This is a genomic window from Methanococcus voltae PS (genome assembly GCF_024807035.1).
Taxonomy (GTDB): domain Archaea; phylum AGJL01; class Methanococci; order Methanococcales; family Methanococcaceae; genus Methanococcus; species Methanococcus voltae.
Genome location: NZ_JANUCQ010000001.1, coordinates 115344 through 576716, shown reverse-complemented (window position 1 = coordinate 576716; position 461373 = coordinate 115344). Strand labels below are relative to the sequence as shown.

Below are 461373 nucleotides of genomic sequence, written 5' to 3'. Positions count from 1 at the left end.
ATTATTGGGGATATTTTCGATAAGCACGTCAAGAACAACATTATTGCCATCATATTCCAACTCATCACGATATTTTGTCTTATCGTGTTCAATAAGCTTTACTCTAATGTTATTTTTTTCATCGTCGTCTAAAGCATACGATATATTACAAATAGCTAAAAAAAATATTAACAATACAAATAATATGGATAAATATCGATATTTACCGATGACGTCTTTAGTTTTAATATTCAATTTCATAATAAACCATCCGAAAGTTAAAAAAATAATTATAAACCAATTACAAAATAATTCTTTTATTAAAGGGTTATTTGAGTTTATTACTCATTATTTTAAAAAATTGTTTAAAAGGTTTAATTTTAATTTAAATTAAGATTTAAAAGATATTAAACCCAGTTATTTAAAAATACTCAATATCATGTCAATTATTGAATCAAAAAATCCTTTATCATTTTTTTCTTCCCCTTTAATTACCATTTGGCTTTTTAAATATTCTTTAGGTGTTGAATCACCTTTACTGTTTGAATATTCATATTTTAAAAGCGAATAGTAATCTCCAGGCGATGTAGCTTTAACTGTTACAGTGTATAAATTTGCTTTATCGTCAATTGTTCCATCGAAAACGACGAAAGAATTAATTATTATATTGTCATTTTTCTTTAATTTATAGAATTGCTCTGTTGCCAACTCTTTTAAATGGTCATTTCCTTTAATTGAAACTATTTCTAAACTATTAGGTAATTCTAAACTTGTTTCTAAGCCTGCTAAATCTTCAATATCTTGAGTATACTTAACGGTTATATCAAAGGTTTGCCCAACACTTATATTGTTTAAATCAGCATTGGGAATTAATTCTACGTTAAAATCATTTACTTCATTTAATTCACTTGATTGAGCATTATCTGAGGTAACTGTAGGATTTGCCTCGGCAAATGAAGTTCCAATGCCTAATAATAAAATTAAACCCAAAATAAAGCTTATTTTTACTTTTATATTGTTCATGTCAATACCTCCTATTTTTTCTATGCCATTTTAATTTAGTATTATGATTTGATAATATGCTGATAAAAATATATTTAAAGTTAAGTTTAATGTTTATAAAGTAATCTATAATAATTTATGATTATTATTGTATATTATAATATAAATAACTTTACCACAAATAAAATAAAGTAGAATAGTAAAACTTAAAATAATATGGAAATATTGTAAAATACTAAAAGAATGGTTTTATAATATTATAAAAATAAAATTATATTCGAAAAAAATAAATTAAAAGTATAGGGATGTGTTTTATCACGTTAGATAAGCCTATACTTCCCAAATTTAGGTGAAAACACTTCTGCATTTTTAGATAATTTTTCCAATAAATCTTCGACTTCAATTTCTTTAATATGGAATTCTTCTGCCCTATCGATAATATCATCTTTGTTAGCAAGTTTATTTTCACTTACTGCGGATAATTCTCTTATTATGTCCATAACAGTGTTCATTTTATCCATCTTAGATTTTGGAATCTTACCCATACCTTTATCTATATCAAAGGTGCCTGTTTCGGGGTCAAAGGCTACTTGTTTTAAACATTCTTCAATTATATCGATTGCAACTTTAGTGTCCTTTTCGTTTACTTTATCGGATAATCTAGCTTTTGCGTGCATTTCGGATATCCTAACGACTGCTTCGAGCTGTCTTGCGGTTATAGGTATTGGATTATTGCCTTCGCCGTGTTTACGCATATCTACATAGAAATCCTTAATCATTTTCATAGAATTTTTGTTCAAACTTGGAGTTTTTAAAAGCTTTGAATCAGTTTCTCGTAAATACAAGTTCTTATTGTCGTCTATATAAGCACAAGTCCTCGCAAATATGATGTAATTCTTTAAAAGCTCATCATCCACAGTTATTCCACCAACATTTAAATCTGCTAATACGTCGTACTGTTTTGTGGCACTCTCATAGTGTGTACTTAAAATGTGGTCTGCAATCTCTGCGTCTCTTTTTCTATCGGGATTATCTTTTAAAGGGAATATTAAATCAAATCTGCTCAATAAAGGCTGGGGCATATTTAACTGTTCCACTACACCCAAATTTCTATCGAATCTACCGTATTTAGGGTTACAAGCTGCCAAAACTGCACATTTCGCAGGCAATTTAACATTTATACCCCCTTTATTAATGTGTATTGTTTGACTCTCCATCGCTTCCAATATAAATTTCATAACGTTTTTATCAACTGTTAATTCATCTATACAAGCCGTACCTTGGTTAGCTTTGACAAAAACACCTGGTTTAACTACCCAACCATCACCGATTTCTGTAGATTCCCTTACAACGTTTGCAGTTAAACCACCACCGGTTGCTGTAGTAACTGAAGCATAACCGTTTTGTGGGAACAGTTCCGCTATTCTTCGTAACATTGTAGATTTACCAATACCTGGGTCAGTAATTAATAAAATGTGGCTATCATTCCTTAATCCTGAACCATCGGGCAAATATTTAATACAACCTTTAACTTGTTGCAATAAAATTGCCTTCTTTACTAAATCATGTCCCTTAATTTGAGGTATTAAGAATTGTGAAAGTATATCAATGATATTTTTGTTTTTACCCAACTCCTTAAGCAACTCTACTTTTTCTCCATCTCTTATTATGTCCCTAACCTCTATTTTCTGAAAGTTCTCATTTAAATGAGCGGAATTACTTCTTACATACATCTCATAAACTGGTGCATTAGGTTTTACTTGCCTCTTCATTATTGTTCCTACTACATCGACCCTACCTGAATAAATTCCGTTTGAATTTTCCAGGAAAGTTTTTATACTCATTGGTGGGTCGTCAGGATTTTTCATTAAATCAATTGGCTGTTGGACTTCTAATTCTTGGATATTCGTATAAGTAGAACTATCATGGTCAAGTTTCATTTCGGTTCCACAATTCTGATTCCTACAGTACATTTTTAAGGGCATAAAGTAGTCCCTAACTGTTTTATACTGAATATTTCCACAACTTGGGCATACAAAACATGCCTTTTTCAAAAGTGCGCCTACCTTACCCGAAGATGTAATGTCACCCTCGAATTTAACCAAGTTATTAATTTCGGAGGACGTTATTTCGTCTATTTTCCTATCACAGCCTACGGGATTTTTGAATGCTATTTGTATTTTTTCGAGTTCCTTTTCTAAGTTTTTTGATTCGTTTGTAGAAAAAAGTTCTAAATAGGCTTCTTTGAAAATTTGGAATATTGTATCTTCAGACAATTTTGGATTTTCGTATAAGTGGTCTGTAATATCACAGGCTTCGATATTTTCGTGCATAAACTTTTTTATATCAAATTCAAAAACGTTGTCTCGAACCGTATTTATTGCTAGTTCGTCTTTTATAAATTTTTTAATCTTAGAACCGTACGTATTTACGAAGTATTCTTCATCAAAGTCTAATTCAATATTGTACATATTATTATCACTGCAATGAGATGTTTTTAAATTAAAATTAAAATATTTAATTGAATTTTAATAAAGTAATACGTTAATATTTTAATATGGTAATACGTTAATAAGTTAATATTTTAATATAGTAATATGTTAATAAGTTAATAAATTTAAGATATTAATTAATAATTATTATTTTATTAGTTCACTTTCAAAATCACAATTCCTAAGTTTTTGAATAAGATTATTTAATTCAGGGCTAATGGTAATCTTTACATCTTTTTTTTGAGGAAAACCGAACGCTAATTTCTCGAAAAAACACGCTGTTTCAGGTATTCTTGTAGGGGCGTGATGTGCACATATTTTCGAGATTCTAGCAGATAGTAAATCATTTAAATGGTCAATGCAAGCTATAGTTGCCATATCTTGACTAGATATTAAGGAAGCTCCCGAACTTTCAGATTTTAAGAAAGCTATACCCACCAGGATTTCTTCGAGATTTATATATAATAAATCAGGATTTCTTCTTTGGTCCTTAAGTATGTCAAATAACGAGATTGCCAAATCTTGGATACTTGACCAGGGTAAGTCAAAATTTATTTTTTTGGTCATTACATCCTCTTTTGTAATTTGCCAGAGTGGGACTTTCTGTTCGTCCTTGTAAACTTCGTATTCCGTACATTTTAAAAATAATAGTGAATAAGCATCCAAAATATCATCCTCAAATCCTATGACTCAATTATATTGTAAATTAAATATTGGTAAGAATAATATATAAAGATTATATACGAAAATTAATTGTGATAATCGTAGGATTTAAATATCTAATTAAGTTATTATAATATGTTATATTCTTAATAAGGAAAATAACAACAAAAAATAAAATTAATAATGGTTAACTTAACTAATTATTTAAATTAAGTAAATTAGTTAATGTAGTTAACTTAGTTAAATAAATAAATTAATCATGAGGAAAATTATGCCGAATTTAGAAAGATTATCAGAAAGGACTCAAAAAATAATTAATGACGAAAGTGAAAATATAATTCATACCTATGGACGATTACCTATTGTAATTACAAAAGGGGAAGGTATGAAAGTTTATGACGTTGATGGGAATGAATACCTTGACTTTTTGGCAGGTATTGCAGTTAATAATATGGGACATTGTCATCCTGAAATTGTTGAAGCCCTAAAATCGCAAATCGACAACTTGATGCATATTTCAAACATTTACTATAATATCCCACAAGTTGAACTAGGTAAAAAACTTGTTGAATTGAGTGGGTTGGGCAAGTCTTTCTTTTGCAACAGTGGTGCAGAAGCAAATGAAGCTGCAATAAAGCTTGCTCGTAAATATGGTAAGCAAATCAGTAGCAAAAAAGGATTTATTAAAAGCGGAGAAGTTATCTCTATGGAACACTCATTCCACGGTAGAACATTAACGACAATTACTGCTACCCCTAAACCAAAATACCAGGAGGGATTTGAACCATTACCAACAGGTTTTAGATATGCTCCTTTTAATGATATAGAAGCACTTAAAGAAATGGTTTCAGAACATACATCCGCTATAATCATCGAACCAGTTCAAGGGGAAGGTGGTATTTACCCAGTTGATAAAGAATACTTAAAAGAAGTTAGAAAAATTTGTGATGAACTCGATATTATATTGATATTTGATGAAGTTCAGTGCGGTATGGGAAGAACTGGAAAAATGTTTGCATACGAAAACTACGAAGTAGTGCCAGACATTGTAACACTCGCCAAAGCTCTTGGAAATGGTTTCCCAATTGGTGCCATTGTTGCTAAAAAAGAAGTTGCAGAAGCTTTCCAACCTGGAAGTCACGGTACCACATTTGGTGGCAACCCTATGGCTTGCGCTACGTCATTAAAAACTTTGGAATTACTCGAAAATCAGCTTGAGCATACTTCTGAAATAGGTGCGTACTTTAAAAGTAAATTAAATGAGTTAAAAGACAAGTACGAGTTCATTACCGAAGTTAGAGGACTTGGACTTATGTTAGGAATTCAATTAACAATTAACGGCTCAGAATTTGTACCTAAAATGCTTGAAAAAGGATACTTAATAAACTGTACCTCAGATACCGTTTTAAGGTTTGTACCACCTTTAATAGTTGAAAAAGAGCATATAGACAGCTTAATAAATTCATTGGATGAAATATTTTCAAAAATAGAGTAATAAAATAAAATATAATAAAATATAGTAAAATAAAATATAGTATGATAATGTAATAAAATAATAAAATGTAATAAAAAATAAATTAATTTTTTATTTTTTATTTTTAACTTTTTTTAAATTTTTAATTCATAGCTTTAGTTTTAATTTTACTATTAGCTTATTTTTTAATTAATCTTGAATACCTTTTTCAGTAATTCTAAAGATTGCCTCTGCATCTGGCAAGTGTGGTGAGTCGTATAATTTAGCAACTCTCTTGTCGCCTTTTCCTTTTCTAACAAAGAATCTGAAGGTAGCTGCGTGACCTACAATGTGACCACCGATTGCTTGTTCTGCCATACCAAAGAATGCGTCCGGTTTTGCTGAAACCTGGTTTGTAACGAGTACAACACAGTTAAAAAGGTCTGCTAACTTGTTTAATGTAGCCATGTGCCTACCTAATTTCTGTTGTCTCTCAGCTAATTTTCCTCTACCAGTGTATTCATTTCTGAAAGTACTGGTTAAAGAGTCAATTACAACTAATTTAATGTTGTTTCCTTCTTGTATAAGGTCTTCTATCTTTTCAGCGAATAACATTTGCATATCTGAGTTATAAGCTCTTGCAACGAATGTATTGTCTAAAACTGTTTGACCATCAATTCCTGCGTGCTCTGCCATTTGCATAATTCTTTCAGGTCTGAATGTACCTTCCGTATCGATGTAAACAGCTTTTGGTTGTGCTACTTCCCCTTTAGATACTGCCTCTTCGTCGTAGAATAAAAATTCTGGGTTTTGTAAATTTACACAACTTTGGTGCATAATCTGGGTTTTACCACTACCAAAAACACCTGCGAATTCAGTTACTGACTGGCTTTCTAATCCGCCACCCAATACGCTGTCTAATTCACTGCTACTTGTTGATAGCTTCCATACTGTACTTCTTTGTTTCAATAAGTCAATACCACTTTTAAAACCCAAATCACATAAATCTCTTGCACCCATAATCATTTTAGCGGCTGCTTTTTCACTTATGCCTTCAATATCGGTTAACTCCCCTACTGTTGCAGTAGCTATTTTCATAAAGTCTATGTAACCAGCTTCTACTAATTTTTCAGCGGTTGAAGGACCTACTCCTGGCAAATCAGTTAAATTATCACTCATAAACTCACCTTTAGTTTAACTTGTAATATATTGATAATTTGTGTATTCATTATATTCAAAGTATTTAATAGGTTTTAAAAATAGAACGATATCCATTAATTATTACTAAAATAAACGTCATTAATAATTATTTTTTTATTCTATTATTTTTTATTCTGTTATTTTATTATCATTAATCGTTTTTAATTTAGTAATTGCTCTTTTCGATACACATTAAATTTATTATTTGTATTATAGTATATTAACTATTAATTTGTAATATCACTATTTCGAATGTGTATAAGTTTTTTTAAATAATATATAATATATCCAACACCAATATTGTAATACTAAATCTCATTGGTTTAAACTCTCGAAGAGAGTTGTTACAGCCGTTCGCCCATTGGCAACGTAGTTGACAAGCTATAAATCCCAGGATTTATTCAAAGGCAGTTGGGCAGATATTGTAATACCAATCTCATATATCGATATTGAATTATATATTATTTTGTAATTAATTCTATTTGCAAATGGATATAAGTTCATAAAACTGTTTAAATTTATTTAATTTATTTAATCTATTCAATTCATTTTATGGTTTACCATATACTTGTAAATCTAAATTTATTTATTTTTTGTAAATTTATTCAGTTTATAGATAGGTTGTATAGTATATATATTTTATTAATTAGAATAATAAGGAGACTAATATATATAATCATGAATTAAAAAATTGGATTAATACTTAAAAAAAGTAGAAAATTAGTAGAATAATTTAATAAAGTAATTCCATAGTTGCCGAATAAATGTCTTGACCGCTGTAAACTAACGCGATTATTGCCAAAATTATTATTATAACACCCAAAATCAAAGATGGCAATTCCACAATTAAACCTTTTTTCCAGCTTGTATTGAAGTACCTCTTATTAATATATACTGAAACTATATAGCTAATAAAAATCCCCAAAGGAACGTAAGAGATTATAATTCCAATAATGTATTTAATAAGAGATACTTTAGTTATATTTGCTAAATTAGTGTCTATTTTAGCAAGTTTTACACCCAAATATGTAAGTACAATCTGCAATATTAAACCAATTAAAAATATAATGATTATAAAAACTGCCGAAAGACCTGCAATAATCTCAAAAGTATTCACAATTTCACCAAACAACAATATAATAATGTATATTATATCATACTGATATATTTATTCTGATATATTGATTATATCGGTATATCAAACTTATATTGAAATATGCGTCAATAAATTAAATTCAATTGCCCAATAAATAATAATTAGTAAATAAGTTTTCTAAAAATATAATATGTACCAATTTTATAATATATTGTATCATAAATTATATACTTTTTCATAATACCACATAAAAAAATTAGTATATCTAGTTTTTCTAAAAATACAAGGTAATAGGGTAAAATTTTTAATATGCAAATGCGATAAACGAAAATATCATCATTAGCATAAAAAATAATCCAATTACCAATCCTAATACTAATAATGGTAATTCGATTAATAACCCATTTTTCCAATCGGTATCAAAGAACGTCTTGTTTATATAAATCGCTACGACAAAAGCGAGTATAAATCCAAAAGGAAGTAAACCCAATATTGTGTTAGTTACTGCCTTGTATGACGAGACTTTTAAAATTTCGATGAATTCAGAATCTATTTTAACAATCTTTAAACCAATAAAAGTATTTATGAGTTCTAAAATTAATCCGACTATAAAAACAAAAATTATAATTGCAAATACTCCAAATCCTAAAAATCCAAGTCCTAACATTGCATTTGAGGGCATTTTGTTCACCGTGTAAATTTTTTTCGTAAATTTATGAATTTATTTTTAGTTATTTTTTAGTTATTTTTTAATTATTTTAATTATTTTTATAATTATACTTTAATTATGGTTATATTAATAATTGATACTATCGAACCATTTGCATTTACATAACTTTAAAAAATATAATTTAAAAATTTATAATTTAATTCCATATTTAAATTAAGTATGTCGATAACTTAAAGAAATTAGGTAAGACTTGCAAATAACCAAAGTATTCCAAGTAAAGTGCCAAATATAAGTATTATTATTTGTAAAATTATCAAGGGTAATTCGATTAATATACCCTTATTCCAATCGGTGTTGAAATAAGTCTTGTTTACAAATATCGATGTGAGTAATGCTATAATACTACCGAATGGTAACAATTTTAAAACTGTAGTCAATATTGCTTTGTACAATGAAACTTTTAAAATTTCTTTAAACTCTGATTCTATTTTAGCAAGTTTTAAACCAATATATGTGCTTATAACTTCCAATATAAAAATTACGACTATGGCTATTAAAGGTACTATAAAACCTAGTGCAAATATTTTAGTAAACACTATTTCACCGTGTAAATTTTTTTGTGTATTTTTGTATTTTTTAATTTTTGTATTTTGCGTAAATTGCATATGAATAATAAAATTGATTATAAATTTATTTATGTAACTATAAATTAGATATAATATAATAAAATAAACTAATATAAAATAATATAAAATAATATAAATAATTGTCTGAAATAAAGGATATTAAAGCAATTTGTATAAAAAATTAAAAAAAAATAAATAAGGCGATAATTTGATTAAAGATGACGAATTTATTAGAAATGATGGCGTACCGATAACAAAAGAAGAAATTAGAGCATTGAGCTTATCAAAACTAAATTTAATACATAGTGATAGTGTGATAGATATCGGATGCGGTAGCGGGGGGATGACCATAGAAATGGCCAAAATCGCTAAAAAAGCTTATGCAATGGATAACAGTGAAGATGCAATTAATACGACAAAAGCAAACTTGGAAAAATTTAATATTGGGAACTGCGAGCTAATCTCTGGAGATGCGAAGGAAGAATTGGAAAAAGTATTGAAAAAATTAAAAGAATCGAATGAATCAAATGAATTAAACGCATTGCCTTCAGAAAATTTAAAGATATTTATCGGCGGTACTCAAAATATTGAGGAGATTTTGAAAATAGCTAATAAATATAGCATAAAAACAATTGTTTCGAATACTATTGTAGTAAATACCGGTTTAAAAATTGCTGAAATTTTAGAAAATTATGGTTATGAGATTGATTTGATAAATATGAATGTTTCATATGGTAGAAAAATAAAATCAGGATACATGATGATTGCAAGAAACCCGATTACCATTATAACTGCTAAAAAGTAAATGTTAAAAATTAAAATTAAAGTTAAAATTAAAGTTAAAATTAGATATAAATAAATTAGTAAAAAAACTATAGGGGATAAATAATTATAATATATTATTTTATTATTAAACAGTGATAATTATTTATTAATCATATTTACCTACAAGAGCTATTTTATAGCCCGTAGACTGAACAACCTTTAATAAGGTATCTATTCTAGGTTTATAGTCTTTATCGGACTTAAGACGGTGGGCAATTGAAAAGGATATGCCATTTTCCTTAGATAAACAATAAGTAGATTTATCTTTTAAAATTTCACCGAATTCCTCTTTAAAACCTTGAAAATCATCTATTACAAATATTTCACATATTTCAGAATAGATTTCTGAATTTATAGAATTATTTGATTTTAAGAGATTATTTTTTGTATTATTTAATTCATCACATTCTTTTTTATTTTTCGTCAGACTATTTTGCTTATTTTTATTTTTTGTGAGATTTTTAATGATATACACCCCCTGAGAGAAATTAATGAGTGTATTTTAAGTATATTTAATATAATTACTATATTTCAATTTATTTATGGGATAAATAGGCATTTGAATTTAGTAAAAGCCTTATGTATATTAAATTCCGAAGACTCTTTATAGTTTTCTATATATAATATCATAAAGAAATATAATTGAATAAATTAGTAATCAATAACTTAACAAAGTGATATTTTTGAGTCATGTGTGTTCAATATGTAAGGGTAGGAAGAATTTGTGTGGTAGAAGTAAGTGTTTAATTCTTCAAAAATTCAGAATTTCCAAAAAATTCAAAGGATTAATCGAAAAAAAAGAATTCTTTGGAGCTTCACCACCTAGTTTATTTGTAGGCGAATATGGATACCCAAAAGTACGTATAGGTCCCATGTTGCCCACTTTTGGAGATGTTGAGCAAGCTAATGAGTTATTAAATGAAACAGTAAATGAAACAGTCGGTAAAAACACGGAATTTGATATTGGTAAACTTGAAAATCCCAAAAACTGGACAAATAGCTCTATTGATGAAATTATGCATTATAGGTCAATGTTAGTTATGGGGGAAACTAAATCAAACGTTAAAGTTGAAAATAACTATAGAGATGCTAATTTACCTACATCTACTAGATATATTGAGAATATACAAGAAATTGCTATGTCCATAAAACCTGTAGATAGTGAGATGAAATTGCTTAAAAATCCTAAGATGGTTTTAGGTATGAATTCTTATACCTCGCCTATGGGTGCAAAAGAAAATCTTTTAAAATTCGATATTGCAGAAAACCCTAAAATTCCGAAAAAGACCGATAGTGTAGTAAATGATGAAATGAAATCATTAGAAGGTGTCATGAGCCTTTATAATTCAGGATTTGACGAATACTATATTATAAAACTTTTATCCACTGGGTTAATGGGCGTAGATAAAAGAATTGTACCCACAAAATGGAGCATAACCGCTGTTCAAGATATGATTGGCAAAGAAATACGGAAAGAAGTAATTGGATACAACGTAGTTAATAATTACGAATTATATCACGCTAATTTATTAGGTAACCGGTATTTTATATTATTAATGCCTGATTTATACGCTTTTGAAGCTATGGAAGTATGGTTAAAAGGTTCATTATATGGTAAAGTAGCAGAATACCACGTTCTTGGAGATTACGAAGGTATTAAAGGCTTAAAGGGATATGTTAAAGAAACTGCGGGCGCTTTCCACGCTTCACGATTGAGTGTTATGGAACATCTTCAAAAAAGAAAAAAACAGGCCAAAATTGTTGTAATACGTGAAATTACGCCTGATTACTACGCACCTGTTGGAGTTTGGCAAATTCGTCAAGGAGTTAAACTTGCAATGGATAGTAAAAAAATTGGCGAATTTGATAACTTAAAATCGGCAATTTCTGGTTTAGAACAGCATTTGGTAGTCCCTGTTGAGAAATACGTTGAAAAAAGTAAAATATTAAAAATAACTAATAGACAAACTTTATTGGAGCAATATTTCTAATTCTAAGTATAATTATAAGTATACTTCTAAATATACATCTAATTTTAATATCTCCAATATTTTATGAAACTTCCCTTATCTTTTACATTTAAAATTAATTTGCAACCTTCAGTCCATTCGTTTGATTCAGTCCTTATAAAAACAATGTCATCAAACATTTTTTCTATTTCAGATTTTTCGATGTCTACGATTTCTCCGGCATCGACCCAAGAACCAGAGATTTTTGCAAGGCTTTTTTTATCGAGTAAGCTTTCGGCGTTTATCCTTGTTAAATCGCTCAATCTATCAATTTTTTGAATTCTTTTTACCTTCATGTTACTCACCATATATTGTATAGTATCAATACAAAATAACATTATTAAATATTTTGAATTTAAAGTATTAAAAGTTACTTATTTTAATCGAGGATAAATATATAAAATAAATAATATGATAAAAAATAAAAAATAAATAATAAAAAAAAGAGTAAAAAAGAGTAAAAAAGTAGAATATAATTTAAAATTCTCTTTCAACGGATAATTTTTCTTCATTTTCAGAGAATAACTTATTTACCATCCAATCGACGTCAAATTCTTGTAAATCGGAATACCTTTGACCTACACCCATATATAAGATAGGTTTCCCTATTGAATGAGCAATTGACAAAGCCGCCCCACCTTTTGCGTCTGCGTCTGTTTTAGTTAATATTGCTCCGTCAATAGTAACTGCGTTGTTAAATTCCTCTGCCTGAGTTATTGCATCGTTACCAGCTAATGAATCACCCACGAATACGACTAAATCTGGTTTTGTTACCCTAACAACTTTTTTGATTTCTGACATTAAATTTATGTTCGTTGTTTGCCTGCCTGCGGTATCTGCAAGTACCACATCAATTTTTTTAGCCTTTGCGTGCTGTATTGCATCAAAAATAACTGCTGCACTATCTGCACCTTTTTGATGTTTGATAACCTTAACTTCAAGGTTGTTTGCGTGCTCTTCGAGTTGGTCTATTGCTCCAGCTCTAAAAGTGTCCCCTGCTGCCATTACTACGCTATGACCGTTTTCTTTTAATTTATAAGCTAATTTTGATATTGAAGTAGTTTTTCCAGTCCCGTTTATTCCTAAAAATATGATTATAGCAGGTTCGCCTTCTTTATTTTTGTTTTGGATTAATTGCTCGATATCAATTTTTTCCTGTGCCAATATGTTTCTAATTGAGCTTTTAAGTGCATTTTCAATAATTTCTTCAGGTTTATCGTCACTTGTAATTTTTAGGCCAATTAAATTTTCTTTTAAAGATTCGATTATACTTTCAACAGTATCGTATGCTACGTCTGCTTCCAATAGTTCTAATTCTAATTCTTCCAATATTTCTTCAATATCATCTTCGGTAAGGACTACTTCTTTACTTAAAACTTTTTTAATGCTTTTTGTAATCTTAAATTTATCTAAAAATCCTACTTTTGTTTTTTCAAATTTTCCTAAAACGTTTTCTTCTAATTCTTCTTTTTCATCTATTTTGGGATTTTCATTTACTTTGGTTAATTCGGTTTTAATTTCTTTGATTTCTTCATTAATTTCCTCATCTACAGCTTCGCCTTTTTTGTAGATTTTATTGGACAATTTGTTCATGGTGTCTGTTAATTTTGACTTAAGGCTTCCAAACATTTATTTCACCAAATTTTACCAATTATCAATTATCAAATATTAATTATTAATTATTAATTATCGATATTTGTTGTTTGTTGTTTGTTGTTACTGTAATATTACACACTAATTATTATATATTACTTTGTTATTCATTACCTTATTATTCCTTACTAGGTTATTCCAAATTGTATTTAATATACTTGCGTACATATTTTTATATACTCGATTTCCATATATTAGAGAGTTATACATATAAAATAAATTATTATCATAATCATTATTGTTATCACTAATAATTAGGGTAATTTATCAATTTTATCAATAATTATTTTAATTTTATTAAAAAGGAATTATTAATTATTAACTATTACTATAATATTAATATTAATCAGGATTATAACGGTGATTATAATGCTTAGCGCAATTTTAGTACCATACGGTATTTTTGTAATTAAAAAAGACGAAAGCGAAACAAATGAAACACAAAGTATTGAGAATCTTTCTAAAAACATTGTTTACTTTAAAAAATTTGATGAAGAAGACATTCCATCAATTATGTACGAATTAAGGCAAGATGCTAACGAAAAAAAGGCAGAATTAAAACAAGCTTTAATCGATGAAATCACAGAATTTAAAAATAAAGAAGCTGAAGAAAAGGAAGAAATAGAACCTATTAATATAGATGTTGAAGAATTAGAAACCATTAGCTTTGAAGCTTCAAAAATTAGACCTGAAAACGACGCTATGAGAAGTGTTATGTATGAATTAGGTTTAGAATACGGCGTATTCGAAGACTTAGAAGACGACTTCTTAAAAAAAATGAACGAATGGACAGTTCAATATACAAAAATGATGATGAAAAGAAGTTCACAGGCAAAGGATAAATTAATCGTACAAACTGTTAATGCTTTAGACAACCTTGATGAGACATTAAACTTGTTTTCAGAAAGATTGAGAGAATGGTACTCATTGTACTTCCCAGAAATGGACAATATTGTTAAAAAACAAGACGCATACGTACAATTAGTTTCAGAATACGGATTCAGAGAAAATTACACTAGAACTAGATTAAAAGAAGAGATGCCTCAAAACTTAGCGAGAACTTTGTCAGTAGCAGCTAAAAAATCCATGGGTGCTGAAATCTCTGAAGTAGATTTACAAATTATAAAAAGCCTTGCTAATGAAATACACAATTTATATAAATACAGAGAAGAATTACAGGCTTACTTAGAGACTTCTATGAAAGAAGTTGCGCCTAACTTAACAAAAATTGCAGGACCTTCAATAGGTGCAAGACTTATAAGCCTTGCAGGTGGTATGGACAGACTTTCAATATTACCTGGTTCAACAATACAAGTTATCGGTGCTGAAAAAGCGTTATTTGCACACTTAAGGGAAAGAGCAGACTCTCCAAAACACGGTATTATATTCCAACACCCTTACATACAAGGTGCTACAGGTTGGACACGTGGTAAAATATCAAGAGCAATTGCTTGTAAAATGTCCATTGCAATTAAAGCAGATATGAGCGGAAATTATATTGCCGATACATTATCAGAGCAAATAGACAAAAAAGTGGCAGATATTAAAATTAAATTCCCAAAACCACCAGTTAAAAAGAAATCCAAAAGACCACAAAGTAAAGGAAGACCTGGAAAACCAAGTAGACCTGGTAGTGGTAAACCTCAGAGAAGAGATGGTAGAAACGACGACAGAAGAAGAGACGATAAAAAAAGAGATAGTAGAAGAGATGGTAGGGATAGTAAAGATAATAGGGGAACAGACACTAAAGGAAGAAGAGATGGTAGAAACGACGGTAGGAAAAACGAAAAAAGTGGTAAACCTACTAGAGATGGAAAAAGTAGAGATAGTAAACCTAACAACGCAAACAAAGGCGCTAAAGCTGGCAAAGGCGAAAAACGTAAGGTTGAAAGAGTTGTTATTGGAAAAACATCTTCAAAAATTAACAAATAATAAAAAATAATAAAAATAACAATAAAATAAACCTTAAAAACTATTAAATTAATAAATACATATAATTTTATTAATTTTTAAATGATTTAATCGGTGGTCATATGGCAAAAATTAAAGAAAAGTTCGATAACGTATTTGAATTAGATTTAGGCGATGGAATTAAAAGAATTGGTACAAAATCATTGGTTCCAAACAAAAGAGTATATGGCGAAAAATTAGTTAACGTTAAAAATACAGAGTACAGAGTATGGAACCCTAACAAAAGTAAGTTGGGAGCATCTATTATTAACGGATTAAAGGAAATGCCAATTAAAAAAGGCAGTAAAGTTCTATATCTTGGAGCTTCTGCAGGTACTACTCCGTCACACGTTGCAGATGTTGCTGAAGATTCCCCAGTTTACGCTGTTGAGTTTGCACCAAGAATTATGAGAGAGTTTATTGAAAGCTGTGAAGGTAGGAAAAACTTATTCCCTATATTAGGCGATGCAAATAAACCAGAAGAATATGCAAACATTGTGGAAAAGGTAGACGTTATATTTGAGGACGTTGCACAACCAAACCAAGCTGAAATATTGATAAAGAATGCTAAGTGGTTTTTGAAAAAAGGCGGATACGGTATGATATCAATCAAAGCTAGAAGTGTTGATGTTACAGAAAACCCTAGAGTAATATTCGAAGCTCAAAAAGAAATTATGGAACAGAACGGTTTCAAAATCGTAGATGCTATAAATATTGAACCATTTGAAAAAGACCACATGTTATTTGTTGGAATTTGGAATGGACAATAACTTAAATTATAATTAAATATAGTTAATTTTATTTTTATTTTTGGATTTAGTTTTAATTTTAATTACAATAATTTCAAAATAGTATTTTCTTTTTTATTTTATATTTATTTTATATTTATTATTTATTTTCAATATAATAAGTAGGATTCAGTATAGGTGTAATCATCATAAATCAGATAACCCTCTTTTCATCACAATCCTAATCAAATCTTATTTAAACTTAGTATTATATAATATTATCCATTAGAATCAAAGAATCGGATAATTTCGATGTAGTCATCATATGATTATTACGTATAATTATTATAAAACTATGTAGGGATAGATATGGAAAATACAAATATTAAAGGCAGTAATTCGAATGAAAATAATAAAAATATTCATAAAACAAATAAAATAAGTCGTATGGATAGGTATAACACATTAGATGAAGATATTAAAGATACGGTAACTTTAAGGGATGCTTACTCGTGGGATGAAGAAAAAGGACTGATAAATAAATCTGATATCGTAGTAGTTGAGCAAATTTGCGAATTTTATAAAAACGACGAATATAGAGGCAAAGTTTTAGCATCACCGAATGGATTAAAGGAATTATTAGTCGGGCATATTATAAGCGAAGGTAATTTTAAAAAAGATGAAAAAATTAAGGAAATTAAAATAATTGAAGAAAATGACGAAGTAGAAGGCTTAAAAGATAGAAAGATAATTAAATTAAAATTATATACCGAAAATAATGATTTAAATAAAATTAAAACAGAAAATAATTTAAATTTAAAATTAAGCACCATTAAGAAGATTATGGTACAAATGCCTACTATGTCTAACATTTGGGAGTTAACTGGGGGCGTACATTGGGCAGGATTATTTGATATGGACGGGAATAAACTTACATATTACGAAGATATTGGAAGACATAACGCAATTGATAAAGTTATTGGATATGCTAAAATAAACGGTTTGGATATAGCAGATTGTATAATCGTTTCTAGCGGTAGGCAACCTACTGCCATGGTGAAAAAAGCGGTAAACGCCGGCTGTAAAGTTATTATTACAAAGTCACCATCTACCAATCATGGTATAGACCTTGCAAATAAAGAAAAAATAGTATTATTGGGTTTTGCTCGAATTAATCGATTTATGATATACAGCGGTTTAGATTATATCAATTTTGAAGAATAAAAATAATAAAATACTAAAATATGGATTTATCTTTTATTTTTTATTACTTTTCTCTTATTTTTATAGTCTATTTCTTAAATTTATCTTAAATTTATCTTAAACTTATTTTATCATTATTTTTTGAATTAGTTTTTAATTTAGACTTTTGAACTAACCTATTTAATGTATAATTTGACAAATCATAAGTATTTGCCAATTCCTGAATTGTATGTTTAAATATTACACTATTGGCGCCATATTGTAGCAAATATTTCTCTAAAAATGAAACCTTGGAATATGTCACTTCAGGATATTTCTTGGTAATCTCATAAATTGCGTTTAAAGCAGCATTACGAATTATTGTACTCCTGGAACAAGATAATTCCAATAATCTATCCATATTTTTAACTACTTCAGCTTTTCCAGAATTTTGAATACTTGAAATCTTGCATATTAAATCCATAGGGTTTATTTCATCGAAATCTCCACTTATCATGTTTAAATCGACTTTTTTAGACATTATCTTTTCTTTATTAACTCTACGATTTAATTTTTCTTTGTTGATTTCTACATTGCTTACTTCTGGATTAATATCGTGAATATATTCAGAAATTTCCTTTAATTTTACAACGAGCGTGGATTGGGACTCTTTATCGATTATCTTTTTAAATTTTTCCCTTAAAACTTCGTGACCATTCTCTACTTTTTGCCCCTTAAATGACCCATATGCTTTAACTATCTCGTTGGTGTACTCTCGAATCTCTAAATCAATAGTACCTTTATGTAGTGCCAATATTGAAGATTCAAACTCAAAATAAGCTTCTGAAAAACTTTTTAAGAATATTTTTACACAAACCAGTGTGGTAAGTACAACATGTCTTTCAGGGTCTGCCAATAATCTTTTCATAGGCTGAACTAAAGCATTATGATTAAAAGATTTTTCTTTAATTGCCACCTTTGTAAGAACGTGCAATGAATTAGCCCTAATCTTAGGATTTTTTGATTTTAACATTGAATATAACTCGCCGTGTAAATCTTCATCCAACTGTGCTTGATTTAGTGCTTCTGCAATAAAGCCATCTTCAACCAGAGCCCTAAATTTCCTATTTTTTGAAAATATATTTTCAAGTATCATTAAACCACCGTATCCCAAGTCTATTGGGAACATATAACCTTTGGGTTAAACTATTGCCCCATAATCTAGTACTTTATATTTCGTTAACTAATAATAAGATTAACTCTTTAATTCTAATAAATAATTTATCAATTGATAAAATATAGGTAATAAATTTTTAGATAGTAATATTGATTGTTATTTTTAATCATGTGGCGTATTACTCAAATTCAGAACTGTTTGTTGGAGTTACGGAGTATTTTAAATCACCATTTCTTCTCATTAAATCCATGAACGATATACTGTGTAAGGGGTTTTTACTTGAAGTTAATATTTTTAAATCGGCAGTACATAAATCTACGGATTCTAATTCAGTTTTTAAAGGAATTGCACCATATTCTAATAAATTTTGCAACAATTCTTCTTGTATATCTACACAATCGGGTAAATTTCCAGAAATTTTAAGTAAATATGCGTTAAATACGAGGTCTATGCAATCTAAGATAATTAAACCGGCATTTTGCAACTGTTGGCACAAAAACGTATAATCCTCTTGAGTAGCTTTTGTTATGAATTTTACATGGTAATACTTATGGTTTAAAATGTTTGTAATTTTTAAGTTATAAAATTCAGTTGAATTACTATTAGATAGTATTCTCTTAAAGTTTGAAAATGCTTCAAATTCACATACTGCTTTTGTAGAATAATATTTTTGTACTCCGGGCATAAAACCACCGTCACCGTTTTAGTAATTTAATAATTAGATACTTAGTAGGATACTTAGTAGATACTTAGTATATTAAATATAATCTTGTTTAAACATTCGATAATATGGATTATATGCTTTTAAAGTATATATTATTTATTCTTTAAATCTATGATAAATAAACTAATTACTTATTTAAAACCTTTAAAACTTTTAAAATTTATAAAATAAATAATATGATTAGTAAATGGTAGAAAATAAATATAAATCCGTAATTCACCAAAATATAACATAAATAACATAGGTTTAAATAATTTAAAGGCATATTTTATATAAACAATTGTAAAATATTGGCTTATGAAATTTGTTAAAATTTAGCTAATAAGCTATTGATATTATAATTTTATAGATAACTAATAGGTGAATAGTATGATACCAAAAGGAACCGTTAAAAGAATTATGAAAGATAATACCGAGATGTACGTGTCTACAGAATCAGTTGTTGCTTTAGTTGACATTCTTCAAGAAATGATAGTAACCACCACCAAAATTGCAGAAGAGAATGCTGCAAAAGATAAAAGAAAAACCATTAAAGCTAGAGACATTGAAGAATGTGACGCTGAAAGGTTAAAGGAAAAGATATTACAAGTTTCAGAGCGAACTGAAAAAGTTAACATGTTAGCTAATGAAATATTACACGTTATTGCTTCCGAATTAGAAAGATACTAAAAAGGGATGAAACATAGATAATAGACTAAGTTGTGGTTAAAAAAGTAAAATATCCAATTAAATAAATAGTATTAATGAATTGATTAATATTTATTCAATAATAATTTAATAAAATAATAAATAATAAATAATAATTTAATTTTAAAGCATAGAATATAAAATTATATATTTTAATAATTTTATATTGTACCCATATATTAAAACAATATTATTCTATTACATCACTTTCAATCATTTTTTGAGTTTATTCTAATCGTATTTTTTATTAATTTAATATTCTATATTTTAATATATTTATTAGATTATCTTCTTGAGTTAATTACTCCATCAAATGTGTCATTGGAATCGTCAGTTAACCCCAATTGTCCACATCCAACGCATTTTTGTTCTAATAAATCAACATCTTGGTAAATACTCAACGCATCTTTTCCCAAGTCTGTTATACTGTAATAAACTTTGGGTAAATTTTTTTCAATATCCTCGGACCTTTTAGAAACTAAACCTTTATAGTATAGTTTATTCAAATCTTCGGATAAATTACCCGTATTTATGCCAGTATTTTTTGATATTTCTCTGAAATACAATTCTTTTTCTTGTTCTAAGATATCGAGTATTTTCCTTACATTCTTTCTTGCCAATAGTTTAATCATACATACCAACTTCTTTAAATGTTCTCTCCCGAATGTAAGAATATATATACAACTAAACAGTACACCAAATTGATTAATGGCAATACACTCATAGGCATATGCAATATGAGATATATACGACATATGCAATAATTAGTTACCACCCTAAACAATTTAATATGTACATAGTACAAATGTATATATATCAAAAATTGATATATTATTCTCGAGTGTAAACTTACACTCATTACGTGAGATTGATATACTCCCCTTAGGGGGATTTTTTCTTTTTATTTTTTTAGGATAAAGTTTTATTAATAATTATCTATATGTGATACCACAGTATAAGATTTATTACAATACATATTAATACTAATCTGTTTAAATTTACTGCGATAATAGGACAAATTATAGACTTTACTACTTTTAACGAACGTATTATTTAAATATATTTGACTAATTACGAACCCGTAGGTACTAAATTAATCAAAAAATTAATTGAAATTAATTGAAATTAATTACCATTATATAATTTAAGTACTTATTTCGTCGTTATTGCAAATATGCACAATATACTCATCTTTCATCTATAATATAATTTACCCTCATTTTGGAATTATAATATAAATTGAAAATTAGATTATGTTATTTAAAATTAAATATATTGACTTATTAGCCAAGTATATTTAGTTTTTAGTTTAATATATTGATAAATATTAAAAGAGAAAATATATAAAAGTCATTCATCAATCCTTTGAGTTCTTTTTACAGTAAACGCAAAGAATGCAGGTAAAACTGCACCTCCTAATATAGCTTCTGTCACGGCTACATCGGGAGCTAATAGGCTACTAAACAAATAGGCTAGACCTAAACCACCTAAACCTGTCAAAACGACACATTTGATTAAATCTTTTTGTATTAATGCACCAACATAGGACAATAATACTAAAAACATTACAAAGACATCCAAAATATTTATAATTTCTATATTTACCATTTTTTCACGAATTACCATTTTATATTACTTATATATTATTAGGGATACATTGATACATTTTAACATAAATTTATTGATTAGCTATTGGTTGTTATTTAGTATACATCATCTTTTATCGACTATTTAGTACAAATATCGATTTATATCAATTATTTAAATTTATTTTGAAATTTCATCGTTATAATTTGCATTTGCAATCGCGTGAGCCGAAAAAGGCGATAATATCAAATAAACTAGTGCTAAAAGTGGTTGGTTAAACATAAACAATATAACTATACAGGAAATATCTACGATTCCTACAATGTGAAGTCTTGCATAAACCATATTTTTACTAATGTCTCTTTGAGTCCAAAGCTTTATGGATGCAACTAAAATTCCTAAAGAAGCCAATGTTAAAACTAAATTCTGTAAAAAATCACGTATTAACAGAAAATCAAACATAATAATCCTTCACCTAATTTATTATTGCTATTTTATGATATTAATTTAATTTTAATAATAATTTAATTATAATTTACTATTTACTATTTACTGCATTATTTATGTTATTACAATATTATATCTAATAGATTTTATATTTATTTAAATATATGATTATTTTAATTTTTCTATTTAATCAATATCGTATGTTATATTATATATTTATGATGTTTTCCATTTAATTTTTTGACTATTTTTTAATTAATAAGCATTTTATTTTGATAAATTTACTCAAAGTTACATAAATATAGTTACATATATGCAAATAATTAAATATAATAAATATAATTAATAATTTACGCATATATAGAATTACTACAATAAGTAGATAAAACAATTTGGTGATTATGATGATTACGGTTATGAAGTTTGGCGGTACGTCTGTAGGCGACGGTAAGAGAATTAAAAATGTGGCAAAAATAGTGTCTGACAGGTTTAATAGAGGTAATGGTGACAACCACCAAGACCATAACCATATTGTCGTTGTGACCTCAGCAATGACCCAAATTACAAATTCGTTAATAGATATTTCCAAAGAGGCCCTGGATGTTAGGGACATTGCTAGGGTCAATTCTTTCATACAGGATGTACGGGATAGGCATCATCTGGCAATCTTAGAAGCAATTGAAAACCCGGAAATTCAAGAAGAAACAAGAATTGTAATTGAAAATACACTTGAACAATTGGAAAAAGTACTATTGGGTGTAACCTACTTAGGAGAGCTTACTCCAAAATCAAAAGATTTCATACTTTCATTTGGAGAGAGACTCTGTGCACCTATTTTAGGTGGGGCTATAAAAGACAACGGAAACAAATCAATATGTCTTACAGGTAGAGAAGCAGGTATTATCACAGATAACAATTTTGGATGTGCAAAAGTAACTGATTTAAGAGTTAAAGGTACAATTACACCCTTATTAGAATTAGGTGTTATCCCCGTTATTACAGGATTTATCGGAGGTACTAAAGAAGAAGAAATTACCACACTTGGAAGAGGAGGTAGTGACTATTCCGCTGCTCTTGTAGGTGCAGGACTTGAAGCTGATATGGTTGAAATTTGGACCGATGTGAGCGGTGTTTTATCAGCAGACCCGAGAACAGTTAAAAATGTTAAAAAAATACCTAAAATGTCATACTTAGAAGCAATGGAACTCGCTTACTTTGGTGCTAAGGTATTACACCCTAGAACAGTCGAACCAGTTATGGAAAAAGGAATTCCGTTAAAAATTAAAAATACATTTGAACCTGAAAACGAAGGTACACTTATCAACGGAGATATTGAACCAAGTGATAGACCTATTAAAGCTATAACAACCATCAGAGATGTTATTTTAATTAACATCTTTGGTGGCGGTATGGTAGGCGTAAGTGGCACAGCTGCGAGGATATTTAACGCACTTGGCAGGTCAAACGCAAACGTGATTTTAATCACACAAGGTTCGTCAGAAACCAACATTTCAATCGTTATTTACGACGGTGAGCTTGAAGCGATTAAATGCGTTAGAGAACTTAAAAAAGAATTCGACGGTTGCCATTTAATAAAAGATGTAAGCTTTGATAAGGAAGTTTGCGTTGTTTCAGCAGTTGGTTCCGATATGAAAGGCTCAAAAGGCATTGCAGGCGATTTATTCACCGCAGTAGCTGAAAGTGGTGCAAATATTAAAATGATTGCACAAGGTTCGTCAGAAACCAACATTTCATTCGTAATTGGTGAAAAAGACCTTGAAAATTGCTTGAAAAAATTACATAAAACATTTATTGAAGATGTAAATTAATTATTAATTTTTTTAAGACTATTTCATTCTCTTTTTTTATCCAATGTTGTATTAACATTATTTTACATATTATTTATGATTAATTTATTTTAATTTATTTTTAATGTATTTTATACCCATAATTTTAATTATGAGGGATGTATTAAAAATATTTGATAATAACATATTTAGAATATGGGAATATAAAAATATAAAAATACATCTATAAAGATAAATATTTAAACGTATGATTTGAAGCGATAACATGATTTTAGGGATTAATGACGGGCATAATTCGAGTATATCATTATTTAACGATAATAAAGGTAATAAATGTAAAATCGAATATGCTATAAGCGAAGAAAGAATTACCAGGGTAAAAAACATTCGAGGATTTCCTAAAAATTCAATAAACAATGTTTTTAAAAATTTAGAATCAAAAATTGATTTAATCACTGTTGGTGGAAAATTTAGAAAAAATAACCGATTAAATAAATTAAAAGAGTTTTCAAATAATCAAAACAAGCCTTTACTATATTTTGACCATCATTTATGTCACGCTTCATTATATAAACTAAATCACGACTTTAAAAAAGGAAAAGAGTATTTAATAGTTACCATTGATGGTGCGGGTGATGGTTTATCCTCTAAGACATCCATTGCAAAAAATAATAAAATAGAGGAGATTGCTCAAAGTGATAATATTAACTCCATGGGTGATATTTACGCTTCATTCACTGAATTGTTAGGATTTAAACCTATGGAAGATGAAGGCAAAGTCATGGGTTTAGCAGGTTATGATTTAGATTCTGAATATAATGAAATCTATGAAAAAGCCCTTTCAAACGTTGAAAATAAAATTATCGAATACAATACAAAAACTAAAACATTTGAAAATTATTTGGGAGTTACAGGCAGTCAATCGACCAGGGAATTAGAAAAATTATTTAAAATGTCTAAATCGTATCCCATTTGTGATTTTAATAGTATTCCTGAAAAAATAGTTCTTTCAAAAATTATTCAGCGAAAATTGGAACAAACAACCAAATTAATGATTGAAAATTTTGTAAAAGAGACTGGAATTGAAGACGTTGTACTTTCGGGAGGCGTTGCTCAAAATGTTAAACTCAATATGGAAATAAACAATATGGATTGCGTAAATTCTGTTTATGTGCCACCTTTTCCATCTGATGAAGGTCTAAGTGTGGGTTCTTGTCTATTGGCATTATCTATTAATTCTAAATCAAAATTAGAAGGATTTAGGAATATGAATACTTATTTAGGGAATAAAATTCCAGATTTGGATATTCACGATATTGAAAAAGTTAATAACTTCAAAATAGATAAATTTAAAGTTACTTATTTAGAAGAAAATGAAATTCCGAATAGCGTTGCTAATTTATTAATAAATAATAAAATAATTTGCATTTGCAGAGGTAGAATGGAGTTTGGACCTCGTGCTTTAGGGAATAGAAGTATTATAGCATTGCCAACCCGTGAAAACGCTCAAAAAATTAATAAATTACTAAATAGATATGAACATATGCCTTATGCACCAACTATCTTATGGGAATATGCTTCAGATTATGTTGAAAACCCATTTTATAGCCCACACATGGCATTTTTATTTAATGCTTCAGACTCAAACGAATTAAAAAACTTAAAAAACTTAAAAAACCCTCTGAGTGGAGTTATACATCAAGATGGCACTACAAGACCACAAATGTTAAAAAAAGAGTATAATACCACGTATTACGAGATTATTAAGTCGCTGGGGGATAATTTTGGGTTAAATTCTCAACCTTGTTATTCAGTACTAAATACTAGCTTTAATTTGCACGGTGAACCTATTGTTTGTAACGTAGATGACGCTATTCGCTCTTTTGTGGGTGATGCTTTGCTACTGGGTAATGTATTAATTGAAAAGGTAAACGTATAAATTTATAAAATAATTTTAATAAATAATTTTAATAAAATATAACATATATTAAGGGATTTAAAAGTAGGGATATTATGAAAAATTCAAAAAAAGTGGTTGTATTCGATACTACATTAAGAGATGGTGAGCAAACACCATCTATATCGATAACGCCGAGTAATAAATTAGAAATAGCAATGGAACTTGACAAATTAGGCGTTAATATTATTGAAGCAGGTAGTCCAATAACTTCAAAAGGAGAGAGAGAAGCAATTAAGCAGATTGTAAATCAAAATTTAAACGCTGAAATATGTTCATTTGTTAGGTCTTTACCATTAGATATCGATAAAGCCCTAGAATGTAACGTTGATAGCGTCCATATTGTAATCCCTACCTCTGAAATTCATATGAAATACAAACTGAAGAAATCTAAAGAAGAAATAGTTGAATCAGCTTTAAAATCCATAGAATACGCCAAAGAACACGGTTTAATTGTGGAACTTTCTGCAGAAGATGCTACGAGAAGCGACCCAGAATTTTTAATTAAATTATTCAAAACCGCGGAAGAATACCATATTGATAGAGCGTGTATTTGCGATACTGTAGGTATCCTAACCCCCGATAAATCAAGTTTGTTGGTTAAAAAAATTGTTGAAAATATCAAAACACCACTATCTATACATTGTCATGATGACTTCGGTATGGCCACGGCCAATACTGTAGCAGGAATAAACGCAGGTGCAAAAGAGTGCCATGTAACGGTTAACGGACTTGGTGAGCGTGCCGGAAACGCACCCATTGATGAAGTTGTTATGACACTCGATAAGTTATATAATATAAAATCGGATATCGTTCATAGTCAATTATCCAAAACGTCTCGCTTAATATCTAAACTGGTAAAAGTACCAATTCCTGCCAATAAATCAATAGTTGGTGAAAATGCGTTCTCCCATGAAGCAGGCATACACGTTGATGGGCTAATTAAAAATACGAGTACCTATGAACCCATATTACCTGAAGAAGTAGGTAATAACCGGAAAATAATTCTTGGTAAACATAGCGGAAAGTCTGCTTTAAAATACAAGCTTAGTTTAATGAATATAGGGCTAAATAATAAAGAATTTAACCAAGTGTATGATAAAGTAAAAGCTTACGGCGATTTGGGGAAATATATATCCGATATAGATTTAAAAACCATAATCAGCGAAATTAAAGGGGTAAATATTGCTAAAAAAGTTTATTTAGACGAATTAACTGTTATATCAGGTAATAAGGTTACGCCACTTGCTTCTATTAACTTAAAATTTGCAGAAGATTATAATCCTGGAGGAGTTGACTCTTTTGAGTTATCAGATTTATCCAATTCATTTGATTTGGAAGATTCAACAAATATTCGTAAAAGAGGCGACGATAGGAAGATATCTAAGGACTTAAAACTTGATAATATTAGAGAAGCTGCTTACGGAGTCGGTCCTGTGGATGCTGCCATTAATGCTGTTCGTAAAGCATTAACGGGCGTAGCGGACATTGAACTTGAAGGCTATACTGTTAAAGCAGTCAGTAGCGGTACGGATGCACTTATCGAGGTAATTGTTAATTTAAGACGTGGAAACGAGGTAGTAGAAGTTAAAAAAGCCCATTCTGATATTATTGAAGCGTCTGTTGAAGCACTTATGGATGGAATTAACTTATTACTTTAATTATTCTTTATTTTATTCTTCTTTATTTTATTCTTCTTTATTTATTATTTTATTATTCTTTATATCTTATTTTTACTTTTATTACATAGTTTTTTCAAAATAAAACAACATATTTAAAAACAATCGTAAACATATTTAGATAATAATGTTAATATCTAATTATATCAAACAAAGTATAAGTCAGTAAAAAAACTCGTGAAAAAATGTCCAAAATAATCTCTGTTGAAGAATATGCACTATACATCTACAATAAAAAAGATTTAGAAACTAATGATATTGTCGATAATATCGATAATTCATGTAATTTACTAAATTATGAATTAGACAAGTTTGACACAAGTGATTTAAAAATAATTAAATTTAGACCTACCAATTATGATATGGATAATGAAATATGGGAATTATTTAATAAATTATATGAATTAATTGATAATGAAGAAACGGTGTATTTAAAATTGTCAAACAAAGATTATTTAATTCCAATCTTAACTATTACAATATTAAGCTATTTAAAAGTTGTTAAAAATATAAAAATTGGGTGTATTAGCTATTTGGATAATAAATCAGATTTAAAACCCGTTTTTGATATAACAAGCCTTGATACGATACTCTCTTGGACAAAAGCTATCGATAAATTCGTTCATAATGGGGATTCAAAAGAAATACGCAAATTAGCTGAAAAAAGAGGTAATTTAATATCTAAAGCATCACAAGGTGAAAATAGATACGGTGCCTATTTACGTAGTTTTGGAAATAACATTGAAAGATTTACGGAATATATTCAGAGTTCACGAGGATATGAGATTGATACGTTTCAATACGATAAATTAAAGTATTATATTGAAGAGGTTAAGAATGGTAGCCCTATGCCTCCGATGAAACCACTTTTAGATATGATATTGAATAAAATAGAAGATTTTGGCAGTGAAAATTTATATAATGGATTAAATGCCGTTAAATGGTGTATTGATAATAATTTAACCCAGCAAGGATATACTTTATTGCGAGAAAATATCATAAACATTGTTATTTATCAATTTATTTATCAATTGAACATTAAAAATTTTACAATTGAAGATTTAAAAAATTCAAATGTTAGAGAAGCTGTTGAAGATGCTTTAATTTATAAGTTTATAATTGAGCATGATTTGGAAAATAACAGAGATACAGAAATTTATGAATTTATTAAAGGCGATTCGACTTATAAATTAGATGTTAAGGAAATTTCGAAGGTAATTGATTCGGAAATCTGCACGATTTATAAGAATGTTTCAGATTTGCGAAATGATATAAATCACGCGGGATATAAAATAAACCATATACAAAATTCAGAGAAATTTAAAGTTAGTTTGGAAAAGCACTATATTCAGTTGCTTAATTATATTTATAGGATTCAACGAAATGAATAGGGGATTTTATGGTTAGATTGTTTAGGGCAGGTATGGAAAATAAAGATTTAAAAGAGGAATATTTTAAAGGCAATAAATACATTAAAGAAACGAAAGAAGATGATAGGAAAATTGAAAAAGAAGATACACAGCATATCGTAGTTAAAGAGGAAGTAAAAGAATTATTCACCCATTTGGTAGAAGAAGACGAGCATGACCGAAAAATGAGGGAACGATTAGGTATTAAAAAACCAAGTGAACAGAGCTATATTGAAAGAAATTTCGAATCTCTACTTTGGAATTCTAGATATATTGTCATATTAGCAGTTGTTTTTGGAACTATTAGTGCAGTGTCCTTATTTTTAGCAGGTTCTTATGAAGTAATCCATATCATGATGGAAGTAATGTCAGATAATATTATAACTATTGAAGAACTACATAACGGATTATTAAGTGGCATAATAGGTTCAATCGACCTTTATTTAATCGGTTTGGTTTTATTAATATTTAGTTTTGGTATTTATGAGCTTTTTGTCTCAAAAATCGATGTAGCATGGGAAGATGGCAAAGCAAAGAATATTTTAGAAGTTTATAGTTTAGAAGAGCTAAAAAGTAAGATATTGAAAGTTATAATAATGGTTTTAATTGTCAGCTTATTCCAAAAAGTGCTCGTAATGGAGATACTTACAACTTTCGACGTATTTTTAATGGCTATTGCCATATTGGTACTGTCAATAAGCGCATATTATATTCATAAATAAAATTGAAAAAGTAATAAAAGTGAAAACTTAAAAAAAAGATAAAAAAATAATATAAAATAAAATTTATAAAATTAATCTCGAATATAAAACAAATGACTCTTGCAATTACAATCAGAACAGCCGAAATCCTCAACATATTCCATATTTTTATTTTTAAACATCTTTTTTGCAAAATTACATTCTTCGGGACTTTCTACGATGTAAATTTCTTTTATATTTCCGAATTCTAGCAAATAATCAATATGCCAATGATTATTCTTATCTTTAGCCTCTGCAAGGTGCCTATTGACCCTATTGTATAAATTTAAAGAATTTCCCATTGCTGAACCAATGTAATAGTAATCTCCTTTTCTAAATTTAATTTCTTTGCCTTTTTTACCAATTTTTATTTTTTTAGGGGATTTTAAATTAATTTTTAATACATAAGTACCTTTTTCTTTTGGTATTTTTGTTTTAGACACTTTTTTAAAGTTTAATTTGTTCAAACTGTCATTTAATGTTGTTAATTTAGAATAATGGGGGCATATTGCCTTAACTTCGTCATAACACATATTACACTTTGGCGTTGGACTACAAATATCCTGACCATAAATAACTAAGCTATTGTTTATTGACTTCCAATGCTCTTTTGGTAGCTTTAATCTAAGCTCTTGCTCTGTTTCCTCTGGGAAATCAGTACTTACGTAGCCCCATCGATTACAAATCCTATGCACGTGCGTGTCCACACAAATTGCGTAATTGTCAAATGCCAGGCTTACCACTAGATTAGCGGTTTTTCTACCCACGCCTGCCAAATTGGTTAGTTCTTCGACACCGTTTGGAACTTTATTATTGTAATTATCTTTTAACTGACTACCCAACTTTTTTAAATTCTTTGCCTTCGTTTTGTAAAACCCTGCAGGGTGTACTATTTCCTCTAATTCATTTATATCAATGTTTATCAAGTCTTCAGATGTTTTAATTCTATCAAATAGCTTTTTTGAAACTTTTGCGGTAGTATCATCCTTAGTTCTCGCACTGATTACAGTTGATAACAATATTTTAAAAGCCCTTTGATTTAAATCTTCCCTATCATGGAGTAATCTATTAACAACTGCTTCTTTTTTGGTATTTTCTTTTAAAAAATTTAAAAAAGTGATAAAATTTTTATCATATTCCTTTTCTTTATTATTTTCTTTATTACATTCTTCAGATGTTTTTTCCATCGTATCCCAAATAAAATTATTTTCTAATTAATTTTTTAATATTTTTAATATTTTTATTTATTTTTATTTATTTTTATTTTTTAAAATTCATCATTTCGTTTTTTGTACGAATTTAAACAAATTAAACCTGCGAAACTACCTGCTCCAAACCCATTATCTAAATTAACAACTGCAATGCCTGGACTACATGAATGTAACATTGTTAAAAGGGGCGTATACTTCATACCATAACCTACAGAAGTAGGCACTGCGATAACTGGTACATCCACTAATGACGATACCACAGAGGGCAAAGCTCCTTCCATACCTGCTATAGCTATTATACAGTCTACTTCTTTTTCAATCATTAATTTTAATGGCTTTAAAAGTCTATGTATGCCTGCAACACCCACGTCATACATTTGAATTACTTCGCAATTCATCAACTCTACGGTTATTTTTGCTTCTTCAGCTACCGGAATATCTGAAGTACCGCCTGCCAATATACCTACTTTTCCCATTTTTGGCATATTTTGCATTTTTTCGGCGTAATCTTTGTTTATCAAATAAATATATCTTGCACGTCTATTTATTATAATTTCACAGTTTTCTAATTCATTTTCATTTTCATTATTATGATTATGAGTATATTGTTTGGATAATTCATTTTCTATCATTTCTTTTATTTTATCCAAATTCTCCGGATTCTTAATATCTTCTTTTTTTAACCTAGTTGCAAAAGCATAGTTATTTTTTAAATACATTTTTACAAGAAAACTGATAGTATCTTCAATATCTTTACCTTCCGCGTAGATTACTTCGGGAACTCCGGTTCGATATCTCCTATTCGTGTCTAAATTAGTTATTCTTAGGCCGTCAGTCCCATCTAAAATATCCTCAATATAGGATAGTTTTAAAAGTTTTTCAACCTCTTTTTCTGTTATTTTACCATCTTTGTATTTCTGTAAAATATTTTTGAATTCCAAATCCATAATATCCCCATATTGAAAATTGAATAGCCATTAGTTAATATTTATATAATTTTGATTTTATTTTATATTATTTTATATTATTTTATCTTATTTTATATTATTTTATCTTATTTTATATTATGGCTCTAATTAGCTCTATTTTTCATTTTGAAATAATTTAACTAATTATAAATAGTTTAAACCACAATATAATTACTATAAAATGCTTGCTATAAATTTTAATTTTAATTTTTATTTTACAAAGTAAAAATTTAATGCCTGTTATAATGTATAACTATATTTCAATAATATAATAATATAATAATATAATAATATAATAATTTACTATGTGGTAATTATGTTAAAAAAGTATTTTAAATTAACTATACCGTTAATAATTTTGTTAGTTATTATTGCTTTTGGAGCCAAAATATTTGGAGAATGGTCCTATAGCGATAAGTACGATGATGTTAAAGATAAAATAAACAATACTACAACCGAAGCCAATAAATACATAGATATAGCCAATAAAACCTATGAACTATCCAAAAAAACTATGGATTCAGCAGGTAATATGTCAAATACTAAAAATATGACTAATGCAATTGCAAATGTTACAGATACAGTTGCTAAATCTGGCGATATTCTTAATACGGTTGATGATGAGTTAAGCAGTATCGATGCTCAAATGGATAAAATGTTAGAGGTTAGTAATGCCGTTAAAGAAGGTAAAGACGTTAAATCTATAGATAATAGCTATTTGGAGTCTAATGTTAATACCAATAATGATAACACAGACCTTACGACTAATAACAATTATGACGCTAATTCAGGCTATAATACCAATACAGTAGATAGTGAAAATGATAATAAAGGCTTAGAAACTAGTACGAGTCCTTATACCAGTGATGGAAATAGTGCGTCAACTAGTGAAGAGGAAGTATCCAAAATAAACGATTCTAAAGGTACATACTATAATTATAATGAAGAAATTGTAGAAACTATCAACTTCTAAAAATAAATAAAATAATAAATAAAATAATAAATAAAATAATATTAAAAAATAAAAAAATAAATTTAGTTATATAATTATTTATACATTATTCTTCGTCTTCTTTTTCAAGCTTTTCAGCTAATTTCTTTTTTTGTCTTTTTTTGTAGAAATAGTAACCTGCAATCAATATTATTAAGCCGATTATTACTCCGAAAATCATAGTATTTGAATCTTCAGACTTTTTAGCAGGTATATCCACAGTAAACTCTTTATTTACGGTATATTCTTTATGGTAACTATCAAAATACGTAATTTCAAGGTTTACAGGTAATTTTCCGCCAGCTCCAGAATTAAAGGACTCTATTTCAAAGATACCACTATCCGAATCATCACCCTCTAAATCCCCAATATATGAGATATATTCTTTGGATAAATTTGGACTTGTCAACTTCATTACACAATAACTTAAATCTGCTGAACCTCGATTTGCTAATGCAAAAGAGAGTTCATATCCTGTTGTAATTGATTTAATTTCCTCTACATAAATATAAGGTTGATTATCATAAATTACGTCTTTTACTTCAAGATTTACAGGCATTTTTGCAGTGTAACTTGCTCCATCCTCACCTATCCACGTTAAAGTTGCGTCTATCGGGTAAACACCAGGTTTTGATTCGGGAACGGAATTTGCACTAATTTTTATATTATTGGAACCTGAAGCTTTCAAAAGTCCGATGTAATGTGTTGTAGGCCCTACAATATTCACGTTTTCAGAGCCTGCGAATGAAATTGAAAGATATTTTGCGTTTCCAGTACCTTTATTATGGATATTTAAAGATATTGCTTTAGTTTCGGACGGTTCTATTTCACTTTCACCGTATAAACCCATTTCAAACTTTGCTAATCCATAAATTGGCAAATAGTAAGTCTTACCCATTTCTTGGGTTGATTCGTAGTCTTCATCATACCTAATTGCTTTTACATTTAAAATTATAGGATATTCCCCCGAAGGTGCGTTTTCATCTACGTGTACTTTGAAATGTACTACGTCGGATTCTCCTTCGTTTAAATGAGATAAGGTAGCTTTTCCAATTACTGAATTTACTTGTTTAGTTTCAAAAGGGTATTTGGGAGTTAACTCGACCTCTATATTTTTTAATTCTTTATCCGTATTGTCGTTTGTTATTTTAATCCATATGTCCACGTCATCCCCCGGATGTATAATTTTAGGATTTGAGGTATTGAATGTATTAGTATCTACGGTGTATTGTGGGTTATCCACTTGTAAAGCACTAGATGGATTTATAGATAGTAATAATATCATTAATGAGATTAATATAAATAATAAATTTAAAGATGAAGAATTATTTGATTTATTCTTGGAATTAGTATTCGATTTATTCTTTGGTTTATTATTCGATTGTTCTTTGATTTTTTGAAATTTTATGTTTGTTTTTAACATACTTTCACTCATTTAAATTTTTGAAACTTTAAATTTATAATTTTACCATACGCTATTTTATTTTTAAACAATTAGTTTATTAACCTAAATTTTCTATACACTATTAATTTATAGAACATCATATATTAATATTACAATTTTATCATTTGTGAAAATTATATAAGCTACATAATTCATAATTGTATATGTCGATTTAAAATACCTAAATTTGATATTGGAATTATTTATACAGTATAGCTTGGTGGCTTTATGAAATTGAAAGATGTTATTTATTTCTCTGGGCGTAACATAATTCAAAAGAAAACCCAGAGCCTTTTAACGATTATTGGTATTGTTATCGGGATAATGGCAATTGTTAGCTTAATATCTCTAGGTTATGGTGTTCAAAGCTACATACAAGATAGTATTACTAGTGTAGGTGCGAACATAGTATCCGTTTATTCTAAAGGTCTAGGGGCAACTGGCACAGTTGTTGAATTTGATAAAAATGATGTAAAAGTTGTAGAGAGAGTTCGGGGCGTAGACTCGGTGATGTATGGCTCGCTGAAAGGGGCGAATGTAGAATTTAAAAAAGGAGAGGAGCAATTTTTAACCATTAATGGTGTTGACCCTTCCAAATATACAACAATATATTCCGAAGCCCTGAATTACAATTTAGAAAGTGGTAGATGGTTAAAAGATGGTGACAAATCCGTCTGTATCATAGGCAATGGGGTAGCTTATGACGTTTACGAAAGAGATGTTAAAGTAGGGGACAAATTGATAATATCCGACAAAAAATACAAAGTAGTCGGGATATTAGAAGAGGTAGGCGACCCAGGAGAAGCTAAAACTATTGTAATACCTAGAGAATCTAGCGAATTGTTTGATTCTGATAAATATCAATACATGATAGCTTATGTAAAAGATGTTGATGAAGTAGAACGAATAGCTGAAGATATGAGAAAAGACTTAGAAGATGAAAGAAATGAAGATGATTTTCAAGTATATACTGCTCAAAATATTGCCGAACAAGTTTCTAACATTTTTGGAGTCTTTACAATGTTTTTAGTCGGTGTAGCGAGCATATCTTTAATTGTGGGTGCAGTGGGTATTTCCAACACCATGCATATGAGTATATTGGAACGTAGAAAAGACATAGGTATATTAAAAGCCATAGGTGCCGAAAACAGTACTATATTGAAAATATTCGTTGTAGAAGCCGGTTTCCTTGGATTAGTTGGTGGAATAGCCGGTACAGTACTAGGAATTATTATTGCGAAGATTGCAGAGTATATTGCGTCAGGTGCTGGTTATGGATATATAAAAGCTTGGATAACTCCCGAATTAATACTTAGCGTTCTTGCATTCTCATTCGTTGTAGGAGTACTAAGTGGATACTTCCCATCAAGAAGTGGTGCTAAATTAGACCCTATTGAAACCTTACGTGGAGATTAAGAATTTAGTTATACATTATTTAAAATATAATAATAAATTCACTATTTTTTTATTTTTATTATTATTTAGTTTAGTATATTTTATTATATTTTATTATACTTTAGTATACTTTAGTATACTTTATTATATTGTACTATTATTTTTATATTACATTATTTTCAATCAAAACATATTAAATGTATTAAATTCAAAATAATATATATGCGATAAATGTATTAAATCTAATTAGGGTATAAAATTTTAAAGTGGGATTATGGAAAGCGATACAATAGAAAAGGAAACTAACAAAGAGCAGGGCTTAAAAAATAACTTCAATAATAGTCAGCACGATGGCGAACTATATACTGAAAGAGAATATTGCAAAAAAATATTGGATGTTTCATATAACCCTTATGAAGGCTTCCATCCTGCTACTGAAAAAGATGACGAAGGGAAAAAAGTTTTTATCGATGCCAAAAAAATCTGTAGAATATTTGGTACGGACGTTAAAACAAAAGTTTTAGATGATGTTAACCTTAAGATATACGAAAAAGAATTTGTAATGATATTGGGACCTAGTGGGTGTGGTAAAACAACTCTAATGAACATACTTGGATTATTAGATACACCTTCTTCGGGCAAATTATATATTAGCAATAACTTAACTGTGAATATGGCAGAAAGTGAAAGAGCCGTATTTAGACGTAAAATAGGCGGTTTTATATTCCAACAGTTCCATTTGATAAACACTTTGACCGCTTTACAGAATGTAGAGTTACCAATGGTATTGGATAATTTGGAAACAGATACTAGAACGCAAAGAGCTATGAAACTATTGAATTTAGTAGGTTTAAAAGGGAAAGAAAATAATAGACCGTCTCAATTATCCGGTGGACAACAACAAAGAGTTGCAATAGCTAGGGCTTTATCTAATAAACCCAAAATATTATTTGCAGATGAGCCTACGGGTAATTTAGATAGTGTAAGTGGTAAACAAGTTATGAAACTTATAAAAGAGTTACACGACCAAGGTATAACCATTATTATGGTTACACACGATAGTACACTTTTAAAATATGCTACAAAAGTTATTAGAATGAAAGATGGACAAATAGAACAATTATTACAGAGAGACGAATAAAAATAAAAAATATTTTATAAAATAAAGATAAAAATAAAGATAAAAATAAAAAATAAATTATTTTAATTTAAATTTTTTAATTTTTTAACACGTAAGGTCATTATGTTCTACGGATAAGTAAAGCTGTCCTTTAGGTTTGTTACTTACAAAGTCACCAATGTATTTATAATAAGTACCTTTTATTGGCGTTCCTTCATCTTTTTTAGTTAATTTAATAACTGGGTCTTCAACAATTCCTTCATATTCGAAAGATGGCAATTTGGATTTTAAAGGACCGTTAATTACGATAGCTCCTTTTAACATTTCTCCACCGGCTCTTCCTTCAACTTCTCCGTTGATTATAATAATTCCACCGTTTTGGTGAACACCAGGCATAATTTTACAATTTCCATTCACTACGATTAAGCCTTTTTTCATGTATTCGCCGATTTCGGTTCCTGCATTTCCGTTGATGGTAATTTTACCGCCACTCATTCCTCTCCAGTCTCCTCTGTAAGCTGAACCTACGTAATCTTTTGCGTCACCGTTGATTATAACTTCTCCACCTTTTAAGTTTTGAGCAACCCAACATTCCGCATTACCGTTAACAGTAATTTTACCGCTCTTCATTTCAGCTCCTACGTACATTCCAGCGTCACCGTTTACAACGATTTCCCCAGCTTCCATTTTTTCGCCGATTCTCTTTAATTTCATTGAAGAATCATTGATTGTAACTTTTGGAGTGGTTATAGCTTCATTTTCATTAACATTTACATTAAACAACTCCTCTACGGAAATTTTTTTATTTCCCTGAGGTAATTCAATCTTTTTGATTTCTTCAACACTCATTTCCTGGAGTTTAACAGGTAATAAACTGTCTAATTCTACAGGTACGTCAATATCTTTTTTAACTGTAAATACAATTTCTTTCATTATTTCACCCGTTATTTGGTGATTATTTAATAATTCGAATATATTATACATTATATATTAAAAAATAAATTAGAAATTTTAATAATTTTATTCTTATTTTTAATTTAATTTAATTTTTTAATGTTAATTATTTTATTTGATTTCTGTAGCATCGATGTTTATAGGCTCCCATTGATTAGCGTAAGCTTCTTGAACTGGGTAGTTTTCGATGTTAACCGAGTAGTATTTCTTAAATCTTGGTTCTAAATCCTTCATTAATTCAGCTTCTAATTCTTCATTTATTTTAGCATCTACGTAGATTGTATTACCAAATACTTCCTTAACCACGTTTCCGTCTTTAACCACTATGTCACCGTTTTTAAATACGTAATTTGCTTCAAGGAATGCTTTTTCAATCTTTTTACCGCTTTTCTCTTCTGGGTCAATGTCATAGATTGCTAAGTCTGCTCTTGCACCTAAACCTAAATGTCCCCTATCGTCACTTAAACCGAGTACTTTTGAGGTGTTAGCTCTTGTAATTTTGGCTATTTCGTACATAGTGTACTCTCTATCTGTATCGGTTATGTGGCTTTTTTGAGCCGCCCATTTGTGAACTCTGTTTTCAATCCAGTCTTTTCTGTATTCTTCACTGATTAACCAGGCGATAACTCTTGGGTACCTAATGAATGGTCCTGCGTTAGGGTGGTCAGTTGTTAAAATAACTTTATCGGAATTAGCGTGTAAGAATAAATCTAAACCGATAGCCCATTGTAATGAATAAACAGGTCCTTTTGGCGAGTAGATGAAAGGAACTACACCGGAACCAGTTTCGAGCTCAACGTCACAGTTTGCCCATTTTAAACCATTGGTCATGTGCAAATCGTATTCCATTGGCCCATCTGCGGTCATTGTGGTTGTTTCGTCGAGTGTAATTTGTCCAATATCGACCATTAAGTGGTCATGCTTGTTTACATATTCCGCTACTTCTACACCTTTACTTACACAGTCTTTCCAGCTTGTACCGCCGTAAGAGTGGAATTGTACGTGCGTATTGTAGTAAACGGTATCTCTTTTACCGTGTTTAGGTTTTGCTTTAATATCTTTTACACAATCCATCGTATCGAGGGTAGTTTCCCAGTTTCCAGGGTGACCTAAGTTATTAGGGTGCACGTGGATTGAGTGTGGAAGACCTAACATTTCGTTTACTTGTGCTAAACCTCTTACAACGTCTCTTGGTGTGATTCCAAAGTAAGGGATTTCGTCATCTAAACCGTGAACGTTTTTACCCCAACCCCAGGCTTCAGTTCCTCCAGGGTTAACGATTTTAATTGCAAATCCTCTTGTAGCTTTTAAAAGCCAAGCTACGTAAGCAGCACACATATTTAAATCGCCGTTTTTTAAGTACTCTAAAACCATCCAGTTGTTACCGAATAGAGGCATAGCTGCTTTATCAATTTGAGGTAAGTCAACAAACTCTTCGTGAGTGTGTCTTGCAATTAATGGAGGCATAGCTGCTTCAATAACTGTTGTATAACCCATACCTGAGTATTGATATCCTGTTTTGTATGTTGAAGGCACTGAGAATCCTGAGCCTTTTCTTAAGCCCTCTTTATGCCATACGTCTTTTTTACTGTCTTCAGGTCTTAATGTCCTACCTGTATTTACCTTAGCTCCTGCAATGTGACTGTGTGAGTCAACACCACCAGGCATTATGATTTTATTATTTGCATCAAGTACAATAGCGTTGTTGGAAACTTTTTCCACAACTCTACCATCTTTGATACAGATATCCATTTTTTCGCCATCTACTTTATTTGTAGGGTCGTATACGGTACCATTTTTAATAATGTATTCCATGAAATCACCCTTGAATATTTTTATAATATTCAAATTTATTGTATTTATTGCATTTCTTAATATTTTGAATATTTTGAATACTTTGATTATAGATGTAATTAATAATTTAAGGTCATTTAGTTGATATCTTTTTGAATTGTTTGATTTTTATAGTCAATTAATGATATGTTACTTTTTAATGAAACTTTTTAATGAAACTACTGTACTTTATTAACTACTTATTAACTAATTATTAATTAATTATCGAATAACTATCAAATAATTATTAACTAATTATCAAAATTTATTCGAGGTATGATTGTCTCATCAATTCAGTCATTATTAAAACTTTTTTATCGGTTTTTTCAACATCTACCGCAATAGGTCCTTTGTATGATGGCATTGCCGTACTTTCTGTATCTGGTAGTACAATTCTATTTGCCCAAGGTCCCATTGGTATAAATATCATTCCTGCAGGGGCTTCTTCTTTGGTTGTTATTACACTTACTACAACGTTACCATATTCTGATGTAACTTCAATAGTGTCACCGTCTCTAACACCTAATTTTAGCATATCACCAGCATTCATGTAGCAAACTGCCGCAGCATTTTTGTAAAGTTCCAAATTTTTGCCTGCTTCTATGGCTTCACCTTGCCATATGGTTCTACCCGTATTTAGCATGAATTTCATATCATCACCTATTCGGCTAATATCCGTTACTCATTAACCAAATTTTTTATGATTAGTATTTTATTAGGATTATTATTATTATTATTATTATTATTATTTTAAGCTTAAATCTTATTTAATAAAGTTTTAGTTGAATTAGTTTTACTTATTTTTGATATTTTAAGGATTATGAAATATGTTAATAATTAATTTATGAATTACACCGCTATAATTCAAAAATTAAATTTTTATTTTATTAACTTATTTTAGTTAGTTATTGATTAATTGTTAATTATTTATTTTTTAATAATTTCAAGTTCTATTGCATCAACAGGGCAAGCTTCAATACAAGCACCGCAACCACCGCATAATTCAGGTTTTAAAACGGTTACTACCCCATTTTCAATTCTCATTATCAATTTTTCATCACTACTTGGACCTTTGCCACCGAATACATCAGCGTCTTGTGCGTTTACAGGGCAAGCTACAACACAGTTTCCACAACCGTGGCATCTTTCAGGGTACACTTTAAGACTGTACATTTAATCACCTTTATGTATTACGTATATTTTAGGGTGTATGACTACCCATACTTGTTTATTCTCTTAAATCTGAATAATCAAATAAATTAGTTTAACATGTTAGTTAAAAGCTTTATTTTATCAAATTATTTTACTAATTTTGAGAATGCTTTTTCCCAAGCTGGTGCTTTTGCATCAGTCATGTTTATTTTTGTTCTCTTAACATCCAATGCACTTACTGGACAAGCGTGTGTACAAGCTCCACATAATACACATACATCTTGGTTAACTTCAACTCTTGGAGGAATTTCTCCTTGCTTGTCTGATTTAGGGAATACTAAAGCGTTACATGGACATACTGATATACATGCACCACAAGCGTTACAAGCTTTTTCGTTAACAATTAATTCTCCTTCGAAAGGCTTTTGAACTTCGATAGCGTCTTTTGGACAGATGTTAGCACACCATCCACAAGTTACACATAAATCTTTATCGATGTTCGTTTGTCCTTTGATTTCTTTATAGATTTCTGGTTTTGGGATTCTGTTTGCTAATGGACACTTGTAACAGATTGCTTCGATAGCATTGTGTGGACAAGCTTTTTCACATACTTTACAGTATACACAAGCGTCAGTATCTACAACGATTTCTTTGTATGGTTTTAAGGTTTTTGAGTTTAAATCGTTTGGTATTAATTTAATAGCGTCTGCAGGACAGTATTCTGCGCAGATACCACATAATACACACTTATCATTAAAGCTAATTTCACCTAAAACGAGTGTTTTTCTTTCAGGAAGTTCTCTTTCAACTTCGATAGCACATTGTGGACATACGATTTCACATTGTTCGCATAATACACACTTGTCTTGGTTTAATTTGATGTCTCTTTTTATTTTTGGGTATTGTTCCATTTCTTTAATTGATTTGCCGTTGATTGACAAGTTCATTGCATCAAATGGACAAGCACAAGCACACATACCACATAATACACATTTTTCAGAGATATCTAATTTATCAGCTTCGATGTCTCCTTTGAAGATAGCACCTAAAGGTCCCATATCTATAGCTTTTGTTGGGCAAATTTCGCTACAAATTCCGCAACCAACACAAACACAATCTTCCCATTTTAAGATTCTGCTTTCAACGCCCTCTCTTTTGATTTGGATGACGCCGTCATTTTGGTCTTTAATAACATTTTTCATTATATGCCTCCATCCATATGTATAACTACAACGAATAAGTATTACGAATTGTTAACTAACGGTATTTTACATAGTTTATACGTATTTAGCTAATTTATCATAATAAAAATATTAAAATTGTATTTTGTGGGTTATATGATTATAAAGATATTTTATTGATATTCGGATATTGGTATTTTATTGGTATTTTATTGGTATTTTATTAATATTTGATGTCATAAAAAATATTAATAATGCAAATTTTAAAAATATATTAATTTACCGTAGTAATATTGGTCAACAGTTATGATATATCCATGAATTTATATACGTATATATAAATTATTTAATTTTAATTCAGATGATAATCTCATAATAATATTTATGAATTATTTAGATATTAATCTTTACGATTAATAGTTAGGTATCTACAATCTTACAACATATTTACCATAATTGATATAATCCATATAAATTATATCTCAAAACAAATCAATCACGAACTATATGACTATTCAAAATCTTGGGAAATTAACTCAAATTTTGGTTCTCCCGTACTTTTGAACCGTATTGCTGAAACAGGGCATTCATCAATACAATCGCCACACAAAACGCATGCTTCGTGGTCTATAGAAATACCGATATTATCGTTAGTGCTTACTGCGTCATAAGGACACTCTAAACACTTTCCGCAACCAATACAAGCATTTGATTTGTAGATAATAGCAATATTGTACAAAGAATTGATTAATTTCTTAGTAAGTTGTTTATTATCACTCAATGAACTTATTATGGGTATGCTTAACTCCATTGGTAATTTAACAATCTTTTCAGAAACTTCAATTACTTTCTTGGAGGGATACCTACCATGCAAATAATGGGAAACGATTGAGCGATCCATATCAAGATAGTCGGCAATTTCACGTTGTAATTTACCTTCTTTTCTTAAATTTAGCGCTACTATCGATTTAATCCCTGACAATATATGTTCTGGCATACTTTCATCTCGTGTGAGTCATATACATATAGTACCGTACACTATATAAATAATTCTTCTAAATTCAAGTCGAAAACTATATATATGAGTATGAGGTAGGCTAACATTATTTTTAAGCGTTCTTAAAAATAAAATTTTTAAAATAAAAAGATTTTAAGAGTATTAATGAAATTTAAGAGTGATTAACGCTTATTATAATGTTAATACATAATGGTTACATCATTCAATAAAATTGCAAGTAATTTATTATAAAATTCTATGAAAATTTTGGTAAACTTAATAAAAAAAATATAATTTTAAACATGTGTGAGTTAACCTAACATAAATAACCTAATATAAAAAAGTTATAATTTAAGATTAATTTTAAAGTTATAGATTTAATTACATATTCTCCAATAAATCAGGTAGTTCCGAAAGACTATTTATTGAATAATTCGCACTAGTTTCTTTTATATCGCTGTATTTACCCTGGTATATTCTAACGGTTTTCATACCCAAAGATTTAGCAGGTATTATGTCTCTATCCTCCCTATCTCCAATATAAACAACTTCTTCAGGTTTTAAATTCATTTTAGATAGTCCGTGTTCGAAAAATTCAGGATAAGGTTTTCCAAGTCCGAATTCTTCTGAAGTTATAACTTCGTCAAAAAATGGACAAATTGACAATCTTATCAATTTTTCCCATTGTTTTAAGGTGACTCCATCAGTTAATATGCCCAATTTTAAACCCTTGCTCTTTAATTTAATTAAAGAACTTATTGTATCCGGAAATGGTCGCAATAATGAAAACTTAACATTGTGATAGGTGATAATTCCTGTAGCAATTATTTTTGGGTCATGGTCTCCTTTTAAAGCCTTTACCAAGTCATTGAAGTGCATACTATAATTAGAACCTTTTTGTAATATTATACGATTAAGAACTTTTTCAGCTTCTTCTTCTGAATTATGTAATCCTGCGTCCATCATTGCTTTTAAAGCTTCTTTCCGTGCCCTTCGAGCGAATTCTGAAGAATTATAAAGCGTGTCGTCAAGGTCAAATAATACACCTTTTATCACATTTTCACCAAGGCATCAGATTTTGATTTGATTCTTTTTTATTTATTTTATTATTATTATTTTATTATTATTTTATTATTTATTTATTCTTTTTTTAATTTATAGTATTTCTTATTTCTAATCTTTTAATTATATTTCCTTTTTATTATTGAGTAGTTTTAACCTTATTTTGTACCATCTTAAAAATACCAACAAAGTCATCTTCGGTACTAATTGGAACTACGATTAATCCTAAATCCTTATGTCTTTCAACCCATTCGTCATCATAAGCCGGTACATCAATCTTAACTGGCTCATCTAATGGGTTTCCGACTATAACATTTTGATAAGGGAAAGCTTCAGCTTCACCTTCTTCGTAAGGTTGTACTGTTTCTCTAATGTAGCCCCCTAAGGACATTGTTAATTTGGGCAATAATACCATTTTAGGCATTTTTCCACCTTCTAATCTATTAATAAGTCTTTTTAATTTTTTAATTTTAAATTAAGTAATTAGGGATATGTAGTTAAGAATATTTAATTACAATATGTACTTATGAATATATAAAATACAGAATATAATAATAAGTATAAACTATGATTATAAAATACTATAGAATACTATAGAATACTATAAAATATTATAGAATATTATAGAATATTATAGAATATTATAGGATAATTATAAACTTGTTATCCATATTATCTAACATTAATATAGTGGTAATTTATATTTTTATATAATATTTATAGATTTAGGTAATTCATTTTAAGAAAAATAAAAATTAGAATTATTAAAATATGGAATATAATATTATTATTATTATTATTATTATTATTATTTGCGTTACTAAAACTATTAAAAAGGTGAATTTATGAATATTTTAATATTATTGGGTTGTCCGGAGCCTCCATTATTAATCCCCTCATTTATGTTCTTATTAAATTTACTAAAAAGCAAGGGTCATCAAGTTTATGTTGCAGGAAACCCCTCTGCATTAAAATTAATTGAATCTGCAGACCCTGAACATTATTATCTTAAAAACGTAGGTTTTCAACCTATTGATAATGGTTTAAAGGATAAATTTGACGTAGATTATATATTTGGACTAACACATAATGATGCAGGTGTTAACTATATCGTAACCTATAAAATGGTTTATAACAAGGAAACATCAGCATTAATATTCGGTACTGGAGATTTAGGTGGATTAACCCAAATTTTAGATGAAAATGGCATTGAAAACAAGTCTATACGTGCTTACCATAATCCAACACCTATAAACGTTATTTTAAAAAGAATATTTAAAGAATTTTAATAATAAAAAATAAAAAATAAAATAATAAATTATTAACTTATTTTTTATTTATTAAATTAGTTTTTTTCCAATTTTATTTCGTAATCATGGATTACAGGATTTGCCAATAATTTATTGCACATTTCAGTTAATCTTTCCATTGCTTTTTCTTCATTTTCTGCTTCAAACTCTAATTCAATACTTTTAAATGATTTAACGTCGCTTACTTCGTTAAAACCTAAAAAGTTTAATGCTTTTAATATTGTTTGTCCTTCAGGGTTTAAAACTCCTTTTTTTAATTTAACAGTAATTTCAGCTTTATACAAAGTATCACCTTTTATTAGTAGTATTTTTTCTTTTTTTCGTTTTTCTTTTCTTTTCTTTTTACGAAATTATATCAAATTATAGGGTATTTATTCTAAATATTAGTATATTATTCTAATAATCCCATTCTTTTAGCAACTACTTCGTATTTTTCGAGAACATTTCCTAAATCTTTTCTAAATACGTCTTTATCCATTACGTCGTTTGTTTCTTTGTCCCATAATCTCATCGTATCAGGGCTTATTTCATCAGCCACAATTAATTTACCATCGTTTGTAAGACCGATTTCAATTTTGTAATCTACTAATTTAATACCAATGTTATCAAAGTATTTAACTAAAACGTCATTTACTTTTAAACCGATTTCTTTAATCTCATCCAATTGCTCGAGTGTAGCAATTTCGAGAGCTAAAGCGATATCGTAGTTTAACATAGGGTCGCCGTATTCGTCATTTTTGTAGTCAAATTGAACTATAGGGGTTTTCAACTCTTTTCCTTCTTCGAATGGGTATCTCCTGCATAAACTACCTGCGGTTATGTTTCTAACGATTACTTCGATAGGTACAATTTTAACGTTTTTAGCGATTGTAGTTGTAGGCTCAATGTATTCGATAAAATGTGTTGGAATTCCTGCTTTTTCGAGTACTCTGAATAATTCTGCTGAAATTAAAGCGTTTAAATATCCTTTTCCGCTTTTTACATCGTGTTTTGCACCATTTCCTGCGGTTATGTCGTCCCTAAATTCAACTAAAACGGTTTCGTTGTCAATTTCATAAATGGATTTAGCTTTTCCTGTGTATAATGGTTGTTTTGATTTTATTTGCTCTAAATCGTAAGATGTCATTTTTTCACCAGCATATTTTAATTATTATTTTAATTATTGTTATTTTTATGATTATAATTGTAATTTGTATTTTTAGTATAATTATTTTAATTGTAGTGTGGTATGTATTATAATTTGATTATTTAATTGTAAGTTATAATATGGTATCCATTTTTAATATTTAAACCTAATTAAGGATAGATATAAATAGCTACTCGAGATTAGAAATGCTTACTAATATTGGCATTTTTAATAATAAATTTGTTACTGCCGACCGCCCATCGACAACGTATGTTGGCGAGCTATAAACCATCAGGTTTATTTAAAGGCAGTTGGGCAAGTTGGGCGTTAAGATATAAATTTATATATTATGAATTATTAGTTAAAATGTACTTAGATTATATAATCATACTATTGATTTTAAATCATTAAACTTAGAATAATTAAAAGGCATTAAGGTGTTATTATGGAAAACGTTGTTATAACCGTTATTGGATTGGATAAACCAGGGATTGTTGCAGGAATTACAAAAATTATTGCAGATAGTAACTCAAACATTGTGGATATAAAACAAACTATTATGCAAGATTTATTTACCATGATTATGATGATTGATATTGAAAACTCAAACAAACAATTGCCAGAACTTAAAGAAGAATTGGAGAAATTAGGTGCTGAAATTAACGTTAAAATTACCATTCAACACGAAAATATCTTCAAATACATGCACAGACTTTAAATAACTTTTTTTCTCATTTTTAAGTATTTTTTATATTATTATTTTATATTTTAGTTTATTTTTAGTTTATTTTTAGTTTATTTTTATTTTTCAATTTTTAATAACCTCTACATATTAATATAAATTATATATAATATGATAAAATATGATAAATAAAAATTAATTTAATCAATAATCAAATAAAACTGGGCGATTTTATGATATGGAACAAAACCATTGAATGTAGAGATAGGGAAGAAATGCGAGAACTACAAAGTAAAAGACTTTGTGAAACTGTTAATCGTGTTTACTACAACGTACCATTTTACAGAAATAAGATGCAAGAGTTGGGCGTATATCCTGAAGATATTGAAGGTATCGACGATATAGTAAAATTACCATTCACTACAAAACAGGATTTAAGAGATAACTACCCATTCGGGATATTTGCGAGTCCTATGCAAGATATAGTGAGAGTTCACGCATCCTCGGGTACCACTGGTAAACCTACAGTAGTTGGATATACCCGTAAGGATATTACTACCTGGTCAGAGATTGTCGCAAGAACATTAAACTTTGCAGGCGTGTCTAAAGATGATTTCATACAAATTGCATACGGATACGGTCTCTTTACGGGCGGTTTAGGTTTACATTATGGTGGTGAAAGGCTTGGAGCTACCGTTGTACCGATATCTGGTGGAAACACAGAAAAACAGATACAATTAATGCAAGACTTTAAAACGAGCGTAATTGCTTGTACTCCGTCTTACGCTCTTTATTTAGCTGAAGCTATGCAAGAACGTGGTGTTGACCCTAAAAGCTTAAATTTAAAAGTAGGTATTTTTGGAGCTGAACCTTGGACTGAAGCTATGCGTGAAAATATTGAAGAAAGCTTTGGTATTAAAGCATACGATATATACGGTTTAAGCGAAATTATGGGCCCTGGTGTGGCTTGTGAATGTGAAGCTAAAGCTGGTTTACACATAAATGAAGACCACTTCATACCAGAAATTATTGACCCAAATACACTTGAACAATTACCCGAAGGTCAAAAGGGTGAATTAGTATTTACCACAGTTACAAAAGAAGGCTTACCACTCTTAAGATACAGAACTAGAGACTTAACGAGTCTTAATTATGAAAAATGTGAATGTGGTAGAACCTTAGTAAGGATGAATAAATGTACTGGTAGAAGTGATGATATGCTCATTATTAGGGGTGTTAATGTATTCCCATCCCAAATTGAGAGTGCTTTACTTAAAATTAACGAAGTTTTACCTCATTACATGCTTGAAGTGGATAGAATCAACAATTTGGACGTTTTAAGCGTACTCGTTGAAGTTGACCCTGTATTCTTCTCAGATAAAATTAAGGAACTTGAAAAATTAAATAAAAGAATTAAAAAAGCAATTGTTGACGTAATTGGAATTAATGCAAATGTAAAATTGGTAGAACCTAAAACATTAGGTAGAACCGAAGGAAAATCAAAAAGAGTAGTCGATAAAAGAATTATTCAATAAATAGCTAAGTATTGATAATTAATTATTATTTCTTATTTTTTATAGGATATAAATCGAATATTGCATATACTAAAAAATATAAAATAAAATTAGGTAAAAATATAATTAAATAGCAAAATATATTAAATTATACGAATAAAATATTAAATAATTACTTAATGGTGAGTTTTATGATTGCTAAACAATTGTCTGTATTTTTAGAAAATAAATCCGGTAGATTATACGAAGTTATGGAAATTTTAGAAAAGGAAAATATTAATATCGTAGCTTTAAGCGTTGCAGATACTACAGAGTACGGAATATTAAGAATGGTAGTTTCAGACCCTGAAAAGGCCTTAAAAGCACTCAAAGACAATTTATTTTCAGTTGGTTTAACAGATATTGTATGTATCTGCATACCTAATGAAGTTGGTTCTTTTTCAAAAGCTTCTAAGTATCTTTCTGAAGAAGAAATTAGCATTGAGTACATGTATGCTTTTGCATTAAACGACAAAGCTTTAGCTGTTTTAAGAACTGAAAACAACGAAAAATGTATTGAAGTACTTACTAACAAAGGAATAGAAGTTGTAAGTGCCGATAAGTTGAAAAAAATCTAATTGAAAATTAGTCTCTTTATTTTTTTATTATCTTATTTTTATTATCTTATTTTTATTTTTTAAGTTTAATATAATCAATAAAATTAACTGTAATAATCATATGTATATAGTTTATATTGATATAGTATTAAATATGATATAAAATAATTATTTCAACTTACAGTTTATTAAATTATATATATTGATTATAATAATTATGCGTGATAATAATGTTACAAGAAATCAAAGCACTAATTGCATTTATGACAAAAATACCTGTAGCAAATGTAACGTGCGGTTTTGAAGACATGGCCAAATATTTCTGGTTTATGCCTCTTATCGGTACATTAATAGGGCTTTTTGGAGCTTTAATAGCTTATGGACTTTATAGTATCGAATTTTCTGCTCCTTTACTCGTAGGTAGTATAGTACTTTGCACACTTTTATATATGCAAGGATTCCACCACGTTGACGGATTAGGCGATTACGGGGACGCTTGGATGGTAATGGGCAATAAAAGGAAAAAATTAGAAGTAATGAAAGATGTAAACATTGGTATTGGCGGGATAATGTTTTTATTATTTATCGAATTTGCATCAGTGTTTGCACTAGCACATTTATATGGTAGCGTTTCAATTTTTGAGTTTATGAAATACATCATACTTGTAGAAACTTGCTCGAGACTTGTATTATTAGCTTGTGCTACTTGTGGTATTCCTGCTACAGAAGGTACTGGACGGTATTTGGTTAAGAAATCTAACGAAATGTTCTTATTAATTGGAATATTGACTCCTTTATTGATTGGTTACTTGTTAGGCGTATTTAAAATAGCCATAATGCTTGCCACAATCTCTGCATTCTTTGGAATGTACTTTGCTTGGAAATCAAACAAAACACTCGGATGTGTTACAGGCGATATATTGGGAGCTTCTGCGGAAATGGGTAGAGCTTTACTTTTAGTTTTAATTATAGCTTTAGCCCCTGCTGTAAAATATGGTATACTTAATATATAATTAGTAATTAATAATTAATAATAAAATAATATAATAAAATATTAATTAAAAAATTATCTTAGTGGTAGTATGTCAAAAATAATCGAAAATGGCGTAGTTGAAAAAAGAAAAATGGAATTAATAGGTTTAGAAATCCCCTTGATTAAAGGTGGCGAAGATTTAGCAGAAATTATCGCAGAATATCCTTTAGAAAATAATGATATAATTGTAATTGCTGAAACGGTTGTTGCAAAGTCTGAAAACAATGTTGTAAACAAAAAAGACGTTGTAGTGTCTGAAATAGCAAAAGAAATTGCCAAAAAACTTGAAAAAGACCCTGAAGTAGTTCAGATAATATTGAATGAAGCGAATGAAGTTGTAAAATTAGGGGATAAGTTTATAATAACAGAAACGAAACACGGATTCGTTTGTGCAAATAGTGGTGTAGATGAGAGTAATTCTAAAGACTTAGTTAAGCCACTCCCTCAAAACCCAGACCTTAGCGCTGAAAAGATAATGGAAAGAATTAAAGAGTTAAAGGATGTAGATGTTGGCGTTATTATTAACGATAGCATGGGTAGACCATTTAGAAACGGTTCTTGCGGTGTTGCAATTGGTGTAAGTGGTGTTTGCGCCTTATGGGATAGGAAAGGTGAAAAAGACTTATTTGGTCGTGAGTTAAAAACTACTGAAGTAGGAATTGCTGACGAACTAGCTGCGGCTGCTTCTGTTGTTATGGGGCAATCCAATGAAGGAATACCTGTAGTTATTATTAAAAATGCACCTATTCCATTACAAAAAGGTACTGGTAAAGATTTAATTAGAAAAAAAGAATTTGACGTATTTAGATAAGTTATTGGTAAATATATACCTAAATAATTATTTCTTTTATTTTATATTTGTAGTTGGTAAATTTAAAATATATAGTTTATATATTATTGAAGATATTAGTATGTTATAAATTAAATTATAATTTTATCGATTATCGTGATTAATATGTCAAAAAACGAAAATAACCCCAAATTAAAAAATAATAACGGAAATGCCAAGAAAAAAGTTGCACTAACTGCAGGTACTTTTGATTTACTGCATCCAGGACACTTTAACACACTTGACTTTGCCAAAAAACACGCTGATGAATTAGTCGTTGTAATTGCTAGAGATGAAACCGTTAAACGTATCAAAGGAAGAAAACCGGTTATTCCTGAAGAACAACGAAAAATGATGATAGAAACACTTAAACCAGTTGACAAAGCTATATTGGGTAGCTTAACAGATAAATTAGAACCTATATTAAATATAAAACCCGATATAATTGTATTAGGTCCTGACCAAACCACATATCAGCTTGAAGAATTGAAAAGCCAACTTTTAGAAAGGGGCTTTGAAACTGAAATAATCAAAGTTGAAGAATATGTAGAATGCCCTTTCCATAGCTCTTATGACATACTAAAGGAAATTGTCAAAAGATGGTGCAACAAGGAAATTGAATTAAAATAATCAATTGAAACTGTAATTAAATATATTGATTATTATTTAACTAAATAAGCTCGACGATAAATCATAATAAAAACTAATTTATATAATAAGGTAAATATAATTAATCGGGCTGATTGACATAATGTAAATTCCATATGAATAATAAATAGATATAAATCATATAAATATACTAATATCCTATATAATTAGGATAATTACTTATCGTCACATAAATCCAAACGATATTTATATTTATTACTATTTCGGGACAATTAAATATCTACTAATAGTTACATTCATCTATTAGTAAGTGTATATCATACAACTCTTTAAATATGATAATGACATTAATAATAATTTAGACAAGTTTTATATTTACAATGAAATTGTGTGCAATGATGAGTGCCGACTTCGCGGAGAGCTAAGCTCGATGAAGACAACGGGGACGACTGAGCACATCTTTTTATTGATTTAATGGACTAAATATGCTATTTTAAAAAGATTAAACAATATATCTCTAAAAAGTTTTAAAAATTTAAAAGTTATATATTTATATATTTAAATCTAAAATTTAAAATAAGAAATAAGAAATAAAATAAAATAAAATAAAATAAAATATTAAAAAAAGAGTTAAATATTATATGTTATTTTTTATTAATTCCTTCTTCACACAACGATTTTAAGTATTCCTTAAATCCAGGAATGTTTTCAAGTCCTAATTCTACATTAGCTTCTAACCAACCTTTTATATCTCCAATATCATATCTTTTGTAATTTAACTCGATTCCTATGATTTTTTCTTCGTTTAATAATGTTTTCATCGCGTCTGTTAGCTGAATTTCGTTTCCGCGCCCTGGTTCTGTATTTTTAATATGCTCAAATATCTTTGGAGACAATAAATAAGCTCCGGTGATAATTAAGTTTGAAGGAGCCTCAGAAACAGGCGGTTTTTCCACCAAATCGTGAATATTGTAAATACCCTCTTCGATTTGTTCGCCTGCTATGACCCCATATTTTGAAACGTCTTCCATTGGTACTCGTTCAAGTGCAATTACTGAGCAACCGTATTTTTCATGTGCGTTCATTAATTCCTTTGCAACATTTTTGGAGTATATTGTATCCCCCACCATTAAAATAGAGTACTCGTCACCTACAAACTCACTACCGCAACCAATTGCGTGCCCTAAACCTAGTTGTTTCCCTTGTCTTGTGTAGTATATTGTTGCTAAATTGTTAATATCACTTATTGCCTTTAAAGCGTCACATTTTGCATCTTTCTTCAAACGTTCTTCAAGTTCGAAATTCTTATCAAAATGGTTTTCGATTGCATATTTTCCTTTTCCGGTAACAATCATAACATCTGAGATACCCGCTTCTGCTAAATCCTCGATTACATATTGAATTATGGGTTTACCCAGTACGGGGAGCATTTCTTTAGGTTGAGCCTTTGTAATTGGTAATAATCTTGTACCAAAACCTGCTGCCGGAATTATTGCTTTTTTAACCATTTTTTCCCTCTTTCTCGTCGCTTTATATGTCTTATCTAGATTTTTATCTAGATTTTTATCTAGATTCTTGTATAAATTTTCCTATATTTCATAGGTATATCCATAGTTATTTGACATATGTGTTATTTACACTAATATAGATTATTTATTATATATTAATATATAATTTAAAATTAATATATAAAGTAGTGCAATATAAATTTATAAAATAACGGAAAATAGAAAAATATGATTTAAATAATTAAAATAATTAAAATAATTAAAATAATTAAAATGATTAAATATTTGGTGTTATTATGGGAGTACAGCTTAACGAAATAATTTCAAAAAAATCAATTTCAAAAAAAGAGCTTAACAATAAAAAAATTGCAATTGATGCCATGAATGTAATTTATCAATTTTTATCAAGTATAAGGTTGCGAGATGGGACACCTTTGAAAAATAGTAGCGGGGAAGTAACTTCTGCTTATAATGGTATATTCTATAAAACCATCAATATGCTTGAAATGGGTTTAACACCGATATGGGTTTTTGACGGTCAGGCTCACGAATTAAAAGAAGTTACCCGAGAAGAAAGACGTAAAACGAGACAAAAAGCACTTAGTGAATACCTTGTTGCAAAAAAAGAGGAAGACACTGAAAAAATGCAAAAATTTGCAAAGAGAATGAATTATTTGGATACAAATATGATTTTAAATTGCAAAAGACTTTTGGATTTAATGGGAGTACCTCATTTAACGTCTGGTTCTGAAGGAGAAGCTCAATGTGCAGAAATAGTGAAAAATGGAGATGCTTTTGCAGTTGTTAGTCAAGATTATGACTCTTTACTATATGGTGCGGACAAAGTAATAAAAAATATGACTAGCTCTGGCTCCAAAGAATTAGAATATATAGAATTAAGTGAAGTTTTAGAAGAATTAGGCGTTAATCGTAGTCAATTGATTGATATGTCTATTTTAATAGGTACGGACTACAATCCAAAAGGAGTTAAGGGATTAGGACCTAAAAAAGCTCTTGAGATTGTTAAAACTAACCAGATGGAAAAATATGTACCTGAAATAGAAAACTATTCGGAAATTAGAAAAATATTTGATAAACCAGAACTTTCAGAATACAAAAAAGGCGATTTAAAATTAAAAAGACCGAATTTAGAAGGAATTTTTAAATTTTTGGTTGAAGAAAATGATTTTTCAGAAGATAGGGTTAAATCATCGTCTGAAAAATTGGACGGATTGATTAAAAATAAATTATCACAGAGTAGTATAGACAGTTGGTTTTAAATTTTAAGCCGTGTATATCATATATAGATAGTTTAATATAGGTAATTCAATATATTTCATATAATCGATTTATAATAAAATAATACTAAAATAAATAAAAAAATGATAAATTAATTTAAAAGAATGACACTAAAAGGTGTTAATATGCCAGTATATATAAATGGAAAATCTTCTTCAGTACCATTATTTTTAAAAATAATCTTTTGGATAGGGTTACTTTTATTAATTCCGTTTATTATAGCAGGAATTTTCGTATTATTCGGATATTTCACAATAAAATGGATTTATAAAAAACTTACCAAGGTAGATAGAAAACTTAAGACTAAGAAAATTAAAATTTACGAAAGCGAAGAAGAATTTAATAATTCAAAAAGCTCCAATTCATTTTTTGGAGAATTTAAAGACTTTATAAATTCACTTAATCTTAAAAGATTTTTAAATCCTTTTGGAAATTCAAAAAGTGCCAAAATCGATGAAAATGAAAATATGGACGAATACGTAAGTTTTGAAGAATTTAACGGTAGTAATAATACCAATAATAAAAATACTGAAAAAGATACAGTTACCCCCATAAAAATTGAAAAATTTGAAACTGACGATAGCATTGAAATTAACATATCAAATGTAGATAACAATGACGACAATAATAGATTAGATGCAGATAAGGACATTGATGTAGAAAATACTGAAAATAAAGAAGCTATCAAATTTGATAATTTAGATTATAAAAAATTCGTAGAATATTTAAAATCAAATGGACTTATTGAGAAAAATGGTGCATTGTACTTGTTTGATAAATCAGTCTATGCAGTATACCAAGATTCATACCCTGTAAATGACTTAGTTTCTATTTACGAAGAAAAGCCAGAAACGGATATTGTAATATTGGGACTTAAAGGAAAACCGTCAGAACCTAAAAAGATATATAATATACCTACTAAAATAACAGAAAATAAAATAAAATTAGAAGATTTAGAAGAATTTGAGATTAAATTATAAAATTATAGTATTTGACTAAATACATTTATTTATCTCCTATTTTATTTTTTTAATATTTTTTAATATTTTTATTCATTTTTAACCATATTTAATTGTTTAACTTTTGGTTTTAAATAAGATATATATAGTTAAACGATTATTATCTAATTACAAGTTACAATAATATGCTAAGAAACGTTGGCATATTTTATATAAACACGGCACTAATCAATAACCAAGATTATAACTTAGTGTAGGAAATGGTGAGAACTATGGCAAGAAAAAGAAGAGTAGAAGCAAACCCGTTCAAAGAAATGCCGTCCATATTATATCCTGATGAATTAATGGACAAAGCATACTTGCGAGCTGAAAAATTAGCTGGGGAATTAAGGACTACAACTAGAGGATTAAGCACCCCCAAATCAAGAATTATAGAAGATAACAAAATTAGGGTTATTTCGTCAGTTTTATCAGATAATTTAATAAAAATTGTTGAAAAAACGCCATCAGTTGACAATTTACAGCCATTTTATAGGGAAATATTGGAAATTATGGTTGGAAGTGACGAATTTAAAAAATCACTTGCTGCAATTCAATGGGCTTCAGATATAATCAGAAGATTGGGCATACAATATTCAAGAAGAGCTAAAAAAGCTAAATCTCCTCAGGATGCTTCATTCTACAGAAAACAGTTTGTAGGTAGAGTTTCTTCAATTATTAAGCAGATTTACCCTAATTTAGCATTTTTAGGTGTTGCGCAAAACAAATTAAAGAATATACCAACAGTTAAGGACTTACCTTCAATAGTTATTGCAGGATACCCTAATGTAGGTAAATCTACATTATTAAGAACCCTTACAGGTGCAGAACCAGAAGTAAACACTTATCCATTTACTACGAAAGGTTTAAACATCGGATATACCGAAGAAGGAATTCAAGTTGTTGATACACCAGGTGTTTTGGATAGACCTATCTATGAAAGAAACGATATTGAGCTTCACGCAGTTATTGCGATAAACTACTTGTCTGACGCTTTAATTTACGTTATAGACCCTACTGAACATTGTGGTTTTACAGTTGACGCACAGATGAGCTTACTTAAGGAAGTAGAAAAGACCTTTAGCGTTCCAGTTATTGTTGCTATGACAAAATCTGATTTAGAAAATGTGGATATGGATGAAGACAAAATCGCAAGAATTGAAGATATGGAAAAAGAATTAGAAGATTTTAACGTTGTTAAGGTTTCATCTATTAGTAAAGAAGGTATAGAATCCTTAAAATTCGAAATTCTTGAAACAATTGATAAAATAGGATTATCTGAATTAATAGAGCAATAAAATTTATTTTATTTTCTTTTTTATTTTTTATACCATATTATATTATTATTTTACTATTATTTTATTATTATTTTATTTTTCAATATTCTCTAATTGTATAACATTAATATATAGCGTAAAAATATAATATATATTATATGAAAATTATATTGTAAGAAAATATTTTACTAGAATATAAAATAATTAAATTAAGAAAATTAACACAAAAATACGGGTAAACTTCGATATTGAGGAGGGGGTCCTTTTGAAGCTATCTCTTGAAGAAGGTACTTTTGCAGTACATGAAACAAGGCAAATTTTGAAGAATTATTTAAACGGTACGGATTACTCTATATCCAACGCTCCAAAAATATTTAGTGAGACTAGAGGGGTTTTCATATCATTATATACTCAGTCCGATAATAACTTGCGAGGATGTATTGGAATACCTGAACCGGTTATGCCTCTTAAGGATGCCTTAAAAGAAGCTGCAATTAGTGCTGCAGTACATGACCCGCGTTTTACGCCCATAACACGTGACGAATTAAAGAAAATAGATATAGAAGTCAGTATATTAACACATCCTCAACTCTTAGACGTCGAAAACCCAATGGAATATATAAAAAAAATGAGCATAGGTAAACACGGTTTGATTATTGAGTTTGGTACATATAGGGGGTTATTATTGCCTCAAATTGCAAAAGAATATAACTGGAGTAAAAAACAGTATCTTTCAAATTTGTGCACTAAAGCAGGTATGCACCCTACTGCGTGGTTAGAATACGATGTTAACATCTATTCGTTTGAAGCACAGATTTTTAGGGAATTAAAACCTGAAGGAATGGTTACGGAACGTTTAGATTTTAGGGGTTGCGGATTAGATAAGAAATTATAAATAATAAAAATATTAATAAAAATAATGGCTATAACGAAATTGAATAGCATAAGGTGATTAATTTGGATTTTGAAAGTGATGAATTAAAAAAATATACAGTAATTGATGAAAATAAGTTAAAAGTTAAAAAAGTAGTTTGTAAATTCTGCAATCATGAATTTGAGGCGGTTGGCTATAAAACCATCTGTGAAAAATGTGAGAAAATCCAAAAAATTTAATAAGTTAGATAACTTATTTTGATTAAATTATTTTAAATAACTTATTTTAACTAAACTTAGATTTTCCCCAAGGCGTTTAAGAATTTTTTAGTCTTCTTTTTCTTAATATTATTGTATTCTTTTAATTTTTCAATACTAAATGGTTCACAGTCTAATTTTTTAGTTATATCTTCTATATTGCAAATAATTTTTAAGGCTGATTCTATTTCAGATTTGGAATAACCATAGTTTTCCACGATATCCCAATCGTAAGCTAAATAGAGCAAAATACCGCCAGTTAATTTTATTGGTAAGTCATACTTTGGGAATTCCTTTTCCAATATTAATTTATAGTTTAAAACTTTTTTATGGTCAGTTTTGAGCCTTAACCATGCTAATTGAGATTTTGATGGAGTTACCAATATCGAAGGGAATAAATTTGAACGTGTCCTTTCGTCTGCCGTGTTATTTAAGTAATATTTCAATAAATCATTTGATAAGTGAGATAAAGGAACATTTAAACAGGCATCTTCAAATATGGCATTCTCAACCTCAAGAGACTTTTCAAGACATTTTAAAGGTTTTCCATCCTTATATAGTCCGCAATCTTCCAATTTAGAAATTAATTGTAATTTCTTAAACTTTAACTCATTTATTTGCCTAACATCTATGATACCACCATCACAGTCAGCACGCTCATAGTTTTGGCAAATTTGTTTGTATTGAGTTATTAAGGATAATTCACTCATATTTAACATTTTTGAAATGTTTTTTAATATTTTATCCCCAATTAGTGACTGGTAAGTGTGCAGATAAGATAAAGCTAGAATTTTTTTAACGTATTGGTCATTTAAAAGCTTACTTTTTGTATAATTCTTTTTTATGGATGTTATTATCGCGTCACCATAAGTATCTCGAATATATTTTTCGTAATCTTCTTCTTCAACTTTAATACGTTTAAATCGTCTTCTTCCATTTTCTTTTATAACAATAGATAATGTTGTAGAGCTTAAAGTGGATTTACCTTCTGAATTCAAGATTGTTAGGAATTTTTTGTAAGTTTTGACCACATAATGTGGCAATTGTAACAAAAATTCTTTGTAGGAGCCATCGTAGGGCAAATTACATATTAAATCTAAATTGCCTGAGTCCTGTAAGTTACCGATTGCTATTTTATGAGATACGATAGCATACTTAACACGTTCGAGTGAACCCTTTTTTTCATCAACTACACGCCTTAAATAAGATGAATAATTCAATATATCATATATATCGTCTTCTTCACCGCCGTTTAGTCTACCAACACCAATATATGGAGTATCAAAACCTTTTAACTCCATTTTTTCCCTATAATCTTCTAAAATTACTAGATTTTTTTCCAAATCATTTAAAAGTTGCTTTTTGTCTGAATAAATATTATATTTATCAAAATTTTCAAATTTATTGGGTATATAGTGAATATTGTTTTTATTATTATTATTATTATTATTATTATGGTTACTATCTTTACTATCTTTATTATTATTCTTAGTAGTAATAGTATTTTCTGAGTCTGTGTCGTTTTCATCTTTTAAATTATCAAATTCTACATTATCAAATTTATTAAGTGGATTATCATCATTTAAAATACATAAATTATCGTATACAGTACAATATACCTTTAAATTTAAATCCGCCAAGCTATCTAAAAATTCATTACATTCTAAGATTAATGTACTGCTATCCATAATTTCACTTTGCGTCCTGTTGTCATATTATGCGATTATAAGTTATAGGTAGTCCTATAATTAAACTATGGTGTTAATTTTGAATAAATTTGCTAAAAATGTATTATATTCATTTAAAAATAACATAATACATAAACCGTAAAAATAGGTTATATTAAAGTAATATTTAGTAATTTAATTAGATATTGTTTTATAGTTTATATAGTTATCACTAGTTTAGTATTTTATATTTGTATATCAACATATTTATATTTATTCATTGTTTTTTATAAAATATTAATTTTAAATTCTTTCGATATACTTATCCTTTAAAATTTCGCCTTCTTCTGGATTTACATACTTAGGATAGGTTATTATTTTTTGTAATTTGCCTTCTACAATATTGTACAATAATTCATCCACAGATTTGTACTTTCTAGGGCAATATGCGTATAATCTATCTTCTTTCACGAAATATTTAGGATTATGAGCTATGAAATTATCTACACCTTTTGGAGAGTATATGGGCGGTCCCATTTTACACATTAAGTCGGGCATTTTAGAAATTAAGAATTCCCAGGATATATAACAGAAACTTTCATTTGCATGGTTTGAAAATCTTACAATGGCGAAGTCATTTTCTTCAAATATATGAGAAATACTTTTTTGTAGTCTATCCATTTGTGGATAAATAATATCGTCTACGATTTCGGGATTCCTTGGTATTTTTAAACATAATTCGTAACCTTTTTCCCTATCGTTTAAGTTATTTAACACTTTTTTATCGTAATCGTAGAAATATTCTATATTTGGGTCTTCTAAAAACTTTCTAGCGTAAAGTACGAATTTATAGAAATTTTCAGTACTTAAAGCGGCTGCTACGTTTCTATCTAAGTCCGATGGGTCATAAATAACTAATGGCTGATTTTTATAATATTTATTATCTAAAAATTTGTATTCTTTTAATTTTATGACATTAGAATTATTTTCTTCCGAATTATTTAGATTTATTAAATTTATATTGGTGTAATGCTCATTGAAATAAATATTTGGATTTTCTAAATACTCCGTATTCCATTCTGGGCTTTTTATATTGTATATCTCCAAAATATCAGTTAAAAGTATTTTTTTACCTGCTTTCCATTTTTTAGCAGAATTCAGTAAATTTATAAATCCCCCATAGTAATAAATCAATAATTCACACAAGTAACCTGAAAAGCCAGCGGTTTTTAAATCAGAACCATAAAGTCCGATACCTTTTAAAAACCTTTTTAGGATTATTACGTCGTCTGTTATTGTACCATTTGGATAGCTTTCATATTTTTTGCTTTTACAGTATTTCTCATGCCTTTTGTAAGCATTTAATAAAAACTCATTATGTAGGGGAGTCCTATCAACTGAAGATATAAGTTTTTCGCCCCATTGAATATCATAGCATGGTACAAGGTCTAACGAGAATTTATCAATTTTTGCAGTAATGTAGGGATGTTCTGCGTATTTTACCCAGTATTTTCCATTTAATTTTGTTACCAGTTCTATTCCAAAATTTAAGCCGATTTCCTTTAATTCCTCTCTATCAGTATTTTTATCAAATTTTAAAAAAATATCGATGTCGTGGTCATTTTTTAGATTAGTGCCCCTAGCAGTCGAACCCACCCGTACAACATTTAAAATAGGGTATTCCTTCATCTCATTTATTGTGTCAATAATTTTTTTTGAAAAAGTAGTTAAATGATTTTTTTCATCTTCACAGGGTTTAACATCTCCTAAAACTTCTCTTAAGATACTTTGGATTTTTGCATTATTATCGGACTTTAAATTTTTATTGGTCATGAAATCACTCTTAAATTATTTTAAAATATTCTAAATTCTAAAATATATTGATTATATTAATTAAATTAATTAAATTAATTTAAATTACATTAAACTATTTGAAAATTAGGGTTATATATTATTTTATACACACATATAGCGATACAGATAAATTGACTAATATATGGATTAAAATTAAAATTAAAATTAAAAGTAAAAGTAATAGTAAAATTAAAATAAACGATAATAAGCTTATTAAATATTTAAAGAATGTATTTTTATATTTAAAATATTGAGGGGTATCTCAGAATTAATCCATATTAAGGTGTTAAAGTAGTAATAAACTAAATAATACTCTAAAACAACTTAGTTACGAACTAAACCTTTGGAATCTCCTGCATTTATTTTATGGAGGCCGTCTTCAGAAGTTTTGTTTAACTTATCTGCTGACTTTGTATTTATATATTTAAAAGCATTGTCTGCAAGTCTTTTAGATAGGTTATCAGGGATTGCTTCGTCTTTTTCAGATAAACCTTCTGCAATACATGCTGCAAGTAAAAATATAGCTGCTCTTTGTTCTGTTTTTAATTTGTGGATGTGATGAGGTTTTACATCTAATTTTTCATAGATTTCGTAGTATTCACAGTTATTTTGCTCAGGCATTATTTCTTTGAATACATGTACAAAAAATTGATGAAGTTCCATTAGTTGTTCTTTATGCATATTTTCTCCCATATACTGGTTATTAAATTAAATATACGATTAAACTACGATTATTCGAATATAACTCAAATATAATTCAAATATTACATAAAAGTTACTTGGGAATAAGGCTAACAATCGAATAAATACGAATAAATAATAATTTCTAAAGTTATAGTTCTATTCTAATTCTAACTTTAATTATAATTCCAATTTAAATTATTTAAATTATTTAAACTTTTATAGAAAACTACACCTATATGATTATATTTATATAAGAATAAATAGTTTTTGGGACTATTTCGTCTATTATTTTTCACATGTCCGCTATTTTTCTTATTTTTGACTTATTATTCTAATATCTATTTATTTTTTAATAAGTATATTATGTCGTTAATTTTATAAATATATTAGCAATATGTCAACAATATAACTATTCCTATAATTATTTCCCTTTATCATATATAAAATAACTGCAAGAATTAAATATATGCACTCGGTTATGTTTTAACAGTAAATTAAACTTTATAATGACCATTTTGAGTATATTAATTAAAAGATTAGTAACTCTTTTAGATTTTTTAGAATTTTACAAAATTTTGTTAAATTACATCAAATAAATATAAATAATAAGTTTATATACATTTGATGTACTTAATATCTCAGGATATTTCAAAATTATTAACTTATTATATATATTAAAATTATTAGCTCTAGATTTATTAAAATTTACTAGGATTTCTAATTATTTAGGTGATGGTATGATATTACTTGCACTACCAAACAAAGGAAGAATTTCAAAACCTGTTAATGAAATATTGGAAAAAGCGGGTTTAAAAATAACCGTTAGGGGAAGAAGCTTATTTGCGAACACTGTTGACGAAGAAATAAAAGTAATGTTTGCAAGAGCAAAAGATATTCCCGAATTTGTAGCAGATGGCGTCGCAGACGTTGGGGTTACGGGCTACGATTTAATGTTAGAGAGAGATACTGAGGATAGAATAGATACACTTCTTGATTTTAAATTTGGAAGCGCAAGATTAGTTATCGCATCTCCGGAAAATTCTGAAATAAACAGTCTTGAAGATATCAAAGACGGAATGAAAATAGCTACTGAATTCCCTTGTTTAACTAAGAAATATTTGGAGAAAAAAGGATTAAACCTTGAAATAATCGAGTTAAGTGGTGCTACAGAAATAGCTCCGTTTATTGGCATTGCAGATTTAATTTGTGATTTAACATCTACAGGTACTACATTAAAATTAAATAGGCTCAAGGAAGTTTGCGAAGTAGTTTCATCGACAACTAGACTTGTAGCGAATAAAAATGCCCTTGAAGATGAGGAAAAAGCTAGAAAAATAAGCGAATTGATAAATGCAATAAGAAGTGTTATGTATGCACAATCTAAAAGGCTTATTATGCTAAACGCGCCAAAAAGTAACGTAGAAGAAATTATAAAGGTAATTCCTGGTATGAATGGACCTACAATCTCCGAAGTGAAATCATATCAAAATACTGATATGCCAATGGTTGCAATACAAGCTGTTGTAGAAGAAAATCAGATATTTACAATCGTTAATCAGTTGGAAAAATTAGATGGAAGAGATATTTTAGTTGTACCAATTGAAAGAATTATAAACTAAATTATTTTTCTATTTTAATATTTTATTATCATATTCTAATTACAATATTATTGGATTATTGGATTGTTGTATTATTCTTTTATTATGTTATTATACTTTAATAAATTAAAATAGATAGATTTATTTAAATTTAAATAGTATAACTTATATAAACGTAAAAACGTATAAAGTGTATAGAATAATGAAAATTTAAAATTTATAAAATTTATAAAATTAATATTGATATATTCGGTGGAAAAATGAGCGATGATTTGTCAATGAAATGTGGACTTGAAATTCACGTACAAGTGGATACAGATTCAAAATTATTTTGCATGTGCCCTACAAACTACAAAGATGTAGAACCAAACACGAACGTATGTCCTGTATGTATGGGTCATCCGGGTGCAAAACCAATGCCACCTAACAAAGAAGCAATCGACGTTGCAATTATGGTTGCTAAAATGTTAGGCTGTGAAATGGTTTATGATAAAGATATCTATTTCCAAAGGAAACACTATAACTACCCCGATTTACCAAGCGGATATCAAAAAACTTCCGTACCTATTGGGGTAAAAGGTAACTTCTTAGGCGTTGAAATTACAGAAGTTCACTTGGAAGAAGACCCTGGGCAATATAAACCTGATTTAGGTACTGTAGACTACAATAGGAGTGGTACTCCATTAGTAGAGATAGTTACCGAACCAGATATGAAAAGCCCTGAAGAAGCAAGGGAATTCTTAAGACAATTAATGAGATTGTTTAGATATATTGGTCACCTTAGGGGAGAAGGTACCATGAGAGCAGATACAAACATATCCATTAATTACAACGGTATTCAAGGTAAAAGGGTTGAAGTTAAAAACGTTAACTCAATAAAAGGTGTTTTCAAGGTATTAAAGTATGAAATCATCAGACAAAAGAACGTGTTAAGAAGGGGCGGAGAAATTAAAATGGAAACAAGGGCTTTTATGGAAGCTCAGATGATTACAAAGTCCATGAGAAGCAAGGAAACCGCTGACGATTATAGACACATTCCCGACCCTGATATACAACCTATCGTATTGGACCATGAATGGGTTGAGGTAGTTAAGGAAAGAATGCCTGAAACTCCTATCGATAAGGAAAAAAGATTTGTTGAAGAATATGGGATTAAAGAAGATGACGCTAAAGTTTTAGTTTCAGACCTTGAGCTTGCAGACGTATTTGAGAAAGTAGTTTCACACTTTGGAGCAGATGAAAAAAGCATTGCTTTATCGGTAACATGGATTAGAAACGAATTAAAAAGAGTTCTTACATATAATAAAGTTGATTTCGTAGATAGTGGATTAACAACCGAACAAATCGTTGAATTAATCGAATCAATCACCAATAAAACAATTAGCCAAAAAATCGGTAAAAGAATTATCGAATTAATGGTTGAAAACAAAGGTGAAAAATCACCGAAACAAATTATTGCAGAAGAAGGTCTTACCGTTGTTGGTGACGATAGCGAATTAGAGCAATTCTGTGAAGAAGCTATTAAAAATAGTGCTGTAGCGGTTGAAGATTATAAATCTGGAAACAATAAAGCTCTTAACTCAATTGTTGGGCAAGTTATGAAATTAACACGTGGTAGAGCAGAGCCTGGAAAGGTTGTAAAAATATTGAAATCTAAATTAGATTAAATTAGATTAAATTAAATTAGATTAATTATCTGCCCTTACCATCAATTTTTCATCTTTTTTAAAATAGTTGTATAAAAATATAAATACTTCAAATACATATTATTGTCATTAATTTTGGTTTTATTTTATACGAGGGAAATTTAAAAACTTATTATAATTCCGATATATTAAAATTAAAAAATACAATATTAGAATATATAGATAAGTAAATTAATAGATTTACAAATTAAGAATTAAATTAAAAATGTAACACATGCGTTAATGGTGAAATTATGGAGATATCTGTTATAGGGGCTTCCGGTAAAATTGGTTCACAACTATCATTTTTATTGGCACGTGAGAAATACATTAGAAATATTAACCTTGTGGCTCGTGAAAAATCATTAAATATGCTTGAAGGTATAAAAATGGACATCTATGATGCTTTGGCAGCTTCTGGGCGGGATGCTGAAATAAAAATTCATAGCGATACGGAAATTGAAAACTTGTGCAATAGTGATATGATAATTGTAACTTCAGGTGCAAAACGTAACGGTAACATGTCCCGTTTGGATTTAGCAAAGACTAACGCCAAAATTATAAAAAATTATTCAAGAGAGATTGCAAAGCATTGTGATACTAAAATATTTATGGTATCTAATCCAGTTGATGTAATGACATACAAAGCACTAATGGAAAGTGGATACGATAAAAGCAAGGTGTTTGGATTAGGTACTCACTTGGATTCAATGCGTTTTAAGGTAGCAATCGCTAAATTTTTTGATGTCCATATAGATGATGTTAGAGCGAGGATTGTCGGTGAGCATGGTGACAGTATGGTACCATTGATAAGCTCTGCAGCTATTGGCGGTATCCCTGTGAGAAGATTACCTAGTTATGAAGATTTCCCATACTACGACATATTAAATAGCATAAAAACACATGGAAAACGTATAAATGGTTTAAAAAACGGCTCTGAATATGGTCCTGCGTCTGCAATAGTCAATATTGTCAAATGTATGGCGAACAACGATAGGAGATTGTTAACGCTATCCACGTTTCTTGAAGATGAAATAGAGGGTATAGAAGGTAATGCTTGCGTAGGAGTACCCGTAAAAGTAGGTAGAAAAGGAATCGAAGAAGTAATACCAATTAAAATGGAAGATTGGGAATATCAATCGTTTAAAAAATCTGTAGATGTACTTAGAGATTACTGCAAATCTGTTGCAGATATCTAATTTATAAAATATTACTCTAAAAAAGCTAGAAATCAAAAATCAAAAATCAAAAAAGTTAGAATTTATTTTATTCTATTTTTATTCTATTTTTATTAAGTTATATTGATATTGGTATTTTCAAATATTAATCTATAAGTAATTTTGTTATTTTCTATATTCTATATTCTATATTCTATTTGTTATTTTAATTATCTTAAAACGTTTGTTAATTCTTCAACAGCTTGGTCTAATAATCCATTTCTGTTTTGAACGATTTTAACAGTAGCTCCTGTTAAAACACCGTATGACATTGCCGCACATCTGTTCATAAATTGGTGCTGTTCGATTGTGGAAGCTGTGTCAAGGTCTCTAACTCTTGTTTCGTCACTCATTCTTCTCATTAAGATTTCGTCGCCGGTTGTTTCTACAACGATTATTAAATCAGGGTTTAATTCGTTCAATACCCATGATGGTAGTCCTGGTAAGTAACCTTTAGGTGTTGATACGGTGCTGTGGGTGTCTACCGCTACAGGTGATTCTTTAGCCATTTCTGCGATTTTTCTACCTGCCATTTTTTGAATTCTTTTCTGGGTTTCAGGGTCCATTTTTCTCATTTGGTCTCTATCAGATACTAAGTTTTCTTCCTTTGCAACTTCGAACATTACAGAGCCAAAACTAACCATTTTATAGTTTACGCCTTCTTTTCTTAAGTTATCCATAGCCAATTGTGACGATGTGGTGCTACCAACGCCAGGTACTCCAGTCACTACTACAACTTTATTTTTCATTTAATCACCGTTTTAAAAATTTTAAATATCCTCAAATTTAGATACGTATGTCATAAGACATTTGATATATCTATTATTTATTCAACCCACTTATATATTTAAATCTCAATATATAAAAGTTACCCTAAATTAAATGAAAATTATATTATATTCTGAAAAATTGTAAAAGTTGTGAAAAAAATGTTAATTTTAAAATATAATTTTTTAATTAGGAGATTATATTTGTAAAAAACATTTGAAAAATAAAAATAAAAATAAAAATTTTAAATATGTGGTATGTATTTTGTGTTTAAATATATTATTTATTATTTTTAGTATACTCGATAAACTTACTAGTTTATTTAATTAATCTTTTTAGCTTCACCGTCAACCCATTCTACGTAAATAGGTTCTTCAGGAACTTCGCTAAGTGATTTAAAGTATTCTACGGCAGCTTGTGTACCAAATCTATCTGAACCTGCAAGTAATACAACGTTGTATTCAGTTACTATACCAGTTCCTTCTGATTTGATAGTTATCATTTGTATAATACCTTTATTTTCCCCAGGGTTTGAATTTGTAATTGACACTGGGAATTGGTTCATATATGCTTTTGTTAATGCGTTTGCCAAAGGACCACCAACGATAATTGTGTCATCGTTTATTTTAAGGTCTTCTGTACATTCACAAATTGAACTTTTTAATGATTTTGCATAGCTCTTATCGAGATTTGCGTAAACTATTTTTGAATCTGAAATCATACTACTTGTAGTAATTGAATCCGAGGTACTGTGATGTCTACTTCCACCGCTACTTCCAGATGAACTAGAACCTGAATCAGTCACTGGAAGAGCAGAAGTAAGTTTCATAGTGATAACGGGGTCTTTTACAAGTGTTAATTCCACAACACCGTTATTTAACATTCTGTACCATCCTACAGTACTATTGAAGTCTTTTTCTTTTAAAGTGATATTTTTAGAGCCTGTATCTACAGTAATTTCATCTAATTTTAAGTTACCGGTTGGCACTCTAAGAATTGTTACACCTTTTGAACCATCGTTCAATGCTTTAAACGTAAGTTTTGAATTTACGGTATTTCCTGCTTGTTCAGCTTTATATTCAAAGTCTGAAACTGTGAAACCATCATTTAATACTTCAGTTATGTTATTTAATGAATTATTTAATATTTGTTCAATATCTTCTTTAGTAGATACTTTTTTATTTTTAATTTCTTCAGCTTGCTTGTTTAATTTTTCAATCTTGGCCAAAGTGTTTGCTGGTACTTTTATATCTTTAACTAAAGGAATGTATAAATTGTCTTCATCTCCGAAGCTTACTTCTGAAACGTTGAATTCTTCATTTTTATATACTGGAGTTGTATTGATAGTTCCTGTTGAAGGACAGTCAATTTTTTTATCTCCGATTGTTTCTTCAACAAAGTTATCAACGATTCCTTCACTTATTACTTTAACGTCTAATGTTTGTACGCTTATAGGATTATCATAATCATCCATAAATTTAAACGTATATTCTACAATTTCGTTTTCTTCATATGGTACGAATTTAATATAATCTGCTTGCTTATCACTTGGTTGACCATCAGCAGTTGTTTTTTCACCTACTGAAACGTAAAAGATTCCTGTACTTTCATCGTAGTAATCTTCTTCGTCACCATTTAATAAAACTGCTTTTTTAGCATTTTCAGGCAATGGTACAACTAAGCCGAGCCATACTGGGCAAGTTTCCTGACTACCATCAAATTCAGGGTATACCTGTCCTGCTGCAGTTTCATTTAAGTTTTCTAATGTAGATGTTGTTAAATCAACTGTTACATATCCTGCTTTTGATACATCAGGAGTTACACCTTTTAATTGTGTATCTGCACCTGTTGTTGTAGCTTGTGCAAGTTCTTCAGGAATTACCAATGATTCTAGTGCTACATTATCATCAATGACGATTTTGAATACTTGAGTTGATACATTATTCCAAACTGCTGTTATAGTAAATTCTCTATTCTCTTCAGTCACGATTGGATAGTAGTATAAGGTATTGTTAATTCCTTTAACTTCATCCCATTTCGATTCAATGTCTCCAACCTTTATTTTTGAATTTGAAGTATCTACACCTTCAAGCCCTACAATTTGTAAACCTATCCTGTTACCTGCTGGCATGTATTCGGTAGCAGTACTCCATAAAATTTCTCCTTCAACATATTCAATTGTATTTCCATTTGCGTTGATAACTAAATTATCTCCGCCAACATTTTCTGAACTTCTGATAATAGCTCCCCCTATGATTGAGGTCGTATTAAATGTTACGTTTCCGTAGCTATTGCTTTGTTCATCTGACAAATCAATGCCCGTAATGTTTACACAGTACGGTTTTGATGTATTTACAATTTCTAATACGAAGTTTGCAAGTTCAAATTCATCATATTTATTTTCGGTGAAGTTGAAACCTCCAAAGTAACCTGTTTCAGCATTGTAATTTGAAAAGTTACCCGATAACGTGTAATTTTTAACTACTAAGTTTTTAAGATTTAATGTTCCTTCAAATCCAGCACATTTTCTGTATTCTGCAACTTCTTTTGCATTAAGTGTGAAAATGAAACTATTTCCTTCAGTATCTTCTTTTGCTGTGTAAACGTTAATTGCGTCGTCAACAACTTTTACAGATTTTGAAATCCTGTTGTTTGATTCACTTTCCTCAAGTACAGCGTTGCTTTCGTCTGCAACTATTGTTATTAAGGTATTCGTTCTTGCGTTATTTGCCCATTCGAACTGCAATGTTTCAGTAGCGCCTACTTCTAAAGATTCGATTGTTTTTTCGATTGGGTTGTTTGCATCAACGTATAATAATACTTTGAATGGTTTTGTAACATCAACGTGACCGTTATTTGCAACTTCCACATCCAAAATTACTTTTTGTCCAATATTATAAGAATCTGGAATAATTGAGTTAATTTCAATATCGGAACCTATAATTTCTACTGTAGTATTATTTACTTCAATATTATTAAATTCAGAAGATTTATCGGAAATTGATACGTTTTTTAATCCTAAAATTAAATTTCCAGGTTTTAAAGCTTTAAATTTAGCTTTTGCAACAGTTGAATCTTCGTTAATTCCATTAGTAATGATTGAATATTGAATTGTACCTTTATCGTTATTAATATCAATAAGTTTTAAATTAATATCTCCTTCAAGAACTTGGAATTTAGAATCTTCACAACTTACTAAATTTTTATCGAAATTAAGTACAAATTCAAATCCTTGTGGATTTCTAAATCCATCTAATTTATTTAAGTCAATAGATATGTTGAAATATTCTCCAGCTTTAACTGTAGATATATTTTCAGTTAAATTTACAGAAATTGGTTTTTCTGTAACTTCAATAGTTTTTAATACTTTATTGTTAGCTGTATTTTCATCATCGAAGCTTAATTGCGCGATTATTTTTGTACTTGGTTTTTCTGCTGTCCAATCAACAACTACATCTTGAGTTTCGCCAACAGCTAATGGGTTCACTTTTACTGTTTTTAATAATGTGGAATCTGCATATACTGAAATAGTATAAGTTTCATTATTGCTTAAAGTTGCTGAACCTTTGTTTGAAAGTGGCACTGTTATTTTTGCAGGTGTTGAATAATATGGATTATCAACTGTAATTTCACCAATTTCTATGTCGGGTGTAGTTACTACTATACTAACATCCTTTTGTGCAACTTTTTTTGCACTTTGAGCAGAAACTTTTCCAGACAATGTACCCACACCTAAAACTAAATCTGGTACTTGTACTTTGAATGATTTTGATGTAGTATCATAATTCATTGTGTAATTTTTATCATTTAATGAAAAGTTTACATCCATACTTTCATTTGCAAAGCCAGGATAAGTTACTTTTGACTCTACATCTAAAGTAACTATTCCTTCGTAAATAGGTTCAGGAAGTATAGTTACTTCGGTTATATTAGGATTACTTTCCAAAATTTCAACATTTCCATTTAATATATGTTCTGGGATAGGTAGTGTTGAAAGACCGTTATTTGTAGTTAAATCTATATTTCTTAAAAGTATTTCATTTGTTGAATTTTTGTAGGTCTCGAATGTAAGAGTAGCTACTGAAAAGTTAGTTTCTGTAATTCCCCCTCCCATCCAAGCTAAACTAATTGAATTACTAGCTACCTGAACATCTTTAAGACCTGCAGTATTTGCAAGGTCAGATAATTGAATGTTTGTCAATTTTAAATTATTGGCATCATATGCAAAAGTGGATTCAAATCCTTCTACAGTTATGTTTGAATTATTTACCCAAACATCCATTTGCACTTGTTGACCTTCGTAAACTTGCTGTGTTTGAGGGGCTAAACTAACGATAATCTTATCATTAGTGGATACTGCAGAACAAGCCCCTAAACTACCAAAAATCACAAAAATTGCCATTAATGACATTATTATAATTTTTAACTTACTTTTAGAGTTTATTTTTGAATTTTTCAAATTACCACCATCTAAATTCAATAGTAGTTTATTTTTTTCTTTTTTTATTTTTTCTGTTATTTGTTAAAAAATAATTAATAAAAATAATTAGTAGGGAATGCTAAAACGATTAAATTAAATTAAATTTAAGTAACTTTATAATTATCAACCCTATTAATTACATTTTTTAATGTTTTTTAGTATATTATGTCGTTTATGCGGTATAAGGCGTTCCAGTATTAGTTTCTGGGTCGTAAGCCAATAAATATCTGGTTGAACGTCCTTTAAAGTCATCTGGGTACATTATAGTTCCCATATCCATTAAAATTTCATCTGTGTTCACAACTCCTGTTTGATAGAAATCTGAGGAATAACAGAATACTCGTCCATTAATTACAGGGTTTAATTGCTCATAACCTACGTGTCTTTCTTTGAATTTCGACAAGTATTTTGTAGCAGATGATACAACCCAAAGGTCTGCGTTTTTAGTGGTCTCGAGGAATTCTTCTTTGGTCAATTTTGCAAATCCTGTTCCAGTGTATTGAGTAAATAAGTAATCTGCCTTACAATTTTGGGTAATACCCCTAGCATAATAGGATTGTGCAGCAGGGATGGATGCGTATCCCTTACTAGTTATATAACCCCAAGAAACTGTAGGAGCATTAGTACCGGATGCTGCCCTTTTAGCATTTAATGATTTTTTCTCCACTTTTGAGAAATAGCTACTTACGAATTTTTCTTTGTTGTAGAATGCAGCCATTGCTTTTGCCCATTCGCATCTACCTAAGAAAGTTTGTTCTGTCCATGATGGGAATGCAATACACGTAATATCTTTATCTCTACAATTACTATCGATAGTACTACCCCTATTTCCATCCAAAGAATTCATAACGAAATCAGGGTTTAATGTCGTTAATTTTTCATAATCTAAGCTATCAGGATGTCCTAAGTGTACTATTTTATTATCACTACCTTCTATACCAGTCAAATGTTGATTGATATAATCAAAATGCCATGGTTTTACACCGGTAGTGGTAGATACACCCTTAAGTGTATTCATTACGTCTCCATTTTCATCATTACATACCAAATAAGCTACGTGTACGGTAGATGTTGATACAACATTGTCTACGGGGGTAGTAATTATTGTATCGTACTTTACGTTTGCCCAAGTAGGTACGTTCTGACTTTGATTTTTCAATAAGTATTTTACACCCGCTCCATCAGTGAATATTTTATATTCAAAACTTTCACCGTTGTAAGGATTTACCTCTAAACCATCAGCGTCATAATATACTAAATCCATGCTCTTAGCGTATGCAATAGGTTCTGACATCTTGTCGTAGTAATTAAATAGATATACAACATCGGAAACGGAAATTTTATTGTCTGCGTTGACGTCACCGTCTTCAATATCCATATTTCTAATATTAAACAAATATACAACATCGGAAACGGAAATCTTTCCGTCACAATTAACGTCACCCAATCTATAGTCATAATTTCCACTCGCAAAGCTTGATGGAATTAAAAAAATTGTTAAAAGGATTAAAAAACCCATTTTAGTCTTAAAACTACTCAAAACTTAGCCTCCATTACTTTTATTTTGATAATTGTTAATTTTTGTTAATTTTTGGTATAATTTACTACTATAGTTATAGTTATGTTTATAAATTTTAAACAAAACTTTAATTGGCTCTCAAAATATATATAATTATTGATTAGTTTAATATAATTAAAGGTACCTTTAATAAAAAAATTACAACATAAATGGAATAAATAAAAAATAACAAGTAAATGTAAATGTAAAAAAATAAAAAATAGAAGAAAAAAATAGAATATATTAATAATTATTTAACGTATTTTAAGATATCAAGGTTATTTTTTTCACATATTTGAGACAATTTATTGTATAATTTTTCATCTAATTCGTAACCATCTTTTTTGAGTTCCCACGTCCTTTTTTCAGGCTCTCCGGCAACTAAAATTTCATCAAAACCGTTTAAAAGCTTTGAACCTTTTAATTCATTAATTAAATCATCAGTTCTATTCTTAAAAGTTTCCGAACCTGCGAAAAATTCCGGATTAATTGCTAAAAACAAATCGCCTTTGGTACATATTGCTTTTGGGTCTGCAGTTCCTTTAACATTGGTTCCTACTGCTGCACCACCTAATGCTGACAATAATTCAATTGCTGTAGCAATTCCATAGCCTTTGATTCCACCGAAAGGTAAAATACAACCGTTTAAAGCTTCTTTTGGATTATTAGTTGGATTACCATCTTTATCTAGTGCTGAATTTTCAGGCAATTGTTTACCCAATCTATCTGCTTCAAAGATTTTACCCCTTGCAATTGACGCTGTTGCCATATCCAATGAGAATTTTGTTTCATTGCCTTCTATTGCAATAGCCACAGGGTTTGTGCCCAATATTTTATCAGTTCCCCCGTATGGCGCCATTGCAGGTTCTGTATTTGTTATTGCTAGCCCTATTAATCCTTCTTTCATTGCTCTTTCGGAATAATGACCAGTTATCCCAAAGTGGTTAGCATTATATGTTGAAACCATACCGATACCAATGTTTTTAGCTTTTTGAATTGCCAAATCCATTGCAAAAGCTCCAATTACATAACCCAAACCCATATTTCCGTTGATTAATGCAGTTGCAGGACTTTCCTTTTCAATTTTTATTTCAGCATTTGGTACGATTACGCCTGCTTCTAAACCAATTACGGTTTGGTGAAATCTACCTATTCCGTGAGAAGTAAAACCTTTTAAATCAGCTTCGGTAAAAATTTCAGCTGTTAGTTTTGCATCTTTTTCATTTACGCCGTATTTCAATAAAATTTGTTTTAATAATTCAACTTGATTTTCAGGAGTTATAAACATATTATTCACCGGTTTTAACTGTTTTTGATTGAGTTATGATATATGATTTTTTGTATATAATTGTAGTGATTGAGGTTTGAAATAAATGATATATAAAATAGTATAAAATAAAAAAGTAAAAAAATAAAAAAAATTAAAAAATTAAAAAATAAACTACTATTGAAGTTATAGAATGTATAATTAATTTTCTAATTCATTTAATGAATAAACTTCTAATTCTGCGTTATTTTTAATAGATTCAATTGCTTTTAAGGAAGCTAAAGCACCCTGTAATGTTGTGAAATATGGTATATTGAGTTCTACTGCAACTCTCCTTATTAAATAACCATCAGTTTTTGCCTTATCTCCTGAAGAGGTGTTTATCATTAAATTAACACCGCCTTTTTGAGCAAGCTCTAAAATACTACCTTTTTTACCTTCGGATATCTTTTTAACTTCCATTACATCGATTCCGAATTGCCTTAATTCTCTAGCCGTACCGGATGTTGCAACAATTTCAAAGCCTAAATCGGTGAACTTTTTGGCAATTTCTACAATGTTATCTTTATCCCTGTTTCTAACGCTTATAAATACTGTTCCAGTGGTTGGTAATTCCATATTTGCAGATAACTGGGATTTATAGAATGCTACACCGAAATCTTTATCAATACCTATTGCTTCACCAGTTGATTTCATTTCAGGACTTAATACTGGGTCTACACCAGGTAATTTTAAGAATGGGAATACTGCTTCCTTAACACTTACGTATTTAGCTTTTGCTACACCTTCGTATCCCATTTCTTTTAATTTTCTACCCATTATCACGTTTGTTGCGATTTTAGCTAAAGGTACGCCAACAGATTTACTCACGTACGGTATAGTTCTTGAAGCCCTTGGGTTTGCCTCGATAATGTAAACTTTGCCATCTTTTACAGCATATTGTATGTTTAAAAGACCTACTACGCCTAAATCTAAAGCTAAATTAGTGGTGTATTCTTGAATAATCTTTAATGTTTCTTCAGAGAGTGTTTGAGGAGGTATTACACAAGCACTATCACCACTGTGGATACCTGCTTCCTCGATGTGCTCCATGATTGCACCTAAGAATACGGATTCACCATCACATATTGCGTCTACATCGATTTCTGTAGCTTCTTCTAAGAATTTATCCACTAAAATTGGGTGGTCTGAAGATATTTTAACCGCTTCACGCATATAGTCCTTTAATTCCTCGGTATTATACACAATTTGCATTGCTCGACCACCTAAAACGTATGAAGGTCTAACTAATACTGGATAACCTATTTTTTCAGCAATTACTATTGCCTGGTCTTCACTGAATGCAGTTGCACCCTCTGCTTGAGGTATCTTCAATTTATCGAGCACTTTTAGGAATTGCTCCCTGTCTTCTGCCAAATCAATTGACTGAGGGCTTGTACCTAATATATTTACGCCCGCATTGTGAAGTTTCATTGCAAGGTTAATGGCTGTTTGACCACCAAATTGTACAATTACACCCAAAAAGTTGTTGTTTTTACTTTCGTTCTCAATTATGTCCATTATTTGTTCGTAAACTAAAGGTTCAAAGTAAAGTTTATCGGAAGTATCGTAATCCGTACTTACTGTTTCGGGATTGTTGTTCACGATTATGGCTTCAATACCCATTTCTTTTAATGCAAAAATGGCATGTACTGTAGAATAATCAAATTCAACACCTTGACCAATCCTAATTGGACCAGAACCTAAAATTATTACCTTTTTTCTGTCTGAAGCTTTACTTTCGTTCTGCTCTTCGTCAATGTATCTTTCATAGCAAGAGTAGTAATAAGGAGTTGCTGCTTCAAATTCTGCTGAACAAGTGTCTACCATCTTATAAACAGGTGTTAAATTAAGTTCTTTTCTAAATTCCCTAATTTCTTCTTCTGATTTGTTTAAAAGATTTGCTAATTGTACATCTGAAAAACCGTACATTTTGGCTTTTAAAAATATTTCTTTTAATTTTTTATTATCTATAATCATAAAAAATCCCCTAATAATGTTATTAAAGATATAAATGTTAATTTGTAAATATTAAAGATTAAATTTTAAAGATTAAATAATTTTACCTAAAACTTCTAATTCTTTTTTAGTTTCAATTATTTTATTAATTTCTTTTATGAAAAATTCGTCAATTCCAGTTAATTCGCAAACTTCCCTGATTGACCAACCTTTATCCAATGCTTCAGCGATTATAAATATCCTTTCGTCTGTTGCATTCTTTAAAATTTCATTTATTTCATCATTAGAGTGTTCTTTTTCTTTTCCATCGCCAATAATTCCATATCTTCCGATATCCAAACTTCTAATTGCTTTTTGCAAAGCTTCTTGAAAAGTCCTACCGATTGCCATAATTTCACCGGTTGACTTCATCGCAGTCCCTAATCTCTTATCAACGGTTCTAAATTTGTCAAATGGCCATCTTGGGATTTTTACAACCACATAATCTAGGGTAGGTTCGAAACTTGCAGGTGTTTCTTTTGTAACGTCATTCAAAATCTCGTCAAGTGTCATACCTAAAGCTATTTTTGCAGCTATTTTTGCTATTGGGTAACCTGTTGCTTTACTTGCAAGTGCAGAACTTCTTGAAACCCTTGGATTTACCTCAATTACCACATATTCAGTTCCTTCAGGATTTACGGAAAATTGAACGTTACATCCACCTTCAATTTTTAAGTGTCTTATTATCTGTAAAGCCGAATCCCTTAGTAATTGGTGTAAATCGTCACTTAATGTCTGTGATGGAGCTGTAACAATACTTTCACCGGTGTGTATTCCCATAGGGTCTATATTCTCCATATTACAAACTACGATACATGTATCGTTCTTATCTCTCATAACTTCGTATTCAAATTCTCTCCAACCTAATAAACTTTGGTCAATTAAAACTTGATGTATCATTGAATATGCGAGTCCTTTTTCCGTGATTTCTACCAATTCTTCCTCATTATTAGCTACACCACCACCAGTTCCGCCCAATGTAAAAGCAGGCCTAACAATTACGGGGTATCCTAATTCCTTAGTGGCTTCAATTGCGTCTTCCACAGAATTAACAGCTGCAGATTTGGCTATTGGCTGGTTTATTTCTTCCATTGCTTTATTGAATAAATCCCTATCTTCAGAAGTTTCGATTACTTCTTCAGTTGAACCTAAAAGCTCTATATTGTATTTTTCCAATATTCCCCTTTTTGATAATTCAATGGCGAGATTTAAGCCCGTTTGTCCCCCCATTGTAGGTAAAATAGCGTCTGGTTTTTCTTTTTGAATTATTTTTTCAAGTACCTTTGGATTTAATGGTTCCAAATAAACTTTGTCTGCAATGTTGGTGTCTGTTTGAATCGTTGCAGGGTTTGAATTAACCAAAATAGTGTAAACACCTTCCTCTTTCAACGATTTACAAGCTTGAGAACCTGAAAAATCGAATTCTGCAGCTTGCCCTATTACAATGGGCCCTGAACCTAATATCATTACCTTTTTAATGTTTTGTCTTTTCAAATTTCCACCTTATGATATTGTACTTGTTAACTTTGGAATGCTCTATTAGTTGAGATTTCATAAAATCAAAATCAATTAAATGACTCAAAAATGACTCAAAATTGATATTCAAATTATCAAAATATACCATATTAACATATTTATAGTATCGCATAATTGGTATAATTAAATATATTAATTATATAATAATATTAAAAAAAATATGAAAATATATGAAAATATATGAAAAATATTTGATTTATCTTAATTTCTTTAAAGCTATAATAAATGTGATAATTGAAATTATTGACGAAGAAATTAATGTTGCCATTGCCCCGCCCATTATTCCATATATTGGTATCAAAGATAGGTTTAATATGGAATTTAAGACTATACCTAGGATTATAATGTATAAAGGTATTTTTGCGTAGCCAATTCCTTGAAGCGAAGACGCCGATAAAGTATACATGCTCATAACTGACGCAGAAAATGACAATATTATCAAACTATTTGAAACGTCAATATTTGAAACTCCAAAAGATAATTTCAAAATATCATTTGCAAATATTACGAAAATTGTCAATAACGGCAGTAATATTATAAAATTCAATAATATGGATTTTTTTAAATAATTTAAAGCTTTTGAACCTTTTAATATCTTCGAATCTTTCGAATTATTTTCATTTAAATTTTCTGAATTAGATTTAGCTATTCTTGGAATTAGTACTGTTGAAATAGATGCTGCAAATAAGAATAGTAGCTTAGAAATTAATGACGCATAACCGTATAAACCATTATCGTAACCGCCTAACATACTCATTATGAATATACTATCCAAATCATTTAATAAACGATATGAAGTAGCTGTTAAAGCTATTGGTAAGGCGTAAATCATTACTTTACGTACTAAGGTATTGGAAATTTCATTATTTAATTTTAAATCAGATGTTGAAATTATTTCTGATTTTTTATTTTTGTAACGAGGTATATATTTAAAAATTATATAGAGCCCTAAAAGACCACCTAATAGGTAACCTACAGAAATCGACAACAAAGCCCCAGTTACACCAAAAAATAACGCCAAAGGTATTAAAAATATAACTTTTGAAGTATGTTCTAACACCCATGTTAGCGATAATTGCCTTATTTTTAAATTACCTTGTAATATACCCCTTGACCATGATATAATAGCTGAAAAGGGTATAGATAAAGCTATCGCATAGTAATAAATATCAGGTAATGTTGAATAATCCCCACCTAATATGTATTTCAAAGAAATTGCAAATAAAGCCCCAACAAAGGAAAATAAAACCATATACTTTAATATATCAAATTCCCAAAGATTATTTTCATTATTTGCGTCATTTAAATTTGTAAAATCGGTTTTATTAAGTTTTTCCTGCTGTATTTTTTCCAATTGTGTCTTTGATTTATTTTCAGATATAAATTTAGCCATTGCAGGAGGGATTCCCGAGCAAAAAAAGATTACAATCGTGTCAGCAATAGGTAATAAACCCCTAATGATACCAAAACCTTCTGTACCAACGATAAAAGGGATTAACCAAAAAAATAAGTATAGAATTAATTTTGAGTAGAGATTTGACAATATCATATAAAAACTATCTTTAAAAAGATTATCTTCTGAATTTTTAATCTGCTTAAGTCTTTTTAATTTATTTTTAGAATATTGGTTCTTCGTAATCTTCATAGACATCATCAATATAGTATTCAAATTTATCTTTATCATCTTCATAATTATTTTTAGGAAGTTTATTCTTGTTATTATTTTTTTGAACTTCTTCATTATTTAAATTTACCACCATTAAATTGTCCTCATTTGAATCATGGTGTTCGTATTCGAGTTCATGTCCTTGTTTTCCAAAAGACTCTTTATTTTTATATATGTTTTCATAAGGGCTACTATATGAGTCTTTATAGGTAGTTACATTTTTATTTCTTCTAGTATTTCCGGGTAATTTTGATAAATCTACACCCATATCTGTGTTAAAAGGTATTAAATCTCTTCTAATTTTATTTTCTTTGGTTTTTTTATTATTATTTATATTATTATTTTCAAGTTCTGTATCATTGGAAGCTTTTTTAAGTTCTTCTTCTTTTTCTTCTTTTTCTTCTTTTTCTTCTTTTTCTTCTTTTTCTTCTTTTTCTTTTAATTTTTCCTTTTCTAATTCTTCTTTTTTGATAAAAGATTCAGAATCTGATTTATTTAAATTATCTGTATTACTACCATTAATACCAATATTATTTTTAATATTTTTAATATTATTATTTTCAATTTCTATACTAATACTATCCTCGGTATAGTTGATATCAATTTCCCCTACGTCTATAGGTTCCACATTTTCAGTAATCTTTTCTTCAAAATCTATTTGTGTTTCTAAGGTATCATAGATTAAATTATTTATTAAATTATTTAATTCCATATATTCTGTGTTAGACTTTATATCCTCACAATCTTTATCATGTTCATTATTACTAATACTGATAATATTACCATTATTTGGGTTAACACTAGTTTCAGTCATATTTTCGACTGATTTGAGTTCCCTATTAAGTTCCAAGGCTTTTGCCTTTCTAGAATCTATAATTTTAGAAATTTTAACAATATTATTTTTTATTGATTGAGAATTAGGGTTTAATGACAAAGCATGTTTTAAACATACTCTAGCTTTTTCATACTGTCTTTGCTTGTAAAACTCGAGTGCTTTTGCGTTCCACTCGTACGGTAATCGTGATTTTAAAAGATTTTGAACAAATTTTAAATTTTTTAATGCAATTTTTGAATTTGGATTGCATACGTAAGCTTTTTCGTAATAGTAATGAGATTTTAAATAGTTTTTATCTTTGTAATATTTAAGCCCCAATTTACTCCAACGTTCGTATTTTTCCATATTTGATGTTTCAATCTTTTTTCCCAGCTTATTTTTATATATTATTGCGGGCTGGTATTGAGAATTGTGATACAAACATTTATTTGCGTAATCGAGTGCAACCTCATAGTCTTCAATTGCAGTATATACCAAACACATGCCGAAAAGTGCTAAAAAATCACTTGAATTTATCCTTAATATCCTTTTAAAGTAACCAATTGCATTTGAATACTTTCTATCATTGTAATACGCGATTCCTTGAACATATAACTTATAAGTTTGTTGATTCGAGGGCATTTAACTCACTCCCACTATGCTCTCATTTATAGGTGCCACTTTATGATGGGCATATATAGACATAATAATTATAGCCATGATAGTATATAAAATATTTTATATAATACGTGAGGTAACTATCTTAATCTATTAAATTAAATAAATTAATATATCGATATACTAATAAATAAAAAGAAAAATAAAATAATATGTAATAATATAAAATAATATAAAATAATATATAATCAAAATAATTTAAAGAAATAAATAAATTTATTATATTTCAAGAACTTCTGAAAGTTCTAGAGCTTTTTTAAAACAGTTTTTGGCTTCTTCAGGGTCATCATCTTGCAATAATTGTGCTTTTTGTATCCATAGTTTGGAATTTTCAGGGGCAAGGTCTAATGCGTTTTTGATACATTGCATTGCGAGTTTGTCCTTTCCTAACTCATGATATATTGAAGACATAAGATTCCATATTTCGTATTCACTTTCAGCCATTTTTCTTGAAGAAATTACTCTTTTAAAGCAGATTAAAGCCTTTTCGTAATCCGGTTTATTTGAGTTACAATTCAAAATTCCTTCTTCAAACCAATTTACTACTGTATCTTCCATATTAACACCTGGGACAATATAAATATACACAAAATCTATAATAAACGTATATTTGGGCTCGATTTTATGACATGACGTTATAATGATATTGTTGTAATATTGTTGATATATATTGTTAAGTCTAATTATGCCTTATGAGACTATATAAAATTTTTGTGTATGTTGTTTGTGAGGTATATTGTATTTTAACATAATTCTATCACATTTATATCATATGTGGGAAATAGGTAATATTGAATAATTGACTAAATTAATAAAATAATGAGGATAAAAATATGAAATTAACTGTTTTAGTAGATAATAATGCCCAACTATTAAGTAGGGATATATGTGGGGAGCACGGATTATCCCAATTTATTGAAGTTGACGATAAACAAATTTTACACGATACTGGATTTTCAGATTTATTTATAGAAAATGCCGAAGAATTAGGTATTAATATAGCCAATATCGATTACTTGGTATTATCTCACGGTCACAATGACCACACCGGTGGTTTAAAATATTTAATCGAATACATGAGCGAATTTAGAACTAAAAAACAAAAACCTGTATTAATTGCTCATGACGCAGTATTTGATAGGAAATTTAAAGGAAGCGAAGAAATTGGTTGCACCGTAGATATAAAAGATATTAAAAAAGCTTTTAACGTACAATTATCTAAAAAAATGCAAAAAATAACTGAAAATTTTTATTTTTTAGGGGAAATTGAAAGGAATAACGATTTTGAAACTGTAGACCCTTATAAAAAACTTGTTAAAGATGAAAATGGCAATAATGTATATGTAGACGATTATTTAGTAGATGATAGCTCCCTTGCATACATTAAAGGTGATGATGATAAAAAAGAATTGGTTATAATCACTGGTTGTGCACACTCTGGCATCTGTAACACCACCGAAATGGCAAAAAAGTTAATCGGAGATTATCCCGTTAGTAGTGCAATTGGTGGCTTTCACTTAATAGAGCCTTCAGAAGATAGAATCACTAAAACCTGCGACTATTTGAAAAGTTTAAATTTGCAATCACTATATGCTTGCCATTGCACGGATTTAAATTCAAAAATTAGACTTGCACAAGAAAATCCATTAAAAGAATTATCTGCAGGTACAGTTTTAGAATTTTAAGATTTTTGATTGATTAATTTTAAAAAAAGCTTTTATTCTTATTTTTATTATATATTTTATTTTACTTTATATTACTAATTGTTTTTAAAAAAAATAAGATAAGATTTTAAAATTTAGACTTTAAATGTTAAAATCTTATTGCGCTTCAGTTTTAGCTTCTGTTTTTTCTTCTTCAGCTTTTTCTTCAGCGACTGGTGCTAATACACCTTTTTCCATAACATCTGATTTGTAAACTTCTACTCTTCTTAATGGGAATAATTTTTTACATTCGCCGTAGATTTTTGAACCCATAGCTCCCATTAACATAGCGTGAACGAATTCAGGGAAAGTCAATTCTTTTGACATGTCTCTGATGATTTGTTCTGTTTTTAATCTGATTTCTGTTTTGTGGTGGTCTCTTGCTCTAACAGCTGTTAAAACTAAAGCTTTAACTCTTAATTTGAAGCCATCTTTTGTTCTTACATCAATGATTGTTGTAATTTTGCTTCTTCTTCTTCTAACTTGTGATTTCAAGTATTCTCTTGTAGTGTCGTGACCTACAAATTGAGTAACAGCGTTTTTACCACTTACTGAATCAACTTTGAACTGCATTCTGATTGAGTGTTTTGAGTGGTCGTTTGTTAAATCTTTTAAGCTGATTTCTGAAACTCTACCGATTAAACCTGCTGGGTCGTTTGCAGGTGTTTGTCCTATTTCTGCCCCTCCAAAGGATTTAGGAGCAACAATATTATACCATACTTTGGTTTTCCAAGTATCTCTGGTCATTCTTTTTCCTTTGGTTGACCTTGCTTTCATTCTTGCCATGGTTACACCTCAAATATGAATTCTGATTTTTGAATTCAATGAATATCTCATGTTTCGTATTTCGTTATAAGTTAAAATGAATTAAATGAAATTTTAAATCATATTATTTATTGATATTAATCGTTAGTAGTAATTATTACTTATAATCATTACTTATAATCCAATATATTTAATTATATTATAATAATTAAATTACATAATCGGTTAAATCAATGAAATCCCTCATAGGACTTACAGGTTCCGAGTAAATTCTCACGATTTTCCTTGCAACTTCTCTGGTGAAATATCCTTTTTCTGTTTTTATTCTCTTTATCCTGAAAAACAGTTCACCTGCCCTATATACCTGGTCTTCCTCAAAAGCCTGATTATGTGAAACTAAAACGCTAAAAGAACGGGTTATTCCACCAGCACTAACAGAAATATTGACTTTTTTAGGAACGTCTAAAGATTTAGCCCATATCATTTTAATGTCTTTTGCAAATGCAGATTCCACTCTTCTTGAACCTTCAAGTTCTACACTAGTTATTTCAACATTCTCGCCTTTTACTTCAATTGTGTCGCCAACGCTCAACTTTTCATCGTCAGGAATATCGATAGTGAATTGTTCAGATTGGTTATATCTACTGACTACAACCTTAATATGTTGTAGTTTACATCTTTTTTCGATGTTGTGCACATTTCCACAATCTTGGCATTTTACCGTATATCTCAAAAGTTTTTTTGATTCAACTTTTTTGATTAAATCGTGAGGAGTAATATCATTGCATGCAGGACATTCAAAATATAACTGCTCTTCAAATGTTTCGCATTCATCGTCGTATTCATTTTCGTAAGTTTTGTTCTGGTTCTCGCTCATTTTACCACTGTTTCTATTTATATAAGTATGATATTTTGTAATACTTTATTACTTGATTGATAATTAGTTAGATTGTTAATTGACAATATTAATAGTTTTTATTAATAGTGTTTATTAATTATCTTCTTCTTCTGTTTTGTCTTCTATGTGGTCTCTTTTTCATTTTAACTTTGGTATTCATTGATTTTTCTAAGAAGTCATCATATTTAAATGGTACTTCGTCACCAATTAATCCTCTGTTTTTCATGTATTCTCTTGCGATTAAGTAGTACATTAAAGATACTGACTTTCTACCTTTGTTGTTTGTAGGGATGATAAAGTCAATGTGTGAGGTTAAGTGTTCTGTGTCACACATACCTACAATAGGTATTCCAACTTCAATAGCTTCTTTTAATGCTTGTTTGTCTACTCTAGGGTCACTTAAGAATAAAACTTCTGGTTCCATGAACTTTCTTGATGCAGGGTTTGTTAATGTACCTGGCACAAATCTACCTGCGAGTGTTTTGATTCCTGTTGTTTTACCGAATTTTTCTAATGGTCCTACTGTATAAACTCTTCTTGAAACAGCTAAAATTTGTTCTGGTTCATAGTTTGATAAGAATTTTGCAGCTAATCTTAATCTTTCATCAGTTTTCCTAACGTCTAATACATATAAACCGTCAGCTCTAACTCTGTAGATAAATCTTCTCATGTCTTCGGTTTTTTGCTGTGTACCGATGTGGATACCTGATGCTAAGTAGGTGTCCAACGATGTTAATAGGTTATCGTCTGCCATGTTTTTTTCCTCCAAAATAGTGGGTTCTTGACTTTCGAAAAATAAAGCCTTTTCACATGTTTTCCAAATACTAAAAACTTGTTTATAACATATGATATATGCCATATCCTTTGTTTATGTAGTAATTGGACTTTTTTGTTTACGAATGGTAATTACGATTTAATCGTTATTTAAATTGTAATTAATCAATTAATAATATCTAATTAATAATATCTAATTAATAATAATATACAATTAAAACCATTCTTTTTTAGTTATTAATATTTAGTTTAATATTTAACGTTTTTCTTGTTTATTTACTTTAAAATCGTTTAAATCGAATTTTTAAAGAAAGTATTCAATTCGGTTTTATAACCTAATAGATGTTTTATCACTTAATATATATAGTTATGCTAGATAGCCACATTACTTTGAATTTCAAATAATGAATACAATATAATTTAAATTTCGAATGGTTTATAAAGGGCATATATCAAATATTATATTGTAGAATTATATTGTAGATTAATTCATAAGTAATACATAAATTAATTATTGGCGCATTTAAAAACTCCAAAAAATATGGATGAATTAACAAATACATAAATAAATAGTCAATAAAATTTAGAAATTTGAGGTATGTGGGAATTAAATAATAAATAATAAATACCCAAATTTACAAATTTATATATATGAGGGTTACATGCCCTACCCAAACGAGGGATTGGTGTAAAAAATGGAATATGAACCTATAAAAACTCAACTTGATAAGATAAATACTAAAATAAAAGAATTATACGAAGAAGCTAAAGAACTAAAGAAAATAAGAGACGACGCAAACGAAAAGGTTAAGGAATTTAAAGAGACTCGAGAAGCCATAAATACGGACGTAAAAAATAGAATTGAACAAATTAGGGACTTAAAACAGAAAAGGGCAGGACTTCTTGAAGAATTTAAGATGATGAAATTAACCAAAAATCAAATTGCTGAAAAAATTGAACAATTGGAAATGCAACTTGAAACTAGTGCTACGGATATGGACAGAGAACAAGCTTTGGCAGCTCAGATTCAATCATATCAGGAATTATACAAAAGAGCTTCTGAATTAGAGGAATTAAATGAAACCATTAAAGAAATGTCAGATAATATTTCAGTATTGGTAAATGAATCTTCAGATGAGCATAAAAAAGTTTTAGAAAATGCGCGAACTAGTGCGGAAAAGCACCAAGAGTTATTATTGGCGTACAACGAGATAAATCAATTAAAATCAAAAGCTTCAGAACTTCATGAACAGCTGAAGAATCTAAAACTTCAGGAAATTTCGCAAGATAGTGTAGAGTAAAAATCTCTATAATTTTATTTAAACGTACTATAGATTATTAGACTTAATAATCCATATTTTATTGTTAATCTTGCTTTCTTTTTATTTATTATTTATTATTCATTTTTAATTTTGATAAGTAGTTATTTAATTTATAGTTTATTCTATCTTATTCTATTCTATTAGGTTATATTTTGATATAATTGTTATAATTGGTATATTGTATTGTATTTACCATATTTATTTTTAAATTTATAATATTATTTTATATCTATTTAACAGTGAATTTTAAGGTATAGAATAACGCCTTAGGTTTATATATTATTAAACCATAGTATATGACGATGAAAATAGCGCATATGGAAATTAAAAACGACTATTAAAACTCTAAATTATAATTCAAATAGCATTTATTTTAAAATTAATGACACTCACCGATAAAATCGTTGATTTAACCCATATTTATGTATGTATCTATTAAAAACGTGAAATTATGAATTTAAAATTAGACTTTGACTTATATTTTAAAACTTTAAAAACTGTATTACTTAAAATATGAAACACTTGCCTTATTTGTTTTTTATATTTTTATTTTATAGATTTTTCATATAATCTGAAAATATAGTAAATAAATATTCTGTAATATAATTTAATTTTTAAAACAATCTAATTTAATATAATTTAATATAACTTAAATTAATTTAAATTAAGTTAAGGTAATTATTTTAGTTTAAATTAATTTATTTTAATTGCATATGTAAAGCAAATATAACAATTTAAGGTGTATAAGTTATGAGCCAAACCTCAACAGAAGCATATTTATTTAAAAAATCCCTCAAAGAATTAAAAGGAAAAAAAGGAAAAGGTACTGAATTAATTAGCGTTTACGTACCTGCGGGCAGAAGAGTGTCCGATATATCCCAATACTTAAGACAGGAATTGTCACAATCCTCAAATATTAAGAGTAAAGCTACGATGAAAAACGTTCAGTCAGCCATTGAAGTAATCTTACAAAGGTTAAAACTCTTAAAAGAACCATTGGAAAATGGTGCAATTATATTTGCAGGAATGATTCCTAGAGGCGGTCCAGGTACTGAAAAAATGGAAGTTTACGTTTTAGAGCCACCTGAAGCGGTTAAAACATTTATATATAGGTGTGATTCTCAATTTTTCACAGACCCACTTGAAGACTTTATCCAAGATAAAGAAGTTTACGGCGTTATTCTTGTAGATAGAAACGAAGCTACAATCGGTACAGTTAAAGGAAAAACTATTACTGTGTTAAAAAAATTAACAAGTGGTGTACCGGGTAAATTTAAAGCGGGAGGTCAATCTGCAAGAAGATTGGAAAGATTAATCGACGATGCAGCCCATCAATTCATGGTAAGAATTGGGGAGTACTCCAACGAATCATTTATGCCAATATTAGAAGAGAAAAAATTGAAAGGATTGTTAATTGGCGGTCCTGGAAACACTAAAAACGAATTCGTTGAAAAAGGATTTTTACACCACGAATTGGGTAAAAAAGTTATCGATACTTTCGACTTATGTTACACCGAGGAATTTGGAATTAGGGAATTATTGGATAAAGCTTCCGAATTACTTAGAGATATGGATTTAATGAAAGAAAAGGTAATTATTCAAAAATTCTTTAAGGAATTAATCAAAGATGAGGGAGGCCTTGCAGCTTACGGTGAAAAACAAGTTATGAAATATCTTGATATGGGCGCAATCGACACTCTTATCGTAACTGAAGACTTAAACACGACTAGAGTAACCATTAAATGTAACAACTGTGAAGCCATTACAAATATAAATGTGAAAAATAACGAACTATACAAGTTTGAAGAAGAACTTAAGTCAAAATCTTGTCCAAACTGTGAAGGTTCATTAACCATCGCGGAAGAAATGGATATAATTGAATATTTAGCAGAATTATGTAATGTAAACGGCTCAAATATTGTTGTTGTTTCAACCGATACCGAAGAAGGAAATCAGATATCAAAAGCTTTCAGGGGAATTGCTGCGATATTAAGATATAAAATTTAATTTAAAATATTATAATTACATATTCTAATTTAATTAACTATTATTTTATTTATTTTTAATTTAAATATGATTTAACAACTTAATAAATAACAATTTATAATATTATGGAAAAATAAATAATATATTATAGAAAATATACTGTGAAACAATTGTAAAACAATTAATGAAAAATAATTATTATAACAATCGATAACAATACATAATAGAATTAAAAGGAACCTATTGTGATAATATGCTTGAAATTCTTGGTTACGTTGAAAAAGATGTTCGAAAAATGGAATTTAATCAAATCCTGGACGAAGACTATAAATTAATTTGGATGGATTGCTATGACCCCTCTGACGAAGAATTGTTGGCCATATCTAAAAAACTGGATATCGAAACTGATGAATTAGCGTTAGGTCTCGACGAACAAGAAGTTCCAAGGGTAGAAGAGGAAGAAAATTACTACTTAATAGTTTTCAAAGCTCCGTTATTCGAGGAAGATATTACAACAACTTCATTTGGTATTTTTGTAAAAAATAACATTGTTTTGACGATACATAAAGATAAAATTAAAGCAATAGGTAAATTACATAGAGCAATAAGTTATAAAAAGCCACGTAACGTATTGGATAAAGGAAACGGGTTTTTTATATATACCCTTTTAAATCAAATTATAAGTAGTTATTCGAAAGTATTGGTTAAAGTAGAAGATGATTTGGATATTTTAGAAGATAGAATTCTTCAAGACCACAACAAAAACCTTACGGATGACATATTACAGCTTAGAAAAATGCTCGTATACTTCCATAAGGCTCTTATATCCAATAAAGATGTTATTTCACTTTTAAAACGTAAATACCTTCCAATTACTACCCAGGAAGATAGATGGGAATTTGAAGACCTTTATTATGATATTATTCAGTTGATAGATATGGAAACGACATATAGGGAATTATTATCTTCAATGATGGATATGACCTTATCAATTGAAAATATAAAAATGAACCAGATTATGAAAATTTTGACAATGGTTACTGCACTTTTTGCCGTTCCAGTCTGGATTACGGGAATTTATGGTATGAACTTTAAATATCTGCCATTTTCTGAAGACCCCAATGGTTTCTGGATTATATTGTTCATTTCATTAATTCTAATTATTGTGGTTATGTATATTTTCATTAAGGAAAAATGGATAAGATGACTAATTGAAAATATGAAAATATAATATTCATATCAAAATAAGATAAAAATTTATAATATAATATAATATAATATGAAAATTAAAGACAAATATAACGATAAAAATAAAGATAAAGATAAATTAAAAATTAAATATACAAATGCTAAAAAACTAAAACTATATACTATAACTTGGTGAAATGATGACCCAGAAGGAATTTGTAATATGGCCTGCTTACTTTGATATTCAAAATAGCCGTTCAAAAGGTAGAAAATTAAATAAAGAGTTTTGCACTAGAAATGTTAAATTAAAAGATTTGGTGTCTGCAGCTAAAAAATTGGGTTATTCATACGAACAGGTAAATTCAAAGGCATACCCTAAAGAACCCTGGGAAAATGTAGGTCATTTAAAAATTAAAATTAAAAAAGAAGAAGATTCCGAAAGTATTGGCAAATATGAAATATTACTTAAAATAGGTAAACAACTTTCGGCATAAAATATCATTTTTAAGGCAATTATTGCACTTAACTTGCATTTTAAATTTTTAAATTTTATTTTAAATATAAAAAAGAAAATACTCAAATTTTATAAAATATATATTTTATAATTATATGAGTAATGAGAGAACTTTTTATTTTAGTTTATTTAGATTATTTAATTTATTTAGTTTAGATTATTTTATAATTTCTTAGTATTTTTAATTGGTATTTTGAGTTTAATGCCATCATAGGCCACACGTAAATCATAAGAATGCTATAATTAAGGTTAATTAATTGGATAACTAATTTCTATTCCAAATTAGATAGCTAACTATCTAAATAAACGGTAATTACTTATCGCTAGCAATATTAATTTCAATATTAATAGGACCGTTAATTGTAGCTGGCTTTCCCTCGATTCTATCATCAATATCGATTAAATCATTTAATCTTTCTTGAACTTTTTCAGAAATCTTTTGAATAATTGCTGAAGGTTCAACTGCTGAATAAATGTATGGTTTTTTACCCAAACCTTCTTTTTTCATTTTTTCTCTGTTCACATACCCTAAATTGTACATTTCGAGAATGGACTCCCTTACAGTTGATGGGTATATACCTGTACCATTAGCAATTTCCTCTACAGTACTTTTTTCAAACTTTCTAAGGAATATATATATCTTAGCTCTAACTTCACTTGCCATCAAGTTTGAAATGTTTTGAACTAAAATTCTATCCACATTTTCAATTATTTTTTGAGTAATATTGTCACCACGTTTATTTAATTCAAATATTCTATAGCTATTTTAATATAGGGGTTTATTTAACTAACTTGGAACCTCAAAAACTATAAAAAAGCACATTCATCACCAAAAATACCATTTATATAGTCAAGTCCCAATTTATTAAACAAAATACTAATATCCCATGATTTTATATATAGTTTTTGGTTATTACACCTACGACCCATTCTTATTATATTAAATATTCTCCTTATTGTGCAAAATTTACCTTTATTTTATCCTAAAATATATATTAATTAATTGCCAATATAAATTTTATATTCTTATACGATATTTAACAAGTATATAAGATAAATTTTAAGCTATTTTATTATTATTCGACAAATATCTAATCACTTTACAATGTCATATATCTAAATAAAATAATTTATTGAATATATATTAAGCTAAAACAGTTTATTAGGTTTAAAAAAATAAAATAATAAGTGGAAAATGGATATACCTTGAATAATAGTATACCATCATTCGCACGTAGTGTTGGGTTTGGATAATAGATTACACTAACATTGTAAGTATATAAAAGTTTAATAAAGAAACTTAATGACATAATGTAAATTCCTTATCAACTTGATAATAGTGATTAAACTAGTATATATTACGTTATATGGGCATATATGTAAAGTGTATTTACCCCAAATACTAAATATAAGATTATTTACGTTCTTCGATTTATTTAAGATATATTCATTCCATAAATCCGAATAGAATGAATTAATATTTCAGCTATAAGACTAAATTTTATCCATAACATAATTTATTCGTCATAACATCTTGACAAATAATAGGGCAATAATGGGAATAATATCCCATTTTTGATTTGGTACATCTAATATATATTACTTTCCATTTTTGGAATATCTTTCAAATTTAAATAAACGTATATATTTAAAAAAATTAATAATTTATATGTAACTTATTTAAATATAAAGACCATATAAATATTACTAAATAGATTATATAATAGTAGCAATCATAATGTATAATACTTATTGCATTTACCAATATGGTTGTCTTAAAGAAAACTTTTTAAAAAGTTTCTTAATAGTATATTATATAACGCATTAAACCAACTCCTGATACTAAAAAATTAATCAATACATAATTAAAAATTAGATAATAGAATTAATGGGATAAATTATGAAAATCATTAAAGCACTAAATAAAAGTAAAGCTATTGAAATATTGCAGTACCTTATGAATGAAGATAAGTCATACTTTAGTGAAATCGTAGTTATAACTCATTCTAACAGTTCTACCACCTACCGAGCTCTTGAATGTTTAAATGAAGCAGGTTTAGTTTCAAGATGTGAAGAAGGTGTTAAAAGAAATGATAAAGTATACTATAATATTACAAATAAGGGCATTAAAGTAATGAATTTAGTTAAAAAAATAGATGATATAGATTAATACATACGATTTTATGTTAAATTATTGAAATACAGAGACTATAAAAATAAAAAAATATTATAAAATAAGTTTAAAAAATTAAATTAAAATTAGAATAAAAAATAAAATATAATTAATTGAATAATATATTTATTTTATAATATCAATTATTCATTTAACATTTCGCTCTTTTCTTCAGATGATAATATATCAACAATTTCAGAAGGTTTTCCCATTTTTACCAATTTACCGCCTCTTACGAGACCTGCTCTGTCACATACGTTTAAAACAAAGTCCATATCGTGTGAAACTATGATGTATGTTTGGTCAAGTTCTTTTCTGGAGTTTTGAATTGATTCTGCAACCATGTTTCTTGTTATAGGGTCCATTGTACCTGTTGGTTCGTCCAATAATACTAAGTGAGGTTCTCTGATTAAAACCTGAGCTAAAGCAACTCTGTGTTTTTCCCCTACGCTCAATTCTTTAGGGTATTTGTCCAACATACCTTCAGCTTCTTCTTCTGTGAAACCTACTGATACTAAAGTATGCTCTGCTTTCATTTTTGCAAATTCAGCTGGCATTTCGAGACCTATTGATTCGGTTAAGTTGTAAAGTACTGTTCTGTGGGGGTACAAACTGTATTCCTGGAATAAAATTCCGATGTATCTTCGTGCTCTTCCTCTATTAGCAGGTCCTGCCTTTGTCATATCTACGAGTTCTTCTCCAAGTCTAAATGAATAGTTACCTTTGGAAGGCGGGAGAATACCTGCAATTATTTTTGATAAGGTTGTTTTACCTGCACCGCTTAAACCTACGAGCCCGAATATCTCTTTCTCATTTACTGAGATATCTATACCATTTACAGCTTTTACGATACCTCTTTCAACTGAAACATATCTTTTTTCAACATCCTTCAAGTTAATAAGTTCGTCTTTTATTTCCACGTCTTCAAATTTTTTCATAGATGTTATGGTTTTCATAAATTCATCTACTACCTTTTTACTCTCGTCAAACATCTTAACTTCGCCGTTTTCGAGCCATATTGTGGACTGTGAGAGTTCTTCGATAACTTCTGGCCAGTGTGACGTGATAACCATTGCAATGTTATGCTTAACAACTGTTTCAGCTAATGCTGTGTGTACCAATTGGGCTGTTTTAGGGTCTAAAGTACCTGTTGGTTCATCTGCTAAAAATATAACTGGGTCTTTTGCAATTTGTCTTGCTAAAACTACCCTTTGCTTTTCTCCACCACTTAAATCTCTAGAAATGTGGGTAATTCTATGCTCTAACTTTACCATTTTAATTAAACCAAGTGCTTTGTCACTTGCTTCTTTTCCTTCTACGCCTGCGTTTCTTAAAGCTTCTAAAATGTTTTCTGCAACGGTTCTTTCACCATAAAGTGCGAAAGTTCTTTGTAACATGATTGCAATTTTCTTCTTTAAATTGTAGGTCATTTCGTCATTTTCCCAGAAATCGACTGCTTTTGCCTTGAATTCTCCAACTTGCTCTTCGTTACATTGGCATGGTTGCCCAACTTTTGATGGAACTTCAACTCTACCACACTTGTCACATACTGCAACGTGATAGATAACATTACCGGATGTAGGTTCGTAACCTTCCATACCCCTTAACATGTGTAATAAAACAGATTTTCCTGAACCACTCCTCCCTAAAACACCTAAAACTTGCCCCTCATCGAGAGTAAAATTAATATCTTTTAAAACGGTATGGTCTCCAAATTTCTTAGTAACGTTTTTTACTTCTATTAAACGCATAAAATCACCTTAAAATTAATATAAACATAAAATTACAAATTATATAAATGTATAATCTAAAGAATTATCATAAATGTGATATTATCCCGCAGGTAAACAAATAACATATATAATTAATATTTAACATAGTATATGAATTTTACCCATAAGTGCACATATTATAAAACTATAGGGTTATTTAAATTTTTTCATTTACATTATTGGTTCTAACTTATTAATTATTACTTATTAATTATTACTTATTAATTATTACTTATTAATTATTACTTATTAATTATCCGATAAATAAAAATATAACTTTCATAAATATCATTATTTAAATTAATTTAATAATAATCTGCATTATATGTCTTTTCTATCCTTCCAATTGCATTGACGTACCCTATAACTACATCTACCGCCACTGCAAGTATTTCCACAATTTCTTAACCTATAATGTCCGCCTCCAATTTGGAGCATCTTACCATTTATTAAAGCATCTGAAATCTTTTGCCTTGCAGATTTTAAAATATTCCAAAAAACACGTCTAGATATTCCCATTGAGGCTGCTGCATCTTCGTGAGCATATCCAATATAATCAACAAGTCTTATACTTTCTAATTCCTCAACAGTTAATTTTAAGGTCTCTAAATCATATCTTGGCGTTCCTAATGGTTTAAAAGTTTCAAATTTTGGTTCTTCACTTATTAACCTAGGTATTTTTGGCCTACCCTTTTTTTCATCAGGCTTTGCATCTATCTTTTTTTCAGTTTCTTTTTCTTTATTATTTTCTTTATTTTCTTTATTTTCTTTTTCATTCTTAAGGCATTTTTGATTATCCAAGTCACTATCGTCAATTTTGCCTTCTTTAGATTCATCTACAATACAAATATTACTTTCATTTTTTTTCATAGTATCAACAGTAATTCATCATCAAATTATCAAACATATGCGTATTTATTAAATTTTAAACTTATTATTGATTATTATATTGATTATTATTGACTATTGTGGGATATACTCATATAATATCAATCTAAAACCATATAGTTGCATATATACTATATATTTGTGTTAGTAGTTTATTAATCTAATTGTTATTAATAATCTATTTTAATTTAATTATGTATATTATGCGACTTATTATTTAAAAAAGAAATAAAACTGCCAGGTTATTTATATTCAATTTAGAGATTAAATAATCCAACAAAGAAAATTAAATTTAAAACTAAATGGCTTATATGGCGTAACTATATATTAACGTATTATGATTTAAAATATAATAAGTTCAGTAATCTACTAATTTATAATTTAATGGCTTAATTTAACAATAACATAAAACGTATAGTATATAATTATAATATATGTTATAAAATAATTCAAACTATAAAATAATAAAATTAAATATGTATTCATTGATTAATCTAGTTCAGGGTTATTTATTGTCATACCCAAAACAGGCATCATAATCATGGTGTACTTTTCATCTTCAAGTCTTTCGTGTATTTTTTCCTTAAGAGATGGTACGACATCCATATTAACAACTGCATTTATAAGTAACGTATTTTGAGATAATTGTTTTACAAAATTAATTGCGAGTTCCGGTTCTTCAGATAACAAGAAACCTTGCCAATCGTAAGGCGACAATCCGGCATATTCTTTAATATAAAATCCCGAGATTCCCCCTTCTGAAAGTGCATTTATCGCTTTACCGATATTTTTTGATTCTATAAATAGTTTTATCAACAATTTCATATTTTCCCCCCGTATGAAATTATTAGGTAAATGTCAATACTAAACTAAATTACTAGTAACAAATTTAAGATAGATTATAACTTTTTAAACCTTTTAAACTTGTTAATCTTGTGCAAACAATAGTATTGATTATATTTTCAACATTCATATATCTAGATACTTTATTATACCTTAATCCATGATATCCATATTTTATTATTGATATAATACAGTATACTATAATATATTCACTTACCTAATTTATAACTTTTTATATATTTTTAATTTGATATTATCATATTTATAAAGAAGGAACATAATGAGAAAAATTATGAAATATATAATACTATAAGAATAAATGTCTATACGATAAGGATAATATTGAGACATAATTAATTTAATTAGTTACGAGATTAAAAATAAGATTAAAAATAAGATTAAAAGTAAACGTAAAGGTAAAACTAAAATTGTATTAATTGAATAATATTAAAGTTAAAGATAAAATCAAAGAAAATAAAATTAGAGATAATATATGTATAATTTTAAATTAAGTTCCAATTCTTAGGGGTTCGGATAAGTCTTTTATTAACAGGATAACCGAATAAGCTGCTAAAGCTGATGTTTTTGGGTTATCTTTACAAGGATTATTTTCTACACAAGTTTTTATTGTGCCAATGGAACCTTTAACATATATTTCGTGTTTATTTGTAGATAGAGTAGGGTCTGCAACTATTTTCACATTTGCAGGTACTTTCGAAGCTAATGATAAAACCACAGAAACGTTAATGTTTTGTGGGAATTTTGAAATTGCATCGAATACAGTTCCGTCAAATACGACAGTAGGTTCCCCTTTTTCTTGAATTTCAGATATTTCTTCCTCGGTCATTCCGTTTTTTAATAGTGCGTTAACTAAACCAAACACTGGCTTGGTAGTAATTAATTCAACTTTTTCGATATGTCCCAAAGAGCCTGCCTTTATTGCATCTATGCCTGCAATTGCTCCGGAGGGAACATAAACTTTTTTATTGTTTTCTTCTGCTAAATCACGTAATTTAATAAATAGTTCTTTATCTACTAAAGCTCCTACGCTCATTATTATGACATCTTTATCTGAATTTAATGATTTTGTAGCTACATCCTGTACAGCATTTACGGAAGCACATTCTACAACCAAATCAATGTTTGAATTCAAGAAACCCTCTAAAGTCTCATAAGATTCTGAATTAGTTTTTCTTGCAAGTTCTGACGATTTTTGATAATTTGTATCGTACAAACTTATAACTTCAGCTTTTTTAACTCGCTCGGTTTCTAACGCCTTGCATATCAATGATGCGATTGCTCCGCACCCGACGATACCTATTTTTAACATTTTACTCACTATATTTTTAATTGCTTATTGATTAATTTATTGTTTGTCATTATTTGTATTTTTAATTATTATTTTATAATATATCTTTATAGTATATAAAATAAAATATAAAAAAATATAAAAAAATATAAAAATAGAATAAATATAAACTAAAAATAGAAGATAAAAAATAAATTTATTTAATACTAAAATTCAACAATATAAAATATAATTAATTATTATAGAATATAATTAAAATTTAGATGTTATAGGTGGTTTAATCAATATGATGTTACCTATAGCGGTTATTAACTGGAATGGTAAAACTACTTTTTTAGATGGGTCTTCTATTGTTTCCTTTAAACATCCGTTGGCCACATCTGCAATAACTATTCCCCCTACGGTTGACTTCTCTGTGTCAATCATTGCATCAAAAACTTTACCAACATAAATAGCTTCAGTTGTGTAGATTTTCTTATTCAATAAATCACTTATTTTAATCGCCATAAGTATGCCTCCCAATTTCACTAACTGATTATATAAATAATATTTTGATATAAATACTTATAGTTATGGACTTAATTTAAACAATACATGTTATAATTTAATTAATGTATTTATAACATACTGTATCACTTTTGAAATATAGTAATTTAAATATCTTGTATTTTATAATAATCGATAAAACATAATTACTTCATAATATATTATATGAATGTAAATTATATAAATTAACGCTATTTAAATTCGACATATTTTCGACATATGTATATAGTTAAAATATTAAATATATATTTATTAGCCAAATATAGTAAAAGATGGGGAAAATATGGCAACAAGACGTTTTGTAAAGTTATATTTTAAAAAAGACGAAGATATATGGATAGAAGTTATGAACGCCGAAGAAAATATAGAAGTTCTTGAAAAAATAAGAAAATCAGTTATGGTTGATGGATATATGCTAATAGGTTGGGAAGAGTGGTATAATGACGATTTGTCATTCAGTAAAGACAGAACCGAATATAGAATAACAGACTAATGATTAATCATTTAAATATTTAAAAATACTTTTTTTACAATATTGTTTATAATATTGCAATTATTAAAATTTAAAACTAAAAATTAAAAATAGAATTTTGAGTATATTAATTATAAATTGCACCGTATTTTCTGCATTACTATATTGTATATGGCATCCTAAAAAATAATACATTAAAGTATAAGACTCTTACAAAAATATAAATATAAAATATTGATATTGATATTAATATTAATATTATCAATACGTGGTGATATTTAGTAATAGGGGAATGGGGGGAATTTATTCTAAATATCTAACTCTTATTTTTAGTTATTCTAGTTATTCTAGTTATTATTGGTGCGAATGCAAAATATAGACAAATATACTACTATAAAATATAAAATATAATCATGATGATTATTTCATTAAATTTTGGCATATATAAATTATTTAAAGATTAAAAATTTAAGAATAATAATGTAAGTTATTTAAGTTATTTGATTTATTTAAGTTACTTGATTATGTTATCTTCTAGTTCTTCAAGTTCTGCAAGAATTTCTTTTTTATTTTGATTTAAATTTTTAGACCTACCTCTTTGTCTGTTCATTTCTATTTGCTTTTTAACAGATTCTAAGGCATCTTTTAAAACTTCTATGAAATCCCATCTTTGTTTTTCTGCAATTAATTCAATATCTTCTCCATCGAACTCATATCTCTTGGTTGATGATAATTTAGGCTTTGACTCACCAACAAACAACTTTCGAGGAGTTTTTACATAAACCTTAACGTTATAAAATGGACTACCCCCTTTATCACGTTCTTTCTTAATGGATATTTTCATCCATTGCAACTGTCTGGAATATTTCACTATCTTGTTAACTTCTGAACTTAAAATTCTTTCTGCAAGCTCTCGTTGTTCCTCTTCTAGTTCGCCCCTAATTTCTACTTCAATCATTGATTCTGCTTTAAGGTCATAGATATACTTAAGTATGTCATATCTTGTAATTATGCCCCTTAAAGTACCATTCTTGTAGACAGGCATTCCTCTAATATCATTTTCTTTTAATATTCTAGCAACTTCAGGTATTGAATCCGTCAATTCTGCGCTAACTACAGGATAACTCATTATTGAAGAAACGGATTGAGACATTCTTGATATTTTTTCGCCTTTTATATCACCGATTGTCATTTTAACTTTTGGTTTGTATATTTTTTTAATTATGTCGTCTTCTGTGACGATACCCTCAGGCTCGCCATCTTCATCTAATACGATTAATCTTCCTATGCCATATTTAGACATTAAATTCCTTGCCTTACCTACATTTTCATTTTTATCTATTGTTATGGGGTTTTTGGTCATTATTTCGTCTACTGAGACGTCTTTCAAAATATCTGAAGTTGAAACGGCTTCTATAATATCATAATCAGTTATGATTCCTGCAATGTTATTCTTGCTATTATAAACTGGAGCTACCCTCTGACCGCTATTTACTATGTCAAAGCATGCGTCTATAACTGTCGCGTCTTCAAGAACTCCATGTGGTTTGTACATTAAATCGCCGATTGGTTGACCTACAGAATTTGAAAGTAACAAATCGTGAATATTTACAAGGTAAATTACACCCTCCTTCTCCACGAGTAAATTGTGGAATCTATTAGTTTCCATCATACTAATTGCTTTGGAAACTGTGGTTTCCGGCGTTACAATAACGACGTCTTTTGTAGAAATATCTTTAACGAGCTTGCTCATCAAATTTCACCCCGCCTAAATCCATGATATATATTTTGTTTTTTCCCTATTATATCCTTTGGGATAGCGCGCGGTGTCATAAAATGTATATATGATGAACAACATAAATAATTAGTTTCATTAAAAGGTCATTTCATATATAAATTTAAAATAATTAAGTTACAACAAAAAGGCTAATTTTAACGTATTTGTAATTAAAAATAATGATAAATTGAGGATATTAACTTAAATATATAAATATTTATATACATTAATGCTATAAAAATAATAAAAGAATATAATATATAAAATAATAAAATAAAAGAAATAACTTAAAATAAAGTAAATAAAATAAAAAAATAAAATATTTTTTATTGAATTATAGCGATTGTGTCAACTGCTCCGTCAATACTTACGGTTTCAACTTCTTCACCGTTTGCATACATTGCTCTTTTAACATCTTTGATGTGTTCTTTTGTAAGCATACCAAATTCAGATTCAAAACCTTCGTTTAATATTTTTTCAATAGTTTCAGCATTTGCATTTTTAATAAAGTTCATTACCTTTCCAGCATTTTGCTTATGCTCAGGACCGATTTTTGATTTATTTGGTGTTACTTCGGATATTTTCTGCTCCAAAGATGGCTTACCCATTGTTATTACCAAATCATTGATTTTTAAGGAACCTGAAATATCCGCTTTTGTAGTATTTAGCGCATTGAACTCTTTTTCTTCAGCATAAATTTCCACTTTGGATAATTCCGCATTTAATGGCATACCTTTGTTTGATTTGTATCTTCTTAAGGAAGCTACGGCATTTTTAACCATTTCTCCCATTTCTTCATTTTCTTCGCTGATGAATGATTCATCCAACGTTGCCCAGGTGAAATGTAAGTCATCGATTTCGTAAATTTCACCAACTAAATCCGAGAAGTGCGGTGTAAATGGAGCTAACATTTTTGTACACTCTGTAATAACATTATAAAGTGTGTACTGTGCCATAAATCTTTCGTTGTTTGCTTCTTCAGTTTCTTCTTTATTGTAAAGCCTATGTTTTACTAATTCGATGTAGTTATCACAGAATTCGTGCCATAAGAATTTTTGAATATCTGCAACAGCGTTGAATTTGTAGTTTTCGAGGTCTTCACTTACTTCTTTTACCAATTTATTTAATTTACTTAAAATCCAAAGGTCTACAGGATTTGTAATTTCTATTTTTTCGCTTTCATTTATTTTTGGGTTCATTTTTGCTTTTATGGTAGCAATTACATCATCGCTGATATTCATTTTTGCAAATTTACTTGCGTTCCATACTTTTCTTAAGAATCTGTTTCCGTATTCGACTTCTTTCCAAGCAAAAGGAACATCTTTACCTAATGTACTGTTTGAAGCCCATAATCTAAGGGAATCTGCACCATATTTATCAGTAATTTCTGAAGGTGCTACAACGTTTCCTCTACTTTTACTCATCTTAAATCCATCTTCACCGAAAACCATGCCATTTACAGCGATTTCGTCCCAAGGCTTTTCACCTGTTAAGGCCAATGACCTTACTATTGTGTAAAATGCCCAAGTTCTGATTATATCGTGACCTTGTGGTCTCAATTGGACAGGGTAGTATTTTTTGAAGAATTCTTCATCTTCCAACCAGCCTGCAATTACCATAGGGGTTATTGACGAATCCATCCAGGTGTCTAAAACATCTGTTTCAGCTCTTAAGTTTTTACTTCCACATTTACAAGTATATGGTGATTCTTTTGTAGGGTCAATTGGTAAATCTTCTTCTTTTGCGAAAATGATTTCTCCACAATCTTTACAGTACCATACTGGAATAGGGGTTGCAAATAATCTTTGTCTGCTGATACACCAGTCCCAGCCCATGTCTTCAATCCATTTTAAAAGCCTTGCTTTCATATGTTCTGGAATCCATTTAATTTCATTTGTTGCTTTTTCTGCTTCTTCGAGCATTTTAGTAACGTTTACGAACCATTGGTCTCCAACGATGATTTCAATAGGTGTTTTACATCTCCAGCAGGAACCTACATTTTGTTCTAAAGGTTCTTGTTTTATCATATAATCGTTTGCCTTTAAATCGCCAATTATTTCTTTTCTTGCTTCTTCAGATTTTAAACCTTGGTATTTTCCAGCAATTTCGGTTAATTGTCCTTTTTCGTCGATTGCTTTTTTAACTTCTAAACTGTGTCTGTTAACCCATGTAACGTCGGTTTTGTCCCCAAAAGTACATACCATTACGACACCGGTACCGAAATCCTTCTCTACATCTTCGTCAGGATAAACGGTTACTTCTTGGTCAAATAATGGAACCCTTACGGTTTTTCCTACTACGTCGCTGTATCTTTCATCTTCCGGGTGAACTACGATTCCTACACAAGCAGCCATTAATTCCGGTCTTGATGTAGCTATTTCTAAGTATTTTCCATCGTTTGCTGCGTAAGGGAATTTTACATAGTTTAATTTAGAGGTTCTTTCTTGATATTCAACTTCTGCGAAAGCAATGGCGGTTTCACACCTTGGGCACCAGTTTACAGGGTGCTTTCCTCTGTATATGAGACCTTTTTGTTGCATTCTTAAAAAAGCAGTTTGTGACTTTTTAACATATTCTGGGGTCATTGTGATGTATTCCCTATCCCAATCTGTTGAAATACCTAATGAACGTACTTGTTCCCTCATTTTATCGATATTTTCTTCAGTGAGGTCAATACACATTTTTCTAAATTCTTGCCTATCTACGCCGGATTTAGTGATATTGTGGATTTCTTCAACCTTTACTTCGGTTGGTAAGCCGTGACAGTCCCAACCTTGTGGGAACATAACATCATAGCCGTTCATTCTCTTAAATCTTGCTATAATATCCATGTATGTCCAGTTTAAACCGTGTCCTAAGTGCATTTTACCTGTTGGGTATGGTGGGGGTGTATCGATTATATAAGGAGGTCTTTTTTCATCTTCCATAAACTTATATAATTTTTCATCTTCCCATTTTTCTTGAATTTTTTTTTCTACTTCCATAGAATATTCTTCTTTAATTTCCATTGATAGCCCTCAAATATAATTAATTATCGAGTATTACTTTAATATATTTAATATTTTTAATATTTTTGATACTATTTGTTTTATAAATATAATTTAATTGTATTTTTAATAATTGCTATTTATATTATATAAAGATTAATAAAATCTACGAAATTTAATGAACAACATCGTAAAAAATATGGTTATTTAAACAAACTTATTAAAAAAATAAAATAAAATAAAATAAAATAAATAAAATAAATAATAAATAAAATAAATAATAAATAAAATAAATAATAAATAAAAAATAAAAAATAATTTATTAAATATTTTTAAAAACATCCAATATATATTCAATATCCACTTCTGTTACTGATGGATGAACTGGTAAACTCAAAATCCGTTCTGATGCGTATTTTGATTTGTCACAGTCTTTAGCATATCCTAATTTTTCATAAATAGGCTGGTAATTCACAGGTATTGGATAATGAATACCCGTACCAATGCCTTTTTCAGCTAGGTATTCCTGTAATTCGTCTCTTTTTAATTTAAATTCGTCTTCTACGCGAATGCAGTATTGATGATAAACGTGTTTTACATGTTTATCTTTAAATGGTGTTATAATACCGTCGACATCTTTAAGACCATCATTTAATAATTTGGCGTTTTTTATTCTTTTTTCTGTCCAATCCCCGAGATTTTTAAGTTGCACTCTTCCAATTGCTGCAGATATGCTTGTCATTCTAAAATTATAACCTAATTCAGTGTGTAAGTATTTTTCAGATTGTCCGTGATTTCTGATAAGTTTGGCCCTATTGCATAACTCATCATCGTTTGTTAATACGATACCGCCTTCTCCAGTAGTCATATTCTTTGTAGGATAAAAACTAAATGTTGAAAAGTCTCCAAATCCTCCAACTCTCTTATTATTATATTCTGCACCATGTGCTTGTGCTGCATCCTCAATTAAATAAATATTGTGGTCTTCAGCAATTTCTTTGAGGGCTTTAACATTTGCAGGCTGTCCAAAAAGGTGAACTGCGATTATTGCTTTCGTATTTGGTGTTATTTTTTCCATTACTTGTTCAGGGTCAATATTATAGGTTTTTTCATCAATGTCTGCGAAAACAGCTTTTGAACCTTGATATAATATAGCATTACTTGAAGCTATAAATGTGAATGGTGTTGTTATAACTTCATCACCATGTGATAGCTTTAAAGCTTTTAAAGCAAGGTCTAAAGCCACAGTTCCACTCGTAACGCCGATACCATATTTAGTTTGCTGATAATTGGCGAATTCTTTTTCAAATTTCTCAACTTCTGCGCCGTGTGCTAACATTCCACTTTTTAATACATCAGTAACCGCTTGTATTTCTTCTTCGCCTACCAATGGCTTAGCAATTGGTATATTTCTTGATATATTTGCTTTTTCAGTTTTTTGTGACAAAATCCCGCCTCATTGAGTCAATATTGTTATTCGCAATATTATTCATAATTTAGTAATTTATAAAAATAAATTTTAAAATATATTTGTGGTTTAAGGATATAAAATTAATTATTTAATTTAACACTAAAAAAAGTAAATAATAAATTACTAATTAAGAATTAATAAGTAATAATTAAGAATTAAGAATTAATATGATTTATTTATTCAGATTGTATGATTTCCATTAATTTTTTAGCTGCATTATCCATTGTAGTTTCAAATGAAATTCCATTTTCATTCAATATTCTCCTACCTTCTTCTTCATTTGTTCCCATTAATCTAACGGCAAACTTAACATTTGGATAGTCCTTATAAACTTCTACGATACCTTTTGAAACTTCGTCACATCTAGTAATACCGCCCAAAATGTTTATAAATACGCCTTTAATTCCTTCTTTTGATAAAGCTCTTCTTAATGCTTTTTGAACGGTTTCACTGTTTGAACCGCCACCCACATCTAAAAAGCAGGATGGTTCGCCACCAGAATTTTTAACGATGTCCATAGATGCTAGTGTTAAACCTGCACCATTTCCAATTACTGCTATGTCTCCATCCAAATCAACGTATGCGAATTCTGATTTTTCTTGCTTGCTGTATTCTTCAAATTTGGCAAAATCGTGTTTGTAGTAGGAATCATCGTCTAAATTAAATACTGCGTCTGCTGCAATTATTGTTTCCTCTTTTGTAACTACTAACGGGTTAATTTCAATTAAAGAGCCGTCCATATCTTCAAATGCTTTATAGAGCTTTGATATAATTGTAGCAATTTTTGAGATTTCTTTTGAAGGAATTCCTGCTCTTATTAACATATTTCTTGCCATATATGGTTGGAATTCTTTATCAAAGTCAACATAGTATTTTATAATTTTCTCAGGGGATTTTTCAGCCACTTGCTCAATATCTACACCGCCTTCAGTTGAGAACATTACTACAGCCTGTTTATTGTTTCTATCTATAACAATACCGACATAATATTCTTTTGCAATGTTTATCATATCTTCTAGAAGTACTTTTTCTACTTTTTCGCCCTTGATATCCTTATTTAACAATTCTTCGATTTTTTCATTTGCTTCTTGGGTGTTATTTGCAAATAAAATTCCGCCTGCCTTTCCCCTACCACCTACAAGTACTTGAGCCTTTACAACAACCGGATTATCGATATTTTCTACTTTTTTGTCTGTAACTTTGCTATTTGGAACGGGGATTCCATATGATTTGAATATTGCCTTTGCTTCATATTCGTGTAATTTCATAAATTCACCAATTGACTTAAATTTTGAATGATTTAAAATGATTTAAATAGATATTTGACTTTTTTGTATATATAGATTACATACTATAGATTATCTATTAAAAATAAGAAGTAAAAATGTTATAAATATTACAAATTAGTGTAACTTATTTTTTCAATTAATTTTTTTCAGTTTGCTTTTTCACCTGTTTTCCAATTAAAACATTGACTTCATTTAAAAAATTTTCCATCTCTGTCTTTTTAATGGCTGCCCCTGAGGCTACGTTATGCCCTCCACCGTCTCCACCGTATTTTTTAGCTAAACCCATAGCTTCAGATAAATTCAATCCATTTTCAACTAATTCTCGGTTTCCCCTAGAAGATACCTTGTAAATATCGTTTTCTTCATTAAAACCTAAAACTGGTTTATCGGTAACCATTAATGACGCAATTATACCAGTTTTTCCTTTATTACCTATGAAATATCTTAAATTTTCCATTTCTTTGAGTTCAGTAGTTTTTAAATCATTTATAACTTCAATTTTATATTCCCTGAACAATTCTTTTCCTTTTTCGACTGCTTTTTTATCTCCAAGTAATATGCTTAAGCCCAATGCTGTTTCTTCTTTTCTACCGCAAGCATTTAAAATCTCAGATAAATAGTAAGCATCATTTATTCCTATATTTTTAAAAGCCCCTAATTCTTTACTTTCTGTGTTTATCAAAATTCGCTCTATAATTAAGTCTTTCAACTTATTTTCATTTATCTTTTGAATTATATCTGAATTTTTACATTCTATAGGTAATCTATTCAGGAAATGTCTATTTAATTCATTTATTAAATTCTCTTTTTCGTTTATTGTAAGTGCTTTACAATTTGGGTTAATTTCAGCGTTATTCAATATTTCGACAATTTCCCCATTGCTTAAATTTAAATAAGGCTGTGTAGAGTAATAAATTGTTTTACTGATTTCTATGTTAAAGCAATTAAATATTAAATCCCTCATTATCTTTATATGTCTATTTTGCCTTGCTTCATTTAGTATGAACTTATTTAAACCCAAAAATGGTTTGTGTTGCATATCTCCAATAGCTCCAATTAATGCAATAGGTGCTAAATCACAAAAACCATAAGCTCTTGCTACTAAATAACAAGTTCCGCTACCTGAAAGCTCTCTTGAGCCATCTACTCCCATTAGTATGGGGTTTAACTGTAAAATTTGGCTATTTTGGCTATTTTGGCTATTTTGGCTATTTTCCCGGTCAATTATATATTTTTTTATTTTAACGGGATGGTGGTCTAAAATAATAGCGTTTAACTTAGCATCTAAGATTTTATCAATCTGTCCGCTTCCCATATCGGAAAATATAAACAGTTGGTCATTTTTACAGGTTGCTTCCTTTTTAAATTCTTCGATTTTTTCATCGTTTAAATTTTCTATCACGGTTATATGAAATTGTTTGTTAATTCTCATTAACATGTTGATTAATATTGCCCCTGATGTAAGTCCATCGGGGTCGTGATGCGTAATTAGCCGTATAGTGCCATTATAATTGTCTATTTTTAATTTTATCAAATTTATAACGTTGTTGAAACTTTCTATATCCTTAATTGGTATTATTTCCATAAATTCACCGATTTAAATAATTTTACATGTATTTAATCTATATTTGAATATGATAACTTCTAAATTCCTAATCCAAATTTCCAATATAATCATTTAGGTATATTTCTCGTTAATAATAAGTATTATTACTTGTTATTAGTTATTATTAGTTATTATTATATGAAATGTTGCATATATTATAATCATAATTATATATATTTAAAGATTAAAATTATTGGACTTATTAAATTATGGACTAATTAAGTGATATTATGATACCAGACTCTTTAAAATTTAAAAAACTCGTTATGGGCTGTGGTAATATGCTATTTGCCGATGATGGATTTGGTTACGAAGTTATAAGTTTACTCGAAAATATGGAATTACCCGAAGATGTAGGGGTAATTGATGCAGGTACGGGGGCACCTTACTATCTTATGTCTATTATGGATAAAGACTGCCCTGTTGAAAAAATAATCGTCGTGGATATTATTGATTTTAAATTAGAACCTGGAACATTGAAAAAATTAGGTATCAAAAACTTGACTAAAATCGATAAATATAATTTTGATGCTCACGACATGCCATTGTCTGATTATTTATTAAAAGCTAAAGAAGCAGGTATTGAAGTCGTAATCATTGGTTGTCAGGCTAAAAGAGTTACCATGCCCGATATAGAAGTTGGATTAACTGATGAAGTTAAAAATTCGCTTGAAAATGCTGTTGAAATGGTGTTAGAAGAGTTAAAGGAGTAAGTTAAAATTAATTTAAAACTAAACTTAAATTAGAATAAACTAATAAAATATAGGTGTGTGATAATTTGGAAGAATTAAAAGGTAGAATTATTTCAAAAGGCTATGTGGAGGGAGAAATTATTATATCCAATAGTCCTATTTCCTTTTTAGGAGGGGTTAGTGAAGAAGGTATTGTAACCGATAAAGAGAACGAATTATACGGAAAAAGCATAGCAAACAAAATATTTGTATTCCCTACTGGAAAAGGTAGCACTGTGGGCTCATATGTTATATACGGACTTGCAAAAAAAGGATTGCTTAAAGGTATTGTTAACCAAGATTGTGAGCCTATTGTGGCTACAGGCGCTATTTTAGGTAAAATACCGCTTGTAGACCATGTTGATATATCCAAATTGAAAAATGGCGATAAAATTATCGTTGATGGAAATAATGGAATTATTAAAGTCGAAAACTAATAAATAACAATTTTATAAAATAGATACGTGAAAAAAATATATGTTTATAATTTAATATTATAATTTAATATCAATAGGTATGTTAGATTCTATTAATTATTCTTTTTTAGAATTTAATATGTCTATATCTTCTTTTTCTTCTTTAATTTCCCCATTGTTTTCAATGTTTTCAATGTTTTCAATATCTTCTATTTTTTTTATTTCGTCATCTTTTGTAGCGTCGTCTTCTTTTTCTTCTGATTTTAGAGCTAGTTCTGAAGTCTCGCCCTCTTCTCGAAACAAATCGTCTTCTTTTTCTTCAATGTGCATTAATTCCAGATTTTTAAGATGTTCAACCATTTTACATCGTTCCGAAAGTTTACTCGATATATAAGCCCAAATTATGAAAATTATGAAAATTGCACCTAGCCAAGAATATATACCTATATCGTTAGTCAACAAATAAGCTATTATTAATATCAATATGCCTATAACCACCCTTAAAACTCTAATTCTGAGTATAGAAGCCTTTTCTTTTTTAATACTATGCCTTATGTCCTCTAATTTTCTTGATGTATAAGTCATTGCTATCCCCCTCATATTCATAATAAATTATATTAATCATAGTATTTATATAATATAATTTATCAATTAAACTAAAAATTTATTATGAAATAAAAATTAAAAATTAAAAATAAAATAATAAGTAATAAAAAAGATAATAAAAAAATTTAAAAAGAATAAATATTAAATTTTGTTAGCTTCTTTTAACAAATCTACGAGTACTATGGAAATCATACTTTCTAAAACAGGTATGACTCTAGGAACTATAATAGGGTCGTGCCTACCTTCTATTTTAAGTTTTGCGTTTGTTTTAGTCTTTAAATTTATAGTATCCTGTACTTTGAATATGGACGGAGTTGGTTTTATTGCCACCCTAACTACAATGGGCGTACCTGTGCTTATTCCTGCAATTACGCCACCACAGTTGTTGGACTTATAATTTATTTGATTATCGTTTTCGTTATTTTCAGTAGATTTGTAATAATATTCGTCGTTATTTTCGCTACCATAAAGCTCAGATACTTCAAAACCTCGTCCAATTTCAACACCTTTAACGGCATTTATAGACATTAAAGCTTCTGAAATTCTAGCATTTAGCTTATTAAATAATGGTTCGCCGATTCCTTGTGGTAAATTTAAAACTATTAACTCTACTACCCCACCTACGCTATCATTATTATCCATTGCGTTTAAAACGTATTTCTCCATGTCTTTATAATTATTTGATAAAGTTCTAAGTGGGTTATTGTCTAAATCATTTATAATTTTGTCAATGTAATTGTTGTTATTAATATTATTACTATCGGTATCTTTAGTATTATCATTATTATTATTCAAATTTTTATATAAATTATCGTAGTAAGTTATATCTCCTTTAATTTTTCCAATTTTGACAGAATGCCCGAATACTATTATTTTTTCTCTAGTTAATAATTTTTTTGCTATTGCTCCACCAATAACGTGCCCGATTGTAGTCCTACCACTTGTACGACCACCACCCCTGTAATCGTAGTTTCCATACTTAAGTATGTAATTTAAATCGGCATGTCCAGGTCTTGGAGTATCTTTTAAAGCCGAATAATCCTTCGATTTTTGATTGGTATTATATACCACTGCAGATATTGGCGTTCCCGTAGTTTTGCCCTCAAAAATTCCAGAAAGAAGTTCTATCTTATCTTCTTCCTTACGGGGCGTTGAAAAAATACTATAGCCAGGCCTACGCCTATTTAATTCTTTTTGAATATCATATTCAGAAAGCTCTAAATTCGAGGGGCATCCGTCTATTACTGCACCCAGCGCTTTTCCGTGGCTTTCTCCCCATACCGTAACCCTAAATAAATTTCCATATGTATTCATAATATCACCGTAATTTTAAGTTTAATCTATTGTTAAATCTATTGTTAAATAAAATAAATTACATATATAAATATATTTAATAGTAAAAATATAAAATATACTAACATATGTTTATTATAATTAATTAGTATTTATCAGGTGTTATTTTGAAAAATTCAAACTCAAAAGAAGAATTACCCAATTTTATTAATACTCATCCTTTTATAAAGAAAAATAAAATCCAAGCTAGGATATATCAGCAGATGATTGTAGCAAATGCCTTGAAAACCAATACGTTATGTGTTTTAGGTACTGGCTTAGGGAAAACTGCGATTGCGACATTAACAATTGCAGGTATTTTGCATAAAAAAGGCGGTAAAGCTCTTATTATTGCACCATCTCGTCCACTTGTAGAACAACACTTTGAAAGTCTTAAAAAATTCTTAAACGTACCTGAAGATGAGATATTAATCTTAAACGGGAAAGTTCAACCATTAAAACGTCAGGAATTATGGGAAAACGGGCGTATATTTATTTCTACACCTCAAGTCGTGGAAAATGACATTATCGCTACACGATTAAACCCAAATGATTTTTCAATACTCGTGGCAGATGAAGCACACCACACTACAGGTAATCACTCATACACGTTTGTAGGTAACGTATTTAGGGAAAAAACCCATATATTAGGATTAACCGCGTCTCCAGGCTCCAATATTGAAAGAATTCTTGAAGTATGCGAGAATTTAGGTATTGAACATGTTGAAATACGTACTGAAGATGATTTAGACGTTAAGCAATACATTGCTAAAGCCAAATTAAAACCTAAACGTGTAGAACTTCCTGAAGAATATAACGAAGCTTTAAAACTACTAAAAAAATCATTGAATCAACGATTAAAAGTACTCAAAGAGCATAACGCCATATATACCATTAATGTAAATAAAACGGATTTATTAGTATTGAATAAAAAAATAATGATGATGGATGATAAAAATAAGTTTCAATTATTGAAAGTAAATTCTGAAGCCATAAAAATAGATTATCTCATTGAAACACTTGAAACGCAGGGAAAAGATGCTTTTTTGAACTACTATGATAAATTAGCATCTCAAAACACGAAATCTGCAAAAGAAATATATCACGACCGCGATATTAAAAAAATAGTGGATATGATAAATGAAACAGATATCGAACACCCAAAATTAGAATCGCTCTTAGAAGTTGTTTCAGAAGCTGTTGCACAGAAAGAAAAAGTTATTGTCTTTGCACAATATAGAGATACGGTTTCAAAGATTGTTGATAGTTTAAAAGAACGTGGTATTCCTGCATTAATGTTTGTAGGTCAAAGTAACAAAGATGGTAAGGGAATGTCTCAAAAAGAGCAATCAAAAGCGATTGCTAAATTTAAAGGAGAAATAGACGTTTTAGTATCTACTAGCGTATCCGAGGAAGGTATGGACATTTCTGCGGTTAACTACGTGGTATTTTATGAGCCGGTGCCTTCAGAAATTAGATTTATTCAACGTCGTGGACGTGTTATGAGAGGAGAAGGGGGAGAAGTAATAATCCTTATTGCAAAAGGAACGCGTGACGAAGGTTATTACAGGGCTGCAATTGCTAAAGAGAAGAGTATGAAGAACATACTTAAAGATATGCAAAAAACACTTAATGAGAAGCTATGTGAGATTAAAAAGCTTAAAAATAATGAATTAGACGAAATTGAACAATGTAAAATTGACCAGATTCAAGATATTAAAAAATATAAAGAAAATAAAGAAATTGAAAAAACAGTTATTATTGATGAAAAAGAGGAATCTAAACCCAAATATCTTGATTTAATGAACGTTGTAAAATCTGAAAATGTCAAAAAAGATGAAAAAAATAAAAAAGAAGATTTGGAAAAATTAGAAAAATTAGAAAAAGTGGAAAATATATCCAATGAAACTTTAAAAGCTAAAAACGCTAAAAATGCCAAAATAGCCACAATTATTGTAGATACTAGGGAAAGAGGCGTAGGTAGGTACTTTTTAGATAAAGCAAACGTAGAATTTAAAACTCTTGAAATAGGGGACTATATATTAAGTGACAGAGTTGCGATTGAAAGAAAAACTGCAGAAGACTTTGAAGGCTCCATTATTGATAAAAGGTTATTTAAACAGCTTGGAGATTTAAAAAAATATGAAAAGCCATTGCTAATCATAGAAGGGGACGAATTTTACAGATTAAACAAAAATGCGATTACTGGTATGATACTTTCAATCATGGTAGATTATGGAATACCAATAATATTTACCAAAAATGTTCAAGAAACGGTTGATACACTTGTCAGGATAGCAGAAAGAGAGCAACTTAAAGAAAAAAGACCAATTGCCATTAGATATGGTAAAAGACCTATGTCAACAAAAGAACGTCAAAAATTCCTCGTTGAAGGGCTTCCCGATGTTGGTCCGATAATGGCTGAAAATCTATTGACGAAATTTGATACTGTAGAAGAAGTATTTACGGCTTCAGAACGTGAATTAATGGCTGTTGAAGGAGTTGGGGAGATTACTGCCAAAAATATTAGAAAAGTGGTCACAAATAAATTTAGTAAACCAGAATACTCGAAAAATAAAGATAAAGACGATGAATAATTAGATAATTAATAGGTGGATTATGAAAATTGAAGTTGAAAAAGATATAGAACTTTATAAGATTTGCGTGCCAGTTATGGAAGAAACCGTTGAAAAATCTTTAAAATTTGTAAAAGATGTTCATAATAAGGTATATTCTAAAAATGTACCACATATGTACGAATTTAGATTAGATTGTTTACATAAAAGCGAATTATCCATTGAAAACGTTGAAAAAATTTTTAAATGTGATTGTGAGAAAATAATTACTGTTCGATGGAATTGGGAAGGGGGAACATGGAATAATGAAAAAGAAAGTGTATTGGGTTGTTTGGATATTTTAAAGCGTGCAATAGACTTTAATGTAAACTATATTGATATAGAGCATAAAAATTTGAAAGGGGTAAAGCAGGGGCTTAGAGATTATCGGGATAATGTGCACTCAAATACTAAAATCATAGTTTCATACCATAATTTTATGAAAACCGATGATTATTCAATTTTAAAAAATATTATTGAAGAAGAATTTAGATATGGAGATATTGCTAAAATAGCAACCTCAGTATGTGAAAATATGGATAATTGCAATATATTTAAAGCTTGTAGCGAGTATAAACATAATATAATTGCAATAGGGATGGGAAAGTTGGGGAAAATTACTCGAGTCCATGGACCTCAATTTGGTTCTATACTTACATTCTGCACAGTTTCTAAAGAAAAAGCCTCTGCACCTGGTCAATTACATATTGATGACTTATTTGAAATTTGGGAAAGATATTATCGTTAATATCATTATAACGATTCTATATATCTAAATTATTTCAAATTCAATCAATAATTCACTTTCTTGTTTTAAACAGTCTATTAAATCCCTATTTAAGTCTTTTGCACTTTTATCCGCGTTTATTGATAAAGTCCTTGGGCATATGTGCGTACTTTTTCTTATGACCATGTCTGTGTTGTGATTAAGAATTAAATCCTTTGAACCTTTTGAAATAATTGTATCCTTGTAAATTTCGTTAGTTTTGCTATCTTTGCATTCTAACGTAATTTTTAAAGATTTACCTTGCTTTAATTGCTCTTTAAATTCCTCGGGCAAATCATTTATTGCAATATTTGAATTTATCGCCACAATGCAATCCCCTGTAGGTGTTAAATAATCTTCTTTTGTTATCTCTAAAGTACTTTTATGTGTTGATTTAACGTTTTTATGACCTTTTGCTTTAAATTCTAGTTTTAAATTTTTATTAATCATAGTGTTACCATTATTATCGTTATTATCGTTATTATCGTTATTATCGTTATTATCGTTATTATCGTTATTTGCATTTTAAATTTAGATAATTTTAAATATTGAAATTAGTTAATAGTACTTTAATTCAATATATAAATATAATATATGCTCAGATAAGTATTAAAAAATAATAATTATTGGACGGTGCAATTATGGAATCTATAGGATTTAATGAATTTATGAAATCAAAAAAATATATTAATTTAGAATTTACGAAAATGCACGCACTTGGAAATGACTACATTGTATTCAACGAATTAGATAGTTTGGTAGTTCCTGAAGAATTAAAAGGCGAATTCTCAAATAAAATATGTAAAAGAGGTTTTTCAGTTGGTGCCGATGGAGTAATATTTGTTCAAAAGCCTTCAAAAATCGAAATCGATTACGATGCAGACGTTAGATTTAGGATATTTAACAGTGATGGAAGCGAAGCGGAGATGTGTGGAAATGGTATAAGATGCTTTTCTAAATATGTGCACGAAAGAACCGACTTTAAAAATAATCCATTAAGAGTTCAGAGTGAAGGTGGTTTAAGGATTTCTGAAATGGAATTTGATGAATCAAACAAAGATTTCGTGAAAAATGTTAGAGTATATATGGGTAATCCAAAATATGCTATGAAAGATATTCCAATGGCTATTGAGAATATTGCAGAAGATTTGGAATTCATGAACTTAGAATTACCTGTAAATTGCGAATGTCTTAAAAAAATCGGTAAAGAAGCTTTAAAACTTAGTGTAGCAAATGTTGGGAACCCTCACGCAGTTATAATCCTTCAAGAAAACAACTTGGATGTAGAATTTATACGTAAAAATTTAAATGAATTAGGTGGTTACATGGAATGCCACCCTGCATTCCCTGAAAAGATAAACGTACACTTTATAAACCTAATTAATGAAAATGAAATACAGATAATCACATGGGAAAGAGGTGCTGGCTATACGACCGCTTGTGGTACTGGTACAACGTCATCTGTTGCAGTTTGTGAAAAATTAAGTAAAACTGGTTGCAAAGTACTTGCACATCTCGATGGTGGAGACTTAGAAATCGAAATCGTAAATAATGGTAACGACGTTTATATGAAAGGCGGTGCAGAAATCTCCTACGATGGAATACTTAAAAATTTATAATATCTATCTCAAATAAGGTAATATTTTTAAAAAATAGAATAAAAATATAAGAAAAATAGAATAAAAATAAAATATTAGTTAGGCATACTTAATGCCATCTTTAACTACTTTTGAATTATTTGATTTTTTCAAATTATTTATTTTGTCCATATTTTTTGAATCTAAAAATTCAGAACTTTCAAATTCTTGGTCTTGATTATCAGAATTTAAATATTGAGTTATGTTTTCTTCCATTTTACCGAATACGTACTCTTTTAAGAAATTTTCAATATTTCTTTTTGAATAACCGTGAGTCCTTGCGACGTGGTAAATGGTTTTTTCACTTCCGCTACCGTACTGTGCCGCTTTTTTTGGACGGTCTGCAATATAATCCGGTACATAATCCCTTGAAACATCCCTAAGAATTCTTTTCCAGTGTTCGTTTTTACTATTTTCAGCATCTTCGTCTTTTGTAATTTTATACTCTACAGGCATTGAAAGAGCCACATTTACAACGTTTTTATCTAAAAATGGAACTCTCAATTCTACGCCATTTGCCATGGTACAGTGGTCGTCTCTTTCCAAATTAACTTTATAAATATTCATAGAATCGTGATAAAGCTCTTTTTCCAGCCCTTCTTTTCCTTTTTCAGCTAATGTTCTCTTATAACGATTATAACCTGCAAAAAGCTCATCCGCACCTTGTCCGGATAATACAACCTTTATTCCGTCCTCATTTGCCATTTCTGAAGCTGCATATATTGGGATACCTACGCCAAGTTTCATAACGTTTAATTCGTCAATTGCGTTAGCAACTTTTAGTAAGTACTTTTCAAAGTCATCTTCAGTTAATGTTTTCTTCCTAAGCTTTAAATTTAAGTCCTTTGCAGCTTTTTCTGCATAATAAACGTCTTCTGAACCTTCGGTACCTACGGTATAAAGTATAACTTCTTTGCAGTTTTCAGAGGCTAGTTTTGCTACGAGAGTACTATCTACACCACCAGAATAGATAATACCCACTTTTTCCAAGCCCCTTACACGTTTACTTACCGCTTGATTAAGTACGTTGTTTAATTCATTTCTACAATAGTTATAATCATAATTTACTGTATTATAATTGTAATTATAATATTCTGTAACGATTTCTTCCAAATTTACATGAATTGCAATTTCATTATTATCCAAATGATAAATTAATTCACTATTTGGGTCTAAACGCTTTATTAACTCTGAATTAAATGCTTCTTCATACGTATAATTTTCCAATTTCATTAATGCGTAATATAAAGCCTTCTTTTCAGATGCAAATACGAAATGATTTTCTAAATCTATATAATAAAGTGGTTTGACACCCATTAAATCCCTACGTAATACTACAATATTTTTTTCCTTATCATATATTGCATATGCGAAATCACCGTCGAGTCTATCTTCGGTATGGTCTTCATACGCGTGTAATATCACTTCAGTATCAGTATCAGTTTTAAAACAGTGTTTTTCACACAAATCGTCGTTTAATTCTATATAATTGTAAACTTCACCGTTACATACAATCCATATGGATTCATCACAATTAGGTAATGGTTGAACAGCTTCTCCCACTATTGCAAGCCTATTATGACCTAAATGAACTCTACTTGAACTAAACTTTGAATTATGTATACTTTCGTCTTCTAATTCATTAAAATTCTTAAAATAGATTACATCGTCATCAAGCATCATACCTGACATATCCTGACCCCGATGCTTCAGTATTTTTGTCATTGTTAAAAGCAGCCTCTCTGTATTACGACTACTCGAGGGGTCATCATCTTTTGAGATTACTCCAGTTATTGAACACATTTCACTCACACAAAAATAAATTTGTTTTTTTGTTATTTTTTTACCAATTTATTAATTACATTAGTAATTATTTATTAGTTATTTATTAGTTATTTATTAGTTATTTATTAGTTATTTATTTGTTAATCTATTTATTTAAGTTATCATATTTATAACTATCAATATTTAATTCAGGCGTTAATATATGAATTCGTCATTAGTTTGTCTAATATCGAAATATCGTGTATTTAATGTAGTTTTCAGTTATAAGTAGCTTATTTTATATATACCTATTTATAAAAAAGAAAATTAAAAATTAAAAATTAAATAAATTATAAGAATAAAGTATGGAACAAATTATAAAATGTATAAAAATATTTAATTATTATTCAATATAGAATTTTCAATTGGATTTGGATTTGGATTTGAATTTTCAGTCCTTTCTTTATATTTTAATTGTCTTTTGAGCTTTTTCTCTTTTAAATATGGAATTCTAACAATATTACCGCATTCTAAGCAAGTTATAGTTACGCAAGACTCTTTTGGATTTGTACGAACGGTAGCATTTAATCCATAAATTAAGAAAGAGTCACAATTTTTACATATGTGTCTTTTCCATCGCTTAGGAAATGACATTCTAATTTTCATTGCTAATTTTCGACTTAAAGTAACATATCTTTTTACCCTGTCCGTGTTTCCCCTTTTGGTTTCTTTTTCAGCAAGATTCATTAAAATGTCAATTCTCTCATTTACAATGTTTCTTAAATTTTGATTCGCTTTTTTACTTTTCCGCATTTTTTCACAATAATTATTACTTTTTATTTGATACATATACAATATTATTATATATTATATAATTTATTATGTACTATGTAATAAATTATACTTTAAAATTATGGGATTATTTGGTAATTCAATAATAAAAATAGGTATTAAATAGATACTAAATTTATATTAAATTTATATTAAATTTATATCGAACTTATATTAAATTATATTAAATTATATTAAACCGATGAATAAATAGATAAGTAAATCCATATACTTTGAAATTTTAAAATTTGGTGGAAACTATGAGCAAAGTAAAAGATATGAGCCTTGCGAAAGAAGGACATATGAAAATGGAATGGGCAAAAAACCACATGCCAGTTTTAGCTTCCATAAGAGAAGAATTTAAGAAAACAAAACCTTTCGAAGGTGTTAAATTAGGTATGGCATTACACCTTGAAGCAAAAACTGCAATTCTTGCAGAAACTTTGATGGAAGGTGGCGCTAAAATTATTATTACCGGTTGCAATCCTCTTTCAACCCAAGATGATGTAGCTGCGGCTTGTGTCGAACGTGGAATGGAAGTTTACGCTTGGAGAGGCGAAACAAACGAAGAATACTACGAAAACTTAAACAAAGTTTTGGATGCAAAACCTGATGTAGTTATTGATGACGGTGCAGATTTAATCTTTTTATTGCACACAAAAAGAACCGAATTATTGGACTCAATAATGGGCGGTTGTGAAGAAACCACTACTGGAGTAATTAGATTAAAAGCAATGGCGCAAGAAGGAGCTTTAAAATTCCCTGTTATCAACGTTAACGATGCAGATACAAAGCACTTATTCGATAACAGATATGGAACTGGTCAAAGTGCACTCGACGGTATTTTAAGAACCACTAATTTATTAATGGCTGGAAAAACTGTTGTAGTAGCAGGTTACGGCTGGTGCGGTAGAGGTGTAGCAATGAGGGCAGATGGACACGGTGCAAATGTTATTGTAACCGAAGTTGACCCTATTAGAGCACTCGAAGCAAGAATGGATGGATACCAAGTAATGCCAATGTGCGAAGCTTGTAAATTAGGTGACGTATTTGTTACAACTACAGGATGTAAAGATATTTTAAGAACCGAACACTTCTTATTAATGAAAGATGGTGCGGTTTTATCAAATGCAGGACACTTCGATAATGAAATCGATAAAAATAACTTAAATGACTTAGCAAGTGAAGTAACCGTTGTTAGAAATAATATTGAAGAATATAATATAAACAACAAAAGAATCTACTTGTTAGGTGAAGGAAGACTTGTAAACTTAGCTTGTGCAGATGGTCACCCTTGTGAAGTTATGGACATGAGTTTTGCAAACCAGGCTTTAGGTGCAAAAAACATCGTTGAAAACCATAAGAATATGGAAAATAGCGTCTATGAAATCCCATACGAGCAAGATGCAAAAATAGCACTCTTAAAATTAAAATCAATGGGTTCAGAAATTGACGAATTAACCCCTGAACAGAAAAAGTACTTAAATGATTGGAAAGAAGGAACATAATTTAAGTATAATCTATAATCTATTTTTTTAAATTTATTTTATTTTATTTTATTTTAATTTTATATTACAGCAAATAATAATTTATATTATCAGGCGATATTAGGATTACAATTGTAATAGTTTTAATAATCTCGATAATTTTAATATTGTTTATTATATTGTTTATCATATTGTTTATTAAAAAATAAGTAATTTAAAATAACCCATATATATCCATAAATAATATTTTACAAAATTAATATTATACATATAATATTTTAATATTTTAATAATTATTTGTGGCATAAGCACTATAATTCGGACGAATAGGTGATAATTTGAAGAACACTGAGACTAGAACACTGGAAAGACCGCAAATGTGCGAAATTAAAGAAATTATAAAGGAAAGTCCCACCGTAAAAACGTTTATATTAAACAAAGAATTTAATTTTAAAGGCGGACAATTTGCAATGGTTTGGGTACCAGAATACGATGAAAAACCTTTCGGATTTTCAAATAAAAACGGCTTTAGTGTTGCAAATGTAGGTAGAACTACGTCAAAAATGCACGAAATGCAAGAAGGAGAACTCCTGGGTATCAGAGGACCTTATGGAAATGGCTTTGAAACTTTTGGAGATAATATAATAGCTGTAGCCGGAGGTATAGGTTCAGCCCCAATAATCCCCACCGTTGAAGAATTTGCAAAACAGAATATAGATGTAACTACGATTTTGGGCGGTAGGACTAAGGAAGAATTATTATTCTTAGATAGATTTGAGAATGCAAGCAATACAATTCCATGTACTGACGACGGAACTTTTGGATACAATGGTTTTACAACAAATAAGCTTATGGAAATTCTTGAACAGAGAAAAGAAGAAAATATTTCGACGGATTGTCTAATTACCTGCGGTCCCGAAATTATGATGAAAAAAGTCGTAGAAATAGCTAAAAATTACAATATACCTGTTCAATTGTCTTTAGAAAGATATATGAAATGTGGAATAGGCATCTGTGGTCAATGTAGCGTTGATGACGAAGGTTACTGCATATGTAAAGATGGACCTGTATTTTGGGACAACAAATTGAATATGATAAAAGAATTTGGAAAATACAGAAGAGATGCTAGTGGTGCAAAAATTTAATAATTTATTTTATTACTCTTTTTTTATTATTTGTATTGTTATTATTATTATTATTATTATTATTTAGCATTTTATTATTTTATTTCATAGTTTATTAAATTTATAGCTAAACATATATCTACCTACACAAGATACTACACAAAAAACATATAGTATATAATGAGCATAAGAAATTTACATATACAATTACAGAGCTGATAAAATGAATATGTCTGATAGTGTTGAGGAACTAAATATAGATGCTGGTTTAGACTTAGAGGAATTAGAAAACGGCATGGCGAGTGAACTAAACACCCAAGCTGAAAGTTTAAAGCATTCTATGGATAGTATATTAAATAAAATAAAATTCGCTGTTCAAAATGATGATGAAGATTTAAAGTCCGTAAAAGAAGATATAAGTAAAATTTCTTCCAATTCTGAAGCTGATGAATCTTTAGAAATGAATTCTGAAATATTACAAATAATAAATAACAAATTAGATGTTTTAATAGATGCAAAAGATGAGCAAAATCTTATGCTTAAAAAAATAAGCGAAGATATCGACGATATGCTTATAAAAATCGATAAAAGCGCTGATTTAATTATGGCAAACTTTGAAAATCAGAACGCAAGATTTGACAATTTATTAGAGCTATTACAAGATATATTAGAAGGTATTCAAGAGATTAAGGGTTTACTTTCTGATATGAATATGAAAAATATGACCAAAGCGTCAAATGTTGTTGACAATTTAAAAACTAAAATTGATAGCTACATGAATTCTGATGATGAAGGTATTGCAGGATATTAAATTATAATTTATAGGTTATAGATTATTAATATAGATTATTAAATTACCACCAAATTCAATTTAAAGAATATTAAAACGGTATTTATAGTAATAATAGTTAAATAGTTGTATTGTATATTTAAACTCATAAATATTGTGTTATGTCATTAATACTAATGAATAATATAAATTCTAATAAACAAATAATATAATTAAAATAACTAAAATATATAGTAATACACGGATATTAAAATATTAAACAAGTAAATAAAAATAATTATAAATAAATCCAAATAAATTAAAAAATAAAAAATAAAAAATAAATTATATAATATTAAATAAAAATTAAGTAGGAAATAGGTGGTAAAATGATAAAAATAGCAGTTACAGGCGCCGTAGGTAGAATGGGAAGCGGCATAATAAAAAATATCTTGGAAAGCGAAGATATGGAATTAGTTGCAGGTATTGAAGCACCTGGAAACCCTAAAAAAGGTTTAGATATTGGTGAAGTTATCGGTGTTGGAAAACTCGGAATTCCTGTTTCTACAGCTGACGAATTAGAAAAAGTACTAAGTGAAGCTAAACCTGACGTACTTGTAGACTTCACAGCACCAGCTCCTTGCGTTGGTACAGTTAAAACAGCTTCAAAATTAGGTATAAACTTAGTAATTGGAACCACAGGGTTTACTGATGAACAGAGAGCTGAAATGGAAACCGCCATTAAAGAAAACGGTGTTTCTGCAGTAATTTCCCAAAACTATGCCATTGGGGTAAACATATTCTTTAAAACATTGGAATTATTGGCTGACAAATTAAGCAATTACGATATTGAAATCGTAGAAATGCACCACAAACATAAAAAAGATGCACCAAGTGGAACAGCTTTAAGAGCTGCTGAAATCATACAAGAAAACCTCAATAGGGATTCGAACGTTATATACGGAAGAGAAGGCATAACTGGTGCTAGGGCTAAGGAAGAAATCTGTATACACGCTTTAAGGGGTGGCGATGTAGTTGGAGACCACACCGTAATATTTACAGAAGAAGGCGAGAGATTAGAATTAAGCCATAAAGCATGTAGTAGACAACCGCTTATATCTGGCGCATTAATTGCTGTTAGATACATAGTTGGTAAAAAAGCAGGAATATACAACACTTTTGATGTATTAGGACTTAATGAATAATTTAAGCATTCTGTTGGTTAAAACATTTTGCGCTAAACGAATAGTAAAATATATTATTTAAAAAATATATAATACTATTTAACATATTTAAAAATTAAATTTTGTTTTGAGTATAATATACTTATTACATTAATATTGTATATATTGTATAATTTGTATTAATATTGTATCATCATTTGTTAATTGATACGAATTTTAAAAATAAATACTGGTGAAATATTGAAAGAATTCATACTTAAAGCCAATAAATCAGCTACATCTGGCGATATAAATATTAAAGACTTGCCTGGGAGTGCAGGTCGATTGGATTTAGTTTGCAGATGCGTAAATAGTTCGTTCTTTCTCTCCCACGATTTAAGAAGAGATACGGTATTCTATAGCGTTCATTACGGTGAGCCTAATGCACCGGTTGCTTTGAAATTTATAGGTGACGAATTAAAACGATTAAGCCCTGATGAAAGAAGTATTGCTCTTTTTATAAAGAAAGCTCTCGAAAAAGATAGTTCCAAACTATGGAAAGAAAGTACATCTGGAATCTATACTGCTAAAAAAGAATTTAGAGATATAATCGTTGAAAAAAAGAACGAAAACTATAGGATATTTTATTTGCATTTGAATGGTAAACCCCTTGAAGAATATAATTTAAAATTAGATAAAGATAATGGTAACGATGAAGACGTATTATTCGTACTTGGTGACCATATTGGTATAGGCGAAGAAGATGAGAAGTTTTTAGATGAATTAGGGGCTGAAAGAATTTCTTTATCACCGGTAGAATTACACGCTGACCATTGTATAATTTTAATGCACAATGCATTAGATAAATTAAAAAAATAATGTTTATTCTGTATATATTTATTAGTTATTTCTTAATTACCTGTTAATTAGTTATTAATTACTTATTAATTAATATTTATTATCTATATTGATTATTTATCAATTATATTACGTATATTAATTAGATATTAGTTAGATATTAATTAGATACTAGTTATATAATATTTATATCAATTTGATAATAATTATTAAATATTAATTATTAATTATGTTTATAATTTTACAATCTCAAATCTATAAGACGATACATTCCCCATGGTGATAATATGGAAGATATTCCAAAAGTTGTAGTATTCAAGCTTTCTACAAACGAATATGGTTTAAGGGTTAATGAAGTAAGGGAAGTTTTAAAACTTCAAGATATTACGGCAATTCCGAACACCCCAAGTTATATTTCTGGTGTAACAAACATTAGGGGCGAAATTATGCCAATAATAGATTTAAGGAAAAAATTAAATCTATTTGATAGCCTTGATACGCCAGAAGGCGATATGCTAGTCATGGTTGTTGAAATAGATGGCATACCTATCGGAATTTTGGTTGATTTCGTAAGTGACGTTATGCAAATTTCCTCCGAAAATATCGAAGAAATCGAAGGAATTAAGAAAAATTCAAGTGGAGAATACATAGAAGGAATTGCTAAAATTGGCAATAGGTTAATCATTATATTAAATATTAAAAACTTAATTGACCCCCAAGAGTTCTAATACTGATAAAATACGGATAATAAAGTCTAAATTTTAAGATGTTAAGATAATAATCAAATTGAGATTTAATCAATTTTGTATTGAACAGTAAATATAACGACAATATAATATGACGTATTAATACTCAATAAATAATTTTAAAATTAAGTTTTGGATAAATAATAAAATAGATATAATTCAAATATATGGGCTAATATAAGACGGTGTTAACTAATTATCTAATAATATAATTTAATTCGCATATGGTAATCTGGAGAGGAAATTATGAAGAAAATAAAGGCTATTGTTGTAGATGATTCCGCATTCATGCGAAAAGTTGTAGAAGATATATTAAACACAGATTCAGAAATTGAAGTTGTAGGTACTGCAAAAGATGGAAAAGAAGCAGTTGAATTGGTAAATAAATTAAAACCTGATATTGTAACAATGGATGTCGAAATGCCTATTATGGATGGTATTGAAGCAACTAAAAATATAATGCAGACTTGTGCTACACCAATTCTTATGCTTTCTGCAGTAACTCGCGATGGTTCAGAAACTACATTGAAAGCTCTTGAAAATGGGGCAGTAGATTTTATACAGAAACCTTCTGGCTCCATATCCCTAGATATTCGTGAAATATCTGAAAAAATTATTAAAAAGGTTAAGGAAGTTTCAAAATCAACAGTTAGACCATTGAAATTTGCAAGAATACAGTCTCCAGTAACTTCAAAAGCAGAAAGTATTACTTCAAAGAAGTTTAATACAAATGCGAACTCTGACACTAACAATAATCTAGGGCTCGAGCGCGAAAATGCAGGATTGAATAATCCAAATTTGGAAAATACCCTTTCTAAAATTGGAATTATGATGGGCTCATCCACAGGTGGCCCCCCAGTAGTTTCGGAAATAATCTCAAGATTACCTATGGGAATGCCCCCAATATTTGTTGTTCAACACATGCCTGCAGGATTTACAAGAGTTTTTGCGGAAAGAATTGATAGGATATCAAAATTAAAAGTTGTTGAAGCTTCAAATGGTACGTTAATAAAACCTAATCACGTGTATATTGCCCCAGGCGATACCCAAATGCTATTGAAAAGACGGGGAAATAACAAATATATAGAAATAGACCCAAACATGCCTAAACTTCACGGTACAAAACCAACTGTGGACATTACCGCTGAATACGTTGCAAATATTTATGGAAATAATTCTTTAGGAATTATTTTAACGGGTATTGGAAAAGACGGTGCAGTAGGAATGAGGAACATTAAAGAAAAAGGTGGGTACACGATAGGTCAAAATAAAGAGAGTTGCATTGTTTACGGAATGCCTAAAACTGCTTACGAATTAAATGCGTTAAATGACGTTTTACCACCAAGCCAAATACCTCAAAAGATAGAAAAATGCGTTGAAAGATACGTTCAAAAATTAGGGAGTAGATAACTATGGATGAGATGGAACAGTATAGGGAATTGTTTATGACCGAAGCTGAAGAACATTTACAGTCCCTTAATCAAAACCTTGTCGATTTAGAGAATTGCCCCGAAAATACGGATATTATAAATTTAATATTCCGTTCTGCCCATACTTTAAAAGGTTCAGCAAGAACCCTTGGTTTTGAACATATATCTCAATTAACACACCACATGGAAGATATATTAGATAATATAAGGGACGGCAAAATTCCGGTTAATCACGAAATCATGGATTTATTGTTTAAATGTTTAGATGCGCTAGAAACAATGGTTGGCGAAATTGCAAATGGTGAAAATGAAACCACTGTCGATTACGAAAGTATCATCGATATCATTAAAAATTTAAAAAATAAGCATTTAGGTGGAAATGTTGAAAATATTGGAAATTCTGCATCTCCTGTGCCTGAATCTACGCCTTCATCTGAAGTATCTGCAAACGTTAATAGTGCAAATGCCGTTGCAAATACGGTTTCCTGTGAAACTAATGGAAATTCGGTATCCGTATCCAATAAACAGTCTTATTCTTTGAAAAATGAAAAAACTGTTGTAATAGTTGAAATAAAAAAAGATATCGATTGTAATTGTGAAGAAAACGAAGTTTCTGAATTGGATATCAATGACGAAATTGACGTTAATTCAAAAATTGATAAAAGTAATAATGATACAGATAAAAATATTAATACGGACAATAGCAAATTAAACGTTCCAGAAAATATTGACGAAATTTTAGCACAAATGCATCAATCTTCTAATACTTTGTGTGCTATTTCTGGAGCTTTAGAACTTCCAGAGCTTCAAACTTCAACAAAAAAGATTAGTAGATTTACTAAGTCTGTTTTGGATAAAAAAATTGATATGGATAAAGATGTATTACAAATGATTAACAAATCATTGTCAATTATGAATTCTATTGCCAAATCAATTGAAAATAAAGAAGAAGTTCAAAAATATGGAAATGATGACGATATAAATAATTTAGATAATTTTGTATCCCAAAAAGTCGAATTAAAAAATTCAAATGTAGATACCAAGGAAATTGAAATTGAAAATGATATTGAAAATGATATTGTTAATGGAGCTTTTGAAGAAATTGAAATTGAATTTGACCATACAATATTTGATTATCTTAAAAATTTAAACAAATTAGCCAAAGAAATAGATAATAATTCAAATATTTGGCATATTAAATCTGAAATCGAAGAAGATTGTATGTTAAAATCAGTTCGATTTACAATGTTATTAAATTCATTGGAAAATGATTCGGACGGTAAAATTATACAATCCATACCCACAATTGACGATTTAAAAAATGTCAGTTACGATAATTTAGATATATTGTACGCGTATTCGGGAAGTGAAGAAAAATTAGAATCTATATTAAATTCTGCTTGTGAAATGAAATATTCCAAGGCTGTTAAAGTAGGTATTGAAATTAATACTGACGAAATAGGGAATATGACCGAATTAACGGATTCATTAGATTGCAATTTGGACAATAAAGAAATTTCTTGCGATTATAAGATAAGATTTTCAATAGACCCAGAATGTGCCTTAAAATCAGTTCGTGCATATATGGTTTTAAAAGATTTATCAGAAATTGGTGCCATCGTGGATTCATGCCCATCTTTTGATAGGATAAAAGCAGGAGATTCCATTATTAACCAAGTTGAAGTATACTTTAATACTCGTGCAGATATTGATACTGTGGAAGATACCATTGTAAAAACGCCTGAAATCAAAAATATAGACGTAACTTCAAATAAAAAAGATAATCAATCAGCCATTCAAAATTCCTCTGAAGATTCAGATTCAGAAGATTCTAAAAGTTCTGGAAAATCAGAGCGAAAAGAAGGTCAATCCAAAAAATCGGAATCCAAAAAATCCCAAACTGTTAGAGTAAATATTGAAAAATTGGACAAATTAATGAATTTAGTAGGCGAAGTTGTTATAAATAGGGCAAACTTCACACAAATTGCTACAAAATACGACCTTAAGGAATTACATAACGCTGTTGGTAGATTAAACATGCTCTCAACAGAATTACAGGAAGAAGTTATGAGTATGCGTATGATTCCTGTAGCATTTGTATTTAATAGGTTCCCTAGGACGGTTAGAGACACTGCTAGAGCCCTTAATAAAGAAATAGACTTTATAATTGAAGGTTCCGAAATCGAACTCGATAGAACCGTTTTAGATGAACTTGCAGAACCACTCACTCACTTGATAAGAAACTCCCTTGACCACGGTATTGAACATTCTGAAGTCAGAAAACAGGCAAAAAAACCTGAAAAAGGTCTTTTAAAGCTTATTGCTACAAGAGAAAGAGATAGGGTAAATATTGTTATTAAAGATGATGGTAAAGGTATAGACCCTGACGGTATAAGGAACAACGTTGTTAAAAAAGGCTTAATGTCAAGAGATGAAGTTGACAAATTAACGGACAATGAAGCTATTAACTTAATATTCTTACCAGGTTTCAGCACTGCGGAAAAAGTTTCCGATGTATCTGGAAGGGGTGTAGGTATGGACGTTGTTAGGACTAAAATAGAGTCTTTGGGTGGCTCTGTTTCAGTACATTCAGAAGTTGGAAAAGGTTCGGAAATCGTATTACACTTACCATTAACAATGGCAATTATACAAACGTTATTAGTAAAATTAAAAGACCAAATCTATGCTTTACCACTAACAAGCGTTTTAGATGTTGTTTCAGTAAATAAGGAAGAAATAAATAATTTGGAAGGTCAAGAAGCAATTATTTATCGAGACCATATCTTGCCAGTTACTTGGTTATGCGATGCTTTGCATCAATATAACGATTGCTCTTCAGAAGAAATATATGTGGTAGTAGTTGAGAAAAACAAAGGTAAAATAGGTTTAATTCTCGATGAAGTAATAGGAAGGGATGAAATTGTTGTAAAACCACTTACAGGTATTTTAAAGAATATCAACGGTCTTGCAGGTGCTACAATACTTGGAGACGGCAAAGTTGCGTTAATATTGGATTTAAATAATCTATAATCCAATTATTACCTATTATTATTATTATTATTGTTATATTTATTACAAAACTTATTAAAATTATTAAGAATACTAAATATTAACTAGCGTAATTATGGAAATATATAATACACAATGTAACCACTAATAGGTACGATATCATGGTTTTAAAAGTTAAAATGGGCGGTTATGAAGTTTCTAAAGGGTTAGAGACCATGGAAACCCTTTTGGGTTCTTGTGTTGCAATAATACTATACGATAGGGGTAAAAAAATAGGGGGTATGGCACATGTAATGTTGCCCAAATCAAACTCAATGGCACATAGGAACCCAGGTAAATATGCAGATACGGCAGTTACTGCACTATTAAATGATATGACAAGACTTGGTGCCAGAAAGGATAAAATAGTTGCTAAATTGGTGGGTGGTGCGGCTATGTTCGATTGCAATTCTCAGACCATGGATATTGGCAAGAGAAATATAAATTCTTGTAAATTAGAACTGAAAAAAGTTGGAGTACGAACATTTGCCGAAGATGTGGGTGGGACCAATGGTAGAACTGTTTATTTTAACTTAAAAGATGGGGAAGTTAAAATAAGAAATAAAAATGATATTCGAATATTGTAATATCAAAATATTATAAATAATTTAAAAAATCAATAATTACCAAAATTACCAAAATTACCAAAATTAGGATAATAACTTAAATTAATCAGTAATTGGAAATTATTATAAATATTGAAAATATTGAAAAAGTTATCTAATAAATATAATTTAAATTTGGCGTATTTTAAATTTAAAAGGTGTGTTTTTATGAATAAAATAATGTTAAATATGTTAATAAATTCTGTTGTGGTAGCAATTTTGTTCTTCATAGTTAGCTATATTACAAATCCTGCAACCTTTGGAAGTAACATATTATATTTAGGCGCGGGATTGGTTTTAGCATTAGCCATCGGGTTTATTATGGGTAATGTAGCTTCAAAAAGCTCAGCTAGTGACAAAGAACTATTGGCAGTGTTATCCGAAAGTTTTGGAAAAGAATTGAGCTTTAAAACGCCTGAAGAAAAAGAAAAATTGACTAAAATATTACAAAAAGCAAGTAAGGACTTAAAGACATACGATGACTTTAGAAAAGGTATTAAAAGTTTATTTGACAATATTGGTCAAGTTACCGAAGCCTTAGGGCGAGGGGATTATTCCGTCAGGGCTGACGAAAGTGGGAAAAATAATAGATTCCAAAAAAATTTGAATATGGCGATTTGCAAAGTTTCAGAATTAATTAGTAAATTAAAAGAGAATATTGAAACTTTGGAAGATAGTGCTCGTTCAATAGCAGAAGATATTGGTAAAGCAAAATTATCATCAGAACAAATTACAGATGCTGCCTCACAAGTTGCAATGGCTGCTGCTGACCAATCAACTAAATTACAAGAAGTTACAGAGTTAGTTGAAAAAGCTAACGATGTAGCAAAAGGTGTGTATCATACTGCAGAAGATGGTCACCAATCAGCTATGGAAGTTGAAGAAAATTCAGAAGTTGGCGTGGATAAAATAGAAAATGCCGTTGAAACAATGCAACAAATCACAAATGTGATTGATGAGCTAGGTAAATCCATCGAAGAACTTGGTGAAGAAAGTAAAAAAATCAACGAAGTTACGGTTTTAATCAAAGATATTGCAGAACAAACCGGTCTTTTAGCATTAAACGCTAGTATTGAAGCAGCTCGCGCAGGGGAAGCGGGTAAAGGTTTCGCAGTTGTGGCAAGTGAAATTAAAGGCTTAGCTGAAGAAATCAAAAAATCTGTCGAAGATATTAATAATACGATTGTTGGTATCAACAAAAAAGTTCAATCAACCATTGAATTAAGTTCGGCAGGTAAAGCACAAGTTGATAATGGAGTTATTGCCATTGACGATGTTAACGGTGCTTTTATGAAAATTAAAGAAAGTATCGATAAAACAGTTACTCAAATCAACGATATAAAAGGTGGTGCTAAAATTGCTGTAGACAATACCGCTGAAGCACTTAAAAACGTTCAAGACATCGCGTCAATCTCCGAAGAATTTGCAGCTACTGCTGAAGAGGTTACTGCCTCTGCAGAACAGTTGGACGCATTTGTTCAAAATTTAGATGAATCAAGCGAAGAAATAACCGAGTTTATCGAAGGAGTTCATGAAGATATAAAAGTTTTCAAAGTTTAAGTTTTAAGTCTAAGTTTAAGTTTAAGGAATAATAAGAATTAAAAATTATTATTTAATTCTTATTTAATTCATTATTTTAATAAATAATATTACTTAATAATCATATTCTTCTTTTAATATTTTCAAAATTTTTTTAATAGTTTTTTCAATAGCGTTTTTTTGACGTTCCGATACATTTTGCTTATCCAATAGGTTTGCTTCAATGTCTGACGTGAATTTATAAATTTTATAGTCTGTAACAATACAGATTGCTCCTTTTCCAATACCTGCGGTCGTACCTATTGCAATATTACATTTTGTAATATTTTTTAAGCTCTTAGCCATTAATTCAGCTACTAATTCGTCATTAGATTGAGTATAAGCTTTAGAATAATTGTACTTATAATCCGATTGTGGAAGAGATATATTTAAAAAAGTTTGGGCACATTCTTTTGAAGGCATAAACATTGCCGTTAAAACTTTTGAATTGTGTAATATTTTGTATTCGGGATTTTCTTGTAAAAAACATTCCATTTCAGGATACTTACTTGCTATCTTATGGATATTTACTCCTATCCTACCTAGTGTAAAACATTCCGATGTTGCTATTGTAATCAATTTTTCAGACGATTCTTCCTTATGAGACACTTAAATCACGCGCTATACTATTTTTAATTTATTTTTAGTTATATTATTTATTTTATCTATTTTAGTTATTTTAATTTTATATTGTCTAATTTAGTCACTACATTTAATTCATAATTGTTACTGCTTTCAAATAAGAATATAAAGAATTATATATAAAGAATTCCAAATATATTATGACTATATATATTCGACTTAACATAATTATATTATATATTTTATATTTGGATTTTTTAAGTTTTTAGATAATATAAATATATAATTAAATTATGTATTAAATTATGTATTAAATTATAGGTGTGTGATTATGAGCAAATCCAAAGTTATAGCAACTTTTGAAGGTAAGGGTATTTTAATAAATACATACACAGTAAGAGACCCTTTCACAAAATGGAAAAAAATAAAAATATACCTTTACGACGATAGTCTTAGATTTGATATTGAAGGAAATATTGTAGAAGTAGAATACGAGCAAATCGAAGATATAGGAATAAAGTTGCCTAGAAAAATTATAGAGATAGCCAAAAATTCATTAGACGATATTGCCGACTACGGTTCAATTACATTTAAATTGCCTGATGAAGAAGCACAGAGTATCGGATTTGCACCAGAAACGTCAATATATGGTAAAACCACAATTAATAAATTTTTAAAAAGCCTCTTCCAAGAATTATTGTATAAGAAGAATATAAAAATACAATATGCCCGTATTGTTGGCGGTTCGGTAAATCCTGAAGTACAGTGGAACGATGGAAATTTAGTTTTTGCTAAAAAACCAATCAGAAAAGGTGTAACAGTTATTGAAGATTTAGTTTTAGCAATAGCTGTGCAAACAATGGGTAAACCAAAAGTTTATGATTTGTTTTCCAATATCGAATCAGTTTCAACTGAGAAGAAGATGGTTAATGAAGAAGAAAAAGACGTTATTGAAATTAAGCAATTGAAAGGAAAAGAAACGGTTAATTCTTACATTTATTTAGAAGATACTAAAATATTGTATATCTTAAGATACATATCATTATTAACAAAGTATCATAAAACAGTTGAAAAATTACTCCCTAAATCATCTGAAGAACTCGTATCACAGTCTTCTGCTGAAAACTGGAGCGGTGAAAAGTTAAAAGGTGAAGTTGAGAAATTATCACCTGAAGAACAGGAGATATTGACTGCCGTCTATACAGGTATTGATTCATTAGAATTACCATCTATGATGGGTTTAGAAGTTGATGAAGTAGAAAAAGTTCTTGAAAGCTTAATTGATAAAGGATTTTTAGACTTAGTAAGAATTAGAAAAGAAACTGACTTGACTGAAACCGGTAGGGCAGTTACAAACTATATTATTACTAATTTCTAATTCATTATTTCTTTTTTATTTATTTCTTTTTTATTTATTTCTTTTTTATTTATTTCTTTTTTATTTATTTCTTTTTTATTAGCCCATTAGTTTATTATTTTATGATATTTCGACTAAATTACTATAAAACCGTTATGACGAAAATTACAATCAATATATTAATATAAAATAAACACATAGTATGGTAATATGTTTATTAATGGTCATATGTACCACTAAAAAATTAAATAATAGAAATATTTGAATAAATGGTATAATAGAAAATAATCTAATAAAATAAAAGATAAATATCGAAAATTACCATTTTACGAAAGTTATAAGTATTAACAACACAATCATAAATTCATAAATTACCTACATAAAAAATTAAAATACTATGAAGTAAACATATCTATTATATAATTATGTTTTGTCGGATTGAGGTGAAAACATGTCAACTATTGTAAAAACATTAGTTGTTGATGATTCAGCATTTATGAGAAATATATTAAAAAGAATATTGTCCACTACAAACAAGTACGTTGTTGTAGGAGAAGCTGAAAACGGCAATGACGCAGTTAAAAAAGCTGAAGAATTATCTCCTGATTTAATAAGCATGGATATTGTTATGCCTGAAAAAGATGGTATCCAAGCTACGAAAGAAATAAAAGAAAAGTTCCCTGGAATAAAAGTGGTAATGTGTACCTCTGTAGACCAAGAACAAAAAATGATTGAAGCGGTTAACGCAGGTGCTGATGGTTACATTGTTAAACCATTTCAAGCTCCAAAAATTCTCGAACAATTTAATAAATTATTCCCCTAATAATTTATTTAATTAAACCCATTTCGGTTAATTATACTTATAACTCAGATATAGCTTTTTAACCTTTATTATACACTAATTTTTAATTATTTAAGTATTTAAGTATTTGATTATGTTTTATGACAATCGCATAGTTATCATTAAAAAATTTATATGTAATAATATTTAGGTTAAATAATCATTATTTAAATTTACTATGGTATATTTCAAATTAATAATTTTGAATATAATAGTTTTTAATAATTTTTAATAAATTTGTATTAAAATATATAAAATAGAGAGTATGGAATAAAGATATTAGATATAACATATATTTTCTATTGAAATACTAAAATATGGATAAATTAGCCACTTGGTTGATTTTACATACTTGGGTGTTTATATTATGTTCTCAAAAGAACAATGGTTAGAAATTCTAAAGACCATAATTGAAGAGGAACTTGGTGGAGAAATAATTATTGATTTAGAAAATCCCAAAAAAGGTGGTCCTATCAAAGATTTTTCATCACTAGAAACTATTGGAAAAGCAGCGGCTACAAGAGCTGCAAGTTTTGTAATGGATATGAGCGGTGAAGATGTAGATGTCAATGTTTTCAAAATAAAATTAACATCATTGAACAAACTGCTATCAGAAGCCTCTGAAGATAAAAAAGTGTTTACAAAAATTGATTTTAACGGTATGTTATCAGGAATGGGTGTTTTAATATTCACTGAGAAAGATGCTATTAAAATGGGTGATTCTATGTTAAAAGGTATGTTCATGGAAGACCCCGAAGTAGACGTATTAAGTGAATTAAAAATATCTGCGATAAATGAAACTTGTAATTTATTAGTTTCTGCTTTTGTAGATACATTTGCAAACTACATGGAAACTTCACTATCTATGACTCCCCCAAACTACTGTGTAAATGACATGGCTAGCTTTTTAAATGAAGCTTTAAAAGATTACGATATTAATAATGATGACTTAATCTTTACATTTGAAAGTGAATTAGTTTCCAAAGGTATTGATTCAAGTTTTGAAGTATTTATGGCTATGAATCCCGAATCTACAGCCAAATTGTCTGAAAAACTAGAATAAATTAAAAAATAGATTAAAATAGATTAAAATAGATTAAAATAAAATAGACCAGGAATACAAATTCTAAATAATTAATAGCCCAAACTAAAAATAAATTATTAATTAAAATAACTTATTAATCATTATTCATATGGATTTATATTATACAAAATTAACGTGGTGGTAATATGGGTATTATTGAGGCCATTAAAAAAATCACGGACATAGGTCAAGAAGCCGCAGAAAATGTAGGTGACTCCTTCACGGGATTAACCGGGCAAAATACAGACGTAAGTTTTTTAGGTACTCGCTTTGTGCCTTTAGAACGATTACCTGAACAATTTAGCGAAGATTACTGCAAAATAACCAAAATAGATTTTGATGGGGTATTATCTGGTAACTCTATGTTAATACTTCCTGAAGTAGATGCTGTAAAGCTCGAAAAGCTATTGTTATTGGATATGATATGGGATAGCCTAACAAATAAAACAGAAATGCCAGAATATAGAGAAATGGAAAGTTCCGTTATAAATGAAGTTGCGAACATAGTTTTAGCTGCATTTTTAAATGTTTTTGCAAATGAATTAAACGGCGAAATAAACATAACTACTCCAAAATTCATTAAAGATGCTGGTTTCAACATTGTAGAATCATTAGTTATTGAACTAATGGAAAAAAATGTGGAATACGCTTTAGTTTTTGATACAAAAATAGAAGTTGTAGGTAGATTCCCGTTAAACTGCAACATTTTAATTATGATAAATCCTGAAACTATAGATAATTTAGATAACTTATATTCCTAGTAAGTTAATCTTCTTAATTTATAAAATATCATTAATACTTTAATACTTTAATACTTCATTTTAATAATTATAATATCATACTGTAATTTAATATTATAGTATATTTATTACAATCTACTTTTTAATTAAAATTATTTTATTTAATTTACTTAATTTACTTAATTATTCTCAATATAAGGTAATATATACTACTACGCACATATATTATTGATACGATATATTGATTTTAAAGATAAGCAATATAAAAATAAAACTAAGCTATAAAATATTAAAATTCTTCTACTTTTAATCTAAATTATAATTTATAAATTATATTAATTACTTTATTCCAAAATAATAAGTTTAGGCAGTTTTATCTGCTGGTGATTTTATGAGTGATATATATTTCGATAAAATTAAAGACCTAATAAAATCCGAATTAAAAATTCATATCGACCAGTATAAAGATTCATACATTGCTCGAAGAGTTTCAGTTCGTATGAGACTTACAAAATGTAAAGGCTACAGGGAGTACCTAGAACTTTTAAAAAAGACACCTGAAGAATATGAAAAACTGGAAAATACATTAACAGTAAATGTTACGGAATTTTGGAGAGATATAACCGTATACCGAGAAATAAAAAAGATATTTGAGGAAAAAGTAAAAGATTCTCGGGTAAAATCCATAAAAATATGGAGTGCAGGTTGTTCTTCTGGAGAGGAACCTTATGGATTAGCCATAATATTAAAAGAACTTTGTGAGCAATACTCTAGAAAATTTTTAAGAATAACAATTAATGCCACAGATTTAGATAAAGAAATTGTCAGAAAGGCACGACAGGGTATATATATTGACAAACAGTTTAAAAATATGGACGAAGACACCATTAACAAATATTTTACTAAAATAGACCGAAATCACTATCAAATATCTAGTGATATTAAAAAAATGGTCACATTTAAAAATCACGATTTAATTAAGGAACCACCAATTTATGAAATGGATTTTATCTTATGTAGAAACGTTATAATCTACTTTGGAAAAGAAATTCAAGAAATTTTATTCAATAAATATTATGAAGGTCTTTCGGATGGAGGTTACCTGATATTGGGCAGAACTGAGATGTTGCATGGAGAACCTCGAGAAATGTTTATACCTCACAATCATAGGGAGCGAATATATCAAAAGATAGTGGGTAAAAACAAAAGAATGGGTCAAAATAGTACAGAAAGTTCCTCAGTATCAGTTAAAAATAACCAGGATATTGTTAAAAATACAAATACTCAATCAAGACTTAAAAGTTCTGAAGTAAAGTCAAGCTTAAAATCTACGGCAAATACTAGAAGTACTAGAAGTACTAGAAGTAGTGTGGATAATAGTAGTAATATTAGAAGTAATAGTAAAAATAATAATGAAAGTACAAATCGGTTAAATTCATCAGCTAAAACTACAAATAGATTGACAAGTAAAACCAAATCTACAATTAAATCTACCGATAAACCAGTGTCTAGATTATCGAGATATTCATCTAAAAATGAAGTAAAATCAGATAAAGAAGAAAGGACTAAGAGAACGTTAACATCTTCCACAACTTCTAGCTCTAGATTAATTAAAAAGGATACCAAAGATAATGATAGAACTAATAAAGATAGATTAAAGTCAAGAACTGAAGTAAAAAGAACCGGTATTTCATCTAAAACATCTGAATCTGAATCTTCTAGAACTTTACGTGAAAAAACACGATTAACTACAAGAGAAAATATAAATAAAGATAAAGAAAAAAGAGAATCTAAAACTGTTAAGAAATCTTCTTCATTACTATCTACTAAGAAAAAAGAACAAGACTCACCAAAAGATTTAAAAGAAATTAGAAAATCGCTACAATCTTTAAGAAATTCTAAAAAATAAAATTATAATGGGTTAAAAAATTAATTACTTTATTTATTATTTTATTTATTATTTTTATTAGTTGTATTTTAGTTTTTAATTATTTATTTTTCATCTTTCCTACTATTTTTTGAATTATAGAATAATACTGCAGATAATATAATTAATATTGCTATATATACTACAATATAAACTATTATCTCGTTAAATGAACCAGAACCTAATAAGTACGTTGAAAATACAATCAACAGTTGTCTGACCATTAATACAGTTATTATTTGGAAGAATAAAGCCTTTAATAGGTTTAATATGTTCTTTTTTGTATGGACTAAATCATCTATGAAGTGTACACATACCAATATTGCAACGGACAACGTTAACGGGCTTGCAATATTCAACAAAAATTTACCAACAAATAAAATCCATTCAGGGTCTTCTGAAACTCTATATGCATAAATACCACCTACTATAATGATTAAAAGGGATATTATACCCCCTGCAGGCGATATCTTACCAACTTGTAGACCTTCTTTACTCTCCATAATTTTGGATTTGATATTTTCAGTTAAACCAGCCCCTTCGGATAGGACATATATACCCAAAAGTCCAGATATTATTCTCCAACCCAAATCTTGGAATACCGCATAAAGTATCAATACAAACCCTATTGAAACAAATATAAGTGGTATATATCTTGACATTGTTTTATTAATAAACTCTTGTATCAAATAATAGGTGGATTCCAATGATTCATTTTGTTTTATAACTATTCTCTTTTTCCAAACAAAAATATCTTTTAATTCCAAATATTTTAATATTGTTTCATCTTCTTTTCCATCGGATACTATATATATAAAATCTGGCTCGTATAGGTAAATTAAAAAGTCCAACTGTTCTTTAATTCTTATTGCGCACTCTTCAGAGTTTACATCCTTTGCACCAGTGATTGTTGCTAATTCAACATCCCTATTTTCCCTTTTTAGTGAGTCGTAGTGTTTTACCCCTCCGAGTATAGAGTTAACATCACTATCTCCAGGGTCTGCTAAACCCAATTTTACAGCTGCAGAGATATTTTCATTTCTACCCAATATAGGACTTGAGATATTAGCTTTACGCCCTACATCATCATCCATATCTACAACGATTATCAAATATTTTTTATCTTCAGTACTGTAGTTTAAATCTATGTTCTTACCATCAATACCATCATTGCCATTATTTGTATTATTATTTGTACTATTTGTATTACTTGTATTATTCATATTTTGATTAACACTATCATTGCTATAATTAACAATAATACTCTCGATATTTACAATATCATTACTAATTTTTTTAGAATTTAAAGGTTCAAAACTCATATTACCCCTTTGAATGTACCATACAATGTGGTAATTTTATATTCAAACATCTAAGTTAATTCTAAATTAGTTATAAATTAATTCTAAGTTAAAATTATACTTGTGCGAATACATATCAAATTTTAAATATTGTTGTAAATTTAGAAACTATTTTTTAAATTTTACTAAAACATTATAAAGATTATCAAATTAAAGATTATCAAATTATAGTTATTGATATAAAATATATTATATGGTTTTTATAGTTAATTTTTATAATCGTATGATAATTTATAAATATAAATTAAATTATGTTCGATTCATTTAAAAAGATTTATTAATCATATTACGATATATTCAATTATTTCTATTTATATTTAGCAATATTACGAAATAATATAGATATTACGAATATATATGTTAATATATGCGATATTATACTATGTAACATTATCATATTTATAATAATAAATCTTCACAAGTACGAGCATTTAAGCAATTATGTATGTAAATCGAGTGGTACCATGAGTAAAATAGATTTAAAGAAAGAAATAAGGGTTATTAAAGATTTTCCAAAAAAAGGAGTTAGCTTCAAGGACGTTACCACGATATTGAAAAGCCCAAAAGCTTTGAAATATACAATAGATGAAATGTCCGATTATATTGAAGATAAAAAAGTTGATATAATTGTAGGGCCTGAGGCCAGAGGATTCTTATTTGGAGTTCCTATTGCCACTAAACTAAATTTAGGATTTGTTCCCGTCAGAAAACCAGGAAAATTGCCTTTTCAAACCCATAACGTAGATTATGATTTAGAATACGGTACTGATAAATTAGAGGTTCATGTTGATGGAATTCAAAAAGGTCAAAGAATCGCCGTAGTTGACGACCTCTTGGCTACAGGAGGCACTGCACTTGCCACTAGTCGATTAATGGAAAAAGTTGGTGGAGAAGTTGCTTGTTTGAACTTCATTATAGAATTAACGGAACTTGAAGGTAGAAAAAAACTAAATAAATACGATATTCAAAGTTTGGTAACTTATGAAATATAATTATTCGCAAATATTGATAAATTAATAAAATATAAGGGATAATTTAAAATTAATACCTAAATAACTAAAAATAAGAAATAAGAAATAAGAAATAATAGATAATAAATAATTTAAGACAAAAATTTAATTGTGATAAAATGTTTAAAATTAGGGAAATTTTAACGATTTCTGATTACGTAACTTTGATAAATATTGTTTTAGGACTTATGGCAATATTGTTAAACGACTTTGCATTCGTATACGTTGCAGTTGTTTTTGATGCGTTAGATGGAATGGTTGCAAGAAAAACAAACACGGTTTCCGACTTTGGGGCGGAATTAGACAGCATTTGTGACGTTGTAAGTTTTGGAGTAGCTCCAGCTTACTTATTATATGCAAATATTAGTACATTATCGCCAGAATTAAATATATGGGGTGTAATTTTAGCATCAATATTCGTATGTTGTGGTGCTTTAAGATTAGCAAGATTTGGAGTTTTAGACGTAAAAGGATTTATTGGATTACCAATACCTGCAGGAGCTTTATTTACTTGTTCAATATTACATGCGGCATTACTATATAACAATGTTTTAAGTGGTACTTTAGGTTATATTGTTTTATTTGTTTATTTAGTGGCCGGGTTGTTGATGATTTGCGACATAAGATATCCAAAGTATCCTCGTAGAGTGTACCTATCAGTATTTTCATTAGCATTATTGATTGGAGTACTTGGACAACCAATTCCGTTGGTATTATGCCTTATATCCTATACGATATATGGCTTTTACGGCACTTTAACACATGAATTATAATATTGCAAATTTTAATATTATTGTGAATTATTTTATATTTTATATTCCATATTTTATATTCCATATTTTTGATTTTTGATTTTTGATTTATTTTTTTAACTTATTCGCTAATTATTTTTTTAGTGTAATTATGTGAAAAATCAAAAAATAATATATAGGTAAAAAAATTAATAGATATCTTTATAACACATTTATTAGTATATAATTAAAAATAAAACAATCGTATTATAAGGTTGATAAAATGGAACTACAAAAAATTAACGAAAATGTATGGGAATTACCTGAAACTTACAAAAAAGGAATGAAAGTAAAGGGAAACGTTTATTTAAATGATGAATTATACGAAGGACTTCAAAAAGACGTATTTGAGCAAATAGCTAATGTTGCTTGCCTTCCGGGTATTCAGAAATATTCTTTAGCAATGCCTGATTGCCACTATGGCTATGGCTTTTGTATTGGCGGTGTTGCTGCATTTGATGAAAGGACTGGTGTTATAAGTCCAGGAGGAGTTGGTTTTGATATTAACTGTGGTGTTAGATTAATAAAAACCAATTTATTCAAAAAAGATGTAGAAGATAAAGCAAAGTTAAAAGAACTTTTAAACGAGATATTCGTCAATGTACCATCCGGATTAGGTAGCAAAGGTAAAATTAGGCTTGATAATAACCAAATTGACACTGTTTTAGAAGAAGGTGTCGAATGGGCAATCAACGAAGGTTACGGCTTAAAAGGAGACCTTGAAAGAATAGAAGAAAACGGTAGGATGAAAGAAGCAGACGCTAGTTTTGTTTCAGAAAGTGCTAAAAAAAGAGGAAAGCCACAACTAGGTTCATTAGGTAGTGGAAACCACTTCTTAGAAATTCAATACGTGGATGAAATATTTAACGATGAAACCGCAAAAGTTTACGGCGTTGAAAAAGACCAACTTATGATTATGGTTCACACTGGTTCAAGAGGTCTTGGTCACCAAATATGTGCGGATTACTTAAGAAAAATGGAGAACGCTACGAGAAAATACAATATAAATATTCCAGATAGACAGTTGGCTTGTGCTCCAATTAATTCAGAAGAAGGAGAAGCTTACTTTAAAGCTATGTCCTGTGGTGCTAACTACGCTTGGGCAAACAGACAATTAATTACCCATTGGGTAAGAGAAGCCTTCGAAAAAGTCTTCAAAACTTCCTATGAAGATATGGACATGGAAATAGTTTACGACGTTGCTCATAACATTGCTAAAAAGGAAAAGCATATTGTAGATGGAAAAGAAAAATCAGTTGTTGTGCACAGAAAAGGAGCTACTAGAGCTTTCGGACCGAACCATACTGAAATACCAGATATATATAAAGCCGTAGGTCAACCAGTGATTATTCCTGGAGATATGGGCACTGCTTCATACTTATTAAGTGGTACAGATTTAGCAATGGAAAAAACATTCGGCTCAACTGCACACGGTGCAGGTAGGACATTGAGTAGAGTTAAAGCTCTCAAAATGTATAATAGTGAAGATATTCAACAGAAATTAGAAAAAGAAGGTATTTTAGTAATGGCTGACTCTAAAGGGGTTATTGCTGAAGAATGCCCTGAAGCATACAAGGATATCGAAGCAGTTGCGGATGTATGTAATAATTCAGGTATTGCACTTAAAGTAAGTAGATTGAAACCTTTAGGGGTTGTAAAAGGATAATTAAAAGAAAGAATATAATAAAAATACTAAAATAATAAAAATACTAAAATAATAAAATAACTAATAATAAAATAATAAAAAACATTTAATTTTCTTTTTTTCGTGATTTTATGAGAGATAATTCAAACAAATTAAAATTTAGAAATTGTATTTTTTATATGGTTATAATAATTATATTAACAGCTATTTTATCATTTTCAGGATGTACATCTTTTTCATCTTTTTCATTTTCTTTAGATAAAAACCCTAATGAGATGAACAATACCGAATTTTTTAATTCGCACGAAAAAATACTTGTAAAAGTTGATAAAATAGTTGATGGGGATACGGTTTACATGGATGTAATTTTAAATGACTCTAATAGTTATTTAATAGACCCCTGGGATTTTGATTCAAAAAGTAAGGAAAAATATAATAAATCCATTATAAAATTAAGACTTTTGGGCGTAGATACGCCGGAAACTTATGGATTAAATAAAGCCAATGAATATCAAAATTATGATAATAGCTTTATTTCGAATTTAACATACTTAAAACTCTGGGGTAAACTTGCAAAGAATTATACAATTGAAAAATTAGATAATAAAACAGTATATTTATTATTTGATAAAAAAAGTGATAAAAAAGGTAAATATGGACGTTATCTATTATATATATTCTTAAAAGATAATGAATCTAATGAAAAATACATTAATTTTAATGAAGAATTATTAAAAAATGGATATGCTCGAGTATATGTTTCAGATTTTGAGTTAAAAGATAAATTTTTAAAAATTGAAGAGAATTCGAAGAAAAATAAAATAGGTATGTGGTATTAATAGTAAGGATAATTATACAGATTTAAGTAATAGTATATGTTTAAAGGCTATAATTTAACCGAAACTATTTTACTAAGCCCATTTTCCATACATACTCCATACATAACGTTTGATTTACTTATCATTTGCTCCCTATGGGATATAACAATAAATTGCGATTCTTTAGACGCGTTACTTATCATATCCCCAATTAAACTTGCATTTTTAGTGTCTAACGCAGCATCTACCTCATCTAAAACGTAGAATGGAGATGGATTTAATCTTTGAATGGCAAATAAGAACGCTAAAGCGGTTAAAGATTTTTCCCCACCGCTCATAACATCCAAATTCTGTAACTGCTTATTCATGGGTGAAGCATCTATTAAAAGACCTCCTGAAAATGGGTCTTCCTCATTTTCGAGGGATAGTTTACCATTACCTCCTATCTCACCATATATTTGCTCATAGTTTTCAGCAACTCTATCGTAAGTTTTCATAAACGTTTCTTTCTTTCTTTTTTGAACTTCTGAAATTAATTGTAAATATTTACCTTCTTCTTGTTCATATTCTTTTCTTTTCCCAAATAACTCTTCGTAACGTTCGTTAATAAAATCATAATCTTCAATAGCTCGCATATTTACAGGTTCGAGTTTTTTTATACTACTTTCCAAAAGTGCTTGATTTCTCTCTAAATCATCAATTTCTAACGAATAAGTTTCTTCTATCATTTCGTCAGATATATCTTCGATATTTTCTAGAGTATCGCATAAATAAAGCTTTCTTTCCTCTTCCTCTAGCCTTGTCTCGTATTTTGCCCGGTCAACATTTATAACATTTACCTGATTATCAATATCAGTGGCTTTTTCTCTCAATTCTTCTTTATTATTTTGGAGATTCTCAATTTCTAGTTCGTAACATTCTTTTTTATCGGTTAAATCCTTTAAACCCTTTGTTAATTCTTCATATTTTCCTCTTTTATCAGATAATATGCTTGAATTTGATTCTATGTTTGATTTATAAATTTCTACACTATTTTTAAACATATTTTTCTTATCTGCAAGAGATTTAATGTTGGAATTTAACTCTGAAATCTTTGGAATTAAAACTTCTTTTACTAAAATGGCTCCTTTTTTAATCTCATTTTCCAAGGTATTCTTGCTACTTTCATTTTCCCTAATTTTATGGTCAATTTCTTTAATTCTTTTTGACAGTTCAGAATTTTCATAAGATTTTATCTCGTTTACAATTCTTTCACGTTGCCCCATTACTTCAGAAAGTTTATTATCTAGATTTTGAACTTTTTGGGATAATATTTCCTTTTCGTCAGTTAATTCTGAAATTTCGTCATCTATTTTAGAATTTAACATATTTAATTCTTTTATCTTTAAATTATTTGATTTTGTAATCTCTTCTTTCTTAAATTCCTGGTCTCGAGCAATTTTTAAGCGATTATCCAACTCTAATTTTCTTGTACTGCATGTATTAATTTTATTGTTTAAACGCTCTATTTCATCTTTAACATTTGATAAAATTTGTTCCAATTCTTTTATATCCTCTGAAAGATTAGTTAATTTTTTCATATCGATATCTACTTTAATAGCTGAGTTTCTGCGTATATTACCCCCAACCATTGCACCAGATGGCTCTATAACTTCACCCTCTAAAGTAACAAATCTTGCCTTGTATTTTAAGGATAATTTTTTGGCATTTTCAAGATTATCAACTATATGAGTATTTCCAAAGATAAATTTAAATACATTTGTGTATTTTATATCAAATTCGACCAAATCAATAGCTTTTCCAATAATACCAGTGTCTGAAATGTCTTTTGCATCCATACCTTTTATTCTATCCATTGGTAAGAATGTAGCCCTACCTAATCTCTTCTGTTTTAAATAGTTGATAGCTCGTGAACCGTCATCCATTTTCTTAACCACTATGTGGTTTAACCTGGCACCGCCTGCTACTTCTATGGCTGTTTTGTATTCACCTTTAGTTTTAGCCAAATTACCGGCTATATCTACCACACCAGGTAACTTTGCATCAAGCACGCCCTTGACTGCCCTATCTAAACTAAAGTTTTCCATATCTTTTAATGTTTTAATTCTCGCATTTTCTTTAACATATTCAGAGTGAAGATTATCTAATTTTGACTGACTATCATTTCGTTCAGTAATTTTTTCTTGCAATTTTTTCTTTGAAAATTCCAATTCAACTGCTATATCTTCTAATTCCTTGTATAGTTTTTTAGTATCTTCTAAATCACTAAATTCGGCTATCTGGTTTGTTAAATTTTCAATTGTTTCATTGTTTTTTTGATAATCGAAAGTTCTATTATTTAATGTATTTTCTAATTGATTTAATTCGTTTTTTAAGCCATATAATTCTTTTTGGGTATCGTTTATACGTTCTGAAAGCTTACTTTCTTGATTTTTTAAAGCTTTAACTTGAGATTCACTTTGCTCTACCTTTTTCTCTAAATTTTGCCTTTCTTCGTTTAATTTTTCAATTTCTTTAATCAAAACTTTTGCTTCAGCTTCTTTTTTTAAGGTGTCAATCCTTATGTTATTTATTTTCTCTTTTGTTTCGTTTAAATCATTATTTTTGGATTCTTCCATTTTTAACGTGTGTTTTAAATCATCTATTGCATTTTCCAGTGCATTTTTATCATTATTAAGATTTACTTCCAATTCTTTGATAGACTTATGAAGTTCCATTACTTCTTCGCTACCTTTCTCATTTAATTCATTGACTAACTCGTTGATTTTTACTTTTAATCCGATTATTTCGCTATCTATATTACTTATATCTTGAATATAACAATTTTTGGTCTCTTTTAAAGCTTCTATTTCATCTTTTGTTTCGTCAAGAACCATTTTTAAGAATTCTACTTTTTTAGATGTTAAAATATACTTTGTAACTTTTAATTTTTTGTTATATACAGTATATTTTTCAGCGTCTTCTTTTTCTTTCTTTAATTTCTCTAGATTAGCGCGAACTTCGTTTATCCTAATATCTATTTTTTCAATATATTCCCTTGCTTGAGATAACTCTTTTTTTGCTTTTTCCGATTTTTCATCGAATTCTGCAACTCCGCTGACTTCATCTAGGATTTTTCTTCTTTCATTTGGCGAAGTATCAATTATCCTAAGCAAATCTCCCTGTAAAATGATGTTTGGACCATCTGCAATCAAAGATATCTTACTTAAAAGGTCTAAAACTTCATTTTTCTTCATCCTACGTCTTTTTTCCACTTTTGAAGCTTTTGAAGTCTTTTTTTGGCTACTTTCGGTATTTATTTTAGTATTTTGCTTTTCAACTTCATACCAAACAACGTAATAATTATTATCGCCGTTTAACTTTACTTTTCTGCAAATACCTACTTTATCAGAATCTATGGGTATTTCACGATTTATATTGTCAAAAAATAAAGTTACCTCTGCATAATCTGCCCTTTTTCCATTATGGTAGGTTATAAGTTGGTTAAATTTTCCTGCTCTCAAGGATTTGGCGGAGGTTTTTCCAAGAACAAAACATATACCGTCGATAGTATTTGACTTTCCCGAGCCATTTGGACCCAGTATTGCAGTAAAACCGTCAGGGATTTTTAACTTCGTATTTTTGAATGATTTGAAATTTTTTAAATGAATTTCGGATATTGAAATCATAAGGACACCGTTACTTAATAATTAGATAAATTTAGATTTTTATTATTCTGAAATATCTTTTTAATATTGTATTATCTCTATTATCTCTATTATCTCTATTATTTGTATAAACATTGTTAAATAAACTATTTTAATCATATTATTTATTTTATAGTATTTTAGTATTAAATCTTTTATCATTTGTTTCCCGAGATTTAATAAATTGTTATTTGAGTATGTTATTTATGAATTATTATGACATAGTGATATAATATCTAAACGTATTTTAAAATATTTGAAACTTGAATAATCTCCAATATTAAAATAACTCAGTTAAAATCTTTTAATTTAAAAAATAATTATAAAAATTCGTTAGATTTAGTATAATAGAGCTCTATTATAAAGATTAGCAATTAATATTTTTAGGATAATTATTATTTTTGTTAAAGAATATGCAAAACTATATATATTAAAAATACAATTAATATATTTTTGAAAAGTTATTATTATGTAATAGAACTCTATTATATGATTGATAACTTTTGATTTGAATACTTTTAAATATATTGGTAGTAGACATAAATAACTAGGTATGAATAACAATATTAATAAATTCCGTGGTTTAATTATCTCCAAGTAATCACCATAGAATAGCATAAAATATAAATAATCATATAAATTTGACAGAAAAATGATTTAGAACAATAAATAACCTCTAAATATTAAATAAATTAACTAAATTAATATAATATTAAATATTTATTTTTTAAACATAATTATAAAAATTTAAAAATAACAAGTATAAAAATTAAAGCTACTGCAATTCGAATTAAAAAATCGAGTTGTATACTCAGGTGAAATTATGAGAAACAATATTGTAAACAAGGGAACTGAAGAACTATCTTACGAAATTAGGGGAATTGTTGCAGTAGCGGAAAGAGCCCAAAAATTAGGCAAAAAAATAATCTGGGAAAATATTGGGGACCCTATCGCAAAAGGGGAACAAATGCCCGAATGGATTAAAGAAATAGTTTCAGAAAGTACTTTAGAAAATAAAACATATGGTTACTGCCCTACTCAGGGTTTATTAGAAACACGTGAATTTTTAGCAGATTTAAACAATAGTAAAAATGGAGCTCAGATTACATCCGACGATATGATATTTTTCAATGGCTTAGGGGATGCTATAACTAATATTTATGGATTAATGAGAAAAGAATGTAGGGTAATTGGCCCTACTCCAGCATACTCCACACATTCATCTGCAGAAGGTTTATACTCAAATAGTTCACCTGTGATGTACAGTTTGGATAAAGATAATTTATGGTATCCCGATTTGGATGATTTGGAAAATAAGGTAAAATATAATCCTTCGGTTAGTGGTATATTATTAATAAATCCCGGCAATCCCACAGGTGCAGTATATTCTAAGAAAGTATTAAGTGATATTGTAGATATAGCTAACGAATACGACGTATTTATATTATGTGACGAAATTTACCAAAATTTAGTTTACAATGGTAAAAAGCATGTTAGCCTTTCAGAAGTAATAGACGATGTTTGCGGAATTTCAATGAAAGGTATTTCTAAAGATTTACCATGGCCTGGCTCCCGTTGTGGCTGGACAGAATTTTATAATAAAGATAAAGACCCAGTATTCAAAAAATACGTTGAAAATATCGGTAAATTCAAAATGATAGAAGTATGTTCAACTACATTACCTCAAACGATTATACCTAAGGTAATGGGCGATAAAAGGTTTGAAAAATCTTTGGGTGAACGTAAAAAATACTACGAAAAAGCTTCAAATTACGCATATAAGACAATTAATAAAGTCGAAGGTGTTTCAGTAAATCTTACAAATGGAGCATTTTATGGAGCTTTAACCTTTGACGATGGTGTTTTAAATGACAAACAGCATTTAAAAATGGATAATGAATTAGACACGTATATAAATGGAGTTTTAGACCAGTGTGGACAACATTCCTTAGTTGAAAAAGACAAGAGATTTGTCTACCAGTTATTGGGTGCTTCAGGTATTTGTATGGTACCATTGACGTCTTTCTGTTCAAAACATGAGGGATTAAGATTTACACTACTTGAAAAAGATGAAAATTTAATGAAATGGACATTTAAAACTTTAAGTGAAAAAATAGACGAGTACCTCAATAGTTCAGCTAACTAATTTATTAATTTATTATTTTATCTTTTTATTATTTTATCTTTTTATTAGTTATTTTTAATTACGTAATTATATTGGCATTAATATTATAAAATTTAAATGTATAATTATATAAATTTTTAATTAGATAATTATTATTGTAAGTAAATACCTGAAATACCCTAAAATTAATTGACTATATTATTAAACAAATGGCGGGTGATTCTATGAAAAAAATACTTGTAATAAATGGAAGTCCTCTAAAGCAAGGCAATACTGCCAAAATACTAGCCAATATGATGAAAGGTATATCTGAAAGCTGTGAAGCATGTTTTCATGAACATAATTTAGAAGAAATTAATTTTGAGGGATGTAACGAGTGTATGGATTGTAGAGACACTTTTGCCTGTAGTTTAGACGACGATATGTCCGAAATACTAGACGAATTAATAGAGGCTGACTACCTAATCTTTGGTACTCCAATATTCATGTGGCAAATAACAGGGCAGGCTAAATGCTTTATAGATAGATTGTATCCAGTGATTTCCAATGATTTTGAAACTAGATTGGCCAATATAGCTACAATAACTGTATATACACAAGCAAATCCTGATAAAAACGCATTTATAAACTATATAAAACATAACAATGATGTATTAGACTTCTTAGGGCTAAATGTGATTGATACATTAATAGTGGGAGGTTTATCAGAACAAAATCCTGCAGAAAACCACATGTACGCTCTTGAAAAAGCATACCATATGGGTAAAAAGTTAATCCAATAATAAATCTAATAATTAAAAATTATTTGATATAATATTTTTTATTTATTTTTTATTTATTTTTTTAAGTATTTGTTATATTTTTTGTCGATAAATCAATAATTGTATATATTAAAAATAATATATTAATATACAATATAATTATGAATATGATATATCTTGTTGGCAAGTGAAACTATGAAAATAATAAGATTTGAAGACGTGACTAAAGGAAATATTGTAAGATATTTAAATTTAGAGTATTTTTCAGAGGTTGAAGTAGATGTTGATATTTGTAGGTTAGCTTTAAGGGAGCCTTCTGGAACTTTTATTTGGCTAAGAACTACAATTACAAATCTAGAAAAAGTAATGGCGTTCATGGAAGATGAAAAAACATTATTAGACCTTGGTAACATTGAAGAATGCGGAAAAGAATACTTTTACTTTACAGTTCGTAAAAGCGAAGAACATTCTAGCTCAATGTAAGTCATTGTAAGCTGGATTAATTATTAGATTATTTTTTTGAATATTTTAAATATATTGAATATTTTTTTAATTTGGAACTTTTTGTGATTATATGAATAAAGATAAATTAGGGTTAATATATAAAACAGTTGGAAAATTTGCTAAAATTGAAAAGGTTTATAAAAATTCCTTATTTATTGGGTATGTTAAACCCGTAGATACGGAAATTGAAGCCAAAGAATTTGTAAATTATGTTAAAGAACTACATAAAGACGCTACGCACAATGTGTCTGCCTATTATGTAAAAGAACATGAAAATAATAATTATTTAGCTATGAAATACGATGATGATGGTGAACCTTCAGGAAGTTCGGGGAAACCTATTTTTAAAGTTTTGGAGCTTAAAAATGTGCAAAATTTGGCAGTAGTTGTTACGAGATACTTTGGAGGTATTAAGTTAGGTTACGGCGGACTTGTCAAAGCTTACAGTGAAACTGCGAACGATGCTATCGAAAGCGCAGGAATTATTGGGATATACGATACTTCAAAGTTCAAATTAGAGTTCGATTACTCTGAGATAAATAATGTTAAAAAAGCTATTGAAGATACAAACGAATTGAATAGATTAAATGTGGTAAAAATTTACTCTGAAGAATATTTGGAAGATATAAATTATAATATCGATATTATCAAAGGTTATGAAGATATATTTATTAAAAACGTCATAAATTATACTAAAAATAATTTAAAGATACATAAATTAAACAAAAGAGCTTGTTTTAACAAATTAATTAATTAAAAATAATAAAATAAGAATAAAATAAAATTTCTTTTTATTTTAAGTCATTCCTTAGAACAATGGTATTGTACTACCAATCGTAGGAGCTATTGAAGGGATTTTAAACATTTTCCATATTGTCATTGCGAGGGAAAGAGCCTGATATCTTTCACCGTGCATAACTATGGCTTTTTTAGGTTCTGGTATCTTTTTAAGATACCTTACAAGTGAATTGTAATCCCCGTGAGCTGAAAATTCTATTTTGGATATTTTACCCTTAATTTGGATAGGCTTTTTGAATGGAGTGATTTCAGTTGCTCCTTCTTCTAAACTACGTCCGATAGTACCTTCACCTTGGTAACCAGTCAATATTAATTTATTTCTTGGATTTTTCAATAATGATAAATATTGCAATACAGGACCGCCTTGAACCATTCCAGACGTTGAAATGATTATACAAGGTTCATTATTGTTAAATATATTATCATCAGCTTTTAAAAGATTACCAAATGGATTAGTACCATTATTCATTAAATTATTTATTTTAGGGTTTAACCATTCTGAATAGCTCATATACATACCTGTTGTATGTGTTAATGAACCACAGATGTATATTGGAACCTTTTTAATCAAACCGCTTCTTATGTAGTTGTTTATAATAACGATTATCTCCTGAGCCCTACCTACTGCAAAAACAGGGATTATAACTTTCCCATTTTCTTCAATGGTTTCTGAAATCTCGTCAATTAATTGTTTTTCCAATACTTTTCTTGATGGTTTAACATCTAATGGCGAACCGTAGGTTGATTCGATAATTATGGTGTCTATTTCATCAATATCTGTATCTGCAGGGTTTAAAGTTCTGGTCTCAATTTCATTAATATCGCCAGTATATAGTAACTTTTTACCGTCTATGTCTAAATATACCGAGGAACTACCCAAAATGTGTCCAGCATCGTATAATTTCATAGATATGTCCGAAGTTATCTTTCTAGGTTCTTTATAATCTACAATGTTGATATTTTTCATAGACCTTTGAATATCTTCTTCCTTGTACGATTTTGACAATGCTACAGTATCTTTCCATACATTGTACATTAAATCAGCCGTAGGTGCATTACAATATATATTTTTAAGGTCAAAATGAGGTACTGCACCGCAATGGTCAAGGTGTGCGTGGGATATCACAACTGCATCCATAACGCTGTCATTTATATCTGGTATACCATTATTTGATGGGTCCATACCACAATCTACTAATATTCTAGACTTTTTTGTCTCTATTTCTACACAGGATTTTCCTATTTGATGACAACCGCCGTGAAATTTACCGACTATCATGTTTTCACCTCATTGCGATTGTCCAAGAGATGAATTAATTCATTTATAATGCAATTGAAAAGTAAATATTGTATATGACTAATTAATTTTAAAAGTTAAATAAATTGTTTTAATTTAACATATTAAATTATAAACTTTTAGATAATAAACTTTCAAATTTATATTTAAATTCTATATCAATATTTTTACTTTCGCATCTTGTTATCAATGTAGCAATCAAATTTTTAGAATTTTCAAAGTTATAATTTATAAAACTAAAATTAGGCTTAAATCCTTCTTTTATTAATCCAGTATTCTTATAATTATAGTCTGAATTTCCCAATATTTTGTTACCGTTTACAGTAGCCATTTTTAAAATTTCTAAAGGTTCTAAATGGTATAATTTATATATGAAGTCCATTTCTCTAAATATTGACGGAGAATTGGCCATAAAATTATCTGTCCCTATTGCCATTAAAATACCTTTTTCGTGTAATTCATTTATTTTTGGCAATCCTACATTGAATGAAGCGTTTGCTCTTGGACAAACCACTAATGGTATGTTATTTTCTTTTATTTGTTGTATTTCCTGGTCTGATACGTGAACCGCGTGAATTATGAAGTTTGGGCTTAATTCCAAATTTATTAACCTTTCTATTTCAGATAAACCGTAATTTTTATGTGAATATTGAACCGAACCCTCATGTTCGCCTGCGTGTACTGAAAATACTTTTTTTGATTTGACCTTGCTATTATCTTTGATATTACCTTTGATATTACCTTTGATATTATCTTCGCCATTGTCATTGTCATTATGACTATTGTATTCATCAATAACACGCCTTATGAATTTGAGTTCACAGTCGTCATATTCATTTAAACCGCTTAGACCTATTCCTTGAGATAAATCCAAGATTTGGAAAATTTCATTTCTTAAATCTTCTTTAATATCGTCTTTAGTAGTATTTTCCAATCTTATTGTGGGTCGACCTAAAACGTAAGGTTCCAATAAATTTTTTGAATTATTTGTACTATCGCTATTTTTAGTAATGCCTTTGGAGACGTTAAACAAATTTAAAGCATTATTTAAAAGTTGAATACCTTTTAAACCATTTTCCCGATAGTCGCAAAATATATGTGTTCCGTTTTCATACAATTCACACATACCCGCTATCATACCATTGACTATATCTTTGTCACTACAATTATTTAAAAACCTATGTTTGAGACCGTGAGGGGGCTTTACTAATTCATCTAATGTCCTATTTATGCCGACATCTTTAATTGCAGAATCCCCAATATGAGTATGTAAATTATTAAAAGAAGGGATTACTAAGCCTTCGTAAGTTATGATTTTATCATCTTCTTTTGTTAAGATATCAGATAAATTTTCTTGATTTTCTAAAAAATCAGTTATAACCCCGTTTTCAATTACAAGAATGCCCTCTTTTAATTCAAATTCCTCGCCATATAAAAACTTAGATTTTAAAAATAACGCCATAATTTCACCAAAAATACAATTATATGCTAGTTGTATTACATTTATATTATATAGTAACCCTGTTATATTTGAATTGTGATTTATATATCATTTAAATGAATAGGTATTGAAAAATAAATTTAATACTATTTAAAACTAAATGATTTATATAGAATTGAATTTAAATATTAAATAATTAAAAAAATTAAGCTTAATTTCTGTTTAACTTCAGTTTAAATTTAAGTTTAAATTTAAGTTTAAAGGTGTTATATTGTTAATTTTAAAAAAGAAATCTGTTAAAAACGCTTTTGAAGAATTGATACCTAAAATATTAAATGAAGGTATTGATATGACTACAGAAGACGGTCAAAAATGTAAGGAAATTATGAATACCGTTATTGAGATTACAGACCCTGCAAATATGGATGTGTCTTCAAAATATCCTCTCGGTGAAAATGCGATTAAATCATATACTAATCAGCTTATAAATGGCTGTAGTACAGAATTTGTTTACGACTACCATGAACGTATTTTTGAATACCCAAATCAAGATAAAACCGAGAAATTTGACCAAATAGACTATATTGTAGGTAAGCTTTCGGAAAATCACAGTTCTAGAAGGGCTATAGCTATTACGTGGAATCCATACATTGATACACAAGTTAAAGACGTTCCTTGCTTGCAGTTTATCGAATTTTTAGTGAGAAACGATGAGCTATATATGACTGTTTTATTTAGAAGTAATGACGCATATTTAGCTTTCCACGCTAATGCACTTGGTTTAATTGCACTTGGTCAAACTGTTGCTGATAAATTGAACATTCCATTAAAAAAGTATACTCATCATAGTGTTTCAATGCACGTCTATGTTAAAAGAGATATTGATAATTTAAGAAAAGATTTTAAAATTTAATTTTATTTTATTATTTTATTATTTTATTTTATTATTTTATTATTTTATTATTTTGGTTACTATTTTATTACTCATCACCGTAACTCATAAAAACAAAAATTTATATAATTATATACGTGGATAAATGGGGAGGGGTGACTATGACAAATATCCAACCATGTATTGACGAAATTAAAGAATTGATTACCCGAAGTTCGGAAGATGATGACCTTAATTCGCTAAAAGAACATTTAAAAATGATTGAAACGTTACTAAAGCATGAAACTGGCGAAGACTTGGAAAAATTAAAAGAATTACATAAATTCACGGAAGAAGAAATTTTAAGATTGATAAATTCGAAGATATAAAATATAATTAAAATAAATTATGATATATTAGTCTAAATCATTCTAATCTTTAATTATTTCTTATTTTTATTATTTTTTCAGTTATTTCTTTTTTAAAACTTAAATTAATTATTATATTCTATTATATACGTTATTTCTGGGACAACAGTTTATATACTAATTAAACAATATTTTTAAATAATTTAATAAAATAGTGAAATATATTATTTAAGTTTAAATTATAAAAATTGAGAATTGGGTTTTAAAATGGGAATTGATATAATACCAGATGACGTATACGGGCTTAAAAAGGGAGAACTAAAACTATTAAATAAGATAAAAGAAATATACTCAGAAATTGACAATTATGAAGGCAATAGGAACTGTGTATTGTATTTACAACAGTCAGTCTGTGGTTTAAAACCTGATTTTATATTGATAGATAGTTTTAAAGGGGTTTGTATATTAGAAGTCAAAGATTGGAAAATAGGATATTTAAAGAATATAAATTCCCACCAAGTGGAAACAATTGATAATAAGACTTTTAAAAATCCAATAGTTATATCAAATATCTATTTTAATAAATTAAAAGATTTGATTTATAACGATGAAATATTTAGGGAAAAAAAGGAGAAAAGTAAAAAAAATAAAATAAATACCAAAAACATTGAAAATTCGAATAAATTTGAAATGCCCCCTAAAATATACTCTTATGCCGTTTTTAGTAAGATTAAATCGGAAGAGATTAAAAAACTTGAAATTAATAAAGTTTTAAATCAGCCCCCTTCTAAATATATAACGTCGGATAAAATTTCAGAATTAACTATTGACGACCTATTTGATAAAAGTAAAGATGTAAAAATGTCAAATATTGAATTTAATAGAATTAGGTCTTTATTATGTCCTGAAATATGTATTTGTAATTCAAAACAGAAAATTAAAGATAAAAATCATAATAAAGATAAATATAACAATAAAAAAGATTCTAAGTTGAAGAAATTAAGTAATTTGATAAATTTATTTAAAATAATAAATAAATTAAGCAGTAAAGATGGTATTGAAGATATTATTGATTATGAAAAGGATTCTAAGGAATTAATAAAAGTTTTAGATTTAGAACAGGAAAAAATAAGCAAAAAAATACCCAATGGCCACTTTATGATTACCGGCGTACCAGGTAGTGGTAAAACTGTAATATTACTATCAAGGGCGGTTTTTTTAGCATTGAACAATCCAACTTGGAAAATTAGAATTTTAACATATAATAGAACACTTTCAGAAGAATGCAAGGCTAATTTAAAAATTATGTGTGAAAAAATTGGAAATAACGATATATTAAATAATATAGAAGTTTCTACATTCCATAAATTTGCAAAAGAACTTTATTATGAATATAATAAATGCTTTGAATCTGAAGAGTTTAATAACTTTAAAATAAAGTTTAAAACTGAATCAAAACAGTTTTGGAATTACGAATTACCAAATAAAGTTTTAAATATTTTAGAAGATAGGATTGATACCAATATGTCATTAAAACAGTACGATGCGGTTTTAATTGACGAATATCAAGATTTTATGAATGAATGGATTAAAATATGCGTAAAATCTTGTAAAAAGTACCCTTATATCGATTATGCTGGAAAAAATACCGAAGGAATTAATTTATTTTTGGCTGGTGACCGAATACAGAGTATATATCGTTTAAATGGTCAAAATTGGAAAAGTTTAGGCATAGATATGAGGGGAAGGAGTAAACTATTAAAATCCACATATCGTACAGGTAAAGAACATTTAAACTTAGGAATAAACTTTTTAATGAAAAATGATGAACTCAAAAATCAGGTTTATAAATTCTACAATGGTACAAACACATTTAGTGTATTGGATGGCAATATTGAATTTTTAAGCGGTAAAAACGAAGTATTGAACGATAAAATCAAAGAATTGTTGACAAAATTCAAACCTGAAGAAATAATGATACTTTGTAATGACAATAAAAGCTGTGAAAAATTATATTACGGTCTTGATTCGGATTTAAAAAAGAAATGTAGCTTTTCAAAAAATTTGGAATTTGGTTATATTCGTATTTTAACTTTGCACTCCTCAAAGGGTTTAGAATCACCAGTATGCGTAATTACAAACTTATCAAAAATTAATAAACCCACTAATAACGTTCAAGATATATTAAATAGAAAATTAATCTATGTTGGGATTACTAGGGCTTTTGAACATTTGATTTTACATTCAGAAGACTTTAATAACTCTTATGCGAAAGAATTGCGTGATATAGTTTTAAAAAAATAAAAATAATAAAATAATAAAAATAATAAAAAAAGCAATGATAAAATTCCAAAAATAGTAAATTTAAAGGTAATATTATTACCCATAAATTGATTTAATACGTATAAACAAAGTTTTAGGATTTACTAGTGGGTATTCCTCATTTTCTGACATATCCAAACAAACTGCATAACCTAAAAATTCAAACTGTGCGTTTACAACCACAGTTTCATTTTCGTCAGCTTTTTCATCAGTTACAATATTATTACATAAGTCTACGCTAACTAATTTAGCAATTAAGCCCTCTGTACCCACCGTTAAATCACTTTTACGGATACTGGTCAAAAATAATACATCCCCAACTTCAGAATTTGTTAAAACTGAATAATTAGCTATATTTTTTAATACAAACGTTCTAACTTGGTTTTTCAGTAATTCTGAAATCGAATTCCTTGAAATACCCGTTACAGCAAGTGTTTTCATAAATAACCCCCATATGCAAATATTATAAAAATATTATAAATTATATCTTAAAATTTAGTAATTTTTTAATTATTTTATTGTTATTGTTATTGTTATTTTTATTATTTTTATTCCATTGGATTTTCATTGATTAATTACATATACATTGGATTTTCAGATTTTGTCATTAATTTTGCATGTTCCTTAGCAAGATTATTCAATTTACTTTGTATTTTCTCAGCTTCTTCTATTAATTCATCGATATTAGCGTTTATATCATATTCTTTATTTAATACACCGATTATTATCGAAGCAGCTTTAGGGTCAGGTCTTAAACCTACGGTTTCCACCAATAAACAGGCTGCAGGTATATTTTGATAGTTGCATTTTAACATCATATGTGCTGAAATACCTCCGACCATTCCCAATTTTAATTTATTCATACCAGTCTCTATTTTGGCGTTTACTTCTTCTTGTAAGCTACCATAATTCATATTTTGATTTGTATCCAAAGTCATTAGCTCCAATTCTTCCAAACTTGTTTCTTCGGGTAAATTATCAAAATCTATATTATTTATATTATTCATACTATCGATATTATTAATACTATTATCTACGTCAGATTTGGTTTCTTCTTTGGTTTCCTTACCCTTTGTAGAATCTTCTTTATTTTTTAAAGCGTGATTTTGGAATTTCATTAACTTATCTACAATTGTTTCGGAAGTAGATACCCAATAAACATTTTCCGGACGCATAGATGCAAATCCTTCCAAAGTTACAACCATTTTTGGTTTTATATCTTTTAATCGTTCTACGGTTACATCTACAAAAGGATATATTAATTCGCTCGGAATTAAAACGTCTGAAAAGAATACTATCAAATCTTTTCGGCCATAAACCCTAACCGGCGGATAAGCTACGCTATCTTCCACAATCATTGCCAATGGAAAAAGCGGGTCTTCAAAATACCCTATGTATTCCAAATCCAAATTTTTTATAATATGATATGATGAAATGCTTCCTACGAGCCCTACACTCGGAAATCCTACAATTACCAGCGGGTCTTCATAATCCACGGTTTTTAAGCTAATATATTGCATATTTCCCCTCTTTCTATTTAATTTTGTATATATTATTTGCATTACTTACTAAATTAAATTATAAATTTTAAACTATAAATAGCAATATATGTGAAATTAAGTAGTAAAAAAGTAAGAATTATATTAAAAATTTAAAAAAATAAAATATTGATAATTTAAAATATAACTAAAAAATAATAATTTGATTATTTATTATTTGATTATTTATTCAAAGATAACATTTTATCAATTGCGACTTTTGCTTTTTCTATGATTTCTTTATCCAAATTTACTTCGTATTTCTCTTCAATTAAACAGGTTTCTATTTTTTCAAGAGTTATATTTTTCATAGATTTACAGATTGCATCAGACCTTAATGGTACTAGATTTTTAGATTTACCCACTTTTTCAAGCTCAATATTTAATCTAGAAATCATATCGCATTCTGTTCCAATTATAAAGGTTTCAACAGGGGAGTTTAATACGTGTTTAACCATTCCGCCTGTACTCATGACATAATCTGCAATATCTTGTAATTCAGGGTTGCTCTCAGGATGAATTAACAATTCCGCGTCAGGATATTCGGCTTTTACTTTTTTAGCATCCTCTAATGTATACATTTTGTGTACATAGCAATGTCCGCCTTTTGGAACTGGAATTATTTTTTTATCGGTTCTTTTTTCTACGAAATAAGCTAAATTATTGTCTGGTCCAAATAATATCTTATCTTCTTCAAATAAATTTACTACTTTGTCGGCATTTGCAGAAGTACAGGTGGCATCCGCCATTGCCTTTGCTGAAGCCAATGTATTAACGTAAATTACAACTTTAGCGTCAGGATGCTCCTTTTTAGCTTGTATAATTACTTCAGGAGGTAATTGGTGAGCCATTGGACATTCGGAGTCAACAATTTCGGGTAAAAGCACTTTTTTAGTAGGATTTAAGATTTTTGCAGTTTCGGCCATAAAATCTACACCGCAAAATACTATTATGTCAGCCTCAGTTTTCTCTGCGATTATACAGAGTTCTAAAGAATCACCGATAAAGTCGGCTATCTCTTGAATTTCTCTAGGTTGATAATTATGAGCCAAAATTATTGCATTTTTTTGGTTTTTCAATTCATTTATATGGTTTATTAACTTTTCCTTTTTATTGATACATTCTTTCATAATAACACCGCGTAAGTTTTAAATTTTAAATTGTATTTTTAAGATTTAAATTTAAGATTTAATTTTTGACTAGTAAATTCGTAAAATTGATATATAACTTAATCATTCAATATTTATAACTACTAATCCAAATAAAAATATTATCATTTTATTTAATTCCATTGTATAAAAAATTAATCTAATGTATGAAATCATATAATACTCGAAATAGTGTGGGAATATGATGAAATTTAAATATTAGAATTCATAATTACATTTAAAAGATTATTGTTCTAAAAAATAAAAGAAATAAAAAAGAAATAAATAATAAAATAAAATAAAAAAACTATCAATTGGTGAACTAAATGAAAATAAACGTAGGAATATTAGGTGCAACTGGAAATGTAGGGCAAAGATTTATTCAAATGTTAGAAAACCACCCTATGTTTGAATTAACCGCTTTGGGTGCATCCCATAGAAGTGCAGGAAAAACTTATGAAGATGCTTGCTACTGGTATCAAACAGAGGCAATACCTGAAGACACTGCTAAAAAAATAGTTGTGCCAACTGAAGCTAACCACCCTGAATTTGAAAATGTTGATATTGTATTCTCTGCATTGCCTGCAAATCTCGCACAAACCATCGAACCGGAATTTGCAAAAGCTGGTAAATTGGTATTTTCAAACGCTTCAGCAATGAGAATGGAAGCAGATGTACCTTTAATCATAACTGAAGTTAACCACGAACACTTTAAAATGTTAGAAACTCAAAGAGATAACAGAGGATATGATGGTGGTATTGTAACAAACCCTAATTGTTCAACCATTTGCTCGTCAATAACTTTAAAACCAATCATGGACAAATTTGGATTGGATTTAGTAAATATTACAACAATGCAGGCTATAAGTGGTGCAGGTTACGATGGAGTACCTTCGATGGCGATATTAGATAATATGATCCCTTACATCGGCGGAGAAGAAGAAAAGATGCAAACCGAAAACTTAAAAATATTGGGCAATGTTGAAAATGGTCAATTTAAAGATGGTAATTTTAAAATAGGCGTATCTTGCAATAGAGTACCAGTTATTGACGGACACACTGAAAGTATTTTCGTTAAAACTACCGAAGAAGCAGAAATTGAAGAAATCAAAAAGGCTATGGATGAATTCGACCCATTAAAAGACTTTAACTTACCAAGTTATGCAAAACCTATCGTACTTAGAAGTGAAAACGACAGACCGCAACCAAGATTGGATAGAAACACAGGTAATGGAATGTCCATAGTGGTGGGAAGAGTTAGAGAAGACCCTATCTTTACAACAAAGTACACTGCTTTGGAACATAATACAATTAGAGGCGCTGCAGGTGCTAGCGTTCTTAATGCGGAATTATATGTTAAAAAATATTTATAAATGAAATATTATTAGTTAATGATTAATAATTTTTTATTTTCTTTTTACTTTTACTTTCATTTTTTATTATTTTTACTAGTTTTATTATTTTTATTAATTATAATTAGGTGATTACTTTATTTTATTTTTTCAGTAGTAACCTTTATATATTAGGTTGTGTATATTAATCATTGTTAAAATATTTAAGTTAACTTAAATATATTAAGCATTATTAATTAAGTAAAATTATTAAATTTAACGATGATGAAATTATACATTAATCATACGTTACTTTAATGTAGTTATAGTAACTTAAATTTAATTTAAAACTTAATTTTGTGCTAGTATGAGTTAACATCCACATAAAACTAAAGAAATAAAGAAATAAAAACAAAGAGGTATTTTAAAGGGGTAAAATATGATATATTTTGGAAGTCCCATAAAAAGTAATGAAACCGACGAACTTGAAAAACTTGCAGATAAAAGCGTAGGAAAATACACAATCTTAAAAGTAGACAATAACGCTGAAACGAATTCATCATGCAGGAAATTAAGTGAGCTGGGAATTATTACTGGGAAAAGGGTAAAAATTGTAATTAACGATAAAAAAGGTCCGTTAACAGTAGTAGTTGGCAATACAAAAGTTGCCATTAGCAGAAAGATAGCAAATAACATTTATGTAAATTAATCCATCCGGGCAACGAATTTAAAAGCAATAAGCTATTATAAAATGGTGTATACAATGTATATTGGAAAAAGATATCGCATAATAAAGTTTTCTAAATAAATAAGTTATATTTCAGTCACAAATTAAAATTAAAATTAAAATTCAATTACAATAGTGTTTTAATAAATTATATCCTATATTCTAAAAATAAGTGAATAAATAAAAATATAATAGACATTTGGAATAAATAATAAATAGATATAATAGGTTAGTTATACTAGTATATCATATGAAATATAGTCGAAAAAATATTCTGAATAATAGTCTAAGTAATTCAAAGGTTAGTTGTTAATTAAAAAAAGGAATAAAATCTAAATAAAATTAAAATTGAAATAGATGTCACAAATATTTAAAATTAGTTAAACATTGATAGTAATATAATAATGTATGTGAATATCGTAAGTATGGTAAAATAGTCACAAACAGGGACATTTAATGCAAATAATAAACCATAGGGATAATGTGCAAAAAAATACGAAAAAGGAAAAAAATATGAATGAAAAACGGAACGATAAGGAATCACTCTTTGAAAAGTTGATGGTAAAACTTTCTAAATCAGTTATAAGCGCAAGCTGTGGGAGTTGCGGAAACTGTAAGTTGAAAGAACATTGCCCTTCAAAAAATTCAAAAGAGTATTCTGAGTAATATTGGTAATATAAATTTTGATATTGGTATTCAACATTCTAAATAACATATACTTTTATTGGTAATATTGGTAAACAGTAATCTACATTCACATTTAAACAAACGGATAAAATAAAAAAATAAAATAAAATAACGATTTAACTTAATCCACTACTTTATTAATTATTATTACGTATTAATTATAATTATTATTACTTATTAAAATAGTCAATAAAAAATTCAATCCACAAACTACCATCATTATTTCATTTTAGGAAATAAAGGTATTAAAAAAACAATTACAATTTACACGTTAAAATATCCAATTATTTATTTTGGATTCAGATATAAAAATTAATTAAAAAAAATTAGAAAGATAAGAAAGTTTTTAGTGTTTTATATATATGGTGATTATATGGCGAAAATAGCATTCATAGGACAACCTAACGTTGGTAAAACGACTCTATTTAATAGTTTAACCGGTATGAGACAAAAAGTAGGTAATTGGACCGGGGTTACCGTTGAAAAAGTTGAAGGTCATTATACTTACAATAACAAAGAATTTTCATTGGTTGACCTTCCAGGTATTTACTCCTTAATGTCTAATTCCATAGACCAAAAAATTGCAAGGGAGTTTATTGTTGAAAACAAAGACGCAACATTTGTGAATATTATCGATACCCCTAATTTAAACAGAAATTTATACCTTACGTTACAATTGATTGAATTAGGCGTTGTACCAATAATTTGTTTAAACCTTATAGATGAAGCGGAAAAATATGGTATTACCATCGATGACAATAAGTTATCCAAAAAATTAGGTGGAGCCCCAATTATTAGAACATCTGGTAGGTTAAATATAGGTCATAATGATTTAAAAAAGGCTATTGCAGATTATAGAACTAAACAGCCTATAGTAATAGAATATTCTGAAATCTTGGAAAATGCAGTTTTAGAAGTAAATAAATTATTAGATAAACATAACATCGCGGAATTAAATCAATATCCTAGACGATGGGTATCATTATCTATATTAGAGGGAGATGCAGAGATAATTTCAAAATTAAACTCTGAATTTATCCACGAATATGAACAAATTAAAAATAAAATTGAATTTGAAATTAAGCACGACGTAGAAAGCTATGTAACAGAACAAAGATACAGTAAATGTGACGAAATATTATCCGATGTATACAAAGATAGTGAAGTTCACGACGACATCGATGTAATTCTTGTGCACCCAGTCTATGGTCTTGTAATTTTTGCAGCAGTTATGTATTTATTATATACATTCGTGTTCACAATGAATGAAATAACTGCAGAATGGGCGGGAATTATAATAGAATACATTAGCGGTTGGATTGCAGCAATAACGCCTGCAGCATACCAAGGAATCGTAGTAGATGGTATCGTAGGAGGGGTAGGTGCAGTTTTAGAATTCTTCCCACTGGTATTTGTAATGATATTCTCATTAGCTACATTAGAAAATACGGGTTACTTATCCAGAGTAGCTGCATTATTACACAATATAATGTCTAAATTTGGATTAAGTGGTAAATCATTCATACCTTTAGTAACAGGGTTTGGTTGTACCTTACCTGCGGTTGTAGGTACTCGTTATATCTCAGGATACAAAGAAAGATTAACAACTTTGTTAGTTGCCCCATTTGTACCATGTTCTGCTAGATTTGTGATTATAGCATTTTTGGCTGCGGCATTCTTCCCAGCTAACCAGGCGCTATTCTCAATGTTCGTCCTTGCAGTTTCATTCCTTGTACTTATAGCATCCTCTTGGATATTAAGTAAATACATAATTAAAGGAGAAAATGAAGACTTTGTATTTGAATTACCGCCTTATAGGATACCGGATTGGAAAAACGTAATTAGTAGTACATGGTCCAAATCAAAAGGATTCTTAAAAAAGGCAGGAACTTTAATTGCTGCAGGTTCCGTGTTATTCTACGCTTTAACCACCTACCCTACAGCAGATGCAAGCTATGCTTACATGTTAGGTAACATGTTGTCTCCATTAACCTCATTAATGGGTTTAGATGGTACAGCAGGTATCTCATTGATATTCGGTATAATTGCAAAAGAATTGGTTGTTTCAACACTTGAAATATTATATACACAAGGCATACAAAATGCTTTAACTCCATTGACTGGTTTAGTACTTACCTTGGTATCTGTGCTCTACATTCCATGTTTTGCCACCGTTGCTACAATATACCTTGAAACTAGGAGCTTAAAATGGACTGCATTTTCTGTATTCTATAACTTAGGTATTGCCTCACTTGTTGGTATAATCGTATACCAAGTCGGTAGATTAATGGGTTTCTAAACTAACCCATTATAATTTCTTATTTTAGTTTTTTATTGTTTTTTATTCATTATTTGCTTTATATTTTTTATATTTTTTATATTATTTTTAACATTATGTTGTATTTTATGTTGTATTTTTTAGTAATGTATATATAAAATTGTTACAAATTATATTACAATTAAAAATATGTTTAAAATAAATTAAAATAAATTAAAATAAATTAAAGTATAGTTTTGATATAATTTTATCATTCACAATATGGCGATAAAAATGGACTCATTAATAATGGCAGGCGGAAAAGGTACAAGACTTAATTTAAATATTGAAAAACCACTTTTGGAAATCAATGGAATTAGAATAATTGACGATATGATAAAAAATTTACTAAATTCAGAAATTGAGAATATTTATATTGCAGTTTCCCCAAATACACCTGAAACAAAAAAACACATTTTAGAAAATTTAGAAAGTTATTCAAAATACTTGGAAGATTCCAAAACTACTTCTGACGCGAAAATTTTTATAATTGAAACTTCTGGAAAGGACTATGTGCATGATTTGGGCGAATGTATCCCTTATTTTAAATCTTCGTTTTTAACATTGTCCGGAGACTTAGTAAATGTTAAATCGAAAACTATTAATACAATCATTAGATATTATTCTAATATATGCAAAAAAAATAACGATATAGAAGCTTTATGCGTAGTAACTCCTATTGAAGATTATCCGGCTACACCTACGATTAATTTTGAAGGTTATGTCCCATTAGGCATTAATATTGTAAGCCCTAATGAAAAATATCAAAAAGAAGAGTTATTTGTTTTAAAAGAACCTATATTAAACGTCAATACTATAGAAGACCTTACAATAGTCATTGAGGATAATTTATAGAATTTCGTCTAATTAGGTGCATAAATGCTTAATATAGCTTGATATATAGTGTAATATCCATAACATTTTTAAAATATTTGGGCATTTTTTGAGGATATTTACTAAAATATAACTAAAGTATATATAGTATTTAAAGAATAAATATTATTATCTTAAATTTGCCACACATAACAATAATATTAATTACAAAAAACATCGTATGTAATAATAATTAAAAAATATAATTTATAGAATAACAGATTATCGTCAAAAATATAGGGCATTAGGTGATTAAATGAAATTATCCTTCAAATCATTATGTGGTAGGTCAATTGTAGGCGACCATGGTAGTATTGTAGGTACTGTTAATGACTTGGTAATAGATGAAAAAACTGGTAGATTAGTTTCATTAAATGTAGAAGTGTCAGAACAAAGTGCTATCTACAATAAAGAACCAAGCGTATTTATACCATACAGAACCGTTTCAGCTGTTAGAGACGTTGTTGTGGTTGATGAATCCAAAATGGCAATAAACAATTAATTTCTAATTATTGTAATTTCATTTAAATTATTTATCTATTTTAACTCTTTTATTTCAATATTATTCGTTTATACTTAATTATATTTGTTTAATATTAAAGATTAACTCGAGTATTTTATATTATACTTTACAATATTTTACTTTATAATATATTATTATATCCATACATTTAAATATTTTAAAAATATATTTAAATTCATTGATATATCTACACATTTAAATATTATGAATTACAGTATTATAGATATCTAAGTAAAAAGTTACATTAGAATGGATTAGACTAGAATAGAGTATGGTAAATTAGCGTGATATTATGATAGTTTGGAATTTGATATGTCCAAAATGTAAAAAAAGGTTAAGATATGAGGTAGATGTTTGCCCCTGTATGGCTTCAGAGGTGGAACTACCAAAATGCGAAGTTTGTGGCGAACAATATACGTTTGAACTCTCAAATACTCGTTTTAAGATTAAAAAATAAGAATTAGGAATTTATGACTAGTATTAGTTTATGATGAGTATGGTAATAGGTATTAAATAATAAAATTAAAAAAGTGAAAGATATGTTAGAATTTATAGACGAATTTGCAAATTATGTGGTTATAAATCTATTAAAAATGGATTTATTATCGCCCATAGGTAGTTCTGTTCAGTTTTTCATAGCGGATGTTATAAAAATACTTTTTCTATTAATTTTAATGGTATTTGTGATATCGTTTGTTAGAAGTTATTTCCCGCCTGAACGAACTAAAAAAATACTTGAGAAATACATGGGCGTTAAAGGAAATGTATTCGCTTCCTTATTGGGTATTGTAACCCCATTTTGCTCTTGTTCCTCAATCCCGATATTCATAGGATTTATTGAAGCAGGAATTCCCCTTGGAGTTACATTCTCATTCTTAATTACGTCACCTATTGTAAATGAGGCAGCTTTTGCGATACTTTTGGCAACCTTTGGCTGGGAAGTTGCTTTGTTGTATACCGTTTCTGGAGTCGTAATTGGGGTACTAGGTGGTTTATTAATCGGTAAATTAAAAATGGAACACCTTGTAGAAGAGTATGTTTATGAAATAAGACGCAGAAGACCCGCAAAAATAAAAGAACTTACATTTAAAGATAGAATAGAGTTTTCTAAACAGAATACTATAGATATAATTAAAAGAGTATGGCTTTACTTAATAATAGGTATTGGAATTGGTGCAATTATTCACGGTTATTTGCCTCCTGAAAGTTATTTAATACAGCTTATAGGTCCAGATAATCCTTTTGCTTTGATAATTGCCACGATTATTGCAGTGCCGATTTATTCTAATGCGCTTGGTACAATACCAATAGCAGAAGCTTTGATTGGTAAGGGTGTGCCTATTGGGACGGCTTTAGCATTTATGATGGCTACTACTGCACTTTCATTGCCTGAAGCCATATTATTAAAAAAGGTTATTAAACCAAAATTAATTGCGGTATTTTTTGGAATAACGAGTGTTGCAATAATTTTAACCGGATATATGTTTAATATATTATTTGCATAAAATTAATAAATTAAAAAATAATAAAATTAAAATAATAACAATAATAATTTAAAGGGTGAGATTTTGTCTTCAAAATTAGTTTTTAAAGTATATGGATTAGGTTGTGCTTCATGCAATAAATTATTTAAAGATTTAAACGACGCGATTGCAGATTTAAAAGAAAAAGAATTAAAAGATTATGAGACAGAAGTTTTAAAAGTTGAAGACCCAAAAGAAATATTTAAAGAGGTATTAAACGTACCTGCTCTTTCAATAAACGACGAAATTATGTTTGAACAGGAAAAACCAAATAAAAATCAATTGATTGAATTACTTAAAGAATATTTAGCTACAGAAAATTAAAATAAATTAAATAAATTAAAAGAATAAGTAAATAAATAAGTAAATAATTAAATTAAAATTTTTTATCTTCTTTTTATGTTTTTTATCTTCTTTAGTTTTATTCGATTAACAAAGCACAGTAACCCACTACGGAAGTATAATCTTTGGATATATCCCCGGAAGTCATGTAATTTAATAAATCAGCGTTTTTAGCACCAAATAATTTTAAAATGTGTAACATAGTAATTACTTGCCCAAAACCGCACATACTTATATTATTATCCATTACAGTATCATAAAGTGCTTTTTCGTCCAATTCTAAGACATTTTTGATTACTTTTGCATCTTTTTTTATGGTTGTTTCCCGGGGTTCATAGTGTGAAAAGTCAGTAGATGCAATCACGACAATATTTTTATTTAGTTTTTTTGCAACATTATGGATGTAATCTCCCATCTCGATATACTCTTCATATTCCATGCCTTGGCAACATATTGGGACTATTTTAAATTGCGAAATGCCCAACAATTCCAAATGTTTTAAGAAAGGTAGTTGAACCTCTATCGAATGCTCTTGTAAGTGTGCGATATCATCAAGTTCAAATAAACCGTGTATTATTAACTCACTTATGAAGTCTAAATCCGGCGTTATATCGCCCAGTGGGGTTTCCCATGTTTCATTGGAAATTGCCACTCTTGCACCCATACCTGTATGGTTAGGAGATAATATAACAATGGTTGTTTCGTCACCTAATCTTTTTGAAAGTTCATAATACGAATAGCCCGCAGTAATTCCTGAATATTCATAACCTGCGTGTGGACATATTAAACCGATTGAACTCTTTAAATTTGGTTCTGAATTAATTTTTAAAGGTAATTCTCCGATTCCTAAGGGATTTGTATAAAAATACTCTATTATACTAATTAATTCATTGACATCTCCAGGATAAAAAATATCTTTTACGATTGGGGTTCTTGACATACTAACACCTTGATTTTAATTCTAAAAATATAATTAAGTATTTTAATTTGTGATTTTAATTTGTGATTTTTAACTAGTAATTAGTATGTCTAAACAAATTAATAAAGATTTATATGAATTTTCCGTTAAAAAAATAAAATTATCTAGAAATTAGGATTCAAAAAATTTTAAATCACATATAAAATATAAAATTTCCCCGTGTGCACCATTTACTTTTGAAACCATTTTCTTTTTATGTAACTGCCGTAATCTATTCGATAAGGAACTTGAACCACTGTAATTTGGGGAAAATTTATTTTTTATAGTTTTATACGTTACTGCTCCATTATTATCCGATATGAAATCCAAAATTTCTTCCTGAGAGGCCATATTATCACATGTGCGGTCATTTATCTTTTTATTATTTCTATTTTATTTTTAGTTTCTTATTATTAGTTTATTATCTATTGGTCTATTATCTATTGGTCTATTATTTTTTGTCCGAATTGTTAATTGTATCTGCTTTGCTAACAATTTCGTCATTTGGACGGATTAATAAAAAATTACCATAATCTTCAGTTGATATATATTCCTTAAAATATGCAGATACAGATTTTACAATTTTCAATGATTTTTTCGCCATTTGATTCATAATTTATCGCCAAATTAATTATTTTATTTACACTTATTTTAGTTTAATTTTCAATTTTTTTATTATTTGATATATCACCTCAATAAATAAAATTAATAAATAATTATAATATAATAAACTATTTCATAATATAAATATTTTTTCAAAATTTTGAAATAAATTAGTAAAATATAATTTAGTATCGCGATAGAGTGATAAATAAAAATCAAATTTAAAATATTAAAAAAATAAAATTAAAAAGATTATAAGATTAGTAAGGCAATGGTAATCCTATTTCTTTTCTATGTGCTCTTTCCTTACCGTTGTTGTCCTTTTTAGAGTTAGCCAATTTTTCAACTAATCCTAATCCTGGTTTCACATCGTCGATATTCTTTATTTCTATAACGCCAGCTTCTTCCATAGCTTTATAGAATGCTTCACCTTTTGCGGTTCTTATGAATATGGTGCTCCAACCGTCTGGGCTACCAACTGAACCTGTTGAGATATCTGCAAGTTCTGCGGTGTAGTCCATACATACGTGGCATGAGTGTTGCTCGTATGGGTGCGTGTCTTTTAACTTGATAGTTTTTACATCGCCCCATTTTGAGTATACCCAGAATTTACCTTTTCCGATATCGGTTTTTGCGACATCTTCCATTTTGATTCCGCAGTGTTCTTCAATTATGGTTTTTAAACCGTTGTATGGGAAGTTCTCCATACAGAAGATACCCATTATTAAAGCAATTTTGTCAGGTACGTGTCTGTAACCTACAGGGTACTTTAACATTTTTCTGATTGATTGCACCTGACAAGGAGTACCTACGAATCCCACCTTATCGCAACCGTATTCTCTTACAGCACTTTTTAATACTGATAAGTTTGGTGAAGTTGTATATTTTGTACCTGCTGCACTTAAAACTTCGTCAACAGTTGTAGCAACCTTAGGTATTGCGCAGAAATCCTCACCTTTATCTGCAACAATTACCCCATCAAGTAATCCACTTTCTAAACCGTGTATGTAAGCTGCTGATACAATACCACCGTCTTGTGATTTTTTACGGATTTGGTTATTAGTAGCTCTTGCGGATATAGCAAACTTGTATGAGCCGAATGGGTCCATCCAATCACCTCTGTTTTATAGTATTTCAACTTATTTTATTTTTTAATTTTGTATTCTATCTACATAATTGAAATAATTATTAATTAGGAAAAATTTAGCAATTATTTTGTTAATTACTCTATTTTTTCAATTAATTCAGGGAATCTTATTCTTGGACACTGTACGCTACAAGCACCGCATTTTATACAAATTTCTTTGTCAATTGCAGGCCTTCCGCACTCCATTGTTACAGCTCTTGTTGGGCAAGCTGCTGCACAAGCTCCACATCCCATACATAATGATTTGTTAATTACTTTAACGATTAAATCGCATCCGCAAGCTTCACTACCATATTTAGCGAGTTCCGCGTATGGTTCTAAGTAATCCATATCTCCTTCGAGTGCAGCGGTTATAACAGCCACTATTGACTCAGGGGATGGTGGACATCCTGGTATTGCGAGGTCACATTTTACAACTTCAGTTAACGGAGCAAATGCGTCATGTACTGGTTTTGACATTTGTCCTCCTCTTGAAAATCTTGTAATGTTTCCACTTGCAGCACATGCGCCTAATGCCACAAGTATTTTAGCTTTTTCTCTACAAGCGAGTGCAGTTTCTAATGCGTGATGGTCGCTTAAGCATACGCTACCTTCTAATAAGATGATATCTACATCGTCAGGTACTTCCCTAACATCTGCTAAAGTTTGTGAATATACTAAGTCAATAGCTCCTAATACATCCAATAACTTCTCGTAGGTGTCGGTAAGAGATACTAAGCATCCACAGCAACTGCTTAATTGTACGTGGGCAACTTTAACCATTGTATTTCCTCCCTCATCATTTTGATAAGTTATTAAGACAGATAACAATTTGGTCTTAATTTTTAATAAACGGTGAATTTAGCAAGTTAATAATACTAAATTTAATTGTAATACAATATTATTAGAATATTATTAGAATAAATATGATAATTAATGTCAATATCATCTTATTCTTAAATTTTAAATCAATTAGTCACATAAATGATTAAAAATCCATAAATATATTATTATTTTCAATCAATAGTAATCAATTATTGATTAATTATAATAATCCAATTCCCATTATTTTACTTATTTTTAATTAAGTATGGATGTATCTAGTTCCCCCTTATATCAGATAATATGATTTTTACAGCATCATCAACAGCATTTTCCACTTCTTCGCACAATTCCAATACAACGTCAGGTTCTGAAACGTATTTTGCTTGACAACCAATAACTTTGTATTTTATGTCGTTTTCTGTGCAAACCCTGTTTAATGTGGTGGATAATGGCCACTCATGACTATCTACTCTAGTGTGTTCGGGATTAGGAAGGTTTTCCTTTGTTAGTATCTCAATAGTGCCAGGTTCAAGCCCATAATCAATAACATCTACAACAGTTATATTCTTAACTTTAGAACTTTCGTCAATTAAAGTAAGTACCTGTTGAGGTGCCCCCGCCCCAGCGTCTACAAGTGCTACGTGCCCCTTTTCCTCGTCAGTTAACAAATCTTGTAATTTTTCGATAACGTGAACACTAAATCCATCGTCAGCAAAAAGGATATTTCCACAAGCTAGTATCAAAGTTTCTTTTAACAAATATGATGGGGTTAAGTCAAATTCTTGTTCATTGCTCATAATATACATCCTATATTAATTAATATTAATAATATTTGTAATATTAGTTATGTTGAATTAATTATGTTAATTTTATTAATTTATTAATAAATTAATTTAAGTAGCCTAATATAAATAAATCACATAGTAAAGTTTATCTAATTAATTTTATTATATTATAAGTCCTTTCGGTTCCTTATAATACTTAAAATCTTCTTAAATCTACTACTTTTTTAGTCTGTTCATCTTTCACAATGATGTGCGTTGCACATGAAGCTCATATGTCGTATGCTCTCATGATTACTTCCGCATATTTGTGGTGGTAGCCTTCAATAGCCTTTTCAACTACTGGCATGTTCCATGTTGAAGCTGCGATGATTCTGTAGTTTTTAATTCTACCATCTGCGCCCATTTCTGCCATGTGTGTATTTGTAGCTCTTGGAGCTTCGTGTACACCTACACCGAATCCGTCTTTGTATTCTGGTGTAATTTTGGTAGCACCTTCAATGTTTAATTCTTCGAGTAACTGTAATGACCTTTCAACAGCGCCTAAGTTTTCTAAGGCTCTTGCAAGGTTAACATCCATTACGCCACCGTCTGTTCTGAATGAACCAAATTTAACCATTCTTGCTCTTGGTCCACCCTCTGCAGGTGTTCCCAAGTATAATGGAATTTGGTTTGTTGCGGTTTGAGCGATTTCTGGATAATTAGAATAATAATTTTGAGCGGTTAGTTCTGCTATATCATCTAATTTTAAGTTATCTCTGTTACCGAATGTTGTATCGGTTGCAATGTATGGTAAATCGTGTCTTCCTAAATCAGGGATTCCGATTTCGTCCAAATATCTTTCAGTTAACATTTTAATAAGGTCGTACATTTGTCTTGCATCTTCTTGGTATTCTTTGCAAGCGTAGTATAACTTTGACTTAGCTCTTTCAGTGATGTTATTTCTCATACCACCGATTACTAAGTTAGGTGGGTGGATACCTTCTCCCCCAACGATATCTACGATTAATTGACCCTCTTTTCTCATTTTCTGAATCAATTTGATACCATCTATTCTTAAAGTATCTGCCTCTTCAGGTTTTAACAAATCATCCACAATTAACAAATGATGTAATGGGTGTGAATGCATTCTGTTGCCTAAACCTAAGAGTTCTCTTAATATTGCACCATCTTGCGGAATTTCCGCACCGATAGCGTTTTCGATAGCTTCACATGATGCTATACCGTGTGTAGCCTGACATATTCCACATATTCTCATAACTGCAATAGGTCCAAATGCTGCAGGCTTTCCTTGAAGCATTGTTTCAAATCCCCTCACGGGAGTGGTATTTGGATAAAATGCTTTGGTTACAATTCCGTCATCGTCCACATTTAAAACGAGTTTGGCGTGCCCCTCATGTCTTGTTGTAGGAGCAATTGTTATAGGTTCTGCCACAATGGTCACCTCCGAGGTAATCTACATATAACGAATTATGTTTCTATTGGGTATTATATAAACTGATATCTCTTTAAAAATATAAATGGGGGTATTTAATTAATTAAATACCTAAAGTTGTTAAAAATAAACTAATAACAGTTTAAATCATTTTATTAGTTAATAGATATTAAAAAAATTAAAAATATGGGAAATTATGTTCAAATAATTAAAATATATGTCGTATTTTTAAAATAAGTAGTTATTTTATACTATATTTTTCACGAAATTTAAAAGTAATGTATCAAAAAAATGATTTGCAATTAATATTAATTAATGTAGTATTAATAATTTTAAATATGTAATACTTAAATAATACTTATTAAAAAAAGGTAATAAAAATTATTAATTATGAAGGTAAATATATTTATAAATATATCGATAATTATTTTAATAATTACCTATAACGTCCAAGATATACCAAGTAATTCGCTATATTTAGCTAAAACTCTTGATATATATTCGTCTAAAGCTTTATCTCCATCTTCTTCAAATTTTTTAGCCCATTTTTCATTCTCAAAGTCTTTTGCACCACAAGCCATTAATTCTTTTACCCTGTGGCTTTCTATGACGTGAGGATAACCTACTTTTAAATCGTAACTGTAGATTTTTTCAAGTAAGTTTAAACTAACTTTATGTAAATTGTTTGATAAATAGTAATTAACCTCATTAACCTCATTTAGTTCGTCAGATTTACTAATATCCATTTTTTCTTCATCTTTAAAGACTTCTGCCAATAATTCATCTAAAACTGGCAATATCCATTTTCTATGAAATCGACAGATGCCTAAGTTTTCAAGAGTTATTTCTTCAGTTGCACCTTTAACACTTAAGGTGGCCAATTCTTCAGGCTCTAAAAATACTCCATTTTGATAATACGTGAGGTATTTTCCCTGGATTAAGTAAGGGATGTAGTTACCTATTGCCCAATACATAGTTGGAGATATTTGCCCATTGTGTCCAAATGCGACATATACTGCAAAATCATTGAAATTTAATGGTTCTTGACTTTCTATACAGTTTGATTTGTATTTTCTGAACTTTTCAACTTTTACATCGCAATCAGAAGTATTTAATTCGTGTAATCTATCTTTATAAATTTCATTTAATTCTTTTCCCGCATATCTCGTGTCTTTTCTCAATAAAGAGATTAATTGCTCAATTTTTTCATAATCTGGATTTTCCAAATTTTTTTGAATTGATTGGATTAATTCTTTTGTGATTTCTTTTGTATTTTCTTTATTTTCAGTTATCCCATAAACAATTAAATTTGCAAGAGTTATTGCCTGCTCTGCATTGTGATTTGAACATTTTAGGATATTTTCGTCAGTATCGTAATCTTCGACATCAAAATAAGGCATTTTGATACCTACTTCTTCAGGTTTTAAAAGTCCTACGTTTAAAAGTTCAAAAACCCATGCACATAAGTTTCCAAATTCAATTGCATCCATTCCTAAACTATCTACGGCGTGAACCACCTTATCAACCGCATATATATCGAAAATACCCAAACAAGGACCATTTGCTTCGTAAGGTTCATAATCTACGTGCATTCCTTTTCGGTATTTTTTACAGGCTACAGGGCAGGGTTCACCGCAATTTGTCCAATTTTTAGGTATTATAGATTCTTCATCAAATTGAGCTACGAAATACTTTAAAATTTTGTCGTGGAAGTACAAACGGTCATCTTTTTCGATAAATGGTGTTCTCCAATTGAATATTGGTGTTAAATCCATTGCTGTTTTATAATTATTCCCAAAAGTCCCGCCTGTTTCAGTCTTTTTACTGTATCGATATTTTTCAGTATTAGAAAGTACTGCCTCGATATAAGGCTTGTTGTGACATGTTTCTACTATTTTTTTAAGTTTTAATTCTTTTTCGATGTCTTTTTGATAGTTATCTCCGAAAAATACGACACCTATGACATTGTGGCACCTATAGAGTGCTGAACCGCAACCACCTCGTGCAGCCCAGTCTTCGGAACCCTCTACAACTGCACCATTTTTTATGGTTTGAGAATATATCCCTGCCATATCTGTAGTTATCGCACTTGGTCCCACCATAAAGGCTCTAAAATTCTCGTCAATCTGTTTATATTGCTCTATTAAATAATCGTTTAATTCATAAACACTTTTAAACTTTCCTTGTTCAAATTCCTCAAGTTCCTTAAATTCTAAGCTAAAATTACCGTTTCCATTTAAAATTATTAGACTTGGTTTTTCACATCTTCCTTTAATCGCGATGTTGTCCAATCCAGTATTTTGAAGGGTATATCCGGCTCCCCCCATTGCTGAAAAATGAAAGCCTTTCCACAATGGTGACCTAAAGGAAAATATTAACCTATGACCTCCAATAATCGGTAATACACCCTTTCCAAAACAAAATATATTTTTATCACTGTATACGTCTTCTTTATAAGTTTCATAATCATTATGGAGTTTCATACCCCAATCTAATGGCAAATATGTGCCCTCTACTGTTTCGTAGGTTTTTGATGACGCATCGATTAGAATATTTCTCATTGTATCCCCGTTTATTTGTTTTCCATTATTTTTCTATGATTTCAGCATATGACATATAATATATAAGATATAATATAGAATACGTAGTATAATTATATATCTTAATAATACATTCAATTTAACCGAACAATTTTAAAAGTATTTTAAATAGTAACAAACAAAATAATTTAAATTACAAGATTATATTAAAATTAAGAATATTGAAAATTGAATATAAGGGATATTATGCAAATTGAAATCGATAAAAAAGTTATAAAAGCCCTTTCTGCCCGTTCGAGAATTAAAATATTGAAAAAATTAAATCAAAAAAGATATACGGTTACAGAATTGTCCAAAACTCTTAATTTATCTAAATCTACTGTTCACGAACATTTATCCATTATGCTTGATGGAGGACTTGTTGAAAAGCACGATGATGGACATAAATGGATATACTATGGAATGACTAGTAAAGGTAAACTCATATTGAATAGCCAGTTTGAAAAAACTATCGTATTGTTCCCATTATCTGTCGTAGCCTTCGTAAGTGGGTTTTACAGCTTATTTATATACGGAAAAGGTAGTATTGTATCACCAATGATGGCAAGGACTACGGCGGGGTCTTACGAGGCAGTTGAAAATTCTGCCAACCTCTTAATGGCTGAAAAAGCCATGCCTGTTACAGAAACTATGATACATCACGACCCTGCAAATTTAATAATTGGATTAATACTTTTGGGGATTGCATTTTTTATGATGAATCATATCTATCAAACTTATAAAAATGCGAAAGTTAATGAAAATCGCTATAGAATAGATTAATCGGCATATATTTAACCTATAGTCGGTAAATCATCTATTTTAATTTTTATTAATTTTTATTTTTTATTTTAGATTATATTATTTTTTTGAATACTAAATTATATAAATAATACTTTATCATATATTTTTTAAATGTAATTATACCTACGTAATTATGAATAAACCTGTAGTTAAAATAAATATTTAATATGTATCAAATTTGGTGAACAAATGGAAAAAATTGATAATATAGAATTAGATGAATTAGATAATAAAATGGATTACATATTGGCAGAATTTGTTGATATTTGCAGAAAACTGTATGAAAGAAAATACGTTGTTGGTTCGGGGGGCAATGTAAGTATTAAAGTAGGAAATTTGGTATTTATAACACCTACTGGTCATATATTAGGCCTTATGGAAAAAGAAAAGATATGTATTGTTGATATGGATGGTGATATATTAAAAGGAAAACCTACCTCTGAATTGAATATGCACCTTGGAATATACAAAAATCGCAAAGATGTGAATGCTATTGTTCACACCCATTGTATGTACTGTACGGCATTCTCAAATATGGATAAAAAAATAGACCTTATAACTCCAGAAGGACAACTTTTTATTAGGAAAATTGATTATGTTGATTATTACCCTTGCGGAAGTATGGAATTAGCCAACGCAGTTTCTAAATGTGGGGAAAGTGCAATTGTTTTAAAAAATCACGGCTTAGTAACATTAGGCGAGAATATTCTTGAAGCTTATTTGAAAACTGAAGTTGTGGAAGAGCTAGCACAAATGAATTACATTATCCACAACATGAAAAAATAATAGTAAAATAATAATAAAATAATAAAAAAACATCTATTTTAAATTTTGATTATTTTAAGGCTTATTTTTGATGTATATTACTATTCATCTTCTTCCTCATCTAATTGGGATACGGAAGATAATTCACAATTTGTTCTTAAGTTTATAAGTGAAATTTCTCCATCTTTTAAACCATATAATGAATCAAATGCACCGACGATTATAGGTCCTAAAGCGAACCCTGCAATTCCTAATGTTAAAGGAGCTATTAAGAAAGCTGCTAAAGTCATTACTGGGTGCACATTACCACCAGATTTTACAACCTTTGGACGTATGTAGAAATCTAAGATAAAGGACAAAAATATTGTACCAAATAAATAAATTGCTAGTGCATATATTATATTACCTTGTATTAAATAATATATCGCTAAAGGCATATAAACGCCCCAACCACCTATTACAGGTAATAAAACACATATCCCGGTTAAAACTCCCAATGCCAAAGCACTTGGAACGCCCATTAATTGATAGCCGAGAATTGCAATCACCATTGCAATTAAAGAGGTCAAAGCTGTGCCGGTAAACATATTTTTATAGAAATCATTTAATTTCTGTGCAAATATTCGAACGTGTGCTTGGTAACACTCTGGGACGTGAACTAATGAAGCGCTAAGCAATTTATGACCGTCTTTTAAGAAGTAATAAGTCATAAATAAGATTATTAGTACTTTTATCATTACCAATGGTATCATTGATAATTGACTCAACAAACCATTTAAAATTCCTTCCAAAAATTTAAATAAATCTGCAGAAATTGGCGCCCAATACTGAGTTAAATTTATATCGTAGATGGATATTTTAGTAATCAAAGTTGATATCGAAGCACTTAATTGTGTTACGTCTAAATTTAATAAATAATAAATTAACTGCTCTAATATGATTAGTATGGTTGCAATAACTGGAATGGTTAGCACTAAGATACTTAATATTGCAGATGTAGATTTTGAAAACCTTTTTTTGAATAAATCATATGCTGGCTTTGTTATATATGCAAAAGCTATTCCAAATGAGATTGCGTCTATAAATGGTAATAAAATATAAACCATGAGTATAAAACTAAATAAACTTCCCAATTTTAATATAAGGTTAAAATCACTGTCTTTCATAATTTCTCACGCAAAATGTGTAATTTATAATTTATAATTTATAATTTTTATTGTGTATTGTAAATTTTAGTTTTAAGTATAAATTGTAGTAATAAAGGTAAAATATTCTTTTTACCATAAAATTTATGATATATCATATCTATCTAAGAAATAGTATAAAAATAATTTGAAAGTACAACGTTAATTTAAAGAATATTTGTATTTTATAATATGGGTTATATACTATTATATAATAAGCATAAATAAGAGTAAACCATATATAAAATAACTACATATATTTATAAATAAATTTTATACGACATATAAACCATATCTAAATTTTAATGGGATTATATTTATAAATAAATTCAAATACATAAATTTATCTAATTTAAACACGGTTGAGGTGACTGTTTATGTTCACAGCTAAAGAAGTAAGCACAGAAGATAAAATTAAAAATATTACATACATGTTAAAAGAAATTATAGAAGATACTACCGTACCAAGAAATATAAGAGCTGCTGCAGATAATGCCAAAGAAGCTTTAAACAATGAAGAAAACGAGTTTATCGTAAGAAGTGCTACAGCAATTCAATACTTAGATGACATTAGCGAAGACCCAAACATGCCAACACATACAAGAACCCAGATATGGGGAATAGTAAGTGAATTAGAAACAATTAAAAATGATTAATTTAAATTATAATTTTAATTTTGCATAAATAACTAAAAAATAAGTGATTTTGTCCTAATTTAGTTTAAATAATGAATGAATATATTTTTTAGTATTTTAAATTTTTAAAAAATAGTAATAGTAATACATATATAATGTATTTTTATCTTCGAGTATATTCTTATTTTATTTTATTATTTTAATTTCTTTTTTTATTTTCTTTTTTTATTTTCTATTATTTTTTAACCAATCTCTTTTTAGCTTTTTCAAATAACTCTTCAGGAGTTACTTTTTCTTCGCCCATGTATGTGTATACAGTTATTGCGTGTTTAAAGTATTCTTCTTCAGGAGGTAAATCGCCTAAAAACATTCCTTTACAATTTTCAAGGAACCACGGGTCATAGGTCAATTTTAATTCAGCTGAATTTTTGTTCTTTTTTCCGCCCTTGTTTTTGCCGATGAGTTGAATAGAATAAGGTCTTAATCTACAGATTATAGGTCTTACCTTATAAATTGTACATTTTCTATCTTCGCCTAAAAATACACATTTTGTCTTTGAGGTTTTTAAGACTCCGTTTTTTCCATTCCAGCTTTTTAAATACTTTGAAACTACTTCTTCAAATGTTATTTTTAAAAAACCTGCAATATTTGCAATATCTTTCTTAGTTACAGAGGGGCTGTCACAACATCCTCCACAGAACCTACAAGACCAAGATATGCCTTCTGTTTTATAGTTTGAGTTAGAATTCGAGTTAGAATCGGGGTTTGAATTAGTCATTTTTACACTTCCATTTATGATAACTATCAAAATAATATGCCATTTTAATATTTATATTTTTAATAACTATTTTTTAAATAATTATTATTTCCAGATTGAGTTTTTAAATTAAAAAATAAAATTGTAGTTTTAAATTAAAATAGAAAATAATTCAAAAAAGAAGAGAATTAATTTTTTATTTTATTGTATGTCAAAAACCAAAGGTATTAATTCATCCAATGTTTTAACAGGGATTACTTCTATACCTTCAATATTAATAACATCTTTGTAATTTGAGTAAGGTACAATTACTCTTCTAAATTGGTATTCTTTTGCAGCGTTTATTTTTTCGTTTACTCCGCCAATAGCTAACATATCACCGTTTAAATCTAAACTTCCGGTTATACAGAAGTCTTGCTTTATAGGGATATTCAATAATGATGAAATAATGCTTAAGCATACTGCAGCTGTTGCAGAGTCACCATCTATTTTTGAGTAAGATTGGCTGAATTGGATATATATCTCTTTTTCAGATAAATCTGTTCCACCATCTTTTCCTTTTAATGGTAATGTACCGTCTGAAACTAATTTTTTGGACAAAGCTGATGCTAATGTTATACTGTGCTTTGCAATGTCTCCTGTTATATTAAGAAGGCTTGTTTTAGGGTTTTTGGCATTTAATACCTTTGTTATAATTCTTGTAACATCCCCTAATCCTTCACCACCGAGAACTGCTAAACCGTGAATTACACCGACTGTAGGTTCACCATTAGGGTGTATATTCTTATATTCTTTGAAGTTTTCGAGGTAATCCATTGCAACTTGCTTTTGCATACTGTATATGCCAGTATCAAGAACTCTTTCAACGTCTGCTAACTCGATAGGTTTTTTATCTTTTAATTTACCTTCTGCTGCATTCAAATCAGATATTCTTGCTTTTAATTCAATTCTTAATTCATCTACACTTTTATTAGATTTTTTAGTTGATTTATATGTTTTACCAGTTATTTTATTAACCACGTTCTTAAGTTTCCCAGCTTCCTTATCGCCCTGACTTAATTGTTCAATTATTAAATCAGATTCTCCTTCATTATCATCTAAATCAAGAGCTCCGTTTTTAGTAAACTCATTTAAACTTTCACTTAATTCTTTACCAGTAGCAATATCATTTGCCATTTTTATGATATTTGATAATCTTCTAAGTCTTAAAGTAAGCTTATTTTTGGAACCAGATAACAATTGTGCTAATTTAACTAATTCACAGCAAGCTTCATAAGTCATAGGGTTTAAATTATTATTTTTAATTTCCTGAACTATAAATTGTAATAATTTATCCCTATTTTCCGTAGTATTATCCATTTTATTCTTTAAAACTACTTTATAGTCAATTCTATCCATTAAAGGAGCTCTTAAATTTGAAACATCGTCCATGTTACCCGACATTATTAAGGTAAAGTCACATGGAATAGGGTTTGTTTCCACAGATGCACCACTTGAATTAGGGTTTCTACCACTTATTGCTAGTTTTTTATCCTGGATTGCTGTTAATATGTAATCCTGAACATCTAAAGGCATTGTTTTAATTTCATCTACATAAAGTATACCTTTGTGTGCTTCGTGAATAGCACCTAAAATTACCCTTTTATGTGGTGGAGTCCCAATTGGAGGTTTACCCCCTAAAGGACAGTGTTTTATATCCCCGAGTAATTTTGTAGTGTTGTAAGCACTTGCTCTAACTAATGGTCTTTTTGGGCATTCGTATAAAACCATTGGTTTTAAATCTGCAGGGCTTATTGAATTAGGCATTGATGCTTTTGTAGCTCCGAATATTGCAAGGAATAATATAATAAATGCAATTAAGGTGCCTACAATGGTCGTAGTTGCTACTATACCTAACATTTGAGTTTCTGGAACCCCTTTTAATAAAAATTGAGTCACTAGGATAAAACCGAGCATGATTAATACGAGAGTTAACATGCTAGGAGGCTGTCTCATAACCTTTGGTTTTTCTTCAGGCATGATTCTTTCGATAACGTTGCCCTCTAAAAGTTCAACCATTGGTTTTTCAGTGTTCTTTAAATTTGGTTTTGAAATTATGGTGTATGGGGTAAAATGTCCGGAATTTTCCAATAACTCACCAAATGCTTTAACCATCATAGATTTACCGACACCAGGGTCTCCTAAAAGTAACGCATGTCTTTTATTTTTAACTGCGTTTAATACGATTTCTACCGCTTCATCCTGTCCGATAACTTGATTTATCAAATTAGGTGATGGTTCAGGTAAATCATCTGTAGTAGTAAATTTGGTTGAAAACATTAATTCACCTTTATATTAAATTATTTTATAATTGTATAATAATTGTATAATACTTGTATAATACTTGTATAATAATTGTATAAGTCTTGTATAGATTATAAATTTAGTACGTATAGTATAAATTATCATTTTATCTTATTTATATCATAATAATCATAATTAGATACATTATAAATATTTTTGTATTATATTCTGTCATGTATTTACGTTTTAAATTACTATTATTCTATTTTCAAATATGTTATGAAATAATCTATGTTACTTTATTATACTATATTAACTTTTATGAATATTTTATTGTTTTAAAATTAAAAATTAAACTTAAAATTTAATTTTAAAATTTTAAGAATTCATCAATTTTTAAAGCAAATTCTTTTGAAAATTCTTGCAATATACACCCTGCTTCTTTCGACAAAGTATTACCAAATTCTAAAGAATAAGGTTCAAATCCAACTATTGAAATATCTGTATCAATATTTGATTTTACATACTTAATGAGCACGGATAAGGGTAATGCGTGGGTAGAAAAACCTACTGTTGCTAGTTGATTTTCGTCGATTAAGTCAATTGTTCCGAACTCTTTGTGCATTAATGCAGCATCCACGATTACTATTTTAGAAGGTTTTTCAGCTTTAATCAAATCTGTGAAGTTTTCAGGAACTACGCCAGAATCTAAAAGTACTAAATTGTCTTTAATTTTAAAAACTTCTATATAATCGGTTTCGTTTTCAGCTTCATTTTCATATTTATCAATATCTTCGTTAATAATTTCGTCTTGTAAGTGCAATTTTCTAACGTAATATCTTCTTAAAAATCTTACTAACTCTACACCAAAACCGTCATCACCTTTTAAATCATTCCCTACACCCATAATCATTAATTTATCGTTTTTAGAGTCTTTAAATACTTCTGATATCATGGCTTGATAATGATTGCGTGTATCATTACTTGGTGTAGCACATACAACATTATTGCCCAAATTTTTGTTTTTGTTTTTGTTTTTGCTGTTATTTTTAGTTTCATTATCTTTGCTTTTATTTTCCAAATTAAAATCCATAATTACACCAAAAAATACCCTACTCGCGGTTAACTATTTAATTAAGTATTTAGTAATATATACTATATATAATATATATTATGAATTGATACAAAAAAATAAAAAACAATATTTAAAAATTAAATTGTCAAATTATATTTAATACGTAATACGCAATAAGTAAATTTAATATTTAATATTTAATATTTTAAAAATTAAAATGGGGTACTATGGTAAAAGATGATATAATTATCAGAAATGCAAGTATTGAAGATATAGACCAAATTATGAATTTAGAAATTAATAGTTTTGATACAGGAATTAGAGAAGTAAAAAAAACCTATGCTGACAGATTAAAAATCTTTGAAGATGGCTGTTTAGTAATTGAAGGAAAAAATAAAAACATAATAGGTTTTGTAACATCTGAGTTATGGGATGTTATTAAAGAAAACAAAGATTATTATAAAAAATTTGATTTGAATCATGATGTAAGTAAAGTTCATACTGACGAAGGAAAAGAGCTTTATATCTCATCGATAGCAATTTCTAAAGATTACCAACATAAGGGTTATGGAAATTTAATATTTAACAAATTAATTGATAAAATGATTTTAAAATACGGTATTGAAGCCGTCAGTTTAATAGTTTCGGAAAATTGGGCTAGTGCAAGAAAACTATATAATCGTAATGGATTTAGTGAAATTTACAGAATTGAAGAGTTTTTTAATTGCAACGATGGGAAATTCAACGGAATAATTATGAAAAAAGAATTATAAAATAAAAATTTTATTTTTTAGTACTCTATTTTTAGTACACTATTTAGTATTTTATTTTTAGTAATTTAATAACTTATTTTTTATTTTCTACGCGGTAATCGCCTATCTTTACTATTCAAGTATTCACTTTCTCCAGGTGGCAATATACTAAATATATCTTCGTCGATTAACTCATAATCCTTGAATTCATTTAATAGTTGTTTTACTAAATTACTCTTCTTAAGTTTACCAGGTTTAATTAATTCATATTTTTCAAATGAATTTTCAATTGTTTTTGATGGTGCCGTTGTTACTCGTTTTTCACCATCATATTCTAAGATACCCACACCTAAATCCAAAGGAGCACTTCTAATAAAGTTTCTTTTACCCCTTATTACAAAAGCACCTTTTTTAAGGAATTCCCCACTTTCTGCAGTCTTAGAAATTTGTTCAGGAGTTACCCAATATACATCTGCACTACCCAATCCTAATTTCCAAGCTTTTGAATGAGAAACTGCGAATTTGGCCACTTCTAATAAAGTTTCTTCACTTGGAGTTTCTTCGGACGTATTTTTAATAACAGTAAATGGAGCTCCTTCCATTAATGTGTGAAATACTATATCGTTCTTTTCTAAGTATTTTTTAACAATTATTTCATTCGTTGTTGCATCCTTACCTGCAATAACTAAATAATTATCAATTATTGTCCATTTTAACTTTTCATACCATTTTAATACTCTTCTTTCCTTTTTCTTAATGTTTTGTTGCTTTTGTTTTAAAAGTTCAGCGTCAAGTTCTGTTTGTTGCTTTACTTTAGCTAATTTCTTCTGAGATATTTCCAAAGCGGTAATTACACCAGCTACTTTATATTTAAACTTCTTAGCCTTTGTATAATAATCGTCTGCATTTTCAAAAGCAGATTTTCTTATATCTATTGCCACATTTCCTTTTAAAGTGCCTAAATCTCCACCATATTCAGCAATTAACTTTAAATTTAATTCAGCGTTCTTTTCGTTGATACTTTCAACTTTACCAAGTATCGGATTGTCTTTATTTTCAGAAATGATTTTCTTAATTTGCTTCCATTCCATTTTTTCGCGAGCTGAACGGATTGTATTTATTATTTCGTCAATTTCTGTGAAATTTGCATATATTAAATCACCTTTTTCGTGGTTTTTAGCAGATTGCTTTTCATACTTGGCTTTTGTTTCAATTTGGCTGTTTACAATTCTTTCTTGCTTCTTTATAAGCTTGTCAAGTTTTGTTTCTTCTTTTTTAATATCCTTTTGAAGTATAAATTGGGAAAAATACTCATCTAATGCAGTTAAATAGCTAGTGTAGTATTTTTTATAGACCTTTATGTTATTCTCCACTTTTAATTTTATTAAATTAGGTAAATTGCTTTCTTCATATCTAATTAACTCAATTGGGCTAACATCGATTATTTTTTTAGCAATGCTTTGTTGTTCTTCTTTTTGGTTATTTTGGTTATTTTGTTCTTCTTTTGTTTTTTCTTCAGCAATTATTGTATAAGGTTTAGTTGTAGTTAACAACTTAAAAAATTCCTTTATTCCACTATAGAGTTGCTCTGATTGCTCTCCGTTTGGATTTTTTAAATTTTTATCCATATTTGCTATTTTACAAATTTCTTCGGCATAGACTCCCGCCAATCCAAAAAGTCTTGAGATAATTCTTACAATTTCCAAATCAATGAATTCTTCTTTCTTCAATTCTTCTTTAAAGATTTTTTTGGTGACTTCATACTCTAAATTAGCAGGTTCTAAATCTCTTTGAGTTGGGAACCTGTATTCTTCCTTAGGTATTAATTTACGGTCGCTAAAACGTTCAGTACGTAACGGCATTATTATTTTATTGTCGCTATCCAATAAAATTACGTTTCCATCTTTAAATAACTCTATAATCAGCATATATTTTAATTCATTCCATTCAAAGGTTATTTTTACAATTCTGTCAAAGTTATGTTGCTCTATTTTGGTAATTTTTATATTTCTTAAATTTTTTCTCAACAGCATAACAAAAGAATGAGGATTCTTTGGTTTTTGACGGTCATATTCGGTTTTAGTGATATATTTATATTTTCCGATACCGATTATTATTTCTTGGGTTCCCATCTCGGTATTATGGACTTTTAAAATTAATTCCCTACCATCTTGGTTATTTACCAAAAAAGCTTTGTCAAATTTGGCATTGATTAAGCTTTGAAGTTCTTTAACAGCTACACTTATATCAATGTTTGTCATTTCTTTTTTTTCGGTCTTTAAATGATTTAATAAATCTGAATTATTTTGCATTGTAACACCTACGATATTCGATAATTTGATTTTTATAGGATGAAAATCTATAATATCGATAATAATTATATATTATAAATATATAAACATATAAACTTGTACTCAAAATTATATTTAATTTACCATACTTGATTTTAATTCATTATAATTCATTATAATTCATTCCAATAAAAATAATTACTTATTGAGGGAAATTATGTCAAACGAGATTGAAAATAAACTTATAGAAATTTTAAACGAAAAAGTAAAAAATTTAACCGGCGAAGAAATAGAAATAAGACTAGATGAGCCTCCTTCCATAAATATGGGCGATTATTCTACAAATATTTGCTTTAGATTAGCCAAGCCACTTAGAAAAGCCCCTAAAATGATTGCAGAAGATATTGTAACTCAATTAATTGATGAAAACGATTTAAAAGCTTTAAAAATAGAAAAAATAGAAGCTTTAAACGGATACATAAATTTCTTTGTAGATTACAATGAGTTTTCAAAAGATATTTTATCTACCATAGGAGCTAAAAAAGAGTCTTTTGGTAAATTAGATAACAAGAATGAAAAAGTTATCCTTGAACACACTTCTGCAAACCCCAACGGTCCTTTCCACATTGGTCACGGTCGAAACATGGTTATAGGAGACAGTTTAAAGAGAATCTTAATAAATGCAGGCTATGACGTTGAAACACAATATTATGTAAATGATATGGGCAGACAAGAAGCTATTGTAGTTTATGGACTTGATAAATTTGAATTAGACGGAGAAAAGAAACACGACCACGGAATAGGCGAAGTTTACGTTGAAACTAACAAGTTATTAAACGAAAATGAAGAACTTAATCAAGAAATCCTTGATTTAATGAGAAACTACGAAAGTGATTGCGAAATCTTTGAAAAAGAAGGTAAAAAATCTGAAATAATGGGTAAATTCGAAAAAGCTGTAAATTATACCCTTGATGGATTTAAAGAAACTTTGGGAAATTTAAACATTTACCATGACAAATTCGTATGGGAAAGTAGTTTTGTTAAAAATGGCGACGTAAAAAACTTGATAGCTCGTTTAAAAGAAACTGGAAAAGTAGTTAAAGATGAAGTTTACAGATTGGATTTATCCGACTACGGAATCGAGAAAAAAATGGTTCTTGCAAGATTAAACGGTACTAGCTTGTATTCTACAAGAGATATAGCTTATCACATTGCTAAAATGGAAAATTGCGATAAAGCGGTTAACTTACTCGGTGCAGACCACAAATTAACCGCTATTATGGTAAATAAAACACTCAACTTATTGGACTACAATGAAGCAGATATTGTATTTTATGAGTTTATTTCATTACCTGAAGGCTCTATGAGTACAAGGCGAGGTACATTCATTAGTATGGATGAATTACTCGAAGAAGCAAAAGTTAGGGCTAAAGATGAAATTATTAAAAGAAATGTGGCTACCGATGAAGCTGAAATCGAAGAAATAGCCAATAAAATAGCAGTAGGTGCAGTCAGATACAACATCGTTAGAATTTCACCTGAAAAACCTATGATATTCAGATGGGACGAAGCTCTTGACTTTGAAAAAGTAGGTTGTCCAGTAATCCAGTATGCTCACGCTAGATGCTGTAGAATACTTGAAAACGTTTCAGAAATGGGTAATTCAGATACATTAAATAATTTAAATAATTTAGATGCTGAATTCAACTACGAAATGAACGATAGTGAAAAAGTTCTCGTAAGAATGTTATCAAAACTTCCTGAAATCATTGAAAAATCTGCAGACGTTAGAAAACCTCAAATATTGGCTAATTACGTTCTTGACGTTGCGCAATCATTTAACAAATTCTATGGAAATTGTCCAATCCTGAAAGAATCAGACGATATTAAAATTCCAAGAATTAAAATTGTTAATGCGACCAAAACAGTTCTTGAAAATTCATTAGACCTCTTAGGTATTGAAGTTCCAGGTAAAATGTAATTTAAAACAGCGTTTGTTGAATTAAATTTGCAATATATGGAAAATGGTAAAAATAATAATAAATAGTAAAAAAATAATAATAAATAAGTTAAATTTTTAACTTTTTTAACTTTTTTAACTTTTTTCTAGTTCTTTAATATCTTTACAGATGCAAAATTCACATATCGATAACTCGTTATTTTGCGCTTCTTTTATAGGGCAGTAATAGACTCCGTTTTTAGATACTATTGATTTTTTACCTGGAAATCTAGTCGTTAATGCGTGAAGGGGTTTTTTAGCAAAGAAAACTAAATAAGGTATCACAATTCTAAATATCTTATAAGATTTATTTTCTTTAACTGATAGAACTTCTAATCTACTTAGTAATCTTTCCAAGTCTTCTTCTTGTATCTCAAAAGTCTCTAAATTATCTAAATTCACAGCTTTAATCTCTTTAATTATTTTTGGGAAGTAGGTAAAAAAATCATCGATATAACATTGCCTATACCCTTCAGGTAAATATTTTAATTCCTTTTCAAGCTCTATCTTCGCATTTATAAAGTCGTAAATACTTATTTCAAAACTTTTTTCTTTCAAATCCTCTAATAGCATTTTAATATCCAAAATTTCACCTTATTACCTTAGAAGAAACCTTCTACTAATTTTGAAATAATAGCGACTATAACACCGCCCGCTACCATTTTTAAACCTGCGATTATAAGATTTTCACGTGAAAGTCTACCTATATAAATTCCCAATACGAATAATATTATCAGTGTTAGGCCAATTGCCAAAAGTATCGCTTCAGCAGGTTTGACTATAAAGAACGGAATTACAGGAATTACAGAGCCTATTATCGTACTTATACCATCGTAAATACCACAATAAGCACTTTTTTCCACTTTAACTTTGTATTCACTCGTCTTTTTTAAGTAACCTTCTTCCATTAATAGATTTTTTTCCTTATAACTTCTTTCTTCTTCTATCATTGCCCTTTCTGCAGTTAAAGCACCCAATATGTTTGAAATACCGTTTGCAATACCCCCTCCAATACCCGCAGCTATTATAATTGAAGCAGAACCTGTGCTTGCACCGATTACTACGCCCAATGTGGATAATGAGCCATCTATAAGCCCTCTTACGACATATCTTTTATCAAATTCCTCGATAAATGTTTTTAAAAATATTTTGATTGATTCAAAATTAAATTTCATATTAAATCCGCTCAATTATACTTGTTAGTTTTAATTTATTTAGTTTTAATTTTTAATTTTTAATCCATATATTAATCATTAAGTGATAATTAATAATTAATAATTAGGGGTTAGACTTATTTTAATATATATTATTCTTTTTTCTGTTTTTTATTTTTTTTCACTAATTTTATTAAGTTTATTAAGTTTATTAGATGTATTAATTTCTTGAATTTTTTCTGCCATTTCAAGGTTTACAAAAAAATCGTCAATTATATTTTTTAAAGAACCTATGGAGTTAGTTTCAACAGAAAACACCAATTTCCCAGTATTTTGTAATCTATCCATATCTTTATTTTCAAATTCCTCAAAATTAGTTTTTATAATCAATCCTGCGTTAACATCGTCAACTTTTAAACTATCCACTATGATTTTTGAAGAATCAAAGCCCATTTTGTACGTTACATTCTGTATCATAAAATCATCCTAGTTATATATTATTTATATATTATTACTTTTTTCCACTTTTTCTATTTTTACGTTTAGCCCCCTATTTTTAAGTTCCTTAAGTACTTCTAACGGCACTTCAGGGCATTCTAATGAGGAAAGTGCCTCTTCTTTAGTCATTAAACCATAACGTATCATTGCAGAAACTCTATCGTATTCAAAACTAATATTGCGCCTTTTATAAAATTCTTGTAGTGCGTACCCCAATACTAAACAATTTGTAGTATATCCCCCCAAATCGGGTTTATTCCATGGTAAGTTGTCTAATATCTCGTATCTCTCTTTTTCAGATAATTTATAACCTACCAAGAGTCTTACTAAAGTTATGTCTTTTTTCATGTTTCTTAAGGCGGTAGTCCCGAAAGGCAGTTCATGACCTGTAACTATCGTAGTAATGTTTGTTTGTCTTGCAAAATGCCATAACTCGTGCATATTCATATCTGAACATATTCTACATGGGGATTCTCCCCGTTCTATCATTTTATTAAAAAATTTTGTATAATCTCTATTTAGCACTAGCCAATCAACTTTAAAGTATTTTGCAATGTTTTTGCAATTTTCCATAGCTTCATCGGCCATATATCCATTATCAACAGTTACACACAAGGGTTTTAATTTTAAATCATTTACTAATAAATATAGTGCCACTACACTATCTTTACCCCCTGAAAACCCTAAAATACAGTCATATTTATTGTTCTTTTGTTTTTGTACTCTCAAATGATTAAATAGCTCTTCACTCATTTTTTCAAAGTTTCGTGGAAACCTCAAGGCATTTATACACTCTATGCAAAATTTTTTTCCATTATATTCATACATAGGTCTTGTTTCGCTAGTGTGGATACATAGCTCGCATTCTGCATATTTGTTATATGGAATTGCCCCAAATTCCTCTAATTCTCTTGTTTTTTTGGCAAATTTTAATTCTGTAGATAATTTATATTTTTTGTCTATTTTATTCAATTTATCCTTTTTAATATTATCCTTGTTATTTTGTGTTGCATCATCCATATAAATCAGTTAATTTATTTTATTATTTATTGTTAATCAGTATTCTTGCCATACATTTCAATATGTTTTCTATTCTTTTAGTATTTTTACTATGCAATTATTATATAAATAATTAAACTAATTAATACAATTAGATGTAAAATACAAAGTATAAGATGTAAAATACTATATGAACTAATATAAAAATAAGTAAAATAAATAAGTAAAATAATAATACGTAGGACTTCATTTAAAAGGGATAATATGCAAAATTTTAACTATAATGCCGGAATAATATACCCCAATAAATTTAAAGGCGGTATAGCTTGCCTGGCTACACATATTTTGAACGAAAATCTAAGTAAATACAAAAATATCCACTCCGGAGTGTATTTCATAGAAAATTATGGCACGATAAAAAATTCCGATGCAATTATAATAACACTTCAATACGAAAATGATTATTTCAATGTCATCAAAATCGTCAACGAATTAAAAAAAACCAATCCAAATGCTAAATTTATAGCAGGAGGTCCTTGTGCAATTGCTAATCCTTTACCATTGATAAATTTCTTTGATTATTTTGTAATTGGAGAAATAGAAGGTAGCGATATAATGTATGACATCATAACTGGACAAGATGATGATTTAAGAGATAAATACTATTCAAAAGAACAAAAATCCGGTATATTAATTTCATCAGATATTTTAGATATTTTTGAAACGTCTGGACTTTCAAACTTAGAACTTTCAAATTACGACGAAGAAACACAGGCAGAAATTTATTATAATGAATTATTAAGCGTAATCGAGAAAATTAAGAAAGAAAATAGCATAAAAAGAATTTATCCCAAAAAATTGGGTTTGGAAGATTACCCGATAGAACAACTCACACATGAAGAAGGAGCGTACGGAAAAGCTTTTCTACTTGAAATAGGGCGGGGTTGCCCACGAAGATGTAAATTTTGCATGGCCAAATGTATTTACTATCCTCCAAGATATAGGAAACTTGAGGATTTAAAATATATTGTAGATGAGGGCTTAAAACACACTGATGCCGATAAAGTAGCACTTATAGCTCCTTCAGTGAGTGACTACAAACACGTTTTAGAATTATGTCAATATATAAAAGAAAAAGATGTTAAAATTTCGCCATCTTCCCTTAGAGCAGATACTCTTACCGAAGAATTACTTGAAATATTGGAATTAAAAAGCCTTACAATAGCCCCTGAAGCTGGAAGCCAACGTATGAGGGATAATATTTACAAAGATGTTTCAAAAGAAAATATATTAAATGCAGTAGATATTTCAAAAGAATTTGGCATAAATACTGTAAAATTATACTATATGGTTGGTTTTAAAGGCGAAAAATCTGAAGATATTAATGAAATAATTTCATTAACAAAAGAAATTAAGGAAAAAGTCCGTAAAGTAGACGTAAGTATTAATCCGATGATACCTAAGCCGCATACCCCATTTGAAAGTCATGCTTTTGATTTAAGTAGTAAAAAGAAAATAAAAACAATTGAAAAAGAACTCAAAAAGTATAAAGTCAGTGTCGACTACGAGAATTTTAATTCCATGATTGCACAAACAATTTTATGCAGGGGTGATTTTGAGATTTCTGAAGTCTTAAAATCTGTAAAAAACCCAAATGAACTCATAAAAGCTGTAGATAAGGACATTTATCTTTGTGAATATGATACTGAAGAAATACCTTGGAATTTTATTCAAATAAAATAGTTAAAAAAGTAAATAAGTTAAATTTTATAACTTATTTTCTATTTTATTATTATTATTATTATTATTATTAGTATTATTATTAGTATTATTAGTATTTTGATTTTTATCCTATTTTCTATTATTGTCCATATATTGCAAATTTAATAATGAATAATAATGCCAATATGTAAACTAAGGGGTGTACTTCCTTGTATCTTCCAGAAAATACTTTTAATATAGGGTATGATATGAAACCTAATGCAAGACCATTTGCAATACTGTATGTAAATGGAATACCTACTATTGTAATAAATGCAGGTAATGCTTCGGTTATATCATCTAAATCGATATTCTTGATTGCCAATATCATTAAAGAACCAACAAATATTAAAGCTGGTGCTGTAGCGTATCCAGGGATTGCAGAAACTACCGGGTAAAAGAATGTTGATAATAAGAACAACAAAGCTACAATTACTGCTGCAAATCCAGTTCTACCACCTACTCCAATACCAGAAGCTGCTTCAACGTATGAAGTAACGGTTGAAGTACCAAATATAGCACCTATTGAAGTACCCACTGAATCTGCCATTAAAGCTTTATCTACTCTTGGTAATTTACCTTCTTTATCCAAATAACCTGCTTGTGCACTCAAAGCATTTAAGGTACCAATTGTATCGAACAAATCTACAAATAAGAATGCAAAGATGATTGAAACAAAACCCATGTTTAATGCCCCTAAAACATCCATTTGTAAAAATGTAGGCATTACGTCTGGAGGCATTGAAACAATTCCTGCAGGGAATGGGGATACACCTAATATCATACCTAAAAATGCAGTTAATAGGATACCTACTAAAATAGCACCTTTTACTCTTTTTGCAGATAATACGCCAATTAATAATAAACCAAATAATGCTAAAATAACAGCCGGGCTTCTAACGTCACCTAAACCTATCAAAGTAGCAGGCATATCTACTATTATACCAGCACTAATCAAACCAATGATTGTAATAAAAAGACCGATACCTACAGCAGTACCATACTTTAAAGATTTTGGTATGGCATTAAAAATCCATGACCTAACTTTTGCTAACGTAAGAAGAATAAAAACAATACCAGAAATAAAAACAGCACCTAATGCAACTTTCCAATCTACACCCATTCCCATACATACAGAATAGGTAAAATAAGCGTTAAGACCCATACCTGGAGCTAAAGCAAACGGATATTTTGCATAAACACCCATAACAAATGTTGAAATTGCTGCTGCGACACATGTAGCAACCAATACCGCACCGTAATCCATACCAGTTAAACTTAACATTCCAGGATTAACTGCTATAATATAACCCATTGTCATAAATGTTGTTATACCGGCCATGGTTTCAGTTTTATAGTTTGTACCGTACTTTTCAAATTCAAAATAATTCGCAATGCTTTTTAACATATGTTATTTCCTCCTTTAGATATTTTTTGTTCAATGTAAATACATATTAAAGTTTATAAGTAATATAATATAAATATTACGAAGATTAATTTAAATATATTATTTTATTAATTTTAATAAATCATATATAAACTAGTGATAAAAAGCTAAAAAAATAAATAATAAATAATAAATAATAAAGATTTAAAAGATTTAAAAAATAAATTTTACAATTATAAATTAATGTATACAGGGTATTAATTTATTCCTTAATACTACCATTTATAGCAATAACTATTTTATTTATTTCAACGTCTAGACCTTCTAAAGCATTTTTAACAAGTGAATACATCGAGCTACAACAAGGTACCTCCATAATAGCCACGGTCACTTTTTTAATATTGTTTTTTTCTACCATTGCCCTTATTTTTCGTTCATAATCACTTATTTCGTCCAATTTAGGACATCCTATAGCCAATATCTTCCCATCTAATAATTTATTGTGGAAATCGGCATATGTAAACGGTACACAATCGGCTGCTACCAAAAGATGTGCATCTTTTAAATATGGTGCATTTTCTGACAATAAGTGTAATTGAACCGGCCAATTTGCTAATTTTGGCTCTATATTACATTCACAAGTGTTTCCTGATTCTTTATTATCTGTACTCGTTATTCTGTGACTTAAAGTTTCTGCTCTTTTTGTTCTGTCTAAGCTCATAGGTGCGGAACTTGGGCAAGAACAGCCTTTTCCATGACTGTGACCTTCTGAAGTTGCATGCTCGCAAGCACTTTTTCCATCATCGCATATTATGGTTAAAGCATCTACCGGACATACGTCTAAACAGTTTCCTAAACCATCGCAATTGACTTTTTTATCCGGATCTACTTTTACTTTCCCCGTTTCCTCGTCTGGTACCAATATGCTTTCTTCACAAATATTTACGCACAATCCACATTCTTTATATCCTAAGCATTTATCCTGATTCACTATTATTTCAATCAAGGTATCACCTCAGAATTAATTTTATTAGATTATTAATTCATATATATTAATATTAAAATAGAGGTTTAATACAATTTTGGTTATTAAAATAATGTATTATAAAAATGGTATATTAGGATATTAAAATAGCTAAAAAATAAAATAAAAAATAAAAAATAAAGATTAATAAAGTAATTTAAAATAAGTTAAAATACTTTAATTTTTAGAATCTAATTTTAAATCTTGCATATAATTATAGAATGAATACTCTGGCGATACTAAATACCAAGCTTTTTCGCTATCTTCGTTATACAATATTGCCATAAATTCTAAGGTTTCGTTATCAATACTATGTCTAAACATTATGAAAGGTTTCTTTTCTTCTTGTATAATAAGTCTAAAATCTTTTAAAAGTCCGTATAATTTACTAAAATATGATGTTTCTTCACAATTTTCACATAATTTAGCATAACTATTATTTGAAAGATATACTGGTAATATGACGCCCCTTCTTTTTGCATATTTTGAGACATCTACAATTCCTTTGGATAACATTTGATTTCTCAAAGCAGTTTCCTCATCTAAATCCCCGACAGTATATTCGGAATTAGATACGTCTAAATCACTTTTGACGCTAATCTTATCTTTTTTGATACTTTTACTCATATTCCCCCCAGAATATTGGTTCAATAAAACTGAACAAAGTATATTTAACATAATTTTACAAAATCAAAACTTTAGTTAACTTTAGTTAAATTTAATTAAGTATTCCGAATTAATAGTATTTACTTGATTAATTGATTAATTGATTAACTAATTAATTGTTTGATTATTTGCAAATATAATTATAATGTATGAATATTTTTGAATTGTAAAACTAGTATATTTCTATATGGGTCTAATTATTTTTATTACTTGTCATTTTTTTAACAAATGGCATTAAAATTTTCAATACCTTAAATTTTCAATTGGTTCAAAGATAGATACATAAATGAAAAAAAATAAAATTATATATTGTAAGGAGGGGAAATAATGAATTTAAAGATTTATCATTTGATAGGATTATTGCTACTACTAGCAAGTTCGGGGATTGTTTTTGCTGAAAATTCAAATTACAACCTTGGAAATAAAGATTTGAATATGGTAAAAAAAGAACTAGGCGAATATTATACTTGGGGACCTGGAATGGGTCAAGGTCAATACTGTAATTGTTTAGAGTATGATTATTCCAATATGAATGAATTTTGCCCTTACGATGGAAATTTGTCACAATATGGCAATATGAAAATGATACGTCAGGAATTAGCAAAAGATGAAGTATACATAATAAGATTATCAGAAAACCCATCTACGGGCTATAAATGGTATTATTCAACAGATACGAATGAAGCAGGCTTTATAACTGATAAAGGCTATCATATGTATCAAAATTCTGAAGAAGGATTGATAGGTAGTGGAGGATATCACGAGTACTACATTAAAAGTCAGGTTCCTTCAGAACCTTATGCAATGTTCTACAAAGCTAGAATGGGTCAAGAAGGACTTGAAGAACCAGTTGAAATGATAGGATATCATTTTACCATTTTAGATGAAGGCATGCCTATTTTAAAAGAAATAGGGGTTTCAGAAATAATAAATCCAAGTTTTATGTCTAAAAGTGGCATGGGTTATAAATGGGTTGCGGAGATAGATGGGGACGCTGCCAATATAGAATACGTTGAATACGACGATAATCAAGGTTATAATTTAGGTCCTGTAAATACATGGTATATAAAAGGTGCTAAACCGGGTTTATCAAAAGTTAGATTCACATACTGGGATGAAAGCAATTCAAAGGCTTTAATGACTAGGGAATACATAGTTTCGGTAAATGAAACTGTAAATCGATACATACCGCAAGGATATACTCAATACGTTATGTTGAACGAAAATCCATCAACTGGATTTTTTTGGAAATATAACTACAATTATCAGAATTGTACTGGATTACAAAATTATTCACAATATCGGAAAGGCTTAATGATAGGCGAAAAAGGATTTATGCCATACAATAGAGACCCCATGATAGTAGGTCCAAGCCCAGGTATGGAAATTTGGGAATTAAGCGGTACTATGCCTTGTTACGTTGATGCACAGTTTAAATTATACGCTCCAAGTGGAGATGTTGTTCAATGTAATGATTATGGATGTGCGATAATTCCAGATTCCGAGTACATTGAGAAAATCGTTAAATTGGGCGATGTGGTAGAAGTATCACTCAATGAAAATCCTACAACCGGTTACGAATGGCAATATATTAAAGATAATAAACTAGAGTTGCTAAGTGAAGAATACATTCCAAATAAAAATATATTAGGAGTTGTAGGGCAGGGGGGAAGTCACGTCTGGAAATTTAAAGCGGTAAGAGAAGGAACTTCTTCACTCAAATTTATGAATGGTAGAACTTTTGAAAATACATCTGTTAGAAATATATTCTATGAAATAAAAATAATTGGGGAAAGTTATGACGTAGCACTTGAATCAGAGGGCTCAGATACGGTTAATATAATATTACCTAAAGATAAAACGTTTGATATAAAATTATACGATGGAGATAGAGATAAAACCTGGAAATTAAGCCCTTATTATACAGGTGTACGGGTAGTAGATGAAGACTATATACCTGATACGACGTCTGCAAATGGAATATTACCAATAGAAGATAAAGGATATAACACTTGGATTTTAAAAGCAACTAGGTCGGAAGATATACCTGTAATCTTTGAATATGTAAATGCCAGTGGTTATGTATTCAAAACTATGACTTATAATTTAACAATTATGCCAAGTTATACCACATCATACAAAGGAATTGAGTTAGGTCAAGATTTCATCTTGGAATTACCTGAAAATCCAACTACTGGTTATACTTGGTACTACTTTATCGATGATGAAAACGTCGTTAGGGTAAATGAAGAAAAATACGTTCCAAATGACATCCAACTCTTAGGTAGTGGCGGAACTAAATTCTGGGTATTTGAAGGAGTAGGAAAAGGCTCTACGACAATTAAATTTGAATATAAGAGAAGTTGGGAAGAAGAACCAATTTTAGAATATTTATTGACTGTTTACGTTAATTAAATTAAAAATAAAAAAATAATTAAAAATAAAGTAATAACCCAATGGTAAAATAAATATTAAATTAATATCTTTCTACTCTTTTTTCATTTTTAATTTAAAGATTATATCTTAATTTTATGTAAATTTTTATGTAAATTTATTATATACGATTTATATAGGGAATAGTAATAAAAAAATAATATATAGTAGGAAAAGATACTAGTTTAAAAACAGTACATTAATAAATTAAAAATAATCTAAAATAATCTAAAATAATCTAAAATAATCTAAAATAATATCATATTGTATATTATTATATATTTTATAATTATGGTGTAAATATGTTATATGTTATAGGAACAGGTCCAGGGAACAATCAATATATCACAAAAGAAGCTGATGAAGTATTAAAAAGTGTAGATTCGATAGTGTGCTATTTAGGCTATAAAGAATTTGTAGAATCTTATGGTAAACCCGTACACAGTACTGGTATGACCAAAGAAATCGATAGAGTTAAATTTGCATTGGAAAAATCCAAAAGTGAAAATGTAGCACTTGTTTCGAGTGGTGATGCTACCATCTATGGTATGGCATCATTAGCCTATGAATTAAACAGAGAATATGACTACGGTGTAGAAATTAAAACAGTTGCGGGGCTATCTTCCGCAAATATGTGTTCTTCAATTTTAGGAGCTCCTTTAAATCATGATTTTGTTACAATTAGCTTAAGCGATTTGTTAACTCCTTTTGAAATTATTATGAAAAGGATTCTTTGTGCTTTAGAGGGAGATTTTGTTATTTCATTATACAATCCACTTAGTACAAAGCGTAAAGACCCTTTTTTACAAACCATGGATTTTATAAAGTCATATTCTCAGGATAGGGACGTTAACTATATTATCGGCATTGTAAAAAATGCAGGTCGAGATACTGAAGAATTTAGAATAACTACCATTAACGAACTATTAGATAATTTAGAAGAGTATATGGAATATATAGATATGAAAACTACGCTTATTATAGGAAATACCAATACAAAAGTAATCGATGGAAAAATGATAACCCCTAGAGGTTACTTTAAGAAATATATTGACAATGAATAAGTAAATGACCCAATAATATAATATATAATATTTTATTATCATATTAACACTATTTTAACTTATTTTGGGAATTATTAGATTTTTTAAGTTAATTTTAGTAAATTAAAGATTATTTTAAAATAATACAAATATATAAATAATAAAAATATAGTAGATAATACTTTTAAAAAAATAGTATTATTAAATTATCAAATATAGTTCTAATAATAAACGATTTGTATGGTGAAAAAATGCACGGGGACATATATTTAATTGAATTGGAATCTATGAAAAATAGCCCGATACATAATATAGACCCGCGTGTAAAATTGATATCCATACTTTTTATAATACTTTGCAGTTCCTTATTCAATAATTTAACCATGATGACCTTTTTTGAGGTTTATTTAATCATGAGTCTTTTATTATCTAATTTATCCCTGAAAATGACGATTTTAAGAATATTAATGATATTACCATTTGGAATTTTTATAGTGTTATTTCAACCGTTTATCCGTGGTGAAACTGTCATATATTCATTATTCGGAATTCCGGTATTTTTAGAAGGGTTAAATTTTGGAATACTATTATTTGCTAAGTTTTTTGTTAGCATTACGTGTATTGTATTACTTTCATCAACCACACCTACATTTAAAGTAGTAGAAGCACTTAAGAAGCTTGGATTACCTGCTTTTATGTCCATGATACTTGGTTTGATGATTAGATATCTTTATTTAATTTTTGAAAATATGCAAAAATTACTCCTATCGCATAAATCTAGGTGTCAAAACCATAAAAAAGTAAGTTATAAACTACAAATAAAAAATATTGGAAATTTAATCGGTACATTATTTGTAAAATCCTATGAACAGGGTGAAAGAACTTATTTCGCGATGCTTTCTAGAGGATATTCTGAAAATTCCAATATTTGCGAGTTAAACTATAAAATAAGTATTTATGATATAATATATACCGTACCAATAATTTTAATACCAATTTTGGTATTATTTTATAATATAAATTTATTTTAAAAATATTGCATTTAAAAAAAGCAAAAATAAGAATTAAAATTTATTAAATTTTCCCTAAAATCTAATTAAAATTCTTTATTTATATCAAATTCTTGAATACCTCTGATATTCAATTCTAAGTCATCATTTCTCATGGTTACGTTACCATAGAATATGTATTCATTACCGATTGCTAAATTCAATGCTTCTATATTCTTTTCTTTTAACTCATCAATTGAAAGTCCAGTTAACTTTGAAATGTTTGCTTCATAAATTCTGCCGTTTATGGTTCCGGTTCCGTCATCTAAAACTACTGTGGCTGTTAAAACCTCATTAGGTGTAACTTCTCCGCAAGCTTCACAAATACCGATTCCTGAGTTACTGTCTACCATAGATAACCTTTTCTTACAGTTTGGACATAAATTTAATATTAAATCTTGTTTTCTGAAGTCCACAACGGTTGCCTGTAATTCGACTTTTGATTCTTCTTTGATATCTACGATGTGTGTCCTAATTGAAACTAAGTTTAAATCTTTTGGATTTATTTCAATATTTGTATATTTATTGGTATTTATGTCATAGTAACCGTTATTTTCCTTTATTTTTGCATGTAATATTTTTAAAGTGTCCCCTTCGGTTATTTCTAGGTTTGTATTATCGTCCCATAAAGTCATCCTAACAGTATTATCTCCGTCACTTAATTCAACGGATTTTACCATTCCTTTTGAACCGTCATACCTATTAAATTCTTTTGTAGGGTAAGATGAGTATACTTTAGCACCAAATGAAATATCATCTGCATCTAATTCGTTTTTATTAAATTTTTCAACTAAATCAGTTACTGAATTTAATTTAATCTCCACTTTGGATTTTTCTATCAATTCAATGGTTGATGCAAAAGTAAATGTTAAATCAACAACTTCTAAGTCAGTCATTCTGTTTATATATTTTTTAGTTTTACAGTTTGAAAGGCTAATTTCATCGCCTTCATCTAAATCATCTAATTTAGTTATATTGTTACCCCAGAATACTACTCTAACGCTACCGGTTCCATCGAAAACTTTGATTTCTTGGACTTTTGCAACTCTGTCCGGGAATTCAACTTCTCTTACGATGCTTTTGTTTAATATTTTACCCTTTACAGAAACTAGTTCTTTATCGTAATGTGGTAAATCTTCAATTGAGACGTAATTATCGACTTTTTTAGCTTGATTAGGGTCTGTTTTTTCAGTTACTTCAATTGTGTTAATTGAGATTTCCAATCCAGAATAGCCTTGCTTAACAAAACCATCAATCTTAACTTTATCTGCAGTGTTAATTTCCATTTTTGCTAATTCGTTCCATAATGTAGCTCTTATTGTCCCAGTTTCGTCTTCCAATATTAAAGATTTTAAACAACCAGTTGAACCGTCTTTTTTGTTAAATTCTTTTAATGGATATGCTAGTTTAATTGTTGCTTCAATGCTTGCAGGTAAATTTTCCACTAATTCTGAAATATTGTAATTTTCCTTTATTTTTGGATATTTTGATTCGTCGTATTCTTCCAATCTTTCAATGGATAATTCGGAACCACTGTTTAACTCCATTTTATTATTCCAATTTCTTGCAAAGGCATTTTCAATTTTTATAACATTTCCTTTTTTCAAATCTGCGACTAAATCTGCTTTATCATTCCACAAAGTTAATCTTATAGCCCCTGAATTATCAGCAATCCTTAAAGATGCTAATTTGCCGGTTGAACCGTCTTTTTTAGTAAATTCTTTGATACTTGAAATTTCGACTATTCTTCCGGTAACTTCTACATCCCTTTGACCTTCTAAAATATCAGAGATTGTATAATCGAAATCTTCGTCATCCTCGTAAGGAATTTCAATATTTAGCTCTTGAGCAACCAACATTAAAGCTCCTTTTTCATCAATTAAACCCGAAGCTTCATCTATTTTTTCAGATATTTTAGAATCCATTTCTTCTTGAGACATTTTTTGTAAAATATTATTTTTTAATTTGTCGATATTCATAAATTACACCAATTATTTTAAATTACTAATTTTAATCGTTAAATTTAGCCTTATTCCTATTGCCTATGTATTTGCTGATTTTATTTTTTATTCTTTTATTATTTTACTAATTTTTTAATTTAAAAATTTTGAATTATAATATACTCTAATACAATTTAATATAATACAGTACTCAAATTAGTAGACTTGTTAAATTTATAATTATTAAATATATTTATTACTTATTATATAGTTCTCAATTTTAAATATTTTTAATAGTGTTTGAAATATGTATCTAAAGTTTATGTATTTTTGTATTTAATTTAAGGTATTAACTTAAGATATGTAGCCACCCAAGTTAAGTATGTAACTTATATATACGATAAAATTGTAAGTAATACCTAATTTATTAAAGAATTTAGAATGCTTCTACAAAATATTATTTTGTTAAATATACTGTTCATTATCGAACATAATACATAGAATTATATAACACAATATAGAATATAATTAATATTGTGCTAATTATTTTCGTCATATAAATTAATTTGAATTTTAACTATCTATTATCTATATTTATTATCTCAATTATTATCTCAAATAATACTTAACCCCATGGTTATTTAGGAGTGTACAAAAATAGAACATATCCCAAAAATGGATAATAAACACTCAACTAAAAGGATTATGAGATTCAAATTTCACCAACGAGTAACTGAGGGATTTTATGAATGAAAATTTAACCAAAGTGCTAAATAATTTAAAAAAAGATAGTTGGTACTCTAAATTAAACTCAATAAACACGCTTGGAGGCTTAATCTTCCAAAATCATTATGATGCTAAAATATCATTATTAAGCTTGATTATGGAATTAACATCTTCAAAAGCTGTTGTTCAAACAAGAGCCCTATGGGCCATTAACAATATATTAAAACAATACCCTGAACTATCGTATTTAGCATTTCCATATATCTTAAAAATGGCAGATAGTAAAGTAGTTGCTACAAAAAACATTGCAAGAGATATGTTAACAAAACCTGGTATGAGATATACAAAAGATAGATACAATACAATATTATCGAAAGAATTGTATTCCTCTGATGTATTAGTTAGGATGAATGCAGTTACAAAAGTTTGGAAAATATTCCCTACGGACCCTAACTTATTATGTACACTTATCCCCTCACTGTTTAATGACAACATTTCATACTCAAGGGATGACAGATTTATGCAAGGTTTAGTATCTTTACTAGTATTGCAAAGTCAAAATAAAGAAGTTATCGACCAATTTTCCGATTATATCGGTATAATAAATTTATACAAAAACTTTATTAGGGAATTTAACAGAAACGAAGTAATTTATTTATTAAATAGTAACGACTCAAAAGATGTTGTAATAGGACTTACACTAATAAATGCAAATCCTGAAAAGGTCAATTCAGAGATAATTGATAAATTACTGGAATTATCAAGAAATAATAGATGCGAAATATTTTTAAAATATAAAGCAATTATGGCGTTATCAGTAATTGCAAATAAATGTAATCCAGTTCGCGAAAAAATAATAAATATACTTAAGAGATCATTGGTCGAAGAACCTAATGATTTATACACTTATTTAACACTCACATGTCTTAAATATCTTGGAGAAAAGATAGAGACTGAAAAATATATTAAAAGTCAAAATGAATTAGTTAGAGCAATTGCAGCTCAAACATCTACCGTGAATAACTTAAATTTATTAAACTTATATGACGAATCGAGTATAATCAACTGTATGTCAATAATGCATAGATTGACTAAAAAGGACGTACCTGAAGAAATACAGAAAAAATATATAAATCAACTTTACGACCCTTGGAGCTATATTAACGTTAAGAGAAAATATAGTTATATGAACCCAAAAGACGTAGAAAAAACACTTAATAAAAACCTTAACACCTGGAAAAGTGAAGATTGGGTTTCAAAAGTAATTACAATGATTGATTTAGGTTGTAAGTTACATAACGACCCCAAACAATATTCCGAAGAATCCATACAATTATTAAAGGATAGTATAAATGATAGCTTTGGTATTGTTAGAACAGAAGCTATTTGGGTACTTAGAGTTGCGTTAGAGTGTTTTGAAGACCCATTTGATATTTTGGAAGAGGTAAATGAATATATACAACCTGAAGTAGTGATTAACGATAATAATTTATTAGTTAGATTAAATTTCATATTATTATTGAAAAAATTCAATGAAATACTTTCGAAATATGAAGGTTGTGAGGATAGAAAAGAAGCTATTACTGCTATATTAATAGATAGAGCATTGAATGATGGTGCTTCAATCGTTTCTAAAACTTCAGAATATATTTTAAAGTACGAATATGGTATTGAAATAGATAAAGAAGGAATAGATATTGAATATATTATAAAATGTATGGAAACGTATCCTTACTCTACTACCCCATTAGTTAGATATTACTTAAAAAATAAAGTAAGTCATCAGGATAAGGAAAATGAAGCTGAAAATGAAGCTGAAACTGAAACTGATGGTAAAAATGATAGTAGTACGAGTGAAAGTAAAAACAGCGAAGAAATTGAATTAAACAATTATACTATCGAATTTTTACAAGAAATCTTTAAAAATAAAAAAGATTGTTTCGAAATAATAAATATATTCCATATTTTGGATTTATTGGATTTAGATGACGAAAAAACTTTAGAATATGCAAGAAATATGGTTGAATTATCTTCAAATAAATTCTTAGAAACTAAATCAAAAATTATTAAAAAATTATTGAATGATATAAATTGGACTACTCGTAAAAAAGGTTTACTCTACATATCTCAATTATTAAAAATAAATGACGATTATGGAAATTTATTCAACGATGAATTAGTTAATATCGCATTATTTGATGATATTGTTGAACTTAGAAGTAAAGCATCCAATTTATTAAATAAAACTGGTCATGGAAGTCCTAAAATTGATAAAAGATATGCAATAGCATACTTATTTAAATCTACGAGTATGATTATAAACGGTTTGAAATTTGAAAATATAAGAGCCGTAGAAGGACTTTATACCCTATACTTAAGATGTGACACCGTCAAAAACATGGAAGACATATTGATGATATTATCAAAATATAGGCACAGTACTAAGTGGTATGAAAGAGTATACGCGTATAAAATCATTGAAAAGCTCGTATCAGAATCTAAAATTGAAGAATACTACTACGAGATAATCTCTTGGTGTACTGAAGATATGGAAGACCCAGTCCCAGTGATTGCAAATACTTGTAAATCAATTTTGAGAATTGTGGACCATTTTGAATATTACGCTCAAGAAGATGAAGAAGATTCGTTTAAAGAAAGAATAAAAAGATTAGAATATTACCTAATGGATAGTGACTGGAACGTTAGGGTAGAAGCCCTTAATTCGTTGCGAGAATTTATATCTGAAGGTCATTATTCGTATATTGAAGACGTAATTGGTAGACTACAAGACCCACACTGGCGTGTTAAAACAACTGCTTTGGGCATACTTTCAGACTTAGATTACGAATTGGTTGTTATTGCACTTCCAGAAATCATTAATTTGTTGAATGACCAAAGTGAGACTGTTGTGTTAAAAACTTTGATAACTCTTAAAAAGTTAGCAAATAAAGAGCCTAGAATACTCCCTAAAATCATGAGCAGTGTAGAAGGTATCGAATCATATTCGACCTGGAGTATCAAAGAAGAAATTACCAAATTAAAAATAATGAATTACAACTATTTAAAAAGAAATTAGGTATTGAATAATTGCGTATTATTTATATATCTATTTCACATATCTATTTTTAAATTTATTATTAAAATTTATTATTAAAATTTATTATAACTTTATAATTAAATTACAGTATTTATGTTATTTTGGTGTTTAAATGGATAATAAAAATATTAAAAATGCTAAAGATATTAAAAAGGGTAAATCAAAAAAATTCATCGTTTTTGAAGGTATTGACGGTAGTGGAAAATCCACACAAGCCAAAATGCTTGCAGACCGAATAAACGCGATATTAGATTATGAACCCACAAACTCCGAAGTTGGAAAATTAATAAGAAAAGGTCTTTCAGAAGGTTGTTTTGAAAAAGAAACCCTTGCATTACTCTTTGCAGGTGATAGGGTCGAACACTGCAAGGAACTTGAAAAAAGACTTGAAAAAAATCACATTATATGCGATAGGTATGTTTATTCGTCTATGGTGTATCAAAATACACAGGGTATCGATATGAAATACATATGCGATATTAATAAGTATGCGAGAGTGCCTGATATCGTAGTATTGTTAGACTTAAACCCTGAATTATCAATGCTAAGGGTAAATGATAGAACGGGAAACAATGAGATATTTGAAAAAATAGAATTTCAAAAAATAATTCGTGAAAAGTATCTGGAGATATTTGAAAAAATAGAATTCGAAAATATGTTTAGACCACCTATTTATATAAAGATAGATGCAAATAAAGGCATTTTAAAACTACATGAAGAAATATTTAATTTAATTAAAGAACATATTTAATTTAAAATTATTTTAATTGATATAATTAATATAGTTAAAATAATTAATTTAATTAGTTTCTTCGTCTTTTTTTTCAATTTTTTCGATGTTTTCAGTTTTTTCAACTTCTTGATTTGCAGACGGTTCCACAATCAAAGAAACACCTTCTATTTTAGTCACAATTACTTTGATTCCTGCTTTTAATTCTGACCTATCCTGAGTTTTTGCCTGCCATTTTTCATTATTTACCATTACATAACCCGGCTTGTTTTCCTCAATATTTTCTACCAAATCGCCTTCTAACCCGATTAAACGTTCTGCACCTATTTTTATATTCATTCCAGATTTATAAACAAATCTGTACATTATATATATGGTCAATAAACCTGCCACGACTGCTAAAGGTAAAGCATAAGCTGGAGCGACTGCTAAAAGTAGCCCATATATAATTAAGGCAATTCCTGCTGCAGGGAAATATAATCCTGGCGTAAAAGCCTCCATTAATATGATTAATAAACCAATGAATATCAAAATATAACCCAAATCGCTTTGCATAAGATTCCTCTCTTAAATCTCTTTAATAATACTAATATGTCATTCCTAGTATTAATAAACTAGCAAAATAACACTAAAATTGTAATAAAATTGTAATAAAAATAGATTAAAATAGATTAAAATAAAAAGTAAATAATATTTATTCGTTATTTATTTTTTTAGAATATATAACGAGTTTACCTTCAAATTTGAATTTAGTAGATTTTGGGTTTAAATCAGTTCTAAGTGCTTTTTTATAGATTTTTGAACCGCCTGATACGTATTTTTGGTGTTGAGTATGTTCGGAATGTTTATTTACCAATCTAGAATTATCTTTGTTATTCCCATAAGATTTAAACTTAGGTCTTGAATATTTATTATCTTCCCTTAAATTAGTTTTATGAGCAGGCCTAGTTTTTCTAGCATTGTGTGTATTTGTTGGACTGTTCAATGTCTTTTTTCTTGAACTTACAATTGAAGGTTTAGAATTTGATTCTGATTTATTCTTTAAATTCTTCCTATTATTTTCTTCTTTATTATAATGGCGTTTTAAGGTGTTAGAACCACTAGATACTCTATTAATTACCCTATTATTTGTAACCTTATTATGGGGTCTATTATTTGTCCTACCTGTTCTACTATCCTCACTAGGAGAATTATTCTTTAAATTATCCCTAGCACCTTCAAATTTAGAGTTTGACCTTTCCCGAATATTTGATTCTTCTTTATTATACTTCTTATAACTATTGGAGTTATTTGAATAGTTTTTAGGTTCTTTATAGGTATTTTGCCTTTTAGCCCCGTTAAGTCTCTCATTGTCGGTTGAATCGATTTTATTATTATTATTATTATTATTATTATTATTATTATTGGTACTATAATTATTACTATTTCTACTATTTCTACTATTTCTATTATTAAATCTATTAGGAGTTATAGTATCGTTAGTCTTACTAGTTCTATTATTCCCATTATATCTTGGCTTATTATACCTATTCTCTGAATTATCGCCATTATCATCGTTATTGCCTTTATTATGGAAAACTCTTCTGTTGACTGTTTTAGGTCTTTCATCGTTATTTAAACTCTTAGAATTATTTTCGCCGTTAGAATTTAACACTTTGGAATATCTTTTAGAATTGTAATTTTTACTTTCTTTATGTTCCGTATGTTCCTTTTTTTCATTGTAATTTTTGCTATTTGGACGACTTTGGTACGATTTATTTACTTTTTTCGTATTATTCTCACTATATTCATTTACAGTTGTTTTTTTATACGTTTTTCTACCATTTGTGGCTTTAACAGGCGTTTTGCTTTCCACGTTTTTATCTTCATTAGGTTCCGCAGTTTTATAACTTTTATAACTTTTATAACCATTTTGATTATTGCTACCATTACTAGTTTTATGAGTGCCATGACTGTTGTGACCTCTAGGACTTCTATTGTCCCTAACCTGGTAGTTATTTTCGGTATTATTTGAATCTTTAGTATTTTTTGTATTTTTATAATTCCTATTATGTTTCATATTACCATTAGTCCCAGTATTATTAGAACTATGTCTATTACTAATTAAATTATTCTTGTTTTCCATTTCTTACACCATTAATTATTAAAAAATTTCATAACCTACAAATCTCTAACAAAGCTACTAGTCTTCATTTTGGCATGATTTAATCTATTCTCAACTTTAATATTGTGCAAAACACTTGAAATCTACAATATTATCGACAATAAAGATATATAAGTGGTTAAAAAGGTTATGTGCAGATTTTTATAATTATACATCAAATTATATAAAAGTTTCTACGATTCTAATTTAAATATTAAATTAGAATTTAAATTAGTATTTAAATTAGTATTTAAATTAACTATTTCAATTTAGTACACACAGATATATATTCCACAATATATTATCATTGTCTGTATGTTATAATAAATATATATAGGTAATTGAAAAGTGTAATTGTACTTAAAAAAGATTATTTTATAAATATATCAAACATAAAGTACCATATTGCATTATAAATTGCTAAATCATATAAATGAGAATATAGAATATTGTATGATGATATAAACTTTATAAGTTTAATTTAAATTAATTGTTTAATCTTATTAAGATTTGAATAATAGAAACTTAGAATTAAAATTAAAATTAAAATTGTGGTGTAATAATGAACAGTACACTTTCGGAAGATGTGAAAAACGTAGTTATAAAGTATTTACTTCAAAATGCTATAAAATACGACGGAAAACCTAATCCTAAATCAATAATGGGTAAAATGTTAGGTGAAAACCCAGATTTAAGAAAACTTGCAAAGGACATTAATCAAAACATTAGTGCAATTGCAAAAGAAGTTGAAGATATGGGTTTAGAAGCTCAGAAACAAAAACTTTCAGAAATTGCTCCAGAAATGATGGGCGAGAAAAAAGAAAGAAAAAAGAAAGAAATTGAGCTTAAAAACGTGGATACAAAAAAAGGCGTTGTAATGAGATTTGCACCAAATCCGTCAGGACCTCTTCATTTGGGTCACGCTCGTGCAAGTGTTTTGAATGATTTCTTTACTAAAAAATACGATGGAAAATTAATATTAAGATTAGAAGATACCGACGCTAAAAGAGTCCTTCCTGAAGCTTATGAAATGATACAGGAAGATTTAAAATGGTTAGGTGTTAAAGTTGATGAAGTTGTTATTCAATCTCAAAGACTTGAAACATACTACAAGTATGGTACTAAATTAATTGAAATGGGTCACGCTTATGTTTGTGATTGTGAAGCGGAAGAATTTAGAGAATTAAAAGCTGAAGGAGTAGCTTGTAAATGTAGAGACAATAGTTCGGAAAAGAACCTTGAACTATGGAACAAAATGCTTTCTGGAGAATTAGATAACGTTGCAGTTAGATTAAAAACAGATATTGCACATAAAAACCCTTCAGTACGTGATTTCCCAATATTCAGGATTGAACACACGTCACACCCTAAAAATGGAACAAAGTATGTTGTTTACCCACTTATGAACTTATCTGTTACCGTTGATGACCATTTAATGGGTCTTACACACGTTTTAAGAGGAAAAGACCACATTGTGAACACTGAAAAACAGAAATACATATTTGATTACATGGGCTGGGAGATTCCAGAGTACTTACACTACGGTATCTTAAAAATAGAAGGTCCTGTTTTAAGTACCTCTAAAATGCACGCTGGTATCTTAGAAGGTGAATACTCTGACTGGGATGACCCAAGATTAGGTACCCTTCGAGCAATGAGAAAAAGAGGTATAAAACCAGAAGCAATTTACAAAACAATGGTCGATATCGGAATTAAACAAGCTGATGTTAGATTTGCATGGGAAAACCTTTATGCAGTTAACAAAGATTTAATTGATGCAATTACAAAAAGATTCTTCTTTGTGGCTAATCCTAAAAAAGTTATTGTTACAGGTGCGGACAATAAAACTGTTGAGCTAAGGATGCATCCTGATAAAGATATGGGTATGAGAACGTTAACATTTGACGGGGAAATCTACCTATCTGGTACCGATAATGTTGAAGTAGGTAAAATGTATAGGCTTATGGAATTGTTTAACATAGTTATTGATGAAGTAAGCGAAAACGTTGTTTATGCGCACTTTGATAGTGAAGATTACAAGGTTGCAAAAGAGAATAGGGCAAACATTATTCATTGGGTACCTGTTAAAGATAGTGTTAAGGTTTCAGTTATCGATGGCGATGGTATTGAAACAGAAGGTTATGCAGAAAAAGACTTTGCAGTTGTAAAAGAAGATGAAAGCGTACAATTTGAAAGATACGGATTTGTTAGAATTGATAAAAACGAATTGGATTCAGATGTTAATAAAGTAACCTGCTATTTAACACATAACTAATACTTGATTAAAAATACATAATAAAATATCATTTATTCTATTTTTTATATTCTATTTTTTATATTCTATTTTTATAAAATTTATAAAATTTCCATAATAAGTTCAAAACTATTTTAAAAAAGCTCATTTAAAGATAATACACCGTATTTACTATGAAATACGGTCACAACATACACTGCAATTACTGTGAATTGCAGTATAATTAATCATTGATTTCATAGTATATAAAGATTAATATCAAAACATATCAAATTTAAATAAGGTACTCGAATATACGAGAGTTATAAAATTAATTATGAAATAATATACTAATAAAATAATAATGGTAATAATAAAAATACTGTAATGATAAGATAATAAAATAAAAACTAAAATAATTTAAAAAGAAAAAGGTTATTGAAATCCCATAAAGGGAAAACAATATTTTTCATGGCTTATGAAATATTAATTATTTTTAAAAAAAGCCTTCAATTCTTGGAATCAAACATCTTTAAGTACTAACTATTCAATTAGTTTCTTAATTCGATTTCAATTTGAACGGTTTCAGGAATTCTTACTTTCATGATGTGTTTCATGGTTCTTTCGTCAGCTTCGATGTCGATAACTCTTTTGTGAATTTTCATTGTCCATCTGTCGAATGATGATGAACCTTCACCGTCGGTTGACTTCCTTGTTGTAACTTTTAATGTTTTTGTTGGTAATGGAATTGGACCTGCTAAATCAACACCTGTTTTTTCAGCGATTGCTTTAATTTGGTCACATACACCGTCTAATTCTGTATGTTTTGTACTTGATAATTTTATTCTTGCTTTTTGCATAATTTAGCCTCATTTAAGGTATGTAATGAATTGTATAATAAATATAATAATTATAAGAATTATAATTAAAAAATTAAAAATTAAATAATTAGAATTAATCTAATTATTTGTTTTTAGCTACAACTTTAATAGCCATACCAGCTGCTACAGTCATACCCATATCTCTAATAGCGAATCTACCGAGTTGTGGAATTTCTTTAACGTTTTCAATAACCATTGGTTTTGTTGGTATTAATTTAACGATTGCAGCGTCACCAGCTTTTAAGAAGTCTGGGTTTTCTTCTAAAACTTCACCAGTTGCAGGGTTTAACTTTTTGCTTAACTCTGCAAAGGTACATGCAATCTGTGATGTGTGTGCGTGGAATACTGGTGTGTATCCTGCTGTGATAACTGAAGGGTGTTGTAAAACAACAATTTGAGCGTCAAATTCAGCTGCAACTGATGGTGCGTTGTCAACTGGACCTAAAACGTCTCCTCTTTTGATGTCTTTTTTACCTACACCTCTTACGTTGAAACCAATGTTGTCTCCTGGTTCTGCTGAAGGTAACTGTTCGTGGTGCATTTCCACTGTTTTAACTTCTCCTACTGAGCCTGAAGGTTCAAATACAACTTTGTCTCCTGGTCTGATGATACCTGTTTCAACTCTACCAACTGGAACTGTACCTACACCAGTGATTGAGTAAACATCTTGGATAGGTAATCTCAATGGTAAGTTTGTTGGTTTTTGAGGAGGTTGGAATGAGTCAATAACTTGAGCAATTGTAGGACCCTTGTACCATTTTGTGTTTTCTGATTTTTTGAATACGTTGTCACCGTGTAATGAAGCTACAGGGATGAAAGGTACGTTGTCAGGGTTGTAACCTAACATTTTTAATAACTCTTCGCTTAACATTTTCTTCATAGCGTTGTAGTCAGCTTCGTTGAAGTTAACTGTATCCATTTTGTTAATTGCAACAGCTAATTGGTTTACACCTAATGTTCTGATTAAGAAGATGTGTTCTCTTGTTTGTGGCTGAATACCGTTGTTGTGGTCATCTACGTTAACAACTAAAACAGCTGCGTCAGCTTGTGAAGCACCGGTAATCATGTTTTTAATGAAGTCTCTGTGGCCTGGGCAGTCTACGATTGTTACTTCGTATTTGTCGGTAGGGAATTTTTTGTGAGCGATGTCAATTGTAACACCTCTCTCTCTTTCTTCTTTTAAACCGTCCATAACGTAAGCAAATTCGAATCCAGCTTTACCTTTTTCTTCAGCTTCTCTTCTTAATCTTGTAATTACCTGAGGGTCGATAGCTCCACCGTCTAATAATAATCTTCCTACTGTGGTTGATTTACCAGCATCAACGTGTCCGATAAATGCAACGTTCAATATTGGTTTTTCTTTTGCCATATTGTCACCTGTATTTATTCTTGTTTTATTTGATTTTTGTAAGTATAATTTATCTTATCAAGAGATTTCTAAATAAGTATAATTTGTAATATGATAGTAAAAATGAGTATATATATTTTATGGTATATTGTTAAAATCTTTTGGATTTTTCAAAATTAATCATGATTAATCGTGTAAGATTTTTGTACCCTAATTATAATTTTACTCAATTTCACTATTTTTAAATAAGTACATATGAATTAATTGATATTATAAATCCATAATAATTATATTGCAAATTATTATAATCAATTATAAGTTCACTATATTAATTCATATGTAATTATCCTATTTTATAATTATTCTGGTTATTCTAATTATTTTAATTATTCTGTTTTTAAACCTTTTCTTGACCTGATTTGTTGAACAATCTTAGGTTGTATTTCTGCAGGTACCTTTTCGAATCCTGAGAATTCAACGGACCATAAACATCTACCTTGGGTAGCCCCTCTGATTGCACCAGCGAATCCGAACATTTCAGCAACAGGAACGCTACCTTTAATAATTGACATGTCACCTTCTTGTTCCATATCAACGATTTGGCCTCTTCTGTTGTTGATTTCTTTCATACCATCACCCATGTAATCTTGTGGTGTGTTGATATATACTTTTTGCATAGGTTCTAATAATACTGGTTTAGCTTGTGTAATAGCGTCTCTAACACCGAATCTTACCGCAGGAATAATTTGTGCTGGACCTCTGTGGATTGCATCTTCGTGGAAAGTTGCATCCATTAATTTAACTTTTACACCTTGAACTTTCTCAGCAGCTAAAGGACCGTTTCTTACAGCTTCTTTGAAACCTTCGATAATTAACTCTCTAGCTTCGTCTAACTGTACGATACCTCTAGTTAAGTTTGTGATTAAGTTACCGCCCATGATTGACATAACTTTTTTAGCTTCGTCTTTTGGTAAACCAGCTTCTACAAACTTACCTTCTGCTTCTGATGAGATTTTTCTCTTGAAGTCTTCATCTTTTAAGTCGCCTTTAACATATGCTTGGTATACACTGTCTTCTAAAGGTTCTACGATGAAGTACAATTTGTTGTGTTTGTTTGGTGATTTTCCTTCAATTTCAGGGCTTGTACCGTTGATTGTTTCTCTGTAAACAACGATTGGTTCACCAACATCAACTTCGATACCTGTATCTCTGCCGATTTTTGTGTTTGTGATAACTTCGATGTGGAGTTCACCCATACCGCTGATTAAGTGTTCACCGGTTTCCTCGTTGATTTCCACTCTAACTGTGTTATCTTCTCTTGCGATTTGTCTTAATACTTCGATTAATTTTGGCAAGTCTTTTGTGTTTTTAGCTTCGATAGCAACTGTAATAACAGGTTCACTTACGTGTGATAAACCTTCGAAAGCTTGTTCCATTTTGTTTGAGAATGCTGAAACAGTTTCCCCTGCTGTTGCTTCTTTTAAACCTGTAATAGCACAGATGTTACCTGCTGAAATACTTGGTACCTGAACTCTTTCTGCACCCATGAAAACTGAAACTTGTTGAGCTCTTGCTTTTTGTTCTGCACCAACTAAAAACAATTCGTCACCTTGTTTCATTCTTCCTGAGAACAATCTGCATGCTGAGATAGCTCCTGCGTGTTTATCAACGATAATTTTTGTGATAACACCTGCTAAAGGACCGTTAGGGTCACAGGTCATCATTGATTTACCAATTTCTGACTCAATGTCACCTTTCCAAATGTTTGGAATTCTGTACTTTTGAGCGTCAACTGGGTTTGGTAAGTGTTTGATAACCATATCTAAACATACTTCGTGTAAAGGTGCTTTGTCAGCTAATTCTTTTTGTCTTTCATCGTTACAGAAATCAATGATATCTTTGAATGAAATACCTGATTTTTGCATGTATGGTACTGAAATAGCCCAGTTGTTGTAAGCTGAACCAAATGCTACTTTACCACCCATAACGTCGCATAACCATTCTTTTTTGAACTCTTCAGGAGCCATCTTTTCGATTAAAACGTTAACTTCTGCGATGATTTTCATAAACCTTCCTTGTAATTCTTCAGGAGTTAATTTTAACTCGTTGATTAATCTGTCAACTTTGTTTATGAATAATACAGGTTTAACTTTTTCTTTTAAAGCTTGTCTTAAAACTGTTTCAGTTTGTGGCATTACACCTTCTACTGCACAGCATACAACGATAGCACCATCGATAGCTCTCATTGCTCTTGTAACGTCACCACCGAAGTCAACGTGACCTGGTGTGTCGATTAAGTTAATTAAGTGTTCTCCGGTTTCTGACTGGTGAACCATTGACACGTTAGCAGCGTAGATTGTAATACCTCTTGCTGCTTCTTCTTCATCAAAGTCTAAAGCAAGTTGGTCCCCTGCTAATTCTTTTGATATCATACCAGCACCTGCTAAGAGGTTGTCTGATAATGTTGTTTTACCGTGGTCGATGTGTGCACAGATACCGATGTTTCTGATTTTATCGTGGGTTTCCATTAAACTGGTAACCTTTTCTACCATTTTTGCTCTTCTTCCCATTATTTCACCGAATCGAATAATTGATTTTGAAGTTTGAAGAATTATATTTTATTATACTTTTATTATAAATTTAATTTTATAATACATTAGTTAATCTAAGTACAATAATTATTAATATAACCAGTTTAGAATTATTTATCAATTTTATTAATCATATATTAATTAAATGTTAATTAACAAATAATTCATACTTTAAGATTATTGATAAATTATTTAAGATTACAATTTCAACATTTACGAATAAATTGAAAAGAATTATTATAATCATAAATGATGTATCATTTAATACGACTATAATATAATTATTGCATAATTACAAAATTCTAAAGATAAAGAAATGGATATAACTCAATATCTCAATTATCTTGCTGATTGAGCAACTCTTTCTTTTTCTTCTTTTTTCTTTACAGCAAAGCTTTTTTGCATGTCTGCTTTTGAAGCTGAGATTATTTCATCAGCTAAACAGTTTGCAAGTGATTTTTTGTTTTTTCTTGCTGAATTTAAGGTACCTAATGAGATGTTTCTTATAGCAGTGTCTAATCTTCTTACAGGTGAAACGTCAACTGATTGTAAGAATGCGATACCACCGTATGAAATTCTTGTTGTTTCTTCTCTAGGTCCTGCGTTTTCTAAAGCATCAACTAAAACTTGAACAGGGTTTTCCTTTGTTCTTTTTGCGATGATTTCTAAGGCTTCTTCCATAACTGCTAAAGCTTCGTATTTTTTACCAGTATTTGTTTGTTCAGCCATTAATTTATTTAAAACTCTTTCTACAATGTTCATTTTTGATTTATCGAACATTTTCTTTGAGTATCTTCCTGCGGTGTGAGGTACTAAAACAGGTTCTAAGCTAATGTATGACCTTAAGCTTGGATCTTTAACTGTAACAGCTTCACAATCCCATTTATTGAACAATTTAATTTCCAAAATTTCACCGTCCATTGTTATTTTTGTGATTTGTGATTTTGTTTTCCGAATGTTTTTCCGAATTTATTGATAATTATAAATTATTAATCTTAAATTAAGTATTAAGTTAAAGAAATTTAAAATTAAAAGTATTACTAAGATTAAATAAGGTTAAATAAAATTAAAACTTATTTAATGAACTTATCTTTTAACTTTTTCTTGTTTACCTTTAACTAATTCTCTGATTGAGTTTTTACCAACCATTACAACTTTATATCTTACTCCAGGAATATCCCCTTTAGCTTGACCTGTTGGACCACCGATTCCTTCGATAACTACTTCGTCGTGCTCGTCGATGAAGTTGATAGCGTGGTTACCTGGTGCAAATGCGGTAATAACTTTTCCGTTTTTAATTAATTGAACTTTTACACATTTTCTGATAGCAGAGTTAGGTTGTTTTGCTTCGAGACCTACTTTCTCAACAACAATACCTCTTCCCATTGGAGCACCTTCTAATGGGTCAGCTTTTAATTTTAAGCCTAATTCTCTGTTAACGAATTTGTACTGGTGCCATTTGCTTTCTTTTCTTTTTAAGAATAATTTTCTACCTGCAAATTCTCCTCTTGGAGCTTTACTTCCTGCCATTTAATCACCTATGACTAGCATATTCATAATTTTCCAATCGATTATATTATTGCATTATAATTTATTAGATTATAATTTATTATATTATTAAATTAATTATTAATAGTATAATTATATAACAACTAAAAATTTTAATAAATAAATTCAATCGATTTTAAATTCTTAAATTATTCTGCATTTTGTGTTTCGGTAGCTTCAGGAGCTTTTACAGCTTCAGCTTCAGGTTTAACTTCAGGTTTAACCTCTTCAGCTTTTACTGGTGCTTCCTCTTTTTTAGCAACCTTTTTATTGTCTTTTCTCAATCCTGCGATAACTTTGATGTTTTTAACACCGGAAAGTCTACTAACCAAGTCAACTGCGGAATCAATTTTCTTTCCTTTGTCTCCGATAATAGCCCTTCTTAATTTAGGGTGGATTCTTAAGTATACTACTAAATCGTCACCGAATTTTTTAGTCCAAACATCTTCTAATTCCACAGGTGCGAATATGTTTCTAATAAATTGTTTTACATCGTCGGAATATTCAATTAAATCGATTTTTCTGCCAAATTTTTCGGTTGCGTTTCTTACGTTTTCTCCACCTTTTCCAATAGCAGCACCGATATCTCCTTCCTTGATAACGAATGTAATTTTTTCCTCATCAGCTACTGAATCAATGACATCTGCGCCAGTCATTTTTTCAAATAAACTGATTCTCATTATATCTTCTGTATTAAGTTTAATTCTCATAAAACATCACCTGAATTATTCTTTGTTTAAGTTTAAAATAGATGAGTTACCAGGTTCCATTACCACTAATGCGGATACAGGGAATGGTTTACCACAAATAGCTCCGAGTTCAAGTGATGTGGCATCGTGTACGAATAATTTAACGCCTGATAATTTAGTATAATATTCTAAATCTGCCATAACGTCTTTCGCACAATTACCTGCAACAATTAATAATTGCCCTTCACCGTGTTTTACGTTCTTAACAGCTTGTTTTGTACCTAATACTACCTTACCAGTATCTACAGCTACTCTGATTGCTCTGTTGATATCCATAATTTACCTCCTTCTCAGTTTTCTCCAGAGGGGTGTTTCTTTCCGATGCTATTCGCAATTTAGAAAAAAAGTCCTCCAATTAATAAATTACAAAGTTTTAATTTATTAATCGATTAATCATTTTGTTGTACAAAAATATATTTGTACGGTTTTGACTAATACGAAATATTTAATAGTAATACGTTATTTTTATACTTTTGCATAGTTCAAAATTTTTAAAATAACAAACTGTGAAATTACAAATAAATAAAACATACGAAATACATATTAAAAATGGATTAAAAAAATAATAAATAATAATATAGAATTATTTAAAATATATAATTATTTAATTAAATATTACCTTCTTCGTATTCTCTTTTAATTCCAACGTTTATACAGCCTGTACCAATAGAGATAGGTTTACCAACTATGATGTTTTCTACAACACCGTCTAACTCATCGGAGTAACCTCTCATTGATGCAGAGTATAAGTGTTTAACAGTTTCTTCGAATGCTGCTCTTGCAAGAACGGAGGCTTTTTCCCCACCGATACCATGTCTACCGATTGGTTTTACAACACCATCTGTGGTCATCAAGTCTGAAACCATCATCAAGTGCCTTGGGTCTACCGTCAAACCTTGGTTCGATAAAGTAGCAACCATTTCGTAAATAATTGCATTTCTTGCAGCTTCGACACCTAAAACATCTTGAATTTCTATGATGTTGTTGGTTGTTGTTTTTGAAGGGTCAACGCCTTCAATTTCGAATACTTCTTTTAAGTTGGAACCTTCACTGTACAAAATGTACTCTTCGGAACCATCTTCTTTTCTAATAATAACCCTGTTAATGTTAGATACACCTTTTAAGTGTATTGCTCTTACTTTAGGAAGTCTCTTTCTTAAAGCTTTTAATGTAGGGGTTTTAATCTTCAAATTTAAGACATAACCGTCATCTTCAATTTTCAATTTCATTTTTGATTTAATTGAATTGATAACATCTTCAACGGTTAACATTCTTTTTTCTAACTTTTCAGCGTTTAAGATTATAGAAATACATTCTTCTACAAGGTTAACGCTTATGTTGTCAGCTACTGACTCAACGGTTGTACTTTCGATATTCTTAGCAACTTGTTGAGCTTTTTCCCTGTCGTATTTGTATTCTTCTAAAAGATTAATTGTCATTGTAGGTGTAGAAGGCTCTTTTCTTGCGTCTACAATCTCAATCATCCTTGGCAAACCCAAAGTAACGTTTAACTCTGCTACCCCAGCGTAGTGGAACGTTCTCATTGTCATCTGCGTACCAGGTTCCCCGATTGATTGAGCTGCTACAACACCAACAGCTTCTCCAGGTTCTACTAATGTTCTTTCATATGCAATTTGTGTCTCTTTAATGATTTCTTCAATCATTTCTTCGCTTTCAATATTTTCTTTGAGTATCTTGTTCAATAAATTTTGTTTCAATAACGGAGGGAGTTTTAAATCCATTATTTTATACTCTAAGTCTGCACTTTCCATTTTTTTCACCCAGAATATGAATTTAAATTATAATCTAAATTATAATACGTATATTGTGATAACGTATATTATGATAATTTTAAAAATCTAATTAAATTTATATGATTATTTAATCAATTATTTAATCAAATTTTGATTTAACTTTGGTGAATATTTTATCTAAATCTACTCCCTTACCGTGGTCTGCCTTAGCAGGGTCTACTAAATCCTCACCATATTCAAATTGAACAACTAATCCTCTTGAATCTCTAACTGTTCCGTCGTATTCTGCTCTAATATCTTGTAAAGCATTTACAAGTCTTCTTTGCATGTAACCAGATTGTGCAGTCCTTACCGCCTGGTCCACTAAACCTTCTCTACCACCCATAGCGTGGAAGAAGTATTCTGAAGGTGATAAACCTTTTTTATAACAGCTTCTTACGAAACCGTGTGATTTTGCGTCGAGACTCTTTTTCCCGAAGTGTGGTAACGTTCTATCTCTGTAACCTCTGAATACTCTACCACCCCTAACGGATTGCTGACCAACACTCGCTGCCATCATTGTAATGTTCAATAATGAACCTCTCGCACCAGTCCTTGCCATTAAAGCCGCGTGGTTATCTTTACTTAAGTATCTTTCAGCTACAGCACCAGTATCGTCCCTTGCTCTACCCAATATTTGCATAATGTAGGCTTCTCTTGATTCTTCGATACCCCTACCAGGTAATGGGTCTAAAGTACCATTTTCGTATTTTTCAACAACTGCGTCAACAGCATTTTCAGCATTGTTTAATATGTTTTGAATTTCTTCAATTGCTTCTACAGGGATATCTTCATCATCAATACCTGTTGTGAAACCTTTTATCATCATTGCTTTGATAGACATTCTTGTTGCAGAATCTAAGAATTTTCTTGCAGCCTCTGAACCGAATTCCTTAACAATGGTGTTCAATACGATACCAGCCTCTGAACCGAAACCGTTTTTATCGATTACACCTTTTAAAAGCTTACCGTTTTTAATTAAAACGTAACCTTCGTGTTCACAGTTTTCCTTTTTACAGTCGTCACATTTTTTACAGGTTTTACTCTTGTATTCTAAGCTTAAACCTTCAGGTAATGCAGTACCAAACAAACTCCTACCGCTGTACAATTCTTCACCATTTTCAAGTACGTCAGGTTCTCCTAATTCAGATTTGAAACCTGCACTTCTCAAAAGCGATAAAGCTTGGTCTTTATTAAAGTTTGAACTTGTAAGAACGTAAGCACCTGAAATAAAGTCGTGAATAGCTCCAATGATTGGACCCCCGAATCTTGGTGAAACGATGTGCTTTTCAACTAACATTAATGTTTCAGCTTCTGCTCTTGCTTCCTCGGATTGTGGAACGTGAACGTTCATCTCGTCACCATCGAAATCCGCGTTGTAAGGTGGACAAACACACAAGTTGTGTCTGAATGTCCTGTAAGGTAAAACTTTAACTTTGTGTGCCATGATAGACATTCTGTGCAATGAAGGCTGTCTGTTGTACAATACAACATCTCCATCCATTAAATGTCTCTCAACAGACATTCCTTCTTCAATATTTTCAGCCCAATGTTCTTTATTTTTATCGCTTACTCTTATTGAAAAGTTTTCCTGCTTTCCTTCTTTATTTTTAATGGTTTTAATAACGTAATTTACACCAGGGTGTATTTCTGAACCATTTTTAAGTAACTCTTTTATGTGGTCGATATTGTGCTCAGTTACTTTTTCAGGAACGGTTAATTCCTTTGCAATTAACTCTGGAATACCAACTTCGTTAATACTTAAACGTGGGTCTGGTGAAATAACAGTCCTTGCAGAGAAGTTAACCCTTTTACCTGCTAAGTTGTGTCTGAATCTACCTTCCTTACCTTTAAGCCTTTGTGCGAGTGTTCTTAAAGGTCTACCGCTTCTGTGTCTTGCAGGAGGAATTCCTGGAGCTTCGTTATCAAAGTACGTGTTTATGTGGTACTGTAATAAGTCCCATAAATCTTCAATAATTAAGTTAGGAGCACCACCGTTGATATTTTCCTCTAATCTTTGGTTAATTCTGATAATATCAACCAATTTGTGTGTCAAGTCGTCTTCACTTCTTTCCCCACTTTCGAGTGTGATTGAAGGCCTAACGGTCACAGGAGGAACCGGTAAAACGGTTAATATCATATATTCAGGTCTTGCAACTATGTGGTTGATACCTAAAAGCTTACAATCGTTATCAGGGATTTTTTCCAAGATTTCCCTAACTTCTGAAGAGGTTAATTGCCTAGATGTCTTACCATCGATTTGGTGGTATGTTGAAGGTTTATCATATTTAATATCGTACTTAACTTCACCACATTCAGGACAAATACTACCTTTTGCAGCTTCTTTTAAGATTTCATCACATAATATCCACATGTCGCCCCCTTCTTCGAGTAATCTTTCCATTTTTTCCATGTACTCTGCTTTTCTGGACTCTGATAATGTTACCTTACCACAGTGTGGACATGTTGCTTTTAAGATTTTGTAGATATCTTTTGCAAAGCCGATGTGTACAACCGGTTTTGACAATTCAATGTGACCAAAGTGACCAGGACAGGTACCTACCCTACCACCGCAACTTTTACACACTAAACCAGGGTCAATGACACCTAATCTCGTATCCATCAATCCACCGTCGATTGGGTAACCATCGTCGTCGTATGTGTCTGCTGTAACTATTTTAGCTACGGACATTATCCTTGTTTGTTCAGGAGACAATAAACCAAAGGTAATGTTTCCAATTTCTTTTGGAACGTCGAACCCATTCATAAATTTTCACCTATGAGGTAAATTTTTTAGTTATTTCAATTTATTTCGTTATCTTGATTATCTTGATTAATTTCAACGATTTAATTTAAATTTTAGTTATTTTAGACTATTTAAATTAAATAACGTGTTTTCCAATAACAATACTAGTAAATTAAATATAGGTAAATAAAATAAATAAAAAATATAATTAAATAATTAAATAATTAAATTAATTACATTTTATTTCTTTTAACTTATGCCCTATCCTTTAATCTTAGTTTAGGGTCTATACCCATACTTTTAAGCTCATCAAGCAATAATTTGAAAGCGTATGCAATTTTAACTGATGGAATTTTCCTATTATCTTGTACGTCTTCAACTTCCCCACAGATTGGGCAGAATTTAATTCCTCTTTTGAAGTCGTAAATAGCGATTTCTCCACATTTTGCACATACATAATCTTCGTGAGGGTCAGACTCGTCCAAAAGTCTTTCTTTTAAGAGTAAAGCAGCACCGTGTGCAACCAAAACATCTCTTTCCATTTCCCCGAACCTAAGACCACCTTCTCTTGCCCTACCTTCGGTAGGTTGTCTTGTAAGAACTTGGATAGGTCCTCTACTTCTTGCGTGGATTTTACCTGCAACCAAGTGATGTAATTTCTGGTAGTATGCAACACCGACGAATACTTCACATTCAAGTTTTTTACCGGATTTACCTTCGTAAACAGTTTCTTTACCGTTGTGTTTGAATCCATGAGCTTCAAGAGCATCTCTTAAAGACCATTCTCCTTCACCACTAAAGATAGTACCGTCGATTCTTCTACAATCTAAAGAACCTACTTTACCACCAATCATTTCTAAAACCTGCCCAATAGTCATCCTTGATGGAACAGCGTGCGGGTTAATGATTAAATCAGGAATTACTCCATCTTCAGTAAATGGTAAATCTTCTTGAGGTACAACTAAACCAATAACCCCTTTCTGACCGTGTCTAGAAGCAAATTTATCCCCTAATTCTGGAATTCTGGAATCTCTTACTCTAACTTTTGATAAACGGTTACCTTCTTTTGTTTCACTTAAAATCACTAAGTCAACAGTACCTTCTTCACCGTGTCTGATAGTTACTGATGTGTCTCTTCTTTGTGATTTTTGTTGTAATGAAATCTCGTTTTCCTCTAAGAATCTTGGAGGTGAGGTTTTACCAATAATAACATCACCAGATGATACTTCAGACTCTAATTCGATTAAACCATCGTCTCCCAAGTTTCTGTAAGCACCTTCTGCCCTGTAACCCCTAACACCTTTTTCAGGCACTTCAAAGCGGTCTAATTGACCTCCAGGGTATCTCTTTTCAAAGCTTTCGTAGCTTCTAAAGAATGTACTTCTACCAAGACCTCTATCGATGGAAGCTTTGTTTATGATGAACGCATCCTCCATATTGTAACCTTCATAACTCATAACTGCTACAACGAAGTTTTGTCCTGCAGGTCTTTTATCAAAACCTAAGATTTCCTGGTGTTTCGTTCTTACCAAAGGTACTTGCGGGTAATGTAACAAGTGACCTCTTGTATCCATTCTCCATTTTATGTTTGCCATTGGGATACCTAATGACTGTTTACTCATCGCTGCCGCCATTGTAATCCTTGGAGCTGAGTTATGCTCAGGATATGGAGCCACACCTGCACCGATACCTAAAATTGAAATAGGATCGATTTCCATGTGTGTCGTGTTTTCGTTGATATCTTTTTCATATATTGCAATATATGCGTTTTCTTCTTCTTCTGCATCCAAATATTCTGCTAAACCTTTTTCAACTAAATCGCTAAATTTAAGTTCTCCTTCTTTTAACAATTCTAAATGGTCTTGAGTAATTTTAAGCTCACCGTTTTCAACTACTAACAAAGGTCTAACAGCTCTACCACCATCTGTAGAAATATGAACGTCGTTGCTTTCTTCGTTAAATGAAATGGATGTATACGGCGAAATTCTTGCATTTCGTCTTGATTCCCTTAAATTTCTAACGAGTTCTTCTGGATTTTCGACGGTGTCGATTAATTTTCCATTAACATATACATTCGTTTTGTTATCCAAGGTTTTCACCTTTAAAGTTCAAATTAACTTTTAATAATACATTAAATACATTATATTAAATTTAAATCATTTTAATAACTAATTGAGCTTATAATTTTAATTTGTAATTTTAATTTGTAAAATATAAACTGTAAATTGTAGTTAAAATAAATAAAGTAAATTTACTACCAAATTACAAGATATTTATCAAATTTTACCATATTCTCAATTAAATTATTTACTCTAATTCTTTTTCAATTTCTTTATCTTCTGAATTTTCTTCAGTAGTTGTATCTTCTGAATTTTCTTCGTATTCCACTTCTTTTTCAGTTTCAACAATTTCTTCAGATGTTACATCTACTTCTGAATTTTCTTCTACGTCTGATTCTTCGATTTCTTTAATTTCTTCAGTTTCCTGTGTTTCAGATACTTCCGCCAATTCTACTCTTAATTCATTTTCAATTTCAGAATCGAGTGAATCAATAAGTTCAACTTCCTCAGCAATAGGAATTATCTCTCTAGAAATACCCATACTACTTAATAAATCAATTATAGAGTCGTCAGTTTCGTCTGTTGTAACTTTACACATTACCGCTAAGTTTTTAACCAAACCACAGTTAGGACCTTCCGGTGTTTCTGAAGGGCAAATTTTACCCCATTGCGTAGCGTGCAAGTCCCTTGCCTCGAAGTGAGGTTGTGAACGGGATAATGGTGACACAACTCTTCTTAATTGAGATGTTGTAGCTAAATAACTAGTTCTATCTAAAAGTTGGCTTACACCAGTTCTTCCACCGACCCAGTTTCCTGTAGCCATTGCGTGTCTCATTCTTTCAGTTAAAACGTCACTTCTTACTGCTGCTTGAATTGAAGGTTCTTTGTTCCTTATTGACTGTCTTTCGAGTTGGTATTTAATATCTTTAACTAACTGGTTGAATGAATTTCTGAATAAATCTTCCATCAAATCTCCAGCTAATTTTAATCTTTTGTTGGAATAGTGGTCCTTATCATCTTCAACCCTTAAACCCAAGTATAACTCGATTGAGTTTTTAGCCATTCTACCCAAGTATTTAGCTTTTGTTCTCATATCTGCAGGTTCTACACCTAAGTGAGGTAATAAGTAACTGCATAAGATTGTTTCAGCTCTTTTTAACTTGTATTCTCTTGGTTGACCTGGTGCAACTCTTTTTCCGATGTGTTCAAGTGCATCTTCTCTTGTATTTATGCTGTGCTCTTCCCTTACTTCTTGTAAGTTTGCAACTAATTGCATAATTACGGATGGCTCGTCAGAAATTAATTCTATGATATCTCTATCGGATTGAGCACCTAAAGCTCTCATTAATATAACTAATGGAATGTTACTTGGCATACCTGGGAAAGAAACATTTAATAAACCATCTGGGTTTCTTTCTACTGCACATAATGCCCTAAATCCGTGTCTTGTAGAAAATACTTTTGCTACATCGACCATTTTATTGTTTTTCTCTACTTTTTCACATAAAATCCTATTAGGGATTAAATCTTCTTGAGCTACTACCGCTTTTTCAGAGCCGTTAACAATAAAATATCCCAATGGGTCTTCAGGGTCTTCACCAAACTCAATTAATTCTTCTGGCGATTTTCCTTTTAAGTGGCATATATCGGAACCCAAAATAACAGGTAATTCGCCCATATAAACGCTTAAAGGAGATAATTTTTTCTCTTCTTCGCCTTCTCCAACATATGGTACAATTTCCAAATACATTGGTGCAGAATATGCTAAATTTCTAATTCTAGCTTCCATAGGGGTTATTGGCTTTACTGAACCGTCAGCTTCTTTATTAACTGGTTTAGATACAGTAACTTGTCCAAACTCAACCCTATATCCGGATTTAATTTCAGTAGTTACTCCACCAACTTCGGAAATAATCTTTTGAACTTTGTTTTCGACAAAGCTGTTAAATGAGTCGATGTGGTGTTTAACTAAATTATTTTCTTCAAAAAATGCATCAACGATAACTCGGGACTTCATATATCTCCCTCATTTTTGTTTAATATAACAATTAATAATGGCTAAGATTTAATATGCTATTTATCTGTAATTTATCTTTAATGAATGGCATAAATTTAATATGTCAATATACCTAAATAAAAATTAAATAGATAATGGGTAGCTAAAATTCAATAATATAGCAAATTAACCTAATATTTTATTTTTTATTATTATTCTTAATACTTTTAGTATTTTTAGTATTTTTATTTCGCATATATTAAATTTTAAATTCGTAATTATCGCTACGAGAACGTTTAAAGCGTAACATAAAGTTTGCAGATTTGCAATATATATAATGATTGACTTGTGCTAAAAAATTTTTACTTATCGTAGTGACCTATCGGTTACTTAGTAAGCTGTAAATTATAATGTATTATAAATTACTTAAAATTTAATTACGTAATTTTAAATTATCATCAATTTTATCATAAATTAGATATTTGTAGGTACTACTAATCTAAAGTATACAGTTTCGCCAGCAGTTTCACTTGGACGAGTAATTTTAACCACGTCACCTTCTTTTGCACCTATTTCAATGACTACAGGGTCAATATCGAGCAACTTAGGCAATTGTTGAATTTTTATATTATACTGCTTAAGTAAAAGTGGTATCTCTTCTTTTTCGATAAGTTCATGCTTTGGAACCATGTTATGAGACAATAGCTTCACAATTTGGCCTCCTTTAGTTTAAAATAAATATAAAATAACAATCAGAAGTTAATGTAATTACGATTAATTGCTTAATTTTATTTGTACAATACCATGTTATATTTTACATAATAATTATTAACACGTTTGATTAGTAAATTTTACAGCCAGTATTCAATTTATTGAAGTAATTTTATTCAATGAATCTGCTAAATAATAAAATTTTTTATAGATTATACAAATTATTATACAAATTTATCGTGAAATAATAGTATCATAAAAAGTAGGGATATCTAGTATATATTACTTTCTATCATTTTGAAAATACATAATTAAAGTATTTAAAATACATTAAAATACATTAAAACTATATTCTGAGAATATATATTAAAGTATATGAAAATCATAACAAAAATAATATAAATATGGACTAGATATATTACAAGATTAAACTTATTTACGATTACAAAACTTTAAAAAACAATAAAAACTACGATTAACTTAATAATTTGTAATACGATAGAACTTCGAGAGGGTTCGTATGAAAACAATAAAACAGATAAACGAAAAAATCAAAAATGGTGACGCAGTAATCGTAACTGCGGAAGAAATGATATCCATTGTGGAAGAAGAAGGTGCAGAAAAAGCATCTGAAATAGTAGATGTAGTAACTACAGGTACTTTTGGAGCAATGTGTTCTAGCGGAGTATTTTTAAACTTTGGACATTCCGACCCTCCAATTAAAATGATGAAGACTTATTTGAACGGTGTAGAAGCATATTCCGGTGTCGCTGCTGTTGACGCTTACTTGGGCGCTACACAAGCTAATTCAGATGATGATATTAGCATCGATTACGGGGGAGCTCACGTTATAGAAGACCTTGTAGCAGGTAAAGAAATAGAATTGGAAGCTGAAGGATATACAACGGATTGTTACCCGAGAAAAAGAGTCTCCACAATTATAACAATTGATGATTTAAACCAAGCAATGTTATTTAACCCTAGAAACTGTTATCAATCATACAACTCTGCTACAAATAGTAGAGATGAAAAATTATACACTTACATGGGTAAATTATTGCCAGAATTTGGAAACTTAAATTATTCGGGTGCCGGACAACTTAACCCTATGCAAAATGATTTCAATACTACAACAAAAACGTACAACACTTTTGGAGTAGGTACTAAAATCTTTGCAGGTGGTGCACAAGGATACATTGCAGGAGAAGGTACTCAACACAGTCCAGCAAGTGGCTTTGGTACATTAGCTATTCAAGGTAACTTAAAAGAAATGGATACTAAATTTATTAGAGGAGCTACGATACCTAAATACGGTTCAACTTTGTTTATGGGTATTGGTATACCTATCCCAGTGTTAAATTCAGAGATTGCTCAAACGTGTGCAATAAGAGACGAAGATATTAAAGTGCCTATTCTTGACTATGGTATACAAAGAAGAGATAAGCCAACATTGGGCGTTACAAACTACAAAGATTTAAGAACTGGTAAATTATCTATGGAATTAGATATAAACGGTGAAAAAGTAGACAAATGTATTAGAACTACATCAGTTTCAAGTTATAAGACATCCCGTGAGATTGCAGGCGAATTAAAAGATTGGATTGTTAATAAGGAATTCTTCTTAACTGAAAGAGTTGCAGAGCTTAACACCTGCGCTCCAAAATCTATGAAAGCAGATGCAAAACTAGTTAGGGATATAATAAAAAGACCGCCAATAGTTGCAAAAGCTACTATTTCAGTTCCTGAAGCTTCAAAAATATTAATTGAGAAAAACATAAATCATTTACCAATAGTTGATGAAAATAATTGTATAATGGGAATTATAACATCGTGGGATATTGCAAAAGCTATGGCTCAAAGTAAAACTACAATTTCAGATATTATGACCAAATATGTAGTATGGGCTTCACCTGATGAACCTATAGAGATGGTTGCTAAGAAAATGAGTGCAAATAACATTTCAGGATTACCTATTGTAGATAACAACAAAAAAGTACTTGGCGTTATATCAGCAGAGGATATTTCAAAGTTAATTGGCCATTATATCTAAAATTAGATTATATTATATGATATTATATGATATTATACGATATTATCAAATATTATATAATTATCCATATGATAAATTGAAGAATTGATTCAAAATTAATTAAATTACTAATGATTAAATTAAAATATATTGTATCAATAATGTGAATTAAATCATCGAAAGGTTTATAGGTGACTAATTTGAAAAAAAGAATATTTTATTGGATATCTGGAAGAAATGTAAAAAAACCTGTAGTTTCAGATATAATAAAAACTTATGATGTGGACGTTACCATATTAAAGGCTAAAATGGAACCAAGTGAAGGTTTTTTGACTTTAGAATTAAATGGAAATGAAGATAGTTTAGTAAATTCAGTGGAATACTTAAAAGAATACGGGGAAGTAGAAGATATTTCTCAACCTATTCAAAAAAAGGAAGAAAAATGTATCGATTGTGGCGCTTGTATTGTACATTGCCCAGTTGGAGCTATCAAGTTTGAAGAAGACTTTTCAGTTACATTCGACATTGACGAGTGTATTGGCTGTAAAACATGCGCTAAAATATGCCCTACCAAGGCAATCATCGTCTACGACTTGTAATTAAGAATAACATACATGAAGTATTATGAAGTATTATGCAATATAATATTTTATACTACCAAAATCTTTAAATTTAATTACATACATTTCTATTTTTTAATATATTAATTGTAAATCTTAATTATGATAACTTAAGTATTAAGTCATTATTTTGGTGATATTATGGTACTAAATTTAAAAGTAAAATTTTTTGCAAGTTGTAAGGAAAAATTTGGTAATGAAGTAGATTTAAAAATTGAAAAATCCAAATTAACAGTTGAAGAATTAATATCTGAATTAGAAGAAAATAAAATCGATATTAAAAATGATTTTGAAAATGGAAACATTATTATCTCCTATGACTTTGAAATAATGAGTAATGAAGATATTATTGAAAAAGATGGAGAATTAGGCATATACCCGCCAGTATCTGGCGGTTAAATTAGTTAAAATAAATACGGTGAAATTATGACTGCAATTTCCAAATCCAAATGTGGAAAATGTGGAAACGCATTTAATGATGATGAATTATACTTTCAAAAGCATTCTGGTACTAAATTTTGTAAAGAATGTTTTATAAAAGACACAAAAAGAAAAGTAAGAAAAAATCTTGGTAAAAATATTCTTAAAAACCATATAACCATTGGTGTAGGTATTAGCGGTGGTAAAGATAGTTTAGTTATGGCACATATACTAAATGAATTCTTTAATCAAATCCCTAACTCAAAAATCGTTGGCATCATGGTTAATGAAGGTATCGAAGGATTTAGAAATGATGGAATTGAAAAAGGAATAAAATTTTGTGAAGAATATGGTATTGAATATCATATCGTCACTTTTTCGGAGTATATTGATTCAGACCTTGATAGTATTGTAGCTATTGCGAAAGAAAAAAATATGACTATGAATCCGTGTTCTTTTTGCGGTGTGATTAGACGTAAAATCTTGAATAGGGTTGCAATTGAAAAAGGTTGCGATTATTTAGCTATAGGACATAATTTAGATGATATTTCCCAAGCGGTGATGATGAATTACATCGAAGGAGATATTAAAAAACTTGCAATATTGGGTAAATCATCCCAAAGCGATAAGTTTGTTAAAAGAATAAAGCCACTTTCAAAGATTCCCGAGGAAGAAGTTAAATTATTTGCAGATATTCTTGAAATGGATTACCATAAGGAACCTTGCCCTTATTCGTGCTTATCGTATCGTTCGGAAGTTTCCGATATCATAGATACATTAGAGGAAAAACACGCAGGAGCAATGTACTCTATAGTAGCCGGTTATGAAAGGCTTTTAGAGTATTTAGAAGTTCCAGAATCCGTTAGTATATGCGAAAAATGTGGTGAGCCATCTGCTTTAAAAATTTGTAAAGTATGTAGCTTTTTAAAAGATTTAGGTTTGGAAGAAAATTCTAAATTTTAAATAAACTATTTTTTATTTTTATTTTTATTTTATTATTGATTTATTATGTTATTTTAAAAAAGTAAAAAAGATATATTTAATTTAGTAATTAATTTGTCATTGATTGGATAGGTGCTGGTATTCTACCGCCTCTTTCGATGAATTCTTCTGAGGAAAATTCACTTACTGGCATAATTGGAGCTGTACCTAACAATCCCCCATATTCTACGTGGTCTCCAACATCTTTATTTGGAACTGGTATTAATCTAACCGCGGTTGTCTTTTTGTTAACCATACCAATTGCCATTTCATCTGCAATGATTCCTGAAATTGTGGAAGCGGGTGTTTTACCAGGTACTGCAATCATATCTAAACCTACTGAACATACACAAGTCATAGCTTCTAATTTTTCAATTTTAAGAGCCCCAACCTCTGCTGCTTCAATCATACCTGCATCTTCACTTACTGGGATGAATGCACCACTTAAACCACCCACGTTTCTTGATGCCATAGCTCCACCTTTCTTAACAGCGTCGTTTAATAAAGCGAGTGCTGCTGTTGTACCGTGTGTACCGCACCTTTCTAAACCCATAGCTTCCAAGATATTCGCGATACTATCTCCTATTGCTGGTGTTGGAGCTAATGATAAATCAACGATACCAAATTCAACATCTAAGTTTTTAGCAACTTCTCCACCAATTAACTCACCCATTCTTGTGATTTTAAATGCGGTCTTTTTGATTTGGTCACTTACAACGTCTATTTTTTCCCCAGGTAATTTTTCGAGTACTGCTCTAACTACACCTGGACCTGAAACTCCCACGTTTATAACTGAGTCTCCTTCTCCAACACCGTGGAAAGCCCCTGCCATGAACGGGTTATCTTCTGGTGCATTACAAAATACAACGATTTTAGCACAACCAATTGCGTCTTTTGTTATTAATGAGGTTTCTTTTATGATTTCCCCCATTTTTTTAACTGCGTACATGTTTATACCAGCTTTTGTGGTAGCAACGTTTACTGATGAACATACTCTATCTGTTTTTGTCATCAATTTAGGTATTGATTGAATTAATCGTTTTTCTTCAGGAGTTGCTTTCTTTTGAACTAATGCTGAGTAACCACCAATAAAATCTACACCTACGTCCTTTGCGATTTTATCGAGTGTAACACCTACTTCTACACATGCGTCAATAGCTTCTTCTTTGTTTAATCCTTTTAAGGTTGGTCCCATTATTAAACCAATAGGGGTTACGGATATCCTTTTGTTTACGATTGGAATTCCGTATTTATTAGCTACAGCGTCTGCTGTTTCTACGAGATTTCCACCCAATCCAGTCACTTTTTGGTAAATGTTATCCTTCAAGAGGTCCAAATCTTTATCTACACAGTCCTTTAAGTTAACTCCCAAGGTGGTTGTTCTTATGTCCAAATTTTCATATTCAATCATTTTTACGGTTTCTATAATCTCATCGGCAATATACATATAAACACCTTTAGCTTTTTATTTTTATTTTTAGTTATCTTTCTATTTTTTAAACTTTTTTTAAACTTGTTTTATTTACATCATAAAATAATCTAGTTTGAAAATGATATTTCATACATATGTGTGTTTTAAATTTAAAGTTAATGTTTTTTAGAAATAATTTGTATATAATTTTATGGGTAATATTAAAACAATTTAACCTATCGATTAATCCCTAAAATCTAGATTAGGAACCTAATAAATTAAAGAATAAAGAATTTATAAAAATATAATAAAAATATAATAAAATAAAAATAAAATAAAATATAATAATATTAAATATTATTCGAAGTCTTTTTTAATTAATGAGTGCATCACTGAATTTTGTCCTGCATATTTTGAACATTCTCTTTCTGAATAACCAACTTTTGAAGGAGTTAAAGTTTTGCTAAATATTAACTGCCCAATTCTTTGATTTTTGTACAAGATTACTGGTTTATCATAAGCTACGATTTCCAAAGTTATTTTACCATGGAAACCTGTATCAATCCAACCTGCGGTTTGGTGGGATTGTAAAAACACTCTTCCAAAACTACTTCTACCTTGATATTGTGCACATATGTCGTTTGGGAGCTTTATGTATTCATTTGTAGTACCTAAAAGACCACCACTAACGATTTTATCGATATTGTATTTTTCTTTAAGATACTCAATTGTAGGTTCATCAAGATGATAATTTAAAGGACATATCATTATTGAATCGTCGATACTAAACTTTATAGGTTTTAATTCTTCCTTAATATCATAAACAGGGCTTGAATACCTTATAAATTCACTTCCCAGTGTAACGTCATAAGAGCATGGACCCACGCATTTTTCATTGAATGGAGTTATTTCCAAATTTCCCGCATTTAGTTCATTTAATATATCAGTATCACTTAACATCATAATTTCACCAAATTCACTCGAATTTCAAAAAAAGAGATAAAATAAGTATTATTTTAAATTGGTTGTATAATTACATATTATCAAAATTTCTAAAATACTATTTACGTAATATAAGTTAGTCAACTATATCATTGTATCGATAAAGAATAAAATTGAATAATAAATCAGATAATAAAATTAATTATCTTCACTGCATTCTTTATCAAAATCGTCACATTCCCCCTCTAAATCACTCATGATAACATTTTTACCATTTTTACAAGGTATTACTCTTATTGTAGCATCTTCATATTCCGAATACAAATTTTTACCCATTGTTAACCTATCCAAAAATATGGCAATTGCTGCAACTTCAGAATGTGGCTGATTACCTACTGAAACGTTGTAATCTGCTAATTCATAAGCTTCACGAGGTACTTTTTCAGCACCGATGATTACCAAAAGATTTTTAGGTTCTTCTTTTTGATTTTCACATTTATTTGATTCAGTACCTTCTGTAGGATAAACCCTTCCTATAATTTCAGGCATTATTTCGTTGATATTTTCGCCGTACATAGTCAAATGTGCTACAACACCATTATTTTTTTTAAATTCTTTTACGTAAGATTTCCAAGAATCAGCTACTTTAAATTGAAAATCTCCGCCCCAGCTTTCTGTTATCCTATCTACGCTTCCATGTACGTGTTTATCGCCACTTGTAAATATTATATTACTTGCACCTAACGCTCTTGAAGTAAGTGCCACGTGTGTGGAAATCCTCTTATCTCGTTCGCCCCTGTGCCCTAATCTCATTACTTCTATCATAAAATCACCAACATATACGATATTTGTGTTTCGTCCTTTCGATTAAATTTTATAAAAATAAAAATATAATAATCTCTTAATGTAATTTAACATTATAATTTATATAAATAACGAATTATATATAAAATTAATTTTAAGAATCAAAAATAAACTTCAAAAAAACTAAAAAAAAGAAAAAGAATTATTTATTTATTAATTTTTATTTTATTGTATTTTAATTATAGTTTATTGTATTTTAATTATAGTTTATTATATTTTATTATATTTTATTACTATTTATTATTTTGAGTAATTACCGTAATCCACGCTAAATACTTTAAATCCAGGCTGTACACCATTTGCAGTTGGGTCTAATGACTCTTTTTCAAGTTTTATGGTGTCTAAACCTTCTCCATCGAAGAAGTGTAATTTTGAATATACGCTATCTTCTAAGTTTGCAGTAGCCATCCAAGAACTTGATGAGTAAACTGGATTATTTGAACCATCAGTACCAATTATTGAATTCTTATCAACTTTTATCAATAGACTTAGTTGACCATCAGGGTCTGCTAAAGAATTGTACATTTTAGATTTGCCATTTTCATTAACCATTAATTTAACTTTGTGCATATTTAATTGTTGAGTTTGCATTTGTCCATCGTTGGTTACTGCCATCATAGCACCGGTTAAAGTTTCATTTCTAACTTCAATCAATGTGTATATGTTGTATTCAGCGGTTTGCTGAATTAATGACCTAACAATTAATGTGTCATTAATATTTGTTGCATATGTTTGTAATCCTTGGAAAGAACCTGCTTCTCTTTCACTTCTTGAAGTACCTGCAGGTAAATTGAAATCCCAATTACCAAAATAACTCCATACTGAAGCTATCGAGGTCATTCTATTGTATGTAATTAAATAATCTGGATTTGTAACTTTTGGGTGAGTTGCATCCAAAATTTCAGACACTTCCGTATCTGTGAATTTATAGGAACTATTTTTCAAAGCTTTTTGAGCATCTGATTTTGTCAATGGTAATATTTCATTTAAAACATCTACTGTATTTTTAATAGAACCTGTCTTTTTAATTAATACGCTATCTGTAGTATATGCTTTATCTCCAGAAGAAGCCAACATTCTAAATATACCATTTGCAAGGCTCTCGTTGGAGGTTGAAAATGCTCTACCTACCCAATAAGCTCTTGGAGTGTTTTGGCTACTTCCATCGAAAGTTACCATTCTATCAGTTTTCCATGTGTAGATGTGACCATTGTCCCACCAACAAGTTACAACTGAGTTATTTGGTGTTTGCGTATTTATCCATTCTAAACTTTCGCCCCAACCATCATTATATGTTGGTACACTGTAGAATGGAACTATTGTAGCTATTGTAGGTGTAATCAATCCAATTGCTAATAATATCATGAATATTTTATTCATTACTAACTTTTTATTGGATTCTGCGATTAATTCTGCCACCTTATAAATTATTAATACTGCTAATGATGCGAGCATTATTCCTTCTGCGATAGGCACGTAATTTGAAGGGAGTAACATCCTAACTAAATCCGCACTATCTGCACGATATATTGTAAATAACGCATACAATACAATTATAGCAATTGTTGGGTATGCAACGTATTCGTATTTTTTATCGAGATTGTTTTTAATAAATTGTTCAATAAATCCGACAAAGATACCCACACCAATTGATAATGGGGGCACCATTAATGCTACGAACCTTACACCTTTTGATGCTGCCAAGAATGTAACGGCAAACCATATTATAAGGAGTAAAGCATATTTTATATCTAATTTTTCAGCTAATCCATTTGAAATTTGCTTTACAGGTGTTAATACTTTCCTAAACAAGGATAAGAAAATACCAATTAAACCTATTGCAAATAAATGTATACTTCCCAATGATGAGCTTATTATTTCGTCGAGTGATGCAGTATCTAACTCAGAAACTGTGGTCAAAACGTTAGGCCAACCAGTTTGTGAAGAAACTTCATCTAACCCTAGGTAATTCAAAGGAGCTTGTAAAGCATTCATTGTGGTACTTACACCATATAAAGCTGTTATCAATACTGCTCCACCGATAATAAATAAACCTGAAATTTTTAAAATATTTAACATTTCTAATTTTTCAGATTCAATTTTATCTTTATGATTATTATTTTTAGATTTAGTATATTTTGCAATACTATTGTAACTAATTCCTTTATAAATTGCATATATTACTAAGAATGCAATTACAATGTAGTATCCATACCACCAAGCTGACCACATAAATGGATATAAAGCAAGCATCAATGTAGCTAATAAACCATATATTAAAGATTTATAGTTTTTCTCTTTTGAATAATGTATTGCTTCAATAATAAACCATACAATAAATAATAATGGTAATATCTCCAATATTGGAGTATCAGAAAACCCTGCCACTGTTTTTACAAATATTGAAGGCGATAGCGAAGCTAGAATTGCTGCAACAGCCCCCCCTATATCACTTGACGTTATCCTTCTTACAGTGAAGAAGATAGGCGTAATCAAGAACATGCTCAATATTGCAGGAACCCAGAATGCTGCATTCATTAAAGTAACTGTAGAATCCATAGCGTGCCATACTTGATACACCCAAACTGTTACAACAGATAGTAAGTTAAAAGTTGCCCTAGCACCTGTAGGTCCATATTTATAGGAATCCCATGGGACTTGTTGCCCATCTATATTTTTTAAAGTATCTCCCGTATGTCCATTTTCGAGGTAATTTTCAGACATTCTTAAATAATAATAAGGGTCCAATGCCGTTAAATACATTCTACCGTTATCGTCTGAAAAAACATCTAAATATTGTTCGTTTGTCGTAAAACCCATGTCTGCAGTTTGTGCCCTCATTTGAAAGCTTAAAAATGCTAAAAATATAATAATTAATATTGTTTTTGCACATTTTACTTTTTTATCTTCGAAATTAAAATTAAATTTCGAATTTTTAGAGCTTTGATTGTTTGCAGAATCGGAATTTTTGACTTTTTCGTTGTTTTCAGTCATTTTATTCCCTCTGTAAAGATAGTTAGGAATATTTTTGATATCTATAAGTGTATATAATTTTAATCTAATAATTTATTGCATATTTTGTAATTTTATAGTCTTATAATTTTTAGTTTTTTGTAATTTTGCAAATATGAAATCAATAATTCTTTAATATTACATATTAAGAAGATAAAATATAACAATCTAAATTAATAATTAAATATACTGTGTTAGATAAATTTAATTATTATTTAGATATTTATCTACATTTAATATATAATTTATTGAAATAATATAAAACTAATATATATGCAGATATCAAATTGTAAATTAGTATTTACTTTTTGGATTTGATTAATTAAGATAATAAGTCATTAGTATTTTATTTATTGAAATATACATATCTATTCATTTAATAGCTATCTATATATAATTTATGAATTAATTCCTATTGTTAGTATATTTCTCAATATAATAAGGATTATAATAGAATAACATTAAAATATGGCTAAAAGCGGTGAATTTATGGTTTACAATAGTATGATTTTAGGAATAAACACGGTTTTCTCAAGGGGGTATAGTTTAATAATAATATTAGGTTTTTTTACGAGTATTATTTTAACTAAATTTATGATTAACAAAATGGTAGATTGTAAATTTGGAAATGATTTGCATAAAAAAGAAAAATTAAAAGTTGCCGAAATGGGTGGTTTGGCATTATTGTTAACGTTATCAATTTTTTTACCATTTATAGAAGCTAATTTACTAGTGCCTGTATTAATAGCAGGTATTTTGGGCGTTATAGATGATATTGCGAAATTATCACCCAAAGAAAAGCTTTTAATTCTTGCACTTTCTGCAATACCTACGGGATTGTTACTTGGATTTAGCCCGATTTATATTGTTTTATTGATGTTTGGGATTTCCATATGCTCTAATTTTACAAATATGCTTGCAGGATTTAACGGTCTCGAAATAGGAACTGGAACACTTGCATCTTTATTTTTAGCATTGATAATGTTACAAAATGGAGATATTATAGGGTTCAATAGTCTAATCCTATTTTTTGTGACATACTTGGGTTTTTTGACATATAATAAATATCCTGCAAAAGTATTTCCCGGGGATACTGGGACATTACCAATTGGTGCGTTTTTAGCAACTTTAGCAGTATGGAAAAGTGCCGTATTACCACTTATTATCATAATGATACCTTACATCATAGATGCAGGTTTAAAATACTATAGTGCAGGAGTTACAAAAAGAGAAGAACACAAACCAACACAATTAGGCGAGGATGGTAAACTATATGTGGCAGGAGGCTACTTGTCATTACCTAGATTAATACTTATGAAAAAACCGATGCGGGAATATAATATAGTCTTTGTTATTTGGGCATTAGAAATTCTATGCGGAATTACTGCGTTATTTGTAAATTCGACGGTTAAAATAATTTAAAAAACTAAATTAATCATATTTTATTACTTTAGTAATCTTATTTTATTATATTATTTTATTATATTATTTTATTATTATTTTTAAAATATTATTATGTATGATTGATTTTATTCGTTTATTAAATAAATATATAAAACCCGTAAATTCATTAAAAGGATTAAAATTGCATATAATAGATTAAAAAAACTTATTTTTAAAAAAAACCTGGAAAAAAATAAAAAAATTTAAAATTGGGAACATTAGGGGTATCAAATTATTATTTGATAATAATTTATTACCTTTATGATATATAAATATTAGGATTTAAGTTTACTTTTTAACTATCTTAGATAACATAGGGTGTAAATCCGATAGTTGTTCTTGAACTAATTGCTCATAGAACCTGTAAACGATTGATACTGTAAGTAATACCCCAGTACCACCACCTAATGCACCAGTAAAGTCTGCAAGTGCCGCAAGGAGACCTACAAATGCTGAACCCATAACCGTTATTGGTTTGATGTATCTTTTTAATCTGTTTTCAATGGATTTGTTACTTTTCCTAAATCCTTTGATTGCCATATTTAAACCGCCAAGTCTCTGCGCCATTGATTTAGCATCGAGTCCGGAAGTTTCAACCCAGAATAAACCAAACAATACACAAAATCCTATTAAGAACAATGTATAAACTATTGCGTGAATAGGGTCAGATATTACACTGGATAAACCATATGGTGTTGAGAAGTAGTATGCAATACCATCTATTGCCCTACCATTTGAATAAGTACCCAATAATGGGAATCCTATTTTATAGAGTACTAAACCCCAGAGTTGGAAGTTTGCAAATAAAGCCGCTGCAAGGATAACAGGCAAGTTTGAAACGTAGATAAACTTAATTGGGTATTTACCTACTGCACCTTTAACCCTACCATGAGCTAATGGTATTTCAACCCTAATACTTTCAGCATATACAACAACAAAGAATACTGCTATTGTAGCCAATATTGGCAATATGTACTCCAAAGCTGGACCCATACTTCCTGAAACTAATGCACTAAAGAATTTCCATAAATAACCTTGTGGACCTAAAGCACCCACGAATATTGTTTGGGAAACCCCTGCTGCAATGAATAATCCGATACCTGAACCTATACCATATCTTGAAACAATTTCATCTAGGTAAATAAGTAATATAGCACCGATTGCTAACTGCAATATTAGAGCTAATGACATCATCGGCGTAAGTGCCCCAAAAGCTCCTGCTAATACGAACATTCCAGCTTCTAAGAAACATAAGAATATACCAAATGCTTTTTGGAGACCTTGGAATAATGCCCTGTTATCAGGTTTTGACATATCTAATTTGACCAGTTCAGAACCAATTAACAACTGCATTATGATACCTGCTGTAACGATAGGACCAATACCTAATGTGATAAGAGTACCCATTTTTGATGCAGTAACAGTTTGCCAAAAGTCGAATAGCGCGGGAATTTCCGAACCGCCAGTATAAACATCTATTGTACCCAATATGAAATATAATAGAAGTACAATTCCTGTCCAATAGAGCTTACCTTTAAATGATATTTCCCTGTCAGGTCTCTTAACTTCCGGTATATATTCTAAAACGGGTCTTATTTTTTGAAGAAATGTTTCCAAAATATCACCCAAATATTACGCATATTGTAACCATTTAATTAAAAATTATATTACAATATAGGTTTTATTTACGATTTTAATAATAAATTATGTACTCATAGATTAATAGTTTATAATCTATGGATTTAGTTGTATAATCTCCTAATTACATCAACATACATTTACATAGTATATTAATATAACGATTTAAATCGAAGTTAATATTAAATTATAGACTGTCAAATCTGACAATTTTCACCTAATTTAGATAACCTAATTACTATAAACATTATAAACAAAAATACTAGATTTAACCATTCTAAAAGAGTATACACCTAATTTAATACCATTGATATATTTATTTTTTATTAAATTAAATGGTTCATATACACAAATTCCATAAAACACTTTTTTAGCAATATTTTTAAAAAAAAGCTTTTTTTCATAGATTTTTGTATAGTATTCACTATCATAAAAAATAAAAGCCAAAAGAAGAATTATTTGAATGCTAATTCTAATTTTATTGTTATTACCATTAAAATTTTTAAAGGTAAGACGTTTTTCAGAATTATAATTCAACAGCTTCTCCCCCTGCTGCTTCTAATTTTGCAACTGCGTTTTCTGAAAACTCTGTTGCTGAAACTGCCATAGCTAATGATATTCTACCTTTACCGAGTATTTTATCAATACCTAAAGCTGCCGCATCTACAACGATTTTGTCACCGTCTTTTTTAAATGCGTCAATGTTGCTTAAAACATATTCTTGGAGTTCTCCAACGTTAATTGTTTTTAAGTCTTTTATGAGGCTTGCGTGTCTTACAAATCCACTTCTTCCGAAGTAGTCAGGGTTGAATTTACAGATGCTTAACCATTTATGTTTCTGAACACCTGCGTTACCTCTACCCCCTCTGTGACCTGCACCTCTGTGCTTTTTAGCTTCTCCATAACCGCAGGTTCTGGAGCCTCTTAATTTAGTGATTTTTTTACTTTTTCTAATCATTAAGACCACCTTAAATTACAAATCTAACTATATAACTTAACAAAAAAGTTAATTACATCATCTTTATAATTAAATCGTTTATTTTTCCAGCTCTGTAACCTAAGGCTCCACCTACTGAAAAAGGCCTTTTGATTCCTTCTTTGTCGTATCCTTTTCTTGGAGGGTGTAATCTGAATACAGGTTTTACTTCTGTATCTTTTAACTTGATTTCGCCTGACATAACTTTTTCAGCTAATTCTGAAACTGATAAATCTGTAGATTCTTTAACAATTTCTTCGCTTACTCTGTTGTTGCCTGCTAATCTTCCTCTTTTTAAGATTAACTTTTCGAAGGTTTCGTTGTCAACTTCACCGTAGGTTACGAAATCCTTAACTTTTTTAACCATTCCAACATAATGTTCATTTTCTGGAACAATTACACAGTGGTTTACTTTGTGGAGTCTTAACATTTTTAAGGTATCAGCGATATCTTTTTTAACGCCAACACTTCCTCTTACTCTAATAACTGCGTAAGCCATGTTTTCACCATTGACCTTTTTATAGGCATTATATGAGTTATCCGTTAAACTTAACCGAATATCACATAATTTATTTAATAATAAATAGAAATTAATAAAATTATACAAAAGTATAATCAATTAATTAATAATTAATCGTTTTTAGATTATCGAGCTAATTAGAATACTTTACCTTCCTTAAGACCTAATTTAGCCTTTTGGTTAGGTAAGCATTTTATAAAGTTTAAGTTGTTTAAAGAATCAAATACCGCTAATGCGAAGTTGTATGTTGTTCTTGTGTCTCCGAATGTTTTTGTCCAAACATCTTTAACACCAGCGAGTCCTAAAACCGCTTTAGCAACGTTACCTGCAACTAAACCTACACCTCTTGGTGCTGGTATGATTTGAACTTTAACACTACCGCAGTTACCTTCTGCTGTGAATGGGATTGAGTGTGGTCCACCGCAACCGCATTCCCATGAACCGCAACCTACTCTTACTCTAATGAGTGATAATTTTGCGTGAGCGATAGCTTTTCTAATAGCTGGGCCAACTTCTTTAGCTTTACCCATGCCTACTCCAACGTAGCCGTTTTTATTTCCAACTACTGCTGTAGCTCTGTATCTTGCTCTTCTTCCTGATTTGTGCATTCTTTGAACTAATTTAACGTCCAAAACTTGCTCTTCAAGTTCAGGTAAAAGTGCGTCAACAATCTCTGGTTCAAGTATAGGAGTACCTTTATCGATGATTTCGTCGATTGAGGTAATTTGCCCTTCCTTTACTAACCTACCAACTTGAGTTTTTGGTTCCCAAGCATCGGTGTTAAATCTTCTTTTTTCAGCCATTTTATCACCTTACAAGCTAAGGATTTTTTCTTTTATTTCTTCAAAGTGTGCTGGCAAATCTTCAGGGTTTAAACCTTTTTCTAAGTACTTTGAGAATTGTTTCTTGTAAGCGTCTTCGTCTTCAGCTTTTAAAACTTTTGCGTATTCAGCAATGTGAGCACCTGCTAGTCTTTCCTCATTACCGATGATTTCATCACCGTGTGGAATTTCTAAGCCTGCATCAAGAGCACCTTTTAAAACTGCAAATATTGCAGCTCCTTTTGTAGCTCTGTGTAAACCTTTATCAAGTACTGCTTCTTCAATGCCTTCTTTCACAGCTTTTTTACCAATCAATAAACCTGTTAAGTACGCTGTTGGTAAGTTACCGCAGTGTCCTTTGTATCCTAATTTAACAAGTTCTTTTGAATGTGCTGAAGCTAATATGATATCTCCTTTCTCATCGTAAGCTACTACTTGAGCTACAATGTTGTTCAAGGATTTTCTCGCAACTAATCTTGGCTTACCAGACAATAATAATCCTAATCTTTGTCTGAAATCTGTTTTTCCTTCTCTTCTTCTTCTAAAAGGAACTCTGTACTTGGCGTTTGTTGCCATAACCATTCCTCCTTATAACTTTAGTTATAAATCGATAATAATTACTGAATATTGACTAATCGTTAATAGAAAATTATTAAATCTATTGAATAAATCTAAAATAAATTTAATAAACAAATTCAATAAATAAATCTATTAAACCTATTAAATTCAATTAAACATTGTAATTATTAATTTTAGTAATTATAAAGGATAATTATTTTATGAAAAGATTATTAAATCAAAATACTGAATCATAAAAACCCAATATCACGATAATTTTAATTAATATTATTAAATTAATAAAATTTAATTAAATATTAATTTTTAAATTATTCGCTTAAGATACCGTGGTCTTTCATGTAAAGCTTCATGTGGTTTCTACTTCTGAAAGCGCCACCTTTAGCCATTCTGTACAATTTTCTGTACTGTGTTCTTTCGATTTTTTCGTCTTCTCTCATTTCTTTTAGCATTCTTCTTAAAGGTCTAATTGTGTTCATCCATTTTTCTTTTTTAGGAGTTCTTGCACCTTTAGCCCCTTTTCTAGAACCTTGGCCTTTTCTTTTGCCTTTTCTTTTCTGCTCTTGTATCTTTTTCTTTCTTGCGCTACTGATACCCTTTTCTTGTTTCTTAACAATGATTCCATCTTTCACTAAAGCTCTGATGTCATCTTTGGTAATTGCAAGTTTAACTTTTTCCAAGTTTTCAGGGTCAACCCATACTCTATCAATACCGCAATCGAGTATGTTAGCTGCAATTCTTCTTTGAGTTGATACATCCATAATATCACCTGTCTTTACATTTTCAGACGTATGGATTCGATTGTTATAATTGCAATAACATTAATTCATGAGAATTACTCTAAATTAGCCTGAATTTGATAATTGAATATTAGAATTGAATTATTATATTATAATGTAAGTATAATTTGAATTTTTACTTAATTATTGTAATAATTCTTCTTGTTTCTGTTTTGAGATGTTTAAAATTCTAATGTTTAATTCATTAGCCTTTTTAATCATTTCAATTCTTTTTCTCTTACCAACTGTTGCTGCAATTCTTGCTGCTTGAGTTTCAGGGTTTAAAGCTGAAATCTCTTTAACGTTGTTAACAAGAATGTCTTCTAAACCTGATGGATGAAGATTTCTTACTAATGCAGGGCATCTATATCCGATTTTAACTACAGCACATCTGTGTTTCAATCCAATTCTCATACCACTGTGTTTACCGAATGGTCTTCTCCAGCTGGTACCGATTCTTGCAGTTCTGTGGCTATCTTGTCTTTTGAATTCAGGTCTTTTCTGTTTCATTTTGAGTTTTAATCTCATTAATCTTTTAAAATCACTCATGAAACCACCTATAATACCTTACCTGCTTTTTCAACGATGTAGATACCGTCTTGGAATACTCTTGTATCTCTTCCGCTTACTTTAGTGGCTTGTTCAATGTTTGCAGCAGTTTGACCAACGAATTCTTTGTTAGTTCCACTTACTACTACTTGTTCACCGCTTACTTTAACAGTAACTCCAGGCATTACTCTTGCATTTCTTGGGTGTTTTTCACCTAAGAAATTGTCAATAACTACAACATCGCTTTTAACACTTACTTTCATAGGAAAGTGAGCGTATTTAATTGCTAATTTGTATTCAAAGCCTTCTGTAACTCCTTTTATCATGTTAAGAGCGTGTGCTTTATATGTACCTACCATAGCGGTCTGTTTTTTATTTGGGAAAGAACATTTGATAACTAAGACATCGTCTTCTATTGAGAATTCGATTCCGTTGTAATTTAATGTTTTTTCTAATTGTTTACCGCCGGATTTTACAGTAATGTTGTTGCCGTTTAGTTCAACATTTACATTTTCTGGGATAGTAACTTCTTCCCTAATGAGTGCAGCAACTGGCATAACTATACCTCCTCGTCTCATTGTATGAAAATACAATAATAATGAATAATATCTTAGGATATTAGCTTATAAATTTGCTTAACGCAATTAGTAGATGTATGAAATTAACCTTCCACCAATTCCAGAATCTTTTGCTTCATCGTGAGTCATTAACCCTTTAGGGGTGCTCACAATTAACAAACCGAAACCTTTTGCTGGTAAGTATCTCTTTTCAAACTTTTCAAATTCTTGATTTTTAACTGCGAATCTTGGTTTTACAGCGCCACATTTGTTAATCTGACCAATTAATGTTACTTTGTAAACTCCCGCTTTACCATCTTCAATGTATTCAAAGTTTCCGATGTATCCTTGGTCTTGCATAACTTTGAGTACTCTTCCAATTAATTTAGATGCAGGTTTTAAGTAAGCTGTGTTTTTACCTACGTTTTCACAGTTGGATATATGGTTCAATGCGTTCGCAAGAGGGTCCATTAAGCTCATACTGTTACCTCCTTGTCCTTTCTAATCCTTTCATCACTTAATCGTACTTTTTAAATCCTAAGTTTTGTGCCATTTCTCTAAAGCATTGTCTACATAAGTTTAAGCCGTATTTTCTAATAATTCCCGGTCCTTTTCTTCCGCATCTTTTACAAACCTTGGAACCTTGTCCAAATTTTTTCTTGAACGGTGCTTTTGTCATACATACTCACCTTATTCTTCAAGTACTTCCATACCGAATGTTGATTTAACTAATTCGATAGCTTCGACTTTTTTAACTAAGTGTTTTTCAGGAATTGTGTTTCTGTTAAGCTTTCTTGATTTAACTCTGTATCCTGACTTTTCAAAAGTTACACATACGTCCATACCGTATATTCCAACTGATGGGTCGTATTTTTGGCCTGGGAAGTCAATGTGTTCTGGAACACCGAATGAAAAATTACCTACTTTATCAAATGACCTGTCGTATAATACTTTACCAGATGCTTTGAAAGCAGTGAAAGCGTTCTTTAAAAACTCTTCAGCTTTAGTACCTCTTAAGGTAACTTTCAATCCAATTGGTAATTTTTTTCTGATTCCGAATGCAGGGTTAGTTTGTTTTGCCAAAGTTCTTACAGGTGATTGTCCCGTAATATCTTCAATAACTTTAGCTCCAATGGTTAACCTATCGCCTGCTTCACCAACACCAAAGTTTACTGTAACTTTTTGAATTCTTGGTTTTTTCATCGGTTCTTTTTCCCATATTTCTTGGAATGACATATTTTGCCCTCCTAATGTTTTTAGGGTTCTTGTTTCTAAAGTTATATCTTTTAGAAATAATATTTAGAAATCTTTGAAATTAACCAATTTCAATTATTGTAAAATAATCAAAATTAATTCAAATTTAGCTAATCTACCATAAGTATTAACAAATTATCAATATCAAATATCTAATACCAAATATCTAATATTAGTAATATATTAATAAATAACAATGGAATAGATAAACAATCTTTAATTAATTGATAAACTCAATAATTATAAATTGATTACTGGTTCATTGTCGCCTACGATAAATACGTAATCTTTAACGGTTTTAAATTGTTCGCCGTCTTTTGTTTCAAGTGTAATTATATCTGCATATAATTTTCTTTCTTCAATTTCTACGATTTTAGCGAATTCTCCAACGTGTTTACCGCCAGTAACGTATGCTAATTTGTTTTCTCCAAATTGAACATGTCCTGCAATTTTTTGTTCAGGTATTGATAATAAAATACTGTCGCCTGTTTTGTAAACGTCTTCTTCTGCTTTTGAAGCGTCAGCAACGGTTACTATTTGGTTTCTACCATCGTGTAAGTTTAACTGGATGTGTCCACCTTTAATAACTGTTTTGTTTACAATTTTACACAATTTTACATCAGCATTTTCAACTTTGTTTAAAGTCAATCTTCCGGCTTCGTCAAATAATACAACGTAATTTTCGTTCATTAAAGGAACTGAAATTAAATCCATTAATCCTACTGGAAGTTTGTATTCTTTTCTTTTTCTACCGTCGATTAAGATTTTTCCTGTTTGGATAATCTTTTTAGCTTCTCTTGAATTGTCAGCGTATTTTAATACATCTCTTATTATCAATAACAATGGTAATGATTTATCCATTGCGTGTGAACCAGGTGCAGGTCTTACTGTGAATGTTCTGACTTTTCTTGGGATTTGCCAGTTTGCTGGAGCGGCTAATCTTTTTAGATGTCTTTTAGGTCCTTTAACTGCCATGCTCACACCTCTTAATTATTAGCGTTTTTAAATCTCTTATCGTCTGAATCATCCAACTTTACAATCATCAAATTTGATGGGTGTATAGGGTATGATTTTTCTGTACCATCTTGTTTTTTGTTAACTACGCCAGCTACAACTACATTGTAGTTTCTGTAACTTACGTTGGTAACTTCTCCTTCAACGCCTTTGAAGTTTCCTCTCATAACTTTTACTAAGTCTCCTTTCTTCAAAGGTATTGAATTCTTATTTAATTTTTCTTTTAACTCTTTTGACAACATCGCTGACATTAAGTTGTTTCTTAAATGTAACGGTGCGTTGTAGAGTGCTTTTCTTTGCTTTCTTGGCTGTTTTGAACTAGTCAACACCATTATTCCACCTTACTTATTTTTGTGACTCGATTAGTGAATAATTTTAGCCAATCTTGAAACACCAGGCCATCTTTCAGCAGCTTCTTTTGAAACTGGACCTTTGATTTCTGAACCTTTTGGTGTTCCTTCTGGTGTTACAATAACTGCTGCGTTATCTTCAAACTTAACTCTTGAGCCGTCTGCTCTTTTATATTCTTTCTTCTGCCTGATGATGATAGCAGGTAAAACTTGCTTTCTCATTTCAGGAGTACCTTTCTTAACTGAAACAAAAACCATCTGACCTACACCAGCAGCTGGTAATCTTCTAACTACACCAGAGTAATTCTTAACTGATATAACTTCCAATTCTTTAGCTCCTGTATTGTCTGCACAGAATATTCTTGCTCCGTTTGGTAATGACCTTACTACGGTTGACCCGATTCCTTTCATGATATTCACCCATTTAAAGGAATTATTCTTGTATTGTCTTTTCGATTACTACAAAAGATTTCGTTTTGCTGATTGGTCTGCATTCCATAATTTTCACGATATCTCCAACTTTCGCTGAGATACATGGTGAGTTATGTGCAATCATGCTAACTGTTCTTTTTTCGTATCTTTCGTACTTTGACAAGTATCTTATAATTTCTCTTTCGATTACAACTGTGTTGTGTCCTTTATCTGAGGTTACTACGCCTTCGAATGTTTGACCTCTAACTGGTAATTTCCCGTGGAAAGGACAGTTTATGTCATCACAAACATTTTCAGGAGTTTTTACATCAATTCCTATGTTTGTCATTATTATACCTCCAGATATAGAGTGTATTTTGTATATGTGATACATATAATTATTAATTGGTATAGTCCCAGAGTAAATACGGGTTACAGGTATATAAACATTTTTCAGATATCAAAATACAATTTAATTATAAAAATAATTAACATATTTTAAATATCATTAAATATTTTTTTCTGTTAAATTTATAATAATACTCATAAATCATACAAAATTAGCAAATTACTTCGCAATAATCAAAAAATCCACATATTCATTTTAATCATCGTATTTAATTAATAAAATGATTCAAATAAATAAAATTTTGATTATGTTTTGTATAACCCATAATACTTTAATATACACACTTATATAAGTTTAAATGCATCTTGGGACCATTAAAATAATTTCTAACGATTATAATAGGGTTATCCTTAAAAGCCAAACAAATACATCGATTTATATAAATTATATAAATATATAAATTATACAAATTTTATATTTACTTAACATTTAATAAGGATAAATTTTTTTGAATTTTCTTTTCAACCTATCTTCAGGTCGTCCTACAAGTAAATTTCCATCGATTTTTACTTTAAAAAGACCCTCGGAAGTAGTTACGTCGAATTGAAATACTGCAATATCTTTTGGAATTTGAAATTCATTGTAAGAATATTGTACGTCATCGTCTAAGTATTCGTTCTTTTGCTCGTTAGTAACAGAAGAATTTACCACTTTAGACTCAACGGTTAACGTATTTCTTGTTTCGTCAACAACTACTCCCTTTTTACCGATAAGTTGCTTGTTATTACATTGAATTACTTCAACGCTTAACCCTATTAACTCATGTCTGAGAATATCTTTCGAAATTTTCATGGGTGTCCCTACCCAAATAAAGGCTTGTGGGTGTACTTACGTATCCACTACCTTTTCAATAATATTTAATGTAGTAAGTTAGTATGGTAATATAGTATATAAACTTAATTACAACTAATTATCTTACATCAATCATATTCTTTGAGAAGCCCATACCTATGAGAATGTCTTCAGCTTTTTTCCTGTGATCTCCTTGCAATTCGATACTATCTTTCTTAACAGTTCCACCGCAAGCACAGATATCTTTTAATTTCTTTGCAAGGTCTTTAACGTCTATAAGGTCTGCGTCGAAGCCTTCAACAACAGTCATCAATTTACCAAACCTACGTTTAGTAACATAAACTTTTATTTTCTGTTCTTCTTTAGCTATTTCCTCACAAACACATAAATCTTTAGGTAAACCACATATTGGACAAATCTCCGGCATTAATGCACCTCTCGTTTTGATACAACGTTTTGTATTTTTTGTATTTTATATTCAATTTTATAATAATTATAAATAATCTGCATATTGTAATATCAATTATGCCATATTTATAGCTATTAATTTATATTATTTAAACTTAATGTCGACTTTTTATAAAAATACATTTTTTTAAATTAATTTAATAGAATGTACTCCAAATATTCGCCATTAAACTTAATTAAGCATTTTGTGCTTCTTTTTCTTTCATGATTGTCAATACTCTAGCAATTGTTCTTTTAAGAGCTTGGATTTTACCAGGATTTGAAGGTGCACCGCCTGTTGCTTTATTAACGCCTTCTTTCATTAACTCTTTTTTCATTTCAACAATTTTTTCTTGCATTTCTTCGAGTGACAATTCTCTGATTTCATTTGCTTTTAAGATTGCCATCTTACCACCTTTTTATGTATTTGGTGTTTATTGTTCTTCTGTTGCTTCAACAACTTCAGCTACTTCAGCTACTTCTGACACTTCTTTGATTTCTCCGGAAGTGATTATGATTTCGTCAGGTAATGATACATCAGGTAACATGATTTTTACAGTAACTCCAACTACACCTAATTTTAATTTTGCAAGTTGGTGTGATTTCATAACCAATTCTTCTGATGGTTCACCACAGTGTTTCATGTATCCATCCATGAACTTTTCAGTTCTTGACCTTTCACCGGATAATTTACCGGAAACGATAATAGATACACCTTTTGCACCAGCATTCATAACTCTTCTTATTGCTGAGTGTGCTGTTTTTCTGAAGTGCATACCTTTTTCGAGTGAAGCTGCAATTTTGTGACCTACTACTGCAGGGTCTAAATCAGCGTTTTCGATTTGTTTAACTTCGATTTGTGGGTTTTCGATTTTGTAAACTGTTCTTAAGGTTTCAGTTAATTCTTTAACCATTTTACCTTTTCTACCAATTACAAATCCAGGTTTTTCAGCAAATACTGTTATTCTTGTACCAATTGGTGTTTTTTTAACATCAATGTGGCTGTAACCAGCTTTTACCAATTTTTTACAAAAATATTCATTAATTAATGCTTCTGAAACATTATTTGTAACAAATGTTCTTTCAATCATTGTTTCACCAATATTCAACGATTTACCATCAGTTCTTATCTTTTAAACTAAACTAATGTAATCATTTTTTATTATATACGCAATTAGTAGAATTCTTCTAATATAACTTGTACATGTACTGTTTCTTGGTATTTAGGTGAAGCCCTACCAAATGCTCTTGGCATGTATCTTTTGATTGTGAATCCTTTGTTTGATGAGATGTGTTTAATTCTCAACTGTTCTGTGTTCATGCCTTTGTATTCTGCGTTTTTCTTAGCATTCTCAAGAACGTGAAGGATTTCTCCCGCAGCTTTTTGTGGGAATCTACCAGCGTGCCATTTTAAGTCCCCTTTTCTGTGAGGAACATCTTTGTCATGTCTTTTGAACGGTACAGCTTGTTCTAACTTAATAACTCTGTTTAAGTAAGCCATTGCTTTGTCTAATCTCATACCGTTTATTTCTCTACAAATCTCAATTGTGTGTTTTCTTGAAATTTTTAAAGTTCTTCCCATAGCTCTTGCTGTTTTGCTTGGGTCAGTTTTAACTTTATAGTTCAATTTAACCATCATATACACCTCAATAGGTTAAAGCTTCATATTGTATATGAGTTTAACAGTGTTGATGCAGTTGACTTTCACATTTCCAACCGTGCTTTTTAATACAAAATTGGGTTTTGCGTGCTTGCCTACTACCATAATAGGTTTTTCATTTTGCCTGATATTTACCGTATATCCCTTTTCGGAAATATACTCTATAGCCGTTTTTAATTGCTTATACTGATTTATATAGTTTTTCATACCGCCCACATTAAACATCTCCCTTCTAAATTTTGAAACCTATTAAACATATTTTAAACATATTTATTATATGTATATCTCATATGTATCGTATTTTAAAATTTAGTTAATCGACATTATATTACGCTGTAATGAATAATTACATAACTACGGGTATTTAGCAATTTTAACTTATCAAATCAAAATTTATACTCTTATAGTAAGTTATCAAGTCTGCAACTTAGTTTAATTAATTTATTTCTGATTAATGCTTGATTAATTTGATTAACATAACTTAATTAATAATTCGATATAACAATAAAAGTACAATACAATGATTCTATTAATTAAACGGTATTTAATGAATAATTAACGTTAATTGCATGTATTTAAATTTACTTAATCCATTTATTAATATTAGTTTTAATTTAAATCATATTATTATCATTTACCATATAATAAATTAATTAAATTAATGAAAGTTCTACAACTTCTGCACTTTCTACATCTTCTAAATCATTCATTGCTTGTTCGATAGGGTCCATTCCACCCTCTCTTTCTTCCATTTCAACCATAACGTAAATTGTGTACAATCCGAATGCCAAAGGTTCGTCTGATACACCCCTACATTTAGCATCATTTTCTCCAACAACTTTTGTTAATTTCTCTTTTAAAGCTTCTTTTTCCACTTCTGGGCTTACAGGCATTACCTTTACTTTAGCAATTACATCAGCCATGATATCACCGATTAAATCGTTTTAATTCTGATATAGATATGATATAGATATATGATATATTCTATGTAAAATATACTATATTAACTATATATTGATTTAATGTGAATTTATTAGATTTAGATAAGTAGTTTAAACCATATTACTTATTACTTGTATTATGTAATTCGATTATGGTCCTTCGTATCCACATACAGGACATTTGTATGCGTTACTTAATTTTCTACATTTTTCGCATCTTACAATCTCTGTTTTACCACAGTTAGGGCATACAAATCTTGTAGCGTTTTCTCTTGGTGCAATTTCTGCATTACATGTAGTACATTTAGCTTTCATTGTTTCACCACTTTTATTTATTTAAGCTATTATTATGGATAAATACAAAAGTAATTTAACATTATTACCATCATATTGCTTCCTAGTTTACTAGGTGCATATCCTATATAATATATAGCCTTATAAAAGTTTTTATGAAATTGAGTAATATAAATTTAAACATATTGTTTAATCGTATTTAAAGTTATATACCACAAAGAATTTTGAGTATAAACTAAATATGATTACTATAAATTATTATATAAACCTATGTAAATCAAATATGATAAAACAGAAAATACATAATAGTTTATTAAATTTATTTAATATTTATTTCAATATTTTTGTATATGTATCGATTTTATTTTCCAAAATACTAATTATCCGTTTTGGAAAATTACCATTTACCACATAGCATTCAATATTGTTAGAACATATGAATTCTGGTAAATATTTATCAATCGAGGTAAAACCTTTAATCGATTTGGCATTTATGGTATTTAATAGTTTTCCTTCAGGGTATTTATTATATATTCCATCAACATCTGTTGCAATTATTAATTTTTTACAATCGATTAAATCTGCAATGTAGCCCGCAAAACTATCCGAAGTCACATCCCAAGAACGAGGTAACTTATCCGTAGATAATATTAGATTAGAAGGTAAAAAAATTAACAAATCCTCATATCGGAACATATCTTTTACATCGTAAATATTATTGGCTGTTTTTACATTTGAAATATCTTTCATATATAGTCCAGTTAAATCCGTGCATAATGTAGCCAATTTATGAGCTCCGTCATCAGAAAGGTTTGTTTTTTCATAAATATCCCTTACATTGTTTGCAAAGTTTCCACCACCGGGAATTATGAGCAATTTTGTTTTTATGAGATTATTAATATCGTTTAATTCTTTAATTTGTATTTTCAATTCTTTTAAAAGATTTTCACAATTTAATGTTAAACTTCCCCCAATTTTCAAAATAACAATTTCATATTCTTTTAATTCTTTTAATTCTTTTAATTCTTTTAATTCTTTTAATTCTTTAGATTTATTATAGTTTAAATTTTTTTCATCGATATTCATAAAATCCCCTAAAATATTAATTGTAAAAAATAAAAATGATTTACTATAAAAATAATTTAAAAATTGATTATTATGTTTATTATCTTTATTAATTATCCTCTTTTACAATCATTGCTAAATATACTTTAGCCATATTTAGTAAATCGGAAATATCGATATTTTCATTAGGTTGATGGGCTGTTTCATTACCCATTCCCCAAACTACAGCTTCATATCCTTTAACTCGTATAGGAGCCGCTACAGTACCGCCCCCCATTCCACATAATTTCGGTTCAATACCCAATATTTTTTCAATTGAATTATTTATTTCTGCTATTGATTTTGAATTTTCAGGCAATTTGCCGGATTTCTCTAGATTTTCAACGTTATAGGTTACATCGATATTATTTAACAAATTCTCACTATAATAAATTAAATTTATAGGTAATTCTCTCTTAAATTTTAATATGGTGTTATCAATTGTTTTTAAAACGTCATCCACATCATAATTCGGTAAAACTCTACAATCGAAATACATTTCAACATTTCCTGGAATTGTATTTGCATTTTCTACGGAATTTTTAAAGATTGTTGGTTCAAAACTTGAGTATGGGAATGTGAATATCTCGTCTTTTGTATCGTATTTTTTATATAGTGTCTTTTGGAGCATATCGCCGAATAAAAATGCCATAGTACCTGCATTAATTCCTTTGAGCGGTGTGCTACCGTGACATTGGAAACCTTTTATTGTAAATTTAATCCACATGATTTGTTTTTCGGCAATTTCCACGAAGTTTCCATGACCTACTCCAAAATCAGGGACTATAATAACATCTCCGTTCTTGAAAAGCTCATCTTCATACTTTAAAAGATGTCTAATTCCATAAGTACTACCATTTTCTTCGTCTGCTACGAAAATTAATCTTAAGTTATACTTTAAATCAGATTCTGGATTTAAGGATTTTTGCTTAAATTCATCTAATATCATTTTTAAGATTAAAAAAGATGATACAATACCTTTTCCGTTGTCTTCACTACCCCTACCATAAATTTTACCGTTTTTTATGACTGGTTCGTACGGATTTGTATCCCATAATGAAATGTCGCCCTCAGGTACGATATCCATATGTGAAATTATTGTTAGACTGTTTTCTTTGTTCAAATCCAAATCTACAACTACGTTAGGTCTTACGATGTTATTTTCATCGGTTGTGTTGTATTCTTTTATTATTAAATCCGCATTATATTTTTTTGCGTATTCTTTCATCTTTTTTATAATATATTGCGCTTCTTCAACTTCCCCTTTTCCCCCAAAACCAGGATTTACAGAGTTTATTCTAATTAAATTTGAAGCAATATTTATTGTTTCATTTTCTAAGTCTTTTTCGTATTGCTCTTTACTTTGTTTTGTCAATAAATTTAATAACTTAGGTGAATCGGATAAATTTTTTAAATTTTTACTATTGGATAGATTTTGCATAATAATAACCTTAATACTCTTTATTTATTACTTCATTATTTAATATTGTTTCATTTTTATTAGTTTATTAGTTTATTTTATTAGTTTATTATTTCATTATTTAGTACTGTTTATTACTATTTTACTATTGTTTACTACTATTGCTTATTATTTTTCATTTTGTCATATATTTTAAGATAAAAACAATTATATATTATTTAAAAGTATATTATTAATTCCTAATAATAAATTAGTTATAGGCACATAAGAATAGATATAATTCGGTGAAATTATGATTAAAAATGGAATTAAAGCTTTATTTTTAGTTGCTTTAGTTGCCCTTGTTGTTTCATTCGCAGGATGTACCGATAACGGCAGTGCAAGTGATAAAGTAGATGATTCAAAAGTGTTAACAGTTGGTTGCTGTGTTGAATTTAGACCTTTTGAATATATGGATGAAAATGGCGTACCAATAGGATTTGATATAGATATTATCAAAGAAGTTGGAAAAAGAATGGGTAAGGACGTTGAAATTATCGACTCACAATTTGATGGTCTTATACCTGCATTAAACGCCAAAAAATATGATTGTGTTATCTCAGCTATGACAATTACAGAAAACAGGTCTAAAGAAGTTAAATTTTCAAAACCTTACTTTGAAGCAGGTCAAATATTATGTGTTATGGATGAAAATAACGAAATAAATTCATTAAAAGACTTGAATGGTAAAAAAGTAGGTGTAAAATTAGGTACTACTGGTGACATCATTGCATCAGCGAGTGCTGGAGAATACAACTACGAAGTTAAACAATACAATAAAATCGGCGACGCTTACATGGATATGAAAAATGGCAAACTCAATGCTATTGTTGTGGATAATGCAGTTGCTATGGAATATTTAAAAGAAAATCCTGGTTTATACAAATTAACCGGTGAATTAATGACTTCTGAATCATATGGTATTGCTACAAGATTGGATGATACAGAATTATCAGAAAAAATCGATAAAGCATTAGACGATATGAAAGCAGACGGTACCTACGATAAAATCCATGCAAAATGGTTTGGTGATGAATAACTAGTCTAAAATCATATAATATAGGATTTAAAGTAATTTATATCTTATTTCTTATTTATTATTTCTTATTTTTTACCTATTATTCCGTATTAATTCATAATATTATATTATTTTAGAGTTATTTTAGAGTTATTTGTAAAGTCGAATACTAGAAACTATTGAATTTTAAAAATATTATCGCAATCTAAATAATTATTTAGTCTATTACATAAGGATAATTTTTTATTCAAAGAAGTGTTTAGTTATTAGTATACTGCATAATATTGTTAAGACTAATAAATCCATATTAATAAATCCATAATTGCTAAATAACGTCATAAAAGTTAATTAAAATATAATAGATGTGATACTATTAAAAATAACAAAAATAATAGAATTAAAGGCAATAATAACGATAAACTAAACATTTACAATAAAAATTTAAAAAATACATTGGTTGTAATATTTAGTTCGTTACTTCTCGTAACTTCTGTTTCCATGTCAGGTTGCTTTGAAGAAGATAATGAAAATATAGATGGAATCAAGTCATTTAATGACTTTAAAAATCAAATACCTCATGAAAAAGTTGGCGTATTAATCCCTGAAATTGCAGAGGCACAGATTGAAAAAGACGCTTCAAAAAGTTCATTCGGCAATAAAAAAATGCAAGGGGCTAGGGGAACTATTTATTATATGAGCAGTATTGAAACTAACAATATTAAAATAATAGCGGATTTTATGGATAAAGAATCTACACACAATTATATGATATACGTTAATAAAATGGGTTCTCGATATATTGTAAATTATTATTCAGTGTTTGGTAAAGGCTCACAATTAACTGAAGAAGATAAAGAAGCTTACGATGAAGTGGCTAGCATGCTTTCAATGGTTTTACCTTCAAAAATAACATTAGTTATGCGTTCTGGAAAATATGAAAGAGACCAGGAAATATACCAATCGATGGTTACTTCAATTTAATATCTGATACATATAAATAATATGAACAGATAAATATGATTAACTAAAAATTCTAAAAATGAATTTATAATGATAGGTGGAATTTTGGCTGGAAAAAACAACGATGAAGGATTGAGCACAAGTGCTGGTTTAGTTAGGTATATGGATACGGACATATCCAAATTTAAAATAGAACCTGAAAAAGTGCTTGGTATAACCTTTGCAATAATTGTTGCAGAAGCTTTGTTAAACTACGGATTTTTAATTTAATAATTTAATTAATTCGATATATTTTAATTATTTTTTATTTTTATTTTTACGCGTATTATATTTTTTTATTATATTTTTATTTGATTTAGTTAAAAAATTAAAAGAGTATTTATTATCTATTTATTATATTTTTATTATATTTTATTTTTAATTATGGGATAAAATTTTTCCAAAGAAGTTTTTAGTTCTGTCATGTTTAGGATTTGTAAATATCTCGGATGGCGCTCCTTCTTCCACGATGACACCTTCATCCATGAATACAATTCTATCACCCACTTCTTTTGCAAAACCCATTTCGTGAGTTACTACAACCATTGTCATACCTTCATATGCTAGTTGTTTCATCACGTCTAAAACTTCATTAACCAATTCCGGGTCTAATGCAGAGGTAGGTTCGTCAAACAACATTGCATCAGGTTTCATCGCTAAAGCTCTTGCAATTGCCACCCTTTGTTGTTGACCACCTGAAAGTTGTATGGGGTAAGCATTTTCTTTATCTTCCAACCCTACTTTTTTTAGCAATTCCCTTGCTTGTGCTTTAGCTTCGGATTTTGATTTTTTTAAAACTTTTATTGGTGCAAATGTAATATTATCCAATACTGTAAGATGAGGGAATAAATTAAACTGTTGGAATACCATACCTATTTTTTGGCGGATTTTGTTGATATTGGCTTTTTTATCACAAATATCTTGGTCTTCGAATATTACTTTTCCATCAGTTATTACTTCGAGACCATTTATGCACCTTAATAATGTGGATTTACCACTACCACTTGGTCCCAATATAACCACAACTTCTCCTTTTTTGACCTTTAAATTTACACCCTTCAATACGTGGTTTTCACCGAATTTTTTATGAATATTATCCATTTCTATCAATTTTCCACCTTTTCTCAATAAATAGTACAATTCTGCTTAATGGTATTGTCATTAATAAATAGAATAAAGCTACACCTAACAATGGTGTCCAAGCGTTATAGGTTGCACCCCTAACCTGGTCACCAACCCTTAAAAGCTCCACAATTGCAATTACGGACAATAATGAGGAGTCTTTCAACAAGATGATAAATTCGTTACCCAAAGCCGGTAAAACGTTCCTAAAAGCTTGAGGTAATATAATATATCTCATAGATTGGAAATAATTCATTCCCAAACTTCTTGCGGCTTCCATTTGACCATGGTGAACAGATAAAATACCTGCTTTTATAATTTCTGCTATGTAGGCGCCACTATTTAAACCCAATGCTAAAACACCGGCTACAAAAGCGTCAAGATTAATACCCAAATCTGGAAGACCAAAGTATATTATCATAATTTGAACTAACATCGGGGTACCCCTTATTAATTCTACATAGATAGCTGAAAAGCCACGATATAAAAAATTTGAAGATATTCTACCAACCCCTACAAATACCCCCAATATTATACCCAATATAATGGATAATACCGTTATTTTAAGGGTCATTAATGAGCCGTCAATTAATCGAGGTACTATTGCAATAAATAAATCAACATCAAAACCTGCCATTATCTCACCATTCTAAAAACTAAAAATATTTCAGTGAATAAATAATTAAATAATTAAATAATTAAATAAATAATTAATTAAACAGTAAATAAACAGTTAAATAAACAAAATCATAAAAAATCATAAATATACATTTATTAATATATTATATATTTTTTTTAACTAGATTAAAAGTTAATGTAAATATATTATTTAAATATTATCTATCTAATATTCTTATATCTTTATTTCCGTATTAACAATTTATTATTACATTTGAATTGCATTCAATATCTCATTATTTTCTATTTTATTCTAAAATTAAGCGACAGATGATTAAAAAATGAAAGTTTGAAAATATCAAAAAATATATATAGTAATTAAACTATCATTAGTTGAATTATTATATAGTAGTCCAAATTATAGTTTTATTTAAAATCAATAAAAAAGCATATAAACTAATAATATCAAAAATAAATTGTAAACTAAAATACTAAAGTCTATACAAAAATTATCGACTATTATTTATGTTAAATAAATTAAAATAAGGTATATTTTAAAAATTTATGATTTAAATTATTTAAGTCAAACTCGTAATTCGTTTTGATTTTAGATTGCGAGTATATATAAAATATAGAGGGAGATTATGGTTAAATTTTGCCCAAAGTGTAATAATATAATGTTACCTAAAGAAGGTAGCTTAAAATGCGTAGTATGCGGATTTGAAACTAGTTTAGAAAATACCCAAGATAAATACGAGTTATCTGAAAAAATAGAAAGCAAATCACAAGATGTTACAGTGATTGAAAATGTAAATACATTACCATCAATTAGAATTGAATGCCCGAGCTGTGGAAATATGGAAGCTTACTGGTGGTTACAGCAAACAAGATGTGCAGATGAGCCTGAGACAAGATTTTACAAGTGTAAAAAATGCTCACATACTTGGAGAGAATACGACTAATTAACTATATTTTTATATAATCTTAATTTAATATTTTTAATAATATAAATTAATGTTTTAAATTTTATTTGTATATTTTAATTTTAAGCCATATGTTAATCTTAATCTTAATTTTTTATATTTTCGTATGCCATAATAATCTTTTTTAAAAATAATATAATTAGTAATAATTTTAGAATAAAATGTATGTACATTTCGCACCATATATGCAAATATATATTGAATTCTTTCTTATTTGTATTACCTATTACATACCAACCCATACGGACGACTACTTGCAAAACTAGCGGGGTGAAAAAATGAATTACAAGGCGATTGGAGAAAGCTTTTATCACAAACCGATTGAAATAAACGACTCTAACATAAGAATTGGTATTATATCAGATACTCATGTTCCACATAGGTGCAACAATGAAAATATTCCAGAATATGTTATAAATGAACTTAAAAAAGTGGACTTGATAATTCATTGTGGCGATTTAACCACTCCAGAGATAATTAAAACATTGAATGATATAAAAAAACCGAAATACAAGCTTATAATCGTAAAAGGTAATATGGATAGGCACGATATTTTATTGTCAAAGGTTAATTTACCTAAAGAATACATATTTGTTGTAAATGGTCTTAAAATAGGGGTAATTCACGGTGATATGATAGAGCCTCGCGGTGACAAGTTAAAAATGAAATATATGGCTCTTGAAAAAGATTTAGATGTGTTAATCTCTGGACATACGCATATACCGATGATTGAAAGCGTAGAAGGTCTTAATAAAACCATAATGCTATTAAATCCAGGTAGTTTCACATGTCCGAGGATACCTTTAAAAACGTTTATGATACTAGATTTTAAAAATAACGAGCTAAATAAAATAGAATTAAAAGAAGTAATGTAAATAATCTAAATAACGTAAATAACTTAAATAACTTAAATAACTTAAATAATCTAAATTAAGAATAATTTATTGAACTATTCTTTAAATTATTAATTATTTGAATTATTTTAATTAGATTAATTATTTATTTAAACTAGTCAATTTTTTTAATTTAACTAACATATCTTCTCTTTTGTCTTCCACTATCTTTGTATATGACGATAAAGCACCTGTTGGACATACATCTACACAGATTTCAGAATCAAATTCCATACAATCATTACATTTTGTAGCAATTCCACTGGAGGTGTCTATCCTTATAGCTCCAATAGGGCATACCTCAGTACATAAAGAACAGCCAATACATTTATCATTGTCGAGGATTATCCTATCCCCTACTTTTTTAAGTGCGTCTTCTGGACATACTTGAACACAAGGGGCACTTTCACAGTGCATACACCTTATTGGAATGCCTTCAACGATAAATATTGCGTTATGGGGGCAGGAACGTTCACATTTCCCACAATCCACACATAACTCAATGTTGGGCATTATTTTCATAATATCACCACGTTATGATATAAATATAATAATTTAATACCTATGGGTTGTTTACTCTTGAAGAAGAAGTTACCAAGGATAATAAATCTTTACTTTTATTTTTATTTGCTTTTGAGCCAGGTTTTGTAACACTTGCTAAATTTGGCAAATTCTTGAGTTTTTTAGATAATACGATATCTTCAACGTCTATTACTTCTAAGCATCTTTTAGAACATGCTTTTATACAAGCACACTCATCATTTTCCTCGATACATAAATCACATTTGTGGGCGGTTTTTTCGTTTATGAAAATTGCACCAAATGGACAAGCTAACGCGCATAATCCGCAACCGATACATAAATCCTCATTTAAGTGAACTGTGCCATTGTTAACGTCTATTGCATTGACAGGACATATTTCACCACAAGGAGCTGAAGCACAATGTTGACATACCACAGGGAAGTATTCGCCTTGATAATCAAGTATACTTATCCTACTAATCCCATGAACCTCTGAACATGCTTTCATGCAATCTCCACAATTATCACAAGATTTACTATCTAACATGACAATTTTTTTCATAATAAATACACCTTTGAATAAAAATTTAATTAATAGTACGAATAGGATTAAAAATTTAAATTACCAATAATTACCAATAACTAAAATATTATAGAATAGTTATTGAGTATTATTCATTTAATTTAAATAATTTAAATAATTTAAATTCCCATTTCTTGACATTTGTGGTTGATTAAGTTTTGCATTTCTTCAATGTCTTCTTCGGTTAAATGCCTGTATCTTTTTTGAGTTTTTAAGTATTCTTCAATTGAAATTCTTTTTGAAGGTTTGTATGTTACTCTGTACTCGCCGTTTTCAATTTCGTAGAGTGGCCAAATTCCTGCTTTAACTGCCAATCTACCCAATTCAACTGTTTTAGCTGCTGGGTATCCCCAACCTGTTGTACAAGGTTGTAAAATTTGAATAAATGCGGGTCCATCAATTTCACATGCTTTTTTAACTTTATTCATAAAGTCTTCTGGGTAGCTGATTGAAGCAGTAGCTACGTAAGGGATGCCGTGAGCTGCCATAATCATTGGCATGTTTTTCTTAGGTCTGTTTTCTCCCCTAATTACACTACCTGCAGGTGAAGTTGTTGTTGAAGCCATGTAAGGCGTTGAACCACTTCTTTGAACACCCGTGTTCATGTATGCCTCGTTATCGTACATGATGTAAACCATGTCGTGACCTCTTTCCATTGCACCACTTAATGCCTGGAATCCGATATCTGCGGTACCACCGTCACCACCAAAAGCGATTACGTTTACTTTTTCGCCTTCGTAAAGTCCTCTTTTTCTTTTCAAGGATTTAACTGCTGCTTCGATACCACTTGCAACTGCTGCTGCGTTTTCGAATGCAACGTGCATCCAAGGCACTCTCCAAGCTGTTTCTGGGTATGGAGTTGTCATAACTTCGAGACATCCGGTAGCGTTTGCTACGATGGTGTTTTTACCTGCTGCTTTTAAAGTCAATCTTGCAACAATTGCTGCCCCACAGCCAGCACAACCTCTGTGTCCGGGAGCAAATAATTCTTCTCTTGGGAATTGTCTTGCCATCTTACCACCGATAAAATTATTGAAATTTTAAGGTTTAATTATTTTTAAATTTTATTTGATATTATTTGATATTATTTGATATTATTTGATATTATTATTTTTAATTAGTTATTTTTTAATTATTTAACTTAAATTATTCTTTTAAGCCAATCCATTTTGTTTCAGTGTCTTTTGCTTCATTTTCAGTATGTTCTATGATTTCTTTGATATTTGCTTTTCTTATATCTCTTCCACCGAGTCCTACGATGTAATTAACGGTTTTTTTGTCCTTTAAGAAGGGAGCAATATCGGTAAACAAAGCACCTTTGTCTAAACCTAAGCTTATATCTTTATCCAAGATTGCTACGTTTTTAGCACCTTTTAAAGCTTCTTTTATTTCTTCAGTTGGTAAAGGTCTGTAACTGATGATTTTTAATAAACCGTATTCTTTACCTTCTGCTTTTAATTCATCGATTACATCTTTAATAGTTCCACACAATGAACCCATTGTTATTAAAACTGTTTCTGCATTTTCAATGTTGTAAGATTCTATTAATCCGTTTCCGTAAGCTCTACCGAATTTTTCAGCGAATTTATCATGAATGTCTTTAATAACATTTAAAGCAACGTCTTGAGCTTTTTGAACATCATATCTTGTTTCCATATACCACTCAGGGTCACCTAATGCACCTTGAGTCATTGGTTTTTCAGGTCTTAAGTATGCGTGTTTAGGTTCATATTGACCAACAAAGTTCAAAACTTTTTCTTTTTCAGGTATTTCGACAGGTTCCACGGTGTGTGTTAAAATAAAACCGTCTAAGTTTACCATTACAGGTAACAAAACGTTTTCATTTTCTGCGATTTTAAATGCCTGGATAATTAAATCTAAGGTTTCTTGGTTGTTTTCAGCGTACAATTGAATCCATCCAGTATCTCTTTGTGAAATACTGTCTTGTTGGTCGTTCCAAATATTAATAGGCGCTGATAAAGCCCTGTTTGCGTTCATCATTACGATAGGCATTCTCATACCTGCTGCAGCGAATAATATTTCGTGCATTAACGCCAAACCTTGTGATGATGTCGCAGTGAATGTTCTTGCACCGGTTGCACTTGCACCGACACATGCACTTATTGCTGAGTGCTCACTTTCTACTTTAATGTATTCCGCATTTAATTCCCCGTTAGCTACGAATTCCGCTAGCTTTTCAACAGATGTTGTTTGAGGGGTGATAGGATAAGCGGCTATAACATCAACGTCTGCCAATTTAGCAGCTTCCGCAGCTGCTGAGGTGCCGGTTATAACTTTAACATTTTGCATGGTTATCCTCCCAATGTATTTTTTGGAAATTAGTACAATATTTTTGATAATTTTATTTTAAAATTCAAATTATTTTTATGTTAGTTTATAATTTTTAATTATTTTTCTTCTCTTATTCCAGTTATTGCCTTTACAGGACATTCTTCTTCACAAATTAAGCAACCTTTACAGTAATCGTAATCAATCTTGAAATCTCCGTTTTCATCTGGTTGAATACATCCCTCAGGACAGAAAATGTAACAATTTTCACATTTTATACATTTATCATTGTCTAAAATTGGTTTAAAGACTCTCCAACTACCGGTTTTGTTGTTAATTGAGTTTCCAGGTTCATAAATAATAGTACCTTTATTAACCATAAGTCCACCTGTTTTCTTAAATTATTTGCCTTATTTATATTATTTTACTTATTTATCTTATTAGTCATCGTCATTTTAATTCTTCATTATAAATAATTTCATATAATAATTTCATATTATAGATATTTATAAATTTTGAACACTGTTGTATGCCTTTTCAGCAGTTGCTGCGTTCTTTTCGCCTAATTTACCAGGGAATGTATCTTTAATAGCTTTTTTCAATGATTCAAGACTAACTTGATTTGTTAAACCTGCGAATGCTCCTACCATTGTGGTGTTAACAATTGGTACTCCTAAAACGTCTAGTGCAATTCCTGTTGCGTCGATTGTTTTAACGTCGTATCCTTCCAAATGGATGTCTTTTAATGTGTTTATTAAAATTAATCCGCCTTTTTGCAAACCGCTTGTAACGTCTGTTGTATCCAATAGTGTAGGGTCTTGAACAATTACAAAGTTTGGCGCATAAATTTGGGTTCTTAATCTTATTTTTTCATCATTTATCCTTGTGAATGCCATAACGGGAGCGCCCCTTCTTTCTACTCCGAAAAATGGGAATGCTTGACAGAATTTACCGTCGTAAAATGAAGCTTTGGCAAGAATTTGAGCAGCAGTCACTGCACCTTGTCCACCTCTTCCGTGAAACCTAACTTCAATCATTTGTCCACCTCAAAACGGTCGCTTAATGTTATTAACTTATTATTAATTTTTTTGATAATTTGATATTTTTGATTACAGTATTGATTAGTATGATTAGTATGATTATCCATGCCATATTTTTATGTCACTTTTATGTCACAAATTCAATCAGTATTGTCAATTATTATTTTTATAAAATATAGTAAATAATATATGAGACATTAGAATTATAATGATTAATCATTATAATTATATAATATATAAAGATTTTTATTGTAAGTCAAATGTCGTATAAAATGTCGATAAAATTAATACAAAAATCAATTAAATTTATCCAAATATTAGAGATAAATTCATAAAATGTACACTATTTACAAATAAAGTAATAAATATTAGAAATTAAAATGTAGGTACAATTAAAATAAATTAGCATATTGTAGAATTAATCGAGTGTTAATATATGATATAATAGTTATACAATATATAGAATAAATATGAAATTAATAAAATATACATGGTGTAAACTTGGAAATAAAAATCAACCCCGAATATGAAAATCAAAAGCAAGATGTAATATCCTATGCAAAAATAGAAAACTATTATGATAGAACAGAGGAAGCCATATCTATCATAAAAAAAGGAATGCCGTCTGAAAAAAGCTTACTTTACGATGTAGCCCTAGATTTCATGACTATGATAGAGTGTTACTTCTCAGATGCAAAGGCATTTATACAAAAAGGAGACTATATAAACGCATTTGCTTCGTTAAATTATGCTTATGGTTGGATAGATGCAGGTGCTAGACTTGGCATTTTCAATGTAGGCGACGACGATGTGAGATTTACATTAGCAAAATAGAGATAAAGTATAGCGAATAGCGAGAACAGTGAGATTGGTGAAAAAATGACAAATTATCACGTAAAATTACAAGCAGCGTATGTTGCAAAGAATGTAGAAGATGCAGAAGATGCAATAGGTATTGCAATTTCCCAAATAGGTAAAGCTTTGAACAAGGGAAAATTAGACTACGTAGACATCGAGTTAGGTTTAACCTTATGTCCTGAATGTAGCGAACCAGTTGATTGCGTGTTAGTGGTTGCGAGAACTGCAATTGTAGGTATCATCCTATCAATGAGAGTATTTAACGCAGAAAGTCCGGAACATGCCCTTAGAATTGCAAAAGCTTCAATAGGAAAAGCTTTAAAAGATATACCTCTCGAAGAAATCGACGTTGTAGAATTCTAAGGTACTAAAAATAAAATATCTAATAAATATATAAAATATTATTTTTCTTATTTTTTAAATTATGTTAATTGTTTAAAAGAGTTAAAATCTAAATTTAAAAGTTGTATTTAAATTATATCTAAATTATATCTAAATTATATCTAGGTTATACCTAAGCTATATATAAAAATTAAAAAAGTAAATTAAAAAAATAAAGTTTTTATTTAGAATCTATTTTCAAATTCAATCATTGTGTTTAATACTTTTTCATCGCCTAAAGGAGCCCCTTGCAATTGTAAACCAACAGGTATGCCGTTAATATCTCCACATCTTACAACACCTGCGCAAATACCACATAAGTTCGTAGGAACTGTTAGAACATCGTAAGCATACATATCCATTGGCGAAATTTCTTCCCCTAACTTGTGAGGTAATTTAGGAACTGTTGGACCTGCAATAATGTCTACTTTGTCAAACAATTTTATCATTTCTGCTTTCATTGTTCTTCTTGCCTGAAGTGCTTTTTTATAGTATTTTCCACTGAATTCCTGTTCACTGATTGTTTTACCGATTAAAATTCTTCTAAGTACTTCTTCGCCACAAGCTTCTTCTATTTGGTATCCGTACCTTCTACCATCATATTTCCTTGTAGCTGAAAAGAATTCAACATAGTTTATCAAATAGTAAGTAGGTAATGCTATGTCAGTGTAATTGTAGTTTAATTCTACGATTTCACAACCGATATCTTCTAAAGCTTGAATACCTTTTTCAATGTTGCTTCTAATTTTATCATCGGTGACGTCCATAAACTCTTTAACTACTCCTACTTTGTAGTTTTTAACTGCTTCAGTGTTTTTATTAAATTTAGGTGTAGCCAATGAAGTAGTTTCTGAAATATCTTTTCCTTTGATTGCATTTGTTAATAATAAAGCATCTTCTGCGTTTTTAGCTAAAGGTCCGATTTGGTCGAGACTCATTGATAAATCGCATAAACCTTGCCTACTTACAACGCCGTAAGATGGTTTAAAACCAACTACGCCACAATGACTTGCAGGGTTCCTAATACTACCGCCTGTATCACTACCTAAAGTCATGTCACACAAATCTCCAGCTACTGCTGAAGCGCTACCACTACTTGAACCGCCAGGTATCCTATCTAAAGCTGCAGGGTTTTTTGTTGCCCCGTAGTAAGATGTTTCACCACTACTACCACTTGCAAACTCGTCCATGTTTGTCATACCAATAATTAAAGCACCTTGTGACCTTAATTTTTTTACAACTGTTGCATCATAAGTTCCAACGTAGTTACTTAATGTTTTAGATGCGCAAGAGATTGTATACCCCTCGACATTGATGTTTGACTTAACACCTATTATTTTACCATATAATGGTTTGTTTTTTAAAGCTTCATTTTTTTCCAATTCTTGAGCTTCATTTAAAACTCTTTCAGGATTTACTTCAATGAAAGCGTTTAAGTCAGATTTTTCTATTTTTTCCAAGTATTTTTGAGCTCTATCTATAATCATTAAATCACCTTAACAATATGCTAACTCCGTATAATAGTGAATAAAATTTAATCTATATCTTTATAATAATTTTATAATAATTTTAATTTATAATATATTATCTCAAATATAATATAATCATTACTATTAAATTACTAATTAAATAAAAACTTTGTGTAATTTTTTTATAAATCATAAAAAATAAACGTAAACAAAATTAAAATAAATTAAAATAAATTAAAATAAAAATGTAATAATATATTTGAATATATTTAGAATAGTGGATTAAACTATTATAAATTTATTTTTGAGTTGATTCAGCTGTTGCTTCTGCTTTTTTAATCTTTTGGAAGTCTTTTGTTTCAGATACTACAACTTTCAAGAGTAATAATATACCAATTAAGTTAGGAATAGCCATTGCTCCGTTTAAAGTATCTGCGATATCCCATACAAGTGTTAAATCAGCTGTTGAACCCCAAATAACTACTAAAACGAAAATTATTCTGTAGAAATTTGCTATTTTTGAACTACATGCTAAATATTCCAAACATTTTTCACCGTAGTATGTCCAACCTAATATTGTTGTGTATGCGAAGAATGGCAATGCCATTGTTATAATCCATCCACTGTTTGGAAGTAAAGAGTTGAATGCAGCAATTGTAAGCTGTGCGCCTTCTAAACCGCTTGTTAAAAGACCAGATTTTAATGTAGCTATTGTTAATGCTAAACCAGTTATTGAACATATAATTATTGTATCAATAAATGTACCAGTCATTGAAATTAAACCCTGTCTTCCAGGGTGGTCAGTTTTAGCAGCTGCTGCAGCAATCGGAGCACTACCCAAACCTGCTTCGTTTGAAAATACACCTCTTGCAACCCCGTATCTCATAACCGTACCAATTGCACCTCCTGCAACTGCGGCTCCTGTGAATGCGTCACTGAGTATGTAAGATATTGCAGGAATTATGTATTGTAAATTCAATAATAAAACAGCTACACCTGCTATAAAGTAGAATACTGCCATAAATGGAACAATATATGATGTTACTCTACCAATAGACTTAATACCACCCATGGTCACAGCTGCAACCAAAATTGCAATTAATACCCCAATTCCTAATCTACCTATAAGGTCTACAGGTATGATTGATGATAATACAGGTGATAAAGCCGTAGTTATTGCAGGTGATAATAATGGTGACAATACATCAACTATTGAGTTAACCTGTGCTACGTTACCAATACCGAATGCTGCAAAAGCTCCGAAGAAAGCAAATAAAACAGCTAACCATTTGATTCCTGCACCCTTTTCAATATAGTACATTGGACCTCCTGCCATTTCTCCAGCATCGTCCACAACCCTATATTTAACAGCTAAAACTGCTTCAGCGTATTTTGTAGCCATACCAAATAATGCAGCAATCCACATCCAAAATATGGCACCAGGACCTCCGAATGTAAATGCAGTAGCAACCCCTACAATGTTACCTGTACCAATTGTAGCAGATAAAGCGGTAGTTAAAGCTTGGAATGGAGAAATATCTCCTTGTACTTTTTTATCGGATTTTTTAAACATTAATTTAAAAGCGTAAGGTAATTCCTTAAATTGATAACCTTTTAAAAGAATTGTAAGAATTACACCAGTACCTACCAATAAAGCAAGCATATACGGCCCCCATACAATTCCATTCAATTCGCCCATAAAGGACATAAAAACGTCTAACATGATATCACATCACTCCAACATAAAAATATTGTAATATTACAAAATATAAATCAAAATAAACGAATTAAACGAATTAAACGAATTAATCAAATATTTACACAAAAATAGGATATACAGTATAAACCATTTGCAGAAATAATTGAATAATCCTGACAAATAATACTACATAATACTAAATAACAAGAACATAGTTGTAATTATGTTCAAAACTCCACAATATTGAACATATATTACCTATATTAATGATTAAGCTCCACAACATAATCATTTCCCATTTTATTAGCGTATTACAAGTAATAACTTATTTTATATACTTTAGTGCACCTATTAAATCAATAGCGTCCTTCTATTTTTAATTTGTTTATTTAAATTTATATTTAGTAAGTAGTTATTATTTACCAATAAATTTGTTAATAAATTATTAATTAATTATTAATTAATTGTTAGTTAACTTATTATTGATTTATTAATACTATATTATTAATTTACTAAGTAGTATTTTAGTCTTTATAATCTAATTTATAATTATTTATAATTATTTATAATTATTTTTAAAATTTATTCCAACTCAATATGTAAATTTAAATCTCGATTAAATGACATAAGCAACTAAGTACAATAATGCTATTTATAGCATTATACGCCTTGATATACCCATTAAAAATATATAATATTTAATCATTATAAATCTACTTTTCAAGTTATATTATAAATCCTTTATATACGTTATGATACGATTAAAAAAATTAGAGCATTTTGAAACTGTACAATATTTCGATAAAAACGTATTACTTTATGAAAAACGATATTTTTGATATTCTAACTATCAAAATATATTAAAATTTAAAAAAAAATATTATTTATATAATATATAATTATTAAATATATATGTATCTATTAATGGTGTATCAATGTATGTATCTATGAGATTTTACAATTTAGAGTTGGATTAAATTTTAAAATCTGATTATTTCATTTTTTGTGGAGTTTGTATATTTAGTATAATAGTACTCTAATTAACTAATTATGAGAATGATTGTTGGAGTGATTAGTTATTATTTCCTACATTTGTGCCATATACATAGGTCGTAATGGTATATATCACTATTGAAATTTTTGGCATTGATTGACGTAAAAATAGGAGATTTTTTAAAAATAGATGATATTTATTTAATTATGTTGCGATATTATACTATTATATATTACAAAAATTATGTTATAATAGAGTCCTATTAATCATAAGATATCTAAAAATAATATTGATAATACATATAATGATGGTATGGATAATAGTAAATATAAAAATAAAGATGATGATAATAAAAAAATTTAAAAAATAAAAATTAGAATAATATAAAAATATAAAAATATAAAAATAGATATAATAAGCCTTAAAATAAAAAATGGCTTCCTTGGGGTGGACAAAAGCACCAAATCTCATTTTGCCTTAATTAGTACTCAGCCCCGCTACCCCTTGAGCGTCGAAGTAAATTCTACCGTTGCTCCCTTCCGGGCCTGGCGGGTTTCGAAATACGAAAAGAGTTTGACTCTTTCTTAAGAAAGAGAGTCTCTTACCATCTTACCCCAAAGGACGAAACGTCGACATACTAATTAAGAATGAAATTTGGGAACTTATGCCGCCCCCAAGTTTTCGGCTCTCGCAAAGGCGATTTCAAGTTACAGGAGACGCCTAACCTCCCAGCCTAGCCAATATTACATAACTTGTTCTAGCTTATATAGTTTACTATTTTATTATCTGTACTATTTTTTAGCATTTTTAGCATTTTTAGCATTTAAAACACTTTTACAACAGTTATTATTATTTTAGTCCATATTATATTATTTCTTATTTCATTTAATTTTTCCATGAAACGTATTAAATAAAAAGTATGGGGAATTTATAAATAATCGACAATTTAATAACCTATTTAAGAATCTAAATAGTTTCAATAAGTAAAATTTATATAACTATTAAAACTTATTATTTATATAGTGTTATAATTACCAAAAAAACTTTACAAGTATTGGATAATAATAATTAATATTAAATAATAATAAAATAACCCCAAATTTAAAAATACACTACATAAGGATTTATTTACAGCATATAAATTTGAATGGTTTATTATTAGAGTATATATAATATTATATGGGCATAATATTAAAAAAATACATTAAAAATATTCCAATATTGAAGATAGGATATAATTAATAGAATATTCAAAAAATAGGTATGCCTATCAAATTACATATAAAAAATAATATATATCATGAAAATTTATAGATATTATCAATAAATTATTATAATCTATCGATTTTATTTAAGATTTGCCTTTGGAGGATTACTATGAGACTTGTTAAAGATGCACTTTCTAAAAATAATGAAGAGTTATACCAAGCTCAAATGGCTAAAGATGATTTTGGAAACGCTAAAATTATCGTAGTAGGATGTGGTGGTGCAGGTAACAACACAATTTCAAGACTTACGGAGATAGGGATTGAAGGTGCTGAAACTATTGCATTAAATACAGATAAACAGCATTTAGAACATATTAAAGCAGATAAAACCATATTAATTGGTTCTACATTAACTAGAGGTTTAGGTGCTGGAGGATACCCAGAAATTGGTAGGAAATCCGCAGAATTAGCTAAAAACGTTCTCGAAGATGTTTTGAAAAATGCAGACTTAGTATTTGTCTCCGCAGGTATGGGTGGCGGTACAGGTACTGGTTCAGCTCCAATCGTCGCAGAAGTAGCAAAAGAAAGCGGTGCTGTTGTAATCGGTGTTGTTACATACCCATTCAAAATTGAAAGAGCCAGACTTAAAAAGGCAGATGAAGGTCTTAAAAGATTAACTGAATGTTGTGACACCGTTATTGTAATTGATAACAATAGATTAGTCGATTTTGTTCCTAACTTGCCTATGAACGAAGCTTTCAGAGTAGCAGACGAAATCATTGCTCAATCAGTTAAAGGTATTACAGAAACCATATCAACCAAGAGTATGATAAATATCGATTATGCGGACGTAAAAGCTGTTATGACTAACGGTGGTGTTGCCATGATTGGTGTGGGTGAGGTAGACAACGATTCCAAAGGCGATAGGGTAGAGAAAGTAGTTAAAGATGCTTTACAATGTCCTTTATTGGATATTGACTACAAAGGAGCTACAGGTGCTATTATACATGTTACTGGAGGTCCTGATTTAACATTGGGCGAAGCTAATAGGATTGGTGAAGGCATAACAAGCAGTATGGATGCAGAAGCTAACGTCATATGGGGTGCAAGGTTAGATAGCACAATGGACGGAGCAATTAGGGTAATGGCAATTATTACAGGTGTTAAATCACCAAACATATTGGGCGGTGGAAAAGCACCTCAAAGAATATTACCTAAAAAACAGCAACAATCTAAAAGTTCACTAGGAATTGACTACATTGTTTAATGTCATTTAATTAATCAATAACTAACTAAAATTAATTTTTACATACTTTTATTTTATACTATTTTAGCATTGTTTAGTTTTTAAATTATAATTGTAATATATTTTGTAAATATTATATATTAAAAAAATTAATATATTTATTAAAAAAATTAATACCATATAGATAATAAACGATAGATTTATAATATTAATACTTAATAATATATCTAATAATATTATAGCTAATAATAATCCACAATATAGTATTAATATTGAAATATTTGATAGAATATTATATATTATAAGACGAGTATATTATAATAAATAATTGGGTGTTTATGTAATAATATTACATGATTAAATAATTAGTAACAGAAATATGTGACGTGAGTGTTATGAAAGCGTATGAAAGGCTTTTATTAAGCTTAGGTTCTGAAAAGTTTACCGACGAGTTCAGAAAAATACTATTAGAATTAAATATTTCATTGAAGGAATTTTCAGACCATTCTCAAATACCTTATAGTACATTGTACAAAGTTATGAATAATAAAGATTTTAGAGTATCTACACTTCAAAAAATCGTGAAAGTAATTAAGGAATTTGAAAAAGATGATGAGTTAGATGATAAAATAGCAATTATTGCTGCAAGGTCTTCACTTAATAAACTTACTCAAAAAACCATTGAATTTAATGGTAAAACATACGCCATTAAGGAATATCCATCAAATACGCTTGAAGAGTGCCTTATATCGGCAGTTAGTGCGGAACGCGACGGAGTAAAAGCTATTGTATGCGCCCCTATAGTTAGTGCATGCGTTGAGAAACTTGTTAGAATACCTGTGGCTGTTGTCATTACCGAATCTTCAGACTATCTAAAAGCAGTTAAAATCGCTGCATCAAAAATATAAAACTTATAAATCTATTTTTTCATTATTTTAAATAAAAATAAGTTATAATTAAAAGAAAATAATAGTAGTTTATTATTTTAGTATATTACTATTTTAGTATTATTTTTTATCAAATATTAAACTAGATATTAAATTTTGAACCTTGGACTGTTTTTCTAGTTTTTAAATTGTTCGATATTTCGTTTAAAATTTTTAAACGTCCTAAATCCCATTCTGGTGATATTTTTATCTCTTTTGGAACTTTATCCTTTGAAACTCTTTGAATTAATATTTGAGGGGATATATGCTCTAAAAAATCCGTCACTAAGCTTATGTATTGTATTTTATCGAGTGACTTATATTCTGCATTCCAATACATCTCCTCAAGTTTTGTATTGTAGATAACTACGAGCGGATAAATTTTCAAAGCATCTATTTTTATTAAGGACAGCAGCTCTGCAGTTTGTAGCATTTCTTTCCTTGTTTCTCCAGGTAATCCCAAGATAATATGACCACAAACTTTTATACCTCGTTCCTTACAGTTTTTAATTGCGTTTAACGTGTCAATTGCGTCGTGTTTTCTATTAAGTAGAGTTAATGTTTTGTCATGTAATGTTTGAACCCCTAAATCAATCCAAATATCGTAACCCTGTTTTACATAGGTTTCTAAGATATCTAGCTTTTCGGGCTCCAAACAATCTGGTCTTGTCCCAATTGATAAACCTATTACATTTTCATAAGATAATGCAAAATCCCATAGTTCTTTTAGGTTTTCTGGCTCATCGTAGGTATTAGTAGCAGGATAAAAGTAAACGTAAAATTTATTTATGCCTTTTCTACCGTGTTCGTTTAATTGGAATTCTATTTGCTCTTTTAAGCTGTATTTACGATTACAATATTCTACGGAGATTGGCCTACCCATTTTCGGACAATAAATACAGCCTTTATCATCTAAAGTGCCGTCTTTATTAGGGCATGAAAACCCTGCATCTACAGGTATTTTAAAAGTTCTAAAGGGAATTTTAGACTTTACATAAACCCCGTATTGAGAAATGGGAAAACCTATTTTTCGCATATCCTGTATGCCATCCAATTCTGCGGTGAAAGTTAAATTTTCTGCCATTTTTAATACATTATTCTTTAAGGCGATATATTCTAAATCTTCCTTAAGACAACATTTATTATTTTCGTTTTTCTCTTTTTTCTCGTTTTTCTCATCTTTGCCCATAATCCACCAAACAATATGATACGAATATTAAAAATATATTAAATAAAATAATATTAAAAATATATTAGTAAAACAATAATATTTTAGATTATATTCTATATTCAATAGGTATATATAATTATATAATTGCAAATAAGAATTTTAATAAGTTTATTAACTCTGGAAATATCCAAATATTGAAATCAATTTTATAAATTATTAAATAGTATGGTAACATGATATTCAAATTAAAGGATAGTATGATTATTTATATTGAATATATTATTATTTACTAAGGTGAAATTATGATTATTGATGTAGAACTTCACAATGACGAAAAAAGAATATTACAAATATTTCAAAAATTTGGAAAAAATACACTTGACTTTGAAGAAATTTCACAAGAAATTGAGAAAGAAAAAATTATGAGGGCAGGTTTATGGCTTACAGGTCACAAACTTGCTGAAGTACTCGAAGAAAGTAAAAAACTTATAAAACTTAGCAAAGAAGGTATTGAAGCTAACGAAAAGCAATTACCTGAAAGAAGACTTTCAAAATATATATTAAATAATAAACTTGAAAGTATTGCTATAAAAGACCTTTCAAAAGTTGAAACTCTTGAAAAAGGAGAAATAAACCCGTTATTAGGTAATTTAAAGAAAAAAAACCTTGTAGCAATTGATAAAGGTAATATTGTTTTCAAAAATTTAGATTATGAAGATGAAGAGGAAATTTTAATTTCAAAAATTGGAAAATTAGAAGATGGAATCGACATATCTGAATTAATCAAGGAAGACAAAAAAACAGTTGATTCTTTGAAAAAAAGAGGATTAATTGAAGTAAAAGAGATTAAAAATAGGGAATTAAAATTAACTCCTGAAGGCATTGAATACATCAAGAATCCTATTGAAATTAAAGAAGAAATCACACAATTGACTAAAGAAGATATCTTAAGTGGAAAATGGAAAGAATGTGATATAAGAGCTTACGATGCTACCATACCTACTGAAAAGGTTTACCCTGCCAAACCTCATCCGATGGCTAAAATCATTGACGATGTTAAGGATATTCTCGTATCAATTGGGTTCAAAGAAGTTAAAACATCCGCTGTACAAACTGAACTTTGGAATTTTGACTCTTTATTTGAACCACAGGACCACCCTGCAAGAGATATGCAAGATACGTTCTTTTTAAAGTATCCAAATGCTGGACTTGTAGATGAAGAATTACTTCAAAAACTTAAATTAATACACGAACAAGGTATTGTTGGAGATGAACAAATCTCTAAAGGCTGGGGATATGTATTTAGTGAAGAAGTATCTAAAAAAGTAGTATTGAGGACACATACTACCGTTTCTTCGATTAAATATTTAGCATCGTTGAGTGAAGAAGAAAAAGAAAAAGCTCAAAAAGTATTTTGTATAGATAGAGTATTTAGAAATGAAGCAATCGATTATAAACACTTACCAGAATTTTATCAATGTGAAGGCATTGTAATGGATGACAATGTGAATTTCGATAACTTAGTTGGATTATTATCCGAATTCTTAAACAAATTAGGATTTGAAAAAGTAAGAATAAGACCTGCTTACTTCCCATTTACAGAACCTTCGCTTGAAGCAGAAGTTTATGTTGAAGGTAAAGGTTGGATGGAATTACTCGGTGCAGGTATATTCAGACCAGAAGTTTTAGAGCCTTTTGGAATCAAAAAACCGGTTTTAGCATGGGGAATTGGTTTAAGTAGACTTATAATGATGATATTAGAATTAAAAGATATCAGAGAACTTCATAAAAATGATTTAGATTGGATAAGGAATAGCAGAGTTAAAACAGTTAAGTAAAACAATTAAATAAAAAATTATAATTCATATATATCTAAATATATATCTAAATTAACTATTTTCATATTTTAAAATTATGTTTGGGATATCGTGGAAAAAATTAACAAGATAGTTAAGAATTCTTATGTTCAATCATTGGAAAATTGCAGAAATGGAGACCGAATTGAAGAAATTGAGGCAATTCAAAATCTCATCAAAAATTCTAAAAAAATTGTAGTTGCAACTTCCAATGGAAAGAAATTTAAAGTAGTAAAAAATATTATTTTGAAAGTTTTAGATACTCATACTAATCATAATACAATTAGCAATTGTAAAAATAATCAAAATAATATTATCATTGAAATGTTAGATATTTGTACAAATTCGGCAGATTTAACAAGAATGCCTGCATTAACTAAAGGAATGATTGCAGTTGACACAACAAATGCAGATTTAATCATAGCTCGTGGTAGATTGGGCGTTGCAGGCTCTGGCTCATTACTATTGATAATGGACGGCAAAGGGCGAATTTTAACCGGTGCAATGTCTCCTTCTTCAATAATCCATAATAAAAGCATAGAACACAAAATAGAGTTCGAACTTTTAAAAGCACTTGAAAAAATAGGGATAATGGTGGAACTATGAAGTACGGTATTACTGAAAATGTTAAAACAATTGAATCAAAAGTCAAAGTTAGAGATATTATAAAAAAGATTGCTGAAAAAAAGGCTAATGCAATAAAATATTACCTAGAGGGTGAGGAATTTAAGCAAGCGATTATATTTGGTGCTTATTTATCGGGTAACTATATTGCTAATATGATTAAACCAGATTGTGAAGAGGTTATATTAATCGACTCACAGCCCCACTTAGAAGATATTGTTACAGGGAACGGCATAAAATTCATGGATTTGAATACATTTATGCTAAAACTTAGAAACAATAACTCTAAGGAAATAAATCCAGATTTAATAATCGATGTTACGGGATTAGGTGGTGTAGACCCTAATATCTTAAAAGATTTTGACCCTAAAGTATTAATTATTGAAGACCCTAAAAGTTCGTTCGATAAAGAATTAATGGAAGCAGATAATACCCATAAAAGATTATGTGTTGGTCAGAGAAAAGGTTCTTTAAAAACTCTACGTTCTTCAAAAATTTCAAAAACGTCTGGTACTATGACACTTACCGTTGATGTAATAATGGATAGCTGCATGGATATTAAAGAATTAGATGGCGTATTGTATGCAGTTCCTAATTTAGAATATTTTGAAGGTATTGTATTCCATGAAAAAGATGTTAGAAAGTTTTTAAGGGAAGTAAATACACCTGCACTTACTGTTAGTTGCTTAGGAAATTTAGATACTGAAATCGATGAAATAATCGACATTAACATGAACAAAATTCATTCATTTGTTAAACCAGTGCAATAAAATAATAAAATAATAAAATAATAATAATTTAATTTTAATAAGTTATTTTATTTAATTATTTTTTAGAATAAAGGTAACGTTTTTCTAATATCTCTTTCTATTTTATCAGTTTCTTTGCAGTATTCTAAAATTATGTTTTCTAAAATTTCATCTAAGTCGCTTTCATTTAATCCCATTTCTAATAAACCAATTGCTGAAACGTGCTCTGGCGTACCTTCGGAAGTTACATTTAAACCGAGATGGATTTTGCCTGAAGTAACGCCCTTACAAGCAATACATACAGATATTTTTTTATTATTGTAGTACAAGTCGTCGCCTGTCTTTAATACCTTAATATTTGCTTTTGTTTCGATTACATCTTTTACAATATTTACAAGCATTCTTTGTCTTAAATAAGTAGTTTTTAAGTCGCAATTATCGAAATGCTCTACTATAAAGTTTATTGCACGTTTTGACGAAATAGGGATTTCGTATTCTGCTTCTTCTTTTACGTCTTTTAAATCCTTCATATTTGCTATTTTTACTTGCATAGCACCTATGAAACCTACGATACTATCTTTTTGAACATCAAATGATTTAAAAGCCCATAAAGGTTCTATTTCTTCCCCAGTGTAATCCAAATTAGTGTTTACTTTTATACCACAAATACTGTTAAAATCTAATTTTTTAGAATTATTGTTTAATTGCATAATTTCACCATTTCCAATCTCTAATCAAATAATTTTAATAAATAACTACTAAAAATAATATAAAAGATAATATAAAAGATAATATAAAAATGTATAGTTGATTTAATCATATACTATTTTAGTAAAAATAAAATTAAAAAAATTAAAAAAAGAATATTAAAGTTTAAAACTTATTTTATAACTTAGTTTAAAACTTTTACAGTGTTATCGTTCACATATTCAACGGTCATTGTAGATTCACCGTTGTATAATCCTTTTTTCATTGCAAGAACGCATGCTTTAGTACCTAATTTATCGGAACCTGCAAGAACTAAGATTTCACTATTTTTATTGAATGGATTTGTCACTTTTTGAATGATACCTTTATTTTCACCAGGGTTCTCATTTGAAACCTTGAAAATCAATCCATTTTGTATTTTTGCTGTTGCTTGGTTAGCTACAGGACCACCTACGAGAATTAAATCAGCACTTGACATCAATAATTCATCCTGGTCGATTATATTAACCGAACCTTGGAAGTCTACAACTTTTTCTTGTAATTTATTATTTTTGTAAAGGAATATCTGGTCATCCCAGTCATCTTCCTTGTCATTTTCAATTTTAACGGCAAATACGTTGTTACCGAAGCTTCTTGAACCTTCTTCCAGGTCTATGGTGTAATCGGCATTTTTAACTATTTTAAAGAATGTTTCACTTGTATTTGAACCAACGTCTGCGAGTTCAATATTGTAATTCAGGAAGTTGAAATTTTTAGGCAATTCGTCTGCGTTTCTATGTTCTAATTCGATAGTTTTACCATCGATATCAACTCTTACATCGTCATAGCCTTCTAAATCATCGCCTTTTACAAATTCATATGACCTATACACGTTGAAAAAGAATACTTTTTTATCATCTGCTTCTAATAGGTCATCATATTTTAAAGCAATTTCTTCCCCTTTTACTTTACGAACGTCATCTTGGAATAATTTAAAGTTATCAACTCTTTTACCGTTTCTTAAAACGTCAACCATGAGTTCGCCTTTGGAGAATGCCAATAATTTAACGGTAATATCGTCTACGGTAAACGAATCTGAACATGACGTATCTTCTATTAAGTTACCTAAAACTATTTTATCTCTATCAGATTCTAAAACTGTGTAGCTACTACCCATGAATGAAACTTCATCTCCGATGTCATCTGACTCAAGGGTTTCTTTGTATTCTACATCTTTATATATTACATTTGAACCTTCTCTCTTGAATGAAACTTCAAGTCTTTCGGTATTGTCTGTTAATTCAAATTCGTCAATAGCAGGTACGAAATAAATTAAAGTTTCTAAAACTTTTAGCTTTTTATCGTCAGTAACTGAAAGTTCTCTTTTTGAATAGTAACTGTCTAAAAGCATATTTGCATAATCTGCATCTACCTTATCCTTGTTAACCACAATTAAAGGGCTATTTAGTGAATAACCCATTGATATTGGAGCCATTACCATTATGGCCAATACTAAAACTGCCATATATTTTGGTAAATTCATTAAATCACCACGTTTAGTAAATTAAATTGTTATTTAAATTTTCGCAATTAGATATTTGTTAATATATTTCAAATTATATTTCAAATTTTAAGAATATATTACGCACACCTTTGAGTAATTACAATATACAATATAGTTACGAATAGTTATATTATCTTTAAAAGTTATTGTAATTTTATAGAATAATAATTTTAAGTGTGATTATTATATAAATATTGATAAAAGTTTTATAATTAATATATTTTGTCATTTGGTTTGGTCTACCATTGATAAATATTAATTAAAATTTTTATAGTGATGTACCTTAAATAATGTACACAGTTTAGTATCTTTCGTTCAAAATATAAATTACTTATTGTTTTTTTAATCCTTAATCAAAATTAAATAAATCAAATATTATTAAATATTAGAATTGTATACTTTTAGAAGAATGTATTGAGCGTATAAAAATAATATAAAAATGTAAAAATGTAAAAATTATAAAGTAGTAAAATAGAGAAAATAATAAAATATAAACACGGTGAAATTATGAATTCCAACGATTTAAAAGCAAATTTAATTAATTTACTTAAAGAAGTTAACTGCGTAAAATTTGGAGAATTTACATTGGCTTCAGGTAAAAAAAGCGACTATTATGTAGATATTAAAAAAGCTACCACTAATCCAAAAGTTTTAAAGGCTGTAGCAAAATTAACTGCTAAATTATGCGAAGAATTTAAAGAAAATGGAGAATATGAAAATTTAAAAGTTGCAGGTGTTGAACTTGGCTCTGTATCAATAGCTACAGCTGTTTCTTTGGAACTTGAAAAAGATTTATTAATTGTTAGAAAAAAAGCTAAGAGTTATGGAACTAAAAATAAAATAGAAGGCGAATTAAACCCTAACGATAACGTAATCGTTATGGAAGACGTAACTACGACTGGTGGAAGCGTATTAAAAGCTGTTGAAGAACTTAAAGAGGCTAATGCTAACGTTAAAGCTGTTTTTGTAATTGTAGATAGATTAGATGGTGCAGACGAATTAATGAAAGAAAATAACGTTAGATTCATTCCTTTAGTTAAAGTTAATGAATTAAAAGATTAATAGTTAAAAAATAAATAAATAATAAAAATAAAATTCTTTTTTAATTTTAAAATATTTTATGGATTAATTTATATGTATTTTTAAATTAGTACAACACCATAACTTCTACAAATTTATGTTGTTCGTCTTCTTCATTATACCACATGCTTATGCCAAGCATTAAATCGTCTTTTTTACCAAGTGCATAATCACATTTGCATCCAATATTTTCAAAAGAAGCTTTTAAAGCATCAAAACCCATTTCGTCAGGGAATAGTCCTTCTTCACCCATTATTTCATTTATTCTGTTTACCATCCCAATTTTATCCCCTTCGTTCATTAATTCGTATCCATTTTGTTTTATTTTAGCTTCTAAATATTCTTTAATGCTTTTATAATCGTTAAACTCCAAATCTCGGCAAATACTTCTAACAGCTATCATTTCTTCTTTATTTACAACAGGTTTTGAACCTTTGAACGCATCTAACGACCTTACTACTTTTCCAATTTTAACATTTAACATCATAATATTCACCATAATATAAAATACTGTAAAATACATAAATCTGAAATAATATAAAAATTTGATTTATTTTAGTTTATTTTACATTTAATTATTTAATTCTTCTTCTCTTTCTTTTTGATTATTTCTTAATTCCTTTAATTTATGGGATTTTGTTTTAATTAAGTGGAATGATATGGCACCAAATATGGACACCAATACATAAGAAACTACCCTATCCAATAAAGTTATTGTTGCCGCACTAGATGGGGCTATTTTAAAGAATACGTACATTGCAATCATTACAGTATCCGAAGTACCCAAACCGCCCGGCAATGCAGGAACAATTCCAACCAATAATGAAACCAAATATGTTGAAGAAACTGCAAATAATGGAGCTATTGAACCAATTGCTATAAAGAATATATATATCTTGAAAATATCGAGAGACCACCACATAAATGAATAAAATGTTGCAATTGCAATCCCTTTCTTTTTTGTTTTAAAAAAAAGTAAGGTTTTTTGGAATTCATCTACGCCCTCGCATAATCTACTATCGGATACTCTTTTCTTAGAAAATTTCCTAAATATTTTTGCACCAAATTTTACAATTTTGTACGCCAATTGTTTGTGCATAGCTACATATAATATCGTTCCAGTTAGTGTCATTACTATTATCCAAGCCATTATGAACATTAATGTATACTGCTCCGATAAGCCATTTACTATGAAATATAATATGATTATAAAGGAAAGGGTCAAAAATACTACACTATCCAATAATCTTTCAATCATAACTGTTGAAAATGAAATATGGTAAGGAATATTCCCTAGTTTTGAGAGATAATACGCCCTAAAAGGTTCTCCTCCGCCTTTCATAGATGGGGTAATATTATTTATAAACTGTCCCATTAACACTAAATTAAGTAAATCCAGGTATTTTGCAGAATATCCTTTTAATTTTAGCAAATATTGCCATCTTAGAATCAACATTACGATTGCAAGAGCATAAACTATAATAGATAACCCAAATATTTGGAAGTTTGTCTTTAACAAAACTTGATATATGTCCTCAAGACCTATCCAATTAAATATGTATGCCATTATTGCGAAACCTAAGCCGTAAAATATAATGTTTTTTACCCATTTTCGGACATTTAAGCTTTTAGACCTGGATTCTGAACCTTTTGAATTCATTTTTTCCCCTTAATTTAAAGTTAAACTATTATAATCCCATCAATCTAATCATAATTAATCATCTAATCAAATTAGACTTAGTTAAAATTGAATAACGTATAATAAATATTTAATTTATTTAAATTATATATGTTATATTTAAAAACTAATTCTTCTCTACTTTTAAAAGATATTTTTTATAATATATATAATTTGTTTTTATAATTGGATAATACGAAGTATTTGAAGAATAGTAATACAAAATAGTACATAGAAATCTGAAAAACTTAATAGACATTTAAAATAATTGTTGTTTTAAAAAATAAAAAAAGAAAGTAAGTAATTAATTAATATTTTCTCAATAATTCTCTTATTATTCTTGCAAATGCAGGTCTTGAGATGAATACCCCGAATAAAACACCTGCTATTGTTGTTATCGCAAATCCTTTTAACATACCAATACTCATTAAGAATAATGGGGACATTGCCGCAATCGTGGTTGCTGCTGCACCAAATATAATAAAGAATGCTCTTTGAATGCTTCTTTTAACTTTTTTAGATTCACCCGCTAAGGTTTCATCAGTTATCACGATTTGGTGGTCAACACTTGTACCCAAAGTGGCAATGATACCCGCAATAGCTGCTAAATCTAATTTCCAACCTATTATTGAAGCGAAACCTAAAATAAGGAGTACTTCAGAAGCTCCAGTTATCAATATAGGAAGAACTATCTTAGGAGTTTTATATCTGATACCAATTACAGTTGCCACAGCTAAGAAAGCAATGATACCTGCTATTATTGAACTTTTTATGAATTCTTCACCCAATGTAGGAGAAATTGAATTAATGTACGCGATATTAACTTTTACAGGTAATGAACCAGATTTTAAAGCTGTATAAATTGCCCAAGCTTGGTCTTCGTCATCCTTTGTAGGATTACTACCTGCTACAGTTATTACCTGGCTAGGGTGTGGTTTTCCGTCTGCTAAATCCGGTGAAAGTACCGGGTCACTTATTAAAATTTCATCGAGGTAAAGGTTTACTTTATAACCACCTTTTCCATAGGAAACGTTTGCAAAATTATCTGCACCCGTTGCTGATAATTTAAAACTTACACCATAGCCTGCTGCAGTTAAAGCCGGTTCTTCAACATATTCAACATCTTTACCAGTGTAAGCAGTTACATTATCTATTGTAGCGTAAAATACCCCTTGTTGAGCTATAACTTTCTTAATACGCTCTAAATCAGCACTTTCGGGTATTTCAATCGCTATTTCTTCACTACCCCTCGAATAAACATTCACATCACTTAAACCATTTGTATTTAACCTACTTGTTAAAATTTCGGTAATGACGCCCATTTCCTGTTCCGTAACTGGTTTTTCCGTTTGTAGTACTATTGTAGACCCACCACTTAAATCTACACCAAAAGATATTCCATTGAATACAATTGCTAATATAGAAGCTACAACACACACCAATAGGAATAAAACCTTTTTATCTTTTAGTAATTTCATAATATCCCTCAATTAAATTAACTAAAGCATAATTAATTTAATTAATTTAATTAATTTTGGTATTGTATTATTCATATACTATTTTATATTATAGCATGTTCATTGATTTTATTTCAACTTTATAACCTAATTAATCTAGTTAACTTAATTATTTAGATTTTTTAAGTTCTGTAACGTAATATCTCAATATTCCTACGTTTGTTACCCAAGTTAACATTAAATCCGCAATTAAACCAATTAATAAAACTATTGAAATATCTTTTAACATTTCAGCTGCAGGAACTATGTATGAAACTACAAGGTATAAAACCGCCATTGCCACAATTGTGGTTATAGACATTGTCATTCCTGTTTTCATTGATTGATTAATTCTATTTTCGAGAGTATCTGATTTTCTCTTTAAAACTCTTGTTGTTAACATAATGTCCGTATCGACACTGTAACCAATTAACATTAATAATGCTGCTATTGTTGATGTTGAAATAGGTATTCCAAATAAACTCATACCGCCAACTGCAATTACAATGTCAGACGCTGCTGCCAAAATAACCGCGAAACTTGGTACTGGAGTTCTAAATATTGCATAAACAACAATTGCCATAAATAAAAATGCAAATCCTACTGCTTGGAAACCTTGGCTCCAAAAGTTACTACTTAAAGTAGAACCGATTTGCTTTTCAGTATATTGTAATTTTGATAAATCATCCGTATTTAATGCTGTTGCCAGTGAATTTCTCAATCCATCTATGTCAACATTTGTTCCTGCTTTTACATCCAAATATTGGGCAGAAGAAGACGTTGATATCTTAAAATCTACATCAGGATATTGTTTTTCTAATGAACTATAGTCAAAGTTATTAGGTACGATTACAGTTATTTCAGTACCCCCGCTAACGTCAATGCTCTGATTTAAACCATTTACTGAAACGAAAACGACTGATAAGAGTGCTAAAATTACCGGAATAACCGTTAATACTTTATAATTCTTGTACATAATGCACCCTCCGAATTTTAAAAATTCTGATAAGTGATAATTGAGATATATATTATTTAAATATATATGAATAAATTTCAATGGGTATTAATGATTTTTAAATATAATTCACTATAGCTTAGTAAATCAACCATAATATAGGTACAAATTTATAATTAATTTATAATTAATTTATAATTAATTTATAATTAATGTATGAGTTATATATGATTGATGTATCATCAATAATATAATCAATATAATTTGTAATAAAATATATAAGTATTTATTATATTCGGGATAACACTATTTTATGACATTATAATTCAAAAATAAAATCATATATATTATGAATAAAGATATTTAAGATATATTTTAAATTGATGGGTGCGATTATGGAAAAGCTCGATAATATAAACTTTTGTAAAAAATTTGATAATTTAGACAATACTATTGATAAAATCATAAATATTGCTGAAAAAGAAGGATATGAAGCTGATATTTACATATCTAAAGATGACGACTTCAGTGCAGAATTAGAAGGCAAACACTTGGACAATGTAGAAACTTCAAATAGTTTCGGTATAGGCGTACGTGTTATAAAAGACGGTAAAGTAGGTCTTGCATATAGTACCGTAGAAAATCCAGAGATTATATACAATGCTATGGCAAATCTTGTAAGTGATAACTATACAGAATTACCAGTCCCTCAAAAATACAAAAGCCCTAAAGGAACATTCTTTAAAGAATTAAAAGAATTTAACCAATCTAAAATCCTCGAAGATGTATTTTATATGGCTGAAGAGTTAGAAAAAAATGACATTACTTCAGTGGGCGGGGGAGTCTCCACAGGCTATGGATACAGTAGACTTGTTAACACTAATGGTGTAGATGTGGAAGAAGAAGGTACTTATTATTCTGCATCTATTTCAGGAATAAAAGAGGGAGAAACTGCTTATGAATATATAACTAAAAATAACGTATTTAATGTAGATGTTATTTCAGATTATGTAATCAATATTCTTAAAAATACCAAATCAATTAAAGAAAGCTTTGAAGGAAACATTGTTCTTAGTCCTCGAGCTTTATACTCTTTATTATCATATACTTTAATCCCCGCATTTAATTCCGAAAGTGTACAGAGAAATAGGTCAATGTTAGCAGGAAAAATCGGAGAGCAAATATTTGGCGAAGATATATTTATTTATGATGATAGTACGCTTGATAATGCACTTTATTCCTCAAAAACCGATGATGAAGGTAGCCCAAGTGAAAGAACCGCATTGGTAGAAAATGGAGTATTAAAAAGCTACTTATACGATATTAAAAGAGCAAATATCGAAAATGAATCTAAAGAAGATGAAAATGAGTATGTTAAAACCACAAGTAACGCTTCAAGAGGATATTCAAGTTTACCAGGTATTTCAAGTTCAAATATTATAATTAATCCAGTTGAAAAGATTGAAGAATTAGAAAAATACCTTTATGTTAACTCACTGATAGGTACACATACTTCAAACCCAATTACGGGAGACTTTTCCGTGGAAATTAGCAATAGCTACATTGTAGATAAAGGGGATAAAATACCAGTTAAAAAAGGTATGCTTTCTGGAAACATTTTCGAAATATTAAAAGAGGCAACTCCATTGGATAATGTGGAACAAAGAGGTAAATTAATATCTCCAGCGTTAAAATTCCAGGGAAAAACAATTATTGAATAATATTGATAATATTATAAAAAAATAATTTAAAAATAAAAAATAAAATATTTTTATTTTATTCTTAATTTAATAGTAATTTAAGTTTAATTTAATCCTATTTTTAATTAGAATACGAATTCAACGTCAGATAATCTTCTTTTTACTTCGTTTAAAATTTCATCTTCTTTTGTTTCGGAAAGTTTGCCGTCTTCGAACGCGTCAAAGCAAGCTGCCATTCTTATGTAACTTCCGACGTCATCCCAAGGTACTGTTGAGATTAATTTTTCTTTAATGAGGTATTGTGAAAACTCTTCTGCGTTTTCAAATTTTGCACCGTCTTTTGTTCCTACTGGAGCTTTTACGTAGAGGTAGAAGGTTCCACCTGGCATTTGTGCGTTAAAACCTAATTCTTTTAACATATTTACCATTTTTTGTAATCTTCTTTCGTATTTTGCTCTTGTAGCTTCGGTAATTTCCGGATGTCTTAAACAGTAAATACCTGCTTTTTGAATAGGTATGAATTGACCGCTGTCGTAATTATCTTTAACAGCTGCAAAACCTCTTACGATTAATTCGTTACCTACTACAAAGGCTAATCTCCATCCGGTCATATTGTAAGCTTTTGAAAAACTGTGTATTTCCACACCCACGTCCTTAGCTCCTTCTACGGATAAAAATGATAGTGGTTTTTCACCGTATGTTAATGCTGCGTATGCTGCATCCTGTACTATCAAAATATTATTTTCCTTTGCAAATTCAATTGCTTCTTTGTAGAATTCAACTGTTGCTTGCGCACCTGTTGGGTTATTTGGGTAGTTTATGTATAAAATCTTAGCTTTTTGCTTTATATCTTCGGGTATGCTTTTTAAGTCAGGTAAAAATCCATTTTCTTCTTTTAATTCTAAGTTGTAAACTTCCCCACCGTACCATTTTGTATGAGTTGCTGTTACGGGGTAACCTGGGGTAGTCATCAATGTAACATCTCCTGGATTAATAAATACTGATGTAATGTAAGCTAAAGCTGGTTTTGAACCAATTGAATGAATTACTTCAGTTTCAGGGTTTATTCCAGTTACGCCGAATACTTTTTCCATGTACGCTGGAATTTCGTCTTTTAAAGCTTGAGTACCGTTGTCGGAGTATCCTCTGTTTTCTGGTTTTTTTGCTTCTTCATAAAGAGTTTCGATTACTTTTGCGTCTGCCATTTCGTCCGGCTCTCCTACGCCCATGTCAATTAATTCAACGTTAGGGTATTTCTTTTTAGCTTCATTTTTGGCTCTTTTGATTTTTTCGAATTTATAAATTACATCTTCTTTTCCAAAGTTATTGCCACCGATTCTGTCTGCAAAAAGATTTTGAATATAACTTTCCATTTTAACACCAACAAGTTGTTTTTCATACATATTTAGTTATCCTATATAAAATATATGTATAAATTTAAAGTAATGAATTTATAAAAAAATAAAAAATTAATTAAGAATATATTAAACTAAAAAAGAAATAATAATAATAATAATAATTATAAAACAAAATAAGTACCTAAGTATACTAATTTAGAAACCCATTTGTCTAATTTATCGAATAATTCATCCATATTTTCATAATATTCAAAGTCCATATAAAATACATACGTACCTAATTTTGTTTTAGAAGGTCTAGATTCAATTCGTGATAAATCAATATTAAGCTTTTTAAATTCTCCCAATACGTCGTATAAACTCCCTGCTCTATTTTCTTTCAATTCCAATATTACAGTGGACTTTACTTTTTTTAAATCGTCTATTCCAAAGTTAATATCTTTTATATATTCCTTATTTTGCTTTTTTGAAATTAATAAGAATCTTGTTTGATTATTCTTATAATCCTGTATATTTTTATCTAGTATGTTTAAATCATATATTTCAGCATTGGCCTCCGAACAGATTGCAGAAAGCTCTTTATCTTGCTTTTCTGCAATTGTTTTTGCTGAAAGTGCCGTACTTTCCATTGTTTCCGTTACCCAGTGATTAGAATTAATATAATTTCTACATTGTGCTAATGCCTGAGGATGGGATAAAACTCTTTTTATGGTATTTTTATTAGTTGATGTAGAAACTAAAGCATGTTCTATATTAATATCTATTTCTGCTAATATATTGACGTTTGTTTCCATCAATAAATCTTGGGTTAATGTTACTGAACCCTCAATGGAATTTTCTGAAGGAACTACCCCATAAACTAGTCTATTGTCTTCGCATTTTGAATTCTCTAACTTTTCTAATTTTTCAAAGATTTCATTTATAGAATTACAATATATAATTTCTTCGGAATTTTTTAAATGTTCTGCAAATAATTTAGCCGCTTTTTCACTATAACTACCCATAGGTCCGAGACAATATATCATGGTTACACCACATTATAATAAATATTTTATTCCTTTTTTAGCTGAATTAATAAAAATTGACCATTTAAATTTAATTTTGAGCTTAATTTAGATTTGGATATTTTATCATTATATTTTAAAGATAATTTAAGTACTTTATTTAATAAAAAATTTGGTAAAATCTTAAAGATTGGGTGAACAAAATAAAAAGTTTCAAAGTGTTCAATTTTTAAAGTTGAAACATTGCAATTTGATTTATTATAATTCGACAGATAATTTTTAAAAGTTCCCAAATTTAAAAGATTGTGTTTTACCTTCCAATCTGTGAAAATATCCTCATTAAAGAAAGAATCTTTGTTTACAACAATTATTAATGCCGTACCATCTTTTTTTAATAGCCTTGTTAGTTCATTTAAAGCTTTAGTTACATTTACGTGTTCTAAGACGTTTATACATAATATGGTATTTGCAGATTCGTTTTTTAATGGTAAATCTTCTATATTAGCACATAAAAGATTATTAGAATTTATATTAGTATTATTTTTAAAAATATCCAACAAATGTTTGGAAAAATCTATATATAAAGTATCTGAATCTTTTGTAAGATTATAAAAAGAACCATACCCACAGCCACAATCAATTATTGGTTCTTTCAACTTTAAAGTACCATTTTGCTTGTTTTTATTAATTATATTAAAAATAAGGTCTTCTTCGTGTTTCATTATACTTTTTACGTAACTTGGGTAGTTTTCCACCTTCCAATTATCGTAAAAATCTTTTACATCTTTAGAATCATTTTGGTCTTTAGTACTCATAATCTCACAAATAATATACTATAATATAAATTAAATGTTAAATATTAAATATTATATAAAAATATAGAAAATTAAATAGTTTAATTTAAATTACTTCACATTTTAAGCCATAAACTATAGTGCCTTCAGGGAATAAATTTTTAATTTTATCAACTATTTCGTCCCTATTTTCATCAGATATTGTTTCATCATCTGCTAATTCTTTGTCTAATGAAAAGCCCGTCCTATGATAATAGGTATTTTCCATTATCATCGCCACTTCGGGGAATTCTAACGAAACTACCCTAGATTCTTCGCCTAAAATGCCAACAATATCTTTTAAGATATTTTCAAAATCAATTATTTCTTTGTTGTAAAAAACACCGTCAATCATCAATTTCATAAAATCACCGAAATTTAGATATTTTAAAGTATACTCGTTGAGTTATAATTATTATAAGAATAATTTAAGACATATTTAATTAAATCACAAGAATTTACAAACTATATTAAAAATAAAATAATAATATGTTATAATATGTTATAATATGTTATAATACGTAAAAAATTAGAGAATATAATTGAAAATTATTTTAGTATGTTTTATATTAGCAACCGCATATATATTCTTTTTCAAAATCATATAATAATTCTTTATCGTTTTTATCATTTGTTATGTAGTATTTTTTATCAGCCTTAACTTCCCCACATACTTCAGCGGTGATGTTTACATCTTCTAAAGTACGTTTTAATCCGTTAACATTGCTTTCATCGGTAGTAAATACGAAAGCACTACCGGGGTACATATTTAACCATTGTGACATTGGAATATCGTCATTTCTTGGTATTTTGTCCACATTTACTGTTGCGCCTTTCTTTGAAACTTCCAAAAGCATTCCTAAAGTACCCAAAGCTCCAGGATTACTTATATCTTTACAAGCGTTTGCAAGCTTATTTTCCCCTACGTCTACTAATGACTTTAATTGAGACCTTACAAGTTGCTTAGATTTACTAGAAGTTGTATCCCAGTTTAAAGAAAAGTCTTTGTGTGCTTTTCCATCTATATCATAAGCGAAAACTATTTTATCGCCTACTTTTGCAGAATCGCTCCTTAATACGGAATCTTTCCTAACCGTACCAGTTATTGAAATGTCTAGGACGTTACATTGTGCATCTGGATGGGTATGTCCCCCTACTACAGGAATGCCAAATTTTTTAACACCATCTTTTAAACCTTTTAAAAGGTCTTTTCCCATTTCCAAGTTTTTTATGCCGATTATGTTTGTCATTCCAATTGATTTACCACCCATAGCTGCAATATCATTTGCATTTACTAGAACAGAACAATATCCTGCCCAATAAGGGTTTTTTTCCAATAATTTTCCCCATATGCCATCAGCTGCCAAAAGAATTGCGTTTTCATCATCATAACCGATAATTGCCGCATCATCCCCAAAATCAGCAATGATTTCGAAATCATAATCACAGTCTGCCGTATTAAATTTAAAATTATTAACAACATTTTTTATTTCCTTTTTACGAGTTACCCCTTCAAAAGTCTTTACTAAATTAACTACGCTTTTTAAATCCATATAAAATCGCCCAATAATATTTGATAATATCCGATAATTAAATATCTAAATAATTAAAATTAATTAGTCATTAGTTATTGATTATTTTATCTAATATTCTTTTTTTCTTATTATTTATTAACCTATTGATTTAAGATAAATCTAAAAACTTTAAAATTTAAAATTTTAAATTTTAAAAATATGAGGTAAAAAAATAACATTAATTATTATTGTATTTTTCGTAAGAAGCCCTTAAAAGTTCTATAACAGGTAACTTTTTGCCAGAAAGGTATTCGATACATGCCCCTCCACCTGTGCTGATGTGGTCGATTTTGCGTGAAAGTCCTATTTTTTCAGTTGCTGCAGATAAATGACCTCCGCCAATGATTGAAAAAGCTTCTGAATTAGCTATGCTTTCAATTAATGATTTGGTACCTGCCATAAAGTTAGGGTCCTCAAATACGCCTGCAGGACCATTTGCTACAATGACTCTTGCATTTTTCAACTCTTTTTCATAAATTTCCATTGTTTTCTTACCCATGTCAAATATCGGGTAATTTATAGAGTCGTCTTCATTTAATTCTCGTTCTACTCTTTCGTTGTTGATGTTTAAAGCAACGTCTACGGGAGTCAATATTTTGTTTCCATATTTGATTAATAATCCTTTTGCAATGTCTATTTGGTCTTTATAGCCCATTTTTTCAATAGTATCAACATTAGCGCCTATATCATAACCTTTAGCAGTTAAAAATATATTTGCTACGATACCACTTGTTAAAACTTTGTCTGCGATATCTTTTTTAAGAACGTTATCGATGACTTCGATACTATCGTCAGCTTTAGCGCCACCTACTGCATATACACATGGTTTTTCAGGGTCATTTAATGCCTTATTCAAACTTTGCAATTCTTTTTCTAAAATCCTACCTGCCAACATTGGCATGTAGTATGCAAAGCCTACTAAAGAAGGTTGAGCCCTGTGTGCTGCTGCAAAAGCGTCGTTTATAAAATAATCAAAAAAAGGTGCCAATTTTGAAATTGCAATGGTATTTGCTTGTTTTTCAGGGGTTATATTTTCCCATTTCTTCCATTCTGACATGACTTCTTCTGCTAAAAACCTGAAGTTTTCAAGCATTAAAATCTCGCCACTTTCTAATTTTTTGATTTCCTCGATTACATTAGTACAAATTATTGAATCGATAAATTTTACAGGATAGTTTAAAACTTCAGATAATTTTTTTGAGTGTTGCTCAAGCGATATATAGTCATTTTTACCAGGTCTACTTTGGTGTGCGATAATAACTATCTTCGAACCTTTTTTAACTAAATCACATATTGTATCTTTACAAGCCTCTATTCTTGTAAGGTCGGTTATTTCCTTTGTTGAAGGGTCGATAGGGCTATTAATATCTACTCTTAAAGCTACAGTCTTATTTTTTAAATCAAAGTCATCTATCGTATAATACATATTATCGTCACCAATTACTCTATTATATTTTTTTGTATCTTTGTATCTTTGTATCTTTATTTGTTGTATATTTTGTGTTTCTAATCGTTTTTAATTTCGTTTTTAATAACATTCGCCATATTAATTTATGTTACTATGATATACCATTATAATAATTAAATCACTTATATATAATTATGTAGAATTTATAAAATTTGTAAAATTTGTAGAAGTATATTAAAATAAGATTAAAGATTTAATATTTTAATTTATACTCCGTATGATTTTTTAATAATTATAAAAATTCAATCAAAAAAGATATATAAAAATAAACATAAATGATATATTGATTTCAAAAAAATTAATAATATAATCACATAATACTAAAAAAATGGGCATATATATAAGTTATTTAAATTCTAACCTTAGGAGGTTGAATATGTTAAGAAAAATAAAAAGAATATTTGTTGGCAATAAAGAATTACCTGCTCAAGTACCTATAAAAGAGGAAGAGTATGTTATTTACGGAGACAAGAATAAAGAATTAGCAACAAAATCTGAAGAAATCCCTAAGCAAGCGATGATAGTAAGTGAGGAAGTAAAAACAGAAATTCCTGAAACAGTGACTGTCCCTGAAGAAAAAATAAAAATTGTAACTGAAAAAATAAATCCTAAAATGATAATAGCAAGGATAAAATCGCCTGAAGACTTTGAATACCTTAAAGATAGACTCAATAGGGAAATATATGACGTATTTATTATAAATCTTGAAGAAGTTCCTATTGAAGCTATTATTAAACAATTCTCAGACTTTAGAAAATACCTTGAAACACTGGGCTATAACTTAGGTGGTTTAAGCGAAAATATCATATTAGCGTATAGAGATGAAGTAGATTTGGATAAATACGTTTCAGATGCTATTGGTAAAAAAATGGTGGAACAATAATGATTGCAATAACTGGTACGCCAGGTGTTGGAAAATCAACTGTTTCAAAAGTATTTTGTGAAGTACAAGACTGTAATTTATATGATATAACCAAAATTGTTAAGGAAAATGGACTATATTATGAAAAAGATGAATTTTTAGATTCTTATGTTGTTAATTTCGATAAATTAAAAGAATTTTTTGAAAAGGAATTTATTTCCAATGAAAAAAATAAATCAAATAAAAGTGTTGTTATTGAAGGGCATGTTAGTCAACATCTTGAACTTGATTATGATTATATAATCGTACTAAGGTGCGAACCTAAAATCATCGAGGAAAGACTTAAAAAAAGAGACTATTCGGAAAGTAAGGTTCATGAAAATGTTGAAGCAGAAATAATGGACATTTGTTTGATTGAAGCATTGGAAAGAGCTCAAAACAATGAAAATATAAAAATTCATGAAATAGATTGTACAAACAAAAAACCGGATGAAGTAGTTAAGGAAATAATTACTGCAATTTCCACCAATAATTTAACATATGGAACTGTTAGTTGGCTTGAAATGTACTTTGATTATTTACAATAATAATTAATTTTTTAAGCCTATTTATCTTTATTTTTTAAAAATTTAGTATATAAAATAAAATTGTCGGATAAATTAAATACGACATTAGTATTGAAGTATTTACTCTTTTATATAAACATAATAACCCCAAAACGGTGGATATAATGAATATTAATAAATTATAAATCATATTCTGACTTAAAAATGTCAATAAAATAATAATTATCAAAATTCCAACCAATAAATATCTATATATTTTTTTAGAGTTCATTTTACCGTTAGTTTTTAATAATATTTTTGAAATAGCTTTTGAAATTTTTAAAAGTATTATAAAACTTAAGGCTGTAGAAATCAACATAGCACCTAAAAATTTAAAAAGCTCCAAATCTATATTTAAATTTTTTATTAGTTGTGCGGAACCACTCCTACCAACGCCGATAATCATTAATGCCCATATCGATAACATTTCATTTGATACGACAATCGCTCCTTGAGATACCAAAAAGTTTTCTAGGCTTTTTGATTGTTGATTCTCTTTAGTCAATAGGTCATCGTTTGATAACGAGGTTGGGGCTAATTTATTATCGCCACTTGCAATTAAATTGTGTATATTATGTACTTTTTGTAAAAATACCGCCAAGAAATAATTTATTTGTGAACCACCGAATGCAGGAATTGCGATTCTAAAAAATCCTCCTATTGTGCCCAGTAGCGAATAGTAAATATAGTTTAAAATGACCCTTTTTTCAAATTTTAAATTACTGCCATTTTGGAGTTTACTATTTTTATTAATTGTATTATGTTTAGACTTACGCCCGTAATTTCCAAACAAAATATTATGAATTAAAATTGGTAATCCAAACATTCCTGTAAAAACCAAGGTTAGTGTAATATCAAATGAAGGATTAAACGATAATGTATAAACACCTAACAAACCAGAACATATTGAAATTATGGTTGTCCACAGCTTATTTTTTTCTGTTGAAATTGCCAAAATTAACATGATTGTTAATATATATCCCATATAATTTTTTAATCCATCGTAAACGTTTGAAATGATTAAATAAATATCTATATTATTATTGCTAATAAATTCGAATAGTGAAACTAACGAAAATAAGCATAATATAATTATACTTGATAATAAAACACTCAATAATCCACCTAAACCTGATAAAAAAATACCTTTATGTGCATTTCCATGTTTGACATACTTTTGTAGTGTATTTACGGAAACTGCTGTTTCCGAATCTGGAATTCCAAAATAAGCGGTTGGGACATAATTTATAAAATAATGTGCGATAACCCAACCAATTAAAAAATAAATTATCAAATTGGTATCAATAGCATATTCGTAAATTAAAAAAGCTATAGTTGGCAAAAAAAGGTTTGGATGAATTCCAATACATAAACCGGTGATTATTCCACAGAATATACCTGCTAAAATACCCAATATTTGAAATAATATAATATACAAGATTTTCACCGGCTTAATTTAGTAAAGAGTTATTGTGTTTAATTTAATTAATTATTAGCTATTATTTATTAGTTATTAGTTATTACATAATATTAGAATGTGATTTACAATAACTACAGAGTTTATAATCTTTATATGCACTATTTACATTTGAAATATTGAAATAAGTTTTATTTATTATTTTTTTACCGTATGGACAATTTTCTAAGGTATGATATACTTTTGAAGAAGATTTTGAACTAAGATATACCAAAATTGATGATTCATTTTTGTTACAGGTCTTATTAGAATTATTAGAATTATTAGAATTACCGATATTTTTATTGGTGTTATTATTCGTATTATTTGCTTTGGAAATTATTTTTAAGTCATTCGTATTTTTTATATAAATTATTTTGTAGCCCATATAATTATTAATTTTGCCAATAACTTCAATATTATCGCCCAATGATATATTACTACTATATACGTACTTATTATATGTGGGTTTTAAGTTATTTTCTGGATAGAGTATTAATGAATTTTTATAGTCCCTATTTTTCAAGTCGTTCATAAAATTTGTATATTCATCATTTTGGCATATTTTTATCTTATACGTGGATTTTTCAGAAATATAATCTAAAAAATATACCGTTCCAGTAGTTTTTACATAATCTCCAGAGTTTAATTCAGATATAATTTTTACATTGGGTTCTATAGTAATATTAATCAATAAAAAACCGGATAAAATCATTATAACACATAAAAATCTTATAAAATTATTATTCATAAGCACCAGCATCTAAAAATTTATTATTTATTGAGTATTACCTCTTATTTATTATCTATTGTTATTATCTATTTTTTAATTCTAAATTATCTCTTTTATTATATATTATATTTTTGTTGACATTAAAATATACATATAAGTATGCCAAAAATTTATAGGATTTAATATGCCCTATAAAATATATTAATATATCTAATATCATTTTATATATTAGATTTACTAAACACTACTTTTATATATTATATCTGCAAAAATATTATTTGGCTATATTTGTTAAAATAACATGTATACAATATAAAAAATAAATAGTTTTGATGAGTCTATTGTCGAAATATTGAATTATATTAGGAAATTTAATATACTTATTGATATTAAGTTAATTAATACTAAAGTATCATTCGATATATAAATTTCAATGAATTATAATGTTAAAAAATTTATAAAGTGAAAAAATGAAAATTACACCGGGAAAAGTTGGATTATTTGCAGGATTTTCAGCAATAATATTGGAAACTATGTTTAAAGTTACGCCACCACCAGCATACGGTTTGTGTATTGCATGCCACACGAGAGACTTAACAAACTGGATTGTTAATAACGCACTTGGTACCTCATTAGGTATGGCACCTGTTTCAAAATTAATCCCCGTATTAACAGTGATTGGCGTAATCATAGGGGCTTTAGTAGCTGCAAAAGCAAATAACGATTTTAAATTAAGAACTACCCACAATATGGCTGTAGGGTTTACATTAGGTCTTTTAGTTATGAACTTTGCATTATTAATGGGAGGATGTCCTGTTAGAATGGCTTTAAGAACTGCCTACGGAGATATGATAGCGTTAGTAGGTTTAGTCTTTATAGCAGTCGGAGTATACCTAGGTACAGAATTTTATTTAAAAAAGGCTTAACTACTTATTAGTAGTCTTATTTTAAGTTTTAAATCATAATTTTCGATATTATAGATTAATATTGGTTAAAAACGTAATTCTTAAAAATATAGAATAAAAAAGTAAATAAAAAAGTAAAATTTCAAAAAAAAATTTCAAAATATGGTGAAATAATGTCAGAAGTTATAAACTGGCTTCCAGCAATTGGAACATTAATATTCGGAGCCATTCTTGGATACCTCGGACAAAGGTCTGCACTCTGTTTCTGTGGTGGTATCCGGGATATGATATTAATCAAAGATAGCTGGCTATTTAAAGGTTTAGTTGGATTTATTGGAGGAGCTCTTGTAACTGCAATAGTATTTAGCTTATTAGGACAATTACCTACATTCCCATGGGTAATTACAAAAGGACTTACTGCAATACCTGGGGATGCTGCAGGTAACTTAGGATTAATGCCTCACTTGATAGTTACTGTTATTGGAGCTCTCGGTGTTGGTATCATATCAATTATTCAAGGTGGATGTCCATTTAGAAACTTAGTTATGGCTGGAGAAGGTAACAAAACAGCTATTGCTTACGTATTTGGTATGGCCGTAGGAGCAGTTATATTCCACCAATGGGTTTTAGCATTGGTTCAATCGATTTTAGCATAAATCTAAAATTTGTTGAAAAAATTAAATTAAAGCATTAAATTAAATAAAAATACCCTATTTTATTCTTTTTAAACCATGAATTTGTAAAATTTCGTAACTTTTTTATGAACAATTATTCCTACGATATGAGATAAAATAGATAATATTAATAGTATTAATATATACTACGGTAATGTACTAAAATATAGTTGATAAATATAATATATTGAATTTAAATATATGGTGTACCATTTGCCATTTGGTGAAACTTATGATACTTAAAAAATTAAAAAATATCGTGTCAAAATCCGAATCGAAAGATAATAAAGATGATAATTCCAAAAATAAAAAAAGTGAAAAATTATCGGGAAAAGGATTATTAATTTTTAAAAATGTTAAGGATACAATAAACTCTGAAAAAATTCTTAAAAAGAAAAATTACGAGATTAAAGTAGTTGCACCCCCTGCAGAAGTTAGAGAAGGCTGTGATTTAGCACTACAGTATGAAATAATAGAAAATATTGAAATAATACGAGAATTAAAAAATAACGGTATTGAAGTAGTTAAATCGATTTCTCTTGAAGAAACTATGTTACAACCAATTGAACTTGTAAAAATTAAAAAAATTGGAGACCATACGATGTATAGGTCAGGTAATATGAAAATAACCTTGGATAAAAACGGCATAATATCTAATATTTCAGGAGGGGGTTGCCCTGATGTGCCCTATTTAACAATAAATTTGATGAATAAACATATCTCAAACATTCCTGAAAATGAGTATCCTAAAGAATTGGGGTATTCTTTATGTGCATACACACTTCATAAGGCATTTGAAAAAGCTAAAAATCATAAAAAAAATTAGAATAATAATCATAAAATTCAACATATTGTGTAAACATATTGATTAAAATAAATTAAATAATATATATTATTCATATATTATGTATAATGTGTAATCAATTATATCGCAAATTTAAAATATATCTAAAAGACATGTGGGGATATCATGGAAGATAATAAATTCTCCGAAATGGTTATTGCAGGAACTATACCTATCAAAGGGTTGGGACTTACAAGAGGGAACGTTGAAATTTCTTTTGATAATATAAGATTCTACAATGAAAACATTCCCGAAAATACTGTTCAAATACCTATTTCAATGGGTACTGCCACACTAGTGGCGTCTTGTTACAAAACACTTCAATATTTTAATAGAAGTAATGAATTAGTTGCAATTTTAGCTGGCGATATTGGAGATGGTGAAGGTAGCACCAAAATATATGAAGAAATCAGCAGATTAAACAACAAATTCCTCATAGTACATTATATAAAACCTAAAATATCTGAAATAACGAAAATTGATTTTGAAAGAAATTTCGTGGTTGGAGATGCAGGTGGAATGTACGCAGGGAAAGCTGCAGGCATAGGCGATGAATTTAAGTTATTTTTACCAGATGTTGGGGAATTAGCATTTTTAGCCGATAAGGATTCATCACATCCTGCATATGTTAGAGGTTTTATATCTGAAGTCGACGACTTAGATGTAATTAAATTAATAAAAATGGCATATGAAACAGGTAAGATGCCTGAAAATATGGTAATAAAAGGCGAAACAGACTATATTGTCCAAAATGGAGAAATTATAGCCACAGTTTCAGAACCAAAACACGCTGCTATGGAATGTATCGGAGGTACGGGCGATAACTTAACAGGCATTATTTCGGGGTTAATTTACTGCGGATATGAAATATCTGAAGCTTGTACGTTGGGTTGTATGGTAAACAGAGAAATTGCAAATATGGTTACCCCTACTCCAGATACTAAAATCAATGAGATAATTGAAGCCATACCTGATGCTTTGAATAAACTTATAGACTAAATTATATTAAAAATTATAAATTAAAATATTAATATAAAATTATAAAATTCATATTTTTTTAGTTGAATTATAAACTATTTGTAAATTAACTTAAAAATTCTTTATTTTGTAAAAAAACATTAAATTTAAATTTATTAATGATAAAAAGCTTTATATAGTATAAGCGCATAGTTGAATTTGCGTTTAAGATGAAAGGTAAAACAAGAAATCTTAAATCATATTTAGAACATTAGGACAGTGGCTCAGCCTGGTTAGAGTGCTCGGCTGATAACCGAGTGGTCCGGGGTTCGAATCCCCGCTGTCCTACTTTTTATTTTAGGCAAATATATTTATAGATTTAAATTTATTAGTTTATAATTTATTAATTATATTTAGACTAATTAGTTTTGAAGGATAATAAATAAACTTATAGGGGAATTAAATAGTTAGATATCTTACAAATAGATAATTATTAATATAATAAAGTTATATGCTACTGTATAAAAAAATAATAATCTAATAAGTAATTAAATAATACTAACATACTCTAACAATAGCGTAAATACTAATATATATTAAGGAACACCCCTATTTTTTGATACAATCCCCCCTTAAATTTTTTTATTTTAAAAATGATTAAAAAGTTAAATATTATATATTCTATTTTAAAAATTGCTTAAAAGATATATAAGTTCTGAAACACTTATAATACCTGTTAAAAGTGCCATTAACGTTAGAGTTATAAGAACGACATTTAAAACTACGAATCTAATTAAATATGTAATAATTGCTTTTTTCCAAGTTGTTTGAGCTTCCTCTTTTATTAGATATACGATTACCAATACACCGCCAAATAAACCAACGAATGGTACGAACATTAACAATATAGAAGCTATTGAGCTATATATAGAAATTTTTAACGATTTTAAAAAGTTTAAATCTATTTTTGTTAATTTTGCACCTGCTAATGTTGAAAGTGTATCTATAAGGGTGTATCCAAGTACTAAAAAGATACCTAAAACTCCCATTATTGAGACTATATACAGTATATCCATCTTACCCCAATTCTACGATTTTAATTTTATTTCTGTAATTTTTTTAATTCATTTCTCAATTTTAAATTTTCAATAAAATTAACAAAATCACCGTTTGTTTTTTCCACCAAACTTCTTGAAACATCTTGTTTTCTTCTCAAATTGTCAATAACGTGATAGTAATCAAATTTCATAATAAAATCGTATAAGATTTCCATTGTTTCGTTATAAAATTCTGCATCATCTTTATTATCTTTAGAAATGCAATCCAAAACTTTTCTACGGAGCTCCCCTATCGTGTCACATAAACCCAAAATATAACTTTCTTTTGACAAAGTTACACATTCTTCTTTTAATTCCGCGTATGTTGGTATTTTTTTATATGTTGTTATTAAATGGTATGCTTTTGCCTCAACGTATTCTTGTTGAGGGGTACCCAAATATTTTTTAAACTCCGGAAACTCTGTTGTATGAGCATGTAAATTGTTTAAATCTGTTGTTAATTCATCAAATGATACTTCTTCGTCTTTTTGAATTTTTCTAATAATTATTCCGCAATTTCTTACGATTTCCCTTGAAAGTTTTAATATTTTTTCTCTTTTTAAATCTTTATTTTCAAAGAAATTTACAAGTTCTTCTTGATTTTCAAAATTATTTGAGTTCTTTAAGTTTTCTAAGTTTTTTAAGTCTTTTTCCAAAATAACACCTTTATATTATTTTTATTCTTATTTTTAAGTTTTTTGCGTATTTTTTAAATATTTTATAACTTATCAGATATTAGGGTTATGATATTATGATTATATTAGTAACTTACGATACTAAAATTTATATAATATATTTACAGATATTTATATCTCAATTGCAATTATGTTTTAAGTTTATTTATATATTTATTTTCAACTACTTTAAACAAATTAGAGAATAAATTAAGAATATTTTATAATTCTATCTAAATAATCTATATTATAGATACAGATATTATCTAAATATTAACATAAAAATTAGAATTAGATATTGTATAATCCTTTTGAGTAAACTATATATATTGTGATACTCTACATTGATAGAGCAACTATATGGAAAACCTGAAAAGGCGTGAGCCATTAATAGGTTGCTTTTATTTTGCAATATTTTAAATATCTATATTATATAATATGTTAAAATATTTGAAAATAAACTTTCAAAAACTTAAAACACTTTAAAAGGCTAATTATAAATTTATTATAGTGATTTAGCCGATTGCTGTATACTTTATAGGTGTAAACACGCGATTTCATCGATATTGAAATATCGTATAAGTATGCAGTAATATCAAAAAGTAAATAATAACAATAACTGACGATAACCTAATAATTACACTATGGGGTTAATTATAAGGAGGTTAGAATATGGGTATGAAAAAAAATAGACCTCGTAGAGGTTCTTTAGCATTTAGCCCAAGAAAAAGAGCTAAAAGAATCGTTCCAAAAATCAGGTCATGGCCTGCTGACGAAAAAGTGAGACTCCAAGCTTACCCTGTATATAAAGCTGGTGTAACACATGCTTTATATGTTGAAAACAACCCAAAAAGTCCAAATGCTGAGCAAGAAGTAGCATCCCCTGTAACTGTTTTAGAAACTCCAAATATCACAATTGCTGGTATCAGAGTTTACAAAAAAGATACAAACGGATTAAAAGTATTGACAGAAGTTTGGGCTCCAGAATTAGACCAGGAATTAGCAAGAAAATTAACTGTTGCTAAAAAAGAATTGAAATCAGTTGACACATTAGACTCATTAGTTAACGAAATCGTTGACGTAAGAGTTATTGTAAACACAGTTCCTAAAGAAACAGCAATTGCTAAGAAAAAACCTGAAGTAGTTGAAATTAGAGTTGGCGGTAGCACTGTTAACGAAAGATTAAACTATGCAAAAGGTATCCTCGGTCAAAAATTGTCAATCAACGACGTATTTGAAACTGGAGAAATCATCGATACAATAGCTGTAACCAAAGGAAAAGGTTTCCAAGGTTCAGTTAAAAGATGGGGCATCAAAGTACAGTTCGGTAAACACCAAAGAAAAGGTGTAGGTAGACACACAGGTTCAATCGGTCCTTGGAGACCAAGAAGAGTTATGTGGTCAGTACCTTTACCTGGTCAGATGGGTTTCCACCAAAGAACTGAATATAACAAGAGAATATTCAAAATTGGTGCAGAAGGAACAGAAGTTACACCTAAAGGTGGATTCTTAAACTACGGTGTACTTAAAAATGGATACGTTTTAGTAAAAGGTACCGTTCAAGGTCCTGCTAAAAGATTAGTTATGTTAAGAGGAGCTATCAGAGCACCAGTTGACAAATTCGGATTACCTGAAATTACATACATCAGTACCGAGTCAAAACAAGGAAACTAATCGGATAACGTTTCGTAGATAAAAATGAATAGAAAATAAAAAAATTGAATTATAATTGATATAATTAACTATAATTGAATTATTTATGGGATATTCATTAATGCTAAGAAGAAAATTCATTAAATCAATCACCTATAAATAAAACACGAGCAGGTGTAAATTTATGAACGCAAAAATATTCAACTTAGATGGTTCTGAAAAAGGAGAAGTAGAAATACCATCCGTATTCAACACCGAATACAGACCTGACTTGATTAAAAGAGCTGTAATTTCATCATTGACCGCAAAATTACAACCAAAAGGTTCAAATTTATTAGCTGGTCACAGAACTTCTGCTAAATCAATCGGTAAAGGTCACGGTAGGGCAAGAGTAAGAAGAACCGCTCAAGGTGGTGCAGCTTTCGTACCTCAAGCAGTTGGCGGTAGAAGAGCACACGGGCCTAAAGTAGAAAAGATTTTATTAGAAAGAATCAACAGAAAAGAAAGATTAAAAGCTTTACAAAGTGCTATTGCTGCAAGTGCAAACGTAGAAATTGTAAAAGCAAGAGGACACATCATACCTGATGTTCCAGCATTACCTTTAATCGTAAGTGAAGAATTCGAGAGTATTACCAAAACAAAAGATGCTTTAGAAGTATTCAAAGCTTTAAAATTAGATTCAGACTTAGCAAGAGCTAAAGACGGTATCTCAATTAAAGCCGGTAGAGGTAAATTAAGAGGAAGAAAATACAAAAAACCAAGAAGTGTTTTGGTTGTTGTATCAAAAGCTTGCGATGCTGTTAAAGCTTCCAAAAACGTTCCAGGTGTTGACGTAATCACAGCTGATGACTTAGGTACTATGCACATAGCACCAGGTACTGCTGCAGGTAGGTTAACCCTTTGGACTGAAGGAGCTATTGAAGCATTAAAGGAAAAATTCGAATAATTATCCTATTTAAATTTAATAATCTATTATTCGATTATATATCAATGGTTAAAAATTGCAAATTGCAACAAGTTGAATAAATCTAATAATTGTTAGGAATATAAAATAAAATAGAATAAATTAATAGAATAAAATCTAATAAGATATTCTATATTTAGATTATAAGACTATAAAATTAAATTAGATTTGATTTGTCTTAAAGTTTGCAATTATTTGGTCAAAGTAGACTTTGAGGTGAATGGCAATGGATGCCTTTGACGTAATTAAAACACCTATTATCAGCGAAAAAACAATGAAACTGATAGAGGAAGAAAACAAGATTGTATTCTATGTGGAAAGGAAAGCCACAAAAGAAGACGTTAAAAAAGCTATGAAAGAGTTATTCGAAGTTGAAGCTAAAAGCATTAACACCGAAATAACACCGAAAGGACTTAAAAAAGCTTACATTACATTAAAAGAAGAATTTGATGCAAGTGAAGTAGCTGCAAACTTAGGTATTTACTAATTTTACTTAGCATTTTGCAAACATACGAACAAGGAAATTCAGATAATTCTATCCACAATAAGCGATGCAACCCGCAATGTTTATTAAAAGATGAAAACTTATTGAATTTCACCCTATGTGGTAAATCCTATCGTAAAAGATGAAAACAAGTAAAATCAGATTACTCAAACACACACTTGTAGATACAATCGATGGTGATATAAATGGGTAAAAGACTAATATCCCAAAATAGAGGTAGAGGGACTCCTAAATACACATCCCCATCTCATAAAAGAAAAGGAGCTGTTAAATACAGGTCATACGACGAATCAGAGAAAACCGGCAGTGTTGTAGGTGCTTTAATCGACGTATTACATGACCCTGGAAGAAGCGCTCCTGTTGGAAAAGTAAGATTTGAAAATGGTGAAGAAAGATTAGTTTTAATCCCTGAAGGTAAAAAAGTTGGGGATGAAATTGCTTGTGGTATCAGTGCAGAAATCAAGCCTGGTAACGTATTACCTTTAGCTGAAATACCTGAAGGTATTCCTGTATACAACATTGAAACTATTCCTGGAGACGGTGGTAAATTAGTTAGAGCTGGTGGTTGCTATGCTCACGTTGTTTCACACGACGTAGGAAAAACTATTATCAAATTACCTTCCGGATATCCAAAAGTTTTAAACCCATCATGTAGAGCTACAATCGGTGTAGTTGCTGGTGGTGGAAGAAAAGAAAAACCTCTTTTGAAAGCAGGTAAGAAATTCCACGCTTTAAGTGCTAAAGCTGTTGCTTGGCCAAGAGTTAGGGGTGTTGCAATGAACGCAGTAGACCACCCTTACGGGGGAGGTAGACACCAACACACAGGTAAACCTACAAGCGTTTCAAGACACACATCACCAGGTAGAAAAGTTGGTCACATAGCTTCAAGAAGAACTGGTGGCAAAAGATAATTGCGCTAATCAGTTAATCATTTATGCTTAAGATTAACAATTATAAAATAATTGATTATTATTACTAAGGTGAATAAACATGGCCAGACAAAAAAAGTTTAGTGGAAAAGGCGGCAAAAGAAAAAAGTCAACTAAACAAAATGTGGCTCCTAGAAGAAGAGTAGAATTCAAATACAAAGGATACACATTAGAACAGTTGCAAGAAATGCCTGTAAAAAAATTCATGGAGATAATTCCTTCAAGACAAAGAAGAACTATGAAAAGAGGAATTACTGCAAACCAAAGAAAATTGGTTATGAAAATTAAAAAGGCAAGAAAACTCGTAAATAGAGGAAAAGAACCAAGAGTTATCAGAACACACTGCAGAGACTTTGTGATTACTCCTGAAATGATTGGTTTATCATTCGGTATTTACAACGGTAAAGCTTTCAAAGAAGTAAAATTAGTTGAAGAAGCTATTGGTAGATTCATTGGTGAATTTGCACCAACAAGAGCTGTAGTTCAACACGGTTCCCCAGGTATGGGTGCTACAAGAGGTTCAATGTTCGTACCTATTAAATAAGGTACTTACATACCCAAATCTTTATTTTTTCAATTTTTAAAAACAAATTAAAACTAGTAATATATTTTAACATAAAAAGAACTATTTTATCAAAAATTAAAAAAGAATATTTTTTATTAGATTGGGTTTTCACTATTATCATCTTTTTTAATAAATTCGGACGATAATATTATTAAAATAATTCCTATAAAATACCATAGAATTATATCAAATCCTATTTGGGGAATGAATATTATTGATAAGGGTATAAATAATATCCCAAAATTCATGTATTTTTCTAAAAAGTTATCTAGTTTTTTATTATCTAAGTTAAACATGTTTATCACAAATCAATTGATATTTTCAAAAATTAAAAAATAAAAAATAAAAGTAAAAATAAATTAAAAAATAAAAAATAAAGAATTATAGATTAACCTTATAAATCTAAACCTGTTATTCTTAATCCTGTTCCTTTAGCCTTGTATTTTATATTTAATTGAACTAAAAGTGGAGTTATCTGTTCGATGTATCTTGAAATTTCCAATTTTCCACAGTCAATTCCTCTAACACCATTTATTGTATTTGCAAGTTCTACAACAATTTTGTTTGCTTCTTTATCGTCACCTGCAATTAATACGTCACAATCGATTGGGTTTTCTAAATCGCATAAACACTTGTGGCATACATTGTGGAAACCACTTACAATAGTTGACCTTGGTAAGTAAGCTTGTACCATTTCAGCCACTGAACCTTGTGGACAAGTTATAACCCTTGTAGGTTTGTCTCCGAATGCACTTGCTAATGGAACCATTAAAGAAACTACAATTTTACCTTCTAAGACTTCTTTTAAATCTTTTAATGTTGAAATTGTGTATTCAAAAGGTAATGATAAAATTACTACGTCTGCTTCTTTTGCAGCATCTAAATTTGTCATTGCGTTTATAGTTATTTTCGAAGTAATTGATTTTAAGGTATCTAAACGTTGCATTGCTTCTTTTGCAGCTTCCATTGCTTTTTCTTCTTTCCTTGAACCAATGATAACTTTATTATTTTCGTTCATTGCAAATCTCATTGCAAGACCCAATCCTTGGTCTCCAGTTCCGCCCAATATTGCTACTTTCATAAATTTCACCGATTAATCTTTTTACTTAAAATTAAATTAAATTAAATTAAATTAAATTAAATTCTATGTACATTATAATTACATATTTGTGTATTCAATATATAATTTACGGGGAATGGTAAAAATTAACAGTTAACAATTTTCAGTTGAGATATTTTAGGTAATAATATTAATTAATATTATTAGTTAATACCCTTAATTGATATCTTTTAAAATTTTTGATAATATATCCCTGCTTTCAATTGCATCTTCCATACTTCTACATTCTAAACTATAAATTCCGTTATAATTAATGTCCCTTAGGTTTGTAAATACAGCTTCTAAGTTAATATTACCTGCTTTTAGTTTAAGGTGTGAATCGTCGGTTCCATCATTATCATGTATGTGCGCATGAACAATACCTTTTCCAATATTGTTTAATTCTGCCACATAATCTTCAGTATTTAAAGTTGATAACTCTTTACAGGTGTTAGCGTGACCAATATCAAATGTTATACCTAAATTGTTTGAATCGATTCCTTTTGTAAGTTCGGCTAATTCTTCAGGAGTAGTTCCTAAAACTCCGAAAAAATTAGGCATATTTTCTAAACCGATTGTTACGTCGTACGTTTCAGCTACTTCAACTAATTTTTTTATTAAATTTCTATTGCTTTCAACCACTCGCTCCTTGTAATCTTTCCATAAGTATGGGATATACCCCGGGTGCACTGTTACTACTTTAGAGTTTGTTTTTGAAGCAAAGTCAATTGATTCGATTATACTATCTAGGGTAACTTTTGAAACTTTACTATTGAGTGAAGCAGGGTTTAAATCTGTAAAAGGTGCGTGAACCACAGTTTCCAAAGTTTTTTGGCATTTCATTTCACTATGCTTTAAATTTAAAATGTTATCCATTTCGCATTCAGCTTCCGCGTGAGTGCCTTCAAAAACGATTTCCCACGAATCAAATTTGTGTTGGCTTATTTTTTCTAAAGATGATACTACATTATCGTGTATGTATACGAGAGATGATATCCCACATTTGGCGTATTTGACCATACTGCAGCTTTTAGATTCATTAGTATTATTTTCCATATTATCACTATCTGAATTTTAAATAATAAGTCTAATGTAATTATAATAAATATATGATTATAGTAATAATTAAACTACATAATATAAAAATATATTAATAATATTAAATATTTTAGTGATTTATTTATTACAAAACTAGTAAATTATTAAGTTATTAATTTATTAAAAAAGGATTATTCGGTGAAATTTATGCAATATTATTTAAAAACTCCAATTTCAAAAGAAGACATTAAAAAATTAAACGTGGGCGATATTGTTTACATATCAGGAAATATTTGTACTGGAAGAGATGAAGCACATATTACCGCAATAGAAGAGGGAAAATCACCAGTTGATTTAAAAAACGGTGTAATATATCATGCAGGCCCTATAATGAGGCAGAAAGACGATGAAAATGGAGAATGGGAGTGCGTTGCAATTGGCCCAACCACATCTGCACGTATGAATAAAACTGAAAAAGATTTTATAGAAATTACGGGCATTTCAGCTATTATTGGTAAAGGAGGTATGACTGACGAATTACTGGACGTTTTTAAAGAACATTATGTTGTCTATTTATCTGCACCTGGAGGTTGTGCTGCCCTACTTGCCGAAAGCGTTAAAAAAGTTAAATCAGTTCATAAAATAGAGTTAGGAATTCCTGAAGCATTTTGGAGCCTAGAAGTTGAAAACTTTGGCCCTTTGGTTGTTTCAATGGATAGCAACGGTCAAAGTCTATATAAAAATGTAAATAAAGATGTTGAAAAAAATTTAAAAGAAATAAAAGAAGTAAAAGGGTTAATTTAAATACCTATTTTTAATTTTTATATTATCTTATTATTTTATTAGTTTATTATTTTATTACTATTTTATTAGTTTAATTATTTTATTCTTTGTACATAATTTGTCTCATGATTTTACCCATTTGACCGCCCATTTTTAGCATCTTACCCCGTTTTAAGTTTGAGAAAGCATTTTTAGTTGTTTGATAGTACTTTAACAATTCCTTAATTTCTTCTTGTTTTGCACCGGCACCTCTTGCAATTCTTTGCATTCTTGAGGTTTTAATCAATTCTGGGTTTTCTTTTTCTTCTTCAGTCATAGAATCCATTAAAATTTTATAACGTTTTAATTTTTGCTCAGTTAAGCTTGCTGCTTCTTTAGGCATTGATGCCCCCATTCCTGGTATCATACTTAAAATTTGCTTCATAGGCCCCATTTTAGAAATTGTTTCCAATTGCGAATACAATTCTACTAATGTAAACTTACCTTTAAGTATTGCTTCGATATCTTCTTCGTTTGCGTCTTCTACGATATCATCGGTTTTTTCGAGTAAACTGTCCAAATCACCCATACCTAAAAGTCTTGATATGAATTTTTTAGGGTCAAATGTTTCTAAATCGTCTACACCTTCACCAGTACCGATGAATTTAATAGGAGCGTTTATTTCGGCTACAGCACTTAACGCACCACCACCTTTTGCGGAACCATCCAATTTAGTAACTAAAATACTGCCTATATCCTCTACAGCATCCTTAAATGCTTTAGCTTGGTTTTTAGCTTGTTGTCCCAAAGTACCATCAATAACCAGTATAATTTCTTTTGGATTCAATTCGTCTTTTAATTCTTTCATTTCAGTTAAAAGTCCAGATTCTTCCTTATGTCTACCTGCAGTATCGATAATAAATACATCTGCTTTTTTTAACTTATTTAAACCATCTTTTGCTATTTCGATAGGGGTTTTGGTTCTTGTTTCGTCACCATATAGTGGAACGTTTATTTTTTCGGAGAGTTGTTGCAATTGCTTGTATGCTGCAGGTCTGTAAACATCCGCTGCAATTAAAGCTGGCTTCAATCCCCTTTTTTGAATTAATCTTGCCAATTTTGCAGAACTTGTCGTCTTACCGCTTCCTTGGATACCGACCAATAAGATAATTGACTTTTTTGAAGGGTCCAAATCTAATTTTTGAGGTTCAGTACCAATCATTTGTACGAGTTCATTATAAACTATTTGAACAATATGCTCCTTTTTTGATAAACCCTTTGGAGGATTCTCTTCGATTGCTTTCTTTTCAATATCTTTACTCATTTTTAAAACGAGTTTAACATTAACATCCGATTGGATTAAAGCTTTTTGGATATCTTTTATAACTTCTTTAATTAATTTTTTATCCACTAATGTTGCACTTTTGATTTTATTTAGTGCAGTTGAAATGTTTTGACCTAATTTGTCAAGCATGATTTCACCGTATAAATTATAACATGATGATAAATTTTGATGATAAATTTGATAGTACATATAATTATTATAATTTGATAAATTTTAGTAGGAATATATTATCCAATATATTATATAATTATAATGATATATTTCTAAAAAAAAGAAAAATCTTTAAAAAATACTAAAAAATACCTAAATTATTCATCGCCCCAACGCTTAACTAAATTATTTTTAATTCTTAAATTATCCAATATCCTACCCACTGTGAAGTATATAATATCATCCACAGTTTTTGGAAAACTGTAAAATGCCGGTACTGGTGGCATTATTACAACACCCAATTTAGCCAATTTAGTCATATTTTCCAAATGAATTGCATTTAAAGGCGTTTCTCTAGTAATCAATACTAATTTCCTATGTTCTTTTAGACATATGTCACATACTCGCGCAATTAAATTATCTGCGTAACCATTAGCTACTGCTGAAACCGATTTCATAGAGCATGGTACTATTACTGCAGAATCAAATTTATGAGAGCCTGAGGCTATCGGTGCGTAAAAATCATCTTCATTGTACACATTATCTGCTAATTTATAAAAATCGTGTATATCCATATTTAACTCATATTTTATTGTAGAAATACCCATTTTTGAAACTACTAACGAGGTAATTACGGATTCATCTTTTTTTAATTCTTCTAATAGTCTTTTTGCGTAAATTGCACCACTTGCACCAGTTACACATACGACAATCTCTTTTACATCTTTTTTTGAGTTCATACTTTCAGCCCAATTTGTTATTATTTCATTTATTATATTGAACCTAATTATAATAATTATAATCTAAATTAAATTTAATAATTCAGATATTATTGTATAAATCTATAAAATTTATTTAATAAATAAATATCAACTATAATCATCAATTACAAACCTACTATAATGGTAAATTTATGATAAAATACAATAAATACAATATAATTACTCAATAATCGATAATTTATAAGTTTAAAAAAGTCTTTTATAAAATATATGCGAGGGAAGGGATTCGAACCCTCGAACTCCTACGAGACTAGACCCTCAATCTAGCGCCTTTGACCAGGCTCGGCGACCCTCGCACTAAAACAGCTTATATGCCGATAGCATACAGCATGAGGTATATAAATTAATTGCATAGTCTAATCATATCTTTAAATATATATAGTTTTCGCTAAATAATTAATAAATAAATGTTTTGGTTAATAAATCCATAAACTTATATATTTGGGTATTTTAAGTAATAGAAAACTATATATAGATGTTTTGAGTATGTTAAAGTAGCCAAGATGAATTAGTAGGATTACGATGAATATGTGGAGATTTGCCGAGGTGGCTTAGGCTGGTTATAGCGCTCGGCTCATACGGAAAATACCCAAGGATATAATTCCTTGGGTCCTGGGAAACCGAGAGGTCGGGGGTTCGAGTCCCCCCCTCGGCATTTTTTTTATAGTAAATATATCTATTAATTTAGATTTACGATTATTAATATATTATAACTAAAATCTTATTTTTATAGTAAATTGATTTATTGAGTGGTTAAAAATTTAAAAGAGTTATTTTTATTTTATTTGATTATTAGTTATTATTTATTTTTGGTTAATTATTTTTTATAGGGCTTCCAAAGAAGTTTATTTTTTCAATTAATTCTGTGAAACATTCTTTTTCAAATTCGATTGCTTGTTCTTTTGTATAAACGCCACTAACTTCACCATCTAACGTTAATTTATCAACACCCCTTAAAACAATTCTATCAACCCCATCCTTCTTCAAAATTTCTTCCATATCTCTATCATGAACTAATGCTCTTGAGGGAATTAAAACTGTTTCTTTTAATTCATTTAAATTTATTTCTTCCAAATCTTTTTTAGTTATAAGGTCTGAAATATCCTTATTAACTTTTATAACATTTATAGGCGTGTCTTTGAAAATTTTTGAAAGGAAAGTGTACGAAACTGAACCCGTTATAATTGTTGCTTCTGACCTTATGCTTTTTCTTAATTCCATTATTGTTTCATCATCTTTTAAGATTGCGAATGGTGTATCAGTTATGGGGTCGTAAACTGGCGTTCCTGAAAGTCTTATTTGATTACCATATAAATTATACATTTCTTCTACAACTGCCCTAAATTCATCCATTGTTTGAACGTCTATACCCTCAATTAAAGGTTCATTTCCGAATATTAATCCATTTTCTATTTTATTTGCAAATCTCATTAAAATTATAGCATTTGCGCCCCAATCTATTAAATCAGCTATTGTTTTCTTTAAAACTTCCCCATCATTTACTCCAGGAACTACAACTATTGCACAATGTGTCTCACAATTTTTACAAAAGTGTTTTAAACATTCTATTGAAATTTCTGGAGTTTTATCATTCATCCATTCTTTTCTAAGTTCTGAGTCTGTTGAAAAAACTGAAAATGTTACTTCATCGACACCACAATCGACCATATTTTTTGCAGACTGTAGGCTTTTTATTCCTTTACCTGAAGTATAGCCTAAATGGATATTTAAACCCATACTTGCTATTTCTCGGCAAAGTTCCTCTAGATAAGGATAATAGCTTGTATCTCCTCCACTTGTAATATTTATTTTATCATATCTTTTAAACATGAGTGAATCTTGTATTTGCTGAATTGCAAACGGTAAAGGTATAAAATCGCCGTTAATTTCCCTTATGGAGTTAGTACAATAATCACAACCGATATGATAAGTGCACTGATTACAGCCCAAAGGTTCTGGATTTTTGAAACTTACCTTTCTAAAGTAACAGAATTTACAGAAACCTCCACAATTTTTACCGGGCTCACCTTTTAAATCAATGAGAAGTTGGGTTTTTAAGTTATCATATTTTTGGTCGTTTTTTCTTTTTTCGTTTGCCATTTGAAAAGGGTCGAAAAAGTCTAAATCGTTAAAATCGTTAAAATCATTAAAATTTTTCATAAAATCACTTGGTTTATTCATTGCTTTATTACTAATATACTAACAACATTGTCTATGATATTTGAAGTTCTGTAAGGTAAACTTGCCATTCAAAATATCAAATTCATTATTGAAATACTATTATTTCTATAAATATAAATTAATTATTATTGGTTATCATAGTATATTATTTAATCTGTCTTAAATTTTAGTAGTAAAATCATATGAATATATCATACTATTTTATAAATTAGTAATACTAAAATATTATAATGTAATACTTTTTCATATATTGATAATACAAAGTATTTAAAATTTTGATATTTATAATACTGTCTAGAGGATGATTAATTTTAAGAGAGTCTTAAAAAATCTTCGGAAAATAGTAGTAGGTAATAAAAAACGCCCTATTCGTAATATACTATTCAAAACTAAATATTCATTGAAATATTTGGGTAATAATTAATATTAATCTAATATTTAGATATTGAGATATAATAATAACATTTTTTTAAAAAATCATCTATTTTCATCTTAATTTTATATATTAAAGCCCATTTTTTGAGTATTCAAATTCAAATTATTGTGTTATTAACATCTTATATATAAACTTTTCTATTTAATGTTAATGAAAAAGTGAATATATATACATAGAGTAATGTTATGATGTATATATCAAAAAAATAGGAGTGATTCCTATGGTAAAGTATGAAGATAAGATATGTCTATTTGATGCGAAAGGAAACCAAGTAGCAGAAGATGTACCATTGGAAGCTATCAGCCCATTAAATAACCCAACTATAATGGGGATGGTTAAAAATATTAAAAGAACCGTTGCTGTTAACTTAGCTGGTATTGAAGAATCATTAGCTAAAGGTAAAATTGGCGGTAAAGGTTGCCAGGTTCCTGGTAGAAATATAGAATTAGATGTTATAGGCGATGCAGAAGCTATCGCTGACAAAGTAAAAAGTATATTGCAAGTTTCAGCTGGCGATGATACCGAAGTTAAATTAATTAACGGCGGTAAACAGATGGCTGTGCAAGTACCTTCAAAAAGATTAGATGTTGCTGCAGAATACTCAGTATCAATGTTGTCAACTGGTATGGCTTTAAAAGAAGCTCTTATCACAAACTTCAACATTGACATGTTTGACGGTTCAACAGTACACTCAGCTATCATGGGTCAATATCCACAAGATATGGACTACGCTGGTGGTAACATTGCATCATTATTAGGTGCTCCATCAAAATTAGAAGGTTTAGGTTACGCTTTAAGAAACATACCTGTAAACCACGCTGTAGCTACAACTAAAAAGAGTTTAATGAACGCTATCGCATTCTCATCAATCTTAGAACAAACAGCTATGTTTGAAATGGGAGATGCAGTTGGTTCATTCGAAAGACAACACTTGTTAGGTTTAGCTTACCAAGGTTTAAACGCTGATAACTTAGTAGTTGAATTAGTTAAAGCTAATGCAACTGGTACAGTTGGTTCAGTTGTTAACAGTATTGTAGAAAAAGCAATCGCAGATGGCGTTATTGTTGTGGACAAAACATTAGGTTCAGGCTTCAACATGTACAAACCTGCAGATGTAAACAAATGGAACGCTTACGCTGCTGCTGGTTTAGTTGCTGCGGTTATGGTAAGCTGTGGTGCTGCTAGAGCTGCACAGAACGTTGCTTCAACTATTTTATACTATAACGATATTCTCGAGTACGAAACTGGTTTACCAGGTGTTGACTACGGTAGATCAATGGGTACTGCAGTAGGATTCTCATTCTTCTCACACTCAATCTACGGTGGTGGAGGACCAGGTATCTTCAACGGTAACCACGTTGTAACAAGACACTCAAAAGGATTTGCTATACCTCCTGTATGTGCAGCTATGTGTATGGACGCTGGTACACAGATGTTCTCACCTGAAAAAACTTCAGCATTAGTTGGTACAGTATACTCAGCATTTGATGAATTCAGAGAACCTTTAAAATATGTAATTGAAGGTGCTTTAGAAGTTCAAAACAAACTCTAATTAGATATTTGAATTTTATTAAATTTTAAATAATAAATTCCGAAAATCTAATTTCTAAATTTATGTTACTGATAAAAATCGATTAAATTATAAAATACAGTATAATGAATATAAAAATTAAATTGTATTTTAAAATAATCGAATAAACCAGGTAAAAAAATGATTGAAATTGAAGTCTTTCCACATAGGTTCTTAAAAGCGACTACTACGGAAAAATTCCTTAATAGTGCTTATTCATTAGAAACCGTACAAAGAGTAATTATGCATGGTGAATCATTACCTCAAAAAGTTAATTATGGACCTGCAAAAGGCACTCCTGTTAACCATAGTGAGAGAAAACTCATTAATGTTCAGGGTGTTGAAGTTCAATTAACCTTACAAGTAGGTAGATTTTGGATATTATTAGATGATGAAACTGAATTGTCTAAAATTGATGAAATTTGTAAAGAACTATTCCCATACGGATACAAAGTATCGGAAGGTAGATTTATAAAAGATTCTCCAACAGTTACAGATTACATGAAATACGGTGAAAGTTTCGTAAATAATATAGATAAGAGAATGCTAGGTGTTACAGACCCTAGAAGTAGATTTGAGAACTCTGTTTCACTTATCCCAAAAAGCGAAAAAGGTGAATAATTTGCCAGTAGGTAGGAGAGAGCAGATTGTTGACTGTAGAGCTGTTATGGGATTAGGCCAAGGTGGCGGATTAGCTCAGAGAGGAACCTTTGCTGAAGGTCTAAAAAATGATGTTGTAGTAGTTGCAATGTCACCCGGCAGGCGACATATCACAAAACCTGTTTGCGAAATTACCTATGGAATAAGGGAATCTGGTATTCAAACAAGTGTACTTGTACTAAATGCAGGTAGTGGACTTCCAGCAGATGCACCAAATAGTTTAGGTTCAACTTTTGGTTTAAAACCTGAGGAAGTAGAACAAGTTAATAGGCATAAATTATGTATTATTCACTTTGGAAACGTTAAAAGCCACGTTGTATATAAGGCGAGGTTGTTTTTAAGATACGTTACCATACCTACAATAGTTGTTTGCCAAACTCCAATTGATATGGAAGACTTCGCTAAAATCGGAATTAAAACTGCTGATGTAATCCCGATAGAACCAAAAACAAAGGGAACTATTGTTGAAATAGTTACTGGAGTTGTAAGGGGAGAATCATCACCACAATCTAAAATTGATGAAATTATTGAAAAAATAAAAAAACACTTGAAATAAGGTGATCTTATGGCATACAAGCCTCAGTTCTACCCTGGTGCAACAAAAGTTGCTGAGAACAGAAGAAATCACATTAACCCAGCGTTTGAATTGGAAAAATTAAGAGAAATTCCAGATGAAGACGTTGTTAAAATAATGGGTCACAGACAACCAGGTGAAGATTACAAAACCGTTCACCCACCTTTAGAAGAAATGGACTTAGCTGAAGACTACGTAAGAGACTTAGTAGAACCTATCAGCGGTGCAAAAGAAGGACACAGAATTAGATACATTCAGTTTGCAGACTCAATGTACTTTGCTCCATCACAACCATACGACAGATCAAGACTCTACATGTCAAGATTTAGAGGAGTAGACTGTGGTACATTATCAGGAAGACAAGTTGTGGAATTAAGAGAAAGCAACTTAGAAGACATCTCCAAAAACTACTTAGTTGATACAGAGTTATTCGACCCTGCTACAACAGGTATGAGAGGAGCTACTGTACACGGTCACTCATTAAGATTAGATGAAAACGGAGTAATGTTCGATGCATTACAAAGATACGAGTTTGACGAAGCAACAGGACATATATTATATGTTAAAGACCAGGTTGGAAGACCATTGGACGAACCTGTTGATGTAGGAGAACCAGTACCTCAAGAAAAATTAAAAGAAATCACAACAATCTACAGAAAAGATGGCGTTGCTATGAGAGACGACATGGAAGTTGTAGAAGTTGTTAAAAGAATACACAGAGCAAGAACACTTGGTGGATACTGTCCACTCAATGAAATCTTCGACACATACTTATAATTAAATATTACCACCCTTACGGGAGAGAAACCTCTCATAAATCTTGAGGTGAACCTATATGGAAGCTGAAAAAAGATTATTCTTAAAAGCATTAAAAGAAAAGTTTGAAGAAGACCCTAAAGAAAAATTCACCAAGTTCTATACATACGGTGGATGGCAACAATCAGCTAGGAAGCAAGAATTCGTTTCAGAAAACGAAAAAATTGTTGCTGAGAAAAGGGGCGGAATTCCTATGTACAACCCAGACATTGGTGTACCATTAGGACAAAGAAAATTAATGCCTTACAAAATATCAAATACTGATACTTATGTAGAAGGCGACGATTTACACTTTATGAACAACGCTGCAATCCAACAATTATGGGACGATATCAGAAGAACTGTTATCGTAGGTATGGATACAGCTCACATGGTTCTTGAAAAAAGATTGGGTGTTGAAGTAACTCCTGAAACAATCAACGAGTACATGCACACAATCAACCACTCACTCCCAGGGGGAGCTGTTGTTCAAGAACACATGGTGGAAGTTCACCCTTCATTAGCATGGGACTGTTACGCTAAAATCTTCACCGGTGACGATGAGTTAGCTGATGAATTAGATGACAGATTTGTAATTGATATCAACAAATTGTTCCCTGAAGAACAGGCTGAAGCTTTAAAAGCTGCTATCGGTAAAAAAACATACCAAGTATCAAGAGTACCTTCACTCGTTGGTAGAGTATGTGACGGTGGTACAATTTCAAGATGGTCTGCAATGCAGATTGGTATGTCATTTATTACAGCATACAAATTATGTGCGGGAGAAGCTGCAATTGCTGATTTCTCATACGCTGCTAAGCACGCTGATGTTATTCAGATGGGTAACGCTTTACCAGGAAGAAGAGCAAGAGGTCCAAACGAACCAGGTGGAGTTAGATTTGGTATCTTATCAGATGTTGTACAAACAACAAGAGTTAGCGACGACCCTGTTGAGCAATCATTAGAGGTAGTTGCAACTGGTGCTGCTTTATACGACCAAATCTGGCTTGGTTCATACATGTCTGGTGGTGTAGGATTCACACAATATGCTACAGCATCATACACAGATGACATCTTAGATGACTTCTCATACTACGGATACGAATACGTAGAGAAAAAATACGGAAGATGCGGAACTAAAGCTACAATGGATGTAGTAGAAGACATCGCTTCAGAAGTTACACTCTACGCATTAGAACAGTATGATGAATACCCAGCATTATTAGAAGACCACTTCGGTGGCTCACAAAGAGCTGCTGTTGCTGCTGCTGCAGCTGGTATTTCAGTATGTATGGCAACCGGTAACTCAAACGCTGGTGTTAACGGCTGGTACTTATCACAAATATTACACAAAGAATACCACAGCAGACTTGGATTCTACGGTTACGACTTACAAGACCAATGTGGTGCTTCAAACTCCTTAGCAATAAGAAACGATGAAGCTTCACCATTAGAATTAAGAGGTCCTAACTACCCTAACTATGCAATGAACGTAGGTCACCAAGGTGAATACGCGGGTATTGCACAGTCTGCACACTCAGCTAGAGGAGACGCATTTGCTACAAACGCATTAATCAAAGTTGCATTCGCTGACCCTTCATTAGTATTTGACTTCTCAAAACCTAGAAAAGAAATTGCTAGGGGTGCTTTAAGAGAATTCGAAGCTGCTGGTGAAAGAGACCCTATCTTACCTGCTAAAATCTAAGTTAATTACTAATTTATTATTAATTTATTATTAGATTGGGTAAAATAGTAAAAGAAAACTAAAGGAAACCTAATATGGTTTCCTTTTTTTATATATTTTAAAAATTGTTATATTATATGTAACAATTATAATTAATGTTAATCGAATTCAATTTTTATTTAATAAACTATGACATCAAAAAAGTGTTGAAATTAATTATATGTAATTATTTTTATCTGTGTAAATTTTATCAATATTTAAATTTTAAAATATGATGCAGATTAAATCATAATATAATTATAATACTAGAAATAAAATAAATATTGATGTTAATTTTAGTACATGATATTAACATCCACCATTAATAAGTTAGATGTAAAAGCATTTAAAAAGATAATTACTTTAATAAAAAAATCTTTAATTAAATTAAAGGATTTTTTAATTGTATTTTTAAATATTAAGGTCATTTTGCTTATTAATGAAATGGAAAGTAATATATATCATATGATTAAATAATATTTGAATAGTTAACGCCATTAAATGTTTAAAGAAATGTTTAACGAATTCTTAAAATATTTAATTAACAAATAGCCAATATTACCTTAATCAATGAGGTGAAAGAAATGGATCCAACATTATTAACCCTTGGAGCCCTAGCCTTGGCAGGTGCTGCTGCAACTGTTTCCGGTTGTGCAGAAGACTTAGAATCCGATGTAGGTTCACAGTCAAACCCTAACTCTCAGGTGCAATTAGGTCCTCAAATGGGTAACATACACAGATATTTCAACAAAGCTATCTCCGGTGAACCTGTATCCTACGGTTTATACGTAGCGGTTGCAGGAGCTGTAGCATGGGCTTTAATGAATGGCGGATACAATCCAATCTTAGGTTTAATAGTAGGTTCAGGAGTAGGTGCAATTACACATGGTGCATATTCATTGAGCGCATACTTAGGTAGGATTGTAGGTCAGTCCAAAAACTTTAACCAACCAGTATACATGGACGTTATAAGTACACACATGGGTCCTATAATGGGACACGGTTTTATAGCAATTTTTACTATGTTATTAGCAGCTTACTTGGCTACATTAGCATTAGGTAATCCATTCCCATTGCCATTGGTAGCTTTAATCTTCGGTATCACAGTTGGTGCTATCGGTTCATCAACCGGTGACGTTCACTACGGTGCTGAAAGAGAATACCAAAAATACGCTTTCGGTGGTGGTATTCCTGTTGCTAATCAAGGTGACATTGATATTAAAGCAGAAACTGGTATTAGAAATGGTTTAGATTCATCATACTTCTGTTCAAGACTCGGAGGTCCATTAACTGGTCTCTGTTTCGGTTTAATCATCTTCTTAGATGGTTGGAGAACCGTTACTGGTAACATTATCGGTGACTTGATGGGTGCAGACCTTGTTATGAAAGCTATCATTGCAATTATATTAGGTACATTACTTGTAATTGGTGCTGCAATAATTAACAGAAAAGTAGAAGTATATGCAAGAAACAAGTACGGGCCATACAAATAATTAATAAAGTAATGGTGATAATATGGATATTTCAAGTATTATATTACCTCTTGTTGAAATCACCCTTGCAGGAGCAATTATTAACGCAAGTGTTCACTTTGTTCCAGTAGGTGGTGCACCAGCTGCGATGGCTACTTCAACCGGGGTAGGTACCGGTACAACTCAGTTGGCTGCAGGTGCAGGTTTCACAGGTTTATTAGCGGCTGCAGGAATGGCTGCACAACCTGGCATAATAATAAGCAACCCAGTTCACGCACTCTTGATTATGTTATCAGGTGCTGTTGGTGCTATGATTATGTTAGGATTAACTATGTTAATCGGTCAATTAATTTACGTTTACGGTGTTGGTATTGTGCCAGCAGCAGATAAATGTGATGTTGACCCAATCACAAAAGACCCACAAAGTGCATTTATCACACCAGGTACAACTGGTCACGGTATTCCAACAGTTTGTTTCGTTAGTGGATTAATAGGAGCAGCTTTAGGTGGAATCGGTGGAGGAATGGCTTATGTAGGTCTTTTAGGATTAGGATTTACAATACCTGCAATTGCGGGAGTATTAGCAGTTGGATTCTTCTTCATGAATGCAGTTCTTGCTTCATACAACATTGGTGGTACCATTGAAGGTTTCCACGACCCTAAATTTAAGAAAATGCCTAATGGAGTTATTGCTTCAACAGTGTCATCATTAGTTGCAGCTTTAATATTAATAGGAATGTCAATGGGACTTTAATTAAAAATTATGAGGTGTAATTATGTCACATGGTGGCGGAGGACACGCAGCAGAACTATTTCCTGAAAACCAAGTTCTCGGGATTGGTCTTGTATTATCATTAATTGGAATGTATATTGCAAACTTTCTTCCAGAATATGCAATGTTAATAGGCGGAGCATTAACTGTTCCAGCGTGTGTAGCGGGAGCTAACACAACAAGAAGAGTAGCAGCATACGGTTTAGGTACCGGTGTTCCTTCAATTGGTATGGTAAGTTTAGGTATGGGTACATTATCAGCACTTGCAGCGGTATATTTACCAGTAGCAATGGGCATTGATTCAATGGCTACACCGATAATTGCAGTTGTTGTATCCTTAGCAATTGGTGCGATTGTAGGTAAGTTAACACAAAACCCTGTAGGTATGAAAGTGCCTATTATTGTATCAAGTATGATAAAATTATCATTAATGGGTGCTTTATCAATTTTGGGATTCTGTACTGCATTTGCAGGCGGATTTTCAGCAAACGTATTTATTCCAGGTGCAATAGAAACAGGAATGATTGGTTTAGCATTTATTGCAGCAGGTATTGCAATTTTACACCCATTCAACGCATGTTTAGGACCTAATGAAAGTCACAGAAGAACAATGTACCTTGCAATTGCTTGTGGTTTATTAGCATGGTTAGTATTCGCAATCTCAAAATTAGATGCAATATCAACTGTTATCTCAGCAGTGTTATGGGTTGCTACATATGCTATGTTTGTAAAAATGTCTTTGAACGATGCTTCAGATGTTTTATACACACCAGAATTGCCTAAGAAAGAAGAATAAGGTGATAAAATGGAAATTGTTAAAGTATGTCCTGATATAAATGTAGTATTGGACATCGATACAGGTTTAATTGCAGAAATGAGAAAAGATATTCTTGTTACTGATTTAAAACCTGTTTCAGCAGAAATAGAACAATTAGAAAAACTTGCGATAGCATTGGAAAATTCATTAGACCCAAGAAACGCACCAATGAAATCATATGCTGGTAGAGAAGGTACATACAAAACTGGTGGTTTATTCCAAGGTATGTTCTTCGGTTTCTGGATTGCCTTGTCAATTTTAATGCTCGCAGTATTCTTAATCATTAAAACGGATTTAAGCCTAATCGGTCTCTAAATTGTTTAATTTGACACGGAGGTGCTAAAATATGGCAGATAAAAAAGCCCCTGCAGCAGGATGGCCTGTTGCTAATGGTGAATATGTTGTAGGTAATCCTGAAAGCTGTGTAGCTGTTGTTACATTGGGTTCACACGGATTAGATGAAGCAGCTATCGAAGCAGGTGCAGCTATCTCAGGACCTTGCCACACAGAAAACTTGGGTATTGAAAAAGTTATTGTTAACTACATTTCAAATCCTAACATCAGATTTATGGTTGTGACAGGTTCAGAAGTTCAAGGACACATTACAGGACAATGTTTCAAAGCTCTCTATGAAAACGGAATTGGTGACGATGGTGGTATTATCGGCGCTAAAGGAGCTATTCCTTTCATGGAAAACGTTGGAAAAGAACCAGTTGCAAGATTCCAAAATCAAATCGTTGAATTAATTGACATGATTGATTCAGAAGATAAAGGAAAAATTCAACAAACAGTTAAAGACTGTATCTCCAAAGACCCTGGTGCATTCGAAGAAGAAGCTATGGTTATAGACCTTGAGGGTAAAGCAGGCGGAGCTGGAGAAGAAGAAGGTTCATCAGTTAAAATGACATCCCCAGAAATGGCAATTATAGAATCAAGAATGAGAATCATCTCAAAACAGATTGAACAAGCTGCAATTGTTAACAAATACAACTCTGGATACTATAACGGTAAAATCCAAGGTGTTGCAATAGGTTTATTCTTGTCACTTCTTATATACAGTATGTTATTAATTTAATTTAATTAATTTGATAATTGTTATTAATTTATTGTGAATTTATTGATAGGTTATATTTAAGTATATTAACTTACGATAAATAGATAAAATAATGATTATTGATTATTTGATTAATGAAGATGAATTTAAACACGGATTGGTATCTAAATAGGTTAGACGATTAATAATTACGATATAATAATTAATAATTAATAATTATGTTAAATTACCAATTAAAACGTTGAACTTAAAATAAATTAAAATATGTAAATTCTAAACCAAACCAAAACATATATGCCTTCCAGGAGGTGCTAAAATATGGCAGATAAAAAAGCCCCTGCAGCAGGATGGCCTGTTGCTAATGGTGAATATGTTGTAGGTAATCCTGAAAGCTGTGTAGCTGTTGTTACATTGGGTTCACACGGATTAGATGAAGCAGCTATCGAAGCAGGTGCAGCTATCTCAGGACCTTGCCACACAGAAAACTTGGGTATTGAAAAAGTTATTGTTAACTACATTTCAAATCCTAACATCAGATTTATGGTTGTGACAGGTTCAGAAGTTCAAGGACACATTACAGGACAATGTTTCAAAGCTCTCTATGAAAACGGAATTGGTGACGATGGTGGTATTATCGGCGCTAAAGGAGCTATTCCTTTCATGGAAAACGTTGGAAAAGAACCAGTTGCAAGATTCCAAAATCAAATCGTTGAATTAATTGACATGATTGATTCAGAAGATAAAGGAAAAATTCAACAAACAGTTAAAGACTGTATCTCCAAAGACCCTGGTGCAACAGACGAAGAAGCTATGGTTATAGACCTTGAGGGTAAAGCTGGTGAAGCAGGAGAAGATTCAGGCGATGGTTTCGCTATCGAAGGTATTCCTACTGTATCAGAACCAGACCTTGAATACATAAGGAAATTAAACGAAAGTCTAGACTATAAAGTAGGCCTAACTACAAGAGATTTGGGTCTTGCTTCAGGAGTTCAGTCTGAAAGCCTCACCGGTTTATTATATGGTATGATGTTTGCATTAGTATTCGTTGCAATACCATTAATATTAAAAATTGGATTTTAAATATTAAGAGACTAATAATTCCATCATTAAATTTATAAGGTGATTAGATGGCTGAAATTCCTACAGTAATAACACCAAACAAGGAATTCAAAGAATTACAGAAAAAACTTGACGAAGTTGAAGATAGAGTTGAAAGAACAAATGCTGAAATCTTCCAAAGAACAGGTCAAAAAACAGGAAGAGATGTAGGTATTGTACTTGGTTTCGCAGTTGGAACCGTTTTATTATACTCATTAGCAGGAGCTTTGCAGTTCTTCAATCTTATAAAATAACATTGTTACAGAGGTGGAATAATGTTCAAATTCGACAAAGAACAGGAAATTATTGAATTAGCTGGTGCAAGATTTGGAGGACAACCAGGAGAATGTCCTACTGCATTATCAGGCACCATATTTTATGCAAGACACAAAATTGTAGAAGATCCTAAAAAAGGTATCTTCGATAAAGCTGCTGCTGAAGAATTAATCAACAAGCAAGCTGAAATGCAAGATATCACAGGTAACTCAGCATTAGTGCAAGTATTCGGTGGTTCAGAAGAAGCACTCGTTAACTACATTGACTTCGTAGCTGATGTATGGGACGGACCTATGTTATTGGACTCAACATCCGGTAAAGCAAGAATGGCTGCAGCTACAAGAGCTACAGAAGCTGGATTTGCTGGACAATGTGTTTACAACTCAATCAACGTTTCAATGGACGAAGAAGAGTTCCAAAACTTAGTTGAAAGTGACCTTGAAGCTTCAATCGTTTTATGTTTCGACCCAATGGACCCTTCAGTAGAAGGTAAATTGAACGTTTTAAACAACGGTGGTAAAACAGCTGAAACAGGTATGTTAGAACTCGCTGAAAAAGCAGGTATCAAACATCCATTAATTGACGTTGCTGTAACCCCTATGGGTAACGGTGCAGGTCAAGCTGTAAGAGCTTCATTTGCTGTTAAAGCAAAATTAGGTTTACCAGTAGGTAGTGGTATCCACAACATTCCATCAGCATGGGACTGGTTAAGAGAATTCAGAAAAGGATTAAGAGAAAACGACAAAGCACAGTTATCAAAAGACGTACACCACGTATGTGACATTGGTGCTAACATTGTGCAAACAATGGCTTCAGGAGACTTTGTTCTCTACGGTCCAATCGACAATTCAGAATTAGCATTCCCTGCTGTTGCAATGACAGACATGATTATTGCTGAAACCGCTAAAGATTTAGGTACAACACCTGATGAGAAACACCCATTAAACAAATTAATTTAATTAAAATATTAATTTGTTTAATATTTTATATTACTTTTTTGAATAATTAAAAAAATTTAAAAATCTATTATATAATAAAACTAAAAAATTTAAAAATAAAATAAAAATAAAAAAAAGCTATTTTGAGTTATTGTTATTGTCATTATTATGTTATTATTTTTATAATTATTATGTTATTATATTACTATATTAATTTAAACTATTAAATTTCCAGATTACTGCTAAATCTTTTAAAGCAGTCATTATTTTGGATTTTTCCCCTTCGATAAGTATTTTAAGGTCTTCTTCTTCACTTTGCGAAAATATTAATCCATTATCTTCACTAAGTTCCCCCAAAATTTCAGGATGCAATTCAACAGGCATTTTTACACGAATAACTTCAGTCGCCTTTCTTTTTTTAACTTCTGGATTATAAGGAGTTTGCTTTAATGGAAATTGAACATCTAACTCCCCTCTTGAAGCTTTTCCGAGTTTATCCAAAAAATCTTTGGCCATTTTTTCATCACACATACCAAATAGTGCACCTTGTAACACCGAAATCTCTTTTTCAGCACCCATTAATACATTAAAATCTGCGTGCTCATCTAAAATGTAATAGGTTATAATATTATTTGCAATTCTTAATCTATCAAAATATTCTTTTGGAATAGGCCTCTTCTTTGAAAGTTCTAAAGTTAAGTTGTTTAAAACCACCCATTTCTTATCTATCCCTTTTGCATCCTTCATCGCTCATCATCTCAATGTAATTTTTTAGTATTAATTTAGAATCATGATTTAAAACCGCTCCAAATTTCTTCAAGTCTTCTTCAATATGATTAACATCCATATTTTTCTTCAAAAAATAAATTTGGTAGCTGTCAGTACCTTGGATATTTAATATGGCAACAGTATGATTTTTAGAATACAAGTCTATATTCTCCCTGTTAGCCTTAGCTCGCATAGTTCCTGAGACTTCAGGAGAATCTAAAACTTCATTAGAGTCTATTATTGTAAGTAGTTTAGCTATGAAATTTCCACATTTGCAACTTTCCATATTTTCACCTGCTTACTCTAAACTTAAACTATATGTTGAATAATCTTTTAGTTTGAGAATATATAAGTTTAGCTATATTAATTAAGTTATTATCTTGATTAATTATTTGATTGCCCATACCATTACATGAAATATTCTTATTATTGTCATTATAATTATTTTTATTATTATTCTTATTATTCTTATTATCTAATTTATTATTTATATTATTAATACCGTTGCAATTATCTTTTTCGTCAGATACTAAATTATAAATTTTTCCAAATTCATTTACCACTAATCGCACATTTGAAGACTCATTTTGTTCTCCCCTTATAGGCGATACAAAAGGACTGTCTGTTTCTGAAAGAGTATTATTAAATAAATCCATATCATAAATACCCAATAATTCTTTTATCAAATTTTTATGATATTCCGAAAAACATAATTGTGTAGAAATTGATATATAATTACCATTATCTATTAATTCTCTTGCTAGTTGATTACTTCCACTAAAACAATGATATACGATTTTTATATCGTTTTTGGTAATTTCCCGTATTATTTTGTACGCTTTATCTTCAAAACCTCTTGCATGAATGACAACTGGCATATCCAATTCTTTTGCCAAAGTTAAGTATTTTCTAAATATTTTTTCCTGTTTATCCAAATCTGCTTGACTTGTTATGCCACTATCAAGACCAATTTCGCCAACTGCAACTATTGAATCTTGATTTTTCTCGATAAACTTATAGGTGTCTTCAATTACTTTCCAATCAGATTTTACCCTAGAAGGGTGATACCCCATTGTGACATTGATATCTTTGGGATATTTGGTTTTTAAATCGAGTGCCCTTTTACATCCACCTAAACTTTCCCCACTGGTAATCATTTCTACATTATTATCGATTGCACGATTTATCAATTCTTCTCTATTTTTTAATCTCCTATATTCCATGTGGCAATGTGCGTCGATATATCTTATATTCATATTATCAGCCATCTTCAAATTTTTACCATATATTCTAAAATTCTAAAATTCTAAAAAATACATAAATACATAATAATTATATAATGGTGTTGTATTATAGATTATTTTAAATATTTTCTTTGTATATATTAAGTTCATTAACTATTAAAATATAAGATTATTAAATTTACTAAATTACTAAACACAAAGGTATTGCAATTACAATTATGGTGATATTATGACTTCGGAACTCTCAAAGATTAAGAAAACGGAAGAATATAAAAAATTTATAAGATATTTAATTGAAGAATTATTGTCCAATAAAGAAAAAATTGAAGAATTGGACGCAAAAAGAAAAAAACAGAAAGTAGAAGATATCAAAGCAAAAAGCCTTCGAAAATTCGATTTAAATATTGGATTTCCCCCTAATTCAGATATTCTCGCTCTTGCTACAGATTTAGAAAAAAAACAATTATCTTTAATTTTAAGAAAAAAACCTATTAGAACACTTTCAGGTGTTGCTGTGGTAGCAGTTATGACTTCACCCGAACCTTGTCCACATGGTAAATGTTCCTTTTGCCCGGGCGGTAAGGAAAGTGTATTTGGGGATGTTCCTCAAAGTTATACGGGAAAAGAACCTGCGACTATGCGAGGTATTATGTATAAATTTGACCCTTATATACAGACTTCTGAAAGATTAGCACAACTTGAAAAAGTAGGTCATCCAACCGATAAAGTTGAACTTATCATTATGGGCGGTACTTTCCCAGGGCGAGACATAGAATACCAAGAAAACTTTATAAAAGGCTGTTTAGATGCTATGAACGGCGTAGTATCTGAATCACTTGAAGAAGCTCAAAAAATAAATGAAACTGCTCCTCATAGATGTGTTGCTCTTACAATTGAAACACGTCCTGATTACTGTAAAGAAGAGCATATCGACGAAATGTTGAAGTTAGGAGCCACTCGTATCGAATTAGGTATACAAAGCACATATGATGAAGTACTAGACTTTGTAAAAAGAGGTCACTCAGTTTCTGAGTCAATTAATGCTACTTCACGTCTTAAAAACAGCGGTTTAAAGGTCTCTTACCACCTTATTCCAGGATTGCCACATACCACTGAAGAAATGGATAGAGAAAATATTAAAAGAGTATTCGATAATCCAGGTTTTAAGCCAGATTTAATAAAATTCTACCCTTGTTTGGTTATTGAAGGAACAGAACTTTATGACCTATGGAAAAAAGGAGAATATAAACCAATTTCTGATGAAGAAGCCGTTGAATTAGTGACTTATGCTAAATCAATTATGCCAAAATGGATTAGAACGTCCCGTATACAGCGAGATATTCCGGCAACAGTTATTGATGAAGGCGTTAAAAAAAGTAACCTTGGAGAATTGGTGTATAAAAATCTCGAAGAAAAAGGTATAAAGTGTAAATGTATCAGATGTAGGGAAGTAGGTCACGTTTGTTATAAAAAAGGTATAAAACCAGACTTATCAAGTATAAAACTACTTGTTGAAGAATATGAGGCTAGCGGGGGTAAAGAATTTTTTATATCCTATGAAGATGTTAAAAATGATTTATTAATTGGCTACTTGAGACTTAGAATTCCAGATATGGAAGCAGTATTTAGACCCGAAATAGATAAGGATACTGCTTTAATAAGACAAGTTCACGTATGTGGTCAGCAGGAGGAATTGGGTTCTAAAATAGAAGATACCAAAAACTGGCAACACAAAGGTTATGGAAAATTAATGCTCGAAGAAGCTGAAAAAATCGCAAAAAGTCACGAAAAATCAAAAATATTGATAACCAGTGGTATTGGAGTTAGAGAATACTATAAAAAACAAGGTTACAACTTAATAGGTGCCTATATGGGCAAAAAATTGAATTAAAAGAAATTATTAAATAATATTGAATAATCGGTTTATTAATTTCATATACTATTTATTCTATGTTCTATTTTTATTCTATTTTTATTCTATTTTTATTTATTTTCTATAGTATTGTATTTATCATATTTATTTTAAGTTTGCAATATTTTACAGAAATATTGCTCGTGTTTATCCAGATTATAATAACAGCATTAATAGTAATTTAGAGTTTTAAAAACTCCATATCTATTCTATTTGGTATTGTACGGGCATATATAATTACATTAACCAAATAATAAAAATTTTAGAAATTTTAGAAATTTTAATGTATAATTTAGTAAAATTATCTAATAGAATTATTTAAGAAAATTCAACTTATCATTTACAATAATACAACCAACCAAATTAATATAAATGAAATTTATGAATCTAACTTACAGGTTTTTAACTCTTATGTGATTGATTCATTCAATACAAGGGATATGCTAATAATTTCTATTTATATTGATTTATATATGTTCAATAATTAAATGACAATAGATGAAACTGCTAGAATTCCAACTAAATATGCTACTACCTTGACTGCAACATTACCTCTGAAAGGTCTTGCCATATCATTTTTAAAATTTTTAAATCCCATTGTTCTTGAATTTACCATCAAATCACCATATTTCATATTTATTTATATTTATCCTAATTTTAATCATTATTAATTATGTGATAAAGAGCTACTATAATAAAATTATCCATTTATTTTATACTACATTACTATGTAACCGATTATTGCGAATAATACTATTAAATAACTAATATATATAGATATTTGTACATTATAAATCATTATAAATGTTTTTAATGAAAAATAATGACAAATCATTGAGTTTTAGAATTATTAATCATGACAAATATAATTTGTATAATTATATATTTGAATAAATAATAATAATAATAATAATAATAATAATGATAATAATGATAATAATACGAATAGTGTAAATAATAATATCGTATTACACTAAACATTCAGACAATATCAAAGTATAAATGTTTAAAAAACAATATATAATGTAATAAAAAATGAATAATCAAAATTATAAAATTTAAAGTATATTTCTATGTATTATAACATATTAAGCATAATAACTTACTAGTACGGAATGTGGATAATATGAAAGAAGAAGATGAACAAGAGTATTACAGTCTAAAAATGAGAGCTTCAAATGAAAAAAAACATATTTCAGGTGCAGAAAGGCTTTTAAAGGTTGAAAAAGTAGAAAATATTGAAGAAGTAGCTTCAGAACTTGTATCTCGCGCGTTGAATCATGAAAATGGGATACCAGACTTTATAAGTTTAAAAGTTGAAAAAATAAACCAAAAAATTAAAAAAATCCCTCATATCCCTATCGTATATAATAAAGATAATATTGGCATCATATGTGAAAAAAATTATGAAATGAGCAACAAAACAAATTCAAGGAATTATTGTCGGGAATTATTAAAAAATAAGTTTAAAGAATTTGGAGTCAATGATGTATTATGCGAATTCCTAATTAAATTAGGGTTTGAGATTATTGATGAAGGCGGAATGCGAGGAGCTGCAATAATTTCCCTAGATGGCTCTCGATTAGATATTGCATTTAATGACGACGTTGACAAAGGAGTTCGAGTAAAAAACATAGATACTGACGATAATTTAAAGGAAAAAATAAGAAAAAACGACTTGTATACTGAAAGAACTATCGATGCAATAGCTATTGCCTCAAAAGTTATAGATTTAGGAATAGTTGCGGAATTATGCACCTCTGATAATCCATCATATACAACAGGCTATGTTGCTACAGAAGATGGATACTTTAGAATTAAAAATTTAAAAGAATTAGGGGAAACTGGTGGTAGAGTATTCTATGTAACCAATTTAAATGAACAATCCCTTAAAGAATTAATCGATAATTTAGAAAATAAGCCCTATTTGATATATTAAATAACTATATGGTGCTAGATAAAATAATTAATGATATGTAATATATTGATATGCAAATAATTATTGGGATACTATGCTGAAAAATAGAATTAATTTAGAGTTAGAGGAAATTAAAAGAAATAATCTATATCGTTCCTTTAAGAATTTTTATAAGCCTAATTGCGAACGTAAGTTTAAAATTAGTAAAAATATTAGTAAAAACTTTTCATCCAATGACTATCTATGTTTATCATCGAATGAAGAGATACTAAATGCCATAAAGGACGCTTTAAAATATGGTTCAGGTTCCACAGGGTCACGTTTAACGTCCGGAAATATAAATCATGAAAAGCTTGAAAATACAATCTCAGAATTTAAAGGTACTGATTCGTCCCTCGTATACTCTTCAGGATATGCAACAAATTTAGGGGTTATAAGTGCATTATGCTCCAAAAAAGATTTAATTTTAAGTGATAGCCTTAATCATGCGTCTATAATTGATGGTTGCAAACTATCGAATGCTAAAAAAATTGTATATCCTCATTGTGATGTTGAATTCATTAAAAAAATCCTTGAAGATGAAAAATTCTTGAAAGGAAATCAATTTGAGAATATTTTTATAATAACGGACGGGGTTTTTAGCATGGATGGAGATATTGCCCCTATTGATGAATTATTTAAGCTATGTAAAAACTATAATTGTACTTTAATTATTGATGATGCACATGGCACTGGTGTTTTAGGTAAAAAAGGTAAAGGAAGCTTGGAACACTTTAAAATTAAAGCTAATGAAAATATTATACAAATTGGTACGTTATCAAAAGCTAATGGATTAGTAGGTGGCTATGTTACAGGATATTCTGAATTAATAGATTATTTGATAAATAAATCACGTAGTTTTATATATTCTACATCCTTACCGCCTTACGTAATTGCTGGAGCTACTAAATCTTTTGAATTAATTGAAAATAGGAATTATGTTTCTAAATTGCAAAAGAATATATTGGTCTCGAATAAAATTTTTAGTGATATAAAAAATATTAATTTTGATAATAACCATAAAACTCCAATATATCCTCTCTTATTTGGTAAAAATACTATGGATATGTCCAATTATTTATATAACGCTGGTTATCAATGTATAGGAATTAGATATCCCACAGTTGCTAAAGGTAGCGAGAGAATAAGGGTTTCAATTACTTCTTGCCATGAAAAAGAGGATATTATTAATTTAAAAGATAAAATTAGTAAATATATTGAAAACTAGTATTATTCGATATTATTTTATCTTATTTTATATTATTTTATTTTTAATTAAACATCGATTTTATTATATAATATTATAATAGATATTTTTATCAAAATTTATAATATGAAATTTAATAGTTATTTAATAGTTATTTAATTTTCAAATTTGGTGAAATTATGATATTCATTACAGGTACGGATACAGATATAGGAAAAACGCACGTTTCAGGTATTATTGCTTCAGAAGTAAGTAAATTAAAAAAAACAGGCTATATGAAACCTGTTGAAACTGGCGGTAGACCGGATACTAATAAAATTATGAAATTATTGGATATGAAAGATTTAGATGGGAAATGTATTGATATAGACATTGTAAATCCCATTAATTTTAAAAATCCATTGTCGCCCAATATATCTGCAATTGTAGAAAATTCAGAGTATAAAATGGACTTTGAAAAAATTAAAGAATCTTACGAATATTTAAAAACTATTTACGAATATATCGTTGTAGAAGGGGCAGGAGGTGCTTGCGTACCTTTAAAAAAGGGTTATTACGTAGCAGATATTGCCAAAATGTTAAATATACCTTGCGTAGTAGTTGCGAGACCTAATTTAGGAACTATAAATCATACCGTCTTAACGACAGAATTCTTAAAAAATAGGGGTATTGAAGTATTAGGAATTATAATCAATAGTACTTGCGATTTAAAAGAAGTTCCTTATTATGAAGAGACTTTTAAAACTATTGAAGAATATTCGGGATTTAAAATCATTGGAATTATTGAAAAAGATGACGTTAAATTGAATATGGATAAATTGTTAATTTAAAATTAAATTATACAATAAATTTATAAAATAGAGCATATAGAGGTATAAATAAGAATAGATATTTTATAAAATTGGATTAATCAATAAAAGGTAAAATATGAAACACACGAAAAGAGCACTGATTATTGGAAGGTGGCAACCATTTCACAATGGGCACTATGAGATAATTAAAAAAATATCTAATGAAGTAGATGAGTTAATAATTGGAATAGGTAGTAGTCAACGGAGCCATAGCTTAAAAGACCCGTTTACAGCGGGGGAACGTATGATGATGATATCAAAATCACTTGAAAATTTAAATATTCGCTACTATACGATTCCTATTAGCGACATAGATTTTAATTCCATTTGGGTTTCATGTGTTGAAGCACTTACTCCGCCCTTTAATCAGGTTTATACAGGTAACTCTTTAGTAAGAGAATTGTTTACTGAAAAAGGGTACGTTGTTAAAAAACCTGAACTATATAACCGAGCAGAGTATTCAGGTACTAAAATAAGACAAAAAATGCTCAATAACCAAAATTGGGAACATTTGGTACCGAAATCGGTTGTAGACGTTATTAAAGAAATAGATGGCGTAGGTAGGATAAAAAGACTTAACGAAAAAGACTATTAAAATTTATTAATAATTTTAATATTTGTTTTTACGTTCGTTATGTATATATAGAAGATTTAACTATTAGATTTTATTCGAGAAGTAATGTAATTATAAAACATATGATTAATTTATAATTCATTTGCTCGAACTGGGAATCATCAATGAATGTAAGAGGTTACAACTATGGCAAGATTACACTCTGGTAAAAGAGGTTCCTCCAGTTCAACAAGACCTTTGAGAACAGAAGTTCCTGCATGGGTTATTTTGAATGCTGAGGAAGTAGAAGCAAGAATTATCGAAATGGCAAAAGAAGGAAAGCAATCAGCTTTAATCGGTAACATAATGAGAGACATGTACGGTGTACCTAACGTTAAGTTAATGACCGGAAAAAGTGTTTCAACAATCATGAAAGAAGCTGGATTCTACCCTGAAGTTCCAGAAGATTTATTAAACTTGATGAAAAAAGCTATCAACTTAAGAAACCATTTAGAAAACAACCCAAGAGACACACACTCAAAAACAGGTTTACACTTAATTGAGTCAAAAATCAGAAGGTTAGTTAAATACTACAAAGGTACAAAAGTATTACCTGCTACATGGAGATACTCACCTGAAACTGCAAGATTATTAGTAGAATAACTGAAAACTTGCGTTTCATACCTTTATCATACTTTTTTCTTTTTAATTTATTATGTTCAATATAATTAGTTGTATAATTTAAAAAAGTTATAATATTGAAATTATAATTTATAAAAATTATAAGATTATTTCAAATTTAAATTCCAAAAATCATTGTAATATAAATCAAAGTCTTGATTATATTTCTTTCCGATTTTTAAGGCAATTTCTGCTTTTTCTAATTCCTTACCGAAATAAGCGGCGTGGTCCATTTTTGTAACCATATTTAATCTAAAGGCTGTTTCGTAAATTTCCTTTGGATTTTTACCTTTTAAAATTTTCATAGGTTGCCCATATACATAATATATTGCAATTATGTTTGAATTTTCCCTATCCAATTTTATTTTAAAACTTCCTTTGTCTAAAACTTGCTTTTCATTCTCTTTTGCAATTATTATGTCGTTTTCTGATAAATTATATTCTAATTTATTATTGATTTTACCATTAATTTTGTTATTAATTTTGTTATTAAGTTTATCATCACATTTATTGATTTTATTTAATAATTTAACTTCTTCGGATTTATTATAAATTTCTTCGTCGTTCTTTTTATCCTTGTAATTTATCAAAGTATAGCCCAAATCTTTTGGAAGACTATTCTTAAGCTTTGCCAAAAATGTTATTTTTGAAGCTATTTTCAATTCTTTTATGGAATATTTACATTTATCCGACGCTTCGGGGGTAAATAATATATTACCACCTACTTCTTGACCTATTGCGCATAAAGTAGCATTTACTCCGTTACTATCCACGTCAAAAAGTTCTGTTACATTACCAATGCCAAAAAACATTGGTAATTTATATTTTTCCTTGAATAATTTACAGGCAACGATACTATCGGTAAAATTGCATCCCAAATTATTAATTGGCTCCAAAATTGGGTCTGCAACTACTTTTAAATCATTGCTTAATAATTTTTCCACATTTTCCTTTAATTTAGTTACTTTATCAGCCACTTTGTGAGGTACCTCGTTTGTTTTATAATTAGTAGGTAAAACAACCGATGCAGTATTAGAATTAGATAAATAAGGTATTAAATCGTCAGAATTACCTGCATCTACGCTTAAAATCATATCTACGTCCAATTTTATGGCTTCAATTAATTCTTTCGTGTTTAAGGTATCAACACTAATAGGTTTATCGGTTAAATCTCTTGCAATCGATATTATTCTTTTTAAATCCTTAGAATTATCTTCATTACTCACCATTCCCAAATCAATCATGTCCGCCCCTGAATCAATGTAATAATTGATTTTATTTTCTAATTCTTTATCCGATAACCAAGGAGTATGAACTATTTCTCCCAATACCCTCATGGGGTATTTATCGCCGATTTTTAGGTTTCCGATTTTTATATTGCTTAAGTTATTCTTTGAATTAAGACTACAGTTTGTAGCCATTTCGTGGGCATACTCGTGATTTTCATTATCGTAGATGTCATATAATGGCAATTCTTCGGCTTTTTGTAATTCTTTTTCTGCTTCTTTGATGATATATTGTGCAATTTGGTCATCTGCATAATCAATGGTTGATAAAGATATATTTTCCAAATTTTTAATTAATAGGGGTATATCAGAAGCTTCACGAGTCGATTTATAACATTTTATGCCGATATTATCTTCTATTATTTTTAAATCGTGTCTAATTAACCCTGTTACCAATATAAAATCATAAATTGTGCTCAATTTTTTTTCGGAGATATTTAATTCTGTTGAATAATCAGATATTGCTTTTAATATTAAATTAGGAGTTAAAAAAGCAGCTATAGAAATATTTGTTTGATATACATCTATGTTTTTGTAATTTAAGACTGCCTTATTTACTCTTTCATAAGCTTGTTTTCCTGTGATTATTAATATTTTAGAGGTTTCTTTCATGAATTCACCGGCTAAATAACTATTGTTGTGTATGCGTATATTTTGTATTTGTGTGTAATGAATAATCTGAATTACACCATTATCTGAATTACTAATAAAATGATAGTATTATATAGCGTTTTAATTATATAATATATATTTTATAATTTAGGTATAAATTTATTAGGTGCGTTATGGATTTAAAAAGTTGTTATTCGGGAAATTTTAAAAAATTAATTAAAAAAGAGCGAGATTATGAAATAAATTTTCATAGAAACGAAATTAAAAGAATGGGTGAAAAAAGAGAAAATACAGGTCGTGCAATATTAGATTTAAATGGAAAAGTTATAAAACAGATTTTTAATGAAAAAATTGTTCGATATGGAAGGAAAAATAAATTTGAAAAAATGGACATCTCCGTCGGGGATGTAGTACTTATAAGTAAAGGCAATCCACTTTTAAGTGATTTTTATGGTAATGTAATAGCAATGGGTAGTAATCATATTGATGTTAGCGTTGAAAGCGTTCCAAAATGGGCTTTAAAAGATGTTAGGATTGATTTATACGTTAATGATGTAACTTTTAAAAGAATGACTAAAGCACTTGAAAAGTTTGAAGTAACGAGGAACAAAATTGCCAACATAATCATTGGTATTGAAAAACCCAAATATTGCGCAATTAATGAAAAAACCTTAAAATATTTAGATTTGGAATCAATAATTAATTTATCGGACATATTAAATGATAAAGTAATCGATGAAATTATTGAAAATTTTGATTATTGTGACAATAATTTAAATTTTTATCAAAAAGAGGCAGTGATTCGTGCTTTACTAGCTAATGACTTGTATATGGTTCATGGACCCCCAGGAACCGGTAAAACCCGTACAATTACGGAATTAATCATTCAAGAGACTAAGCGTGGAAATAGTGTTATTGCGACTGCTGACTCCAATACTGCGGTAGACAATATATTAGAAAATCTATCGAAAGCCCCAAAAATTGCCAAAAAATCGAAACCAAAATTAAACTTAAAATATGAAAAATCAGGGCAACTTGGAAAACTCGAAAAATTAAAAATTGTTAGAATTGGGCACCCTTCTAGAATTTCAAAAGAATTAATTGACTACTCTTTGCATTCTAAAATAACGAAACACGAATTACATATTAAAATTATAAAATTACGAGAACTATTAGAACGAGAATATTTAAAAAGAAAAGAAATTCCAATTCCTGACCCAAAATATAGACGTGGACTTACCAATGACGATATAATACTATATGATAAGTTAAAACAGCGTATAAGGGGAATACCGCCTAAAAAACTTGAAGAAATGGCTTTATGGGTTAGATGTAATGAAAAAATTGCAAAAATTAAAGATAAAATTGCAAAAACTGAAAAACAAATTATTGTAGATATTATTGAAAACTCCGATGTAGTCCTTGCTACCAATTCTATGGCAGGTAGTGAATATTTAGAGGACTTTAACTTTAATGTGGGTGTTATTGATGAGTGCAGTCAGTCCATGGAGCCTTCTACATTAATTACGGCTTTAAAATGTGATAAAATTGTTATGGCAGGAGACCATAAACAGTTACCTCCTACGGTATTATCCGATGAAATTGAATTAAAGAATACATTATTTGAGAGAATGATTAAAGAAAATAAAGATTTTTCCCAAATTTTAAAGATACAATATCGTATGAATGATAAAATTATGGGCTTTTCGAATAAATTATTCTACGAAAATCAACTTATTAGTGATGAATCGGTTAAAAATAGAGCATTAAGTGATTTAGATTATAATTTAAATTATAACCCAGGTGATGAATTAAAAAATAAAAATTTGAATAATTTGAATAAAAAGGATATCAATACTGAACTATATTCTAGCCTATTTAACGACAACCCTCTTGTATTAATTAATACAGAAGGAAATGAAAAGCGTGACGATTTCAAATCATATTATAATAAGTCTGAATTAAAAATTATTGATAAAATAATAAATAAATACCTAGAAAATAGTATACCAATTAGTATAATAAGCCCTTACGATTCACAAGTGAAAAAAATAAAAGAAATAGTTTCCGAGCATGAAACTAGTGAAAATGAATCTATTGAACAGAAGAATATTCCAAAAATCAAAGTAAAATCTATTGATGGATACCAAGGTAGGGAAGATGAAATTATAGTCGTATCTTTTGTGAGAAGTGAAAAAATAGGGTTTTTGTCCGATTTAAGAAGATTAAATGTTGCATTAACCCGTGCAAAACGTAAGCTTATACTTATTGGTAATTTCAATTTTTTGACGTCCAATAGTACTTATCTAGAATTATACGAGTATATGGTAGAAAAGAACGCAGATATAATTAACATAAGATAATCATCTATATCATTATTTGTTTTTTTAAATATATGTGGTTATTTTTTAATTTTATTTAGTTCTACGGGTTTTTTGGTTAAATAAACCGTTTATATTTGTATTTATGTGTTTGACCGAATTATTTATATAATATAATGGGATAATTAATTTAAAATTATAACATATAATTTATAATCTATTTTTTAACTAACATTTTAAAAAAAACTAAACAAAAATAGCCAAAAATATGAAAAAATATGAGGTGTTTGTTATATGATGCAATCAAGTGCAATACACTCCCCATTCAACGCGCCAAATACTATATCATTAGTAGCTGGTGAAGGAGACGCTGAAATAGCTTTAAATGCTTTCGATATGTGCCTTTTAGAGTCAGGTATCGCAAACGTTAACTTAATAAGAATTAGCAGTATTATGCCCCCAAAAGCTGAGGTAATCCCATTACCTGAACTCCCTATGGGTTCTTTAGTACCTACAGCATACGGATACCAAATGAGTGACGTTAAAGGAGAAACAGTTGCTGCATCCATTGGCGTTGCTATACCAAAAGATAAAGAATTATGCGGTTTAATCATGGAATACGAATGTGTTGGAGGCAAAAAAGAAGCAGAAGACACAGTTAGAGAAATGGCAAAAGATGGCTTCGAAATGAGAGGCTGGGAAATTGACGAAATCATATCAATTGCTGCTGAACATACCGTTGAAAAAGTAGGATGCGCATTCGCCGCTGCTGCTTTATGGTACAAATAATAAAAAAATTAAGTTATTTAACTTTAATAAAAATTAAAACAATAAAGCCTAAATAACTTAATAAAAATATTTTATAATTGTATAAGGATTAAATAAATTCATAAAACTACATAATATAATTTTAACTATAATTTAATTAAATTACTGTTAAAAATCCAAAAAATGAATAATCCAATTAAAAGGAACTCGAAACTATGTTGTTTAATCAACCGAAATCAGTTAATTCAGGCGGAAAATTCAAATTTTTGAAATTAAGTGATATTCACAATAAAAAAACAAATATCAATAAATCCAATACTAACAATATTAACCTTTTAAAAATTAAAAGAGGCGAGATAGTTGAAACAGTTAGGAAAACACATCATCCTCGAACTTTGGGGATGCGAGAAGGAAGCTCTGGATGACCAACCAGGTATTGAAAAAATGTTAATTGACGCAGTTAAAGCTTGTGGGGCTACATTAATATGTGTAAAAACCCATAAATTTTCACCACAAGGTGTTACCGGTGTTGCAGTACTTGCAGAAAGCCATATTAGTATACACACATGGCCAGAATTAGGCTATGCAGCTATGGATGTATTTACTTGTGGCGCACACGTTGAACCTGAAGATACTATCACCACATTAAAAGAATTCTTAAAACCTAGCCATATTGATATTATGGATATTAAAAGAGGAAATATTGTAGAATAATTCTTTGAATACGGTTATTCATTAATTCTTAAATTAATTTATAATTATTCTATAGTTATTATCCATTTTAGCATTGTTTATATTAATAAACAGATTTCATTGAATTTAAATTAATTAAATTGATATACATATAAATTAGTAAAATATGGAACACTAACAATCAATAATATGGTGATATTATGAAGTTCGACGCATGGTACACAGAACCACAAACCGAAAATTTAAGCTTATCTACAAAAATTAAGGATATATTATATGTTGGAAAATCAGAATATCAAGAAATTCAAGTTATAGACACATATGAATACGGAAAAACCTTGATATTAGAAAATACTTATCAAACAACTGAAAGAGACGAGTTTATATACCACGAATTAATATCCCACCCTGCATTATTTACACATGGAAACCCTAAAAATGTGCTTGTAATTGGCGGTGGAGACGGAGGAACAGTTCGTGAAGTTTTAAAACACGAAACCGTTGAATCTGTTGATTTTGTAGAATTAGATGGTATGGTAATTGAAGCTTGTAAAAAATACATGCCTACCTTAAGTTGTAAAATTGACGATGAAAAAGTAAACGTTATCGTAACAGACGGTATAAAATACGTTGCAGACGTTGCTAAAACAGCAAAAAGATATGATGTAATTATTGTAGACTGTCCTGACCCAGTTGGACCAGCAGCAGGTTTATTTGAGATGGAATTTTACAATAACTTATATAAATGCTTAACTGATGACGGAGTTATGGTTCAACAGACCGAAAGTCCATTATTACATGAAACTCTTATTTCTAAAATCAAAGGACACTTAAAAGACGCAGGATTTGGATTTATAAGACCGATGGTGTGTTCAATCCCTACATACCCGAGTGGATTTTGGAGTTTTACATTAGCATCGAAACAAAACAGTCCTTTAGAAACAAATTCCGATGAAATTGTTGCTAAAATGGAAAAATACGGTATGGAAACTAAATACTATGATGAAGAAGTTCATAAAGGAGTATTTTTGGCTACACCAAAATATTTAAAGTAAAAAATAAAAATAAATAATAAACTAAGTATTAAAATACATACAATACCTAAATTATAAGTTATTTGAATTATTTAACTTATAATAAAATATTATTTTTAATTTTAATTGCCAAAGAAAATAACCTATTTTTAACAAAATATAATATGGTATGTAATATATAATATGATATATAAGATGTAATATACAAAAATATTAAATTTCCGGTGATATAGTTGTATTTTGAAGATTTATCTCAATTTATTTGTGCATATGAAGAATTTGAAACAGCTGATTTCGTAATATTTGGAATTCCATATGATTCTACTACATCATATAAACCAGGTGCTAGATTTGGACCTGATGAAGTTAGAAAATCATCTTGGGGTCTTGAAACGTACAGTCCCACGTTAGATTTAGATTTAATATATGCAAAAGTTCATGACGCAAAAAACGTTGATATTGACGGTTGCCAATCCGAATTAATAAAAAGAACGTACAAATCCGCCAAATACTTGCTTGAACATAAAAAAATACCAGTAATGATTGGTGGAGAACATTCTGTAAGTTATCCAGTTATTAAAGCAGTTGCTGAAGAATATAATGATATTATTGTAGTGCACTTTGATGCACATTGTGATTTAAGAGATGAATATCATAATAATCCTCAATCTCATGCTTGTGTAATAAAACAGAGTTTAAACCATGTTTCAAATGTGTTCCAATTTGGTATAAGAAGCGGAGATTCTGATGAATGGGAATTTGCAAGAACCGACGAACGAATAAATATATCTCAAGAATTACCAACTGTGGAAGATGTTAAAAAAATTGCAGAATTCAACAAACCGATTTATATCACCGTTGATATCGATGTTTTAGACCCTGCATTTGCTCCAGGTACGGGAACCCCAGAACCTTGCGGATTTTCAACTAAGGAGTTAATAAATTCACTTTACTTATTTAGGGATATATTTGACAAAGTTGTTGGTTTTGACGTAGTTGAAGTGTCCCCACCTTATGATATGAGCGGGATTACTTCAATTGCTGCTTCAAAGATATTGCGTGAAATGATACTAATGAAAAATGAAAAGAAAAATAAAACCGAGGTAAATTAGGTTTCTTAGTTCTTTATCTTTATTTAGATTTCTTAGTTTTATATTATTATTACTTATTTACTTTTTATTTTTAGTTTTTTACTTTTTACTATTATTTTATTTTTTATCAGATTATTATTCTTTTGTTACTTATTTATGTTTTATTCCCAATTATCTTTATTTATCTTTATTTATTTTAGGGATACTCATTAATTTATCCATATATTTTATAAATTTTGCATATTTTTTAAGTTAGTTTAATATATCATCCTTCAGTATTCCAAAATTAAATAAAAAAGGTTTTAAAGTTTAAAAGCAAATATTAAATTATATATAGTTAAAATTAGATAAGTCATAACATTATGTAATAACTTGGTGATAGATTGGCATCAGAAACTGTTAAAAAAACTATTGACGATATAGAAAATCAAATACAAAATGATAGTAGGTATATCGAATTGGTAACCACTGTTGAATACATGGTTAACATGGTAGTAGACGAAACTAAAAAAGAAACATTTAAAAGGGCATTAGAAGATGCTGAAAATGTTGAAGACGTTAAAAAGTTATTAAACGTTATAAAATTACAAATCGGTTCACAAGGAGCTAAAAAATTCTTAGGAATTTAAATTAATGGGCATATTAAATATTATTAAAAATAATTCATAATCATTTATAACATATTTATTGTATCTATTATATTTTATATAAATACAATTAAAACCTATTTTTTATAAATTTTAGCTATTTTAGAAGAAAATAAAAATAATATAAAAATTAAAAATAAAAAAAATTATTTTTTAGAAATAATCATTTCACTTGGGATATTTCATTTATAATATATTCTTATAATGTAACCATTTTTGCGGTTCTTACATTATCCATGCTTTTTAATTTAGACATTACGTCTTCAGAGATTGTGTGGTCAACATCTAATATCATTATACTGTGACCTCCCGGTTCTTTTCTACCAACTTGCATCTTTGCAATGTTAATTCCGTATTCCCCGAGTAAAACACCAACTTTTCCAACCATTCCTGGTCTATCGATGTGTCTTATAACACATAAATCGCCTTCTGGTTTAACATCAATGTCGTATCCGTTTATTTTTCTGAATACAACTTCACCATCTACGATGTTACCAATGATTGAAATTTCATCGTTGTTACCTTTTGCAACAATTTTTAAAGCGTTTCCGTATTGATTTTCCTTCATTGTGCCTTCAGAAATCTTTATATTTCTGTTTTTAGCAACTACAGGAGCATTTACTAAGTTTACGCCTGCCAATAAGATAGGTGATAAAATACCTCTTAAAAATGACCTTTTAATCATTTCAGTTTTTTCTGTTGCTAAATCGCCCAAATAAGTAATTTCAATGTTATCTATTGTATGGTCCAATAATTGAATAGCCATTAAACCCATCTTTTCAGCTAAAATCATATATGGTTTAATTTTATTCATTTTTTCAGATGGTAACATTGGTAAATTTACAACGTTTTCAGCAGATTCGCCTTTTAAGATTTTTATGGCCTGTCTTGCTACGATGGTACCTGCACTTATCTGTGCTTCTTCTGTGGAAGCTCCTTGGTGAGGTGTACCAATAACGTTATCCAATTCCAAAAGTGGGTTTCCTTTAGGTGGTTCTTGTTCAAATACATCTAAAGCAGCGCCTCTAATTTTATTGTCCTTTAAAGCGACGTATAATGCTTCTTCGTCAATTAAACCGCCTCTTGCACAATTCATAATGATTGTGTTAGGTTTCATAAGTTCTAACTGTTCTTTGCCAATCATATGTTTTGTTTTAGGGGTTAAAGGAACGTGTAAGGTTATAAAATCACTTGCTTCGCACAAATCATTTACACTCATTAAATCGATGCCTAATGAATTGGCTACATCTTCAGGAATGTATGGGTCGTAGGCTACTACCTGCATACCGAAAGCTTGTGCTCTTTTTGCAACTTGTTGACCTATTCTACCAAGTCCTACAATACCTAAAGTTTTTCCATAAACTTCGAGACCTTTAAAGGATTTTCTGTCCCATTCGCCTCTTTTTAATGATGCAGTAGCTTGTGGAATGTTTCTTACAGCAGATAACATCATACCAAATAATAACTCTGCTACAGATATTGAAGATGCGTCAGGTGCATTTAAAACAATGATACCTTTTTCAGTTGCTGCGTTGATATCAACGTTATCTACACCTACTCCCGCTCTTGCAATAACTTTTAAATTCTCGCTTGCGTCAATGATTTCTTTTGTGGCTTTTGTACCACTTCTAATAACCAAAACGTCTGCGTCTTTAATTTTTTCCTTTAATTCTTCTACAGATAATCCGGTTGCCACTTCCACGTCACCAGCTGCTTTTAAAATGTCAACTGCGTTTTCGTGTAAAGCGTCAGTAATGAGGATTTTTGACATATCATCACCAGTATTATAATATATTATTTATTATTTAATTAATGATTAATGATTAATCGAATAAAGTTAAATAATTATCTTTATTTTATTATTTTTATCCATATTATACTAATTTGTACTCATATTTAAAAGTAATTTATAATACGAATAGATTAAAATTTAAATATAGATATTTAATTTAGTTATTTTTATTTATTTTTAGTTATTTTTAACTTTTATTATAAAAATTTAGAAATATATTTTACAATTTTTGAAGCAATTTCATCTTTAGAACCTTTTAAATTAACTCCATTTGTATTATAAGTGTCAATTACTAACACGTCGTTATAATCATCACCAAAATAATGTTTTGAAAGGTCATTTGCAATAATTACATCTATTCCATATTTATAGAGCCTATCTAATGCTTTTTCCATTAATTCAGACTTTTTTAAATTATATTCTGCCTTGTAACCAATGATTATCTTATCAGGATAATTCTTTTTTAATTCGTGTATAACTTTTGGCGTTTTTACAAGTTTTATGGTTTTTTCTTCCATATCAGAATTTATTTTACCCTCAATTTCTTCATAAGGAGTATAATCTGAAATAGCTGCACATGAAATTATGATATCTGAATGTTTTCCATGTTCTAAAGCCTTTTCAAGCATATTTTTAGCAGATGTAACTTTAATAGTATCCACATAATAAGGCATATCAATACCATTACCCATTATAACTTTTACATTGTGTCCTGCTTTACAAAAAGCCTCTGCCAAGGATTTAGCAGTCTTACCCGACGATAAGTTTGAAATTACCCTTACTTTATCAATAAATTCTACAGTACTGCCACCTAAAATTAAAATATCCTTTTTAGGCGTTACTTTATTTTTAACTTTTAAAGCAATGTTTGAATTTAATTCTATTTTATTTTCATCTAAATTATCTAAAGTTTCCAATTCATCCGAATTTTCCGATATAATTTCGCTATTTTCCTTATTATTAAATATATCAATTATATATTTGGAAACTTCATAGATTGATAAAACTTTAGCTTTTTCTTCTTCCATCTTAGAATTTGTCACGTAAACTTTTTCCTCAGCACTTAATTGTTTTACATGTTTCCATATTGTGTCAACCATATTTTCGTGCATTGCTGGAACTAATATTAATGGCTTTTTATTAAAAAATACTGTTGCGGTAGTTGTAACAATATTGTCCGCCATTCTTAAGTTTATTTTACTTATTGCGTTTGCAGTAGCTGGATAAACTACCATTGCGTCACAATGGTGATAGAGTCCTACGTGTTCAATATTTCCTGTTATTTCACTATATATTTGATTACCACAACCAAACATTAGTGCAGCTTTTCCGACTATTTTTTCAGTTTCGGGCGTATATATACACTCTACATCGGCACCATGCCTCATTAATTCCCTCATTAATCTTGGTGCTTCTATAGCTGCTATAGATGAGGTAACTGCCACCAATATAGTTTTACCATCTAGTAATCTTGACTTTTCGTATTTTATAGACTTTGTCGGGTGCATTAAATTACTGTACATAATATCGTACTCCTTTTTAAGTAACGTAATATGATTAATACATACTAAGAGTTATATTGAAATTTTTAATCAATTTTTAAAATAATTGAGTAGTAATGAATAAACCTAATTCTAAGTCATAAATGAAATAATTAATTATTAAGTATATTACAATATTTATTAAAACTATTTATAATATTAGGTACTCCACAGGATAAAAATTAAAAATAAAAATAAACTTAAATTAAAATGTAGTAGGATTAAATAAAAATAAAAAATAAAGAATAAAATAAAGAATAAAATTTAATAAAAAATAAATAAAATCTATAAATTTTTACTCCAAACTTAGTTTCACGTTTTCGAAATCTCCGCCCATAATATATGAGATTTTGAATGTGTAAGTACCCTTTTTAAGTGGTTTATTTAAAGGAACTATCAAAGGTGGGTTTAACATTGGAGTTGCACCTGCAATAAGACCATCTTTTAATTTAGTATATGTATTTAATCGTAAACCTGCGTTATTACAGTCGTTTAATAATGTAAATTCGATATTATATGAAACCTTAGGGTCATTTATTTTATAGAAGTTAATCCGACTATATAATTTTTCGTCAGAGACCGGTTTTGAAATAACTTCCTCGTCATAGTAAATATGATTAGTCCTACAATCAACAACCTGAGCCGTATTATAAACCGATTCAGGGATTAAAGTACCCTCATCTTTTAAAAGTCCTTTTTTATGTATTTCATTTAAAACTGGGACTTGTGGTTCGGTTATTAATGCAGTGTCTAACATTTCAGCGATTATAACGTCTGCTTTTTCAGGATTTCCGTTTTTGTCTTTAAAAGAATATTCACTTGCGTCTGCCTCTACAAGTTTTATGTTTTCAAAACCGTTTCCCTTGATATTTTTATCAGTGTAATAAGCAGTGATAGGGTCTAATTCTATTGCATAAACTTTTTTAGCACTCTTTGCTGCAAACATTGCCAAAACGCCACTTCCAGTGCCCAAATCAAACACTAAATCATCTTTTTTTACAGTATCAATAATCGCTTCGTGAAATACAGAAACTCGCTCTTCATCTACTAACATACTATAATGCCATTGTGGTGACTCCATTTTTAATTTAAGGTTTTTTTCAGATTCCATTTTTACCCCTACACTAATTTATATAATTTTAAAATTAAAATTATGATTACAAGATTATCAAAATAAAATATCATTGTCAATAAATTTATATTAATAAATATATAAAAAAAGGTATATTTTTATTTTTTTATTTTTTATATTTTTACATATTACATTTTATAGATTACTTTTTTCTTTTTATAATATCTATTAAAAAATATTATTCTAATATTTTTTGAGCGACTTCCATTGCATTATCTCTTTTTTCCTTTAAATCTGTTAAAAACTCAGAAACTTTCTCGTAACACTGTTTTTTACAAGTTCCACAAGTTAATTTTCCAGATTTACAATCTTCGTACAGTTCTTTTAATTCTTTATCATTCATAAAGTGATATGCACAGATTTCGTAAATGACGCATTCCTCAGGCATTCCGCCTTTTTCCTTTTGTTCTTCTAAAGTTTCTCTACCGCCAGTCTTACAAGACATTACTTTCTTTTTAAAGGATTTTGTAGTCTCGTCAGTTAAATAGATAGCTGTTTCAGGCTTTGAAGAGCTCATCTTACCGCCCAGTAAACCAGTCATAAATCTATGGTAGGTTGATGCAGGAGGTATAAACTTAAAGTCTTTGTATCTGTTGGCAATATCTCTTGTAAGCCTTATATGTGGGTCTTGGTCAATTCCTACGGGTACTAACACAGGTACTTTTGATTTGTTACCAGTTATGCCCAATTTCTCATTTTCTACCATTTGTGGGTGAAGAATGTCTGCAACTTGAACTAATGGTGCATATATGTGCCCAATATTTGTTTCATTTTTAAAACCATATATTGACTTCATTTCGGTGAAATTTACTCTTTTTGCCAATCTAAGTGCTAAATCTTTTACGCCCTCATTTTTAGATTGTAAATATACGTTTATTTTTTCAGGATTTAAACCTAATGCAATATAATTTGCAATGTATTCCTCTATTGCAAGTTTTTTTGTTGTTTCAAAGCTTAAATCTCTTGCCCAGTACGCTTCTAAATCTGCGATAGGGATGTAAATTTCAGCACCTAAGTTTTGGTAGTATATTAGCTGGTCTACGACCATTTTATGACCCATGTGCATTTTTCCAGATGGCATCATACCACTAACTACTGCAAACTTCTTTTCTTCGTTTATGGTGTCTGCTATCTTATCAAAATCCCTGTGACCAAAAATGATTCCTCGATTCATAAATTGATGAGGTTCCTCTAATTTAGCCACTGCTTCCTCAATACCCTTTATTCCAAAATTTTCCATTATATTTTTGTAATTTACATCATCCGTAACTTCCCAAGGGGTTATCATAATTTCACCATAATTATTAGTTAAATGTTAGTTAATGTTAGTTAAATACTAAGTAGATACTAAATAAATTCTAAGTTTACCAATATTTAATCGATTTTAAATATAATATTTCTAAACAATTTCTAATAACTTATATTTAAGAATATTGAAATTAAAAAGTAAAAAAAGTGAAATATAAAAAAATAAGATTTTAAGTTAAAAATTGGTTTTAAAAATTGATTATAAAAATGAATATAATTAGTAATATGTAATATGTTAAAATATTTGGCAATATCTATTAATGCTTATAAACAATGTCTTCTGGTAATTTAGCTGCCATATCATGATTTTCGGATAAACCCAAAGCTGCTACAGCGCCAATAATTCCACCATCGCCAGTAACTTCGATTATATCAATATTATTTCTCATTGCTACCATTTTAGCATCTTCAATTGAAACCATTTCTCTTTTTGCATTTAAAGTATATAGTCTCATACTTTTAGATGGTGTTATGCCAAAGTAAATTGCTATTGAGGTTTTATTTGAAAGAGTTTTTTCCTTTAAGATTTTCTTAATTTCTTTTCCGATTTCGTATTTGTATTTTGGATAAACTGCAAATGTTAAAGCAATAGATACGCAATTTTGTGTTTTATTTGGATTTCCAGGGAATAGTTGGGTTATTGTGTGGTCTAAGTAGTAACCCATACCTTTTTGCTGAATTAATTGACCAACTTCATTTGCCAATACCCAGGTTGCTCCCTCTTCCTTTGTATCTGTATCGTCAATACCTACAGTTATTTTTTCCATTTTAGGGGTGATTAAAACTCCTTTTCCTAATTTGGAGCCCCCACCTTTTTCGAGTATTTTTGTAGAGGTTACATTTTCAGCTTCTTTCCTTAAACCTACACCTACACCCGCACCTGCTAATCCAGCATATGTTATTTCTACATCTTCATCTTTTAGGGAGATGCTTTCAATACCTGCTGCAGATAATGAAGGAACCAACTCTAAATCTCCTTTTCCCAATTTAAAAACGTAGTGATGTTTGTTACCATCTCTCCAAGCAGATAGTATATTTGGAGATGTACGGCTATATTGATATATCATCCATTCAGAACCACTTGGACATGGATGTTCTTCCACTAATTCCACTAAATCAAGTTGTTCGTCGACCATTGCAATTATTTTCTTGTATGAAACATTCATAATATCACCGATATAATTAATTTTAAATAATTAAGACCATTGTTTGAACTATTAACGCTATTAATGTTACAATAGGTTTTATCTAATATATTTAATGGTATTCATTAATTTGTCATACTATATTAATTTAATTTTTATAGGATTAATTTTTATATAATATTACTAAACGTATAAATAATATTACTATTCTTTTAAACTAAAACTATAAATTAAAAATAGAATATTTGACCATAAAAATTTTAGAAGCATCATACTTAAAATTTAATATAATTTGATTCTATAGAATAGAAAAATAATTAAATAAGTATAAGTTAATCCTGTGTAAAATTAATTTTTAATTATTCTATATTCTGGGTTAAATAAGAAGTTATTTCTTGTTTTAATAGTTCAAATATGTCTTTAGTAGGATATTCCAATATTTTTAAATCAAGGTCTGTATTACAAAGTGCGTAATTTAAAACATTTAGTTCTAAATCTCTTTCTACCTTATGAAAGTTTTCTTCTAAGCCCCTTAATCTATTGTATAAGTCCCATCTAACTTCATCATTCGTATTTACTTTTAAATCTTTTAATTTATTAATAGTTTCCATTATTTCTGCATAATTATAAAGTTTATGGTCCCTATTTATTTTTCTTAAATATTCTTTTAATTCGTCAACCATTTTTGCATAAATTCTTAATTCTTCGTTAAAAACCTGGATTTGTGACATATTTATTGAACATATGTCCAAATCATTTAAAGTTTCCTCCAATATTTCTATTTCATTGTACAAATTTATATACTTTTTAAAAATAGTCTTCAAATTTTCTGAATTCTCATATTGTGGGTCTTTTAATAAAATAAGCTCAGCTAGTTTCTTTAATTCTGAATTAAATTGAACCATAGTGTCACATTTTTAAATTGAATTATAAATTGATTAAAATTACAAATTTAATTTATTAATTATTATATGTTTATAAATATATTAATTAATACTTGTTTTTTAAAAGTAGGTTAAAATTTCTAATATTTTGGCTCATACATTATAAATTTTACAATTATTGACTTTTAGTTTATGACTTAAAGTATTATAATTATATCGATGGTTAAATTTTATTAATATTCTTATTATTTGTATTACCATTCTTATTAGTTTGCATTTAATTCGGCGTTTAGCTAAAAAATAAAATTATTAGTAAATAAATATTGGTATTAAGAAACAATAATCCATTACTTACTTAAATACGTGTCTTATGTTTAAAAGTATGCCACTTGTTGCTTTTTTCATCTCCGAAGCATTCATTAACGCCCTACCAACGCCAATATACTTATCGTCATAGTAAATTACAACTTCATCATTTACCGAAATAATATTCTGTGCATCTTTAAACCCTGGAGCAAATAAAGAACCTTTTTTAGCTTTGAAATTTAATTCTACCCAGTTTTCTTTACCTAGCAATTCCCCGCCGTTAACAGTTAGTACAAAAAGCCCTTTTCTGTCATTTAGAGTACATATTTGAACTTCCTTACCATTTTGCTTTATAAAGAATTTTTTATGCTTTCCTTTGACTACTACGTCATTTGGTATGAAATTCTTACCAAATTGGAATTTTGCAAGCTCTTGATAGTTATGAATAACTTGTCCCCTTCTTGTAAATCTTAAAGGCTTTTCAACTTCGTTTTTATCATTATCTACATTTTCATTTGTTTTTTCGTCTTCTTTTCTAGCCATTGCACTTAATTTTCTTTCTTCACGATTTTTTATTTCTAAATCTTTTAAAATTGCTTTTAAATTTGAAATTGAATCGTTTGTAGTAGGATTTCCATCTATTGATGAAATTATAAATTCATCCATATCATCCAATACTAAATTTATTTTTTCCATGTCTAATATTTCTAAATAATGTTCTGGCAAGTGTGCAACTATTTTTAATCCTTTTTTATTGGTTTCGTCATTGGAAAATTTATCTTTTGCATTTTTCAAATATTTTAAAAGATTTTCATTTATAAAGTCGATTTCATCTGCACTCCATTCGCCAGTTACTGGAATATCATATTTTACACATAATTCCAAAGCTCTTGGCACTATACCATAAGGCGATGTTAAAATTAACTCATCTACAGGTGTTTTTATAGAATTAATAGCTCCAATAAACTTTTGGTGTGATTTAGACATTGAATAGGGTTTTTTTGAAGAGCAAGGTAATAAAACTATTAAATTACTAAATGGGGTGTAATTAACAGCCCTTTCAATGTATTTCTTTACCTCAGGTATTTTAACTTCATCCATTGTTACAATTAACTTATTTTCCGTGGAAAGAGGTATATTTCTAAGGTCTGGTACATACCTTCTATAATTAGCTCTTAAATAAGGGTCAGAAATTGTAGTTTCTTCGACCAAATTCCTTAATTTTTTATTTTCAATACAATAGAGTGTTTCTTCAATTATTGAATCCATTACTTGCCTATTGTGGATTTTTAAGCCAATACTATCTTTATCTTCATTATTTTTTGTTAACTCCTTTTTGGTAGCTGAAGTAGTGTATTGCCTATTTTTTGATAATTGGTAACCCATTACTGAATAATAATCCACAGCCCCGTAATCAAAGTAATCTACACCCATATAAACGAGTAACGGTACTTGAGAAGGTAAAACATTTGGTACGTATATTCCGGCATTTGGGGAAATCTTTTCCCTTATTTTAGGAATTATGTTTATTAATTCTTTCCTAGATATCATTTGTACGATATCGGTTATAACGTATAATTCTTTATTTGGGTCAATATCTTCCAAACTAGATATGGTCTTCCCAAAATCTATTATTTGTATTTTACTGTTATTTTCAGTATTTATTGATAAAATTGTATTTTTTAAAGGCTCTGGACAATCGAAAGGAACTTTTAAAATAGCACCATTATCGTTACTGCCATTATATCCATTTTTTAAATAATTTTTATCAATTATTTTAGGAGTTACACCTATTTTTTCGCCTTCAATTTCAATTGTTTCTTTGCAAATTCTTCCTATATCATACATTAGTGGCTCTAACATTATTACACCATTATTATATTAATAAAAATACTCATAATTTATACTATCATATAAATTCAATACTATAAATAATAATTTAATAATTATAACTTTGGATAATATACAAATAATAATATAATTTTACGATATTATTACAACAGAAAAGATGATAAAATGGAAAATTGTGAAAAAATTATTGTAACAGTCGAAGAATTAAAAAAAATGGTAAAAAATAATGAAGAGGACAAAATTAACGAAGTAGATGTCGTTACTTGTGGTACTTGCGGTATAATGTCCGGTACAATGGCAATAATGCACATTCCTATGGGTCAAAAATTTAGAAAAGCGGAGAAATTCACATTGAACGGTATTAACTGTAATGTTGGCCCTTGCCCTAACGAATATTTAGGTAGCGTGGATATTACCGTGAATGGAACAACCCATACTGAAGATTATGGTGGCGGATTTTTATTTAAAGATTTAATAGCTGGAAAAGAAGTAGTGGCTAAAGCTTACTGCGATAATGTAGTTTATGAAAAAACATTGACATTGTCAGATATACCTACTGCGGAGCTTATAGGTACTAGGATGGCTTTTAAAAACTACGTTGCTTTAACAAACCTAGGTGAACCAGTTAATACAATATTCCACAGAGTTGCTTTGAAAAAAGGAGAAGCTTCATTTTCAGGCTGTGGGGAGTACAATCCTCTTCAGAATATGGAAACAGAATATTCAAACTTATTCGGAAAAAAAATCCTGCTAAATGGTTCTGAGGGTCTTATATTAGGATATGGTACTAGATATTCAGCAGAAAAGCCGAATTTGATGATTAGTGCAGATATGCACAATATGGATGATTACTATATTGGCGGATTCCATACTTCTGCAGGAGCTGAAATTTACGATACGGTTGCAGTACCGATTGAAATGAACGATAAAAATAAAGAATACCTCATGACTATTGACGATGATATAGTACTACCACTTACAAACGTATTAGGTCGTGAACTAATCAAAAAAGCTAGCTATGGCGAAGCCTGGAATAATACTGATTTAAGACCAAAAGTCGACTTGACCAAATGTACTGAAAATAAGCATCGTGATGGAATAATACCACTAAGTAAGTTTTGTGAAGCTGTAGCTTTGTGTCCAACTAAAGCTCTTGAAAATGGCATTCCTTCAAAAGATTGCTTTGGTTGTGGTGTTTGTGCCACAGTATGTCATGAAGGTGTTTATAGCATGAATATGAATACTATTGGAGGTATTCCAATTACTTGTCGTCAATCTGATAGGGTTAGAGCGTTAGCACTTTCAAAAGAGCTTAAAAAAAGAATTGAAAAAGGAGAATTTAAATTATAAAATTATTTGACATTCCATAGTTATTTTATATATTTTATATATTTTAAATATTTTAAATATTTTTGGATAATATACGAGAGTTAAAACTTATTCTTTCAAATCACAATATTCTAATTCTTCATTTGTTTTTTTATAATAAGTTCCATAACACCGGTACATATATATTGAAACTAATGGCAAAGTTATTGAAGCATAAAGTATGCCCACTATACCCAAAACAACTGCCAATGTAACACTTTCTGTTATAATTCCGAAAATTATTGCAAAAACTATCAAGGCATATAAAGGTAACTCGATTATTAAAACCACTATGACTGCTACAATTAACACGGCGAGCCAATTCAAACTCATCATTTTAAATATTTTTTTAACTTCAAAAAATCCTTTGAATTCCTCAGTATACGCGTAGTTGGAAAGAGCTAGAGGCGTATATATTGCCTGGATTATTGAAAGTACAAGTTTGAAGAAAAAGACTATTATTGAAACGAATAACGCAAATATTCCCATATCAGAATATGAGAAGAAAAATACGCTCATATAGTCTATAATTCCAAAACCCATGTTAATGAAGAAAAATACCAGATTTAAAATTACAGTACCTATGAAAAATACGAAGCCCTTATAAAATAATTCTTTCCAATTTTCCCATTCTGGTAATTTCTGTTCTCCATTGATTGTCGTGCTCAATATTTTCATAATATATCCATTTAAAAATATAGACACTATCAAATCGATTATAATTCCTATAAAAAGGAAAATAACAAAACCGACACCTAATGAAAACATCAACATTATGAGAGATTCCGGTGACATTTGACCCATATCAAATGCAGATTGGGAAAATGGGGTCACTATGGCCACCAACATTATTAAAAACATTGCAAGTGGTATAAATTCTAGTATTGCGAATATTAAAAGTGCTTTAATATTACTTAAGGCATATTTCAAAGGATTTATAATATAATCGTCTCCAAATCCCAATTTCTCTCCTCCATAAAAATTAAAATTAAAATTAAAATTAATTATTAGTTTATTAAATTACGAATTAATAATAACCCAAATAATACAATATTATATTATATTTTATATATAGTTTTGACTATTTAAAAATTACAGTGATTAAAAATAATAAAGATAATAAAAATAATATTAAAATTAAAAAAAAAGAAATAAAATATTTAACTATTTAATCCATATCTTTTGTAGATTCATCCATATCTGTGTGTCCTACTTTATTAAAGACCATTCTACCTATAGGATTACCTATTACCGACTTATAGTAAGTAGCATAACATCTGTACCCATAGAAGGAAACTATCGAAGATGTAAATGCTGCCATTATTGCTGCTAACATACCTACAATAGCACTCATTTCATAGCTACCACCGATTAAGGATATTACAAAGCCTGCAACTAATGCAAATGTAGGTATCATCATTATGATAGATACAATAACTACTACAATGAGTACTGCAAGCCACTTTAAACTCATCATTTCAGTTATTTCTTTAACTCTAAAGAAAGCCGCAAACTGCTCTGTATAAGCATAGTTCGAAGCTGCTAATGGCGTATAAAGCATTTGGAATATGGATACAATAATAGATATAAGCCCTGCAATTGCAGGTATTCTTAAATAATCAAATGGAAATCCAAGTATTGCACTTATTATCGAGAATGCTACAGCCACTAAAAAACTACCAATTACAAATATAAGACCTTTAGTTAATAAATCGCCCCATTCTTCCCATTCTGGTAGCTGTTGTTCCCCTTCCACGGTAGTTTTTACCAATTTTACAATATAACCATTTGTAGCTAGGGAAATCAATATAGATACGACCAACCATATTAGAAATCCAATTCCTGCAGTTGTTAACAACATTATTATTGTTTCCGGCGTCATATTGTCCAAACTAGAACCATATTGGGAAATAAGTGATATTCCAGTTGTTAACACTACTACTAACAATAAAGCCAGGGGTATAAATCCTAATACCGTATATATTAAAAGTGCTTTAATATTACTTATCGTATACTTCAAAGGATTTATAACATAATCATCTCCAAATCCCATAATATACCTCCGCTTAACTTAAGCATTTTATTATTATACTAACCTCAAATAATATGATTAAATTCACCCCCAAATTCGCATATATCTATTTTTTAGTTAGTATTCTGCCACTCTGTATATAATCTATTTACAATAATATATTTGATACTCATAATATATATACAAATATTAAGTAAATTAAAATAGTAAAAAATAAGTTATTAAAAATGTCAAATATGGTGATATTATTAAAATCGGAATATTATGTGGTAAAAAAACCCGTGAAAATTTAAGGATATTTGAAGAATTTAAGTATTACTTTGAAAATAAAGAAAATAAAGAAAATAAAGGAAATATTAATTCTATAGAATTTATAGATACAAACCAATTTATCAATTTTAGAAATGAAGAAGAGATATTAAAATATGATATAATTATATCGAGAGTTGAAAGAGATTTTTTAACTCGGGGATTGTATGTTTTAAAATATATTGAAAGTATCAACGAAAAGAATTTAAAAAAAGGATTAAAGACTGTAAAAATTATTAATAATTCTAAAGCTGTTGAAACTTGCCAAAATAAATATTTAACTTACGTAAAGTTAAATGAATTTATGCCAAAATCTTATTTGACATATTCAAAAGAATTTAAGGATATTGAAGAATTAGTAGAAAAAAATATTGAATATCCCATAGTTGTAAAGCCTGTTTACGGCGGTTATGGAAATAATGTACTTATGGCGAGAGATTCAAAAGAATTAAACAATATATGTGATTTAATTAATTCTTCGAATAAAGAGATATTTTTACAAGAATATGTCCCATATAAGCACGATTTAAGGGTTTTTGTCCTTGGAAAGGAAGTTATCGGTTGTATGGAAAGAATACCTCATGAAAATTGGAAAGCGAACTATTCACTTGGTGCTACAATCAAAGAATTTGAAATTAGTGAAGATATTAAAAAATGCGTATTAAATGCCACTAGGAAATTAGAAGCAGAATTAGTGGGGGTTGACGTTTTAGTAACGGAAAAAGACTTTAAAATTCTAGAAATGAATATTACACCCCAATTTAGTGGAATGATACATTTTGTAGATGTTCCGAAAAAAATAATAGAATATTGTCTAAATTTATCAAAAAAGGATAATAAATAATTGGAAAGTAAAAATATAAAGTACAATAGATTAAAATATAATACAATACAACATTAATATAGGATAAAAAATAAAAAATAAAAAATATTAATTATTTACTTTTTTTAATTATTAACTTACAATTCTCCGCTTGAAAACGTTTTTCTAACGGTATCCAAAGACTCTGACTTGGCTAGCAATAATATTCTATCATATGGCTTTAATTCAGTGTTTCCATCAGGTATTTTTAATTCACTGCCTTCATAAATTGCAATTATAACGTAATCCTTTGCACCTAATTCTTTAATTTGTTTATCTGAAACTTCGGAATTAGGCGGTATGATTAATTCCAAAATTTCTGCGTCCCCCCTACCAATTATTGCTAAATCTACTACACCAGGTCTGTCAATTAGCTTTTCCAAGTATTTTGCAGCTACTAATTCAGGACTTATAATTACATCAATTCCTAAACTCTCGAAAACTTCCTTATAACTTGGTTCGCTAACTCTTGCAATTGTTTTTGCCACACCATGTTTTTTTGCAATCAAACCACTTATTAAATTTAACTCCTGATTACCTGTTACTGCAATAAACACGTCTGCTTCCTCAATTCCTGCATTTTCTAAAGTTTTAACTTTGGTACAATCCCCATTCAATACTAAAGCGTCCAACTCTCCAGCAACTTCGTCACAAACTTCTTTTCTACTATCAATGACTACTAAATCATAATTTTTCTCTGATAATGATTTAGCAAGCGTACTTCCAACTCTACCCATGCCTGCTACAATAATATACATAAATATCACCAAAATATAAATTTAAATAGAAATATTCGTTAATTTGTAATTCATAATCCTTAATTCATTGAATTGACTACCAATTATTGATTAAAATTATTTTATTATACCTTTAAAATATCTTAAGTAATATATTTATAGCTATAATTTACCATCCAATATTATTTTTTCAAAATATTCTTCATAAGCCCCGTGTAAATGAGGTAATTCACAATAAAGTAATTTTTCTAACTCTTCTAACTGTTTAAACTCTCCTTGGTCAACTGTACCTATTAATCTATTTTTCCAAGCTTCTTTACACATGATATTACAAGGTATAAATCCTGACGGTAAAACTATAGCGTATACATCGTTTATATTTGGAATATATTTTTTAAAAAATTTATAATCTTCAGAATCTATAACTTTATCATCTTCAGTTTTTAGCAATTTTATTAAATTATCTACATCTTTTAAATGTTCTGAATCAATACCAAACCTGCATTGTTCGGAAAATGAATTTACACAACATTTTGGGTAATTTAACAATTTTCCCAATTCTATATCGTCTAAACGTCGGTATATACCCAATTCTGAAGAAACAAAAGGGTCTATCGCCGGCCTAACTACTGGATTATATTTATCAACGATGTAAATCTGTTTTCTTAGCCTTCCAATTACTTCTTCCAATAAAAATGGATCCATTCTTGTAATATGGCTTTTTAAAATGGGAAATTCGTCCTCAAGGCTTTCAATATTTGTTATTTTTTCATATAAATATTTTATATCCACAATATCCCTTTTTTAACTATTTTAAAAGATTAATTCCTAATTTTAATAAGACATTAATTTAATAATTTTTAATTTATTTAATAAGTTATAATGTTACTACATTTTAATCTATCCATTATTAGATTAATTTATGTTTTCAAATAATTTAGACATACAACCTGCCACCAATCCAGCTACGGCATCGTCCAAATACATATATCCTTCTTTATCCAATTTACCAATTATACCTGGTTTTTTAGCATCATACCACTTAAAATTAAAGGTTCCTTTAGTACCTGCTATTTCATTTGCAATACTCATTCCAATTACTTCATCAGAATATATATACGTAGGGTCGCTCTCATAATCAAAAGGCATATTTCCGGCCTTTCCCTCTTCATCCATCAATATTGCACAAATTAATAATGTGTAGACGTTAGGATTTTGTACAGATATGTGTAAAATTTTATAAAATTCATTCTTTATTTTTTCTTGTTCATCGTCTGCACAAATACACATTTTCATCCCTGAATCCAATAATAATTCTGAGTTTACTGCGTATTTGGCCAATTTTTTCATTATATATTGATTGTCTATTAAATTCGTAATATTTTTATTATCCATTTGAAAACCTAATTACTAATTTTTTATATGTTCTATTTTATCGTTTATAATTTATCGCATATACTTTTGTAAATTAATAAGTAATAAGCTAAAAGTTATAATTTTATTAAATATAAAGATAATATATACTATTTGGAATATAATTATTATTGTAATTTTATAAGTAGTTATTTAACAATGTTAGCTTTAATTTTATAAGATTTAAATAAATAATTTATGGTTTGGCAATCAAAATATAAGGGGATAGGATGAGCAAAAAGGTTTATGCGGTATTGGAAACATTTTACGCATTTAAAAGGCAAAAATACATCATATATGCAACGACAGCGATATTTTTAATTTCTTTTATTTTGTCATATTATATGATACGATATAACATAATGGGCTTTGAAGACTTTGGAAATACGATATTTCAGAGTTTAGCACCCCAATTTGAACAGTTTAGGAATATGGGATTCATAGATTTAACCATTGCAATAATTATAAACAATCTATTTGTGATATTTTTAAACCTGGTACTAACAATATTTTCATTGATTATATTAGTATTTAATTCGTTTGTATTAGCTTACGTTGCTTCAATTAGCGATTTACCAACCTTCTTGTTGTTAGTAGTCCCTCATGGAATATTTGAGATACCTGGATTTATACTATCTAGTAGTGCAGGAATTATTGTATTTATAGGTATTTTAAGATGGATAAAAGATTCTAAATTCCACAAAATTTATTTACAGGATGCGTTAAGGATATTTGTTGTTTCGGTAATATTAATAATAGTTGCAGGGATAATTGAAGGCACTGTTACATTTTCAATTGCAAAATCGATTGTATAAGTAACTAAAATACCATATAACTAAATTAATATATTCTTTTTTATTATTTTAAAGATTACTTTAATTAAATTAATAGTAAGTTTAATATATTTTAAAAATATACTAAAAGTAAATTGATTGACTAAAAATGGTAAAAATATGATAAAAATTTTATATATTACGAAAAATGGCAAAGTAATTGGCGAAAAAATAAAAAAAGTATTAGAATTTTACAAATATGACTGTTTACTAGAGTATTCAAAAGAATTTAAGCCCCAAGGGGATGAAAAAGGTTTTATATTTATAATGGCTACTGGAATAACCCTAAGAAAGTATATACTAGGAGAATTAAAGGAATATATAAAAGATAAAACCAAAGACCCTTTTGTTATTGCAGTTGATGAGATGGGAAATAATATAATACCTTTGTTATCAAGTCATTTAGGGCATGGCATGTATTTCTCTAAATTATTGGGCGATGAATTGCAAATTAATGTTTCAAAAACCACTGCTTCAGATGTGAACAATAAAATTGGTATTGATGTACTTTCTGAAAAATATTTTTTAGAAACTCCTTCTAAAAAAGATATACTACAAATAAACAAAGCTGTTTTAGAATATAAACCAAAATTAAGTATTCCTATATCTTGGAAAAATTCAGAAACTGAAAAATTAAACGAAAGTTACGAATTAACGTATCATGATTCAAAAGATGATAAGTTAGGAAATAAAAATGATAGTTGGATATTTGAAGACACCATAGTGTTAAAAGCAAAACCAATTTGTTTTGGTATTGGTGCAAGAAAAGATATTCCTAGTCATAAGGTATATTGGACTATTAAAAAAGCTTGCTACCTTAGAAATATACCCGCGTGGCGTATTAATAGCTTTTCTACAGTTGAAGTGAAAAAAAACGAGAAAGGAATTATCGATACTGCTTCAAAGTTTAAAAAATCATTGAATATATACTCTATCGAAGAATTAAATAATATTTATGATAATTTTGATAAAAAAGGTACTTTGGAACGTTCTGAGTTCGTACACAAAAATATTGGAACTTATGGGGTTTCTGAGCCTTGTGCAATCTTAGATGTACTTGAACATATTGATTATGAAATAGATAATGAAATAGATAATAAAAATAAAAATAATTTATTAGTGGAAAATAAAAAAGATGTTTTAGAATCTATTGATTTAATATTACCTAAATTAAAAAATGATGGCGTAACAGTATCAATTTGTTCTACAATTTAATTTTCTATTAATTTTCTATTAACTTAATATATCTTTTATATTTTTTAAACCTTCTTCTTTTGTTATTACTTGCGCCCTTACTTCCCTCAATATACGCTGAATTGTAAATTTCTGCATATTTTTGTTTTTATTGGCTATTTTTAATAAATTACAGCCATATGATTGCACAATATTTATTTTTTCGTGCTTTAATAATTTTCTACTATCATTTTTTTCCAAAGCTAAAAATGAGGGCATATTTAGCCTAATAATGCCATTTTTTAAATAATGAATAGATAAAGAGCCGGTAGATAACATATCGCCATAAATTACGTAATCATAACCATTATTTAAAGCATAAGTTAATGCTATGTTCTCTATTGCCGTGTGGCACTTGCCACAAGGATGGTATTTCTTTTTAATAGTGTTTTCCTTAATTTCTGATAAATCAACATCTACAAATGTATGAGGGAGCCCTAATTTTTCAGCCAAATTGCTTATTTCTTGTTTTCTTTCATTATTTATAATTATAGGGGAATAAACTGTTATTAAATCAGTTTTAAACAATTTTTTTGCAAGTAATGCCGAAATAGTGCTATCTACACCACCACTAAAAGCTACGAGAGCTTTTGAGTTTGAGATATTAGATGCATTATTTTTGTTTTTATGAGTAGTACTGACAGTATTGATTAGTTTTAAAGAATCTGTCCAAAAATCGGTATGCAATTTATTTAAATTATCAAAATCTATCTTTGAAATAAGCTTTCTATTATCTAATAAACTTAGAGCATCTTTTGAAGATTCTAAAGCTCTTATTCTAAGTTCTAAATCCATAATATCACAAAATATTTTTAAATTAAATAATCTACTGTGTAATCTAAATAATTAGAATATCTGTATAATCTACCATATCATCATATAAAAATACAAGTAAATTTAAAAAAGTTGTTTTAAAAAATAAATAAAAATGAGAGTTATTTAGTTAATTTATTAAGTTAATTAATTGTTAGTTTTTGTATTTTAATGCCATTTCTATCATTTTATCAAATAAAAATCTTGCATCATGTGGGCCAGGTCCTGCTTCTGGGTGGTATTGTACACTCCAAACTGGCATTTTTGTACTATTTTCATTTTCTACAACCAATTTATGGATTCCTTCTACCGTGTCGTCGTTTAAATTAATATTTGCTATTTCATAACCTTCAGGTATGCTTTCATAATCGGTTGCAAAACCGTGGTTTTGTGAGGTCATGTAAACCTTTCCGGTTTCCAAATCTTTAACAGGTTGGTTTCCACCCCTGTGACCAAATTTAAGCTTGTAAGTTTTACCACCCAATGCCAAAGTTAACAATTGGTTACCCATACAAATTCCAGTGACTGGAAGTTTGCCGATTAATTGTTTTATTGTAGCAATTGTTTCAGTTACTAATTCAGGGTCCCCTGGACCATTTGAGATTAAAACAAAGTCTGGTTTTTCATCCAATATCTCTTTTGCAGTTGTATTGTAAGGTACTTGAATAACTTCGCAATTTCTTTCGGTTAAACAGTCTATAATACTTGATTTAACACCACAATCAATTAAAACACATTTTATTGCGTCCTTGTTATTATTGTTAGTGTTATTTTCATTTTTAGGATTGTGAACTATTTTCTTAGTTGTTGAAACTTTTGAAACCAATTCTATTTCTGAAATATCTTGGTATTCACTTATTTTTTTCACAAGATTTGCTATTTCTTCTTCTTTTATTTCATGTTTTGAAGATTTTAAAAGTGATTTTAAAACACCCTTTGACCTTATTTTTTTGGTGATATATCTAGTATCTACGCCATAAATTCCAGGGATTGAATGCTCTTTTAAAAAATCGTCTAATTCATTGCTTGTAAGGTCTTTTATGACAAAACCTTCTGAATGGATTGCTTCAGACTCGTACCATTCTTTTTCTACGCCGTAATTTCCTTCTAATGGGTAGGTCATAGTAACTATCTGTCCTTTGTAGGATGGGTCGGTTAAAACTTCCACATAACCAGTCATACTTGTATTAAAAACTAATTCACCTAAAACTTCGGATTCTGCCCCGAATCCTTTTCCTCGTATAACTGTTCCATCTTCTAATATCAAAACTGCGTACATGTTATATCAACCTAATTTTTATAGAGGTTTTGTTTTTATACTATTTATTTTTATGGATATATCTATAGATTCAAATTAATTTACCCTATAAATTATATGGAGATAAAAATAAAAAATAAAAAATAAAAAGAAATAAAAAAGTAAAATATTTATTTATATTAATTATGTTATTAATTGTTTTATTAATTGTATTACTAATCATGTCTTAGAGCATCTACCGGTTTTAATTTTGAAGCATTATAAGCAGGTATCACTCCAGAAATAAGCCCTGCGAGTATTGATACAGATAATGAAATTATAATACCGTTCATACTGATTACAAACGTATATGGTGTTTGCATTTGCATTGCTATTGCATAAGCTATGACTTGAGTAATTGCAATTCCGATTATTGCCCCCAATATACCACCGATTAAACCGATTAAAGCTGAGTTAAATAAGAATAACATCAATATATCCCTATTTTTAGCACCTATCGATTTCATAATACCTATTTCTTTTGTTTTCTCTAAAACTGAGGTAAACATAGTGTTTGCGATACCTAAAGAACCCACTAGTAATGCAATTCCTGCAATAAATGCAAGGAATAGAGTTATATAGTTTAATATATCTTTTGTACCTTCCAATATATCTTTTGAAGAAAATATGGTAAAATCTTCGGTAGATTCTGTTACGTGCCTTGAAGTCCTAAGAGCTTTTTTAATTGAATTCATTGAATAATTATAATCTACATCGTCAGCTAATTTAATTTCTATGGAATCATAAACGTCTCTTTTTTTAGTCCTAGATAAACCTTCCTTTTCAGGTATTTCATAAGCCATTTTGTATGGAATATAAACTCCTGATGCGAAAAAGCTACTAATTCCTCTATCGTCATCTAAAATACCGATTACTCGGAAAGACTTTCCATTTAAATTTATCATTTGGTTCAAACCAACTTTTCTATCAAATGAATTCTCTGCAACATCTTTTGTAATTAAAATTACATTTCTATCAGATGGTGAAAACATCCTACCTTCTAGCAATTTTTGGTCGGATATTTGAGGCCAAACCCCTGGGTCAACACCTTCTACATAAAAATTAGTCTTTTTAGTACCATACGTAGCTTCTGCAAAAACCGACACTTTCGGATTAACGTATTTCACAACGGGTAGACCTTGTAGCACCATTACATCGGTACGGGTAAGTTCAGGGTCCTTATCATGAATAGAACTTTCGCCATTGTTTTGTGCGTGTATCGATATCGTGCTACCTCCAAAACCAGAAATAGTTTCAGAAACTTTATCTTGGAATAATTCACCCGTGGAAATTATGGTAATAACTGAAGCCACGCCAACTATAATTCCAATTATGGTTAACCAGCTTCTTAATTTACTATTTTTAACCATTTTTATTGACATGTTAAATAGTTTTAATTTATTCACAGTTACACCCTTTGGGTATTTGTTTAAATTAAGCGATTATTTTAAATTTTTAATAAATTAAAGTAAAAATATGCGATATTTTCAAATAAAATACCTAAAATAAATAATTAAGTAATTAAATAATTAAATAAATTAGATAATTTAAGTAAATTAAATAGATTAAATATCTAATTTCTTTTTTGAATTTTTTCTTCTTCTTATGATGTAATAAGCTACGCCACCTACCAATAGTAAGCCAACTATTACATATGGTACAAAGCTATAATCTAAACCGTCTGATTTATCATTAGCTCCTTTTAATCCACTAAATTCTGACGTAGGGTCTGTATTATTTGGTAAATTTACCACTTTTTTAAGAGTCTGTCTAACACCCTTATCATCAGTATACTTTACATTTAGAGTAATATTTTGATTATTACCCTCAGGACTTAAGCTAAAACTTGCGTAAGTATAGTCTCCTTGTAATAAATTACCTATGATTACCGTATCAGGTCCCGATATTGTCCAGCCATCTTGCCTAGGTACACTTACCGATACAGAGTTTGCTTGAATTTTCCCAGTATTTGAAACAGAAAATGAATAAGAATTATCTTGATTTTCTGAATATACTACTTCGAAGTCAGTATTACCAGTTATTATAACTCCCGCTGTTGTAAGAATTGACTGTTTGCTACCATTTTTGTAATCATTAAATGTCATATTGATATTTAACTGATATAAACCAGGGTCTGCGTCAGTACTTGAAGAAACGTCATATTCGATATCTGTAGATTGACCAACGTCTAATTCTTGAATATATCTTGAATTACCGGAACCCACAGGCAATAAAACATTATCTGCAGTATTCCATGAGAATGTTACATCTTTTAAATTAGCAGAACCTACATTCTTAATGGTAAATACCATTTTAGTAGTTTCTCCTGCGTTGAATTCCTTTTTGCTTATTTTAACTTCCGTAGCTTCTTTATTTGCAACGTTAATGTATATTTCTTTCTTTAAACCGGTGTCTTTTTCGCCCACTTTATAAAGCATTATTTCAACAGGATAATCTCCTGCATAAACACCTTTTGCAACTTTCAATTTAAATTTTGAGATGATTGCATCTTTACCATCTTGATAATCTGCAATAACTCCGATTTGTGATTTTAAGGATTCGCCAGGTACGGCTTCAAAAGGATATTTTGGGTTAACTTCTAAAATATAATTTCCATCAGATAAACCGCCAATATTCTCTACACTGACCCTAAATTCGAATACGTCACCCGCAATAGCAGGGTCCGGGTTTTGATTAACCATTTTCATATTTATTAATTGAATTACTTCGGGGTCATTGAACTTTGCCAAATCACTGTATGTATAGTCTGTAGTTTCTGCGTATGCCGGTATTGTGAAAATTAATAGAACCGACAGTAACGTGATAATTCTTTGAATATTCATATCTACACCTTTACTGTAAATTGTAAATTAATATGCTTTAGAAATTTTAAATTAATTATGTTATGCGTCATTTTTTTGTATTCTTTATTTTATAAACCATTTAGTATGTTAATTAGTATAATTATTTTAATTATCTTGGCTATCTTAGTTATTTTTAATTTTAATTCCATTTAAGATAAAATAATATAAAAATAAAGCATTTTAAGAATATAATATTAATTAATTCCTGAAATAATACTTATTTTTTAATATGTAATACAATATACTCCCTGATATCAATATTATTATGATATCTGATGCAATTACACTGTATTTCATAAATTCTAAAATCATTGCACTTTCAGCTGCAGTTGCTCCCGCCAATAATTCAGCTTTCATATCTGCAGGTACTGTGTTCAATAATGAATCAGGTATTGCGATAACCATAACTAAATTTATTAGAGAAAACAAGATTCCATAAGCATTCCATGCAAGCACTCCTTTTTCAGCCCATTTCTTTGCAGAATAGATTCCATATGCAAGTATTGTCCAAATACCAAACACTAATATATTTATTGCAATTGCAGGCATTCCTTGAACAAATCCGGTTAATAATCTAGGTTCAAGGTATGCCATGGCAGTAGCAGTGCCCATTAATGCAAAAACTGATGCTAATACGTAGTACATAAATACAAATTTCATTCCTAATTTCATTTCCTTAAAATTCTCTAACATAATTACCCTCTTCAAAATTATTAAATGATTATTAAATGATTATTAAATGATTATTAAATTATTATCATATTATCTGTTAGCTATTCTATTCTAAATTTAAATCGTCTAAACCTTCAAAATCTTTTCGATTTTTATTTAATTCATTTCGAATGATTTGTCCGTCTTTTAATTCAACTTGCGTATTTGCATATTTTGCAAGATTTAAATCGTGCGTAATCATGATTATTGTTTTACCAGATTTCCACAATTTTTGTAATATTTTTAAAACCTGAGTACCTGTTTTACTATCTAAAGCACCGGTTGGCTCATCTGCAAGTAATATATCAGGATTACAAGCCAAAGCTCTCGCAATGGAGACTCTTTGTTGTTGACCTCCTGAAAGTTGGGTCGGTAAATTTTTTATACGGTCCCCTAAACCAACCATCTCTAAAACGCGTATTGTCCTTTTTTTTGCGTCTTTATCGTTTACGTCTTGGAACTGTAAGGGCAACATAACATTTTCGAGTGCACTCATACTTGGTATTAAATTATACTGCTGAAATATGAAACCAATTGAACGACCCCTTAATTCAGACAAGTTAGATTCTGAAAGCTTGGATATATTTTTATCGTATAAATAAACGTCTCCTTCGGTAGGTATATCCAAACAACCTATCATATTCATCATGGTTGATTTACCACTACCTGATGAACCAATAATTGCTACAAAATCTCCTTTTCGGATATCTAAGTTAATATCTTTAAGTGCCGTAACTTTATAATCCCCCATGGGATATATTTTCCATATGTTCCTTAAAGAGATTATAACTTCAGAATCTTCTTTAATATCAGCTTGTACAGTATTTTGAATATTAGTTTGAATAGTATTTTCAGTACTACTTACGGTTTCAATGGTTTTTTCGTTATTTTCCATTTTATCCCCAAATAGCGGTTGTAAATTAAAGTTTATGTAAATTTTGTATAAATTATATATCACATAATTAATGATATATCGTATTTTAATAGTTTAAAATTAAATTTTATGTTAAATTAAATCCAAAATTTGGACAATAATAATATATGCACATAATATATAAAATTAATTAGGTAATATTCGATAATGACAAATAAACGTAAAAAATAAAAAAATATACTATATAAATAAAATAAACTAAAATAAAATTAAAATAAACTACGATAAACTACAATAAAATCATTAGCGAATAGATAAAATCTTTTATAAAAATTATAGTTGTATTTGTAAAAATAACGACAAAACATGTGAAACAATTCACGTAAATATATAATTATAAAACAGCATTTTTAATTGGAACAATTAATTAGATATTAATTATTAATAAATTTTAATTATTAAAAGTCATTTTCTATTATTAAATGATATACTTCATTACGGAGTAATTTTAATACCATTAGGTCCTACTCTATTAAACATTTCGTACACCTCCAATCTCTTGTAATTTTTATAGTATAACGTATTATACTTCATTAATTGTTAGCTTTAATACCTTTGAGTCCCGTTCTGGAAAACATTTTTTTACACCTCCAATCTCTTGTAATAATAGATTAGTGTTTCTAGTATATATATTTAACTACACTTAAATTTATTAAGTACAATTAAAGATATATTATTATTCAGGAATAAGACTATATATCAAAACTTGTAAATATTAATCAATTAATACTCAAAAATAAAAAAATAAAAAAATAAATTAGTAAAACTTAAAAAAAGATTAAATTAGTAACACTTACGTATTTGATGGTATATATGAAAGAATTTAAAGAATTAAAAAATAATCCTATGTATTATTATTTAATACCGTTATCCATCCTGGCTACAATAGGTTTGCAAATATGGAATACATTATTTAACAACTTTGGGGTGGATATCGTAGGTATCAATGGTTTGCAGGTTGGTATGATTCAATCTATTAGGGAGATACCAGGATTTCTAACATTTTTAGTAGTTTATGTGTTAATGGTAATAAAAGAACATAGACTAGCTGCGTTATCTATAGTTATTTCAGGAATTGGAGTTGCATTGACAGGTTATTTCCCATCTGTAGAAGGTTTAATGTTTACAACATTTATGATGTCATTAGGATTCCACTTTTTCGAAACCACGAATCAATCTTTAACTTTACAACATTTTACAAAACGTCAAGCCCCTTTAATGTTTGGAAAAATAAAAAGTCTTTCTGCGTTGGGTAATATAATAATTGGAATTATAATTTGGTTTACCGCATCATATTGGTCACTGAAATATAATTATTTGGTACTAGGGTCAATTATAACACTTGGAGGGCTATATCTATTATTGAATTCTCCAAATGTTCCAGAAACTCCCCCTCAAAAGAAAAAAATGATGATAAAGAGCAAATATTGGCTTTACTATGTGCTTAATTTCCTTAGTGGTGCAAGAAGACAAATATTTATGGTTTTTGTATTGTTCTTATTGGTTGAAAAATACCATTTTAGCGTAATACAAGTAACTACATTGTTTATAATGAATAATATAATTTCATTTTTGGTTTACCCGAAAATTGCCAAATATATTAACGTATATGGCGAAAAAAAGATGTTATCTATTGAATACACTATGTTAATATTTGTATTTCTTATATATGCCTTTGTAGAGAATCCATTAGTTGCCGCTCTTATGTATATCGTGGACAACTTTTTCTTTAACTTTGCAATAGGTATAAATACATATTTCCAAAAAACAGCTGAACCGGAAGACATTGCGCCTTCTGTGGCGACAGGATTTACAATAAATCACATTTTAGCAGTTTTAATGCCCTTAATTGGTGGTGCATTATGGCTTGTAAACTGGAAAATACCATTTGTTATCGGTGCAGTAATTTCTTGTATTTCATTATTATTCGTACAAAAAATAAAATACGCTAAATAAAATATTTATTAATTCTTTTTTATTATATTTTTATTATATTTTATTTTTTTTAAATTATAATATGACGCTAAATTAGTATCATAATTCATTATTTTGAAGATTCAAAGCTATTATATTTTGTAATATCGTTTAAAAAAAAGATATATTTTTAAATTAAAGGCTAATCAGTTAAATTTTAGCATATATCTAACCATAAGGATAATTAGACGCCTAATATTCTTATAAACATTCTTAAATTAAATGATAAAATATATAAAGATATAATAACTTATAATATAATAGGGACGTAATTAAAATAAGTAAATTAACTAGAATAATCGAATAATTTAATACCTAATTAATAACATAGTTGGAAAGTCTAATTTGGGAGGGAGGCGGGCACTACATCATAGCCATAACTATCAAATCTATGCTGTTTTAAGTTAGACTGTTTTAACGGGGATGGGAAACACGGTGTTATAAGGGGTTGTACTATAAATGATAATCTTTTTGGGGGAAAAGAATATCATTTAGTTTTCTCATTCATCACATTCTTTTTTATTTTTTAATAAATTTAACAAAATAATAATTCAAAAAGTTTTAAACATAGTTTTTTAAATATTTATAATATCGAAATATTTAATTATACGAAGTAAAAATCTTTATATATTTCCTATTAGTCATATATATACCGAAGTGGTTACAATTGACCATCTAAATTTTTTTAAAATATTACTTATTACTAACTTAATAAAACTTACTAAGTAAAAAAGCTGAAATATTGAGAGGTGCTATTATGGCAAGTCCAAACCAAGGTGTATTACCTGAAAATATGAAAAGATACATGGGTAGAGATGCTCAAAGAATGAACATCTTAGCTGGTAGAATAATCGCTGAAACAGTTAGATCAACATTAGGTCCAAAAGGAATGGATAAAATGTTAGTTGACGACATGGGAGACGTTGTTGTAACAAATGACGGTGTAACAATCTTAAGAGAAATGAGTGTTGAACACCCTGCTGCTAAAATGTTAATCGAAGTAGCAAAAACACAAGAAAAAGAAGTTGGAGACGGTACAACAACTGCTGTTGTTACAGCTGGTGAATTATTAAGAAAAGCTGAAGAATTATTAGACCAAAACGTACACCCAACAATTGTTGTTAAAGGATACCAAATGGCTGCTCAAAAATGTCAAGAAGTTTTAAAAGAAATTGCTTGCGAAGTAAGCTCAGAAGACAAGGAAATCTTAACAAAAATCGCAATGACCTCAATCACTGGTAAAGGTGCTGAAAAAGCTAAAGCTAAATTAGCTGACATCATTGTTGATGCTGTATCTGCAGTAAGTGAAAACGGAGAAGTTGAAAAAGACTTAATCAAAATTGAGAAAAAATCTGGTGCTTCAATCGATGAAACCGAATTAGTTAAAGGTGTTTTAATCGACAAAGAAAGAGTAAGCGCACAAATGCCTAAAAAAGTTGAAGGTGCTAAAATTGCATTATTAAACTGTGCAATTGAAGTAAAAGAAACTGAAACAGATGCTGAAATCAGAATCACAGACCCTGCAAAATTAATGGAATTCATCGAACAAGAAGAAAAAATGTTAAAAGACATGGTTGTTGAAATCAAAAACGCAGGAGCTACAGTATTATTCTGTCAAAAAGGTATCGATGACTTAGCACAACACTACTTAGCTAAAGAAGGAATCATGGCTGCAAGAAGAGTTAAAAAGTCAGACATGGAAAAATTAGCAAAAGCTACAGGCGCTAACATCATTACAAACATCAAAGATTTATCAGCTGAAGACTTAGGTGATGCTGGAATTGTAGAAGAAGAAGTAATTTCCGGAGACAAAATGATTTTTGTTAAAGAATGCAAACTTCCTAAAGCGGTTACCATGTTAATCAGAGGTACAACAGACCACGTTATCGAAGAAGTAGCTAGAGCTGTTGACGATGCTATCGGTGTTGTAGCATGTACAATCGAAGACGGTAAAATTGTTTCAGGTGGAGGTTCAACAGAAGTTGAATTATCTATGAGATTAAGAGAATTCGCTGAAGGAATTGACGGAAGAGAACAATTAGCTGTTAGAGCTTTCGCTGATGCTTTAGAAGTAATTCCAAGAACATTAGCTGAAAACGCTGGTTTAGACGCTATTGAAATCTTAGTTAAAGTTAGAGCTGCTCACGCAAGTAACAACAAATGCGCTGGTTTAAACGTATTCACTGGCGAAGTTGAAGATATGTGTGAAAACGGCGTTGTTGAACCATTAAGAGTTAAAACACAAGCTATTCAGTCAGCTGCTGAATCAACAGAAATGTTATTAAGAATTGACGATGTAATTGCTGCTGAAAAATTAAGAGGAGCTCCTGATATGGATATGGGAGGAATGGGCGGAATGGGCGGAATGCCTCCAATGATGTAATTGATTTAATATGATTTATTTAATTAAATATCAATTATATTTTTAATTCCATTCTCTTTTTTTTTATTATTTTTCGATACATAGTACCATTAACCGATTTTATTTGTGATATTATAATATAATAGCAAAGACAATATACTTTTTTATAAAATTTTATAGAATTTACAACTTAATCAATTTTATTTGTGATATTATGAATTTAAATGCTTCAAAAATTTCAGTTTCTATAATTGGTGGAACCGACGGTCTTGGAAAATGGTTTGCCAAATTTTTAAAGGATAGTATTAAAAAAAATGACAATTTTAATTTTGAAATAACAGTTACTGGCAGAAATAAGGAAAAAGGTACGGCCGTAAGCCAAGAACTTGACTTAAATTATTGCTCTGACAATGTTGAAGCTACAAAAAACGCTGATATTGTGATAATAGCTGTTCCTATTAGTCATACTCTATCAGTTATAGAAGAAGTAGCCCCACATGTACAAAAAGGTAGCATATTAATGGATATGACTTCAGTTAAGGAAAAACCGTCTTTAAAAATGATGGAATTTACAAAAACTGGTGTTTCTATTATTCCGACTCACCCAATGTTTGGACCTTCAGTGCCTTCAATTGCTGAACAAGTTGTAATTCTCACACCTGTTGAGAGGTGCGATAATAAGCACTTTGAGAAAGTTAAAGAGTTCTTAGAAAATGCTGGGGCGAAAGTAATCGTCGTTACCCCGCAACAGCATGACGAAATTATAAGCGTAATTCAAGGTTTAACTCACTTTGTCCATATTTCATTAGGCTCTACACTTAGAGAGCTTGGCGTAAGTATAAAGGACTCTCGGAATTTTGCATCCCCGATTTATGAAATGATGATTAATATGGTCGGTAGAATCGTGGGACAAAATGCAAATTTATACGCTGATATTCAAATGAACAACGATAGAGTTACCACTGTTCATGATACTTTTATAAATGAATGTATTAAATTACGTGATACAGTTCATAATAAGGATAAAAAAGCATTTATTGAGGATATGGAACTAACCTCTGCTTACTTTGGTGAAGAAACTAAAAAAGGCTTATATTATTCGAATAAAGCCGTTAATGCGATAGTTAATGAGAATATGGCGCTCAAAGAATCTATTGGTAAAGAAATTACTTTAAAGCATATTTATACGGGTAAAATGTATAATGGAATCCTAAATAATATTATTGATGATAAATTAATTCTTAAAGACCTTAATGATAAAAAAGAATATGAATTAAATATTTATGAATTTAATTTACTATAACTTCACTATTTTATTTTTTATTAGTTTATTTTTTATTAGTTTATTTTTTATTAGTTTATTTTAATCATTGTTTTGATTTTAATTGAACGTATAATTCTTCAAATAACTCTTCTTGTAACAAATCTATTTTACCATCATTTGCCAAATATAAAGATGGTAGAAAGTTTTTTATAACTTTTTCCCGAGTATCAAATTTTTCTTGGAATATAAAATTTCCATCCTTTGAATTCCCTAATTCTTCAATTATATAATCCATAATATCTGAAATATCGTCTTCTTCAACCATTTCTTCGATTAAGTTATTTAAATTGGTTGCAATGGTACTCGGAGATTGAGTTCTTTTTTTTCTCGGTTTTTTGGATTTTATTTTATTAAGTTCGGATTGTAACGTAGTTATAAGCCCGTCTAAAGTTACAGTAGTTTGTTTTGTAGAGTTTTCATTTGTTTTTGGGTCTGTTAGTATAGGGATAGGTTGAGTTTCCAAATCATTGTAATCTTCATCCATTCTATCATCTTCGTTGACTACTTCGTCCTCTTCTTCGTCATCAAAAGCATTCTCGCACTCCCCGTATAAAATTTCAGATTTCATCCTTAGCAAAATACTAGCCACTAAAACGACATCTGCGGAGAGCCTTATATCAAATTTTCGTAACTCTTTAATCGTTTCCAAATATTCATTTGCAATATCTGAAATATTGATATTCCAAGGGTCTACTTGCTTTTTAGAAATGTTTTCTTTAATAATCCGTACCCATAACTCAAATTCCATAAAATCCCCTAATTTCCATATTTGTTTACCCATTATCCTTAAATAGGTTTAAATCGTGTTCAGCTATAGATTATAGCATTATAGCATTATAAAAACGCACCGAGTATAGTATTTACAATTGTACTATTGAATAACCAGAAGATAGTGAATACTCCGAAAACTCCTATCCATATACCTTTATTCCAGCTTAATACTTTTGAACCGTCAAATGGTGGAATAGGAAGCATATTAAACCATGCTAGTGTTATATTTACTAAAAAGCCCATGATTCCTAAATTCCATAAGTATATATTTTGTATTTTTACGCCCAAAATTAACGGGATTAAGAATATAAATGCCAATCCAAAGTTTATCAAAGGCCCAATTATTGAAATTTTGCCATTTTCCTCGTGGGTAAGGTAATCCTTACTTATATAAACTGCACCAGGAGCTATGAACGTTATTCCAATTAATATTTTCAATATTAAGGCTATTGCTAAACCTTCATACCAAGCCCTGTATTCACTCCAAGCGCCGTAATGTTTTGCTACAGTCCTATGGCCTAGTTCGTGAAATATAAACCCAGTACCTACAGCTATTAAAGCTATTAATAAGTTTATCAATCCTGCTTGGCTTAAATTTAATGGCCATGCGAATATAATTGCTATTGCAAATGTTGAAATTAATATTTCTTTAATCTCTTCTGCGCTAAAATCAAAATAATTCATTATTTCACCGTGTAAATGTGTAAATTTATTTAGATTAATTTTAAATTTTATATTTTCATATTTCCTTATAGTATATGTTAATATTTGTTAATATTTATTAATATTTATTGAAGTATGGTGAATAATAAAAATTTAACTAAAAATAAAAAAATCTAAAATAAAAATGGATAATAAAAAATGGATAATAAAATAAAAATAAAATTAAAAATAATATTTTAGATGCGAATCATATTTTCAAAATCAATGGATACACTATCGCCCGATTTAATATCAAAATCCTCATCACAAATACATTTTAAATTTTTATTGTTGTATGAGACACTTACTGTTTTATAGTATCCAAAATCAATAAAACCATTTACAATTCCATATTTTTGGTTGTTTAAATTAGTACTAGTACTTTTAGGAGCATTGGTATTTTCAACAGCTTTAATTTTAACATTTTCAGGAGAAATTGCCAATTTTGTATTATTTTCAGATACTATATTATAACCTAAAAATTTAGCAATCTTTTCATTTTTTGGCTTTTTAAATATCTCTTTTGTTCCAAAATCATTCAATTCTCCGTCAATTACTATGGCGATATTTTCCCCCAAAGTCCTTGCCTCTACAAAATCATGCGTAATATGAATTACAGGGGTTAATTCACTTATTTTCTTCAATTCGTCCATTACAGTATCTTTAATGTGTATATCCAATGCTGAAGTAGGTTCATCGAGTAATAAAAGTTTAGGATTTAACACCAAAGCTCTTGCTAATGCAGTCCTCTGTTGTTCCCCACCACTGAGTGTTTTTGGCGTTCTTTCTAATATATGGGATATATTTAAAAATTCTGCAATATCCTTTATTTTTTTATCGGCAGTTAGCTTACCAATGTTCCGAATAGTCATTCCATATTTTATATTCTTATAAACGTTCATATTTGGGAATAATGCGTAATTTTGAGGTACATATCCAAAATTTCTGAGTTCTGGTTTTAAATCAGTTATATCTTCATCATCATAATAAATTTTACCGTTATCTACATCCAAAATTCCTGCGATACACTGAATAATTACGGACTTTCCAGCACCACTTGGACCCAAAATTACACAATATTTGTCACGCAATTCAAACGAAACATTTTTTAATTGAAATTCTTTCCATGACTTGGATACATTTTCTAATTTTAACATCCTTACACCAAATTAACCATTATAAATTTAATTAATGCAATACATTATACAAACACATGCCATATCGCTATTATTTTCTAATTTTAATTTTATGTATTATCCTTATTATTATTTAGTTCTTATTTAGTTCTTATTTTTTATTTCCTTTTAATTTTTAACTTTTTTATGTCTTACAAGCCTAAATATTGTAAATAACAATATGCTTACAATAATCATCAACACAGAAATTGGTTTTGAAGCGGATAAACCGAATTGGTTGAATCTATCCATAATGAGTACAGGTGTTGTTTTAGGGAAATAAGCAACTATTAATATTGCACCTACCTCACTTAAGCCTCTTGCATATGTCAAAATACTTCCAGAAACTAAGTTATTCTTTATAATCGGTAAAGAGACGTTAAAAAACGTTTTAAATCTGGATGCGCCCAATGTTCTTGAAACGTGTTCTAATTCCTCGTCCACCATTTCAAAACCATCTCTTGCACTGTTTATCATAAATGGGATTCCTACGTATAGCATTACTGCTACAATCCCCCAAAAATTATCCACTATTTTTAAACCAGCGTTAGTTAAAAATTCGCCGATAGTGCTCCCATAAAAGAATGAAAGTATCATAATACCCACTACGGAGTGAGGTATTGCCATAGGAATGTCAATTATACTTTCAATTAAACTTTTACCTTTAAAGTCATTTCTTGCAAAAATATACGCTAGAGGCACACCAAATACTAAAGCCAATAACGTACTCATTCCTGCTGCTTTTAAACTTATTTCAAGTGATTTAATAACTTCTTTATCCATTATAGCCCCTGAAACGTCTCCAGGATTTAATAACATAGTTATCAAAGGCAATGAAACAAACAATAAAATAAATATCGATGCGGACAGGAATACCATGTAAAAACTTTTATCTATCTTCATATTATCACAAATAAAGGGAATAAATTAGTACTGTAAATAATGCTTAATGTAAATTTTGTTAGGAATATAATATAAATAAATCGAAATATATTTGCGTAACTATTTTTAATAATATAATTTTTAAACTATATGAAAGTTTAGTATTTATAATTAATTTTAGTGGTATTTTAACAGGATATAATTAATAATATTATTAAATACATTGATTATATATAAAATAAAAACTAAGATAATTAACTGGCTAAATTAAATATTAAATAGTCTAATAACTAATTTAATAAATAATTGAAATATTGCTATAACAAATAACTAAATAATTACTTTAACAAATATTTAACAAATTAAGAATAAATAAATTAATTGGATTACTAAATTTAAATTTGGTGATATATTGCACTTTGTTGATGTTTTGACAGTTGGGAAAGATTTATTAAAAGCGAACAAAAAAAATGCCGATAAGAACAGAAATTTATTAAAAGAAAACAATGTCGTGGCTTTTGACTTTATGGGGGCAATTGGTAGTGGTAAAACATTATTAATTGAAAAATTAATTGAAAATCTAAAAGGAGACTATAATGTCGCTTGCATTGCAGGAGATGTAATTGCAAAATTCGATGCTGGTAGAATGGAAAAGCATGGCGCTAAAGTAATTCCATTAAATACAGGCAAAGAATGCCACTTAGATGCACACCAAATCGGTCATAGCCTAGGAGACTTAGATTTAAAAGACATAGATATCGTATTTATTGAAAATGTGGGTAATTTAATATGCCCTACAGATTTTGATTTGGGAACTCATAAAAGAATAGTTGTAGTTAGTGCCACCGAAGGTGACGATACTGTTGAAAAACACCCTGAAATATTTAAAACAGCTAATTTAACAATTATTAACAAAATAGACCTTGCTGAAGCAGTTGAAGCAGACCCTAAAAAGATGGAAGCTGATGCAAAAATAATAAATCCTGAAATGGATGTTTTATTAACTGCCGTTAAGAAAGATATTGGATTTGATGAAGTTGCTAACTATATAAGAACTAATATCAACGAAAAAAGAAACTAATTAGTTGCTAAACTAGCATACTATTTTTAATTTTTTAATCATTTTAGTTTATAGTTTAAAATTTAGTTTTAAAAAATAATTAATTTATATATTTAAATTAATAAATATATTCGCCTAAAATAAAAATGGTGGACCTAGCCGGATTCGAACCGGCGACCCTCGCCTTGTAAGGGCGATGTCATAGCCAACTAGACCATAGGTCCTCTTTTGCTTATTTATTGTTTGCAATTATGTGAATATTCTATTTATAAAATGGTGGACCTAGCCGGATTCGAACCGGCGACCCTCGCCTTGTAAGGGCGATGTCATAGCCAACTAGACCATAGGTCCCATTTATTTCATCAAATTAATTGCAAAATAACAAAGGCAATTATAGTATATAAATGTTTCGGTTTTGTCTATATAAATAGCTATTCAATGTATAACCGAGATATTTAGACATATTATGATTAAAAATAAAATAAACAATACATAGTCGGATTAAATAAAAATATATAAAGTTTGGAGTTAGATATTATGGATATGGACTTTAATTTGAAAAATTTTGAAAATTATGAGAAAGATAGAAATAATATCATTGATGATGCCAGTTGTGCTAAAAATTTAAAAAAGGAATCAAAAATAAATTTAAAATCAGACTCCAAACTAAACGAAATTATTGAAGAACTTAAAGCTTTTAAAAATGAAAAAAACGATGCATTGGGTGCAGGTAACGGATATAAAGGCGATTCTATTGTTGTTGATTTTACCGAATATAACCCATTACATAACGGACATAAATATTGCATGGATTTTGCAAAGAAATTTGGAATATTTATCTGTGTTGTTCCTGGACCTCTTGAAAGAAGCGGTAGGGGGGTTCCTTATTTATTAAATCGTGAAATACGTGCTAAAATGGCAATTAAAGCAGGTGCAGACTTAGTTGTAGAAGGTCCACCAATGGGAATTATGGGCTCAGGTCAGTACGTACAGTGTTTAATTAGGATGTTTTATAAATTAGGGGGCGAAGTGATACCTAGAGGATATATAGAAGAGCAAACAATGAATAAAGTAATATCCTGCATTATAGATGGGCACCATATAAAAATAAAGCCCTATAAAATATCCTGCATAGAAACAGGTGAAGTTTTAGGGGAAAAATTAGAAATAGACAACTACGTAATAGCTTCTATGTCATACACCATTCATAAACTTAGAAAAGTACTTAATAACTACGAACCAAAATTCAAATTTTTAGAACGAATTGAAGGTATTAGTGGTACAAAAATACGTGAAGGAATTTACAATGGAAATTTCGATATTTTAAAAAATATGGTTCCAGATACTACGATTGAGATTATTGAAAACCTATTCAAAAATTATGGTATGGACGAAATAATTTTAAAAAGATACGAAGATAGGATTTTAGATACTGTTAATAATGATAAATACGATATTCGAAATATAATTCCCGAAAAAATGGCTAATACAATACATTCTCGTTCAGAACATTACGAAAGTATTGAAGAGCTTAAAAAAGCACTGCCTTACGGATTTACTAAAAATAGCAATGATAGAACACTTACAAAATTAGAGGCAAGAATAAGTAGCGAAGATATTTCCAATTATATTGAATACTACCCTAGAAATGTAAAAATTCTTGAAAACTCTTTAGACTATGAATAGGTAAAATTTTAATATAATTTAAACATAAATTAACAATACACTAATGCAATTTAGCAGAATAATAGCAAGTATTTTATATATAAAATTCCAAAGATAAATAAACTAATACATAGTTAAAAATATTTAGACATACTTAATATAGTTAAATAAATTTGAATATTGAAAATAAAATAGTATAAGATTAAAATAGAAATGATTTATTTAATATTTTTTATTTTTATTTTTATTTTTTATATTGTATTACTTTATTTTTATATAGGGTTAAGAAGAAATAAAATTGATTTTATTTCGCTTAATCGAACTAAACACGGTGAAAAGAATGGTATTGTTACTTATAAGGGGAGACAGCTACGAAAAAATAAAAAACGCCTTAGCAGATGTACATAGGCACGCTAAACTAACGATTGTTGGAAAACCAAGAATCATGGTACCAGAAGCTGCTGATGAAATTTTAGAATACATCGTTGGAAATATTAAAAAACCTTGTAAAAAAGCTTGTCTTGTAAAAATTGAAGAGAATGCCCCACGTTCAATCGACAGGATTAGGAAAATACACCCTCCTGCACACATTGTAATACTTAGCGAAAGACACGAACCTTATTCTTTCTTAATTGACGATTTTCCTAAGATGCCCATGTTAAAAGGATACTATAAAAGTAAAGCCATACTTGATAACGAAGATGAAGAAAACGGTAAAAAATCTGAAAAATCTGAAAAAAATACAAAATCTAAACAAAAAAATAAAGGTAACAAAAAATAATAAAAATAGTAAATAAACTAAGTATATTATTTTTTTAATATTATAAGTTTTTAGAATATTAATATATTTTTGTATAATCAAATATTATAATTATTATAATTATTATAATTATTATACATATTACAATTGCAAATAACTAATATATTATAATTAAAAATTATTAGGTGATTTTAATGAAATCAGTAGGTGGACTAGATTTTGTTGAAATGGACAAGTCCGTTAAAGAATTTTGGGAAAAAAACAACATATATAAAAAAGTTAAAGCTTTAAATGCAACTGCTAATAACCCGGATTATTATTTTGTTGATGGTCCCCCATACTGTTCCGGCGCCATACATTTAGGTACTGCTTGGAATAAAACTATAAAAGATACTGTTTTAAGATTTAAAAGAATGGAAGGTTTTAACGTTTCAGATATGGCAGGCTGGGATATGCACGGTTTACCTATCGAAGTTAAAGTTGAAAACGAGTTTAAACTTTCGTCAAAGAAAGATATTGAAACAAAAATCGGAACTCAAGTATTCATTGATAAATGTAAAGAATTTGCACTTACCCATAAAGCAAACATGGAAAAGCAATTTAAAAACTTGGGTGTTTGGTTAGATTGGGAAAATGCGTACATGCCAATCAAAAAGGAATACATGGAAATGGGTTGGTGGACACTTAAAAAAGCTCACGAAAAAGACCTTTTAGAAAAAGACCTTAGAGTTGGGTACTGGTGCCCAAGATGTGAGACTTCACTTGCTGAGCACGAAGTTAGGGGGGAATATAAAGACGTTGTTGACCCTTCAGCTTATGTGAAATTCCAATTAAAAGATGCAGAAAATGAGTACATAGTTATTTGGACAACTACTCCATGGACTTTACCTTCAAACTTACTCGTTGCTGTTGGAAACGAGTTCGATTATGCAAAAGTAGAAGTTATAAGAACGGATAACGAAACTGCTGAAACAAGTAAACAAAATTGGATTGTTGCTGAAGCTCTAGTTGAAAGTGTAATGAAAAAAGCTATCAATACAGCAGAATACCAAGGTAAAACACTTGAATACAATGTATTAGAAACCTTTAAAGGTAGTGAATTAGTTGGTAAAAAGTACATCCATCCATTTATGGAAGAAAACGAAAGACAGAAAGAATTCGCTGAACTTGAAAATGCTCACATGATTGTAGAAGGCGACCACGTGACAACTGAAGGTGGTACTGGATTAGTACACACCGCTCCAGGATTTGGGGAAGACGACTTTGCAGTTGGTACAAAATACGGATTACCTGCTTACGCTCCATTAGATGACAATGGAAAATATACAGAATCCATTTGGAAAGGTTTATTCATTAAAGATATGGATGAAAAAATAGTTGACTTGCTATCTGAAAAAGATTTATTAGTAAACTATGGTAAATCAAAACACTCATATCCGCACTGCTGGAGATGTAAAACACCTTTATTATTTAGGTCAACCGAACAATGGTTCTTATCAATCTCTAAAATTAAAGATAGCATCATAGAACACGGTAAAACTGTTGGGTGGACACCTAATTGGGTTGAAACTAGATATGTAAACGGCGTTACCTTTGTAGGCGACTGGAACATTTCAAGACAAAGATACTGGGGTATTCCTTTGCCTATTTGGGTATGTGAAGAATGTGGTAAATACGAAGTTATCGGAAGTATTGCCGAACTTGAAGAAAAGTCAATCGAACCGGTAAAACTCGATGATATTCATAAACCATCCGTAGACCCGGTTAAAATTAAATGTTCTTGCGGTGGAGTTATGAGCAGAGTACCTGATGTTCTAGACGTTTGGTATGATAGCGGTCTTGCACCATATGCAAGTATTGGTTCAAAAGAGCTTAAAAAAGCTGATTTCATTACAGAAGGACACGACCAAGTTACAAAATGGTTCTACTCCCAACACGCACTTAGCGAACTTGTATTTGGAGATATTCCATATAAAAAATGTTTAATGCACGGTTTCACCTTGGATGAAAAAGGAGAAAAGATGAGTAAAAGTCTTGGTAACATTGTTAGCCCTGACGATGTTATTGCTAAGTACGGTGCAGATATCCTTAGATTCTACCTTTTAAGTGCAAATAAAGCTTGGGAAGATTTAAGATTTGCTTACTCCGAACTTGAAGAAGTTAGAAGTATGTTAAACACTCTCTGGAACTCGTATTCATTCTCTGTAAACTACATGACACTTGATGATTTCGTTCCAAATATGGATTACCTTGAAAACTGTAGGGTTGAAGACAGATGGATATTAAGTAAAGTAAATTCACTTGTTAAAACTTCCAAGGAAGCTCTTGAACAACCATTCTTACACACATACACCTGGGCAATCAGAGACTTCGTATTGAACGATTTAAGTAGATGGTACATCAAATTAATTAGAGATAGAACCTGGCAAGAAAAAGACAGTAAGGACAAATTAGCTGTTTACCAAACATTATACTACGTATTATTAAAGTTAGTAACTGTTATGGCGCCTGTAGTTCCACATATCTCCGAAAGGATTTACCAAAACCTTAAATTTGAAGAATTAGGCATGCCCGAAAGCATTTCAATGTTAAACATTGAATATGACGAGTCAATGATTAATAAAGAACTTGAAAACGATATTTCATTAGTTAGGGAAATTGTAGACGGTTTATTAAGAGGTAGGGATAAAATTAAATATACTCTTAGGTACCCAATTTACAAAATAACATTACCTGAAGAAATTAAAAATTCAGTTGAAAAATATGACTATATTATCAAAGAACAAGGTAATGTCAAAGAAATTGAATTTAAAGAATTTGAAGGAAATATAATTGTAAAACCTAACTTTAAAGAACTTGGAAAAGTTTTCAGAAGTGATGTTCCGAAAGTAGTTAAATTTATAAATTCAATCGATGGAAAAGAATTAAAAGACGCTCTTAAAAACGGTTCATACACGGGTGAATTTGAAATTAAACCTGAATACGTTGAATTTAGAGTTGAAATTCCTGAAAATATCGTAGGTATTGAATTTTCAAAAGGAAACTTCTACATTCACAATGAAATTAAACCTGAATTGATTAAAGAAGGTTTAGCAAGAGAAGTAATTAGAAGAATTCAATCTATGAGAAAAGACCTTGATTTAGAAGTAAATGAAAAAATAAGTGTATTATACTCAGGAATTGAATTTAACGAAGAATTATTATCAAGAATTGCTAAAGAAGTTAGAGGAAACTTTGTAAGTGATTCCGATATTGATAGTAATGATTCATCAGTATATAATCAGGAATGGACCATTAAAACGCCTAATGAAGAAACATACGACTTAAAAATAAGTGTTAAAAGGATTTCCCAATAATTCCCTTGAATTAAATATTAATTAATATTTAATTAATTACTTGGTACTTAATCAAGTAATACTTAATTTTTACTTTTTTTGTAAATTTTAAATACATTTTTATTATTTTATAGATTTATTCAAATAGTACTATTGTTATTATATTATTGTTATTATATTATTGATATACTATGTTAGTGTTATATTATCAGTTATATTTTTAGAAATTAAAAACGTGAAATTATGAAAACTACAGTTATACTTGTAAATCCAAAATATAGCGGAAATTTAGGGGCTATTGCAAGAAATATGATGAATTTTGATACATACGACTTAAGAATAGTCCAGAATAAAGATGACGAAAAACCGGAAACAGTTTTGAATAATGAAGCCTTCATACGTGCTGTTCATGCTAAAGAAATACTGGAAAATGCCAAATTTTATAAAACACTTGAAGAAGCGTCTTTTGATATAGACTATCTTGTAGCCACAACAGGCGCAGTTTCTGGCGGGGATAAAAATATTAAAAGGATACCAATGACCCCTCGAAAATTAGCGGAAAAAAGTATTAGTCTTAAAGGTAATATAGGTATTGTTTTTGGAAGGGAAGATGATGGACTTAGAAATGAAGATGTTGAACTCTGTGATTTGTTAGTTTCAATCCCTACCTGTTCTAATTATCCTATAATGAATTTATCGCATGCTGTGGCTGTTATTTTATACGAATTATACAATATAAAGATTGATGATAACATACCTTACGATACTAATGTTAAAGAAGCGTCAAAAGAAGATAAAGACATATTACTTAATATATTTAATGATTTCGTAGATAAATCATTGATACAAGACCATAAAAAGCCAATTTGTAAAACTATATTTAAAAGAGTAATTTCTAGAGCTTTTATAAGCGGTAGAGAAGCTAATTCACTTATGTGTGTGTTTAAAGATAAAGTAATTGGTTCAAATAAAACTAAAGATTAAAAATTAAATCTAAAATTAAATCTAAAATTAAATACCATAAGCTAAAAACTAAAAAAAAGTTAAAAAAATGTAAAAATCTAAAATACAATATTTATTCCAATAATTCGATAATTCCAATATTATCAATACTTTCTAAGTATTTTCAATATTAATTTATTCTTAAATTATTGGCTTGTTTTATATGCGTAATATATCATATAAAGGGCAGATAAACCAACTAGAACATAAATAGTTCTTGCTACTAATGAGTTACCTAGTGAAATAATTTGTACGAGGTCTATGTTTAGTGCTCCCACTAACCCCCAGTTTAAACCCCCAATTATTACCAAAAAGATAGCAAGTTTATCCAACCATGTTTTATGATTTGCCATATTTCGCATTTTTGATTCCACTTCCATATCCATAATACCCCTCTCTAACAATATTTAGCAATATATACAAATTAATACCGATATTTAATTTTGAGATAGGATTATCTACTAAATAGTTAAGTTAGTTTCAATATAATTTATAAAAATTATTCTTTAAGTAATTATCTATTCAAATATACTGATATTTTATGAGGACAGATACGTATAATTAAAATAATTATTATATTTGAAGTGGCCTATCAAATAATTATAAAAATAAATAATTCCAATATAAATAAATACAAATAATAACTAAAATTTAAATTTATTAAATAAGTTATAAAATCGTAAGAATTGTAGGTTTAAAACTTTTTAATTAGGTGAAATATTGTCTAAATTTAGTGTGCATAATAAAAATAATATAAACGATACCAATGGTAAAAAGGATATTTTAAATTTAAATTTATTTGGAATTGATTTCAAAAACCCGGTATTTCTAGCGGCAGGTGTTATGGGGGAAACTGGTTCTGCTATGCGTAGAATTGCTAAAAATGGGGCTGGTGCAGTATGTACAAAATCCATAGGAATTGAAAAAAAGCCTGGGCATAATAACCCAACTATGGTTGAAGTAGAGGGTGGATTCTTAAATGCCATGGGATTACCTAACCCTGGAATTGACGAATATATTGACGAAATAGAATATATTAGAAAACAGATGAAAGACTTAAATGTAAAAGTTATAGGTTCGATATACGGCAAAAATGAAAAAGAATTTGAAAAAGTTGCTGAAACAATAGCCGAACATGTAGATTTAATTGAATTGAATATATCTTGCCCACATGCAGGTGGTGGTTATGGGTCATCGATTGGTCAAGATTGTAATTTAAGTCATAAAGTTGTTTCCACAGTTAAAAATGTAACAAAAGTGCCAGTAATAGCTAAATTAACACCTAATGTAACAGACATTAAAGAAATTGCTACTAGCGTTGAAGATGCGGGCGCTGATGGTATTACCGCTATTAATACACTTGGTCCAGGTATGGTTATAGATATAGAATCCAAAAAGCCAATATTGGGAAATATTTACGGCGGAATGTCTGGAAAAGCTGTCAAACCTATTGCAATTAAGAATGTATATGATATATATTCGGCTGTTGAAATTCCAATAATTGGTGTTGGAGGTATTACGACAGGTTCTGACGCAATCGAATTTATGATGGCGGGTGCTTCAGCTGTTCAAGTTGGTACAGGCGTTTATTACCGAGGATACGAAATATTCAACAAAATAAACGATGAAATCAGCGAATATTTACTTAAAAAAGAATTAAAAATGAGTGACATTATTGGATGTGTCCATAACTAGTTCGAATTTTCTTTAAATTACAATATAAATAAATTGAAAAAATAAAAAGATTGATAAATAATATTAAAATAATAAAAATAATTAATTATTTACTTTTTTAGTTAAATTCTATAGGTTTCTCTATACTTAGCCTTTGCTTTTCTTTTAAGATACATATTACCAGCTACCCCTGCTAATAATGGTAATGGCGTTCCGATATAAGCCATACCACAAAATGCACCTAAACATTTCTTAAATCGCGTAGTTTGGTACTTTAATATATTATCTTCTTTTTTACGGAATGCCGAATTAAATAAAGCTTTTTCGGAAGCGTAAACAATGTTATAACTCCATAATATTATATCGGATAACGGAGTAGGCGTTCCATGGAATGATGTCTTTCTGGATTTTATAGATGTATATAAATCCTCGGCAGTCTCTCCATTAAATTTAGTATGGCCATTACCCACCATTCTTGCAATATGGGCGTCACTATTTCCTAAAAATGCAAAAGATTTTTTATGATAGTTCTTAAGTACTTTATCTAATGCAATATTGTTAACAATACCATCTCTGTGGTATGCGTTGTATACTTCAACACCATCTAAATCCAAGTCAAATATCTTGTCACCAACTGCGTGACATATCGGGCTATATGGGTGAGGGCATACCGCTAAACCACCTTGTTCGTGTATTAAATCGATTGTCTCTTCAGCACTTAAGAATTTAGGGATTTCTTCATTTAAATATAGTCCTAAAATTTCCCCATCATTCGTCATTACTTCGCTACCTACAACCACGTCGACATTGTATTTTTTTGCAAACTCTGTCGCTTTTAATCCACCTTGTATAGTATTATGGTCCGTAACTGCAACCACGTTTAAACCACGTTTAGCTGCACATCTTACTATCTTTTCTGGTTCTTCAACCGAATCCGGGAATTTTAATCCCATATATCTCATTAAACCGGAATATTTAGAGTGTGTGTGCAAATCCGCTAATGAATTATAATCTTCCATAAATTCCCTCTTTTTGTAAATTAAAATTATTTCATAAATATAAATTATTATATAAAGTATTTTATCTTAAAAATTTAAATTATTCCTTATATGTTACACGTCAGTGTTTTTAATTTTTTAGTTTTAATTAATTTTTTAGTTTTAATTTTATATCCTATTTATGATTATCTGTCGATTTTACTATATATAATATATAGATGTAAAAACGAGTGTGATAATCGATAAAAAAATAAAAAATAGAATTGAAAAAATTAAATGATTATAGGTTGGATGATTAAAATATTAACAGATTGGAGCTGGTTAAAAATCTAAATAATTATGTAAAATTTTAGGCATTACATTTAAAATATCTCTGGAATTATAATTATATCCAATTTGCTTATTTAAGTAATCGCCTGCAAGTCCGTTTATAAATACGCCTGCACAAGCGGATACGTAAGGGTCATTTTTAGCGGAAAAACCTGCGATTAACCCTGCTAGAATATCCCCAGTACCCCCTATAGTCATTCCGGCGTTTCCTGTCATATTTAATTTTATGTTGTTTTTATTGAATACTATATCTATTTTACCTTTTAAAACTATATTTGACTGATATATGTCCGATAATTCTTTCAAAATTGGTTTTATGTATTCAAATTCTCCCTTATGTGGTGTAAATATAATATTTTTGTCCGTAAACAATTTTATATATAATTCTTTATTTTTTTCATTTAAATTTTTATTTAAATCATCACTGTCTAATGGATTAATCAATTTTATAGCGTCAGCATCTATTATTAATTTAGGCATGGACTCCTTTTCACTTAAAATTTTATTTAAATATTTTTCCAAAAATTCTTTTGTATTAGGATTTAAGCCAATTCCGCAACCTAAAACTATAGAATCATAGTTTTTAGAGATAGATGCCAATTCTTCGACATGATGTTTGTTAAAATATTCCCCTTTAAACTCTTTAATCATTAATTCAGGATAATTTTTTAAGGCTATTGCTACAGGAATAACGGTTGCTACAGTTACGACGTCCACAATCTTTGAAGCGGCTACTGCTGAAAAAATTGGAGCCCCATAATAGTCCTTAGAGCCCCCGATTACTAATGTTCTACCATTATTTCCCTTATGGGAATCCGTTTCAGTCTTTGAAAGACTTTTTAACTCACCAATTCCTATTAAATAATTAATATAATCTGGAATGCCTATTTCTTTTAAGATAGTTTTGTTTTTATTATTTGATTTTTCACTTGAATTTAAATTGTTGAAATTATCTTCGTTATACTCATCCTTATAATTATGAAAAGTAATTATCTTATCAGAGATTAAACCTTTAGTTTCGGTATCTAAACTAATTATATCAATATAATTATTATAATTAACATTATTTTTTAACAAATTTAGAGATTCAATACATTTATCATAAGGATATCTTAAATTACCCGATATTCCAGTCCCCAACATAGCATCTACGAATAAAATCTTCTTTTTACACTCATCTTCGTTAGCAATTGTATCTAATTTATAAGATATATTCAAAAATAATTGTTCAAAATCTTTTTTTAGATTGTATATATTAATATTTCCAAATTTATAAATATTATTTATTATGTCAAAATTTTCTTTACTTTCTTGTGTCTTAATTTCATCTTCATCATTTAATAACACGACATTAACTCTATGTGGGTTCGACAAATGCCGAGCCAATACAAAGCCATCTCCCCCATTATTTCCCTTACCACAAAACAAATATATTTCGGCATAAGTTGTATTTTCAACCTGTTTTTCATGATTAATTACTTCATTATATGCCTGTATTCCTGCATTTTCCATTAACATACGTTTAGATATTCCATAATATTCACAATTATTATCTAATATATTCATTTCGGCGGTAGTTATGTATTCTTTTTGAATTATTTTAAATTTTTGCTGAAAATTTTTCAATTGATTTATTATATTATTACCTAAATCTAATTTAGTATTGTTTAAATCCATTTGACCACCTTATATATATGATTGCGTATTTTATTCGTCATTTCACGATAATTAGCTCTTGAAAGCCATAAATAAAGCTTATATACTAAGTAATACTATCTAAAAATACATATGTAATTCATGCTATATTATACCATATATCTAATACGATAATTAATTATAACGTTATAATAATGAAATTGAAGATACAAAATAAGTGTAAAATGAAATTTAAATATGGATTTTTGAATGACTAAAATTTTTAGCAAGGATAAAACTAAATAGTCCGCGAGGGCATAACAATATAATAAATTATACACTAATACAATTGAATATTTAATTTAATATCGCATGAATAAAATATCTCGAAAAATATTATACAACCAACCAAATTAAAATATTGAAAATATAAAATATTGTAATTAAATTATAGTTAAATTATACTTATATTATACCTAAATTATAATTAAAAATATTAATCCAATATGGTGAGATTTATGAATAATGGACTTGAAGCAATTTTCAACCCAAAATCAGTTGCAGTAATAGGCGCTACTGAAATAGAAGGAAAAGTTGGACAATCTTTGATGAAAAACTTAAAAAGCTTTATGGAAAAAGGCGGTAACGTATACCCAATTAACAAAAAATATGAGGAAGTATATGGTTTAAAATGCTATGATTCTGTTTTAGATGTTCCGGGTGACATTGACCTCGTTTTAGTTTCAATCCCTGCTAAATTCGTTCCTGAAACAATGGAAGAATGTGGAAAAAAGGGTGTTAAAGGCTCAATTATTATTACTGCTGGTTTTTCAGAAGTTGGTGACCACAGTCTCGAAGAAAAAACCATCGAAATTTTGAAAAAATACAATATTAGAACAATTGGTCCTAACTGTCTCGGTGTAATCAACATGCACGATGACTTAAACGCTTCATTTAGTAAAGATTTCGACCAAAAAGGAAATATCGCATTTATCTCACAAAGTGGTGCTATTATGACCGCTTTAATGGATATTTCAATCCCTTTAAACTTAGGTTACTCAAAAATCGTAAGTATGGGTAATAAAATAGACGTTCAGGAGGATGAAATTTTAGATTACCTCGCAGACGATGAAAATACAGACGTTGTTGTTTTATACGTAGAAGGACTTAAAAACGAAAAATTCATAGACTCAGCACGTGCTTTATCTTGCAAAAAACCAGTTATTGTTTTAAAAAGTGGAAAATCAGATGCAGGAGCTAAAGCTGCATCATCGCACACCGGAAGTCTTGCAGGTAACGCTCAAATGTACGAAGCTGCATTTAAAAAAGGAAGAGTATTCAATGTTGAAACTTTCGAGGAAATGGTTGACTTATTAAAAATATTCTCAACACAACCAGTTATGAAAGGTAACAATGTAGGTATTATCACAAATGCAGGCGGATTTGGAGTTCTTGCTACAGACATGGTAAGTAAATATGGCTTAAATATGGCTGAATTTGAAGAAAAAACAATTAATGAACTTAAAAAATACTTGCCCGATACATCAGGTGTTTCAAACCCATTGGATTTAATTGGAGATGCAGATACAGAAAGATACAAACACGCATTTGAAGAATTAGCAAAAGATAGCAATGTAGATGGTATCGTTGTAATATTAACCCCCCAAGGAATGACTGACGATATTGGAGCTGCAAAAGAATTGGTTAAATTCCAAGATACTCTTAGAGCAAAAGGAGAAACAATACCAATTGTTGCTGCTTGGGTTGGCGGTAACTCAGTTTCAGAAGGTGCTGAATACTTAAAAGAACATGAAATACCTACATTCATGTGCCCAGAACTTGCAGTTAAAGCTTTATCTGCTACATACCAACAATACTTAAACCAAAATGTTGTTGATGATGGAGAATACCTTAAAAAAGTTCAGGAAGAAATATACGCAATAAAAACAGAAAAAGGCGACGAATTAAGAGAATTACTTGCAAATCCTAATGAAAACAATGCAAAAGAATTCTTAAAAATTAACGGAGTTCCTACACCTGGTAGATATGTAGCTACAAGTGCAGAGGAAGCTGTAAAATATGCTTCGACAATGGATAAAGTTGTAATGAAAGTTGTTTCAGCTCAGATATTACACAAATCAGATGCGGGTTGCGTTATCATTGCTCCGTCAGACATTGAAGGTGCTTACAATACAATTATCGAAAACGGTACAAAATATCTTGCAAAAAAAGGAGAAACTGGCGTTATTGATGGTGTATTAATTGAAGAATTTGTAGAAGGTAAAGAAATTATCATCGGTGGTAAAAGAGACGAAGTATTTGGCCCTGTTATCATGACCGGTCTTGGTGGTATCTTTGTAGAAGTTATGAAAGATGTTACCTTTGGAGTACATCCAATAACCAAAAACTACGCTGAAGAAATGTTACAACAACTTAGAACATATAAAATCCTCGAAGGTGTAAGGGGAGAGCCTAAAAGAGATATTGAATTTATTAAGGAATTAATCGTAAGAGTCGGTGTAATTATGGAAGCTTACGATGAAATTCAAGAAATTGACATAAACCCTGTTTTCGTTAAAGAAGACGGTAAAAAAGGTGTGATAGGAGACGCTCTTATCATGACAAACTAAGTATACTAGTTAATTTAGTAACTAGTTAATTTAGTAACTAGTTAAATTATTATTAATTAATTTCTATTTTATTTTTATTATTTTTAAATTGATTAAGTGATTCAAAAAAGTATTAAAATATTTTATATAATATGCGACAATCATATAAAATTAAAAATTTGTTATTTTGTATATTTGATATATAGTATCGATGTTTAGATAAGATTTAATCCATTTTGGTTCTTAAATCTTAACAACATCCACCTGCTCCTTGTATAGCAAGGTATTTTCCACTGAATACTGACTTTTTTAATACAATGTTTACACTTTCGAGCACTTGTTTTGCCATTTTGTCGATGTAAACCTTAAACTCTGGTTCTTCGTGTATTAATTCATCTGTATCCATTATTTTATCTACTAAATCTACTGAAAATTTAGGCCCTCCTCAACCAAATCCTTCAAATACTACAATGAAGTCCTTTGAAGTTGCTTGAGGTAGTTTTTCCATGATGAATTCTCTAGCATCATCAGATATGGTAACTGGTATCATCTTAACACCTCCTGTGTAATTCTATATAATTATTGAATATATAGGTTTAACTCATAACTATATTTATAAGGTTATTAGATATCTTAATATCTAATTGATAAAAAAAGAAATTGGATTAAAATCATAGTATGGTTATGGTGAAATTACAATAATGTATGATTTAAAAAATTTAAAAATAAAAATAAAAATAAGCAAGTAAAAATTTAAAAATTTAAAAATTTAAGTAAAATAAAAGATTTTGACAGTGTTAAGTCTTAGATATAAAACTTAGAATAATAAAATTAATAATATTTTTTAATATTATTAACTTATTAACCTATTAAATTATTCTAAGTCTCCTCTATCGGTAACTTTGTCTAATTTACAGTTGTTTTCTGGAATTTCTTCGAATCTTGATTCTAAAGCTTTTAAAACTTTAGGTACTGAGGTATATTCCATCATTGATTCTGGTAATCTGTGAGGTTGGAATGGACCCATGCTTCTCATCATATCAGCCATGTCTAAAGCTTTATCTCTTGCTTTATCAAATGCTTTGTCTGCGAATAAGTCATTTGGACCAACTAATCTTCCTTTTGACAATTGGAATCCTAAAGCCATAATTCTTGCAGGACCATCAAATCTTGAAGGCATAGCGTCTTCTTCTCCAACTGGCATCATTGGACCCCAGTGGCATCCTCTCATCCATCCTGATACTAAGTGTGGGTTAGCGAAAGCTTCTAAAAGTTCACCAACTGCCGGGAAACCGCTTTGAGCTCTTACGATAGCTACAGGGTCGTCTTTACCAACGTATTCTCCTGCCATCATGTTTAATTTTTCTGAACTTGCTACAGCTGCAATTTCGTTGTCGTATCCTCTGTAAACTCTCTTAATTGCGTATCTTTCTAAGTTTCCGATTAAAGCTAATAAGGAGTATGTTTCAACAGGTGTGCTCATTAAAACTCTTTTGTGGTCGATGATGTCCATAACTTCGTATTTGAAACCTTCTGTCATTGATGGGTCAAATACTAAACCTGGTGTGTTGAATGGACTGCTGAACATTTTGTAGAATGGCAAGTTAAATGCTGCAGGGTCTGTTTTATCACAGCAAAATACAACTAATGGTTCGCTTCTTCTTTCTACGAATTCCATTTCTGCACATCCTGGGCCTAAACCTTTAACGTTTCCTGAAAATGAGTCTGATAATAAATCTTGACCTGCACCGTATAATTTTAACTCTTTTGCAACTTCTGTCGCATCTGTTAATGCGTCCCAAGCTAATTTGTGTACTTCATCGTTATCTACACCTTTGTTATGAGTCATAACAATATCGATGTCGTCACCACAGTTTGTAACGTAGTAGTCGATTAATGTTTCGTCAACCGCGTTTTCAACTACGTATTCAACAGCGTCTAATAATTCAATAGGAGCTAATGTGTGACCGCATAAACCGCCCACATCTGCTTTAATAACACTTACAGTTACTTTTTCTTCCATAATTACACCTACTTAGAGATATTGGATATTAGTATTGATTAGTATCTAATTTAGATATCATTAAATAAATAGTGATAAATAATTAGCAAATAATAGTATGACATTCAATAAATATTTTATCTACATTCTATTATTTATAAATTTAATTAAGGATATTGATTAAAATAATTATCTGATAAATCAATATCATAAAGCACCATATATTATAAATTTCACTTTTATATAATTATCGCATGATTGGGATAAAATACAGTTGAAGATTAAAATATGATATCATATATTAAAATATTAAAATATTAAAATATTAAAAAAATTTATCATTCTAAATTAATTATTTTAGATTTCGAATTACAAACTTCCGTAATATATATTTTTCCGTATTTTTCAAGATATTTTACGATATTTGGAACATTTTCAGCTTTACAAAGACCTATATAGGAAGGTCCCGTTCCAGAAAGCCCAAAAGTTAAAGCTCCTGACTCTAATGCTTCTATAGATATGTTTGTAGGAAAATTCAAAGTAGACGCATAAAATAATCCATTCATAAAAAGGGCTTCATAATAATTACCCACTAAACAATTGTTAAATGCTATTTCAACGTAATTTTTAATTAATATCATACGTTCTTTGTTTAAATTTTTTTGATAGTTATTTGGAATTAAAACGATTACTTTTACATCTTCATCATTAAATGCGTCTCTCTTTAAAATTTTTCTATTTTCATTATCTGTTATTGTAATTCCACCATAGTATGAGGCTGTTGCATCGTCATATGCCCCAGTTATCGTTAAATTTTCATCAAAGCAAGATTTTATGCCCAAATTAATTATTAAATCATCCAACTCGTTATTAATTTTTTTATTAATTTTTTTATCGCCTTCGGGAGCATATTTTCCTAAAACCCCCATTGTGGCAAGAGTAACTGCATTAGCTGTTGCACTACTACTGCTTAAGCCGGATTTTATGGGCAAATTAGATTTTGTAGTAACCTTTGCGGAGTAATCCAAATTATAATAATCTAAAACATTTTTTACACATGTCTCTATCAAATTAGGGGCAATTTCTTTTTGCCCTTCAATCTTTCCATTAATGATTTTTTTATGGTCATTTATTAACTCGACAGTTGCTTCAACTCCTAAAGTTATACCAAATGCAGAGCCCTTATTTGTAGCAATGGCATTTATTATAGTCCCAGAACCATGAGATATTGCAGTACATTTTGAATACATATATTCACCAAAATTATAAATGTTTAAAAATTCAAAATCTTTATTATATAATTCTTATATAGGGATATATAATTAAAATAACTATTGTAATGTAATTTAATGCAATTAAATATACAGTAATTCTAAAAATTTAAAGTAGCGATATTATGAAATATGAGTATGTTTTAACGTCTTCTTTATTGAATAGGGCTCCAATTGGGGCAAAAACTTCGGATTTTAAAAATTATATAATTAATTTATTCGAAGGTTCTCACACTTATGAAATGCTTAAAAATGAAGATATTATAATTTTAAATGTATGTAGTCCATTAATTATTGCAGAATCTGTAATTGACGATGTAGGAAACTATGAAAAATTAGAATATAATGGAAAAACTTATTATTATATCAAAGAAGCTGAAAAAATTGATATAGTCAAAGTTAAAAACCGTAAATTTAGTAGTTTTAAAAATGAATATGGTAATTCATGCATAATGAATTTAGAATGTGAAAAAATAGATGAAAAAATCATTGATACTAATAAAAAGTATCAAAATGAGCTTAAACCATTTAACAGAGCCGATAGTTTACTGGTTGAAATTGCAGTTTTATATTCTCGCATAAATCTAGTTTCAGAAACTGAAAAAATTAAAATGATGGAAAAAATTAAAGAATATGCGAATATAATAAAAAAAGTAGGTTCTAAAGAGCATATGATAGTATTAAACAAATTTAAAGAACATATTGACATTTAAATTCTTATTTTTATTATTCTTATTTTAAATATTATTTTTTATTTTTATTAGGATTATTGATTTTAAAATCAATTACAAAGACATATTCGCGTGGAGAATAGGATTTTACAACCCTGCTTTCCAAAACTTCACATTCACACTTTGATTTAAATAAATTTATGCCCTCGTTTACATCTGCTCCAACCATGTAATAATGTATTGTCCCGCCTTCTTCCACCAAATCCAAAGCTTTATCGACAAATTGATTTGCATATTTTGGTAAATTCATAATTATTCTATTACCTTTTAAATCTACCTTTCTAACGTCTTCGAGGATAGAAAATATTTTATTTTCCAAGTTATTCAATTTTATATTCTCTTTTAATAATTTTATAGCTTCAGGGTTTACGTCTATAGAATATATCTTTTTTGCATCCTTACAAGCAATTGAATAAGGTCCCACTCCACAAAACATGTCTACTATTACGTCGTCTTTTTCGACTTTCTGCATTATTCTATTTCTTTCCCAGCTTAAACGTGGTGAGAAATACACTTTTGCAACATCCACATATAATTTATAGCCATTTTCCTTATAAAGTGTTAATGTATTCTCTTCTCCTGCCAAATGTTCTAAATCTCTTACACGATATTCTCCTTTTACGTCACTTTCTCGCCTAAAAACAGCTCTTACAGAAGGTATTAATTCTTTAGCCTTTTCTCCAAGCTTTAACCGTTCTTCTTTATCAATTTCATCCGAAATTTGTAATATTACGATATCCCCTATAATATCATATGCGTGTGCTATTCTTCCGTTTGTTAATTCGTCACTATAATTATTTAAAAGATAATCTTTAAAACTTGGATTTTTTTTATTATTTGACTTTTCAAAATCGGATTCATTTGTAGTTATAATTTCAAAATCCATATCGTCCATTTGATTTTGATTTTGATTTTGGCTTTTAATTATAACATTTTTTAAGGTATTTTTTAAGTCTTCCTCGCCTATTTCTTCAATTTCTTCATAATTCAATGGCAAATATAAGTTATTATCCAGTTTTTTTAACTTATAATCCTTATTCAATAAATTATAATCTAAAAGAATTCTTCTTATAAATTCCCCGTTTTTTAAATTAGTCTTTACTGCTTTTAAAATTAGATTATTTTCACTTTCTTCGATATTTATTTTCAAAATTTCACCATATGTAATACATAATAAAAAATACATATTGTTTATTTGTTTATTTGTTTATTTGTCTATTCCTTTGTTATTAGTTATTTTATTTTTTATTTCTTTTTTTAATTTATAATAATGATATTCAACAGTTTTTAAATTAATCCCTGTGCTAATTGCTATTTCCTTGGGATTTTTACCCTCTTCCATCTTTTTTTTAATAATTTGTTTTTTAGTTGTAGGACGGCCTTTCTCAGTCGTTAGGGGTTTTACGGTGATTCCTATCTCACTTAAGGCCTCTAATATCTTTTTATTAGTCCTGTTGTATTTCGAAACCGGTAAATATATTTCTTCCACGTCACAAACTTCCAAAAGTTCGATTATTAATGATTTTGTTAACTCTTTGTTTAAATAAATTCCTTCTTCTTCCTCATTTAATTCATCTAACTTCTCAATTAATTCTTCGATGGAATTTGCCCTTAATTCTGTTATATTCAATTTCTTTTTTAAATTTTTCAAACTTTCCAAACTTGTGTTGGTTGATTCATTTAAATTTACGTCCATAATATCACTTTAGATTATAGTATTATGAATTAGTACTTACTATATTTTATAACTATTTGTGACTATAAAAATAGGGTTAACAAATACAACTAAAGCACTAATAAAAAAAGCTATTTTATAAAACTAATATAATTAAAAATAAAAAAATTAATATTTGGTAAATTTCATACTTATATGGTATAAAATTAATTTATTTCATTAAACCCATTGCTTTGTTTGTCATTTCAATGGATTTCATGTTATCTTCTTCCATTTGTAACATAGCCCTTATACAGTCTACATTTTCAGGGATAACGTCACTTTCTTGGTGAACTGCTTGCATCATGAAGATTTCATTATCAATTACGTTGATACTTTCTTCCCATACTGGAATTTCGTTTAAATCGTATCTTAATCTACCCATGTCTCTTGACATTTCAATTAAAGCTGCTGTTGAATCTAAGCCTTCTGAAGCTTTTACGGTGAAAATCCTTGGTGTTTTAGCAATAGCATCTAATAAATCATCTTTTGTAGTTCCTGTTGTTTCAACCATTAATGAATGCATGTGCATTAATGTTGTAGGTACAATAACAGCTGAAGAAATAATTTTTCCCTTTAACTTATCGATTACTGATTCTACATCTGGACCGTGGTGTGAAGGTACATCTGTTGATGGGATTATTGCGTTAACTGGACCTTTTTTAGAGTCATTAGGGTCTACAGCTCTTCTGACTAATACAACTCTTGCTTTTAAAACATCCGTTACAGAATCTATTGCATATAATGACCTGCATAACCCTGTTGTGTTACAAGAAACTAACCTAATAGCGTCTTTTCCGTAACATCTGTTATAGCTCCATAATGAGTTAAATGAATCCTCTGCATCTGTTGCTTTTTCCCCGCCTTGTATGATAGACTTAACGTTGTGCTTTTTATAGATTGTTTCTAAATTTTGTTTACCTATTTTCTTAGGCGCTCCGTCAACCACTAAATCAGCATCTTGAATTACATCGTCGAGTGTACCGGATATTTCCAAACCTGCTTCTTCAAATAAGTGAGCTCTTTCAGGTACTGCTGCGTATAATTTATAACCTTTCTCTAATGCCATTTTTGCTTCAAAATCAGGCTTTGTTTTTGTTACTCCAATAACTTCCATATCCTTCTGACAAGCTACTGCGTCAGCTACTCTTTTACCTATCGAGCCATATCCATTTACCAATATTTTTGCCGTCATAACATCACCATATCTGAATTTTTTTATTTATTTGTTTTATTTGTTTTATTTTTAATATTATCGTTTATTCTTATTATGTTGTTTCTTAGTTATTTTAATTATCGTATCATATATAATAATTTGTAACCTATGATATTAATATTTTATATTATTTTGTATTAATTCTTATTTATTGAAGACATATACCTATTAAATACTTATTAAATACTTATTAATTAGTTATTAAGTAGTTATTAAGTAGTTATTAAAATACAAATAAAAATATTAAAGTATAATATAGATGATAAATATATAATCTAATAAATAACTTTAAAATATAAAATTATATAAAGGAATATATTCAATATTATATGATATTTACGAAAATAAAAATAAATTATTAAATTAAAAATAAAATAACTAAAACTTAAAGTAATAAGATGAATATATGACTATATGAATACATATTATATTATTACAAATTATAGTTTAATTTTCTCAATATGAAAATAGTGCTTAGAAAGGAGGATAATTATGCAAATGGTTCCAGGAGCATCAGGATACGATAGAGCAATCACCATATTCAGCCCAGAAGGTAGATTATACCAGGTTGAGTACGCAAGAGAAGCAGTTAGAAGAGGCACTACCGCTGTAGGCATTAGATGTAAAGATGGCGTAGTTTTAGCAGTAGATAGAAGAATTTCAAACAAATTAGTGGAAGTATCATCAATTGAAAAAATATTCCAAGTTGATGACCACATTGTTGCTGCTACGTCCGGATTAGTTGCAGATGCTAGGGTATTAATCGATAGAGCAAGAACAGAAGCTCAAATAAATAGAATGACTTACGGTGAAAAAATCACTGTTGAAGCCCTCTCTAAAAAAATCTGTGACATAAAACAAGCTTATACACAACACGGTGGAGCAAGACCATTTGGTTTAGCACTTTTAATTACCGGAATCGATAAACACAGTGCTAGATTATTTGAAACAGACCCAAGCGGTGCTTTAATAGAGTATAAAGCTTCTGCAATCGGTTCAGGAAGACATGTTGCAATGGAACTTCTCGAAGAGAAATACAATGAAGATATCACTGTTAGTGAAGGTATGGACTTAGCAATATACGTTTTAAACAAAATAAACCCTGAGTTAAATGCTGTTAGCGTTGATATGGCAATTGTAAAAGATAGTGAAAAATTAGTTGAGAAAAAATCAGTTGAAGAAATTGAAGCAATTATAGAATATGTTTCAAAAGCTATCGAAGATGAAAATAAAATTGAAGATGAAAATAAAGAATAAATATTATTAAAAGCTAAATTTTATTTAAAACTACAGAAAGATTAATTAACTAATAATTAATGTTAATTAATTACGTAATTAGTTATTATCTAATCAATTAGCTTTATTTTGATATTTTTAGATTATTTATTTATTCATTTATTTTCATATTTCATTATTTTATTGTTATTGTTTTGGTAAGTTATTAACACAAAATATATTAAAAAGGGGTATTATGGCGTCATTAGATAATGCGGTTATGGCTAGATTACAATCACACGGTGAAAAATTCGAAATATATGTTGACCCGTATTTAGCAGCCAAATTTAAAGAAAATAAATCATCTGTGGATATTTCCGACATATTAGCGTCAGAGAATATTTATAAGGATATTTCAAAAGGGGAAAAAGCTCCAGAAGAGCTATTAATGAAAGTATTTGAAACTTTAGATAGCAAAAAAATTGCTGAAAAGATTATACTTAAAGGACAGGTTCATTTAACATCAGAACAAAGAAAAGAAATGCAAGAGCAAAAAAAGAAGCAAGTAATATCTATTATTGCTAGAAATACTATCAATCCACAAACAGATACCCCTCACCCACCTAAAAGGATTGAAAATGCCATGAACGAGGCTAGAGTTACCGTTGATTTATATAAAAGTGCTGAGGAACAAATCAACGATGTAATAAAAAAACTTAGGTTAATTTTACCTATGAAATTTGAAAAAAGAGAGGTAGCAGTTAAACTTGGTGGGGAGTACGCTGGTACAGTTTACCATTCTTTGTCAGAATATGGTACTATTAAAAAAGAAGAATGGCTTGGAGATGGGTCACTCGTATTTGTGATTGAAATTCCTAGCGGTATTGAGAATGAATTTTATATGTTTTTAAATAAAATAACAAAAGGTTCTGTACAAACAAGAGTCTTAAAAAGATTCTAGCCTAAATTTTATCATTTTTTATTAATTTTATTTTATTATTAGTTTTTAACCATAGTATATAGATTTATATATTAAAAAACAATACTAATTTTAGATATATCTCATAATATTTTCAAGGTAAATAACCCAAAATTATGAGACGATACTTGGGATATTTTATACCATAGATAACTTTATATTGTAGTATGGGATATTCTATAAAGTAAATATATCGTGGATATGTGTAAAACTTAATTTAACATACAATATTAAAATACGCATCGAATTTGTATTTTTTAGAATTCTATGTGTTTAATTATTGAATGAAACTAATTTCATTCTAAAAGGATTATCGTTTAAATTTATAAAATTTAGAAATAAATCCAAAAGCGATGAAATAACCCATATTATTAATATATACATAAAATAATGTTTATAAACAAAGTTAAATCGAAAACACACGAAATTACAATTTAAAGATAATAAATTGTGGTTTCAAATATTTTTAAATTATTAGGTGATAACATGGTAGAATACAGCCACACTAAAAAGGTTGGTTCAGCTGGTAGATTCGGACCAAGATACGGTAGAAAACTCAGAGTAAGATTAAGAAACGTAGAAATGAAACAGAAAAAAGCATACAAATGCCCTGTATGTGGATTCCCTAAATTAAAAAGAGCAGGAACCTCAATTTGGGTATGTTCAAAATGTAATGCTAAATTAGCTGGTGGAGCTTACACTCCTGAAACAGGTTCAGGAAAAGCTGTTACAAAAGCTATCAGAAGAGTTATCGACAGTAAAAACAAACAAATTTAATTTATTAAATATTCTTACTTATTTTATTTTAATTTTAGAGATTTAAAGGTAATTAACCACTTTTAATAAGCTTATACCATTATATGGATTATATAAATTATTATATATGGAAATTTATTTTATGATTATTTTAGATTTTAATTGATTATAGATATTATTGGTTATATGACCATATAATGAGATAATATGATTGTATTAATATATTATTTATAAATGAATAAAAATATATAATTTAAGTTACTATGTATAAAATTCATGAGATAAAATAAAGTAAGTTAAACTAAATCAAAGTAAGTTAAATTAACTTAAAATTAAAAATTATTTTAATTTATTTATTGTAATTTATTATTATTTCAAATTAAATAGGAAAAATATACGATTATGGTGATAATATGGTAGAATATAGATGCTCAAATTGCCAAAGAATAATAACTATCGATGATATAGGTTCAAAAGCTAAATGTCCTCACTGTAGTAACAGAGTATTGATAAAATTAAGACCTAAAATAGTTAAAAAAGTTCAGGCAAGATAATCAAAAGGTTAAGTAGGGTTAGTAAAATGATAATAACCACATCTAGAAAACCTTCACAAAGAACTCGTAGTTTAGCAAATGATTTATCAAGAGTTTTTAACATAAAAACTGTTAACCGAGGTAAAACTTCAGCTTCAGAATTACTTGAAAAATACAAAAATCTAATTGTTATCGAAGAATTAAAGGGTAACCCCAATAAATTAAAGATATACGATGTTGAAAATAATAAGGTTTTTTCAGTAATTATGGCGGTTAAATTACAAAGAGAGATAATCTCTGAAAAAATAGACATTCAAAATAGTATTGTTTATGATTTTGAAGACAATTGTGGAGAATTTAGAAAATTATTTACAAAATTTTTGTTTAAAAATATAAAAAAGCCAATTTATGCTATTAATACCAATAAAAAAGATAACATAAATTATACGCTATTAAAATTCAATAAAGGTTGTGAAGGAGTATACTTTTTAGACTTTTACGATGTTAATGAATCCACAACTACTCACATAGGCCCTAAATTAAAAATTACGGGTCATAAAATCTTTGATATTTTTGAAGATGAAGAATAAATTTATTATTCGTGAAATAATGGAAAAAAATAACGAAAATCCATATTTTGAACTTGAATTAAAGTTTGAAGACGTTGAAATAGCTAAAACTATTTATAATAGTATATATGTTGAGCATTGTGATAGTCAAATTCGTTCAAAATGTGATATGAATATTATTGGCAATGTCATAAAAATACGTGGAAGTGCTGAAGAAGTAAGTATATTAAAAGCTTCAGTTTATTCATATATTAGATGGATAAAAACCGCTGAAAATATATACGAAATTATAAATAAAAGATAATATTAAAGTTTGAATAATATAATAATATAATAATATAATAATAACACAATGAAAGATAAAGAGGATTGATAATATGGATATTCCTGCAGATGTTCAAAATCAAATTGCACAATTTCAACAATTACAACAACAATTGCAAATGATTATGATGCAAAAACAACAATTTGAAACACAAATGAAAGAATTCGAAAAAGCAATTGAAGAAATGGCAAAATCAGAATCTGACGAAGTTTTCAAAATGGCTGGCGGAATTTTAATTAAAAGAAACAAAGACGAAGTTAAAGTTGAATTAGAAGAAAAATTGGAAACTTTAAGCATTAGAGTTGCTACATTCGCTAAGCAAGAAGAGAAAATGCAAAAAAGATATGAAGAACTCCAAGAAACCTTACAAAAAGCTCTTGAAAATACCCAATAATTCAATAGCTCGCTAATTCAAAAATATGGTAAGAATATAATATAATAATTAACTATTAGTTCTTATCTTTATTATTTTACTATAATTTTTTTAATTAATTGACAATAATTACTCAAATATTTAATTCTATTTTACAAACATTTAACAATGTTAATTACGTAGTAATACATTATTACTTTACATTTTAATATAAAATAAGGAAAATTAAATTTATAAAATTTAAAAGAAAAGATGATGATTTTATGAATAATAAATACAATATTGAAAAATTAAAGGAAAGCCTAAAATCCGATGAAATTTTATTTTTATGTCATCACAATGCCGACCCTGATGCAATAGGGGCATGTATAGGCCTTAGATTTTTAGCGGAACATTTGAACAAACCTAAAAAATCAAAGCAGATTGTCGAAGATAAAATTAAGGATGAAAAAAGCCAAATTATTGGAAAATACAAAATTTCAGCAAATTCAATTAGCAAGATATCACGTAACATGCTTGAAGAATTACCTTCCTTAAATTATGATATCGAAATTATAGAATATCCCAACATTCCGGAAAAAGTATTTTTAGTAGATACATCTTCAATTAACCAAATAACCGTTAATGAAGAAAAACTATACAAGTCATTTCTTGCCATGGTTGACCATCACAAAAAAACGGAACTGTCTACAAAATGCGATTTTTTAATAGTTAATGAAGAATCTACATCCACTTGTGAAATGGTTACACGAATACTTAAAGATATTAATTTGTTTCCTCCAAAAAGTGTTAGAACTGCTTTACTTTGTGGTATAGCTTACGATACAAAACATTTAAAACTTGCTAGCGAAGAAACCTTTAAAATGATTACCTGGTTGATTAAAGACTTAAATTTTCAGAGAATACTCTATCTTTTAAGTCAAGAAAGCGAAAAAGGGAAAAGAATTGCACATTTAAAAGCATGTAGTAGAATGCAGATTGAAGAAATAAACGGATTAATAGTTACCATTTCAAATGCTAGTTCATATGAAGCCTCTTGCGCAAAAACTGCGGTCAGTATCGGTGCAGATTTAGCCTTAGTTACAGCGGTTCGAAAGAGAGATAGGCAAATACGAATAAGCTCACGTTGTAGAAAATCAGTTTCTAAAAAACTCCATATGGGTGAACTAATGGAAGAAGTAGCTCATAAAATAAATGGTCAAGGCGGAGGGCATGCAGAAGCTGCCGGTTTAAACGCTAATTGGGATAAAACTACTTCAAAGGATGAAGCAGTTTCTAAAATAATTAAAATTTGTATAGATACTATCAAAGAAAAATTAAACTCTAATGAATAATTGTTAATTAGTAAAATACAGATAAAATATGGTGTGTTTATGGATAATTTAAACGAAAAAAGATTAGAACAGGATGATATATTCGATAGTTACTTTAAAAATTTAACTGAAAAAGAAAGGGCAGTATTTGAAGGCGGTATTTCCATGGGTGCTTTATTCCACCAATTTGTAGGGACTCCAATAAGCATGAATTCAAAGGGGTGTTTAGAAGAGGCTATAAAGAGCGCTATGGAAAACCAACCTTTCATAAAAAAGGCTCTTATAAACATAAACTTAGAAATTGCAGAAAATGATTACGTATCACTAACTGGTGAAATGTTAGATGTTACACTAATTGTGGGAAAAGAAAAAGAATACAAAATAAGATTAAACTACATACCTGAATTAAATTATCCGTTAATGTATGTCGAAGATTAAATTTAACTACTTTTTAACTAAATTATACTTACTTTTTTCTCTTTTTATGATATTTTAAAATTTATACTAGTTTAAAAATCTTAATTTAAAATTAATTAAAAGAAATGATATTAAATCTAAAAATAGTATTAAGTGTATAAAAAATTGAAAAAATACTAAAAATAATAAAAATAAATTACATGGGATTATAAATAAGAAGATACTGTAATTCCATAACCCCAATTTGAATTATTTAAACCCGTTAACATATCTACTATTGAAGGACTTGTTGGATTTTCCACAAATACTGCATTTGAACCGCCTATTTCATATTTATCCGAAGAAGTTGGTGGCGAAATATAAATTAAGTTATTTCCTAGTGTACTTCCTGAAACATAGGGGTCAAATTGTGCATATTTCCTTACTCTAAAGTTATCGTAGTAAAGTTCAGGGTTATTTAAGTTATCTCCGTTTGAACTTCCCAATATGAAATAAGAATCTCTAGGCCGATATGTTCCATATCGCCAATAATTATGATATATTTTATTATTGTAATAAATGTAATCATCTAACGTAGCCACTTGTACCCTCGTATCGCCCATAACGTGATCCAATACCACTTTAAGTCGATACCACCTGTCACTAGAAGGACTATATCCTGAATCGACACCTATCCAGTCTTTATCATTGTGTAAAATATAACTATCTGCAAGATAACTATAGTAGTATTGTTCATAATACTCCCCAATAATTAAATAATCTTCATTCAATGGTATATCTCCATAGAAATTATTGGTGGTAAAGTAGTATATGTAATCACGAGAGCCGCCTAATTCGGCAGTATAATAACCTAATTCGTAAGCACCATTATAATCTCCATAAAAACCCATTAACATTTGCGGTGACGAATAACCATCCTCTTTACCTTTTAAATCCACTTCTGCAATATAGGGTCTTCCCTGTGTTGGATGATATATATTATCAGTTGTAACTGAATTTAGCGTATCATAAGTAATCATCCGCGGAGGCTGGTAATCTGCAAGTGAATATGTCATATTGTTATTGTATAATGGATTGGAAAATGGACTTGTGCTAGTATCGTAATCCCACTCGTCATTATCTTCAAATATATATTTTTTAAATATTGTATCGTCACTACTTTCAAAATCATCAAACATGGTAAAAACATTTTTACCATCAGATATTCCAGTACCTTCGTAATGAATGTCCACCTGTTGAACAGAATTCGCACTTAAATTCATTTTTAACCATACAAACGCCTTAGGTCTTAGTGATGATGAATTCCAATATTCAACCCAGTAATTTAATTTTACACCATTATGATAAAAGTCTAACCCTTCACCATTATTATTCTTATCAAAGTTATAATTAGAGTTATTTAATACGATAAATACTGGGAAATTCTCTAAATCCTGAGCATTTGGATTTTTAATATACAAAGAGTCTTTTTTATCACTCATTACATAATGATAAGCGCTAATTATTGTCTTAACAGTTACATTTTTTGAATCTTCGTAAGATTTACTTCTCAAAGCCCCAGATTTTGATAAATTGTAATCTAAGGTATATTCTAAATTGAATGTAAATCCATTCACCATTGAAATATTTGTTACTTCAAAATTATAATCTAAATCATAACCTGAATCCTCATAAGCAGTTTTTACGGATTCTAAATTATTATGAACCTCGGTTTCTGTACGACTATCCAGATAATTTAACACACTATCCGTATTATCAAAAAATGGGCTGTCACTACCCGAATTATGGCTATTTATAACCTGGAATTCTGCATCATTTAAGACTTTGTTAAAAACCTTGGGTATTGAATTAGAAACCATTATTTCTAAAGAATCCGCCTTAAGACCCAAAGTATTGGCACTAGCTTCCTCTAAAGCACTATTTTTATACGTATCCAACATTGTAAACGAAATAACGCCGAATAGCATTATCAAAAGTACTAGAGTTGTTGTAGAGTGGGAAAGATACATAATATCACGACATTATCTTCTTATATTCTTATATACCTATTCTTTTATTATTTTGAATTTTAAATAATTCATGTTTTACGAATTAAAAGTAATTATAAAGTTAAAATTAAAAAGTATTAACAAATGAAACTTATAATTTTAAAATACTTCAGATATATATATTAAATAAATAGGCTATTTAAATTTGTTTATTAGTTATTTAATTAATTATTTAATAGTTATTTAGTATTTATTTGGTATATAGGGTTAAAGATGCGTTTACAGGCAATCCTGATTTATGATAATACAATACTTTCTTACGGTCTGCAGATATGGAATCAGATGCTTTAAACGCAGTATCCTCATCAGAAAATGGACCCATTGTATTTACATTCTTAGAGCCGGACTGTGTATTCCAATATATTACATACCAACCGCTTGAACGATTCATTTGGACAATTGTGTGAACTATTGCAAAATTTTCGTTTATGGTGCCTTTTGAATAGCTGTAATTACCAATCACCAAATTATAATTATCATAATTTATCCGACTATCCAAATACAAATCAATTATTGACGATTCAATATCTGTATTAAGCAACACTATCACATTTTCCAAAGTACCTTCAGATAATAATGATTCCATGGTAGATATTGCTTTATTGTTTAAAACATTGAATTCTACTGCTTCAGTGTATCCTTCTGTATCTTCAAATACTGCAACAGTGTAAATAGATGTTCCCACAATTAAAATTAAAATTGCAAAAAGAACATCGTAATCAAATATCATACTTAAATCACCGATAGTATCTTTATTACCTTTTTTATAATTTATATGGATATATTTCTCTTTAATAAACATAATTTTATAAATTATATAAAAAATGATTTAATCAAATTAAGCCCCTATACTCAATGTAACATTTTTAGACTCCATTTTAAGACCGTAATTCACTAAATTATAATCATTTGTAACTGTGAAATAAATATTATTAGTTTCTGGATTATTATATACACTCAATAATTTAATTTCTAAGTAATTTCCATTATTATAATCTAAAAATTTTTCAAATTCAGATCTTGAGTCTGTAGTGGATAATGTTCTATTGGTTAAAACACCGTTTATCTCAAATATGGCGTTTGTTGGAACGTCAGCACGTATTGTAACGTTACCCAAAGCCCCTTCGTCATTATTTTTATAGTAAAATATTTGACCTTGGTTCATTGTAAAGTAGTATTTGTATCCAGTTAATTTAGATAGTGAGATAGGTACCAATTTTTTACCATTAAAATTATAAACTTTTCTACTAAAAACCCCTTGATGTTTCGAATTGTTTATGACCAGTGAATTAACATCTGAAACCAATATATTAGTAAATTGATATTCATACTCATAATTATACGTATCGTCACAATTTGGGTCATAACTACCCTTTATTTTCTCATCATCATAATAATGTCTTGTTAAAGACGTTAAGAAATTATGGTAATCCACTTCGTAGTTATCAGAAGGAAATTCGTAATCATTGTATATTTTTGCTGCAAGTAAATTAACTTTTTGTACTTCCTGAGTATCCTGCACTTCATTTTGGACATTTAAGAAAGAATTAAACAAATTAGAGGTAATTATGAAAAAAATGATTAAAAATAGCATAATTACAATTAATGCTTCATAGCTAAATATATAACCTTTTTTTGACCGCAATTTACGAGTTAATATATTTTGACCTCTGAATTTAAATTGGTCAGAATTTTTAGCTATGCCCTCTAATTTTGCTAAAATTTTACTTTTTTTAATAATCTTCATAATTTACCTTTCAAAAGTTCTAATATCGCATTAAATATAATATTTGCGTATTTAATAGTTTTAAAATATTTAATTAAAAATATTTAATTATCAATATTAGTATTATAATATGAGTGATATTATTATACGTGTTATAATTGCTATTAAACTACTAACATTAACTGTATTATCTTACGCCAATTCTACGTTTAACTCTTTTGAAACGTAAAAATCATCAACAACTACTTTTAAAGAGTTTCCCATATCTATACCCGATAATTCGGCATTTTTAGTCATAACTTTAGTACCATTTTTATAAAATGTTATAGTTGTTTTACTTTTGACGTGTATTACCTTATTTGCATAAAATATATCGTAGTTTTTTCCGTATATCCTATCAAAACTTGAATTTAGTATTACATCTTTATTATAAGCCACTATAGCAGTATTCTCAAATATATTAAGCACTGCATCTGCTGAATTAACTATTTCTGCCTTTTTAAATTCATTTGCAGTATTTATAACAATATTTCCAATTATTGAAAATGTTATGATGATTAACAGCATAGCTATTAAAAAATCATAAGCAATTTGCCCCCTATTTGTTTTAAAACTACCTATTTTCATAGTATCGACTTTTTAACCGCAGAAATTTTAAAATTTAAAATGTTGGTTCATAATGTTAAATATTTTGAATATTTTGAATATGTTGAGTATCTTGACCATATGGAATAATTAAAGTAATGATTTTAAAATTGTTTTAAATTGTTTTAATATGTTATTCTCATAACTAATTCTCTACTTTATAATATTAAATATATTCGAAAAAATATATAATTTTATGGATTAAGTATAATCAAATGTTGAATATGTTGAATATGTTGAATGTATTAAAAAAGAAATAATTTTAAATTAGATTTAAGGTATTAATTCAATCTTTACTTTGTTATCGTCATTTAAAAGTTTGAAAGATAACAATTTAGAGGTGTTTACATGAAAAGAATTGCTATTGAGCATTTCTATATCTGTGTCCAAACTTGCACTTACCTCATAACCATCCCCTGAAACAGAAATATTACGCGTTGCAAAGTTCCAAGTTGAGTCAGCTGGAGATTTTACCCGTACTAATTTATAAGAACCTTCATCAAGACTAGCTATCATATGAATATTTGATTTTAGATTTGACAAACTACCGTGTGCTAAACTAGCTTTAGCAACTTCTGTGGTCTTATCTAACCCAAATAAACCTGGAATTATAGTTGCCACTACAACAGATGCCAATAAAGCCAAAAACAATATTGAAAATTCCATGGATATTTGACCTTTGGTTCTCCTAAATTTTCTACCAAATATTTTTTTTGAATTATTATCGGGCTTATATTTAGATTTAATTGTCATATTATCCTCTCATTTGATTTTGGCAACCTAGTATAAAATTTATAAGCATAATAAGATTATAAAAGTGATAAACATTATAAAAGTGATAAAATATAGATAAGAATTAATTAATAAATAAAATTATATTTTATTATATAATATATTCTATTTATTCATTTTTAAAATAATTAAATAAATAAATCTTCAACCTCTAAATCTGAAGATTTTGGTTCCCATTTTACTACATAATAAAATCCGACTTCTTCGGGCGAATCTGTAGTATATGCAAATGCAGGTACATCTAAAGAATTACTACTTATTGAGTAATCAGTTATTGTAGGTAATAAAAAACTATCGATGTGATTATTTTTACTAGATAATTCTTTAAACTTACCTATCCAAGTATTGTAAGAATCAATCCAAGCTTTTGGACCATTTATAGCTTTATACGTATCTATTTCCGAATATCCATTTAATACGATTGGTGCTGGCATAACTATGGATATAGTACCTCCAGCTAAATTAACCAAGTTACCACGTACATAAAGTCTAACGTTGCTCAACTCTATGCCGTTATTTTTATATGCAGGTATAAATTCATTCATATCGATTATTTTGATGTTTGATAGAACCATCGGTCCAACAATTTCCATTTTATCTTCGGTATAATCTAAATCTAAGTCATCGCCTCTAGTTATGTTAATAATAACTTTTGGAATGCTAGATTGTATTGTATCTTCGTTATTATCATCGTCTTCTTCGTCATTATCATCGTCTTCGTCTTCTTCATAATCTACAACCAGGTAATCGACACCTGCACCATAAAATTTAAAAGTTACTTTTGAATAAGGTGGTATCCAAAATCCAGTTCTACCATTTAGTTCAGATAATGGTTCTATACCCACATTTAACATGTCGTATTCATAACCTTCATCATCATAGTCTTCATAATCTAATGTTTTAAAATACTGAACTTTCTTTAATTCTTTAATCTCGTATTTAACTTCTGTTGGAACATTCACAAAAACCGAATAAGGGTTATTATTTGTCATATCCCCTTTAAATTCCCAATTTGTATTTATAGATGCTATATTAGTCTCCGCAAATGTTGCATTTAATGATAATAATATAAATAATATGAAAAAGAAGAATAAGGGAATTTTAAATCCATTATTCCCTTTCAAAGTTTTAAAATCTTTGCCTTTAGAGTTAGACGTCATCCAAACCACCTAATGTTCTTACAATTACAAGTTCTTCACTATTCTTCGAAATAAGCATTGGAATTTGCTCTGAAGGTATTGATACAATTAATACATAATTGACATTATCATCAAATATTTGAGTTTTTTCTTCAATTTCATTTAGTTTTTGCCCATAACTTGAAAATTTATTACTTACACTACCATAATCCAATTTTCCTGCTACTGTAGCGTGCAATATTCCGGGTACGTTGTCTAAAGTATATGATACAGAAGAGCTACTTTCTAAAGTATCTTCATTACCATCATCTTCTACTACAGAAGATACCATTTTAGTTTCAGAATATTTCAAGTTAGATAATGCCATGTATGAATTATCTACAATTGCGTATGTTAAGAAATTAGTATCATTCTTTGAATATATTTTAATAAATTCACCAATTTCTGGTAATTTACCACATTGGTCAGAACTTAACATTATAGTTACTTTATCCATTCCTTTAACGGAAGTTACTGAAAATCCATCTAAACTTCCTAAATTCAATGATTCTACGTATTTCTTCAAATTATCTCTATTTATAAATATCCTAGTAGTTTTTGTTTTAACATAATAGTATTCGTCACCAGATGATAGCTGATAATCCACATAACTATTTAATACAGTTGTTATTTCAGATTTTATATCTATGGTGCTGAAATATTCATCTATTTCATCAATACTATTTGCACTTTGTATTTTACGAACCAATTCTGGCGCCCTACTACTATAATCATAATAAGAGCCATACATGGCGATAATTTGACCTATGGACGAATCTTTATATTCCTTAACCTGTATATAATCAGTAGCTTCATCAACTACTTCGTTAACTTCAGATATAGATTGACTATTTTGTATTTTGGCAATAAAAGATAACCTTCGATGGTCTGATGGATAAGCTTCAAACAGATTATTTACAGTAATTATGGATGATTCCTTGGTTTGCTCCAGCCTGACCTGATCTTCAGCCTTTATATTGGTATATATATAGTAAGAACTAACAATAATAACTGTTATCAGTGCCAATATTAAAACCGAACGAAGGTGCCTATAATAAATTCTTGAAGACTTTTTTGATTTAGACTTCAAAGACTTTACTTTATCGCTATACTCCTCAGCAGACATTATTTCCCCCTTAAATATAACAATATTGTCAATAATTAATGATAAATAATGGGTATCATAAATAAAATTAAATATAATAAAAATTTGAATAATTGAATAATTTAAATATAATGTACCAAGTACAAAATACCCTTTTTATAAAGTACTCTATCTTTTACATTTTATATTAATTTATGGGTTTAGATTAGCGATAAGTACGAGGTAATTTACTTATAAATTGGTTTAATTTTCAAATTGTAAGGTAACTGTAGCATTTGCAGATAAATTATCCGTAATATAATCTCTTAAATATTTTTTATCAGAATCTGAAATCGGCGTATCGTTTGCTAACACGATTGTTATATCGTATTCACCTTCACGGTTGATTATCTCAGAACGTATGAAGTATACTCTTGCATTTGAACCATTATAACCAGCATTTAAAAAACTTACGGCAGATTTTGCAAGTATGTCCACATCACCCACATTTTTAACCTGTTGGTTTAAAACGTCGTTCATAAAATGGGAAGTCATGGCATAAGAAATTACAAGTATTGCCAATACCATAACTGAAAATTCCAAAGATAATTGACCTTTTTTACCCCTTTTTCGACCATTATTGATTGTAAAAATATTATTTTCTATTTTTTTCAAAGTTTCACCGAATAATGTGAAATTATTGAGAAATTATTTTTATATAAGTATATTTAATTCATAGATTATTTCACATAATATATCATATTTTTTTTATGATATATATGAATATAGTAATTAGGGATGATGGTAATTATAATGAATATTGAAAAATGAACGATTGAAAATATATTGTTAAATTAAACCATTAAAAAAAGGATAATAAGAATAAAAATAAGAATAAAATTTAAATTGGGTAAATATTTAAGTATTTTACTGCTAAAATTATTATATAACTTAGTAATACAAAAGGCACGAAAGGATAAGTTTTTAAAATATTTAATTCATCCAATTTACCTTTAGAATTTAAATCTTTTATCAATTCCATCTCTTCATTAGAGATACCTTCACCATCTAAGTTAATAACTTTACCTTCTATTTTTCCAATTTGAGCATTAAACATTATTTTTATACGCTTTAAAAGTCCAGAATTCTCAACGGTGACATTTTCGCCGTTTATAATTATTATATCTCGTATAATGTCACCTTCGTTTAATTCAGAAACAGGCTTTTTAATAGATATTTCTTCACCAGTTAAAGCATATAATACTACTGAAAGTAAGCATAATTGTAAAATATAACCTATGAAAGTCATAAGTATATTTTGAGTTGCAAAATAGGCACTATCTATCAAATATATTACTACGAGGTATAGTGGAGATAAATAACCCAAATATTTTGATAAAGTCTTATAAACTGAGAATTTCCTAATTGATATTATAGATAAAATTGCAAAACCCCAAACAAACAAAATTTTGAAAGGTAAGCCATAAAAAGTTATTATATAAGTAATAAAACCAATTACCATTGCCATATATCCTGCAGAAGGTACAATTTCTTTCCAATATTTTACAAATATGGATTTCATTGGCCAAATACTTGCAAATATGAAACTTAACAAGATTATTGCAAAAATTGGGATAGGGATGTATAAAAAGCTAGAATATGCGAATATGGGCGCTAATGTAGCAAAAAGCTTAATATCTCCCCCACCCATACCTACACCAAGTATTAAGCCCAAAATTAGCGTAGATATTAATGCAGTTATCGAATCAAAGCCGAAATAATAAAATCCAACAGAAATATTTATTAAAAACATAAATATTGTGATATAATGCGGTATTATCTTTTCCTTTATATCGGTATAAGTAGCCAAACCTATCAATAATCCATTTAAAATGTATGCAATAATCAAAAAATCCATAATTCCACGTTTAAATCCATATCGTTCTATATTTTAAATAATTAAATAAAATATAGTAGTTATTTGTTTATTATTTTAATTTATTTTAATTATTTTATATATTACATATTTTAGTTACATTATTCATTATTCTTTCCAAGTTTATTTTCTACATTCTTTTTAATATTTCCTAATATCGAAGGGTCTTCATCTAATTTCTTAACTGCTTCTTCAATAGTATCCATTTGTGTAACTTCCAATATTTGCTTCAAAACTTCAGAAGCTATTTCGGGTTTATGAATCCATTTACATTTCATACAGCTCCATATTTTGGAACCATCTTTTCTTGTAATGCAATCTCCCAATTCTTTATCATTGCATGGGTAAAATGGACAATAGCACCATAAACAGGATTGCCCTTCATAATGGCAGGGATAATATTCGCAGTTTGTATTTGAACCGGATGTTTCCAATACTTTTTTTAAATGTTGTTTTGCAAGTTCTATCATATTATCATACCCCATCTAAATAGAATATACATATTAACTAATTTTATTTACTTTTTTTACGTATTTAGATTATACTACTCTAAATTATTTAATAATTGCCATTTTATTTTTGTTAATTTATATCTATCATGATATTTGCATTGTAGTTCATAGCAGATAATATTAAAATTTTAATTAATTCTAAAATAGGTCATAATGATATATTTATTACACATGTGTGACATATGAATATTGAATTAAAATAAAAATATTAGAACATTATAAAAATTAAATAATAATTGAGGAACAACATGATAAATCATAAAAATAATATGGATAACTTAAGCATTGAAAGCCTATTTGATGAAACAAAGAAAATAAAAGACCCCGAACTTAGAGAAAAAACAATTGAATTTATAAAAAATCCAATCCCTACACATTGTGAGATAGAGAATTCAAATGTTTCGTTGGAAGAATCCCCTGCGAGTGTTAAAAGACATCATAAATATCCAAAAGGACTTTTAGAACATACTATGGCAGTTACTAAACTATCGTACAATATTGCGACAGCTTTAGAAGATGTTTACGGATTAGAATTAGATAAAGATTTAATAGTTTCGGGAGCGTTACTTCATGATATCATGAAACCGCAAAACTACGTATTGAAAGAAGAAATCAAAGAATATAAAGTTAGAAATACCGAAAATAACGAAAATAAAGAAAGTAATGAAAACAAAAATAATAATTATAATAATAATTGTGAATCTGAGAAACCAGGATATACGATTGAAACAAAAGTTATTAGAAGATTTGACCATATTTCAGATTTCCATTTGGAACATTTGACATTAGCAGTATCAGAATTATATAAAAGAGATTTTCCATTGAAATTAATTAAAGTAGTCTCAAGTCATCATGGTGATTATGGGTCTTCGCGTCCTGATTCAATAGAAGCTTGGATTATACACCTTGCGGATAATATGGACGCTAATTTAAATGATATTGCAATCAGAATTGGAAATTCAAGAGCAAGAGACTTAAATATTGAAGATAATAAATTATATGAAAAAATAACCCCTCTAAAAATTTATGAATTACGCTCACATATTGGAAAAGAGAATTTAATTGAATATTTAAAAGATTTAATGGAATTAAATCCTAAAAATGGAAATGAAGACTTGAATAAAAATAAAGATAACAATGAAAAAGATAAAAATTAAATTAAATTAAATTAATGTAAATCAATTGATACTATAACAATATAAAAATATGATTTATTTTTATATTATAGGGATATTATGCTAAAAAGAACAGTTAAAAAAGGTATTTCAAAGAGTAAATTATTAAAGAATATTCTTTCAAACGTTTTAAATCCAAAAGAATTTGAAAAACAGGCTCGGACTAAAAAACCTGTGGTTATAGAGTGTTTAGCTTGTGGATTATGTGAAAAAGCCTGCCCTACTGAGTCAATAAGCGTGTTCAAATTTAAAAATATTATTTGCGAAAATTGTGGAGCTTGTGCAAATGTATGTCCAGTAGATGCAATACATGAAAATAGATTCGATATAGATTCTGAAAAATGTACAAAATGCGGTTATTGTGCATTATTTTGTACAATTCCAATAATTATGAATGAAATACCCGTGATAAAAATACCATACATTACTGGAGAATGTAACGATTGCGGTCTTTGTATCCCAAAATGTCCTGAAAAAGCCATATACTACAATAAATTCGGTAAAATCACAATATCCGATAATTGTAGTTACTACAATACTGATAATGATAGTCAAAATTCAAAAAATGAATGTATGATTTGTAAAAATTATTGTCCTATGAATGCAATAGTATTGCCCAAAGATTACAATAAGTCATGTATTATAAAATTAGATATCAATTCGTGTATATTTTGCAAAGATTGTCAATATATATGTCCTTTGAATGAAAATGGGATAGAATTTAATGAATAAAATTAATATTTAATTGAAAGTGAAATTATGGAAAACGATTTTCAGAAAAATGTTTTAAAAATAGGAATTATAGTTCATGGTCCTGAAATTATAGATAGCGGTTATGCAAAAAAAATAATCGATATAATTAAAAATTATCAAGTTTTTACTGATAAGTATATTGAAAAAGAAATATTTGTAAAGTTAGGCGGTACTATGGGTCGAGTTGCCGTTATAGATAATAATTTAGAAGAAATTATTGATATTTCTGAAAAATTAGTACCATCTAAATCGATTCAAAAGCTTGGGGAATTCAATGACTTCTTATTTTTGCTCAATTATGGAAAATCAAAAATTACAGGGCATACCTTCGGTAAAATAGTCATAAATAACTCCAAAATCCACAAACCAGTTATTCAGATTGAAAGACCTGGCGAAAAAGATGGGACAATAATACTATGGAATAAAAAGTTTTTAAATGACGTTGATTTAAAAAATAAGGATAAAGACAATAATAAGGATATAGAACACTTTATTGATGGTTTAGTCGAAACTATCAGCCGAAAATTTGATATCTCTATTGAAAATTGCATAAGCGAAGGTATGAACGTTTATTACGATGAATTAGGAAATCAATGTCGTAAAATACATGGAGTAAGCCCTAATGAATCAATTATGGTTAATGGTATAGTAGTAGGGCGCTCAAAAGGTGAAGAAGTTACAATCGTTTGTAAAAATGGGAAACTTTTAGGTATTAAAAATGCAGATGTCAAATGGCATGGTGTTGAGAAACTAGGAAATATTGATTTAAATAAAATAATTATAAAAACCGGCATGTTAAGAAGGCATAGTAACTTTTGCGAAAATGACCATAAATTAGGCGACTTTAACAATAAAATTGATAATACTATTGATAATAAAAACATACAAGAAAATATGCAAAATGTTGGAAAGCTATTATTTATACATCATGCAGGCGAAAATACATTAGAAATGTTAAAAAATGCTCCTGTTTCAGCAGTTTTAACTATTGGTGATGATACAACCACCGTTTGTGGAGATATACTTGCAAGATTTAATATTAGGATAATTGGTATTACCGATGGAGATAAAGACGAAATTCTTGATAACCCTCGGTTAACCAAAGGTTCAAAAGTTTTTAAAATATTGAATGCTAAAGATGACGATGTAGGTGACTATATTATTAAAAATTCAAAATTTGAAGATTTTAAAACTTTTGAGGAATATTTTAATCATGTTTTTAAATTATTAGCCAATTATTCTCTTAAATTAGAATATACTCTTGAAGAAATTGATAATTAAATAATATAAATTGCAAGAATTTATAATTTATAATTTATATATGGTTATTAGCCATATATTTACTATCATAAATTTATTAGATATTATTGATACAAATATTAAAAATAAAACTTATATGAGGGATTTGATGGATAATTCAAATTCTAAAGAATTTGTAGGCAAATTAATTAATTTTCTAGAATATAATGATATAAAAACCATATTTTCATACCCTGGTGAACAAATACTTCCATTTTACAGAGCCATTGAAAATTCAAATATTAATTTAATAAATGTTAAACACGAACAGGCTGCGGCGCATATGGCTGACGGTTACGCTAGGATAACTAATGAAACGGGTGTTTGTTTAGTAACTGCAGGCCCAGGTGCAACAAACATAACCACAGGTGTTGCTACGGCATTTCGAGATAATTCGTCTATTGTATGCTTTACCGGTCGTTGCTCTTCAAAATATATTGGCACTGAATTTTTTCAAGAAATACCCATGGATTTTCTAGATTTCGAAGAAGGTAGTTATATTTTTGAATCGAACGACGAAAACCTGAATACTGTAAAAAATGTATTTGAAAAAAGTTTTTTTAATCGAAAACCTATCCAAATTAATATTTCCAAAAATGTCTATAATTCACTAGATAAATCGGGTAGTTTATTAAAAATTACAAAGAATTATAAATCTTATGAAAAGTATATTAATAATCATAACAATAGTGAATTATGTAACAATATACATGCTACATATCAAATAAATAATATGAATAATACTAAAAATTCTAAAAATCTTGAAATTAATGAATATTTTGAGACTTTAAAAAATAATGAAATCGTTCAAAATTCTAAAAATCCTATATTACTTATAGGGCAGGGTATTTTTGGGCAACTAAACTATTCTGAAATACTTCAAATTAATAATATGTTAAAAAATTCAAAAATCCCAATAGTCACTACATACCCTGCAAGGGGCATTATTTCGGAAGAAGACGAAAAATGTTTGGGCATGATTGGTAGAAGAGGGTATTTTGCAAATGAACATTTGAAAAACTGTGATTTAATAATAAACTTAGGTTCAAGTTTATCATACAATACAATTCTTGAGTCTTGGGACGATATTAAGTCAAAAATTGTTGATTTAAATGTAAATATCAATAATATTTCAGATATTGAATTAATTGTTAGAAATATTAACGATATTTTTGAAAAATGTGATATTTTTAAAAAGTACAATAAAATCTACAGAAATAATAACCATAGTTTAAACAAAATAGTTAAATTTGGAGACTACTCCAAAAAAGTTAAAGAATTAATAGAATCAATCCCTAATGATTCGATTATTGTAACAGATGCTGGGAATCATACTGTATTTACGTCACTATTTAAGACATGTATGCTACCCAAAAGTATAATTTCCTCCCACAGCATGGGTACCATGGGTTTTGGACTTCCTTGCGCCATCGGCGTAAAGTACGGGTGTATTGATAAAAGCATAGATAGGGAAGTCATAAATATTAATGGGGATGGCGGAATTCAGATGAATATCCAAGAATTAGCAACTGTTGCCAAAAATAACTTAAAAATGTTAATCATAATTATGAAAAATAGCAGATTAAATATTTTTTGTGATTTAGATAACCCCAACTATGTAAAACTTGGAGAAGCCTATGGGATAACATCCAAATTGGTTAAATCTGAAAATGAAATAAAAAAATGTGTAAATGAATATTTAGAAGGTAATGGTCCTTTAATTTTAGTAATCGAATGTGAAGATGAAAGTTTACCGAAACCTGAAAATTAAATATTTCAATGAACCAACTATTTAATTAAATATCTATAAAATTTAAAAAATATCTAAATAGTGCTCAATTTAACTTATAAAATAGTACTATATAACATTAAAAAATAACTTAAAAAATAACTTAAATTAGACTTAATTGAAACAACAAAACAGAATATAGATTGAATATATAAAATTAATAATAATTTAAAACTTATTTTATATATTTGAATCATACCTCGGTGAAAAAATGGGGCACGACTTATTCAAGGAATTAACAAAAAATATACACTTTAACGTAACAGAATTAGATAAAAATAACTTTGGTCAAGATTGGCAAGTTCCAGAATGCTTGGTTTCGATGATTGGAATTAAAAACGGTAAAAAGCCAGTTTTCTATTATGGAATTACTCAAAACTATAGAACCTCTTTCATAATTAAAAAAGGAAAATCTGAAAACGGAAATAACTTTATAAATGCAAGAGTTTATTTAAAATTTGATAAAGATTCATTAATAGAAAAAGAAAAATATATCGTAGGCAATGGATTCAATGGATTATTATTAGCCGTTAAAATTAGCAAACCAGAATTTATAGCTACTTTTAAAAATCTATTACTTGAAGACTATTCAAAGAATGACGTTCATGTGAAAGATGTACTCGATAGGATTAAAGACAGAAATGAATTAAAATCCATAGACGAAAGTGCAGAATATATCGCAAATAGAGACTATGAATGGTTAATAGGTAGAATTAAATACATGTCCAAGATGTTTAATTATTCGGGTGAAGGATTTTGGTTATTACCATTAAAAACAGAATCTGAAATAACCAAAGGTTTGTGCCATAAAAATGATGAATTAATCATTGATTTGGAAAACGCAAAGTTATTCGAAAACTACTTAGTTTACGTTGATGTAGAAAATGAAGTTATACGATATAATGGCGACAGATTGTGTAAAAATAAAAATACATTAACCGATGAATTAAAAAATAGAAGCGATGATGTATGCCCATGGTGTGGAAGTGCTTTAAGAACCATTAAAACCAAAAAAGGAGAATTTTTGGGGTGTACTGACTATCCAAAATGTTTATACAGAAGATATTTAAATAAAAAGTATTAATAAATAACTAATAAATAGCTAATAAATAATTATAATTAATTTATTTTTCTATTTTAAACTTATTTTTGCAATTATTATTACAATTTTAGATTATAATCTAAAATGAATATATAAGCCTTTTTTTAAAGTTAATAATTTAATAATTTAATAATTTAAATTTATAGATGTATTTAAACTAATTGAAAAGTAATTAATAAAATTATATCAAGATATATATTGAACTTTAACTAATTTATAAATGTACCATGTATTGTTTTATTTGATTAAGTGATAAAATGCTAAAAAAAATTTTTGTAAGCGGGATTGTTCAAGGCGTTGGATTTAGACCTTTTGTATACAATATTGCAGAGAAGAACAATTTAACAGGATATGTTAAAAATAAAGGAAATTTTGTCGAAATAATTGTAAATGGAAATTCAAACGACATAGACAATTTTATAAGAAATTTAAAAGAGGAAAAACCTGTGTTATCCAAAATAAATAACTTAAAAATAGAAAATATGGATTTAAAAGATTTAAAAAATAATAATTTAAGTGAATTAAAAGACGAATTTAAGATATATTCAAGTCAAAATGTGGATAACGATGTAGCTGGAACAATACCTCCAGATGTGGGATTATGTGAAGATTGCGTTAGAGAACTTAAAGCTAAGGGAGATTTAAGGTATAATTATCCATTCATTGCCTGTGTAAATTGTGGTCCAAGGTTTACAGTTATAAAAAAGTTACCTTATGACCGAGAAAACACATCTATGGACAAATTTCCATTATGTGAAGAATGTCAAGAAGAATATAAAAATCCAAATAATAGACGATTTCATGCACAAGCCAATTGCTGTGAAAAATGTGGTCCAAAAGTATTTTTAACAGATTCGAAGGGTAAAATATTATTTGAAAAAGAATCTGCCATTAAAAAAACTGTTGAATTATTAGAAAATGGCAAAATAATTGCAATTAAAGGTATAGGGGGTACACACTTAGTTTGTGATGCCAATAATGACGAAGCAGTTTTAGAACTTAGAAAAAGACTTAATAGACCGACACAAGCCTTTGCAATTATGAGTACTGAAGATAAGTACAAATTATTTTCAGAACCTACCGAATTGGAAGATAATGCCTTAAATTCATATCGGAAGCCAATAGTAGCTTTAAAAAAGAAAGAAAATGAGTATGGAAAACATATATCAAAAAATATATCTAATTTGGATACTCTGGGGGTTATGTTACCTTATTCCGGCTTACATTATTTGTTATTTGATAAATGCACTTCATATGTCATGACTTCTGCAAATCTACCTGGCTTACCCATGGCAATTACCAATGACAAAATTATCGAAAGCTTAAAAAACATTGCAGATTATTTCTTACTACACGACCGAGATATTGTAAATCGATGTGATGATAGCGTTTTAAAACAAATTTCCGGTAGAATGATGCTGTTAAGACGTTCGAGAGGTTATGCTCCCGAACCTATAGAAATAGATTTTTCAAAAAATGGGCTTTTAAATAATAAGAATAATAATAAGAATAATAATATACTATCAAAAAATATATTATCCGTTGGAGCAGAATTAAATTCAGTAGCTTGCTTATCAAAAGGAAATAAGTTTTATATGACCCAATATATTGGAAATACATCCAAATACGAAACTTATAACTATCTAAAGGATGCTGTGCATAATATTTTAAGGTTAACAAATACCAATAAATTAGATATGATTGTTTGCGATTTGCATCCTCAATTTAACTCCAAAAAATTCGCTAATGAACTATCAAAAGAATATGGTACAAAATTATATGATGTACAACATCATGAAGCTCATGTTTACTCTTTAATGGGTGATAATGAATTTTTCGAACCAAATATAACTATTGCACTTGATGGACTCGGATATGGAAAAGATGGTAATATTTGGGGCGGTGAGCTACTTTATTGTGATGAAAAGTATGATATACATCGTGTCGGTCATTTAGAAGAACAATTGCAATTAGGTGGTGATTTATCTACCAAATATCCTATTAGAATGCTATTCTCGATACTTAGTAAAAAAATAGGACTTGAAAAATCTTTCGAATTTATAAAAGGATATATTGGAGAATACCCAGAATTAACTGAAAAAGAATTGAAATTAATTAAAATGCAAATAAAAAGTGGCTTAAATACTTCAATTACTACATCTACAGGTAGATTTTTAGATAGTATAGCTTCTTTATTATCGATTTGCTTTAAAAAGACTTATGATGGAGAACCATCTATACGATTAGAAGCCTTTGCAAATAATTGTAGTATTAGCGAAAAAAAACAAATTTTAGAACTTGTTGAAAATAAGGATTATTCAAAATACATAGATTATGAGAATAATATAATTAATACCACACAAATAGTATATGATTGTTATGAAATGCTACAAAATGTAGCTTTTAGTAAAAATGGAATAGCCTACTATGCTCATTTGACTTTATCACATTGTTTAGTAGGCATTAGCATAAAATGTGCCGAAAACCTAAATATTAAGACCATTGGACTCACAGGTGGTGTTACATACAATAAAATAATAACAGAGCACATTGTAACTAAGTTAAAAAATAAAGGATTTAAGGTACTTTTACATAAAAATGTACCCAATGGCGATGGTGGAATTGCTTTTGGTCAAGCTTTGGGATATATTTTAAAAAATGAATTATAAGACCATATTTTAGATAAATATTGTATTTTAAATATAAATTAAAATAACCAAATTATTTTTAATATTTTTTATTTTTATAATTACTATTTTTATTTTTTCACTATTAGATATTTAATAATTTGATACCTATTTATTATTTTTATTAGCTCAAATTTCAGTTTTTTTAAGAATTTAACCCATTTTTTGGATTCTAAATAATATACTAATTACCTCAATGTTAAATCGTAAGCTATATATATTACGTAGGTACTATAATGTAATGTGCATTAGTTGCACATAACCACTTAATTAAGGTCACCCTATTAAATACCAGTATTTAATAATTTGAATTCATTTAGTTGATATTTTAAAATATATGGATTATGTTATATGTTAATACTTGATAAAACACCGTTATATTTACCAAGTTAGCATGAACGATTTATATAAGCTTAAATCTTATTTAATAAAAATATTATCATATATTTTTATTAACCGTTAGATATTTTTTAAATTACTTGAATTTACTAAATTCTTTTAATGTTTTAAATTTTGATTTTAGTTAAAATCATTCAAAGTTAATTTCTATTTTAAAAAATTTAAAAAAAGTTATAATTTCTATTGATATTTTGTTTTATTTTATTTAAAAACTTTATTTAAAGACTGTATAAGTTAATATAGGGAACACTATTGTAGCATCTGCCCATATTTCCGTATAATCTGCTTTTGTTTGGATTTTACCCCAAGAAACACCTTCTTCTGGTGGGGCGCCGCTTAAAGAACCGTCGGCAGGCGTTGCAGTTGTTATATAGATTGCGTAATCGGTTCCTTCCCTAAATAAATTAGCGTTAATTATGCTATGTTTAGGTAATGAACCGCCCAATACAATACAAGCTGTTTTATTAGCATCTATTGCTTTATCGTTTAATTTTACAATGTCACTTGCAATATCTATAATCAAATTAGTCTCTTTTTCGTTTTTCTTGTAGAAGTAAAGCATATCTCCTATTGAACCATCAGTAATAGCGGGACAAAAGATAGGGATATTATTTTTATATGCCCAATAAATTATAGAATCTTCTTTTTCGTCCCCGAGGTTTTCATCCATAAATCTACCTAATTCATAACAAAATTCACTTGCAGAAGTCACTTTATGTGTTTCTTTCTGTTTTAATGCTAATTCATCAAAAAACTTTGTCATGTACGTCTCAAACTCAATATATCGGTCATTTGGTACATAAATATTTCCAATTCTGTTTATACCTTGTTCACGTAATTCAACACCGTTTAAGTTCCAGTCACCCATTATGAAAGGCTTTACGCATTTTATAAAGTCTTCTTCGATACCGCCAGCGGTTGTAACTAAAACGTCAACTTTTTTATGTTTTACGAGATTTGCTATAATTTCTCTTAACCCTGAAGAAACCATATTTGAAGTATAACCCATAAAAACTACTAATTCTTCATTTTTCCTAATCTCTTCAATTTTTTTCCAAATTTTTACGGCTTTTCCCAAGTGTGACGCTTGAAAACCCATTTTTGGGTAAAAATCACTTACAATTTCTTTTAAAGAAATTTCTTCGTCTAAATTCGGTCCTTTAACATATTCAAGAGTTTCAAAAATTTGTTCTAAATCTTCAGACTCTTTAAATATTATATCTTTTGGATTTGTCATAATTCACCCGATTATTTTTAACGTAATATTTGTTAATTTGTATATAATATAGCGTATTTTATTATGAATTATACGTTATAATTATAATAATTAGCTTTAAAAAATAAAATAAAAACAAATCAATGTTATTTAAAAAAATTAAAATTATTTAGGTATTTATTTGATTATTCTTCAATTACTTTTCTTAAGACTTCCATGTCACATTCAATTTCAGATGGTAAGATACTTGCTTTAATTGCTGCGTCAGGGTCTTTTAAACCGTTTCCTGTGGTAATACATACAATTTTACCATCTTTATCAACTGCTCCCATGTCTAACAATTTTATTAAACCTGCGATTGATGATGCAGATGCTGGTTCTACGAAAATACCTTCCGTTTGAGCTAATAACTTTTGAGCCGCTGTTATTTCTTCGTCAGTTACGAATTCAGCTAAACCGTTTGATTGGTTGATAGCTTCGAGAGCTTTTACAGCGTTTACAGGGTTTCCGATTCTTATTGCTGTTGCAATTGTTTCAGGGCTTTCTTCAGGTGTGATGTTATCCTTTTGAGCTTTGTATGCTTTAACTATTGGTTGGGCACCTTCTGCCTGGATACCAATCATCATAGGTAAGCTATCGATTAATTCTGTTTCTTTAAATTCTTTGAAACCTTTCCATATTGCACTTATGTTTCCTGCATTACCCACTGGTAAAATAACAGCGCTTGGAGCTTCAAAATCTAATTGGTCGCAGATTTCGAAACCAATTGTTTTTTGACCTTCCAATCTGAATGGATTTACTGAGTTGAGTAAGTAAAGTTTATTTTCAAGAGCTAAGTTTTTAATCATAACTAATGCTTGGTCAAAGTTACCGTTGATTTGGACAACTTTTGCACCGTAAAACATTGCTTGAGCTAATTTACCGAGTGCTACTTTACCGCCAGGTAATAAAACAATACATTTTTTTCCAGACCTTGCTGAGTAAGCTGCCAATGATGCTGAAGTGTTACCTGTTGAAGCACAACCAACTACAGGAGCACCTAATTCGTTCGCTCTTGTTACTCCCACAGTCATTCCTCTATCTTTGAAGCTACCGGTTGGGTTTGCACCTTCGTTCTTAACGTAAAGTTCTTTTAAGCCTAATTTTTTAGCTAAGTTATCACATTTGTATAATGGAGTTCCACCTTCCCAAAGGCTAACTATTTTGTTGGTATCTTTAACTGGCAAGTATTCTAAGTATCTCCAAACTCCACTTCTTCTTTCTCTTAATTTTTCCTTTGAAACTTCGCTTTTAATTTTTCCGAGGTCGTATTTAATCTCTAAAAGACCGCCACATTCACAGTTGTAAATAATTTCGTCAACGTCGTATTCTTTTCCACATTCTCTGCATTTTTGTATCATAATTTCACTTTTAAGAATTTGTAATTGATAGTAGATAAATGTATAATTTCGTAATTGTATACATAGTTAATTCAGTATATAGTATTAAATAATAGGATATAAAGCTTACCTTAAAATGTATTGAAAAATTAAAATTAGATATAAAAAATAATAAAATATTAAAAATTATTTAAAAAATATGATGTAAAAATAATAGAAATAATAAATTAATGGTTTTAACTCATTGCTTCTTTTCTTAACTCCTGAGGCATTTTTTCAATTGCGTATCTTAAGGTAGTTCGAGTCATCTTATCTTTATTGTTTAAGACATAATTGTAAACATCTTCTTGATAATTATTTGCAGTAACTTTTAAAAGCCACCCTATGCCTTTTTCCACCATAACGTCACGCTGTAAAATTAAAATATCTGCAGTTTTAAAGACTCTTTCTCTGACGTCATTTCTCTTTATGTGATATATTAAAGTAACTGCACTTGACCTTTGCACCCATCGATTTTCAGAAGTTGTAAGTTTGAATACCTCATCCAATAACTCTGGATATTTATTTGTTAACTCATAAAATGCGTGTAATGAAAATTCATCACAAGATGCCCAATTTTTTACATAACTAGATAATACTTTTGAAAAAAATTCAAAATCTTCTTTTTCATAGTATTTTTTAGCACTATGTAACATTATTAATGATAAATAGTTGTACTCGTAAAAATTCTCTTCAAAAAGATTATTACATGTGTTGTATATGTCATTTTTTATAAAATGGTTAATTTCATCTTTATTTTTATATTCATGTAATTCTGTATAGTAATTCTTTAAAAATTTCTCTAAATTACGATAGTATGTTTTAGAAATTTTTCTTAGAATTGGAGCCCTTGCACCAGTTATTTTTTCTAATTTAAAAAATCTTTCTGTAGCTTTTTTACGTTCTTCGCAAGAATTTGCCATTATTTCATTTTTTAAATCGATAGTCCATTCTTTTATAAATTCATCTTTCATATTTCCCCCCCCATAAAAAAATTTAAAAAAATATGTAAAAAGTAATGGTATTAAATTATTTTTAAATTATATTGTTTTATCTTTTATCCCCTAAATCTTCCAAGAATAAAGCTATTTTTTTAACGATTACTTTTGCATCCTCTTCAGATTCCGGATATTCTAAATTTAATATTGGTACTTCAGACCTTCTAACAAGGTATTTTGTTAATTCGTTTGTTCTTTCGCAACCAACACAACCAAAACCCATTGGTGCTTTGTTCATTATGATTGCTGCTTCTGCTTCATCGATAAGTGGTCCAATCATTGACATCCTACCCCTAACGCCAGATGGAACTTCGATAGCTGCATATTTTAAACCTTTTTTTGGGTCCTCGTCAGTAATATTCATTGGTGGATGGTCAATTTCTGCATTCCTTACCTTTTCACCAATTGCATTGTTAATCATTAATGGTTTGTGCCCAAATCTTTCCACTAAATCTGCTAAGATAAGGCTATTTGTAGGATAAATAAATACTTTCAAACTCTCACCATTTTAAACTTAATATTTATTGAAATTCAATTCTAATAATATATAATCATTGTAATTATCATTTATTTTATATCTACATTAACTTATAATATACTTTTTAATTGTTTTTAATTGTTTTTAATTATTTTAATAATTACTTCGTAAGTAGTAATGTGAATACATAACGAATAAATTTAAAATTTTAAATTTAAAGGTTAAATTCTTCATCAAATTTTAAATAAACCTTATGCAACATATCTCTTGCTTTCATAAGTTTTAAATTTCCTTCGTCTAATAAAATATTTAAATAATCGTTATCTACAACCAATTTTCCATTATAGCCAATTGGAGCATCTAATCTCATTGTGGTTAAAAATTCCACAATATATCGTTTTTCAGACAAGGATTTTACAGAAGATGCCTTTAAACCATTATGGTAAGCTATTTCCAAAAGTTTTTTGGCAGAAACTGCATCCTTACAAGCTATGTGCATAATTGGAGAGTTTAAAACGAAATAAAGTCTATCATAATTATCTGATGCACCCCTTAAAGCCTCCATCATTTCTTCGGATGTTGCATAATGGTGCCATTTTCCTAACCAACGTGAATAAATCTTTGTATTTACGTTTTTTGGAAATTCCATAATTCCACAACGTCCTATACAACTACTAGTTGTATAATAGTCGTCTTCTTCATTTATACGGTCTACAAAGTACATTATTTCTTTATCAACTAAATTATTATCTACTGCATATTGTAATTTTTTTAAAGTATTGTATTTAGATTCTAAAAACATAATTCACCAAATTAAATAATTTATAATTATAACATATTCTTATTTTAGATATGAATATGCACATTTGGATATAAAAAATTGAGTATAAACATATCGATAGATATAATATTTGGATATAAAAAATCTAAAAATAAAAAGTAACGTAAACCAATATAAAACTAAATAAGAATAACTAATCAAATTATATGATTTAAAATTAAAAAAATGATTTAAAATATATAAATTAAAAGGTAATTGTTCTATCAGAATCTTTAACGAAATCTACCAAATCATGCATTGTAGCTAATTGAACGCCTTCTATTAAATCTTCTGAAAGACCTCTTGCTCTTGCACAAGGTCCACAAGCCTTAACTACAGCTCCTGCGTCAATTGCACCTTTTAAAAGTTCTAAATAATTTGGAACATCTACCGGGTTTTGAGTATCTTTTGCAACATAAACCGCATCTTCTAATAAAAATATGTTTACGTCAATTCCTTCTACAAGTGATGTGAGAGCAAATCTTAATGCAGAATATGCTCTTTCTTGACCATACGGTGCAGTTGTGATAATTACAGCAAATTTCATAAGGATACCTCTTATCTAATTAATTTTTTAAAATAACTACTTTAAAACCGTCAGCATTTCCGTCTGCTGAAATTACTTTGTGTCCTTTTTCTTCTACAAATCTTACTATGTTTTGTAAAGCAGGTTTATAATCTCCTGTTACGGTTAATTCTTCCCCTGAACTCATTGTGTCTAATGCTTTTTTAGTTTTTAAAACTGGCATTGGGCATACTGTTCCACTAACATCTAAATCCATTTTATCACCGATATTAACATTATTAATAATAACTTAGTTATTAAATTATATAATACATAGCTACGCAATAATGTATATTTATTAATTATAGTGCAATTATTGCATCATAATATAATTTATAACACTATTTTTTATGACATATTAATTATATAAATATATTCATTAGATAAGCTAATAATTAACATTACATTAATTAATCTAATAAGTAATAATATTCATTATCGATTATATAATCATTGACCATCCACAAATCAGCTTTAGATTTAGATATTTTTAAAAGTTGTTTAATATATAATTCATTTTTACGCCCAAATATTTCAGATACTAAATTATGGAGTATTTCCTCATAATATTTTTCTTCAATGTCGTGATTTATTTTTGAATTTAAAAAATATTTTATAAATTCTAAGATTTGTTCCTCAGTTGCTTTATTAAGGAATTCATTTGATAAATAAGATTTAAAGGTGAATATATTTTTTCTTTCTAAGTTTACTAATTTTAACATCTTTTTGGCAAGTTCTAACTCATTTTCTTCCACTAAATGGTCATCCCATAAATAATTATCCACAATTAAATCCTTTATAATTTTTAGTAAATCTTCCTTTGGCATATTGTCTAATTTAGATAGTAACTCTATGCCATTAATATAATTATCATTAAAATAAGATAGAATTAGTGCATATGCGTGTTTACAGTTGTTTTTATACCCGCAAGTGCATTCCCCCGTTAGTGTAGTCAAATCTATCTTAACTTTGTATTTGCTACCTCCTGAGACCGTACCATATAAAAAATTATTATATTTTATAGAATAAATAATATTTCGATTTAGATAATATTGGTAACCTCTTTCAATCACTCTTTCATTATATAATTTATTTAACTTGTTTTTGTTCAATGCCATATTTTTTTTAAAATTATTTTTTTCAGTATTTTCAATAACTTTAACTTTAGTACTATACTCTTGAAAATTATTCATTCTATCCCATTTGTAGTTTAATTTTAATTTTAATTTTAATCTTTTATATTTTAATTTTTTATTATCTTTTTCAATTTTCTTAACTTTTTAAGCTAGGTAATATATAGTTTATACACATATATACAATATGAAAATTATGAAAATAATTTATACATTTAAATATATTTGATAATAAAAATTATTTAAATATATTCGTATCAATAGCACCGAGTATATAATTCGGAAAAAACATAATATATTTTATTAAAATTATACTATTAAGTACAGTAGTCTGAAGTGTGTGATATTATGAAGAAAATTACAAGTGGCAAGACGGTGAAGAATGGTGGGGATGATAAAAAAAATGAATTAATTAAATTGCTTAAAAACTTTGATACTAATACGGCGAGGAAATTTGAAGAAGAAATTGACGTTCAATATCAGATGCTAACTAATTTACACAATAGCCTAATAGAACAGGTTGAAGATGAGATTAAGGACTTTTACAAAGATTTAGCCATTGAAGTTTTTGTTAAATTAGTAGTTATGAATTCCCTTATTAGTTACCAACTTTCAAGTACGGGTGAAGCTTGGTGGACAGAATTCAGTAAATACTGGTCCAATAAAGAAAATAAAATATTGGAAAAGTATTCTGGCAATAAGGAATTATTACTTGATGAATTTGTTAATTTTTTAAAAAATTCTAAAGGAAATAGGAGATTCCATATTACTAAAATAAAAAGACTTGAAAAAATATACGAATTTTTAAAGGATTTGACTTTTGAAGAAATAAAATATTATTACGAAAATATGGACGAATTGAGAAATATTATATCCAAAAATCTAGACACTCAAAAAAGCGCTAAAACAGTTGTATTCTCAGTTAAAATGTATGGATACGCCTGTAGAATTTCATTTAATCAATATATAGCTTACCCTATGAATATAGAGATACCATTAGATAGTAGAATTGAAAAATACACTAAAAAAATATTAGATATGGATTTAAAAAGTCCTAAAAAAATACAAGGTATTAAATTAACCGATAAGTATATGTTAGAATTCTGGAAAGATGTTTCCGAATCAGCTGAAATTCCACCACTGCATATTGATTCAATAATATGGACTGCTTTGGGTACAGCATTTGATAAAAAGAAGTTAAATGAGGAAGAGCAGACCAATATTGAAAAATTAATACTATTTAATCAATGATTGGGTTAAAAATTAACGATATAATAAATATAATAAAAATAATAAAAATAATAAAAATAATAATTACGTGGCGGGATAATAATATAATTAAATAATTAAATATATATAAGATTTTAATGATAATTTAAGTATGGAATATAAAAGATAAAAAAAGCTAAAAAAGCTAAATTTGAGGGGTGTTACTATGGCAGTTTGGCAATGTACTGTTTGTGGATACAAATACGATGAGGATAAGGAAAAGAAGAAATTTGAAGACCTTTCACCAGATTGTAAATGTCCTGTTTGCGGTGCAAAAAAAGAAATGTTTAAAAAATTATAAAATTTAAAATAATTATTAGATAATAAATGATAAAATAGTTACATACAGGATACTTACCAATTAAGCTATAGTTAATTAAAGGGGTATATTATGGCTATCTGGGATTGTACTATTTGCGAATACTTCTACAATGAAGATAAAGAAGAAATTCCTTTTGAAGAACTACCTGAAAAATGGTATTGTCCGATTTGCGGAGTTTCAAAAAAGTTATTCGAAAAAAGAGAATAAATCGATTCGATACATTTAATAATTTTAATAATTTTAATACTTTTTATTTATATAATTTTATCATAAGAAATACAATTTACTTTATTTACTTTTTTATATTATTGCATTTTTTGAAATTATTCTTCGTCATCAAATTCGATTATTGCATTTTTTATGTTGAATTCTTTCCCACCTTTTATTTTAAGACGCATGCTATTACATTTTGGGCAATAAACACCAATTTCGTCTTTTGGCACTACGTCACCCTCATAACCACAATCTTTACAATGTATTCGAGGTTTAATATACTCTACATTAAATTTCATACCATTGCATATTGTATCTTCAGCAATTACCTCAAAAGCAAACTTTAACTGTTCCATTTGTATTAAAGTTAATTCTCCGACTTCCAGGTTTATTTCTGAAACTTTCAAGGGCTTTCTACCTAGTTCTTTTTGATTTTCGACAGCTTCTAAGAGTGAATTTAATATTGAAGTAGCGTATGATAATTCGTGCATTGTGGCACCCCCCAACTAAAATTAAATAAATTAATAAATTAATAAATTAATAAATTAATAAATTAATAAATTAATAAATAATAAATTAATAGATATAGATAATAGGTTAATAATTTAAATAAAATTATAAATTATTAAAATACAGATTTAGAATCTAAACGCTCTAAAATTATTCTTTTAACTTCTTCCTCTTTCCCACTTGGTTTGAAAAGCTTGAATTTTATTAAAACTCTCACAGTGTCGTCACCATCTGAAAGAATACATTCATTTAAATAGGCTTTTTGCTTGTCAAACCTTAAATATAAAGCATTTTTCTCAATTCTCAAATCTACATCGTTTTTTAAATTTTCGACATTCTTTTCATTTTGTTTTAACATATTTATTATGTAGTCGTAAGTGATTTTTGCTTTCTTATTTTTAAGTTTAGCAGAGTATATGTTTATTGGATTACCAAAACAGCCCTCTGTTTCAATTACTTCCATATCTATATCTTCTTCGTCGATTACGTCAGGTATGAAATATGAAATAGCATCTAGAATCTTTTCTTCGTCTTCTGTTGCATTTGAAATTGTAGATATTTTTATACTGTTAATCATCGTATCCCCAAAAAATATTGTTAATATATTGTTTAATATTTAAATATAAAATAGTATTCTTTTAAAATTAAAACTAGTTTATTAAATTAATACCTTGTATTATTATAAAATAGCTAGTATTATGGTAGTATGTTCGTTTATAAGTTAGATTTTAGATTAAAATATAATTTTTAGATAAAGTAATTGTAAAAACTAAAAATAAAATAAAGAAAATAAAAATAAATTTAAAATTAAAACTAATAATTAAAAATTTTAGAAATAATATAATTTATTTTATATTACTTGACTAATGATTTAATTATTTTGTTTTCTTTTGGTTAGCTCTTACGCCAGGTCTTACTTTTTCAGCACCTTTACCTTTGTACATAAGACCTCTACCTTTTTTACCTGCTGAGGTTAATCCTCTGTAAACTCTATTCTTGTTGGTTCCGTCAGCTAAGAAGCTGTACTTCTTATCGTTTTTGATGGTTGGACAGTTTACATCAACTAAGATTACTTCGAACCATTTTCTTTTACCGTCTTCGCCTACCCAGTATGAGTTTAAAACTTCCATGTTAGGGTATTTTTTAGCAGCTCTTTCCTCAGCAATTCTTTGAATTGATTTTGCCATTGTAATTTTCTTAACTGCTAATGTTGCTGGTTTTTTAGAGTGTTTTGGTCTTGGTTTTCTTAAACCTCCTCTTCTTACAGCAACTCTAACTACAATAACTCCTTGTTTTGCCTTGTAACCTAAGTTTCTTGCTCTGTCGATTCTTGTAGGTTTTTCTAATCTTACAACTGTTGGTTCTTTTCTCCAATCTTGCATTCTTGCCCATTGTAAGTCTTTAACATATGATTCAGCAGGTTTTTTCCATGCTTCTTGGATATGTTTGTACATACTCATTTTATCACTCACTGTAGTCAATATTTTGTTTCCGGGTTCAGCATTCGCTACATTCCCTACGGGATTACTCCCGTTAATGTGAGAACCTTTTTGGTTATCTTACCTAATTAAGGCACTCAAGTATATTAAGTTAACTACTCCAAAATATATGTTTAAAAATTAAGAGTAATAAATAAACTTAAAAATATTGTTAAAAAAAGGATTAAAATATAATAGCTAGAGTTAAAAATAAAGATAAAAAATAATTTATAATAAAAATATATTTATAATCAAATTAAATGCCCATTATTGCTAGAACGAGTCCAATTAATCCAATTACAGTTCCTAAAAGGGATAAAGGATAAACTTGCTTAAATGTCAAAACTGGAGTATATGCACTAATTACTGACGCAGATAAAGGGAATATTAAGGCTACTGCAAAGTTTAAAACTACCGTTATTGGGTTTAATAAATCCGGTGCAATTCCTAAATATAATGTTGCAAAGAGACTTCCCAAGGTTATCATTAACATCTCCCTAACTGCGAGATATATTGCTCGATATCTTCCAGAAAGCTCCATTGTAGGACCTTCCAATACATCTGCCTTTGTGTGCATTATTGAAAATGGATACTCCTTTAACATTATTATATAGCCGATAAAGTAAGCTATAGCTCCTAGTATACCGCCTAAGCTAAATAAAAAGGTGTTTCCTACAACTGTGTTCAGCATTATAGAACCTTGAGGTATGAAAGGTAGCAATGTAGCGATATAAAATGGAAATGAACCCACAGTTATCATTTTAAAAGCCCTGACTGCACCCAGTTGCTCTAAAGTTGTCCTTATACATAATTTACCTTTTCCACCTTTACAGATATCTTCAAAAGGCATTCTAATTCCCATAACCGTTGAAGATAGTGCGCCCATGATGATATAGGTCATTTCTTCGATTTTTAATAGACCTACGATACCTATTTCATTTGACAATATATGGAAATGGGTTAAAGAAGTCATCGCCAAAATAACCCATATTACTAAAAAGCTTAAAATTGGCATAAAATGATATAACCCGGGCATACTCGAAACAGGTGTTATTGTTTGTTTATAAAGAGCCTTAAAAAATCCCCAATAGCCTATAGAAGCCAAAGATGGACCTTTCCGTTGTTGAATTCTGGCTTGAATTTTTCTTTGAATACCTGGTATCCACGTTGATATTGCAAATGCAATTAAGGGAATTCCCAAAATTGATGCCAATTCTTGTAATAATACCATAAAACCACCAAACATAATAATTTGAACATAAATACAATATAAATACAATAATTAATTTAAATAAAGATATATGATAAACAATGTAATAATATAATTAAGATAATAATAGATTAATTATATAATAATAATAATAATAATAATTAGTATTATTTTAATGTAAATTTACATATTTTACGTATGATTTTATTTCTCTAATAATTTTGGAAGTGCTTTGACTACCCCTGTGATTACATCTTCAGGTCTTGGGGGACATCCTGGGACATTTACATCCACAGGTATTATATTTTTAACAGGTCCATCGATAAAGTCAGAGGTACCCAAATCAGCTCCAATATTTCCATAAACCCCGCCCATTAATGCGCAAGCACCTGCTGCTACCACAGCTTTAGGGTTAGGCATTTCTTCATATATCTTTTTCAAAGCGGCAGTTGTAGCTTTTGTAACACAGCCTGTGACAATTAAAATATCTGCTTCACGAGGATTCCATGTTAAAAAAACATTATATTGCTCAACGTCATAAAATGGGGACAATACACAGTTTACAACTTCTATATCGCAACCATTGCAACCGCCCGTATAAACTAACATTACATGGATACATTTTTTTCTACTTATTTCTTTTAACATTGCTATCCATCTCTTTATTTTTAGTAAAAAATTTCAAATTATTATAAATTATTTCATTTTTTTCTTATTTTTTACAATATTATCTAAATTAATTGACAATATCTTCATAATTGATTGAATCTTATCTTCAGAAATTTCAACTGGTCTTTCAAGGACTTTTGAAACGTCTATTTTTATTTCCTTAGAATCTCCCACGTGTCTTGGGTGTATAGGGGAAACTTCATTAAATAAAGCGAATATAGGACAAAAATCATGACAATATAAGCAGAATACACATTTTTCAGCATCAATTACTGGTATGGACTCTTTTGAATATTCTTCAGTTAATTTAATAGGTGCAATTTCTTCCATTGTAATGGCTTTAGTCGGGCAAGCATTTGCACAACCACCACAACCTATACATATGTCTTTTAAAACATTTTCTGGTAATTCAATACCTTTTAAAATACTTTCAGTCATTTCTTTTGAAGTATATCTCCCAGTACCTAAAATTATACGTTCTAAATTACGATAAAATCCAGAAATAAATATTTTCGATAATTCCCTAACTTCCGAGTCCATAATATCGCCATATTTGCATTTTTAATAATTTTTAGCTTATTTGATAATATAATAAAAATATAATATAATGTATTTATTCATTTAGTTAATCGAATACTATTTCCAAGTTCTAAACGTCTTTATTGCATTGGTTGGGCATATATTTGCACAAGCAGAGCATAATTCACATTTATCCAAATCAATTGCTCCGTAATCAATGCAATCATTTGGACATATTTTATTACATAATCCACAACTTACGCAATAATCGTATTCAGTATGTATATACGAGTATTCTTTGTCCATGGTCTTTTTTATGCCAGTAATATTTGGTAAAACGTCTCTTGGACAGTACATTCCACATTTTTGGCAAGAAATACAGGATTCATCGAATAAAACTTTAAAATCTGATGCAGTATTGTCTTCTAAAGATAGATTATTTATCAAAATGGTTAGCGAATCATTTGGACAGATTTCTGCACAAGTACCACAACCTATACAAGATTCGTCGATTACTTCAAAAGGTATTTCTCTTTTTACAATTTCTACTGCATCTTCAGGACACTTTTGTATACATTTTTCACACAAAACGCAATTTCCTACTAGCTTTGATTTTAAATCTTTAGAATCTTTATTAATTACTCGTCTAATACCTTGAGGGCAGGATTTAACGCATTCCATACATAATGTGCAGTTATTTTTATTATATAGTATTCTACCATCTTTATACAATAAAGCGTTATTTGGGCATACGTCCACACATGCTCCACAATTTATGCAATATATCTTAGTTTGATAGTCCGTATTTTTATTATTGTTATTATTGTTATTATTGTTATTACAAGCTTCGGGATTACTATTTTCAATATTTTTCGAATATTCTTCCGATTTTCCCTTATTAACTATCTTAAAGTTTTCAATATCTAAAACATTATTTGGACAGTTTTGTATGCAACTTGTACACAAGATACATCCTTCCCCAATTCTACCTTTATATATGGATTTAGGAGTGGTAGGGCATACTTCTTCACATAAATTACATTCTGTACATATTTTTTTAGATAATACCATTTCAGATTTTGAATTTAATTTATTAAGGGGATTAATAAGCATTGAATTAGAATTAATACATTCATTATTAATTAAATATTCAAATAGCTCTATTGCGTTCGTTGGACATTCATAAATACATCTATTGCAATTTATACATTTTTCCGAATTTATAATTATAGAATACCGTTGTTCGTCCTTTAATTTTGAAGATTCTTTATTTAACTCATTTTTATTATTGACTTTACCATTAATTTTATTATTAACATTAGTATTAACTTCTTTTAAATTTGGCTTTAAATTTGTATTTAGATTAGCATTCAATACCCTATAGATAGTTGCATATCTTTTTGCCAACATTTCATTTTTTGAAGTCCTTAATTCCTTTGGATTAAAGTAAATTCTAGCATGGTCGCAAGCTTTGGTGCATAAACCGCACATTACACATATACCCATCGGATATTTTTCACTAGATACTGCAGACTTATGTTCTAAGATATTACTTTTTCTATCATCATTAATTTTAGAGGTTTTAGAAAAACTTTCTTTTTCGTCAACCATTTTAATAATTCCAATAGGGCAGTTTTTTTCACATATGGCACAGCCTACGCATTTTTTTCTATCTACGTAGTATCCACCGTATTCATTTTCCAAAATTGCGTTGGTTGGACAGACTTCTGCACATTTTCCACAAGTTATACAAGATATTGCAGTTCCACCAATCATTTTTATTGCGTTGGTTGGACAAAGCTCCATACATTTTTTGTTACAGCCTTTTTCTTGTTCAGAAATACATTTATCCAAATTAGTTACAATCATTTTATCGCCTTTAAATTAGATTTAAATATATTTCCAAACAATACCCCAACAATTCCTGCCAAAAAGATATGGGAAAAAGGGATTTCCTGATAGTAAGGAGTAGAACCTAATAAAAAGGCCACAAATAGTCCCAATACAAGCCAATGCAATAATTTAAGTCTTTCGTTTATTTTTAAACCTAATACAAAACCTACGATAACACCGATTACTGATATATACATTATATCAAGCGAGGATATCGTATTTAATAAGGTATTTGATATATCTAAATTCACATTATCACCGAAATAATGCCAAAGTTCCATAATACATCTTGATTATTCATTAAATAGTACTTCATTATTTTTTAATATAAAATCCGATTATTATATTCATAACTTTATTGGTATTCTATAATTTTAATAGCTTTATCTCATATTTATCCTGTTTTCATATTATATAATATTTATAGATTTAAATAATTTCATAATTATTACTCATCTTATTGGTAATTATTAGAAATTATTGGAAATTTTCAAAGGCTAATTCTTAGATTAAATCAATTCAATTTACTTCAATTTACTTCAATTTACTTCAATTTAAGAATTAGAACTTTTTAAACCAGAACTATTCGTAAATATTTTTTTAGTGCTTAAAAGCAGGGAAATTGAAGATAAGCCCGCTAAAACCTTAAAACCTACTGCAATATTCAGATAAGGTATCAGTCCAACCGCACCCATATTTTGAGGCGAAGGGAATAAAGAGACGCCGTTAAGTACTGAAACATTTAGTAGGTAATAACCAGATACAAAAATTCCTAATGCACCCATTATCATGAAAAATAAGGCACCGAAAGTCTCCAATTTCTCTAAAAAGTGATGGGTAAACCCAATAGGGGATTTTGTGCCATAACCAATTATTCCCAAGATGTAAGCTACTGAAATTAAAGCACCACCTTGAAAACCGCCGCCAGGGGTTATATGACCCGCTAATATGGTTACAATACCTAAAACCATGATTATTACACTTAAAGGCATCGTAATAACTTTTATTATTGAAGTAAATCCCAAATCAGGGTTTTCATCATTCTTATATTTGGCATTTTGACCATCTTGAGTATCTTCACAGAATAAAGACTTTAAAAAGTCGGTATTGTACATACCCCTTCCAAAAACCATTCCCGTTACCATAACAGAAGTTACTAAGATTAAACACTCACCTAATGTATCAAAAGCTCTCCAATCAAATAATACTGCAGTTACAAAGTTGGGGATAACATAATTACTAGTATAAACTGCATTTACGCCTTCTACCACGTTAATATTAAATATAGAGTACAATATGGCAACTCCAAAGAATAAAAACGATAAAAATACTGCAATATCTCTTGTTATAATATTTCTCAATTAAACCACCTTATATTAATGAGCAAAATACAATACAACCGATATACCACCACAAAACATAGATAACCAGAATAATTGCGTTGAAATATCGTTTGAATTCTCTTTTTCGAATTTAAATACTAAAGGTAATTGTGATAGCAATAAAGCCGTTAATGAAATACCTATTAATCCATAAAGTACATTACTATATATTCTAAATATCATAATTGCTAAAAGTACGATGAAGCTATATAGGGTAAATTCTGCAGTTAATACTGCACCCACAGAAACCCCATCACCGTGCTTTTTTTTGTCTAGCTCTTTTCCATACTTGTCGTAACCCATAAAGACACCATATCAGATTTTATACTTATTCCAAACTTAAAGTAAATTTAAGCAGGATATATTAAAATATTTTATTAATATTTGACTAATATTTTAATAAGATTTAATTAAGATATTTAATTAAAAATATTATAAAGTACTTAAAAAATTATCAAATGAATTATATAACGTATTTGTGACAATTTCTGGGAAAATACCCAATACTATGCACAAAATTGTCAATATAAGCAATGAAAACTTAGGGTATTTTAACATGGGGTTATTATAATCTTTTTTAAGCTCTTCAATGTCTTTTAATCCATTTGGTTTTAAATATATCATATAGAAGGCTTTCATCATTGATACAAAAGTTCCAATACTAACTACTATCATAATAATTGTTAATTCAGGCAAATTTGCGTTTATAGAAGCTTCTGCCAATAATAATTTACTTTGGAAACCATTGAATGGTGGTACACCACTTATCGCTAATTTTGCACAAAGCACCATAAAAGCTACAAATGGCATTACAGGTAATAAATTGCCCAATTTATCTAATTTACTAGTTTTATTTTCATTTGATACGATATGAGCCCCTAAGAAAAGAGCACTTTTATAAATAACGTGGTTTATGGCATGAAATACCCCTGCAACAAACCCTAATGGTGTTCCTAAAGCTAAACCTGCTGCTACGTAGCCACCTTGACTTATTGCGTGATATGAAAGTAATTTCCTATAGTCAGTTTGTAAAAGTGCCATTACCACGCCAAATACCATTCCCAAGATTGAAATTACAATTAATAACACTTGCAAATTTCCAAATAATGGTAAACCATAGAATAATTTAAACAATAACAGCATGAGTGCAACTAATACAAATTTAGAGAATGTTTGCAATACTGCCGAGATAAAAGGCTTTGCTCCGGAGTATACTTCGGATTTTATAGTGTGGAAAGGAGGTAAACCACTACCATAACAAAGTCCGATTATCAACATTAAAGCACCGCCATATATTACAGGATTAGTTGGATTAGCCAATAATTGAGCATGGATTTCCGGAATAAACAGCGTTCCAGATATTGAAAGCAATAACCCAATTCCTAAAAGTAATATAGAACCTGCGAAATTACCCATTATAAGGTATCTAAGAGCTGATTTATAGGAATTTTCAGTTCCTGTAGATAATAAAAGTCCTGTTTGAGATATTGCGGTTATCTCATAAAATACATACATGTTAAATAAATCTTCAGATAAAACAACTGCTGTAACGCTTGCTAAACCCATTAAAACCAGAGAAGTAACTAAACCACTCTGTTTTTCACCTGCAGAGGATATTAAAGTTAGCGAGGCTATTAATGTAAGTACGATTAAAATAAGCTGCTTAGCCGGATTGAACAAATATGCAATACCTGATGTCATGGTTTCTACCAATCCATGGTTTCCAAAGAAATAGAATCCATAATTTGGAATAAACGGTAATACCATAAGGATTATTGCTAATGCTATTGAGGAATATTTAATTAATTTATCCTTTCCATGTAAAAAATTTAACACAATTGCCATGAACATAGGGAAGACTACCAATAATGGAAGTAAATTCATTTTACTCACCGAAATAACTTAAAAATTATAAACAATACTATAATATTAAATTTTATTTAATAAGGGATATATAATCTACTTAATTATTTAATTACTTAATTATTCAGTTTTTAATTATTTATTAGTTAATTAATTATTCTTTAATCATTTGGTTATATTATCATTTAGTCTATTTATAGAATTAATCTGTCTTTTTTAAAAGTATAGATGATTTTAAAGTACCGTATTTCTTGAACAAAACTATTGCAATTCCAAGCATTATTGCTAACATAGATGCTTCAATCACGATATTAGTAAGGACTAAAGCTTGTGGCAAAGGATATGCACTTGTAGTCGAAAATACGGGCATAGAAACTTCCAAAGTCTTTATAGGAACTATTCCTTTAGTATAACCGATTGCAATTAAAATTAAATTTACGCCCCCGCCAATTGCCGAAAGTGCCATTATTTTTTTAATCACATTGTCGACGAAAAACATTCCGTAAATTCCTATAACAATTAAAAGACCTGCTGTAATAAATGAAGCCATCTGTAATTCCACAATAACACCTACGTTATGATTTATAGTGGTTATTTAATCCTTTTTTAATATATTAAATCTTATCTTGTCGTAATTTAAATATAAACCATCATATGTATTTTTTACAAATTTCTAAATTAACTTATGAAATTGTCATTATAATTAATGATAAATATCTTTAAAAATATCTATATAAAGATTATGGTATTTGTACTATTTCTACAATATGATACGTTTAAATATATTATAATATCGATATTAAAATTACTTTATAGATTAATAAAATTATTAATTAAGGATTAGTTGGAACAAAAATGGATTTATATCTATGAAATATAAATAGGACTAGAATTATAATGTATCTAAGTTCTAAAAATTGAATTAGGAAATAAAATACTAAATAGAATTAAATGGAATTAGATATAATAAATAGAATTATGAAAAGGATAATTAACGGGACAATTGATGGAATAAGGATAATCCGATTGGTGTTATTATGAGTATTGTAGTTAAAAATTTAACAAAAAAATATGATGATGGGAAAATAGCCTTAAATAATGTTAGTTTTGAAGTGGAACCTAAAAAAGTACTTGGAATTATTGGTAAATCAGGAGCGGGGAAAACTACCTTAATCAGAATATTAAGAGGCTCTGAAAAATTCAACGAAGGAAGTATTGAAGTTTTTGGGAAAAAGGAAAACTTAAGGGATGTAACTGCGATACACTTGCAAAGGAACTTTGCACTATGGGCAGAACCTGCTATAAACAATATTATAAGAAAATTACACGCAATTCGCGAACAATCTGACGAAAGTTTACCTATAGAAGAAGACATGCCAGAATATACTGAAAAAGCTATAGAAATACTTAAATTAGTAGGTTTAGAAGACAAAGCAAATACTTTTTCTAATATATTAAGTGGTGGAGAAAAACAGCGTTTAATAATGGGTAGACAGCTAGCTAAAATCTATGAAAAAGGAGAAGGGGTTTTATTATTAGATGAACCTGTTACAATGTCCTGCCCTGCATCTAAAAAGATGATATTGGAGATTATAAACAATGCAAGGAAAAAATTGAATATTACTGTAATATTAACTTCACACTTGCCTGAAATACACAAATATCTTTGCGATGAGTGTATATTACTAGAAAATGGAGAAATTAAATCAAAAGGAAAACCTGATGAAATAGTTGATGAATTTTTGAAGGATATGAATGAAGAATATGTAAAGAAAAATTCATTAAATTCAGAAAAGGAAGCAAAGGAATTAATATACGAAGTTAAAGATATTTCAAAAAGATATTTTGTAATAAATGGTGGAGAAACCTTAAATTTGAAAAATATATCTTTTGAAGTGCAAAAAGGAGAAATTCTATCAATACTAGGAGCTAGTGGTACTGGAAAGTCAGTATTACTCAGAATACTTGGCGGTTTAGAACTACCCGATACTGGAGAAATACTCCTAAAAGGAATAGACTTATCCCATTTTGGTTGGGAAAGAATGAATTTACGTTCAAAAATGGGTATTATGCACCAAGAGTTTTCATTGGCTCATTATTCCACAGTAGGTGAATTATTAAAATATAGAAGAAATATCAAAAGCTCTAAAGTATTATTGGATGCAAAAGAAAAGGCTAAAATGTATGAAATCCCTGAAACAGTTGTGGATGCACTTTATCAGCTTTTAGATTTACCCGATACTGAAAGAAACAACAAACTTGAAAAATTGGGAATATCTCAGAAGATATTGTTATCCTTATTTAATGCTTCAGAAGAAGATATTTATTCATATGATAAATTAATGAATGCTTTAGATTTAGATTCTGAAATATTAAATAAAAAACCTGGTGAATTAAGTGGCGGTCAAAGAGTTAGAGTTGCAATTGCCCTTCAATTGGTTAATCAGCCGGAAATATTATTATTAGACGAACCTTTTGGAGATTTAGACCCTATAACATTACGAGATGTTTCAAACTATTTAAAAAAGATAAATGACATGTATGGTACTACCATTGTATTAATAAGTCACCATATTGAATTTATTAAAGAAATAAGCGATAGAGCGATACTTATTGATAATGGAACTATTGATTCTGAAGGAAAACCTGATGAAATTTGCGAGAAATTTATAGAAAAAAGTACATTAAAATTCTGCAAATAGGTAACTACCAATACCAAAAAATAAAATAGAATAATAAAAATATTAAAAATGAAAATAACTAATAAATAAAATTATTATTCTTCACTATTAATTTTTTCAAGTAATTTCTCTTTAAAATCTTCAACAGATGGTGCACCTACAAATACAACATCTCCACCAATTGCAATTGCCGGAACGGCCATTATACCCAACTCAATTGCTTTTTCAGGATGTTCCATTACATTTATATGCACTACTTCAATGCCATCCATTTCTTTAACTACTTGTTCAACTACTCTTTTAGCTGCTGGACAATGTGGGCAACTTGGGGATGAAAAAACTTCTACCTTTATCATGTGTTCACCTTAAAACTGATAATTTGATACATATTTTGATACATATGAACAGGATACAATTTGTTCATTGAAACATATGTTATATTCGTTATTTATCTTCGATATTATCTTCTATAGGTTTTATTCACATACACTATTTATTATGTAATTATGGATTATATATAGTATATTATTTAAGTTTAGGAATATAAAAGTTTTTTATTAGAATTGTAGATATATAATTTATCAAATAATTTGCTAAGGAATAATAATGCTAAAAAAAATAAAAATTAGTATTGATTTGGAAGTTTAATTAATATTTAATTAATAATATTGCTAGTATTAATACTAATTAACCCCAAATTTCTTTAAAGTGCTCTAAAGCTTTTATGATATTTTCCAAATCTTTTGGAGGGAATGAAAATATCAATTCATCTTGTTCTATTTTTCCGAATTTTCTTGAGCCGTTGCAAGCTAATGTTGCATTTGCTTTTCCTCTAACTTTAACAGCTGCCACAGCATCTGCACATAATGATTGAATACCTGAAAAATCTGCTTCAAATCTTCCACCATTTACATAGTTTATTGCTTGTGTTAATCTTAAAGCTTGTTTTGGAGTACATAAAACGATTACTGCATCAGGTTCAAAGTCTACATTACTTATTGGAGAGTAAACTGCTGCAAACATTGGCTCTGTTACTTTAGGGATTGCCTCAACAGTCTTTATTGCTGCTTCTTCAGTCTCAAAGTTTCCTAATTTATGGTATAAAACTCCTGATTCAAGTGGCTTAGGAGGATTTTGTAAAATTCCCATAGCATATGCTCCACCTTTACACATTTGCTTTTCAACTGGTGCATAATACTTTTTACCTTCTTTTCTTGAAGTTTGAACTAATTCACAGTGTCTTGCTTCATTTTCCACTTCATCATATCCTTCAGGGATTTCTTCTTTGCTTTTAACTAATTTAACAGCTACTGCAGGGTATTTTAAGCTTAATAATTCTTGAAGCTTGTTACCCATTTCTAAAATCTCCATATAATCACCACTTGGTAGTTTGATTAATTTTTGAGTATTGTATATTTATATAATTGATATAGTATTTAAGATATTATATTGTAATTAGTTACATAACTATTAGACATATAACAAATATATATTATTAGATATATAACATTTTTGATTTAAATCTTACAAAATTATTAAATATATAATAAGTATTATATCCATTAAGATAAATGTTATATGTAATTTAAAGAATTCAACACTTTTGAAATTTGATACTTTTTTAAAGTGTTATAAATGTATTAATAGAAATTCAAAGATAGTTTTGATAATATGCACATATGGGTATTAAATATCATTTTTATTATATTTTAAGATTATGATTTAAATTTATTTATGAGATTTTAAAAATTTAAAGCTTTGAAAATTCGAAATTCTGAAAATTATTAATATAAATTAGTAATATAATAATCAATATTATAAGGGATATTATGAAAATAGTACTTAGAAATGACATTTGTGAAAAATTAGAGAATATAGTGAAAGATTTAAGAGTAACTAACCATTGTATAGGCTGTGAAGGTCTTGATTTAAATAATAAAGACCCCCATCATCATCCATCCATTGAAATAACTCAAAAATGTAATCACAATTGTATTTTCTGCTATTCAAAATTAACAGAAGTAAAAGCAGGTCTTTATGGAGATATAAAAGAAAATAAGGCAGTTACAATAAGTCAGTATGGAGAACCATTAACCTATCCTGAAAAAGTTAAAAAAGCTGTAAAATATGTAAAATCACATGGTAAAAGGTGTGACCTTCAAACTAATGGTTCACTGTTAAATGAAAATCTGATTAATGAATTAAAAGAGCTAGGATTAGATATGGTTATGATTAGTTTAAGCTCAGATTCTAAAAATCCTGAAAAGCACTTTAAATTATCAAATAATGATAATTATGATAAAATATTTGAAAATATTAAATTATGTGCAAAAAATTTCCATACAATAGTCAGAAGTATTTATATTCCAAATTATAATGAGCAAGAACTTATAAATCTTGCAAAAGAAATGGAAAAAATTGGTGTTCATGAAATTATGTTACATCAACTTATAGTTCATGATTCTAATGCTTCAGAACTTAAAGAAATAACAAATATTGATGATATAGGCTACGTTAAAGATTTGTTAATACTAGTAGATAAGATGAAAAAAGAAGCACCAACTGTAAATGTCACCATTAAGGGGTGTTTATTGGTTTATTTAAAAGATATGGACGGTTTTGTACTTAATAATATAAAAACAGACTGTATATCTGAAGTACCATCTATAAAAAGAGAATATATTGAATTAAATTTATAAATTATTTTATTCTTATTTTTCTATTTTCCTATTTTTTGAATTTTTATTTACCTTATTTTTTAGTGCCATTTTTTTATACAACTAGTATATTTTATGTTTCACAAGTTATATTTCAGTATTCAAGTAATTACGCCCACAGAATAAAAACATAATTAAAAATAATTTTATATTAGTATATCCATAATATTATAAAAAAATGTATAAAGAGCTAAACACAAATAATTTATTTAAGTCGATATTTTAAGTATTTTACTACGTTATCAATGTTTGAGGTGCCCATATGAAAAATGTGCTTGCAATAGGTGGCTACGACCCCACCGGTGGTGCAGGAGTAATTGCTGATGCTAAAACAATTAAAGAAACTGGCAATAATCCATTAACCATTATAACATCACTTATACCTCAAAACAACCAGAAAGTATATTCTAAAGAAGACGTATCAAAACAAATACTTGAAGAACAATTTGAATCCATATTTGAAGATTTTAATATAAAATGTGTAAAAACAGGAGTACTGTCCAAAAATGCAATTGAATTAATATTAAAATATCATAAAGACTATGATTTTAAAATAATATGTGACCCAGTTATAAAATCCACTACTGGCAGATTATTAACCGATAAAGAAACACTGGACTTATATGTGGACTTATTTAATAAATGTTATTTAATAACGCCGAATAACGAGGAATTCAAATTTATAAAGCATTATATGTATACTAAATTAAAAAAAGAAAAATACTACGATGAAAATTTAAAAGAACTAAGTGTATTGGTTACAGGGATTAATGATACACTACAAAAGTATTCAGGAACTAAAATAGCAATATTTAATGGTAGAAAAATAAATAAAGAAGTTCATGGAACTGGTTGCGTATTTTCTTCGGCTATTGCTGGTTTCTCCACCAGAATGCCGTTGATTAGTGCAATAAAAAATGCAAAAAAGTTGGTACTCGGCTCTGTTATTTATGCAAAAAAAACTAGGTATGGATACAATACAAACCCATTATTTATTAACGAAAAAACAATCTATAAAAATCTTGAATATTCGTTATTCTTGTTAAAAAATATTAAATATACCTTAATTCCCGACGTTGGTTCAAATATTGGAGAATGTACGATATTGCCAAAAAACCGCTACGATATATGTGCTCTTTCAGGTAGGCTAATAAAAGATAAAGATACTGGCGGGTATCATAAAGCAGGCGAGTTTAAATTTGGAGCATCTAAAATATTAACTGATGTTATAATAACAGCTAATAAGTATGACCCAAAAATAAGAGCTACAATGGGCGTTAGATTTAATGAAAAACTTATGGAAAGGCTTAAAGAAGATGGCATATTCTGCATTAGCCATTTTAAAACAGATGGGTTTGAAAATATACGTAAGGTGGGTATCGGAATAGATAATGCATTTAAAAATTACTTGATTGAAAAATACATTGGACTCCAAGAAAAAAATTATATGTTAGATTTAAGTAGAGATATTAAAACCGATGCAAAAATTAGTGAAATAGGAAAAGATAGCGATAAATTTAAAAAAGATTTAGAAAATAATGAAGATAATGAAGATAATAAAAATATTAACGATAATAAAAATGGTAAATATATTGAAGAGAATTCAGCTGAAACAAATCAATTGAATGAATCCAACTATTTAAATGATATGGAAAATGAAAATATAAATAATTTAAAAAAATTAAAGGAAGATTTAGATGGTATTCGCGATATATTATCCTCTAATTTGATTAATAAAGCACCAATTTCTAAAAATTTAAGTAAAAGTGAAACTTTAGCTAATTTAAGGGAAGAATGTAATAAAATAAACCCTGAAGACCGTGAAAATTGTAGCGATTGTAAATACTGTAAAAATAAAATACTGTATGACTTCATAGGATTCAAAGAAAATTTTGACTGTACGTTAGATATAGTATATAACAAAGGTGGACACCAAATAGAACCTATGATATGGATATTAGGTCAAAACTCTATAGAAGTAGTTAAGAAATTGAGAATACTTGAAAAAACCTATCGAAAACTATAATTAAAATTAATAGATTTTTCTATTTTATTACTTTTGTATAAATAATATTTTTTAAAGGTGATTACTATATATACCCCTAAGTATAGTATGTATTGAATATTTTTAGCATTTCAAAAAAATAACAAATATTATATATAAAAATAAGTTATAATATTAAAAGTTTAAAAAACAGTATTATTTAATAGTCTATAATTTTTAAATTAGAAATAGATTATTGTTATAAAAAATCATTTAATGCAGGATTAGACTTAAAACCGAAGCCCTGTAATCTAACAATCTACATCACTCCATACCAAAAATGGTGATAAAATGTCAAATATAGTTGTTAAAAAATTAGAAAGAGCTCCAATAAACGAAACCCCTATTGAAATTGTAGAAAGAAAAGGTATCGGTCACCCGGACAGTATTTGCGACGGTGTTGCAGAAAGCGTTAGCGTTGCGTTATGTAAAATGTACAAAGAACATTTAGGTGTAGTTTTACACCATAATACTGACCAGGTTGAATTGGTTGGCGGTTACGCATATCCTAAACTTGGTGGCGGAGAAATGATAACCCCTATCTATGTATTATTATCCGGTAGAGCTACAATGGAAGTATTAAACAAAGAAACTGGAGAAATTATAAAATTACCAGTTAACTCCACTGCAGTAAACGCTGCTAGGGAATACTTAAAGAAAACCATTAGAAATGCAGATTTAGAAAGAGATATAATCGTAGACTGCAGAATAGGACAAGGTTCAGTTGATTTAGTAGAAGTATTCGATAGAGAAAGAAACGCAATACCACATGCTAACGATACCTCATTTGGTGTTGGACATGCTCCATTAAGTATTACTGAAAAATTAGTACTTGAAACAGAAAGATTATTAAATTCAGATGCTATGAAGGCAGAAGTTCCTGCAATCGGTGAAGATATTAAAGTTATGGGATTAAGAGAAGAAAATAAAGTAACTTTAACTATTGCGATGGGTGCTGTGGACAAATACATCAATTCTTGCGATGACTACATTAAAGTTAAAGAAATTGCAAAGAAAAAAGTTGAAGAAAACGCTAAAAAGTATGCTGGAGACTTCGAAGTTGAAGTATATATAAACACAGCTGACGATGATAAAGACTGTATTTTCTTAACCGTTACTGGCACATCTGCAGAAATGGGTGACGATGGTTCAGTAGGTAGAGGAAACAGAGCAAACGGATTAATTACGCCATTCAGACCTATGAGTATGGAAGCTACAAGTGGTAAAAACCCAATAAACCACATTGGTAAGATATACAACATATTGGCAAATACCGTTGCAGAAGATGTTGCTAAAATTGAAGGCGTTCAAGAATGCCAAATCAGAATATTAAGCCAAATTGGTAAACCAATTAATGAACCAAAAATGTTAAGCATTGAGATTATACCTGCTGAAGGCTTTACAGTTGAGGGTTTAAATTCTGAAATCGAAAAAGTAGCTCAAAAATGGCTTGATAATGTAGAAACAGTTACTGAAAGAATTATTGAAGGAAAAGTAACTACATTCTAAATTAAATTCAAATAAACTATCAATTCCCTTTTTTTTATTGATTTTTGATTGTAATTATTTATTGAATTAATCAAACTTATTTTTAATCCTATTTGTATAATACGTGTGAAATATGTAAAATATGAGAAATATACAAAAATAGTGAAAATCATATCATAAATTATTAATATTATTTATATAGTATTATTTATCAATTCTATTTACATATTTAAAATATTTATAATGTTAAAACTTTATATCCTTATATTTAACCAACTAATTAATTAAATGGATATTTTATTATATATCATAGGCTAATATTGGACATATAATAACATAACCCATAAATTATATTAAAAAAGCATTTTTAAGTATATATCGAATAGTATAAATTATAGTATATTGTATAATTATATAATTATGTAATATAGTAAATTATATAACCCTATAACTATCATAATTTAACTATATAGGTATAATATATCAAAATAGTGAAAAAAGATGAATAGTAATATTAAAAAGTATAAAATAGCAATGATGGGGCCTGAAAATTCGGGAAAATCATCTATTGTTAACAAAATATTTGGAAAGAGTATTTCCGAAGTTTCAGAAGTGGGCGGTACCACAAAAAAACCGGTTCGAAAATATTGGGGAAAGCTAAAAATAGGTAGATTAAAGCAAAATCCAGAATTTGCAGACATAACCTTTGCTGATTTGGGGGGTTTATACTCTGGTGAAGACAAGTCTGTTGTAATGGTTGGCAATGTTTTAGAAAAAACTTTTGAAGAGATAGATAGCTCAGATATGATAATTCACGTTATCGATGCAAAAGATGGTCTTTTCAAAAGTTTTGAAAAATTACATCACCTTTTAAAATATAGATATCAAAAACCCATAATTGTTGTTGTAAATAAATGTGACTTATTATCCCATTCTGAAAGAAATTCCTTAACCACTGCCGTTGAAGAAAGGCTAAATAATAAAGTATACTTCACTTCTGCAATGTCTTATGAAGGTATTAACGAACTAATTAACGTAATAATAACAATACTGAAGAGATAGGTGTCCTAAAATGTTTAAAAAAATAAAAAAAATGATATCATCAACAGAAACCTTGAAACCAAGTAGTCCTGTACCAATAGAAGAGTACATTGAATTACCGGTTAAAACCTACGAAGGAAATGAATTAGTAAAAATAAAAGTTTGCGAACTTGAAGACTTCAAAGATTCTACTGAAATTTCAGTATTGGTTGAAGCTGGTTACTTAGTTATTGCAAACACTATTGACCTTGAAAGAGATATAGATGATGATTATGCTAAAGTCCTTACAGATTTAAAAAATAAATTAAGGAATACAGGTAAAATCGTAAGACTTTGTGAAACCAAAATTATGGCAGTTCCATCTAACACCATAATTGAAAAAATAGTAAAAGAGAAAAAAGACTAATTAAAAAAAGAAGTACACTATAATATAGAACTAATTAAAATAAAGTAAAAATAAAATAAAGTATAACAAATTATACTAAAATAACATCTATATTATTTTTGCAAATAAATATATTTTTCATCGTTAGATACTAAATTTTCCTATTTTATTGTTTTAAATTAATAATTATTTAAATGTTTAAAAATACCTTTTTTACAAAAATATACGCTATTTTTAGAGAACGTTATTTAAGAGATATTCGGTAAATTTAAATAGTGATATACAATAATAAACATAGGTTTACACTAGAGGGATTTTATGGATTATTACGTATTTTTACTATTGAGCTCAGTATGGTATATAATACCTGCATATATTGCAAATGCTATGGCTTGTGTTTTTGGCGGGGGAACTCCTTTAGATGGAGGCAAAAACTTTGTTGATGGTCGTAGATTAATAGGAAATGGAGTAACAATCAAGGGAACAATTTCAGGAATAACTTGTGGGGTTATTGGCTCAATACTGCAATATTTTGTTGGCAATTACTTTAATATAGATTGGATGATGTTTTTAAATGTTGGATTAATGCAATATATAATATTAGGGTTGCTTTTATCATCTGGTGCCTTATTTGGAGACATGTTTGGAAGTTTTGTGAAAAGAAGATTTAATATTTCGCAGGGCGGTTCTGCACCCTTATGGGACCAATTAACATTTATAGTATTTGCCCTAATATTTGGTTACTTTTATATACCTGCTTCATTGAACATGGCAATATTATTAATATTACTCTCGCCAATTGTTCATTTGATATCAAATATAATTGCGTATAAATTAGGAATTAAAAAAGTATGGTGGTAATAAAATATGATATTTCTTGATTTAGAATTAAAAGATACGCCTGGTGAATTATTAAAAGCTCTTGAACCCATATCTTCTGCAAAAGGGAATATTATAAGCGTTATACATATGCGAGAAGAAAGAACAGAAGACGGTAGGTTACCTGTAAAAGTTGTTATCGATAAAATTGATGATGGCGAACTATCCTCCATAATTGATAAATTAGAAAGTATAGACGTAATTGTTGCTAAAATAAATGAAAAAAGAAGAAAATTAGATTTAGACGTTGTAATTATTGGTCACGTTGTAGATACAGATGTAAGGGATACGATAGATAGAATAAACGAGATAGGCTTAGTACTAGATTTAGATTTGTCTATGCCATCCCCGGATGTGGAATCATCTGCTAAAATGAGAATAGTGATTGATGTGGAAAAAATAGATGAATTATACGAAGAATTAGATATTATTTCAAAAGAAAAAGATTTATTATTTGTAAAATCATGTTAAATTTAATTTAAAGTATATTGTGCTTTAAAAATAAAATATAGTATAAAAAATAGAACTATAAAAAATAAATTCAATCTAAAAAACTTAAAATGCTATAATTATTCGATATTTACTACTAGAGGTAAATTATGTGTGAAAAGAGTCTTAATAAATGTAATGACTTTAAGGAACTTAAAGTAATTTTAGTTGGCTTGGGAGTTATTGGAAAAGGCGTTTTAAAAGTTATAGACGCTAAAAACGATGATTTATTTAAAAAGTATGGATTTAAAATAAGTGTTGTTGCTGCATGTGATAGTAGTGGTGCTACAATAAATGAAAATGGAATTAAACCCCTTTCAATAATAAAAACCAAAGAAGAAACTGGAAAAATAGTTAATCATGACTTTGGAGTTCAAAAAAACATACTTGAAGTTATCGAATCCGTTAACGCTGATGTAGTTATAGAAGTAACCCCTACAAACATAGAAACAGGAGAACCTGCAAAATCATACACTTTAAAAGCTTTTGAAACCAAAAAACACGTTGTTTCTGCAAACAAAGGAGCTTTAGCAGTGGCTTATTCAGAATTAATGAATAGTGCGGATAAAAATGACGTAATGTTTAGATATGAAGCATCAGTAGGCGGAGCTATGCCAGTAATAAATTTGGCTAGAGAAAGTCTTGCAGGTAACAATATTAAAAATATTAAAGGAATTTTAAATGGTACAACCAACTACATATTAACTAAAATGGAAAAAGAAGGGTTAGATTTTAATACTATTTTAAAAGAAGCTCAGGAGTTAGGTATAGCAGAAACAAATCCTCATCAAGATGTTAGCGGATTAGATACTGCTGCAAAAATGGTAATTCTTGCAAATACTCTTTTGGGTAAAGATTATACAATCAAAGATGTAAAACTCGAAGGAATAACAAGAATTACACCGGAAGCACTTGAAATGGCAAATAAAAGTGGTACCACCATAAAATTAATTGGGGAAGTTTCAAATAAAAAATTAGAAGTTTGCCCTAAATTAATACCTATAGACCACCCTATGAACGTTAAAGGTTCTTTAAACGTTGCTATGTTTGATACCGATTTAGCAAAAGACGTTGTAGTAATTGGAAGAGGAGCTGGAGACATTGAAACTTCTTCTGCTATACTAAGTGACTTAATATTTATAGGCAATTCGAAAAAGTGTAATGACTAATTAATAATTTTTTTTAATAACCTTTTTATAGTACTTGGAAACAATATAAAAAAGTAGTCGTGGCACGGGGTGCTGGACTTGGTAGTTCAGGGCGGACTTCAGATCCGTCGAGTTCCATGGGAATTCGGGGTTCGATTCCCCCCCTATGCCGTTTTTTAACAAAATTTTAAAAATAGAAGATATTATTATTTTTATTATTATTATTATTATTATTTTTATTTAATTTATTGTAGTTTATTAAGTTATTTTTCAATTATGGTTCCATTTACATTATTATTCAACGCTTTATAGACATTATCCTTTTTATTACCATTAAAAATGATAGAGGTCACTCCCGAGTTAAAACACTCCATGACTTTTAGATACATTCCGCCAGTAACATCTTCTTTTGAAGAAAAGGAAAGCGATTTTTTTACATCTTCGATATTTTCACTAGATATGGTATTTATGATATCCTTATTATTATCCCAAACACCTTCAACGTCTGAAGCATGTAGACTTAAATCTGGTTTAAGTTCTTTAGATAAATAAGGTAGTGCATGGTCCCCTGAAAAAATCTTATATTCGTTTAATTCATCTAGGACTATATCTCCATGTATTACTGGTACAAGATTTTTATCGAGCATTTTTTTGATTACGGTTAAATCAAAATGTAAACCTTCTTTATTAAACATTGCGAAAGAAGATGGTTGAATAGAAACTGCAGGTATGCCATAACTATGTAATTCAGATATAACAATATTGTTAAATTTACGCATTGCTTTCTGTATTTCCCAATAACCTGATTCCATATCTACAAATCTAGAATTTCCATTATTATCTTTTATGATGTGTTTTTTTGCCACAGGGTGTCCAAATGAACCTCCCCCGTGAATTATTATTAATTTTGGCTTTTCTTGATTATTAATAAAATTTTCAGGATTTTTCATCAATTTTTCATCAAAAAATTGTTTTATTTCCTTGCAAATTCTTGATAAATTATCCCATTTTACAGAATAAGGGATATTTTTATCACATAATATACTACCACCAAGTTTTAACACGATTAACATTTTTTCACCAATTTAATAATATATTATATAAAAACATAATAATTATTAATATATATTATATATTTAATTAAAAAATTAAAAATAAGAGGTTATATTTATCTTCTTTATTGGGGCATTTCTTGAATGTCTGGCAAATTATCCTCCGTGCAAATATAAATCTTTTTATCCAATTCCTTAAATCGTTCTAACAATAAATCTTTACCAAAATTAGATAAAGCATATATTGGAACCCCTTTTCCCGCTTGTACCTTCAAAACGTCCTTTAAATCTTCATCGGTTTTTAATAAACTATAAAGGCTCTTTGATGCACAATTTGCGATTAAATCGTATTCTGGGATTTCTGACTTGTATTTATTAAAATCTGCCCCTGTAGTATGCACTCCAAAAATACAGATTTTTATACCGTCTTCTCCATTATTTTTTAAATTGTATTCTTTCTCAATTTGTCTTATTTCTTTTAACTGCTCTGGATGTGCTATTGAAACGCCAATATTTTTAAAACCAAGTTCAATTGCTTTTAAAACTCCTTTTACCTGATTAATCTCTGCAGTTTCTTCATTTAATATATCACCATTGGGATTTGCTTTATTTATTCTTTCAATTACTTCTTTTATAGGCGTAGTTTTAACAATTCCTGATATCCTACCACATAATCCTTGTACTAAATAAGGATTTGAAGTTATAACAGTCCCGGCGCAATCACTAACAATAACTACTGCATCCAACATTTTTTTGTTTAAGGCAGTCATAAAAATTTCAGAAGTTCCAAAGCTAACAATTTGCTCCTTTTCTTCCACCACTCGGTCTTTTGTGAATAATCCAAAGCTTTGTATTCTAAACTCGATATTCTTCTTTATAGTATCTTCATTTAATTCTTCAATATTCCTATGTTTTAAAAATAAAGGACATGTCTTTATTATTGGTTTATCTATGGATATAACCTTTCCATTAACTACAGTAACTTTTGCGTTACCCAATGCTTCCATTATGTGAATATCTTTATTATTTTCCATAATTTACCTCGAAATAACAAATAATTGTAAA

423 protein-coding genes, 6 tRNA genes, 1 other RNA gene and 1 pseudogene (1 of these 431 cut by a window edge) are annotated in these 461373 nt (G+C 29.1%); 191 read left to right on the top strand and 240 right to left on the bottom strand.

Annotated features, from left to right (window positions below):
- From M2325_RS02720 to M2325_RS02705, 4 genes are all read right to left on the bottom strand, one after another.
- Positions 1-240, bottom strand: partial view of a hypothetical protein gene (locus M2325_RS02720; RefSeq protein ID WP_259050735.1) — the 5' end (the start) only. It extends 675 nt beyond the left edge of the window; 240 of the gene's 915 nt are visible here — the first part of the coding sequence; the start codon lies at positions 238-240; its stop codon lies beyond the left edge, outside the window.
- Between the two features lie 156 nt (positions 241-396).
- Entirely contained in the window at positions 397-1002 is a 606-nt protein-coding gene (locus M2325_RS02715; RefSeq protein WP_259050734.1) for a hypothetical protein, read from the bottom strand.
- Positions 1003-1301: 299 nt separating this feature from the next.
- On the bottom strand, positions 1302-3452 hold the full coding sequence (locus tag M2325_RS02710; RefSeq protein ID WP_209590599.1) for an ATP-binding protein: 2151 nt from the start codon (positions 3450-3452) through the stop codon (positions 1302-1304).
- A gap of 168 nt (positions 3453-3620) precedes the next feature.
- Positions 3621-4139 carry a hypothetical protein gene (locus M2325_RS02705; RefSeq protein WP_209590598.1) on the bottom strand — a complete coding sequence of 173 codons (519 nt, stop codon included), beginning with the start codon at positions 4137-4139 and terminating at the stop codon, positions 3621-3623.
- 268 nt (positions 4140-4407) lie between these two features.
- Here M2325_RS02705 and M2325_RS02700 point away from each other — a divergent pair, with 268 nt between their 5' ends.
- Positions 4408-5631 carry an acetylornithine transaminase gene (locus tag M2325_RS02700; RefSeq protein ID WP_209590597.1) on the top strand — a complete coding sequence of 408 codons (1224 nt, stop codon included), beginning with the start codon at positions 4408-4410 and terminating at the stop codon, positions 5629-5631.
- 168 nt (positions 5632-5799) lie between these two features.
- On the opposite strand, the gene radA is transcribed toward M2325_RS02700, so the two are convergent.
- The 4 genes from radA to M2325_RS02680 all read right to left on the bottom strand — a co-directional run bounded on the left by radA (position 5800) and on the right by M2325_RS02680 (position 9151).
- On the bottom strand, positions 5800-6768 hold the full coding sequence (gene radA, locus M2325_RS02695; RefSeq protein ID WP_209590596.1) for a DNA repair and recombination protein RadA: 969 nt from the start codon (positions 6766-6768) through the stop codon (positions 5800-5802).
- Positions 6769-7522: 754 nt separating this feature from the next.
- On the bottom strand, positions 7523-7906 hold the full coding sequence (locus M2325_RS02690; RefSeq protein WP_259050733.1) for a hypothetical protein: 384 nt from the start codon (positions 7904-7906) through the stop codon (positions 7523-7525).
- Between the two features lie 283 nt (positions 7907-8189).
- Positions 8190-8567, bottom strand: coding sequence for a hypothetical protein (locus tag M2325_RS02685; RefSeq protein ID WP_259050732.1), 378 nt, complete (start codon positions 8565-8567; stop codon positions 8190-8192).
- Positions 8568-8794: 227 nt separating this feature from the next.
- The gene (locus M2325_RS02680; RefSeq protein ID WP_259050731.1) at positions 8795-9151 is read right to left on the bottom strand and encodes a hypothetical protein; all 357 of its coding nucleotides are present in this window, start codon (positions 9149-9151) and stop codon (positions 8795-8797) included.
- Positions 9152-9389: 238 nt separating this feature from the next.
- Between M2325_RS02680 and cbiT the strand changes: the two genes are divergently transcribed.
- On the top strand, positions 9390-9986 hold the full coding sequence (gene cbiT / locus M2325_RS02675; RefSeq protein ID WP_259050730.1) for a precorrin-6Y C5,15-methyltransferase (decarboxylating) subunit CbiT: 597 nt from the start codon (positions 9390-9392) through the stop codon (positions 9984-9986).
- A gap of 126 nt (positions 9987-10112) precedes the next feature.
- Here cbiT and M2325_RS02670 read toward each other — a convergent pair whose 3' ends face one another.
- A complete protein-coding gene (locus tag M2325_RS02670) occupies positions 10113-10481 on the bottom strand; it encodes a hypothetical protein (RefSeq protein WP_209590591.1) in 369 nt (122 codons plus the stop codon).
- Between the two features lie 217 nt (positions 10482-10698).
- Between M2325_RS02670 and M2325_RS02665 the strand changes: the two genes are divergently transcribed.
- Positions 10699-11997, top strand: coding sequence for an Nre C-terminal domain-containing protein (locus M2325_RS02665; RefSeq protein ID WP_374759667.1), 1299 nt, complete (start codon positions 10699-10701; stop codon positions 11995-11997).
- Between the two features lie 44 nt (positions 11998-12041).
- On the opposite strand, the gene M2325_RS02660 is transcribed toward M2325_RS02665, so the two are convergent.
- Together M2325_RS02660 and ftsY are read right to left on the bottom strand one after the other, a co-directional pair.
- Entirely contained in the window at positions 12042-12311 is a 270-nt protein-coding gene (locus M2325_RS02660; protein ID WP_209590590.1) for a hypothetical protein, read from the bottom strand.
- 181 nt (positions 12312-12492) lie between these two features.
- Entirely contained in the window at positions 12493-13644 is a 1152-nt protein-coding gene (ftsY, locus tag M2325_RS02655) for a signal recognition particle-docking protein FtsY (protein ID WP_209590589.1), read from the bottom strand.
- 393 nt (positions 13645-14037) lie between these two features.
- On the opposite strand from ftsY, the gene M2325_RS02650 reads away from it, so the two are divergent.
- The 3 genes from M2325_RS02650 (at position 14038) to fdhD (ending at position 17570) form a co-directional block, all read left to right on the top strand.
- Positions 14038-15600 carry a Pre-mRNA processing ribonucleoprotein gene (locus M2325_RS02650; protein ID WP_209590588.1) on the top strand — a complete coding sequence of 521 codons (1563 nt, stop codon included), beginning with the start codon at positions 14038-14040 and terminating at the stop codon, positions 15598-15600.
- 101 nt (positions 15601-15701) lie between these two features.
- Positions 15702-16388 carry a fibrillarin-like rRNA/tRNA 2'-O-methyltransferase gene (locus tag M2325_RS02645; RefSeq protein ID WP_209590587.1) on the top strand — a complete coding sequence of 229 codons (687 nt, stop codon included), beginning with the start codon at positions 15702-15704 and terminating at the stop codon, positions 16386-16388.
- A 327-nt stretch (positions 16389-16715) separates the two neighbouring features.
- Positions 16716-17570: a formate dehydrogenase accessory sulfurtransferase FdhD gene (gene fdhD / locus M2325_RS02640; protein ID WP_259050728.1), complete on the top strand. Its 855-nt coding sequence runs from the start codon at positions 16716-16718 to the stop codon at positions 17568-17570.
- A 91-nt stretch (positions 17571-17661) separates the two neighbouring features.
- Here fdhD and M2325_RS02635 read toward each other — a convergent pair whose 3' ends face one another.
- Positions 17662-18684 carry a hypothetical protein gene (locus M2325_RS02635; protein ID WP_209590585.1) on the bottom strand — a complete coding sequence of 341 codons (1023 nt, stop codon included), beginning with the start codon at positions 18682-18684 and terminating at the stop codon, positions 17662-17664.
- Positions 18685-18883: 199 nt separating this feature from the next.
- Complete coding sequence (locus M2325_RS02630) at positions 18884-19390, bottom strand: hypothetical protein (RefSeq protein ID WP_209590584.1); 507 nt, start codon at positions 19388-19390, stop codon at positions 18884-18886.
- A 408-nt stretch (positions 19391-19798) separates the two neighbouring features.
- Here M2325_RS02630 and M2325_RS02625 point away from each other — a divergent pair, with 408 nt between their 5' ends.
- Positions 19799-20098, top strand: a complete 300-nt coding sequence (locus M2325_RS02625; RefSeq protein WP_209590583.1) for a histone family protein — start codon at positions 19799-19801, stop codon at positions 20096-20098.
- 302 nt (positions 20099-20400) lie between these two features.
- On the opposite strand, the gene M2325_RS02620 is transcribed toward M2325_RS02625, so the two are convergent.
- From M2325_RS02620 to M2325_RS02610, 3 genes are all read right to left on the bottom strand, one after another.
- Positions 20401-20748, bottom strand: coding sequence for a winged helix-turn-helix domain-containing protein (locus M2325_RS02620; RefSeq protein ID WP_209590582.1), 348 nt, complete (start codon positions 20746-20748; stop codon positions 20401-20403).
- Positions 20749-21466: 718 nt separating this feature from the next.
- A complete protein-coding gene (locus tag M2325_RS02615) occupies positions 21467-21724 on the bottom strand; it encodes a DUF4040 domain-containing protein (RefSeq protein ID WP_209590581.1) in 258 nt (85 codons plus the stop codon).
- Between the two features lie 159 nt (positions 21725-21883).
- On the bottom strand, positions 21884-22165 hold the full coding sequence (locus tag M2325_RS02610; RefSeq protein WP_209590580.1) for an EhaC family protein: 282 nt from the start codon (positions 22163-22165) through the stop codon (positions 21884-21886).
- 389 nt (positions 22166-22554) lie between these two features.
- Here M2325_RS02610 and M2325_RS02605 point away from each other — a divergent pair, with 389 nt between their 5' ends.
- The 5 genes from M2325_RS02605 to M2325_RS02585 all read left to right on the top strand — a co-directional run bounded on the left by M2325_RS02605 (position 22555) and on the right by M2325_RS02585 (position 29725).
- The gene (locus tag M2325_RS02605; protein ID WP_209590579.1) at positions 22555-23979 is read left to right on the top strand and encodes an aspartate kinase; all 1425 of its coding nucleotides are present in this window, start codon (positions 22555-22557) and stop codon (positions 23977-23979) included.
- Between the two features lie 244 nt (positions 23980-24223).
- Complete coding sequence (locus M2325_RS02600; protein WP_259050725.1) at positions 24224-25897, top strand: carbamoyltransferase C-terminal domain-containing protein; 1674 nt, start codon at positions 24224-24226, stop codon at positions 25895-25897.
- A 74-nt stretch (positions 25898-25971) separates the two neighbouring features.
- Entirely contained in the window at positions 25972-27576 is a 1605-nt protein-coding gene (locus M2325_RS02595) for a (R)-citramalate synthase (RefSeq protein ID WP_209631546.1), read from the top strand.
- A 203-nt stretch (positions 27577-27779) separates the two neighbouring features.
- The gene (locus M2325_RS02590) at positions 27780-28985 is read left to right on the top strand and encodes a TM1812 family CRISPR-associated protein (RefSeq protein ID WP_259050723.1); all 1206 of its coding nucleotides are present in this window, start codon (positions 27780-27782) and stop codon (positions 28983-28985) included.
- 8 nt (positions 28986-28993) lie between these two features.
- Positions 28994-29725 carry a YqhA family protein gene (locus M2325_RS02585; protein ID WP_259050721.1) on the top strand — a complete coding sequence of 244 codons (732 nt, stop codon included), beginning with the start codon at positions 28994-28996 and terminating at the stop codon, positions 29723-29725.
- Between the two features lie 71 nt (positions 29726-29796).
- On the opposite strand, the gene M2325_RS02580 is transcribed toward M2325_RS02585, so the two are convergent.
- Entirely contained in the window at positions 29797-30930 is a 1134-nt protein-coding gene (locus M2325_RS02580; RefSeq protein ID WP_259050720.1) for a DUF123 domain-containing protein, read from the bottom strand.
- Positions 30931-31010: 80 nt separating this feature from the next.
- Positions 31011-31901, bottom strand: a complete 891-nt coding sequence (gene larB, locus M2325_RS02575) for a nickel pincer cofactor biosynthesis protein LarB (RefSeq protein WP_209631548.1) — start codon at positions 31899-31901, stop codon at positions 31011-31013.
- 337 nt (positions 31902-32238) lie between these two features.
- Here larB and M2325_RS02570 point away from each other — a divergent pair, with 337 nt between their 5' ends.
- A complete protein-coding gene (locus M2325_RS02570) occupies positions 32239-32895 on the top strand; it encodes a hypothetical protein (RefSeq protein ID WP_259050719.1) in 657 nt (218 codons plus the stop codon).
- An 85-nt stretch (positions 32896-32980) separates the two neighbouring features.
- Here M2325_RS02570 and M2325_RS02565 read toward each other — a convergent pair whose 3' ends face one another.
- On the bottom strand, positions 32981-34336 hold the full coding sequence (locus tag M2325_RS02565) for a COG1361 S-layer family protein (protein ID WP_259050718.1): 1356 nt from the start codon (positions 34334-34336) through the stop codon (positions 32981-32983).
- A 249-nt stretch (positions 34337-34585) separates the two neighbouring features.
- On the opposite strand from M2325_RS02565, the gene M2325_RS02560 reads away from it, so the two are divergent.
- Together M2325_RS02560 and M2325_RS02555 are read left to right on the top strand one after the other, a co-directional pair.
- On the top strand, positions 34586-35773 hold the full coding sequence (locus M2325_RS02560; protein WP_209590571.1) for an ABC transporter permease: 1188 nt from the start codon (positions 34586-34588) through the stop codon (positions 35771-35773).
- 445 nt (positions 35774-36218) lie between these two features.
- Positions 36219-36893 (top strand): ABC transporter ATP-binding protein, encoded by a 675-nt coding sequence (locus M2325_RS02555; RefSeq protein WP_209590823.1) that lies wholly within the window; start codon positions 36219-36221, stop codon positions 36891-36893.
- A gap of 84 nt (positions 36894-36977) precedes the next feature.
- Here the strand turns inward: M2325_RS02555 and fwdC are convergent, their stop codons facing one another.
- The 8 genes from fwdC to M2325_RS02515 form a co-directional block, all read right to left on the bottom strand.
- Complete coding sequence (gene fwdC / locus M2325_RS02550) at positions 36978-37805, bottom strand: tungsten-dependent formylmethanofuran dehydrogenase subunit FwdC (protein WP_209590570.1); 828 nt, start codon at positions 37803-37805, stop codon at positions 36978-36980.
- A 132-nt stretch (positions 37806-37937) separates the two neighbouring features.
- Entirely contained in the window at positions 37938-39641 is a 1704-nt protein-coding gene (gene fwdA, locus M2325_RS02545) for a tungsten-dependent formylmethanofuran dehydrogenase subunit FwdA (protein ID WP_209590569.1), read from the bottom strand.
- Between the two features lie 283 nt (positions 39642-39924).
- The gene (fwdD, locus tag M2325_RS02540) at positions 39925-40311 is read right to left on the bottom strand and encodes a tungsten-dependent formylmethanofuran dehydrogenase subunit FwdD (RefSeq protein ID WP_209631550.1); all 387 of its coding nucleotides are present in this window, start codon (positions 40309-40311) and stop codon (positions 39925-39927) included.
- Between the two features lie 275 nt (positions 40312-40586).
- On the bottom strand, positions 40587-40832 hold the full coding sequence (locus M2325_RS02535; protein ID WP_013180263.1) for a 4Fe-4S binding protein: 246 nt from the start codon (positions 40830-40832) through the stop codon (positions 40587-40589).
- A gap of 125 nt (positions 40833-40957) precedes the next feature.
- Positions 40958-42013 (bottom strand): tungsten-dependent formylmethanofuran dehydrogenase subunit FwdF, encoded by a 1056-nt coding sequence (fwdF, locus tag M2325_RS02530; protein WP_209590567.1) that lies wholly within the window; start codon positions 42011-42013, stop codon positions 40958-40960.
- Positions 42014-42503: 490 nt separating this feature from the next.
- Complete coding sequence (locus M2325_RS02525; protein ID WP_209590566.1) at positions 42504-42989, bottom strand: 4Fe-4S dicluster domain-containing protein; 486 nt, start codon at positions 42987-42989, stop codon at positions 42504-42506.
- A 381-nt stretch (positions 42990-43370) separates the two neighbouring features.
- Positions 43371-44045 carry a TIGR02253 family HAD-type hydrolase gene (locus tag M2325_RS02520; RefSeq protein WP_209631551.1) on the bottom strand — a complete coding sequence of 225 codons (675 nt, stop codon included), beginning with the start codon at positions 44043-44045 and terminating at the stop codon, positions 43371-43373.
- Between the two features lie 145 nt (positions 44046-44190).
- The gene (locus tag M2325_RS02515) at positions 44191-44475 is read right to left on the bottom strand and encodes an energy-converting hydrogenase B subunit P (RefSeq protein ID WP_209590564.1); all 285 of its coding nucleotides are present in this window, start codon (positions 44473-44475) and stop codon (positions 44191-44193) included.
- A gap of 421 nt (positions 44476-44896) precedes the next feature.
- Here M2325_RS02515 and M2325_RS02510 point away from each other — a divergent pair, with 421 nt between their 5' ends.
- Positions 44897-45340: a DUF1890 domain-containing protein gene (locus M2325_RS02510; RefSeq protein WP_209590563.1), complete on the top strand. Its 444-nt coding sequence runs from the start codon at positions 44897-44899 to the stop codon at positions 45338-45340.
- Positions 45341-45396: 56 nt separating this feature from the next.
- Here the strand turns inward: M2325_RS02510 and purS are convergent, their stop codons facing one another.
- The gene (gene purS / locus M2325_RS02505) at positions 45397-45645 is read right to left on the bottom strand and encodes a phosphoribosylformylglycinamidine synthase subunit PurS (protein ID WP_209590562.1); all 249 of its coding nucleotides are present in this window, start codon (positions 45643-45645) and stop codon (positions 45397-45399) included.
- 107 nt (positions 45646-45752) lie between these two features.
- Positions 45753-46487, bottom strand: coding sequence for a phosphoribosylaminoimidazolesuccinocarboxamide synthase (purC, locus tag M2325_RS02500; protein ID WP_209590561.1), 735 nt, complete (start codon positions 46485-46487; stop codon positions 45753-45755).
- Between the two features lie 445 nt (positions 46488-46932).
- Here purC and M2325_RS02495 point away from each other — a divergent pair, with 445 nt between their 5' ends.
- The 6 genes from M2325_RS02495 (at position 46933) to M2325_RS02470 (ending at position 51771) form a co-directional block, all read left to right on the top strand.
- Positions 46933-47205 (top strand): ACT domain-containing protein, encoded by a 273-nt coding sequence (locus M2325_RS02495; RefSeq protein ID WP_209590560.1) that lies wholly within the window; start codon positions 46933-46935, stop codon positions 47203-47205.
- A 197-nt stretch (positions 47206-47402) separates the two neighbouring features.
- Entirely contained in the window at positions 47403-48704 is a 1302-nt protein-coding gene (locus M2325_RS02490; RefSeq protein WP_209590559.1) for a phenylacetate--CoA ligase family protein, read from the top strand.
- Between the two features lie 170 nt (positions 48705-48874).
- On the top strand, positions 48875-49300 hold the full coding sequence (locus M2325_RS02485; RefSeq protein ID WP_209590558.1) for an ACT domain-containing protein: 426 nt from the start codon (positions 48875-48877) through the stop codon (positions 49298-49300).
- 209 nt (positions 49301-49509) lie between these two features.
- Positions 49510-50292: an adenosylcobinamide-GDP ribazoletransferase gene (cobS, locus tag M2325_RS02480; protein ID WP_209590557.1), complete on the top strand. Its 783-nt coding sequence runs from the start codon at positions 49510-49512 to the stop codon at positions 50290-50292.
- 69 nt (positions 50293-50361) lie between these two features.
- Entirely contained in the window at positions 50362-51123 is a 762-nt protein-coding gene (locus tag M2325_RS02475) for a coenzyme F420-0:L-glutamate ligase (protein WP_209590556.1), read from the top strand.
- Positions 51124-51267: 144 nt separating this feature from the next.
- The gene (locus tag M2325_RS02470) at positions 51268-51771 is read left to right on the top strand and encodes an FAD synthase family protein (protein WP_209631553.1); all 504 of its coding nucleotides are present in this window, start codon (positions 51268-51270) and stop codon (positions 51769-51771) included.
- A gap of 623 nt (positions 51772-52394) precedes the next feature.
- On the opposite strand, the gene galU is transcribed toward M2325_RS02470, so the two are convergent.
- Positions 52395-53258 (bottom strand): UTP--glucose-1-phosphate uridylyltransferase GalU, encoded by an 864-nt coding sequence (gene galU, locus M2325_RS02465; RefSeq protein WP_209590554.1) that lies wholly within the window; start codon positions 53256-53258, stop codon positions 52395-52397.
- A 296-nt stretch (positions 53259-53554) separates the two neighbouring features.
- On the opposite strand from galU, the gene fen reads away from it, so the two are divergent.
- From fen to M2325_RS02440, 5 genes are all read left to right on the top strand, one after another.
- A complete protein-coding gene (gene fen, locus M2325_RS02460) occupies positions 53555-54538 on the top strand; it encodes a flap endonuclease-1 (RefSeq protein ID WP_209590553.1) in 984 nt (327 codons plus the stop codon).
- Positions 54539-54682: 144 nt separating this feature from the next.
- Complete coding sequence (locus tag M2325_RS02455; RefSeq protein ID WP_209590552.1) at positions 54683-55537, top strand: hypothetical protein; 855 nt, start codon at positions 54683-54685, stop codon at positions 55535-55537.
- Positions 55538-55788: 251 nt separating this feature from the next.
- Positions 55789-56853 carry an NOG1 family protein gene (locus tag M2325_RS02450; protein ID WP_209590551.1) on the top strand — a complete coding sequence of 355 codons (1065 nt, stop codon included), beginning with the start codon at positions 55789-55791 and terminating at the stop codon, positions 56851-56853.
- Positions 56854-57097: 244 nt separating this feature from the next.
- A complete protein-coding gene (locus M2325_RS02445; RefSeq protein WP_209590550.1) occupies positions 57098-57727 on the top strand; it encodes a TIGR00296 family protein in 630 nt (209 codons plus the stop codon).
- Positions 57728-57789: 62 nt separating this feature from the next.
- The gene (locus M2325_RS02440; protein ID WP_209590846.1) at positions 57790-57945 is read left to right on the top strand and encodes a hypothetical protein; all 156 of its coding nucleotides are present in this window, start codon (positions 57790-57792) and stop codon (positions 57943-57945) included.
- A 56-nt stretch (positions 57946-58001) separates the two neighbouring features.
- On the opposite strand, the gene M2325_RS02435 is transcribed toward M2325_RS02440, so the two are convergent.
- The 3 genes from M2325_RS02435 to M2325_RS02425 form a co-directional block, all read right to left on the bottom strand.
- Positions 58002-59651: a DUF530 family protein gene (locus M2325_RS02435; protein WP_209631555.1), complete on the bottom strand. Its 1650-nt coding sequence runs from the start codon at positions 59649-59651 to the stop codon at positions 58002-58004.
- 282 nt (positions 59652-59933) lie between these two features.
- Positions 59934-61463 carry a CCA tRNA nucleotidyltransferase gene (gene cca / locus M2325_RS02430; RefSeq protein WP_259050717.1) on the bottom strand — a complete coding sequence of 510 codons (1530 nt, stop codon included), beginning with the start codon at positions 61461-61463 and terminating at the stop codon, positions 59934-59936.
- A 345-nt stretch (positions 61464-61808) separates the two neighbouring features.
- Positions 61809-62165, bottom strand: coding sequence for a UPF0058 family protein (locus tag M2325_RS02425; RefSeq protein WP_209590547.1), 357 nt, complete (start codon positions 62163-62165; stop codon positions 61809-61811).
- Positions 62166-62905: 740 nt separating this feature from the next.
- On the opposite strand from M2325_RS02425, the gene hisG reads away from it, so the two are divergent.
- The 3 genes from hisG (at position 62906) to M2325_RS02410 (ending at position 66650) form a co-directional block, all read left to right on the top strand.
- Positions 62906-63787, top strand: a complete 882-nt coding sequence (gene hisG / locus M2325_RS02420; protein WP_209590546.1) for an ATP phosphoribosyltransferase — start codon at positions 62906-62908, stop codon at positions 63785-63787.
- A gap of 239 nt (positions 63788-64026) precedes the next feature.
- The gene (gatB, locus tag M2325_RS02415) at positions 64027-65433 is read left to right on the top strand and encodes an Asp-tRNA(Asn)/Glu-tRNA(Gln) amidotransferase subunit GatB (RefSeq protein WP_209590545.1); all 1407 of its coding nucleotides are present in this window, start codon (positions 64027-64029) and stop codon (positions 65431-65433) included.
- A gap of 272 nt (positions 65434-65705) precedes the next feature.
- Positions 65706-66650 carry a malate dehydrogenase gene (locus M2325_RS02410; protein ID WP_209590544.1) on the top strand — a complete coding sequence of 315 codons (945 nt, stop codon included), beginning with the start codon at positions 65706-65708 and terminating at the stop codon, positions 66648-66650.
- Between the two features lie 188 nt (positions 66651-66838).
- Here M2325_RS02410 and M2325_RS02405 read toward each other — a convergent pair whose 3' ends face one another.
- From M2325_RS02405 to M2325_RS02370, 8 genes and pseudogenes are all read right to left on the bottom strand, one after another.
- The gene (locus tag M2325_RS02405) at positions 66839-67417 is read right to left on the bottom strand and encodes an adenylate kinase (protein WP_209590543.1); all 579 of its coding nucleotides are present in this window, start codon (positions 67415-67417) and stop codon (positions 66839-66841) included.
- A 341-nt stretch (positions 67418-67758) separates the two neighbouring features.
- Positions 67759-71895 carry a CARDB domain-containing protein gene (locus tag M2325_RS02400; RefSeq protein ID WP_259050715.1) on the bottom strand — a complete coding sequence of 1379 codons (4137 nt, stop codon included), beginning with the start codon at positions 71893-71895 and terminating at the stop codon, positions 67759-67761.
- Between the two features lie 193 nt (positions 71896-72088).
- On the bottom strand, positions 72089-73456 hold the full coding sequence (locus M2325_RS02395; protein WP_209590541.1) for an ABC transporter substrate-binding protein: 1368 nt from the start codon (positions 73454-73456) through the stop codon (positions 72089-72091).
- A 268-nt stretch (positions 73457-73724) separates the two neighbouring features.
- A complete protein-coding gene (comC, locus tag M2325_RS02390) occupies positions 73725-74762 on the bottom strand; it encodes an L-sulfolactate dehydrogenase (RefSeq protein ID WP_209590540.1) in 1038 nt (345 codons plus the stop codon).
- Positions 74763-74942: 180 nt separating this feature from the next.
- Positions 74943-78272: pseudogene (carB, locus tag M2325_RS02385) on the bottom strand (carbamoyl-phosphate synthase large subunit).
- Between the two features lie 238 nt (positions 78273-78510).
- Positions 78511-79959: a flippase gene (locus M2325_RS02380; RefSeq protein ID WP_259050714.1), complete on the bottom strand. Its 1449-nt coding sequence runs from the start codon at positions 79957-79959 to the stop codon at positions 78511-78513.
- Positions 79931-81436 carry a tetratricopeptide repeat protein gene (locus M2325_RS02375; RefSeq protein WP_259050712.1) on the bottom strand — a complete coding sequence of 502 codons (1506 nt, stop codon included), beginning with the start codon at positions 81434-81436 and terminating at the stop codon, positions 79931-79933. Before M2325_RS02375 ends, M2325_RS02380 begins: the two co-directional genes overlap by 29 nt.
- Positions 81437-81691: 255 nt before the next feature.
- Entirely contained in the window at positions 81692-82030 is a 339-nt protein-coding gene (locus tag M2325_RS02370; RefSeq protein WP_209590822.1) for a hypothetical protein, read from the bottom strand.
- Between the two features lie 275 nt (positions 82031-82305).
- Here M2325_RS02370 and M2325_RS02365 point away from each other — a divergent pair, with 275 nt between their 5' ends.
- The gene (locus M2325_RS02365; protein ID WP_209590535.1) at positions 82306-83157 is read left to right on the top strand and encodes an MBL fold metallo-hydrolase; all 852 of its coding nucleotides are present in this window, start codon (positions 82306-82308) and stop codon (positions 83155-83157) included.
- Positions 83158-83292: 135 nt separating this feature from the next.
- On the opposite strand, the gene M2325_RS02360 is transcribed toward M2325_RS02365, so the two are convergent.
- From M2325_RS02360 to rpsB, 3 genes are all read right to left on the bottom strand, one after another.
- The gene (locus M2325_RS02360; RefSeq protein WP_209590534.1) at positions 83293-83961 is read right to left on the bottom strand and encodes a 30S ribosomal protein S3ae; all 669 of its coding nucleotides are present in this window, start codon (positions 83959-83961) and stop codon (positions 83293-83295) included.
- 187 nt (positions 83962-84148) lie between these two features.
- Positions 84149-84817, bottom strand: a complete 669-nt coding sequence (locus M2325_RS02355; protein WP_209590533.1) for an HVO_0476 family zinc finger protein — start codon at positions 84815-84817, stop codon at positions 84149-84151.
- A gap of 118 nt (positions 84818-84935) precedes the next feature.
- Positions 84936-85592: a 30S ribosomal protein S2 gene (gene rpsB, locus M2325_RS02350; RefSeq protein WP_209590532.1), complete on the bottom strand. Its 657-nt coding sequence runs from the start codon at positions 85590-85592 to the stop codon at positions 84936-84938.
- A gap of 715 nt (positions 85593-86307) precedes the next feature.
- On the opposite strand from rpsB, the gene M2325_RS02345 reads away from it, so the two are divergent.
- The 4 genes from M2325_RS02345 to M2325_RS02330 all read left to right on the top strand — a co-directional run bounded on the left by M2325_RS02345 (position 86308) and on the right by M2325_RS02330 (position 90602).
- Entirely contained in the window at positions 86308-86913 is a 606-nt protein-coding gene (locus M2325_RS02345) for a DUF7121 family protein (protein WP_209590531.1), read from the top strand.
- Positions 86914-87684: 771 nt separating this feature from the next.
- Complete coding sequence (prf1, locus tag M2325_RS02340) at positions 87685-88941, top strand: peptide chain release factor aRF-1 (RefSeq protein ID WP_259050711.1); 1257 nt, start codon at positions 87685-87687, stop codon at positions 88939-88941.
- 232 nt (positions 88942-89173) lie between these two features.
- The gene (corA, locus tag M2325_RS02335; RefSeq protein ID WP_209590529.1) at positions 89174-90127 is read left to right on the top strand and encodes a magnesium/cobalt transporter CorA; all 954 of its coding nucleotides are present in this window, start codon (positions 89174-89176) and stop codon (positions 90125-90127) included.
- 181 nt (positions 90128-90308) lie between these two features.
- Entirely contained in the window at positions 90309-90602 is a 294-nt protein-coding gene (locus M2325_RS02330) for a signal recognition particle subunit SRP19/SEC65 family protein (RefSeq protein WP_209590528.1), read from the top strand.
- 333 nt (positions 90603-90935) lie between these two features.
- Here the strand turns inward: M2325_RS02330 and M2325_RS02325 are convergent, their stop codons facing one another.
- Positions 90936-91286, bottom strand: a complete 351-nt coding sequence (locus M2325_RS02325; RefSeq protein ID WP_209590821.1) for a winged helix-turn-helix domain-containing protein — start codon at positions 91284-91286, stop codon at positions 90936-90938.
- A gap of 1236 nt (positions 91287-92522) precedes the next feature.
- On the opposite strand from M2325_RS02325, the gene M2325_RS02320 reads away from it, so the two are divergent.
- Positions 92523-92792 (top strand): winged helix-turn-helix domain-containing protein, encoded by a 270-nt coding sequence (locus tag M2325_RS02320; protein WP_209590527.1) that lies wholly within the window; start codon positions 92523-92525, stop codon positions 92790-92792.
- 146 nt (positions 92793-92938) lie between these two features.
- On the opposite strand, the gene atwA is transcribed toward M2325_RS02320, so the two are convergent.
- From atwA to M2325_RS02295, 5 genes are all read right to left on the bottom strand, one after another.
- Positions 92939-94546: a methyl coenzyme M reductase system, component A2 gene (gene atwA / locus M2325_RS02315; protein WP_209590526.1), complete on the bottom strand. Its 1608-nt coding sequence runs from the start codon at positions 94544-94546 to the stop codon at positions 92939-92941.
- 342 nt (positions 94547-94888) lie between these two features.
- Positions 94889-95284: a DUF134 domain-containing protein gene (locus M2325_RS02310; protein WP_259050862.1), complete on the bottom strand. Its 396-nt coding sequence runs from the start codon at positions 95282-95284 to the stop codon at positions 94889-94891.
- Positions 95285-95944: 660 nt separating this feature from the next.
- The gene (locus M2325_RS02305) at positions 95945-96280 is read right to left on the bottom strand and encodes an MJ1244 family protein (protein WP_209590524.1); all 336 of its coding nucleotides are present in this window, start codon (positions 96278-96280) and stop codon (positions 95945-95947) included.
- A 526-nt stretch (positions 96281-96806) separates the two neighbouring features.
- The gene (locus M2325_RS02300; RefSeq protein ID WP_259050707.1) at positions 96807-97628 is read right to left on the bottom strand and encodes an aspartate dehydrogenase; all 822 of its coding nucleotides are present in this window, start codon (positions 97626-97628) and stop codon (positions 96807-96809) included.
- A gap of 231 nt (positions 97629-97859) precedes the next feature.
- The gene (locus M2325_RS02295; RefSeq protein ID WP_209590522.1) at positions 97860-98114 is read right to left on the bottom strand and encodes a PRC-barrel domain-containing protein; all 255 of its coding nucleotides are present in this window, start codon (positions 98112-98114) and stop codon (positions 97860-97862) included.
- 322 nt (positions 98115-98436) lie between these two features.
- Between M2325_RS02295 and M2325_RS02290 the strand changes: the two genes are divergently transcribed.
- Positions 98437-98646 carry a hypothetical protein gene (locus tag M2325_RS02290; protein ID WP_209590521.1) on the top strand — a complete coding sequence of 70 codons (210 nt, stop codon included), beginning with the start codon at positions 98437-98439 and terminating at the stop codon, positions 98644-98646.
- 493 nt (positions 98647-99139) lie between these two features.
- Here the strand turns inward: M2325_RS02290 and M2325_RS02285 are convergent, their stop codons facing one another.
- The 5 genes from M2325_RS02285 to recJ form a co-directional block, all read right to left on the bottom strand.
- On the bottom strand, positions 99140-100378 hold the full coding sequence (locus M2325_RS02285; protein WP_209590520.1) for a CBS domain-containing protein: 1239 nt from the start codon (positions 100376-100378) through the stop codon (positions 99140-99142).
- Positions 100379-100728: 350 nt separating this feature from the next.
- Positions 100729-103410 carry a valine--tRNA ligase gene (locus tag M2325_RS02280; protein WP_259050705.1) on the bottom strand — a complete coding sequence of 894 codons (2682 nt, stop codon included), beginning with the start codon at positions 103408-103410 and terminating at the stop codon, positions 100729-100731.
- A gap of 301 nt (positions 103411-103711) precedes the next feature.
- Positions 103712-104836: a DegT/DnrJ/EryC1/StrS family aminotransferase gene (locus tag M2325_RS02275; protein ID WP_259050702.1), complete on the bottom strand. Its 1125-nt coding sequence runs from the start codon at positions 104834-104836 to the stop codon at positions 103712-103714.
- Between the two features lie 200 nt (positions 104837-105036).
- Positions 105037-106128 (bottom strand): ADP-forming succinate--CoA ligase subunit beta, encoded by a 1092-nt coding sequence (gene sucC, locus M2325_RS02270; RefSeq protein ID WP_209590517.1) that lies wholly within the window; start codon positions 106126-106128, stop codon positions 105037-105039.
- Positions 106129-106285: 157 nt separating this feature from the next.
- Positions 106286-107734 carry a RecJ family nuclease gene (gene recJ / locus M2325_RS02265; RefSeq protein WP_259050700.1) on the bottom strand — a complete coding sequence of 483 codons (1449 nt, stop codon included), beginning with the start codon at positions 107732-107734 and terminating at the stop codon, positions 106286-106288.
- Between the two features lie 251 nt (positions 107735-107985).
- Here recJ and frhD (M2325_RS02260) point away from each other — a divergent pair, with 251 nt between their 5' ends.
- The gene (frhD, locus tag M2325_RS02260; RefSeq protein ID WP_209590515.1) at positions 107986-108468 is read left to right on the top strand and encodes a coenzyme F420-reducing hydrogenase, FrhD protein; all 483 of its coding nucleotides are present in this window, start codon (positions 107986-107988) and stop codon (positions 108466-108468) included.
- A gap of 65 nt (positions 108469-108533) precedes the next feature.
- Positions 108534-108923, top strand: a complete 390-nt coding sequence (locus tag M2325_RS02255) for a DUF126 domain-containing protein (protein ID WP_209590514.1) — start codon at positions 108534-108536, stop codon at positions 108921-108923.
- Positions 108924-109019: 96 nt separating this feature from the next.
- Here the strand turns inward: M2325_RS02255 and M2325_RS02250 are convergent, their stop codons facing one another.
- Positions 109020-109487, bottom strand: a complete 468-nt coding sequence (locus M2325_RS02250) for a hypothetical protein (RefSeq protein ID WP_209631567.1) — start codon at positions 109485-109487, stop codon at positions 109020-109022.
- 162 nt (positions 109488-109649) lie between these two features.
- Positions 109650-110822: a chorismate synthase gene (gene aroC, locus M2325_RS02245; RefSeq protein WP_259050699.1), complete on the bottom strand. Its 1173-nt coding sequence runs from the start codon at positions 110820-110822 to the stop codon at positions 109650-109652.
- 242 nt (positions 110823-111064) lie between these two features.
- Between aroC and M2325_RS02240 the strand changes: the two genes are divergently transcribed.
- Together M2325_RS02240 and aroD are read left to right on the top strand one after the other, a co-directional pair.
- Complete coding sequence (locus M2325_RS02240; RefSeq protein ID WP_245314083.1) at positions 111065-113437, top strand: DEAD/DEAH box helicase; 2373 nt, start codon at positions 111065-111067, stop codon at positions 113435-113437.
- Positions 113438-113459: 22 nt separating this feature from the next.
- Entirely contained in the window at positions 113460-114203 is a 744-nt protein-coding gene (gene aroD / locus M2325_RS02235; RefSeq protein WP_259050698.1) for a type I 3-dehydroquinate dehydratase, read from the top strand.
- Positions 114204-114227: 24 nt separating this feature from the next.
- Here aroD and M2325_RS02230 read toward each other — a convergent pair whose 3' ends face one another.
- The gene (locus M2325_RS02230) at positions 114228-114671 is read right to left on the bottom strand and encodes a DUF371 domain-containing protein (RefSeq protein WP_209590509.1); all 444 of its coding nucleotides are present in this window, start codon (positions 114669-114671) and stop codon (positions 114228-114230) included.
- Between the two features lie 218 nt (positions 114672-114889).
- On the opposite strand from M2325_RS02230, the gene dapF reads away from it, so the two are divergent.
- Positions 114890-115840 carry a diaminopimelate epimerase gene (dapF, locus tag M2325_RS02225; RefSeq protein ID WP_209590820.1) on the top strand — a complete coding sequence of 317 codons (951 nt, stop codon included), beginning with the start codon at positions 114890-114892 and terminating at the stop codon, positions 115838-115840.
- A 78-nt stretch (positions 115841-115918) separates the two neighbouring features.
- Here dapF and asnB read toward each other — a convergent pair whose 3' ends face one another.
- Positions 115919-117661: an asparagine synthase (glutamine-hydrolyzing) gene (gene asnB, locus M2325_RS02220; RefSeq protein ID WP_259050696.1), complete on the bottom strand. Its 1743-nt coding sequence runs from the start codon at positions 117659-117661 to the stop codon at positions 115919-115921.
- Positions 117662-118018: 357 nt separating this feature from the next.
- Positions 118019-118435, bottom strand: coding sequence for a ribonuclease P protein component 4 (locus M2325_RS02215; protein ID WP_209590507.1), 417 nt, complete (start codon positions 118433-118435; stop codon positions 118019-118021).
- 278 nt (positions 118436-118713) lie between these two features.
- On the opposite strand from M2325_RS02215, the gene M2325_RS02210 reads away from it, so the two are divergent.
- The 10 genes from M2325_RS02210 to M2325_RS02165 all read left to right on the top strand — a co-directional run bounded on the left by M2325_RS02210 (position 118714) and on the right by M2325_RS02165 (position 131243).
- Positions 118714-119961, top strand: coding sequence for an adenosylhomocysteinase (locus M2325_RS02210; RefSeq protein WP_209590506.1), 1248 nt, complete (start codon positions 118714-118716; stop codon positions 119959-119961).
- A 341-nt stretch (positions 119962-120302) separates the two neighbouring features.
- Entirely contained in the window at positions 120303-121085 is a 783-nt protein-coding gene (locus M2325_RS02205) for a dihydroorotate dehydrogenase electron transfer subunit (protein ID WP_259050857.1), read from the top strand.
- Between the two features lie 202 nt (positions 121086-121287).
- Positions 121288-121875 carry a phage infection protein gene (locus tag M2325_RS02200; RefSeq protein WP_209631572.1) on the top strand — a complete coding sequence of 196 codons (588 nt, stop codon included), beginning with the start codon at positions 121288-121290 and terminating at the stop codon, positions 121873-121875.
- A 347-nt stretch (positions 121876-122222) separates the two neighbouring features.
- Positions 122223-123038, top strand: coding sequence for a 4-hydroxy-tetrahydrodipicolinate reductase (gene dapB, locus M2325_RS02195; RefSeq protein WP_259050694.1), 816 nt, complete (start codon positions 122223-122225; stop codon positions 123036-123038).
- Between the two features lie 219 nt (positions 123039-123257).
- On the top strand, positions 123258-123875 hold the full coding sequence (trmY, locus tag M2325_RS02190; RefSeq protein WP_259050692.1) for a tRNA (pseudouridine(54)-N(1))-methyltransferase TrmY: 618 nt from the start codon (positions 123258-123260) through the stop codon (positions 123873-123875).
- Between the two features lie 266 nt (positions 123876-124141).
- On the top strand, positions 124142-124582 hold the full coding sequence (locus tag M2325_RS02185) for a chemotaxis protein CheW (RefSeq protein WP_209590502.1): 441 nt from the start codon (positions 124142-124144) through the stop codon (positions 124580-124582).
- Between the two features lie 264 nt (positions 124583-124846).
- Positions 124847-126010 (top strand): protein-glutamate methylesterase/protein-glutamine glutaminase, encoded by a 1164-nt coding sequence (locus M2325_RS02180; protein WP_209590501.1) that lies wholly within the window; start codon positions 124847-124849, stop codon positions 126008-126010.
- Positions 126011-126012: 2 nt separating this feature from the next.
- Entirely contained in the window at positions 126013-129060 is a 3048-nt protein-coding gene (locus M2325_RS02175; RefSeq protein ID WP_259050690.1) for a chemotaxis protein CheA, read from the top strand.
- 140 nt (positions 129061-129200) lie between these two features.
- Positions 129201-129665, top strand: a complete 465-nt coding sequence (locus M2325_RS02170) for a chemotaxis protein CheD (RefSeq protein WP_209590499.1) — start codon at positions 129201-129203, stop codon at positions 129663-129665.
- A gap of 186 nt (positions 129666-129851) precedes the next feature.
- The gene (locus M2325_RS02165; protein ID WP_259050689.1) at positions 129852-131243 is read left to right on the top strand and encodes a methyl-accepting chemotaxis protein; all 1392 of its coding nucleotides are present in this window, start codon (positions 129852-129854) and stop codon (positions 131241-131243) included.
- Between the two features lie 93 nt (positions 131244-131336).
- Here the strand turns inward: M2325_RS02165 and M2325_RS02160 are convergent, their stop codons facing one another.
- Positions 131337-131840 (bottom strand): UPF0254 family protein, encoded by a 504-nt coding sequence (locus M2325_RS02160; protein WP_209590818.1) that lies wholly within the window; start codon positions 131838-131840, stop codon positions 131337-131339.
- A 334-nt stretch (positions 131841-132174) separates the two neighbouring features.
- Here M2325_RS02160 and M2325_RS02155 point away from each other — a divergent pair, with 334 nt between their 5' ends.
- The 5 genes from M2325_RS02155 to M2325_RS08255 all read left to right on the top strand — a co-directional run bounded on the left by M2325_RS02155 (position 132175) and on the right by M2325_RS08255 (position 137774).
- Positions 132175-133221 carry a CheF family chemotaxis protein gene (locus M2325_RS02155; RefSeq protein ID WP_209590497.1) on the top strand — a complete coding sequence of 349 codons (1047 nt, stop codon included), beginning with the start codon at positions 132175-132177 and terminating at the stop codon, positions 133219-133221.
- A gap of 430 nt (positions 133222-133651) precedes the next feature.
- Positions 133652-134023: a response regulator gene (locus M2325_RS02150; protein WP_209590496.1), complete on the top strand. Its 372-nt coding sequence runs from the start codon at positions 133652-133654 to the stop codon at positions 134021-134023.
- A 385-nt stretch (positions 134024-134408) separates the two neighbouring features.
- Positions 134409-135104 carry a chemotaxis protein CheC gene (locus M2325_RS02145; RefSeq protein WP_245314029.1) on the top strand — a complete coding sequence of 232 codons (696 nt, stop codon included), beginning with the start codon at positions 134409-134411 and terminating at the stop codon, positions 135102-135104.
- A 167-nt stretch (positions 135105-135271) separates the two neighbouring features.
- On the top strand, positions 135272-135886 hold the full coding sequence (locus tag M2325_RS02140) for a chemotaxis protein CheC (RefSeq protein WP_209590495.1): 615 nt from the start codon (positions 135272-135274) through the stop codon (positions 135884-135886).
- A 370-nt stretch (positions 135887-136256) separates the two neighbouring features.
- On the top strand, positions 136257-137774 hold the full coding sequence (locus tag M2325_RS08255; RefSeq protein WP_310572587.1) for a CheR family methyltransferase: 1518 nt from the start codon (positions 136257-136259) through the stop codon (positions 137772-137774).
- Positions 137775-137857: 83 nt separating this feature from the next.
- Here the strand turns inward: M2325_RS08255 and M2325_RS02130 are convergent, their stop codons facing one another.
- Positions 137858-139114 (bottom strand): DUF373 family protein, encoded by a 1257-nt coding sequence (locus M2325_RS02130; protein WP_259050687.1) that lies wholly within the window; start codon positions 139112-139114, stop codon positions 137858-137860.
- A gap of 512 nt (positions 139115-139626) precedes the next feature.
- On the opposite strand from M2325_RS02130, the gene M2325_RS02125 reads away from it, so the two are divergent.
- The 4 genes from M2325_RS02125 (at position 139627) to M2325_RS02110 (ending at position 143438) form a co-directional block, all read left to right on the top strand.
- The gene (locus M2325_RS02125; protein WP_209590816.1) at positions 139627-140145 is read left to right on the top strand and encodes an adenine phosphoribosyltransferase; all 519 of its coding nucleotides are present in this window, start codon (positions 139627-139629) and stop codon (positions 140143-140145) included.
- 137 nt (positions 140146-140282) lie between these two features.
- Entirely contained in the window at positions 140283-140936 is a 654-nt protein-coding gene (pssA, locus tag M2325_RS02120) for a CDP-diacylglycerol--serine O-phosphatidyltransferase (protein ID WP_209590492.1), read from the top strand.
- A gap of 241 nt (positions 140937-141177) precedes the next feature.
- On the top strand, positions 141178-142620 hold the full coding sequence (locus M2325_RS02115) for an RtcB family protein (RefSeq protein ID WP_209590491.1): 1443 nt from the start codon (positions 141178-141180) through the stop codon (positions 142618-142620).
- A gap of 110 nt (positions 142621-142730) precedes the next feature.
- Positions 142731-143438, top strand: coding sequence for a thermonuclease family protein (locus M2325_RS02110; RefSeq protein ID WP_259050685.1), 708 nt, complete (start codon positions 142731-142733; stop codon positions 143436-143438).
- A 47-nt stretch (positions 143439-143485) separates the two neighbouring features.
- On the opposite strand, the gene smc is transcribed toward M2325_RS02110, so the two are convergent.
- Positions 143486-147085: a chromosome segregation protein SMC gene (gene smc / locus M2325_RS02105; RefSeq protein ID WP_259050682.1), complete on the bottom strand. Its 3600-nt coding sequence runs from the start codon at positions 147083-147085 to the stop codon at positions 143486-143488.
- An 841-nt stretch (positions 147086-147926) separates the two neighbouring features.
- Between smc and M2325_RS02100 the strand changes: the two genes are divergently transcribed.
- The 4 genes from M2325_RS02100 to M2325_RS02085 all read left to right on the top strand — a co-directional run bounded on the left by M2325_RS02100 (position 147927) and on the right by M2325_RS02085 (position 151250).
- Positions 147927-149249 carry a pyridoxal phosphate-dependent aminotransferase gene (locus M2325_RS02100; RefSeq protein ID WP_209590489.1) on the top strand — a complete coding sequence of 441 codons (1323 nt, stop codon included), beginning with the start codon at positions 147927-147929 and terminating at the stop codon, positions 149247-149249.
- A 203-nt stretch (positions 149250-149452) separates the two neighbouring features.
- Positions 149453-150010: a flavodoxin family protein gene (locus M2325_RS02095; protein ID WP_209590488.1), complete on the top strand. Its 558-nt coding sequence runs from the start codon at positions 149453-149455 to the stop codon at positions 150008-150010.
- A 174-nt stretch (positions 150011-150184) separates the two neighbouring features.
- Positions 150185-150472: a hypothetical protein gene (locus M2325_RS02090; RefSeq protein ID WP_259050681.1), complete on the top strand. Its 288-nt coding sequence runs from the start codon at positions 150185-150187 to the stop codon at positions 150470-150472.
- Positions 150473-150563: 91 nt separating this feature from the next.
- Positions 150564-151250 (top strand): IMPACT family protein, encoded by a 687-nt coding sequence (locus M2325_RS02085; RefSeq protein ID WP_209590486.1) that lies wholly within the window; start codon positions 150564-150566, stop codon positions 151248-151250.
- A gap of 51 nt (positions 151251-151301) precedes the next feature.
- On the opposite strand, the gene M2325_RS02080 is transcribed toward M2325_RS02085, so the two are convergent.
- A complete protein-coding gene (locus M2325_RS02080) occupies positions 151302-152570 on the bottom strand; it encodes an MBL fold metallo-hydrolase (RefSeq protein WP_209590485.1) in 1269 nt (422 codons plus the stop codon).
- Between the two features lie 127 nt (positions 152571-152697).
- Complete coding sequence (locus M2325_RS02075; protein ID WP_259050680.1) at positions 152698-154050, bottom strand: amidohydrolase family protein; 1353 nt, start codon at positions 154048-154050, stop codon at positions 152698-152700.
- Positions 154051-154300: 250 nt separating this feature from the next.
- Between M2325_RS02075 and M2325_RS02070 the strand changes: the two genes are divergently transcribed.
- The 3 genes from M2325_RS02070 to M2325_RS02060 all read left to right on the top strand — a co-directional run bounded on the left by M2325_RS02070 (position 154301) and on the right by M2325_RS02060 (position 157572).
- On the top strand, positions 154301-154942 hold the full coding sequence (locus M2325_RS02070) for a thymidylate synthase (protein ID WP_259050679.1): 642 nt from the start codon (positions 154301-154303) through the stop codon (positions 154940-154942).
- A 140-nt stretch (positions 154943-155082) separates the two neighbouring features.
- On the top strand, positions 155083-155289 hold the full coding sequence (locus M2325_RS02065) for a hypothetical protein (protein ID WP_209590482.1): 207 nt from the start codon (positions 155083-155085) through the stop codon (positions 155287-155289).
- 246 nt (positions 155290-155535) lie between these two features.
- Positions 155536-157572 carry a UvrD-helicase domain-containing protein gene (locus tag M2325_RS02060; RefSeq protein ID WP_259050677.1) on the top strand — a complete coding sequence of 679 codons (2037 nt, stop codon included), beginning with the start codon at positions 155536-155538 and terminating at the stop codon, positions 157570-157572.
- A gap of 75 nt (positions 157573-157647) precedes the next feature.
- On the opposite strand, the gene M2325_RS02055 is transcribed toward M2325_RS02060, so the two are convergent.
- The 3 genes from M2325_RS02055 to nadA form a co-directional block, all read right to left on the bottom strand.
- Positions 157648-158031: a DUF473 domain-containing protein gene (locus M2325_RS02055; RefSeq protein ID WP_209590480.1), complete on the bottom strand. Its 384-nt coding sequence runs from the start codon at positions 158029-158031 to the stop codon at positions 157648-157650.
- A gap of 134 nt (positions 158032-158165) precedes the next feature.
- Complete coding sequence (locus tag M2325_RS02050; protein WP_209590479.1) at positions 158166-159110, bottom strand: proteasome assembly chaperone family protein; 945 nt, start codon at positions 159108-159110, stop codon at positions 158166-158168.
- 200 nt (positions 159111-159310) lie between these two features.
- Positions 159311-160258, bottom strand: coding sequence for a quinolinate synthase NadA (gene nadA, locus M2325_RS02045; protein WP_209590478.1), 948 nt, complete (start codon positions 160256-160258; stop codon positions 159311-159313).
- 344 nt (positions 160259-160602) lie between these two features.
- Between nadA and asd the strand changes: the two genes are divergently transcribed.
- The 9 genes from asd to M2325_RS02000 all read left to right on the top strand — a co-directional run bounded on the left by asd (position 160603) and on the right by M2325_RS02000 (position 168581).
- Entirely contained in the window at positions 160603-161649 is a 1047-nt protein-coding gene (gene asd / locus M2325_RS02040; protein ID WP_209590477.1) for an aspartate-semialdehyde dehydrogenase, read from the top strand.
- A gap of 397 nt (positions 161650-162046) precedes the next feature.
- Positions 162047-162316, top strand: coding sequence for a FeoA family protein (locus M2325_RS02035; protein WP_209590475.1), 270 nt, complete (start codon positions 162047-162049; stop codon positions 162314-162316).
- 474 nt (positions 162317-162790) lie between these two features.
- Entirely contained in the window at positions 162791-163000 is a 210-nt protein-coding gene (locus M2325_RS02030; RefSeq protein ID WP_209590473.1) for a hypothetical protein, read from the top strand.
- A 394-nt stretch (positions 163001-163394) separates the two neighbouring features.
- Positions 163395-165320, top strand: coding sequence for a ferrous iron transport protein B (gene feoB / locus M2325_RS02025; protein WP_209590471.1), 1926 nt, complete (start codon positions 163395-163397; stop codon positions 165318-165320).
- A gap of 252 nt (positions 165321-165572) precedes the next feature.
- Positions 165573-166193, top strand: a complete 621-nt coding sequence (cobY, locus tag M2325_RS02020; protein ID WP_259050676.1) for an adenosylcobinamide-phosphate guanylyltransferase — start codon at positions 165573-165575, stop codon at positions 166191-166193.
- A 274-nt stretch (positions 166194-166467) separates the two neighbouring features.
- The gene (locus tag M2325_RS02015; protein ID WP_209590467.1) at positions 166468-166713 is read left to right on the top strand and encodes a PRC-barrel domain-containing protein; all 246 of its coding nucleotides are present in this window, start codon (positions 166468-166470) and stop codon (positions 166711-166713) included.
- A gap of 313 nt (positions 166714-167026) precedes the next feature.
- On the top strand, positions 167027-167191 hold the full coding sequence (locus M2325_RS02010) for a hypothetical protein (protein WP_209590466.1): 165 nt from the start codon (positions 167027-167029) through the stop codon (positions 167189-167191).
- An 82-nt stretch (positions 167192-167273) separates the two neighbouring features.
- Positions 167274-168239, top strand: a complete 966-nt coding sequence (locus M2325_RS02005; protein ID WP_259050674.1) for a permease — start codon at positions 167274-167276, stop codon at positions 168237-168239.
- Between the two features lie 63 nt (positions 168240-168302).
- On the top strand, positions 168303-168581 hold the full coding sequence (locus M2325_RS02000) for a thioredoxin family protein (protein ID WP_209590462.1): 279 nt from the start codon (positions 168303-168305) through the stop codon (positions 168579-168581).
- A 97-nt stretch (positions 168582-168678) separates the two neighbouring features.
- Here M2325_RS02000 and amrB read toward each other — a convergent pair whose 3' ends face one another.
- The 8 genes from amrB to M2325_RS01960 all read right to left on the bottom strand — a co-directional run bounded on the left by amrB (position 168679) and on the right by M2325_RS01960 (position 176889).
- Positions 168679-169539 carry an AmmeMemoRadiSam system protein B gene (amrB, locus tag M2325_RS01995; protein ID WP_259050672.1) on the bottom strand — a complete coding sequence of 287 codons (861 nt, stop codon included), beginning with the start codon at positions 169537-169539 and terminating at the stop codon, positions 168679-168681.
- Positions 169540-169689: 150 nt separating this feature from the next.
- Positions 169690-169908 carry a hypothetical protein gene (locus M2325_RS01990; RefSeq protein WP_209590458.1) on the bottom strand — a complete coding sequence of 73 codons (219 nt, stop codon included), beginning with the start codon at positions 169906-169908 and terminating at the stop codon, positions 169690-169692.
- A 100-nt stretch (positions 169909-170008) separates the two neighbouring features.
- Positions 170009-170170 carry a hypothetical protein gene (locus M2325_RS01985; RefSeq protein ID WP_209590457.1) on the bottom strand — a complete coding sequence of 54 codons (162 nt, stop codon included), beginning with the start codon at positions 170168-170170 and terminating at the stop codon, positions 170009-170011.
- Between the two features lie 250 nt (positions 170171-170420).
- Positions 170421-171269 (bottom strand): coenzyme F420 hydrogenase subunit beta, encoded by an 849-nt coding sequence (frhB, locus tag M2325_RS01980; RefSeq protein WP_209590455.1) that lies wholly within the window; start codon positions 171267-171269, stop codon positions 170421-170423.
- Between the two features lie 113 nt (positions 171270-171382).
- On the bottom strand, positions 171383-172069 hold the full coding sequence (gene frhG, locus M2325_RS01975) for a coenzyme F420 hydrogenase subunit gamma (RefSeq protein ID WP_209590453.1): 687 nt from the start codon (positions 172067-172069) through the stop codon (positions 171383-171385).
- 317 nt (positions 172070-172386) lie between these two features.
- Positions 172387-172908, bottom strand: a complete 522-nt coding sequence (gene frhD / locus M2325_RS01970) for a coenzyme F420-reducing hydrogenase, FrhD protein (protein WP_259050670.1) — start codon at positions 172906-172908, stop codon at positions 172387-172389.
- Positions 172909-173092: 184 nt separating this feature from the next.
- Positions 173093-174328: a coenzyme F420 hydrogenase subunit alpha gene (frhA, locus tag M2325_RS01965; RefSeq protein ID WP_209590449.1), complete on the bottom strand. Its 1236-nt coding sequence runs from the start codon at positions 174326-174328 to the stop codon at positions 173093-173095.
- Between the two features lie 440 nt (positions 174329-174768).
- A complete protein-coding gene (locus tag M2325_RS01960; RefSeq protein WP_209631585.1) occupies positions 174769-176889 on the bottom strand; it encodes an aldehyde ferredoxin oxidoreductase N-terminal domain-containing protein in 2121 nt (706 codons plus the stop codon).
- A 225-nt stretch (positions 176890-177114) separates the two neighbouring features.
- Between M2325_RS01960 and M2325_RS01955 the strand changes: the two genes are divergently transcribed.
- Together M2325_RS01955 and fucA are read left to right on the top strand one after the other, a co-directional pair.
- Positions 177115-177690, top strand: coding sequence for a winged helix-turn-helix domain-containing protein (locus M2325_RS01955; protein ID WP_259050668.1), 576 nt, complete (start codon positions 177115-177117; stop codon positions 177688-177690).
- A 255-nt stretch (positions 177691-177945) separates the two neighbouring features.
- The gene (gene fucA / locus M2325_RS01950; RefSeq protein ID WP_209590813.1) at positions 177946-178497 is read left to right on the top strand and encodes an L-fuculose phosphate aldolase; all 552 of its coding nucleotides are present in this window, start codon (positions 177946-177948) and stop codon (positions 178495-178497) included.
- Positions 178498-178577: 80 nt separating this feature from the next.
- Here fucA and M2325_RS01945 read toward each other — a convergent pair whose 3' ends face one another.
- Complete coding sequence (locus M2325_RS01945; RefSeq protein WP_209590445.1) at positions 178578-179642, bottom strand: AI-2E family transporter; 1065 nt, start codon at positions 179640-179642, stop codon at positions 178578-178580.
- A gap of 395 nt (positions 179643-180037) precedes the next feature.
- Between M2325_RS01945 and M2325_RS01940 the strand changes: the two genes are divergently transcribed.
- Positions 180038-180316 (top strand): stationary phase-response protein, encoded by a 279-nt coding sequence (locus M2325_RS01940; protein ID WP_209590443.1) that lies wholly within the window; start codon positions 180038-180040, stop codon positions 180314-180316.
- A gap of 214 nt (positions 180317-180530) precedes the next feature.
- On the opposite strand, the gene M2325_RS01935 is transcribed toward M2325_RS01940, so the two are convergent.
- The 3 genes from M2325_RS01935 to M2325_RS01925 form a co-directional block, all read right to left on the bottom strand.
- On the bottom strand, positions 180531-181073 hold the full coding sequence (locus M2325_RS01935; RefSeq protein ID WP_209631586.1) for a YkgJ family cysteine cluster protein: 543 nt from the start codon (positions 181071-181073) through the stop codon (positions 180531-180533).
- Positions 181074-181253: 180 nt separating this feature from the next.
- A complete protein-coding gene (gene lonB / locus M2325_RS01930) occupies positions 181254-183371 on the bottom strand; it encodes an ATP-dependent protease LonB (protein WP_209590440.1) in 2118 nt (705 codons plus the stop codon).
- Between the two features lie 334 nt (positions 183372-183705).
- A complete protein-coding gene (locus M2325_RS01925) occupies positions 183706-184428 on the bottom strand; it encodes a hydrogenase 3 maturation endopeptidase HyCI (protein WP_259050666.1) in 723 nt (240 codons plus the stop codon).
- Between the two features lie 209 nt (positions 184429-184637).
- Here M2325_RS01925 and M2325_RS01920 point away from each other — a divergent pair, with 209 nt between their 5' ends.
- Complete coding sequence (locus tag M2325_RS01920; protein ID WP_209590437.1) at positions 184638-185183, top strand: GNAT family N-acetyltransferase; 546 nt, start codon at positions 184638-184640, stop codon at positions 185181-185183.
- A gap of 80 nt (positions 185184-185263) precedes the next feature.
- Here M2325_RS01920 and rqcH read toward each other — a convergent pair whose 3' ends face one another.
- Positions 185264-187474, bottom strand: coding sequence for a ribosome rescue protein RqcH (gene rqcH, locus M2325_RS01915; protein ID WP_259050664.1), 2211 nt, complete (start codon positions 187472-187474; stop codon positions 185264-185266).
- A gap of 196 nt (positions 187475-187670) precedes the next feature.
- On the opposite strand from rqcH, the gene argS reads away from it, so the two are divergent.
- Positions 187671-189434 carry an arginine--tRNA ligase gene (argS, locus tag M2325_RS01910; protein ID WP_259050662.1) on the top strand — a complete coding sequence of 588 codons (1764 nt, stop codon included), beginning with the start codon at positions 187671-187673 and terminating at the stop codon, positions 189432-189434.
- A 114-nt stretch (positions 189435-189548) separates the two neighbouring features.
- Here argS and M2325_RS01905 read toward each other — a convergent pair whose 3' ends face one another.
- The 4 genes from M2325_RS01905 to M2325_RS01890 form a co-directional block, all read right to left on the bottom strand.
- Positions 189549-190037, bottom strand: coding sequence for a DUF2115 domain-containing protein (locus tag M2325_RS01905; RefSeq protein WP_245314038.1), 489 nt, complete (start codon positions 190035-190037; stop codon positions 189549-189551).
- A 17-nt stretch (positions 190038-190054) separates the two neighbouring features.
- The gene (locus M2325_RS01900; RefSeq protein WP_209590432.1) at positions 190055-190627 is read right to left on the bottom strand and encodes a TIGR00267 family protein; all 573 of its coding nucleotides are present in this window, start codon (positions 190625-190627) and stop codon (positions 190055-190057) included.
- Positions 190628-190777: 150 nt separating this feature from the next.
- On the bottom strand, positions 190778-191083 hold the full coding sequence (locus M2325_RS01895; protein ID WP_209590430.1) for a KEOPS complex subunit Pcc1: 306 nt from the start codon (positions 191081-191083) through the stop codon (positions 190778-190780).
- Positions 191084-191107: 24 nt separating this feature from the next.
- Complete coding sequence (locus M2325_RS01890; RefSeq protein WP_245314085.1) at positions 191108-191932, bottom strand: adenine nucleotide alpha hydrolase family protein; 825 nt, start codon at positions 191930-191932, stop codon at positions 191108-191110.
- A 435-nt stretch (positions 191933-192367) separates the two neighbouring features.
- Here M2325_RS01890 and M2325_RS01885 point away from each other — a divergent pair, with 435 nt between their 5' ends.
- On the top strand, positions 192368-193846 hold the full coding sequence (locus M2325_RS01885; RefSeq protein ID WP_259050660.1) for a B12-binding domain-containing radical SAM protein: 1479 nt from the start codon (positions 192368-192370) through the stop codon (positions 193844-193846).
- Between the two features lie 118 nt (positions 193847-193964).
- Here the strand turns inward: M2325_RS01885 and M2325_RS01880 are convergent, their stop codons facing one another.
- The 3 genes from M2325_RS01880 to M2325_RS01870 form a co-directional block, all read right to left on the bottom strand.
- Complete coding sequence (locus tag M2325_RS01880) at positions 193965-195272, bottom strand: NCS2 family permease (RefSeq protein ID WP_209590426.1); 1308 nt, start codon at positions 195270-195272, stop codon at positions 193965-193967.
- 241 nt (positions 195273-195513) lie between these two features.
- On the bottom strand, positions 195514-196257 hold the full coding sequence (locus tag M2325_RS01875) for an ATP-binding protein (protein ID WP_259050659.1): 744 nt from the start codon (positions 196255-196257) through the stop codon (positions 195514-195516).
- 195 nt (positions 196258-196452) lie between these two features.
- Positions 196453-196902, bottom strand: a complete 450-nt coding sequence (locus M2325_RS01870; RefSeq protein ID WP_209590422.1) for a hypothetical protein — start codon at positions 196900-196902, stop codon at positions 196453-196455.
- Between the two features lie 366 nt (positions 196903-197268).
- Between M2325_RS01870 and M2325_RS01865 the strand changes: the two genes are divergently transcribed.
- The 3 genes from M2325_RS01865 (at position 197269) to cbiQ (ending at position 201448) form a co-directional block, all read left to right on the top strand.
- Positions 197269-199356, top strand: coding sequence for a protease inhibitor I42 family protein (locus M2325_RS01865; protein ID WP_209590419.1), 2088 nt, complete (start codon positions 197269-197271; stop codon positions 199354-199356).
- A 320-nt stretch (positions 199357-199676) separates the two neighbouring features.
- A complete protein-coding gene (gene cobJ / locus M2325_RS01860) occupies positions 199677-200438 on the top strand; it encodes a precorrin-3B C(17)-methyltransferase (protein WP_209590417.1) in 762 nt (253 codons plus the stop codon).
- A 230-nt stretch (positions 200439-200668) separates the two neighbouring features.
- The gene (gene cbiQ, locus M2325_RS01855; protein WP_259050657.1) at positions 200669-201448 is read left to right on the top strand and encodes a cobalt ECF transporter T component CbiQ; all 780 of its coding nucleotides are present in this window, start codon (positions 200669-200671) and stop codon (positions 201446-201448) included.
- 65 nt (positions 201449-201513) lie between these two features.
- On the opposite strand, the gene M2325_RS01850 is transcribed toward cbiQ, so the two are convergent.
- A complete protein-coding gene (locus M2325_RS01850; RefSeq protein ID WP_259050653.1) occupies positions 201514-203445 on the bottom strand; it encodes an OB-fold nucleic acid binding domain-containing protein in 1932 nt (643 codons plus the stop codon).
- 706 nt (positions 203446-204151) lie between these two features.
- Here M2325_RS01850 and M2325_RS01845 point away from each other — a divergent pair.
- Both M2325_RS01845 and tmk read left to right on the top strand, forming a co-directional pair.
- Positions 204152-207208 (top strand): HEAT repeat domain-containing protein, encoded by a 3057-nt coding sequence (locus tag M2325_RS01845; RefSeq protein WP_259050652.1) that lies wholly within the window; start codon positions 204152-204154, stop codon positions 207206-207208.
- A 133-nt stretch (positions 207209-207341) separates the two neighbouring features.
- Positions 207342-207980: a dTMP kinase gene (gene tmk, locus M2325_RS01840; RefSeq protein WP_209590409.1), complete on the top strand. Its 639-nt coding sequence runs from the start codon at positions 207342-207344 to the stop codon at positions 207978-207980.
- 48 nt (positions 207981-208028) lie between these two features.
- Here the strand turns inward: tmk and M2325_RS01835 are convergent, their stop codons facing one another.
- On the bottom strand, positions 208029-208514 hold the full coding sequence (locus tag M2325_RS01835) for an NfeD family protein (protein WP_245314040.1): 486 nt from the start codon (positions 208512-208514) through the stop codon (positions 208029-208031).
- Between the two features lie 139 nt (positions 208515-208653).
- A complete protein-coding gene (locus M2325_RS01830; protein ID WP_259050650.1) occupies positions 208654-210084 on the bottom strand; it encodes a hypothetical protein in 1431 nt (476 codons plus the stop codon).
- A 604-nt stretch (positions 210085-210688) separates the two neighbouring features.
- Here M2325_RS01830 and M2325_RS01825 point away from each other — a divergent pair.
- The gene (locus tag M2325_RS01825) at positions 210689-212377 is read left to right on the top strand and encodes a glutamate--tRNA ligase (RefSeq protein WP_374759666.1); all 1689 of its coding nucleotides are present in this window, start codon (positions 210689-210691) and stop codon (positions 212375-212377) included.
- A 509-nt stretch (positions 212378-212886) separates the two neighbouring features.
- Here M2325_RS01825 and rpsJ read toward each other — a convergent pair.
- The 12 genes from rpsJ to M2325_RS01765 all read right to left on the bottom strand — a co-directional run bounded on the left by rpsJ (position 212887) and on the right by M2325_RS01765 (position 228758).
- On the bottom strand, positions 212887-213195 hold the full coding sequence (gene rpsJ, locus M2325_RS01820) for a 30S ribosomal protein S10 (protein WP_209590404.1): 309 nt from the start codon (positions 213193-213195) through the stop codon (positions 212887-212889).
- Between the two features lie 103 nt (positions 213196-213298).
- A complete protein-coding gene (tuf, locus tag M2325_RS01815; protein ID WP_209590402.1) occupies positions 213299-214585 on the bottom strand; it encodes a translation elongation factor EF-1 subunit alpha in 1287 nt (428 codons plus the stop codon).
- Between the two features lie 365 nt (positions 214586-214950).
- Entirely contained in the window at positions 214951-217134 is a 2184-nt protein-coding gene (locus tag M2325_RS01810; RefSeq protein ID WP_259050644.1) for an elongation factor EF-2, read from the bottom strand.
- A 360-nt stretch (positions 217135-217494) separates the two neighbouring features.
- On the bottom strand, positions 217495-218061 hold the full coding sequence (locus tag M2325_RS01805) for a 30S ribosomal protein S7 (RefSeq protein WP_209590399.1): 567 nt from the start codon (positions 218059-218061) through the stop codon (positions 217495-217497).
- Between the two features lie 180 nt (positions 218062-218241).
- Positions 218242-218685, bottom strand: a complete 444-nt coding sequence (locus M2325_RS01800; RefSeq protein ID WP_209590397.1) for a 30S ribosomal protein S12 — start codon at positions 218683-218685, stop codon at positions 218242-218244.
- A gap of 167 nt (positions 218686-218852) precedes the next feature.
- Positions 218853-219413 carry a NusA-like transcription termination signal-binding factor gene (locus tag M2325_RS01795; protein WP_209590395.1) on the bottom strand — a complete coding sequence of 187 codons (561 nt, stop codon included), beginning with the start codon at positions 219411-219413 and terminating at the stop codon, positions 218853-218855.
- Positions 219414-219428: 15 nt separating this feature from the next.
- Positions 219429-219728, bottom strand: a complete 300-nt coding sequence (locus M2325_RS01790) for a 50S ribosomal protein L30e (protein ID WP_209590393.1) — start codon at positions 219726-219728, stop codon at positions 219429-219431.
- Positions 219729-220060: 332 nt separating this feature from the next.
- On the bottom strand, positions 220061-221224 hold the full coding sequence (gene rpoA2, locus M2325_RS01785; RefSeq protein WP_209590391.1) for a DNA-directed RNA polymerase subunit A'': 1164 nt from the start codon (positions 221222-221224) through the stop codon (positions 220061-220063).
- A gap of 121 nt (positions 221225-221345) precedes the next feature.
- Complete coding sequence (rpoA1, locus tag M2325_RS01780; RefSeq protein WP_209590390.1) at positions 221346-224012, bottom strand: DNA-directed RNA polymerase subunit A'; 2667 nt, start codon at positions 224010-224012, stop codon at positions 221346-221348.
- 233 nt (positions 224013-224245) lie between these two features.
- Positions 224246-226081, bottom strand: a complete 1836-nt coding sequence (rpoB, locus tag M2325_RS01775; protein ID WP_209631599.1) for a DNA-directed RNA polymerase subunit B — start codon at positions 226079-226081, stop codon at positions 224246-224248.
- 217 nt (positions 226082-226298) lie between these two features.
- Entirely contained in the window at positions 226299-228068 is a 1770-nt protein-coding gene (locus M2325_RS01770) for a DNA-directed RNA polymerase subunit B'' (RefSeq protein WP_374759655.1), read from the bottom strand.
- Positions 228069-228521: 453 nt separating this feature from the next.
- Complete coding sequence (locus tag M2325_RS01765; RefSeq protein ID WP_209590380.1) at positions 228522-228758, bottom strand: DNA-directed RNA polymerase subunit H; 237 nt, start codon at positions 228756-228758, stop codon at positions 228522-228524.
- A 520-nt stretch (positions 228759-229278) separates the two neighbouring features.
- On the opposite strand from M2325_RS01765, the gene M2325_RS01760 reads away from it, so the two are divergent.
- The 4 genes from M2325_RS01760 (at position 229279) to M2325_RS01745 (ending at position 232790) form a co-directional block, all read left to right on the top strand.
- Positions 229279-230808: a homocysteine biosynthesis protein gene (locus M2325_RS01760; protein WP_209590377.1), complete on the top strand. Its 1530-nt coding sequence runs from the start codon at positions 229279-229281 to the stop codon at positions 230806-230808.
- A gap of 179 nt (positions 230809-230987) precedes the next feature.
- Entirely contained in the window at positions 230988-231386 is a 399-nt protein-coding gene (locus tag M2325_RS01755) for a 4Fe-4S binding protein (RefSeq protein WP_209590375.1), read from the top strand.
- 162 nt (positions 231387-231548) lie between these two features.
- Complete coding sequence (locus M2325_RS01750) at positions 231549-231806, top strand: MoaD/ThiS family protein (protein WP_259050642.1); 258 nt, start codon at positions 231549-231551, stop codon at positions 231804-231806.
- 27 nt (positions 231807-231833) lie between these two features.
- Entirely contained in the window at positions 231834-232790 is a 957-nt protein-coding gene (locus M2325_RS01745) for a TIGR00269 family protein (RefSeq protein ID WP_259050641.1), read from the top strand.
- 88 nt (positions 232791-232878) lie between these two features.
- Here M2325_RS01745 and M2325_RS01740 read toward each other — a convergent pair whose 3' ends face one another.
- From M2325_RS01740 to M2325_RS01725, 4 genes are all read right to left on the bottom strand, one after another.
- Entirely contained in the window at positions 232879-234255 is a 1377-nt protein-coding gene (locus M2325_RS01740) for a PFL family protein (RefSeq protein WP_209590370.1), read from the bottom strand.
- A gap of 321 nt (positions 234256-234576) precedes the next feature.
- On the bottom strand, positions 234577-235182 hold the full coding sequence (gene dcd, locus M2325_RS01735) for a dCTP deaminase (protein ID WP_209590368.1): 606 nt from the start codon (positions 235180-235182) through the stop codon (positions 234577-234579).
- A 177-nt stretch (positions 235183-235359) separates the two neighbouring features.
- Complete coding sequence (locus tag M2325_RS01730) at positions 235360-235986, bottom strand: tRNA (cytidine(56)-2'-O)-methyltransferase (protein ID WP_209590367.1); 627 nt, start codon at positions 235984-235986, stop codon at positions 235360-235362.
- 279 nt (positions 235987-236265) lie between these two features.
- Positions 236266-239019, bottom strand: coding sequence for an STT3 domain-containing protein (locus M2325_RS01725; RefSeq protein ID WP_259050638.1), 2754 nt, complete (start codon positions 239017-239019; stop codon positions 236266-236268).
- 507 nt (positions 239020-239526) lie between these two features.
- Here M2325_RS01725 and M2325_RS01720 point away from each other — a divergent pair.
- On the top strand, positions 239527-240459 hold the full coding sequence (locus M2325_RS01720; RefSeq protein WP_259050636.1) for an MraY family glycosyltransferase: 933 nt from the start codon (positions 239527-239529) through the stop codon (positions 240457-240459).
- A 309-nt stretch (positions 240460-240768) separates the two neighbouring features.
- On the opposite strand, the gene secY is transcribed toward M2325_RS01720, so the two are convergent.
- The 26 genes from secY to M2325_RS01590 all read right to left on the bottom strand — a co-directional run bounded on the left by secY (position 240769) and on the right by M2325_RS01590 (position 257013).
- Positions 240769-242097 carry a preprotein translocase subunit SecY gene (secY, locus tag M2325_RS01715; RefSeq protein ID WP_209590361.1) on the bottom strand — a complete coding sequence of 443 codons (1329 nt, stop codon included), beginning with the start codon at positions 242095-242097 and terminating at the stop codon, positions 240769-240771.
- A gap of 252 nt (positions 242098-242349) precedes the next feature.
- Positions 242350-242655, bottom strand: a complete 306-nt coding sequence (locus M2325_RS01710; protein WP_209590359.1) for a hypothetical protein — start codon at positions 242653-242655, stop codon at positions 242350-242352.
- The gene (locus tag M2325_RS01705) at positions 242645-243076 is read right to left on the bottom strand and encodes an uL15 family ribosomal protein (RefSeq protein WP_209590357.1); all 432 of its coding nucleotides are present in this window, start codon (positions 243074-243076) and stop codon (positions 242645-242647) included. Before M2325_RS01705 ends, M2325_RS01710 begins: the two co-directional genes overlap by 11 nt.
- Before the next feature lie 52 nt (positions 243077-243128).
- Positions 243129-243593: a 50S ribosomal protein L30 gene (locus M2325_RS01700; protein WP_209590354.1), complete on the bottom strand. Its 465-nt coding sequence runs from the start codon at positions 243591-243593 to the stop codon at positions 243129-243131.
- Between the two features lie 158 nt (positions 243594-243751).
- Complete coding sequence (locus M2325_RS01695) at positions 243752-244417, bottom strand: 30S ribosomal protein S5 (protein ID WP_209590352.1); 666 nt, start codon at positions 244415-244417, stop codon at positions 243752-243754.
- Between the two features lie 9 nt (positions 244418-244426).
- The gene (locus M2325_RS01690) at positions 244427-245011 is read right to left on the bottom strand and encodes a 50S ribosomal protein L18 (RefSeq protein ID WP_209590350.1); all 585 of its coding nucleotides are present in this window, start codon (positions 245009-245011) and stop codon (positions 244427-244429) included.
- A gap of 311 nt (positions 245012-245322) precedes the next feature.
- Positions 245323-245772 carry a 50S ribosomal protein L19e gene (locus M2325_RS01685; protein WP_209590348.1) on the bottom strand — a complete coding sequence of 150 codons (450 nt, stop codon included), beginning with the start codon at positions 245770-245772 and terminating at the stop codon, positions 245323-245325.
- Between the two features lie 162 nt (positions 245773-245934).
- Positions 245935-246339, bottom strand: coding sequence for a 50S ribosomal protein L32e (locus M2325_RS01680; RefSeq protein WP_209590346.1), 405 nt, complete (start codon positions 246337-246339; stop codon positions 245935-245937).
- 8 nt (positions 246340-246347) lie between these two features.
- A complete protein-coding gene (locus tag M2325_RS01675) occupies positions 246348-246896 on the bottom strand; it encodes a 50S ribosomal protein L6 (protein WP_209590344.1) in 549 nt (182 codons plus the stop codon).
- Between the two features lie 87 nt (positions 246897-246983).
- Positions 246984-247376 (bottom strand): 30S ribosomal protein S8, encoded by a 393-nt coding sequence (locus M2325_RS01670; protein ID WP_209590342.1) that lies wholly within the window; start codon positions 247374-247376, stop codon positions 246984-246986.
- Between the two features lie 37 nt (positions 247377-247413).
- Positions 247414-247575: a 30S ribosomal protein S14 gene (locus M2325_RS01665; protein WP_013180434.1), complete on the bottom strand. Its 162-nt coding sequence runs from the start codon at positions 247573-247575 to the stop codon at positions 247414-247416.
- A gap of 11 nt (positions 247576-247586) precedes the next feature.
- Positions 247587-248132 carry a 50S ribosomal protein L5 gene (locus tag M2325_RS01660; protein ID WP_209590340.1) on the bottom strand — a complete coding sequence of 182 codons (546 nt, stop codon included), beginning with the start codon at positions 248130-248132 and terminating at the stop codon, positions 247587-247589.
- 258 nt (positions 248133-248390) lie between these two features.
- Complete coding sequence (locus M2325_RS01655; RefSeq protein ID WP_209590338.1) at positions 248391-249125, bottom strand: 30S ribosomal protein S4e; 735 nt, start codon at positions 249123-249125, stop codon at positions 248391-248393.
- Positions 249126-249136: 11 nt separating this feature from the next.
- Positions 249137-249496 (bottom strand): 50S ribosomal protein L24, encoded by a 360-nt coding sequence (rplX, locus tag M2325_RS01650; protein WP_209590336.1) that lies wholly within the window; start codon positions 249494-249496, stop codon positions 249137-249139.
- Positions 249497-249526: 30 nt separating this feature from the next.
- A complete protein-coding gene (locus tag M2325_RS01645; RefSeq protein ID WP_013180438.1) occupies positions 249527-249925 on the bottom strand; it encodes a 50S ribosomal protein L14 in 399 nt (132 codons plus the stop codon).
- A 22-nt stretch (positions 249926-249947) separates the two neighbouring features.
- A complete protein-coding gene (locus M2325_RS01640; RefSeq protein WP_209590333.1) occupies positions 249948-250274 on the bottom strand; it encodes a 30S ribosomal protein S17 in 327 nt (108 codons plus the stop codon).
- A gap of 489 nt (positions 250275-250763) precedes the next feature.
- Positions 250764-251126 carry a ribonuclease P protein component 1 gene (locus tag M2325_RS01635; RefSeq protein WP_259050634.1) on the bottom strand — a complete coding sequence of 121 codons (363 nt, stop codon included), beginning with the start codon at positions 251124-251126 and terminating at the stop codon, positions 250764-250766.
- A 118-nt stretch (positions 251127-251244) separates the two neighbouring features.
- On the bottom strand, positions 251245-251553 hold the full coding sequence (yciH, locus tag M2325_RS01630; protein ID WP_209590330.1) for a stress response translation initiation inhibitor YciH: 309 nt from the start codon (positions 251551-251553) through the stop codon (positions 251245-251247).
- Between the two features lie 217 nt (positions 251554-251770).
- On the bottom strand, positions 251771-251980 hold the full coding sequence (gene rpmC, locus M2325_RS01625) for a 50S ribosomal protein L29 (protein ID WP_209590328.1): 210 nt from the start codon (positions 251978-251980) through the stop codon (positions 251771-251773).
- A gap of 27 nt (positions 251981-252007) precedes the next feature.
- Positions 252008-252664, bottom strand: a complete 657-nt coding sequence (locus tag M2325_RS01620) for a 30S ribosomal protein S3 (protein WP_209590325.1) — start codon at positions 252662-252664, stop codon at positions 252008-252010.
- A gap of 83 nt (positions 252665-252747) precedes the next feature.
- Positions 252748-253209, bottom strand: coding sequence for a 50S ribosomal protein L22 (locus M2325_RS01615; RefSeq protein WP_209590324.1), 462 nt, complete (start codon positions 253207-253209; stop codon positions 252748-252750).
- An 18-nt stretch (positions 253210-253227) separates the two neighbouring features.
- Positions 253228-253458: a hypothetical protein gene (locus M2325_RS01610; protein ID WP_259050632.1), complete on the bottom strand. Its 231-nt coding sequence runs from the start codon at positions 253456-253458 to the stop codon at positions 253228-253230.
- A gap of 428 nt (positions 253459-253886) precedes the next feature.
- The gene (locus tag M2325_RS01605) at positions 253887-254156 is read right to left on the bottom strand and encodes an elongation factor 1-beta (RefSeq protein ID WP_209590321.1); all 270 of its coding nucleotides are present in this window, start codon (positions 254154-254156) and stop codon (positions 253887-253889) included.
- A 168-nt stretch (positions 254157-254324) separates the two neighbouring features.
- Positions 254325-254489 carry a zinc finger domain-containing protein gene (locus M2325_RS01600; RefSeq protein ID WP_209590320.1) on the bottom strand — a complete coding sequence of 55 codons (165 nt, stop codon included), beginning with the start codon at positions 254487-254489 and terminating at the stop codon, positions 254325-254327.
- 309 nt (positions 254490-254798) lie between these two features.
- On the bottom strand, positions 254799-255554 hold the full coding sequence (locus M2325_RS01595) for an amino acid kinase family protein (protein ID WP_310572586.1): 756 nt from the start codon (positions 255552-255554) through the stop codon (positions 254799-254801).
- Positions 255555-255642: 88 nt separating this feature from the next.
- Entirely contained in the window at positions 255643-257013 is a 1371-nt protein-coding gene (locus M2325_RS01590) for a M20 family metallo-hydrolase (protein WP_259050630.1), read from the bottom strand.
- 271 nt (positions 257014-257284) lie between these two features.
- On the opposite strand from M2325_RS01590, the gene M2325_RS01585 reads away from it, so the two are divergent.
- The 3 genes from M2325_RS01585 (at position 257285) to M2325_RS01575 (ending at position 259279) form a co-directional block, all read left to right on the top strand.
- Positions 257285-258070: a basic amino acid ABC transporter substrate-binding protein gene (locus M2325_RS01585; protein ID WP_209631606.1), complete on the top strand. Its 786-nt coding sequence runs from the start codon at positions 257285-257287 to the stop codon at positions 258068-258070.
- Positions 258071-258547: 477 nt separating this feature from the next.
- The gene (locus M2325_RS01580; RefSeq protein ID WP_209590314.1) at positions 258548-259030 is read left to right on the top strand and encodes a hypothetical protein; all 483 of its coding nucleotides are present in this window, start codon (positions 258548-258550) and stop codon (positions 259028-259030) included.
- Positions 259031-259114: 84 nt separating this feature from the next.
- Positions 259115-259279, top strand: a complete 165-nt coding sequence (locus M2325_RS01575; RefSeq protein ID WP_374759654.1) for a preprotein translocase subunit Sec61beta — start codon at positions 259115-259117, stop codon at positions 259277-259279.
- Between the two features lie 147 nt (positions 259280-259426).
- Here the strand turns inward: M2325_RS01575 and M2325_RS01570 are convergent, their stop codons facing one another.
- Both M2325_RS01570 and M2325_RS01565 read right to left on the bottom strand, forming a co-directional pair.
- Positions 259427-260158 carry an amino acid ABC transporter ATP-binding protein gene (locus M2325_RS01570; RefSeq protein ID WP_259050629.1) on the bottom strand — a complete coding sequence of 244 codons (732 nt, stop codon included), beginning with the start codon at positions 260156-260158 and terminating at the stop codon, positions 259427-259429.
- A complete protein-coding gene (locus tag M2325_RS01565) occupies positions 260142-260807 on the bottom strand; it encodes an amino acid ABC transporter permease (protein ID WP_209590309.1) in 666 nt (221 codons plus the stop codon). The genes M2325_RS01570 and M2325_RS01565 overlap by 17 nt, the downstream gene beginning before the upstream one ends.
- A gap of 625 nt (positions 260808-261432) precedes the next feature.
- On the opposite strand from M2325_RS01565, the gene M2325_RS01560 reads away from it, so the two are divergent.
- Positions 261433-261750 carry a transcription factor S gene (locus M2325_RS01560; protein ID WP_209590307.1) on the top strand — a complete coding sequence of 106 codons (318 nt, stop codon included), beginning with the start codon at positions 261433-261435 and terminating at the stop codon, positions 261748-261750.
- A gap of 362 nt (positions 261751-262112) precedes the next feature.
- A complete protein-coding gene (locus M2325_RS01555) occupies positions 262113-262646 on the top strand; it encodes a YfcE family phosphodiesterase (RefSeq protein WP_209590809.1) in 534 nt (177 codons plus the stop codon).
- A 120-nt stretch (positions 262647-262766) separates the two neighbouring features.
- Here the strand turns inward: M2325_RS01555 and M2325_RS01550 are convergent, their stop codons facing one another.
- From M2325_RS01550 to M2325_RS01525, 6 genes are all read right to left on the bottom strand, one after another.
- Positions 262767-263186, bottom strand: a complete 420-nt coding sequence (locus tag M2325_RS01550; protein WP_209631607.1) for a 4Fe-4S binding protein — start codon at positions 263184-263186, stop codon at positions 262767-262769.
- 40 nt (positions 263187-263226) lie between these two features.
- Positions 263227-263748, bottom strand: coding sequence for a 4Fe-4S dicluster domain-containing protein (locus M2325_RS01545; protein WP_209590304.1), 522 nt, complete (start codon positions 263746-263748; stop codon positions 263227-263229).
- A 140-nt stretch (positions 263749-263888) separates the two neighbouring features.
- Entirely contained in the window at positions 263889-264782 is an 894-nt protein-coding gene (gene porB, locus M2325_RS01540; RefSeq protein ID WP_209590301.1) for a pyruvate synthase subunit PorB, read from the bottom strand.
- A gap of 133 nt (positions 264783-264915) precedes the next feature.
- Positions 264916-266079 carry a pyruvate synthase subunit PorA gene (porA, locus tag M2325_RS01535; protein ID WP_209590300.1) on the bottom strand — a complete coding sequence of 388 codons (1164 nt, stop codon included), beginning with the start codon at positions 266077-266079 and terminating at the stop codon, positions 264916-264918.
- A gap of 98 nt (positions 266080-266177) precedes the next feature.
- On the bottom strand, positions 266178-266438 hold the full coding sequence (gene porD / locus M2325_RS01530) for a pyruvate synthase subunit PorD (RefSeq protein ID WP_013180461.1): 261 nt from the start codon (positions 266436-266438) through the stop codon (positions 266178-266180).
- A 126-nt stretch (positions 266439-266564) separates the two neighbouring features.
- Positions 266565-267095 (bottom strand): pyruvate ferredoxin oxidoreductase subunit gamma, encoded by a 531-nt coding sequence (locus M2325_RS01525; protein WP_209590297.1) that lies wholly within the window; start codon positions 267093-267095, stop codon positions 266565-266567.
- Between the two features lie 504 nt (positions 267096-267599).
- Between M2325_RS01525 and M2325_RS01520 the strand changes: the two genes are divergently transcribed.
- Both M2325_RS01520 and M2325_RS01515 read left to right on the top strand, forming a co-directional pair.
- Complete coding sequence (locus M2325_RS01520; RefSeq protein ID WP_209590295.1) at positions 267600-267932, top strand: DUF357 domain-containing protein; 333 nt, start codon at positions 267600-267602, stop codon at positions 267930-267932.
- 45 nt (positions 267933-267977) lie between these two features.
- Complete coding sequence (locus tag M2325_RS01515; RefSeq protein WP_209590294.1) at positions 267978-268319, top strand: DUF555 domain-containing protein; 342 nt, start codon at positions 267978-267980, stop codon at positions 268317-268319.
- Positions 268320-268522: 203 nt separating this feature from the next.
- Here the strand turns inward: M2325_RS01515 and gatA are convergent, their stop codons facing one another.
- From gatA to ffs, 3 genes are all read right to left on the bottom strand, one after another.
- Positions 268523-269824, bottom strand: coding sequence for an Asp-tRNA(Asn)/Glu-tRNA(Gln) amidotransferase subunit GatA (gene gatA / locus M2325_RS01510; RefSeq protein WP_259050628.1), 1302 nt, complete (start codon positions 269822-269824; stop codon positions 268523-268525).
- A gap of 280 nt (positions 269825-270104) precedes the next feature.
- A complete protein-coding gene (locus tag M2325_RS01505) occupies positions 270105-271529 on the bottom strand; it encodes an alanine/glycine:cation symporter family protein (protein ID WP_209590290.1) in 1425 nt (474 codons plus the stop codon).
- Between the two features lie 1400 nt (positions 271530-272929).
- An RNA gene (gene ffs / locus M2325_RS01500) (signal recognition particle sRNA) lies at positions 272930-273243 on the bottom strand.
- Positions 273244-273876: 633 nt separating this feature from the next.
- Here ffs and ftsZ point away from each other — a divergent pair.
- Together ftsZ and M2325_RS01490 are read left to right on the top strand one after the other, a co-directional pair.
- The gene (gene ftsZ, locus M2325_RS01495) at positions 273877-274974 is read left to right on the top strand and encodes a cell division protein FtsZ (RefSeq protein ID WP_259050627.1); all 1098 of its coding nucleotides are present in this window, start codon (positions 273877-273879) and stop codon (positions 274972-274974) included.
- A 374-nt stretch (positions 274975-275348) separates the two neighbouring features.
- Positions 275349-275861: a helix-turn-helix domain-containing protein gene (locus M2325_RS01490; RefSeq protein WP_209590286.1), complete on the top strand. Its 513-nt coding sequence runs from the start codon at positions 275349-275351 to the stop codon at positions 275859-275861.
- A gap of 121 nt (positions 275862-275982) precedes the next feature.
- Here M2325_RS01490 and mnmL read toward each other — a convergent pair whose 3' ends face one another.
- Positions 275983-276915 (bottom strand): tRNA modification radical SAM protein MnmL/YtqA, encoded by a 933-nt coding sequence (gene mnmL, locus M2325_RS01485; protein ID WP_374759665.1) that lies wholly within the window; start codon positions 276913-276915, stop codon positions 275983-275985.
- Positions 276916-277352: 437 nt separating this feature from the next.
- On the opposite strand from mnmL, the gene pheS reads away from it, so the two are divergent.
- The 3 genes from pheS to M2325_RS01470 all read left to right on the top strand — a co-directional run bounded on the left by pheS (position 277353) and on the right by M2325_RS01470 (position 280300).
- Positions 277353-278888, top strand: coding sequence for a phenylalanine--tRNA ligase subunit alpha (pheS, locus tag M2325_RS01480; RefSeq protein WP_209590283.1), 1536 nt, complete (start codon positions 277353-277355; stop codon positions 278886-278888).
- A gap of 90 nt (positions 278889-278978) precedes the next feature.
- Entirely contained in the window at positions 278979-279512 is a 534-nt protein-coding gene (locus tag M2325_RS01475; RefSeq protein ID WP_259050626.1) for a FeGP cofactor biosynthesis guanylyltransferase HcgB family protein, read from the top strand.
- The gene (locus tag M2325_RS01470; RefSeq protein ID WP_209590273.1) at positions 279509-280300 is read left to right on the top strand and encodes a DUF1188 domain-containing protein; all 792 of its coding nucleotides are present in this window, start codon (positions 279509-279511) and stop codon (positions 280298-280300) included. The genes M2325_RS01475 and M2325_RS01470 overlap by 4 nt, the downstream gene beginning before the upstream one ends.
- Before the next feature lie 62 nt (positions 280301-280362).
- On the opposite strand, the gene M2325_RS01465 is transcribed toward M2325_RS01470, so the two are convergent.
- Both M2325_RS01465 and M2325_RS01460 read right to left on the bottom strand, forming a co-directional pair.
- Positions 280363-280989 carry a DUF366 family protein gene (locus M2325_RS01465; protein ID WP_209590270.1) on the bottom strand — a complete coding sequence of 209 codons (627 nt, stop codon included), beginning with the start codon at positions 280987-280989 and terminating at the stop codon, positions 280363-280365.
- 182 nt (positions 280990-281171) lie between these two features.
- On the bottom strand, positions 281172-282509 hold the full coding sequence (locus M2325_RS01460; RefSeq protein WP_209590268.1) for an S-layer protein: 1338 nt from the start codon (positions 282507-282509) through the stop codon (positions 281172-281174).
- Positions 282510-283037: 528 nt separating this feature from the next.
- On the opposite strand from M2325_RS01460, the gene pyrE reads away from it, so the two are divergent.
- On the top strand, positions 283038-283592 hold the full coding sequence (gene pyrE, locus M2325_RS01455) for an orotate phosphoribosyltransferase (RefSeq protein ID WP_245314044.1): 555 nt from the start codon (positions 283038-283040) through the stop codon (positions 283590-283592).
- 85 nt (positions 283593-283677) lie between these two features.
- On the opposite strand, the gene M2325_RS01450 is transcribed toward pyrE, so the two are convergent.
- From M2325_RS01450 to M2325_RS01435, 4 genes are all read right to left on the bottom strand, one after another.
- Complete coding sequence (locus M2325_RS01450; RefSeq protein ID WP_209590266.1) at positions 283678-284097, bottom strand: DUF2120 family protein; 420 nt, start codon at positions 284095-284097, stop codon at positions 283678-283680.
- An 84-nt stretch (positions 284098-284181) separates the two neighbouring features.
- Positions 284182-285270 carry a UPF0104 family protein gene (locus M2325_RS01445; RefSeq protein ID WP_259050624.1) on the bottom strand — a complete coding sequence of 363 codons (1089 nt, stop codon included), beginning with the start codon at positions 285268-285270 and terminating at the stop codon, positions 284182-284184.
- A gap of 326 nt (positions 285271-285596) precedes the next feature.
- Positions 285597-286766 (bottom strand): preprotein translocase subunit SecD, encoded by a 1170-nt coding sequence (locus tag M2325_RS01440; RefSeq protein WP_209590263.1) that lies wholly within the window; start codon positions 286764-286766, stop codon positions 285597-285599.
- A gap of 148 nt (positions 286767-286914) precedes the next feature.
- Positions 286915-287760 carry a protein translocase subunit SecF gene (locus M2325_RS01435; protein WP_209590261.1) on the bottom strand — a complete coding sequence of 282 codons (846 nt, stop codon included), beginning with the start codon at positions 287758-287760 and terminating at the stop codon, positions 286915-286917.
- Positions 287761-288134: 374 nt separating this feature from the next.
- Between M2325_RS01435 and M2325_RS01430 the strand changes: the two genes are divergently transcribed.
- Positions 288135-289460 (top strand): TldD/PmbA family protein, encoded by a 1326-nt coding sequence (locus M2325_RS01430; protein WP_209590260.1) that lies wholly within the window; start codon positions 288135-288137, stop codon positions 289458-289460.
- Between the two features lie 104 nt (positions 289461-289564).
- On the opposite strand, the gene M2325_RS01425 is transcribed toward M2325_RS01430, so the two are convergent.
- The 6 genes from M2325_RS01425 to M2325_RS01400 all read right to left on the bottom strand — a co-directional run bounded on the left by M2325_RS01425 (position 289565) and on the right by M2325_RS01400 (position 295634).
- A complete protein-coding gene (locus M2325_RS01425; protein ID WP_209631610.1) occupies positions 289565-290812 on the bottom strand; it encodes an LL-diaminopimelate aminotransferase in 1248 nt (415 codons plus the stop codon).
- A gap of 146 nt (positions 290813-290958) precedes the next feature.
- A complete protein-coding gene (pheA, locus tag M2325_RS01420) occupies positions 290959-291822 on the bottom strand; it encodes a prephenate dehydratase (RefSeq protein ID WP_209590256.1) in 864 nt (287 codons plus the stop codon).
- A gap of 26 nt (positions 291823-291848) precedes the next feature.
- Positions 291849-292616: a class I SAM-dependent methyltransferase gene (locus M2325_RS01415; RefSeq protein WP_259050622.1), complete on the bottom strand. Its 768-nt coding sequence runs from the start codon at positions 292614-292616 to the stop codon at positions 291849-291851.
- 85 nt (positions 292617-292701) lie between these two features.
- Entirely contained in the window at positions 292702-292998 is a 297-nt protein-coding gene (locus M2325_RS01410; RefSeq protein WP_209590252.1) for a hypothetical protein, read from the bottom strand.
- A gap of 205 nt (positions 292999-293203) precedes the next feature.
- Complete coding sequence (locus M2325_RS01405; protein WP_259050620.1) at positions 293204-294187, bottom strand: methanogenesis marker 2 protein; 984 nt, start codon at positions 294185-294187, stop codon at positions 293204-293206.
- A 199-nt stretch (positions 294188-294386) separates the two neighbouring features.
- Positions 294387-295634 (bottom strand): phosphoglycerate kinase, encoded by a 1248-nt coding sequence (locus M2325_RS01400; protein WP_209631612.1) that lies wholly within the window; start codon positions 295632-295634, stop codon positions 294387-294389.
- A 418-nt stretch (positions 295635-296052) separates the two neighbouring features.
- On the opposite strand from M2325_RS01400, the gene M2325_RS01395 reads away from it, so the two are divergent.
- A complete protein-coding gene (locus M2325_RS01395; RefSeq protein ID WP_209590241.1) occupies positions 296053-296559 on the top strand; it encodes a hypothetical protein in 507 nt (168 codons plus the stop codon).
- The gene (locus M2325_RS01390) at positions 296559-297125 is read left to right on the top strand and encodes an adenylate kinase family protein (RefSeq protein WP_245314045.1); all 567 of its coding nucleotides are present in this window, start codon (positions 296559-296561) and stop codon (positions 297123-297125) included. The genes M2325_RS01395 and M2325_RS01390 overlap by 1 nt, the downstream gene beginning before the upstream one ends.
- A gap of 34 nt (positions 297126-297159) precedes the next feature.
- Here M2325_RS01390 and M2325_RS01385 read toward each other — a convergent pair whose 3' ends face one another.
- Both M2325_RS01385 and M2325_RS01380 read right to left on the bottom strand, forming a co-directional pair.
- Entirely contained in the window at positions 297160-298581 is a 1422-nt protein-coding gene (locus tag M2325_RS01385; RefSeq protein ID WP_259050616.1) for a tripartite tricarboxylate transporter permease, read from the bottom strand.
- Between the two features lie 82 nt (positions 298582-298663).
- Entirely contained in the window at positions 298664-299293 is a 630-nt protein-coding gene (locus M2325_RS01380) for a hypothetical protein (RefSeq protein WP_209631613.1), read from the bottom strand.
- Positions 299294-299802: 509 nt separating this feature from the next.
- Between M2325_RS01380 and M2325_RS01375 the strand changes: the two genes are divergently transcribed.
- The 5 genes from M2325_RS01375 (at position 299803) to M2325_RS01355 (ending at position 303060) form a co-directional block, all read left to right on the top strand.
- Positions 299803-300258: a cytochrome C gene (locus M2325_RS01375; protein ID WP_209590236.1), complete on the top strand. Its 456-nt coding sequence runs from the start codon at positions 299803-299805 to the stop codon at positions 300256-300258.
- 164 nt (positions 300259-300422) lie between these two features.
- A complete protein-coding gene (locus M2325_RS01370) occupies positions 300423-300893 on the top strand; it encodes a YeeE/YedE thiosulfate transporter family protein (protein ID WP_209590805.1) in 471 nt (156 codons plus the stop codon).
- Between the two features lie 250 nt (positions 300894-301143).
- Positions 301144-301737 carry a putative Se/S carrier protein gene (locus M2325_RS01365; protein WP_209590234.1) on the top strand — a complete coding sequence of 198 codons (594 nt, stop codon included), beginning with the start codon at positions 301144-301146 and terminating at the stop codon, positions 301735-301737.
- A gap of 168 nt (positions 301738-301905) precedes the next feature.
- Positions 301906-302754, top strand: a complete 849-nt coding sequence (locus M2325_RS01360) for an NAD(P)H-hydrate dehydratase (RefSeq protein ID WP_209590804.1) — start codon at positions 301906-301908, stop codon at positions 302752-302754.
- 231 nt (positions 302755-302985) lie between these two features.
- A tRNA-Ile gene (locus M2325_RS01355) sits at positions 302986-303060 on the top strand.
- Positions 303061-303398: 338 nt separating this feature from the next.
- Here M2325_RS01355 and M2325_RS01350 read toward each other — a convergent pair.
- Complete coding sequence (locus M2325_RS01350) at positions 303399-303788, bottom strand: hypothetical protein (RefSeq protein WP_209631615.1); 390 nt, start codon at positions 303786-303788, stop codon at positions 303399-303401.
- Positions 303789-303814: 26 nt separating this feature from the next.
- The gene (locus M2325_RS01345) at positions 303815-304465 is read right to left on the bottom strand and encodes a translin family protein (RefSeq protein WP_209590231.1); all 651 of its coding nucleotides are present in this window, start codon (positions 304463-304465) and stop codon (positions 303815-303817) included.
- 690 nt (positions 304466-305155) lie between these two features.
- Here M2325_RS01345 and M2325_RS01340 point away from each other — a divergent pair.
- The 5 genes from M2325_RS01340 (at position 305156) to M2325_RS01320 (ending at position 309078) form a co-directional block, all read left to right on the top strand.
- On the top strand, positions 305156-306157 hold the full coding sequence (locus tag M2325_RS01340) for a 50S ribosomal protein L3 (RefSeq protein WP_209590230.1): 1002 nt from the start codon (positions 305156-305158) through the stop codon (positions 306155-306157).
- Between the two features lie 163 nt (positions 306158-306320).
- Positions 306321-307082 carry a 50S ribosomal protein L4 gene (gene rpl4p, locus M2325_RS01335; protein ID WP_209590229.1) on the top strand — a complete coding sequence of 254 codons (762 nt, stop codon included), beginning with the start codon at positions 306321-306323 and terminating at the stop codon, positions 307080-307082.
- A gap of 244 nt (positions 307083-307326) precedes the next feature.
- Positions 307327-307587, top strand: coding sequence for a 50S ribosomal protein L23 (locus tag M2325_RS01330; RefSeq protein WP_209590228.1), 261 nt, complete (start codon positions 307327-307329; stop codon positions 307585-307587).
- 203 nt (positions 307588-307790) lie between these two features.
- Positions 307791-308516, top strand: coding sequence for a 50S ribosomal protein L2 (locus M2325_RS01325; protein ID WP_209590227.1), 726 nt, complete (start codon positions 307791-307793; stop codon positions 308514-308516).
- Between the two features lie 79 nt (positions 308517-308595).
- Positions 308596-309078, top strand: coding sequence for a 30S ribosomal protein S19 (locus tag M2325_RS01320; RefSeq protein ID WP_209590226.1), 483 nt, complete (start codon positions 308596-308598; stop codon positions 309076-309078).
- A gap of 116 nt (positions 309079-309194) precedes the next feature.
- Here the strand turns inward: M2325_RS01320 and M2325_RS01315 are convergent, their stop codons facing one another.
- The 3 genes from M2325_RS01315 to M2325_RS01305 form a co-directional block, all read right to left on the bottom strand.
- Positions 309195-309395, bottom strand: coding sequence for a hypothetical protein (locus tag M2325_RS01315; protein WP_259050614.1), 201 nt, complete (start codon positions 309393-309395; stop codon positions 309195-309197).
- 98 nt (positions 309396-309493) lie between these two features.
- Positions 309494-310180, bottom strand: coding sequence for an NADPH-dependent F420 reductase (gene npdG, locus M2325_RS01310; protein WP_259050613.1), 687 nt, complete (start codon positions 310178-310180; stop codon positions 309494-309496).
- 195 nt (positions 310181-310375) lie between these two features.
- Positions 310376-311254 carry a sugar phosphate isomerase/epimerase family protein gene (locus tag M2325_RS01305; protein WP_209590223.1) on the bottom strand — a complete coding sequence of 293 codons (879 nt, stop codon included), beginning with the start codon at positions 311252-311254 and terminating at the stop codon, positions 310376-310378.
- A gap of 189 nt (positions 311255-311443) precedes the next feature.
- On the opposite strand from M2325_RS01305, the gene M2325_RS01300 reads away from it, so the two are divergent.
- Positions 311444-312040 (top strand): FumA C-terminus/TtdB family hydratase beta subunit, encoded by a 597-nt coding sequence (locus tag M2325_RS01300; RefSeq protein ID WP_209590222.1) that lies wholly within the window; start codon positions 311444-311446, stop codon positions 312038-312040.
- Positions 312041-312119: 79 nt separating this feature from the next.
- Here M2325_RS01300 and M2325_RS01295 read toward each other — a convergent pair whose 3' ends face one another.
- From M2325_RS01295 to M2325_RS01285, 3 genes are all read right to left on the bottom strand, one after another.
- Entirely contained in the window at positions 312120-313472 is a 1353-nt protein-coding gene (locus tag M2325_RS01295) for a signal recognition particle protein Srp54 (RefSeq protein WP_209590221.1), read from the bottom strand.
- Between the two features lie 179 nt (positions 313473-313651).
- The gene (locus M2325_RS01290) at positions 313652-314233 is read right to left on the bottom strand and encodes a UbiX family flavin prenyltransferase (RefSeq protein WP_259050612.1); all 582 of its coding nucleotides are present in this window, start codon (positions 314231-314233) and stop codon (positions 313652-313654) included.
- 253 nt (positions 314234-314486) lie between these two features.
- Positions 314487-314571 (bottom strand) — tRNA-Leu (locus M2325_RS01285).
- Between the two features lie 244 nt (positions 314572-314815).
- Between M2325_RS01285 and M2325_RS01280 the strand changes: the two genes are divergently transcribed.
- Positions 314816-314930 (top strand) — tRNA-Met (locus M2325_RS01280).
- A 158-nt stretch (positions 314931-315088) separates the two neighbouring features.
- Here the strand turns inward: M2325_RS01280 and mmp10 are convergent.
- Positions 315089-316375 (bottom strand): methyl coenzyme M reductase-arginine methyltransferase Mmp10, encoded by a 1287-nt coding sequence (mmp10, locus tag M2325_RS01275; protein WP_259050843.1) that lies wholly within the window; start codon positions 316373-316375, stop codon positions 315089-315091.
- Between the two features lie 737 nt (positions 316376-317112).
- On the opposite strand from mmp10, the gene mcrB reads away from it, so the two are divergent.
- The 13 genes from mcrB (at position 317113) to mtrH (ending at position 328662) form a co-directional block, all read left to right on the top strand.
- Positions 317113-318444: a coenzyme-B sulfoethylthiotransferase subunit beta gene (mcrB, locus tag M2325_RS01270; protein ID WP_209590218.1), complete on the top strand. Its 1332-nt coding sequence runs from the start codon at positions 317113-317115 to the stop codon at positions 318442-318444.
- A 159-nt stretch (positions 318445-318603) separates the two neighbouring features.
- Positions 318604-319083, top strand: a complete 480-nt coding sequence (gene mcrD / locus M2325_RS01265) for a methyl-coenzyme M reductase operon protein D (RefSeq protein ID WP_209590217.1) — start codon at positions 318604-318606, stop codon at positions 319081-319083.
- Position 319084: 1 nt separating this feature from the next.
- Complete coding sequence (mcrC, locus tag M2325_RS01260; protein WP_209590216.1) at positions 319085-319678, top strand: methyl-coenzyme M reductase I operon protein C; 594 nt, start codon at positions 319085-319087, stop codon at positions 319676-319678.
- Between the two features lie 9 nt (positions 319679-319687).
- Complete coding sequence (gene mcrG / locus M2325_RS01255) at positions 319688-320473, top strand: coenzyme-B sulfoethylthiotransferase subunit gamma (RefSeq protein ID WP_209590215.1); 786 nt, start codon at positions 319688-319690, stop codon at positions 320471-320473.
- 58 nt (positions 320474-320531) lie between these two features.
- Entirely contained in the window at positions 320532-322196 is a 1665-nt protein-coding gene (mcrA, locus tag M2325_RS01250; RefSeq protein WP_209590214.1) for a coenzyme-B sulfoethylthiotransferase subunit alpha, read from the top strand.
- Between the two features lie 602 nt (positions 322197-322798).
- Positions 322799-323707 (top strand): tetrahydromethanopterin S-methyltransferase subunit E, encoded by a 909-nt coding sequence (gene mtrE / locus M2325_RS01245; protein WP_209590213.1) that lies wholly within the window; start codon positions 322799-322801, stop codon positions 323705-323707.
- A gap of 22 nt (positions 323708-323729) precedes the next feature.
- Positions 323730-324440: a tetrahydromethanopterin S-methyltransferase subunit D gene (mtrD, locus tag M2325_RS01240; RefSeq protein ID WP_209590212.1), complete on the top strand. Its 711-nt coding sequence runs from the start codon at positions 323730-323732 to the stop codon at positions 324438-324440.
- A gap of 22 nt (positions 324441-324462) precedes the next feature.
- Entirely contained in the window at positions 324463-325254 is a 792-nt protein-coding gene (mtrC, locus tag M2325_RS01235; RefSeq protein ID WP_209590211.1) for a tetrahydromethanopterin S-methyltransferase subunit MtrC, read from the top strand.
- Between the two features lie 9 nt (positions 325255-325263).
- Complete coding sequence (locus tag M2325_RS01230) at positions 325264-325590, top strand: tetrahydromethanopterin S-methyltransferase subunit B (RefSeq protein ID WP_209590210.1); 327 nt, start codon at positions 325264-325266, stop codon at positions 325588-325590.
- Between the two features lie 31 nt (positions 325591-325621).
- On the top strand, positions 325622-326350 hold the full coding sequence (gene mtrA / locus M2325_RS01225) for a tetrahydromethanopterin S-methyltransferase subunit A (RefSeq protein WP_209590209.1): 729 nt from the start codon (positions 325622-325624) through the stop codon (positions 326348-326350).
- Between the two features lie 297 nt (positions 326351-326647).
- A complete protein-coding gene (gene mtrA / locus M2325_RS01220; RefSeq protein WP_209731620.1) occupies positions 326648-327409 on the top strand; it encodes a tetrahydromethanopterin S-methyltransferase subunit A in 762 nt (253 codons plus the stop codon).
- A gap of 47 nt (positions 327410-327456) precedes the next feature.
- On the top strand, positions 327457-327681 hold the full coding sequence (mtrG, locus tag M2325_RS01215; protein ID WP_209590207.1) for a tetrahydromethanopterin S-methyltransferase subunit MtrG: 225 nt from the start codon (positions 327457-327459) through the stop codon (positions 327679-327681).
- Between the two features lie 21 nt (positions 327682-327702).
- A complete protein-coding gene (gene mtrH / locus M2325_RS01210; RefSeq protein WP_209590206.1) occupies positions 327703-328662 on the top strand; it encodes a tetrahydromethanopterin S-methyltransferase subunit H in 960 nt (319 codons plus the stop codon).
- A gap of 189 nt (positions 328663-328851) precedes the next feature.
- Here the strand turns inward: mtrH and M2325_RS01205 are convergent, their stop codons facing one another.
- From M2325_RS01205 to M2325_RS01195, 3 genes are read right to left on the bottom strand one after another with little or no spacing between them, the layout of a single operon-like run.
- Positions 328852-329388, bottom strand: a complete 537-nt coding sequence (locus M2325_RS01205; protein WP_209590205.1) for a DUF2096 domain-containing protein — start codon at positions 329386-329388, stop codon at positions 328852-328854.
- Positions 329363-329695 (bottom strand): DUF749 domain-containing protein, encoded by a 333-nt coding sequence (locus M2325_RS01200; protein ID WP_209590204.1) that lies wholly within the window; start codon positions 329693-329695, stop codon positions 329363-329365. Before M2325_RS01200 ends, M2325_RS01205 begins: the two co-directional genes overlap by 26 nt.
- Positions 329696-329723: 28 nt before the next feature.
- Complete coding sequence (locus M2325_RS01195) at positions 329724-330677, bottom strand: TatD family hydrolase (protein WP_259050821.1); 954 nt, start codon at positions 330675-330677, stop codon at positions 329724-329726.
- A gap of 205 nt (positions 330678-330882) precedes the next feature.
- On the opposite strand from M2325_RS01195, the gene M2325_RS01190 reads away from it, so the two are divergent.
- A complete protein-coding gene (locus M2325_RS01190) occupies positions 330883-332544 on the top strand; it encodes a tRNA uridine(34) 5-carboxymethylaminomethyl modification radical SAM/GNAT enzyme Elp3 (protein WP_259050604.1) in 1662 nt (553 codons plus the stop codon).
- Positions 332545-333049: 505 nt separating this feature from the next.
- On the opposite strand, the gene M2325_RS01185 is transcribed toward M2325_RS01190, so the two are convergent.
- Positions 333050-333181: a hypothetical protein gene (locus M2325_RS01185; RefSeq protein WP_259050600.1), complete on the bottom strand. Its 132-nt coding sequence runs from the start codon at positions 333179-333181 to the stop codon at positions 333050-333052.
- A 510-nt stretch (positions 333182-333691) separates the two neighbouring features.
- On the opposite strand from M2325_RS01185, the gene M2325_RS01180 reads away from it, so the two are divergent.
- From M2325_RS01180 to M2325_RS01160, 5 genes are all read left to right on the top strand, one after another.
- The gene (locus tag M2325_RS01180; RefSeq protein ID WP_209590202.1) at positions 333692-334504 is read left to right on the top strand and encodes a 6-carboxyhexanoate--CoA ligase; all 813 of its coding nucleotides are present in this window, start codon (positions 333692-333694) and stop codon (positions 334502-334504) included.
- Between the two features lie 73 nt (positions 334505-334577).
- Positions 334578-335750: an aminotransferase class I/II-fold pyridoxal phosphate-dependent enzyme gene (locus M2325_RS01175; RefSeq protein ID WP_259050596.1), complete on the top strand. Its 1173-nt coding sequence runs from the start codon at positions 334578-334580 to the stop codon at positions 335748-335750.
- A 158-nt stretch (positions 335751-335908) separates the two neighbouring features.
- The gene (gene bioD / locus M2325_RS01170) at positions 335909-336559 is read left to right on the top strand and encodes a dethiobiotin synthase (RefSeq protein WP_259050594.1); all 651 of its coding nucleotides are present in this window, start codon (positions 335909-335911) and stop codon (positions 336557-336559) included.
- A gap of 97 nt (positions 336560-336656) precedes the next feature.
- Complete coding sequence (locus tag M2325_RS01165; protein WP_209590199.1) at positions 336657-337175, top strand: nicotinamide-nucleotide adenylyltransferase; 519 nt, start codon at positions 336657-336659, stop codon at positions 337173-337175.
- Between the two features lie 165 nt (positions 337176-337340).
- Positions 337341-337796, top strand: coding sequence for a 30S ribosomal protein S15 (locus M2325_RS01160; RefSeq protein WP_209590198.1), 456 nt, complete (start codon positions 337341-337343; stop codon positions 337794-337796).
- Positions 337797-337921: 125 nt separating this feature from the next.
- On the opposite strand, the gene M2325_RS01155 is transcribed toward M2325_RS01160, so the two are convergent.
- Positions 337922-339712, bottom strand: a complete 1791-nt coding sequence (locus M2325_RS01155; protein ID WP_259050593.1) for a dihydropteroate synthase-like protein — start codon at positions 339710-339712, stop codon at positions 337922-337924.
- Between the two features lie 173 nt (positions 339713-339885).
- Between M2325_RS01155 and M2325_RS01150 the strand changes: the two genes are divergently transcribed.
- From M2325_RS01150 to M2325_RS01120, 7 genes are all read left to right on the top strand, one after another.
- Complete coding sequence (locus M2325_RS01150; protein ID WP_259050592.1) at positions 339886-342075, top strand: IGHMBP2 family helicase; 2190 nt, start codon at positions 339886-339888, stop codon at positions 342073-342075.
- Positions 342076-342327: 252 nt separating this feature from the next.
- A complete protein-coding gene (locus tag M2325_RS01145; protein ID WP_209590195.1) occupies positions 342328-342822 on the top strand; it encodes a pyruvoyl-dependent arginine decarboxylase in 495 nt (164 codons plus the stop codon).
- Positions 342823-343016: 194 nt separating this feature from the next.
- Positions 343017-343226: a hypothetical protein gene (locus tag M2325_RS01140; RefSeq protein ID WP_209590194.1), complete on the top strand. Its 210-nt coding sequence runs from the start codon at positions 343017-343019 to the stop codon at positions 343224-343226.
- Entirely contained in the window at positions 343162-343515 is a 354-nt protein-coding gene (speD, locus tag M2325_RS01135; protein ID WP_209590193.1) for an adenosylmethionine decarboxylase, read from the top strand. Before M2325_RS01140 ends, speD begins: the two co-directional genes overlap by 65 nt.
- Before the next feature lie 179 nt (positions 343516-343694).
- Positions 343695-344549: a polyamine aminopropyltransferase gene (gene speE / locus M2325_RS01130; protein ID WP_259050591.1), complete on the top strand. Its 855-nt coding sequence runs from the start codon at positions 343695-343697 to the stop codon at positions 344547-344549.
- A gap of 212 nt (positions 344550-344761) precedes the next feature.
- Positions 344762-345640, top strand: a complete 879-nt coding sequence (gene speB / locus M2325_RS01125) for an agmatinase (RefSeq protein ID WP_259050590.1) — start codon at positions 344762-344764, stop codon at positions 345638-345640.
- Between the two features lie 362 nt (positions 345641-346002).
- Positions 346003-346248, top strand: a complete 246-nt coding sequence (locus tag M2325_RS01120; RefSeq protein ID WP_209590190.1) for a hypothetical protein — start codon at positions 346003-346005, stop codon at positions 346246-346248.
- A gap of 217 nt (positions 346249-346465) precedes the next feature.
- Here M2325_RS01120 and serA read toward each other — a convergent pair whose 3' ends face one another.
- From serA to M2325_RS01085, 7 genes are all read right to left on the bottom strand, one after another.
- A complete protein-coding gene (serA, locus tag M2325_RS01115) occupies positions 346466-348037 on the bottom strand; it encodes a phosphoglycerate dehydrogenase (protein ID WP_209590189.1) in 1572 nt (523 codons plus the stop codon).
- A gap of 218 nt (positions 348038-348255) precedes the next feature.
- Positions 348256-349566 (bottom strand): phosphopantothenoylcysteine decarboxylase domain-containing protein, encoded by a 1311-nt coding sequence (locus tag M2325_RS01110; RefSeq protein ID WP_209590802.1) that lies wholly within the window; start codon positions 349564-349566, stop codon positions 348256-348258.
- A 328-nt stretch (positions 349567-349894) separates the two neighbouring features.
- A complete protein-coding gene (locus M2325_RS01105; RefSeq protein WP_259050589.1) occupies positions 349895-350710 on the bottom strand; it encodes a class I SAM-dependent methyltransferase in 816 nt (271 codons plus the stop codon).
- Positions 350711-350909: 199 nt separating this feature from the next.
- Positions 350910-352019, bottom strand: a complete 1110-nt coding sequence (locus M2325_RS01100) for a tryptophan--tRNA ligase (RefSeq protein ID WP_209590187.1) — start codon at positions 352017-352019, stop codon at positions 350910-350912.
- Positions 352020-352296: 277 nt separating this feature from the next.
- Positions 352297-353205: a methanogenesis marker protein 11 gene (gene mmp11, locus M2325_RS01095; RefSeq protein WP_209590186.1), complete on the bottom strand. Its 909-nt coding sequence runs from the start codon at positions 353203-353205 to the stop codon at positions 352297-352299.
- A gap of 338 nt (positions 353206-353543) precedes the next feature.
- Positions 353544-354089 carry a hypothetical protein gene (locus M2325_RS01090; RefSeq protein ID WP_209590185.1) on the bottom strand — a complete coding sequence of 182 codons (546 nt, stop codon included), beginning with the start codon at positions 354087-354089 and terminating at the stop codon, positions 353544-353546.
- Between the two features lie 330 nt (positions 354090-354419).
- Positions 354420-356237: a DUF5591 domain-containing protein gene (locus M2325_RS01085; protein WP_259050588.1), complete on the bottom strand. Its 1818-nt coding sequence runs from the start codon at positions 356235-356237 to the stop codon at positions 354420-354422.
- A gap of 153 nt (positions 356238-356390) precedes the next feature.
- Here M2325_RS01085 and M2325_RS01080 point away from each other — a divergent pair, with 153 nt between their 5' ends.
- The gene (locus M2325_RS01080) at positions 356391-357575 is read left to right on the top strand and encodes a methanogenesis marker 16 metalloprotein (protein WP_259050587.1); all 1185 of its coding nucleotides are present in this window, start codon (positions 356391-356393) and stop codon (positions 357573-357575) included.
- An 87-nt stretch (positions 357576-357662) separates the two neighbouring features.
- Here M2325_RS01080 and M2325_RS01075 read toward each other — a convergent pair whose 3' ends face one another.
- Positions 357663-358556 (bottom strand): DUF4013 domain-containing protein, encoded by an 894-nt coding sequence (locus M2325_RS01075; protein ID WP_259050586.1) that lies wholly within the window; start codon positions 358554-358556, stop codon positions 357663-357665.
- Positions 358557-358761: 205 nt separating this feature from the next.
- Positions 358762-359646 (bottom strand): DUF4013 domain-containing protein, encoded by an 885-nt coding sequence (locus tag M2325_RS01070; RefSeq protein WP_209590181.1) that lies wholly within the window; start codon positions 359644-359646, stop codon positions 358762-358764.
- A gap of 199 nt (positions 359647-359845) precedes the next feature.
- On the opposite strand from M2325_RS01070, the gene M2325_RS01065 reads away from it, so the two are divergent.
- Complete coding sequence (locus tag M2325_RS01065) at positions 359846-360778, top strand: ATP-grasp domain-containing protein (protein ID WP_310572590.1); 933 nt, start codon at positions 359846-359848, stop codon at positions 360776-360778.
- 116 nt (positions 360779-360894) lie between these two features.
- On the opposite strand, the gene M2325_RS01060 is transcribed toward M2325_RS01065, so the two are convergent.
- The 3 genes from M2325_RS01060 to M2325_RS01050 form a co-directional block, all read right to left on the bottom strand.
- Positions 360895-361554 (bottom strand): potassium channel family protein, encoded by a 660-nt coding sequence (locus M2325_RS01060; RefSeq protein WP_209590180.1) that lies wholly within the window; start codon positions 361552-361554, stop codon positions 360895-360897.
- 141 nt (positions 361555-361695) lie between these two features.
- Positions 361696-362325, bottom strand: a complete 630-nt coding sequence (locus M2325_RS01055) for a DUF483 domain-containing protein (protein ID WP_209590179.1) — start codon at positions 362323-362325, stop codon at positions 361696-361698.
- Positions 362326-362448: 123 nt separating this feature from the next.
- Positions 362449-362928, bottom strand: a complete 480-nt coding sequence (locus tag M2325_RS01050; protein ID WP_209590178.1) for a phosphatidylglycerophosphatase A — start codon at positions 362926-362928, stop codon at positions 362449-362451.
- 248 nt (positions 362929-363176) lie between these two features.
- Between M2325_RS01050 and M2325_RS01045 the strand changes: the two genes are divergently transcribed.
- Positions 363177-363761 (top strand): stage II sporulation protein M, encoded by a 585-nt coding sequence (locus M2325_RS01045; protein WP_209590177.1) that lies wholly within the window; start codon positions 363177-363179, stop codon positions 363759-363761.
- A gap of 138 nt (positions 363762-363899) precedes the next feature.
- Entirely contained in the window at positions 363900-364994 is a 1095-nt protein-coding gene (locus tag M2325_RS01040) for a cobalamin biosynthesis protein (RefSeq protein ID WP_259050585.1), read from the top strand.
- 18 nt (positions 364995-365012) lie between these two features.
- Here the strand turns inward: M2325_RS01040 and M2325_RS01035 are convergent, their stop codons facing one another.
- The 6 genes from M2325_RS01035 to M2325_RS01010 all read right to left on the bottom strand — a co-directional run bounded on the left by M2325_RS01035 (position 365013) and on the right by M2325_RS01010 (position 371448).
- The gene (locus tag M2325_RS01035; protein ID WP_259050583.1) at positions 365013-365807 is read right to left on the bottom strand and encodes a DUF7411 family protein; all 795 of its coding nucleotides are present in this window, start codon (positions 365805-365807) and stop codon (positions 365013-365015) included.
- A gap of 172 nt (positions 365808-365979) precedes the next feature.
- Positions 365980-367104, bottom strand: coding sequence for a glutamine-hydrolyzing carbamoyl-phosphate synthase small subunit (gene carA, locus M2325_RS01030; protein WP_209590174.1), 1125 nt, complete (start codon positions 367102-367104; stop codon positions 365980-365982).
- 194 nt (positions 367105-367298) lie between these two features.
- The gene (locus tag M2325_RS01025; RefSeq protein WP_259050582.1) at positions 367299-368528 is read right to left on the bottom strand and encodes an ABC transporter permease; all 1230 of its coding nucleotides are present in this window, start codon (positions 368526-368528) and stop codon (positions 367299-367301) included.
- 159 nt (positions 368529-368687) lie between these two features.
- Positions 368688-369965, bottom strand: coding sequence for a COG1361 S-layer family protein (locus tag M2325_RS01020; protein WP_259050581.1), 1278 nt, complete (start codon positions 369963-369965; stop codon positions 368688-368690).
- A gap of 219 nt (positions 369966-370184) precedes the next feature.
- Positions 370185-370679 carry a hypothetical protein gene (locus M2325_RS01015; RefSeq protein ID WP_259050580.1) on the bottom strand — a complete coding sequence of 165 codons (495 nt, stop codon included), beginning with the start codon at positions 370677-370679 and terminating at the stop codon, positions 370185-370187.
- A gap of 85 nt (positions 370680-370764) precedes the next feature.
- Positions 370765-371448, bottom strand: coding sequence for an ABC transporter ATP-binding protein (locus tag M2325_RS01010; protein WP_245314098.1), 684 nt, complete (start codon positions 371446-371448; stop codon positions 370765-370767).
- A 987-nt stretch (positions 371449-372435) separates the two neighbouring features.
- Between M2325_RS01010 and M2325_RS01005 the strand changes: the two genes are divergently transcribed.
- The 3 genes from M2325_RS01005 to M2325_RS00995 all read left to right on the top strand — a co-directional run bounded on the left by M2325_RS01005 (position 372436) and on the right by M2325_RS00995 (position 377270).
- Positions 372436-373587, top strand: a complete 1152-nt coding sequence (locus M2325_RS01005) for an MFS transporter (protein ID WP_209590169.1) — start codon at positions 372436-372438, stop codon at positions 373585-373587.
- A 775-nt stretch (positions 373588-374362) separates the two neighbouring features.
- Positions 374363-375988 (top strand): thermosome subunit alpha, encoded by a 1626-nt coding sequence (gene thsA, locus M2325_RS01000; protein WP_209590168.1) that lies wholly within the window; start codon positions 374363-374365, stop codon positions 375986-375988.
- A gap of 193 nt (positions 375989-376181) precedes the next feature.
- Entirely contained in the window at positions 376182-377270 is a 1089-nt protein-coding gene (locus M2325_RS00995) for a prephenate dehydrogenase/arogenate dehydrogenase family protein (protein ID WP_259050578.1), read from the top strand.
- A gap of 64 nt (positions 377271-377334) precedes the next feature.
- Here the strand turns inward: M2325_RS00995 and M2325_RS00990 are convergent, their stop codons facing one another.
- From M2325_RS00990 to wtpB, 4 genes are all read right to left on the bottom strand, one after another.
- A complete protein-coding gene (locus M2325_RS00990; RefSeq protein WP_209590166.1) occupies positions 377335-378039 on the bottom strand; it encodes a segregation/condensation protein A in 705 nt (234 codons plus the stop codon).
- Positions 378040-378125: 86 nt separating this feature from the next.
- Positions 378126-378746 (bottom strand): site-2 protease family protein, encoded by a 621-nt coding sequence (locus M2325_RS00985; RefSeq protein ID WP_209590165.1) that lies wholly within the window; start codon positions 378744-378746, stop codon positions 378126-378128.
- Between the two features lie 215 nt (positions 378747-378961).
- Entirely contained in the window at positions 378962-379921 is a 960-nt protein-coding gene (locus M2325_RS00980) for an ATP-binding cassette domain-containing protein (protein ID WP_209590164.1), read from the bottom strand.
- Between the two features lie 147 nt (positions 379922-380068).
- The gene (gene wtpB, locus M2325_RS00975) at positions 380069-380842 is read right to left on the bottom strand and encodes a tungstate ABC transporter permease WtpB (protein WP_209590163.1); all 774 of its coding nucleotides are present in this window, start codon (positions 380840-380842) and stop codon (positions 380069-380071) included.
- A 391-nt stretch (positions 380843-381233) separates the two neighbouring features.
- Between wtpB and hypB the strand changes: the two genes are divergently transcribed.
- Positions 381234-381902 (top strand): hydrogenase nickel incorporation protein HypB, encoded by a 669-nt coding sequence (hypB, locus tag M2325_RS00970; RefSeq protein WP_209590162.1) that lies wholly within the window; start codon positions 381234-381236, stop codon positions 381900-381902.
- A gap of 126 nt (positions 381903-382028) precedes the next feature.
- On the opposite strand, the gene M2325_RS00965 is transcribed toward hypB, so the two are convergent.
- Together M2325_RS00965 and M2325_RS00960 are read right to left on the bottom strand one after the other, a co-directional pair.
- Positions 382029-382105, bottom strand: a tRNA-Val gene (locus tag M2325_RS00965).
- Between the two features lie 50 nt (positions 382106-382155).
- A tRNA-Val gene (locus M2325_RS00960) sits at positions 382156-382232 on the bottom strand.
- A 186-nt stretch (positions 382233-382418) separates the two neighbouring features.
- On the opposite strand from M2325_RS00960, the gene M2325_RS00955 reads away from it, so the two are divergent.
- The 4 genes from M2325_RS00955 to M2325_RS00940 all read left to right on the top strand — a co-directional run bounded on the left by M2325_RS00955 (position 382419) and on the right by M2325_RS00940 (position 388625).
- Positions 382419-383567: a nucleotidyltransferase family protein gene (locus M2325_RS00955; RefSeq protein WP_374759651.1), complete on the top strand. Its 1149-nt coding sequence runs from the start codon at positions 382419-382421 to the stop codon at positions 383565-383567.
- 319 nt (positions 383568-383886) lie between these two features.
- Complete coding sequence (locus M2325_RS00950) at positions 383887-384327, top strand: DUF356 domain-containing protein (protein ID WP_209590161.1); 441 nt, start codon at positions 383887-383889, stop codon at positions 384325-384327.
- A 173-nt stretch (positions 384328-384500) separates the two neighbouring features.
- The gene (ileS, locus tag M2325_RS00945; RefSeq protein WP_209631636.1) at positions 384501-387662 is read left to right on the top strand and encodes an isoleucine--tRNA ligase; all 3162 of its coding nucleotides are present in this window, start codon (positions 384501-384503) and stop codon (positions 387660-387662) included.
- Positions 387663-387884: 222 nt separating this feature from the next.
- A complete protein-coding gene (locus tag M2325_RS00940; protein WP_259050576.1) occupies positions 387885-388625 on the top strand; it encodes an RNA methyltransferase in 741 nt (246 codons plus the stop codon).
- Between the two features lie 164 nt (positions 388626-388789).
- Here M2325_RS00940 and M2325_RS00935 read toward each other — a convergent pair whose 3' ends face one another.
- Positions 388790-389029 (bottom strand): DUF378 domain-containing protein, encoded by a 240-nt coding sequence (locus M2325_RS00935; RefSeq protein ID WP_209590158.1) that lies wholly within the window; start codon positions 389027-389029, stop codon positions 388790-388792.
- A gap of 394 nt (positions 389030-389423) precedes the next feature.
- Here M2325_RS00935 and M2325_RS00930 point away from each other — a divergent pair, with 394 nt between their 5' ends.
- Positions 389424-390338, top strand: coding sequence for a dihydroorotate dehydrogenase (locus M2325_RS00930; protein WP_259050817.1), 915 nt, complete (start codon positions 389424-389426; stop codon positions 390336-390338).
- Positions 390339-390439: 101 nt separating this feature from the next.
- Here the strand turns inward: M2325_RS00930 and M2325_RS00925 are convergent, their stop codons facing one another.
- Entirely contained in the window at positions 390440-391336 is an 897-nt protein-coding gene (locus M2325_RS00925; RefSeq protein WP_209590157.1) for a PHP domain-containing protein, read from the bottom strand.
- Positions 391337-391636: 300 nt separating this feature from the next.
- Positions 391637-393322, bottom strand: a complete 1686-nt coding sequence (locus M2325_RS00920; RefSeq protein WP_259050574.1) for an NAD(P)H-hydrate dehydratase — start codon at positions 393320-393322, stop codon at positions 391637-391639.
- Positions 393323-393798: 476 nt separating this feature from the next.
- Here M2325_RS00920 and M2325_RS00915 point away from each other — a divergent pair, with 476 nt between their 5' ends.
- On the top strand, positions 393799-395910 hold the full coding sequence (locus tag M2325_RS00915; protein WP_259050572.1) for an acetate--CoA ligase family protein: 2112 nt from the start codon (positions 393799-393801) through the stop codon (positions 395908-395910).
- A 229-nt stretch (positions 395911-396139) separates the two neighbouring features.
- Here M2325_RS00915 and M2325_RS08250 read toward each other — a convergent pair whose 3' ends face one another.
- The 3 genes from M2325_RS08250 to M2325_RS00900 form a co-directional block, all read right to left on the bottom strand.
- A complete protein-coding gene (locus tag M2325_RS08250; protein ID WP_255296113.1) occupies positions 396140-396439 on the bottom strand; it encodes an iron-sulfur cluster biosynthesis family protein in 300 nt (99 codons plus the stop codon).
- Between the two features lie 324 nt (positions 396440-396763).
- Complete coding sequence (gene fbp / locus M2325_RS00905; RefSeq protein ID WP_209590153.1) at positions 396764-397912, bottom strand: fructose-1,6-bisphosphate aldolase/phosphatase; 1149 nt, start codon at positions 397910-397912, stop codon at positions 396764-396766.
- Between the two features lie 317 nt (positions 397913-398229).
- Complete coding sequence (locus M2325_RS00900; protein ID WP_259050570.1) at positions 398230-399141, bottom strand: shikimate kinase; 912 nt, start codon at positions 399139-399141, stop codon at positions 398230-398232.
- 146 nt (positions 399142-399287) lie between these two features.
- Between M2325_RS00900 and M2325_RS00895 the strand changes: the two genes are divergently transcribed.
- Entirely contained in the window at positions 399288-399875 is a 588-nt protein-coding gene (locus M2325_RS00895) for a DUF447 domain-containing protein (RefSeq protein WP_259050564.1), read from the top strand.
- Between the two features lie 31 nt (positions 399876-399906).
- Here M2325_RS00895 and trm5b read toward each other — a convergent pair whose 3' ends face one another.
- The 3 genes from trm5b to M2325_RS00880 all read right to left on the bottom strand — a co-directional run bounded on the left by trm5b (position 399907) and on the right by M2325_RS00880 (position 402802).
- Positions 399907-401007 carry a tRNA (guanine(37)-N1)-methyltransferase Trm5b gene (gene trm5b / locus M2325_RS00890; protein WP_259050815.1) on the bottom strand — a complete coding sequence of 367 codons (1101 nt, stop codon included), beginning with the start codon at positions 401005-401007 and terminating at the stop codon, positions 399907-399909.
- Between the two features lie 93 nt (positions 401008-401100).
- A complete protein-coding gene (locus tag M2325_RS00885; RefSeq protein ID WP_259050805.1) occupies positions 401101-401517 on the bottom strand; it encodes a hypothetical protein in 417 nt (138 codons plus the stop codon).
- 262 nt (positions 401518-401779) lie between these two features.
- A complete protein-coding gene (locus tag M2325_RS00880) occupies positions 401780-402802 on the bottom strand; it encodes a type II glyceraldehyde-3-phosphate dehydrogenase (RefSeq protein ID WP_209590150.1) in 1023 nt (340 codons plus the stop codon).
- Positions 402803-403312: 510 nt separating this feature from the next.
- Here M2325_RS00880 and psmA point away from each other — a divergent pair.
- The 9 genes from psmA to M2325_RS00835 all read left to right on the top strand — a co-directional run bounded on the left by psmA (position 403313) and on the right by M2325_RS00835 (position 409324).
- Complete coding sequence (psmA, locus tag M2325_RS00875; RefSeq protein WP_259050801.1) at positions 403313-404080, top strand: archaeal proteasome endopeptidase complex subunit alpha; 768 nt, start codon at positions 403313-403315, stop codon at positions 404078-404080.
- A 214-nt stretch (positions 404081-404294) separates the two neighbouring features.
- Positions 404295-404999 (top strand): ribosome assembly factor SBDS, encoded by a 705-nt coding sequence (locus tag M2325_RS00870; RefSeq protein WP_209590149.1) that lies wholly within the window; start codon positions 404295-404297, stop codon positions 404997-404999.
- Positions 405000-405503: 504 nt separating this feature from the next.
- A complete protein-coding gene (gene rpl37A / locus M2325_RS00865; protein ID WP_209590148.1) occupies positions 405504-405794 on the top strand; it encodes a 50S ribosomal protein L37Ae in 291 nt (96 codons plus the stop codon).
- Between the two features lie 392 nt (positions 405795-406186).
- Complete coding sequence (locus M2325_RS00860; protein WP_013180592.1) at positions 406187-406327, top strand: DNA-directed RNA polymerase subunit P; 141 nt, start codon at positions 406187-406189, stop codon at positions 406325-406327.
- Between the two features lie 26 nt (positions 406328-406353).
- A complete protein-coding gene (locus tag M2325_RS00855) occupies positions 406354-406896 on the top strand; it encodes an rRNA maturation protein (RefSeq protein WP_209590147.1) in 543 nt (180 codons plus the stop codon).
- A 19-nt stretch (positions 406897-406915) separates the two neighbouring features.
- Complete coding sequence (locus tag M2325_RS00850) at positions 406916-407179, top strand: KEOPS complex subunit Pcc1 (protein ID WP_209590146.1); 264 nt, start codon at positions 406916-406918, stop codon at positions 407177-407179.
- Between the two features lie 73 nt (positions 407180-407252).
- Complete coding sequence (locus M2325_RS00845; RefSeq protein ID WP_209590145.1) at positions 407253-407594, top strand: prefoldin subunit beta; 342 nt, start codon at positions 407253-407255, stop codon at positions 407592-407594.
- Positions 407595-407836: 242 nt separating this feature from the next.
- Entirely contained in the window at positions 407837-408907 is a 1071-nt protein-coding gene (locus M2325_RS00840; protein WP_209590144.1) for a DHH family phosphoesterase, read from the top strand.
- 39 nt (positions 408908-408946) lie between these two features.
- A complete protein-coding gene (locus M2325_RS00835; RefSeq protein WP_209590143.1) occupies positions 408947-409324 on the top strand; it encodes a dihydroneopterin aldolase family protein in 378 nt (125 codons plus the stop codon).
- Positions 409325-409509: 185 nt separating this feature from the next.
- Here the strand turns inward: M2325_RS00835 and M2325_RS00830 are convergent, their stop codons facing one another.
- From M2325_RS00830 to M2325_RS00785, 10 genes are all read right to left on the bottom strand, one after another.
- A complete protein-coding gene (locus tag M2325_RS00830) occupies positions 409510-411312 on the bottom strand; it encodes a DUF2341 domain-containing protein (RefSeq protein WP_259050561.1) in 1803 nt (600 codons plus the stop codon).
- Between the two features lie 229 nt (positions 411313-411541).
- Positions 411542-412081, bottom strand: coding sequence for a hypothetical protein (locus M2325_RS00825; RefSeq protein WP_209590141.1), 540 nt, complete (start codon positions 412079-412081; stop codon positions 411542-411544).
- 108 nt (positions 412082-412189) lie between these two features.
- Positions 412190-413098: an ExbD/TolR family protein gene (locus tag M2325_RS00820; protein WP_259050559.1), complete on the bottom strand. Its 909-nt coding sequence runs from the start codon at positions 413096-413098 to the stop codon at positions 412190-412192.
- Positions 413099-413269: 171 nt separating this feature from the next.
- Positions 413270-413704: a hypothetical protein gene (locus tag M2325_RS00815; RefSeq protein WP_209590139.1), complete on the bottom strand. Its 435-nt coding sequence runs from the start codon at positions 413702-413704 to the stop codon at positions 413270-413272.
- A gap of 291 nt (positions 413705-413995) precedes the next feature.
- Positions 413996-414475 carry a class III signal peptide-containing protein gene (locus M2325_RS00810; RefSeq protein ID WP_209590138.1) on the bottom strand — a complete coding sequence of 160 codons (480 nt, stop codon included), beginning with the start codon at positions 414473-414475 and terminating at the stop codon, positions 413996-413998.
- Positions 414476-414642: 167 nt separating this feature from the next.
- Positions 414643-415674: a hypothetical protein gene (locus tag M2325_RS00805; RefSeq protein WP_259050557.1), complete on the bottom strand. Its 1032-nt coding sequence runs from the start codon at positions 415672-415674 to the stop codon at positions 414643-414645.
- The gene (locus tag M2325_RS00800) at positions 415664-416818 is read right to left on the bottom strand and encodes a DUF515 domain-containing protein (RefSeq protein WP_209590136.1); all 1155 of its coding nucleotides are present in this window, start codon (positions 416816-416818) and stop codon (positions 415664-415666) included. The genes M2325_RS00805 and M2325_RS00800 overlap by 11 nt, the downstream gene beginning before the upstream one ends.
- A 222-nt stretch (positions 416819-417040) precedes the next feature.
- Positions 417041-417451 (bottom strand): class III signal peptide-containing protein, encoded by a 411-nt coding sequence (locus tag M2325_RS00795; protein ID WP_209590135.1) that lies wholly within the window; start codon positions 417449-417451, stop codon positions 417041-417043.
- Between the two features lie 226 nt (positions 417452-417677).
- Positions 417678-418694 carry a prepilin peptidase EppA gene (eppA, locus tag M2325_RS00790; protein WP_209590134.1) on the bottom strand — a complete coding sequence of 339 codons (1017 nt, stop codon included), beginning with the start codon at positions 418692-418694 and terminating at the stop codon, positions 417678-417680.
- 119 nt (positions 418695-418813) lie between these two features.
- On the bottom strand, positions 418814-419182 hold the full coding sequence (locus M2325_RS00785) for a cysteine-rich small domain-containing protein (RefSeq protein WP_259050555.1): 369 nt from the start codon (positions 419180-419182) through the stop codon (positions 418814-418816).
- A 311-nt stretch (positions 419183-419493) separates the two neighbouring features.
- Between M2325_RS00785 and M2325_RS00780 the strand changes: the two genes are divergently transcribed.
- The 6 genes from M2325_RS00780 to hypF all read left to right on the top strand — a co-directional run bounded on the left by M2325_RS00780 (position 419494) and on the right by hypF (position 428011).
- Entirely contained in the window at positions 419494-420381 is an 888-nt protein-coding gene (locus M2325_RS00780; RefSeq protein WP_425352924.1) for an HDIG domain-containing metalloprotein, read from the top strand.
- Positions 420382-420459: 78 nt separating this feature from the next.
- On the top strand, positions 420460-421131 hold the full coding sequence (locus tag M2325_RS00775; protein WP_209590131.1) for a 4Fe-4S binding protein: 672 nt from the start codon (positions 420460-420462) through the stop codon (positions 421129-421131).
- A gap of 27 nt (positions 421132-421158) precedes the next feature.
- A complete protein-coding gene (locus tag M2325_RS00770; protein WP_259050554.1) occupies positions 421159-422433 on the top strand; it encodes a DUF2117 domain-containing protein in 1275 nt (424 codons plus the stop codon).
- Positions 422434-422560: 127 nt separating this feature from the next.
- The gene (locus M2325_RS00765) at positions 422561-424222 is read left to right on the top strand and encodes a thiamine pyrophosphate-binding protein (protein ID WP_259050553.1); all 1662 of its coding nucleotides are present in this window, start codon (positions 422561-422563) and stop codon (positions 424220-424222) included.
- Between the two features lie 229 nt (positions 424223-424451).
- Positions 424452-425324, top strand: a complete 873-nt coding sequence (locus M2325_RS00760; protein ID WP_209590128.1) for a topoisomerase DNA-binding C4 zinc finger domain-containing protein — start codon at positions 424452-424454, stop codon at positions 425322-425324.
- Between the two features lie 275 nt (positions 425325-425599).
- The gene (gene hypF, locus M2325_RS00755; protein ID WP_259050551.1) at positions 425600-428011 is read left to right on the top strand and encodes a carbamoyltransferase HypF; all 2412 of its coding nucleotides are present in this window, start codon (positions 425600-425602) and stop codon (positions 428009-428011) included.
- Between the two features lie 631 nt (positions 428012-428642).
- On the opposite strand, the gene M2325_RS00750 is transcribed toward hypF, so the two are convergent.
- The 8 genes from M2325_RS00750 to M2325_RS00715 form a co-directional block, all read right to left on the bottom strand.
- Entirely contained in the window at positions 428643-429665 is a 1023-nt protein-coding gene (locus M2325_RS00750; protein WP_259050550.1) for a deoxyhypusine synthase, read from the bottom strand.
- A gap of 164 nt (positions 429666-429829) precedes the next feature.
- Positions 429830-431044 carry a threonine synthase gene (thrC, locus tag M2325_RS00745; RefSeq protein ID WP_259050548.1) on the bottom strand — a complete coding sequence of 405 codons (1215 nt, stop codon included), beginning with the start codon at positions 431042-431044 and terminating at the stop codon, positions 429830-429832.
- Between the two features lie 215 nt (positions 431045-431259).
- Positions 431260-432036, bottom strand: a complete 777-nt coding sequence (locus tag M2325_RS00740; RefSeq protein ID WP_259050545.1) for a DNA alkylation repair protein — start codon at positions 432034-432036, stop codon at positions 431260-431262.
- Positions 432037-432112: 76 nt separating this feature from the next.
- Positions 432113-432556, bottom strand: coding sequence for a methanogenesis marker 5 protein (locus M2325_RS00735; protein WP_209590123.1), 444 nt, complete (start codon positions 432554-432556; stop codon positions 432113-432115).
- A 196-nt stretch (positions 432557-432752) separates the two neighbouring features.
- Positions 432753-433340, bottom strand: coding sequence for a tRNA(Phe) 7-((3-amino-3-carboxypropyl)-4-demethylwyosine(37)-N(4))-methyltransferase Taw3 (taw3, locus tag M2325_RS00730; RefSeq protein ID WP_209590122.1), 588 nt, complete (start codon positions 433338-433340; stop codon positions 432753-432755).
- Between the two features lie 223 nt (positions 433341-433563).
- A complete protein-coding gene (locus M2325_RS00725; protein WP_209590121.1) occupies positions 433564-433905 on the bottom strand; it encodes a DsrE/DsrF/TusD sulfur relay family protein in 342 nt (113 codons plus the stop codon).
- Positions 433906-433924: 19 nt separating this feature from the next.
- Entirely contained in the window at positions 433925-434140 is a 216-nt protein-coding gene (locus M2325_RS00720) for a sulfurtransferase TusA family protein (RefSeq protein WP_209590120.1), read from the bottom strand.
- Positions 434141-434333: 193 nt separating this feature from the next.
- Positions 434334-435116 (bottom strand): SWIM zinc finger family protein, encoded by a 783-nt coding sequence (locus M2325_RS00715; protein WP_209590119.1) that lies wholly within the window; start codon positions 435114-435116, stop codon positions 434334-434336.
- Between the two features lie 288 nt (positions 435117-435404).
- Between M2325_RS00715 and M2325_RS00710 the strand changes: the two genes are divergently transcribed.
- From M2325_RS00710 to M2325_RS00700, 3 genes are all read left to right on the top strand, one after another.
- Positions 435405-436307 carry an N-glycosylase/DNA lyase gene (locus M2325_RS00710; RefSeq protein WP_245314061.1) on the top strand — a complete coding sequence of 301 codons (903 nt, stop codon included), beginning with the start codon at positions 435405-435407 and terminating at the stop codon, positions 436305-436307.
- A gap of 184 nt (positions 436308-436491) precedes the next feature.
- A complete protein-coding gene (locus M2325_RS00705) occupies positions 436492-436626 on the top strand; it encodes a rubredoxin-like domain-containing protein (protein WP_209590118.1) in 135 nt (44 codons plus the stop codon).
- Positions 436627-436716: 90 nt separating this feature from the next.
- Positions 436717-436854 carry a rubredoxin gene (locus M2325_RS00700; RefSeq protein WP_209590117.1) on the top strand — a complete coding sequence of 46 codons (138 nt, stop codon included), beginning with the start codon at positions 436717-436719 and terminating at the stop codon, positions 436852-436854.
- Between the two features lie 116 nt (positions 436855-436970).
- On the opposite strand, the gene hypA is transcribed toward M2325_RS00700, so the two are convergent.
- The 12 genes from hypA to M2325_RS00640 all read right to left on the bottom strand — a co-directional run bounded on the left by hypA (position 436971) and on the right by M2325_RS00640 (position 446946).
- The gene (gene hypA / locus M2325_RS00695; protein WP_209590116.1) at positions 436971-437351 is read right to left on the bottom strand and encodes a hydrogenase maturation nickel metallochaperone HypA; all 381 of its coding nucleotides are present in this window, start codon (positions 437349-437351) and stop codon (positions 436971-436973) included.
- A 134-nt stretch (positions 437352-437485) separates the two neighbouring features.
- Positions 437486-437947 carry an RNA-binding domain-containing protein gene (locus M2325_RS00690; protein WP_259050543.1) on the bottom strand — a complete coding sequence of 154 codons (462 nt, stop codon included), beginning with the start codon at positions 437945-437947 and terminating at the stop codon, positions 437486-437488.
- A gap of 298 nt (positions 437948-438245) precedes the next feature.
- Positions 438246-438830, bottom strand: a complete 585-nt coding sequence (locus M2325_RS00685) for a 50S ribosomal protein L15e (protein ID WP_209590114.1) — start codon at positions 438828-438830, stop codon at positions 438246-438248.
- A 274-nt stretch (positions 438831-439104) separates the two neighbouring features.
- Positions 439105-440079 (bottom strand): respiratory chain complex I subunit 1 family protein, encoded by a 975-nt coding sequence (locus tag M2325_RS00680; protein WP_209590113.1) that lies wholly within the window; start codon positions 440077-440079, stop codon positions 439105-439107.
- 183 nt (positions 440080-440262) lie between these two features.
- The gene (locus tag M2325_RS00675; protein ID WP_209590112.1) at positions 440263-440706 is read right to left on the bottom strand and encodes an NADH-quinone oxidoreductase subunit B family protein; all 444 of its coding nucleotides are present in this window, start codon (positions 440704-440706) and stop codon (positions 440263-440265) included.
- A 48-nt stretch (positions 440707-440754) separates the two neighbouring features.
- Positions 440755-441267 (bottom strand): 4Fe-4S binding protein, encoded by a 513-nt coding sequence (locus M2325_RS00670; RefSeq protein ID WP_209590111.1) that lies wholly within the window; start codon positions 441265-441267, stop codon positions 440755-440757.
- Positions 441268-441363: 96 nt separating this feature from the next.
- Positions 441364-443115: a 4Fe-4S binding protein gene (locus M2325_RS00665; RefSeq protein ID WP_259050542.1), complete on the bottom strand. Its 1752-nt coding sequence runs from the start codon at positions 443113-443115 to the stop codon at positions 441364-441366.
- Positions 443112-443390 (bottom strand): hypothetical protein, encoded by a 279-nt coding sequence (locus M2325_RS00660; RefSeq protein ID WP_259050541.1) that lies wholly within the window; start codon positions 443388-443390, stop codon positions 443112-443114. Before M2325_RS00660 ends, M2325_RS00665 begins: the two co-directional genes overlap by 4 nt.
- 303 nt (positions 443391-443693) lie before the next feature.
- The gene (locus tag M2325_RS00655) at positions 443694-444500 is read right to left on the bottom strand and encodes an MnhB domain-containing protein (RefSeq protein ID WP_374759650.1); all 807 of its coding nucleotides are present in this window, start codon (positions 444498-444500) and stop codon (positions 443694-443696) included.
- A 15-nt stretch (positions 444501-444515) separates the two neighbouring features.
- A complete protein-coding gene (locus tag M2325_RS00650) occupies positions 444516-444824 on the bottom strand; it encodes a hypothetical protein (protein WP_209590108.1) in 309 nt (102 codons plus the stop codon).
- Positions 444825-444953: 129 nt separating this feature from the next.
- Complete coding sequence (gene ehbF, locus M2325_RS00645) at positions 444954-446405, bottom strand: energy conserving hydrogenase EhbF (protein ID WP_209631649.1); 1452 nt, start codon at positions 446403-446405, stop codon at positions 444954-444956.
- A 181-nt stretch (positions 446406-446586) separates the two neighbouring features.
- Positions 446587-446946 carry a cation:proton antiporter subunit C gene (locus tag M2325_RS00640; protein ID WP_209590106.1) on the bottom strand — a complete coding sequence of 120 codons (360 nt, stop codon included), beginning with the start codon at positions 446944-446946 and terminating at the stop codon, positions 446587-446589.
- A gap of 475 nt (positions 446947-447421) precedes the next feature.
- On the opposite strand from M2325_RS00640, the gene M2325_RS00635 reads away from it, so the two are divergent.
- Entirely contained in the window at positions 447422-449086 is a 1665-nt protein-coding gene (locus M2325_RS00635; RefSeq protein ID WP_209631650.1) for an ATP-binding cassette domain-containing protein, read from the top strand.
- A gap of 74 nt (positions 449087-449160) precedes the next feature.
- Here the strand turns inward: M2325_RS00635 and M2325_RS00630 are convergent, their stop codons facing one another.
- Both M2325_RS00630 and M2325_RS00625 read right to left on the bottom strand, forming a co-directional pair.
- Positions 449161-449421, bottom strand: coding sequence for an MJ0307 family thioredoxin (locus M2325_RS00630; protein WP_209590104.1), 261 nt, complete (start codon positions 449419-449421; stop codon positions 449161-449163).
- A gap of 331 nt (positions 449422-449752) precedes the next feature.
- The gene (locus M2325_RS00625; protein WP_209590103.1) at positions 449753-450436 is read right to left on the bottom strand and encodes a DUF169 domain-containing protein; all 684 of its coding nucleotides are present in this window, start codon (positions 450434-450436) and stop codon (positions 449753-449755) included.
- Between the two features lie 458 nt (positions 450437-450894).
- Here M2325_RS00625 and M2325_RS00620 point away from each other — a divergent pair, with 458 nt between their 5' ends.
- From M2325_RS00620 to M2325_RS00580, 9 genes are all read left to right on the top strand, one after another.
- Positions 450895-451764: a radical SAM protein gene (locus M2325_RS00620; protein ID WP_259050540.1), complete on the top strand. Its 870-nt coding sequence runs from the start codon at positions 450895-450897 to the stop codon at positions 451762-451764.
- Between the two features lie 280 nt (positions 451765-452044).
- Positions 452045-453808, top strand: coding sequence for a bifunctional hydroxymethylpyrimidine kinase/phosphomethylpyrimidine kinase (locus tag M2325_RS00615; RefSeq protein WP_259050539.1), 1764 nt, complete (start codon positions 452045-452047; stop codon positions 453806-453808).
- Between the two features lie 309 nt (positions 453809-454117).
- Positions 454118-455335 carry a methionine adenosyltransferase gene (locus tag M2325_RS00610; RefSeq protein WP_209590100.1) on the top strand — a complete coding sequence of 406 codons (1218 nt, stop codon included), beginning with the start codon at positions 454118-454120 and terminating at the stop codon, positions 455333-455335.
- 480 nt (positions 455336-455815) lie between these two features.
- A complete protein-coding gene (locus M2325_RS00605) occupies positions 455816-456376 on the top strand; it encodes an Era-like GTP-binding protein (RefSeq protein ID WP_209590099.1) in 561 nt (186 codons plus the stop codon).
- 10 nt (positions 456377-456386) lie between these two features.
- Positions 456387-456761, top strand: a complete 375-nt coding sequence (locus tag M2325_RS00600) for a cell division protein SepF (RefSeq protein ID WP_209590098.1) — start codon at positions 456387-456389, stop codon at positions 456759-456761.
- Between the two features lie 297 nt (positions 456762-457058).
- A complete protein-coding gene (locus M2325_RS00595; RefSeq protein WP_209590097.1) occupies positions 457059-457601 on the top strand; it encodes a CDP-2,3-bis-(O-geranylgeranyl)-sn-glycerol synthase in 543 nt (180 codons plus the stop codon).
- A gap of 6 nt (positions 457602-457607) precedes the next feature.
- The gene (locus tag M2325_RS00590) at positions 457608-458090 is read left to right on the top strand and encodes a hypothetical protein (protein ID WP_209590096.1); all 483 of its coding nucleotides are present in this window, start codon (positions 457608-457610) and stop codon (positions 458088-458090) included.
- Between the two features lie 128 nt (positions 458091-458218).
- Positions 458219-459277 (top strand): homoserine dehydrogenase, encoded by a 1059-nt coding sequence (locus M2325_RS00585; RefSeq protein WP_209590095.1) that lies wholly within the window; start codon positions 458219-458221, stop codon positions 459275-459277.
- A 61-nt stretch (positions 459278-459338) separates the two neighbouring features.
- Positions 459339-459428: transfer RNA gene (locus tag M2325_RS00580), tRNA-Sec, on the top strand.
- Between the two features lie 91 nt (positions 459429-459519).
- Here the strand turns inward: M2325_RS00580 and M2325_RS00575 are convergent.
- The gene (locus M2325_RS00575) at positions 459520-460329 is read right to left on the bottom strand and encodes an isopentenyl phosphate kinase (protein WP_259050538.1); all 810 of its coding nucleotides are present in this window, start codon (positions 460327-460329) and stop codon (positions 459520-459522) included.
- Between the two features lie 104 nt (positions 460330-460433).
- Positions 460434-461342, bottom strand: coding sequence for a methanogenesis marker 8 protein (locus M2325_RS00570; protein WP_259050535.1), 909 nt, complete (start codon positions 461340-461342; stop codon positions 460434-460436).
- Positions 461343-461373: the final 31 nt, after the last annotated feature.

Excerpts from the sequence above, each read along its gene's own strand:
- M2325_RS02715 (WP_259050734.1), bottom strand. The coding sequence starts at position 1,002 with ATGAACAATATAAAAGTAAAAATAAGCTTTATTTTGGGTTTAATTTTA.
- M2325_RS02710 (WP_209590599.1), bottom strand. The coding sequence starts at position 3,452 with ATGTACAATATTGAATTAGACTTTGATGAAGAATACTTCGTAAATACG.
- M2325_RS02700 (WP_209590597.1), top strand. The coding sequence starts at position 4,408 with ATGCCGAATTTAGAAAGATTATCAGAAAGGACTCAAAAAATAATTAAT.
- radA (WP_209590596.1), bottom strand. The coding sequence starts at position 6,768 with ATGAGTGATAATTTAACTGATTTGCCAGGAGTAGGTCCTTCAACCGCT.
- M2325_RS02685 (WP_259050732.1), bottom strand. The coding sequence starts at position 8,567 with ATGCCCTCAAATGCAATGTTAGGACTTGGATTTTTAGGATTTGGAGTA.
- M2325_RS02660 (WP_209590590.1), bottom strand. The coding sequence starts at position 12,311 with ATGAAGGTAAAAAGAATTCAAAAAATTGATAGATTGAGCGATTTAACA.
- ftsY (WP_209590589.1), bottom strand. The coding sequence starts at position 13,644 with ATGTTTGGAAGCCTTAAGTCAAAATTAACAGACACCATGAACAAATTG.
- M2325_RS02650 (WP_209590588.1), top strand. The coding sequence starts at position 14,038 with ATGCTTAGCGCAATTTTAGTACCATACGGTATTTTTGTAATTAAAAAA.
- M2325_RS02645 (WP_209590587.1), top strand. The coding sequence starts at position 15,702 with ATGGCAAAAATTAAAGAAAAGTTCGATAACGTATTTGAATTAGATTTA.
- fdhD (WP_259050728.1), top strand. The coding sequence starts at position 16,716 with ATGGAAAATACAAATATTAAAGGCAGTAATTCGAATGAAAATAATAAA.
- M2325_RS02635 (WP_209590585.1), bottom strand. The coding sequence starts at position 18,684 with ATGATACTTGAAAATATATTTTCAAAAAATAGGAAATTTAGGGCTCTG.
- M2325_RS02630 (WP_209590584.1), bottom strand. The coding sequence starts at position 19,390 with ATGCCCGGAGTACAAAAATATTATTCTACAAAAGCAGTATGTGAATTT.
- M2325_RS02625 (WP_209590583.1), top strand. The coding sequence starts at position 19,799 with ATGATACCAAAAGGAACCGTTAAAAGAATTATGAAAGATAATACCGAG.
- M2325_RS02620 (WP_209590582.1), bottom strand. The coding sequence starts at position 20,748 with ATGATTAAACTATTGGCAAGAAAGAATGTAAGGAAAATACTCGATATC.
- M2325_RS02615 (WP_209590581.1), bottom strand. The coding sequence starts at position 21,724 with ATGGTAAATATAGAAATTATAAATATTTTGGATGTCTTTGTAATGTTT.
- M2325_RS02610 (WP_209590580.1), bottom strand. The coding sequence starts at position 22,165 with ATGTTTGATTTTCTGTTAATACGTGATTTTTTACAGAATTTAGTTTTA.
- M2325_RS02605 (WP_209590579.1), top strand. The coding sequence starts at position 22,555 with ATGATTACGGTTATGAAGTTTGGCGGTACGTCTGTAGGCGACGGTAAG.
- M2325_RS02600 (WP_259050725.1), top strand. The coding sequence starts at position 24,224 with ATGATTTTAGGGATTAATGACGGGCATAATTCGAGTATATCATTATTT.
- M2325_RS02595 (WP_209631546.1), top strand. The coding sequence starts at position 25,972 with ATGAAAAATTCAAAAAAAGTGGTTGTATTCGATACTACATTAAGAGAT.
- M2325_RS02590 (WP_259050723.1), top strand. The coding sequence starts at position 27,780 with ATGTCCAAAATAATCTCTGTTGAAGAATATGCACTATACATCTACAAT.
- M2325_RS02585 (WP_259050721.1), top strand. The coding sequence starts at position 28,994 with ATGGTTAGATTGTTTAGGGCAGGTATGGAAAATAAAGATTTAAAAGAG.
- M2325_RS02580 (WP_259050720.1), bottom strand. The coding sequence starts at position 30,930 with ATGGAAAAAACATCTGAAGAATGTAATAAAGAAAATAATAAAGAAAAG.
- larB (WP_209631548.1), bottom strand. The coding sequence starts at position 31,901 with ATGGATTTGGAATTCAAAAATATTTTACAGAAATACAAAGATGGTAAA.
- M2325_RS02570 (WP_259050719.1), top strand. The coding sequence starts at position 32,239 with ATGTTAAAAAAGTATTTTAAATTAACTATACCGTTAATAATTTTGTTA.
- M2325_RS02565 (WP_259050718.1), bottom strand. The coding sequence starts at position 34,336 with ATGTTAAAAACAAACATAAAATTTCAAAAAATCAAAGAACAATCGAAT.
- M2325_RS02560 (WP_209590571.1), top strand. The coding sequence starts at position 34,586 with ATGAAATTGAAAGATGTTATTTATTTCTCTGGGCGTAACATAATTCAA.
- fwdC (WP_209590570.1), bottom strand. The coding sequence starts at position 37,805 with ATGAAAGAAATTGTATTTACAGTTAAAAAAGATATTGACGTACCTGTA.
- fwdA (WP_209590569.1), bottom strand. The coding sequence starts at position 39,641 with ATGGAATACATTATTAAAAATGGTACCGTATACGACCCTACAAATAAA.
- fwdD (WP_209631550.1), bottom strand. The coding sequence starts at position 40,311 with ATGAAATTCATGCTAAATACGGGTAGAACCATATGGCAAGGTGAAGCC.
- M2325_RS02535 (WP_013180263.1), bottom strand. The coding sequence starts at position 40,832 with ATGTACAGTCTTAAAGTGTACCCTGAAAGATGCCACGGTTGTGGAAAC.
- fwdF (WP_209590567.1), bottom strand. The coding sequence starts at position 42,013 with ATGAAAAATGTTATTAAAGACCAAAATGACGGCGTCATCCAAATCAAA.
- M2325_RS02525 (WP_209590566.1), bottom strand. The coding sequence starts at position 42,989 with ATGCCAGAACATATATTGTCAGGGATTAAATCGATAGTAGCGCTAAAT.
- M2325_RS02515 (WP_209590564.1), bottom strand. The coding sequence starts at position 44,475 with ATGCCTAAAATGGTATTATTGCCCAAATTAACAATGTCCTTAGGGGGC.
- M2325_RS02510 (WP_209590563.1), top strand. The coding sequence starts at position 44,897 with ATGAATATTTTAATATTATTGGGTTGTCCGGAGCCTCCATTATTAATC.
- purC (WP_209590561.1), bottom strand. The coding sequence starts at position 46,487 with ATGACATCTTACGATTTAGAGCAAATAAAATCAAAACAACCATTATAC.
- M2325_RS02495 (WP_209590560.1), top strand. The coding sequence starts at position 46,933 with ATGGAAAACGTTGTTATAACCGTTATTGGATTGGATAAACCAGGGATT.
- M2325_RS02490 (WP_209590559.1), top strand. The coding sequence starts at position 47,403 with ATGATATGGAACAAAACCATTGAATGTAGAGATAGGGAAGAAATGCGA.
- M2325_RS02485 (WP_209590558.1), top strand. The coding sequence starts at position 48,875 with ATGATTGCTAAACAATTGTCTGTATTTTTAGAAAATAAATCCGGTAGA.
- cobS (WP_209590557.1), top strand. The coding sequence starts at position 49,510 with ATGTTACAAGAAATCAAAGCACTAATTGCATTTATGACAAAAATACCT.
- M2325_RS02475 (WP_209590556.1), top strand. The coding sequence starts at position 50,362 with ATGTCAAAAATAATCGAAAATGGCGTAGTTGAAAAAAGAAAAATGGAA.
- M2325_RS02470 (WP_209631553.1), top strand. The coding sequence starts at position 51,268 with ATGTCAAAAAACGAAAATAACCCCAAATTAAAAAATAATAACGGAAAT.
- galU (WP_209590554.1), bottom strand. The coding sequence starts at position 53,258 with ATGGTTAAAAAAGCAATAATTCCGGCAGCAGGTTTTGGTACAAGATTA.
- fen (WP_209590553.1), top strand. The coding sequence starts at position 53,555 with ATGGGAGTACAGCTTAACGAAATAATTTCAAAAAAATCAATTTCAAAA.
- M2325_RS02455 (WP_209590552.1), top strand. The coding sequence starts at position 54,683 with ATGCCAGTATATATAAATGGAAAATCTTCTTCAGTACCATTATTTTTA.
- M2325_RS02450 (WP_209590551.1), top strand. The coding sequence starts at position 55,789 with ATGGCAAGAAAAAGAAGAGTAGAAGCAAACCCGTTCAAAGAAATGCCG.
- M2325_RS02435 (WP_209631555.1), bottom strand. The coding sequence starts at position 59,651 with ATGGATAGCAGTACATTAATCTTAGAATGTAATGAATTTTTAGATAGC.
- cca (WP_259050717.1), bottom strand. The coding sequence starts at position 61,463 with ATGACCAATAAAAATTTAAAGTCCGATAATAATGCAAAAATCCAAAGT.
- M2325_RS02425 (WP_209590547.1), bottom strand. The coding sequence starts at position 62,165 with ATGCATAAAGAACAACTAATGGAACTTCATCAATTTTTTGTACATGTA.
- hisG (WP_209590546.1), top strand. The coding sequence starts at position 62,906 with ATGATATTACTTGCACTACCAAACAAAGGAAGAATTTCAAAACCTGTT.
- gatB (WP_209590545.1), top strand. The coding sequence starts at position 64,027 with ATGAGCGATGATTTGTCAATGAAATGTGGACTTGAAATTCACGTACAA.
- M2325_RS02410 (WP_209590544.1), top strand. The coding sequence starts at position 65,706 with ATGGAGATATCTGTTATAGGGGCTTCCGGTAAAATTGGTTCACAACTA.
- M2325_RS02405 (WP_209590543.1), bottom strand. The coding sequence starts at position 67,417 with ATGAAAAATAAAGTTGTAGTAGTGACTGGAGTACCTGGCGTTGGTAGC.
- comC (WP_209590540.1), bottom strand. The coding sequence starts at position 74,762 with ATGTTTATAACTCCTGAAAATCAAGTTGAATTATTAAAACAAATTTTA.
- M2325_RS02380 (WP_259050714.1), bottom strand. The coding sequence starts at position 79,959 with ATGAAGATTACGAAGAACCAATATTCTAAAAATAAATTAAAAAGACTT.
- M2325_RS02375 (WP_259050712.1), bottom strand. The coding sequence starts at position 81,436 with ATGCCCTCGAATCAACAAACTTATAAGTTATATGTTCAAGGAATCGCG.
- M2325_RS02370 (WP_209590822.1), bottom strand. The coding sequence starts at position 82,030 with ATGGAAGATACAGTAGTAAATTGGTTTGAAGAAGGAATTTTGAATTGT.
- M2325_RS02365 (WP_209590535.1), top strand. The coding sequence starts at position 82,306 with ATGAAATTAACTGTTTTAGTAGATAATAATGCCCAACTATTAAGTAGG.
- M2325_RS02360 (WP_209590534.1), bottom strand. The coding sequence starts at position 83,961 with ATGGCAAGAATGAAAGCAAGGTCAACCAAAGGAAAAAGAATGACCAGA.
- M2325_RS02355 (WP_209590533.1), bottom strand. The coding sequence starts at position 84,817 with ATGAGCGAGAACCAGAACAAAACTTACGAAAATGAATACGACGATGAA.
- rpsB (WP_209590532.1), bottom strand. The coding sequence starts at position 85,592 with ATGGCAGACGATAACCTATTAACATCGTTGGACACCTACTTAGCATCA.
- M2325_RS02345 (WP_209590531.1), top strand. The coding sequence starts at position 86,308 with ATGGAATATGAACCTATAAAAACTCAACTTGATAAGATAAATACTAAA.
- prf1 (WP_259050711.1), top strand. The coding sequence starts at position 87,685 with ATGAGCCAAACCTCAACAGAAGCATATTTATTTAAAAAATCCCTCAAA.
- corA (WP_209590529.1), top strand. The coding sequence starts at position 89,174 with ATGCTTGAAATTCTTGGTTACGTTGAAAAAGATGTTCGAAAAATGGAA.
- M2325_RS02330 (WP_209590528.1), top strand. The coding sequence starts at position 90,309 with ATGACCCAGAAGGAATTTGTAATATGGCCTGCTTACTTTGATATTCAA.
- M2325_RS02325 (WP_209590821.1), bottom strand. The coding sequence starts at position 91,286 with ATGGCAAGTGAAGTTAGAGCTAAGATATATATATTCCTTAGAAAGTTT.
- M2325_RS02320 (WP_209590527.1), top strand. The coding sequence starts at position 92,523 with ATGAAAATCATTAAAGCACTAAATAAAAGTAAAGCTATTGAAATATTG.
- atwA (WP_209590526.1), bottom strand. The coding sequence starts at position 94,546 with ATGCGTTTAATAGAAGTAAAAAACGTTACTAAGAAATTTGGAGACCAT.
- M2325_RS02305 (WP_209590524.1), bottom strand. The coding sequence starts at position 96,280 with ATGAAATTGTTGATAAAACTATTTATAGAATCAAAAAATATCGGTAAA.
- M2325_RS02300 (WP_259050707.1), bottom strand. The coding sequence starts at position 97,628 with ATGTTAAAAATAGGTATCGTCGGGTGCGGAGCAATCGCATCATTGATA.
- M2325_RS02295 (WP_209590522.1), bottom strand. The coding sequence starts at position 98,114 with ATGGCGATTAAAATAAGTGATTTATTGAATAAGAAAATCTACACAACT.
- M2325_RS02290 (WP_209590521.1), top strand. The coding sequence starts at position 98,437 with ATGGCAACAAGACGTTTTGTAAAGTTATATTTTAAAAAAGACGAAGAT.
- M2325_RS02285 (WP_209590520.1), bottom strand. The coding sequence starts at position 100,378 with ATGAGCAAGCTCGTTAAAGATATTTCTACAAAAGACGTCGTTATTGTA.
- M2325_RS02280 (WP_259050705.1), bottom strand. The coding sequence starts at position 103,410 with ATGGAAATTAAAGAAGAATATTCTATGGAAGTAGAAAAAAAAATTCAA.
- sucC (WP_209590517.1), bottom strand. The coding sequence starts at position 106,128 with ATGAAATTACACGAATATGAAGCAAAGGCAATATTCAAATCATATGGA.
- recJ (WP_259050700.1), bottom strand. The coding sequence starts at position 107,734 with ATGGAAATAATACCAATTAAGGATATAGAAAGTTTCAACAACGTTATA.
- frhD (WP_209590515.1), top strand. The coding sequence starts at position 107,986 with ATGATACCAGACTCTTTAAAATTTAAAAAACTCGTTATGGGCTGTGGT.
- M2325_RS02250 (WP_209631567.1), bottom strand. The coding sequence starts at position 109,487 with ATGACTTATACATCAAGAAAATTAGAGGACATAAGGCATAGTATTAAA.
- aroC (WP_259050699.1), bottom strand. The coding sequence starts at position 110,822 with ATGAATACATATGGAAATTTATTTAGGGTTACGGTATGGGGAGAAAGC.
- M2325_RS02240 (WP_245314083.1), top strand. The coding sequence starts at position 111,065 with ATGATTGTAGCAAATGCCTTGAAAACCAATACGTTATGTGTTTTAGGT.
- aroD (WP_259050698.1), top strand. The coding sequence starts at position 113,460 with ATGAAAATTGAAGTTGAAAAAGATATAGAACTTTATAAGATTTGCGTG.
- M2325_RS02230 (WP_209590509.1), bottom strand. The coding sequence starts at position 114,671 with ATGATTAATAAAAATTTAAAACTAGAATTTAAAGCAAAAGGTCATAAA.
- dapF (WP_209590820.1), top strand. The coding sequence starts at position 114,890 with ATGAAATCAAAAAAATATATTAATTTAGAATTTACGAAAATGCACGCA.
- asnB (WP_259050696.1), bottom strand. The coding sequence starts at position 117,661 with ATGTGTTCAATAACTGGAGTAATCTCAAAAGATGATGACCCCTCGAGT.
- M2325_RS02215 (WP_209590507.1), bottom strand. The coding sequence starts at position 118,435 with ATGCGGAAAAGTAAAAAAGCGAATCAAAATTTAAGAAACATTGTAAAT.
- M2325_RS02210 (WP_209590506.1), top strand. The coding sequence starts at position 118,714 with ATGAGCAAAGTAAAAGATATGAGCCTTGCGAAAGAAGGACATATGAAA.
- M2325_RS02200 (WP_209631572.1), top strand. The coding sequence starts at position 121,288 with ATGAATATGTCTGATAGTGTTGAGGAACTAAATATAGATGCTGGTTTA.
- dapB (WP_259050694.1), top strand. The coding sequence starts at position 122,223 with ATGATAAAAATAGCAGTTACAGGCGCCGTAGGTAGAATGGGAAGCGGC.
- M2325_RS02185 (WP_209590502.1), top strand. The coding sequence starts at position 124,142 with ATGGAAGATATTCCAAAAGTTGTAGTATTCAAGCTTTCTACAAACGAA.
- M2325_RS02180 (WP_209590501.1), top strand. The coding sequence starts at position 124,847 with ATGAAGAAAATAAAGGCTATTGTTGTAGATGATTCCGCATTCATGCGA.
- M2325_RS02175 (WP_259050690.1), top strand. The coding sequence starts at position 126,013 with ATGGATGAGATGGAACAGTATAGGGAATTGTTTATGACCGAAGCTGAA.
- M2325_RS02170 (WP_209590499.1), top strand. The coding sequence starts at position 129,201 with ATGGTTTTAAAAGTTAAAATGGGCGGTTATGAAGTTTCTAAAGGGTTA.
- M2325_RS02165 (WP_259050689.1), top strand. The coding sequence starts at position 129,852 with ATGAATAAAATAATGTTAAATATGTTAATAAATTCTGTTGTGGTAGCA.
- M2325_RS02155 (WP_209590497.1), top strand. The coding sequence starts at position 132,175 with ATGAGCAAATCCAAAGTTATAGCAACTTTTGAAGGTAAGGGTATTTTA.
- M2325_RS02150 (WP_209590496.1), top strand. The coding sequence starts at position 133,652 with ATGTCAACTATTGTAAAAACATTAGTTGTTGATGATTCAGCATTTATG.
- M2325_RS02145 (WP_245314029.1), top strand. The coding sequence starts at position 134,409 with ATGTTCTCAAAAGAACAATGGTTAGAAATTCTAAAGACCATAATTGAA.
- M2325_RS02140 (WP_209590495.1), top strand. The coding sequence starts at position 135,272 with ATGGGTATTATTGAGGCCATTAAAAAAATCACGGACATAGGTCAAGAA.
- M2325_RS08255 (WP_310572587.1), top strand. The coding sequence starts at position 136,257 with ATGAGTGATATATATTTCGATAAAATTAAAGACCTAATAAAATCCGAA.
- M2325_RS02130 (WP_259050687.1), bottom strand. The coding sequence starts at position 139,114 with ATGAGTTTTGAACCTTTAAATTCTAAAAAAATTAGTAATGATATTGTA.
- pssA (WP_209590492.1), top strand. The coding sequence starts at position 140,283 with ATGTTTAAAATTAGGGAAATTTTAACGATTTCTGATTACGTAACTTTG.
- M2325_RS02115 (WP_209590491.1), top strand. The coding sequence starts at position 141,178 with ATGGAACTACAAAAAATTAACGAAAATGTATGGGAATTACCTGAAACT.
- M2325_RS02110 (WP_259050685.1), top strand. The coding sequence starts at position 142,731 with ATGAGAGATAATTCAAACAAATTAAAATTTAGAAATTGTATTTTTTAT.
- smc (WP_259050682.1), bottom strand. The coding sequence starts at position 147,085 with ATGATTTCAATATCCGAAATTCATTTAAAAAATTTCAAATCATTCAAA.
- M2325_RS02100 (WP_209590489.1), top strand. The coding sequence starts at position 147,927 with ATGAGAAACAATATTGTAAACAAGGGAACTGAAGAACTATCTTACGAA.
- M2325_RS02095 (WP_209590488.1), top strand. The coding sequence starts at position 149,453 with ATGAAAAAAATACTTGTAATAAATGGAAGTCCTCTAAAGCAAGGCAAT.
- M2325_RS02090 (WP_259050681.1), top strand. The coding sequence starts at position 150,185 with ATGAAAATAATAAGATTTGAAGACGTGACTAAAGGAAATATTGTAAGA.
- M2325_RS02085 (WP_209590486.1), top strand. The coding sequence starts at position 150,564 with ATGAATAAAGATAAATTAGGGTTAATATATAAAACAGTTGGAAAATTT.
- M2325_RS02080 (WP_209590485.1), bottom strand. The coding sequence starts at position 152,570 with ATGATAGTCGGTAAATTTCACGGCGGTTGTCATCAAATAGGAAAATCC.
- M2325_RS02075 (WP_259050680.1), bottom strand. The coding sequence starts at position 154,050 with ATGGCGTTATTTTTAAAATCTAAGTTTTTATATGGCGAGGAATTTGAA.
- M2325_RS02065 (WP_209590482.1), top strand. The coding sequence starts at position 155,083 with ATGACAAATATCCAACCATGTATTGACGAAATTAAAGAATTGATTACC.
- M2325_RS02060 (WP_259050677.1), top strand. The coding sequence starts at position 155,536 with ATGGGAATTGATATAATACCAGATGACGTATACGGGCTTAAAAAGGGA.
- M2325_RS02055 (WP_209590480.1), bottom strand. The coding sequence starts at position 158,031 with ATGAAAACACTTGCTGTAACGGGTATTTCAAGGAATTCGATTTCAGAA.
- M2325_RS02050 (WP_209590479.1), bottom strand. The coding sequence starts at position 159,110 with ATGCAATATATTAGCTTAAAAACCGTGGATTATGAAGACCCGCTGGTA.
- nadA (WP_209590478.1), bottom strand. The coding sequence starts at position 160,258 with ATGAAAGAATGTATCAATAAAAAGGAAAAGTTAATAAACCATATAAAT.
- asd (WP_209590477.1), top strand. The coding sequence starts at position 160,603 with ATGAAAATAAACGTAGGAATATTAGGTGCAACTGGAAATGTAGGGCAA.
- M2325_RS02035 (WP_209590475.1), top strand. The coding sequence starts at position 162,047 with ATGATATATTTTGGAAGTCCCATAAAAAGTAATGAAACCGACGAACTT.
- M2325_RS02030 (WP_209590473.1), top strand. The coding sequence starts at position 162,791 with ATGCAAATAATAAACCATAGGGATAATGTGCAAAAAAATACGAAAAAG.
- feoB (WP_209590471.1), top strand. The coding sequence starts at position 163,395 with ATGGCGAAAATAGCATTCATAGGACAACCTAACGTTGGTAAAACGACT.
- cobY (WP_259050676.1), top strand. The coding sequence starts at position 165,573 with ATGGACTCATTAATAATGGCAGGCGGAAAAGGTACAAGACTTAATTTA.
- M2325_RS02015 (WP_209590467.1), top strand. The coding sequence starts at position 166,468 with ATGAAATTATCCTTCAAATCATTATGTGGTAGGTCAATTGTAGGCGAC.
- M2325_RS02010 (WP_209590466.1), top strand. The coding sequence starts at position 167,027 with ATGATAGTTTGGAATTTGATATGTCCAAAATGTAAAAAAAGGTTAAGA.
- M2325_RS02005 (WP_259050674.1), top strand. The coding sequence starts at position 167,274 with ATGTTAGAATTTATAGACGAATTTGCAAATTATGTGGTTATAAATCTA.
- amrB (WP_259050672.1), bottom strand. The coding sequence starts at position 169,539 with ATGTCAAGAACCCCAATCGTAAAAGATATTTTTTATCCTGGAGATGTC.
- M2325_RS01990 (WP_209590458.1), bottom strand. The coding sequence starts at position 169,908 with ATGGCCTCTCAGGAAGAAATTTTGGATTTCATATCGGATAATAATGGA.
- M2325_RS01985 (WP_209590457.1), bottom strand. The coding sequence starts at position 170,170 with ATGAATCAAATGGCGAAAAAATCATTGAAAATTGTAAAATCTGTATCT.
- frhB (WP_209590455.1), bottom strand. The coding sequence starts at position 171,269 with ATGGACCCATTCGGCTCATACAAGTTTGCTATATCCGCAAGAGCTACT.
- frhG (WP_209590453.1), bottom strand. The coding sequence starts at position 172,069 with ATGGTTAAAGTTGCCCACGTACAATTAAGCAGTTGCTGTGGATGCTTA.
- frhD (WP_259050670.1), bottom strand. The coding sequence starts at position 172,908 with ATGAGCAATGAACAAGAATTTGACTTAACCCCATCATATTTGTTAAAA.
- M2325_RS01960 (WP_209631585.1), bottom strand. The coding sequence starts at position 176,889 with ATGAGAAATATTCTAATCGATGCGTCATCAAAAACCTACGAAACAGTA.
- M2325_RS01955 (WP_259050668.1), top strand. The coding sequence starts at position 177,115 with ATGCAAATTGAAATCGATAAAAAAGTTATAAAAGCCCTTTCTGCCCGT.
- fucA (WP_209590813.1), top strand. The coding sequence starts at position 177,946 with ATGGATTACATATTGGCAGAATTTGTTGATATTTGCAGAAAACTGTAT.
- M2325_RS01945 (WP_209590445.1), bottom strand. The coding sequence starts at position 179,642 with ATGAAAGACAGTGATTTTAACCTTATATTAAAATTGGGAAGTTTATTT.
- M2325_RS01940 (WP_209590443.1), top strand. The coding sequence starts at position 180,038 with ATGTTCACAGCTAAAGAAGTAAGCACAGAAGATAAAATTAAAAATATT.
- M2325_RS01935 (WP_209631586.1), bottom strand. The coding sequence starts at position 181,073 with ATGACTAATTCAAACCCCGATTCTAACTCGAATTCTAACTCAAACTAT.
- lonB (WP_209590440.1), bottom strand. The coding sequence starts at position 183,371 with ATGTTTTCAACCAAATTTACTACTACAGATGATTTACCTGAACCATCA.
- M2325_RS01925 (WP_259050666.1), bottom strand. The coding sequence starts at position 184,428 with ATGGATTTTAATTTGGAAAATAAAAGCAAAGATAATGAAACTAAAAAT.
- M2325_RS01920 (WP_209590437.1), top strand. The coding sequence starts at position 184,638 with ATGGTAAAAGATGATATAATTATCAGAAATGCAAGTATTGAAGATATA.
- rqcH (WP_259050664.1), bottom strand. The coding sequence starts at position 187,474 with ATGCAAAATAATTCAGATTTATTAAATCATTTAAAGACCGAAAAAAAA.
- argS (WP_259050662.1), top strand. The coding sequence starts at position 187,671 with ATGTCAAACGAGATTGAAAATAAACTTATAGAAATTTTAAACGAAAAA.
- M2325_RS01900 (WP_209590432.1), bottom strand. The coding sequence starts at position 190,627 with ATGAAATTTAATTTTGAATCAATCAAAATATTTTTAAAAACATTTATC.
- M2325_RS01895 (WP_209590430.1), bottom strand. The coding sequence starts at position 191,083 with ATGATACAGAATGTAACGTACAAAATGGGCTTTGATTCTTCAAAAATC.
- M2325_RS01890 (WP_245314085.1), bottom strand. The coding sequence starts at position 191,932 with ATGTATGAATATAATGGAAAAAAATTTTGCATAGAGTGTATAAATGCC.
- M2325_RS01885 (WP_259050660.1), top strand. The coding sequence starts at position 192,368 with ATGCAAAATTTTAACTATAATGCCGGAATAATATACCCCAATAAATTT.
- M2325_RS01880 (WP_209590426.1), bottom strand. The coding sequence starts at position 195,272 with ATGTTAAAAAGCATTGCGAATTATTTTGAATTTGAAAAGTACGGTACA.
- M2325_RS01870 (WP_209590422.1), bottom strand. The coding sequence starts at position 196,902 with ATGAGTAAAAGTATCAAAAAAGATAAGATTAGCGTCAAAAGTGATTTA.
- M2325_RS01865 (WP_209590419.1), top strand. The coding sequence starts at position 197,269 with ATGAATTTAAAGATTTATCATTTGATAGGATTATTGCTACTACTAGCA.
- cobJ (WP_209590417.1), top strand. The coding sequence starts at position 199,677 with ATGTTATATGTTATAGGAACAGGTCCAGGGAACAATCAATATATCACA.
- cbiQ (WP_259050657.1), top strand. The coding sequence starts at position 200,669 with ATGCACGGGGACATATATTTAATTGAATTGGAATCTATGAAAAATAGC.
- M2325_RS01850 (WP_259050653.1), bottom strand. The coding sequence starts at position 203,445 with ATGAATATCGACAAATTAAAAAATAATATTTTACAAAAAATGTCTCAA.
- M2325_RS01845 (WP_259050652.1), top strand. The coding sequence starts at position 204,152 with ATGAATGAAAATTTAACCAAAGTGCTAAATAATTTAAAAAAAGATAGT.
- tmk (WP_209590409.1), top strand. The coding sequence starts at position 207,342 with ATGGATAATAAAAATATTAAAAATGCTAAAGATATTAAAAAGGGTAAA.
- M2325_RS01835 (WP_245314040.1), bottom strand. The coding sequence starts at position 208,514 with ATGCAAAGCGATTTGGGTTATATTTTGATATTCATTGGTTTATTAATC.
- M2325_RS01830 (WP_259050650.1), bottom strand. The coding sequence starts at position 210,084 with ATGGAAAACAAGAATAATTTAATTAGTAATAGACATAGTTCTAATAAT.
- rpsJ (WP_209590404.1), bottom strand. The coding sequence starts at position 213,195 with ATGCAAAAAGCAAGAATAAAATTATCAAGTACAAAACATACAGAATTA.
- tuf (WP_209590402.1), bottom strand. The coding sequence starts at position 214,585 with ATGGCAAAAGAAAAACCAATATTGAACGTTGCATTTATCGGACACGTT.
- M2325_RS01810 (WP_259050644.1), bottom strand. The coding sequence starts at position 217,134 with ATGGGAAGAAGAGCAAAAATGGTAGAAAAGGTTACCAGTTTAATGGAA.
- M2325_RS01800 (WP_209590397.1), bottom strand. The coding sequence starts at position 218,685 with ATGGCAGGAAGTAAAGCTCCAAGAGGAGAATTTGCAGGTAGAAAATTA.
- M2325_RS01795 (WP_209590395.1), bottom strand. The coding sequence starts at position 219,413 with ATGAGAATTAAACTTAATACAGAAGATATAATGAGAATCAGTTTATTT.
- M2325_RS01790 (WP_209590393.1), bottom strand. The coding sequence starts at position 219,728 with ATGGATATCAACAGAGCAATCAGAGTAGCTGTAGATACTGGTAAGGTA.
- rpoA2 (WP_209590391.1), bottom strand. The coding sequence starts at position 221,224 with ATGGAAAGTGCAGACTTAGAGTATAAAATAATGGATTTAAAACTCCCT.
- rpoA1 (WP_209590390.1), bottom strand. The coding sequence starts at position 224,012 with ATGAATGGGTTCGACGTTCCAAAAGAAATTGGAAACATTACCTTTGGT.
- M2325_RS01770 (WP_374759655.1), bottom strand. The coding sequence starts at position 228,068 with ATGAAGTCCCGAGTTATCGTTGATGCATTTTTTGAAGAAAATAATTTA.
- M2325_RS01760 (WP_209590377.1), top strand. The coding sequence starts at position 229,279 with ATGAAAACAATAAAACAGATAAACGAAAAAATCAAAAATGGTGACGCA.
- M2325_RS01750 (WP_259050642.1), top strand. The coding sequence starts at position 231,549 with ATGGTACTAAATTTAAAAGTAAAATTTTTTGCAAGTTGTAAGGAAAAA.
- M2325_RS01745 (WP_259050641.1), top strand. The coding sequence starts at position 231,834 with ATGACTGCAATTTCCAAATCCAAATGTGGAAAATGTGGAAACGCATTT.
- M2325_RS01740 (WP_209590370.1), bottom strand. The coding sequence starts at position 234,255 with ATGTATATTGCCGATGAGATTATAGAAACCGTAAAAATGATTGAATAT.
- dcd (WP_209590368.1), bottom strand. The coding sequence starts at position 235,182 with ATGATGTTAAGTGATACTGATATATTAAATGAACTAAATGCGGGAAAT.
- M2325_RS01730 (WP_209590367.1), bottom strand. The coding sequence starts at position 235,986 with ATGATAGAAGTAATGAGATTAGGGCACAGGGGCGAACGAGATAAGAGG.
- M2325_RS01725 (WP_259050638.1), bottom strand. The coding sequence starts at position 239,019 with ATGACTGAAAACAACGAAAAAGTCAAAAATTCCGATTCTGCAAACAAT.
- M2325_RS01720 (WP_259050636.1), top strand. The coding sequence starts at position 239,527 with ATGGTTTACAATAGTATGATTTTAGGAATAAACACGGTTTTCTCAAGG.
- M2325_RS01705 (WP_209590357.1), bottom strand. The coding sequence starts at position 243,076 with ATGATTAGAAAAAGTAAAAAAATCACTAAATTAAGAGGCTCCAGAACC.
- M2325_RS01700 (WP_209590354.1), bottom strand. The coding sequence starts at position 243,593 with ATGGCTTACGCAGTTATTAGAGTAAGAGGAAGTGTTGGCGTTAAAAAA.
- M2325_RS01695 (WP_209590352.1), bottom strand. The coding sequence starts at position 244,417 with ATGGCTGAAAAAAGAAGATTTAACACCGATGCTTGGGAACCAAAAACT.
- M2325_RS01690 (WP_209590350.1), bottom strand. The coding sequence starts at position 245,011 with ATGGCAACAAACGCCAAGTACAGAGTTCCTTTTAGAAGAAGAAGAGAA.
- M2325_RS01685 (WP_209590348.1), bottom strand. The coding sequence starts at position 245,772 with ATGGATGTATCAACTCAAAGAAGAATTGCAGCTAACATACTCGATTGC.
- M2325_RS01680 (WP_209590346.1), bottom strand. The coding sequence starts at position 246,339 with ATGAGTGATTTTAAAAGATTAATGAGATTAAAACTCAAAATGAAACAG.
- M2325_RS01675 (WP_209590344.1), bottom strand. The coding sequence starts at position 246,896 with ATGCCAGTTGCTGCACTCATTAGGGAAGAAGTTACTATCCCAGAAAAT.
- M2325_RS01670 (WP_209590342.1), bottom strand. The coding sequence starts at position 247,376 with ATGAGCTTAATGGACCCTCTTGCGAACGCATTGAACCATATATCCAAC.
- M2325_RS01665 (WP_013180434.1), bottom strand. The coding sequence starts at position 247,575 with ATGACAAAAGCACCGTTCAAGAAAAAATTTGGACAAGGTTCCAAGGTT.
- M2325_RS01660 (WP_209590340.1), bottom strand. The coding sequence starts at position 248,132 with ATGTCATTCCAAGAAATATGGGAAAAAGAACCGATGAAAAAACCAAGA.
- M2325_RS01655 (WP_209590338.1), bottom strand. The coding sequence starts at position 249,125 with ATGGCAGTTAAAGGACCTAAAAGACATCTAAAAAGATTAGCCGCTCCA.
- rplX (WP_209590336.1), bottom strand. The coding sequence starts at position 249,496 with ATGGTGTTGACTAGTTCAAAACAGCCAAGAAAGCAAAGAAAAGCACTC.
- M2325_RS01645 (WP_013180438.1), bottom strand. The coding sequence starts at position 249,925 with ATGAAAGGAATCGGGTCAACCGTAGTAAGGTCATTACCAAACGGAGCA.
- M2325_RS01640 (WP_209590333.1), bottom strand. The coding sequence starts at position 250,274 with ATGACAAACATAGGAATTGATGTAAAAACTCCTGAAAATGTTTGTGAT.
- M2325_RS01635 (WP_259050634.1), bottom strand. The coding sequence starts at position 251,126 with ATGAAAATTTCGAAAGATATTCTCAGACATGAGTTAATAGGGTTAAGC.
- yciH (WP_209590330.1), bottom strand. The coding sequence starts at position 251,553 with ATGCCGGAGATTTGTCCAATATGTGGTTTACCTAAAGATTTATGTGTT.
- rpmC (WP_209590328.1), bottom strand. The coding sequence starts at position 251,980 with ATGGCAATCTTAAAAGCAAATGAAATCAGAGAATTGTCACTCGAAGAA.
- M2325_RS01620 (WP_209590325.1), bottom strand. The coding sequence starts at position 252,664 with ATGATTGAAAGAACATTTGTTACAAATAATGTTTCAGAAGCATTAATT.
- M2325_RS01615 (WP_209590324.1), bottom strand. The coding sequence starts at position 253,209 with ATGGTTAAATTGAACTATAAAGTTAAAACTGACCCAAGCAAAACAGCA.
- M2325_RS01610 (WP_259050632.1), bottom strand. The coding sequence starts at position 253,458 with ATGTTTAATGTGGGCGGTATGAAAAACTATATAAATCAGTATAAGCAA.
- M2325_RS01605 (WP_209590321.1), bottom strand. The coding sequence starts at position 254,156 with ATGGCTGATGTAATTGCTAAAGTAAAGGTAATGCCTGTAAGCCCAGAA.
- M2325_RS01600 (WP_209590320.1), bottom strand. The coding sequence starts at position 254,489 with ATGAAAGCTAAATGTACTACATGTAATGCAGAAATTGCACCAAGAGAA.
- M2325_RS01595 (WP_310572586.1), bottom strand. The coding sequence starts at position 255,554 with ATGAATATCGATGAAAAAAATTTAAACTATAATAAATCTAAAGAATTA.
- M2325_RS01590 (WP_259050630.1), bottom strand. The coding sequence starts at position 257,013 with ATGCAAAATCTATCCAATAGTAAAAATTTAAAAAATTTATCCGATTCA.
- M2325_RS01585 (WP_209631606.1), top strand. The coding sequence starts at position 257,285 with ATGATTAAAAATGGAATTAAAGCTTTATTTTTAGTTGCTTTAGTTGCC.
- M2325_RS01580 (WP_209590314.1), top strand. The coding sequence starts at position 258,548 with ATGTCAGGTTGCTTTGAAGAAGATAATGAAAATATAGATGGAATCAAG.
- M2325_RS01565 (WP_209590309.1), bottom strand. The coding sequence starts at position 260,807 with ATGGCAGGTTTTGATGTTGATTTATTTATTGCAATAGTACCTCGATTA.
- M2325_RS01560 (WP_209590307.1), top strand. The coding sequence starts at position 261,433 with ATGGTTAAATTTTGCCCAAAGTGTAATAATATAATGTTACCTAAAGAA.
- M2325_RS01550 (WP_209631607.1), bottom strand. The coding sequence starts at position 263,186 with ATGAAAATAATGCCCAACATTGAGTTATGTGTGGATTGTGGGAAATGT.
- M2325_RS01545 (WP_209590304.1), bottom strand. The coding sequence starts at position 263,748 with ATGAAAAAAATTGTCATGTTAGATAGTAAATCTTGTGATAATTGTGGA.
- porB (WP_209590301.1), bottom strand. The coding sequence starts at position 264,782 with ATGGCAAGACAATTCCCAAGAGAAGAATTATTTGCTCCCGGACACAGA.
- porA (WP_209590300.1), bottom strand. The coding sequence starts at position 266,079 with ATGCAAAATGTTAAAGTTATAACCGGCACCTCAGCAGCTGCGGAAGCT.
- porD (WP_013180461.1), bottom strand. The coding sequence starts at position 266,438 with ATGGTTAATAAAGGTACTATTATTTATGAACCTGGAAACTCAATTAAC.
- M2325_RS01525 (WP_209590297.1), bottom strand. The coding sequence starts at position 267,095 with ATGATTGAAGTTAGGTTTCACGGAAGAGGTGGACAAGGTGCAGTGACT.
- M2325_RS01515 (WP_209590294.1), top strand. The coding sequence starts at position 267,978 with ATGACAAATTATCACGTAAAATTACAAGCAGCGTATGTTGCAAAGAAT.
- gatA (WP_259050628.1), bottom strand. The coding sequence starts at position 269,824 with ATGATTATAGATAGAGCTCAAAAATACTTGGAAAAAATAGAAAAATCT.
- M2325_RS01505 (WP_209590290.1), bottom strand. The coding sequence starts at position 271,529 with ATGTTAGACGTTTTTATGTCCTTTATGGGCGAATTGAATGGAATTGTA.
- ftsZ (WP_259050627.1), top strand. The coding sequence starts at position 273,877 with ATGAGACTTGTTAAAGATGCACTTTCTAAAAATAATGAAGAGTTATAC.
- M2325_RS01490 (WP_209590286.1), top strand. The coding sequence starts at position 275,349 with ATGAAAGCGTATGAAAGGCTTTTATTAAGCTTAGGTTCTGAAAAGTTT.
- mnmL (WP_374759665.1), bottom strand. The coding sequence starts at position 276,915 with ATGCGAAAAATAGGTTTTCCCATTTCTCAATACGGGGTTTATGTAAAG.
- pheS (WP_209590283.1), top strand. The coding sequence starts at position 277,353 with ATGATTATTGATGTAGAACTTCACAATGACGAAAAAAGAATATTACAA.
- M2325_RS01470 (WP_209590273.1), top strand. The coding sequence starts at position 279,509 with ATGAAGTACGGTATTACTGAAAATGTTAAAACAATTGAATCAAAAGTC.
- M2325_RS01465 (WP_209590270.1), bottom strand. The coding sequence starts at position 280,989 with ATGCAATTAAACAATAATTCTAAAAAATTAGATTTTAACAGTATTTGT.
- M2325_RS01460 (WP_209590268.1), bottom strand. The coding sequence starts at position 282,509 with ATGAATTTACCAAAATATATGGCAGTTTTAGTATTGGCCATAATGGTA.
- pyrE (WP_245314044.1), top strand. The coding sequence starts at position 283,038 with ATGAATTCCAACGATTTAAAAGCAAATTTAATTAATTTACTTAAAGAA.
- M2325_RS01450 (WP_209590266.1), bottom strand. The coding sequence starts at position 284,097 with ATGATGTTAAATGTTAAAATTGGAAAAGTAGTAAGGTCGTTAGATGCG.
- M2325_RS01445 (WP_259050624.1), bottom strand. The coding sequence starts at position 285,270 with ATGAATTCAAAAGGTTCAGAATCCAGGTCTAAAAGCTTAAATGTCCGA.
- M2325_RS01440 (WP_209590263.1), bottom strand. The coding sequence starts at position 286,766 with ATGAAATTACTAAAAGATAAAAAGGTTTTATTCCTATTGGTGTGTGTT.
- M2325_RS01435 (WP_209590261.1), bottom strand. The coding sequence starts at position 287,760 with ATGTACAAGAATTATAAAGTATTAACGGTTATTCCGGTAATTTTAGCA.
- M2325_RS01430 (WP_209590260.1), top strand. The coding sequence starts at position 288,135 with ATGGAAAAGCTCGATAATATAAACTTTTGTAAAAAATTTGATAATTTA.
- M2325_RS01425 (WP_209631610.1), bottom strand. The coding sequence starts at position 290,812 with ATGGAAAGTTATATTCAAAATCTTTTTGCAGACAGAATCGGTGGCAAT.
- pheA (WP_209590256.1), bottom strand. The coding sequence starts at position 291,822 with ATGATATATTGTCTCGGACCTATGGGTAGTTATAGTGAAAAAGCGGCT.
- M2325_RS01415 (WP_259050622.1), bottom strand. The coding sequence starts at position 292,616 with ATGAGTACTAAAGACCAAAATGATTCTAAAGATGTAAAAGATTTTTAC.
- M2325_RS01410 (WP_209590252.1), bottom strand. The coding sequence starts at position 292,998 with ATGAAATTGATGATTGACGGTGTTTTTTACAACAAAGAAATAATTGAT.
- M2325_RS01405 (WP_259050620.1), bottom strand. The coding sequence starts at position 294,187 with ATGGATTTAAAAAGCGTAGTTAATTTAGTAAAGACTTTTGAAGGGGTA.
- M2325_RS01400 (WP_209631612.1), bottom strand. The coding sequence starts at position 295,634 with ATGTATTATACGATAGATGACTTTGATTTAAAAAATAAGACTGTAGCT.
- M2325_RS01395 (WP_209590241.1), top strand. The coding sequence starts at position 296,053 with ATGTTAAGAAAAATAAAAAGAATATTTGTTGGCAATAAAGAATTACCT.
- M2325_RS01390 (WP_245314045.1), top strand. The coding sequence starts at position 296,559 with ATGATTGCAATAACTGGTACGCCAGGTGTTGGAAAATCAACTGTTTCA.
- M2325_RS01375 (WP_209590236.1), top strand. The coding sequence starts at position 299,803 with ATGAAAATTACACCGGGAAAAGTTGGATTATTTGCAGGATTTTCAGCA.
- M2325_RS01365 (WP_209590234.1), top strand. The coding sequence starts at position 301,144 with ATGATACTTAAAAAATTAAAAAATATCGTGTCAAAATCCGAATCGAAA.
- M2325_RS01360 (WP_209590804.1), top strand. The coding sequence starts at position 301,906 with ATGGTTATTGCAGGAACTATACCTATCAAAGGGTTGGGACTTACAAGA.
- M2325_RS01350 (WP_209631615.1), bottom strand. The coding sequence starts at position 303,788 with ATGGATATACTGTATATAGTCTCAATAATGGGAGTTTTAGGTATCTTT.
- M2325_RS01340 (WP_209590230.1), top strand. The coding sequence starts at position 305,156 with ATGGGTATGAAAAAAAATAGACCTCGTAGAGGTTCTTTAGCATTTAGC.
- rpl4p (WP_209590229.1), top strand. The coding sequence starts at position 306,321 with ATGAACGCAAAAATATTCAACTTAGATGGTTCTGAAAAAGGAGAAGTA.
- M2325_RS01330 (WP_209590228.1), top strand. The coding sequence starts at position 307,327 with ATGGATGCCTTTGACGTAATTAAAACACCTATTATCAGCGAAAAAACA.
- M2325_RS01325 (WP_209590227.1), top strand. The coding sequence starts at position 307,791 with ATGGGTAAAAGACTAATATCCCAAAATAGAGGTAGAGGGACTCCTAAA.
- M2325_RS01320 (WP_209590226.1), top strand. The coding sequence starts at position 308,596 with ATGGCCAGACAAAAAAAGTTTAGTGGAAAAGGCGGCAAAAGAAAAAAG.
- M2325_RS01315 (WP_259050614.1), bottom strand. The coding sequence starts at position 309,395 with ATGTTTAACTTAGATAATAAAAAACTAGATAACTTTTTAGAAAAATAC.
- npdG (WP_259050613.1), bottom strand. The coding sequence starts at position 310,180 with ATGAAAGTAGCAATATTGGGCGGAACTGGAGACCAAGGATTGGGTCTT.
- M2325_RS01305 (WP_209590223.1), bottom strand. The coding sequence starts at position 311,254 with ATGGAAAATAATACTAATGAATCTAAAAGCTGCAGTATGGTCAAATAC.
- M2325_RS01300 (WP_209590222.1), top strand. The coding sequence starts at position 311,444 with ATGCAATATTATTTAAAAACTCCAATTTCAAAAGAAGACATTAAAAAA.
- M2325_RS01295 (WP_209590221.1), bottom strand. The coding sequence starts at position 313,472 with ATGCTTGACAAATTAGGTCAAAACATTTCAACTGCACTAAATAAAATC.
- M2325_RS01290 (WP_259050612.1), bottom strand. The coding sequence starts at position 314,233 with ATGAACTCAAAAAAAGATGTAAAAGAGATTGTCGTATGTGTAACTGGT.
- mmp10 (WP_259050843.1), bottom strand. The coding sequence starts at position 316,375 with ATGGCAAACGAAAAAAGAAAAAACGACCAAAAATATGATAACTTAAAA.
- mcrB (WP_209590218.1), top strand. The coding sequence starts at position 317,113 with ATGGTAAAGTATGAAGATAAGATATGTCTATTTGATGCGAAAGGAAAC.
- mcrD (WP_209590217.1), top strand. The coding sequence starts at position 318,604 with ATGATTGAAATTGAAGTCTTTCCACATAGGTTCTTAAAAGCGACTACT.
- mcrG (WP_209590215.1), top strand. The coding sequence starts at position 319,688 with ATGGCATACAAGCCTCAGTTCTACCCTGGTGCAACAAAAGTTGCTGAG.
- mcrA (WP_209590214.1), top strand. The coding sequence starts at position 320,532 with ATGGAAGCTGAAAAAAGATTATTCTTAAAAGCATTAAAAGAAAAGTTT.
- mtrE (WP_209590213.1), top strand. The coding sequence starts at position 322,799 with ATGGATCCAACATTATTAACCCTTGGAGCCCTAGCCTTGGCAGGTGCT.
- mtrD (WP_209590212.1), top strand. The coding sequence starts at position 323,730 with ATGGATATTTCAAGTATTATATTACCTCTTGTTGAAATCACCCTTGCA.
- mtrC (WP_209590211.1), top strand. The coding sequence starts at position 324,463 with ATGTCACATGGTGGCGGAGGACACGCAGCAGAACTATTTCCTGAAAAC.
- M2325_RS01230 (WP_209590210.1), top strand. The coding sequence starts at position 325,264 with ATGGAAATTGTTAAAGTATGTCCTGATATAAATGTAGTATTGGACATC.
- mtrA (WP_209590209.1), top strand. The coding sequence starts at position 325,622 with ATGGCAGATAAAAAAGCCCCTGCAGCAGGATGGCCTGTTGCTAATGGT.
- mtrA (WP_209731620.1), top strand. The coding sequence starts at position 326,648 with ATGGCAGATAAAAAAGCCCCTGCAGCAGGATGGCCTGTTGCTAATGGT.
- mtrG (WP_209590207.1), top strand. The coding sequence starts at position 327,457 with ATGGCTGAAATTCCTACAGTAATAACACCAAACAAGGAATTCAAAGAA.
- mtrH (WP_209590206.1), top strand. The coding sequence starts at position 327,703 with ATGTTCAAATTCGACAAAGAACAGGAAATTATTGAATTAGCTGGTGCA.
- M2325_RS01205 (WP_209590205.1), bottom strand. The coding sequence starts at position 329,388 with ATGAAGGATGCAAAAGGGATAGATAAGAAATGGGTGGTTTTAAACAAC.
- M2325_RS01200 (WP_209590204.1), bottom strand. The coding sequence starts at position 329,695 with ATGGAAAGTTGCAAATGTGGAAATTTCATAGCTAAACTACTTACAATA.
- M2325_RS01195 (WP_259050821.1), bottom strand. The coding sequence starts at position 330,677 with ATGGCTGATAATATGAATATAAGATATATCGACGCACATTGCCACATG.
- M2325_RS01190 (WP_259050604.1), top strand. The coding sequence starts at position 330,883 with ATGACTTCGGAACTCTCAAAGATTAAGAAAACGGAAGAATATAAAAAA.
- M2325_RS01185 (WP_259050600.1), bottom strand. The coding sequence starts at position 333,181 with ATGGTAAATTCAAGAACAATGGGATTTAAAAATTTTAAAAATGATATG.
- M2325_RS01180 (WP_209590202.1), top strand. The coding sequence starts at position 333,692 with ATGAAAGAAGAAGATGAACAAGAGTATTACAGTCTAAAAATGAGAGCT.
- M2325_RS01175 (WP_259050596.1), top strand. The coding sequence starts at position 334,578 with ATGCTGAAAAATAGAATTAATTTAGAGTTAGAGGAAATTAAAAGAAAT.
- bioD (WP_259050594.1), top strand. The coding sequence starts at position 335,909 with ATGATATTCATTACAGGTACGGATACAGATATAGGAAAAACGCACGTT.
- M2325_RS01165 (WP_209590199.1), top strand. The coding sequence starts at position 336,657 with ATGAAACACACGAAAAGAGCACTGATTATTGGAAGGTGGCAACCATTT.
- M2325_RS01160 (WP_209590198.1), top strand. The coding sequence starts at position 337,341 with ATGGCAAGATTACACTCTGGTAAAAGAGGTTCCTCCAGTTCAACAAGA.
- M2325_RS01155 (WP_259050593.1), bottom strand. The coding sequence starts at position 339,712 with ATGAAAGAAACCTCTAAAATATTAATAATCACAGGAAAACAAGCTTAT.
- M2325_RS01150 (WP_259050592.1), top strand. The coding sequence starts at position 339,886 with ATGGATTTAAAAAGTTGTTATTCGGGAAATTTTAAAAAATTAATTAAA.
- M2325_RS01145 (WP_209590195.1), top strand. The coding sequence starts at position 342,328 with ATGATGCAATCAAGTGCAATACACTCCCCATTCAACGCGCCAAATACT.
- M2325_RS01140 (WP_209590194.1), top strand. The coding sequence starts at position 343,017 with ATGTTGTTTAATCAACCGAAATCAGTTAATTCAGGCGGAAAATTCAAA.
- speE (WP_259050591.1), top strand. The coding sequence starts at position 343,695 with ATGAAGTTCGACGCATGGTACACAGAACCACAAACCGAAAATTTAAGC.
- serA (WP_209590189.1), bottom strand. The coding sequence starts at position 348,037 with ATGTCAAAAATCCTCATTACTGACGCTTTACACGAAAACGCAGTTGAC.
- M2325_RS01110 (WP_209590802.1), bottom strand. The coding sequence starts at position 349,566 with ATGCACCCGACAAAGTCTATAAAATACGAAAAGTCAAGATTACTAGAT.
- M2325_RS01105 (WP_259050589.1), bottom strand. The coding sequence starts at position 350,710 with ATGGAATCTGAAAAAAACCTTAAATTAAAAATGGAGTCACCACAATGG.
- M2325_RS01100 (WP_209590187.1), bottom strand. The coding sequence starts at position 352,019 with ATGATAACCCCTTGGGAAGTTACGGATGATGTAAATTACAAAAATATA.
- mmp11 (WP_209590186.1), bottom strand. The coding sequence starts at position 353,205 with ATGAATGTTTCATACAAGAAAATAATTGCAATGGTCGACGAACAACTT.
- M2325_RS01090 (WP_209590185.1), bottom strand. The coding sequence starts at position 354,089 with ATGGTTCAATTTAATTCAGAATTAAAGAAACTAGCTGAGCTTATTTTA.
- M2325_RS01085 (WP_259050588.1), bottom strand. The coding sequence starts at position 356,237 with ATGTTAGAGCCACTAATGTATGATATAGGAAGAATTTGCAAAGAAACA.
- M2325_RS01080 (WP_259050587.1), top strand. The coding sequence starts at position 356,391 with ATGGAAAATTGTGAAAAAATTATTGTAACAGTCGAAGAATTAAAAAAA.
- M2325_RS01070 (WP_209590181.1), bottom strand. The coding sequence starts at position 359,646 with ATGGGATTTGGAGATGATTATGTTATAAATCCTTTGAAGTATACGATA.
- M2325_RS01060 (WP_209590180.1), bottom strand. The coding sequence starts at position 361,554 with ATGTATATTATTGTAGCAGGCATGGGTAGAGTTGGAAGTACGCTTGCT.
- M2325_RS01050 (WP_209590178.1), bottom strand. The coding sequence starts at position 362,928 with ATGGATAATAAAAATATTACGAATTTAATAGACAATCAATATATAATG.
- M2325_RS01045 (WP_209590177.1), top strand. The coding sequence starts at position 363,177 with ATGAGCAAAAAGGTTTATGCGGTATTGGAAACATTTTACGCATTTAAA.
- M2325_RS01040 (WP_259050585.1), top strand. The coding sequence starts at position 363,900 with ATGATAAAAATTTTATATATTACGAAAAATGGCAAAGTAATTGGCGAA.
- M2325_RS01035 (WP_259050583.1), bottom strand. The coding sequence starts at position 365,807 with ATGGATTTAGAACTTAGAATAAGAGCTTTAGAATCTTCAAAAGATGCT.
- carA (WP_209590174.1), bottom strand. The coding sequence starts at position 367,104 with ATGTACGCAGTTTTGATATTAGAAGATGGAACAGTTATACGAGGAAAA.
- M2325_RS01020 (WP_259050581.1), bottom strand. The coding sequence starts at position 369,965 with ATGAATATTCAAAGAATTATCACGTTACTGTCGGTTCTATTAATTTTC.
- M2325_RS01015 (WP_259050580.1), bottom strand. The coding sequence starts at position 370,679 with ATGTTAGAGAATTTTAAGGAAATGAAATTAGGAATGAAATTTGTATTT.
- M2325_RS01010 (WP_245314098.1), bottom strand. The coding sequence starts at position 371,448 with ATGGGGGATTATAAAGTTACGGCACTTAAAGATATTAACTTAGATATC.
- M2325_RS01005 (WP_209590169.1), top strand. The coding sequence starts at position 372,436 with ATGGTATATATGAAAGAATTTAAAGAATTAAAAAATAATCCTATGTAT.
- thsA (WP_209590168.1), top strand. The coding sequence starts at position 374,363 with ATGGCAAGTCCAAACCAAGGTGTATTACCTGAAAATATGAAAAGATAC.
- M2325_RS00995 (WP_259050578.1), top strand. The coding sequence starts at position 376,182 with ATGAATTTAAATGCTTCAAAAATTTCAGTTTCTATAATTGGTGGAACC.
- M2325_RS00990 (WP_209590166.1), bottom strand. The coding sequence starts at position 378,039 with ATGGAATTTGAGTTATGGGTACGGATTATTAAAGAAAACATTTCTAAA.
- M2325_RS00985 (WP_209590165.1), bottom strand. The coding sequence starts at position 378,746 with ATGAATTATTTTGATTTTAGCGCAGAAGAGATTAAAGAAATATTAATT.
- M2325_RS00980 (WP_209590164.1), bottom strand. The coding sequence starts at position 379,921 with ATGTTAAAATTAGAAAATGTATCCAAGTCATGGAAAGAATTTCAATTA.
- wtpB (WP_209590163.1), bottom strand. The coding sequence starts at position 380,842 with ATGAAGATAGATAAAAGTTTTTACATGGTATTCCTGTCCGCATCGATA.
- M2325_RS00955 (WP_374759651.1), top strand. The coding sequence starts at position 382,419 with ATGGATATGGACTTTAATTTGAAAAATTTTGAAAATTATGAGAAAGAT.
- M2325_RS00950 (WP_209590161.1), top strand. The coding sequence starts at position 383,887 with ATGGTATTGTTACTTATAAGGGGAGACAGCTACGAAAAAATAAAAAAC.
- ileS (WP_209631636.1), top strand. The coding sequence starts at position 384,501 with ATGAAATCAGTAGGTGGACTAGATTTTGTTGAAATGGACAAGTCCGTT.
- M2325_RS00940 (WP_259050576.1), top strand. The coding sequence starts at position 387,885 with ATGAAAACTACAGTTATACTTGTAAATCCAAAATATAGCGGAAATTTA.
- M2325_RS00935 (WP_209590158.1), bottom strand. The coding sequence starts at position 389,029 with ATGGATATGGAAGTGGAATCAAAAATGCGAAATATGGCAAATCATAAA.
- M2325_RS00925 (WP_209590157.1), bottom strand. The coding sequence starts at position 391,336 with ATGGAAGATTATAATTCATTAGCGGATTTGCACACACACTCTAAATAT.
- M2325_RS00920 (WP_259050574.1), bottom strand. The coding sequence starts at position 393,322 with ATGGATTTAAACAATACTAAATTAGATTTAGGTAATAATATAATAAAT.
- M2325_RS00915 (WP_259050572.1), top strand. The coding sequence starts at position 393,799 with ATGAATAATGGACTTGAAGCAATTTTCAACCCAAAATCAGTTGCAGTA.
- fbp (WP_209590153.1), bottom strand. The coding sequence starts at position 397,912 with ATGGAAGAAAAAGTAACTGTAAGTGTTATTAAAGCAGATGTGGGCGGT.
- M2325_RS00900 (WP_259050570.1), bottom strand. The coding sequence starts at position 399,141 with ATGTATTCAAAATGTACTGCAATATCTCATGGTTCTGGGACTATAATA.
- M2325_RS00895 (WP_259050564.1), top strand. The coding sequence starts at position 399,288 with ATGAAATATGAGTATGTTTTAACGTCTTCTTTATTGAATAGGGCTCCA.
- M2325_RS00880 (WP_209590150.1), bottom strand. The coding sequence starts at position 402,802 with ATGACGGCAAAAATATTGGTAAATGGATATGGCTCGATAGGTAAAAGA.
- M2325_RS00870 (WP_209590149.1), top strand. The coding sequence starts at position 404,295 with ATGGCGTCATTAGATAATGCGGTTATGGCTAGATTACAATCACACGGT.
- rpl37A (WP_209590148.1), top strand. The coding sequence starts at position 405,504 with ATGGTAGAATACAGCCACACTAAAAAGGTTGGTTCAGCTGGTAGATTC.
- M2325_RS00860 (WP_013180592.1), top strand. The coding sequence starts at position 406,187 with ATGGTAGAATATAGATGCTCAAATTGCCAAAGAATAATAACTATCGAT.
- M2325_RS00855 (WP_209590147.1), top strand. The coding sequence starts at position 406,354 with ATGATAATAACCACATCTAGAAAACCTTCACAAAGAACTCGTAGTTTA.
- M2325_RS00850 (WP_209590146.1), top strand. The coding sequence starts at position 406,916 with ATGGAAAAAAATAACGAAAATCCATATTTTGAACTTGAATTAAAGTTT.
- M2325_RS00845 (WP_209590145.1), top strand. The coding sequence starts at position 407,253 with ATGGATATTCCTGCAGATGTTCAAAATCAAATTGCACAATTTCAACAA.
- M2325_RS00840 (WP_209590144.1), top strand. The coding sequence starts at position 407,837 with ATGAATAATAAATACAATATTGAAAAATTAAAGGAAAGCCTAAAATCC.
- M2325_RS00835 (WP_209590143.1), top strand. The coding sequence starts at position 408,947 with ATGGATAATTTAAACGAAAAAAGATTAGAACAGGATGATATATTCGAT.
- M2325_RS00830 (WP_259050561.1), bottom strand. The coding sequence starts at position 411,312 with ATGTATCTTTCCCACTCTACAACAACTCTAGTACTTTTGATAATGCTA.
- M2325_RS00825 (WP_209590141.1), bottom strand. The coding sequence starts at position 412,081 with ATGATATTTGATTACGATGTTCTTTTTGCAATTTTAATTTTAATTGTG.
- M2325_RS00820 (WP_259050559.1), bottom strand. The coding sequence starts at position 413,098 with ATGAAGATTATTAAAAAAAGTAAAATTTTAGCAAAATTAGAGGGCATA.
- M2325_RS00815 (WP_209590139.1), bottom strand. The coding sequence starts at position 413,704 with ATGAAAATAGGTAGTTTTAAAACAAATAGGGGGCAAATTGCTTATGAT.
- M2325_RS00810 (WP_209590138.1), bottom strand. The coding sequence starts at position 414,475 with ATGACAATTAAATCTAAATATAAGCCCGATAATAATTCAAAAAAAATA.
- M2325_RS00805 (WP_259050557.1), bottom strand. The coding sequence starts at position 415,674 with ATGACGTCTAACTCTAAAGGCAAAGATTTTAAAACTTTGAAAGGGAAT.
- M2325_RS00800 (WP_209590136.1), bottom strand. The coding sequence starts at position 416,818 with ATGTCTGCTGAGGAGTATAGCGATAAAGTAAAGTCTTTGAAGTCTAAA.
- eppA (WP_209590134.1), bottom strand. The coding sequence starts at position 418,694 with ATGGATTTTTTGATTATTGCATACATTTTAAATGGATTATTGATAGGT.
- M2325_RS00785 (WP_259050555.1), bottom strand. The coding sequence starts at position 419,182 with ATGATAGAACTTGCAAAACAACATTTAAAAAAAGTATTGGAAACATCC.
- M2325_RS00780 (WP_425352924.1), top strand. The coding sequence starts at position 419,494 with ATGGATAACTTAAGCATTGAAAGCCTATTTGATGAAACAAAGAAAATA.
- M2325_RS00775 (WP_209590131.1), top strand. The coding sequence starts at position 420,460 with ATGCTAAAAAGAACAGTTAAAAAAGGTATTTCAAAGAGTAAATTATTA.
- M2325_RS00770 (WP_259050554.1), top strand. The coding sequence starts at position 421,159 with ATGGAAAACGATTTTCAGAAAAATGTTTTAAAAATAGGAATTATAGTT.
- M2325_RS00765 (WP_259050553.1), top strand. The coding sequence starts at position 422,561 with ATGGATAATTCAAATTCTAAAGAATTTGTAGGCAAATTAATTAATTTT.
- M2325_RS00760 (WP_209590128.1), top strand. The coding sequence starts at position 424,452 with ATGGGGCACGACTTATTCAAGGAATTAACAAAAAATATACACTTTAAC.
- hypF (WP_259050551.1), top strand. The coding sequence starts at position 425,600 with ATGCTAAAAAAAATTTTTGTAAGCGGGATTGTTCAAGGCGTTGGATTT.
- M2325_RS00750 (WP_259050550.1), bottom strand. The coding sequence starts at position 429,665 with ATGACAAATCCAAAAGATATAATATTTAAAGAGTCTGAAGATTTAGAA.
- thrC (WP_259050548.1), bottom strand. The coding sequence starts at position 431,044 with ATGATACAAAAATGCAGAGAATGTGGAAAAGAATACGACGTTGACGAA.
- M2325_RS00740 (WP_259050545.1), bottom strand. The coding sequence starts at position 432,036 with ATGAAAGATGAATTTATAAAAGAATGGACTATCGATTTAAAAAATGAA.
- taw3 (WP_209590122.1), bottom strand. The coding sequence starts at position 433,340 with ATGTTTTTAGAATCTAAATACAATACTTTAAAAAAATTACAATATGCA.
- M2325_RS00725 (WP_209590121.1), bottom strand. The coding sequence starts at position 433,905 with ATGAAATTTGCTGTAATTATCACAACTGCACCGTATGGTCAAGAAAGA.
- M2325_RS00720 (WP_209590120.1), bottom strand. The coding sequence starts at position 434,140 with ATGGATTTAGATGTTAGTGGAACAGTATGCCCAATGCCAGTTTTAAAA.
- M2325_RS00715 (WP_209590119.1), bottom strand. The coding sequence starts at position 435,116 with ATGAATAATTTTCAAGAGTATAGTACTAAAGTTAAAGTTATTGAAAAT.
- M2325_RS00710 (WP_245314061.1), top strand. The coding sequence starts at position 435,405 with ATGAAGAAAATTACAAGTGGCAAGACGGTGAAGAATGGTGGGGATGAT.
- M2325_RS00705 (WP_209590118.1), top strand. The coding sequence starts at position 436,492 with ATGGCAGTTTGGCAATGTACTGTTTGTGGATACAAATACGATGAGGAT.
- M2325_RS00700 (WP_209590117.1), top strand. The coding sequence starts at position 436,717 with ATGGCTATCTGGGATTGTACTATTTGCGAATACTTCTACAATGAAGAT.
- hypA (WP_209590116.1), bottom strand. The coding sequence starts at position 437,351 with ATGCACGAATTATCATACGCTACTTCAATATTAAATTCACTCTTAGAA.
- M2325_RS00690 (WP_259050543.1), bottom strand. The coding sequence starts at position 437,947 with ATGATTAACAGTATAAAAATATCTACAATTTCAAATGCAACAGAAGAC.
- M2325_RS00685 (WP_209590114.1), bottom strand. The coding sequence starts at position 438,830 with ATGAGTATGTACAAACATATCCAAGAAGCATGGAAAAAACCTGCTGAA.
- M2325_RS00680 (WP_209590113.1), bottom strand. The coding sequence starts at position 440,079 with ATGGTATTATTACAAGAATTGGCATCAATTTTGGGAATTCCCTTAATT.
- M2325_RS00675 (WP_209590112.1), bottom strand. The coding sequence starts at position 440,706 with ATGTTAAAAGAAATAAGTAGAAAAAAATGTATCCATGTAATGTTAGTT.
- M2325_RS00670 (WP_209590111.1), bottom strand. The coding sequence starts at position 441,267 with ATGGACTCGGAAGTTAGGGAATTATCGAAAATATTTATTTCTGGATTT.
- M2325_RS00665 (WP_259050542.1), bottom strand. The coding sequence starts at position 443,115 with ATGATTGTAACTAATTTGGATAAATGTATTTCTGAACAAGAAAAAGGC.
- M2325_RS00650 (WP_209590108.1), bottom strand. The coding sequence starts at position 444,824 with ATGGGTTACGACAAGTATGGAAAAGAGCTAGACAAAAAAAAGCACGGT.
- ehbF (WP_209631649.1), bottom strand. The coding sequence starts at position 446,405 with ATGAATTTACTTCCATTATTGGTAGTCTTCCCTATGTTCATGGCAATT.
- M2325_RS00635 (WP_209631650.1), top strand. The coding sequence starts at position 447,422 with ATGAGTATTGTAGTTAAAAATTTAACAAAAAAATATGATGATGGGAAA.
- M2325_RS00630 (WP_209590104.1), bottom strand. The coding sequence starts at position 449,421 with ATGATAAAGGTAGAAGTTTTTTCATCCCCAAGTTGCCCACATTGTCCA.
- M2325_RS00625 (WP_209590103.1), bottom strand. The coding sequence starts at position 450,436 with ATGGAGATTTTAGAAATGGGTAACAAGCTTCAAGAATTATTAAGCTTA.
- M2325_RS00620 (WP_259050540.1), top strand. The coding sequence starts at position 450,895 with ATGAAAATAGTACTTAGAAATGACATTTGTGAAAAATTAGAGAATATA.
- M2325_RS00615 (WP_259050539.1), top strand. The coding sequence starts at position 452,045 with ATGAAAAATGTGCTTGCAATAGGTGGCTACGACCCCACCGGTGGTGCA.
- M2325_RS00610 (WP_209590100.1), top strand. The coding sequence starts at position 454,118 with ATGTCAAATATAGTTGTTAAAAAATTAGAAAGAGCTCCAATAAACGAA.
- M2325_RS00605 (WP_209590099.1), top strand. The coding sequence starts at position 455,816 with ATGAATAGTAATATTAAAAAGTATAAAATAGCAATGATGGGGCCTGAA.
- M2325_RS00600 (WP_209590098.1), top strand. The coding sequence starts at position 456,387 with ATGTTTAAAAAAATAAAAAAAATGATATCATCAACAGAAACCTTGAAA.
- M2325_RS00595 (WP_209590097.1), top strand. The coding sequence starts at position 457,059 with ATGGATTATTACGTATTTTTACTATTGAGCTCAGTATGGTATATAATA.
- M2325_RS00590 (WP_209590096.1), top strand. The coding sequence starts at position 457,608 with ATGATATTTCTTGATTTAGAATTAAAAGATACGCCTGGTGAATTATTA.
- M2325_RS00585 (WP_209590095.1), top strand. The coding sequence starts at position 458,219 with ATGTGTGAAAAGAGTCTTAATAAATGTAATGACTTTAAGGAACTTAAA.
- M2325_RS00575 (WP_259050538.1), bottom strand. The coding sequence starts at position 460,329 with ATGTTAATCGTGTTAAAACTTGGTGGTAGTATATTATGTGATAAAAAT.
- M2325_RS00570 (WP_259050535.1), bottom strand. The coding sequence starts at position 461,342 with ATGGAAAATAATAAAGATATTCACATAATGGAAGCATTGGGTAACGCA.